Raw genomic sequence first — 457,071 nt, forward strand, 5'->3', positions numbered from 1 at the left:
GCCGTTATGGCTCAGGCAATGAGAGTCGGAGGCTGACGGCTTCGTCCCCTCTCCCCCCGGGAGAGGGCAGCCGCGCAGCGGCGGGTGAGGGTCGTGGGATTTCGGAGGGCGTGACGGTTGTGCAAGTCGTTGAGCCAGGCTGTGCCTACAGGTCCGACGACCCTCACCCGGCCCTTCGGGCCACCCTCTCCCGGCGGGAGAGGGGACGAGACAAATCTGCGTCGCAAAACGCGACGAACGAAGCCAATGTCACATCGATCGAAACGGTGATTGAACAGGCAGTTACGCCAATCACCATCGTTCCGTCGCCGCGTAAACGAACCCGCCCCAGGGCGGCTGTGTGAGGCGACGGGGTTGGCTCTTTGACAATTCGGACGAGGGCTTCAGGAGCCGTATTCCTTGAGCTTCCGGTAGAGGGTGCGCTCGCCGATGCCGAGGAGTTTGGCGGCTTCTTCGCGGTTGCCGCCGGTCAGCTTGAGCGTCTCCATGATGTAGTGCTTCTCGATGAGGTCGAGCGACTTGCCGACGAAGGAGTCGACGCCGTCGTGGGCCTCGGCGATCGCGCCGGCGGCTCCGGATTGGAGGTCTTCGGTCAGGTCGTCGAGGTCGAGGACGCCGTCGAAGTCGATCACGACCATGCTCTCGATCACGTTCTTCAACTCGCGGACGTTCCCCGGCCACGAGTACTGGCGGAGCACCTTGCGGGCGGCCGGGGTGATCGACGTGATCTTCTTGCCGTGGGACGCCGTGAACTCCTTGAGGAAGTGGTCGATCAGCAGGTCGATGTCCTCGCGGCGCTCGCGCAGCGGCGGCAGCTTGATGGGGACGACGCGGAGGCGGTGGTAGAGGTCCTGGCGGAAGGCGCCCGAGGCGATGGCCTCGGCCAGGTCGCGGTTCGTGGCCGAGATCAGGCGGACGTTCACCTTGATCGGCTCGTTGGTGCCGACCCGGACGATCTCGCCGTTCTCCAGGGTGCGGAGGAGCTTGACCTGGGTGCCGATGGGGATGTCGCCGACCTCGTCGAGGAAGAGCGTGCCGCCGTTGGCGTGCTCGAACCACCCCTTGCGTTCGCGGTCGGCCCCTGTGAAGGCGCCTTTGACGTGGCCGAAGAGTTCGCTCTCCAGGATGTTGTCGCTGAGCGCCGCACAGTTGAGGACCACGAACGGCTTGTATCGGCGCGGGCTGTTATTGTGCAGGGCCTTGGCCACGAGCTCCTTGCCGGTGCCGCTCTCTCCGGTGATGAGGACCGAGGCCGACGTGGGGGCGATCTGCCGGAGCCGGGCGACGACCGTGTGCATCGCCGGCGAGTTGCCGACGACCCCCTCGAAGCCGAACTTCTCGTTGAGCTGGCGCTGAAGTTCGATGTTGGACCGGGCGAGCCGCTGCGACTGCGAGGCCTTGTCGACGACCGTGCGAAGCTCGCCGATGTCGAGCGGCTTGGTCAGGTAGGTCGTGGCTCCGGCCTGCATGGCGGTGACGGCCGTCTTGATCGTGCCGTGGCCGGTGAGGATGACCACCTCGGCGTCGGGGAGTTCGCGCTTGGCCTTGGCGAGGATCTCCAGGCCGCCGACGCCGTCCATGATGAGGTCGGTGATGATGATGTCGAAGGTCTGCTCTTCGATCAGCCGGAGCCCTTCGCGGCCGCTCGTGGCGACGACGCACTCGTAGCCGACGCGCGAGAGGCTCTCGGCCACGGCCTCGGCGTGGGGTTCGTCGTCGTCGACCACCAGGACGCGGATCTGCTGGTCCATCAGTCCTTCTCGGTTCTGCGGGGAGCGGCTGACGGGCTAGGAGGCCGTCGGCCGGGCGGCCGGCAGCCGGACGGAGAATCGCGAGCCCCGGCCGGGGACGCTCTGGACCTCGATCGACCCGCCGTGGGCCTCCACGATGTTCCGCGTGGTGGGAAGGCCCAGGCCGGTCCCCCCCTTGCGGGTGGAGTAGAAGGGGTCGAAGATCCGCGAGCAGACGTCCTCGGGGATGCCGCAGCCGGTGTCGACCACGTCGAGGACCACCGTGGGGCCGTCGCAGCGGGTGGTGAGGATCAACTCCCCCCCCTCGGGCATGGCGTGCTCGGCGTTGAGCATCAGGTTGAGCACGGCCTGTTTGAACGCGTCGGCGTCGAGCGGAACTCTTGGGAGGTCGTCGGCGAAGTGGGTGCGGACGACCACGCCGCGGAGCGAGGCCTGGGGCTCATAGAAGTCGCACAGATCCTCGACGACCGAGTTCAGATCGGTCTCGACGGGCCTGACGTCCTGGAGGCGGGCGAACCGGAGGAAGTTCTCCAGGATGTCCTGGAGCCGCCGGGCCTCATGTTTGAGCCGTTCGATCCGAGCCCCGGCGCGGCGTTCACGGGGGGTCTCGGCGTCCTGAAAGTCCTCGGCGAGGAGGTCCAGGTTGAGCGAGAGAGTGGAGAGGGGGTTGCGGATCTCGTGGGCCAGCCCGCCGGCGATCTGGGCAATGTGCGCGTTCTGCTCGCGGAGACGACGGGCCACGTCGGGCTCGGCCGTCGTCGGGGCGGGCTCGGGGGCGGTGGCGACGAGTGGTTGGGCCATGGTTCCGATGCGCCGACTCCGGGGCGAAGAGACGATCAGGGGCCGCGGGGCGGTGTTACGCCGGGGGCTCGGTCCTTGCGGTCCCGAGCCCCCAGTAGTCTTTATCGGTTCGCCCGAGGGGCGGACGTCAGCGAGGACCGCGAGGACCGCGATCACCGCCGCGGTCGCGGTCGCCGCCGTAACCGCGTCCACCGCCGCCGCCACCGCCTTCAGGACGACGCGGGGGGCCGCCGGAGGAACGGTCGGGAGCGCCGGCCGGCCGGGGACGGTCAGCGAACTCGTCGGGGATCTCACGCTCGGCGAGGGCCGCCTTGCGGGAGAGCTTGACGCGGTCCTGATCGTCGACAGAGATCACCTTGACGAGCATCGTATCGCCGACGCGGCAGACGTCGGAGACGTTGGCGATGTACCCGCTGGAGAGCTCGGTGACGTGGACGAGGCCGTCCTTGCCGGGGAGGATCTCAACGAAGGCGCCGAAGTCCTTGATGGACGAGACGCGGCCTTCGTAGATGCGGCCGACCTGGACGCCCTCGGTCATGGCGAGGATCTTGTCGCGGGCGGCCTCGGCGCCGGCGGCCTCGGTGCTGGCCAGGGTGACCACGCCGCTGTCGTCGATGTCGATCTTGGCGCCGGTCTCGTCCTGGAGGCGGCGGATCGTCTTGCCGCCGGGGCCGATCAGCAGGCCGATCTTGTCCGGGTTGATCTGGATCTGGATCAACCGGGGGGCGTTGGTGGAGATCTCTTCACGCGGCCGCTTGATCGAGCGGAGCATGGCCCGGAGGATCTCAAGACGGGCCTCGTGGGCCTGTTCGAGGGTCTCGCGGACGATCTCCTCGCTGATGCCCAGATTCTTGAGGTCGAGCTGGATGCCGGTCACGCCGCGCTGGGTTCCGGCGACCTTGAAGTCCATGTCGCCGTAGTGGTCTTCCTCGCCGATGATGTCGGTGAGGAGGACGTGACGGCCGGTGGCGTCGTCCTGGACGAGGCCGATGGAGATGCCGCCGACGGGGTCGCTGATCGGCACGCCGGCGTCCATCAGGCTGAGCGTGGCGCCGCAGACCGAGGCCATCGAGCTGGAGCCGTTCGACTCGAGGATGTCGGAGACGACCCGGATGGTGTAGGGGAAGCGGGCCGGAGGCGGCAGGATCGAGGCGACCGATCGCTCGGCCAGGGCGCCGTGGCCGATCTCGCGACGGCCGGGGCCGCGGATGGGGCGGACCTCGCCCACGGCGAACGGCGGCATGTTGTAGTCCAGCATGAATTTCTTGCTGTACTCGTCCATGATGCCGTCGATCCGCTGCTCGTCGGCGCCGGTTCCGAGAACCGTGGTGACGAGGGCCTGGGTCTCGCCGCGCTGGAAGATGGCCGAGCCGTGGGCCCGGGGCAGCACGCCGACCTCGCACTTGATCGAGCGGAGGTCGCGGGGGCCGCGGCCGTCCGGCCGGTTGCCGCTGAGGATCAGGTCGCGGACGACGACTTCCTCAACCGCGTGGAAGACGTTCTTGATCCGGTCCTTGGTGACCGGCACGGGAACGCTCGCGGCCTCGCCGGGGCCGCCGGGGGCCAGACTGGCGGCCTCGCCGTCGGCCGGGATCAGCTCGGCGATCGCAGACTCGAGGATCTGCTTGGTGGCGGCGTTCCGCTCCTGCTTCATGACGATCTGCTTGGCCTCGCGGAGCCGGTGGCCGAAGCGCTCCAGCAGCAGGCCCTTGAGGGCGTCGGGCGGGGTCGGGGTGTGGACGGGGCGCTCCTGGCCGACGGCGTCCAGCAGCTCATACTGAAGGGCGATCAGATCCTGGTTGATGCGGTGGGCGTGGATGATCGCGTCGGCCATTTCCGGCTCGGGGAGTTCCTCGCCGAAGCCTTCGATCATGACGATCGCCTTGGCCGTGCTGGCGACGACCAGGTCGAGGTCGCTGGCGGCGATCTCCTCGGCGGTCGGGAAGGCGATGAGCTTGCCTTCGACGCGTGCCAGCCGGACGGCGCCGATCGGGCCCAGGAAGGGAGCCTTGGCGAGCAACAGCGAGGCCGAAGCCCCGACGATCGACGGGACGTCCGGATCGTTCACGCGGTCGGCGGAGATCGGGCCGGCCTGGATCTGGACTTCCTCGCGATACCATTCGGGGAAGAGCGGCCGGATCGGACGGTCGATCAGACGGGCGGTGAGGATTTCCTTGGTGCTCGGCCGGCCTTCACGCTTGATGAAGCCGCCGGGGAACTTGCCCGCCGCGTAGGTCTTCTCGCGGTAGTCGACGGTCAGGGGGAAGAAGTCGATCCCCTCGCGGCCGGGGCCGGTCATGGCCGTCACAAGGCTCATGGTGTCGCCGATTCGGACGACCACCGCGCCGCTCGCCTGCTTGGCGAACCGGCCGGTCTCAAGGCTGATGGTGCGATCGCCGATGGTGCGCTCGACGACCTTGCGGGCGAAAGGCGAAATAGACATGCTGTTACCTGGATGATTCACGGAGTCGTGGGGCGATGGCGGGGACCGCGAGGCGCTTTTCGCTGCGCCGCAGAGACGATCGGCCCGAGGAAGGGCGATGCCCGTGATCGGGGACCTATAGCGAAGATGGCCGCGCCCGGAAGGGGCCGGCCGATCTTGCAGGCGGGTCGTCGGCCGATCGCGACGGATCGACGCGGTCTCGCATCCGCGGACGATCGTCGCGTGCCGCCCGGTACGGTCGATCCGGCGGGCGGCGCGGCGATTCCCTCCGCTTTACTTACGGATGCCCAGGCGGCTGATCACCTCGAGGTACTTCTTCCGGTCGTGCAGCCGCAGGTACTTCAGCAGGCTCGAACGCTTGGAAACCATCATCAGCAGCCCGCGGCGGCTGGCGTGGTCCTTGCTGTGGGTCTTGAAGTGGTCGGTGAGGTCATTGATCCGAGCGGTCAGGAGGGCGATTTGCACCTCCGGAGAGCCCGTATCGTGCTCCGCACGGCTGAAAGACCCGATGAGTTCCTGCTTCTTCTCCTTCGTGATCGCCATCGCTCGCCCCAAAACTCCGGCCTTCGCGTTGGAAGCCGTTCTTGTGGTACCCTCTACACTTCAAGTCAACCACCATAGGCGAACGGGCGTCGGATTACAACCCCTCCCAGGACGTTTCTCGCCGTCGTTGGAACGCCGCGGGCCTCCAAACCGGAACGATCATCGCCGGTTCTCGCGCATGGCCTCAATTCCCGCTCCCCAGGTGAACGTATGCCACGCTCGACCCCAGCGCGACTGGACGGTCAGGCCCTCCGGCCCCCATTTGGGGATTGAGGCCAGGACGATCACGACGGCCGCTGCCAGCCAGAGCGTCTTCAACCATCCCGCCCGAGGGAGGACCGCATGGTCCGCGGAGTCGACGACGCGACCCGGTCGGATCGAGCCGATCAACCCCAGCAGCAGCCCCAGGCCGGTGACCGCCATCCCCGCCGGCAACCCCGCAGGCCTGTATCGAAAGACGACTCGATGCGTACCCGGTTTGACGAAGACCGCCCGGAACGCGACGTACGCCGGACGAACGGGAGTGGGCTCACCGTCGACGGTCGCCGTCCAGCCGGGGTCGAAGGTGTCGGCCAGCACGAGATAGCCGGGCGTCTCGGCCTCGACCCGAACGACCACCTCGTCGGGAACTTCGCTCTCGATCTCGGCCTTGCCGACGACCGGGGCATCCCCCAGCGGCCGGTCGGGGTCTTCGACCACCAGCCGGCGCTGGATCTCCGGGCCGAGGGTTCGCAGGGCGGCGATTGCTTCTTCTCGATTTCCGGCGTAAGCGGGATTCCCCGCCATCCGCGCTCGAGGCAGGGCGTTTGGGTTGACGTGCAGGAAGACTTCGCCGAGCGGCTCGTTGGGGACGAACGTCGATCGCAGGCTCCGGCCGACGACGACGTGGCTGACGCTGTCGAGGTCGAACCGGCCGCCGCCGTACTGGGTGTTGTCGAAGAAGTCGATGATCCGCCGGGGGATCATGGGCGTCTCGCCCTTGGACGAGGCCAGGCCCCAGGCGGCGGGCAGGCTCCAGTCCAGGGCGTCGCGAGCCTTCATGAAGTCGATCGGCTCCGAAGCGTATCCGGGTTCCCCGGCGCTCCGGTCCCCCTTGCCGAAGAGCCGGATGAAAGTCGGGTCGGCCTTGAGTCTCGCGACCGCCTCCGGGGGCCTCGTCCAGTATTCCGGCGTGACCGTCACCGGGTCGACGGCGTGCGCTCCCAGCAAGTCCAGCAGGACCAGCACCGGCAGGATCCAGGCCAGCCGGGCGCGGCGGCCGGCGGCCGTCGTCGAGGCGGCGATCCGGGCCAGCACCAGTCCCGAGGCCAACAACACGCCCGTCCGGACCGCCGAGACGGTCATCTCGCGGCCGAGCCAGCGGTAACGGTCCAGGTGGTAGGGGGTCGTCCAACGCCTCGCGTCGCTCCAGACGGGCCAGTAGACGTAGGCCAGGATTGGCAGCGAGGCGAGCACGACCACGACCACGAAGATCGTCGCCGCTTTCAGTCGGACGACGCCGGGTCTTCCCAGCCGTTCCACGCCGACCGCCGCCAGACCCGCGACGGCCAGCGAGACCCACAGGTGCAGCCGCACGGGCTCGCGCGAGCTGCCGGCGACTGGGATCTTGTTGGCGTAGTCGAACAGGAACGTGAACCGGCCGAGCATCAGCAGGGCCCCGGTGATCGCCAGCAGGGCGAGCCCCGTCGTCCATCGGTCGCGGCCCCCCGTCCCCGACGCGCCGACGATCGCGAGAGCCAGGGCCAGCAGGCCGAGGTAGGCGTTCATCTCATGGTAAGGATAGAAGCCGTCCATCCAGTCGGTGTCGCGGGCGCGGGTGCCGTAGGCTTCGCGGAGGACGAGTGTTGGCAGCAGTTCAGGGCTCCACGAACCGTAGGTCAATTCTTGGTAGGACAACCCGCCGGCGCGGGGGGATCGATCAAGCAGTTCCTTGGACGGAATCCACTGGACGGCCGAAATCAGCACCCCCAGCGCCACCAGTCCGATCGTCCGGGACAGGACGCTGCGGGCCTCGTCGCGGGTCGCCGATGTGCAGGCTCGATAGAGCCCCAGGAATCCGACGATCCCCGAGCAGAGGATGACGTCCTGCAAGTGCCCGGCGAAGACCTGGCAGGCCAGAGCGAAACCCCCGAGCGCAGCGCCTCGCCAGCGACCGGTCAACCACGACCATTCGAGCGCCCAGATCACGAAGGGGACGCTCGCCAGGGCGTTGATCATGCTGGTGTGAACCAGGTGCGCCCAGGTGAACCCCCCTGCCCCGAAGATCGCCGCGCCGGTCAGGGCGCCGGCCGGGCCGACGTGCCGTCGGAGCCAGCCGTAGGTTCCCGCGCCGGCGAGCCAGATCGAGAACACGGTGTCGAAGTTGAATGCCTTCCACGTCTCCATCCAGGGGTAGAAGACGTATTTCAGCGGATGGAAGTAGCCCGCCTGGCTCTCGCTGAAGAGCGGCATCCCGCAGTAGAGCCACGGGCACCAGAACGAGAACCGACCGGCCCAAAGTTCCTGGGCGAAAAACCGGCGGTAGGGGTAGTTGATCTCGGTGACGTCAAAGTAGAAGAACGCGCCCCGAAGGAAGACGGCCTCGCGAAAGATCCAGCAGAGCCCGGCGGTCCAGATCGCCAGAGCGATCGCGTCGCGGACGCCCCATCGCGGGGGCTGGAACCAGAACGACTCGGCCTCGGGGGCCTTCTCTGCCACTTGCGACACGAAAGAGCACTCGCTGCCGGCCCGGCCGGCGGTCATCGGGGACGTAAAGGCCACGTCGCGATCGTCGTCCCGCGCTCGTTGAGAAGCACCTCGCCCCCTTCCGCGAGCGCCTGCTGCAAGAATCGCTGGTCCTCCGGAGAGGGCCGGGCGATCAAGAGCGTCGGCCGGCCGCCCGGGAGGTCGTGCGACCACTCGGGGAAGCGGTTGGGAAAGATCGGGTTCGGGACGCCAAGCAGGGGACGATCGCTCAGGAACGCCAGGCGGTACGCGTCCCAGTATCCAGCCTGGAAGGCGGCGACCTCGGGATGCTCGCCCAACCAACGGAGCGCAGGATCGTCGACCGCCCGACGGACGACCGCCCCCCTCTCGTCGATCCAACCTAGTCGACGATACCACGCCGAGGCGTCCAGGGCGAACGCCCCGCCATACGTCGCCGCGATCACAAGCGCCGCAGCCAGTCCGACGGTCGACCGCTTCGACAACCCATCGAAGACCAGCCCGAAGCCCAGAGCCCCCGGAATCAGCAGCAGCACGAGGTATCGGTAGTTGTCCGCGTTGAAGATGTTCCGGTTCACCACGAAGGCCGCCAGGATCGCCGCCGACGAGACCAACGTACCGACCGCAATCGCCCGGCCCTCAGCCGAGTTCGCTTTCCAGACCCGCAGCTTAAGCAAGGTGATTGATGCAACGAAGGCACCCAGTCCCAGGGCCGTCGCGACGACCGCCGTCAGCGCGATCTCGGGTCGACGGATTCCGGCTCGTTGCACTGGTGCGCCGGTTCCCAGCAAGGCCGGGTCGGGGTCGGCCTCGAAGCCTGGGAGGCGATGGCCGGCGACCAGCCGGGGCAGACAGTCCAGGAAGAGGATACGCGTGTGTTCCTTCAGAAGGGCCGGGTCGAGACTCCAGGCGAACTGCTCGTTGTAGGCGTCGTAGGGTTCGAGCGCCCGGCCGATCGGCCGGGGGGCCACACCGACCGCGAAGCCCGCGAGCATTGCCAGCGAGCAGAGCCCCGCCGATCGCCAGGTCCAGCCGCTCCGCGTCTCGATGAGCGCTGTCAATCCGCCCGCGAGCAGGCCGACGAGCGTCATGAGGAACATCGAGTCATGCCAGAGCCCCAACCCGCACCAGAGGCCCAGCAGCGCGGCCCTCCCCTTCCCTCCCTTAATGATGAGCCAGGCCAGCAACGCCCAGGCCCCCGCGCTCCAGGCTGCGGCCAGCATGTGCCCGCCCGTGATTCGGCCGGTCAGCCAGATCGTCCCCGTCGACGCGAACGCGAGCGGTACGAGCGACCAGGTCGCGACTCTCGGTCCGAAGCCCGCCCAGACCGCCGCGAAGACGCCCGCGACGAACAACCCGTACGCGATCGTCCCCCCGGCCACGAGCGTCGAGGGCGACGTTCCCCAGATCCGCGCCGGCAGATAACTCAGCAGAACCGCCCCGGTCCCCATGTAGGGCGTGCCCGGATAGTGCCATCGCCAGCGGCCTTCCACAGCCTGCTGAAGCGTCAGCCCGTCAACGGCCAGGTCGCTGTCCAGGTGCGCCGGTGCGTTCACAACCAGGGGCACGCGAACCAGGACGCACCAACTCAGGGCGACGATCAATCCGGCGAGGGCGAGGCGTTTCAAGGGAAGAGTTCCGCAACGGTGCAGCGGAACCCAGGAAGCTCCGGCTGGTCCTCGATAACGTCACCCTCGGTGAGAACGACGGGAGGCGTCTGCGAGTCCCGGAAGATGGCGACCGACCGCTTCTTCGGGTAGACGAGCCAGACGGCGAGTCTGCCGGCGGCGAGGTATTCCGAGGCCTTCTTCAACAAGTCGCCGCGTCGGTTGCTGGGCGAGGCTACCTCGATCGCCACGTCGGGCGCGAGGGGGGGAAGCTTTGCCGTCTCGCTGGGCTTCGGCCAGCGGGCGTTGCTGAAGAACATGAAATCCACGCCGCGGACCGTGTCCGGGTTCTTCTCGGTCTGGACAAGGGTGTTGTTCGATGCTCCGTGGCCGTAGCTGGTTCGCCGCTGGTATTCCCAGAAAAGCCCCGCAACGCGACCGCAAACGACCCCATGTTCGAAGTGCGACGGCGGCGATTCGACCACCTTTCCGCGGACCAGTTCGTGGATGCCTTCGCCGTGGTCGGCGTCCATGAACTCCTCGGCGGTCATGAGGCGAGGGTGCGAAGCGGTCGACATCGCGCGGGCCTCCTCGGGGGTCAGACGGCCCCGGCCATGGCTTCGAGCTGCACGACGGAGCGGTTCTGTTCCTTGGCCAGGTAGTCGCGGCCGTACTTGATGTGGATGTGGTCCCACGCCAGGACTTCCTGGACGGGGCGTTCGCGCTGGCTGTAGAAGGGGACGTCGACGCCCAGATCCTCGAAGGTCTGCCACCAGAGCTTGGGGTCGAAATACTCGGTCCAGGCGTCGAGTCGAGCCCCGCGCCGCCAGGCTTCCTCCATCACGGCGGCGACGCGGCGGTCGCCCCGGGTGAGGATGCCCTCGAGCATGCTGCGCTCGATGTCGTGGCACTTGACGGTGACGGACCGCATCCGGACCCGCGACTTGAGGTACTTGTGCGCCCAGTGGAAGTATTCGCGCGGCTTCATGCCGTTCCACTGGTAGGGCGTGTGGGGCTTGGGGACGAAGTTGGAGACGCTGGCGGTGACGTCGGCGTAACGGCCGGTAACGTCCTTGCCGATCCGGGCGATCGTCTCGGCCATCTCGATGATCCCGTCGAGGTCCGCCGGCCGCTCGCCGGGAAGGCCGCACATGAAGTAGAGCTTGACCTTCCGCCATCCACGACGGAACGCCTCGGCCGCCCCTTCGTAGAGGTCCTTGTTGTCGATCGGTTTGCGGATCTGGGTCCGCATGTCGTCGCGGGCGACCTCGGGGGCAAGGGTCAGACCGCTGCGACGGCCCTCCTGCAGGAGGGCGGGGATCTTCTTGAGGGTCTCGGTGATCCGCAGGCTGGGGAGCGAGATTTTCACACCCAGCGGCGTGAAGACCTCCGACATCCTCGTAACCAGCCGCTCGAAGTCGGGGTAGTCGCTGGTGGAGAGCGAGAGCAGGCTGATCTCGTCGTAGCCGGTGTTGCGGTAGGATTCGAGCGCAGCCTCGACGATCGTCTCGACCGTGCGATATCGGAGCGGTCGCTTGATGACGGTGCTCTGGCAGAACCGGCACTGCCACGGGCAGCCGCGCATGATCTCGATGGCGATGCGGTCGTGGGCCGTCTCGACGAACGGGACGACGGGCTTCGTCGGCAGCGGCGAGCCCTCCAGATCCTGGATCACGCAGGGGCGGATGCCGGCCGGGAGGTCGTCGCGAGTCGGCCGGATCTCCAGGATCGTGCCGTCTTCGTTGTAGATCGGCGTGTAGAATCGGGGGACGTAGGCCCAGGGCTGGGCCGCGGCGATCTTCGCCAGCTTCTCCTCACGCGAAAGGCCGGAGCCCTTCATCTCGCGCCACATGTCGCAGACGATCGGGAGGCTGGGCTCGCCGTCGCCCATGACGAAGAGGTCGATGTAGGGGGCGAGCAGTTCCGGGTTCTGACCTCCCGGCCCGCCGGCGACGATCAGCGGGTCGTCGGCCGTCCGGTCCTCGGCATGGAGCGGGATTCGGCCCAGGTCGAGCATCGTCAGGACGTTGGTGTACGAGATCTCGTACTGGAGCGAGAAGCCGATTACGTCGAACTGGCTCAGCGGCGTGAAGGTCTCCAGCGAGTAGAGGGGCAAGCCCTCGGCGCGCATGGCGGTCTCGAAGTCCGGCAGCGGCGTGAAGACGCGCTCGCAGGCCCAGCCGCGGTCGTTCATCAGGCTGTAGAGCACCTGGAGGCCGTGGTGGCTCATCCCCAGGGCGTAAGTGTCCGGGAAGGCCATGCAGACCGTCCCAAGCACCTCGGCGTGGTTCTTGACGACGCTGTTCAACTCGCCGCCGACGTACTGGCCGGGCGTGCGGACCTTCGAGAGGACCCGCGCGACGACGGCATCCTTCAATTCCTGATTGAGCATCGGCTCCCCCGAGAGATTCGTCGATTGGCCGGAACCGTTTGGTCGCGCGACAAGGGCGTGAGGTTCGAATCGTTCGCGAGCCAGGTCGAAGGCCGGCGTCCCGTGGTCTTCGCGCCCGGGACGGGTCATGTCCTGAATCTTAACGGATCGAATGGCCGGATGACCAGCCGACGCGCGCTTTGCCGTCCGTCTATAATTCATGTGAGCGTCACGGCCTTGTGGAAGTCCGCCCGAAGGGCCGGATGAGGGGGGATCGGCGTTGGACCGAGTGCGAGCCGCCGGATGGGCATCCGACGGCGGTCGTCCCCCTCATCTAACCGCTTCGCGGTCTGTCTTCCCCCACGAGGGGGGAAGACCGTTTTCGTCCGTGACGGTCAGTGACAACAAGCCTGCCCGAGCACCGAGAAACGCCGTCATGGACCGTCCGAAAGTCGCACTCACCATGGGAGACGTCGCTGGCGTCGGTCCCGAGTTGATCGCCCGGGCCTGGAGTCGGCCCGAACTGCACGCACTCTGCTCCCCACTCGTCGTCGGCGACGTGGCCGTCCTCCGTCGGGCCATCGAGGAGACCGTCGGCGACGGCGAACGCCCTCGCGTCCAGCCGATCACGACCCCCGAGGAGGCCGATCCCTCCCCCTCGCTCATCCCCTGCTTGCAGCCCCCGGGGGCCGAGGACGTGGTCGAGGTGAAACCCTGCTCGGTTGACGCCCGCGCCGGTCGGGGGTCGTATGTCTACCTCGTCCACGCCATCGACCTCGCCCTGGAGGGTCGGGTCGACGCGATCACGACGCTGCCTCTGAACAAGGAATCGCTGAGCCTGGCGGGCGTCCCCCATCCGGGGCATACGGAGATCCTCGCCGAGCGTTGCGGTACGCCCGATCACGCGATGATGCTGTATCTTCCGTCGCACGAGGGGCATGGCGTGGGCGTGGTTCACGTCACGCTCCACATGGCCCTGCGCGACGTCTTCGACGCGATCACCATCGAGTCGGTCGCGGCCAAGATCCGGCTGGCCGACCGCTCGATGCGGCCTCTGACGGACGACGGCTCTCGACCGCGGATCGCCGTGGCCTCGCTCAACCCCCACGCCGGCGAGCACGGCCTCTTCGGCGACGAGGAGATCACCACGATCGGGCCTGCTGTCGAAATCACGAGGTCGGAGGGACTGGCTGTCTCCGGCCCCTTCCCCAACGACACGCTCTTCCGGGACGCCCTTAGCGGGAAATTCGACGCCGTCGTCGCCATGTATCACGACCAGGGGCACATCGCCCTGAAGACGGTTGGCTTCTGGAACGGCGTGAACGTGACGCTCGGCCTGCCGATCGTCCGCACGAGCGTCGCGCACGGGACAGCCTTCGATATCGCCTGGAAAGGGACGGCCGATCCCTCAAGCCTGTTCGAGGCCCTGCGCGTGGCGGCGAGGATGGTCGCCTGGAACCGTCGACATCCTCAGGGGTGATCAGAGCCGGGTGCGGGGTCGCTTGGGAGCGTCCGCGGGAGGCTCGGCCGGAGCGGGATCCGTGCCGGGGGCTGTGGGATCTCCGCCCGGTGCACCGGGCATCTCTTCGATGATGGTCGGCTGCCGAAGGTGGACGTCGTCGCGGGCTTCAGACAGGTCCAGCAACTCGTCGAGAGCGTCCTGGATGTCGTGAATCTCTCGATGCATCCCGCTGATCTCGTTCCAGATGCGATCGAGCGGATCCTCGGACCCTTCCTTGTCGGTGAAGATGAGGAGGTTGTCCTCGGGGATCAGCCTGTACGTCATGCCGACCTGATCCAGCAGCAGCTTCAGGCCCGTCTTGAGGCGTCCGTTCTTCAACGCCAACTCGACGGGCTCGTCCTTGTCGAGATCCAGCCTCTGCATCGCGGAGATGTCCAGGACGACTTCGCCGCCGAGATCCATCGACAACTTGCGGACGACCTGATCGAGGGGCGTCGGCCGGGGGAAGTCGAACGCGTAAGGCCGGAGCAAAGCCTCTTGAAGCGAAACCTTCCCCTCGGTCTGCGGCGGAGCCGCCGTGCCGACCGGCGCGGGTTCCTGAGGGGGCTTCTGCGCGTGCAGCGGGATTTGCGAAGCGGCCAGCAGGCCGACCACCAGCCCCGCGAGGCCGAACAGCGTGTTACGGAACGTCATCGGCCGCCCTTTCCGATCCTGCAGCAGGGACTTCCGCCCGGATCGACCCAGGCGGCAACCTCGCCATTGTAACCCCGCCGCCGTTAGTCGACGACCCTTCCTCGCGTGACGGTCGCGTCGACTTCCACCGTCGAAGGAAACCCGAATCCGGTCCGATCCAACACCAGCGCTGAGGCCGCCGACGCTCGGATCGCCGCCTCGCGGACTAACTCGACCTCCGCTACGCCCGACTCCGGCTGCCAGCCTCGCTCCATCAAGGTCGCGATGAAACAAGCCGCGAACGCTTCCCCGGCGTGGTTCGTGTCGCGAGGGGGCCGATCGCGGGGAAACGCCGGCAGGGTCAGCGACTTCGCCGACCCCTGGGGATCGGTGAACCGAACCAGCACCCCCGCCGGCCCCCGCGTGACGACCAGGATCGAGAGTCGCGCCGCGATTTCCTGGGAATCCTCCAGGGCGTCCCATTCCGCCTGGTTGCAGCAGAGGACGTCGACCGGCGCGATCAGCTTCCTCGGCGGATAGGTTCGGTCGAGTACGTTCCGTATCGCGGGAGCCAGAACGCGAAGCCGGGGCCCGGGCGCCTTGAGCACGTCGGCGGCAAGCCGGTTCGCCAGCCCGCAGACGACGAGGACCTCGCTGGGGATCGCGGTGAGCGGGGCTAGATCTTCGGGCTGGAGGGCGTCGTGGCAGCCTCGGAAGCCGACAGCCAGCTTGTCGCCGTGCGGCCCGCTGGAGACCAGCAGCGTCCAGTCGGCCGGGACGTTTGTGCGGATGGCCGTGCTCGAAATGCCGTGACGATCCAGCAATTCGGCGACCGCTCGGCTCGTCGGGTCGTCTTCCGGTCCCAGGGCCGAGACCAACTCTCCCCCCAGAGCGGCTGCAAAACCAGCGCCCATGCCGCCCAGATCGTCCTCCCAGACGACGCCGCGAACCCTGCTCCGGCTTTCGGCCGACGGGCCGACGGGCCGGTCAAGTTCGACGGCCCCCCACGGTCCGGGCCAGTCGGGCGGCGGCGCGATTGTGATCGTGCTCCTGTCTGGGCCTATCAAGACAAGCTCGTCGCCGTCGCCGAACCCCTGCCGGCCTTCAACGCTCTGATCCAGCGGTGAATCGCATTCGGAGCCGAGTAAAGGGCGGTCCACTCGCAATACGCGGTCAAGATAAGCAGGGCCGAAGACCCGGACGCGGCCGAGCATGGGGCGTTCCCCTGGGAAGAGAAGTCGACCCGCGGGGTGAACCCGACGTGTTCAGGCCGATCTTCATCGGTCTATAATACTAGATCGCCTTTCGAAGGTTCCCGCGTCGTGCCGAAGGAGAGTAGGGTGTCGGTTGACATTGAATCGGATGTGGAGTCGCTCGATCATCCCGTGGACAACGCGCCTGTACGCTCCACGTCCCATCGGGGGCTGACGATTGAGGGCTATTCCCGGGCCGCCGTCCAGACGTACTGGCGGGTGCCGGAGCTGAAGCTCGGCTTCGACCTGGGGCTGCAGCCGTGGTCGTTCATGACCACGCCCAACTGGTTCGTCTCCCACGCCCACCTCGACCACATCGCCGCCCTCCCCGTCCTCGTCGCCCGCCGCCGGATGATGAAGATGGAGCCGCCGACGATCTATCTGCCCACCGAGGCCGTCGAAGGGGTCAACCTGATCCTTCGCGGGTTCCAGCGACTGGATCGCGGGCGGCTGCCGGTCAAGCTGGTGGGCGTCGAGCCGGGGGAAGAGATCCAGCTCTCGCGCGAACTGGTTGTGCAGGTCTTTCCGACTCGGCACACGATCCCCTCGCTGGGATTCCTCGTCTGGGAGCGTCGGAAGAAGCTCAAGCCCGAGTATCACGACCTGACCGGCGAGCAGATCCGCGACCTGCGGCTCTCCGGCGTCGAGGTCTCGTCCGAGATCCGGATTCCGAAGGTCGCCTACATGGGCGACACCGCGCCGGCCGGCCTCGACGCCAATCCGGAGGTGTATCGCGCCCAGATCCTGATCCTGGAGATGACCTTCGTCGCCCCCAACGAGCGGCCTTCGGTGATCCACAAGTACGGGCACACCCACCTCGACGACCTGATCGCGCGGGCCGACCGGTTCGAGAACGAGATGATCGTGGCCTCGCACTTCAGCACCCGCCTGCACCCGGACCACATCCAGCGGATCGTGGACCGGCGTCTGCCGGATTCGCTCCGGTCGCGGATGAAGATCTGGCTGTGAGCCTTCGCCGCTGGAGTCGTCAAGGCCCCGGCGGGTGCGGAACGCTCTCCAGAAGTCTCTTTAACTGAACGTCGTCCGGAAACGACTCGACGAGTCCCCGGGCGACGGCTTCGACCTTGCGGTAACATTCGGCGGCCCGGTCCCTGCTTCCGGCCTTGGTCCAGACGTCCCCCAGCGCCCACCAGGCCGTGAGCGTCCGGCGGCGGTCGCCGGGGCCGGCCGGGAAGTCGACGGCCAGGGCTTCGTAGGCTGCAATCGCGCGCCGATAGGCGGCGTCTGCCTTTTCCGGCCTTCCCTGGGCCGCTTGTAACGCGGCCTCAACCTCGTCCCTTGCGGCGCGGACTCTCCGGAGGGGGGGCGATGGTTCGTTCGGCGCGTCGGGGAGTCGGACGGCGTCGAGAATCGACCGGGCCTCCTTCAACTCGTTCCGGGAGATGAGTTGGTTGGCGCGGTGGAGTTCCCACTCCGCGGCGGCGATCGCATGACCGGACTCTGAGGGTTCGCGTTCCGCCAGCCGACGATAGAGGTCCGCCATCTTCTCCATGGCTGCGACCAGGGCCCTGTCGTCACCGGATTCAGCGGCGTCGGGCAGTTTTCGGGCCGTCGCCAGCACGTTGAGTTTGAGAACGGCCGGATGATCCGGGGCCGTCGCCAGCATCTGATCGGCGGTCGAGGCCGACTCGCTCCTCAGGGCGTCCGCCTCGTCCCCGCGCCCCAACCGATCGAGGATCGAGGCCAGTTCGAAGCCCAGGATGCCGCGATTCGCCTGGAGCGTCCGATCCGTGGTCGAGCTTTCGGCGAGTCTGCCCATGGTCTCGCGCGCCCGTTTGTAGGACCGGGCGGAGTTGTTCAGGTCGCCCGCCGAGGCCTGCGCAGCGGCCAGGCGAGAGTAGGCGTCGGCCAGGTAGTAGGTGACCTGGGGTCGGTGGGGGGCCAGAGCGTCCAGGTCGTCGAGCGTCTGGCGGGCCTGGTCGAGAGCCTCGATCCGGAGAGCCTCGCCTCCCGGCAGCGATTTCAATTGGTCGGAGAGCCCGAACTGGTGGCGATCGAGCGACTTGAGCGTGGAATCGAGGATCTTCTCGGTTTCGGCCCGAGCCTGGTCGAGGCGGGCGTTGGCGGCGATGAGTTCGGCGTTGCTCTGGGACAGGTCCGTATTGGCCTTGTTGACCTGCCGGTTCTTCTCGGCGACCCAGGCGAAGCCCACCGCCAGGCCGACGACGCCCGCGGCGGCCAGGCCGGACGCCGCGGCCTGCCAGGGCCGACGACGAGCCCACCGCCAGGCCCGCTCCACGAGTCCCACGGGGCGTGCGGCGATGGCTTCCCCGTTTCGGAACCGGTTCAGGTCGTCGGCCAGTTCAAGGGCCGTGGCGTATCGTCGTTTGGGCGACTTCTCCAGGCACTTCAGGCAGATCGTCTCCAGGTCGCGGGGGACCTTCGGCTGCAAGTTTCGGGGCGGGACGGGGTCCATCCAGATGACCATCATCAGCGTCTGAACGACGTCCGGGCTCTGAAATGGAGGACGCCCCGTCAGCATTTCGTAGAGCAAGGCCCCAGTCGCATAGACGTCGACGGCTACGCCCGACGCGCCGGGCTCCCCCTTCGCCTGCTCGGGAGGCATGTAGGCGGGGGTGCCGACGATCTCGCCCGTTCGGGTCAGATGCTCCGCCGGAGAACCGCCTGAATCGCCGCCCCTGTCGAGAAGCTTGGCGACGCCGAAGTCGGTCACCTTGGGCGTACCGTCCTCGGTGAGCAGGATGTTCCCTGGTTTCAGGTCGCGGTGGACGACGCCCTGCTCGTGCGAGGCCGCGATCGCTCGGGAGACGGCCTCGACGATCTCAGCCGCGTGGCGAGGATCTTGAGGAGTCGCGGCCAGCTTCTGCGAGAGCGAGCCGCCCGCCACGAATTCCTGGATCAGGAACGGGACGCCGTCGGCGTCGCCGGCCTCGTAAAGCGAGGCGATGTTCGGATGCTGGAGCCGGGCGACGGCCCTCGCCTCGTCGCGAAATCGTGCCAAAGAACGCTCGTCCGGGTCGCGCACCAGAACCTTGAGCGCGACGATGCGTTCCAGGTCGACGTGGCGAGCCCGATAGACCTTCCCCATGCCTCCCCGGCCGACCAACTCGAGGACGACGTATCCCGGGATGTTCGGCGCGTCTGGCGGGGGGGATGGGGTGTCTGTGGATGTCGCATCAATCGTCGGGTCCAGCATGGGGCGCACCTGTCTGGAGTGGCTCGGGGGCCCGACGGAGACCTGCAAACGACGTCCCGGCGCGCGTCGAATCCCCGGCAGGAGTCGATCCGCCGGGGACTCGGTCGTCGAGAGTCGGTCGTCGTTCGATCAGGCCGAACGCCGGCGCGCCGCCAGTCCGATGGAGGCCAGCGCCCCGATTCCGAGAAGTACCAGACCGGCGGGTTCGGGAACAGCCTGGATGCCCGTGCCGGAAACCTGGGTGATGCGGAGAGAGACCCCGCCGGTGTTGTCGCCCACCGCGTTGTCGCGAACCATGAAGTTCAGCACGGCGTTCGTCGACAGCGTGAAATAGGCGGTGAAATTCTGCACCGCAGCCTGCGAGGCCACCTCGGCGGCGCTCGACCCGAGCGCGGAGCCCATGCCGAAGAGGACCGTCTTGTTGGCGTCGGACTCGTTGGAGATCAGGAAGCTCCAGGCCCAGTTCTGGCCGCTGCTCGACTCGTTGAAGCGGAAGGCGTTGTAGAGCGCGCCGACCTCGCCGTAGGCGTTCGTCACCATGTAGGTGCCGGCCGTCAGGATGAGTTGATTGAGGCCGCCGCCGGGGGCCTCGGAGATCGGGGTGACGACCTGGCCAACCGTGGGCGCGAGGCCGCTCTCCGCGTACCCATAGTAGCTGGAGTTGATGTTCACGATCACATCGGCCGAGGCGAATCCCGGGATCGCGAGAATGAGCGCGAACAGACCGGCGAATCGGAAGGACCCGAGTCGAATCGTCATTGCTGCCTCCTTGGTGTTGCGCCGAGGTGTCGGCGTCGAGACCGGGCCCGCTTTCCATCGCGGGCTCGCCGGGCGAAGTCTGTCGACTTCCCGGCGGGTCGTCCGGCGGCCTTTCTTCGCGTGGACGAAGAAGGTCGGTGAGTCAAGATAAGCGAAACGCCGGATCTGTCAAGGCTCACCTTCAACGCAAGCGGCATGACGCGAAGTTGCCGGCGATCCCGTCGCGACCCCGTTGCGTTCGGCTCCGGCGCTGGTCACGATGGGACGTATTCGCGAGGCCGAACGCGTTTTCACGCGAGGCCGACGCGCTCTGCACTGGACCGATCCTAGGTCGTGGTCTCCCCTTGGGGGATGTCGAGGTTCCGCTATGAACGCGTTCGCAACTGGCGTGGGACGCGCCCACGCCGCGCTCTTCGGGTGGCTGGCATTAATGGCGATCGTCGCCCCGGCTTCGGCGCTCGGCGACGTCTCGGGGCTGAGCAAGATGGACTTCGGCAAGACGAAGGACGGCCAGGCGGTCGAACTTTACACGCTCAAGAACGGCAAGATCACCGTCAAGATCGCGACCTACGGCGCGACGGTCGTCTCGATCGAGGCCCCTGACAAGAACGGGCATGTCGACGACGTCACCCTCGGCTTCGACTCGCTCGAAGGCTACCTGGGCGAGCACCCCTACTTCGGCGCAACCGTGGGCCGCGTCGCCAACCGGATCGCCAAGGGGAAGTTCACGCTCGACGGCAAGGACTACTCGCTCGCCATCAACAACCCCCCCAACACGCTTCACGGCGGGGTGAAGGGCTTCAACCGGGTCGTCTGGAAGGCCGAGCCGGTGCAGTCGCCCGCCGGTCCGTCGGTCCGCATGACCTATGTCAGCCCCGACGGCCAGGAGGGCTACCCGGGCAAGATGACGACGAGCGTCACGTTCACCGTCACCGCGAACGACGAGCTGCGGATCGAGTACAAGGCGACGACCGACAAGGCGACGCCCATCAACCTCTCGAACCACACCTACTTCAATCTGGGCGGCGGGTCGTCGGATTCCTCGATCCTCGACCATGAACTGACCCTGGCTGCGTCGCACTACACGCCGGTCGACGACACGCTGATCCCGACCGGTGCGATCGCCCCGGTCGTTGGGACGCCCGTCGACTTCACCAAGGCGACAAGCATCGGCGCCCGGATCGCCGCGATGACGGGCGACCCCGGCGGCTACGACCACAACTTCGCGCTCGACTCCAAGACCGGCGCCCTGGCCTTCGGAGCGCGAGTCTATGACCCCAAGACGGGCCGCGTGCTGGAGATGACCACGACCGAGCCGGGCGTGCAGTTCTACAGCGGCAACTTCCTGGACGGCACGAACGTCGGCAAGAAGGGGCGAGTCTACAAGAAGCACCACGGCCTCTGCCTGGAGGCCCAGCACTTCCCCGACTCGATCCACCACGCCAACTTCCCCAACGCCGTCCTTAAGCCCGGCGAGACCTACACCCAGACGACCGTCTATAAGTTCTCGACCCGCTGAGCCTGACCGACGTCTTCCCCCCTGGAGGGGGAAGACAGACCGCAAAGCGGTCAGATGAGGGGGGCGACCGGCGGCGGTTTTTAACAAGCTTCGGAGCCGCGGCCTTCCGGATCTCCGCCCCTCATCCGGCCCTTCGGGCCACCTTCCCCCTCAAGGGGGGAAGGCCGTCGTCGACGCCGTTACGACGGTTCAGCGACACCTCCGAATCCCCTTCTTCCAACTCCTTCGACCCAAGCCGAGCTGGAATCACGGCCTGATCGAGACGATTGGCCCGCCCCGCTCGCCGTCCGTGCCACAGGAAAGACGCATGCATACCACATTGGCGTGGATCGATTACCTGATCATGGTGATCTATTTCGCCTTCGTCCTGGGGATCGGCTTCGCCCTGAAGCGGTTCATGAAGACCAGCACCGACTTCTTTCTGTCCGGGCGGTCCATCCCCGCCTGGGTCGCGGGGCTGGCCTTCATCTCGGCGAACCTCGGCGCTCAGGAGGTCATCGGCATGGCCGCCTCCGGCGCCAAGTACGGGATCTCCACGGCCCACTTCTACTGGCTGGGCGCCATTCCGGCGATGGTCTTCGTCGGCCTGTTCATGATGCCGTTCTACTACGGCTCGCGGGCGCGGTCGGTTCCCGAGTACCTGCGGTTGCGGTTCGACGAGAAAACGCGCGGGCTCAATGCGATCAGCTTCGCCGTGATGACGGTGATGTCGTCGGGCATCTCAATGTACGCGATGGCCAAGCTAATTGAGACGCTGCACATCTTCGACCCGCTGATGCAGGCGCTCGGCCTGCCGATGAGCTATGTCTTCCACCTCAGCATCATCGTCTCGGCCCTGATCACATTGGGCTACGTTTACCTCGGCGGCCTGACGAGCGCGATCTACAACGAGGTGCTCCAGTTCTTCCTAATCGTCGCCGGATTCTTTCCGCTCGTGGCGCTGGGGTTGTGGAACGTCGGCGGTTGGGAAGGCCTGGTGGCGAAGTGCCCGCCGGGCTTCGGCCATGCCTGGAAGGGGATGACAAACCCCGACAACAACCCGCTGGGCGTCGAGTGGTTCGCGCTGGCGATGGGTCTGGGCTTCGTCCTCTCGTTCGGCTACTGGTGCACGGACTTCCTCGTCGTCCAGCGGGCGATGGCGGCCGACTCGATGAGTTCGGCGCGTCGGACGCCGTTGATCGCGGCGGTCCCCAAGATGATCTTCCCGTTCCTGGTCATCCTCCCCGGCCTGATCGCCGTCGCCCTGCCGACCCCGACCGCCGCCGACCTTCCCGCCGGCGCTCCGGAGTCGGTCGTGAAGGCCGAGTCGATGGGTAAGGGGATCATCCCGGCCAAGGTGGACTCCGCTGGAGTCGTCCAGGTCGACACCAACGGCAAGCCGGTGCTCGACTACGACCTTGCGATCCCCAACATGCTCCTCCACTACTTCCCGACCGGCATGCTTGGCCTCGGCTTGACGGCCCTGCTCGCGAGCTTCATGTCGGGCATGGCGGGCAACATCACGGCCTTCAACACGGTCTGGACGTTCGACATCTACCAGGCCTACATCAAGCCCCAGGCCAGCGATAAGCATTACCTCTGGATGGGCCACTTCGCGACCCTTTTCGGCACGGTGATCTCGATCGCCGCCGCGTACGTTGCGACCAAGTTCAACAATATCATGGAGCTGCTCCAGCTCGTCTTCGCCTTTGTCAACGCCCCGTTGTTCGCCACCTTCGCACTCGGCATGTTCTGGAAGCGGGCCACGGCCGACGGCGCGTTCTACGGGCTGGTCTCGGGCATCGGCGCTGCGGCTCTCCACCACGGCCTGACGCTCCCCGGCGGGTCCGAACCGGGGATCAAGGGGGGCTGGATCCACGTCCTTCACCCCTACCGAAATGAGATGGCCCAGAACTTCTGGACGGCCATCTGGGCCTTCTCGGTCTGCCTCGTCGTGACCATTGCCGTGAGCCTTGTCACGAAGCCCCGGCCCGACAAGGAGCTGCAGGGCCTCGTTTACTCGCTCACGAAGCACGACGTCGATGAACACCTGCCCTGGTACAAGTCTCCCGGGTTCTTTGGGATCGTCGTGGTCCTGTTGAGCATTAGCCTGAACCTGATCTTCCGATGAGGATGCGACGATATGTCCCTTGATATTCGGGTCCCGATCGGACTTCTCTTCCTCTGCCTGGGGGGCTTGCTCACGGGCTTTGGAATCGTGACGCACTTCACGAATCCGGGCATCTACACGATGTCTCTGAACGTGAACATCAACCTCTGGTGGGGCCTCGTCATGATCGCCTTCGGCGCGGCCATGTTCTACTACGGTCGCCGAGGCGTCGCCCTCGCAGGCACGAAACCCGAGGCGAAGGACGCCCTCGCTGCGGGGGACCTTGATTGAGCCGCCTCGTCCGGCTGATGGTCGTCGGTTGCTTCGCCATCACGGCGACCTCCGAGGCTCAATCCGTCGACCGCGTCGGCCCGCCTTCCTGGTGGGCCGACGCCTCGACTCAGAGGATAACGCTCCTCGTCGAGGGCTCCGGCCTGCTCGACGCGACCGTTCGGGTCTCGGAAGGCCCGCTCCGCATCCAGCGGGTCGAGGCGATCGCCGGCGGCCGGGCGCTCTTCGTTGACGTCGAGATTCCCGCCGGCGCCACTCCCGGTCGGTGCGTCCTGGAGGTTGGGCCGTCGCGGATCCCCTGGGAGATCGTCCCCCGGCCTGCTCGAAAGCCCCAGCCTTTCGGGTCTGACGACGTCCTCTACCTCGTCATGCCCGACCGTTTCGCCGACGGCGATCCTGCCAACAACGACCCTCCCGGCGGCGATCGGATGTATGACCGGAAGGACTCCCACGCCTACCACGGGGGCGATTTCGCCGGTATCCGCAAACGCCTTCCCTACCTCGCCGACCTCGGCGTGACGGCCCTCTGGCTCACGCCGATCTACCGGACGGCCGACACCTGGACCGAATCGAACGTCGACGGCCGACCCCGGAAGATGGCCGACTTCCACGGCTATGCCCCGGTGGACTTCTATGGGATCAACCCGCGATTCGGGACCTTCTATGAGTACAGGTCGCTCGTCGACGAGGCCCACGCCCTGGGGATTAAGGTGATCCAGGACCAACTCCTGGGCTTCACCGGCCCGAAGCACCCCTGGCGGAACCGCCCTCCGACCGACGCCTGGCTGCACGGCCCGATCGACCACCCGCCGCAGTGCACGTTCAAGACCGAGACCCTGGCCGATCCGCATTCCCGGGAAGTCGACCGCCGAGGCGTGACCGACGGCTGGTACTATGGCGTCCTGCCCGACCTCGACATGCGCGACGAGCGGGTGATCCGCTACGCCGTCCAGCAATCGCTCTGGTGGACGACCCTGTTCGAGGCCGATGGCGTCCGGTTGGACACCTTCCCCATGGTCGACCGCACCTTCTGGCGGACCTGGCACGGTCGGCTTCAGGAGGTCCATCCGGGGATGCTCGTGGTGGGCGAGGCCATGTGCTGGGACGCCCCCCTGCTGAGCTTCTTCCAGGGAGGACGGGTCGGCTGGGACAGCGTAGATCCGGGGGTTCAGTCTGTCTTCGACTTCCCGATGTGGGGGTCTTCGCAGGGCGTGTTCAAGGGGAAAGACCCCGTGTCGGCCCTCGCGAAAGGGCTGGCGAACGACCATCTGTATCCCCGGTCCGACCTGCTGGTCACGATGCTCGACAACCACGACCTGCCTCGCCTGGCGAGCGTCCCCGGCGTCTCCCCCGCGCGGCTCCGGCTGGCGGCGGCCTTCCTGCTGACCTCGCGAGGCATTCCCCAGTTGACCTGGGGCGACGAGATCGGCCTCCCCGGCGGTCTCGACGACCGCCGCGACTTTCCGGGGGGCTTCCCCAGCGACCCCCGCGACGCCTTCACTCAGGCCGGTCGAACGCCCGATGAGGACCGCCTGTTCCAGACCTTCCGGGCCCTCCTCCACCTTCGTAAGACCGAGCCCGCCCTGCGCCGGGGGCGGCAGACGACGCTGGTCGCATCGGACGACGCTTACGTCTACAGCCGCGAATGCGAAGGCTCGACGGTCGTCGTCGCCATCAACCGGGGCGAGAAGCCCGCCGTCCTCAAACTGCCGGACTCGTTCAAGGGCTCGGGTGCTGTGCTGTACGGCGAAGCTCGTTGGACGCCCCAGCCTGACGGGGCCGAGTTGGAAGTCCCCGCCGAGACGGCGGCCATTCTTGGCTACGCCCGCTGATCAGTCGTAGAGGATCTCGGCGAGTTCGAGAGTGAAGTCGGGGAGGACGTCCTCGCCGGAGAGAGCCTTGGGCTTCTCCAGCCGCTCGGGGGGGCGGCCGGGGCGGTGGATCTCGACCGTCTGGGTGGTCGGGTCGATCAGCCAGCCGAGTCGGACGCCCTGGTCGATGTACTCGGCCATCTTGGCCTGGAGATCGGGGAGGCCGTCGCTGGGGGAGCGGATCTCGGCGACGAAGTCGGGGGCGATGTGCGAGAACCGCTTCCGCTCGCGCGGATCGAGGGCCTCCCATCGTTCGCGACGGATCCACGAGGCGTCCGGCGAGCGGACGGCGGCGTTTGGGAAGGTGAATCCCGACGAAGGGCTGAAGACCTTGCCCAGCCCTTTCCCCTTGTTCCAGGCCGTCAACGGGAAGCTGAGTTCGTTCTCTCGCCCGCCGCTGTCGGGAGAAGCCGGCGCCATCACGATCAGACCTCCATCGGCCGCCTGTTCCAGTCGCAAGTCTCGGTTCGAAGCGCAGAGGCCGGCGAAGTCGTTGGAGTCGACGATGAGGCGGACCCCCCTTGGGATCGTCAGGCTCACCGCGGTGCTCCCATCGTTAGTCCTTGCCTTCGCGATCGTCGGTCGATCGAGCGTGGACGTGTTCATGGTGCGTCCCCAGTCAGTCGTAGAGGATCTCGGCGAGTTCGAGAGTGAAGTCGGGGAGGACGTCCTCGCCGGAGAGAGCGTTGGGCTTCTCGAGCCGCTCGGGCGGGCGGCCGGGGCGGTGGATCTCGACGGTCTGGGTGGTCGGGTCGATCAGCCAGCCGAGGCGCACGCCCTGGTCGATGTACTCGGCCATCTTGGCCTGGAGATCGGGGAGGCCGTCGCTGGGGGAGCGGATCTCGGCGACGAAGTCGGGGGCGATGTGCGAGAACCGCTTCCGCTCGCGCGGATCGAGGGCCTCCCATCGTTCGCGACGGATCCACGAGGCGTCCGGGGCGCGGATCGCACCGTTCGGGAAGGTGAACCCTGATGACGGACTGAAGACCTTGCCGAGTTGCTTGGCCCTATTCCAGATTCCGAGCTGGATGAGGAGTTCTGCTTCCTGCCCTCCGCTGTCTGAAGAAACGGGAGCCATCACGGTCAGTCCTCCGTCGGCCGCCAGTTCCAATCGCAGGCCTCGATTCAATGCGCAGAGCCCGGCGAAGTCCTCGGCGTCGATCCTGAGGCGAACATCGGGCGGCACAATGAGCGACCAGTGCTGCGTGCCGGGAGGCGTCGCGACGTCGGGCTGAGGGGCTTCGAGGGTCGTAGGCTGCATGGCGGGCCTCTTCGGAGTGGCCGGGTCGTGCGGTCGTCTGGATTCAGGGGGCGTCTTTCCAGGAGAGGGTTTGTTTGACCCCCTCTTCAAGTGTCGTCGCGGGCTTGGCGTATCCAGCGCCTCGGAGTTTGCTCATGTCGGCCTGGGTGTAGTTCTGATACTGGCGGCCGAGCTCTGGCGGCATGTCGATGAATTGTATCCGAGGCTCCCGTCCCAGAGCTGTGAAAACGGCCGTGGCGAGGTCCTGGAACGTCCGCGACGTCCCCGTCCCGCTGTTGAAGATCCCGGAGACGCGAGGATTGGCCCAGAGCCAGAGCATGTGGTCGATGCAATCCTCGACGAACACGAAATCCCTGCGCTGGCCGCCGTCGGGGAAGGCCGGGTCGTTCGATCGGAAGAGGCGGACCTCGCCCGTCTCCAGGATCTGTCTGCGAGCGTGCCAGACGACGCTCGCCATCTTCCCCTTGTGGATCTCCCTCGGCCCGTACACGTTGAAGAACTTGAGCCCGGCCCAGGCCGGCGGCTGGGGGCGGCCCTCGGCGATCTCATTCAGGGCCCAGACGTCGAAGTCGTTCTTGCTCTTGCCGTAGAGGTTGAGCGGTTCGAGGTCCGTCGGCGGGGTGCGGTCGCTGAAGCCCTTCGATCCGTCGCCGTAAGTCGCGGCGCTGGAGGCGTAGTAGAACGGTTTCTCCTCCGACGCGCACCAGTTCCAGAGGGCCTGCGTGTAACCGATGTTGTTTTCCAGGAGGAACGACCAGTCGGTCTCCGTCGTCGAGCTGCAGGCGCCCAGGTGGAAGACGGCCTCGATCCCGACGCCGGCCCCCTTCTCCAGGTCGTGGCGGAACTGCTCCATCGGGACGAAGCGGAACCTCCCCAGCCCCGTCCAGTTGACGGCGGTCGCGGCCGTCAGCGGGTGGTCGACGAGCAGCACCTCTCGGCCGGCCGCCGAGAGTCGATGGGCCAGGTTCGAGCCGATGAATCCAGCGGCCCCTGTGATCGCGATCATCCGTGCCTCTCCCCCATGCGGTCCAGCCTGCGCAACCTGAACTCAAAACGGTCGCCCACCTTACTCGCCCCAGCCCATCCTCACCAGCCGACTCCCTCGCGGGCCCCGTCGACCATCAATCCGCCTCGTCGGCGGGGCCGATGCGAGATGGGTTCGTTCGCGCTGAGGAGAATCGGTTTTCATGAATGTAAAGCTTGTTGTCAAAGGGTGTTATGCGAAGATTTCTGCGTCGAAAATTGGCTTCGGTCGACCATTTTTGCGATTCATTACTCGCAGACCCCCGCCGGGGCGTGCGGCATTTCCCCAAGGGCTTCGACGCCTGATCGCCGTTGCCGGAAGCCGCCGACTCCCAGGTAGTATCGTACGACCAAATCGTCGAATTGATGCGTCATCGCAAGGCCTTCGTTGACGGATCGGGGTCGCTCTGTTAGCTTGGATCTCCGCACCGACTTCCCCATCGACCGGGAGGTTGAGATCGTTGAGGAGAGGTGGCTGAGTGGTCGATAGCGACGGTTTGCTAAACCGTTAGACGGAGAAATCCGTCTCGGGGGTTCGAATCCCCCCCTCTCCGCTCCTACCGTTCCCGTAAGGACTTGCGGCGATTCCCGCCGAGGGCAAGGACGCCCAGTGCATGAATGCACTTTGCCGGTTTCAGGCCGGTTGTCGGATTCAATCCGGTAAAGATCGCCGTCGATGCGTCCTGAGATTCTCTCGCGTCGCATCGGCCCGAGTGCGTCCAGTGCCGGCCCACACGCCTCTGTGGTCGAGCCAAGAATTCTCTCGACGACTCACCTTGGATTGTACCCGGGTGAAATGTCGGATTGCCGAGGTCGCTGAATCCGACGGGAGTAGGGAGGGGGCTCCATAGCAACCCGCCCATTCCCGTTCTGCGTCCTCGTACTCGTACTCCTATTATTGATCTCATTGGTTGGATGGATTGGCTTCGGCTCCGACCATCCACCTTGGTCATCGTCTTGCCCTTCCACCCCCCTGCTCCCATCTCCCTCGTCGGCGAGCCGGCTCGACCATCCTCGAATATTAATCAACGCATGATCATTCCTATCATGCGAATTGCTCGACGTGGTCTGACCGTACGTCCTCCTGTTGTCTTCCGTCATGGTCGTTCCCTCCCCCAACGCCTGGCTCCGCCTTGGTGGTCAAAAGACGGGAGCAGGGGGGGGATCTTTGTGGGGGGCGGGCATGCCGAGTTCGTGGCCTGCTCTTCCTGGGCGTTCTATGTGTGCTCACTCTGAGTGGGGGGTGGCTGCCAATGAGGGCACGCATTGAGCTATGGGGGGACGGCCTTCGATCATCGTCGTCGACGTACATCGTCCAGGACTCCCACCCCCCTGCTCCCTCTTCCCTCCCCGCACGCCAGCTGGATGACGACCAGTCGGATCTTCCACCAACGAGCAAACCCCTCCCCCTACGCCCGGATCCGCCAAGGGAGTCCGAATGCAGGAGCAGGGGGGGGATTCCCTCGGGGGTGGTCGCCGAGGGTTTGTGGTCTTCATCTGGGCGGCCGGGTGGTCAGGCCAAGATGATGGCGGCGTAGGGGTCGGTCTTGATTACTCGACCTGAGGGGGCGGCCGCGGTCGTCAGGGCGGTCGAGGTCGTGGTCGTCGCCGGGGTGGGGGTCGCCGAATCCGCCACCGTGCAGGTCACCTCGTACTCGGTCGAGGGAGTGAGGGCCGGCAAGTGTAGGACGGCCGCGGTCTCTCCCGAGAGGGGTTCATCGTCGAGGGTCCACGAGTACGTCTTTGCCCCCGTGCCTCCAGTCGAGGTGGCCGTGATGGTCGCCGAGGTCGACGTGATCGCCGAACTGGCCAGGGACAGGGTGAGGGCGGCGGCCAGTGTGGTCAGGCCGATGGAGTCGGCCGCGGTCGCCGGCGGGCTGTCCGAGTCGGTCACCGTCACGGCGATCGTATAACCACTCAGGGGGGCCAACCCAGTCAGGTCCAGGACAGCCCCGGTCTCCCCTTCAACAGTGTCTCCGTCGAGGGTCCAAGCGTAGGTCAGCGTCCCGACTCCGCCGGTCGGGGTGGCCGTCACCGTGGCCGTCGACGACGTGATTGAGGACGACGCCAGCGAGACCGACAGCGGGTCCGCCCCCAAGCCGAGAATGGACTCGATCTCGGGTTGAGCGAGTTCGGCGATCGCCGTCCACCCCGCGTCGTTGGGATGGATCCCGTCCACGAAAAGCCCAGAGTCGGCCGCAAGCTCCGAGATGTCCAGGAGGTGGACGCCGGCCTCCTCCCCACCGGCGTCGGCAATGGCACCGGCCAGGGCCGTGTTGTAGTCGCCCACGACGTCGGACCCCACGCGGGCGATGTTCAGGAGCAGGATGGGGACGCCCGGGAAGGTCGCCTGGCTCTGCTCGATGATGTCGGCGATGTAGTCGGCGTAAGCGGAAGGGGTGACCGTCGACCCACCCGGGTAGTTCGACTCGCCGTCCTGGGAGACGTCGTTCATGCCCACGTAGGCCGCGATCAGGTCGGGCTTGCCCATCGTGGCGGAGCCGTAGGCCGTGCAGTAGCCGTTGAACACGGTCAGGATCTGGTCCGAGCGATAGCCGGGGACAGCGATGTTGGCGGCGTTCGCCGGAAGGGCGTTTTCAACCTTGTAGGCCCAGCCCTTCGTGGAGTCGGGATAGGTCGAGCCCGCGAAGATCGCCTGGGTGATGCTGTCGCCGACGAACAGGATCTTCGACCTGAACGTCGATGGGGCCGTAGCCTGACCCGCTTCGGCCGTGCGGAACGCGTAGACCTTGGGGGGCGAGGCTACCGGCGTTCGGAATTCGAGCGTGTGCGTTCCCGTCAACCCGCTTGCGAGGGTCACCCAGCCCACGGTCCCTCCGGTCGGGAGGGTCTGAACGGAGCCGTCCGTCGAGCCGTCTCGCACCAGGTACTGGGCCCCGTTCTTCAGTACCAGGGCTTGCCAGGTCGGAGACGTCAGCACGGATCGACACGCCAGCTCACGGACGGATTCGCCGTTGATCGCACCAACGAAGTCACCTAGGGGTGGCTCGCACTTGCTGGCGTCCCTCGGCGAGTAGCGGCCCCCGACCTCAGCGGCCAGCGTGGGGGTGGTCGCACCGGGGGCACTTCGAACACGAAGGAAGGCACTCGATGAGTCGCCGTTGAACCCCCAGGCGGCCCCGGTGGTCTCATTCCTGATCGTGAGGGGGTGAGTCCCGGCGACCAGGTTGGAGGCGATCGGCAGGAACGTGTAGCCGGTGGGTGTCAGGGCGGACTCGGAACCGTCGATGGAGACGTAGAGAGGGTTCGTCGGACTGCTGAAGTTCTGGACCCACAGCCAGACGTCTCCCGACCCGACCAGGGCCCCGCAGATCTCACCGCTCAGGGCGTTCCAACTGCCCGTCGACTGCCAGTCCCAGACGCCGAACGTGGTCAGGGGTGAGGAGACGCCTCCGGCGGGGAGGTAGGTCAACGACCAGAAACCCGGAGCGGATCCACTGACGGTGATACACGGCTCGTCCAGGGCTCCTGACCAGTCGTAGGAGATCACGGCGACGTGGGGGCCGTCCGTCAGGCCCGAGGCGAGAGTTACGGTCGTGTACTCGCCCAGCATCTCAATCGGGATGTCGACGGGCTCGCCTCCGTCGATGGCCACCGTGATGATGGGGTCGGTGTTCGCCGGGTTGCCGCTCGGCGAGAACACGTAGGGTCGGATCGCCAGGTCGGTCCCGTTGAACTTGATCTCTCCGCCGCCCCCGCTGTTGAAGTCGGAGCCGCTGCGGAAGATGAACTTGGAGGCGTCGCTGGGGCTGGTGATCGTTGCGGTGGGCACGGTCTATGTCCTCGGGGGATGACTCTGGAGTTCAGCCTGAAATACCCCCTCGGCGGGGGGGACGGGAGCAGGGGGGGAATTCAATCCTTCCTCCACGCAGGCCGTGCAGATCTTCGGCGTGACCGACTGCCCGAGCCTCGAACATCGGCCATAGCGGCAAGAACAGGAATCCGGCCCGAAGTATCGGCACTGGCGGGCTTGGTCGAGTAACTCAGCTTCACGGGCGAGTTCTTCGGGAACCTCCTGCGTCGCCTCTTCTCCCGGAGTCGGGATGGTCGTGTCGAAGGGCAGGTCGGCGAGTTCGCGATATTGGGCCCTGGTGACCGGGTCGGGGTTGTCCTCGGACGCCAGCCAGGCCACGCGGGGGATGTCGCCGTAAGTCTTCATACGGTGATCGCCCCCCGGTAGCCGAGCACATAAAACGCCCCGAACTGATAGTTGAAATTCAGGGTGATCGACAGGGGGGAGCAACTCGTGTCGTTAAAGTTGGGCCCGGTGCTTGCGGTCTGCGTGTACTGGTATCGGCTCGCCGAGCAGCCCGTGGAGGACCAGTCGTATTGAGGGACGAGTTGAGGGGCCCCGACCGAAGGCAAGTAGAGTTGCCCTGGTTCGAGGAGGACTTGCGTGCCGGTTCCCGAGAATTGAAGCCAGTAGGCGTTGCCCCTGAGAGAGCCGAACCCGTCGCAATAAACCAAGATCAAGAAGTTCGCGGCCGTCCCGCCCCCAACCCCTACGCAGCCCGATGGAGATCCGACCCCCGTAAGGATCCCGGGCCTGGAGGCACCGTTGACGGTCGCCGGGAAGGGGACGCTGTAGAAGCCGTACCAGCCGTTGTAGCCGCTGTTGTAGTGCCTATGGAGGGTGGTGGAGCCTGCCGTCACCGCACCGAAGGAGGCCCAAGAGTACGTCAGGTCCGAGTCGGGCGGGGTGCAGGCGTGGGTAACGGTCGAGCAAGTTGCGTGGCCGCAGCAACACCGCTTGTAGGAGAGGATCGACATCACGGGCACTCCAGGGGGCTGGCCACGTCGACGCCGTTGACGTTCACGACCGCCAGCAAGATCCCGGCCGAGATGGCTTCGTCGCAGAGGCTGTAGACGGCCGACGTGACGCCCGTCGAGACCAGGCCTCCGCCGTCCACGGCGACGAAATCGGCGTTACCCACCCCCAGCGTCGAACCCGAGCGGGCCGTGAGACCCCCGGTGGACGCGTAGGCCAGTCGGGTGCCGCCGGATCCCCCAGCAGCCCCCAGCCCGGTCGCCATGGCCATCGGTAGTTGCTGCGACAGCCGGACGACCAGGTTCTTGAGGTCGGCCACTTCCCGGCGAAGCAGATCGAGTTGGCGTTCCTTCTGTCGTTCGATGTTCATGACTTCGCCCCCTCGGTGGATCCAACCCCGAAGGCCTTATTCAGGACGTCGGCCCCCTGTTGATTGAAAGCTCCCCAACCGCTCGACGCGGGAGGTCGTTCAGGTCTCATGAACTGGGCCTGGCCGAGCGGGGCGAACCGGTTGCCGACCTGGAGGTTGGTCGTCCAGTGCGATGCCGACTGATTATTCCAGGTCACGTTCACGCCCGTGACCGGAAGGTTGAGATCCTCCCACCCGGTCGTGTAGCCGTCGCCCGTCAGGGAGACCCCGACGCCGAACGAGAGGGCGTCCAGCCAGAGGTCGTTGAGGACGACGGTCCCTTCGACCATGCTGTCCTTGACCGAGTCGAGCAACTCCTGGGCGTAGGCCTCCATGTTCGATTGGTTTCCCGGATCCTTCCAGTCAGGCAGAGTAACGAGCCAGGTCTCCTCCAAGCCCTCGACGTCGTGGGAAGTTCCCTCATAGCCGGAGGCGGGTGCAACGGCTTCCAGGGTGCCCGTGTTGACCGCCAGGAGGGCCCGGACGTCGGCCGGGGGTCCACCGGCGATGTTGTAAGTGGGAGCGACGAAGATGATTTCGCCGGTGTCGTTGTCGATCGAGTGGATGAACAGGGGGAACTCGTTGTACGGCGGGCTTCCACTGGCCGACCAGCAGACCGAGCCGATCGGGTAAGAGGTCGTGGAGACGCTGTCCCCGTTCGACCCGATGAAGTGCTGGGGCGTGCTGAACTGCCGCTGGAGGGCCGCCCAGACCGAGGAGTCCGCGACCTGGTACTTCCGCCAGACGTAGGACGCCCCCGACGATACTCCGTAGAGCGTGAAGTGGTCGTAGCTGAGGTCGGGGAGGGGCTGGTCCAGGGTGAAGGTCGACGTGCCGCCGGACGACTTGCTCGTGTTGGATGTGACGAGCCGGGTGACCGACTGCGAGTAGCCCGTCAGGGTGGTCGACCAGAGGCGGATGTAGCCCTGGCCGTGCGACTGGTTCCAGGCGTTGGCGGCCCAGGTCTGCGTGGTCGGGTTGCTGGTCAGGACGACCGTCAGGGTGTCGGTGCAGGTGCAGGTCCCCTCGGACCGGGCGAGCTGGTCCTGGGCGTAGTCGGTGGTCCGCCATGCGGCCTTGGCGGCGGCGTTCGTCGTATAGGACCCCCAGGCGAACTTCTCCAGGAGGCCGCCGAGGGCCGTCGAGTACATCTTGCCCTCGTTGATCGGCGTGCCGCGGATGAGCACCCGCTGGTAGCAGTCGGCGACCGAACGACGTAGCGAGGGGGGATTCACCTTGTCGAAGTCGAGCGTGAAGGTGTGCTCGGACACCGATCGGAGGTTGAACACCCGGATCGTCCCGTCCCCCATGACGTGCAGCCGGTGGTTGGGCTGGACGCTCTCCAACCAGGTCGCCAGGGCCGAGAGGAGTTTCCCCCCGGAGACCCGAATCTCCTGGACCGGGATCAGGGTGAGGGCCGCGAGATCCGCCAGGGTCGACGAGGGCAGCGTGTAGGTCGTCGGGGGGCCGGCCGTCACCGTGTAGCCGCCGATCCCCTTGGAATGCAAGAACGAGGCGTTGACCTCCATCGTGAGGACGTCAGCCAAGATCTCGCCCACGGACTTCCCGCTACGCGAGGTGCTGTAGAACGGGCTGTCGCTCTTGAAGTTGTAGGCGGCCGAATCCGTCAACGAATAGTCGTCGGTCAGGGCGGTGCGGTCGGCCTCGGCCCGGAGGTCCCGGCAGAGGTAGGTCGTCGTGAGCCCGCCGACCGGGAAGCTGACCTCGTTGTCGACGATCCGGCCCGCGAAGTAGGTCGTGCCGTCGATGGCCAGGGAAACGGTCTTCCCCATCCAAGGGTCGACCAGGCCGGGGAGAGTCCCGCCCCGACGAGCGAGGGTCAAGCTGGAATAGCCGCCCAGGTTCAAGGACATCGCAGCCGGCCAAGGGGAGTCGGACCCGAGTTCGATCGGGGAGCCGTCGACGGTCAGCGTGGTCGTGTGGTCGCTCATGTCAGTAGCCGAACTCGCAGATGGAGGGGACGGTGCCGGCCTGTTGGAGCAGGGTGGTCAGTCGGGCGTCCGCTCGGCCGAAGCGGTCGGCCATGCCCTGCTGGTTCTTCACGATCTGCTCCTGGATGGCGTACTGGGCGGCCGTCCGGTCGTCGAAGCCCATGGTCTGCTGGAACTCCCGGGAGGCGTCCGCGGCGGCCCTGACCTGGTCGCGTGAAAGCCCTAGCCCGGCGACCGTCTTCTCGCGTCCGTACTTGTCCACGGAGGTCCGCTGGAAGTCCTGGACCTCGACGTCCCGGATGATGTCCTGGCCGGGGTGGTCGCGGGCGTCCTTCTCGGCGGCGAGCTGGTCGTCCTCGATCTGCTTTCGGACCGACTCGGATATGGCGTGGTAGCCCTCCGCGAGTGTCTTGGCCATGCCGTCGACTTCCTTGTCGAAGGCCTCCTTGACGCCCTTCATGTACTCCTGGAGGCGGGCCTCGTTGGCGTTGGCCTGCCGCTTCATGAACTCCTCGGCCTCGCGGTCCAGATCCTCCTCGATCTGATCGAAGGCCTTCTTGAAGATCGGGGAGTCCCGCCGCAGGTTCTCGACGTCGAGATTGGTCGCCCCACGCAGCACGTCGGCCAGCTTCGCGACGCCTTCCTTGTAGGGGGCCCCGATGGTGGTCGCGATGTCCCCCGCCACGGCCTCACCGCCGCCGGCCGCCGCGACGGCCTTCTTGACCTGGTCGGTCAGGGCCTTGTACTTGTCGCCGGTGCTTGACTTGATGCCCTCGACCAGCCCGTTGTCCGCCGCCGCTTCGGCCGCCTGGGACTGGGTGGACTTCAGGGCTTCCAGCCTCTTCAGTTCGGGATGGCTGAGGGCGTCCGTCAGCGACTTCTCTTCCAACCCCGCGATCTCGTCGGAAACGCTCTTCAGCACCTTCTGAAGGTTGCCGAGATCCGCCGCGATTTCCGGGACCTTGGGCAGGCCTTCCCCGAGCTTGCCCGTCAACTTGTCCCAGTTGTCGTACAGGAGGCCGGCCCCGATGCTGACGATCGAGATGGCACCGGCCAGCCCGGCGGCCCCTCCCAACTGGGTGATCAGCGAGGGGATGTTGTTCTGCACGGAGCCGATCGCCCGGCCCAACCCCTGGGTGCCGAGGACGCTCGTGAAGTCCTGGACTGCGAATGCGGTCGTCTGGATCGCGTTGCCGTATCCCTTGGTCTTCTTCCCCGCGTCCTCGGCCGCCTCGGCGGCCTTGGTCGCCTCCGAGCGATAGCGGACCAGCGGAGGGGCGGAATCGGCGACCTCCTGGGCGAGGACCCGCTGGGCCCTGGCCTGCTCGATGAGCTTGGCGACGTAGGCGTCGGACGACTTCTGTGCTTGCTGGAGCTGGGCGAAGTTCGAGCCTGAGCCGGCCAACACCTCGTAGGCGTCTTCGATCGCGTCCTTGGAGTGGGTCGCACTCTGGCCGACGCCGTCCAGGGCCTTGTCGACCTTCTTGGCTTCGTCGACGACCTTGGAGAAGTCCGCACCCAGCTTGATTTCATCGGCCATCGGTTCGCCCCTTAGTCGACGCTTCGAATGAGATCCCGCACGAAGGCGACGGCCGCACGTTGGGCCTTCGCACGACCTTCGGGACGCACTCCCCGCAGGTCTCGCCGCGGAAGACGTCCTGCCCCGGTGAAGTGAAAATTGAGGAAACTTCGCCCATGGACGTCCACCACGTTGGCCCAGCCGGCCACGGCCGTCCAGGCACGGCGGGAAGGGTCGACGATGAACGAGGTGACCAGGTTGGTGATCACACGCGAGAAAACGCCCCGTGGTGCGAGAGGCGGCCCCGAAAGCTTTCTGTACTCGCTCGACGTGAGGTTGTTGTGCAGGCCGGCGGCCAGGGGTCCGAAACCGGCGAAGCGACCTTGCTTGGCGTTGGCCTTGGCCCCGTTCCGCTGGCGTCGGGCTTCATCCGACCGCCCCTTGATGTTCGTCGGCGTCCCCTTCGGCCGGTACGTGACCGCCAGCATGATGTTTCCCCAACGGTCTTCACCGTTCAGGATCCCCCGGCGGTTGTCGTCGGAGATGATCTTCTGGAATGAGACCATCAGGGGCGTGGCGTCGATGTTCTCGATCTTGTCCAACTTGCGTTGGAGGTTCTTGATCCCGGTCAGGTCGACGTAGGCCATCCCCTGCTCCTCTCCTCTTAGATGCCGAACTGGGCGAACACCCAGTTGACTGCACGACGCAGGCGTCCTTGAGCTGGCGGAGTCGTCGTGGCCTTCCACGTGTGCTCCAAGGCTCGACTTGAAATACCCTGCCGGACAACGGGGGCCGTGCGGGCGGCATTGCGAAGCACGGCGTCCGGGGAGGATCTCCCCTCTCGCCACCAGGCCTTCAACTCGTCGGCCGTTCTCCACCCGCTGAATCGACCTTCGGCACTCGCACGGGCGATCTCCTCCATCGACCCCGAGTGGAGATCCAGGGTCGTCGGGCGGCGGCCTCCGCGGTCGAGCGGCAGTGGGTAGTTGGCCGGGGTGGTCGGGGGGACGGGAGCAGGGGGTGGGGAGGTCTTGCCCATGCCCCACCGGCGGTCGGTCTCACGCTTCGCGGCCTTGATCGACTTGGCGGGCATACCCAGGACGTCCCAGCGAGGGCCCTTCTTCTGTGCCCAATGGGCGAGGACGACACCGAATTCGTCGTGGATGTTGGCGTCATACCGCCAATAGACCTGGACCCCATTCTTGAGACCCCTGGCGGTCAGCAGGCTTCGCACGCGAGAGATGTCGTTGCCGGGCTGGAAGAGGGGGGCGGACGGATCGCCGGGAACCCCCACGGGCAACATCTTCGACCGACGACGACGAAGCCAACGGGCGGAGGGGCGACCGAGCGGACGGCCGTCACTGGCTAGGCCCGCAGCCAGGTCGGCGTCTTTCACTTTCAAGACGACCTCACTGGCCAGGGCCCAATACCGCCGACGATCCTCGGGAGATTTCACGTCGGGCGGTGCAGGCCATCGAACGATGAAGTAGGGCTTCTTCTTCGCCATCGACCCCCCTGCTCCGATCTCAGGCGACCGTCAGGACGAGGTCGGAGCCGGCCGTCTTGTCCCAGGCGTTCTTGACGACGATGTTCTGCATGAACGGGCCGCCGTAGTCGAAGTTCCGGGTGCGGCCGGAGATCACGTTGTTGGTGTTCAAGTCCACCTTGACGCTGTGGCCAGACGTCGAGAGGGTGAACTCCGTATCCTGAGCCGTCAGGGCCTGGTACGCGGCCTCGTCGTCGGGCGTGGTTTTGTAGGCAAGGTCCACCGTGAGGGTGGTCGAGTTGCCCCGCCCCTTATATCTGAGCGACTTGACGTATTTCGACTCGAAGAACTGGGGGTTGATCGTCGAGGTCCAGGCGAAGGCGACGTTGCCGTAGTCAGCCCGGGTGGTGCCGATCTTCAAGCCGCCGACCACGAGATCCGGCCACAGGTAGGGGCCGCACGGGTAGTCGGTATCGGCCGGGAATGGGAACTCGGTCGCGTCGGGGTCGGCCACGCTGCCGGCGGCGTTGACGTCCTTGCGGATGCCCTGGAGCGAGAAGTTGTACTTCCAGATGGGGTCGCTGGACGAAGCCGCAAGGCTGCCGCTCAAGACCTTCACGCCGCTGTACCGCTTCCGGCGATAGACGCCGGCGTAGTCGTCCCACCAGCCGTGGTACAGGCTGACGCTGGCGAGGTCGCCGATCGGGAGCGAGCCAGCTCCGGCCGTGGTCGCCCAGGGGGCCGTACGTCCGCCGTTGATCGGGGTCAGGGCCCAGTTCAGCAGGACGCCAGCGAGCGTAGGGTACAGCTCGCCTTGGAGGGTGCCACTGCACGTGTACTGGGCCGTGTAAAAGCAGGAGATGCCGCTGTCGCCGTTGCCGCGGCCGATCTCGCCGATCGTCGGGTTGACGTCCATGCTGAAGGCGTTCGACTCCGACAGCTTGATCGCGAACGCGTCGGTGCCCAGCACGGGGTCTTCGACGGGGACGCCGAAGTGGTCTTCCTTGACGAGGAGCAGGTATTCAGTAGCCATATCGATTCCTTGTGTCAGGGTGAGATTCGTCGGGTGACGTCAATCTGGAGGGCGCCGTAGCTGACCAGGCCCTGCTCGGCGGTCTGCTGCTGGGTGGCGGGCTGGGAGAACGTGACGAGGCCGGTCTTGGCCCCTGCTTCCTGCAAGGACTTCCTGATCGCCTGCTGCTTCTCGATGGCATTCAAGGGGTAGAAGACCTGCTCGATCACCTCGAAGCAGTCGAGGGCGTCCAGGGCGTTGTACTGGCCGAGCGAATTGCCAGGCATCCAGAAATAAACGTCCACTTGAAGGATGCCGGACTGACTGTCGGACCCGTACCAGCTCGCGGCAGACGGGCGAGGAACCAGGTAAATGTGCGGGTTTGTGCCGGCCTGGGCGGGGTTGAACGACTGGCCGTCGGAGACGGACCACGCAGACGGCGCCGGGAAGTACGCCGACAGGTAGGGATCCGTCTGGAGCAGCTCGACGATCTTCTGATAGACCCGACTGCGGTTGCCCCTCGGGAGGGCCGGCTTCATCATGGTGGCCATCAACGACTCCTGGTGACCGTGGTGCGAAAGCTGACCGTGAGGGAGACGCGTCCGTCGCCGACGAGGTCGATCTCGGCGATGCTCGTAATGAGGGTGTCGTTCGCCTTCCGCTCGTAGTAGTCGCTGAGGTCAAGCAGCGTAGCGGCCTGTGCGGACATGTTGGCGGCCCGTCGAAAGATCTTGGCGAGGACCCAGCAGACCTGGGCCTTTCGGAGACGTCGGCCGTTCGGCGTCCACTGAAGGAGGCCGTCGTCAGCCAAGGTATCTGCAAGGAACTCGTTGGTCTCGGGCTGGGGCGAAGCCCAGGGGATCGTGAACTGGTAGGGGGAGGAGGAGCAGGGCCGGTAGTGCGAGAGGATGACGAGGTCGAGCCATTCGCGGGCGTCCGCTCGGTAGTTCGTCCAGCCGGCCAGGTCGATGTTCCCCTTCCCGAGCATGGACTCCAGGCCCGGGTACTCTTCGTCGATCTCCTGGGCGGTGATGTACGTGGGGCGGGCGACTCCCCCGGCGGGACCGGCTTCAAGCTGGACTTCGAAGTAGGCCAGATCCACGGGCGGGGTCGTGGCCAATCGGACGGCGGCCTGGTAGATTCCGGGGGCGAGTCCGTTCCAGGCGTTCGCCGGGAAATCGACCTGAACATTCCCCTCGTCGGGGTCTACCCAGGAAGTGGGCAACGTGGCCGCCACCGGGAGGTCTCCCCCCGGCCACAGCACGCAGGTCAACGGATCGTCAGACGTGTAGGTGTCGGCGTCGGATTCGTATCCACCGTAAGCGGATCTCCGCCGCAGGCCGATCGTAATCGACGAGCCGTCAACGCCCTTGTGCCGGATGACCCTGTTCAAGCCAACGCCCCTCGGTGGTGGTTATGAGATCGCCCCCCCTGCTCCTCCTTGGTTGAGAAGACGGGAGCAGGAGGGGGAGACCGTGGATCAAGAATTGACCGCGTAGATCAGCCCCAGCTTGGCCGAATTCGGGCCGAGAACATCCGCCCCGAAGGTGACAAGCTGCTTGGCCACGGTGGAAAACTGCATGGACGGCCGAACGAATTCGACGTCGCCGAGCTGGGAGGCGAAATGGAACGGAGTACCCTGACCGCCGACGAGGTAGACGTTGGCGTTCGACGACGCCTTGGTCAGGTGATTCGAGCAGTACACGGAGAACCCCGCGATAGACCCGACCAGGCCGGGCCTGGAGGCGACCTCGCCGAACTGGGCGGCGGTCACGACCGTGTTGCCGAGGTTGGAGACGTTGATGAAGTGGTCCTTGTCCTTGAGCAGGATCCCGTAGATTTCCGGGCTGACCACTAGCCAACGATTCGTAAGCGGGGCGTTCGACTTCGTCAGGGCGGTGGCGAGATCGACGATGGTTTCGTAGGGGTCCTTGGCCGACCCGCCCGTGAATGGGATGGCGGCGTTGCTGGCCCCGGTGATCTTGTTCGCAGTGGCGGCCTTGGCGTACAGGCCGAAGATGTACGTGTCGATCGCATCCGAGATGGCGACGGCACCATCGCGGGTGATCTGGGACAGGGCTTCCGGATTCGTCTGGACACGCTCGACGTCGTCGACGTTGATCGCCCAGTAGGGCTTCTGGTCCAGCGTCAGCGTGTTCGCGGTCGCGGTGGCGTCCATCAGGGTGAAGTCGCTGCCGGGGGTGTAGTTGCCGGCGGTGATCAGACCCGTCGAAAGGATCTTCGCGGTGCCCGCGTTGACGACGACAGGCGTGGTGTCGCAGAACGACAAGGCGATGTTGGTGGCATGGACGTTGGCGATGATGGCGTTCTGCCAAGCGTCCTGCTTAACGATGCTGTTGGCCATTGTTCAATCCTTGGGCGATACGCCCTTAGAGACGGTAAACCGTCTTGCTGTGCTTGGGAGTCGATTCCGGAGCAGGTCCACGGCCGGCGCCGGACACGGGCTTGGGCTTGTGACCTGTCAGGCTGAATGACCGCTCAACCGGGGCGGGCGTGGTGGACTCCTCCACCGGGGACTGGGCTTCCGCCCTGAGGTACTCGCGTGAGGCGAGCAGTGTATCGATGGTCTCGGTGAGCTTGGCCTCGTCGATCTCGTCGGCGTCGGCCTGCCAACCGGAGAGGTTGTAGGCGTCTTCAAGTGCGGTGGGCTTGATCTTCCCTTCGGCGGCCTTCGCCCAGGCGTCCTTGTGCGTCCGCGTGCGGATCTGGCCTTCCAGCTCGGCGATTCGAGCGGCGGCCTCGCCCGGGGCGGTCTTCAGCTTGTTCAGGGCGTCGTCGCGTTCGACCTCGACGTCTGCCAGGCGGGCTTCCAGTTCGGCGACCTTCGCCTTGGATTCGGCGAAACGCTTGCGATACCTCGCGGCCTCGGCGTTCGTGTTCTTGTCGGTGGGTTCCACGCTGGTCTCGGCCTTGGTTTCGTCGCTCAAGATAGGGCTCCGGACGGTGCGATTTCTGTACTGGTAAATACACCTTCCCCGGGGTCAACCACGGGGGAGGGAGCAGGGTGGTGAGGACCGGCCAGGAGGGCGTCGATCTCGGCGATCTTCCGCTGGTCCTGGCGGACCTTGATGTACCTTTGGACGGCCTCTTCGTCGGAGGAGAGGCGATACCGACGGCGGATGACGTCGATCGTCGACTGGTAGCCGGCCGCGATGGCGTTGGCGTCCTGCGTGTCCTGGTCGACGCCCGGGATCTGGACGATGTCCTCAGGCCAACTCACAGTCAGGTTTGCCCCGCCCTGCCCGGCCTTGCTCAACTCGGGACGCTTGAGCCAGGCACCACCCACGGCCAGGACGGCTTCGGCCACATCGTTCTCGCAGACCTTCAGGGTCTCTTGCCGGGCCCGCGTGTAGTCCACCAGGGGCTTCTGTTCGGCCTCGATGGCGTCCCCCGAGATGGTCGAGGTCTGGTCCATTCGATAGATGCTGAGCGGGACGCCGATGGCGGTCAGGGTGCGGTCGACGGACGAGTCGATGTGGGCCTCGGCCTGGTCGACCGACAGCTGGGCCTGGAGGTATCCGATGTTCGGCTGGCTCGACCCCTCCACGAGGAGTTCCGCCGGCATCCGCATGAACTCGCCGACCACGTCCGTGGGCTGCCACTGGGCCGTGACGCCCCCGACCCAGGCCTTGGGCAGGAGGTACTTCTTCATCCCCAGCGAGAGCTGATATCGCTTCTCATCGATCGCGGCCTCCTGGTCGGCCAGCCATTCGCCGACGCCGGGCGTGGTCAGTTCCGAGACGGGGAGCTGGTGGTGGATGAAGCCGAAGGGGAGACGGCCGTAGGGGTTGATCGTCCTGGCCACCTCCTGCGTCGATCGCCCCCCCGAGGTGACGAAACCGCCGGAGTTACGGCCGACGAACACGATGCGGAAGTCCCGCGACCACCAGGTCAGGCGGATCTTGCCGTCGGGGGTCGTGTCCCGCGTGATGACGTGGCCGATGGCCGTGCAGTCGTCCTCGTCGCCCCTGACGATCAGCTCGGAGGCGTTCCAGAGGTAGAGCCGGACGGGCTTCAAGCTGACCGCCGGAACGGCCTCGACGGCCGCGAAGCCCAAGAGGTGGGCGTAGACGTCGGCCCGGTGGAGCAGCGAGTTGATCTTGTTGTCCTGGTAGACCTCGTTCAGGAACTTGTCCGAGGCCTCATCGTCCAGGATCTGCCGCGATGGGGGCGGGCTGTAGGACAGGCTGGTCAGGATGTCCACGCACCGCTTCGTGAGGCCGGTGGACTCGATCGAGATGTGGTCGTCGTCCCCGGCGTTCCGGCTCACGAACTGGCCGCCGTCGAGGGCGTAGTAGGCCAGGGTGCGGACGTCCTCGGAGATCCTCTCCTGCTCCATCGGAAATCCGGCGAGGCACTCGCGGTAGATTGAGGATTCGTAGTCCGTCAGGGGTCGGTCGGGGGGCGACAGTTGGTCGTACATGATCGTCCTCGCATTCGGGAGCAGGGGGGGGGCGTCCTGGCGGGGTTATTTCCGGCGGGCTTCGCGGACGAATGACTGGGATAGAGCGTCGAAGGTGTCGGGCGATCGCTTCAGGATCCGCTGGAGTTCTTCTTTTTCGATGAGAGCCGAGCGGCCGTCCCCCCTGGCGACGCCCCGCAACGCCTTGAGTTCCTCGACGAGTTCCTTGTCGGGCGGGATGTAGAATGGGGCACCGTGCTCGACGCCGATGAAATACCCGCGGGCGAGGCGGCGGGCCAACGTGAAGGCACAGGCACTGCGGGCGTTCGCGAAGTGCTTGGAAAACTCCACCGCGAGGTCCCCCCCAAAGTAGGGCCACGGGTTGTGCACCCCCTCGCGTTTCAGTGCGGCGGCCATCTGAGAGCCGATGTCCCCGCCGCCGTCGTAGCTGATATGGCTGTCGGGAACGTTGTAGGTGTGCTTGAGGCGGGCGACTTCGGAGGCGGCCCCCTCGACGCCCAGCATGTCGTCGGCCTTCAGGGAGATCACGCCATACGAGTCCCTGACTACCAGGACTGAGGCTGACTTACCGACCCCTCCGCCTACGTCGCACGAGATGTAGACCTTGTTCTCGCCGGGCTTCGCACGATCGCGGTAGGCCTGGGCGGCGACCCGGCACTCCTCGCTGATCGCGTAGTCGAGATCCTCGATCGGTATCAGGATTTCCGAGGACGTTGTGGGCCATTCACTTAAAACGTGAGTCCTGAACCAGAAGCTGTTCTCACCCTCTTCGTTCCTCTTGCGGTCCAGGAACGTCTTGTCGGCGATGCCCCAGGGGCTGTGATCGAGGTGGCTGTGGGGGCTGGCCGTGGACGGGACGCGGATCGCCCGCGAGGAGGACGCAGGGGGGATGCCCTTCTTCTCTGACTCCAGGGCCGTCAGATACCGCTGGTAGTAGCCCGTGTTGATGGAGAGGGGGTTGCCGACGATCAGCGTCCTGCGAGGTCCCAATCCCCCCAAGGCGTCGAAAACAAACTGGGGGATGCCCGACCCTTCCTCCACGACCACAAAGAGGTCCGACGAGTGGAACCCCGAGCAGTTTTCCTCCTTGTTCGCGGCGATCCCAATAATGCGTGAGCCGTTGGGAAAGACGATGTTCGGCCGAGCGGAACCGCCCCTGGAGATCTTGGCCCCGAGGTTGATGCGGGGCTTGTATTCCTTGCCCTGGTACGTGTAGCCGCCCAGGATCTTGCCGATGCCGGACCAGGTATTTTCCAGGATGGTGGCCAAGGATGGGGCGAAGACCAGGACGGTGGAATGCGGACGAGTGCAAGCCCACCAACAGATCAGAGAATGAGCTAGCGTTGATTTTCCCAGATTGTTGCCCGTCACCAGCACGGTCTCGGCGTTCTCGCAGACGGCCTCCGCCCACTCCTTCTGACCTTGGACGCCGGTGGCCTTGCCGGACCAGTAGGGCATCCCGCCCAGGATGACCTCGTTGAAAAGCGAGGGGTCCCACAAGCACTCGTTCCGGATGAAGCTGGCCACTCGTTCTTCAGGCGTCATTCCTGCTCGATCCCTCGGGCCTCGATCAGACTGACCAACGCCAGGATGTTGTCCCCTGCTCCGCCTTCCGACAGCCTCTCCTTCATCGAGACCTCGCGTTCCGTGAGGGCCAACCGCTCCGCGGCCAAGAGGGCCTTGAGAGCGGACGTCTTCTCGCGGGGGCTCACCTTGGGATCCAGGGCGATCTTCTCCAGCTGCTGACGTAGCGAGATCCGCGTGTCGTTGTCGGTGATCCACCCCCCGGCGAAGGCCTGGCGGGCGAGTGCGACGTCGGACCGTGATTCGAGTTCCACGCTCACTCCCCTTTGCTTTGCAGGATCGTCCACACGATGAGTTCGTCGATCGACTTAGCCGCCACGGGGTCCGTCACAAAGGGGCCGAAGCGGTGTGGATGAAACCCGTCGAACTCGCACCGCAAGTCGGCAAGCTTCCGCAAGATTTCCAGGGTCTTCTTGTTCTTGTCGTTCATTGCCTTGCCTCGGCGGTTGGTGTACGGTCGGATCTCAGAGGGGAGCAGGGTGGGCGACCTGGGTGGAAAGGCTCTCAACTTGGGTGGTGAGTTCCTCGACCCGACGCGAGAGGAGTTCGACCTTGGCCAGGAGTTCCGCGTTGTTGCGGACCAGGACGGCGTTCTCGTCGCGGACGGCCTGGAGGTCGGAGAGCAAGATCTGCTTGTACGATTGGAAATCGGCGGCCTCCTGCTCCCGCTCGGTCGCCCGATAGTCGGTCCAAATGCTCTTGACCTTGGGCCACGCGACGACCGCGGCCGTGACGGCGGCCCCGCCCCAGGTAAGGGCGACCGTGGCGGCGTCGGGAGCCTCGAACATGGCGAAGATCACACCGCCGCCCGCCATGCCGGGCCCGCAATACTTCAAAAAGTCAAACATCCTTCGGATCCTCATGCGTGCGGCGCCGCCGCGGCTGGAACTCGGCCCGGACGTACAGCGTCGGGAAGCCGTCGATCGTGCGGATCTCGGACGTGTGGTCGCCGAGCAAGTAGTGGGAGGGGGGGTAGGCGTCCAAAAAGCCCAGGGCCGCGGATTTGCCCAGCAGTTGGGCCTCCGTAGGGGTGAGATCCTGTACGTCGAGGTCGAATCGATGGGCAAAATAGTGGGATTCGAAGGGCCCCAACGTGGGATCCGTGAGGACGTACTTCTCTCGCAGGGACTTCAGGGCACTCTCGGCGATCATCTCTTCTTCTTCCCCTTGTGGACGTCGTACAGGACGCAGATGAAATACCCCACGTCTGGACGGGGACGGGAGCAGGAGGGGGTCAGTCGTCCTCGTCCCCCTCGCACGCAAACCAGACCTCGGCGGCCTCGGCGAGGAGTTCGGCCAGCCGGGCGTCGGACAACCTGAGGAGGATGGCGGCCTGGCGATATGAGTGGCCCCCCATGACCAGCTCTATAAGCCGTCGGGCGTCGGGCGAGAGCTTGCCCAGGACGGCCCCGATAAAGTCCTCGCCCTCCAACTCCGCCCCGGGGTCGTGCTGTAGGCGGTCCTGGGTGGTCAGGGGGACGCGAGCCACGGCCTCCCACTTCTCGACCGCCTCCCGCGTCTTCGCCGACGTCGAGGCGTCCACCCGAGGGAGCCGGACGACCCGGTCCCTGGTCGCCCAATGTTCGGTGAGTTCGCGGACCGTGTTGGAGATCAACATAGTGATAAGGCGAGGGTCGGCGAGATCGACGTAGGGGTACTTCGCCCACCGGGCGAGGAGGAGGATCGCCATGTGGTCGATGTCGCCGTGGTCCGCGGTCGGCAGCCGACGGCGTACCGCCCGCCTGACCGTCGGCAGTCGATGGACCCAATGTTTTTCGAGAAGATCCCGCTCATCGTCCGTCAGGCGTTGCTCCGCCGGGGTCCGACCACGCCTGGGCCGGTCGATGACGCCGACCACTTACCGCCCCCTCCGGTGCCGCACGACTTCGTCGTCGTCGTCGTCGACGTCGTCACCCTCGTCGTCCCGGGGCTTGCCGGCCCACCGGACCCACCCGCCGTGCTCCAGCCACTTCCCGTCCTTGTCCTTCCGCTTCGGGTAGAGGGCCCCCGAGGGCTTCTTCTTCTGCCCGAACGCGATGACGCGGCCGCACTCGGGGTTCGAGCAGAACATCTCGCTGTAGGAGTGGTCCCCAACGACCCGCACTCGCGGGAAGGCGTCGGCCCCGCATCCCCGGCAGGTCCCGTGCTGGCCGAAGATCTCGTGGGCGGCGGCGTACTGCTTGAACGCGTCGGCCTGGTTGTCGGCCTCGACTTGGATCGTGACGTCCGGACTGAGCTTGAAGTTGTACTTGCTGGTCGGCATGAGCCACCCCCCTGCTCCGATATCCTCGCCGCGGCGGACCATCCGCTTTGGCCCTCGCTGGAAAGTACGCCAGCCGAGGGGGAAGACCCGGGAGGGGGACGACCAAGTCGGACACGGTCGCCGGGCGATGGGGAACGAATGCGGGAGCAGGAGATGAGGGGCACCGGGCGGGCCTCACTCTATCGAGGGGCGCCGCGATGAAATCTCTTCAGTCCCTTGACTTCCGCTCGGGGCGTCTCTATTATCTCCCTCCCTTGACAATTCGGCTGGTTTGTTCAGAAACGCTCGGGGCGTTCCCCGGGCGGAGCTACCACCGGTTGTCATCTAGGAGTACGCACTTGGTTCTCAACCCCGAAGCGTTGAAGTCGTACGAAGCGAAGGTGTTTGGTATCCGCGGAAGCATCGAGTTGGTGCTCGATCGAAGGATCGCCGGGCTCTACATCTGGGGAGACGGCGGAGTCGGCAAAAGCCACGTCGTAACGACGACGCTCCAATCGATGGGCGTTAAGTATCTACTTCACAATTCCCGTATGTCCGCTCCCGCCCTGTTCGATCATCTCGCCAACTCCCCGCACGACGTTCACGTCTTCGAGGATCTTGAAACCATGACAGAAGACAAATCCGCTTGGGATGTACTGAGATCCGCCCTCTGGAGTCAAGACGATCAGACCAGGCGTATCACCTGGAACGTCAAGGGTCGCACCGAACAAGCAGCGTTCGATGGCTCGCTCATCTTCACCGCTAATGTCCCGCTGCAAGAGAACAACAGGGTGAACGCACTGGCTTCGCGACTGATCAACTATCCGTTCCATCCGACAGAGGCAGAGATATTGGCACTAGCGGCGAATCTTGCACTCCAAGGACATGAGCATCAAGGCTCACGACTTCCTCCGGAAGCCTGCCTCGAAGTCGTCGAGTACGTTGAGAAGCGAAGCCGCGAAACCCAACGAAAATGCTCTATCCGTGCCATCGTCAACGCATGGCGGGCACGCATCTCGTACGAGAACCATAAAACCCGACTGTCATGGCAGGAATCAGCAGACCTTCTAGTGCGACAGAGCTTCACCGCGATGCCGCAAACCCGCGAGGCTCGGAAGATCGTCGAACAGAAGATCGCCGAAGACATCTATAAGAAGGGTCTTCGGGGAGCCGCAGCACACGACGAATTCGCGAAGGCGACGGGCAAGGCGAAGTCAGCTTGGTACGACCGTCTGAAGGAACTGGGCATCCGGAATCCCGGAAAACCGGAAAACAACTGACGATTCCTTCCGACTTTCCGACTTTCCGAGTTTTCAATCGGGGCCGGAATCCCATCACGGGGTTTCGGCCTCTTTTCGTTTTCGAAGACCGCCGACCGTGGACGCCACGGCCGACGGGCGGTGGTTAACTGGCGGCGATGGCCCTCAGCTTGGGCGGTTCGGCTCGATCGACGAATTCGTCCCGCAGTCCTTCAAGGATCTCCAGGGGGTAGACGCCGACGATCCCCCAGGCTTCGCTGTGGATCTTGACGGGCTCGATGCCCAACTTGCGGCATCGGTTGGCGGCGATCTGACCGAGCCCCTGATCGGCCCGCGGCTTGAGCTTGATCTTGAGCTTGTTCGCATACCCGAGGATCGAGCATCGCCCGGTCGCGTTTTCGGCGTGGTCGAGTGCCCTCTGTGCCGTGTCGCGTACTTCGTCGACTGCGTCGGCCAGGGCGTTCAGCTTGGCCCGGTCCTCGGCTTGCTGCCGGGCCAGGGCGAGGGTCTTCATCCGGGCGTCGAGCATGCCGGCGAGGAGGACGGACATCTCGTCGCCCTTATCGTACTGGGGCCCGAATCGTTCGCCCTGACGGAAGTACCGATCGAGCACCTTGACCACCTCCCGGCGGTACTTGGTGAGCTTCGGCCTGACGACCTCGGCGACCTTCATCGGCCGGATCGTGGCCAACCACATGGGGACCTCGTCGAGCGGGATCATGGCCTGCTCTCGAAAGGACCCGCGGGCGTCATCCGTAACGATCATCGTTACGGTAGCCCACTCCTCCTTCTTCAGCTTCGTCAACTGACCCTGCAAGGTCAGTCCAAGTGCGTCGCACACCGACCGCACGCCCACGTGTACCACGCCGTCCTTGTCCACCGCCGCCAGGTCGTCCCCGTGAAAGTTGACCGTCTGGAGTTCGCCAACCATCTTCCCCTCCCCCTCCTGTAGTGCCTGTTGGGGGCCCACGTCCTCGCCCCCCCTGTCCTCCTCTTTATAGGACGGAGGCGGGCGAAGACGGCCCGCGTTTTCGTCGGGCGATGGGGCCTCAAAGACGGGAGCAGGAGGGGGAGGTCCGCCGGGCGGGCATCGTGTCCGCTCGCCATGCCCCCCACCCTGCTCCAGGCTCCCCGGCGGTCGGATTGGACAGGACGTGGGCCCCCCTAATCCCCCCCAAGCCCCCTCTGATAATTAATACAAGTAGAGTTACATTCGGGGGGCGGACCGCCGAACCGGCGTCTCGACGGCCTTCTCGACCGTCCAGCCGGCCCAAAGTCGATCCTGGAGCAACTTGGGCGTGAGGCCGTAAGCACGAGCAAGGGCGGCCTGCGAGGGGTAGGTGACGCCCCCGTAGTCGGTCTCCTGGCTGTGGTGATGCCGCGGAGGATCTGACAGGGCACCCTGGAGGTCTTGCCCCCGGCCCAAGCGAGAGCGGAGCGTCTCGTACGCCACCGTGTTCCCCTCCGCCAACGCGACCAAAGGCTGCTGGCTGCCATCCCCGACGTCGATCCATCTGGTCGTCGGACGCAACCGGGCCCGCTCGGACCGCGTCATCCACTGGCACTGTCCGGGCCCGTAGTGGTCGCCGAGCAACGCAAAGATGTGATCGTCGGATGGGGCGTCTCCGATGTCGCCGAGGAAGACCGAAAGCGTCCGCCATCGCTCGCAGACGACGACGCCCCGCCCCCCGTAGTACAGGTAATCGGCGTTGGATCGCCGGTGGCACTGGTTGAGGATCCTCAGCCAGGTCACTCGCCCACGCCCCCCCAGCTGCGAGGGAGTTGCGTCGTCGACGATCTCCACGTCCAGATCCGCCCGACGTCGTCGACATGGGCACTTCGCTCGACCAGCATTAAGGTGTTGCCCGATAACATCTTGCAGCACATCACAGGCGAGACATCTGCACGTCCACGCCACCTTCGTGCCGCGATTGGCCGCACGCTCGATCACCTCAAACCCGCACAGCTGCCGCCCGGCCAAGTTCCTGAGCACGTCCCGCCTCCCCCGTCGTCCGTGTTGCGTCCCGGGGGGAAATACACCGCCCCGTCGCGGGGTATTCCTGGGATGGCGGGGCCAAGGACGTTCGCGGAATCGACGAGCGGTCTTCGAGGGCCGTGGCCTACAAGGATCTGGAGCAGGGTGGGCGATCGTCGGCGTGGGCCGGCGTAGCTTCCCAGGACGACACCCAGAGGGAGGCATCGACGTGCTGAAAGTGCTGCGGAAAGAGGGGCAGTTGGTCGCCCTGACCATGCCTGATGGTCGACGGATTCTGATTGAACTAGGCGAGATGCGGGGCAATCGGACCGCCGAGCTGCTTATTTATGCCGATCGCGAAGTTGGTATAGACAAACTGGAGAACTTGCGGAGCTAGGGTAAGCACCATAGGGAGTTAGTGATCGTGACCACCTACGAATCAGCACTCGAATACTCTCAGGCGGGGCTCCGAGTCGTGCCCTGCAAGCCGCAAAGCAAAGAGCCTCTCATCAACGACTGGCCGAAGCGGGCCACCACGTCGCCCTCGCAGCTTCGCGATTGGTTCGAGGGACACCCCGAGCGAAACATCGGCCTCCTGACCGGTGGCGGCGTCTTCGCCGTCGACGTCGACGAGGAGCAGGGTGTGAAGTCGTTGAATGGGTTCGTCCGCGGTCGTTCGTGGCCCCACACGGCCATGGCCGAGACCGGGAACGATGGCTTCCACTTCCTTTTCCGCACCAACGTCCAGGTCCCCACCCAGACGGGCTTCCGTCCCGGTCTCGACCTCCGCGGGGAGTCCGCGAAGATCGTCGTCGCCCCCAGCGTCCACCCCGACACGGGGACGGTCTACCGCTGGATCTCCCATCCCCTGGACGGGATCGCGATCGCCCCCCGATGGCTCCAGTCCTGGATCGTGAGCGAGTCGACGGCGACGTCAAACACTCCGGCTTCGGGGGGATCGCCCCTCGTGCTCAATCATAGCGGCGACGTGGAGGCGTTGGCCGCGGACGTGATCGAGCGTTTCCCGGTCGCCCAGAAGGGCACTCGGAACGCGATCATGGTCAAGGTGCTCTGTTCGCTTCTCGGTCGTGGCCAGGAAGCCGAAGTTGCAGCTGAGGTCGCCATCCGTTGGTGGCAGCACTTCTACGACAGGGGGACGATCGGAACGACCCCCAAGGAGGCCGCCCGAACGATCGAGAAGTCCATCAAGTCCATCATCAAGAGCGGTTCCCTCCAACGAGCCGTCAGCCGGGATCACTCCGCTAAGGTCGCCGAGCAATCTCTCTCTCCCCAACAATCCGCGGCACTTGGACTCTCCGACCAAGAGGCCAATACCCATTCTTTACATACAGGACTAACAACCTCCCTTCGGTCGGATCTCGATCGCTGGTTCGCCGAGGCCCTCCTGCTCCACTCCCAGTACGAGATCTCCAAGGAACCCACCCGCGAGGCCATCCCCTTCACCTCCAACCAACTCCGCGACCTCGTGGAGACACGCCATGGCCGGAAGTTGAAGGATCCCGAGATCGAACGTCTGAAGGTGAAGTTCGTCAGCCGGCCCGACAAACCCGCCAATCGATACGAACTAGCCGAGCAGACCTACACGGGGTCGTCGTACTTGCGGAAGCCCTCCGAACTCCGACTGACCGGTCTACAGGGGTTGCTCCCTCCCTGAGACCACCGACAGGAACCAGAGGAAGGATTCCTTACATACAGGACTAACAACCCAGACTCAGTGATTCCCCGAACGTCCTCGCGAGGTCACGACCTATCATCTTCCGTCGAGTGAGGATCCCGCTGGAGCAGGAGGTAATTCTTGGACGACATCATCGTACACATGGGCGACCTGCGATCGACCCGACGGCTGGGGGCCGCCTACCTGCGGACGTGCAAGGTGGCCCGTTGGAGGTCTCGGCCGTTCGGGCGATGGGAAGCGGAGGCATGGTACGTACCGGCGTCTGTGATCGCCGAGCACGGCCTACAGCCACTCGCCGAGGTCGACGCCTACCTCGCCCGCCACAAGGCCTCCCAGGGCCGCCGGAAGCCCCCCAAGGCCTGCCAGGTTGGCCATGCGGTGGACGCGAGGGCACGGCGACACCTGGCAGAGATGGCGAGATGATCCCCAGGGCAGCCCCCCCCTGCTCCCGTTCGTCGGCGTCGACCGATCGGGACCGCGGAGTGAAATCGCCGGTGCCGTCCTATAACCCCTCCAGGAACGCCCAGGAGGCCCACGGCGGCGGCGACGGCCACTCGGACGTCCGATCCTACCTGGACGCACGAGCAGGCCCAGGGAGGACGAGGGAGCAGGGTGGTGGAGGCGTCATGAAGGCCTCTTGTGATCGCCTTCGTAGGCTCATCGAACTCGCAATCCAGTCGAACGGATCTTACTCGGGCGGCGAGGATCTTAAATCGAGTCTTTTGTTGTTGACTTCGTCGGCCTAATCTTGTTACCATCTAGATCGAGTGGATGGACGGTCATCGACGACAAACAGGAGGCCCAACCGTGATCCGCCGACTCCCCTACTGGTGCCAATGGCTGTACTTCCACAGCCGGGCTTACCTCATCTACGAAGTCCTCGTCCTGCGGCCGCGGTGGCAGAAGGACCGGATCGAAGACCTGGAGCAGGAGATCCAGAACCTCATCGACGACCCCGAGTACGCGGCTGAACGTCACCAAGAACAGGAGGCCATCGAGGAGGCCTACCAGCGGACGGATCCGTCGCTGCCCTGGACGTATCGTTGTTGCCTCGCGGTGGATCAAGTCCGCAGGGCGGCGGGAGGACGGGCATGACCGGCTGGTACAGGGACTATCTGGCGGTGACCAAGCTGCTCGTCGAAGAGTACGGGATCGGCGATCGATTCGCCCAACGGATCGCGATGACCGCTTCCACTCTTCGAGGGTATGAACCCGACCTCTCCCTGAATAAGGCCGTCGGGATGGCCCTCCAATCGGCAGCCGAGCAACCCCCTGGGTTTACCGAAGAACGAAGGGGCGCCCGGATCCCTGCCCGGATCCCGACAGTGCCCCACCGGTCGCTCTTCCCGGCGGACATGGCTGCGAGGCTCCGCGGAGAGGTTCGCGACCAACCCGCCAAGCGGCCGCCGACGATGGCTGAGATCGGAATGGAGTTCCGCCGCAACCCTCGACCGACCTACCCCGACTACTACCCTCCCCATTGTCGGGATCCCGAGTGAGGAGGCCTCCGTGGACTACCGCTGCCCGACCTGCGAACGATCGTCGAGAAGTGACCGGCCGGTCCCTCGGGGGGCGACCCTTCGGTGTCCCCACTGCCGATGTCGTTTCCAGGTGGGCTTCGATCCCGTGGAGGCGGCCCTGAGCGAGGCGAGCGAGTCACGGAGGACTCCCCGCCCGACCCCCAGGCCTCCCCGGCGCCAGCGTTGGAGCCCGGGGGTGGCGGCCGCGATGAGCTTCATCCTGCCAGGCCTCGGCCAGGTCTACCGCGGGAAGATCTTCCAGGGCTTCGCCTGGGGGCCGGCCGTCCTATTGGGCTACCTCGCCTACGTCCTCCCCGGCCTCCTGCTCCATCTCCTTTGCGTCATCAACGCGAGATCGGGAGATGCCACGAGCTGACCCGAGTCGGCATCGAGTCGGCCCGGGTCCTTTGGCTTCGATGGCCGACGTCTACCCCACCCCTGCTCCGAATCCTTAGACAGCGGCTGTCATTCGATGGCCGACGCCATTCTCAACCTCTTTGAGCGGGAATAAGCCTCTTTGTTCCGATCGCCTGCATGGTGTCTTAGGGTGTGAGATGCCGAGCAACCTCGCTCGGTTACCTCAAGGAAAGGGAGGTTTCAGGATGGCCGAATTCAACCCAGACGAACTCAGCAGTGACGAGCGAGATGTACTGAGCTTGATCTGCTACTTTACCCAGGTCCTGAGTTCCAGGACCGTCGAGGGCGTCATCGATAAGGTCGTTGCGGCGGCCAAGGTGCGATACGGGCTTTCTCAGGATCGAGTTCAAGACGCAATCAATACGTTGTTCATGTTCAGGGTGATTGAGTCCAATGGGCAGAACCCGGTCTATGAGTCGATTCCCCACTCAGCCCTTCCCAAGTCCACACCTTCCGGCATCGAGGTGGCGATTCTGAAGATGTTGCACCCCTTGGGGAGGGGGCCGTTCGACTGGAAACAGATCATGTCAGCGATCAAGACGCGGCACGGCCTCTTCGTCGATGGACTTGAAGCCGACATTCTCGAAACGATGAGAGCATTCGATCTGATCGCCTTGAACGCATACGGCCAGCCGCTGCTCCAAGCGGCAGGCAAGCACATCGCTGAGGAAGCACTCGCGGCAGGCCAGATCGAATGAACGTCCCCTCCAGACTCGCCCCCCCGATTTAAATCCAAGAAACGAGACTAGCCCGGCGGCCCCACCCTCGAAGAGGCGGAGTCGTCGGGCCCTCCACATTCAACAACTCGATCGCCTCATCCTGACTTTCGCTTCGGCAACATCATCGAGAGACGTCGAGTGAGTTCGGCCGCCGTCTGTCTGACGATTTTCTGATAGCTTTCCCCGTCGGCATACAAGTAGACGGCCCTATTGAAATCTTCAACTCTTACTAGTGGGAAAAACATGTTGGCTGGGACGGTTTTGGTAGCAAGGCTGTTCATAGGATGAGGGCGGTTTGCGTCGGCCTCAATCCCGAGGATCGGCCCACGCATAGTCAAGCTGACTCTCTTGAAGCGATTTGGATCGGCCGCCATGTATTGAAGTGCTCGCCCCACATCACCCTGCCATCTCAGATCGGCGAGGTTGAGCATCTCAAACGTCGCATAGAATGGCACCGTTCGATGTCGGCACGCTGCGGTGGGATTCCATCCGTTGATCTCATTGGTGCAGAACGCGGCCAAGTCCTTGCCTTTTTCCCCTGCCTTATGGGCCAACTTGAGCCCCGAAGCCACGCAAGTTGAAATCGATTCACCAGACTGAAGCCGTTCGATAAGGCTGAACACGTCTCGCTCGAACTCGACCCGTGTTGGACCAAGGACAGCGATTGCTTGTTTTGCGAGTTCGTTAATTCCCAGGGTAGAGGAACGACCTAACTTCCCAGCCAACATCGGAGAATACCGATACACATCCGCTTTGGTAACTTTGTGCCAAACCGTAAGTATGCGTTTCCCACCTGCAACCAGCCCATCGAGTTCGTCGCGTGGCCAGTCTTTACGGAAGAAGTCGGGAGACAGCACTACGATCCCGATTCGAGAGTCCCGCAATCCCCGGTCGATGCTGGCTCGAAGGCTATCCCCCCAGCCCAATGTGAATTCATCGTACCAAACCTTAACTCTGCTTCGCCTAAGTCGTTTGACGAATGGCCGGACGAACTCCTCCTTGTCTTCACTCGCATGTGAGATGAAGAAATCCCATTCATAGTCGATTGACATGGCCGCCCCCGTGTCCAGCCTTTGTTCAGCACCTTCTCAAGCATAATCAAACGGGGGGCGTGGGGCAAGTTTTTCTGAACGGGTGTCCAAGTGCAGCCGTCGCCTTGATCCTTGTCGAAACCCATGTATACTGTGGCCAAAACCTCACTTATAGTGGGAGACACGGCCATGCTCTGGCGTCTGGAAGTCGTGCGAGAGGGGCAACACGAAACGCTGACGGCGGATCTCCCTGCCTCGTACTTCGTCGAGAACTGGGAGGTCGTCGCCCAGACAGTAGGGCCGTACGCGAGCGTCCGCCTCGTTACTGCCGACGGGATCAGTCTGGTGCCGGTCGGAGGACTCGGTCGCGACCTGGTGACGTGGTGGAAGGTCGAGCCCAGCCAAGCTGGCGAGCCCTCCCGGCCGGGACTTCGGGCGGCCTTCGTTCAGGCGGAGAACCTGGCGAGGGGCAACGCGTCGAAGTCCTCGTAGGAGATCAGGAACGTCGGGAGATCCTTCCCCCGGCGGGTGACGAAGCAGGTGTGGGGCTCGGGTTCTTCGATGAACACCTGGAGCAGGAAGGGGGTCGAGGGGTCGAAGTCATGGGTCGTCAGGGCGTCCAGCCGCCACAGGTCGACGGCCGTCGCGACCCGGAAGGAGTCGTCCAGGTTCTCCTGGCACTCGGGGCAGAACATCCCCGTCGAGGTCTCGCCGCAGGACAGGCAACGCTCGCTCATCGGAATCCCTCCCCGGGACGGTCGAAGTCGACGCAAGGGAGTCTATCACACGGGGGGACGGGGACATTTCCTCTCGACGATCTCCATGGTCACGTCCTCATCCGATCGTGAGAAGGTCTGAGAGCTTGAACGAGCCATAGGGTAGGTCGCCGACCACGATCGGGACCTCCTGCTCCGCGTCCCGCCGATAGTAGACGTCCACGCCGGGCATGGCGATCTCGCTGAAGCCCCCGCGGAGGTTGACCAACCAGTGCTGACGAAGACCCGCCTTGAGATACTTCCGGCGCCCCCAGAAGACCCTATCCTCGTTCACGCCCGTGACGAAGTCGACGACCAGGGCCACGTCCTTGGGGGTGAGCATCCCTCCGACCCCCGGCGGGTGGACGACGACCCGGGGGCCGAACACGTTGAACTCATCGAGGTGAAGGTGTAGCGGAGCCGCGGTCACGCTCCAGGCCGTCCCCAGACGGGCCCCGAGCAACTCCGCAAACGCCCCCGTCACGGCCTCGACGAACCGGTCGTGCTTGAACGCCATCACACGGCCGTTCACCAGCTCCAACCAACGGAGCCCCCTCTGCTCGTGCCACCCCTGGGCCATGATCCACGCGAGGTTCTCGGCGGTCATCCGATAGGGTGCATGCAGCCCCCGCAATCGTATGGCATTCGGGTTTCCTCGGACCGGCTCCATCTCATCTCCCCCAGGTTACGCGGACTCCCCACGACAACCTTAGCGGATGATCGGCAGTGTGCCATTGGGATCTTGTAAGATCCCCTTGGGGTTGATCGGTTCCCTCAAGATCCGGTATGAGGTGGCGTCTCGACAACCCTGGACATGGAGGTTCAGCATGATCGCGGAGAGAGCTTTGTCCATTCTGGACGCCTCTGACAAAAGTAACAGTCCACAACTCAAGCGGGTGTTGAACGCCTGGAGTGAGACCAAGACGGTTGTTCACTTCGACCCAGAAGTCGCCGAGGCCCTATGGCGATCCGTGGTCGACTTCAGGCTGCCCCCCGGCTATCCCAGCGGCATCGGGGGATGCGTGTACATTCCCACGCCTGGCAGGCAACTCTACGACGAGCCTCTCCACGGGTTCTTCGTTTCCGGCCGGGGCGACCTGTTCGACTTCGTGCTGGACGGGCAAAGGGAGTTGTGGGCGACCTCGATGGAGCCGACTTCGATCATTCAACTCCACGACGTCGCCAGGCTCCTCATTCCCTACATGTCCTTCGGTTGCTTCATGCGAACCTCGAACATCGTGCCTATGGCAGGGCAGAGAGATCGTCCCATAGAACTGCGAGCGAGGTACGAGGGCGACCTACCCGAGCGGGGCCTATGGGAACCCACGGAGGACGGTAGGCACATGAGATGGGTCAACCGACCGGCCTGAAATACATACGGGAGCAGGAGGGCGACCATCTCCCACCCCCTGCTCCATCCCCTCTCCGCGGTGGCACGTCGTGACCGCGGATGAACACACCGCCCCCCAAGCCCCCCCAGGGAATACCCCCCCAGCTAGACTGGCAACACGCGATGCACGGCGAACGATTGGGACTCCCAGGTCGTCGTCCCGGTCGTCAGGATGAACCGCCAGGTGCCCACCTGGTCGAGATCTCCGTCGCCGAACACGCGGACGACCAATCCATCCCGCCCGTCGGTGTGGAACATGGCCACCTTGTCCGTGCAGGTGCCGTCGGGGCGTCGGAAGGTGATGATCGGAACGTCGTCGCCTCCCGAGAGGTCGACCGGCATGCCGTCCACGTCGAGGACGAGGATCTCCAGGCGGACGCCGACGTCCCCGAGGCAGAGGGTTAAGGTGGGGCGAAAGTCGTCTCCGCCCTTGTGGTTCACCTGATATCGCATTGAGTAGAGCACGGAGTCCTTGGGAAGCGAGCAGGGCGGCGTTCGACTGATGGGATATACCCCCCCTGCTCCTGCATTCCGAGTGAGCGTCGAGCGGCCCGTCGCGTCATCGGCGCCCTGCCTCACCCCGCCGCGGCCTCCGGCTTGGCCGTCCTGAGAGCTTCCAGCCGAGCATGTGCGTCCTGGAAGGTCGACGTTCGGAAGCGGCCGTAGACCTGCTCGATCATCTTGACCGAGGTGCCGGCCATCCGGGCGATCAGCAAGACGTCCAGGCCCGCCATGAGGCACTCGGAGATCCAGAGGTGGCGGAAGCTGTACACGGTGATCGAGGATCGAACTCCGGCCCTCCCTCGCACGCTCTGGAAGCGTTCGGCGAGGTTGACCGACGTGTAGGCCCCGCCCGAGGGCCGCTGGAAGATCGGTTCGGCGGTCGTCTTGCCGTCGAGGTGCTTCTCCAGGATCTCCACGGCCTCGCCCGACAGATGGATGGTCCGGACCTTCCCCGTCTTCCGGGCGGTCTTGTGCTCGCGTAGCACGATCGCCGACGCCCGTCGGTCGTAATCGCCCACCCTCGCCCGGATCAACTCGTAGGAGCGGGCCCCTGTCGCGTGGTAGAGCCTCAGCAGGTCGCCCATGTGGTCGAAGGAGTCGCCGGCGTTGAAGAGCTTCGCCACCTCCTCGGCGGTCGGCAGGTCCCCCTCGGAGAGTGACTTGGGGGGGAGATGGATGGGCTCGACTCGGGCGAAGGGGTCGCACGGTCGGATCCAGCCCTGGCGGACGGCCCGCCTGAACATCGCCTTGATCGAGGTCAGGTGTTTGCCCTGGTAGTCGAGGGAGTAGCTCTGCGAGGCCATCCACGACGTGAAGGCGTCGATCGCCTTGGAGTCGATGGAGTCCGCCGGCTTCGCTTCCCCAACGAACTCCACGAACCGGTTGATGTGGCGGGTCCGCTCAAGGTGGTTCTTGGCGGCCCGGTGCCGTCCGACCCATTCGAGGAACTTCGTCCGCAGGGTGGCCAGACTCATCCGTAGGTGCCGCTGGCGACCAACCGGCCGGGACTCTTCCTTGCCCGCGAGGAAGGCCCACAGGGCCGCCCTGGCCACCTCCTGTGGGGTCTCCTCGACCTTGCCGTAGTACCTGGGCGAGCCCCCAGCCTCGCTATACCAGTAGCCGTTTTTCGCCCTCACCTCGGGTCGTCTCGCCATCGGATTTGCCCCTCTGTCGGATTCAATCCGGTATAACTGAGGGAATCATAAGCCGAATCGAGTGGATCGACAAGAGGCAAGTAGTGGCCCTAGTGGCACTTGCGACACACGCGAAGCGTGGTGAGGCGTCAGCCGAACCGTTTGCTAAACCGTTAGACGGAGAAATCCGTCTCGGGGGTTCGAATCCCCCCCCTCTCCGCTCCGCTAGAAGCTGCAAAGTCTTACGGCAGATTCTTCCCCTTCCTGGGGGTGCCGAGTGCTTGGTTGCACCTTGCCGGTTCCATGCCGGCTGTCTGATTCAAACAGCTCAATGATCCGGGTGGATGCGTCCTATGATCCTCCGGCGTCGCATCGGTAATCCTTCGCTCCAGATCCTTCCACGGATGCTACTGTCTCCTTCGGCGGCCGTGCGTGGCAGGATTCGGCCCTACGAATGGAGGGGAGAGGCTGTATGCCGCCGAGGCGAAGTCACACTCTGGCCGACCTGATGGGTTTCGTCGTCGCCGTCGGCGTGTCGCTGGGATGTCTGACTCTCTACTCGCGTATCGACCCGATCGACTTCTCGGCCCGCAACATCACCCTCATGCCGGACTTGATGACGGCGGCGACGAGTTTCCTCGTCCCCATTTCGTTGTCGCTCGGCGCGATCGCCATGCTGAAAACTCCACGTCGCCGATGGCCATACCATCCGGCCGTCATGGTTGGCGTCTCGATCGTAGCGGCGGCGTTCGAGTCGTCATTCGGCTTTGCCAAGCTGCTCTACCATGCTTCCGTGATAACCGCCGACAATCTCTCGCTGGCCTTCACGTACTGGGTAGACCATCTGCGGGGGATCGTCGTGATCCCGCTAATCGCCTTCGTACTCGTAGCCGCACTCGGGGGCCGACTCAGTTTGCCCAGGGATCTGATCGAGTGGGCGGCCGTATGCTCGGGAATTTCCTGGATCGTCCTCTGGTCTTCGCGGTATTGGCCACCGTTCTTCTGATCGGAGGCGACGCCGTGGACCGAGACAACCGATGGAACATCAGCCTCGCCGACCTCGCGGTCCTGATGGTCGGCTTTGCCCTCTCGATCGCTGTGTTGCGGTCGGCCTCGGACGTCACGCCGACACAGGGGGTCCTCTACTACCACTATTCGAACTACACGGCGATCACCGCCCTGTCCTCGATCCCGCTGACCTTGACTCTGGCGGCGATCGCCATCGCCAGGACCGGACTACGCGAGTGGCCCTTCCACCCCGCCATCGTGCTGGGTCTGGTCACGTTCGCCCTGGCGGCCGTCCTGATCGTCCCGGTGTCGAGGTCGAACATGTACCTCTTCAACGTCGGGGGCTTCGATGGTGATACCCGGTACGTCATGTATGGGGCGTCCCTGGTGAAGTACGTCCCGAAGTTTCTCGCCGCGACGTGCCTCGTCCTTCTGGCATGCGGCGGGCTGAGAAGGAGGACCGATTGGCTCAGGGCGGCGGGTTGGTTCTTGTCACTATGGTGGGTCGGCCTGGGGAGCGCAGCCTACGTACTGAGTTACTTCTGACGGGGGCGAGGCGTTGGACCGTAAGCTCTCGATCGCCGAGTTGGTCGTCCTGGTCGGGGCGTTCGCCCTGGCCCTGGGTTCGCTGCGTCTGTTCCTCTATATGATCCCCCTGCCGACTGACGCGAAGACCCAGGCGGCCTACCGGACGCGGTACGTCGTCGACGCCGCTTCGGCCTTCATCGCCCCGCTCTATCTTGTGGTCGTCGTCCTGTCGACACGCCGAACTCCGCCCTCGGAGCGGCAAGGCCATGCGGTCTTCGTGGCAGGGCCCACGATCCTTGGGTTGATGGCGTCTATCCTGTCCGGAGTCGCCTACCATGCCTTCCGTCGAACAGGGGGGGGGGCCGCCGTCGAACGGATCTACGGAATTTGCCAGAACTCAGGAGTAATCCTTTTCGTGTGTTTCGTCATGCTCGCGGTGGGAAGACGACTCCGTTGGCCCCAGGACCGCCTGGAATGGTCCGCCTGGGCGCTGATCGCGTGCTGGATGTTCCTGATCTTCCTGCCGGTGCTGGTCTGACCTCCGGAGACGACGTCGTGGCCCGAGCCAAGCACTGGAATCCCAGCCTCGCCGACCTCGCCGTGCTCATCGTGGGTTTCGCCGTCTCGGCCGCTGTGCTGCGGTTCACCATGGCCAGCAGCCTCTCCTCGACGGGGATTCGACTCACGAAGAGCCTGCAAAACGCGGCGACGGCGTCGTTGTCCCTGTGCCCCTTGAGTTGGACGGTCGCCGTGCTCGCGATGCGGAGGACCAGCCGTCGTTGCTGGCCTTTGCATCCCGCCGTCGTTGTGGGCCTGACCTCATTCGCCATAGCCGTCTACGAATTCGTCCCCAGGGTCATGCCGGCCCTCCTGCGCCTCACGCGAAGTTGGTCGCTCGACTCCGCGACGCTCTTCTTCGGGGCGATGCTCCTGGGACACGTCGGGAAAGCCCTCTTCGCCTGGGCCTTCATCATCCTGGTCGCGAAGCGGATTCGACGGCCCGACAGTTGGCTGGCGGTCGCCGGTTGGCTGCTCTGGCTCTGCTGGGTCGGCGGCGACTTCTCACGCTACGTGGTGGGTTGGCTCGCTTAGCAGGGCGATGCGGGCGATCACGTGCACGGACATTTCGCGGTTCTCATCGACCACCGTCGCCGCCTTCATTCGGAACGACCATACGCCATCCCGTTGAGTTGATTTCTCTCGAACATCACGGCCGCAGCGAGTTCGACGGCCGGGTGCACGATCACCAAGACCAACGTGGAGAGCTTCACGATCATTCCGCGATGATGACGGCCGCGTTGGGGGCTACTCCGCAGGACGAGATTCCAGGAGATCGCCGAGGTCGGCCGGCCGATGGTGTCGTTCAGAGCGTGACGGCCCGGCTCAGCGCGAGGTAATCCTCGTAACTGAGGTCGAGGTCTCCGCACCCGGTCGGCCCCTGGAAGAGCCGGATCTGGAGGGGGCCGAAGGGATCGTCGAAGCTGGCGTGCAGCAGGAAACGATCGGACTGGGGCCTGTCCGCGAAGAACTCGGCCGGGAGGACGTGCCGGTAGCCGCGTGCGACGGCGGTCCGGTTGAGGCCTCGTAGCTGGTCGAGGGTGGCCGCCCGCTCGTAGTCGGCGATGAGCAGTTTGCACGAGTCGCAGAGGATCGCGGCGGATTGGGCGCCGCAGGACAGGCAGTGCATGGTTGGATCCTCCCGGGGGCCGATCGAAGACCGAAGAGAATCTATCACACTTTGAGAATGATTGACCCAATGGCCTCGATTGAGGCCATCCATGATGTGAACCGGTCGACATCGTTGGACGTGATTGCGTCTGCATTTTTTTCTTGGCGACATGATCGACGGACCTGGTAAGGTGGCGGCGTCGACCCGTCGTCGATACCTCCTCTCCCCGAGGACGATATCCCTCGTCCTCCCGTCGACGGATTCGGTCCATTCGATTCGACCCGTCTTGTAGCATGGCTCGCGCACGGACACTTCACGGGAGGTCGCCATGATGCGGAACCGCAGGGAGTTCCTCGGACTCGTCGGTGCAGCGACGACGATCGGCATGACCGGCGTCGGCAATGCCCAGGATCAACCCTCGCCAGGGACGCCGACGCCCGCAGCGAAGCGACGGCGTCCGATCGGCGTTTCGACCTACTCGTTCTGGCAGTTCCGCGGCAACCGGCTGGGGATCGAGGACTGCATCGAGAAGGCCGCCGCGATGGGGTTCGACGGCGTGGAGGTCCTCCACGTCCAGATGAAGGACGACTCCAACCCTGCGCTCCAGAGCATCAAGCGGAAGGCCCATTCGGTCGGACTGCCGTTGATGGGCTTCTCGACTCACCAGGGGTTCGTCTTCCCCGACGAGGCCGAGCGTAAGGCGAACATCGAAAAGACGCTCCGTCAGATCGACCTGGCCTACCGCATGGGCATCCCGACCATGCGGATCAACACCGGACGCTGGAACACCATCAAATCGTTCGACGAGTTCATGGCCCACAAGGGAATCGAGCCCACGCCGGCCGGCCACACGGATGACGAGGCCTTCGGATGGGTCATCGGCGCGCTGGAGAAACTCCTCCCCCGCGCCGAGGAGTGCGGGGTCGTCCTCGGGCTGGAGAACCACTGGGGGCTCGGTCGTACGGCCGGCGGCGTGCTCCGGATCGTCGAGGCGATCAAGTCCCCGTGGCTCAAGATGACGCTCGACACGGGCAACTTCCTGGAGAACTCGTACGAGCAGATGGAGCAGATGGCGGCCAGCCCGATCGGCGTCGAACTGGTGCAGGCCAAGACGTATTTCGGCGGCGGCCGCTGGTATTCGCTGGACCTCGACTACGCGCGGATCGCCAAGATCCTGAACGACCACGACTATCGCGGCTGGATCTCGCTGGAATTCGAGGGGAACGACGACGCCGAGACCGGCGTGCCGAAGAGCCTGGAGATGCTTCGCAAGCACCTCGGTTGAGACAGGCGTCGACTCCTCAATCGATGAATCGATTGCGGCGCAGGTCGCCGTGCGGGTTGAAATCCCGGTAGTGGGGGGGGATGGCCTCGTAGAGCGTCGAGACCGTCGGATAGAGCATCAAGAACGCCAGCGCAGCGCGGTACCAGGCCTTCCCCCGTCGATAGCGGATCTCCTGAACGCCCTCGGCGATCAGGGCGAAGAATAGCGGGACCGTCCACAGGATCAAACGCCCGTGGAACGGATATCGCCGCACGATGGAGGCCCCGATCGCCAGCATCACCGGAAGCGCCAGCATCCAGAACGCCGCCGCATCGCGCGCAGCCAGCCTTCTCATTCCCCAGCCGGCGAACACCAACGCCATGAGAGCGAACGCATAGGGGAGGAAGCGGGGGACAAGATTCAAGGGTGTGACGAACGTCTCCAACAGGATATTCGCGGTCGTCGCTAGATCGGCGAGGCTTCGCGGCGGCATCGGCGGGAAGGCGAAGTTCCAGAACACGTACATCGAGGTCGCCGCTCCCAGCAGGCCGCTCGCCAGGCGATGCGCTGCGAAGGCGCTCACCGCCCAGGCTGCCGCCATGGCCGCGAGGGCTCGGGCCTCATCCCTCCGGCCGGATCGTAACCGAGTCGCCAGCAGAACGATCCCGCAGCCGGCCGTCACGAAGACCGAAGGGAACGAGAACCAGGGCGAGACGATCACAAGGATCGCCAGCGCGAGGCGGCGGCGGGGGGTTGATGGTTCGTTCACCTCCCGCAGGCTGAGAATGGTGATGAGGAGCCCGATCGCCAGGTCCGAGGCGTAAGGCTTCAACTCGTTCGAGTAGTAGACGAGATCGTCGCCGAACGCGAAGAGGAACATGGCCACAAGCGCGGCGGGCGGCGTGAGGAGCCTCTCGACGAGCCTGCGGAAGAGGAAGAGGGCGCCGATTCCGCACGCCAACGGAATGAGGCGAGTCACGTAAGGGGAACCGCCCAGGAGCATGACGAGGATCCGCTCGACCGCCAGGAAGCCGGGCGGGGCGAGCTGGTCGGAGGTCAGCGGGCCGGAGAAGTCGAAAGGCGCCTTGCCTCGGATGTTCCCGAGCAGCGAGCCCTCGTCCATCCAGTACGAGCGCCCCTGCGAAAAGACCCAGACCCGAAGCGCCGCACCGAGCCAGACGCAGACGTCGAGCGGCCGATGGGTGATCAGGTCGTGAAGCCAGTTCAGCAGCGGTGTCGTATCGATCTGGCGGGAAAAGGCGTCGCGGATGGGCACGAGTCGTCGTCGCTCCTGGTAGGCCGTCGATGGGGCCCTGCGGCCCGCTCGAACACTCCCAGCCTATCCTGACCAAGAGGCTAGCGGTATCTTCGACTGGCGGCGCGTGCTGGAACCGCCGCGAATCGACGGTCGTTGCGAGGGTCGAGTCTGCGATGCGCATCAAGTGGTACGGGCACGCCGCGTTCCTCATCGAAACGCAGGGCGTGCGGATCATCCTGGACCCTTATCGTTCGCCCGATTCCGGCGGCTACGAGCCGGTCGCCGAACCGGCCGACGTCGTCGTGGTGAGCCACGAGAACGACCGCTACCACAGCCACCTCGGTCAGATCGTCCCGCCGTTCCACGTCATCCGGGCGCTCGAACTCCCTCCGGAAGGCGAGGCGTTCGGCGGGATCACGTTCCAGGCCGTCCCGGTTTTCGAGAGCCCCGAGCGACTCCCCGGCGACGAGGTGACGATCATCCTCTTCCGGGCGGAGGGACTGCACGTCGCCTTCCTCGGCGACCTGGGACATCTGCTGACCGACGCGGAGCTGGAGCCCATCCGTGGGGCCGACGTCGTCCTGATCCCGGCGGGGGGCAAGCCGACCCTGGACCTCGACGACGTCCCCGCTCTGCTGGACGCCATCGGCCCGAAGGTCGTCGTGCCGATGCACTACAAGACGCCGAAGATCAACCTGAACATCCGGCCGATCGAGGAGTTCCTGGAGCGGCTCCCCGACGATCCCGTGGTTCGAGTCGACGGTTCGGAGTTCTCGATCGACCGGGATACATTGCCAGATCGAAGGACGGTTTATCGGCTTGAGCACGCGCGTTGAGGCCCGTCGGTCAAAGCTCGCGAAGGGCGGAGATGACCTCCAGTTTGACTGCCCGGAGCGCGGGGAGCATGCCGCCGAAGAGGCCCATCACCAGCGTCATGATCAGGGCGACGGCCATGACCCAGGGGCCGAATCGGAAGTTGATCGTCACCGAGGCGAAGGTGGCGAAGTTCGAGGTCTCGATGGAGATCAGGCTCATCGGGATCGTGGCCAGCAGGCCGAGAAGGCCGCCGAGCAGGCTGAGAAGGATCGATTCGCCCAGGAAGGAGAAGAGGACGTCGCCCCGCGAGAAGCCCAGGGCGCGCATCGTGCCGATCTCTCGGGTCCGCGACTTCACGGCCGAGAACATCGTGTTCGCCGCGGCGAACATCGCGCCGAAGGTCAGCAGCACGGCGATCAACGTGCCGGCCCCCTTGAGGAACAGACTCGACTCCGACTGCTTGCGGAAGTATTCGGCCTCGGGGATCGCAGCAAGGCGGAACTGGGCGCCCTCGTCGATCTCCTTCCTCAGTGCGTCGAACTCCGCCGGGCCGGCTGCGCGGATCTGGACGCACGAGACGGACGCCTCGCGGCCGGTGTTGCGCTCCACGTCCTTGAGGTCAGCCCAGACTTCGCTTTCGGCCGCGCTGCCGCCCGCGGTGAAGACGCCGACGACCCGGTACTTCTCCTTCTCGCCGAAGACGAGCTGTCCGCCGACCTGACCTCCCTTGTAGAGACGGGCGATCCCCGGACTGACGATGCACTCCCCTTTGCCGGCCTCGATGTCGCGACCGGCGATGATCTTGAAGTTCGGCCGGAGCTTCCGCGAGGCCGGCTGGACGCCACGGATGATCAGGTTGTTGAAGCTCGGGCGCTGATCGTCGCTCCGATTGCGCTCGGCGATCGCGATGTTGAGCAACTCCTTGGCGGCGATGGGGCCTTCGGCGTCGTGAAGGATGCCGCCCAGCGTCAGCAGCTCGTCGGCCTTCTTGGACTCAAAGCCCCCCGTCGTTTCGGCCGTCGCCCCCTTGCGGAGGACGATCAGGTCGAGCGGGTCGCCCGAGATCTTCAGGCTGTGCTCCAGCCCTTCCACCAGGCCGAACAGGATGCAGGACGACGCCACCAGCAGCGCGGTGCCGAGGACCGTCATCAGGGTCGTCTTCCAGCGGACGCGGAGGTTGCGGACGTTGTACTTGAACGGAATCATGTCGTCCTCACACCACCTTGCGGAGACCGTCGACCACCGACGTATTCGAAGCGATCACCGCCGGCGCGAGACCGCTGACCAGCCCCACGAACAGCGACACCCCCAGCCCGATCAGGGCCGTATTCCAGGGGACGTAATAGAACGGCAGGAAGCCCCCCATGAAGCGCGAGACGTCCACGGCGTCGCAGAGCCCCTTGCAGCCGAGCGTGCCGATCGCGCCGCCGAGTCCGGCGACCAGAACGGCCTCGGCGAGGACGAGGAACAGGACCTTCGACTTGCTGAAGCCGATCGCTTTGAGGACGGCCACCTCGGTCGTCCGCTCGCGCATCGACATGGCCATCGCGTTGCCGGCGACGAACAGGAGAGAGATGACGACCGCCCCGCCGATCCAGTAGATCGTGTCCTTGAGGTCGCCCATCATCTCCGAGAACATCTGGCCGAAGGCTTCTTCGGTCTGGGTCCGGGTCGGAAATTCGGTGCTCTTGTATTCCTCGTCGACCCGCTTGCAGACGGCCGTAGTGGCGTCGGCGCTCTTGCACTTCACGAAGACCATGCCGGCGTTCCCGGAGCCGGCCGTCGTGCCGTTGGGGTTCGAGAGGCCGCCGGCGGTCCCGGACGTCTTGAGGAGGTCGTCCAGATACTCGTAGTGGAAGAGGCACATCCGCTGGTCGGTGTTCGACGGCGAGTCGTAGATCCCCTTGATGACGAGCTTCAGGTCGACCGGGTAAATGTCGCCCTGAAGGGGGAGGGAGTCGCCGACCTTCAGATTGTAATCCCGCGCCAGCTTGGGGCCGATGACCGCCCCATCCTTGCTGGCGACGAACGCGGCCAGTTGATCGGGGGCCAGCTTGAACTCGTCGAGGACGTTGAAGATCGAATCCGCGTTGCAGGCGAACTGGGCGAAGAGGGCTCGCTCGTTCTGGTACTTGCCGCCGTACCAGGAGAACGGCGAGGCCGCCGCGACGCCTTCCATTCCGGCGATCTGCCGGACTCTGGCGATCGGGATCATGCCCGCGAAGCCGTTGGCGTTCATGACGATGACGCGGTTGTAGACCTTGCTGTTCTGCGAGGCCTCCTCGTTCATGCTGAAGAACGACAGGAGGATCATCATCAGGAACAGGCAGATGGCCGTGGACGCAACGGTCAGCCCCGTTCGGACCGGGTTCCGCCGCGCGTTGCGGAAGATGTAGGTCAGGTATTTCATGTTAGGAGAGCAAGGAGACCGAGGGCTTTTTTGGGATCACGTCGTCCACGAGTCGGCCCTTGTCGAGGTGCAGGATCCGCGAGGCGCGGTTGGCCGCCAGCGGGTCGTGGGTCACCATGACGATGGTCTTCTGGAACTCGCGGTTGAGCTGTTCCAGGAGCGTCAGGATCTCGTCGGCCGTGTTGCGGTCGAGGTCGCCGGTCGGTTCGTCGGCGACGAGCAGGAAGGGATCGGTGACGATCGCTCGCGCGATGGCCACGCGCTGTTCTTGACCACCGGAAAGCTGTCTCGGATAGTGGTGCTCACGCCCTTCCAGGCCCACGACGCGGAGCGCCGTGGCGACGTTCTCCTTCCTTCGCTTGCGCGAGAGGCTCGTCAGCAGCAGGGGCAGCTCCACGTTCTCGGCGGCGGTGAGGACGGGGATGAGGTTGTACGTCTGAAAGATGAAGCCGACGTTGTCGGCCCGCCATCGGGTGATTTCGGCCTCGGAGAGGAGGCCGAGATTCTGGCCGTGGACGATCACCTCGCCGCGAGTGGCGACGTCCAGGCCGGCGACCAGATTCAGCAGGGTCGTCTTGCCAGAGCCGGACGGCCCCATCAGGGCCAGGTAGTCTCCCTCGGCGACGGTCAGGTCGAGCCCCGAGAGGACGGGGACGACGAACTCGTCGCGGCGGTACTCCTTCTCGACTCCGCGCAGCTCGATTGAAGGGGACGCTTCCATGTCGACGAAAACCTCTCGGGGAATGGGTCGATGCCCACAGCCGCGGCCTCTTGGGCGTCAACGGCTGGCTTCGCGGACCTGCTCGCCATCGCGGAGTCCGCGAGGCGGATTCAGGACGACCTTGTCGTCGGCCTCCAGGCCGGATTCGACGCGGGTGGAGCCCCGGTTCGAGTTGGCGACCTCGATCTTGCGCTTCGAGGCGCGCGAATCGCGGTCCAGAATCCAGACCCAGTCGTGGCCGTTCTCCTGGAAGACGGCCTCGCTGGGGACGTAGAGGAAAGGGTGGCTGGCGTCGGACTGGGCGAACTTCTCGTCGGGGAGGAAGTGGACCGTCGCCGCCAACTCGGGGAACAGTTTGTCGTCGGGGTCGAGGATCTCGACTTTCACCTTGACCGTCGCCCGGGTGCGGTCGCCCATCGGGGTGATCTGCCGCAACCGGCCGCGATAACGTTTCGTGGGGACGGCCGTCACCGAGACCTCGGCCGGCTGGCCCTCCCTCACGCGGTACATCTGCTCTTCGGGGATGTCCGCCTCGACGTCCATGTTCGTCAGATCGGCGATCGTCACCACGGCCGACCGACCCAGAGCCGAACTCATCGCCATCGGGCTGATGATTTCGCCGACCTCCCCCTGCTTCTCGACGACCGTGCCGTCGAAGGGGGCGTAAAGGTACATCTGGTGGTGGATCGTCGCCTCGATCTCCTCGATGTTCGACTTCATCATCTGGATCGACGCTTCCGTCGCGGTGATCCGGGCTTCGGCCCCTTTGCGGGCGGCGACGGCCTTATCGTAGTCTTCAGGCGGGGTCATGTTCTTCTCGTGGAGTCGGGCCAGCCGCTTCTCCTGACGGTCCTTGTCCCAGAGGTCCACCTTCGCTTCCTCCAACTCCGCCTCGGCGCGGGCGAGCGACGCCTTGCACTGGGCAAGCTTCGCGTCCATGTCGTGGTGCTCGATGACCGCGAGGACCTCTCCCTTCTTGACCTGCACCCGCTCGCGGACCCGCATCTCCTCAACGCGGCCGGCGATCTTGGTGCCGATCATGGCCTGGTAGCGTGACTTCAGATAGCCCTTGGAGGTCAGCAGCTTCTCGGCCTCGCCCAGCGTCATTTTCTGGACCAGTCCGATGGAGACCTCGGGCTTGGACCGCATCCGGTCGTACTGGTTGTAGGCGACCACGCCCGCCCCGCCGACCACGCCGAGGGGGATCATCCAGAGGAGCATCGAGAGCAGGCGAAGGCCGATCCCCTTGCGCCGCCGGTAGACCGTGCCGGGCGTCCCCGGTGCCGGAGCGGGCGAGGGCGTCGAACGCGTCGGCGGGGCTGTGGGGCGTCCCGATCGTGGTCTCTCGATCCGGAGCGACTCCAACTCCTCACGTAGATTGCTCGCCATCGCGGGCCTCGCGAGTGTTTTCTGAAAAGCGTTGCATGAAGAGACGCGTCCTTAAGGTCGACGCGACAGGTATGGATGCGATGCGCCGGACTATAACCGGGGAGCCGATTCGCCGCGAGGGCGAGTGGCGCTAGTGATCGCTCGTACCCGAGTGTACCGTCGTAATTCGACGAAGACGTCGTCGTATTTTAACAGAATCGGGTTTTCCGCACGCGAGCGTGCAGGCGCGACGGGGTCTCGATCAGGGTCGTTCGGGGGGAAGGACGGGGGGGTCGTCCATATCCTTTGGAATCTCGGCCCTGGGGCCGACGGTCAGCGTAAAGACCTTGCTCTTCTCGTCGAAGCTCCGCAGCTTGCCGCGCTGGATGGCGACGTGGCCGGCGTGCTTGATCCGGACCTGCCATTGAGTTGGTTTGGGGATTCCGCCGAAGCCGCCGTAATACGAGACGAACCAGCGATAAACGCCCGGCGGGCCGTCGCCCTTGATCTGCGAGCCGTCGTCCTTGCCGGTTTCGACGAGCCAGTAGATGTTCTCTGGGCCGAAGCCGCGTGTGTTGTCGACGTCGAGTTCGCCCCCCTGATCGCCCCTGCGCTCCTCCCAGTAGATTTCCTTGCCGCCGGGTTCGATGACGTGGAGGTCGAGGTCGGCCTGGGTGTCCCAGATCAAGGTGAACTGGGGGTCGCCGACCTTGACCTGGATTCCCCGGATCGTCTCCGAACCGTCGCCGAAGCGGGCCAGGCCGAAGCCGGTTCCGTCCCCTGCTCCTGGGTTGTCGTTGGGGGCTCCGCCGCCGACGCTCGATTTCCCTCGGGACTTCAGGGCGACGGAGCCGAGATCGAGTTTGCTCATCTCAATCAGCGGCTCGGGGGTCGGTGCGGAGGTCGCCTCGGTCACGCCCGGCTCGTCCTCGGGCGTGTTCAGTCCTCCCAGCAGGGTCGTCCCGCCGATGACGCCCTCGGGCGAGCCGCCCAGCCGGGAGTCGAACTCAATCGGTCTTCGAATCGGCGGTGTGAAGTACCAGAACGCCAGGACGAGCAGAAACGCCGTGTGCAGGCCGACGGAACCTCCCCAGCTTTTGAGCGTGTCGACCGTCCAGAAGTTCGCGCCCATCGAACTTGGTTCGCCGGCCAACCCCGCTTCGGCCGTGACGACGGCGGCCCTGGCTCGGCGCGGAGGGGCCGGCGGGTAGGCGATCGGGACGCCGCTGATGGGTTCGCGACGCTCTTGGGGAGGGGTGGACATAAAGACTGAGCCCCGGGGCGTCGACGTGGATCGAGCCTCTCGCATCAGAATTCCAGGCTAGCACGCAACCGGGAGGCGACGGTAGCTCAATCCGGTTGCGGAACCTTGACCTCGCCGTTACGGTTGATCGGAATCGACGCGCTCCGAAGCGCGCCCCGAATCCGCTTCTCCATCGGGAAACCGGCCCCCCATGATTCCACGGCATCTCGCGCAGTTGTTCCAGGCCGTCGCGTCGGGCGAGATGACTCCCGAAAAGGCGGCGCAGGCCATTGAGGCCCAGCAGCAGGGGTTCGCCGAGACCGGCGGGTTCGCGCACGTCGATCTCCATCGCCGCAATCGTTGCGGTTTTCCCGAGGTGGTCTTCGGCCTCGGCAAGACGGCCGACCAGATCGAGGCGATCCTCCACACTCAGATTCAGCACGGCCAGGGCTGCCTGGTCACGCGGGTCGAGCCGACGGTCGCGGAGCGCTTGCGCAGTGTTTTCCCCGAGGGCGTCCACAGCGCGATGGCCCGGACGTTCCGCAAGGCCGGCCCGGAGGCCGAGGGACCAAAAGTCGGTCGAGTGGTCGTCGTCACCGCCGGCACCAGCGACCTGCCCGTGGCCGAGGAGGCGCGCGTCACCGCCGAGGCCTGGAATTGCGAGGTGACTCTGCTGGCCGACGTCGGGGTCGCCGGTCTGCACCGGCTTCTCAGCCGGCTCGACCGTCTCAGCGACGCCGATGCATTGGTCGTCGTCGCCGGTATGGAAGGTGCACTGCCGAGCGTGGTCGGCGGGCTGTCGTCGTGCCCGGTCATCGCCGTGCCGACCAGCATCGGCTATGGGGCCAACTTCCAGGGGCTCGCCGCGCTCCTGGGGATGCTCAACAGCTGTTCGTCGAACGTGGTCGTCGTGAACATCGACGCTGGCTTCAACGGCGGCTACGTCGCCGGCCTCATCGCCCGGCGGGCGGGACAGGCCCGAGCGGGCGTCGACGGAAAATCGGACTGAGGTCTCCGCGCCATGGCTTTGAAACGGGTCGAATCCATTCCCTCGCTGCCGGTTCGGTCTCCCAAGGGACACAAGGGGGATTACGGCTCCATCCTGATCGTCGCCGGCGGACGGGGCATGGCAGGAGCGGCGGGGCTTTGCGGGGCGTCGGCCCTTCGTTCCGGCGCGGGGCTCGTTCGGGTCGCCTGCCCAGCCGAGGTCCAGCCTACCGTCGCCTCGTTTGAGCCCTCGTACATGACCTACCCCCTGCCCTGCGACGTCGAGGGGTTCCTCGACTTCGCCGCGGCGCGAGGGGCGCTTGAACGGCTCGCCGAGAAAGCCGACGTCCTGGCGATCGGTCCCGGCCTCGGCCAGACCGACTCGATCCTGGAACTCGTCCGTTGGGCCGTCGAGTCCTCGGGAAAGAAGCTCGTTCTGGACGCCGATGCCCTCAACGCGCTGGCGAAGGACGTCCGCATTCTGGAACGGCTCTCGCAGCCCGCCGTGTTGACGCCTCATCCTGGCGAGTTCGCCCGTCTCACCGGTAAGACGATCAAGGAGGTGCAGGCCGATCGCGAGTCGCTGGCTTCCGGCCTCGCCTCCCGCAGCAAGCATCTCGTCGTGGCCGTGAAGGGCCAGGGAACGCTCGTGACGGACGGCGATCGAGTTTACGTGAACACGACCGGGAACCCCGGCATGGCGACGGGGGGGACCGGAGACGTTCTCACCGGCGTCGTCGCGGCGCTTCTGGGACAAGGACTTGCGGCCTTCGAGGCGGCTCAACTGGCGGTCTTCACCCATGGGACCGCGGGGGACATCGCCCGGGATCATTCGGGAGAGATTGGGCTGATCGCGGGCGATCTCGTCGACGCCCTCCCCGACGCCTTTCAGCACGGGGTCGACGGGCACGACCCGAACGACGAAGACGACGACGACGACGTCGACCTGACGCTCTGAGCGTCGAACTTGATGGATTTTCGGGATTCGCTGACGATGCGGTCGTCACCTGTTCGATGGGTATCGTGTAGGATATACTAAGGTATCTCTCCGCGGCCCCGGATCGGCCGAGCGCATGTACCTCCTGGACCGCCTCCCCCGCCAATCGCCCTTCAGGCGACCACGGACTTGTTCGGGAGCTGATCGGAATCAACGTCGTGAAGGAGGTCGCAGTGTCAGCCCCCGACAATCCGTCCTCGGCGTCATGGACGTATCGCATGGAAGTCTCGCCGACCGGCCAGGGTCCTTCGGGCTCGGTCCAGGGACAGAACGACCCGATCGTCCTGCTGCATCATCTGGTCAACCTGCAAAACCAGACTCTCGACGTCCTCCGGCAAAACCTGGAGATGAACCGTCAGGAACTGGAGCTGACCCGCGAGATCGTTCAGGTCAACCGTGAGCAGCGCGCCCGCCAGTCCGCTGAGCTGGAACGCTGGCAGAACGGCCATCAACGGGTGCTCGACGCCAGCCGAGAAGCGCTCGGGCGGCTCGAACAGGTTCACGCCGCGCTGATCGCCGAGATGGCCGACTACGTCGAGGAAAACCACGAGAACCTGGTCGACGGTGATTTCGCCCTCAGCGATTTCGTCGATCGGTTCGGTCCTCGCCTGGCTCACCTCAACACGATGCTGGCTGTTCTCCGTCCCCTGGCCGTGGCCCGGCCGAAGCCCGACGCCTGATCGATCCCGCGAGCGATCGGCGAGCCGCTCTTCGAAACGCAAAACGCCCCGGCGGATTCCTGAATCCGCCGGGGCGTTGGTGTATCACTCGCTCAAGGGAAGCGAGAGCCGAGGTCGATCAATAACGACCGCCGCGGTCGTAGCCACCGCCGCCGCCGCGACGATCTCCGCCGCGACCGCCGCCGCCGTAACCACCGCCGCCGCCGCCGTATCCGCCGCCGCCGCCGTAGCCGCCGCCGCCGGAGCGACCACCGCCACCATAGCCGCCGCCGCCCGAACGGGGCTCACGCGGGCGGGCTTCGTTGACCGTCAGGCGACGGCCTTCGGATTCATGATCGTGCAGGCCGTCAATGGCGGCCTGGGCCTCGGCGTCCGTGCTCATCTCGACGAAACCGAAACCCTTGCTGCGGCCGGTCTCGCGATCGGAGATGACCTCAGCGCTCTCGACGGTGCCGAACTGCGAGAACAGCTGCTCCAGGTCCGAGCTGTTCACGCGGTACGAGAGATTCCCGACATACAGTTTCTTGCCCACCTGCTAACTCCTAGCGTGGCGACTCGACTCCGACCCACTACTCACTTTCCGGGTCCTGAAAGGGGCCGTGAACCGGCCCTGGTGGTGGAAAGGCGGAAGAGGCAGACGAGAAGCTCTATTGGGATCTACGGCACGCGCTCGTTCGGTTTCCAGCCAATCCAGAGTATAGAAACATCGCGGTCGCTTTGGTAGATCGAATCCGGCACTTCGGCCGGAATCTCGAAATCCTACGATTTTACCCGCCGCGGACGCCCTGTCGCTATACCGTCGATTCCGCGGGATCAGGAAAATCTAGGAAGTCGACGGATTCGTTACACTGCCGGCCTGAGTTTTGTATGGGGGTCTCAACCGGTTCTCGTCGCATCAACGTCTCAAGGCTTGCGAGCGACTTCACCTAACAAGGAACCGGAGAACGAACCATGCCGCGGGGAGATAAATCGAAGTACACGGACAAGCAGAAACGTCAGGCCGATCACATCGCCGAGAGTTATGAGGACCGCGGCGTGCCTGAGAAGGAAGCTGAGCGCCGGGCCTGGGCCACGGTGAACAAGGAGACCGGCGGCGGCAAGAAGTCGGGGAGCGGCCGGGGCAAGGCCGAGAACCACGAGCCAAGCAAGAAGGGCGGCAAGCTCAGTGGGGCCGCTTCGGCAGCCCGCCCGGCTTCGGCGCGGTCCGAAGCCGCCAAGAAGGCCGCAGCCACTCGAAAACGCAACAAGGAGGAGAGCGCCTCCTGAGGCTCAGGATCGAAGCGCCGGCGTGCCGGCGATCGTCGCTCCGGCTCGCCGGATTCCGTACACCTCGACGGGGATGTCGAAGATCTCCGTGCGTCCTTCCAGCCGCATCCCCAGCCGACGCGCCACGCGTTTCGACGCCAGGTTGTCGCCGTGGATCATGCTGATGACGTGGCGTTCCTGAAGCGTCGCAAAGGCGAACTCCAACGAGGCGCTGGCCGCTTCAGTCGCATAACCTTTGCCCCAGTAGACGCGTCGAAGGGCCCAGCCGACCTCCAGGCCCGGCCAACCTTCCGGCCGCCAGCAGCCTACGCGTCCCAGCATCTCTCCAGTCTGCTTTTCTTCAACGGCCCAGAAGCCGAAGCCGCGCAGTCGCCAATGTCCCAGGATCATGGCCATGTTCCGCCAGGCCTCGGACCGGTTCATCGGCCCGGAGCCCAGATACCTCATGACGTCGGGATCTCCCGTCATTGCGACGTAGGCGTCGAGGTCGCTTTCGCGGAACTGGCGGAGGACGAGTCGCTCGGTCTCCAGGGTTTCCATGAGCCAACGGATTCCACGAGAAGGCAGGTGCGCGGTTTGGGTCTCCCAGTCTAGTGCCGACGAGGGGCCTGTGGCGAGGCCGCATTCGGATGAGCCGGCGGCCCCGGCCGGTTGTCGTCGCCGAGGGCGTCCCTCACTTGAGCTTGAGGGCGTCCCGTCATTCTCCGATAGTGAAGCAGAGGGATTCCGCGCGCCGGGCGCGTCCAAGTGTGGATGCCGCTGCTCGTCCAGGGAAAGGTCTGGGTCGTCATGAACCGAATTCGACTTCGCCGCTCGAGCCTCCTCCTGATGATCCTGACGACCGCCCTCGCCGTCCCGGCCGCCCACGCCGAGGACGCCTGGGACGCCGTCTTCCTGGCGGGCAACAAGATCGGATACATCCACACCTTCATCGAAAAGGTGACGGAGAAGAACCGCCCGCTGAACCGCGTGCGGGTCGACACCGTGCTGAGCTTCCGCCGCGGCGACGACGTCGTCACCCAGAAGATGATGTACGGCACGATCGAGACCCCCGAGGGGGAAGTTCTCCGCCTGGACACCCGAACTCTGACCAGCGACAACGAGATCCGCGTTTACGGCGATGTGATCAAGGGGCAGATGCGGTTGATCCTGGAAGGGACCAAGCAGCGTCAGGAGCAGATCGTCCCCTGGGGGCCCGAGGTTCGCGGCCCTTATGCGGCCGAGCAAAGCATGGCCAAGACGCCGATGACCGAAGGGGAGAGCCGCACGCTCAAGATGTACATCCCCGACCTCAACAGGGTGGTCGACATCGAGCTCAAAGGCGGGCCGACCTCGGACATCGAACTCGGCGACGGCATGAAGCGGCCGCTTCGGAAGGTGGAGCAGATCGCGACGCTGGACGGTAAGGTCCGCCCCGAACTGGGCGCGACGCTCTGGGTCGACACCGCCGGACAGATCCTCAAGCAAGACGTCGATCTTCTGGGCGGGATGACCACCTATCGCACCACCGAGGAAGGGGCCAAGGCCCCTGGCGGTCGGATCAAGTACGACCAGATCCGGGGGACGATCGTCAAAACGTCTCGCGAGATCCCCAACCCCTATCAGACGACGTACATCAAGTATCAGGTCACCCTCAAGGACGAGGACCCGACCAAGATCATCCCCAACGATCGCCGCCAGACGTTGACGCCTTCCGGGGACGGCAAGTCGGCCGTCATGATCATCAACACGATGGGGCCCAACGACGGCGAGGCCGGGTCTGAACCCGGGCCCGAATTCCTCCGTCCCAACGGCGTGGTGACCAGTGCGGACGCCCGGGTGAAGCGGTTGGCCGATCGCGCCGTCGGAAACGCCGCAGATCCCTGGGAGCAGGCCGTCCGGATCAACAAGTGGGTCTTCCAGAACATGCGGAGCAACTTCGCGACGACGTTCGCACCCGCCAGCGAGGCGGCCGTGAACCTCACCGGCGACTGCACCGAACACTCAGTCCTCGCGGCGGCCATGTCGCGAGCGAAGGGGATCCCGTCGCGGGTCGCCGTGGGGCTGATCTTCGTCGACAGCAAGGAACTGAAAGCCAAGGGCTTCGGCTTCCACATGTGGCACGAGGTCTTCGTGAACAATCGCTGGGTCGCCCTCGACTCCTCGTTCGACCAATCGCAGGTCGACGCGACGCACATCAAGCTTTCGGACTCCAGCCTGGAAGGGGTCTCGCCGTTCGAGTCGTTCCTGCCGATTCTCCGCGTCCAGGGGAAGGTGACGATCGAGCCTCTGGAACTCCGCTGAGCCGGTCGCCACAATGGGGCCGCGTGCGAGGCGGCCCCACTCCCTCGGCTCCCGGGAGTCCGAAGCGATGTCGACCCTGAAACTGCTGGCTGCGCCGGCCCTGCTGGCCCTGTTCCTCTCGGGATGCGGAGTGGAAGTCGCGACCGACTCAGGCCCCTCGAAGCCGGCTGGGAAGGGCTCCGGGAAGATCGGCGCGGTTCTCCCGATGTTCAGCCATCCTTTCTTCACGGCGATGAGAGAAGGGATGGAGGCCAAGGCCAAGGAACTCGGCCTGGAGATCGACGTTCGCGACGGCCAGGACGACGACGCGAAGCAGATCGGCCAGGTTGAGACGCTCCTGAACCTGGGCTGCAAGGCGATCATCCTCTGCCCTCGCGACGAGGACGCGCTCATCCCCGCCGTCGAAGCCGCCAACCGCGCAGGGACGCCGATCCTGGCCGTCAACCGTCGGATCAACGGCGGCGAGGTCGTCAGCTACGTCGGGGCCGACGACGCCGAGGGGGGCGTTCTCCAGGGGGAGGAACTCGTCCGACTCCTCGGCCCCAAGGGGGGCAAGATCATCTACCTGGAAGGGACCGAGGGCTCCAGCCCCCAGCGCAATCGGAGCGAGGGGCTGACCGCCGTGCTCCAGAAGCATCCTGAGATCGAGGTCGCCGACCGTCGTTTCGCCGGCTTCCAGGAAGACAAGGCGAAAGGGGTCATGACCGACCTCGTCCGCCGCTTCAAGCCCGGCGAGATCCGCGCCGTGGTCGCCCAGTCCGACGAGATGGCGCTCCCCGCCGCCGAGGTCTCCCAGGCCGAAGGGTGGAAGGACGTCGCCGTTCTCGGCTTCGACGGCGCGAAGACGGCCTTCGACGCCGTCCGCGACGGCCGTCTGGCCTGCACGATCCTTCAGGACCCTCGTGAACAGGGGGCGAAGGCCGTCGAGGTCATGGCGGCGAAGCTGAAGGGGGAGTCCGTCGACCGCGAGGTCGTCACCCCCCTCCGCCTCATCAACAAGGCGAACATCGACCAGCACAAGCCGGCTTACTGACCGGTTTCACGCCATTCGCCGCTGAAGACCTCGGTGGCGGGCCCGGTCATGAGGACCGAGGCGTCGCGCGAGGCCCATTCCAGTTCCAGGTCCCCTCCCGGCAGGTGCGCGAGGACCTTCGGGCCGGTACGCCCCGTCAGCACGCCGGCCACGCAGACGGAGCACGCCCCTGTCCCGCAGGCCATCGTGATCCCGGAACCCCGTTCCCAGGTCCGCATCTTCACCTCGCTGGGCGAGACGACCTGCGCGACGTGGAAGTTCACCCGCTTGGGGAAGACCGGGTGACGCTCGATCAGCGGCCCCAGCGTCTCCAGGGGGAAAGCGTCAACGTCGTCCACGAACAGGACGGCGTGAGGGTTGCCCATCGAGACGGCCGTGAGCTTCAGCTCCTTGCCGCCGATCTCCACCGGCGCTTCGACGACTGGATCGCCTGGAAGGGTCGTCGGAACGGCGTCGGCGTTGAGGATCGGCGTCCCCATGTCGACGCGGACGAGCTTCGCCTCGCCCCCTTCGACGGTCAGGTCGAGCGTCAGGACGCCTCGGCCGGTCTCAACGGTCACGCGCGGTTTTTTGGCGATCCCGTGGTCGTGGATGTACTTGGCGACGCAGCGGACGCCGTTGCCGCACATCTCGCCTTCGGAGCCGTCGACGTTGAACATCCGCATGCGGGCGTCGGCGCGGTCGCTGGGGAGGATCGCAATCAGGCCGTCGGACCCGATGCCGAAGTGGCGATCGCTGACCGCGCGGGCGATCGCGCCGAAGTCGGCTGGCTCGGGCTGGGTGAAGGTCTCGACGTAGACGTAGTCGTTGCCGAGGCCGTGCATCTTCGTGAATTTCATGGGCGGAGTGGATCGCTCGGGCGGGTTTTGGGTCGCCCCGAGGCTCTCGGGTTGGCCCTCATGGCGGGGGCGACGGTAACATTGTAGGCTCGATCACGACGCCGCTTCCAGCGCCCCGCCTCTTTCGCGGGAAACAGCGAGGACCCGATGAGCTCCGTTGCACCTCCCTCGAATTACGACCTGCGATTTGAAGTCCTGGGGATCCCCGTTCGCGTCCATCCTTTTTTCTGGATGTTCAGCGCTCTGCTGGGGATGACCGGCGCCCGGAACGACCTGAGGTTGGTGGCTCTGTGGGTCGCCTGCGTCTTCGTCTCGATCCTCGTCCACGAGTTCGGACACGCTCTCATGGGGAAGTGGTTCGGCGGATCGCCTTCGATCCTCCTCTACAGCCTGGGAGGTCTTTGCTACTCCGGCACGGAACGCACCCCCGGCCAGAGGTTGGCGGTGGTCCTGGCCGGTCCTGCCGCGGGTTTCCTGCTCTTCCTGGCGACGTTGCTCGTCTACAGCCTGCTTTACCACATCACCCCGGCGGAGCACCTGGCGCTCGTCAGACCCTTCGTCGGTCTCACCCCGAACGCGCAAGCCTTCCTCGGCGGACTAAGCAAGCTTCCGAGCGGACTGGGTCGAGACGTGAGCCTGATCAGAGAGACGTACGTTCAGATGGTGCAGATCAACCTCTACTGGACGTTGATCAATCTGTTGCCGATCTGGCCGCTCGACGGTGGGCAGGCGGCTCAGGTGGTGATGACTCAGGCCAATCCCCGCAACGGCCTGCGATGGAGCCACGGCGTTTCCTTCGTCACGGCTGGCTTGATCGCGATTTTCCTTGGCGTGCAGTCCCAGGATCTGTTCATCACCTTGTTCATGGGATACTTCGCCTATATCAACTACGAACAACTCCAGCGGCTGCATGAAGCCAGCCGGTTCAGCAAGGATGACGACGACTGGTGGCGGCGTTGAACGCGTGTGCCGAAAAGCAACATGGCGGAAAGCCGCCCGGGACCGCGTAGTTCGTTGTCTCAGCACGATTTGCGTTGCATTGGGGGAGCTTGTAGGGTCCCCCTCTTTCTTTTCCAGGCAGGATGGACCACAATTCACGAGTCCGCCCGCGAAGAGTCCGCATCGGGGCTCGTCCGCCTCGGCGTCCTTTTGAACAGCGCGAGCAGAACGGGGTTTCATGCACTCACGCAGTAAGCAGGTCCGGTCAGGAAAGCGGACCGGGACGCGGCGGATAGAGGGAGAAGGCGAGCCAGCTCGCGTGGGCGCGGATTCAGCGGTTCGGACCAACCGATTGCCGTTGTTGCCGTTGCGGTCGGACGTCGTGTTTCCGCAGACGGTCGTCCCGCTGGTGATCAATCGCCCCAGTGGGATCCGGCTCATCGACGAAGTCATGGTCGGCGAGCGTTTGGTGGGGCTCGTCAGCCAGCTCCACCCAGAGATCGATGAGCCGACGATGGGTGACCTGTTCCCGACCATCTGTGTCGGGACCGTTCTTAAGATGCTTAAGTTCCCGGACGGCTCGACGCGGATCGTCTGCCAGGGGCAGACACGCGCGCGCTTGCTGCGGGTCGTTCAGACCGAGCCCTATCTGGTCGGCGAAGTCGAGCCGCTGGAAGAGGTTGAGGAAGAAGGGGTCCAGATCGACGCCCTGGTCCACCACATCACTCGCCTGTTTCAGCGAATGGTGGATCAGTCGCAGCAGATCCCCGAGGAGCTTCAGGTCGCCGCGATGAACACCCGTGAGCCCGGCCGGCTTGCGGATCTCCTCGCCTCCAGTCTGCCTTTCTCCATCGAAGAGCGGCAGGTGATGCTCGGCGAGATCAACGTCCGGCTTCGGCTGGAGCGGCTCTCGCAGTTCCTCTCGCGGCAACTGGCCGTGCTGGAACTCTCCACCAAGATCCAGGAGCAGGTCGGCTCGGAGCTTTCGAAGGCTCAACGCGACCACTTCCTCCGCCAGCAGATCAAGGCCATCCAGGAAGAGCTTGGCGAAGGCGAGGCGGAGAATCCTGAGGTCGCCGAGCTTTGGGATCGAATCAAGGCCGCCAATCCGCCCGAGGACGTTCAGCGCGAGGCTGAGCGCGAGCTGGAACGCTTGGTGGCGATGCACCCCAGTTCGGCCGAGTATTCGATCGTCCGCACCTACCTGGACTGGCTGGCTCTGCTCCCCTGGGACAAGGCGAGCAAGGACCGCCTGGACCTTCGCCGCGCCCGGAGGATTCTGGACACGGACCATTACGACCTGGAGAAGATCAAGGAGCGGATCCTCGAATACCTCGCCGTGCGCAAGCTGAAGCAGGACATGAAGGGGCCGATCCTCTGCTTTGCCGGGCCGCCGGGGACGGGCAAGACGTCTCTGGGCAAGAGCATCGCGAAGGCGCTGGGGCGAGAGTTCGTCCGCGTCAGTTTGGGCGGCGTCCACGACGAGGCCGAGATCCGGGGCCACCGTCGGACTTACGTCGCCGCGATGCCCGGGCGGATTATCCAGGGGATCCGCAAGGCCGCGACCAACAATCCGGTCTTCATGCTCGACGAGGTCGACAAGCTCGGCAACGACTTCCGAGGCGACCCGTCCGCGGCGCTCCTGGAAGTCCTCGACCCCGAGCAGAACGCGACCTTCCGCGACCACTACCTGGACGTCGACTTCGATCTCTCGAAGGTCATGTTCATCGCCACGGCGAACGTGCTGGAGACGATTCCCACCCCGCTGCTGGACCGGATGGAGGTGCTTCACCTTCCCGGCTACAGCGAGGAGGAGAAAACGCTCATCGCGCAGAAGTACATCATTCCCAAGCAGCTTGACGCCCACGGACTGGTCGCCGCCGACCTCGACATCACCGATCAGGCCGTGCGCAAGGTCATCGCCGACTACACCCGCGAAGCCGGCCTGCGAAACCTGGAACGCGAAATCGCGGCCGTCTGCCGCAAGATCGCCCGGCGCCGGGCTGAGGGGAAGAAGAAGGCGGTCACGGTCGGTCCGACCCAGGTCGCCGAACTGCTGGGGCCGTCGCGCTACTATCGCGAGTTGGCCGACCGCACCGGACTGCCTGGCGTCGCGACGGGCCTGGCCTGGACCCCCACCGGCGGCGAGATCCTGTTCATCGAGGCCACCGGCATGCCCGGCAAGGGAGCCTTGACGCTGACCGGTCTGCTAGGCGACTCGATGCGCGAGAGCGCGCAGGCGGCGATGAGCTACCTCCGCAGCCACGCCAAGTTGCTCGCGCTGGACCTGAGCAAGCTCGCGAAGACCGACGTCCACATCCACGTCCCGGCTGGGGCCGTGCCGAAGGATGGACCGTCGGCGGGGGTGGCGATCGCCTCGGCCCTCATCAGCCTCTTCCGCGATAAGGCGATCAAGTCCGAGCTGGCGATGACCGGCGAGGTCACGTTGACCGGCCGTGTGCTCCCCGTCGGCGGAGTGCGGGATAAGATCCTGGCCGCTCGTCGCGCTGGAATTCGCTCGGTCTTGCTTCCCCGGCATAACGAGAAGGACCTCGTCGAACTGCCGGCCGACGTGAAGGCCGACCTGACCTTCAGGTTTGTTGACACGCTCGACGACGTGATTCCCAAGCTGTTTGACGAGGAGCCGGCGAAAGCTCGCAAGCCCGCGCCGGTCAAGCCGTCCGGCCGGGTGGGCGCGGTGAAGCCGCAGAAGCCGACGACCTCCGACGAGGCCGCCGCCAAGTTCCCCGGGCAGCATCACCACCGGCGACGCCCATGAGTCAGACGTCTTCCCCCCTGGACGGGGAAGGCAGACCGCGCAGCGATCAGATGAGGGGGACGACTGCCGAGAAGTTCTCGGCTGCCAGTTCTCAATTTTCAGCCGAGGGAACGTAATCGCAGTTCTCTGACAACTGAAAACCGAGAACCATTCGTCCTCTACGGACCACCTTCCCCTCCAGGGGGGAAGTTGGCTTGATTCCGACGACTTCCCCCGCCCGCTCGCTCATGCCTGACCAATCTCCGGATCCCGGCCGCGTTTCGCTGGTCGGACTGACCCGCTCGTTCTCGGGCGTTCGAGCGTTGAAGGGCGTGGACCTGGACCTCGTCGGCGGCGAGATCCACGCCCTCTGCGGCGAGAACGGCGCAGGGAAGAGTACGCTCATCCAGATCCTCGGCGGCGTGGTTCGGCCGGATTCGGGGACGATCACGATCGACGGCGTACCAGCCCGGTTCGCGAACCCCGCCGCGGCCCTCGCGCGGGGCGTCGCGATCATCTATCAGGAGCTGAGCCTCGTCGACGAGTTCACCGTGGCCGAGAACCTGGCGCTCGGCAACGAGCCTCGTCTGGGCCCCTGGATCGACCGCCGGGCCATCCTCCGCGATGCTCGACGAGTGCTCGAAGAACTCGGCTTCGCGATCGACCCGGCGGCTCGCGTCGGTTCGTTTACGATCGGCGAACGCCAGCAGGTCGAGATCGCTCGCGCGCTCGGCCGACGGCTTCGCGTGCTGGTCCTCGATGAGCCGACCGCCGCCCTCTCGCGCGCTGAGACGGGGCGGTTGTTCGACGTCCTTCGCAACATCCGCGATCGAGGCGTGCCGATCCTCTTCGTCTCCCACCACCTGGACGAGGTCTTCGAACTGGCCGACCGGATCACCGTGCTGCGAGACGGCTCCAAGATCGGCTCTTGGAAGACCTCGGAAATCTCGCTTCCGGAAGTCGTCGCGCACATGGTCGGCGAGGCTGTCGACGTTCGTGAACGACCGCCTCGGAAGGCCGCCGCCGAGCCCCGCCTGCGAGTGTCTGGTCTCGTCGGCCGAACGCTCCGGGGGTTGGATCTGGATGTCGCCCCCGGCGAAGTCGTCGGTTTGACGGGGCTCGCCGGCGCAGGGCATGAGGAACTGGCGTCGATCTTGTTCGGAGCCTCGCGAGCGGAGGCCGGAGAGGTCTCTTGGGAAGGACGTCCCTTTCGACCCAGACATCCGGCCGAGGCTGCTCGACTGGGGGTCGCCATGATTCCCGCTGACCGTCGCGGCCGGGGTCTGATTCCCTCTCAGGGGATCCTGGAAAACCTGACGCTCGCCAGCTACCGCGAGTTGTCGGTCGGCGGCTGGCTTCGTCCGTCTCGTCGCTGGGCGCTGGCCCGCGAGTGGTGCGAGAAGTTCGAGGTCGCCTCGTCGGGGCTCTCCCAGAGCGTGTTGACGCTTTCGGGGGGGAACCAGCAGAAGGTTCTCCTGGCGCGCTGGGCGGCCCGCGATCCAGAATTGTTCATCCTCAACGAGCCGACCCGCGGAATCGACGTGAAGACCCGCGAGGCGATCCACCGCTGGATCGATGGTCTCGCGGACGCGGGCCGCTGCGTGTTGCTCATCACGTCCGACGTTCAGGAGATGGCACGGCTCGCCGACCGCTGCGTGATCGTTCGCCAGGGGCGCGTCGCCCGCGAACTGCGTCCGCCCGACCTCACCGAACACGCCGTCTCCGCAGCCGTGGTTGAGGGCTGAGCCCCCGAGATTATCGAGAGACCGTCATGCCCGCAGCACTCCGACCCATCGTCGCCCGACTCCCCCAGATCCTCCTGATCGTCGGGGCTCTCGCGCTGATGCTTCGGACCGAACGTTTCTTCACGCCGGGGACGCTCGCCAGCATCCTGGCCCAGGCCAGCATCATAGGAGTGCTGGCGGTCGGCCAGGCGTTCGTGCTGATCGGCGGCGGCTTCGACCTGTCTCAGGGGGCTCTGCTGGCGCTGATCGCGGCGATCGTCGGTCGGCTTTCGCAGGACGCCTGGGGATGGCCTGTCTGCCTGACGGCGGCCTTGCTGGGGGGCCTGCTGCTCGGTTCGCTCAACGGGTTTTTCGTTTCCGTGGTGAGGACGAACCCGTTCGTCACCACGATGAGCACGCTGCTGATCTTTCGAGGAGCGGCGTTCATCACTCTGAGCGGCGGCCAGATCAAGACGCCCGTCTTTCAAGGGCTGGATTCGGGATTCAAGTACGGCGAGACGTTCGTCTCCTTCCGTGGCCTGATCTTTCTGGCGGCTGCGTTGATCTCGTGGATCGTCCTGCGATGGTCAGTCTTCGGGCAGCACGTCTATGCGCTGGGAGGCAACGCTGAAGCTGCGCGGCTGGCCGGCGTTCGGACGATTCGGCTGCGGATCTGGACCTTCGCCCTCAGCGGTCTAGCGGCGGGAGCGGCGGCCGTGCTCTTTCTAGCCTGGGTGCGGATGGCGAAGGCCGATACGGCCGTCGGCTATGAGTTCGACTCGATCGCCGCCTGCGTGGTCGGCGGCGTGTCGCTTCAAGGAGGACGGGGAAGCGTTCTGGGGGCGGCAGCCGGCGCCCTGCTCCTTCAGGCGCTCCGGACTCAGATTACGATGAGCGGATTCCCGGACGAATACCGGACGTTCATCACCGGCGTGGTCATCCTGACCTTCGCCGCCGCCGACGCCCTAGCCCGACGCAACGAGCGAGCCTGAGCCAGCGGCTGGTCTGGCGTTTTTCAGGCGATTCGCGTAGGCTCCCCCGCGCGCTCGGGGGCCTCCACTTCCAGGGAAGGAAGTTCCATGAAGATCCAGCATCCGCTGCTGATCCAGACGATCGGCCATGTCGGTTCGCACCTGATTCGCGGGCTGGGGAAGACGTGGGACTTCCACTTCCGCTACGAGGATCCGGCCGTCGACCCTGAGGTCGCCCGCCGCGAGGGGAAGCGCTACATCTACGCGTTTTTCCACGAGGTGATGCTCTTCCCGGCCTATTACTGGAACTGGCCGTCGATGAACATCCTCATCAGCGACCACCGCGACGGTGAGATGATCACCCAGGTTGTGAAGCGGCTGGGATTCGGCGTCGTCCGGGGCTCGACGACCCGCGGCGGCGCCCGCGCACTCCGCGAGATGACCGAGACCATCACCGAGGGGAACCTCTGCGTGACGCCCGACGGTCCCCGAGGCCCCCGTCGGCACGTCCATCAGGGGATCGCGTATCTCGCCAGCCGGACGGGTCTGCCGGTCGTCGGCGCGGGAATGGCGTTCAAGGACTCGTGGCGGGCCAAGAGCTGGGACCGTTTCTGCGTCCCCAAGCCATGGAGCAAGGCGGCGGCCGTCACCCCCGCGCCGGTCTTCATCCCCCCCGACGCCGACCGCGAGGCGCTCGAAGCCGGCCGGGCCGAGATCGAACGTCGCATGAACGCGGCCATGGACGAGGCCGAGGCGTGGGTCGAGAAACTCTGATCCGGGGTTGCCGTAAATCGCCCAAGCGAGTAGGTTGCCGAGGCATTTCCGGACGATTCAAGTCCGACGGTCGGCGTCTCGATGAGCGCCCCGGTCTCCTGCGATGAATCAACACCCGCCGAGTCGACCCCTTTCGCAGCCGGTCCGGTGGTCCTTCGCGGCCCTGGCGGTCGGACTGATGGTCATGCTGGCGATCGGCCGAAGCCTGAAGCCCGACCCTCGCGGTTACGGCTCGCACGAGCGGCTTGGGCTGGCTCCGTGTTCGTATCTGGCCTCGACGGGACGGTTCTGCCCCTTCTGCGGGGCGACGACCGCCGTGGCCGAGACGACGCGGGGGCGACTGGTTCGAGCCTGGCGGGCCAACCCCGCGGGGGCTCTGCTGGGCGTGCTGGCCGGGCCTTTGGTCGTCTGGTTGATGCTGGGCGTCTGGACGCGACTGCCGATCGGCTTTCGCTCGCCGGGGACGCCGCTGGTGGGCCTGCTGTTCCTGCTGGTCCTGGTGGGTTCCGCATTCTGGTTGATGCGATTTCTTGACGGCCCGGCCGACATGGCCCCCGCCGGCGCGGCGCCGGTTTCAGGCCCGACCCGGCCCACGCCCGAACCAAGGAAGGAGGGGGCGGCCAATGACCCCCCGTACGATGACGAGGATGCGACGTCTCTCCGCCCACGCGGTGGCCTTCGCCCTGCTGCTGACCCTCGCGGGCTGCGACCCGCGGACCCTGATGTACTTCCTCCAGCCCTATGAGCCGACGATCCCCGCGCCCGGGCCTTCGCTGAAGGGGAAGAAGGTCGTCGTCCTGACCGCCGCGGATGCGGGGACGTTGAGCCGATTCCCGGGCCTCGAACGCGACCTCTCCCGGCAGTTCATCAGTGATCTGAAGAAGAACAAGAAGATCACGATGGTCGAAAGCGAGAAGGCCGGCGACTGGATCGAAGCCCATCCCAAGTGGTCCGACCCAGTCCAGGCCGCCCGCGACTTCGAGGCGGACGTGGTGGTCGTTCTGGAAGTGGAGAACTTCGAGACCCGGCACCCGGGCGACCTCAACGTCCTCCAGGGGAAGGCCAAGGTCCATATCCAGGCGTTCGAGCTGAAGTACCCCACCAACAGCAAGGGGAAGCCGCTGACCGACCAGGAGAAGGAGTCGGAGTCGATCTACGACGACTACCAGGAGTCCGAGTTCCCCAAGCGCGGGCCGATCCCGATGGATTCCGGCGTGGGCGAGCCGACCTTCAAGAGCAAGTTCCTCAAGGTCGTTGCCGACGAATGCTCCTGGCACTTCATCGAGCACGCTCAGGAGGACATGATCGAGGACGTCCGCTTCAACGGCCGTTGACCTCGATCGCCGAAACCTGAGATGAGAACCACCACGGCCGGGCTCCGCCGCGAATCGCAGGCGAGCCCGGCCGTTCGTGCGTTCTTGCACGAATCCCGTTGGAATTCGGTTGAATGCACGTCTCTCGACGTTTATCATCGGACGTGTGAAAGCGGCGATCCCGGTGCGGACGCGCTCTCATCCCACCTAGGTTTGATTTCCCGCCATCGCCCCCGCCCGAAACCTGGACCCCCTCCAGGAGGATCTCGGTGATTCTTGCCCGCCGATTGTTCGTGCGTGATTTCGCGTCGGCCTTTTGTCTGATCGCCTGCGTATCCGCGTCGGCTTCTGTTTACGCTCAGACGTCCAAGCCTGTCCGCGTGCGGATCTGGTGCGAGGGCGAGTCGTCGGCGTCCGTCTATCCCAAGGGGGTCGACGCGGCTCTGGCGGAGGGACTGGCTCGTCATTCCGATTTTCGAATCACCCGGGCGCGGCTCGACGAGCCTCAAGCGGGGCTCGCCGATCAGGCCCTCGACGACACCGACGTCCTCCTCTGGTGGGGTCGGGCCCGTCACGACGAACTTCCCGACGATCGCGCCGAGGCGGTCGCCGCCCGCGTCCGCGACGGTCGGCTCGGCCTTGTGGCGCTCTACGCCTCTTGCGGCAGCAAGCCGTTCCGACTTTTGATGTCGGGGACCCCCTGCGAGCCTGCCAGCTGGCGCGAGGACGGCCGGCCGGAGTTCGTCGCGGTGAGGGCTCCCGACCATCCCATCGCCGCGGGAATCGTTCCCTTCACCATTCCCAAGACTGACATGTTCTCTGAGCCGTTCGCAGTTCCCGAGCCTGAAACCGTCGTCTTCGTGTCGACCTGGGAGCGCGGGGAGACCGTCCGCAGCGGCCTGACCTGGACCGTCGGCAAGGGGAGGGTCGTCTATCTCCGGACCGGCTCCGAATCGTATCCCGTCCTGTTCCACCCCGCAGTCCGGCACTCGATCGCGAACTCCCTCTCCTGGAGCGCCCGGCGCCACTGAGAGCGGCCTCGGTGAAGCGAATGATGCGAGGCGGCAGGCTTGGGTCGACCCTGCGCCGGTGCGGCTGAGTTGTTGACTGGCCCTATCACGGTCTTATAATCGGTCGATCGAAGCATCCCGAGGGCGTCCGGACATCCGCAGAGGGTCGAAGCGGACGGAGCTCTCGAAAACGGCAAGCCGTGTAGACCAGCTATAACGCTTTCTTCAGAAAGCTGAGCGTTCCGAGGGTTCGTCGTCGTCCGGCGGCTCTCGCCTCGACCGATCGGTGGTTCGTCATGTGGGCGGGAGTCGCGCGGAGGACGCCCGGCCCAGACCTCACACCCCAGACGGAGTCAGCCTCGATGCGGAAAGTTCTTCTCGGCTTGGTCGTCGCAGCCCTGGCGACCCCGGCGTTCGCCAACGACAAGGTGAAGATCGGCGACAAGGCTCCGGTCTTCTCGGGCATCCCGGCCGTTTCGGCGACCGGCGAGCAGGCCAGCCTGACCCTTTCGGACCTGAAGGACGACGTCGTCGTCCTCGTCTTCCTCGCCAACCACTGCCCGGCCGTTCTGGGCGTTGAGGACCGCCTCAACGAGTTCACCACCGCCTACAAGGACAAGGGCGTCACCGTCGTCGGCGTTTGCGTCGCCGACCAGGAAGGCGACAAGCTCCCGGCCGTCGCCAAGCGGATCGCCGACAAGAACGACGCCAAGATCAACTACCTGTACGGCCACGACGAGACCCAGGCCATCGGCAAGGCCTACGGCGCCAAGACCACCCCGACCTTCTTCGTCCTGGACAAGAATCGCAACGTCCAGTACATCGGCGCCTTCGATGACAACCCGAAGGAAGAGAAGGTCAGCAAGCACTACGTGAAGGACGCCGTTGACGCCCTTCTCGCCGGCAAGACCCCGGAAGTCACCGAGACCAAGGCCCCGGGGTGCGGCATCGGCTACAAGAAGTGAGTCGGGACGCCTTCAAGGCGACCAACTGAAACTCTCGGGCCGTCGGACCTTTTGGTCCGACGGCTCGCTTCGCTTCACCCGATCGAGGAACCTGTGGCCATGATCCGCAAATCCGCCCTGCTCTCGGTCTGCCTGGTCGCCTCGCTCGCGTGCTTCGGTCGCGCCGGCGATACGAAGACCGACGCGGTGACGCTCCGTCAACTCACGTGGGCCGATTTCCAGAAGCACCTCGCCTCCACCAAGGACGCGAAGTTTACGATCGTCGACGCCTGGGCCACCACTTGCGGCCCTTGCAAGCAGAACTTCCCCCACCTCGTCGAGATGTACCACAAGTACGGCGACAAGGGGCTGGCCGTCGTCTCGCTGTCGCTCGACGACTACGAAGATTCCAAGGCGGTCGCCGACGCTGAGAAGTTTCTCCGCGAAAAGAAGGCGACTTTCACCAACGTCCTCCTGAAGGAGGAGTTCGGCGTCGGCTTCGACAAGTTGAACATCAGCGCCATCCCCGCCGTATTCCTCTATGGACCCGACGGTAAAGAGATCGCCAGGTTCACCATGGAAGACGTGGACAACCAGTTCACCTATGAGCAGGTGGAAAAGGACGTCCGCCAGCGACTCGGCGTCTCCAACTGACCTTGGGGCCGGCCGATCGTTTGTGTTACAGTGTCTGCTTCGGTCCGGACTCCTTCCTTGGGGCCGGCCGCCACTCAGAGTCGGTTCACAAGAGGCAAGGAAGGGGATAGTCCCCGGCCCTTTTGGAACAAACTCTCATACGAGAAAAGACGAACGGCGATGAAAGACGGCATCCACCCCAAGTACGTCGATTCCACGGTCAGCTGCGGCTGCGGCAACACCTTCCAGACCCGCAGCACCAAGCCCAAGATCGTCGTGGAAGTCTGCTCGAAGTGCCACCCGTTCTTCACCGGCTCGGTGAAGTTCGTCGACGCGGCCGGTCGAGTCGACAAGTTCAACAAGAAGTTCCAGGGGACCTACGGCAAGGCCAAGAAGGCCGCCGAGCCCGCCAAGGCGTAGTTTCGACTCGCCTCGATTTTAGGCAACGGCCCGCGGGACGTTCTCGTCCCCGCCGGGCCGTTTCGCTTCCATAGCGCTGGCTTGCTGAACATAGGTCTTTCGAGAACCCCATCGGGTCGTCCCTCGCGTGTTTGAGAAGCTCCAGGCCGACTACCGTCGCTTCCAGGAGATCGAGCGGGAACTCGTCGACCCGGCCGTGGCCGTCGATCCCGTCCGCGTCACGGCGCTCTCGCGCGAGCGGGGGAAAATTGCCAAGGTGGCCACCCTTTACGGGCGCTACCTTGAACTCGGCCGCCTGATCGACGAGGCCGAGACACTCCTCGACGCCGAGCGCGACGCCGAGATGAAGGAGTACGCCGAGGGTGAACTCGCCGGCCTCCGCGAGCGCCGGGAGGTCGACGCGGAGGCCCTGCGCAACCTCCTCTACGACCGAGAATCGGGCGCGGATCATGCCGCGCTCATCATGGAAATCCGCGCCGGCACGGGCGGCGACGAGGCTGCGCTCTTCGCCCGCGACCTCTACGAGATGTATCGCCGGTTCGCTGAGACGATGGGCTGGAAGTTCGAGCTGATCGACATGGAGCCGACTGAGCTGGGCGGCTTCCGTGAGGTCTCCTTCAGCGTCGCCGGCGAGGGCGCCTTCCGGCTCCTCCAGTTCGAGAGCGGCGGCCATCGCGTCCAGCGCGTGCCGCAGACCGAGGCCCAGGGACGCATCCACACCTCGGCCGCGACCGTCGCCGTCCTCCCCGAGCCCGAGGACGTCGAGATCGACATCCGGCCCGAGGACGTCCGCATCGACCTGATGTGCTCTGGCGGTCCCGGCGGTCAGCACCAGAACAAGGTCGAGAGCGGCGTCCGGCTGACGCACCTCCCGACCGGGATCGTCGTCAACTGCCGCGATGAGCGCAGCCAGCACAAGAACAAGGCCAAGGCGTTCCGCGTCCTGCGCTCGCGGATCTACGAGCAGCTCCAGGAACGGACCCGGTCGGAACGCGACCAGGCGCGGCGGACGCTGATCGGTTCTGGGGATCGCTCGCAGCGGATCCGCACTTACAATTTCCCGCAGAACCGCGTGACCGACCACCGGATCGGCCTGACGCTCTACAATCTTGACCAGGTGATCCAGGGGGACATGCTCGACCTCCTGAAGGCGCTGGTTGAGCACGATCGCCGCGAGCAACTGGGCGACCTCTGATCGGAACGAACCCCACGGAGAGAGGGGCGGCATGCGGCCCGATTCCCAAGAACCCGCGACGGCCGGCGAGTCCCCTCGACGTTCCGACGACGATTGGACCATCGGCCGGCTCCTTGCCTGGACGGCCGAGTTCCTCAAGAAGCGCGGATCGGATAGCCCCCGCCTCGACGCCGAGGTGATGCTCGCCCACGTCCTCGACTACGAGCGCGTGCAGCTCTACACCCACTACGAGGAAATCGTCGGCGAGTCGGCCCGCGGCAAGTATCGCGATCTGGTGCGTCGTCGCGCCGAAGGGGCTCCCGTCGCCTATCTCGTGGGTCGCAAGGAATTCTACTCGCTTCGGTTCGACGTCTCGCCGGCCGTGCTCATCCCGAGGCCCGAGACCGAGTTCCTGGTGATGGAGTTCCTCGCGGCGGTGAAGGGGCTGGAATCGCCCTCGGCGGTCGATGTCGGGACCGGCTCGGGATGCGTCGCCGTAGCCTCCGCCAAGCACTGTGCGGGGGCTCGATTCGTGGCGATCGACGTCTCGCCCGATGCTCTCGCAGTGGCCCGTCGCAACGCCGAACGGCACGAGGTGGCCGATCGCATCGAATTCCTCCAGGGCGACCTGCTGGCCCCGGTCGCCGATCGCGGGCCGTTCGACGTGATCGTCTCCAACCCGCCGTATATTCCATCAGCCGTCGTTGATGAGCTGGACCCTGGCGTCCGCGACTTCGAGCCGAGGCTCGCCCTGGACGGCGGTGCCGACGGCCTGGACGTCATCGCCCGCCTCGTCGATCAGGCTGCCCCCCTCCTCAAGCCGGGCGGTCGCCTGATGATGGAAATCGGCTTCGATCAGGACGAGGCCGTCCGGCGGCTGATCGGGGAGCGATCGGATTACGAGGTGCTTCCGACGATCTGCGACCTGCAGAAGTATCCGCGGGTGATTCGAGCCGCGCGGAAGAGCTGAGGACCACCCCAGCAAGCCCCGCCAATCCTCCCTTCTCCCACCAGGGGAGAAGGGAGGATCTGGGTTCCCGTCAGGGCGGTGAAAGCAGCTCAAATCTCTGAAGGACGCAGGGGAAACACCGATGCCCCGCAGCCTCGACCGAAGTTGGGCGACGGGGCGTCGAGTGGTTTCAACTCGTCCTGAATGCGATCAGTTCGAGGCGGTCGCCGTCGGCTTGGCCGTGTCGATGTGGACGGCTTCGATGTTCGGCGTTTGAGCCTGGCCGCGAGCATTGCCGCCCACGGCGATGATCGTGTCGTTCAGGCCCGGCAGGAGCCGGTGCGTCAGCCGGGGGAGGCCCCAACCGCCGATGGCTTCCCAGGCGTCGCCGGCGTCGTTCAGGCGGAAGATCCGGCCCGAAGCGCCGCTGTAGTAGATCCGGCCGGCGACCTCGAAGGCCGAGGTCCCGAAGCCTTCGGTGCGGCCGCCGCCGCCGAGGGCGGGGCCCTGCGACCAGGCGCCGGTGGCCGGGTCGTAGATGTCGACGTTGCGATCGACGGTCATGCCGCCGCCGACCAGGCCGCCGAGGACGTAGAGCTTGCCGTTGTGTGAAGCCACTGAAAGCGCCCGGCGCTGGAAGGGCTGGGGGATCGACTTCCAGCCGTCTTCAGGCTTGTCGAGGTTGAACGCGAGGGCGTCCTTGAGGAACGTCGACTCCTCATCCCCCCCCTTCATGTGCCAGCCGCCGGCGACGTAGACCGTCCGGCCGATCACGACGGCGTCGTGCGTCGAACGGGCTTCGGGCATCGGGGTCAGGGCCGTCCAGGTCTTGCTCTCAGGATCGAATCGGGAGAAGTCGGCGACCGAGTGCAGGTCGTGCTCCTCCCCAGACTTGTTCGAGGCGACCATACCGCCGAGGCGGTAGAGGTACTTGCCGTCGCTGACCAGGCCGAGGCCCTGAAGGTCCTTCTCCATCGGCAGCTCTTCCCAGGTCTTGCCGTCTTCCAGGTTGAGGCGGCGGAAGTGCTTGGCCGTGGTGTTGACGTCGTACGAGTGGGTCTTGCCGATGTGGCCGCCGTAGATGTACAGCCACTTGCCCAGCACCGCGCCGCCGAAGCTGTTGACGGCCGGATCGGGGATGTTGGCGACCGTCGTCGCTTCCAGGGCGGTCTTGCCGCCGAGCAGCGTCGAGGCGGGGGTGAAGTTGAGCGTGGCGTAGTAACGAGTCTCGGCGAAGGGCTTCCCTTCCTTGTCGCCGGCGGTCGCATCGACGTGGTTCGCCCAGACGGCAGCCTTGCCGTCGGCGAGACCTTCGACGGCCACGCGGCCCTGCTCGTCGGTCGTCACCTCGGTCGACTCGCCCTTGGCCGGATAGACCTTCACGCGGGCCTTGGCGACGGGCTTGCCGTTGAAGAGGACCTCAAGGACGGGCGCGGTGCTCGTGGTCACGACGCGGACGCGAAGCTTGTCGCCGTTCTCCTTGACGCTGTCGGCGACGGCATCCGTCTGGGCGCGAGCGGTGTAGAAGAGGCGGTAGGACTTGTCGTTCTTGGTCATGACGCCCAGGTCGCGCTCGGCGTCGACGAACGTGGCCGGCTTGCCGACCCAAAGGCCGTTGCGCGAGTCCGCGGCCACTTCCGACGGGATGGTTTGGCCGTCGGCCGTGATCCGCAGATCCTTGACGTATTTCAGGAACGACGAGTCGGGCTCGGGGTCCTCATTGAAGAACGCGCGGAAGACCGTTTCGCCGGGCTTGGCGCCGGCCTCGGCCTTGAGCCAGATGAAGTGGGCCCAGGCCGTTTGCGGCAGCAGGGCCGCGACGATCGCCAGGGCCAGGAGCTTGCTGGAACGGAAGAGTTTCATATTCAGATGCTTCTTTTGGTTTCGAGTGGGATCGGGCGATGAATCGTTCGTGGTCGCTCACCCCTCGTCGGGGAGCTGAATCTTCTTGTGACGAGAAGAAGCCTTCGCTTCCTTCTGCTTGCGGAGCTGCCGCTCCGCCTCGTCCTGAGCCAGGGCTTTCTTGCCCTCTTCCGAGTCGGCCGAGACGATTGGGCTGGTCGTCTCGGGGGTGCCCTCGCCGCAGCCGGTGACGCTCGCCGCCGAACCCAGGATAAGAAGGCAGAGGGCCGTCGGGGTCATCATTTTGATGGACTTCAACGTCCGGCTCCTGGTCTCTCGTGGGAGGTCGTCGATCACATCGCGTCGGACGAGACGATCTCGCCGCCTCCGATGGTCGAGAGCGCCTGGTAGGTCGGGAACGAGATCGAGTCCTTGACGGTCCGCACGGTGCCGTCGCCGAAGAGGAAATTCGTCGTGCCGGGGTGGGCCGACCGGAAGTTGGGGAGCACCTGGGCGGAAGCCGGAGCCGCCAGGCCGGGCGCCGCGTCGAAGACGTCGGTTGCCGATTCAGCGCCGCAGTCGTTGACGCGATAGGCGTTGCCGACCGAATCGACCGTCCTGGCCGCCAGGCCGCCGATGATCCGGGCCGTCGAGGTTCCCGTGGTCCAGGTTCGCGACCGGCCGTAGGCCATGAACATCAGATTGTCGTAGTAGACCGGCCCAGCCGTGTTGTAGCTTGCGAGCGGGAGGCAGACGCGAGTCGTGGTGCCGGCGGCGTAGAGCTTGTTCCGCTGGTTGCCGCCGGCGGCTTCCCCCATCAGGAACGTGTTGCTGGTGCCGTCGGTCACCTCGGCCAGCCGCGTCGCGGTGTCGAAGCCGAAGGGGCCCATCCGGCCCGTCTCGCCGAAGCCCTTGATCGCGTAGCGGCCAGCCCCGGCGTTGAAGAGATAGTCGGTCACGGCCGCCTTGGACACCGTCCATCCGCTGCTCGACGTCGATCCCACCTCGCCCGTGGCCCGGTTCGAGGGGCAGAGAAAGGTCGAGAACTGCATCGAGAACGCAGTGCTGTTGGACCACTGCGACCAGCCGAAGTACGCCAGCGACCCCGAATACGACGCCGTGCCGAAGTTGAACGCGTTGAAGGCGTTGGTCTGCTCGACATAGGGGAGCAGGAAGCTGTAGCCGGTGAAATTCAGGTAGGTGTAGTACATCCCTCCCTGAGCGGCCGGCGGCATCGCGTTGTTCGAGTCCAGGTAGTTGTGGATCGCCAGCCCGAGCTGCTTCATGTTGTTCGTGCACTGGATGCGCCGTGCCGCCTCGCGCGCCGCCTGCACCGCAGGCAGGAGCAACGCGATCAATACGGCGATGATCGCGATGACCACCAGGAGTTCAATCAGCGTGAAACCCCGACGTCGTCCGACCCGGGTACCCTGCGACATGTGAGAAAGCTCCGATGCCTTGCGTTTCGATGTTTCAGGGAATGAGAAAGCCGCTTCGCTTCCATGTCGGTGAGGCGACTCGTCCTAGCGGTGGCGCGTTCCCTGGGCTCTCCAGAGAACGCCCTCGCAGACCGCTCGCCCAACGATGAGAGCGTGCCATCGCTCCCAGTTCAGCTATCGCATGTCAGCCGCTGAACGGCCTATTGTGCGATTGAGATTCAATCTCAGCGCCAAACTCTAGCGTGGACCGTGTAGGTTGTCAACAAGCTGGAAGATGAACCGATTAGAAGTGCCGTGAATTTCGAAATCGACGAACGCCCCGGAAGGATCGTGATCCCTCGGGGGCGAGCAAGGAAGGTCGATGTCAGCCTAAAGCGTTAGGCCAGAACGCGTTTCGGCGGTATGGAGCGGAGGTGTTCGGCGAGAGTCGCCAATGAGGGCCAGCGGTCGCGACGGTCCACGGCGACGAGTTTGAGGAGCGTGTCCCTGAGTTCGTCGGACAGTTTCGGCTGCACGACCTGGGGATCGGACGGCGGGGTCCGGAAACGCTGGAGGAGAGCGTTGGGGGAAGCGGGGGCGTCGTAGGGGAGCTTGCCGGTCAGGAACTGGAAGGCGACGACGCCGAAGCTAAAGACGTCGATCTGCTCGTCGATCGATTCCCGACGGATCAACTCGGGGGCCATGTACTGAAGGCAGCCGGTGCGGTTTCCTGGCTTTCGAAACGCGGGCGTATTGGGGACGGTCAGTCCGAAGTCGATGACTCGCGCCCGATGGTCGTGCGAGCGATCGACGAGGAAGTTTCGAGGATTGACGTCGTGATGAATGAACCCGGCCTGGTGGACGGCGGCGAGCCCCTCCGCCGCTTGAGCCAGCCATTCGAGCCGATGCGCCGTGCGGCCGAGCCGGTCTTCCTGCATTTTCTCGAAGGAGATCCCGTTGATGTATTCCATCACCAGGAATTCTTCACCCTTCGAGGTGATCCCGCTTTCCAGAGTCCGGACGACGTTCGGGTGGCGGATCTGGATCGCGATCGCCCCTTCGGCGGGGCGCTCCTCATGACGAGACGCACGCGCCTGGGCCGCTTCATTCCGCTCGCGATCCTGGACCTTGAGGCACACGAGCTTGCCAGACTGGGTGTCGAGCGCCTTATAGACCTTCGACATGCTCCCCTGGGAGGAGACGTCGGATTCGATCAGGAACCGTTTCTGAATATCGACGACAGGGCGACGGCCGCCGCTTTCCGGCGGTGCTGCGACGAATATCCCTTTGAGTTTGCCGATCATGTCGCCACGCCCTCCAACGGTCGAGGCTCGGGCAAGCAGCCCGGGTGGTTTTCTGTCGCGGGGGTCGCAGTCGCGGGGCTGTCAGGCTTCATTCACCGACCGGAAGGGAGGGGCGCAACCGGTCAGCGAGCAAGTCAGGTCGAGACTACCCCCGAAAGCTCATACGCGTGGCCCGAACGACTGTGACGAGACCTTGATCATACGTCCGAAAGGCCGCCTTCGTTCACGCCATCTGATTCTATCTTTCCAAGCGGTTTCCTAGTTTATTCGTGGCTGAGATTTCACGTAAATGCTTACGGGAAATGACATCGGCGCGAGGACGTCTCCGTCTCGCGCCGATTCGTTGGATCGGATCTTCGACTCCCGAACCATCTCTTATTGTGGCGCCGGAACGCGGGAGACCAGTTTGCCCGAGGGTGTGAGCAAGACGCCCTCCGTGCGAGCCAGGATGCGACGGCTGCCCATCAAGCTGGGGGGCTCGAACGTGGCGACCTTGACAAGCTTGGGAGCGCTCGGGGGCCAGTTCTCGTACTCGGATTCCAGCAAGAGGACGTGCTTGCTCTCCGACGTCTGGGGAAAAGCCAGATGCTGCGGGCTGTGCAGCATCCGGATCGGCCGACCGATGGCGAAAGCGAGATCCTCCGGCCATTCATGCAACGTGTAGATCGGCCAGTGCGGCAGGAGCCACTGACCGATCGCCCGACCCCACGGCCCCTGGCCATACCGATAGGTCCATTCCGGAATGTAGTAACCCGCGTGAACCCACTTGAGGCAGGCAGTGAGCAGGAGCAGAGCCAGCACCCCGCGCTTCGAGCAGCCGAGTTCGAAGGCCCGCCAGGCGAATGCCGCGACGACCACGCCTCCGATCGCGAAGACCACGCCGATCGGCCGGTAGTAGGTGAAGACGATGGTCAGGACGTATGTGCCGTAGAGGGTCACGAAAACCCAACCGCCGACCAAGGCTGCGACGATCGCGAAGAAGGCTCGACGCGTCGGCGACGACAACTCGCCCGACCAGGCCGCGCTCAGTCCGGCCGAGGCGACCACCAGGAGCGCAGCCAGCGCCGGCAGCGCTGACGCCGAGGCCAGCCCGGGGACGATCATGCCGCCGACCATCGCCGCGATTCCCACGCGCAGCCAGTCCAGCACCAGGCCGTCGGTCTCGGCCTTGAAACGCTCCCGCAGCGAGCCGCTCGCGGCCAGAAAGGCGAACGGCGAGAGCGGCATTCCCATCAACAGGCAGCCGATCGGCAGAGCCCATGCGGGTCGCTGGTTCATCGGCGTCGCCAGCGCGCCGAGGAACGAGCCCAACGAAGTCGGCAGCGTCCAACTGAGACGCTGGGTCAACGGCCACATCAGAGCCGCCGCCGCAGCCTGTGCGGAGGCGACCTGAACGGTCCAGACCAGCCAGGCGACCGCCGTCAGCACCGGAGGGACGATCATTCCGACCGAGAAATCCGCGTCGCGACGGCCGAGCACGATGACGGCTAGGCCGAGGATCACCAGCGGAGGCCAGCCTCCGGCCAGGAAAGCCAGCGAGGCCCAGACGCCGGTGATCCAGTCGGTCCGGCGGCTCAACATCCGGTCGAGGGCGGCGACCGTGGCCATTCCGGACAGGAAATCGATCCCCGAGCTTCCCGCGTGGCTCATGATCGCGAGCGACCCGAACCAGGCGAAACCGAACAGCAAGGCCGTGGTCGTCCTGCCATGGGCGACGAACCGACGGGCCAGGATCCAGCCGGCGGCGAGGCCGGCGACCGCCGAGGGCCAGAGAACGACGCCTGGGTCGGGACGTCCCGGCTCGCCGAGGAGATGGATCACTCGGGCGATGGCCGCGGGGAGCGGCCAGAGATCGGGCCGCCACTGGCTGTACAACTGGCCGACTGGTCCGAATCCCTCGCCTGCCGCCACGCCCAGCCGGGCGTCAGAGCCTGTCAGATCGGCGTCGCCGCCGCCGACGAGCACGAAGATCAGGCCGACGGCGATCAGCGTCGGCACGCACCAGGCTCGAGCCTCGGGGAGCTTGACGACGACCTTCCCCTCGTCCGCCCGAAAGCGCCGGCCGAGACTCGTCCGCCCGGCCTGAATCTGCTCAGTGGTCATGGGCGGCCTCCTCGGGCAGGGCTTCCTCGGCGACGGGCGGCAGGGCGACCTCGGCCGCCGCGGTTTCGGGGGTGTTCCGCTCGTCGATGGTGATCGGGTGGTGGAGGTCGGAGTCCGGTTTGTTGCGGGCCATGGCGTAGATGTAGCCGGGGATCCAGCCCTCGCGATAGGTCTGGCGGCGAGCCTCGGCGGCGACGTCATCGATCGTCCAGCCGTCGCGTTCGTAGCGATACATGGCCACCGACGATCCCGTTCGACACGTCCCCCGGGCGCAGTGGACCAGGACAGGCCGGCGCTCGGGGGAGTCGACGACTTCGAGCACCTTGCGGAACTGCTCCTCGCGGCCGAAGCCGTCCCCCGGCATCGGGAGATTGACGAAGCCGACGTTCATGGATTTCGCCAGGCTTCGTTCGACCTCCATCTCCTTGCCGGGGAGCTGGAGGTTGACGACCGTCCGGATTCCGTACCGACGCACGGCTTCCACGAGTTGATCGCTCGTAAGCTGGCCGCTGCGATAGAGGACGCCCGGTTTGACGACGTCCCAGTGATCCCATCGCAGCCTGTTCTGGCTGTCGAGTACGGCCATCCAGACGGCGGCGACGACGCCTGCCGCGAAGATCGCGCCGAGGAGGATTCTGCGCATTCGGCCCCGTCCTGTCCTGAGGAATCCGAACCGTTCCTGGTTCCGGCCGCTCGGAGCCGCAATAGGGGCGTGTGGTTGCTGCGCAGGGTGCAAGCCGGTCCGAGGCGGTCGGGCATGTTAGGCCAGTCTGTCGGATCGGTCAATGCGAACCACCGCCCGGGGCCGGACGCGCTTCTCACCGCCTTGCCGCTAAGCCTATCAGAGCTATAGGATGAAGAGGCTCGAAGCCTCTGGAAGCGATCCTCCCACCCCGGCACGGGATGGATGACGTGAAGGTGCCGTGTACTCCTCCACAGGGTTCCCCGATGATGCAACCTCACCTCGCCGGTCGCGCCGTTTCGGCGTTCGCCGTGGCGTTCGTCATGATGGCCGTCCCGGCCTTCGGCGACGGGCTCCAGCCCGCTCAGAAGGACAGCAATCCCCGGGGAAAGCCCAAGGATGCGGAGCTGACCGCGACCATCGAACCGGCCGAGGCCAAACCGGGAGACGTCGTTCAGCTCACCGTGCATGCCAAGCTCAAGCGGGGCTGGCACATCTACACCTTCGCTGAAAAGCAGCGCGACGACGGCCCGCGCCACACCCTGTTTGACACGTTCGACCTGGCGGGGTTGGAGGCGGACGGCGCCTGGACGGCCTCGAAGCCGGCCGAGTCCAAGGCCGAGCCCGCCTTCGAGAACAAGGTCTTCGAGTTCTTCGAGGACGAGGTCTCCTGGAGCCTCCCCCTCAAGGTTCCGGCCGACGCCACGTCGGGCAAGAAGACAATCCGCGTTCAGGCGAGCTACCAGATCTGCAACGCCTCCAGTTGCAGCTTCCCGGGTCGATGGACGCTCCCCGATGCGGTCCTGACGGTCGTCGGCGGCAAGGCCGCCGCGCCGGAGGCCTCGCCCAAGGCTGCCCCGAAGAAGAAGGACACGCCCGAGAAGCTCCGGCCTCGGGGCGTGTCGCTGGCTCCTTCGATCTCGCCGGCCGAGGCGAAGCCGGGTGACACGGTGACCTACAAGGTGGCCGTCAAGCTGGAGCCGGGTCTTCATATTTACGACCTCGAGAAGCCCGGAGCGAATGGGAACGGCCCGGTGCCGACCGCGTTCGACCTTTTCGACACCGGCGGACTTCAAGCGTCCGGAGCCTGGAAGCCCTCGCACGAACCGACGGTCAAACCTGAGCCTGCCTTTGGCGACAATGTGCTCGTCGAGTTCTTCGAGGACGAGGTCGCCTGGTCCACAGAGCTGAAGATTCCCGCCGGCGCCGCGCCCGGCGAGCATACGATCCAGAGCCAGATCAACTACCAGATCTGCAATGAGAACTCCTGCTTCCCGCCGACCTATCAGTCGCTCCCCGAGGTCGTCGTGAAGGTGGTCGATGGGAACTCCACGGTCACCCCGGCATCGGCCGCCGTGGCCGCGACGCCGGCCCCGCCCGCCGAGATTCCCGCTGCCGCCGCCGTGGCTGCGACGCCGGCCTCGCCCACTGAGACTCCTGCCGTGGCCGCCGTGGCTGCGACGCCGGCCCTACCTGCCGAGGCTCCGACCGCGTCCGTTGCGGCCTCCCCCGCTCCGGCCGCTGCGGCCGTCCCCGCGAAGCCGAGCGAAGAGCCGAAGCCCGCCTCCGCCGCTGCGACGGTTATCGGCAAGGCGCCGGCCGAGGAGGCTCCGGTCAGCGAGATCGCCCGGACGGCCCAGCAAGGTTTGATCCCCTTCCTGATCGCCTCCGCGCTGGGAGGGCTGTTTGCGCTGGTGATGCCCTGCGTTTGGCCGATGATCCCGATCACGGTCAACTTCTTCGTCAAGCAGGGGGCTCAGAAGGGCAAGGGCGGGACGACGGGCCTGGCCGTGGTTTACTGCCTGGCGATCATCGGGATTTTCACGATGGTCGGCGTGGTCTTCTCGTTCCTGTTCTCTCCGTCCTTCCTCCAGAACCTGGCCAACAACCCCTGGCTCAACCTGGTGGTCGCCGGCCTGTTCCTGGCCTTCGGTCTGAGCCTGCTGGGGATGTTCGAGATCAGCCTGCCGAGCTTCCTGCTGAACGCCTCGTCCCGCGGCGAAAGCCGAGGCGGGCTGGTGGGCATCATCTTCATGGCGCTCACGCTGACGATCACCTCGTTCACCTGCACGTTCCCCGTCGTCGGCGGCCTGCTCGTCATGGCCTCCCAGGGGAACTTCCTCTACCCGATCATCGGCCTCGCCACCTTTGCATCGGTCCTGGCGTTCCCGTTCTTCGTGCTGGCCCTCGCCCCCGGCCTGATCTCGAAGATGCCCCGCAGCGGCGACTGGATGAACTCGGTCAAGGTCGTCGGCGGCCTGGTGGAAATCGGTGCGGCGCTCAAGTTCCTGAACACCGCCGAACTCGGCTGGGTCACTCCTGAGAACGCCTGGTTCGACGCCCAGGTCGTGCTGACGGCCTGGATCGTGCTCTCCGCGGTTTGCGGCGTCTATCTGCTGGGCCTCTTCCGTACGGACCACGACTACGACGAGGTGAAGGTCGGCTCCGGCCGGATCCTTTTCGGCTGCATGTTCCTGGGCCTGGCCCTCTACATGGCCCCCGCTCTCTTCGGCCGACCGCCGCAGAGCCTCGTCTGGGACCGGATGATCGTGGGGATCCTGCCCCCCGACTCCAACGAACTCGTGGCCGAGACGCGGATCGCCAGCGCGACGGGTGCCGGCGAATCCGGCGAGGTCAAAGCGACCTCCACCGACCCGGCCCAGGCCGAACGCGAGCAGAAGAGCCTGCACGGCGTTCTCTGGGGGATGAGCCTAGACCAGGCCAAGGAGGAGGCCGCAGCCCAGAACCGGCCGATCCTCATCGACTTCACCGGCGTCAACTGCGCCAACTGCCGCCTGATGGAGCGGAACGTCCTGCCGAGGCCGGACGTGGTGAAGCTGCTCAAGGAGTTCGTGACGATCCAGCTCTACACCGACCGGGTCCCGATCGGCTCGCTCACGGCCGACCAGCGCGAGGAACTGGCCCAGGCCAACCAACTTCGCCAACTCGACCTGGCCGCCGAGCAAACCAACCCGTTCTACGTGATCCTTACGCCCGAGGGGAAAGTCGTCTCCTCGATGGGCGGCTACAACGAACCGCCCGTTTTCCAGGACTTCCTGACCAAGGCCCTCGATAAGGCCCGCGGCGCTTCCCGGGTCGCCCGGGCGGGCTTCTGAACTGGAGCGAGTCGTTCAAGCTGGCCAATCGCATCCAATCGACCCTCCCGGTGATTGGGTCCGATTGGCTTCTTTCGTGCGAGTGGACGACTGAAGCCAATGGGCGCAACTTTCTTGTAGGCATCGGGTTGGGGCGCGATTTTCACTCTCGGCAGTGGGTTCGTTCGATCGCTCTGGATGAAGCGTTGCCGCATACCCTCACGAGTTCGCAGACACTGACAGCCGCATTTTCAAAAGCCCTCCTATCTCTAGAGTGGCTCTCGGCGGCGATTCATATCTCTGAAATCTCGGACGGATGGGAGGGTGGAATCGATTGGTGGGTCACCAGCCCATGGCCAGCGTTAAGGTGACCTTCGCGTTCATGCTGAGGATGCGATGCACGCCGGAGAGGCGCGGTTTGTACAATCCTCGACGAGCAATGACGATCAGGAAGTCGCCTGCTCGGGTGCCGGATTGCTTCGTCGCCGGTCTGATGTACGTCCAGCAGCTCGTTTGACGAGCCGATGCGAAGCGGTCGTAGAGTGCCCCCTCATTGCCGTGGCCTGGCCCACAGCCCGGAGCTGATGGTGTTTCTCATGGGAGCCGAATCAGATGGGGACTGACTGGGAATACTATAGTCCACGGCCTGATGACGCTCGCATGGCCGCTGAACGCGAGCGAATCGATTTTTTCCGAGAGCAGCCGCTTGAGGCGGAGTCGAACTGGCGACTGATCCTCGTCCAGTTGGATGACTTCGGTGGCCCGCCGCCCCCAGAGTTCTACTTCGACCGATGCAGGGAAACGCTTCGAAGTCGTGGGTTCTCAAATGCGGTCGTCGACGAGATGGAGAGAATCGTCCACGAGATCGTCCTGCCCTACAACGAACAGTTGCCGTACCCCGATCTCTGGCCACGCGACGAGATCTTGGAACCTGCCATCGATTGGCATTTCAGGAATGGAGCGATCGACGAGGTCCGCAGAAACAAGTTGCTTGAATTCGCTGGTCACCTCCGACCTCAGTCCAGCACGTGAAGGTCGACCAAGAGGAAATATTGGATAATGTTTATATTAGAGGTTCAGATTTTAACGGTTGCAGCAGACTGGTACGAGTTCGATGTGCAGGTTACTGCTGTTATAGCCTCTCTTCGACGGCCCGAAGCAATACGACGCTCCGGTCGAGGCCTACCTTCTCAAGAGTGGCAAGGTGCTCGGAGATCGACTTCGGCGGGTTTTTGAGTAGTCCTCGCTGATTCTGGACCGCCTGATAGACCTCCTCCTCAAACTCTTCCAGCAATTGGACGAGGAAGGCGTCCGGATGAATGGCGGCGACACCGTGCGGTCGCGTCAGTTCTCCGGGAAAGTCCTTCAGATTGAAGGTGACGATGCTCTCCGCCCCAGCGTGGATCGCCGCTGCCAGCACATGACGGTCGTCCGCGTCCGGCAGGTTCAGTGTGGGGATCAGCGGCTCGTATCCAATCACGAGACAGTCTGGGATGGCCGCGTCCATAAGTCGACAACAGCGGGCCAGGCTCGCGGCGGCGACTTCGGGCCGGACGTTTAGGACGCTACGAGTCCACTCCTCGTGGATGGCGACGGTCCATCTTGGGCGACATGCCCCGGTGATACCCAGCCAGACGAAGAGGTCCCTCAGGGATGGCGGGAAGAGGATGCAGGAATCGTAAAGGACGGTCGGGGGGCGGCTCATTTCGGATCAGCGTCGTACAACCCCAGTTCACCGGTCAAAGCCGCCAACTCTTCCATCGACTTCAACTGTCCCGCGAACATCGTCTTCTTATAGGTCAGCACGTCGCCTAACAGAAGCCGGCGATGGAGACCAACCTTGCGGGCCGGTAGCGCCCCTTCATCGACCAGTTTGGCGACGTACGGGCGTGAGACGTTGAGGATGTCCGCTGCCTGTTGGGTGGACAACTCGGATTCGACCGGCGTGACGGCGATCGCTCGACCTCGCCCTAACTCCTCCAAGACTTGAAGGAGGGCCCTTTCTGCAGACGGAGGGAGCGTCATCGTCTCTCCGGTATCCACGTCGCGGAACTCGAGCGAGGACTTGCTCCTTTGAAGATGCGATGACAGCGCCACGCACGTCTTCTGCGCCATCAGCACTTCCGACTCTGCCGGTTCGATGATCTCATGCTTGTTGTTCGCCATGGCGCACCTTCCTCGCAAAGGTTTGAGGATAGTGTATCATGCGTCTCGAAGCCAACGCAACAGGCGAAATAAACGAAACAGGCTCGGCTGTTGTACAAATGACCCGGCTTGAACCGCGAAAACACATCGTCGTATTTTGATGTGTTCGCCGAATCCGGTTAACGAGCCGGCCGGTACAAGGGCGGCAATCCCAACCCCGAACGCACTTTCTCAACCTCGACGGGGTCGTTGACGGGGTGTTCGGGGACGCGGCCGGCGAGGACGTCGAGGACGCCTTCGGCGACCATGGTGGCCATGTTGCGGAGGCCTTCCTCGGTCTGGGCGGCGCTGTGGGGGGTGAGCATGACGTCGGGGCGGCCGATCAGGGGGTGGTTGGGGGGCGGGGGTTCGACGTCGAAGACGTCGGCGCCGTATCCCCAGAGGAGGCGGGCGTCGAGGGCGTCGGCCACGGCTTCCTCGTCGACGACGGGGCCGCGACTGGTGTTGATGAGGATGCAGCCTTCCTTGACGTTTGCCAGCGCCGCGCGATTCATCAGGCGGCGTGTGCTTCCGTCGAGCGGGACGTGGATGCTGATATAGTCCGACTGGCGGAGCAATTCATCGAAGCTCACGCGAGTCGCGCCAGCCCGCAGTTCGGCGTCTTCGGGGGGGCCGATGATGTCGTGGTAGAGGACTTGCATCCCGAATCCATGTTTTGCGGTTTCACCCAGTCGCTTGCCGATTCGGCCGAATCCGACGATGCCCAGCGTCCGCCCCAGGATTTCGCGGCCTCGCATGCTGGTGCGGGCGGCGTAGTTGCCGGCCTCCAGCTCCTTCATCATGATCGGGAAGTGCTTGGACAGGCCGATCATCATGGCGATGACGTGTTCGACCACGTCCTGCGTGTTCGCCCCCGGCGTGTAGACGACCTGAATTCCTCGGGCGGTGGCGGCGGGGACGTCGATGTGATCGAAGCCGACGCCGTGGCGGGCGACGACCTTGAGCTTGGGCGCCCAGCTCAGGACCTCAGCGTCGATCTTGCCGGCGGTCCGCGTGATGATCGCGTCGGCGTCTCGCGCCGCGGCCTCGATGGCGGCGCGGTCCTTGGGATCGGCCACGACGATTTCGGCGGCCTCGCGGACGAGCCGCATGCCGGCCTCGTCCATACCCGTCAACATGAGAACGATCGGCCGATCCGGCATTTCGTGTCACCAGGGGGAGAGAAAGCGTCTGCGTCGATGACGTCCGGGAGGATGGGTTACTATCATGAGAAGATCCCGGGCGACGGTCCCGGGTTCGGGACGACGTCCTAGATTAAGTGCCTTCATGACCCGTGACAATCCATGGACGTCGGCCGTCGTCCCCTTCGTCGTCGCCGTGGCGATCCTCGCTCGCCTCGCCGCGATGTTCCCAGCGTCGGGCCGATTCGACGATCCCGACAACTATCTCCCCCTGGCCGCTTCACTGGCGGCCGGAGAAGGGTTGTCGCACAAGGGACGTCCAACGGCCTATCGACCGCCGCTCTACCCCCTCCTGCTGGCCCCCCTGCTCCGCGTTTCGCCCTCGGGTGAGACTCCGACGACCGGGATCGCCCTGCTCCACCTGGGACTCGGGGCCGGGACGGCCTGGTGCGTGGTCCTCGCGGCCCGGCGGTTGGGGGCCTCGGAGTTTCGGGGGCTCGCGGCGGGCCTGATCGTCGCCCTCGATCCCGTGCTGGTGTGGCAGTCGCGCTACGTGATGACGGAGACGCCCGCCGCCTTCCTGACGGCCGCGGCGCTGGCGACGGCGGCGGCCGGCGGCTTCCGATCCGCCGGGGGGGCGGGTCTCCTGCTGGGGCTGGCGGGGCTCTGTCGGCCGAGCGCACTCCCCGGCGCAGGGCTGGTTGCGCTCGCCGCCGCGATCGTCCCGCCCGGCGATCGAAACGAACGTGTGAAGCGGGCTGCGGTACTGGGCTTCGCCGTCGTGATCGTCCTGTCGCCCTGGGCGGTCAGGAACCGCATCGCGCTCGGCGAGTTCGTCTGGACGACGACCCACGGCGGTTACACGCTGGCCCTGGCGAACAACGAGGTCTACTACCGCGACGTCCTCGACGGCCCACCGGGGCGCGTGTGGACGGGCCGCGACCAGTGGGCGTGGTGGGACTCAGTGAACCGTCGCACGGCCGGGATGCCGGAGCCGGTCGCCGACCGGTTCATGCGTGACGAGGCCATCGACCTGGCCCGACGTCAGCCAGTTGCGTTCGCGAGGGCCTGCCTTTCCCGTCTGGAGACCTTCTGGAGTCCGACCCCGGCCGCTGGCGTGTATTCAACCCGCGTGCGCGCGGTGACTCTGGCCTGGACGCTCCCCTTGTTCACGGCGTTCGCCATCGGCCTGGCATCGCCGACGTTCCGTCGCTGGCCGGGAATCGTGGCGCCTTGCCTGATTTTGGGCCTGACGATCGTTCACGCGTTCTACTGGACCGACCTGCGGATGCGTGCGCCGATCGTCCCGGCGATCGCGCTGGTCGCCGCTTTCGCCTCGTTCCCGTGGCGAAGGGGAAGTTAGGCGACGGCGGCCGGCTCGTCGGCGGCCTCGGAGGGGGACGTTGGAGGCTTCGCCGTGGGCTTGCGTCGGAAGACGATCCAGCGTGACATCGAGAAGCTGATGCCCGTCGCGACGACGATCCCGACCACGGCCGCAGCCAGCCGGTGACGGGCGAAGACCCCGAACCGACTCGGGAGATAGAGCCGCAACGTCAGGCTCACCACGATCCCGAGGGCGTTCCCCAGCGCGTAGATGAAGTACTGGCGGATGATCGATCCGCCCCGGGTGTCGTTGAACGTCAACCGGCGGTTGAGCAGGAAGTTCCACGTCAGGGCCGCCCCGATCGACAGGCAGCCCGCGAAGAACATCGAGCGGTTGAAACTCGTCGCAGGCTCCGGCGTTCCGCCGAGCCCGACCGAAGCGAGAAACCAGAGCAGGACGGCGTAGAGCGTGAGGTCGACGACCATCCCGGACGCGCCGACGATGCAGAACTGGACCAGTCGCGAGAGGGTGCCGAAGCGATGGTCCAACACGCGCTTGAGCTGTCGCAGGTCGTCGAGGCCGATGGGGTCGAGCCGCCGTCTGTCGTTCAATCCGGTGGGCACGGGGACGTCCAGGAACCGGCCGGAGCACCAGGTGAGGACGTCCAGCAGGATGCGCGATCCCGGTATGCGGGGATTCTCCAGCACCAGGGAGCCGACGGCCGAACGGCGGAGGGCGACGAGGCCGGAGAGACCGTCGGAAGTCCCCAGCGCGAGCCGACCGAGGATCGACAGGGTTCGTCCCTGGACGCCTCGAAGGCTGAACAGCCCGCGAGAGCTGTGGGGGACGCCGACGACGACGTCGGCCTGGCCGGCGTCGAGGGCGTCGAGAACCTGCGTCAGGGCGTCCGGGCCGTATTCGCGGGCGGGGTCGAGGATGATGAGGGTCTCCCCCTTCGCTGCCGTGAGGCCCTGGCGGAGGAGGCTGACGTGGTCGGCGCCCTCGTCGATGACCTGGATCATCGGGTAAAGGCCGATGGTCGACCGCTCCACGGGAGCAGAGCCGGCCCAGATCACCTCGACCGCGTTGACGCCCGGCCGTTCCAGCAGCAGACGCTGGTATTCCGCCAACTCGTCGTGGCGGAAGGCCTCCTCGCGGGTCTCCGGGACGATGAGGCTGATGAGGCTCATGGGCGGGGCCGTCCTTCCGTGGGAACCGTCGTCATTCGGCGAGCGCACGGTCGATCCAGCCGCCGCCGAGCACCATGTCGTCCTGATAGAGCGTGACGACCTGTCCCGGCGCGACCGCAGCCTGCGGCGTCTCGAATCGGACCCGAACGCGCCCCTCTTCCAGCGGCTCGGCGACCGCCGGGACGGCTCGATGTCGGGCTCGGATCTGGGCGTGGCAAGAGATCGGACCCTCGGGAGCCGGGGACTGCCAGTTGAACCGCTCCGCCTCCAGGGCGGGCCTCGTCAGCGACTCCCGCCGGCCGACGGTCACCGTCTTCGAGGCCGGCTCGATCTGCACGACGTATCGCGGTTCCCCTACGGCGAAGCCTAGTCCACGGCGCTGGCCGATGGTGAATTTTTCGATGCCGGGATGCTCGCCCAGAACGGTCCCGGTCTCGTCGACGATACTCCCGGCGGTTTCCTGATCGGGGCGGCGACGGTGAATGAAGCCCAGGTAGTCGTCGTCGGGGACGAAGCAGATCTCCTGACTCTCCGCCTTGTCGTGGACCGGGAGGTTGCACTCCAGGGCCAGGGCGCGGACCTCGGCCTTGGCGAGCCCGCCGATCGGGAAGAGGATCCGCGGGAGCATCTCTTTTGAGAGACCGGAGAGGACGTACGACTGATCCTTGTCGCGGTCGAGTCCGCGGCCGATTCGGGGCTCGCCGCCAGGGCCCTGGGCGATCCGGGCGTAGTGGCCGGTGGCGACGAAGTCGGCCCCGACGCTCTCCCCGTACTCCCAGAGTCGGCCGAACTTGAGCCAGATGTTGCACATCACGCAGGGGTTGGGAGTCCTGCCTGCGTAGTATTCGTCGGCGAAGTAGTCCTGGATGCGTCCGAACTCGCGTTCGAAGTCGAGGACGAAGAAGGGGATTTCCAGGCGGTCGGCGACGCGGCGGGCGTCGAGGGCGTCGGCGATGGAGCAACAGGTTTTGGCCCGGCGCTCCTCGGACTCGCCGTGGGAGCCGGTGCGCATGAAGAGGCCGACGACGTCGTAGCCCTCCGCCTTCAAGAGGTGGGCGGCCACGGAACTGTCGACACCGCCGCTCATCGCCAGAACGACGCGCTGAGGCATGACCGCGAGAGGCTCCAGAACGGGAGACGAGTCGCGGCGGCCCGTTGCCAGGCGGCCGCGACTCGGGATCGATCGATTACTTGGCGTTGGCGGCAGCCGCGGCGGCCTTGGCCTCGGCCTTGGCCTTCTTGCTGGCGGCCTTGGCGGCCTTGCGCTCGGCCTTGGCGGCCTGCGTCTCGGCGGCGGCGGCGGCGGTGAACCGCTCCTTGAGGCGGACGGCCTTGCCCGAACGCTCGCGGAGGTAGTACAGCTTGGCGCGACGGACCTTGCCCGAGCGCTTCACGACGATGTCGGCGATCCGGGGCGAGTGGATCGGGAACTTACGCTCGACGCCTTCGCCCTGGACGATGCGCCGGACGACGAACATCTCGCGGGTGCCGACGCCGGAGCGGGCGATCACCACGCCGTTGAAGACCTGGATGCGCTCCTTGTCGCCTTCCAGGATACGGACGTGGACGTCGACGGTGTCGCCGATCTCGAACTTCGGCAGCTTCTCTTTCATGCTGCTCTGCTCGACGGCGGCCATAAATCGGTTTTGCATGACTGTGACCTTTCGAGCGGCCCCTACGACGGGCCGGCGTGCAACGTGCGTTCTTCTTTTGAGGGTGGTTCGGGGTCAGCCCGGCGGCGGGCGGCGGTTCTCTCGGCGCCATCGGGCGATGGCCGCGTGGTCGCCGCTCAGCAGGACGTCCGGGACGGCCATCCCGCGGAACTCGCGGGGCCGGGTGTAGTGCGGGTATTCCAGGCCGCCGTCGGGACCGAAGGACTCGTCGACGGCGCTTTCGGCGTCGCCGAGGACTCCAGGAACCAGGCGGGCGACGGCGTCGATCACGACCATCGCGGCCGGCTCGCCCCCCGAGAGGACGAAATCGCCGACGGAGAGCAGCTCAGGCCGGAGGATCTCGATGATGCGTTCGTCGAAGCCCTCGTAGCGGCCGCAGACCAGGGTGAATCGTCCGCGTCCGGCGAGCTCGGCGGCCTTCGACTGGTCGAACCTCTTCCCCTGGGGGGAAAGGACGATCAGGTCTCCGGGCGGCTCGGCGGCGTTGCGGACGGCCTCGGCGGCGGCGACCACGGGGGGGGCCATCAGGACCATCCCCGGACCTCCGCCGAACGGTCGGTCGTCCACCTGCTTGTGCCGGCCCTCGGCCCAGTCGCGGATGTCCCACAGGTGGACTTCGACGAGGCTCTTGGCGATGGCCCGGCCGACGATGCTCTCACTCAGGAACCCGGCGAAGAGGTCGGGGAAGAGGGTGAGGACGTCAATCCGGAGCGGCGACTCAGCGGGTGTCATGGCCGACCGATCCCGAGGTTCACTCGGCCTTCGGGGCTTCGGCGGCCGGGGCCGGCTTCGGCAGCTCCCAGGACTCGCCCGGGGCCGGCTTGGTCACCTTGTGCTTGCGGAGCAGAGCCGCGACCTTGTCCGACGGCTGCGCGCCAACGCTCAGCCAGTAGCGGATGCGGTCGGTCTTGAGGACCGTCTGGGTCTCGGGGTTCCGCGACATCGGGTCGTAGTGGCCGAGTTCCTCGATGGCGCGGCCGTCGCGCGGGGTGCGGGTGTCCATGGCGCAGATTCTGAAGAAAGGCCTGTGCCGGCGACCCATCGACTTCATACGGAGACGAACCACTCGCGTGCTCCTTCCGAGCTTCCAGGCTCCCGATCGGGCCCCGCCGGAACTACCGGCGACGTGCGCGTCAGGGCGATTCAAGGTCCTGCAGTTAGGGTCCGGGGGCCGCCGTGCTCGAAAACGGCAAGGGCGGGCCGGAGCCTTCAGTGCTTCGTGGGGTTGTTCGGTACTGCGCCGCCCTCGTTAGGCCGAGGGCTGGTCGCGGTTGTCGCGCTCCTCGCGGCGCTTCTTACGTTCTTCCTTCTCGCGTTGTTTCTTCTGCTTCTCGCGCTCCTTGGGGGAGAGCCGCTTGCCGGTTCCGACCTTGGGGGCGAGGAGTTTGGCGGTGGGGTTGAGCGCCGCGGCGCGGCCCAGGCCGGTCATGGCCTTGAGCTTGTCGAGCATGCTCATCTGCGACATCTGCTTGACGAACGCGGCCATGGCGTCGAACTGCTTCACCAGGCCGGAGACGTCCGAGGGGTCCACCCCCGCGCCGGCGGCGATCCGGCGGCGTCGCGAGATGTCGATCAGGTCGGGGCGGCTGCGCTCGCGGGGCGTCATGCTGTCGATGATGCCCTGGATGCGCTTGACCTCGCCGTCGGCGTCGATCCCGCCGAGGCTCTCGGTCATCTGGCCCATGCCCGGGAACATGCTCATCACGTCCTGGACCGAGCCCATCTTCTTGATCTGGACGATCTGCTTGCGGAAGTCCTCGAGGTCGAATTTCCCCTTGGCCATCCGCTCTTGCTGGAGGCGGGCTTCCTCGGCGTCGACGGTCGCCTGAGCGGCGTTGACGAGGCCGACGATGTCGCCCATGCCCAGCATCTGGCCGACGAGCCGCTCGGGGTCGAACGGTTCGAGCCGGTCGAGCTTCTCCCCCTTGCCGACGAACTTGACGGGGACGCCGGTCACCTTCCGCACGGAGAGCGCCGCACCGCCGCGAGCGTCGCCGTCCAGCTTGGTGAGGATGACGCCGTCCAGCTCCAGGGCCTTGTTGAAGGCTTCCGCGGAAGCGACGGCGTCCTGCCCCGTCATGGCGTCGCAGACGAAGAAGACGTGGTGGGGGCGGACCTTCTTCTCGATCTGCACCAGCTCGGCCATCAACTCGTCGTCGACGTGGAGTCGGCCGGCAGTGTCGAGGATCAGCGTGTCGCAGCCCTTGCGGTTGGCCTCGACGAGGGCGTCCTGGCAGAGCTTGACGGGATTCACCCCCGTCTCGGAGAAGACCGGCACGCCGATCTGCTCGCCGACGACCTTGAGCTGCTCGACGGCGGCAGGCCGCTGGAGGTCGGCCGCGACGAGCAAGGGCTTGCGCTGCTGGGACGTCAGCAGCTTCGCCAGCTTGCCGGAGGTCGTCGTCTTGCCTGAGCCCTGGAGGCCGCAGAGCATGATGATCGTCGGGCCGGACTTCTCAAACCGGATCGCCGGATCGGACGGACCCATCGTCTCGACGAGTTCGTCGTGGACGATTTTGACCAACTGCTGCTCTGGCCGAACGCTCTTGATGACCTGCGCGCCGGTGGCCTTTTCCTGCACGCGCGACATGAAGTCCTGGACGACGTTGTAGTTGACGTCGGCTTCCAGCAGGGCCGTGCGCACTTCGCGCAGGCCCTCTTTCATGTTGGCCTCGGTCAAGACGCCGCTGACGCGGAACCGCTTGAAGGCGGAGGACAGGCGCTTTTGCAGGTCGTCGAACATGACTCGTCGGGTCGTCCACGGGCGGAAAAGATCGCGAACCGACCATCATATCGCCGGTTGCGATCGGTGGCAACGCGTTTTCAGGCCAGCATGTCGTCGCGAAGGGAACGGAGGCGGGCGACGGCCGCCTTGGGGGCCCCGTCAGGGCGGTGGAGGCCGCCGTTGGGGTAAAGGTGAGGAACTCCATCGCTCGGCTGGAGCCAGTTCACAGCCCGGACGAACGGCTTGGCGATCGCCAGGGCGGTCCAACGAGCGGCCCAATCGGCCTGAGAGGCCTCGGTCGGCGGGGCCGGCCACTGCCATTCCTCAACCTTGACGTTGGCGTCTGCGTTCGGGTCGTCCGCGGCGGAGGAAGGGGCGACGAGCGTGATGTTCAGCGGCACGTTCAGGAGCGAATAAAGATCCAGCAGCCGAGAGAACTCGAACAGATCCCGGGCGTCGCTGCCGGGATTGGAATAGCCCGGTGCGATCTCCAGCGCGATGCATGAGATGCCGACGTCCGATCGGATCAGGTAGTCGCTGAGGTGGAGCGGGCCGAGCTGGAAGCGGCTGTTGCTCATCCACTCCATCCAGGGGCGGTCGACCCCCAGGCAAAGCTGGGCGGCGGGGTCCGCCTGGCGGGCGACCTGGAGGGCCCGAGCGGTGATCCGGATCTGGTCTTCCTCACCCAGCCCCAGAACCTCATGTCCGGCTGGCCGGTTGGCGATGTGCCAGACCGGGACCTTGCCCCGGTAGCGGCCGACCACCTGGCGGACGTAATCGGCCACGAAACCGCCGATCGTGTCGACGTCGCCGTCCCAGAGCCAGATCCAGTCCGGAAAAGCTCCGGCGCGGAACTCGATCAGCGGCCCGATCTCGACGTTCAGCCGGTTCTTCTTGCCCCAGGCGAGCTGGGCGTCGATCAGCTCCCAGCGGTGCTTTCCTTCGGTTGGTGCAACGTCTCGCCACGGCACCGCGGCCTGGATCGAATTGAACGTGCTCGACCAGGAAGCCGAACCGGCGATCTTGGCGGGATCGCCCGTGAGGACGCATCCCAGGTTCGTCGAGAGACGGCCGGCGACGGCCAGACGGTTCTGAAGGACCTGCGACGTGTAGGCTTCCGTCAGAAGAGCCCCCGCGCGGGAGGACGCCTCCAGGCTCTCCTGGGCGGCCTGGAACGAAGCGACGGGGTCGTCGGACGCGAGTGCGGCCTGCACGAAGGCGCGGCGGGCTTTGCGCAGGAGGTCGTCGAGCGTCGAGTCGGTTCGGAGGCCCATCTGCGTCCAGTCGGCCGCCTGGTTGCGGACGTCGTTCAGCTTGCCGCGGGCCAGTTCCAGGGCCAGAACGTAGGGCGTGGAGCGTTCGCCGAGGGTCGCGGTGCCGACGACCGGCGAGCCGAAACCGGGGATCGGCCAGGACGCGAAAAGACGGCCGCTCTCGCTGGAGTCGCTCGAACACGTCATCAGGCCGTTGCGGAAGTCGAGGCCCAGCCGCCCGGGCGTCCGATCCAGGCCGGTCGTATAAACGCGGCGCTGAGCCGCCAGACGACCGGCGAGCTCGTTCGAGGGCAGCCTGAACTTGAGAACCCCCATGCCTTACTTCCACCCGAGAGCTTGGGCCTGCTGCGTTCCAGAACGGGCTGCGGGAACGGTCGGTCTCCGCGGCGGATGTGAGCCGTGCGCAACCGCCCACACCAAAACAAAGATATCGGCCCGTCCAGGGCTTGAACAGACAACCAAGCGCAAGTGTTGGTCCGAGTTCCCTCGGAGAACGCACGACGATACTCTAGATACGGTCGTCGACGATCACGGGACGCCGACTTGAGCCCGTCCCGAGACCGACGTCCTCCTCTTCTCCGCCTGAACGTCGGTTCGCAGCACCGGGGACGCTCCCGGACGAGCCGATCGATCGGGCCCGCCCTCCTGGCTCGTCCGAGTCCGCCATGCCTTCCGTTTTGATCTGTCAGGCCATGCTTCGCCGCCGTCCCGGTCGCTTCCGCGACGTGCTCGTCGAGGCTGGCTTCGAGTGCATCGACCCCGCCCCGGGCCTCGCCCTGACCCACGAGCAACTCCGCGAACTCATCCCCGGAGCCGACGCCCTGGTCCTCGGCCTGGAGCGACTCACTCCCGATTTGTTCGCGATCGCTCCTCGTCTCCGCGTCGCCGCGCGGACAGGCGTCGGTTACGACGGGGTCGACCTGGAGGCCGCACGCACTCACGGCGTCGTCGTCACGACGACCCCGGGTGCAAACCATGACAGCGTCGCCGAGCACGTCTTCGCTCTGCTGCTGGCCCTGACCCGCGAGGTGATTCCCAACAACGCCGCCATCCACGCCGGCGGCTGGGTCCGACGCCCCGGCGTCCCGATTCGCGGCAAGACCCTGGGACTCTACGGCCTGGGTCGGATCGCCCGCGCCGTGGCCGTCCGGGCGAAGGCCTTCGGCATGCGGATCCTCGCTCACGACCTTTTGCCGCCGGCCGCCGGCGACAGCCAACTGGAAATCGAGCGCGTTTCCCCCGACGAGTTGCTCGCCGCCTCCGACGTCGTCAGCCTCCACGTCCCGCTGACCGAAGCGACCCAGGACCTGGTCGACGTTGGTTTTCTCGCGAGGATGAAGCCCGGCGCGTTCCTCATCAACACCGCCCGGGGCGGCATGGTCGTCGACGCCGATCTCCGAGCCGCCCTGGAATCGGGCCGTCTCGCCGGCGCGGGGATCGACGTCTTCCACCAGGAGCCGCCTCCCCTGGATTGCCCCCTGAGAGGAGCCCCCAATCTGATCCTCAGCCCCCACGTCGGCGGCACCGATTCGGGAGCCGTCCAGGACATGGCGGAAGCGGCGGCGCAATGTATCGTCGACCTGTACCGAGGACGATGGCCGTCGGCATGTGTGGTCGACGAGTCGTTACGCGAAGGGTGGGCTTGGTGAAGGGGAACGAGATGGACATCGACCCGAGCGATTCGGCGAAGCGGCAGCTTCAGTTTCGAAGCTGTTACGTCTACTTCGATGACAAGGGGGTCGTATTGACGCCGGTCGGCCCTTTAGACCCTAAAAAGCCGAACTGGAGTTGGCGACGACCGATTTTGCCCTACCTTCGACTCTCGGGTGACCCCTCCGCCCAGGAGCTTGGCCTCGCCGTACAACGTGCCCTGACGTGCGAGCCCGTTGCACCGAGCACGACAACTGGTCCGGGCTCGGTCGAGGCGGCCTTGAAGGCCGTCGGATATCACGGCTTGACCCTATTGGAGCGTTCCTCAAGATCCTTGACCGTTGAAGATCACGTCGATCGAGTCGAAGTTCGGGGATTTTCCAACGAGCCCGATGCGTCTACGAAAATGGAGACTTGCTCCTTCGACCCTGAAAAAATCGGTCAGACGCTCCTCTCGCTCCTCCCATCCTGTCCGAAGCCTGACCCGCTCGTCCCTCCCAGGCCGGGAAAGTCATACTCCCTGCCCCGACCAAGCCCACGGATGGATGGCGGCGTTCCTCAAACCTTCGGCTACAAGCGCTCGTGGATCGTGGTCGACTCGACCGACGCCGAGGCCGTCGCGTTGGCGCTCGGCCTGAAAGAATTACGCGAGCAGACCTGGGACCTCGATCCCTATGATCTGGATGGGGTGTTCGTATCCCCCTCAGTCCTGGGTTGGACGTTCATCCTGGGTCATGACGCCGGATGGAGTGGGAACCCTGGACCCGACACGGAGATCTCGCAACTTCTGTGCGATCTGAGCCGACGTTTCGGCGAGGCCCAGTTCTTCACGAACCATCGTGTCGTATCACTGGCAGGTTGGGCCCGGGCCGTCGAAGGACAGATCGTTCGGGCCTACGTCAACGCTGACGACGTCAGGTGGGATGAGGGGGGCCTCACGGACGAAGAGCGAGAGTTGGGGTTCGAGAATTTCGTCCGTCTCGATACGAAGGTCGAGGAGCTGGGAGAGCTCGATATCCCTGACGAAAGCGATGTCATGACCCTCGCGGGCCGCTGGAGCATCAATCCTGAGGAGCTTGACGCGTACGAATCCGAAGGGCCGGGATTTCTCGGGGACCTTAACTGAACTTGTCGTGCGTTCGAAACGCGAGCGGCCGCGAGGATCGCGGCCGCTCGAGGACCATCGAGGTCGGAATTCGCTCAGACCTGGAACGACGAGCCGCAGCCGCAGCTCTTGACGACGTTCGGGTTGTTGAAGACGAACCCGCGCTTCTCCAGGCCGTCGTAGAAGTCGAGGACGGTTCCGTCGAGGTAGGGGTCGTACTTCTTCTCGACGGCCAGCTTGACGCCGTGGAACTCGGCGACGCGGTCGCGGTCGCTGGTGTCGGTGTCGAAGTTCAGGCTGTAAGAGAACCCGCTGCAGCCGCCGCCCTGGACGCCCACGCGGAGGACCGTGCCCTCGGGCAGGTTCTGGTCGGTGATGATCTTCTTGACCTCGTCGGCCGCCTTCTCGGTCAGGGTCACGCCCATCGTCGCTCTCCTTCGTTCGCCGGTTCGTCTCGCCCGGTGGTTCGTACTGGGACGCCGCTCCGTTGCGACGGCGTCTCGCTCAACAGAATCATACCACGACGTCAACTTGAACGTTGTTCGTCTTTTTCCGAAACGCTTCCCGCCGCCCACGCCGCGCTGTGCACGCGGAGCCTGGCGACGGCCTCTTCCACGACCTCGATCGCGAAATCGATCTCCTCGACCGTGTTGAACCGGCCGACGCCGAACCGCAGGCTCGCCCGCGCCGTGTCGTCGTCCAATCCCATCGCCCGGAGGACGTGGCTGGGCTCCGGCTCGGCCGAAGTGCAGGCCGCCCCCGAACTCACGGCGATGTCCCTCATGGCCATCATGAGCGCCTCGCCGTCGACGTAGGAGAAGCTCAGGTTGAGGTTTCCGTCGAGCCGGTCGGTCGGGTGGCCGTTGAGCCGGATGTCCCGCACGCGTTCGCGGATCCCCGCTTCCAGGCGATCGCGGAGGCCTCGGATCCGCGGCAGATCCTCGCCGCGATCTTTCATCGCCAACTCGATCGCCTCGCCCAGCCCCACGATCAGCGGGACGGCCGGCGTTCCGCTCCGCAGACCGCGCTCATGGCCGCCGCCGTCGAACATGGGTTTGAGCCGAACCTGAGGATCGCGCCGCCGGACGTAAAGCGCGCCGATTCCCTTGGGACCATAGAGCTTATGGCCTGAGAGGCTGAGCAGGTCGATGTGGTCGGCCTGGACGTTCAGGTCGACCTTGCCGACGGCCTGGGTGACGTCGGTGTGGAAGATGACTCCCCGCTCGTGACAGAGGCTGCCGATCGCTCTGATCGGGTTCAGGGTGCCGACCTCGTTGTTGGCCGCAATGACCGAGACAAGGACCGTTTCCGGTCGAAGAGCCTGGGCGATCGCGTCGGCGGCCACCTGGCCGGTTTCGTCGCAGGGGACGATCGTAACGTTCCAGTCGGTCTCGCGTCCGATCCGTTCGACCACGTCCAGCACCGACTTGTGTTCGACGGCCGTCGTGACGATGTGGTCGCCCTTGCGCCGGAGATACGGCAAAGCCCCCTTGATGGCCAGGTTGTTCGCCTCGGTCGCCCCCGAGGTGAAGATGACTTCCTTCGGATCCGCCCCAAGTCCGGCCGCGACCTGCGCCCGCGCCTTGTCGACCGCCTCGGCCGCCTCCCAGCCGAAGCGATGGGAGACGCTCGCCGCGTTGCCGTAAATCTCTGTGAAATAAGGCATCATCGCCGCCACCACGCGCGGGTCGGGTTTGGTCGTCGCGTGATTGTCGAGATAGACGGCCTGACTGGGCACGGGCCTGAACCTCTTGGCGGGAATTTTCACACCTTATGCAGCACAATTGATCTTAGGGTTGGAGCGTCGAACCTTTCAAGGAAGAGATTCAAGATCCGGGTTGTGTGGATCTCAACGACGGAGTACAAGGCCGATTGCCGCGATGCGCGAGGCCCTTCCGACGTGGAGGCGACGGGGGGCAGGGCCATCGAACCAGGGATGTTGAACCACTCGCAATGAGCCGGGCACGGCAGGAGGCCGCAGTGGCGTACGACAAGAAGCAGGCGACGGAGGAATTCGGCCGCTGGAGCGAGAGCTACGATCGCTGTGTGCTTCAATGGCTGCTCTTCGGCCCATCCCATCGCGCCCTGATTCGTCGAATCGACGCCGTGGCCGGTGATCGGCCGATCTCGATCCTGGACGTCGGGTGTGGGACCGGCGTGTTCGCCGGGCGTATTCGTGAGGCCATTCCGCAGGCCCGAGTCTTCGGAGTCGACCTGGTCTCCGAGATGCTCACGCAGGGGGCTCACCGCTGGCGGGCGCTCGCCGAGAACGTCCACCCGGTCCAGGGGGACAGCGAGCATCTGCCGTTCGCGGCTGGCTCCTTCGACTTCGTCACCTGCGCCAACAGCTTCCACCACTATCCCGACCAGGAGCGGGCCGTCGCCGAGATGCACCGCGTCCTCAAGCCTGGCGGCCGTCTGCTGCTGATCGACGGATATCGGGACGCCCCCTGGGGTTGGTTCATCTACGACGTTTGCGTCACCTACCGCGAAGGGAACGTCCACCACGCCTCGGCCCGGCGGTTCCGCGAGATCCTCGACCGCGCGGGGTTTCAGGCGGTCGCCCAGAAGGTTCACCGGGGAGCCGCTCCCTTCATCCTCAACGAGGCGATCGCCGCTGAGCCCGCCCCTCTCTACCCGGCGCCCCACTTCAATCTCCGCACGCCGGCGAATGCTGAGAAACACGCCGAAGTCTGAGTCGCGCTTTGCGTTCCAGATCGGTTTGTCCGGCCATGCGAGCCCGTCGAGGCGAGAATCGACGGGCTCGTCGTCGTTTTGAGAGGTGGCTGTGACCGGATGTTCTCTGTCGGTTCGGCCCGCGCGCTGGTATACCTGCTCGTTTCCCTGGATGACGAAAACGCCCTGCGACGGCCCCCGGTGACGGCCTCGCGCTGGTTGCGCGACGCCGGATGTTCCGGTGCGCCTCGTCTTGGTTGGATGACGCAGGGCGGAAGGTGGAGCCGATCGTGGACCGCGTCGAGACCGTACGTGCAGAGTGGGAAGAGGCTCTGGGCCGCGTCGGTCGGGGAGTCTTCGCGGCGAACATCGACGGTCAGCCTCGCATCCTGAGCGGCTCGCCTGACGGGCGGACTCCCGACGCCGTATTCATCCCCCCCTGCCCGCTCGACCGGCTGGGCGACGAGTCGTTCCGCCGGCTCCACGGCGTCCGCTACGCCTGTTACGCCGGGGCGATGGCCAACGGGATCGCCTCCGTCGAGCTTGTCGAGGCCATGGCTCGAGGCGGGATGCTCGGTTTTTTTGGGGCGGCCGGCCTCGGCCTCGACGCCGTCGAAAAAGCCATCGACCGGGTTCAGGCGAGTTTGGGAGACAAAGCCCCCTACGGCTTCAACCTGATCCACAGCCCGAGCGAGCCAGCCATTGAGTCGGGCGTCGTCGATTTGTACCTCCGTCGCGGCGTGAGGCTGGTCGAGGCTTCCGCCTTCCTGAGGCTGACCCTGCCGGTCGTCCGCTATCGGGTCTCGGGCATCCGACGCGATGAGCACGGGCGGGTCGTCGCGCCGAACCGAATCGTGGCCAAGGCGTCGCGCGTCGAGGTCGCCCAGCGCTTCCTGGCGCCGCCGCCCGAAGAGATGTTGCGGGAGTTGGTCGGTCAGGGGGCGATCACGGCCGATCAAGCGGCGATGGCCGCCACCATCCCCATGGCCGAGGATCTGACCGCCGAGGCCGACTCGGGCGGCCACACCGACAACCAGCCGCTCGTCGTACTCTTGCCCACGTTTCTCGCCCTTCGCGATCGGCTTGCCGCTCAATATGGATACGACCGCCCGTTGCGAGTGGGGGCTGCGGGAGGGATTTCGACCCCCTGGGCCGCCGCCGGGGCGCTCGCGATGGGGGCCGGCTATCTGGTGACAGGCTCGGTGAATCAGGCCTGCGTCGAGTCCGGGTCTTCGGACGCGGTCCGGAAAATGCTCGCCCAGGCCCAGCAGGCGGACATCGCCATGGCCCCCGCGGCCGACATGTTTGAGATGGGGGTGAAGGTGCAGGTCCTCAAGCGTGGGACCATGTTCGCGATGCGAGCCGCCAAGCTGTACGAGTATTACCGAGCCTACGACCGACTGGAATCTATCCCGGCCGCCGACCGCGCGAACCTCGAGAAGACGATCCTTCGGCTTCCCTTCGAAGAGGTCTGGAAGCAGACACGGGAGTTCTTCGCCCGCCGCGACCCGAGCCAGATCACTCGCGCTGAGGCCGATCCGAAGTTCAAGATGGCCCTGGTCTTCCGTTGGTACCTCGGGCAGTCGTCGCGGTGGGCGAACATCGGCGAGCCGTCGCGGACCGTCGACTACCAGATCTGGTGCGGCCCCGCGATGGCCGCGTTCAACGACTGGACTCGCGGCACCTTCCTGGAGAAGCCCGAGAACCGCCGAGCGGCCGACGCCGCGCTCAACATTCTCTACGGTGCGGCGGTGCTGACGCGCTCGCGAATCGCGGCCATGCAAGGGGTGGCTCCTCCGGAAGGAACCCCCGCGCTGACCCCCCGGTTCCGTGAAGAGATTGAGAACGCGGGGGCGATTTCTTAACATGGTTGGCCGAACTCGCCCAGACGCCATCGCCCAGTCCACCAAGATTTCCCACCCGGCCAGCATCGACGCTCGAAAGGGAAGTGACTTGAATCAGGCTGATTCTCCGCCTCCCGTCCCGGTGGCCATCGTTGGAATGGGCTGCCTGTTCCCGAAGGCTGAAGACCTCCAGCGTTTCTGGTCCAACATCCACGACCGCGTCGACGCCATCACTGAGGTCCCCGAGACCCACTGGCGACCCGACGACTACTACGACGCCGACCCCAAGGCCCCCGACCGGACGTACGCCCGTCGCGGCGGGTTCCTCACGCCCGTCGACTTCCCCCTGCTCGACTTCGGCATCTCCCCCAATACGGTCGAGGCGACCGACACGACGCAGCTCCTCGGGCTTCTCGTCGCTCGGAGGGCTCTTGAGGACGCCGGTTACGGGAAGGGCGGGCGCGACTTCGCCCGCGACCGGACGAGCGTGATTCTGGGCGTGACCGGGACCCTCGAACTCGTCGTCCCGCTGGCGACTCGTTTGGGCCATCCGGCCTGGCGGCGGGCCCTGGCCGAGGCGGGCGTCGATCGTGAGACGGCCGACGACGTCGTCCGGCGGATCGCGGACTCCTACGTCGGCTGGCAGGAGGCGTCGTTCCCGGGTCTGCTGGGGAACGTGGCGGCGGGACGGATCGCCAACAAGCTGGATCTCGGCGGAGCCAACTGCGTCGTCGACGCCGCCTGCGCCAGTTCGCTGGGCGCGGTCAACGTCGCGTTGCACGAGTTGGCCTCCGGTCGTTGCGACGTCGCCCTTTCGGGCGGGCTCGATACGTTCAACGACATCTTCATGTACATGTGCTTCAGCAAGACTCCGGCACTGTCGCCCAGCGGCGACGCCCGGCCCTTCGCTGCCGCGGGCGACGGCACGATCCTGGGCGAAGGCCTCGGGATCCTGGTGCTGAAGCGTCTCGCGGACGCCGAGCGCGACGGCGACCGCATCTATGCGGTGATCCGCTCGATGGGTTCCTCGAGCGACGGCGGCGGCCAGGCCATCTACGCCCCCAAGGCTGAAGGCCAGGTCAAGGCCCTCCGCCGGGCCTACGAGCAGGCCGGCGTCGACCCGACGAGCATCGAGTTGATCGAGGCTCACGGGACCGGGACGAAGGTGGGCGACGGCATCGAGGTCGAGGCCCTGGAAGAGGTCTTCCGGGCCGCGGGGGCCTCGCCTCGCTCCTGTGCGCTGGGCTCGGTCAAGTCGCAGATCGGTCACACCAAGGCGGCCGCCGGCGCTGCGGGTCTGGTCAAGGCGGCCCTGGCCCTGCATCACAAGGTCCTGCCGCCGACCATCAAGGTCGATCGGCCGCTGGATCGATTGGCGGCCGCCGACTCTCCGTTCTACGTCAACGCCGAGAGCCGCCCCTGGGTGGGTGGTTCGGTTCCCCGCCGAGCGGCGGTGAGCGCCTTCGGATTCGGCGGCAGCAACTTCCACTGCCTGCTCGAAGAGGCCCGGCCCGATCGTCCGAGCATCGACTGGGGCGGCGACGTCCAGATCCTGGCCTACTCGGCCGACGACGAGCAGGCTCTGGCCCAAACGCTCCCTTCCTGGTCGTCCGAGACGCCCTGGGCCGAGGTGCGAGCCGAGGGCCTTCGCAGCCGCGCCGCGTTCCGGTTCGATCACGCGGTTAGGCTCGCAGTCGTCGCCCGTCGCGGCGACGATCCGGCCGTCGTCATGAGCGAGGCCCGCGCGAAGCTCTCAGGCAAGGCGGTCAAGCCGTCGAGCCGCGTCTTCGTCGGTCGAGGAGCCGTCGAAGGCAAGCTCGCCTTCGTCTTCCCGGGGCAGGGTTCGCAGTACATCGGCATGGGCCGCGAGCTGGCCTGCCGCTTTCCGAGGATGCTCGCCGCGCTGGAACTCGTCGACCGGGAGACCTCGGAGACGCTGGGGGGCGAACGACTCAGCGATCGGATTTTCCCGCCGACGACCTTCGACGCCGACCAGCGGCGTCGCGATGACGAGACTCTGCGAGACACCCGTCGCGCCCAGCCGGCCATCGGCGCGGTCTCGTTGGGAATGCTGGGGATTCTCGAAGACTTCGGCGTCCGCCCCGAGATGGTCGGCGGCCACAGTTTCGGCGAGCTTTCCGCACTCCACGCCGCCGGCCGGTTCGAGGCAAGGACGCTCGCGAGGCTCGCCGCCGTTCGCGGTGACCTGATGGGAAGGCAAGGCGACGGCCCCGACGCCGGCTCGATGCTCGCGGTGTTCGCCACCGAGGAGACGCTCGCCCGGTCGATCCGCGAGCATTCTCTGGACGTCGTCATCGCCAACAAGAACGCACCGACGCAGTGCGTGCTCAGCGGGCCCGCGGCCGAGATCGATCGGGCCGAGGAAGTCCTCCGAGCGGCCGGCGTTCGGGCGAAGCGGCTTCCCGTGTCGGCCGCCTTCCACAGCAGGTTCGTCGCCGACGCCCGCCGACCGTTCCGCGAGGCGCTTGGCCTGGGCGCCATCGCTCAGGGAGCCGTCCGGACCTACGCCAACGCGACCGGAGAGGCGTACCCGGACGCTCCCGAAGCGGCCGGCGACCTGCTGGCCGACCAGCTTGCCAGCCCCGTCGAGTTCGCCCCGATGATCGCCGCGATGCATCGCGACGGGGCAAGGCTGTTCGTCGAGATCGGTCCTGACGCACGGCTCACCGGCCTCGTCGGTTCGATCCTGGAAGGCCGCGACCACGCCGCCCTCGCAATCGATTCCTCCCGAGAGCCGAACGGCCTTGTCGGCCTGGCGAGCGTCCTGGCCGCGGTCGCCGTCTCCGGACGCAGCGTCGATCTGTCGCGATGGGACGAGGATTTCACGCCCGTTCAACCGCATGGCAAGAAGCTCACCGTCCCCGTCTGCGGCGCTCATCCAACCCCCAAGCGCTCGATCGATCCCCCGCCGATTCGAAAGGCATCGGCTCCTGTCCCCGCCGCCGTTCCTGCGCCCGCTCGAAACGGGCACGCGCCGAAGCCGACCCCGCCGTCACCGCCCCGACCTTCCTTCGAGCGGACCATGAACTCCCCCGATCGCCACCCTCGCCCCTCGACGAACGGCAACGGCCACGCCCACGCCGCCGACCTTGCTCCGCCGGCCGTCACGCAACCGCGGCCGACGCCCACGCCGGCTTCGGCCCCCAGCGCGTCGTTGCTCCCCACGCCAGCGGTCCAGCAGGTGCACGATCATCTCCTGGCGCTTCAGCAACTCGCCGGGCAGACGGCGCGGCTCCATCAGCAGTTCCTCGAAGGCCAGGAAGTCGCGCAGCGGACGTTCCAGACGCTCCTGGAACAGCACCTTCGACCTGGCGTTGGCCCCGTCTCCGCGGCCGCTCCCGCCCCGGTCGTCTCCCCCGCCCTTCCTCCTGCTCCCGCTCCCGCTCCCATCCGAGCGGTCGAGCCTGTTCGCCCGGCGGCTCCGCCGGCTCCCTCGCCCGCCCGCGTCGAGGTTCCGGCTCCGATCGTCCCATCGGTTCCGACTCCTGCGCCTGTTGCCGTGATCCCCACTCCCACGCCCGAGGCCTCTCCGGTCGGGGATGCGTTGCTGGCGGTGGTGTCGGAGAAGACGGGTTATCCGGCGGACATGCTGGACCTGGGGATGGCGTTGGACGCGGACCTCGGAATTGACTCGATCAAGCGGGTGGAGATCCTGTCGGCGTTGCAGGAGCGGCTGCCGGGCTCGCCGACGGTGGGCCCCGACCAGCTGGGCTCGATCCACACCCTCGGCGACATCGCCAAGCTGCTCGGCGCCGGCCAGCCGGCGGCCGCCGCCGTTACCACCAGCATCGCCGCGGCCCCGCAGAGTTCGGCGGTCGGGGATGCGTTGCTGGCGGTGGTGTCGGAGAAGACGGGTTATCCGGCGGACATGCTGGACCTGGGGATGGCGTTGGACGCGGACCTCGGAATTGACTCGATCAAGCGGGTGGAGATCCTGTCGGCGTTGCAGGAGCGGCTGCCGGGCTCGCCGACGGTGGGCCCCGACCAGTTGGGCTCGATCCACACCCTCGGCGACATCGCGACATTCCTTGGAGCCGGCCAACCCGCGTCCCGGCCCGAGCCGGTCGCGCCGCCTTCGATCCCCGTACAGCCCGCACCCGCACCGATCGAGATCGCTCCCGTCCGACTGGAGCGGCTGACGCCCCGCCCCCGCCCGATCAATCGCGCTGAGCGTCGTGAACGTGTCCCGTTCGCGGCGGACGCCGAGATCTGGATCGTCGACGATCAGACGCCGTTGACGCGAGCCGTCCAGACGGCCCTGGAGTCGAAGGGGCTCAGGGGGAGGATCGTCGGACTGGACGAACAGCCGACGGGAGAGCCCGGCGGTCTGATCGTCGTCGCGCCGGCCTTGCCCGCGGCCGACCTTCCCAAGCGGGCGTTCCGGCTCATTCGCGCCCTTGCCCCGGGCCTGCGCAAGCGGGGCGGTGCGGCCTTGATGACGGTCTCGCGGCTCGATGGGGCTTTCGGCCTGGTCGGCCTCGATCCGGCGGCCGACCCCGTCTCCGGGGCCCTGGCCGGGCTCTCCAAGACGGCGGGCCACGAATGGCCCGAGGTCAGTTGCAAGGCCGTCGACGTCGACCGAGGAATCGCCGATCTCGACGCCTCCGCGCAGAGGATCGTCGAGGAGCTGATGCACAAAGGCCCCTCCGAGGTCGGCATCTCCGACCGGGGCGTGATCGAGATCGCCCTGGAGCGGGCCGAGTGGACGACGGGGAACCATCGCCGGCAGCCTGTGCTTGATCCAGGCGACCTCGTGGTTGTCACCGGAGGGGCTCGCGGGATCGCCGCGGAGGCCGCCGTCGCTTTGGCGAGGGCCTATCGTCCCAGGTTGCTCCTGCTCGGGCGGACGTCGCTCGCCTCTGAGGCGGAGCCTGCCTGGCTAGCCTCGGCGCTCGACGAAGCCGCCGTCCGGGGGGCGATCGTCAAGAACACGCCAGGCGTGACCCCTGCGAAGGCGAACGATCAGGCCAAGCTCGTCCTCGCCCGCCGCGAGATCGCCGCGGCGCTCCATCGCATCCGTGAGGCTGGGGGCGAAGCCGTTTATGAGGCCGTCGACGTTCGCGACCGTGAGGTGGTTCGCGCCGCGGTCGGCCGCGCCCGCACTCGCTTCGGACCCGTCCGCGGCCTGATCCACGCCGCCGGCGTTTTGGCCGACCGTCGCATTGAGGATCAAACGGACGACCAGTTCGCTCAGGTCTACGACACCAAGGTCGACGGCCTGCTCGCCGTGTTTGAGTCGCTCGATCCCGCCGAGCTTCGTGCGATCGCGGCTTTCTCATCGTCCACGGCCCGATTCGGCCGGACCGGCCAGGTCGCCTATGCGGCGGCCAACGAGACGCTCAACAAGTGGTGTCAGCTTCAGGCTCGCCGGCTTCCCGACTGCCGCGTCGTCTCGTTCAACTGGGGCCCGTGGGAAGGGGGCATGGTCACGCCCTCGCTCCGCACGGTCTTCGAACGCGAAGGGCTGGGCCTGATCCCAATGGCCGAGGGCTCGACCCTGGTGGCCCGGGAGCTTCAGGAGTCTCGCGAGAATCCGGTCGAGATCGTCGTCCTCGCCGATCCGCCGCAGACCGTTTCCGGGTCCCGAGCGGAGACGATCGAGGAAGAGTCCTTTGACGCCGACCTCCGCCCGGCCTTCGAGCGGGTCGTCGACGTCGACGCCTTCCCCGTGCTCCTCTCGCACGTCATCGACGGTCACGCCGTCCTGCCGATGGCCCTGATCATGGAATGGCTGGGCGAGGCCGCCTTGCATCGGCACCCGGGAATGGTGGTCGCCGGCGTCGACGACTTGAAGCTGTTCAAGGGGGTCGTGCTTCGCGACCACAAGGCCGTCCCGGTCAGCCTGCGGGCCGGCAAGGGGGAACGGCGCGACGCTTCCTGGGTGGTCCCCGTCGAGATGCGCGGCACGCTCGGCGGCGGCAAGGAGATCGTCCACGCCCGGGCCCTGGTGACGCTGGCCGACCGCCACGCCGAGGGATCGCGGACGCTCTCCGAGAGCAAGCTGTTCCCGCTTCACGCCGACCAGGAAGCGATCTATGAGAGCATCCTGTTCCACGGCCCGGCGATGCAGGCCATCGAGCGGGTTGAAGGGTGCGACGATCGGATGATCGCCGCCCGGGTCTCGACGTCCCCCGCGCCCTCGGAGTGGGCCGTCCGGCCGCTCCGCCGCGAGTGGCTGACCGACCCGCTGGCGATCGACGCGGCCTTCCAGATGATGGTTCTCTGGTGTCGCCAGCGGTCGAGCTCCAACTCGCTGCCGACGGCGGTTGGGTCGTACCGCCAGTTCCGTCGTCGGTTCCCGTCTGAAGGCGTCCGGGTCGTGCTGGTCGTCCGCCATTCGGGCGACCATCGGGCCGTCGCCGACATCGAGTTCCTCGACGACGACAACGTCCCGGTCGCGCGGATCGACGGCTATGAATGCGTCGTCGACGCCTCGCTCAACCAGGCCTTTCGCCGCAACCGGCTGGCTCACTCCAAGGCGGCCGCGAAACCCCGATGACCACGCGACGAAGAGGCGGCGTGGCGATCGTCGGCCTCGGCGCGGCCTTTCCCGGGGCTTTGGATGCGGACGCCTTCTGGCGGCTCGTCTCCGAGGGCCGGGACGCCACGACCGAGGTCCCGCCGGGCCGTTGGCTGCTCGACCCCGATCAGGCGTTCGCTCCAGGCATCGCCCAGGCCGACCGTGTCTACACCACCCGCGGCGGCTTCCTCGCCGATGAGGCGCTGGAGGTCGACTGCACCGGCCTGGACGTGGACCTGGCGCATGTGGTGCGGCTCGACCCCTGCTTCCGCCTGGCTCTACGCGCCGCGGTCCAGGCGTGGCGGTCGGCGAGGACCGAAGGGGTGGACCGTTCCCGCGTCGGCGTCGTCTTCGGCCACATCGTCCTGCCGACCGAGACGACCTCGGCCCTGACCCGCGCGACGATCGGCCGACAGGTCGAAGAGGCTCTTGGAGTCGCTCCGGGCGAGCCCAGCGGCTTCGAGCCGCAGAACGCCTTCCCGGCCGGAGCGCCGGCGCGGCTGATCTCGAAGGCTCTCGGGCTGGACGGCTCGTTCTACACGATCGACGCCGCCTGCGCCTCGTCGCTGTACGCCCTCAAACTGGCCTGCGATGAGCTGCTTACCGGCCGCGCCGATGCGATGATCGCCGGCGGGGTCTCGCGGCCGGATGCTCTCTACACCCAGATGGGCTTCTCGCAGCTCCGAGCGCTCTCGCCACGCGGACGCGCCGCGCCGTTCGACGCCGAGGGCGACGGCCTGATCGTCGGCGAGGGCGCCGGCTTGTTCGTGCTCAAGCGGCTTGAAGACGCGATCGAACAGGGCGACACGATCCTGGGCGTGATCCGGGGCGTTGGCGTCTCCAACGACGTCCGCGGCGACCTGCTCGCCCCCAGCAGCGAGGGACAGTTGCGGGCCATGCGATCCGCCTACGACCAGGCCGGCTGGTCGCCGGCCGACGTCGATCTGATCGAGTGCCACGCGACGGGGACGCCCGTCGGAGACGCGGTCGAGTTCGAGAGCCTGCGAACCCTTTGGGCCGACCTGCCGGGGGCCGTCGAGCCCGGCCGCTGCACGCTGGGCTCGGTGAAGTCGAACGTCGGCCACGCACTGACGGCCGCCGGAGCGGCGGGCGTGCTCAAGGTGCTGCTTTCGTTCCAACACAAGACGCTGCCGCCGATCGCCAACCACCGTTCGCCGTCGGCGAAGGTCGCATTAGAGGGCTCGCCCTTTCGGATCCTTCAGACGTCCGAACCCTGGCCGGCGACCCACGGCCGCCCCCGCCGCGCGGCGATCAGCGGCTTCGGCTTCGGCGGGATCAACGCCCACCTGTTGCTTGAGGAATGGACCGGCGGCGAAGCGAGCGCGGAGCCGGCGTCGGAGCCGTCCGGTGAGCGGATCGCGATCGTCGGGCTGGCGGCCCGCTGGGGAGGCGAGTCGGCGCGCGACGCATTCGCGCATCGGGTCTTAGGCGGCAGGCCCGGCATCGATCACGATGAGACGCTCTCCCGCCTTGAAGAGCTGCGGATCCGCCTGGGCCGATTCCGGATCCCCCCGTTTGAGTTGGAGGAGATGCTCCTCCAGCAGTCACTGACCCTCCAGGTCGCGGCCGACGCGATCGACGACGCGAAGTGGTCGCCCGACGTCGCTCTGCGTTCGAGCGTCCTCGTCGGCCTGAACCTCGACCTGAACACGACGAACTACCACCTACGCTGGTGGCTGGCGGAGCGTGCCCTGACGTGGAACGTCGAGCAGGGCTGGGGGCTTTCCGAGGAAGAGTTGCAAGCCTGGATTGCTGAGGCGTGCGACGCGATCCAGCCGGCCCTGACCGCGAACCGGACGATGGGCTCCCTCGGCGGCTTGGTCGCCAGCCGGATCGCCCGCGAGTTCGGCATGGGCGGACCGAGCTTCAGCGTGTCGAGCGACGATGCGTCGGGCCTGGATGCGCTCAGCATCGCCGCCGACTGGCTGGAGCGCGACGAGATCGACTCCGCCGTCGTCGCGGCCGTCGACCTGACGAGCGACCCGCGGCTACGGCTTGCCGCCGAACGATTCGTGAAGTACTGGGACAACGACGTCGATGAAGCCGCCGATTGCGCCGTGGCCGTTGTCCTGAAACGCCACGCCGACGCCGTCCGCGACGGCGACCACGTTTACGCGATCATCGGCGCCGAAGCCAGGCCGGTGATCCAGGTCAACGAGCCGCGACGGCAGTTGGGCTGGACCGGCGCGGCCGAGGGGCTCGCCACGGCGGTCACGGCGGCCCTTGCGATCAATCGCCGCATCGTCCCGCCGGGATCGACCTGGAAGCCGCGAATGAGCCGAGGGGCCGTTTTGCCGAGCTACTGGCCTCGCGATCGAGGCTGCGGTCCCAGGTCGGCTCGGGTCGCCTGGAGTCGGGGGATCGAGCTGGAAGACGTCGAGATCGATCAGGGGGATGAAGAGCAATTGAGGCCTCTCGGACCCGCCGCGATCGCCGTTTTCCCCGTTTACGGCGGCCTGGTGGGATTGGATCGATTGGCCGCGCTGATCGCCGAGTCGCCGGGCCGATCCATCGAACAGCTCGCCGCGATCTGGTGGGCCTCGATCCGAGGCGATGATCGCGGAGGCCCCTCCCTGACGTTCGTCGCCGAGGCTAAGCAAGCGCTGGCGGCGGCGGTCGCCGAGGTCCGCTCCAACCTCGCAGCCGGCGGCGCGGCGAGGCCCCGCGAGCGAGACGGCGTCGAGGTTTTCGAGCCGTTCGCACTGGCGGGAGACGAACCGCCGAAGGTGGCGTTCACATATCCCGGCCTCGGCGCGGCGCGTCACGAGATGGGCGCCGAGTTGTCGGCGCGGTTCCCGGAGTTGATGCGCGAGTTCGAGGCTCGCTATCAGACCATCGCCAGTCAGTTCGCGTTTGACTATTGGATGGACGCCGACAACAGCCCGTCCGCGCCGGATCATCGGCCGGCGATCCTGGGGCAGATCTCGGTCGGCTCGCTGATGACGGCGCTCTTCCTGAAGCTGGGCGTCCAGCCCTCGGCGGCCCTGGGGTATAGCCTCGGCGAATCGGCCGCATTGGTGTCGCTGGGGGCCTGGGACGATCGGGATGAGATGACCCGGCGACTGGTCGAGTCTCCCCTCTTCTACGAAGAACTCGCCGGACCTTGCCTGGCCGCTCGCCGCGTCTGGGGGCTGGCCGACGATGAGTCCGTCGACTGGGTCGCGGCGCTCGTGCCGAGGTCGAAGGAGCAGGTCGAGGCCGCGATCGGCGACGAGGCTCGCGTTTACGTCCTCATTCGCAATGCGGCCGACGAGGTCGTGATCGGCGGTCGTCGCGACGCGGTCCATCGGGTGTTGGAGCGGCTGCAGTCCCCCTCGCTGCCGCTGCCCGCCGTTAGCACGGTCCACTGCCCGATCGGCAAGGACGTCGAGGACGCCTATCGGACGCTCCACGAACTGAAGACGAACCACCTCACGGGCGTCACGTTCTACAGCGGCGCCTGGGGGACGGGCTACCTCCCCGACCACGGCACCGCCACGGCGGCGATCACCGCGCAGGCGTCGCGGATGATCGACTACCCGGCCGTCGTTGAGCGCGCTTACGCCGACGGCGTCCGCGTCTTCGTCGAGATGGGACCCGGCTCCGATTGCACGCGACTCGTGCAGAAGATCCTTGGCGATCGCCCCCACGTCGCCGTCACGGCCGACGAGCCGGCCCTCGACACGATGCACGCCCTATTCCGGGCGATCGGCTCACTGTTCGCGGCGGGCGTGCCTGTCGACCTGGACTTCCTGTATCCGGCCGAGTTGGCGACGGAACCGACACCGGAGGCCAACCTCCGCGAGATCGTCATCGAACGCCGCGATGCGCCGTTGCGGCTTCCGGTCGCCCCTCCCCGCCGCCTGTCTCCAGCCGTCGTACCCGAGCCCGCATTCCCCGCGCCCCTTCCGGACCCCTCGCCGATCATGACCCCGACGACTCCCGACGGCCTCCCCAACCTGACGCGCGGATTCCTCGAATCGCAGCAGGCCGCGGCCTCGGCCCACGAGGTTTTCCTGAGGCTGGCGCGGTCGTATTCCGAGACGATGGGCGGCGGAATCGCCGCGCTCCTTGCTGAGCCGTCCCACGTCTTCCCCCCTGGAGGGGGAAGACAGACCGCGGAGCGGTCAGTTGAGGGGGACGACCGGCGCGGGGTTGATGGTCAGTCGTCGGACGCACGTCCGGAGCCGGTCGTCCCCCTCATCCGGCCCTTCGGGCCACCTTCCCCCACAAGGGGGGAAGGCCGTCAATTCGAGGTCGCTGCCGCGCTTGATCGCGACCAGTGCCTGGAATACGCGATTGGTTCGATCGGCTCGGTTCTCGGGTCGCGATACGCCGAGATCGATTCTTATCCCACCCGCGTTCGGCTGCCCGACGAGCCGTTGATGCTCGTCGATCGGATCATGAGCGTAGAGGGGACGCAATTTGAGCTGGGGCACGGCCGGGTCGTGACCGAGCACGACGTTCTTCACGACGGCTGGTATCTCGACGGCGGCCGGATCGCGGCCTGTGTGGCGATTGAGGCGGGGCAGGCGGACCTGTTCCTCTCGGGATGGCTGGGGATCGACTTCATTACGAAGGGGTTGGCCGTCTATCGGCTGCTCGACGCCACCGTGACTTTCCACCGGCCGCTGCCCGAGCCGGGTGCGGTAATCAACTACGACATCAAGATCAGCGGCTTCTTCCGGCAAGGGGAGACTCACCTCTTCCGCTTCGAGTTCGTCGGGACGGTCGACGGCGAGCCGTTGTTGACGATGAAGGACGGCTGCGCGGGGTTCTTCTCGGCCGGGGAACTGGCCGCAGGCAAGGGCGTCGTCCCGAGGCCCCTCGACGCCGCCCCTCGACCCGGGAAGCGACCCGACGACTGGCGCGAACTGGCCCCTCCCACGCCCTGCAGGCTCGACCGGAACCAGGTCGACGCGCTCCGCGCCGGGGACCTCGCCGCTGCGTTCGGCTCGCCGTTCGATCGGCTTGACCTGCCCCGTCCCTTCCCACTGCCGGGCGGGTTGATGACGCTCGTCCATCGCGTGGAGACGCTCGACCCGAAGGGAGGTCGGTTCGGCCTGGGCCAGATCCGCGCCGAGGCCGACGTCCAGCCCGACGACTGGTTCATGGTCTGTCATTTCGTCGACGACCGGGTCATGCCGGGCACGCTCATGTACGAGTGCTGCCTGCACACCTTCCGCATCTTCCTGACGCGGCTCGGGTGGGTGGGCGCGGCGGATCGCGTCCGGTTCGAGCCCCTGCCGGGCGTCGCCAATCGCCTGCGATGTCGGGGGCAGGTGACCGAGTCGACCCGAGTCGTCACCTACGAGGTGACCGTCAAGGAACTCGGCTACGGCCCTGAGCCCTTCGCGATCGCCGACGCCCTGATGTACGCCGACGGCAAGCCGATCGTCGAGATCAGCGACATGGCGATCCGGCTGGCCGGGACCAGCCGCGAGGAGATCGAGGCCCTGTGGGATAAGGCACGGCCGGCGTCTTCCTCGTCCTCCTCGGCCCTCGTCTACGGCAAGGAACAGATCCTCGCGTTCGCCGAAGGGAAGCCGTCGGCCTGCTTCGGCGAACGCTACCGACCATTCGACGAAGGTCGGTTCATCGCCCGGCTTCCTCGGCCGCCGTATCAGTTCATGGATCGCGCGACGATCCTCGAAGGGCGTCCCTGGGAGCAGGCGGTTGGGACGACGGCCGAGGTCGTCTACGACGCTCCGCCGGTCGCCTGGTACTTCGAGGCCGACCGCCAGCCGAGGATGCCGTACGCGGTTCTCGTGGAAGCCGCGCTCCAGCCGTGCGGGTTCGTTTCGGCCTTCATGGGCTCGGCCCTCCTGAGCGACGAGCCGCTCAAGTTCCGGAACCTGGGTGGCCGGGCCGTCCAGCACCGAGTCATCGGCCCGGATTCCGGCCCGCTCACGACGACGGCCCGGGTGACGAAGATCAACCGCTCGGCCGGCATGATCATCCAGAACTATGAGATGACGGTCCGCGACCGCGAGGGGATTGTCCTGGAAGGCGACACCTACTTCGGATTCTTCCACCCCCAGGCGCTGGCGAATCAGGTCGGGATCCCGGACGTCTCCCCCTACGTTCTGACGGATGAGGAACGCGCGGCCTCTCGATCGTTCCCCATTCCCGATCGAGCCCCCCTGCCCGACCGCCGCTGGCGGATGGTGGACCGAATTACGGCGCTGATCTCTCAAGGCGGCCCTGGCGGTTTGGGCTTCGTCGCGGGAGAGACCGACGTCGACCCCTCGGCCTGGTTCTTCCAGGCGCACTTTCTGGGCGACCCGGTGTGGCCGGGGTCATTGGGCTTGGAATCGCTGCTGCAACTCCTTAAAGTCTTTGCTGAAGCGAGATGGGGCCTCGACGAGCGCGCCGTGTTCGATTCGCCCGGAATCGGCGCGGAGCACGAATGGATTTATCGCGGCCAGATCGCCCCCGGCTCGCGCCTTGTCGCGACGCAGGCCTGGATCACCGGCGTGGACGACGCCCGACGGCGAGTCACGGCCGACGGCGTCCTGTCGGTCGACGGCAGGGTCATTTACCGGATGTCGGGTTATACGCTCGACGTCCGACCCGACTGATCGCGGTCCTTCCCCCCAGGCGGTGACCTCCCGATGGCATCGATGAAATACCAGAACGTCTACGTGGAGGCGTTCGGCTACGAAGTCGCCCCCGTGGTCGTCTCGTCGGCCGAGCTGGAGGAACGGCTCGCACCCGTTTACGAGAAGCTCTATCTGAACGTCGGTCAGCTTGAGGCCCTCACGGGGATCGTCGAGCGGCGGTGGTGGGAGGAAGGCCATCGCGTCTCCGACGGCGCGATCGTCGCGGCCTCGCGGGCGCTCGAGGCCGCGGACATGCCGGCCGACCGGATCGAGGCGGTCGTCTACGGCGGCGTCTGCCGCGAGAACTACGAGCCGGCCACCGCCTGCCGGGTCGCCGCCGAGCTTTCGGTGAGCCCGGGCGCGATCGTCCACGACGTTGGCAACGCCTGCCTCGGCGTGATCGACGGCATGATCGACGTCGCCAACAGGATCGAGCTGGGCCAGATCCGCGCGGGGCTCGTCGTGGCCTGCGAGACGGCCCGCGAGATCAACGAGGTCATGATCGCCCGGATGCTCCAGAATCCGACGATGGACTTCTTCAAGCAGGCTCTGGCCACACTGACCGGCGGCTCCGGGGCGGTGGCCGTGCTCCTGACGGACGCCTCGCTCTCGCGTTCCAAGCGCAGGCGGTTGCTGGGAGGCGCGATGAAGTCGGCGCCCCAGCATCACGAGCTTTGCCGATGGGGCGTCGAGGCGGCTGGGTCGGAGTTCCCGGGCCTGCTCCGCGCGTTCACCGCGACCGACTCGGCGGCCGTCCTGAGTCATGGCGTCGAGCTGGGGGTGAAGACCTGGCAGGCGTTCCTCGGCAGCCTGGGCTGGATCAAGGACCGGGTCGACCGGGTGATCTGCCACCAGGTGGGCGGCTCACATCGCGACGCCATCCTGCAGTCGATCGGCGTCCCCGTGGAGAAGGACTTCTCGACGTTCGCCTACCTGGGGAACATGGGGACCGTGGCCCTGCCGCTGACCGCCGCCATCGCCGAGGACCGCGGCGTCATCAAGCCTGGCGACCGGACGGCGTTCCTGGGGATCGGCAGCGGCCTGAACTGCCTGATGCTGGGGCTGGAGTGGTAATGGCGACGATGACGACCGCGACGGCCCCTTCCCTTCGCTCCAACAGCCCCGAACTCGCCGAGTTCCTCGCCGCCCATCCCGGCCGAGATTTCGTCCGCGATGGCCTGCGGCAGCACTATCTCGACGAGGGCGACGGCGCTCCCGTCGTCATGCTCCACGGTAATCCGACGTGGTCGTTCTTCTATCGCCGGCTTGTCGAGGTTGTCTCGCCGACGCGCCGGGCGATCGTCCCCGACCACATCGGCTGCGGCCTCTCCGACAAGCCCGACGACTCCCGATACGCCTACACGTTGGAGAGCCGCGTCGACGACCTCGAACGCCTGCTCGACCACCTGGGCGTTGTGGAGGACATCTCGCTCGTCCTGCACGACTGGGGCGGGATGATCGGCTCGGCGTTCGCGGCGCGACACCCGGAGCGGATCGCGAAGATCGTCGTGATGAACACGGCCGGCTTCCACATGCCGAGCGACAAGACGTTTCCCTGGGCGCTCCACCTCTGCCGAGACACCCCGTTGGGGGCCCTCGCGGTGCGCGGACTCAACGCCTTCGCCCGAGGAACGGCCTGGATCGGCTGCAAGAACGAACGCATGCCGCGCTCGCTGCGAGACGCCTACGCCGCCCCTTACGACGACTGGGCCAACCGCATCGCCACTCTGCGGTTCGTCCAGGACATTCCGCTCAAGCCGGGAGATCGCGCCTACGACCTGGTCACCCAGACCCAGGACCGGCTGCCGCTGTTGGCGAACGTCCCCATGTTGATCGCCTGGGGGATGAAGGACTTCGTCTTCGACGAGCCTTTCCTCAAGGAGTGGGAGCGACGGTTCCCGGCTGCCGCCGTCCGACGGTATCCGAATGCCGGCCATTACGTCCTGGAGGACGAGGCCGTGACGCTGGTCCCGATGATCCGCGACTTCCTCGACGGAGCGACGGAGGGCCGGACCGATGGCCGCTCGGGCTGAGGCGGCCTCGGCCAACATCGCCGGGCGTCTGAGCGAGGTCGCCGAGCTTCGGCCCCATCAGGCCGCGGTGGTCGTCCCGCAGGGGCGTGGGGCGGGCGGGAAGATGCGATACGCGCACTTCACCTTCCGCCAACTCGATCGCGACAGCGACGCCGTCGCCGCCGGCCTGATCGCTGATCGCGTTGCGGTCGGCACTCGCGCCGCGGTGATGATCCCTCCCGGCCTCGATTTCTTCTCGCTGGTGTTCGGCCTGTTCAAAGCCGGAGTCGTTCCCGTTCTCATCGACCCAGGGATGGGCGTGAAGAGCCTGGGCAAATGCCTGGACGAGGCCGAGCCCGAGCTGTTCATCGGGATCCTGAAGGCCGTCGTCGCCCGTCGCGTGCTGGGCTGGGGGAAGCGCTCGGTGCGCCGGGTCGTCCTGGCCGGCCGAGCTGGTCGATTGCCGACCCACCGGGGACGTTCTGTCGACGCTCTTCGTGCGAAGGGACGCCGCGCGATCGCCGAGGGGAAGATTCCGAGCCCCGTGATGCGGGGCGTCGGCGAGGGCGAACCGGCGGCGATTCTCTTCACCAGCGGCAGCACGGGGATCCCCAAGGGGGCCGTCTACACGCACTCGATCTTCGAGGCCCAGATCGCCGCATTCCGCGAGCTGTACGACATCCAGCCCGGCGAGGTGGACCTCTGCACGTTCCCCCTCTTCGCGCTCTTCGCCCCCGCGCTCGCGATGACCTCCGTGGTCCCGAACATGGACCCGACGCGACCGGGCTCGGTCAATCCCGAAAGCCTCTTCGAGGCGATCGAGGACTTCGGGCCGACGAACCTGTTCGGCTCCCCCGCTCTGTTGAAGCGGGTCGGCCCGGCAGCGGCCGCGAAGGGGATGAAGCTGCCGACGCTGCGCAGAGTGGTCACGGCTGGAGCGCCGGCCAATCCGAAGGTGCTGGAGGTCTTCGCGGGCCTGCTCGAATCGCCGGCTCAGGTCTTTACGCCTTACGGCGCTACCGAGTCGCTCCCGGTCGCCTCGCTCGGCACCGACGAGATTCTCGGCGAGACGCGGGCCGAGACCGATCGCGGCCGCGGCGTCTGCGTCGGCCGGCCCTGCGCGGGGCTCGACGCCCGCGTCATCCGGATCAGCGACGACCCGATCCCAGCCTGGTCAGACGACCTGGAAGTTCCCCAGGGCGAAGTCGGGGAGATCGTCGTCTCCGGCCCGGTGGTCACTCGCGAGTATTTCGGGAGACCTGAGGCCACGGCGCTCGCCAAGATCGTCGATCACGCGCGGGGCGTCTTCTACCACCGCATGGGCGACCTGGGTTATCTCGACGATCGCGGACGGCTCTGGTTCTGCGGGCGGAAGTCGCACCGCGTCGTCCTGGCCGACGAGACGCTTTACACGATCTGTGTAGAGCGGGTCTTCGACGTGCATCCCGACGTCGCCCGCACGGCCTTAGTTGGAGTGAAACGGCCGTCAGGCAAGGAAGCCGTCCTCTGCGTCGAGCTGGCTCGACCGCTGGGCCGCCGCGACCAGGCCCGCGTTCGTGAGGAACTCGCGGCCATCGGCGCGAAGTACGATCACACGCGGAAGGTCCGCACGATTCTGTTCCACCCGGCCTTCCCGGTGGACATCCGCCACAACTCCAAGATCTTCCGCGAGAAGCTGGCCGAGTGGGCCGCTGGGAAAACACCATGACGCTCGACCCTTCCCGACCTGTCCTGGTGACCGGCGGCGGCGGTTTCCTCGGCTCGGCGATCGTCGCCATGCTCCGCGAACGCGGGCTTCCCGTTCGCAGTCTCTCCCGCAATCGCTACGACCGGCTCGACGAACTTGGAGCTGAGCAGGTCCAGGGGGACGTCGCCGAGGCGGCCACGGTCGACCGCGCCGTCGAGGGCTGCCAGGCCGTCTTCCACGTCGCCGCCAAGGCGGGGCTCTGGGGCCCTCGCGAGGAATACTACCGGGCCAACGTCGTGGGCACGGAGAACGTCCTGGCGGCCTGCCGAAAGTCGGGCGTCCGGAAGCTGATCCACACCAGCTCTCCGAGCGTCGTCTTTCATGGGACCGACCTCGAAGGGGTCGACGAATCGGCTCCGTACGCCGATCATTACGAGGCGGCTTACCCGGAGACGAAGGCGATCTCGGAGCGGTCCGTCCTGAAGGCGAACGACGCGACGCTGGCGACGGTCGTCCTGCGTCCGCACCTGATCTGGGGGCCGGGCGACAACAACATTCTGCCGCGGATTTACGCTCGCGCCCGGGCCAATCGACTCTTCCGGATCGGTCGTCGCAATCCACTGATCGACCTGACCTACATCGACAACGCCGCCGCCGCGCACCTGATGGCGGCGGACCGGCTCGACGTCGGAGCGACGGTCGCGGGCAAGGTTTATTTCATCGCTCAGGGCGAGCCCGTTCCGGTCTGGGACATGGTCGACCGGTTCCTGGCGATCGCCCATTTGCCGCCTGTGAAGCGGACCGTCCCCAAGGCCGCGGCGGTTGCGATCGGTCGCGCCCTTGAGGCCGTCTATCGAACGTTCCGCCTTCCGGGCGAGCCGAGGATGACCCGGTTCCTGGCCCATGAGCTTTCCACCGCCCACTGGTACAACCTCGACGCCGCCCGCCGCGACCTGGGATATACGCCGCACGTCGGCATCGAGGAAGGCCTGCGGCGGCTGGCCGCATCGCTAGACGCCCCATCGCCGGCGTCTTGACGCCGACGTCGTCGCGGGCGATCGTTGGAGGCCGCTGAACTGAGCCGCCTCTCGACGAACGGAGCCCGCGATGGAGCCCGCCGTCTACGCGATCGCTACGATGGACACCAAGGGTCGCGAGCTTCTGTTTCTCGCCGATCGCCTGCGGGAGGCCGGCGCGACCGTTCGAACGGTTGACGTCGGTACGACGGGAGAGCCGCTGGCCCCAGCCGACGTTTCGCTCCGCGCATTCGCGGACGGGTCGCCCGTAGCCACCGAGCGCGGCGAAGCGATCTCGGCCGCCTCGAAGGCCCTCACTCGCTTCCTGCTCGCCGAACAGGCCGCCGGGGGCGTGGCCGGGGTGATCGGCATCGGCGGCAGCGGCGGCACGGCGCTGATCACGCCGGCCATGCGGGCGCTGCCGATCGGCCTGCCGAAACTCATGGTGTCGACCGTCGCCAGCGGCGACGTCTCGGCCTACGTCGGCTGTTCGGACGTCTGCATGATGCATTCGGTCGTGGACGTCGCCGGCCTGAACGTGGTCTCGCGGACGATCCTCGCCAACGCGGCCCGCGCGATGGCCGGCATGGCGAGCGGCGGTCGGGCCGTCGAACCGGCGCGACCGGCTCTCGGCCTGACGATGTTCGGCCTGACCACGCCGTGTGTCGACGCGGCACGCCGAGCGTTGGAGGATCTCGGATACGATCCCCTCGCCTTCCATGCAACGGGGGTCGGCGGCCGGGCGATGGAGAATCTCGTCCGCTCCGGGATGATCATCGGCGTCCTCGACGTGACCACAACGGAGGTCGCTGACTTTTTCATGGGCGGGATCTTCCCGTGCTCCGAGGATCGATTCGAGGCTCAGATCGCCGCAGGCGTCCCCTGCGTCCTGAGCCTCGGCGCGCTTGACATGGTCAACTTCGGAGCGATCGACACGGTCCCGACGAAGTACAGGGACCGCAAGCTCCATCGCCACAACGACCAGATCACCCTGATGCGGACGACTCCCGAAGAGAACCGCCGCATGGGACGGTGGATCGGCGGGAAGCTGAATCGATGGCGGACGCCCGTCTCGCTGTTGATCCCCGAGGGGGGAGTCTCGGGCCTGGACTCACCCGGCGGAGCGTTCTTCGATCCCGAGGCCGACGCCGCCCTGTTCGACGCGATCGAGGAAACCGTCGAACGCACAACCGAGCGAACGGTGCGGCGCTTCCCGTTGCACATCAACGACCCCGCTTTCGCGAAGGCGCTCGTCGACGAATTCCGGCGACTGGCGGGGCCGATCCCTGTTTGAACGAACGAGAGATGGAGCATCGATGATGGCCGAGTCCCGCGCGACGATCCTGGAACGGTTCCGTAAGAAGGTCGCCGCCGGCCTCCCGATCGTGGGGGGCGGCGCGGGGACAGGCCTCAGCGCCAAGTGCGAGGAAGCGGGTGGGATCGACCTGATCGTCATCTACAACTCGGGCCGGTTCCGCATGGCGGGACGAGGCTCGCTGGCGGGGCTCATGCCCTACGGCAACGCCAACGCCATCGTCAAGGAGATGGCCCACGAGGTTCTAACCGCCGTCAGCCGCACGCCGGTCATCGCCGGGGTCTGCGCCAGCGACCCATTTCTGCTGATGGATCACTTCCTGGGCGAGTTGAAGGCCCTGGGCTTCGCCGGCGTGCAGAACTTCCCGACCGTCGGCCTGATCGATGGAACGTTCCGTGCGAATCTGGAGGAGACCGGCATGGGCTTCGGCCTCGAGGTCGAGTGCATCCGTCGCGCCAACGCTCTCGACTTGCTCACGACCCCCTACGCCTTCGATCCCGACCAGGCGCGGGACCTGACCGAAGCCGGCGCCGACGTGATCGTCGCCCACATGGGCCTGACGACCAAGGGAGCCATCGGCGCGAAGACCGCCAGGACCCTGGATGACTGCGTCGTGGAGGTCGCGGCGATCGTCGAGGCTGCCCGGGCGGTCCGCCCTGACGTCTTCGTCCTCTGCCACGGCGGGCCCATTGCCATGCCCGAGGACGCCCGCTATATCCTGGACCGGGTCGAGGGGCTCGACGGCTTCTACGGCGCCAGTTCGATGGAACGGCTGCCGACTGAAGAGGCCATTGCCCGCCAAACGCGAGACTTCATGAATCTCCGGCTGCGGCGGGAGCAGGCGCTCGAAAACTGAGCCTTGGGGTGTGGCTCAGGCCTCGTCGACGGCGATCGTCGAGCGTGCGTTATCCAACCTTGGGAGCAGAACGGAGAAGCACGCGCCGCCCCCCTCGTTGTTGCACGCCTCCAGGCGGCCGCCGAGGTCTCGAACGATCTCGGACGCGAGGTAGAGGCCGTATCCAGTGCCCCCGTGGCGTGTGGTAAAGAATGGCTCGAAGATGCGCTGGAGGTAGAGGTCCGGAATGCCCGGGCCGTCGTCGATGACGTCGATCTTCACCCAGCCGCCGTCGTCGCTGAACACCTCCTCGGTTCGGACCACGACGCCTCCGGACTTGCCGGACGCGACGATGGCCTGGTGGGCGTTGGTAAGGAGGTCGAAGAGGACCTGCATGAGCCGGCCGGCGTCGGCCTGGACCTGCGCCGAGCCGCCGCAGTGGGCTTTCACCGCGATCTGTCGCTGGTTTGGGGGGAGTCCGTGGACGAAGAGATCGACCGTCTCGGTCAGCAGCGAGCCGACGTCGACGGGCTGCAACTGCACCGGCCCGGATCGGACGGCTCCCATGAGGTGTTCGAGCCTGAGTTGCAGAAGGCTCGACCCGCGCAGAATCGAATCGACCCACTGCAGATCGTCGGGTCGATTCTGAACGTTCAGGCGAAGCAATTCCGCGCTCCCGCGGATGACCGAGAGCGGCCCACGGATCTCGTGAACGATCCCGGCGAGCAGTCGTCCGATCTGGACGAGTTGGCGGTCGAGCATCGCCAACCCCGCCATCTTGCGGTAGTGGATCAGGCGTCGAACGCGAGCGAGGATCAACTCAGGCGCCGAGTCGTAGAGCACGTAATCGTCGGCGCCGGCGTCGAGACCGGCCAGCACCGCGCCGTCGGAGTGCTCGGCGCTCATGATCAGCACCGGCGTTTCCGACACAGACGCCTCAGCGCGGATCGCCCGGCAGAGGGCCGTCTCGGCGTCCTGAGAGAGGCTCCGTCCCAGGATGACGAGGTGGGGGCGGACTCGGCCGGCCTCGGCGACCGCATCGTCGAGTTTCGCCGTCTCGTGTACCGTGTAGCCTGCCCCCGCGAGGATCGCGCGCAGGGTCGCCCTCTCGAAGTCGACGGGGTCGACGACCAGGATGGCGGCCTCAGGCTCCACGGAGGATTTCCTCGCCTCGAATCGGAGGGTGGGCGGGTGGCCTGTCGAGTCGGCCCGGAATGGGGGAGGCCATCCACGCCCACTCGACGTCGCGCGGGGGAGGCGGGCGACGCTTCCTTCTCTCGATACTCGGATATAATACCTAAGGCGGTCAATGCCGACGGTCGATTTCGCGAGAGAGTCGCGCGACGACCCAACTTCGGCGCAGGATTTTCAACCGCTCTGGACGCTCCGTCCTCTCATTCTTCAGGATTCGTGCAGTTATGAGCCCCACACCCACCACGGTCGACACCGAGCCCCTCCCCTTCGAGGAGTTCCGAAACGCCTCCGATGCCGAGCTGAACGCCCGGATCGAGGCCGTCCGCCGCGAACTGGGCTCGTCGCTGCTGATCCTCGGCCACCATTATCAACAGGACGAGGTTATTCGGTTCGCCGACCTTCGCGGCGACAGCCTGAAGCTCAGCCAGCTCGCCGCCGAGAGCCGCGACTGCCGCTCGATCGTCTTCTGCGGCGTCCACTTCATGGCGGAGACCGCCGACGTCCTCTCGCGCGACGACGTCTCGGTTTACCTCCCCGACATGTCGGCCGGGTGCAGCATGGCGGATATGGCTGACCTCGACGCCGTCGAGGCCGCCTGGTCCGACCTCTCCGAACTGATCGACGTGGAGGACGTGACGCCGGTCACCTACATCAACTCGACGGCCGACCTCAAGGCGTTCTGCGGCCGCCACGGCGGCATCGTATGCACCAGCTCCAACGCTCGAAAGGTGTTGGAGTGGGCCTTCGCACGTCGCAAGCGCGCCCTGTTCTTCCCCGACCAGCATCTCGGTCGCAACACGGCCCGGACGATGGGAGTCCCCCTCGATCAGATGCCCGTCTGGGACCCTCGTCGCGAACTCGGCGGCAACAGCCCGCATCAGATTGAGAACAGCCGCGTGATCCTCTGGCGGGGGCATTGCTCGGTCCACCAGATGTTCAAGCCGGCTCACGTGGCTCAGTTCCGCGAGCGCGATCCCAACGTCAAGATTCTGGTTCACCCCGAGTGCTCGATGGAGGTGGTCGAGGCCGCCGACCTCGTCGGCTCGACGGAATACATCCTGAAGACGATCGAACAGGCCCCGGCCGGTTCGTCCTGGGCGGTTGGCACGGAACTTCACCTGGTCAATCGGTTGGCCAAGGAGCACCCCGACAAGACCATCCAGTTCCTGTCGCCGATGGTCTGCATGTGCGCGACGATGTACCGGATTGACCTCCCCCACCTGGCCTGGTGTCTGGAGAATCTGGCGCGCGGGACCCCGGTTAATCGCGTCCAGGTTCCCGACGAAACGAAGCGCTGGGCCCGTGAATCGCTTCGGCGCATGCTCGAATTGAAATGAGCCGGCCGTAAAGTCTTGCCGTTGCACGACGTCGGAGTGCCGGCTATATGAGCTAGCAGCGAGGGCGTCGCGCCGTCGAGTCTGGCACGAATCCTGGTTTAGAGAGCGAGTCCCCAAACATGGCCCTGATGACACGACAGTACTCCACGGTCACACAGGCGGATCTCGACCTCGTCATCCAGGCGAACCATTGGAATCCTTTCACGGTCCTGGGCCCGCATTCGGTCGTCACCGCTGACGGGGCCAAGGCTCTGGCGATCCGTGCGTTCCTCCCTGAGGCCAGAAAGGCCGGTGTCGTCGATCTCTCGAAGGGAGAGCCGGGCAAGCTCATCCCGATGGAGAAGACCCACGCCGACGGCTTCTTCGAGGTCGTTTTCACCGACCGTACAGCCCCGTTTCCCTACCGACTGCGCGTCGAGAACCATGAGGGCCATTCGTGGGAGTCGGTGGATCCCTACGCTTTCGAGCCGATCCTGACCGACTTCGACCTACACCTGCTCGGCGAAGGAACCCATCTCCGGAATTATGAGAAGCTCGGGGCTCACCTGGTCACGCATCAGGGCTATCGCGGCGTCCTCTTCGCCGTGTGGGCTCCGAACGCCCAGCGTGTGAGCGTGGTCGGCAACTTCAATCACTGGGACGGCCGCCGCCACCTGATGCGCAGTCGAGGCGCCACCGGCATCTGGGAGATCTTCATCCCCGACCTCTGCGAAGGCGAGGTCTACAAGTTCGAGATCAAGAGTCGACACCACGGCTACACCGTTCTGAAGTCAGACCCCTACGGCCTGGCTTCCGAGATGCGTCCCAAGACCGCCTCCGTCGTCTGGGACATCGAGCGTTTCTCCTGGGGCGATAAGGATTGGATGGCCACCCGGGCTTCCCGGCAGGCTCTCGACAAGCCGATGGCCTTCTACGAGGTCCATCTCGGCTCCTGGAAGCGGAAGGTCGAAAAGGAGAACGGCTTTCTCAGCTATCGAGATCTGGCCGAGCAACTCGTCGAATATCTCGACAAGACCCACTTCACGCACGTCGAGCTGCTGCCGATTACCGAGCACCCGTTCGACGGCAGCTGGGGCTACCAGCCCGTCGGCTACTTCGCCCCGACGGCTCGGCACGGCAATCCGGACGATTTCGCCGGCTTCGTCGACTATCTGCACCAGCACGGGTACGGCGTCATCCTCGACTGGGTCCCGGCCCACTTCCCGTCCGACCTCCACGGCCTGGGCTATTTCGACGGCACCCACCTGTACGAGCACGCCGATCCCCGCCTTGGCGAGCATCGGGATTGGGGCACCAAGATCTTCAACTACGGCCGCCCCGAGGTCCGCAACTTCCTTCTGGGGAACGCCCTGTTCTGGCTCGATCGTTACCACATCGACGGCCTCCGCGTGGACGCCGTCGCCTCGATGCTTTACCTCGACTACTCCCGCAACCCGGGCGAGTGGGTCCCCAACATCTTCGGCGGCAACGAGAACCTTGAGGCGATCGACTTTCTCAAGACGCTCAACGAGATCTGCCACCGCGAGCACCCTGGCATCCTGACGATCGCCGAGGAGTCCACGAGCTGGTCCGGCGTGTCTCGGCCGACCTATCTGGGAGGTCTCGGGTTCAGCCTCAAGTGGAACATGGGCTGGATGAACGACACCCTGCGCTACATGGCGAAGGACCCGGTCCACCGCAAGTACGAGCACGGCGCGCTGACGTTCAGCATGATCTACGCCTTCACTGAGAACTTCATCCTGCCGCTCTCCCACGACGAGGTCGTGCACGGCAAGAAGTCGTTGCTCGACAAGATGCCCGGCGACCTCTGGCAGAAGTTCGCCAACCTCCGGCTCCTCTACGGCTACATGTACGGTCACCCGGGCAAGAAGCTTCTGTTCATGGGGGACGAGATCGCCCAGTGGCGCGAGTGGAGCCACGACGAGAGCGTCGACTGGCACCTCATGCAGTGGAAGGACCACCAGGGGGTCTTCCAACTGGTCTCGGATCTCAACAGCCTCTATCGTCGTGAACCGGCGCTGCACCAGGTCGACTTCGACTGGCAGGGCTACGAGTGGCTCGAACTCCACGACTGGGAGAACAGCGTCATCGCCTTCCTCCGCCGCGGCAAGGAGACGGAGGAAGGGGTCGTCGTCGTCTGCAACTTCACGCCCGTCGTCCGGTACGACTATCGCGTCGGCGTTCCCACAGGGGGCTTCTATCGCGAGATCTTGAACACGGACGCAGACGTGTACGGCGGATCGAACGTCGGCAACCAGGGAGGGGCCTGGGCCGTTCGCGAGCCGCATGCAGGCCGGCCGTTCCAGATTTCTCTCAAGATTCCGCCGTTGGGCGTCCTCTTCCTGAAGGTCCCCAAGTCGGGCGAGGCAGCGGACGGCAAGTGAGCCCTCCTCAGCCCTCGAAATCCTCCAGCTTCGGCCCGCGGGCCCGCGACCCCTTGCCGGCGGTCGCGGGCGCGGCCGAGTCCTGGGGGAGCAAGTCGTCGATAGCGACGTTCCAGGTCATGTGGCCGATGGCGACGGTGGCCGTCTTCTTTCGCTGGTCGATCTTCACAATGCGGCCGGGACGATCGTAGCCCATCTTCGGAACGACGACCTTGTCGCCCGGCTGGAGCCGGGCTCGGGCTTCGGCGAGCGTCTCCTCACGTTGAGCCTCCATGTGGAGCGACTGGAGCCTCTCGTGGAGCACGTCTCGGGTCCGCTCGGCGTCGGCCTGAGCCGCGATGGCTTCCTGGCGGGCTTCCTCGGCGTCGCGTCGCATCCGGGCGATGAGATCCCATTCCGGGACCGTCGAGCCCTGGGTTTGATCCAGATAGCGCTGGGCGCGGGCGACAAGATGCTCCGCCAGATTGAGGCGGCGGGCGATCTTCAGGGCGTTCGACTGGCCGACGTCGCCGATGTGCAGATGGTAGCGAGGCCGGAGGGTTTCCACGTCGAACTCGACGGCCGCGTTCTCAGCCCGAGGGTTGCTGAGGGCGTAGGTCTTGAGATCTCCGATGTGGGTCGTGACCATCGCCAGGCAGCCGATCGAATCGAGTTCGTCGAGCATCGCCCGGCCGAGAGCGGCGCCCTCAGCGGGATCGGTTCCGGCCCCGAGTTCGTCGAGGATCACCAGCGACTTCTCGGTCGCCCTGCCGAAGATCTCGGAAATGCGTCGGACGTGAGATGAGAACGTCGAGAGCGATTGCTCCAGGCTCTGCTCGTCGCCGATATCCGCCAGGACCTGGTCGAAGACCGGGATCTGTGAGCCCTCGGCCGCGGGGATGTGCAGACCCATCTGGGCCATCAGGGCGAGCAGCCCCACCGTCTTGAGGGCCACGGTCTTGCCGCCGGTGTTCGGCCCCGTGATGATCAGGACCTGGAACCGAAGGCCGAGATGGACGTCGATCGGAACGACCTCGCGCTCGCGGGGCGGCGGTTCGACGACCTGCGGCGGTTCGCTCCCCTCCGTCGTCGCGGGCTGGGCTTCGACGCTCAACGCGGGGTCATTGCGGAGGATCGCCTCAAGGACCGGATGGCGGGCCTGCCTCAGCACGAGCTTCCGCTCCTCATTGAGGTCGGGCGCTCTCATCTGGTAGTCGACGGAGTATCGAGCCTTGGCATAGATCAAGTCGAGTTCCGCCATGGTCTCCAGCGTGCCGAGTAACGAGTCGGCGACGAGCCCAACCTGCGCGGTAAGCCAGCGAAGAATGCGGCGGATCTCCTTCTGTTCACGAGCGCGAAGGTAGGAGAGCTGCGCCGATTTCTCCGCGATCGCGAGAGGCTCGATGTAGACCGTTTCGTTGCTCGCGCTGGTCCTTTGGACGGAGCCGGCGATCTCGCCGCGATGGTCCTTGGAGACTGGCAGGACGTAGTGGTGGCCGACCATCGTAAAGTTCGAATACCGAAGCGCCCGCTTCACCTCGGGCGATCGAAGCATCGATCGGAGCTTCTCCTGGATCCTGGCTTCGACTTCTTCCATCTCGCGACGGATTGTCGAGAGTCGTCGACTGGCCGTGTCGATCACGTTGGCCCGGCTGTCGAGGCAACCCTCGATGGCCGTCGTCACGCCGCCGAACTCGCCGACGTCGGCCCGCATGCCGCCGAGGCGAGGGAAGTTGTCTCCCATTCGTTCGAGCCAGGCGGCCAGCCCGGCGATCGAACGAAGGGTTTCCGAGACCTGGGCGAGTTCCTCGGCTTCGAGGACGGCGCCGATCTGGGCGCGGCGGACGAGCGGCCGGATGTCGTGAAGACCTCCGAGCGGGGGACGGAGGCCGGAGCGGATCGCCTCGACCATCTCCGTCGTCGCGGCCAGCTTTGAAACGATCCCGGCCAGGTCGCGCGAGGGCTCGAGCGCCGTCGCCGCTTCTTTACCTAACGAGCAAGCCGCGCGGGCTGCAACCAGCGCGCGGACCTTGGAAACACCCAGCAGATCGAGCGTGTGACTGTCCATCTCGCCTCTCGGAAGCCGACGCGACGACCACAGGGAATGATCCCCCATCGGTCAGGGGGATGGGATCTCCTCGGACGCACAGGACCAAGGCGCGGTTCGCGTCATCACTCGATTATGGCGGATGCGTGTTCGGCGGGGCCATCCCAAGAGGCGCGTGAATCGACGGAGCGGCCGGGGTCAGTGAGGAGCGACGTCCGGCCGAAACTCCGCAGCGGCGCTCTGGGAGGCTGCTTCGTCGGCGGGCGAGGCCGGCGTCGCCGGCGCCCGCATGTCGGCCGGTGTGGCGGCGAGGATCGGTTCGAGGTCCTTGCGCCATGGGGTGGGTTCGGTCCCCAGGTCCTTGCCGGTGATCTTGCGGAGCGCGTTGAGCGAGGCCAACCGGATGGCTGGGTCTTCGTTCTCCATCGCGTCGAGCAGCACCTTGTAGATCCTCGGGTCGTTGCTCTTCAATTCGGCGAGCCCGTCGATCGCGGCGATCCGCACGTCCTCGACGTTGTCGACGGCCATCGACTGGGCCAGGCTTGTGGCGTCCTCGCTCCGGCCGATCTTGCCGAGCGCCCGACAGGCCTCGACGCGAACGACGGCTTCGTGGTGGCGGACGGCCTTCAGCAGGACCTCGCGAGCGGAGTCGTCGCCGATCTCGCCGAGCGTCCGGCAGATGATGGCGCGGCTGGCGATCGGCTCGTTCCCCTTCTGGTAGCGGTCGATCAGGACGGCGACGGCCTCATGGCGTTGCTCGTCCGATTCGAAGACGTCCTTCGAGGCCAGCTTGGTATAGGCGATGTACCGGATGTTGGGGTCGGGATTGTTGCGGACGTGGCCGAGGAAGCTCCGCGCTGTGGTTCCGACGTACGTGCTGCAACCGGTCGCGCACGCAGCCAGGGCGAGGACCCAACGGGCCGCCGCGCGTCGCGTCGCGCTGTTCCTGAAAGCTCGGTCGTCCATGACGAGGGACCATCCTTCGGCGAGGGGCGGGCGTCGCGAGCGCGAAGGGCGAGGCCCGTCGCCGACGCCGAGGCGACGAGGCGCGGGGATCATAGCGAGGATCGTTCAACACGCCAAGAGCGGCTTCGGCTTCCTCGGCGATGCGCATGAAAAAGGGCCGAAGCCCGGCGTGGTCGCGGACTCGGCCCGTGGGTCCAACCAGCCCCGAGATCGGCTTCAGGCCGACGGGGTGGAGGTGGGTTCGGCCTTCGAGGCGTGGTGCTTCTCGCCGAGCTTGGTCACGTGGTACTTGAAGAACTCCCCCTCCTTCTTGCCCTTCTTGATCAGCTTCTTCGTCTGCAGCGAATCGAGCTGCTTCTGGATCTTCTTGGACGCCACCAGTCCGATCTCGCCAGCGCCGACGATCTCCTTGAGGAGGTTCGTCTGAGCGTCGCTCAGCTTGATCGCGGGGGCGGCCTTCTTGGGGGCGGCCTTCTTCACCGGAGCGGCGGCCTTGGGAGCGGCGGCCTTCTTCGGAGGGGCGACCTTCTTCACGGCGGCGGCCTTGGGGGCGGCGGCCTTCTTGGGGGCGGCCTTCTTCACAGCGGCCTTAGGGGTGCTGCTCTTCGGTGCTGCTTTCTTCGTGGCCATCGGGCACCTCGTCTCGGTCGTGTTCTCGAATCGGACCCTCTCATTGAGCGGTCCCTGCGCCAATTCATACCAAATCTTTGACCTAGTGGAAGGGGAAGATGAACGGAAATCGCGGTTTTTCTCGGATTTTTTCGGGTTTTTCAGCCTCGCGCGCCCCTCGCATCAGAGTAGTCAGGTTCACTTTTCTAGCATGACGTGAAATTACATTGAAGCGTTACTAGGTTCATGTAATGCAGTTTCACCCCGTAATTTACAGGGTTTGCTCGATCGACTCTCGACGACGACGCGCCGACCGCGCGCCGATTCCGAGCTTCGACGAGCGCTGCGAGGTCCACTTCGCGCGATCACGCGCCGAACGTGACTTCGGAACGCGCGAAGGCCGCGCAGAGGGAGGCGCGCGACCTCGAATCGATGATGGACAGGGGCGGCCATGTGACGACCCCACCGGCGCGATCGACGCGCGTTCGAGGAGCGCTCGGCGCTGAACGAGACCCTGCGCGTCTCCGCGCTTTCGAGGAGTCGAAGGCTCGACTCATCCGGGGCTCGCGCGTCGCTGATGAGGTCTGCGCGGCGACCTCACTCCGACGGGCCTGACTGAGTCCTCTCCCGCGCCGCGAGTCGTCGATCCTGAGAGTCGACGTCATCGTGAGAGTCCTCTGACCGTCGCGCGCTCCGCTCATCGATCGGCCTCCGCAAGACGCGCCGAAGTTCAACCGGCTGGGACCACCGCGACCCATGCGCGAGGAGCTGTTCGGAGATCGCGACGACGACCTCGCTCGCCCCAAGGCCTCGTGACGAATCGATGGATCTGAGAGGCGCTTCACTCCCAGCGTCGCGATCAGTCAAAGACCCACCCAGGGCGCATGCTCGACTCGGTCGGGGCGTCTCACGAGAACCTCGGTCTGAGCCGATCGCGTCGAACCTCTCTCGACCTGACGGCGTGGCTCGCTCCGTGGAGAGCGAGTGGTCCCGACGCCGTCGTTTCCTCGCTTGCTTCGCTCCACATCGTGGTCTACAATGACTGAACAAAAACACACAGGCGTTCGAGGGGCTGAGGGCTTCCGGTGATTACTCAGATTCGAGGCGTGCTCCGCGCAGTGGGAGAAGAGAGCCTGACGCTTGGGGTCGACCCGTTCGAACTCGAGGTGTTGATCCCCGAGCACACGCGGAGGCAGGTGCAGGGGAAGCTCGGCGAGTCGGTCACGCTCCACACCACCTTCTATATAGAGGGACAGGCGATGGGGGGGCGTATGAACCCCCGCTTGATCGGATTCCTGTCGACGGTGGACCGCGAGTTCTTCGATACCTTCTGCTCGGTCGACGGCGTCGGAATGCGGAAAGCGCTGCGGGCGATGGTTCGGCCGGTTCGGGAGATCGCGCGGATCATTCAGGAGCAGGACGTGAAGATGCTCTCCACGTTCCCGGGCATCGGCGAGGCGATGGCCGAGCGGATCGTGGCGAAGCTCCGCCGCAAGGTCGGCATATTCGCTCTGATCGTTAACCCCGACGGGACGACGTCGACCCCAGCGGCTACGAATGGTGAGGCGGCGCATGCCGAGCCCGACGTGGTCAGCGACGCCTACGCAGCGCTGCTCGCGGTCGGCCACAGTGAGATGCAGGCTCGGGCGATGCTGGATCGCGCGCTCTCGGGCCGGAAGAAGTTCAAGTCGCTGTCCGATCTGATCGAAGCGATCTACCAGCAGGAGAAGTCGTAATCCGTCGCCCGGTCGAGACGACGTGTGGGAGAACCACGCCATGGCCCGAGAAGTGAAGATCAAAGGGAAGCCGAACGACGATCGGGACCGCGAGCCGTCGCCTGCGGCTCGCGACGAGGCGCAGTCTCCCCCCGACCCCATCGAGGAGAAGCTCCGTCCCCAGCGCCTTTCCGAGATCATCGGTCAGCGCGCGGTGGCTGAGCGGCTCTCGATCGCACTCGCCGCCGCCAAGAAGCGTGGGGAGCCACTGCCGCACATCCTCTTCGATGGTCCGCCCGGTCTGGGCAAGACGACCTTCGCGGGCGTGCTCCACAACGAACTCGGGGTCGAGTTGAACCTGACCAGCGGCGCGTCGCTCGACAAGAAGATGGACGTCATGCCCTACCTGACCAACGCGTCAGAGGGGTCCATCCTCTTTATTGATGAAATCCATCGCCTCCCTCGCGCCGTCGAAGAGTTCATCTACCCGGTGATGGAGGACTTCCGCGTCGACGTGGTCCTGGGCGAGGGGATGTCGGCCCGGACGATCAACCTGCCGCTGAAGAAGTTCACCATCATCGGGGCCACGACTCGGAGCGGCATGCTCTCCTCGCCGCTCCGTGAGCGATTCCACATGCACGAGCATCTGGAGTTCTATGACCCCGAGGATCTGGCGCGGATCATCACGATCAACGCCGGCAAGCTCCGCGCGCCGATCACCCCGGAAGCAGCCTGGGAATTGGCGGAACGCAGTCGGGGGACGCCTCGAATCGCCAACGCCCGCCTACGGTGGGTTCGCGACTACGCCCTCGCCCGGGCTGACGGCGGCATCGACGTCCCAATCGCCCGCGATGCGCTGGCCATGCAGGAGATCGACTCCGAAGGCATGGACAAGCAAGACCGGCGATACCTGGATACGCTGATCCGCGTCTTCAAGGGAGGGCCGACGGGCGCCGAGGCGCTCGCCGCGACGATGACCCTTTCCGTCGACACGATCCGCGATGAGGTCGAGCCCTATCTCCTGCGTCGCGAATTCGTCGTGAGGACCCCGCGCGGTCGCGTGGCCACGTCGGCCGCCTACCGCCACCTGGGTCTCGCCGAGCCCGAACGCGAGCCCGTGGAAGACATCCTCGACCCTCAGCGCCGCTTGTTCCTCTGATAGGGGATCGTCGCTCGGCGGAGTCGGTCGCGAATCGCGTCCCACTCCGCTCCGGCGGGGGGCTCGACCGCGACGATGAGGTCGAGTCGTCGGGCGTCAAGGTTGTGGAGCGTCTCGTAGAACTCCCTGGCCGCGACGTCGGAAGTCGGCTGGATGAACCGGACCACCTGAGCGGGGATGTGATTGAGGTCGATCGGCTCGAAGGCGACGAGGGCGGCTCGTTCCGGCCAGTCGACATCGGTCAATCGCGCCGACGATTCAACCCTGACGGCCGGGGTTCGCGGCGCGTAGTGCACGGAGAGCATGCCGGGGCTCGCATGCGGGCCGGCTTGCCTCGTTTCGGTCTCTCCGTGGCTTCTCGGTGCGACGGTGGTCGTCGAAAGCGCTTCGGCTAGCTCGGCGGGGCCGATTGGTCCCGGTCGAAGGACGGCCGGCGGATCGGCAGTGAGGTCCACGACGGTTGATTCGAGGCCGACCGTGGTGGGGCCGCTGTCGAGGATGAGATGGACGCGTCCGTCCAGGTCGGCGAGGACGTGCTCCGCGCGTGTCGGCGAGATTCGGTTCGATCGATTAGCGCTCGGGGCCGCCAGAGGGAGTCCGACGCATTCGACGAGCCGCCGGGCCACGGTCGGGGCCGGGACGCGTAGGCCAACAGTGGGACCGCCGCCGGTCACCACCTCGGGAACGTCCACGGTTCGGGGCAGGACGAGGGTCAGCGGGCCCGGCCAGAAGCGGCGAGCGAGAACATCCGCTCGGGCCGACCAGTCGGTGGTGTATCGTTTCGCCTGGTCGATTCCGGCGACGTGCACGATGAGAGGATTGAAAGAAGGACGGCCCTTGGCCTCGAAGATTCGTCGAACAGCCTCGGCGTCGGTGGCTACCGCGCCGAGGCCGTAAACGGTCTCCGTGGCAAACGCTACGAGGCCGCCTCCGAGCAACACGGCGGCGGCCTCGTTCAGTATGTCGACCTCAGGCTCGTCGCGAGCCACGGCGATGACCCGCGTATGGATCACAGCGAGAGACTCAACGTTCGGGAAGCAGCACGGCGGCGGCGATCACGGTCGTCCACAGGCCGTCCTTGTGGCCGACTGCCGTCTGGGTCACTTCCTTCGTCTTGTAAATGACGTCGGCGATCTTCCACTGCTCGCGCTTTTCGTCCCACGAGCTGTTGGGGTTGAACTCCACACCCAGAATCGTCGCCAGCATTTCAGCGGCAAGATCCTCGGCGTAGTCGGCCGCTGCCTTGGCGGTCTGACCGTAGGCGTGGTGCTCGGAAAGATAGCCGAACTGGTCGCGGTCCTTGGGGATGGCGACGCCAACACTGGAGGCGACCAGGCGGTTGGGCTCGGCCGTGGCGCACTCGCTGATAACGACGTGGACGATCTGACCGGGCATCAGTTCCTTGAGCCCCTGGTCGATCGAGACCTCCTTGCAGCGCGGCGGGAAGATGCTGGAGACCCGCACCAGGTTGTAGCAGGCGATCCGAGCGTCCCGGAGGGCCAGCTCGAAGCTGGTCAACTTTTCGCGGTGGGTACCGACTCCCTTGGTGAAGAACAACTTCGCTGGTACGTACATCTCTGGCTTGAGTCCTCCCGCATCGGCCGGTCCGGAATGGACGTCGGCCGACCGACTGTCCGCGGCTGTCCCCCGGCGATTCCGCTCGACGCGATAATTCCGACGGGGGCCTGAATTATCGTGCCGGATGCGGTTCGCATCAAGGTCAGCCCAGGCGACTGTTCGCGATATCCACCGAGCCGACGGCGAAATTCGACCGCAGGTCCCTGATGGCGTGCCGTCGATGCACCTGCCGGCGTGGCGAGGTTTCGGCGTTCGGTTGATCGAGGATCGACGAGCGGAACCGGTCGAGAACCTTCAACGCGCAGTATACCGATCTGCAGTCGGCTCGCGCCTGGCCAGCGACCGGATCGATCAAAGGATCAATCGAATCAGCCCACCTGAAGGATGGGTTCAGGCATTGGAGGATCGCTCATCTCGCGTTGAACCTGTACGAACGCGAGGTGAGAATCAAAATAACCTGGACGACGAGACGTCGTATCCAGGAATCGACACAAGAGTGTGTCGAGCGGGTGGGAAGCGAGGATGACGGGGCTCGAACCCGCAACCTCCGGCGTGACAGGCCGGTGCTCTAACCAATTGAGCTACATCCCCAAGGACGGCGGGTTTTTTTGCGGCCCGACTCGTCGCGGTTGGTAAGAACAAGATTAATCTCAGCCCCGGGGGAAGTCAAGAGTCTCGGCTGGCTGATTTCATAAGACGAGACTTCAGAGAAGCTTAGGGAGTACCAGCCCTCGCAGACCGCCTCCCGGTTTGAGCGGGAGGCGGCCTGGGTGAGCGAGTCGTGAGTTCGATGACTCACTTCAACTCAGTAGGCGTCCGAGCTAATGACTTCACCACCGCCTCGCGTGCCGAGCGCCCAGTAGGTCGGCATCGAGATCGAGCCCTTGACGAACTTCACACTGCCGTCGCCCATCATCATGTTGGCGCCGCCCGAGTGATAGCTCTGGGCGTTCGAGTAATCCATGCTGGCCCCGTCGCAGCCGCCGCCGCAGTCGGTCCGGCAGGCTGCCCATTTGTACTGGGTGCTGTTGGGCGGGACGATTGTGTTGAAGAGCGTGGCGCCCATCCCTCCGATGCCCCAGTCATGACCATGGCCGACGGACAGGTTGCCGGAATTGGACGCGACGAACTTGTTGGAACATGTCTGCAAGTCGGTCAGAACGAGCGCCTGGTTTTGATTGGCGTTCAGGAACCAGGCGTTGCCGGAGAGGCCGGCCCCCATGACCATCGCGCCTGGGACCGGTGATTGGATCATGGGCCCTGCCTGCCCTTCCGAGAAGGCGATGGTGTTCGACGTCCCGTCGGTGATGTCGCGGATGCCGTAGGAGAGACGGAAGCCGAACACGCCCGATGTGGGGGAGGTTCGGTTGGCCGCGATGGGACCGCCTCGGGGCGGGGTGTCGTCGCCGGCGTTCGTCGTGGGACCGACGCTGCCGTAGTAGCAGTTGTCGTTCACCCGACCGCCGTTCGAGTCGGAGGGACAGAGGAACGCTGCGATCTTGGCGTTGTAGCCGGTGGCGTTGGCCGAGCTGGCGTAGTCGCTCCCCCGCCCTTCCATCATGAAGTTGATCGAGTTGTAGAGAGCGGACTGCTCCATGTAGTTAAGGAGCGCGGCGTGGGCCGACCAGTTGTTCCAGGTCGTGTACGTGATGGATCCGCCGTAGTTGTAATTGCACAACGACGCCCCCATCGGGAAGACGTCGTTGGCTGAGTGGTAATTGTGCATCGCCAACCCGATCTGCTTCAGGTTGTTGACGCACTGGGCGCGCCGGGCGGCTTCGCGAGCTGCCTGCACGGCCGGCAGCAGCAGCGCGATGAGAACGGCGATGATCGCGATCACCACCAACAATTCGATCAGCGTGAAGCCGCTACGGGACGAAAGCCCCGCGGAGCGGGAATTCGCCATGGGATGGCACTCCTTCAGCAGATAAGACCGAGGCGAGGCTTGCACGACTAACCCTCGCCGAACCGCGACAAGGCAACGATGCTTCGAATCAGTCCCAAAGCGACGTTCCACCCCTGGACGCCGTGACGCGAATTGATCCGGGTCGGGGCGGAATCAAAGAGAGTCCAGACGGGGATGGCCGCATGAAGGCCGGCGTGCTGTGGCGTCGGCCCAGAAGAGGGCCAAGCAACTGACGCAGAAACGCCCGCCACGCAGCGGCGCCGACGTGAGGCGTCTCAAGAAGTCTCTTTGGCTTCCTTCATGAATGAAGAATACGACTCTCTCCCCGATGCGTCTAGTCGCCGGAGTCGCATGGGAAGGATTTCCACATGCCGAATTCGTTAAGAGATTGGATCGCAGCCACACTTCGAGCGTTGTCCCGACTCATGGACTCGACGATCCGTGAGGGTGGCTTCCTTGTGGATGTGAACGTGTTGGGTTCGTCACTCGCGGGCCATGCGACGCGGACGCTGGAGGCGAAGCCCGTTCAGGTCGAGTATCATACAGGTCCGCTTCCCGAATCGTCGCGATCTCTCAAACGTTCCCGCGATCGACCTGGACCCCGGAGACGTGTCTGGGATTGTCTCGCCGTCCGCTTCGGGGTCTTTGGCGGGGACGATTTCGAGACCGTATACACGGGTGCCGGTGAGGTCTGGTCCTCCGGTGGGCGCGCCATTCAGTTCGCTCCGATGGTCTCGTAGGCTAGGGCTATACGGTCGACGTGGAGTGTGCGAACCGATCGCGGGGGGAAGGCCGATCGGCTGCCTCAGGCGCATACGGGGTCAGCAGGCCGCGATCAATCGCCGCGGCAAGAAGTTCTGTAGTGTGGACCTGGATTCGACGGGCGGGTCTTTCGGCGGAAGGGATAGCGAAGTGATTATCACGAAGGCGGTCATCACCGCGGCCGGCCGAGGCGCACGGCAGTACCCGGCGTCGGACACGGTTCAGAAGGCCATGTTGCCCGTCGTCGACCGCGACGGCCTCACGAAGCCGGTCCTTCAGATCATCGCCGAGGAGGCGCTGGAGAGCGGCGTCGAACAGGTCTGCGTCGTCGCCGCACCGGGCGACGAGGCGGTTTACCGGGGCCACTTCCGCAATTACGCCAATACGCTGCGGACGGGTTTCCCCAACGCGGAATGGGCCGATGAGCAGGCCAAGCGACTCTTGCAGTTGGAAGAACGCCTGACGTTCGCCGTCCAGGACGAGCCCAGGGGCTACGGCCACGCCGTCTGGTGCGCCCGTGAGTTCGTCGGCGGCGAGTCTTTCTTGCTCCTGCTGGGGGACCACCTCTATCTCTCCAGCGAGCCCCGCCGCTGCGCCCGGCAGCTCATCGACCTGGCGACGGCCGAGGAGTGTGCGGTCTCGGCCGTGCAGGCGACGCGCGAGCACTTGATTCACCAGTACGGTACGCTCGCCGGCCGGCGGTTGGCCGACCGTCACGACGTCTACGCCATCGATGAGATCATCGAGAAGCCGAATCCGACGCTCGCCGAACTCAGGCTGCACGTGCCGGGCCTACGCGCCGGCCACTACCTTTGCTTCTTCGGGATGCACGTCCTGACCCCGTTGGTCTTCGACCTGCTCGACGAGGCGGTCCGCACGGACGCTCGCGAGCACGGCGCGATTCAGCTCACCTCGGCGCTCAACGCGCTCGCTCGTCGTGAGAAGTACCTGGCGTTGGAGACTCGCGGCCAGCGATTCAACCTGGGCGTGAAGTTCGGCGTGATCGAGGCTCAGGTCGCTCTGGCGATGGCCGGCGTCGACCGGGATCGGATCCTGGCCGTCCTCCTCGACGCCGCGGCGAGGATCGAGCAGGCCTCCCCGCACTGATTCGAGTCGATCCGGCCCCCCGCGTCGCCACCCCGAACCGAACTTCGAGCCCGCGAACGACCATGGCTTCACTCGGCTCCGTCCTCATCGAGACCATCACCTCCGCGGACCCCTCGCTACGCGACCGCTCGGTTCGGGCGCTTGTCGCCGAGACGAGCCTGGCGGAAAAGCTCCAGGCCTGCGAGGAGCTGGAACGGTTCCGTCGCCGGTCCGACAACCTTTATGAACGCGTCCGCGCGTCGCTCTTCCTGCACGCGATCTATCGCTACGACGTCCAGGAAGACGCATCCGTACGCCGCACCGGGCTGATCCCGTTCGACGGCTACATGGACCTGATGGAGCGGCGCTACGAGCAGGCGATCACCGCCTTTCGCGCCTCGCTCAAGCAGGACCGGCCCAACGGCGCCATCTGCTCGGCGCTGGCGCAGGCCTACGATCAGATCGCCTTCCAGACGCTGGCCGATCAGGTGCGGCGGTCGGTCCGCAGTTGCCCCGGCAACCGCTGGATGTTCCGAGTCGGCGGCGTCGACGAGCACCCTTTGCGGATCGACCCTCGGCTGCTGGAGCGGCCCTCGACCGACGCCCTCTTCCCGATCCTGGCCGAGTTCACCCCCGTCCGATTGGACCTCTCGCACAGCGGTTGGTCGGACATCTTCTTCCTCGGGATGGACTTTCCCGAGGGCGCGCGGGTGATGAACATTTCGGTCGACCTGGGCGTTCACGGCCGCGACGACGCGCCGACGCCGCCGATCGAATGCCGCCTCCGCGTGATCGCCGAGCCGATCCTCCGGCTGACCAGCATCGACCTCGACGCCACCAAGGACGTCGACTCTCTGGAGGAGTTGTTCAACTTCGGCAACGACTACCTCGGGCTGGTGAAGGCGGGCGTAATCGCCTCTGGATTGGTTCCGCCTTCGCTCGAAGGGACCCCGGCGTCGCTGGCCGATTTGTTGGGGAGGCTCGTCCGCCCAGGGTACGGCTTGGAGATCGTCAGCAAGGTCAACGACATCCCCAAGGGATCGCGGCTGGCCGTCTCCACGAACCTGCTCGCTTCGCTGATCTCCGTGATGATGCGGGCCACGGGTCAGACCAAGAACCTGACCGGCCCGCTGGAGTTGGAGGAGGCCCGCGTGGTGGTCGCCCGCGCGATTCTCGGCGAGTGGTTGGGGGGCTCGGGAGGGGGGTGGCAGGATTCGGGCGGGGTGTTCCCCGGCGTGAAGCTGATCATGGGAGTGATGGCCGGCGAGAACGACCCGGAATGGGGAGTCAGTCGCGGCCGGCTCCTTCCCGAACACCGCCTGGTCGACGTCTCTCCCCAGTCCGACGCCCCGGGGGCGTCGTTCTCCGAGGCCCTGGCCAGGAGTATGGTCCTCATTCACGGCGGGATGGCTCAGAACACCGGGCCGATCCTCAACATGGTGACGGTCAAATATCTGCTCCGCGACGCGGCCGAGTGGAAGGCACGCCGCGAGGCCCTGCGGATCTTCGAGGGGGTGACGGAAGCCGTCGATCAGGCCGACATCAAGGCGCTGGGAGGCTGGACCACGGCCAACTGGGACGGACCTCTCAAGGGGATCATCCCCTGGATCACGAGCGCCTTCACCGAGGGGATCATCCGCGAGGCTCGCGCTGCGATGGGCGAGGACTTCTGGGGTTTCCTGATGCTCGGCGGGCTGGCGGGCGGCGGCATGGCCTTCATGGTCGACCCGAAGCGTCATGAGGAGTTCCAGTCGCGCATCGGCGAGATCATGGGCCGGGTCAAGCGGTCGCTCGACGACGCCCTGCCCTTCGCCATGGAGCCCGTCGTCTACGACTTCCAGATCAATCCGCGCGGCACCTGGTCGATCCTCGAGGACGATCGTCCGCTGATGCCGGCTCGCTACTACCGGCTCCAGATCCCCCGGATGATCGCCGAGGGGGAGGGCGGCCTCTCCCCCGGCCGCATGGCGGACGTCGACGCCTTCGCCAACAGCGCCGAGGAAGGCCCCGAGCAGCTCCGCGTCTTCCGCACGATGATCAACAAGCTGTTCCCCGTCTCCCGGGGAGCTGCTGACGCTTCATCAACGAAGTGGGACGGGGAGGCCGAGACGATCCGTCGCGAGAACGGCTTCGACCCCGTGCAGCATGAGGCCCTCCGGGACGACCTGATTCGCGGGCGGATCGGTCTGGCCCGCAATCGATTGCCGGTCGACATGCAGATCAACGACGTCGACGACACCGACCTGATCGCCGCCCACGAGGAAGTCTCGGCATCTGCCGTCGCGCTCGGCGAGCGGCTCATCCGCAAGGGGGAGGTCGCCGTCGTCTCACTGGCGGCGGGCGTCGGCAGCCGATGGACCAGCGGCGCTGGCGTGGTGAAGGCGGTCAATCCGTTCGCCGTCTTCGAGGGTCGCCACCGTTCGTTCCTGGAACTCCACCTGGCCAAGACGGGAGCCGTTCAGGAGGCACTGGGAGCGACGATCCCTCACGTCGTCACGACGAGCTATCTGACCCACGACGCCATCGAACGGCACCTCGCGACGACGTCCAATTACGGTCATCGCGGGCCGGTGTACTTGTCTCGCGGCCAGTCGATCGGCCAGCGCCTCATCCCGATGGCCCGCGACCTGACGTTCCTGTGGGAGGAATCCACCCACGAGACGCTCGACGAGAACAAGCAGAAGGTCCGCGAGGCCGGTCGGCGCGCGATCCTCGAATGGGCGAAGGCCCAGGGCGAGGGGAGCGACTACACCGACAACGTCCCGCTCCAGCGGTTCAATCCCCCCGGCCACTTCTACGAGGTCCCCAACCTCCTGCGCAACGGGTTGCTGGCCAAGCTTCTCACCGCCCATCCCGACCTGAAGTGGCTGATGGTCCATAACATCGACACCCTGGGAGCGACCGTCGATCCGGGCGTCCTCGGCCTGGTCGCCGAGGCGGGATCGACGCACAGCTTCGAGGTCATCCCACGCCGGATCGACGACCGCGGCGGCGGCCTCGCTCGCGTCGGCGGCCGGCTTCGGCTGCTGGAAGGGTTGGCCCAGCCGCGAGAGGATTCCGAGTTCGCCCTGCGGTATTACAACTCGATGACGACGTGGGTCCGGATCGACGGCCTGCTGCAGGCGCTCCACCTCACGCGCGACGACCTGGGCCGGTCTCCGGAGAAGGTCGCCGCGGCGGTTCGCGGGCTGGCGGCTCGGGTACCGACGTATGTCACGATCAAGGACGTCAAGCGGCGCTGGGGGCACGGCCAGGAGGACGTCCTACCCGTCGTCCAGTTCGAGAAGCTCTGGAGCGACCTGACCTCGCTGCCGGACCTCCCCTGCTCTTACCTATCCGTCGACCGCCGCCGCGGTCAGCAGCTCAAGGACGCGGCGCAGCTCGACGGCTGGGTGACGGACGGCGGCCGGGATTACATCGCTTCGCTCTGCAAGTTCCCGAGTTAGCGATCCATTTCACGGAGGAAGGCGACCGTGTCAGCGCGATGGAAGGACGAGTTTGATGCGGAGCACATCCTGCGCATCTTCGACGAGTGCGCTGAGAACTACACGTTCACCATGCTCGACAACGGGTACAAGTACCCGGCGGCGTGCAGGCTGTCGCTGCATCGCTCCGAGTCAGATTGGGCTCTCGTGCTCGAGGATTTCGGCTTCTCGCCTCGGGTCGGTGATCCTGACCTCACGATCAAGACATTCGCGAGCCGGCTTCATGCGCGAAATCGACCGGTGGATTACGTCAGCGAGAAGGCCTATCAGAACTACTTAGCCACCAACCCTCACAACGAGTATAGATCCGTTTACCCCGTCGATAAGCGGGTCTGGGCCGAAGACGATTCTCCGATCGTTGACGACGATGCGTCCGAGGTAGACCTCTGGACTATCAGAGACGATGTGGCTGAGGTGTCGGTTCGAGGGAGGCTCCTCCGCTTGCCGCCGGCGTCTGAGTATTTGAAACACGGGATCGAACTGGAAGATCCGCCCCACATCAAGGTTTTCGAGCTCTGCCGTTATATGGCGGCGGTTGGGAGAGACTTGGTCCTGGCCACGCCTCAGGAACGTCGCGTTTCCTTGCTCCCCGAGATGAAACAAATCCTTCTACTTGAGGAATGGCGTCATCCGGATCTCGCTGCGGGCGAACGGCCGAGCGAGGTCGATGCATTTCGACAGTTGGCTCAGGTTCTCGCGACGGGCGATCCTGAACAATACCAGCCGACGGAATCGGCCAACACGCATTGGAGCTTCTGGCCTGTAGGCGGGACTCTCTGAGGTCCTTTTCAGGCCGGGCAGATGCCCGCCAGTTCGCGGATGGCGGCCTGGGCGACCGGCGAGGGGCACGACCAGACCAGGAAGAACAGGGCCTGGCGAGCCCAGCGCTGGGCCGGGTCGGTGCGGAGGAAGCCGCTGCCTCGGCGGGCGGTCAGGAAGGCCTGCGTCGTTTTCAAGGCCAGGCCGTTGGCCTGCGCTCGAAGTTCAGCGGAGGCGGCGGCGTCGCGGTCGCCTCGGGCGCAGGCCATCAGGGTCTCCCAGGCCTGGGACCAGTTCTCGTCGAGCAACTCGACGGGCTCGACCAGGTCGGCGCGTTCGGCCTTGAGCTTGCCCAATGCGTCGAGCGCCGCGGCGGCCTGACCGAGCGCCAGGGCCGACGTCTCCAGCCCCGCAGTGCCCACGGCACCGGGCTGGGTGGCGATCTCGTTCGTCGGGCCCATCAGCACGTCGTCGGCGTCGATCTCGACGCCCTCGACGAGGACCTCTGCCGTTCGAGAGGCCTGGAGCGCGGCGAGGTCGAAGGCCGGCTTGACGGTCAGGCCCGGACGATCGCCGGCCAGGGCGATCAGCATTTGTCGGTCGTCTTCGAGGAGGGCCCCGGTGATGAAGACGTCGGCTCGCTCGGCGCCTGTGACCCAGGGCATCGCGCCGTCGAGCCGGTAGCGGCCGTCGCCGAGGGCCGTCGCCGTCATCGGACGGGCACCCAGCCGTCGCGAGGTGGTCAACTGGGAGATCCCCACCGTGGCCATCGTGAGGCCTTCGGCGATCGAACGCAGCCAATCCGCCGCGCGGGGTCGGTCGGCGACGGTCAGCAGTCGGCGGACGGCGGCGTCGTGCTGGGAGAGGATGAATACGGCCGTGAGACTGGCCTCGGCCAATCGGGCGTAACGCTGGACCAGCAGCGGACGCGGACACTCGTCGCCGCCGAACTCGGCGGGGACCGACCAACGCATCACGCCGGCGTCGCGGAGCAGGTTCCAGAGCGTCTCGGGCCAGTCGCCGGCGAGGTCCGCCGGGCCATCGGCCGCGCGGAGTGCGTTGGTCAGGGCGACGATCTGGGCTTCTTCGGGGTCGTGTTCGGTCCAGCGGCCGTCGTGCATCGCGTCCTCTTGCATGCTAACCTCGACCTTCCCGGTCCGGGCGCGTCTCCCTCGTCATCGTCGCACAAGGCCGAGAAGCATGTCATCCCCGTATTGCTACAAGTACCCCCGGCCGGCCGTCACCACCGACCTGGTCGTCTTCGCCTGGATCGATCACACGCTCCAGACGCTTCTGATCCGCCGCAAGCACGACCCGTTCGCCGACCATTGGGCGATCCCCGGCGGATTTCTCGACATGGAGGAAACCGCCGAGGCCGGCGCGCGGCGGGAACTCCTCGAAGAGACCGGGCTGACGATCCCCGGCGTGGTCGAGCCCCTGGGCTTCTTCGCCGCTCCTGATCGCGATCCCCGGGGACGGACGATCACCCTCGCCCACGTCGCGACCTTGCCTGGGGGCGATCACCCGATCGAGGGAGGCGACGACGCCGCCGAGGCCGCCTGGCGTCCCGTCGTCGAGGCTCGCGACCTCGCCTTCGACCACGACGAGGTCTTGGCTGCGGCCGTCGACTGGCTGCGTCGAAAGGTCGTCGCGAAATCGCCCGAGGCGTTGGCATTGCTGCCGCGTCCGGTCGAGCTTTCGGAGGTCCGCTCGCTCTTCAAGTCACTCGGCGCGCCGGCCCGAAACCTCGCCGCCTGGGTCGCGGCGGCCGGCGGCTGATTCGGTTCGCCTTGCCGGGAAGGCGCTTAACCGCTACATTCCCCGCGCCCGCCGGGCTGCGCGCGGATCGTGCGCCTGTTGGGATGTCCAAGGAAGGACCGACCGATGACCGGCCTCGGATGGAAGACGAAGCCTCGCCGGGCCGCATCCGGCGCACAGGGACTTGGCATCGACCACCACGCCGAGGCCGAGCTGATCCGCCGCCTCTGGGCCGAGCAGCGCGCGCACGTCCCCCTGGAGACGCTCGACAGCGAGGAACAGGGCTATCTCGACGCCCACCTCGCCATGCCGCTCACCATGAGACGGCGGCTGGCCATGATCGACTGGCTGGCGCAGGGGATTCGCCCCGGCGACCGCGTCCTGGAATGGGGATGCCGCCACGGCGTCGATTCCTGCGTCTACCGCCGCCGCTTCGGGCCCTCGCTGGAACTCTACGGCTGCGACTACATCGAAGGCGACACCTACCGTCCCTTCCACGATTACAGCCGACTTCAATACGTGAAGGTGACGCACTCGTCCCGGCTGGAATATCCTGACGGCTTCTTCGACGTCGTCACCGGCAACGGCGTCTGGGAGCACGTACTGGACGAGACGAACTCGCTCCTGGAGTTGCACCGCGTGCTTCGCCCGGGCGGGCTCTTCATGATCGCCTGCCTCCCGAACCGGTACAGCTACACCGAGGCCCTCCAGCGCAGGCTTGGCCACGAGGCTCACGACCGCCTCTACACAATCCATTCGGCGACGGAGATGCTCCGCACCGCCGGCTTCGAGGTCCTGGCCACCGACCGCCGCCTCTTAGTCCCGACCATGCTCAACGGCTTCGGGCCCGGCCTGCGCGACCTTTACAGTCGGCTACACGGAGTCGTCTGGACTCTCAACAGCGTGCTGGAACGCATCTGGCCCATCAACCTGATCGCCAGCAACCTCATGTTCGTGGCGCGGCGTCCGCTCGAGGCCTGAGGGTTCTCCACGAGCGCTCGACCTTGATGGGCGTTGCGGTCCGAAGACGCCGAAGCAACTTTTCCCTCGCCGTATGCGGCTGTCGGGGACGATGACTCTTCGCTCCAGCAGCCGCATGACAATCCCCAACGTCGCCATCATTATGACCACGCCAGGGATTCCGATCGCCAGCATCTGCGAAAGCCCCCATGGCTTCACCCTGGGGGACATGAACCACATGATCACCGAGATCGCAACCTGCAACCTAGCGAAGACTTCGCCGAAGGTTAGACGGGACGATCCCCGCAGGAGAGGATAGACCAGCCAGCCGAGGGTCCCGGTAAGCATGGTCGCCGTCGCGGGCACCACGGCCTCGCTCTCGCTGTAACCACTGATAACGCTTGCGACGAAGCCCAAGCACCATAGAACGGGAACGAGACAGGCGGTGAATTTCCACGTCGAGACCCACGGAGACACCGTAGGCGTTGAGTCTTCTCCGCCGAGCATCGCGTGGGCCTCCCTGGACTCAGCGACAAGGTGAGGTGGACGGAATCCGTCCACCTGAGCGGCACCTCTGCATCCTTACATCCGTCGTGCCTCGACAGGTCGGTCGTGAGGGCCTTCCACGGGCACGACCTGTTCGATCCGATCACTCTCGTTCTCGCATCGAGCATCCCATCGGGCGAAAGCTCGGACCACAAGTCCGATCACGATCCCCACGACGAGCGAGATAGGGATTCCAACGGTCAGCATTGCTGACAATTCCCAGGGCTCGACTCGCCTCGGCATCATGAAGAGCGAGGACGACATGAAGGCGGGGTATAGCCCGCGGAGCCGATAGGTGAGGTCGCGACGAAATGGCCCCAGGACCAGGAGATAGGCCAGCCAGACGGTAATTCCGCACAACATGGTGGCTGTGGCTGGAGCAAAGCACTGGCTAGCCACATGCCTAACAGCAAACCTCGAGATGAAGCCACAACACCAGAGGGCGGGTATCAGACCGGCGGTGAACTTCCAGATCGAACTTGAGGAGGATGAAAGCACCCGAGAAGGTGGCAGTTCGCCCGTCATTGTGACAGCCCCCCGCAACTGAACGATCCGCCAGGTGGCCGGAATCCGACCACCCGGGCGCGCCGTCTGCATCCTCGGCCGTCAGTTGGACAGGTCGGCCTCGCAGAGGATCTCGAAACCCATCTCGTGCAGCGAGCGGCTGGCCTGCTCGTTGTTGTCGACGTGCATGGCGACCGCTGGGCGGCCGTGGGGCTGGACGATCAGCGGATAGGCGTAGTGGATGTTGATCTCAGCGCGAAGCAGGGCCAGGCACATGTCCGCCAGCGAGGAAGCGGCCGGGGGCAACTCGGCCGCCAGCAGTTCGTTCTCGGCGAAGGCGTGCTTGTTCAGCGAGAGGATCTCGCGGCCTTGCTCCGGATGGCTGAGAATCAGCCTCAGGATGGAGCAGTCGGCCGAGTCGGAGATCGTCAGGCCGACGATCCGCACCTTACTCCCCTGGAAGGCGCGAACGACTTCCAGCAACTGGCCGACTCGATTCTCTAGGAAGACCGAGAACTGGGTGACGCTCGGCCAGTTGCGGCCGTGCATGGTCTCGACGTCGATTTCGGAGCCGCCGTCCTCTCCCAAGCTCATATGAGTCCCTCGCGTGCTTGCCAGGACTGTCCCGTCGGTTGAATGGCGACTCTCACAAGGTAATAGGGTTCATCCACTCAGGTCAATGTAAACCCCCCGCCGAAAGGACGGCACCATGAAGTCCTCCGCTTCTCCTGGCCTGATTGGAATAATCCTCATGCTCGCGACAATCGCTGCCCGAGCCGAGGAACCTGCCATCGGTCCGCTCGCGCGCGACCTCCTGGCCGCACACAACAAGGAACGCGAGGTCGAGAAGCTCGAACCGCTCAAGCTCGACGAGGCGCTCACAAAGGCGGCCCTGGAACACGCCCGCGACATGGCCGAGCATCGCAACCTGTCGCACGAGGGGTCCGACGGGTCCACGCCCTTCGATCGAATCAAGCGGTTCGACTACCACTACGCCAAGGCAGGCGAAAACGTCGCCGAGGGACAGCGCGACGTCGCCGGGGTGATGCGCACCTGGATGAACAGCGAGGGGCACCGCGCCAACATCCTTGGCGCGTTCACTCAGATGGGAGCCGCTCGCGCGAAGGACGGCGACGGTCGGCCCTACTGGTGCGTCGTCTTCGGCAAGCCGTTCCCGAAGGTCGATCCCAAGCAGGCGGCCGGCGAAGCCCTGGAGAAGATCAACGCCGCCCGCAAGGAAGCCGGTAAAGAACCGCCCTTGAAGCCGAGTTCCAAACTGGACGAGGTCGCCCGATCGTTCGCCCTGGCGATGGCCGCGTCCGCTGGAGACAAGACGGGTGAGAAGAAGCAACCGGACCTCGTCGCCCTGCTGAAGGACGCCGGCGTTTCGTTCCGGAGCGTCGGGATGTGCGTGGGAGTGGGGAATCCCACCGTCGACGACGCCATGAAGTCGATCTTGAAGGACGAGCGTCAGAAGGAAGCCGTCCTCGGGACGTTCCGGTCCGTGGGAATCGGTTACGCCAAAGGTGCGGACGGACTGCCGTACTGGTGCGTCCTGCTGGTGGAGGAATGACGGCCGGCGCGACGGAAAGACGTCTCGGAAGGGGGTTTTCCTCCAAAGCCGGCGGACCGCTCTGCCGAAGAATCTGAGGTGACGAGTTCGAATAACCGCGCGCCGAGGGGCGTCTTTCCAAAGGACGGCTTCGACGGTGCGGATGCGCGAAACTCGGTCGACGGAAACCGGTCTTACGACGATGCATGAAGGGCCGGGAGCGGGGACGCCCCCCCTCGTCCACGGCCTCGTCCAGAAAGGGTGAACCCCCATGCCGTGGCGACGCCTTCACCTGGCTCGGGCCCTCTCGGCCGCGGGCCTGGCCAGCAGCTTGATGTTCCTCGGGAGCGCGATCGCGACCGCCGCGCCCGGAGACGACCTGGAGCCCTCGACGGCTCCCTCCGCCGCATCGACGACCGAAACGGTCGATCTCCTCAAGGCCGCCCGCGCCGGCGATCTGAAGGTCTCCGCCCGCGGCCAGGGCCAGGACAAGGTTCGGCTCAGCCTGCAGAACACCTCGGAGAAGCGGCTGAACGTGATCGTGCCTCCGGGCCTGGTCGCCTCCAGCGGCGTGGCTCAGCGAGGCGGCGGCGGCGGCTTCCAGAGCATGGGCCTGGGCATGATCAACAATCGGCCGGGCAGCTTCGGCCGATTCCAGGGCTCGTCCGTGACGGGCCTTCGCTCGATGCCCATCAACGGTTCCGACTCCCCGTCGGTCGCCGTGCCGGTCGGTGAGACGGTCGACGTCTCGGTTCCCGCCGTCTGCCTGAACTACGGCGTGAACACCCCCACCCCGCGCGACAGCTTCACCTTGATGGACGTCGACGACTACACCCAGGACGTCCGGATCCGCAAGGGTCTGCGGAGCCTGGCGCTGCTGGGCACGAGCCACGGCGTCGCCCAGGCCTCGATGTGGCGAATCTGCAACGGCATCCCCTTCGAGGAGATGGCCGCTCGCGACGCCAAGTTCCTTAATGACTCCGAAATCGCCCTCGCCGCCCGATTCGTCGAGGCCGTCGACGCCGCTGGGACTGAGGACCTGGTCAATCCGGCCCTCCTGACCGAAGGCCGCGTCTTCGTGAAGCTCACCGCCGAGACCACCTCTGTCGAGGGCGAGGTTTCGCGGCTTACCGAGAAGCTCGACGGGCTTCGCCTTTTCGGCCTCCCCATCGAGGTCGTGAAGAACGACGACATGCCGATCGCCAAGGCTCCCGCCATCTTCGTGAAGGTCGCCCTGAGCGAGAACCAGGTCGGCGACGCCGTCGGGCGGCTCCAGGTCGGCAGCTCGCTCCGGGACGACCAATGGCGTCCGATCGGGAAGGCCGCCTTCCGCGACCACGCCTCGATCGCCGTCCTCGATTCCCAGAGCCTCGTCCAGCTGGTCGAGCAGCAGCTTGCGGCGACCTTCGTGTCCGTCAAGCCCGCCCGCAAGTCGGTCGGCGCGACGACGCTCAAGATTGAGAACCACCTGCCGTTCACGGTCGCCGGCCTGAACGTCCGGGCGGGGAACTCTCCCGGCTCGCCGGTCGTTCCCTTCGAAGCCGTCGGCCTGGGCCCCAACCGCGCCGCCATGGTGCCGATCCAGGCCGCCCAGGGCGAAATCGTCTCCCTCGAGCTGAACGGGCTCTGATCGACGCCTCTCGTCCGAACAAGTGCGAACCGGCGGACCTTCCCTGGAGGGTCCGCCGTGTTCGTTTCGAAGGCGAGGTTAAGTCGAGTGAACCTTCGACGGCCCGGCGTCGTAGCATTCGGAACGACGCGACCCTGCGTCCTCTCATCGGCCCTTCGAGCCCTTGCCGGGGTTGGGGCGGACCGGCTACGATGAAAGGGATTGCAGGTCGAGGGCGGGCGCGAAGCCGGCCTCTGAAGTCGCCGGGGGGCTGCACGTCCGAAATGGCGCTCGAACGACGGCGGATTCTATACTCGGGCCACGTTCAGGGCGTGGGGTTCCGGGCGACGACTTCCTGGCTCGCCCGGGGGTTTGAGGTCGCCGGCCACGTTCGAAACCTGCCCGACGGCCGCGTCGAGGTGATCGCCGAGGGGGACGTCGCCGAACTCGATCGCTTCACGGCCGCGATCCAGGACTCGCTGGGGAACTTCGTCCGAGACGTCGACGCCTCTCCGCTGCCGACCCACGAGCCCCCGCTGGAGGGATTCGGCATCCGCCATTGATTCCGATCTCCGAAAGGCTTCCAGATGGAAGCACGGAGATAATCCATCGCTTCTTTCCTCCGAATCAGAGCATCATGAAATCCCTCACGATCGCCCTCGCGACGGCCAAGGAAACCATCCGCCAGCCGTCCTTCTTCGTGATCGCCTTCTTCGCCGCCTCGCTGCTCGTGGGCACGATCTTCGTGCCTTACTTCACGTTCGGCGAAGACATCAAGATGTACAAGGACACGGGCCTCACCACGATCTCCTTCTTCTGCATGCTGCTGGCGCTTTTGACCTCCAGCTCGACCGTGGCGGAAGAGATCGAAGGTAAAACGGCGATCACCCTGCTCTCCAAGCCGATCAACCGCCGGCAGTTCATCGTTGGCAAGCTGATGGGCATCCTGATGGGGGTGTTGGTCCTCTACCTCTTCCTGGGAATCCTGTTCGCCGCCGGCGTCTGGTACAAGATTCCGTACGACCTTCGTGAGTCGGCGGGGACCCTTGAGCCGGGCAAGCAGCTCGGCCAGGTGATGCAGGTGGTTCCCGGCCTCGTGCTGGGCTTCCTGGAGGTCACGATCCTGACGTCGGTGAGCGTGGCGCTTTCCACGCGGCTGCCGATGCTGGTCAACCTGATCGTCTGCATCATGATCTTCTTCCTGGGCCACCTCAGCCCGGTCTTGATCCAGGCGACGGCCGAGCGACAGCAGCTCATCCATTTCATGGCGCAGCTTTTCGGTTGGGTCCTTCCCCCGCTGGAGTTGTTCAACGCCGGCCCCTCGATCGCGACCGGCGCTGTGATTCCCTGGGTGGGCTATGTTCTGCCGGCGCTGGGCTGCTGCGTGTTGTACAGTGGAGCAGCGCTTTTCTTCGCGTTCCTCCTGTTCGAGGATCGCGACCTGGCCTGATCCGCTCGTTCCCTCCGTCACGGGCCGCGCGACCCTTCAGGTCCGCCGGCTCGGCCGACGGACGGGGACGCGTCCCGCAAGGAGGATCGCCGGCGGCCTGACGGAGCGCAGACCCGATTCCCGGCCCTGGACCCTGGCGGGGAGCCTCCCGTATGCAAGCGGAAGCCTACCTTCGTGTTAAGAAACTCCTGGGAGCCGGCCGGTCGCCGATGACCGCCCGGCTCCTCGGCGCCTGCGAGGCTTTGCTGGTCCTCGCATTATTGATCGTGGCCGGCCTGTTCGCCGCCTTGATGGCGTCGCGGGGCGAGATCAGCATCGCCAAACCAGTCACCGAGTCGCTCCCCTCGTGGACGCTCAGCCGACAGGTCGGCGACTATGACGATTACATCGTCTACGGCGATTCCGGCCTGTTCCCGCTCATCGGAGCCAACCTGAACAGCAGCAACCCCATCCATCGGCTTGGGGCGCGGCTCCTCGAAGGCTTCACAAGAGTACTCCCGCCTCTGCGGAACAACCTCGGCGCACTGACGACGCTGCTGGCCGTCGGCCTGATCCTGATTCTCCTGCTGGCGCTGGTGGCGAAGGCCCGACGAGCCGTCGTCGCCACGACCGTGGCCGATCTGGCTGCGAACCTGAGGAACCAGATCCATCGCCAGATGTATCGACTCGGCCAGTCCTCTCTGCCCACCGAGGGCGTCGGCCCGGTCGTCAACATCTGGACTCGCGAGGTCAACGACGTCCGCGATGCGCTCGTCGCCGATTTCGACGTCGTCCCCGGGATGATCGTTCTGGGTGTAGGTCTGGCTCTGCTGGCGCTCTCGACCTCACCGACGCTCACGCTCTTCCTGGCGTCGCTCGCGCTGCTCGTCTATCTGATCTCTCGCGTCATGAACCGCGACGCCCGGACGAATTACGACGCGGCCCTGCGAGACTCCTCGGTGCAGCTCTGTTTGCTGCATGAGGATCTCGGGCTGCTGCGGACCGTCCGGACCTACGGCGTCGAGGATTACGACCGCAAGCGGTTCGACGAGCACCTGGAACGGTATCGAGACGCGGACGTGCGACGGATGCTCGCCCAGGGGAAGGTCTCCACGGGGGCCGCCCTGCTCTACGGAGCGGCGATCGCCACGGGGTTGGGACTGCTGGGTTACAACATCCTGGTGAAGGACCGGATCTCGATCGCCACCATGATCATCCTGGTTGCGACGCTCGCCGGCCTGGCCGTCCCGATCCTGCAATGGATTCGGATGCGGCAGACGATCCGCCACGCCAATCGTTCGGCCGGCGAGATCTTCGAGTTTCTGGCCCGCTCCCCGGAACTCCACCAGAACGTGGGCGCCGAGTTTTTGCCGCCGCTGCGACGCTCGATCGTCCTCGACGACGTCACCCTGGAGAGTCGTTCGGGACGGCTCTTGCTGGACAAGGTCTCGCTGGAGATCCCCGCCGTCGGTCGGACGGCGATCGTGGGCGTGGACGAGGACTCGAAGCTCGCCCTGGCCTGCTTGATCCCGCGTCTGATCGACCCTCAGGGGGGCAAGGTTCTGATCGACGGCCGCGACCTCCGCGACATGACGTTGGAATCGGTCCGCGCCCAGTCGGCGACCGTCCTGCAGGCCGATCTGGTCTTCACCGACACGATCATGGCGAACATCGGTCTGGGAGACTCGAGGAACACGCTTCAGCGCGTGATCGAGGCCGCCAAGACTGCCCACGCCCACTTCTTCATCCAGGAGCTGCCGCACGGTTACGATACCGTCGTCGGTCCGCTGGGCCATTACCTCCGGCCCGACGAGCAGCTCCGGATCGCTCTGGCCCGCGCGTACCTCCACGATCCGTCGATCCTGATCGTGGAGGAACTTCCCTCGCAGATCGACGACGAGGTGAAGCTGCTGCTCGACGACACGCTGGCTCGGCTCTCGGTCAACCGGACGGTCATCACGATCCCGCACCGGCTGTCGACCATTCGCTCCGCGGACAACATCATCCTGCTGCACAACGGTCGGGTGGAGGCGTTCGGTACTCCGTCGAAGCTGCAGGCCGAGAGCAAGCTCTTCCGCCACATCCTCTACACCGAGTTCAACGAGTACGCCACCGGCGAGATCGAAGCGGGTCGGGTCTCTGCCTGACCCGCCTCGACCGAGCGGGCATGCTCAGAAAAAGTCGTCGACCGTCGGCGTGATGACCAGCTCGGGGACGCGGGCGCGGGGGTGAAGCTCCACCAGGAACTTCACCGCCGCCGCGACGTCCTCGGGCTGGAGGATCGCCGCCTTGCGCTCATCCGAAACCTTCACGGGACGAGCGTCGAGGATGGGCGTATTGACCTCGCCCGGATAGATCACCGTCGATCGAATCCCTTCCTCGCGCACCTCGCGGCCCAGGGTGATCCCTAATGCCGCCTGGCCGAACTTCGACGCCGAATACCCCGCTCCCCCCAGGGTGCTCGCCCGCACGCCGGAGATCGAGCAGATCTGGACGACGAGCCCGTCCTTCCGCTCCCGCATGCCGGGGAGAATCGCGCGCAAGAGGTTGAACGGACCGGTCAGATTGGTCCGGATCATCAGGTCCCAGTCTTCGGGCGTCAGGACGTTCAACGCGCGGTTGCGAACGTTCGTCCCTGCGTTGCAGACGAGGACGTCGATCGTCCCGAACGTCGACTCGACCTCCTTCGCCATCGCCATGACGGCCTCGGCGTCGGTCACGTCGCAAGGGGCGACCATGACCCGATCGTCGGCGACGCCGAGCAACCCCTTCGTCGTCTCCAGCTTGCCCGGGTCCCGCCCCACCAACGCCACCCGCAAACCCATCTTCGCCAACGTCTGGGCGACGCCCCGACCGATCCCGCTCCCCGCGCCCGTGACGAGCGCGGTCTCCGGCTTCCGACTCATGGCTGATCCTTGGTGAAAAGACGAAGGCCCCGCGCTCGGATGCCGGCGCGGGGCCTCGAGTTCGTCTCGGATTGTAACCCGACCGTGAAGCCGACGCGAAGGCCGGCCCCGGTTCAGCTCGACGAGGCCGCGTTCCAGGCCCGGACCGACTTCGAGCCGCTCGAAGAGTTGGCCCACTTGCTCATGGCCTGAAGGAGTTGGCTGACGTCGGCCCGAGCCAGCTTCGTCGTCGAGGCCGCCTTGTCCAGTGAGCCCGCGTCGACCGCCGTGCCGTTGAGGAAGACCGGGACCGACAGCGTGGTCGGCGTCGGCTCGGTCTGGCTGTCCGTGTTGGAGGTCGTGGAGTCCGTCGAAGTCGTCGAGGGCGTGCTGGGCGTGGTCGTTGTGGTCGTCGGGGGAGTGGAGGTGGAATCGGTCGGCGTCGGGGTCGACGGGGTCGTCGTCGTCGAGGTGACCGGCGTGTAGTCCACGGTGGTCGTCGGTGGGACGAGCACCTGCTGGGCCGGTGGTGTCACCGTGACGTTCGTGCTCCCCGTGGAGGTGCTCGGCGGCGTGGTGACGACGGGCGTCGAGGGCGAGGAGCCTGGGATGAGCGAGGCCGAATTCAGAACGTTGAGACGGCCGAGATCGATTCCCGTGACGCTGTCGTGGATCGACTTGGCGCCCTGTTCGAGCCAGCCCTTGATCTGGTCGACCGTCGGCAGCGTGCCGAATCGGGACTTGTAGATCGACTGGAGGAGGACGATCGAGCCGGAGACCAGCGGAGCGGCGAAGCTCGTCCCCTCGACGGTCGAGTAGTTCGACCCGTCGATCAGAGCCTGGAGACCCGACCCGGGGGCGGCGATGTTCGTCGCCGTGGAGCCGCCGAGCGCGGAGCCCAGTCGCTGGGCGTCGGAGAGGAGGTTGTCGGAGGAGTCCGTCGCCGTGACGCTGATGACGTTGTCCAGCACCGCGGTGAACCCTTCGCCCTGCTGGCCGTTGAAGCTGTTGCCCGTCGCGGCGACGACCGGGATGTTCAACGACTTGAGCTGGGCGATGAGCTGAGTCATCCGCTGGCCGACGCCGCCGTCCTGGGCGAACCAGTTGCGGGCGTAGTTCGCACCATTGGAGAGGGAGATGTTCACCACGCTGATGTTGTACTGGCTGTGGTGGTCGATCACCCACTGCAGGGCGTTGGCGATGTTGTTGGTGTCGGCCGTGTTCGTGCTGTTGGTCACCTTCAGGGCGACGATGTCCGCCCCCGGGGCGACGCCCAGGTGGTTCGCATCGCTCCCCGCGATCAGGCCGGCGACGGCCGTGCCGTGCTGCGAGGTCGTCGCGATCGGGTCGGCGTCGCCGTCGCCGAAGTCATAGCCGGCGACTACCTTGTTGCTGGACCCGAAGCCGCCGCCGAGGTCGGCGTCGTTGTAGTTGACGCCGGTGTCGATCACGGCCACCGTCAGTCCCGTGCCGTCGACGCCGTAGGTCGACCGCGTCTGGGCCGAGCCGATGATCGGGTCGAAGGCCGTGGCGGCGCCGGTCGCGACAGTCCCTGTCGGGGCCTGGGTCGCATCGGCGACCGCAGCCCGCCGCGCCGCCGCTCGGGCGAATGCGGCGCCCCTCGCGGCCGTGAACTGGTGGACGCCGTTCTGCGGCGTCGACGAGCCCGCGGCTTTCAGCCGCTCAACGATCGCGGCTCGCCTGACGGCGGCCTGTTCGGAGAGGGCTCCTCCGAGCCCCGTCGAGAGCAGGCGTCGGACGTCGAGTTGCTCGACCGCGGGCCGGTGCTTGAGTCGAGCGTCTCGGCTGTTCTTGCCAGTCAGGTTCCAGACCATGGAACGGATCTCCCCAGACGGCCGCCATGCCTTTGGCTCAGGCCGCCCCGCGATTCGGATGTGAACGCCCCCCGTCCTTGGCGGGTTCCGATCGTCGGGTCGGACGCATCCGACTCGACCCTCGGCCCGGAGGGCCCCGCTCGGGACGGATCCCGAACGCGACCCCGCAGAGCGCGTGATCAGGTTGTGCGGCACGAGACGAGGCACGACGGAAGGACAGGTGGACGGCGATGACGCGAGGTCCGGGGACTTCACGACGGCGATCACCCCTCCTTCACGCCGGGCCCTTCAGCCCGAGCGCGGAGAATCAACGGGAGCCCGAGCGGGCGACCGGGAGTCTGGGGACACCCTCGGCCATCACCCGGGACCATCGATTCGGCTTCATCCTCCTGAGCGGCGACCGGACGAATCCGCTACGTCCGGCCATTCCGGAAGACCTCGAAAGGCCCCCCGCCGACGCCCCTCCTTGACGGCGCCGGTGCGACGCGACGGCTCGGCGGGCTTCGACGTCCGCCCCCCGCCTCGCGTCTCCTCCCCGAGGTGGGCCTCCATCCTCCTTGCGTCCCCTCTTGGAACGCACTAGATTGAGGTCGCCTTGGGAAGGTCCCGGCCGAGCTTGGTTCTCCGCCGGTATGCCTTGTATCGGAATCGAGTCGAAGCGAGGTCCGCAGGAAAAATGGAAAATGTCGCGGTGATTCCGGCGCGGTTCGCTTCCACCCGACTGCCCGGCAAACCCCTTCTATCCGACACCGGGAAGCCCCTCATCCAGCACGTGGTGGAAGCCGCGAAACGCGCGCGATCGCTGCAACGCGTCATCGTCGCCACCGACGACGATCGCATCGCCGACGCGGTACGCAGCTTCGGCGGCGAAGTCGTCATGACCCGCGCCGACCACCCGACGGGCACCGACCGCGTGGCCGAAGTCGCCGCGACGATCCCCACCGCCGGGATCATCGTCAACGTCCAGGGGGACGAGCCCGAAATCGACGGAGCTTCAATCGATCGTTTGATCACCCTCTTGAACGAAGACCTCGATGCGCCGATGGCCACGCTCGCGACGCCGATCCGCGATGAGGCCGTCTACCGCGATCCTTCGTGCGTGAAGGTCGTGGCCTCCTCTCGCGGCCGCGCTCTGTATTTCTCGCGCAGTCCCATCCCCTGCCACCGCGACGGCTCGCCTGACTTCTCCGACCCCCAAACCCCCGCCGCTCTCCTGCATCTGGGAATCTACGCCTACCGCCGCGACTTCCTGCTGTCGGTCGGCACCCTCCCCCGCTCGCCTTTGGAGTCTGCTGAGAAGCTCGAACAACTCCGAGTCCTGGAAGCCGGGCTCCCCATCGCTCTGGGAGTCGTCGACGAGCCGTCCATCGGCATCGACACCCCGGAAGACTACCGGCGGTTCGTCGACCGCTGGCGAGCAGCACACTCGGCCTGAGGCGACTAACCCCGTCGCCGCAACGCCTGGAAACGAGCCCATCCGCTCGACGCAATCGCGAGCGGACGGGTTCTCGTTGCGCTGAGGAAGCCGATCCGAGGGCTCGCCTCTCGCCGTCGGCCCTCTCCCTTCCATTCATAGGGAGTCGTCGACGCTGCCCAGGCCGACGGCGGGCTGTTGCCCGCTCGTTCCTTCGATGCGATGCGGCATCATCGCGATCCGACGTCCTCTTGAGGATCCACAAGCCGGATCGGTTTGTTTAACAGAGGCAACTTGCCTGGTGTGGCGGGCACAAACGGCGGATGGCTTCATTCTTAAGACAAAGCCCGCCTGGAATGACCTAGAGTTCTAACAATTCCCAAATCAGATCAAGGAAGAACAGCCTATGGAGCAGTAATCGATGAAGACGCTGTTCACGCGCGTTCTGATCGCTTCCTCGCTGATTGCGGGCGGTTCGATTTTCTCGGCGCCGTCGCAGGCAGCCCTGGTCACCGTCGACCCAGACTCCTATTCCAATCACACCAACATCAGCAGTTCGTTTTCCGGACTGACGCTGTCGACCGTCGGCGGTTCCAACACCAACGTCTACGCGGTGGCCAGCGGTCTGTCCACGACCGGCTCAAATGTGTTCGGCACGTACAGCACGTCGGCCGGCTACGGAGTTAATTGGGGCGGCAGCTCGAACGACGGGCTGAAGGCGGTCTTCGCTGTCGCGACCGACTACGTCCAGATCGACATCATTGGCAACAGCAGCGGCAACAGCGACCGCGGCCAGTTGACGGCCTACGACTCCTCGAACAACGTGATCGCCACCGTGACCACCAACAACCTCGGGAGCGGCGATTATCAGACGTTGTCGATAACCCAGGGGACCGCAAGCATCGCCTACATCATCGCAACCGGAACGAACAACCGGGCGATCTCCCTGGACAACCTCAAGTACACCGTTGGCTCGGTCCCCGAACCGAGCGCCATCGTGATGTTGGGCTGCGGAGCCGTGGCGATCTTCGGCGTATCCCGTCGCCGGAGGCCGCGAGGCTGATTCGAGAGGTTGATGCAGACTTCGGAGAGCCGGCGGAAATCCGCCGGCTCCTTTTTTTGGTAAATCGACCGTTCGCCAATCCCGCCCCTTCTCGACCGACGCCTCAACCGGCGACGGGAGGGGCCTCCAGCGTTCAGCGGGTCTGGTCGAGCGCGGCGAGGATCGCTTCGGCGATCGCCTTCATGCCTCGGTCGCCGGGATGGGAGGCGACTCCCTCGTGTTTGAAGGAGCGTTCCGAACGGGCGGCGTTTGAGGGGTCGCGTCCCAGGGAGGAGATCTCTATGAACCGGGCGCCGGCCGCTTCGCTCGCCTTGCGGAGTCGGGCGTCCCGGGCCTCGCTGGGCCAGAAGCAGCCGCGAACGAGGATGATCGGCTGACGTCTGGCCCGCACGCCGGCCAGGATTTTCGCAACGCTCGCCTCGAAGCGGTCTGCGTCTGCGTCGGTTTTGAACTCAGGGACGTTCTCGCCGATCGCTAGCACAAAGAGGTCGGCATCGAACGCGAAGGCGTCCTTCAGTTTCGCGTCCACATCATAATCGGAATATCCCCGCTCGAAGTCGGCGATGTTCTTGACGAGGATCTCGGGCGGCTTTCCCGTCCGTCGGCCGACCTCCGCCGCGACGAGATGAACGTAGTCCTTGTCCGCCGAGGTCGCCGCCATCCCCCAATCGTCGTGCCAGTCGATCTCCGGCCTGGGCGGGTGCCTGGTGATGCTGTTGCCGAGGAAGAGGATCTTGCGGATCTCCGCCGGCCGCACCGTCGCCCGATCGTCCTGTCCCGAGCCTTCAAGGGAAGGCGCCGTTGCCAGGGTTGTCGCAACGATTCCGATGATGCCGAGAATGCGGCGTCTCACGTCGGTCGCCCTCCAAATCACGACATCTCCCGCGTCGGGTGCGATCACATTTGCCGATCAGGCGACACTTTATCTCTAGGAGGACCCCACGGCCCGCCGTGCGGCGTCGACGAGGCAGGAGAAACGGAGCCCGCGAGAACGGCCGAAAATGCGCGAACGAACCCACCTAGATACGGTGCATCTTGTTGTTGCAAGACACGTTATGTCGATGCAACTGGGTTCGTTTTCGCGCGATCGAAGCCAATCCGCCGCGGCGCTGATCGACTCAATAGTTGAACAGCCGGCTCACGCTCTCGCGGCGGTGGATCGACATGATGGCGTCTGCGAAGAGGCCGGCGACGCTGACGACCTTGCAGCAGGAGGCGAGCGGCTCGAAGCGGTAGCCGATCGTGTCGGTCATCACCAGTTCCTTGATCGGCGACTTCTCCAGCTTGGCCGCCGAGCCCTTCGAGAAGACCCCGTGCGAGACGCAGGCGTAGATGTCCTTGGCCCCCCGCTCCTTGCAGGCGACGGCCATCTCGATCAGGGTGCCGCCGGAGATGGTGAAGTCGTCTACGATCAGGACGTTGCGGTCCTTGACCTCACCGACGATGTCCAGCATCTCCGCCTTCTCGTCGTGCCCGCGACGGACCTTGTTGCCGAAGACCACCGGCGCGTGGATCATCTCGGCGAACTTGTACGCCTGCTTGCCGAAACCGACGTCCGGCGAGGCGACCACCAGATCGGGGATCTCCTTGCGGCGGAAGTAGTCCACCAGGACGGGCATGGCGTAGAGGTGGTCGACGGGGATGCGGAAGAAGCCCTGGATCTGCGGGCTGTGCAGGTCCATCGTCAGGACGCGGTCGGCCCCGGCGGCCTCGATGCAGTCTGCGCAAACACGGGCGCGGATGGAGACGCGGGGCTCGTCCTTCTTGTCCCCCTTGGCGTACGAGAAGAACGGGATGACGGCCGTCACCTGGGTCGCACTCGCCCGCTTGAAGGCGTCGATCCAGAAGAGCAACTCCATGAAGTTGTCGTTGACCGGGTATTCCGACCCCTGAATGATGTACACGTCGCGTCCGCGGACGTTTTCCAGAACGCGGACGAAGACGCAACCCTCGCTGAACGTGTGGGTTTCGGCTTCCGCCAACCCGGAGCCGAGACGCTCGGCGATGGCCTTCGCCAGCGATCCGCTGGCGCTGCCGGCGAAGACTTTCAATTCGCCGTAAGGGTCGACCCGCTCTTCCGACGTGCAGATCAGCGACATGTCCTTGCTCACGGCGTACACCCTGTCGTCGGGAGTGGAGAAGGTCCATGTCCATGCGAGACCGCCGCATCGACCTCGCCCGCCGGCCCCGCCCCCCGCAGCGGTCCGACTTCATACGATCTTAGCACTCGCCGCCGCCCCCGGCCACCCTGGGGCCGGCGACGAATCGGCGAACGCTTGTGGGTCGACCGCCAGCCAAGTCGGGAGGATCGACCGAAGCCGACCTTTCAGATACTCTCGGTTCCAGGTCGAGTCGTGCTGAATTCCTGGATCGCCGCGATCATGAGACCGAGCGATGAACGAGTCGCCGGGGATATCCCCATCTTCGACATCCCCGACGGGTCGGCCGTTCTTCCTCTCGGACGCCGTAATCCTTGTCGTGGCCCTGGCGGTCGGGACGGCGTTCGCACGTGTGCCGTTCGATCTCGCATACACGAGCCTGCTTCAGAACAGGGGGACCGACAGACCGGTCGAGATCGATCGATTATTAGGCGTGATGCTGACAGTCGTCTATCCGATCGTCGCCGCGATGATGGCTGCCACGATCGTTCTTCGAATGAAGCCGACCAGGTGCGGCTTGCGCGAACGACTCGGCGAGCCAGGATCGGCGGTCTGTATTACGGCACTCGTCGCCCTGACGATTGGGTTCCTCACAAGTCTTCCGTTGCAACTTGGATTCACTGGTTTCTTAACCATGGACGGCGCGGTGGCCGGCGCCTGGGAGTCAAGTGGCGAATCGGCCGGGTTCGCTGCGCTGGGAGCCTGGTTGGCACTGAAGATCTGTGGGCGTTGGGCTCCGGCCACGGATTGGGTCGATGTCATGGCGCGCGCCCTAGGTATGTTCTGGGTTCTGACGATTGTTCTAAACCTTATCACGATGTGGCGCTTATATAGGTCGGGCCCATGACGACCGCCAACTCGCCGCCGCGTTCTTTCACCATGCCACGAGGAAGCCAGACAATGCGGAACCGTCGAAGATTCCAGCGAATGGCGATCTTGAGTCAACTCACCCTGGCGACGGCCCTGCTCGCCTCCCCGGCCGCGGCCCAGGAGGCGGCGAAGCCCAGCCTCGACGGCGCGATCGGTTGGATCAACTCCGGGCCTATCGACCTGGCCTCGCTCAAGGGGAAGGTGGTCCTGCTCGACTTCTGGACCTACTGCTGCATCAACTGCCACCACATCCTCCCCGATCTTGAAAAGCTGGAGAAGAAGTACAAGAACGAGCTGGTCGTCATCGGCGTCCACTCGGGCAAGTTCGACGCCGAGCGGAACACCGAGAACATCCGTCGGAAGGTGGCTGAGTACCGGATCAAGCACCCCGTCGCCAACGACGCTGAGATGGTGATCTGGGAACGGTTCAACATCCGCAGTTGGCCCAGCCGAGTCCTGATCGCCCCCGACGGCAACGTCGTGGTCGTCCGGAACGAGCTCGGGGAGCCGACGATCGCGATCGGCGGCGAGGGGAACTATGAGTTCTTCGACCACGCCATCGGCGAACTGGCCGACAAGGCCCGCAAGGCTGGGACGCTGAACGAGAAGCCGATCACCTTCGCCACCGAGGAGAGCCAGTACTCCGACAAGGCCCTGCTCTTCCCCGGCAAAATCCTGGCGGATGCGAAGTCCAGCCGCCTGTTCATCTCGGACACTGGCCACAACCGGATCGTCGTCGCCGACCTGGACGGCAAGAACCCCGTCGTGATCGGCGACGGCGGCGCGGGGCTCGTGGACGGCGACTTCACGAAGGCTCGGTTCAATCGTCAGCAGGGGATGTGCCTGGAGGGGGACGTTCTCTATGTGGCCGACACCGAGAACCACGCCATCCGCGCCGTGGACCTGAAGGCGAAGACCGTCTCCACCGTCGTCGGCGACGGCAAGCAGGCCGATCGCGATCCCCGAGAGACTTTCGTGGGGCCTGGCAAGAAGTCTCGGATCTCCAGCCCGTGGGATGTGATCCAGCTTCCCGGCTCGCGTCGGATCTACATCGCGATGGCTGGCACCCACCAGATCTATGCCTACGACCCGGATTCGGGCGACGTCCGGACGTTTGCCGGTTCGGGGTACGAGAACATCCAGGACGGCCTCCCCGCAGCGGCCCGATTCGCCCAGCCCAGCGGTCTAGCCACCGACGGCGAAAACCTCTACGTGGCCGACTCCGAGGTCTCCGGCGTCCGTGTGATCTCCGGCATCCCCGAAGGAAAGGCGAAGGTCGGCCGGGTCGTCGGCGAGGGCCTGTTCAAGTTCGGCGACCGCGACGGCAAGGGGCCGGCTGAGGTCCGACTCCAGCACTGCCTGGGTCTCGCCTATAGCGACGGCGTCCTCTACATCGCCGACACCTACAACAACAAGATCAAGGCCTGCGACCCGAAGACCGCAACCGTCACGACGTTCCTCGGCGACGTGAAGTCCGGCGACTCCGACGATCCGCCTCGCTTCCATGAGCTGGGCGGGCTGAGCGCCGCCGGCGGCAAGCTGTACGTCGCCGACACCAACAACCACAAGATCAAGGTCGTCGACCTCGCCTCCCGCAAGGTTCACTCGCTGGAGATCTCCGGCCTCAAACCGCCGACTCCGTGAGTTTCCGCTCGTCATCGCGTCTGCCGACCGAATATTGTAGGTATTTAGACGAATGTCGAAATGCCGGCTCGATCGACCGGTGCTCTGAACCGACAGACGACGGAGGCGCGAAGATGATTCGGGTGTTGCCGATCCTGCTGCTGACGACGACGACGGCCTGGGCGGCCGATCTAAAAGACGACGCCCGCAAGTTCCTGGAGCTCTGCCAGACCGCGAAGTACGACGAAGCGTATGCGAGGTTCGGCCCGAAGATGGCCGCCGCCCTACCCAAGGAGAAGCTTGCTGAGGTCTGGACGAACATCGGTGGGCAGCTTGGGCCGATCGAGTCCATGGCCGAACCGCAGGAGGACCGCATCGGAGCCTCGCGACGTGTGAAGATCCTCTGCCGGTTCAAGCCCATGACCCTTGAAGCCCTCATCAGCTATGACCCCGACGGAAAGATCGAGGGCTTCTTTCTCAACACCCCCACTCCGCCGGCCGCGCCGAAGGCTGAGCCCCCTTACGTCGATCGGGCGAAGTACACCGAGGAGGACGTCGTCGTCGGGGCTGACGGTTGGCCCTTGCCGGGGACGCTCGCGCGGCCGAAGGGGTTGGAGCTTCCGGCGCTGGTCGTTCTGGTACAGGGGTCGGGGCCGCACGACCGCGACGAGACCATCGGCCCCAACGCCCCGTTCCGCGATCTCGCCCACGGCCTGGCCAGCCGGGGCGTCGCCGTTCTCCGTTACGACAAGCGGACGCGGACTCACAAGAGCCGCTACGCCGACCCCAAGGCCGGGGCCGCGGTCGTCGTGCAGGACGAGGTCGTCGACGACGCCCTCGCCTCAGTCGCCAAGGCTCGGACCTGGAAAGGGATCGCCCCGAACAGGATCTTCGTCCTGGGCCACAGCCTGGGCGCAACCACCGCGCCGATGATCGCCGAACAGGACGGTCGCCTTGCCGGCGTGATCCTCCTCGCCGCCTCGACCCGCCCTTCGGCCGACGTCGTCCGCGAACAGTCCGACTACGTACGGAAGGTCGACCCTGTCCGCGCGAAGGGGCTCGACGCGCTCGACGCCAAGCTCGACGAGCACCTGACCGCTCTCAAGGCTGGCACGCTGGGCGATGACGACAAGGTCCTGGGCGGTGCGGTCCGCTACTGGAAGTCGATGGACGCGACCCGCCCCGCCCAGAGGCTCGCCGAGCAACCGAACTTGCCGGCGCTGATTCTCCAGGGAGGCCGCGACTATCAGGTCACCGAGGCGGATCTCGAAGCCTTCCGTCGCGTCCTTCCCAATCGGCCCAACGTCACGATCAAGCTTTACCCGGACCTCAACCACACCTTCATGAAGGGCGAAGGAAAGGCGACGCCCTCCGAGTACGACAAGCCGGGGTTCGTGGACGTCCGGGTCGTTGAGGACATCGCGGCGTGGGTCGGGTCGGTCCCCTCCCATTGAGGATCAGGTCGTTTCCGACCCCGACCGCAAGCGAAGGCCGATGGGAAGCGAGTCGCCCAGGGCTTCACCCTCCTGGGCGGCCTCCAACTCGCGATAGTGCCGGACCGGGGCGATGGTCGACTCGTCGGCCCCGAGCTTGGTCAGCGCCTCGATGGCCGCGTCACGGGCCGCGTCGGAGAAGTCCCGGACGCGGTCGCCGGAGCATCGGGCGAGTTGGCTCAGGGCGAAGATCGCATCAGCGGTTTCACGGCCCGAGGAGAACGAGCGGCCGGCGATCGCCGAAGCCCAGCGCTCGGCGGTCTCGCGACCGACGGCCGTGTTCGCCGGGCCGTACAGCGGCACTCGGGCCCCCAAACGCCCGAGGCACCAGAGGACGTAGTTGGGGATCGTCGGCCGGGCGACCTCACGGGCGAGGACGTCCCCCAGCGATTCCTTGACCTCGGCGGAGAACCGTTCGAGGCTGGCGACGCACCGCCACATCTCAGCCAACTCATGCGGCTCGGGCTTGGGGCGACCGGCCTTTTTGGCTGGGGTCGAGCCCTTCGGCGGGTTGAGGAATGGGGAGAGGCGGCGGTGGATCTCCTCATGGTGGGCGCGCGTCAGCCCTGCGGCCACACGACGCCAGAGGATCCACCATTCGGCCCAGCACTGGACGTCCTTGATGTGCTTCACCCCCTGGTGGAACGCCGGCCAGAGGGCCTTGATCCGGACCTCGTCGAGCGGGAAGCCGCGGCCGGGCCTCAGCGCGTAGCCGGCCAGGTTGAACCATCGCGACTCATGACGGGGGCTCTTGAGCCGCTGGTCGGCCAGGTCGCGGAGTGGTTCCCAGAGGGCTCGCAGCGCGGAGGGCGGCCAGCCCTCGCGGGGGACGTCGAGCACCTCTTCCAGCCGCTTCACCAGCCGCGCAGGGCCGTCGTCGGCGTTGGCCGCCGAGGCCGGAGCCTGGAACGCGGTCTGCACGGCGGCGACCGCAGCGTCGAGTTCGCCCTGTTCGACGACGATCCGGTCGGTCTCGACGTCGGCGACGGTCTCACGCTTCTGGCCCCCTTCGGCGGCTCCGCGAAGCTGGATCTGGAGCCGCCAGCGTCGGTCGTCCGTTCGAGACTGGCACCAAAGCTCGATGGTCCCGACCTCGGTCACCCGAGCGGCGAGGTTGACGGCTGCGCGCTCGGCCTTAGCTTTCCGGCCGACGCGCATCAGGCTCTGGAGCGGGGGAAGCTCACGGATCGAGTCCGGGTCGGCCGCCACCAGATCGCCGGGGCGGTCGTCCGGGCGGACCGAGCTGCTGGCGAGCGGGAAGACGACGGGTTGTCCCATGAGCAGGTCGAAGTCGCGATCCTTGATCTCGATCTCGTCCCCTTCCTCGGCGTCGCGAGGGACGACGCAGAGCCAGGGCTTGCCGGGCGTGTCGCTCTCGAGCCCGACGTAGAACGACCGCGCGGTGCCGCCGCCGATGCGGATGCCGCCGCCTCGGCGGACGACCCCGTAGTAGGCCGCCCCATGGGCCACGGCCAGGTCGAGCGAGACGTTCGTGAGCACTCGGGGCTCGTAAGGCGGCCCTGGGTCGTCGGTGAACCACGAGGCGACGACCTGGACCACACGGTCGCGGATCACGGCCGGCGTCAGGGCGCCGCCGTTGAAGAGGATCGCATCTGGACGTGCGGGGCGATCGTCGGCGGCGTGGCCATCGGGACCGGCGGCGTGCGTTGGATGCCTGCGAAGAAAGGCCGAGAGATGCTTTGGGACGGCGGGATCGGCGACGAACGGCAGGCCGAATTCCTGAAGCCCCGACTTGGCCCCTCGCGTCGGCTCCTCGCCCCGGCCGACCGAGGGGAAGAAGCCGTCGAGTGCGATCCGACGCACCTCGTCGCGGGAAAGCTCCGACTGGATGCTGCCGCCGATGATCCGCGAGCCTCGGCCGGCGATCGTGACCGGCCAGCGCTCCGGAGCGGTCTGCCCCGGCGCGGCGGGGGCCAGCAGCTTCTCCTTGGCCGTCCGGCAGGCGAACCGCAGGGCGCTCCATTGCTCGCCGTCAAGCTTAAGGCCTCCGAGCTTCCGCTCCACGTGATGGGCCAGCGCGAGGTCGATATTGTCGCCGCCCAGCATGAGGTGGTCGCCCACTGCGACGCGGCGGAAGCCCGGCCCGGTGGGGGTCTCGGCGACGGTGATCAGGCTGAAGTCCGTCGTGCCGCCGCCGATGTCGCAGACCAGAATCAACTCACCGGCTCGGACCTCCTTCTGCCAGCGGTCCTGGTGCGTCACGATCCAGCAGTAGAACGCGGCTTGCGGCTCTTCCAGGAGCGTCACCGACTCCAGCCCGGCTTTCTTCGCCGCCGCCAGCGTCAACTCGCGGGCGGCCTCGTCGAAGGAAGCGGGGACCGTCAGGACGATCTCCTGCTTCTCCAGTCGGTGCGCTTCATCCCCCTTCGAAACGGCGTGGTTCCAGGCGTCGCGGATGTGGATGAGGTAGTCGGCCGAGGCCTCCACAGGCGAGATCTTCCGGACCTCCGGAGGCGCTCCCCAGGGGAGGATGGCCGCCTCGCGGTCGACGCCCGGGTGGCAGAGCCAGCTCTTGGCGCTGGAGACCAGCCGGCTCGGAACCTTCGCTCCCTGCCCTCGCGCGAACTCGCCGACGATCCGGCCTGAGCCGTCGCTCCAGGGGAGAGTCGCCGCGCCCGGCGGCAGTTCGGGCCCGCCGGCCAGGTAGACGAACGACGGCAGCATCGCCCGAGGAGCGGTTTCAGCAGGCGCCACCAACTGCGGGACCTCGAACGCCCGGATGTCGGCTGCGGGCCGCTCCCTCCCCTTGGTGTCGACGTACGACACCGCGCAGTTGGTGGTCCCCAGGTCGATCCCGACAATGTAACGTGATCGCGACATCCGCAGCCCTTCTCAACACCTACCAGGCGACGCTGTTACATGCAGCGCATGAACGATCGGGTCCATCATAGTCGCCCGCCTGCCCTGCTCCAACCGGACGGGCCGACGGGGTTCGCTCGCTCAGGCTGCTGAGCCGATCGCTCGAATCAACCGAGGCCGGACGACCGCCCAGACGCGATCCGGGCTGACCTCGTCGTGGCATTCGAGGCGGTCGCACGTTTTGAGGAAGCTCGGGGCGCACCAGACACAGCTTTTAACGACGGCGGCGCGAGGGCCGTACGGGCCCGTCAACCTCGGCTCGGTGCAGGTGTAGATCCCGACCACCGACGCCCCCGCCGCGGCCGCCAGGTGGAGCGGTCCCGTGTCGTTGGAGAGGTAGACGTCGGCCCGTCGCGATAGCGCGCCCAACTGCAGGAGCGTGGTCGAGCCGCAGAGATCCAGCACGGGCGTTCGACCAAGGCTCGCGCGCAGGCTGTCGACCAGTTCGCGATCCTCGGGCGCCCCTACAGCCACGATCCCCGCGCCGAATTCGGCGACCGCTCGCCGAGCGACCTCGGCAAAGTGTTCTACCGGCCAGCGCTTGGTCGCCCAACGCGACCCGGCGTTCAGCACGAGCGTCGGGCGGGGCGTTCCTGCGAGCGTTTCGTCGGCCCAGCTCTCGTCTTCTGCGCTAATCGGTAGGGTGAACTCAGGTTCGGAAGGATGACCGCCCAGGGCCTCGGCCACGATCATCACCCGGTCGACGGCGTGGACCTCCGTCCGAGCCGCGTCGACGCAGTGGGTGTAAAACCATCGTGCCCCCTCGCGTGCGTCCTGAAGGCCGACGCGAACCGGGGCCCGCGTTGCGGCCGTCATGAGGCCGGAGCGTAGCAGACCCTGCAGGTCGATCGTCAGATCGAACCGTTCCTGCGCAAGAGTCCGACAGAGGCGCGATAGCCCTCGCACCCCCTTCACCGAGATCCCCGAAGGCCCCTTGTCGTAGGGAATCACCCGGTCCAGATCAGCCCGGTTCTCCAGCAGGCTTCGGAACGACCCGGCGACCACCCAGCTCAGGTGGGCGTCTGGCCATAGTCTGCGAAGCTCCGGGAGGATAGGTAAAGAATGGACGACGTCGCCGAGTGAGCTGGGTTTGATGATGCAGATCCGCCTCGGCGGCCTTCGCGCGAGGATTTCCGACAACGATCCCATGGCCGGGAGACTCCGTTTCCCGTAACTTCCGAAAGGGGGCCGCAGCCTATCTCGGACCCCGATTCCCGACAACCCGGCTTTCGCACGGAGGCCCCGCCGATGTTCGTCGCCTCGTTGCTCTTAGGAACGATCCTCGGGCTCGCCCCTCCCGAGCGCGGCGAGGTCGAGTTCCGGCCTGGTCCTCGCGAAGTCGAGGTCCCGGAGCGCTTCCGGTTGGAGCCGGCGACGTTCGCGTTCGAACGGACGCTGGTCTACGACGCCGGCCGGTACACGGTGTCAAAGCTGACGTTCCCTTCGCCGATCACGTCCCCCGACGAGGCCAACAACACAGTCCACGCCGAGTTCTTCGATCCCGTCGGCTTTCCCGGCAAGCGGCCGGCGGTGGTCGTGCTGCACATCCTGGGCTCGGACTTTCCGCTGTCTCGCTACCTGGCCGCGCGGCTGGCCGACCGGGGCGTCGCGGCCCTCTTCGTGAAGCTGCCGTACTACGGCGAGCGTCGTCCGTTGAACGGGCCGGGGCCAGTCCCCCGCAAGTTCCTTTCGGAGGACATCGAGCGGACGATGAACTCGATGCGACAGGGCGTCTGCGATGTCCGTCGCGCCCTGCGTTGGCTGGCTTCGCGCCCCAATATCGACCCGGAACGACTGGGGATGACCGGAATCAGCCTGGGCGGAATCGTCTCCTCAATCGTGACCTCCGTGGATCCCGACGTGCAGACTGCCGCGCTGCTGCTGGCGGGGGGGGATCTGGCGAAAGTCCTCTGGGAAATGCCCGAGACGGCTCCCTTCCGCGAGTCGTGGACGGCGTCTGGCAAAACCATGGCTGACCTGAAGGCTCTCACCGACCCCTACGATCCACTGACCTACGCGCGGGGGATGGCCGGAAAGAAGGTGCTCATGATCGCCGGCTCGGTCGATGAAGTGATCCCGCCAGCGTCAGCCCAGGCGCTTTGGGAAACCGCGGGAAAGCCGGAGATTCTCTGGTACGAGTGCGGCCATTACTCCGCCGCGGGCTATTTGCTGCCGGGGATCCGAAGGGCCGTGGAGTTCCTGGGAGGCGAGCCTCCGCCGCCGTCGCCCTGACGCGGGCGGTCGCGATTGTCAGATCAGGCGCGCGGGGTTATCCTGCGCCGCGATCGAGTCATTTAGCTGAGCGTTCGTAACATGGTGCGGAAAGGGTCATAACATGGCGGCCTCCGTCACGAGCGTCTTTCTCTACGTGAAGGACGTTCGCCGTTCACTGGAATTCTATAACGAGGTCGTCGGCGCTGAGGTCGTGCAGGTCCACGCCGAGCAGGAGAACGGCCCCTTCGCGCTGGCTATCCTGCGGATCGACGCGTTTACGATCATGCTGCACGCCCAGGACGCACACACCGAGGAGTTCGCCGACACCCGTCTGGGCGTCGGCATTCATCTCCAACTTCAGGTCGACGACGTCGACGCCTTCTATCAGAAGTGCATCGACGAGGGAGCAATGCTCAGCGTCTCCGGCGAGCCGGCCGACCAGGAATGGGGCTGGCGCGAGTTCGCGCTTCGCGATCCCGACGGCTTCGTCTGGTCGGTCTATCAAGACAAGTCCGAAGGTCAGTGGACCGGCTGAACCCGGGCCAGAACCGCCGCCGCGCCGGCGACCGCCGCGGTTTCGACTCGAAGGATCGGCGCGGCGAGTCGAACGGCCGTCCAGCCTCGCTTGATCGCCGTCGCCACCTCGTCCTCGGTCAGACCTCCTTCCGGCCCGATGACGAGCCGGACCGAATCGCCCGATCGGATCGCCGGCCAGGCGGAAGGTTCCGCTCCCGAAGGATCGGCGAGCAAGCGGACGCCCCCGTCTCGGCCGAGGAAGTCCAGGAGCCCTTCCGGAGCGCCCAGTTCCATGAGCCGGTTCCGCCCCGACTGCTTGGACGCCTCGATGATCGCCCGGCGTAGGCGATCCAGTTTCGATCCGCGTGGATCGACGACCGATCGGGCCGTGGCAAGCGGGACGACGCGCGCCACCCCCAACTCGACGGCTTTCTCGACCAACCAATCGAATCGGTCCCCCTTGGGAACGGCCGCACCGATCTCGATGGCGACTGCCGCCGGCCGGTCGGGGAGCGGGGAGCCTTCGGCCTCCAGTGCGGCCGTTTTGCCGGTCTCGACAACCCTTGCGGCTGTGGCGGCCCCCCGACCGTCGAAAACCTCCACGAGATCCCCCACGCCGTGCCGGCAGACTCGGACGAGATGCTTGGATTCGTCGGCGTCGAGACGATAGCGACCATCGATCGGAGGCTCGGGGCAGTAAAAGCGCTGGGACACGATCGGACCTCGGCCAGTGGAAGGAATCCGGTATCGTGATTTTAGAGAGCGGGAGCATGTGGCGACACTGGGGGCTGGACCGAGACCCCTTCCTCGGCCCGTCGCGATTCGTTCCCCTGGCGGAGCATCGCGAGGCCGTCGAACGTCTGCGGTACACGGTCGAGGCCGGCCAGCCTCTCGCCTGGCTGACGGGCGGCGAGGGGCTCGGGAAATCGATCGTGCTGCGACAGGCTCTCGCGGAAATCCGTCGTGCGGACCGTCGGATCGTGCTCGTCGAGAATCCAGTCGACGCCCCCTCGCTCTGGAGGATGTTGGCCGATCAGATCGAGGGGAAGATCGGTCCCGCGACGGAACGAGCCGAGACCTGGATACGCCTGGAACGTGCGGCCAAGGTCTGTACGATCCAGGGCAGGCGACTCGTGCTTGCAATCGACGGCGGAGAAGGGCTCGATCGTGGCGACCTCCAACGGCTGGCCCGGCTCGAGGGGGCGACGATTCTGCTGGCCCAGCGCGATCCTGACGTGAGCGCGGCGCCGTGGACGCTCGCGATCCGACTACGGCCTCTTACCCGTTCCGATGCAGAGAACTACCTGACTGCTCGCTTGGCGGCCGTGGGCTGTCGTGAGCCCATCTTCACCCCGAGGGCCGTCGTCCGTCTCCACGCCGCGGCGCGGGGCGTACCCCGAGGCATGAACCAGTTAGCCTCAATGGCCTTGATCGCGGCGGCGATGAGGGGGATGGAAGCCGTTTCGTCGGAGGTCGTCGACGGTGTCGCCCTCGAATGCCGGGCGGCCGGCGATTGATTTGGACCGCGCCGGTCGGGGTGGATGGAGGACGACTTTCGGTGCTACAATGACCTTGGCCAGAAATCTCCGCCCGAACGTCGTATCCCCTGCCAGGATCCCCCCCCAGATGAATGAAACGCCGATCCCGCTCCGCGACCCGGCGAAGGCCGCTTTCCTCGCCTGGCTCGTCCCCGGCCTGGGGCACTACTACCAGGGCCGCACGGGGAAGGCGTGGCTGTACGCAATTTGCATCCTGGGGCTGTACGCCGTCGGCTTCTATCTGGGCGAAGGCAAGAACGTCTACTGGCGCTGGGTCAGCCCGTTCAACACCGACAAATTCATGCTCCACTATGTGGGCCAGTTCTTCGTCGGCCTCCCCGCCCTGCCGGCTCTGATTCAGGCGACGATTCACCACTTCAGCCCGGATTCGAACTTCCTCGGGGGCTTCATGGCCGAGCCCTCGACCAACGTGTTGAACGCACTCCTCGACAAGGGGAAGCCCTACGAGATCGGCCTGATCTACACGACGGTCGCCGGTCTGCTCAACGTCCTCGCGATCTACGACGCCTACGAAGGGCCCGCCTACGGAACCGGCGAGGAGCCCGAGGAAGCCCCGGCCGACCCTGCCCAGGCCGGCGCCGTCCAGGCGGGAGGTACGGCCTGATGAACGCTCCCTCGAACGTCTACTGGCTGATCCTGCCGTTGGTCGTCGCGATCAGCCTGGTCTACACGGCCTCGCGCTACGAGTCCTGGCCTGTGATCTGGTTCCGATCGCTGCGTCTCTGCCTCTGGATTCTCGCGGCCCTCATCGGAACCACGGCCGTTCTGCTGCTGGTCAACACTCAGAGCTGACCGATTCCGACGCGGCTTTCGCCCGCATTGGCCAGAGCAGCCAGGCCGCGCTCACCATCTGGAACAGGATCAGCGGCGCGAACTGGAGCCACTGCCAGCTGGGCGATAGCCTCGCCACGCTCCTGCCACCGATCAGCCCGCCAAGATTCCTGGTGAACCGCTCGCCGATCCACCATGTCGGCCTGGGATCGCCCTTCCAGAGCGGCCAAACGGCCTCCATCAGCGGGTCGAGCACGTCCTGAGGCAGCCGTGCGCCCACCCCCTGGAAGAGGAGCATCAGGACAGCGCCAGCCAGCGTCAGTAAGACGGCCAGCGACCACGCGGCCTGTTTCCAACGTCCGGCCTCCGCGAGGACCGCAGCCACCGGAATCATCGCGAACGGCAGCAGGGGGACCAGCAGTCGAGGCCCCGTCGACCATCCACCAGACCACTCGGGATAGCTGAGGTTGACCAGAAAGACCGCCGCCGACGCCGCCAGCGAGACGATCGCCGTCCCCCGGCGACGACCGGCAAGCAGTAAAACCCAACCCGGCGCCGCCAGCGCCAGGATCGGCGCGTAGAAGAGCAGGCCGCGATGTCGCCCCCAGATCAGGGCCAGCGCTCGACTCCAGTCTGGCTTTCCCAGTCCCAGTGGATTCGCCCGGCTATGCACCTTGGCGAACTGGTCGGTGGCGTGATGGAAATACCCCATGTCGAGCGGGCCGCCGAACGCCAGCATGTTGTACACGACGAGCAGCAAGGCCGGCAGGAAGGCCCCGAGGCCGAAGTAGACCAACGCTTCCCACTTTCGAAATCGCGCGATGCACTGGCCCAACAGGTAGAACCCCAGAATCGCGGAGACCGGGCCGACTTGAAGCTCGATGACTGCTGCGTAGGAGGCCAGCAGGCCGGCGAGGAAGACCCAGAGGCCGTCACGGCGGGGCGACTTGCGAGATAGTAGCGCGAACGAGGCGATCAGGGCGAAGGCTGACGCCTGATGCCCGTAGGCCAGGGTCGCGTAGACGTACGCGGGCGTCGCCAACCCATACGCCAGGGCGACCAGGACGGCGGCCCGTCGTGAGCAGCCCAGGTCGCGAGCGATCCCCATCAGCACGACGGCCGCGGCCGCCGTCAACGCGCCGGAAGTCGCGAGCGTCACCCCATAGTCGGCCGGCCAGTAGGCCAGCGCGCGACCTCCCAAAGGGTGTGGCGGTACGCCGCGCGCGTAACGCTCGAGCACATAGGGAGCCGTGGCGAGGAACGGGTAGCCCGGAAGCTTGTCGCTGTAGAAATGTCCCCGAAAGTAGGCCTTGTCGCCGGTCTGGCCATCCAGTCCGTCGATTGAGAGCGTGCCTCGGTCGACCAGTGAGTAAGCCAGCATCAACCGGCTGGCGGTGTTCCAGTCGCGCGAGTGCCAGAAATAGGCGTAGCTCGTCAGCAGGACGAGAAAGACGCCGACCCTCGCCCGGGTCCAGGCTCGATCCATCAACTCGGCTCCACCCTCGGTTTGAGGCCCACCAACCAGCCCAGGGCGTCCCAGGCGGCCACGATCACAGTTGCTCCCAGCAGGGCGAAGGGCGCCTGGATGGGTAACAGGTAACGATCCCAGGCCATCGGCAGGTAAAGCGTGACGACCGTCAAGGCGATCAACGCCCAGAGGCCGACCGCCCAGGCTGCTGGGGCCTCGCGACGCCGGAACTGCACCCGGCCCATCGCCGCGGAGTACCCAAGCCCTATCAGGGCTATCGGCAGCCAGACGAAGGCTCCCCAGTCCTGGACTCTGTCATACCGAATGGTCGAATCCGACTTCGTCGGTCCGAAGGGCCCGAACCGGCCAAAGCCCTGTACCGCAGCCACCTTCACGCGCTCACGGATCGACCTGAGTGCGTTGTGTGGAAAGTTCTGCTGCTGTCCGGCCGACATTGCCCGCCGGTGCTGGATCAGGAAGCGGAACCTGCCCCCAACGCTCATCTCGGCGAGACGTTGGGCCTCCGCGTTGTTCGGGGCCGGGTTGCGGGCCGTCATGAACGGGTTCAGCGCCAGGAAGACGAACCAGGCGACGACGACCGCGACGAGGCTCCCCACCGCGAAGCGGAGCCAGCCGTAACGATCGCCGCGAGGGATCATCCAGGCCATCCCAGCCCACGCGGCGATCGTCATGATTGCCAAGAGACCGTTGAACTTCGACAGGATCGACAGGGCCGTCGCGACGCCCGCCGCAGGGAGCCCCCACATCGCCCATCGGCCGGGATTCATGATGAGAGCGCGGTTCCATGCGGCCAGGGCCAGCGCAAGAGCCGTCAGAAGGAACGCCTCGCACGGGGCCTCGGTCATCGCTCGGTGTGCGTGCAGCGCGTAGAGGGGGTTCAGCATCAGAATGAACCCGGCCAGAACTCCCGCTCGAAAGTCGAATGCCAGCCACCCGATCACTGCGAGCGCCACGCAGCCCACCGCGCCCAGCAACACGAAAGGGATGCGAGAGATCGTCAGCACCCGAGGCGGTCCGTACGTGTTATAGCCGGCGTACCAGGCCCGGGCGGCTTCGGGGCCCGGCAGACGCTCTCGCGCGACGTGGAGCGTCACGCCGATGAGGTACTTCGGCAGCGGAACGAGGTCGTAGGCGGGGAACTCCAGCCAGGCGGGGTCGTTCCACCGGCCGGAGAAATAGAGGTCGGTGTAATAGCTCTGGCTGATGTAGGCGTACTCGTCGACGAACGGGGCGTCTCCGAGTTTCGCGGCGAAGACGGCCGTTGCGACGATTCCAAGCACTGCCAAAGCCCAGAGGCGAGACCTTGCCGAGGGCGTAGAGTCTGCCGGATTCGCGGGTCGTGGAGGGGTCATCGAGGCGACTTCCCGCGTGAAGCCTGGGAAACTTTACCGACTTAACGAAATGGACTTACGCGCCCATTGTAGAACCCCTTCGGAATTTTTGGCAACGCCCCGCTCGTCGGCTAAGTTTCGGTGACGGCCCAGATTCACGGGGTCGTTGAGACGGTCGCGAACCCTGGGAAACCAGGATTCGGGAGCGGGACTGAGGTCCAGTCGGTCGGCGTGACGTCCTCGGGGACGTTTGCCGACGGCGAGAACTCTGGGCTGCTGCCGATCGCGGCCACCGCCAGCGTGCGGGAACCTTCGACCTCCTTGATACGGCACCCCGAGAACTCCCGATGCGCGCTCCATCCTCCAGTCCGTGGGCGGATCCCGATCGGTCCTCCGGCGACGGTTCATCTCGTCCCGAGACGCTGATGAAGTCTTCCCGTCGCGCGACGGCCCGTTCGCGATCTGAGGCGGCTGGAACTCCCGGAGGAACCCCTCCGGCCGCGCTTCCACGATCGAGGGGCGGCCTGCGAGGGGCCTTTGTGCATCGGGCTTCTATCACACGGGAGAAACATGCGATGTTCAGCTTGAGCTGGTTGCGTGAACGCGGCCAGACGCGCGCCCGGCCGTCGCCTCGGCGGCGGACTGCGAAGGCAGTCGCGCTCGGGTTTCTGGTCGCGACCACGATGTTGCAGACGGGCTGCCGCTCAGGCGGCTTCGGCAACGGCTGCAGTCTCTTCAGCCCCTGCGGCTTCCCCGCACGGGCCACCAGCCGCATCATGCAGCCTTTCCGTCGCATCGGCGGGGGCGGGGCCTGCGGCGACGGCTGCGGCCAGCCTGGTTGCGATTCCCCGGTCGTCTACGACTCGCCGGGTATGGTCGTGTCGCCGGCGGTGCCGCTCGGCGCTCCGACCACCATCGTCCCTGGGGGGGCCGCGGTTCCTTCCACGGTCGCTCCAACCGACTCGCCCACGAGTCTGGAGGCGCTCCCCTCCGCGGCGCCAGACGCAGCTCCTTCGCGAAGCTCGGGAGTTCGTCGGCCGTCGTCGACCTCAAGCTATGACACTCGACGTCCGGTGCAGAACCCGGGCGTCGACCTGACCTCCGCTCCGGCCACTCGGACGACGCGGACGCCCGCCTCCGATCCCGGAAGCGTCCTCGACAATCTGCCGCCCCTCGACGTTCCCCCTGAAGTCGCCGGGCGCAACGACAACACCCAGGCGGCTCCCGCCGCCGTGAAGACCGGGGCGAGCGGGGCGGCCCCCGCCGCCTCGTCGGCTCCCTCCCCGACGCCGACCACGACCTCGGCCTCGCCGCACGACCCCATCGGTGGTCGTGCGGAGGGGGCCGGGAGCCTCCGTGATACAGCTTTGGCCGCCGCCCCCGCCCCGGACGTCGATAATGCGGCGAACGGGGCGGTCGGCGTCGCGCGGTTCGTTCCCGTCGACCTCAAGCTGGCCGGCGGCAGCGCCCCGACGACCGTCGGTCTCGGTTGGCTCGCGGAGAAGGGGTACAAGACGGTTCTCGACCTTCGCGATCCCTCCAAAATCGACCCGACCTTCATGGGCGAGGCCGCCCGTCGCGGTCTGCGCTACGTGTCGTTTCCGACCGATCTCGCCAGGCTCGACCGCAACCACGTCGAGCGGTTCTCCGCCGAGTTGGCGCTCGACGCCGCCCGGCCCCTCTATTTCTTCGACGAGGACGGCCGGACCGCCGGAGCCCTCTGGTACGTCCGCTCCGCACTCAACGACAAGGTCGGCTGGGACGTCGCCCGTCGCGATGCGGAAAGCATGGGCCTGATCGACGCCGCATCGTGGAAGGTCGTCCGCGATTTCGTCGACGCCAGCCTGGGGACGAAGACTGCTGCGCCGGTCGAAACCCCCAAGCCCTCCCCCGCTCCGACGGCTCCCGTGCCCAAGCAGGCGCACGCGCCCGCCGAGCATCACCTTGCGGACGCCTCGACGCCCGTCGCCGTTCCCGAACCTCCGAAGCCTGTCCGCGGCTCGGACGATTACTCTGACGCCTGGAAGTCGGTCGCCGCGCTGTTTCTCACCGGCCTGACATTCCGCGCGGCGTTCATCGGCCGAGCGTCGATCGCCACCATCCGGGCGCGGACTCGGGCCAGTCTTCCTGCACCCTCGCCTCGATCCTGACCGGCTCCCCTTTTGTGGGGTGAGTGAAAATCAACTCTCGCGCATGCAGCGCGATCCTCGGCTCGCCGTCCAGCGCCCGCACCAATCGCTTGGAGCCGTACTTCCGATCGCCGACGATCGGCATTCCCCTGCCTGCCAACTGCACCCGCAGTTGATGGCTTCTCCCGGTCTTCGGCCGGAGCGCCAGCTTGGTGAGCCCTCCCTCCGAGTGCAGCACCTCGAAGGCCACCCGCGCGATCTTGCCCTCGCCCTCGGCAGTCGCCCGCACGACGTTCGTTCGCCGATCCTTCTCCAGATGATCGACCCATTCGCCGGAGTCGGTTTCGGGACGCCCCTCGACGATCGCCCAGTAGAGTTTGGAGATCTCGCCAAGGCGGAACTGATCGGCGAGTCTCCCTGCGGCCTTGCTCGTCCGGGCAATCAACACCACCCCCGACGTCGGCCGGTCGAGCCTGTGGACCAGGCCGACGTAGACGTTGCCGGGCTTGTCGTACTTCTCCCGCCAGTAGTCGGCGGTCCAGGAGACGAGGCTGGGCTCCCCGGTCTCGTCCCCCTGAGAGAGCATTCCCGCCGGCTTGTTCACGACCAGGCAATGGTTGTCTTCGAAGAGGATCTCAGGCGTCATGAGCCGGTCCCCGCGGCCTCCGTGAGTCGCTTGACCAGCATCGTCGCGTAGGCCCCCTTCGGCAGCGAGAACTCCAGCCGAACCGCCTTTTTGTTTCGGTGCAACTCGTCGTTCATCACTTCGGAGGCCACGTTGCCCAGCGGGATCAAAGGCTTTCGCGTCCCCTTCGAGAAGAAGACGTCCTTGAGCTTCTTCACCCGGACGTCGGCCCAGGCCAGGCCGAACGCGGCCATGACCTCAACGGCGATCTCGCCGAGGGGCCCCTCCGGGACGGGTGTGCGCGACGAAGGGAGTGGGATGGCTGTTCGATCGATGAGTTCCCGCTGATCCTGGTCGAGTCCGACGGGGAACGTCAGCGCGCCGACCTTCAGACCGACCTCGACCCGCTGCTCAGGCCGCGTGTTCCGCTGGATCCAGCCGTCGAGGATCAGGTTCCAGAGCCAGCTCTGGAAGGCTGCAAAGTACAGGCTGCGGAGGTCGCGCTTGATCCGGGCGAACGCACCGGCGAAGTCGGTCGGGTGATCGACCAGATAGGTGACGATGCTCCGCTCCGACGAGCGGTCGAGCGCCGCCTTGGCCGCAGGCCAATCTCCCCAGTGCTCGCGGAGGGCGGCCTTGCGAGCCTTCGTGTCGGAGCGGTCGAACGGGTTCGGATCGGCGAGCGCCAGCCGTAGGGCCTTCTCGTAGTCTTCTTTGAGCCAGGCGTGGGCGATGAACTCACCAGAGTAGCCGACCGAGCCGAATCGCTGGTCGTCGAAGTAGTTCGGCACCCCGTCGTTCCCCGCCGCGGCGAGTTGCCGGCCGGCTTCGGCGGCGGCGCCCTCGGTCATGTCGCGCATCACGACGGCGAAGCGGTTGCCGGAGAAGTCCTGCGGGCCGAACGCTCGCTCAAGCTTGCCGAGCGGTTCCAGCGTGAGATTCGGCTGCTGGATCGGGTGGGCGGGGCCTTCGAAGATGGTCAGATACTGCACGGTGACGGCGTGCCGGTCTTTGAGCCCGCCGTAGGCGACTCGTCCGCGAGGGATGTTCCATCGGCGGCAGATCGCGTCGACAGCCTCGATGGTGCCGATCCCGGTCTTGGTGAGGCGGTAGTAGGTGTATCGGCCGCGGTCGGAGGGGACGGCGGTCGGCAGTTCCTCGACGCGGAAATCCTCGGGCTGTCGCTTGAGCTTCATCGTGATTCGGGCTTGTCCGGCCAGGTCTTCAGGGTGGTTCGGACCCAGTTGAGGGCCTGCTTCGTCGACCGACTCTGGACGACGTCGCGGGGCTGCTCGGGGCCGATTTCAAGGCGGCGGGTCTCAACGCCGTCGTGGGTCGCCAGGCCGAGATAGACCAGACCGACCGGTTTTTCGGGCGTGCCGCCATCGGGGCCGGCGATGCCCGTCGTGCTGACGGCGACGTCCACGCCGAATCGTCTGCGCGCCCCTTCGGCCATCGCCGCGGCGACCTCCGGGCTGACCGCGCCGTGGGCTGCGATGAGATCGGCGGGGACGTCAAGGAGGGCCGTCTTGGCCGAGTTCGCGTAGCTGACGACGCCGCCGTTATAGTACGCGCTGACGCCGGGGATCGCGGTGATTTTGTGGGCGATCAGGCCGCCGGTGCAGGATTCGGCCGTGGCAAGCGTCGCTCCGGTGCGTTTCAGCTCCCCGATGAGGGATTCGGCGACGTCCGTCGAGCCTTCACCGAGAACGAGCGGCCCGAAGCGCTTGCGGATCTCCTCGGCGGTCTCCTGAGTCTGGGCCCAGGCGGCTTCGGGCGTCAGCCCTTCGCCGCGAATCCGAAAACTGATGGTGGCGTCGCTGGCCGTGATTCCGACTTCTGGAATGTGGCCTCGGGCGGTCAGGTCGAGCGCTTCGGCCTCGATGTCGGACTCGCCCTTGCCGAACAGGGCGATCTTGCGGTGAACGATCACCCGTTCGATCCAGTGCCTCAGGCGCAGGCGGGGAACCACCTGCTCCTCGAACATCCGGTGCATCTCGTAAGGGACGCCGGGCATTGCGGCGAAGACGGCCGAGCCGATCGTCATCCAGACGCCGGGGGCGGTGCCGATTGGGTTCGGCAGGGCTTCGGCGCCATCGGGCAACTGGGCCTGGACGCGGTTCCGTTCGGACATCGGCCGATTGCGACGGGCGAATAGCGCGGCGATGGCAGCCAACGACTCTGCGTCCTCGCGCAGGCCGACGCCGACGCAGCGGGCCAATGCCTCGCGAGTGAGGTCGTCCTGGGTCGGGCCGAGGCCGCCGGTGGTCAGGACCAGGTCAGCACGTCCGGCTGCCAGCTTGAACGCGGCGACGTGGTCGTCCATGTCGTCGCCGATGGTCGTATGGAACCGGGTCTCAATTCCCAGGCCGCCGAGCGCCAGACTGAGCCATCGGCTGTTGGTGTCGAGGTTCTGGCCGCTGACCAGCTCGCTGCCGATTGAGATGATCTCCGCCTTCAGAGGCATCGCCGGGCTCCGGGCCGGGGCCGCCGTCAAGGTCGGCGTCGGCCGACGAATGGGCCCCTGGCACCAATCTATACGCCGCCACGAACTTGCGATACCCCGGCGGCGTCTGGAAGGCGTCGCGAATGGGTGGGCGATGGTTGCGAAGCCCCCCGTCTGGTGGGGTATGATTAAGGCGGCCAGTGCTCCGCCTAGCAGAACGACGCGGCATCCGTGCTCCTCGCAACCATCGCGTGAGTGGAGAGCCTCGATCATGGGGGTGAGCGTACTTCAACGGCCCACACTCGTCCTGAACCGCCACTGGCAGCCGGTCCACGTCGCCCCGGTGGCGAGGGCCCTAGTGCTGCTCTGGAACGAGGCGGCCCACGTCGTCGATCCCGACGACTTTCAGCTGTACACCTGGAGCGATTGGGCCACGATGGCTCCTCGCGCCGGCGAACCGTTCATTCGAACGGTCCGCTTCAACCTCCGGGTTCCGGAGGTGCTGACGCTCACGCGCCACGACCGACCCCGGTACAACACGGTGACGTTCAGCCGCCGCAACCTGTTCAAACGCGACCACGCCACCTGCCAGTACTGCGGCGGGCGGCCGGGGACTGAGGAATTGACGATCGACCACGTCGTCCCGCGAGCCCAGGGGGGCCAGACGACCTGGGAAAACTGCGTCCTCGCCTGCGTGGCCTGCAACTCGAGAAAAGCCAATCGGACGCCCGACCAGGCGGCCATGAAGCTCAAGCGGCCTCCGTTCCGACCGGCGTGGAAGCCGCTGTACGACGCCTCGACGGTGCGAATCGCCAGTTGGTCTCGCTTCCTGAGCGACGCCTACTGGAACGTCCCTCTGCTCGACTCCGACTGACCCGCCGAAATCCAAAGGGCGCGGGGAACCATCCCCGCGCCCTTTCTCGCCTTGACCGCGCAGGGGAGTCTGGATACCGTCCCCGGCGAACATCCTTTCGCGCTCACGTCTTGACCCGGTTCCCCGTTCCCATCTGGCGCCCAATTCGGGCGCGGCCGCGGGGAAGAACGACGACCGATCGACTGCGACGGCCTTCGGGCCGGAGCGCTCTTCGACCGTCGAACGACCGGGACGGACGGGACGCCGTCAGCCGCGGAACGGCCAGGGAAGGTCGCCCGCAGTTCTGTCACGTCGGTCGTATCCGGGAGGCAACGTGCGCGAGCACGACCAACCCAGACGTCGCATGCTGTTCCGCGTGCGCTTGGGGTTCATCCTAGCGGCCTCGCTCTGCGGCCTTGTCGCCGCGGCCGAGGATCCGCGCGCAGCCCTCGCCGGTCTCGTCGAGCCGATCGAACTGGTGGCCGCCCGCGCCGTCGTCTGGGACGACCCTGACGGCCGTTGGGTCGTGCTGACCGGCAAGGCTTCCGCCGTTCAGGCGGGTCGCGGCGCCGCGGCGGAGAACCTGGTGGTTCGGATCACCACTCACAAGGCCGACGGCGGCACGATCTTCCAGACGGAACTCTACCCTGAGGGCGAGGTGCGCGCTCCGAAGTCCGGCGAGGAGCCGCGCGCCATCCTTCGTACGACCACGGACGTCAAAGTGAAGTCCATGGTCGATCGAGTCAAGTCGCCCCCGCGCGAGCTGGCTGCGCTGCTGGAACGCGCTGGCTTTCCGGCTGCGGTCCCGGCGGTGAACGATCCTCCCGGCCCCTTGCCGCGCGAGGTGATCGAGGCCCAGGCGGTCGTCCCAGCGCCTGCTCGTCACGATCCCGAGGTCAAGCCTGCGCAAGGCTTTGATCCGCAGGAACCCCCGTCGATCGAGCTGCCCCCGATCGACGCAACACCTGAGGTTCAGGTCCCCAATCTGGATCGAGATTTCGACCCCGCTCCGGAGCCGGAAATGCTCCCGGCTCCCCTGCCTGGCGACGTCGACGATCCGTTGGAGACTCCCGGGCTCGCCCCCCTGCCCGGCTTCAACGACAACGAGCCCGCGCCCCCGCTTCGGCCCGATCAACCTCGAGTCGCACCCGGCGCGGCCACGCCTGGGTTCCGCGGCCCGGTGCTGCCCGGTTCGGAAAAGCGCAGCACCCTGATCTCCCCGCGCAGTGCTCGACCGTTGGATGTGAAGGAGTTCCGCAACGAAGGGACGCACACGATCATCGTCCGCGGCGGCGTGCAGGTGGTCTCCGAGATCCCCGGCCAGGGCACGGTCGACATATCCGCTGAGAGCGCCGTCATCTGGCGGCATCCCGACCCGAAGAAGGACGACGTCGTCGGTCCCCAGGGCGAGCGGATCGAGGACCCGGCTCAGCCGATGGAGATCTACCTGGAGGGGAACGTTATTCTCCGACAGGATGAGAACCAATGGGCCGGCCGAGCCGATCAGAGGACCTTCCGCGCCGACAAGCTCTACTACGATTTCGTGACCGAGCGGATCATGGCCGTGCAGGGCCAGGTGGACGTCTTCGCCCCCAATCTCATCTCGCCGATGAAGTTGAAGGCGCCGCGACTGGAGCAGTTCCGACCGGTCGTCGTCGGCCCCGACGGTCAGTATGTGCTGGGCAAGGATCCGGAGATCCGCGCCGACCGGACGGTGTCGACCGGCAGCCGGTTTCCCAACCCTGCCTACAAGATCTATAACCGGTCGATCACGCTGACCCGACAGGCGACCAGGGCCACCGACCCGAACAGCGGCAAGCCGATGGCCGGGGACCCTCAAGAGCAGGTCTGGCGTTATGACGCTCGGACCAACCTCTTCTTCATGGGCCCCATCCCCATCTTCTACTGGCCGCGGTTCGTCGGTGAGACAGACGACCTTGACCCGCCGCTTCGAATGATCGGCTTCCGGACCAACAACTACTTCGGCCAGCAGCTTCTCACCGACTGGAACGGCTTCAAGCTGTTCGGTATCAAACGGCCCAGCCAGATCGACAACTGGAACGTCGACATCGACTACCTCAGCGCCCGGACCAAGACCTTCCCGGCGCTGGGCAGCGAACTCGGCTGGTACGGGGCCGACCTGATCAGCGACCTCCGCGACCCCTATCGTCGCGACCGCTTTACCAGCAACACCTTCACGAAGGACTACTTCGGCTACTTCGACATCTGGGGTCTTCAGGACAAGGGGATCGACGTCCTGGGCTCCGGGCCGGCGATCGTCACCAACGGCCCCCCGGGCGCAGGGAGCGTCGGCTACCAGCGGTCGGGCGTGCCCGCGTTCCAGGACATCCGCGGCCGGTTCAACATCCGCCACATGCAGCGGTTCATCCCCGACGACGAGGATCACCCGTTCGAGGATCTCCGGCTCCAGACCGAAGTCGCCTACACCTCCGACCGCCACTTCCTCGAAGAGTATTACAAACGGCTCTTCGACGCCGGTATGGATCAGGAGACGCTGGTTTTCGGCCAGTGGCAGCGGAACAACTGGGCGATGAGCCTCCAGACCGAGGCCAACCTTCAGGACTTCCTCACCGACACCCAGTGGCTTCCCAAGTTCGACTACTACCGCCTTGGCGACACGTTCCTCGGCGACCGGCTGGTCTACTTCAATCACACGGGGGTCGACTACGCCAACACGCACACCGACATCATGGTGAACAACCATAACTTGTTCCCCTTGAAGGTCGGCAGCTCTGACCTGGCGTTCATCCCGTTCGACCCGATCTCGAACACCAGCGGCGTATTTTCGGCCGGCCGCGGCTACACGAACCACGAGGTGGATCTGCCGCTGAACTTCGGCGACGTCCTCCGGGTCGTCCCCTATCTCCAGGGGCAGGCCACGGGCTGGACCGACCAGATCGGCGGCGGCTACTTCAACCAGTTGAGCACCGGGGCCCAGGGAAGACTCTGGGGGGCGGCCGGCGTCCACGCCGAGACGACCATGTGGAAGGTCTACTCGGGCGTCGACAGCGAGCTGTTCAACATCCACGGCCTGAACAACAAGGTCAGCTTCTTCGGCGACTATCGGACGGCCTATTCGACGGTCCAGTTGAACAACCTGGCGATCCAGGACGACCTCGACGACAACACGTACGAGTACGTCAGGCGCTATTTCGCGATCACCCTCTGGAACAACGGCCTGCTGCCGTACAACTACGACCCCCGGCACCTGATCCTGCGCCGAACGCTCTCGCCGATCTCAGGGCCGAACGACGTCCAGGCGTCGATCGAAACCCTCAATTTCGGCGTTCACCAGCGGCTCCAGACCAAGCGAGGGCCCGAAGGAAAGCGGCGGATCGTCGACTGGATGACGCTCGACGCCTCGACGACCTACTTCCCCAACGCCCAGCGCGACAACATGGGCAAGCCCTGGGGACAGACGATGTACAACTACCAGTGGTTCCTGGGAGACCGAACCAGTATCATCTCGACCGGGTGGTTCGAGTACTGGAACCTCATCGGCAGCACGCCCCAGGACAACTACCTGGTCAACACGTTTAACCCGAAGGGGCTGAACTTCATTACCACGGGCGTCATGCTGTCACGCCCCCCTCGCGGAAGCGTTTACATCGGCTACAGCGTCATCAACTCGGGGATGATCGAGACCTCGGCCCTGAACGTATCGATGAGCTACTGGCTGAGCCCCAAGTGGTATGGGACCTTCTCGAACTCCTACGACTTCGGCAACAAGGTGCCTCTGGGCTCGATGTTCTCGTTCACCCGAATCGGCGCCGACTACCTGACGTCGATCGGCCTGTCGGTGGACCCGCAGCGGCAAAGCTATATGTTCGCGTTCCAGATCTCGCCGCGGCTCGCGCCGACGCTCCGGCTCGGGTCGGGGACGGGTTTGAACCAGTTCGACTCGCGGCTGGCGCCGGTCCAGTAAGGTCCGACGCCCTTCCGCCGGCCAGCCGAGGATGAGGCGAGCAGCCGTCAAAGCCATGCCCGAACCGATCTCGAAGGACCGAACCACCCTCGCGGAGGGCTCCGAGTCGCAGACTTCGGAGACTCGCGGCCTGTTGCCCGTGCCCGAGTTCGACGAGAAGCGACTGCAGCTCCAGCTTGAGGACGCCCCAGGAGTCTCCTCGCAGGCCGACCGCCGCGGCACCAAGGGCAAGCTCACCGCGGGCTTCCGCGGCCTCAAGGAGGCGATCCGCGGCGACTCCAGCTTCTACGCTCACGCCTATCGAGGCGTGATGATCGTCATCATCGCCGCCGTTCTTCAGGTGAACGTCTGGAGCTGGTGCCTGTTGATCCTCGGCGGCGCCATGGTCTTGCTCGCCGAACTTTGCCACAGCGCGGTCGACACCCTCGCCCGTGCGATCGGCGATCCCGATGAGCCCCGCCTCACCATCGCCCGAGAGATCGCCGCCGCCGGAGTCCTCGTCGTGGCCTTCACTTCAGGGGCCGTGACGACGCTTGTGCTGACGACCCAACTCATCCAACTCTTCGGATGGCGTTGATGAAAAATTGCTTGCACTGTTGAATCGACGCTGGGACGGATGCAGGATGGGGGCTGCACTCTTGCTCCCGCCTGTCTCTCCCCAGGGTTGAGTCCATGCGTAGGTTCAGCTTCGGCGACGCCGTTGATCGCAAGGTCGTTGTGATCGATGTGCAGGGTAAGACGTTGACCGTCGTCCGCATGAATCCCGACGGCTCCAGCAATCGTCAGGAGAAGTCTCTTCCCACGGACGCCGCTGCTGAGGCCGCTTCGGACAAACTCGCCCAGGAACTGACGTCACGGGGTTACGTCGAGCACGGCGCGAAGGCCGCCCCCTCCCGAGTCGCGGCCGCACCGGCGGTCTCGAAGGCTCAGGCCGCCTCGCCCAAAAAGCCGAAGCCACCAGTCGAGGAGCCTCCTCCGCCCAGCCTCTTCGATGACCTGGAGGCGGAGGACGTCGAGTCATCGTCGCCGCCCATGGCTCGACTGGCTCCCATGCCCAGCCCTGAGGCTTCCGTCTCGCCGCCGAAGAAGAAAAAGAAGAAGTCGGGGAAGAAACGGGGAGCGACCACGGGCAACCCGGATGCGCTGGATAAACGAGTGATCGCAGCCGTCGCGGCGGTCGGTCTTCTACTCGTCGGCGGCGCGGGGTACATGCTCTACGACGTCTTTCTGAAGCCTCCCTCGATCGTCGGCATCTGGAAGGGGTCGATGGTTGAGCACGAAATCAGCCGGTCGATGAGCTATACGGCCTACGCACTGACGCTCGACGCAGCCAAGAACGCCACGTTCTCGATCGGCGACGGCATGTCCGCGTCCGGCACCTATTCCGTTAAGGGGAACCGCCTGTTCCTGAAACTCAAGGACGAGGACGGCGAGGAGATCGATCAGGAATTCAAAATCAACCTCGGACGATCCTCGCTTGCTCTGATCGAGCCGGCGTCCAACAAGCTACTGGTCGATCTCGTTCGTCAGTTCGAACAGCCTGCCTCGCCCGTCGCCGCGGCGAAATCGAAAGCGGCTGCAGCGAAAGCGCTCGTCGACGATGGGGATCGGACCGTCAACCCCGAGGCCGACAAGGCCCTGGCCTCTGTGGAGTTGGGTGCGAAAGACGGCGCGTTCCGGCTTCGCCACCCGCCCGGTTGGACCGTGCAGACCGGGGGCAAGGCCGACAACACGTATTCGTACATCCTGCTAGATAAGGGGGCGGCGAAGATCACCGTCTATGCCGACATCACGGGCGCTCTTGTCTCAGGCGCCGATTCCGCAAATCCCGGCGACTTCCCCGAGGGGAGCGAGTTCGCCCCCATCCAGAAGGCCCACGAGCACTACGCCAAGTCGGCCGGCGACGACTTGAGCGGCTACCAGGAGAGCAAGCCCGAGGTCTTCAAGGACTTCGGTTTCGGCGAGGGCCGGTTGTCCGTCTTCACGGCTTCCGCCGGGATGTTCAGCGGCAAGCTGAAGGGCTACCACGTCACGGGACTTACGCGCGATCGGCGGATCTCGTTGCTCGCCTACGGCCCCGAGGCGGATTTCGCCAAGCTCCGGCCGACGTTTCTCGCCGTGGCTCGCAGTCTGGCGAGATGAGGAGCACGAGCGTCGCGATCAATCCTCGCCCGGCTCGCGGACGTTGAACTCCAGCTTCCAGCGGCGGTCGTCGCGGGTGCTGAGGCACGAAAGCTGGAGCGTCCCGACCTCGTCGACGTGCGAATGAAGCCGGACGGGGACTGTGGCTCCTTCGGAATCGCCCTCGACAGGGAGAGCGGTTTCCAGCGGGGCGAGTTCCTGGATCTCCTCCGGATTCCAGCGTTCGACGACCGCGCCGATGGGATCGTCGCGGCGGGTTGTGGAGCTGAGGAACCGGAAGACGGCCGGCTCGCCGACGACCAGGCCCAAATCGGCGGCGGGGACGTCGGCCTGGGTCCCCTCCTCCATCCCCATCGGGACGATGCAAAGGGCCTTCACGGCCGGGGCCACGCCCGGCACCGCCGGCGCGGAGGTCTCCAGACCGACGTAGTACGAACGCGCCACGCCGCCCCGGATCCTCACACCTCGTCCCCGGCGGACCTGTCCGTAGTAGGCGGCCCCGCGCGCCACGGCCAGATCGAGGTCGTTGGAATGCAGTTCGGGAACCGTGCGGCCGGCCCAGCTGGACAGGACGTCCAGGACACGCTGACGAAGGACGTCGGCCTTGAATACGCCGCCGTTGAAGAGGACGGCCGAGGGATGGATCATCGTCCCTTCAGCGTGCAGCGAGCCCGCCTGGCGGTTGAGGAAACGGGCGAGGTGCCGGGTGATGGCGGGATCGGCCGCGTAGGGGAGGCCAATCTCCGTCAGGCCCACGCGACGCCCCTTCGCCGGCTGGTCAGTCGGTTCGCAGATCGGCAGGAAGCCGTCGACGAGGACGTTCGTCAGGGTGTCACGGTCAAGCTCGGCCTTGATCGAGCCGCCGATGACCTTCGACCCACGGCCGAGGATCGAAACTGGGGCCGACTTCTTCTTGGGGTCGGCGAAGAGGGCTTCCTTGGCGGCCCGGCAGGCGTGATTCAGCGCCACGCGTTGGGCGGAGTCGAGCCCGTCCATTCCCTGGGGGAGAGTGCCGGCGACTGCATACGCCAGCGCGAGGTCCATGTTGTCGCCGCCGAGCAGGATGTGCTCGCCGACGGCGAGCCGCGAGAGCGCCAGGTCGCCGCCCTCCTCGGTGACGGCGATCAGGGTGAAGTCGGTGGTGCCGCCGCCGACGTCGCAGACCAGGACCACGTCGCCGACCTTCACCTGCTTCCGCCAGCGGTCGCCCGCCTCGGCGAGCCAGGCGTAGAAGGCGGCCTGGGGCTCTTCGAGGAGCGTGACCCCCGTCAGCCCGGCCTTGGCGGCAGCCTCGACGGTCAACTCGCGGGCGACGGCGTCGAAGGAGGCGGGGACCGTTAACAGGATCTCCTGAGACTCCAGGCGGTCGCCGGCGGCCTGGCCGAGACTGGCGTTCCAGGCATCCCGGAGATGTTCCAAATAGGCGGCCGACGCCTCCACGGGGGAGACCTTCGCGACCTCTGGGGGAGCCGTCCAGGGAAGTATGCCGGCGCGGCGGTCGACGCCCGCGTGCGAGAGCCAGCTCTTGGCCGAGCTGACGAGCCGACCGGGCGACTTGGCCCCGTGGTCCCGAGCGAAGACGCCGACGGCCCGGTCGGCGTCCTTCTTCCAGGGGAGATCGAGCGCGCCGGCGGGAAACTCCTTCGGCGCAGCGAGGTAAAGGAACGAGGGGAGCAGCGGCCGGGGAGAGACGTCGTTGAGGCCGACGACCTGGGGGAGGGCGAGCTGTTCAATCGGCGCGGTCGCCTTGGGGTCGTCGCCGGCGGCGGCCTCGGCGTAGGCCAGGGAGCTGTTGGTGGTCCCCAGGTCCACGCCCACGACGTATCGCGACATGCTTCAGGCTCTCCTCGAAGGGCCGTCGCCGGCCGATTGGCTCAGGGGATCTCGACCTCGGCCGGGGAGAGGACGGAGGAATCGTCGCGGGCGACCGGAAGGGCCGGCAGGTGGACCGACCGAACCCGCCAGCCGTGATGCTTCAGGACTCCGAGGAACGGCGGCCGGCCGTCGATGTTGCCGATCAGCCGAACGGCGGCTGGATCGAAATCGGCCGGAACGCGGACCTGGGACTCCTCGGGGCCTTCGAGGATCGGCTCGATAGTCAGGTAGTCGTGGAGGGTTTTACGGCATCCGCGATGGATGTCGCGAACGGCGGCGCCGATCTGGGAGTCGGAATAGGCGTCGATGTCCTCCTCCAGGAAGTCCACCAGCCGGCCGTCGCGCTGAAGGACCGCTAGAATCCGGAGATCCGGGCCGGTGGGCTTGTCCGAGTAGAGGGGTTTAACCCGGGCCGCGAAGTCGGGGTCCGTCAGGATCCGCCAGAAGGTCCGGAGCGACAGCCAGAAGCGGTTCAAGCGTATTCCCTCGCGATCACGTGAGGTCGGCGTCGGACGACGACCGACGGAGTCGATCGATCTTAACATCCAGCCGGCCATGAGAAAACGTTCCGTCAGGGGACTCCTCGAATATCATGGGCACCACGAATTGCAGCCTGGGAAAAACGTGCGGTAAGATGGAGTGCACCTCCGGCGCATCATTTCGGATGAACCCCGGACCGGCTGAAGGCGGCCCGGTCGTCGTCGGGTGATTCGAGACGGGAGCAGAGTGGGGTCGTGTCGCCCAGGGAGTCGTCGTTGTTATGAGCACTTTCAGCACGCGTGACGAATCCGGAGTCTTGATCGTCACCTTCAACGATCCCTCCGGGCTCAACGACTTCCGAAACACCCCCCTGCGCGACGCCCTTTTCGAACTGGTTCAGGATCGTGAAGAGCCCCGCGCGGCTCTCAACATGGCGAACGTGGACTACCTTTCCAGCTCAGGCGTGGCGATCCTCGTCGGCCTCAAGCGCCGGGTGGAGACCCGAGGCGGGAAGGTGGCGCTCTACAAACTGCAGCCCGCCGTACGCGATTTGCTGCATGTGATGAAGCTCGATCGGTATTTCGCCATCCTCGACGATGAGGACGCCGCCCTCTCCGAGCTTCGCCCCGCTCCTTCGGTCTAATCGTCTTCTCCGTTCTCCTCGATTCCCTCGTCCCCCAAGACTCCCCATAGTGCCGCGTCGCATGAAGTCGACATGCGGCGGTCGCCGAACAAGAGAGGCGTAAGCGATTCGCGCTGGAGCGACCGGAGCCCGCGCCTGGGGCCATGTCAAGGCGAGGGAGTCCGCAGTTCGGGGCGGCTCGTGCATCTGTCCGACTTGGCCGGATGACCAACCGATTCACGGAGGGTGGCCCGCCGAACTGGTCCTTGGTCTTGCACCGAGGTCCGCTGGCGACCGGGCTGCTGGGGAAGGGAGTCTTCCATGGGAAGCATGCGGAGTGGGTCCAGGAGGTCCGCCACGGCCCGGCGCAGTCGGTTCCGGGCGATCGAGACGCTGGAAACCCGGCAGCTGATGGCGTCAAACATCGCGAGCTACCTCTCGCCGTACATCCCGACGGACCTTTACGTCCGCAACCCGGAGACGGGCCAGAAGGAGTCCGTGTCCGCGGCCTCGCTCTACACTCACCACAACGTCAACGGCGCTCTGGTGAGCAACGAGGGGAAGATCGTCACCGGTAAGGACCGCGCCGGCGATGAGTGGACGATCACCGTCCACGGCCCCGGCAAGGTCATCGTCACTGACACCACCCCGAACGACGGGGCCCTCGACGACGACATCGACACGATCCAGATCGTCGGCTCGAATATCAATTCGACCTATGTCACCGGCTCCACGTCCGCCTCGGTCCGCACGTTGACCGACGGGCTCGTCAACTTCAACCGGCTGATCGCGACCTCGGGGGTCAAGTCGGTCCAGCTCAACGGCTTCGATCTGACGAACCAAGTCTCGCCCGCGGTCTCCTCGACGACGGGGATCTACCTACTGGGCGGCGCTCGCTCGCTTGAGTTCCACGACATCGTGGGCCTGTTTGACACCGCCAATGGCGCGACGCCGATTCAGATTCAGATCGGCCAGGCCAACTACCCGTCGAACGTCAAGACGTCGATCTATCTTGACTCGATCTACAACTCCGTCTTCGACTCGAACTCGACGACGATCCCGACCGACCCGATCACGTCCCCCTGGGTCCAGTTCACGGTCAACGGCGTTCTCCAGAACTTCAGCATTGTCTCGACGACCCAGTCTGCGGTCTCTCCGAACTACGTGGAGGCCTCGCAGCAAGGGACCGTCGACGTCTGGACGGGCGTGCCGGTGTCGGGCCCGGCTCCAGCCGCCTACCAGTTCTTTTACAACGTCGTGGGGACAACCGGTCGGACGTCGGTCCAGACCGTCTCCGTCGGCAACCTCAAGGTCCGCGGCTCGGCTAAGAACTTCACCGTCCAACGCGACACCACGCCGTTCACGTCGTCGACGAGCGGCGTGAAGTCGATCCGCAACGCGGATTTCGGCGGCACGGCCGACGGCGTGGCCCTGGACGTTCAGGGAACGATCGGCCGACTACGGTTCCGTCGCGGCCTGGGCGATTCGAAGGGCGTCTTCACCTCCTCGACCCAGACGCCGTCGACCGACCAGAACTCCGAAACTCAGACCGTCTTGCTGCCCGCCACCAAGTACGGTTATCCACTCGGGTCGACGGGATACGCAGCCGACGGGCTGGTTTCTGGCGCCATCCGGGCTCGCCGGATCGGGTCGCTGAAAGCCACGGCCGCCAACGTCTCGTACGTCACGGCTCAGAATCCGGACTACGTGTCGCTCCGTGGCGGCGGAACGCCGACCGTGACCTCCACCTTCGGCGACGCCATCACCAACTCGTCGATCACCACCACGGGTTCGATCGGCAGTGTTTCGGTCGATGGCAACCTGATCAACAGCAACGTGGCCTCGGGTTACGACTACCAGGCCCATCTCCAGGGCCTTTCAACCCTCCGTCAGCCCAGCCGGATCCGGTCGTACCGCCAGCGCGGCTCCCTGATCAACAGCCAGGTGACGGCCTCGACGACGCTGAACACGAACGGCTCCGTGACGTCGGCCGACATCGGCAACGGGTCGATCACCGGCCACGTTGACGGCAACGCCTACTCGACGGGCGGCCGCTCGGCGCTCGGGACCTACGGCGCGGGCGTGATCGCTCGGCGCAAGGTCGGCCGTCTGCCGGTCGGCTGATCAGGTCAGCAACCTGTAAACGCACGCGAGGCGTCCCCGCCACCATTGGCCGGGACGCCTCGCTCGTTTCGAAGTCGTCGAGGTTTCTTCACCAGCGGAAGAGAACCGTGCCCCAGTTCAGGCCCGAGCCGAAGCCCGAGGTGAGCATCAGGTCGCCCTTCTCCAGCTTGCCCGCGCGGTTGATCTCGTCGAGGGCGATCGGCACGGAGCCGGCGGACGTGTTGCCGTAGCGTTCCAGGTTCTTGAAGACGGTGTCGCGATGGAAACCCAGCACGTCGCTGGCGGCGTGGATGATCCGCACGTTCGCCTGGTGCGGGACGAACCAGCGGACGTCGCCCACCGTCTGCCCGGCGTGGCCGAGGACGGACAGCGAGGAATCAGCCAGGATCCGGACGGCCCACTTGAAGATGGCTCGGCCGTCCATCGTCAGGTAGTGGAGCCCCTGCTCCACCGTCTCCGCCGTGGGAGGCATTCGGCTGCCGCCCGCGGGACGGGTCAGGAGGTCGGCCCCCGAGCCGTCGGAGCCGATCTGATAGGCCAGCAGGCCCTGATCCTTGGTGCCAGGTCCGAGCAGCACCGCTCCGGCGCCATCGCCGAACAGAGGGTAGCTCTTCTGATCGCCCGGATTGATGACCCGGCTGTTGCAGTCTCCACCAACGACCAGACAGCGGCGGCTGTTGCCCGTGCCGACGAACTGCGAGCCGATCACCAGGGCGAAGACGAACCCGGCGCAGGCGGCCTGGATGTCAAAACCTGCGCAGTTCAGCTTGAGGCGGTCCTGAACCAGGTTGGCCGTCGAGGGAAAGGCCATGTCCGGCGTGAACGTGGCCAGCACGAGCATGTCGACGTCGGCCGGGTCGCAGTCGGCGTCGTCCAAACAGCGGCGGACGGCCTCGACGCAGAGATCGCTGGTGGCCTCGTGAGGCAGGGCGAACCGGCGTTCGTGGATGCCCGTCCGGTTGACGATCCATTCCGGGTCGAAGCCCAGCGTGTCCTGGAGGTCCAGGTTGCTCACCACCTGTTCCGGCACATAGCTGCCGGTTCCCAGGATCTGGACGCCGGTCAGCGAGCGCGTCCGGGGGGCGATGTGGGGCTGCCCGTTGCTGGACGTCGCATGGCGGGGCTCGGGAACCGCCAATCGGACGCCGCCGATCTCACCATTGGTACCGGCCATTCTGCTTTTTTTCTCACAAGGATCGGGGCGACGGAGCGTGTCGAGCCCGCTCCGACCTAATCGGGTGAGTCGGCAGGAAGGGCGCACGAGCTCGGGTGCGCCAACGTCCCCCGGCTCAACGCACGGCGCCGAATGTGACGAGGGTGATTCAGGGAAGGACCTGAATATACTGGTTATCGGCTGAAGCAACCATACCAATGCGGAATTTGCGGGTTCTTCCCAGAACAACGCCGCGTCTGACCCGGAGCCTTGATTGCACGTCCCCGAGCACGTCGTTCGTCTCAACGCCGCCTGGGAGGCACTGGACCCGGACGATCCGTCGTCGCGGCGATTCCGGGTGAGTCTCCCCGTCGACTGGCGGAGCTTATCCTGGCCGGGCGGAAACCTGCCTCGGCGACTTCGCCTTTCGCGTCGATTCGGCCGACCGGCCGGCCTGGAACCGAATTCGCCGGCGGCTCGCGCCCGACTTTTGATCGACGGAGCCGCCGCCGTGGTCGCCGTCGAATTCAACGATCGGCCGGTGCCGTGGGACTCGGCCGCGCCGGGCCGGCTGGTCGTCGAACTCCCCGTGCTGGAGGGGCGTAATCTGGCGACCATCGAGATTGCAGTCGCGGAGGCCCCGGGAGCCTGGGGAGGAGTCACGCTCGTCTTCGGCGGCGAGGTGGGCTCTGGTTAACTACCTTGGCGGGCCGAGACGTGGCCGGGTACGATCAGCGAGTCGCGCTCTCGACCTCACTCGGCTCCCGCTAGGTCCAGACGTCTCATGCAAGAAGAAGCCGTCGACTTTCCCAAAGCCTATCGATGGTCCCGGCTCGGCTTCTTCCTTATGGCCCTGGGGCTGGTCCCAACCTGCATTCTGGAGGTCGCCGTCCTGGTCGGCCGATTCTCCGAGCCCCGTCTCCTGCGGTGGATCGCCAGGTCCGGCCTGCTTGAAATCACCGATACGCTGGTTCCGTGGGCGACCCTCGCCGGGGCGACGCTCCTCTGGACCGCCTGGGAACTTCCCAGCTGGAGGAGGCGGGCCGGCCTCCTGATGACGATGTGCCTCGTCGACGTCGCCTGCTGGTTCGTCGCTCTGGGCGACCCGAACGGAATGGGAGAACATGCGTTCTTCCGCAACCAGTTGGGAGCCGCCCTGGGGTGGGCTCAGTTCGCCCTGATCGCCTCTCTCTCGGGGGACGTTTTGGTCCACCTGGGTGTGGAGCAGGCCGAGGAATCCTCAAAGTCCACGCGGTCGTTGGCAGCCACCGGCGCCGTTGTCTGGATGCTTCTGTTCGTGGAAACGACGGACCTGCAGGCCGGCTGGCCCTTGCAGCGAGCGCCGGCGATCACCCTTCATGCAAGGCTGTTGTGGCTCGCCAATACCGTGATCCACACGATCTGCCTGATCCAGGTCTCCGCGCTGGTCGTCGCGGCCTTCCGCCGCCTCAACGACGTCGGCCGCTTGGAGGACGAGGATCCCAAGGCCCTTCGAGAGATGGACGACTTCGATGATTACGTCGGCGCCGCCCTGAAGGACGATCGCCGGTCGGAGTCGTGATCTGACGGATTCAGGAATGCGCGACGGCCGCGGGAGGTTCGCCGCCGGCGATCAGCTCGCGGAGCGACTTCGGCAGAGGGAAGTGGACGGCTTCCTCGCGGATGACGGCCTCCTCGATCGTCGCGCCGTGCTGCGTCTGGAGGTACTCCACGCACTCCTGAACGACGTTCTCCGGAGCGCTCGCTCCGGCCGTGATCAGGACGGTTTCTACCCCCTGAAACCAGGACGGCTGGATCTCGGAAACGCCGTCGATCAGGTGCGACGGGATGCCCATCCCGGCGGCGATTTCGGCCAGGCGTCGGCTGTTCGAGCTGTTCTGGCTCCCCAGGACGAGAACCACGTCAGCCCGCGCGGCCAACTCGCGGACGGCCTCCTGGCGGTTCTGAGTCGCGTAGCAGATGTCGTCCTTGGGCGGGTTGGCGATTTTCGGGAACCGCTTCCGAAGCGCCGCGATGACGATATTGGCGTCGTCGACGCTCAATGTCGTCTGGGTCAAATAGGCGACCTTCTCCGGATCGGCGATCTGAAGCTTGTCGACGTCCTCGGCCGTCTCCACGAGGACCATCTGGTCCGGGGCTTCGCCCATGGTGCCGATAACCTCGTCGTGCCCCTCATGGCCGATGAGGACGATCGTGTAGCCCGACTTGGCGTAGCGGATCGCCTCAAGATGGACCTTGGTGACGAGCGGGCAGGTGGCGTCGATGGCCAGGAGTTTTCGCGCTCTGGCCTGGGCGCGGATCTCGGGCGAGACGCCGTGGGCGCTATAAAGCAGCGGCGAGCCTTCCGGAACCTCTTCGAGAGACTCGACGAACACGACCCCTTCCCGCGTGAATCGGTCGACCACGTACTTGTTGTGGACGATCTCGTGGTACACGTAGACCGGGGGCCCGAAGAAAGCGACCGCGCGTTCGAGGCATTCGATCGCCATGTTGACCCCGGCGCAGAAGCCTCGGGGGTTGGCCAGGAGGATTTTCATCGGGCGGTGGCTCCTCGTCGCGGTCGTAAGGGGTCGGCCGTCATCCTACCGGACGGCCGTGCGTCTCGTGAAGACGGATCGCGACGGTCAGCGGCTGGCCGAGACTTCCTTGAAGAACTCCACGAGCATCTCGGGCGTCTTCGGCGGGATCTCGTGGCCGCCCTTGTGGATGTACTCCACGAGCGGAGCGTTCGCCCGCGATGGGAAATACACTCCCAACCCGCCTAGACTCCAGGGACGGCCGACGGCCTCGCAGGCGTTGTCCTTCCGGATGCGGTCCAATCCGGCGCGCTGACCGTCGAACTTCGCCACGGCGTCGTTCCGGCCGGCGACGTGAAGGCAGGGCTTGGGTGGGAGGTGCTCAAATCGCTCCACGGGTTGGGTTCCAATCGCCGCGATTGCGGCGACCTTCTCCGGCCTTAACGCCCACAGCAAGTACGAAAACCTTGCCCCGTTGGAGTGCCCCGCGGAGAAGATCCGGTGGGCGTCGACATGTTGGTCGGTCGTCAGGGTGGCGAGAATGGCGTCGAAGAACTTCAGATCGCGGTCGCCGTACTGGCCGAGGTCGAATTGCCAGCCGGCCTGCTTCCCCTCAGGATCGGAAACGCGGCCGGTGGTCGGCAGACCCTGGGGATACACGACGACCGCCTCGGGCCAGAGCTTCTCGACGTGCAGCGCCGCGGCGATGTACTCCATCCGCCCGCCGTGTCCGTGCCAGACGAGGACGACGGGGGCACCCTCGGGCTTCGCCGGCAGGTGGACGAGCGCCTTCCGCGTTGCGTCGTCCACCTTCCATTCCCAGGTCGCGAGCCTCGTCGCGACTGGCGTCTGCGCCAGGACTTGCCCCGAGACCGCGATCGCCGCCGCAACGACGCAGACGAAGTACCTGAACATCCCCAAACTCCATTTCCGCTGACCGGAAGTTCCGCGCCGGATAAAATAACCCACAGGAGCGACTCCCCCGTCAAAACTGAGGAGGCCGAGTCCATGTCGGTCGCGCCGCCGGTCATTCAACAACACATCGTCGCAACGCCCGAGACTTGCGGCGGCCAGCCGCGGATGGCGGGAAGTCGAATCAAGGTCAAGGAGGTCGCCGTCTGCCGAGTCCATCTGGGAATGACCCCGGAGGAGATGGCGGCTGAGTGGCCGCACGTCGGCCTGGCCGCGATCCACGCTGCTCTGTCGTATTACTATGACAACCGTGAGGCGATCGACGCAGAGATTCTCGCTGATGAGAAGTGGGTGGAAAAGCAGCGCGAAAGGTCGCCGCGACTCCTGAAAAACGAGCAGCCTCCGGAAGAGGAGGAAGACACGGCTCAGTAAAGGCCCCCACCCGAACGGTTCAGCCAGTCACATCTGCCCCTAAAGTCTCGCTTCCACCCACTGGACCAGCGCTAGATAAGGTTCGAGATGCCGAGGACGATTCGCTTTCACCTCGACGAAGACGTGAATCCCGTCATCGCTCGTGAACTTCGGAAGCGTGACATCGATGTCACCACGTCTCAAGAGGCCGGCCTGCTCGGAACTGTGGATGGGGAGCAAATTGCATCCGCACTCGTGGATGGTCGGGTACTCGTGACCCAAGACAACGACCACTTGAGGCTTCACGCTCAAGGCGTCGCCCATTCGGGGATCGCGAACTGCCATCGCCAAAATATCGCCTGGGGAATCTGCTTGGTTGTCTGGAGTTACTCTGGGAGACGAGTGAGCCCGATGATCTAGCCGGCCATGTCGAATTCCTCTGAGGCGATCTCTCACAGTCGGTCGTTCGCTTGTCCCCCCTCGCATTCGTCTGATAGACTTCCGACAGACGGAAACGCCCCAGGGAAGAGACCGAGGTGGCCTGGATGGGACGGGAAGACGAGGTGCGGACCTGTGACGCCGGCGAGACCGGCGAACTGATCCGGGGAATGGCCGGGCGGATCTGGGACGGCTCAGCGCCCGGGACTTCGCCCCGATTGATCGGCGTTCGTTCCCGAGGCGTGACGCTGGCCGAACGGCTGGCGGCCGAGGGGATCGAGCAGGGACTCGGCGAGGCCGTCGTCGGGGCCGTCGACATCACGCTTTATCGCGACGACCTTGACAAGGCCCGACGCTGGCCCGTTCTTCGCGGGACCGACATCCCCTTCGACGTGGACGGCGCCGACGTCGTCCTAGTCGACGACGTGCTGTTCACCGGGCGGACCATCCGGGCCGCCATCAACGCGATCTGCGATCTCGGCCGGCCGGCGCGAATCCGTCTCGCCGTCCTGGTTGATCGGGGATGGCGTGAGCTGCCGATCCAGCCCGACGTCGTCGGGCTGACTCTCGACACCCATCGTCGCGACCGCGTCCAGGTCCGGCTCCGGCCGTTCGACGCGACCGACGAGATCGTCACGATCCCGGCGGCCCCCCGCCTCTCCCCTTCCTGAGAGGAGCCCTCGCGTGTCGACCGCATCCGCCGCTGCCTCCGCGTCGCGAAGACCGTCCGACGACGAACCGGACGATGCGCCGTTCGTCTGGACCCGAAAGCACCTGCTGGGCCTGGAAGACCTCTCGCGCGAGGAAATCCTCGCGGTCCTCGACACCGCCGAGTCCTTCGCCGAGGTCTCCAGACGGGATCGCAAGAAGGTGCCCGCTCTCCTGGGCCGCATCGTTTTCAACCTCTTTTTCGAGAACTCCACCCGCACTCGAACGAGCTTCAGCCTGGCCGCCAAGCGGCTCTCGGCCGACGTTCAGGACTTCTCCGCGAGCGTCTCCAGCATCTCCAAGGGCGAGACGTTCATCGACACCGCCAAGAACATCGAGGCGATGGGCTGCGACGTGATGGTCGTCCGGCACCCGACGCCGGGCGCTCCCCACCTGCTCTCCCAGCATGTTTCTTCGTCGATCATCAACGCAGGCGACGGCGCGCACGAGCACCCCACGCAAGGGCTGCTCGACCTGATGACCATCCGCCAGGCCAAGGGGAAGATCGAGGGCCTGACCGTCGCGCTCCTCGGCGACATCTCCCACTCGCGCGTCGCCCGCTCCAACATCTGGGGTCTGCTCAAGCTGGGCGCGAAGGTCATCCTCTGCGGCCCGCCGACCCTCGTTCCCAGGTCGATGGAACGCCTCGGCTGCGAGGTCGCCTATCGCCTGGAAGACGTCCTGCCCCGCTGCGACGTCATCAACGTTCTGCGAATCCAGTTCGAGCGCCAGCAAGGGGGGCTGTTCCCCTCGGTCGGCGAATATTCGCAGTTTTACATGATGACCCAGGATCGCGTGCGACTCGCCAAGCCGGACCTGCTGATCCTCGCTCCCGGCCCGATCAACCGGGGCGTCGAGTTGACCCCCGAGGTCGCCGACGGCAAGCACTCGGCCATCCTCGACCAGGTGACCAACGGCTTGGCCGTCCGCATGGCCGTCCTTTACCTCCTCAGCGGCAAGATGGACGCCCGTCCCGCCGGTGAGTGATCCTCTCCCGACCCCTCTCGTATCGAGCGCATCAAGGACCCTCGCCTTGCCCACCATCCAGATCACCGGCGGCCGGATCATCGACCCCTCGCAGGACATCGACCAGATCGGCGACGTCTGGATCAGCGGCGGCCGGATCGTCCCCAGCGACGGCGGCCACGACCACGCCGACGTCGTCGTTGACGCCAGAGGCAAGATCGTCTGCCCGGGGCTGATCGACGTCCACGTCCATCTTCGTGAGCCCGGCCAGGAAGAAGACGAGACGATCGCAACCGGGGCCGCCGCGGCGCTGGCGGGGGGCGTGACGTCCGTCGCCTGCATGCCCAACACCCTGCCGCCGATCGACACCCAGGCCGCCGCCGAGTTCGTCGTCCTCCAGGGTCGGCGAGCCAAGCAGGCCAACGTCTTCCCCGTCGGCTGCGTGAGCAAGGGCCGCAAGGGCGAAGAGTTGGCGGGACTCGGCCAGTTGGTGGCCGGCGGAGCCGTCGCCTTCACTGACGACGGCGCCCCGGTCTCGAACGCCGGCCTCATGCGGCGGGCGCTTGAATACTCGAAGATGTTCGACCTGGTCATCATGCAGCACTGCCAGGTCATGGAGTTGACCGTCGGCGGCGTGATGAACGAGGGGTTCGAATCGATGCGGCTCGGCCTGGGCGGGATGCCCGCGGCGGCCGAGGACATTATGGTCGCCCGCGACATCCGCCTCGCCGAGATCACCGGCGGCCGGCTGCACATCCAGCACATCTCCACTGCGAGGGCCGTCGAGCTGGTCCGCGAAGGCAAGCGCCGGGGGATCCGCGTCACAGCCGAGGCCTGCCCACACCACTTCACCCTGACCGATGAAAAGCTGCGGAGCTTCGACTCCAACTTCAAGATGAACCCCCCGCTCCGCACGGCCGACGACGTCGCCGCGGTGATCGAGGGCCTCAAGGACGGCACCATCGAGATCCTCTGCACCGACCACGCCCCCCATGCTCGCGAGAAGAAGATGCGCGAGCTGGACCAGGCCCCGTTCGGAATCGTCGGCCTGGAAACTCTGCTGCCGATGACCGTCACCTACCTGATCGAGCCTGGCCATCTGACCTGGTCCGAGGCGATCCGCAAGCTCACCATCAACGCGGCGAATCTCATCAACCTGAAGAACAAGGGCTCTCTCCGCCCCGGCGCGGACGCCGACGTCACGGTCATCGACCCCTCGACGACCTGGACCATTCAGGCCAACCAGTTCCGCAGCAAGAGTTGGAACACCCCCTACGACGGCTGGGAGGTCCGCGGCCGGGCCCACACCGTCATCGTCCACGGCGAGGTCCGCCATACGCTGGGCGGGATCGTGCAAGAGTCCGCCGCGTCGGCTTGAAAGGCCTGCGTCCTCCCCTAAACTTGTTTGGCGGTTTGATTTTGGGGGGGACGTTACCACGCGGCGGGACGCATGCGCTGGCTCATCGACGGCTACAATGTGATGCACGTCGCGGGGATCGCCGAGAGCGGCATGGGGCGCGAGCGCTTCCGCAAGGCTCGGCGACGGTTCCTCGACCAGATCGCCCAGGCGATGGGGGATATGACAGGTGAGACCACCGTCGTCTTCGACGCCAACAAGCCACCGGCCGACTTCCCGATCGAGTCGAACTATCGAGGGATGACGATCGTCTTCGCCCTCGCCGACGCCAGCGCGGACGCCCGGATCGAACGGATTCTCGCCAAACACTCGACTCCCAAGGCCCTCACGGTCGTCTCCAGCGACCGTGAGGTTCGGCAGTCCGCCACCCGCCGTAAGGCCCGAGCGATGAAGGCGGACGAGTTCCTGGATCGCCTGCCGACCCTCGCCTACGAACGTCGCCTCCCTCTGAATTCCGGCCCCGACCCGGAGGCCGCGCGTCACGCACCGGCCCTCGACGACGCCGAGCGGGCCTACTGGCAGCAGGTTTTCGGGGCCGTCGACGCCCCCGAGCCCAATCCGACGGGCTCGTCGAAGAAGTCTTCCACGTCGAACGGGGCTCCCCCCGCGCCGGACCGTCGACGGGTTGAACGCCCGCGCGACCTGGACGTGCGCGACGTACCGGACCTCCGATCCGCGATGCTTACCGACGCCGATATCGCAGCCATCCGCCGTGAAGTCGACATGGAAGGATGATTGGTCCAAGGTTCGGCTGCCAGGTGCTCTTATGGCGTCCGGAGCCGTCTTGCGGTAAAAATGAACGAATCATCGTCCGCCGGTGCGAACCCGACGGTCGACTCTCGGCGGAGTCCGCCGTTCCCGATCCTTCTCCCCGAATTCAGGGCCGCTTTGAATGAAGGTTCACGAGTATCAGGCCAAGGAGCTTCTCGCCAAGGCCGGTGTCGCCGTGCCGGCGGGCATCGTGGTTTCGACGCCCGCGGAGGCCGCCAAGGCCTATGAGGAGCTAGGCGGCGGGCTGGTCGTGGTGAAGGCCCAGGTTCACGCCGGCGGCCGAGGCAAGGGCGTCGCCATCGGCCCCGAGGTCGACCGCGCCGAGGCCCTGGCGATCGCCAGCGGCCAGAAGCCTCGTCCCGATGGGATGGCCAAGGGCGTCCAACTCGTCAAGTCGGCCGCCGACGCCGAGAAGGCCGCCGCGAGCCTGCTGGGCAAGACACTGGTGACCTACCAGACCGGCGCCGAGGGCCAGAAGATCAAGAAGGTCCTCGTCACGGTCGGCCACGACATCGCCCGTGAGCTTTATCTCGGCCTGGCGATCGACCGCAACCACAAGCGGCCCGTCGTCATGGCGTCCACCGAGGGCGGCGTCGAGATCGAGAAGGTCGCCGAGGAGACCCCGGAGAAGATCGTCCGCGAGCCCGTCGACGTCGGCCTCGGCCTGCTCGACTTCCAGGCCCGCAAGATCTGCAAGGCCCTCGGGCTGACCGGGGCGACGGCCAAGAACGGGGCCGTCTTCCTCAAGAACTTCGTCAAGTTCTTCATCGACTCCGACGCCTCGCTGGCCGAGATCAACCCCCTGATCGTCACCGATAAGGGTGAGGTCCTGGCGCTCGACTGCAAGCTGAACTTCGACGACAACGCCTCGTTCCGCCACAAGGATTACGCGGCCCTGATCGACGAGGACGAGGAAGATCCCGCCGAGCTTCGCGCCGGTCGTTCGGGCCTCTCGTACGTGAGCCTCGACGGCGACATCGCCTGCCTGGTCAACGGCGCCGGCCTGGCCATGAGCACGATGGACCTGATCAAGTACCACGGCGGCGAGCCGGCCAACTTCCTGGACGTCGGCGGCGGCGCCGCGAAGGACCAGGTGCTGGAGGCCTTCCGCATCCTGCTCTCGTCCGACAAGGTCAACGCGGTCCTGGTCAACATCTTCGGCGGCATCATGCAGTGCGACATCATCGCCGCCGCCCTCCTGGCCGCCTACGACGAGATCGACTTCCGCGTGCCGCTGGTCGTCCGCCTCGAAGGGACGAATTCCGACCTCGGCAAGGAGATGCTGGAGAAGTCCGGCCGCAAGATCATCACCGCTGACGGGCTCACCGACGCCGCCCAGAAGGTCGTCGCTGCGGCGAAGAAGCAGGCTGGCTGATCGCCCCTGCTCCGCCGTTCATACGCGACGATCGCTCCACCCATACGCATCCCACGGAATCGAAATCCCATGAGCATTCTGGTCGGCAAGAACACTCGCCTCATCTGCCAGGGAATCACCGGCAAATCGGGCGCGTTCCACTCGGAGAAGTGCAAGGAGTACGGCACGAACCTCGTCGGCGGCGTCACCCCCGGCCGCGGCGGCGAGACCGCCCTCGGCGTGCCCGTTTTTGACACGTGCAAGGAGGCCGTCGCGGCCACCGGCGCGAACGCCACGATGATCTTCGTCCCGCCCCCGGGCGCGGCCGACGCCATCGTGGAAGCCGCCGACGCCGGCATCCCCGTGATCATCGCCATCACCGAGGGCATCCCCGTCCTCGACATGGCCAAGGCCGTCGAGTACCTCAAGCTCTACCACCCCGAGGCTCGGCTGATCGGCCCGAATTGCCCGGGGGTCATTACTCCGGGCGAGTGCAAGATCGGCATCATGCCCGGCTATATCCACAAGCCGGGTCGAATCGGCGTCGTCAGCCGCTCGGGCACCTTGACCTATGAGGCCGTCTGGCAGCTCACGCAGCTCGGCATCGGCCAGAGCACCTGCGTCGGCATCGGCGGCGACCCGGTCAACGGCACGAGCTTCGTCGACGTTCTCAAAATGTTCGAGGCCGACCCGGACACCGACGCCGTCCTGATGATGGGCGAGATCGGCGGCAACGCCGAGGAAGAGGCGGCCGCGTACAAGGCCTCCGGCAAGTTCACCAAGCCGCTGGCCGCGTTCATCGCCGGCCAGACCGCTCCTCCGGGCAAGCGCATGGGCCACGCCGGCGCAATCATCTCCGGCGGATCGGGCAAGGCGTCCGACAAGATCGCCGCCCTGGAAGGGGCGGGGATCCGCGTGGCCAAGAGCCCGGCCGACATGGGCCTGGTCCTCAAGCAGACCATCGGCGCTTGAGCGGCCACGAGAATCCCTGGAGAACCGTCTCCAGCCGTCGGGTCTACGAGAACCCCTGGATCAAGGTCCGCGAGGATCAGGTGATCCGGCCCGACGGTCAGCCAGGGATTTACGGCGTCGTCGAGTTCCAGAACCGCGCCGTGGGCGTTCTCCCCGTTGAGGACGACGGTTCGGTCTGGCTCGTCGGCCAGCATCGCTATCCACTCAACGTTTACTCGTGGGAGATGCCTGAAGGGGGCTGCCCCGCTGGCGAATCCCCCGAGGAGGCGGTCCTGCGCGAGTTGAAGGAAGAGACCGGGATCACCTGCAACCGGCTGGAACTGGTCTCAACCTGTCATCTCTCCAACTCCGTCAGCGACGAGGTCGCCTACATCTACCGGGCGACCGGTCTGACCCACGGTGAGAGCCAGCCCGAAGGCAGCGAGCGGCTGGACGTGCGCCGGGTCTCCTGGGAAGAGGCCTGGCGAAGATACCGGGAAGGCGAGATCACGGACTCGATGACCGTCGTCGCCATCCTGGAAGAGGCGGTCAGACGCCTCGAAGGGGAGAGATAAACCCGCGTCCCTGCGGGTTGGAGATGGAGCTTCAGAGTTTCTCGACGTGAGGATCGGCCCGGCTCAGCGGGCAGGCGGGACCAGGCGGGGAACTTCAACCTCGCTGTCCTGCAAACGCCAGGCGGTCGGCACGGCTCGGCGCGTGGCGGCGGTCGGGGTCGGACGGGCGTCGGCCTGGGCGGCGGCCGGCCGAGGGGCGACGACCAGCGCGTCGGTCGGGAAGTGCTTGCCCGGGCAAACGGTCGGCGTGGCGGCCATGTGCGAGTGCGTCTCCAGCCGATCCTGGTCGATCTTGTAGCGTTCGCTCAGGTAGGCCACGAGCGACTTGAGGGCGGCCGTCTGACGGGGCGTCGGCGGGGCCTTCTCGAAGTCGCCGATCAGGCAGATGCCGATGCCGTATTCGTCCATGTCGGCCCGCTTCGCGTTGCGGCAGTGGACCCCGTGCTTCTGGTTGATCCAGCGCTGGGAGACTTCGATCTGACCATCGCCGCTGCCGGTGCCGTTTCCGATCACGAAGTGGTAGCCGCAGCCGTCCAGCCCCAGCAGCTTGCGGTGCTCGGCGTCGATGTCGGAGTACGACCCCGTTTCCGTCGCGCTGTGGTGGACGACGACGTACTTCCAGGGGCGGTCGACCTTGTTGGGGAAGTAAAGGTCGTTGACCTCGTCGTTGACGAAGTAACCCGCCAGGGCGTCGGACGTGCTGGTGCGACGGACCACGCCGGCCGTGGAGGTCGTCCGCAGGCTGTTGCCGCCGCTCCCCATGCTCGTCGGGCTGGAGGCCGGGGCGGCGAGATCGGGGACGGACGACTTGGCCTTGGAATCGATCGGCGGCCGGAGGCTGCGCGAGCGGCTGCTGCTCGTGGCGGCCGGGATGTCGTCGAGCAAGGGCTCAGGGGCCGCTGTCGGCTGCCGCTCGCTGCTCGTGCTCGGCGTACGGCGGGACGTCGACGCCGGGGACGGGGGTGAGGGGTCTACGGACGAGTCGAGAGCCCCGCTGGGGGTGCTGATGACCGGTTCGCCGCTTCGGGTCGAACTTCCCTGAATCACGGTCGAGCCCGGTTCAACGACGGTCGATCCCGTGCCGCCGCAGCTTGAGCAACCGCCGCCGGCGCCGTTGCAACTCGTGCAAGGGCTGGGGGCCACGACCGCGCGGGGGGCGGCCATGACGGGTCGCAGAACGGAACGCCTGTGATTGCAGCCCGCCGTCAGCAGCATGCCGACGGCCGCGGCCGCGAGGCACGCCCGCTGGGCGCGCAGAACGATCGGGGCCTGTCTACTGGTGGCCATCATCCCATCTCCTGGTCGGGCGGATCATTCGCTCGACATCCCGGGTCGAGCCTCGACACCCATGAATCGCAAGAGCGATGCCGAACCACCGGCCGCACGATCATGGCGAGGGACCAAGAATCCCGACTTCGACTGAAGTCTACACGCCGATCGGCCGAAGGGCGGGTTTCCCAGAGAATTTTGCAAGAAATCCTCAAGTCCGGGGCGAGCGCCGCCGCTTCCCGGCTTGTAAAAACGACAATCGATTGCAAGATTCAGCATTCGTCGACGTGTCGAGGCGACGGTCGCGAGGACTGCGAGGATCTGGATGATGGGGAGGTTTTCGCGGCCCTCGCGGACGAAGTCGATCCTGAGGGTCGCTCGCCCGCACGCAGGCGCGACGCTGGCGACGTTGGACAGGAATCGGTATGCTCGAAACTCTGATCGGCTGAAGGCCCCCGACATCGCGGAGGGCCTTTTTTGCTGATCGTCGCGGATTCTGGGCAGGCTCGGCGAAGATGGTCTTCCCCCCTCGCGGGGGAAGACAGACCCCAAGGGGGTCAGATGAGGGGGACGACCGCCGTCGAACGCGCATTCAATGCAGCGACCTCGAAGCGACGCCGATCCCCCCTCATCCGGCCCTTCGGGCCACCTTCCCCCGCGAGGGGGGAAGGCCGTTAACGATCGCACCCACCCACATCCAACACGGTCGACATTGCTGACGGTCGTGACGATTCGATAAAGAGAGGTCGAGACGCGCCGGGGGCCACAAAGCCCACCGCCGCGTCGGAGAGTCCAACGCCATGCCCGCGTACCACCCGCAGCGGATCGAGCCCAAGTGGCAGGCTTACTGGGAGAGTCGCAACACCTTCGCGACTCCCGACCTCGATCGGTCGCGGCCGAAGCTATACATCCTCGATATGTTCCCCTACCCCAGTGGCGCGGGGCTGCACGTCGGCCACCCCGAAGGGTACACGGCCACCGACATCGTCTGCCGCTTCAAGCGGATGAAGGGGTTCAACGTCCTGCACCCGATGGGCTGGGACGCCTTTGGCCTCCCCGCCGAGCAGTACGCGGTCCAGACCAACACCCACCCGCGGATCACGACCCAGGCGAACATCGACAACTTCCGCCGCCAGATCAAGTCGCTGGGCTTCTCCTACGACTGGTCGCGCGAGATCGACACGACCGACCCCTCGTACTACAAGTGGACCCAATGGATCTTCCTGAAGATCCACGACACCTGGTACGACGCCGACTTCGAGTGGACCGACCCCCAGGGCCGCGCCCGCAAGGGCAAGGGCCGCCCGATCGCCGAACTGCCGATCCCCACCGGAGTCGATCCCGACGCCTATCGCGACTCGAAGCGCCTCGCCTATCGCGCCGAGGTCCCCGTCAACTGGTGCCCGGCCCTCGGCACGGTCCTCGCCAACGAGGAAGTCATCGACGGCAAATCCGAGCGCGGGGGGCATCCCGTCGTCCGGATGCCACTGACCCAGTGGATGCTCCGGATCACGGCCTACGGCGACCGCCTCATCGAGGACCTCGACGTCGTCGACTGGCCCAAGCCGATCAAGGACATGCAGCGCAACTGGGTCGGCCGCAGCGAGGGGGCCGAGGTCGACTTCCCCATCGTGCTGGGCGGCCAGGCCCCTGCCCGTCCCGTCGGCCTCTTCCCCGAGGTTCCCGCCGAGGGCGTCATCCGGGTCTACACGACCCGTCCCGACACCCTCTTCGGCGCGACCTACATGGTGCTAGCCCCCGAGCACTCGCTCGTCGACCGGATTACCACGCCCGAGCAGAAAGCGGCCGTGGCCGCCTACCGCGAGCAGGCCGCGCGAAAGAGCGACCTCGACCGCACGGACCTCGCCAAGACCAAGACGGGCGTTTTCACCGGCGGCCATGCCGTGAACCCCGCCACCGGCGAGCCGATTCCCGTCTGGATCGCCGACTACGTCCTGATGGGCTACGGCACCGGTGCGATCATGGCCGTCCCCGCGCACGACGAGCGCGACTTCGAGTTCGCCAAGACCTTCGACCTGCCGATCCGGGCCGTCGTCGAGCCCCCCGCCGCCTGGCTCCTGGCGAATGCCTCCCCCAGCCGCGAGGACGCCCCGGCCGATCCCGCCAAGCTCCTGCAAGCTTACAAGGCCGACCCCGGCGCGTTCATCGGCGTCTTCCACGACGAGGGTGTCTCGATTCAGTCGCGCAACGCCGAGTTCGTCCTCGAAGGCAAGCCCACCTCTGAGGCCAAGCCGGCGATCACCGCCTGGCTGTCGGGGAGGGGCGTGGGGCGCAAGGCGGTCAATTACAAGCTCCGCGACTGGCTATTCTCCCGCCAGCGATACTGGGGCGAGCCCTTCCCCGTCGTCCTCGACGAGAACGACCGCGTCACGGCGCTCGGAGAGGACGAACTTCCGGTTCTGCTCCCCGACCTTGACGACTTCAAGCCGACCGGAAGCCCCGAGCCGCCGCTGAGCAAGGCGAAGACGTGGGTGACCTACTCGGAGAAGCTCCGGCGCGAGATCAACACGATGCCCCAGTGGGCCGGCTCGTGCTGGTACTACCTCCGCTATATCGACCCCACGAACCCCGACCGCGGCTGGGATCCCGAGAAGGAGAAGTACTGGCTCCCCGTCGACCTCTACGTCGGCGGCGCGGAGCACGCCGTGCTCCACCTGCTCTACAGCCGGTTCTGGCACAAGCTGCTCTTTGACCGCGGCCTTGTCAGCACGCCGGAGCCGTTCCAGCGCCTCGTCAATCAGGGGATGATCCTGGGCGAGACCGAGTACACCGGCTATCGCGAGCCTTCCGGCGCGTGGGTGCCGGTCGGGCAGGTCGCGTTCAACGAGCACGGCACGCCCGCCCGCAAGGGGGACGCTTCGAACGTGCTGGAGACCGTGAAGCTCGACGAGGAGACTGTCGTCAAGAAGGGTGAAGGGTTCGTCCTCAAGGATTCGCCCGACGTCCGGATCGACGCCCGCGCTCACAAGATGTCCAAGAGCCGGGGGAACGTCATCAACCCCGACGTGGTCGTCTCGGAATACGGCGCCGACAGCCTGCGTCTCTACGAGATGTTCATGGGCCCGCTTGAGGCGGTGAAGCCCTGGAGCATGAAGGGCGTCGAGGGCGTCTATCGCTTCCTGGGCCGGGCCTGGCGGATGATCGTGGACTCCGAGGCCGAGGAGGTGAAGGCCGACCCCCACGTCGTCGACGTGGAGCCGACTCCCGAGCAGGCCAAGCTGATCGCCCGGACGATCGCCGCGGTGGGCGACGACTACGAGGCTCTCCGGTTCAACACGGCCGTCAGCCGGCTGATGGAGTTCGTCAACGCCTTCACCGGGGCCGAGGTCCGGCCCAAGCAGGCAATGGAGACGTTCACGCTCCTGCTCGCCCCGATGGCTCCGCACGTCGCCGAGGAACTGTGGGAGATCCTTGGCCATCGCGAGACGCTCGCCTACGAGCCCTGGCCGGCTTTCGACCCGGCCCTGCTCAAGGACGACGAGGTCGAGATCCCCGTCCAGATCCTGGGCAAGCTCCGCGGCAAGATCGTCGTCCCGGCCGACTCCGACGCTCAGGCGATCGAGGCCATCGCCAGGGCCGACGAACGCATCGCGGCTCTGCTGGAAGGGAAAACCGTCCGCAAGGTGATCGTCGTCCCCGGCAAGCTGATCAACTTCGTGGCGAACTGACGGGGACGGCCGGGAATCGTCCACCTCGATCTGGAGGAAGGGACGCATGAAGGTCGCCATCAACGGGGCGGGCGTCGCGGGGCCCGCCCTGGCCTACTGGCTTCATCGGGGCGGTCACGAGGTCGTCCTGATCGAGAAGGCCCCCGAGTTTCGCACCGGCGGCTACATCATCGATTTTTGGGGCGTGGGGTACACGGTCGCGGAACGGATGGGGATCTTGCCGGCCGTGAAGCAGGCCGGCTATCTGGTCCGAGAGCTTCGGATCGTCGACGAGCACGGAAACAGAGTCGGCGGCTTCGACGCCTCTATCTTTCACCGCCTGGCCGACGGCCGCTTCACCAGCGTCGCCCGCGGCGATCTCGCGAAGGCGATTTACAGCACTATCGAGGGTCGTGTGGAGACCATGTTCTCCAACAGCATCGCGGCCCTGGAAGAGAGCGATGATTACATCCGAGTTTCCTTCGAACGCGGCTCGCCGCGCGACTTCGACCTGGTGGTCGGCGCGGATGGGCTGCATTCGACTGTAAGGGAGTTGGCCTTCGGACCCGAAAGCCGATTCGAGCGGCGGCTTGGCTACGGCGTGGCGGCCGTGGAGGTCGAGGGATATCAGCCTCGCGACGAACTCGTGTATGTCGCGTATGCCATGCCGGGCCGGCAGGTCGCTCGGTTCGCTCTTCGCGACGATCGGACGTTGTTTCTCTTCATCTTCGTCGACGAGGAGGTTGAGGGGGCCAAGCCTCACGATGTTGCGGGGCGGAAGAGGCTCCTGCATCGGGTTTTCGGCGACGGCGGTTGGGAATGTTCCCGGATCCTGGAGGCCGTCGATCAGGTCCACGACGTGTACTTTGACAACGTCAGCCAGATCCGGATGGACGCCTGGTCGAAAGGACGGGTCGTCCTGGTCGGAGACGCCGCCGCGTGCGCATCGCTCCTCGCCGGCGAAGGGGCCGGGCTGGGTTTGACCGAGGCCTATGTCCTGGCCGGCGAACTGTTCCGGGCGCCCGGCGACCACCCGGAGGCCTTCCGACGCTACGAGGAGCGGTTGCGAGGGTTTGTGGAAGGGAAGCAGAAATCGGCGAAGGGATTCGCCTCGACGTTCGCCCCCAAAACGCGGTTCGGAATCTGGTTCCGCAACCTGGCCACACGCTTGATGGCGGCGGATCCGGTAGCTCGCGTTCTATCCGGCGGCATGGTTCGGGACGATTTCGAGCTTCCGGACTATGGGATGTAGGCGGGGCTGCGTCCTCTCATGAGCCGCCCCAGGAGATGAAAAAACGGCTCGTATGGCCTATGTTGCGCTGGGGAAGCCCGAATAATTCGTGAGAAGGGCTCCGTCGTTACTCGGTGGTTTGCTTCGGCGGCCGCCAGATCGACGGCGGGACGCGACCTCTACCGAACATGGTCGAGTCGCCTCTGACAGGGCGAACGTCGGCCTGGGAGAAGGCACATGAACCGGCGATTGGTTTTCGCGATCGGACTGGGACTGACGGCGGCGATGACGGCGGCTTCGCCGGCTCGGGCGCAATGGGGATATCCGCGGGGTTACGGCGGCTATGGGATGAGCAAGTGGGGGGCCGACCCGGGCGCCGGCTACATGGCCGGCCTGGGGGCGTTCGCTCGCGGGCAAGGCGTCTACCAGTTGGAGAAGGCCAAGGCCGACGCCATCAACGTGGTGACGATGGAGAAATGGAACAAGGCCCTTCGCGCCCGCCAGATCCAGCTCGCGAAGGACGACGAGTTCCGATTCGCCAAGCGCGAGGCCGAGCGACAGGATCGAGTCGCCCGGATGGACGTCCAGGACGGAACGTCGCTGAACGCTCTCCTCCTGGACATCCTCGATTCGGACCCCACGGTCGCTCGCACAGGCAAGACGGCGACGCCTCTGAGCGCGGCGGCGATCCGCGAGATCCCCTTCGAGTGGAACAGCGAGGCGATCACCCTCTGCCTCGACCAGATGACCGGCGACGGAGCGATGCCGTCGCTGCTGGCGACGCCTCGCTACGAGGCCGAACGCGCCGCCCTCCGCGCGGCGGTCGTCCCCGCGCTGGAAGAGGATCGAAAGGGCTCCGTGAAGCCGGCGACCCTGGACAGCGTCCGCAGCGCCGTGGCGAGGTTCCGCGCGGCCTTCCTGAAGCAGTCCAGCGAGCTTGAATCGGGCTACAGCGACGCCAAGGACTACCTGACGACCCTCGACAGCCTGACCCGGCTCCTGAACGACCCAAGCATGAAGGCCTTCCTGAGCCAGCTCGACGACAAGCAGGAGCGGACCGTCGGCGACCTGATCGCTTTCATGAACTCCTTCAACCTCCGGTTCGGCCCGGCCGCCACGGAGCGGCAGATCCAGATCTACGAGCGCCTGGTCCCTGCCCTGGCCGCCGTGCGCGAATCCGCCGTCGCCACCCGAGCCGCCACAACCACCCCCGACGCCGACGGCTCCGGCCTCCGTTCCGCCGCCAGAAACGCCTTCCGAGGCATGAACTGGAGCGAACTCGACGCCCACGGCCGCGCTCGCTGAGCGTCGACGTCCTCTCCGATCCCACGAGCGCCGCGAGGCTCTCGTAGGATCGGGGTTCATGGCGATATCGGTGGCGCCGCCTCCTCGGCGACCATTGATTGAGTTGGCAGAGACGCATCGAAGAGGATACGGGGCGTCGATTCCGGGCCGCGCTTCAGGACGTCGAGAAACTCGTCCGTGTTGGCCACGCTCAGGTCCTCATAAGGCCTTCGGTGATAGGTCATAACGCTCACCCGACCCCCACTCAGATAACAGGAGACTCGCAGGCCGTAATGCAGGTCGGTGCAACCCTGCTCTTCCATCATCCGGCGGAGGGCGTCCTGGGTTGGAGGGTCGGTGAGCAAGGAAACGGCGGCGGCGAGGCCGGCGAACCCAGCCCCGACCCAGCTTTCCTCCAACACCATACGGACGACTTCGAACTCTTCACCCGATATGGGGTCGTCCATCGCCGCCTGGTCCAGCGAATGGAGATGCCAGGGGATAACGACGATCAGAGCCGAGAGGACGACGTAAACGAGCGACCCTGATCGATGGGCGACGCCCCTCCTCATACCGAAGCTCGAATTATGAAAGCGCATGGGGACCCCTCCTGACGCAGCGTTGCGTCGGCGTCTTTCCACCCGAACTCGGTTCGGATCAACACCTCACGAAGAGGGCTCTGAAGCCTCTATTGGGCGTTCAGAGCGGTCGTTCTCACGCGGAGGCTTAGTGCTAAGCAGATCAACCGCCTCATCACGGAAACGTCTTTGTTCGTCGTCGTCCAAGTTGATCCCGGCGAGCGCCATGTCGAAACAGCTTCGGGCTCTTGCCTCGTCGCCGCTCGGTTTCGTCTCAAAGGACAATGCGAAATCCGAGGCCAGCCAGCTTCAGTGGATCTTCCGGAATTCCGAATTTACGGCCATGCCCAGGCTGCTGGGGAGCCAGGCCTTGGTGTCGCGCCTATGTCGTTGAGCCATGGTAGGGACAAGGGAGTCGGTGACCCCAGCGCTATATCATTTCGAATCGCGCTGGCGTTCGCCCTTTCTGGCTTCGGCCCCTACTGAAGCTGCAAGACAGAAAGTCGGCAGGTCCCGGGTTGGTCGCCGCCTCGATCATGCGAGCTTGGGATTTCTCTCGAGGGGAGCGATCACAATTGTCGGTCGTGCACCACATTTCTAGATGAAGCCGCCTTTTGCGAGCAGCGTCGACGCGTCGCCGGAGATCGGGAGAGACGCGAGAAGATCGATGGAAAATCGACCAAACGAACCCAACGCGCGGGGACCGTGGCTAACTCTAATAGCCTTTCCAGCAAGCGACTTATGGAGTTCGCTCTCGCATCAGGAGCGCGCGGGCGAACCCAATCGAACCCGCCTTCAGGTCACTTGTCGTACAGGTCGTCGATGTTGAAGCCGGGGGGGATCTGGTTGACCTGAATCGAGTGGGAGTCGCCCGGGACGTAGCCGCGATCTTCGTTGACGATGGTGCTCTGAACATCCTCCGGGTCGTCGGGCTCGACGAGGCGGGTCGGGAGCGGAGGTGCGGTGGTCGGCTTGGGTGTGGTGGGCCGAGGTCCGGAGACGCTCGGGATTCTCACCGTCGGCGGGCCGGGCGGTTTGGGGGGAGCCGTTGAGGCGGGAGCGGACAACGGGGCCGGCGGCGAGGCGGCCTCGGGTGTGGAGGTGGGAGCAGGAGTGGGATGAGCGTCCTTGGACGATTCCGAGGGCGGCAGCGAGGGCTGGGTGCGGGCGATTGAGGACATCGGCTTGTGAGAGTCCGACAGCAGGTGGCCGCCGTCGAAGCGCTCGCCGATGTAGTGGCGACGGACCTCGGCATTGTTGAGGATCTGCTCGCGGTCGCCGTAAGCAAAGACGCGGCCTTCACGGATGACGTAGCAGCGGTCGGTGACTTCCAGGGTCTCGCGGAACTGGTGGTCGGTGAGGAGGATCCCGATGTGGAACGTGTCGACGAGGTCGCGGATCTGCTCCTGGATCTCGCCGACCGTCTTGGGGTCAATGCCCGCGAACGGCTCGTCGAGCATGATCAGCTTGGGGTCGGTGATCAGAGCGCGAGCGATCTCGGTACGACGACGCTCGCCGCCGGAGACCATGTGGGCCTTCGTGTGGCGGATCTTGTTCAGGCCGAACCGATCCATCAGGTCGTTCAGGCGGTCCTTCTTCTGCTTGCGGGACATGTCCCGCCGCGTCTCCAGGATCGCCATCAGGTTCTGCTCGACGGTCAACTGGCGGAAGACGCTGGAGTCCTGGGCCAGATATCCCATCCCCGCGCGGGCGCGGAGGTACATCGGCAGCCGGGTGACGTCGCGGCCGTCGAAGACGACGGAGCCCCCGTCGGCGTCGATCAGGCCGATCGTCATGCGGAAGCTCGTCGTCTTGCCCGCTCCGTTGGGGCCGAGAAGGCCGACGACCTCGCCCTGGTCGACGTCGAACTCGACGCCGTTGACCACCTGGCGACGGCCGTACCACTTCTCCAGGCCACGGACTTCCAGCAGGGCCATCGCTCGATCCTCCGTGATCGCGAGGGGTTGCGCTCGGGCTTTTCGCTTCGGCGGCCAATCCGCCCCGGGTCACCGAATCCAGCGCATCCGCTCGAAGTACGGGCGGAAGGGGATCCGGAAGTCGCGGTTGCTGGTCAGGTTGGGACCGAACGGAACGCCGTGGGGCCAGTAGACGTAGAACGCCTTGCCGGTGACCAGGCTGCGAGGAACCTCCCAGGACTTGCGATCGAAGACGTCCCAGGCCCGGTCGCTCGAATCCCAGCCGCGGCTGTCCTTGCTCCGAGGGCTGTTGTCCCCCATCATCATGAACCGATCCGAGCCCAGCTCGTACTCCTCCTTGCCCACCTTCGCCAGGTTCGGGAACCGGGCAGGGTCGGAGAGGAAATCGAACAGCTCGGAAGGTCGCCGGGGCTCCCGATCATCCCAGACCGAGGCGTAATCGGTATAACCCGGCGTCTGGGTATAGTAGATATCGCGTTTCAGGACAAGGTCGCTCGCCGTGACGATTGCGCCTCGGGCGGAGATAGCCGCCGGCGAGAGATCGGCCGAGGTGGGGACCGGGACCTCGTCCCCACGGTCGAACTCGGCACCCTGACCCCCGACGGCGCGACCGTCGATCAGCAGGGTCAGGCGGTCGTCGACGTTCCCGAACTCCAGCCGACGCTTCCCAGCCCCGATCATGGGCGTGTCGAACTCAGCCAAGGTCTCCTCGCCCCGGACGAAGCGGCCCTTCCCGGTGCCGACGTCGATTGCGGCGAAGTGTCGGACGCCCCCCTTGACCAGTTCCAGACGCACCTCTCCCTTCTCGGAGTGGACTTCCAGATCGGCCGCGAGGGTCAGGTCGCCGACCCAGTGCGGCTGAAGCCAGGCGTTTCGGGTGTCGCCCCGGGTCTGGGTCAGGTCGGAGTTCTCGGCGGGCAGGTTGGTGTTGTACGAGTAAAAGTCGGTAATCAGGGTCGCCCGGGGAGGATGGGTCGGAGTCCGATCGTTGAGGAGCGCCTCCCATTGTTCGGGCTCGGCGACCAGGTGGCGATATCGGAGGTCCGACCAGTCCTCCGTCGGCTTTTCGATCCTGTAGATACTCTTGCCCGGCTCGACAACCGCCCAGCCCTGTTCGGCCGGGCTCCAGCGTCGCCATTCGGCGCGGTCGCGCAGGGAACGGGCCTGATGGGCGTCTTCGTAGACGGCGATCTGCATGCTCCGGAGGTGGTCCATCGGCTTGCGCTGGAGCTTGAATTCGGAGCCGTCCGGGGGCTTGATGTAGATGTCGCCGTGATGGACGCGAATGGTCTCGCCGGGGAGGCCGATGAGCCGCTTGATGTAGCTGACCTCGGGCTCTTCGGGGTATCGGAAGACGACGACGTCGAACCGTTCCGGCGGCGAGGCCCCGGGAAGGAACGGCAGGTCGTAGGGGAACATCGAGACCAGGATCCGGTCCCCCTTGTAGCTGGGTTCGGCGTCGAGTCGGGTCGTCTGGTTGCGGCAGTTGACGCAAACCCCGGAGTAGACGGAGCGCAGCGGTCCGAAGCCCTCGATCTCCTCCGAAGCGTTCACGGCGAAGGTGAAGCCGCACTGGGGGCAAGTCACCTCCTTGTGCCGGCCCATGAGCGTGGGGGCCATCGAACCCGTTGGGATGACGAAAGCCTGGGCCTCGAAGCCCCGGACGAGGAGGGCGGCCACCGCGGCGACGACGAGGGCCTCAACGGTCTCCCGGAGGCTGTCGCTGGAGCGTTTGGCCGGCTGGGAGTCGAGGGTTCCCGGAGCCGGGCGAGCGGCGGTGGGGGCAGGGTTCGAGGCGGCGGTCCGTCCCATGTGATTCGGGTCTCGTGGGCGGTGGGTGGTGGGCTGTCCCAGCCGGCATTGGGTGCGGGAGGGGCCGTTAGTGAATGTAACGAATTCGCCGAGGATCCGGAATCCAATACAACGATCGGCCGAAGACCTCAAGCGAGACGACCCGGCCGGGAAGATGCACGAGAAACGGCTTTCCCAGGAACAACTCGCGCCGGACGACCGGGCCCTGCGGCCAGAACCGCGAGTCGTTCGAGACCGGGCTGTTGTCGCCGAGGACGAAGTATTCCCCGTCCTTCAAAGGGTACGCCTCCAGGACGCCGTTCGGCCGCCGATTCGCGAGGTTCTGGGCGTTCGTGTAGTAGACGTCGCGATAGACCTTCAACTCCGGGACCAGCAGCGAGCCTCCCCGAACGCCCAGGGCGATCGGCGATTCGTCGTTCCAGGGGGAGTCGGTCGGGTCGTCGTAGTCGAGCGGCTCGAACAGGAGCGAGCCGTCGACGCTCGCCAGCAGACGGCCGTCAAAGATCGAGGCTTCCACGGTATGCGGGGCCTCGGAATGGGCCATCGGGTTGGACCTCACGAAGACCTTCTGCAAGGATCCATTGCGGGTCACCTCGACTGGTCCGTCGACCCCGACCGGAATCCGGACGACGAAGCGATCGCCCGCCGACCGAAGGCTCAGCGCGATCGATTGGACGCCCGGGCCAGGCTGCACGCGGGCTTCCAGGCCGACGTCATGAACGGGGTTGTCGGAGCGGCCGTCGGCTCCGTTGTAGCCGTAGTAGTCACGAATCGGGGCGTAACGCTCGAGCGAAGGGTCCCAGTTTCGATAGACGACCCAGTCGTCGGCGTCGGAGGTTCCACTCGCCGGGTCGTGACGGAAGCCCTCGGGCGTCCGGCTCCAGCCGGTGGCCTCGGGGCGGAGCGAGGCCCCTCTGCGATACGACCAGCGCGGGTAACGGTCGGAGTCGGCTGGGGAGTACCGGCTGTCGTGGACCAGGATCCGCATGGCGCGGACGTCTTCCAACCGCTTCTTCGCCGGCTCGCCGTCGATCCAGACGTCGCCGCGGACGATCCGAACCGACTCGCCCGGGAGGCCCACCACGCGTTTGACGTAAGCCTGCGAGGGGTCGCCGGGATAGTGGAAGACGGCGACCTCCCAGCGCTCCGGAGCGCGGAAGTCGTAGAGGAACTTCTGAACCAGCACCCGGTCGCCGTTGCAGGCCACGACGGGGAGATCGTCGAAGCCGGCGCGGCCGCAGTTGGGGCAGGCCGGCCGCGGCAGCGGCGACTCGTCGTCCAGCCCGACGTCGAAGACGAACTTGCAGTTAGGGCAAGTCAACTCGCGGTGGTGGCCCAGCAGCGTCGGGGCCATCGAGCCCGTGGGGACCACGTAGGCCTCGGCCGAGAAGGTTCGGAACAGCAGGACGCCGACGCAAAGCGCCACCAGCAGCTCCACCGTCTGGCGCAGAACGCCCGGAGCCGACGCGTCGTCGACTTCGGGCGAGACTGGGCTGATGGTGGGCGTGTCGTCCATGCAGGCTCGTCCGCTTCGGAAAGGGGGGACCGACTCGGCGGCGACGCCGGAGGGGGGTCAATCCTCGCTGTCGTCGAGGACCGAGAGGAAGGCCTCCTGGGAGATCTCCACGTTCCCCACCTGCTTCATACGCTTCTTGCCTTCTTTTTGCTTTTCGAGGAGCTTCCGTTTCCGCGAAATGTCGCCGCCGTAGCACTTGGCGGTGACGTTCTTCCGCAGAGCGGAGATCGTCTCGCGGGCGACCACCCGACTTCCGATGGCGGCCTGGATGGCGACCTCGAACTGGTGCCGGTCGATCTCACCCCGGAGCTTCTTGACCAGCTTGCGGCCGCGGCGGTCGGCGTGGGCGCGGTGGACGACGATCGAGAGTGCGTCGACCTTCTGGCCGGCCACCAGGATGTCGAGCCGACAGAGGTCGTCGGCCCGGAATCCCATCAGCTCGTAGTCCATCGTGCCGTAGCCGCGAGTGGCGCTTTTGAGCTTGTCGTAGAGGTCGTAGATCATCTCGGCCATCGGCAGTTCGTACGTCAAGATGGCGCGGGAGGACGAGAGGTACTCGGTCTTGATGTAGGTCCCGCGGCGATCCTCGCAGAGCTGCATGATCGCGCCGATGTTTTCGGTCGGCAGGATGAAATTGATCTTGGCGATGGGCTCGCGGAACTCCTCGATGTCGCCCGGATCGGGAATGCGGGTCGGGTTCGAGATGTGGAGCGTCACGCCCTTCTTGGTCAGGATCTCATAGGTGACGTTCGGGGCCGTTTGGACGAGGGCGAGGTTGCTCTCTCGTTCGAGCCGCTGCTGGACGATCTCCATGTGGAGCATGCCCAGGAAGCCGCAGCGGAAGCCGAACCCCAGCGCGTCGGAAGTCTCCGGCTCGAAGGTGAAACTGCAATCGTTGAGCGCGAGCTTCTGGAGGGCCGTGCGCAGGTCGTCGAACTGATTGTGCGAGGCCGGGAAAAGGCCGCAGAAGACGACCTGGACGGGCTCTTCATAGCCCGGGAGGGCCTCGGCCGCCGGGTGGGGGACCTGGGTGATTGTGTCGCCGATGCGGACGTCCGAGAGCTGCTTGATGTTGGCGACGACGTAGCCGACCTGGCCGACGCCCAAATCCTGACAGGCGACCTCGCGAGGTCGGAACCGGCCCAGACCGATGACGTCGTGATCGGTTCCGCCAGCCATAAGCCGGATCTTCTGGCCGACCTTCAAAACGCCGTCGACGACGCGGACGTAGACGACGACGCCCTGATAGTCGTCGAACTTCGAGTCGAAGATGAGGGCTCGCAGGGGCTTGGTTGGATCGCCGGAAGGGGGCGGGACGCGTTCGATGATCGCCTTGAAGAGATCGGTGACGCCCACGCCGGTCTTGCCGCTGACGGCGAGAACCTCGCTCGGATCGATTCCGAGCGTGGTCATGATCTCTTCCTTGATCTCATCGGGCCGAGCCGCCTGCATGTCGATCTTGTTGAGCGCCGGAACGATGGCGAGGTCGCTGGCGACTGCAAGGTAGGCGTTGGCGACGGTCTGCGCCTGGACGCCCTGGGTGGAGTCGACGAGGAGGATGGCGCCCTCGCAGGCGGCGAGCGAGCGGGAGACCTCGTAGTGGAAGTCGACGTGACCCGGGGTGTCGATCAGGTTCAGCTCGTACGTCTGCCCTTCAAGGACGTAGTTGATCGCGACCGCGCGGGCCTTGATGGTGATGCCCCGTTCGCGCTCCAGGTCCATGTCGTCCAGGAGCTGCTCGCGGAATTCGCGCTGGCTGATCGCCCCGGACTGGAGCAGGATCTGGTCGGCCAGAGTGCTCTTGCCGTGGTCGATGTGGGCGACGATGGAGAAATTACGGATGTACTTGGGGTCGAAGGCCATAAATCAGGTCCGATGACATGGATCGGTCGTCCCGAACGCGATGTGCGTCGGTCCTCGACGTCCAGGCGGCGCGGTCGTGGGAGGGCGTTGGAAGCTCCGCGCCGCGGTGCGCGGGGGGCTGGGCCGGGCCCGTCCACGGCGGCGGCGATTGTTCCGGTAGTGGGCCCACCCGTTAAAGATTATATTGGATGGAAGTCGTCACGAGAAGCCGGCTTGTCCCGGGCTCGGCGGCGTCGCTCAGTTCCGCCCCCGCCGCGCCCGACTGCTTCTCGTCAAGGGCCCGGCGCCTGGGGCCTCGTTTCAGCAGGTGCGGTCATGAAATGCGTCTCGGCCCTGTCCACGGCTCGAAGCGCCAGCACGGCGTTTCACCAGATCCTTGAGCGTCTGGCCGCCGAGCCGGGAGCCGACGACGAGCCGGCCGACTTCACCCTCATCTTCAGCTCACGACATCATGCACCCGTTCTGGGAAAGCTGTCGCAGGCGTTTCTGGAGCAGGATCGGACCAAGCACGTCCTCGGTTGCACGGGTGAGGCGATCGTTGGGGACGACCTAGAAGTCGAGAACAAGCCTGCCCTGGCGATCTGGTCGCTCTGGCACCCATCCATCGAGATTCAGCCCGTTCGCTTCGATCCCGGCGGGGGGCCGTTGCGGCAGGCGATGGGGGCCCTCGAAAAACCGGCCGAGTCGACGTTGATCCTGCTGGCCGACCCCTTCTCGTTCGGCATCGGCGACTGCCTCAAGGTGGCGAACGACGGCTTTCCCGGACTTCGGATCATCGGCGGAATGGCCTCCGGAGCCGCCGAGCCGGGAGGAAACCGCCTCCTCCTCGACGGCGAGGCTTTCACCGACGGCGCGGTGGCGCTCCGGCTCTCAGGGCCTGTCGGCGTTCGGACCGTCGTCAGCCAGGGGTGTCGGCCGATCGGTCGCACGATGCTTGTCACCAAGGCCGAGCAGAACATCATCCGCGAACTGGGCCGTCGACCAGCCTTGGAGGCCCTTCGCGAGGTCTTTACCGACCTTCCCGAGGAGGACGTGGAGAAGGTTCAGGAGGGGCTCCACATCGGCCGGGTCATCAACGAATACCAGGAGTCGTTTCACCGGGGGGACTTCCTGGTCCGCAACGTCGTCGGGGCCGACGAATCCGGGTCGATCCAGATCAGCGACCTGATCCGCGTCGGCCAGACGATCCAGTTCCACGTCCGCGACGCCGAGACGGCCGACGAGGACCTGCGCGAAAGCCTCCTCATGCGCCCCAAACGCGATCCAGGGGGGATGGAACCCGTCGGCGCCCTGCTCTTCTCGTGCAACGGCCGTGGCACGCGATTCTTCAAGACGCCCAACCACGACGTCTCGACCATCCATGAGGTCCTCGGTCCGATCCCAGTCGCCGGCTTCTTCGCGATGGGAGAGTTCGGCCCGATCGGCGGTCAGAACTTCGTCCACGGCTTCACGGCGAGCGTTGCGGTCTTCGAGCGGCCTTCGATCTGAGGTCCGCCGCGGCACTTGCCCCCCCAGGCTGATTTTGACATGATCGACCGGCCGTAACGGGAGCGGCAGCTCCGTCACCGGCGCGGAATTTCGGAAGCAATGGTCCCACGAGCTGGCAAGAGTCAGGAGAGCGTTTCATGGCGAGCCCGAAAGTCGAGGCTCCGGCGGGCGGCGAGAAGATCACCATCAAGGACGGCAGGCTGACCGTCCCCGACCGACCGATCATCCCGTTCATCGAGGGCGACGGCACTGGCCCCGACATCTGGCGAGCCAGCGTCCGCGTTCTGGACGCGGCCGTTGAGAAGGCGTACGGCGGCAAGAAGAAGATCGCCTGGGCCGAGGTCTACGCCGGCGGCAAGTCGCACTCGCTGTTCAACACCTGGCTCCCGGACGAGACGGTCGACGCCTTCCGCGAGTACCTCGTCGGCATCAAGGGCCCGCTCACGACGCCCGTCGGCGGCGGTATCCGCTCGCTAAACGTGGCGCTCCGGCAGTTACTGGACCTCTACGTCTGCCTCCGCCCGGTGCGGTGGTTCAAGGGCGTCCCTTCGCCCGTGAAGCACCCCGAGAAGGTGGACATGGTCATCTTCCGGGAGAACACCGAGGACGTCTACTCGGGCGTTGAGTTCGAGGCCGGCACCCCTGAGGTCAAGAAACTCCTCGAGTTCATCAAGACCGAGTTCCCCGCCTCCTACAAGAAGATCCGCTTCCCCGAAACCTCGGGCGTCGGCATCAAGCCGGTCTCCCTTGAGGGGAGCGAGCGGCTCATCCGGTCGGCCATCGAATACGCGATCGCCACCGGCCGGAAGAGCGTGACGCTCGTCCACAAGGGGAACATCATGAAGTTCACCGAGGGCGCGTTCCGCAACTACGGCTACGCCCTTGCCGAGCGTGAGTTCGCCGACAAGACGTACACCTGGGATCAGTGGGAGAAGACCAAGGCCGACAAGGGCGAGGAAGCCGCCAACGCGGAGCAGAAGGCCGCTCTGGCCGCCGGCAAGGTCCTCATCAAGGACGCCATCGCGGACATCGTCCTCCAGCAGGTCCTCACCCGGCCGACCGACTTCGACGTCATCGCCACGATGAACCTCAACGGCGATTACCTGTCGGACGCCCTGGCCGCGCAGGTCGGCGGCATCGGCATCGCGCCGGGCGGCAACATCAACTACGCCACCGGCCACGCCGTCTTCGAGGCCACCCACGGCACCGCTCCCAAGTACGCCGACCTCGACCAGGTGAACCCTGGCTCGGTCGTCCTTTCGGGCGAGATGATGCTCCGCTACATGGGCTGGACCGAGGCCGCCGACCTCATCATCAAGGGGATGGACGGCGCGATCGACCAGAAGACCGTCACCTACGACTTCGCCCGCCTCATGGAAGGTGCGAAGCAGGTCAAGTGCAGCGAGTTCGCCACGGCGGTCATCTCCAAGATGTGAGCCGACGGGCTTCGGCCGAGGACGTCGTCGTCGACGTCCTCGGCAATCCCCGACCCCGAGGGCGTCTATGCGCGTGACCCTGGTCACGGAAACCTTCCCTCCCCAGGTCAACGGCGTTTCACGCACCCTGGGAGAGTTGGCGCGCAGGCTCGGCGAGGGCGGCGACGCCGTGCAGGTCGTCTACCCCGATTACGGCGACCGTCCCAATCGACCCGACGCCTATCGCGTGGGTTCCTTCCAACTCCCGTTCTACCGGGAGATCCACGTCCCCCTGCCCCCCTTCAGTCGAGTCCATAAGGCGATCGACGCCTTCCGCCCCGACGTGATCCATGTCGCCACCGAGGCCTTCCTCGGCTTCAGCGCGCTGCGCCACGCCTCCCGGCGATCGATCCCCATCGTCTCCAGCTTCCATACCAACTTCGATCAATACAGCAGCCACTACGGCGTCGGCTGGGCGCGTTCGACGATCTGGCGCTACCTCCGGTGGTTCCACAACCGGACGAAGCAGACGTACGTCCCGTCGCGGACGACGATCGACCTCCTTGAAGGCCGGGGCTTCGAGCGACTCGTCCTCTGGCCTCGGGGCGTTCACTCCTCGTTCTTCCGGCCCGACCGACCGGGCCGCGATCGAATCCGGGCCGAGTTCGGCTGGGCGCCGGAGGACGTTGTGGTGAGCTACGTGAGCCGGATCGCCCCCGAGAAGAACGTCGACTTCCTGGCCGACGCTCTGGCGATCGTCGCCGAGCGCCGGCCGCAGGTACGCATCCTGTTCGTGGGCGATGGCCCGTCTCGCGAGGCGCTGGAGACTCGGATGGGGGGCGCGGTGAAATTCGCCGGCTACCGGACCGGGGACGACCTGGCCGACCACTACGCGGCGGGCGACGTCTTCGCCTTCACTAGCACCACGGAGACTTTCGGCAACGTCGTCCTGGAAGCGATGGCTTCGGGCATGCCGGTCGTCGCCCTTCGAGCCGGGGGCGTCGGCGAGATCGTCCGCGATGAGGAGACGGGGATCTTGCTCGACCCCGACGCCCCGCCGGACGCCTTCGCCCGTGCCTTGATTCGCCTGGCCGATCGCAACGAGGTGCGTCGCCGCATGGCCGAGGCCGCCCGCGCTTACGCTGAATCGCAGAGCTGGGACGCCATTATGGACGGCCTTCGCGACCATTACGCCCAGGTCATCGCGGAGGCCCGCTCGACCCGCGAGACCTCGGCTACGGCGTCCTGAGCGGGCCGGCGGTTCTGGAGCCGTCGAAGTTCTCGAAGGCCGCATAGCGATCTTTTGCGACCCACAAGCCCAGGTAACCGCCATCCGGGGGTGTCGGGATGAGCCGCGAGGGGAGGTAATCCTCGTTCAGCAAGGCCTTCAGCGCCGGGAACGGGGGATAACCAACGAAGATCAACGGCGGACGTTTCGCGCGCAGGTCGTCCATGATCTCGGCGATCCTCGGCGTGATGATGGGGTGGGGCTTGTCGGCGAAGTCGCGCAGCAGGTTGTCCGTGAACAGGTGCCGGCTCGCACCGTCGAGATTGCCGTAGAAGAAGAGCGGGCTTTGCCAACCCCAGACGAACAGTTGCGGATTCTCGAAGACCTCCTTGCGCCGGCCGAGCTCCTTCCCCAACGTCCGGAGCGCGACCCACTGGCCGCCCCCCTTGTAGCGGACCGTGAGGTCCTGCGGAGGACACATCAGGTAGTCCCGGACCTGGAGGAAGGTCGTTCCCAGAGTTGCGGCGACGACCAACAGCAGGCCGGCGAGGTCGATCGGCCTGAACTTCGTCCGCAAGGCCGCCAGGCAGTCAGCCGCCGTGACGGCCGCGGCAAGGGCAACGCCCGCGATGGGGAGGAGATAATAATGGGCCCAGTACATCCCGGGTAGCACCACCTCCGCCAGCGTCGCAGCCGTCCAACCGGCGGCGATCCGACGCGTCGGCGTGGTCGTCGGCGCGAAGGCGATGTGCATGAGGCACGCCGGTAGAATCGCCCACAACGGCCAGCTTCCCCGAGCCCACCAGACCAGATAGTTGGTCGTTCCGAAAGGCCAGGGAAGTCGGCCCTCCGGATCAGCATTGCCGGTGAACCAGCGAATCCATCCCGACGGAGCACCCTTCTCCGGAGCAAGGTCGGTCGCCATCGCCCGGCCGAATCGGAAGATGTCGTCGTAGGCGGAGACGCCTGCTCCCTGCACGACCAGGATCAACGCTGCGACCCCGAGCGTCAGCGCCAGCCCGAGGCTCAGACCACCGATAGCCTTCAGGCCCTCCTTCGATCGCCGCAGCGCCAGGGCGACGACGTAAACGCCGAGCGGCAGGATCGCGATCTGCTTCACCAGCGTTGCCGCTCCGAGCGCCGCGCCCGCGAGGACGAAGATCCAGACCTTCCCCCGGTCCCAGCCCGCGACCATCAGCGCGAGCGAAGCGACCGAGAAGAAGTTCATGAAGTGCTCCATGTTCGACCCGTTGCCGTACAGGTATGGATCCGCGCTCAGGATCGCGAACAGGAACGCCGCCAGCGTCGCTGCGAACGCCCCCGACAGCCGCAACCCGAGCCACCAGACGAGGGCGATCGTCCCCAGGACGTAGGGGATCGGCAGCAGGCGGATGGCCGTCTCGGTGTAACCGAAAACCGCGATCGCCGCGGCGTAGAGCCAGTATCCCAGCGGCGGCTTGTTCTCGGTCAGGTCGCGATAGAGAACATCCCCGGCGAGGATCCGCCGCCCCATGTGGGCGTAGATCGCCTCGTCGCAGTCGAGCGGCTCCGACGGCCCCGTCGCCGCCGGCCAGAGGCGCAGGCCGGTGGCCTCGGCGATCGTCGGCGCGAAGGTGTGGGCGCGCCACCAGACGTCAAAGGCCAGCACGACCAGCAGAATGAGGAGCGACTTACGCATCGTGCGACGTCCCTTAGCGGAGCCGGTAGAGGCGGACGGGGTAGAGCTGCCGGGGAGACGACCGGAACAACTCCTTGTTCTGCGTCAGCCCCACCGACGTTCGCACGCCTTCCAGATACGGTCCCCAGGATTCCGGGTCGACATGTTCGGGAGGCTCGAACGAGCCCCACAGGATGTGGGTCACGCCATACTGGCGGGCGACTTCCTCGATCCGCGCCGCACTGTAGTTCCGGGGCATGAGGACCGTAGGACGGTCCGCGGCCACGCGCATTTCCCAGGGGAACCACGTCATGATCCGAGCGTCGGGCGGGACGGCGTCGGGGTGCTCCTTGATCCAGTCGGCCGTTTCGCGGAGGGCCGTCCAGTGGAGTTGGAAGGGCTTCTGGAACCACGAGGCATCGTAGGCCCAGGTCGGGTCCGCCCAGAGGAGCGCGACGTATGTCGCCGCCAGCCAGCCGAAGGCGCGGCGGTCGACGTTCAGCCGATCGAGCCACGCGAGCACTCCGGCCGCGGCCGTGGGGATCATGACCAGGTAGACCGGCAGATAGTATCGGCCAAGCTGCGCCACCTGGGTCACGTCGGCGATGCTCTTCACGGTCGCCGCGACGAACACGAGGAAGATCGTCGCCGAGAGCCAGTCCACGTCGCGTCCCGGTTCGTTCCGCCCGTTCCGCAACCGTGACAAGTAGCCCGCGGCGAGCGGCAGGCCGACGATCATCGTCGAGTAGACGGCGATGATGATCAGCGACTTGATCTTCACGCGGACGATCTCGGGAGCGTTCGCCGCTGTGTAGAACTGCTCGGGCCGGGTATTCCCCTGCTCGTAGTGGTGGACGGTCCACGAGAAGTTGTATTCAAACAGGTTCGTGTACGAGTAGAACGGCCGGCCGTACTCCTTGTACGTCGCCCATCCCCAGGGGGCGATCACCAGCAGGGTGATCCCGACCCAGAGTGCGATCAGCAGCGGCCGCCGCCTCAGATTCACGAGCGCATTCAATCCCGAGGCCGCCGCCAACGCCAAACCGGTATTCCGCGCCAGGATCGCCAGCCCGCCGCAAAGCCCCGCGACGAGGGTCCACCCTAACGCCGATTTTGCCCGGGCGCTGTTCCAGACCTCGGTGATCGTCCAGACGGCCAGGATCGCCGTGAGGGCGACGAGGCTCTCGCGCAGGACGAACCCGGCGTAGATCGCATGAACCGGCAAAATCGCCAGCACGCCGATCGACGCCAGCGCGATCCTTGGCCCGAACCGCCGCCGCGCCAGGCCGTAAAGGGCCGGGAAGGCGAGCAGGTTGATGACGAAGCTCGTGGCTTTGCCCACCGCCACGGTCGCGTCGAACGACTCGCCGGGGACGACGCCGACCAGCCGGTAAACGGCCGCCCGAACGTAGGCGTCGAGCGGCGTGGCCCAGTCGTCGAGGACCCCCTCGTTCGAGCGGATGCGGGGATAATCGTTGAAGAAGCTTTCGACGTAATGCTTGACCGGCCCCTCGCCCCGATAGACCGACCGGGCGACCTCCAGGTAGTGGCTGCTGTCGCCGGGAACCAACGGCACGTTGCCGCCGCAGATCCAGGCCGCGGCGCGGATCGCGTAGCCTAGCCAGAAGATCGCCAGCGCCAGCCTGGCCTCGCGGCCGAGCCTCGGCGAGACGATCAAGCCGACCGCCCCCGTCAGCAGCCCGATCGTCAGGTGCCAGCGGAGCAGGACAAGCTGCGACGGCCTCCGGATCCGGGCGAGCATCGGGACTTCGTAAAACTGGTGGGCGATGAAGTCGAAGGCGTAATCGAGCCAGCCGAACGACCAGTCCGCCCAGCCAGCGACGACAACCAGGGCGATCAGGCCGACGCCCGCCGCGACCCTTCGCGAGGATGAACCGTCCATCAGGGCCGGGCCGCCTTCAACATGGCCTCGCGACGGGCGCGGAACTCGCTGTCGGCCTTCCACTCAGGCCAACGATCGCCGTCGGCCACCCGCACTCCGACCTCCAGGATGAGCCTCGCATCCTCGACCGCGCCGGATAGATCCCAATCGGGTTTCACCTGGTCGCTGGGCTTGTGGTAGTCGTTCTTGGTGTACTCGTCCTGCTTGCGCTGGCCGTAGTCAGCGTCCTTGCCGATGTAGTCGCGCCCGCCCTCGGGGTCGAGCGCCGGCACGCCCTTCTTGGCGAACTCGAAGTGGTCGGAGCGGTAGTAGGCCCCCTTCTCCGGCTCGGCGTCGGGCTTGATCACCCGTCCGTACTGGCCGGCCACCTCCACGAGCAGGTCGTCCAGGTTCGACTGCCCCATGCCGATGCTGATGAAATCGCGGGTGCGGCCCCAGGCGTTGATGCCGTCGATGTTGATGTTGGCCAGCGTCTTCTCCAGCGGATAGAGCGGGTGGCTGGCGTAGTACTTCGAACCCAGCAAACCCTTCTCCTCGGCTGTGACGAACAGGAAGAGGCTGGATCGCTTCGGAGGGGGCGAGAGCTTCGTCAGGCCTTCGGCGATCACCAGCACGGTCGCCGTGCCGGATGCGTTGTCGATCGCCCCGTTGTAGATGCCGTCCCCCTCGGCCTTGGCGTCGCGGCCGAGGTGGTCCCAGTGGGCGGTGTAGACGACGTACTCGTCCTTCTGCGTTGGGTCGGAGCCTTCGAGCTTGGCGATAAGATTCCGCGATTGGACCTTCCGCAGGGTTGTCTTGATCGAGAACTCGGACTTGGCGTGGAGCGGAACCGGTTGGAACGATCGATCAAGGGCGGCCTTCTTGAGCGTCGCGAGATCCTGGCCGCAGGCCTTCATGAGCTTCTCGGCGGTGGAAAGATCGATCCAGCCCTCGACGGCCGGTCGCACGGGCGTCCCCTCCTGGGGCGGCTCGTCGATGCCGAAGTTCTCGCGGCTCCAACTTCCCTGGACGACGGCGAACGGATAGCCGGCGGGGCCTTCTTCGTGGATCAGGATGGCGGCGGCGGCGCCTTTTTCGGCGGCGATCTCGTACTTGTAGGTCCAGCGGCCGTAATAGGTCATGGCCCTCCCCTTGAACATCGAGGGGTCGAGGACCTTGGGGTCGGCCGGATCGGGGATCGCCGGATCGTTCACCAGCATGATGAGCGTTTTGCCGCGGACGTCCACTCCCTTGAAGTCGTCCCAGCCGTACTCAGGGGCGACGACTCCGTAGCCGACGAAAACGGCCTCCGAGTTCTTCACCGAGACCTCGGGAGCGAGCCGCCGCGAGACGGCGACGAGGTTCTTGGGGAATTCCAGGGCGATCTCGCCGTCGGGCGCGTCGACGTGAAAAGCCCCGCGAACCTCGGTCGCCTGAAAGCCGACGAGCGGCACGGGTTGCTCGTAGCTCCCGTTCGGGTTGCCGGGCTTCAGCCCCATCGCCTTGAACCGATCGACGAGATACGCGGCGGTCTTCTCCTCGCCTGGCGTCCCCGGCCCGCGGCCCTCGAATTCGTCGGAGGAGAGCGTCCGGATGTGCCCCAGGATGCCGTCCGCGTCGATCGCCTCCAACGCCGGTTTCAGTCGATCGTCGGCCGGAGCCCCGACCCCGATCAGGCACCCCAGCGCGACCGCCCCCGCGAGGGCTCCTCCGACGTGGAATCTCATCGCCATCGCTCCTCGCCCGACCATCGTCCACTCGCAGGCGCCGTCGTCGCCGCGTTGAAAAGGACCATGATACGAAGCGAACGGCCGGGAGGCGAGGAGCCGCCCGTCAGGTGAACAGCGTTTCGAGAGCACGCGCTAGCACCCGAGGATCGAGCCAGCCGTGGTAGAGCGCAGGGGGCTCCTTCTCCAGGCCGAGGAGGCCGTACACGGCCGTCATCGCCGCTCGAACGGAGTATTCGACCGTGAACACCGTATCCTCGGGCAACTCGCAGAACTGTCCGATGAACGCCAGGTTGACCGAACCCTCGGGAACGACCCGGGGACGGTCGCCCGCCTCGCGCACGAGGAACTGGCTGGTGATGTACGGCATCTTGCAGGGAATGCAGGTGCAGGTCTCCAGGATCCTCGGCAGATGGTCGGCGATGCCCAGATGGGTGCAAAGTTCGGTCAAGATGTCGGCCCCCGTGGAGTCGGACATCGTCCTGGAGACGTGATCGCCCGGTTTGTCCGTGAAGAGGCCGTATCCCCAGAAGACCTGGACGTCCTCCGGCTGGTTGCGGAAATGCGGTTGATAGGCCACGACGATCGACATCAGCCAGGACGAATCCTTGATCGTCACGAGCGCACCGGTCCCCGGCGCGTTGCCGGTGAAGTCCTCCAGCAGGCGGAACATCAGCGGGTCGCGGCAAGTGACGGTGAACGACTCCCAGAACGATTCATCGACGTGGTCGTCGAACACGGAAGGATTGCCGAAGTCGTCTCGACCGCGGGCGAGATTCTCCCACAAGGTCCAGTCGACGGGCTTGCGACGGTCAAGTTCGGGAACGGCGTGCTGCGAGCCCAGGGTGGACGCCGCGGTCATCGAACCGTTCGTCACGATGACGAGGTCGTGCTCGGAAACCGGGATCTCGCGAGTCGCTCCGGACTCGACGAGGTGGATCCGCTCGACGATCGTCCCGCCCTCCGCTTCGCGGAACCCGAGATTCGTGACCTGGGTCTGGGGGTGGAACTGAACGCCCTGCGACTTTAACCAGGCCGCGATCGGCAAGACGACGGAGTCGTACTGGTTGTAAGGCGAGCGGTCAACGCCTGCCAGGGTGTTGATCCTCGGGAATTCGTGGACGAACCGGTAGAGGTAACGGCGGAATTCGACGGCCGAATGCCACGGCTGGAAGCCGAACATCGTCGCCCACATCAACCAGAACTCCTCCTGGAAGAACTCCGGCTCAAAGCAGTCGCTGATCCGTTGTCTCCCAAGGTCGGCCTCGCTGGCGAGAACGACCTTGATCAGGTCGAGCCGATCCTTCATGCGGAAGCCCATCGACGACACGTCGAGCACCTTGCCGCCAGCGACCAACCGAGCGTTGGCGTGAGTCTTCACACGCTCGTTGAACTCGATGAAGTCGTCCCGGACGGTCTTCGATGGGTCGTCGATCGAGGGGATGTGAGACAGCAGGTCGTAGGTGCAGACGTACGAGAAGTTGAACATCCGCCCGCCGCGAAGGACGTAACCTCGATCTCGATCGCCGCCGCCGTCGAGACTGCCGCCAAGGACGTCAAGCTCCTCGTAGACGTGAACGTCCCGGCCGGCGAAGCCCTCGCGGATCAGATAGACCGCAGCCGAGAGCGATGCGATTCCGCCGCCGACCAGGTGAGCCGTGGAGCTCTCACGCATCATGGCAATTCCTCGCTCAATTCTGAATAAGCAGAATTTCTAAGCGGTTTGGACGAGCCGGCGGAGTCGGTCGCTTCATCTGGCAATCCGTGGTGTGTTGTTTTGAATCAACACGTGAAGAAACTGGCGACAACAGCCGCTTTCTCGTCGTGGTTTGATGATTATAGTGACGGTGCCAGTGGACGTTTTCGCGGCCCGCCATTGGGGCTAGGCCGCGGCCGTTGACGCTCGCCCATCGAGAATCAAGTTGTGAACACTATTTACGCTCCGATCGCACGCGTCGCGGGGGGAGGGAATGTGAACCACCGGATCAAAGAGCTGATGCATCGCATGGGGCTCTATCCGGTCGCTCGAGGGATCTATCGAGCGATTTCATCCGATCATCGACGGGATCGGAAGCTTCGAAGACTTTTCTTCGCTCAATTCTTGAAGCCCGGCGACCTGTGCTTCGACATTGGAGCGAATCTTGGCCAGTCGATTGAAGCCTTCCGGGCGTCCGGGGCGCGAGTCGTGGCGCTGGAAGCCAATGCACTCTGCCTCCCCACGCTCGCCTATTCGTTCGGTCGCGACCCGGAGGTCCTGGTCGTGAACAAGGCGGTCGGATCGACGTCGGGGACGGCGCGACTGCATTTCCATCAGACCGCATCCACGGCCTCGATCCGCGACGATTGGAACGACACGGACGACAACGTCGTCGAGGTGGAGATGATCACGCTCGAGCAGCTGTTCGCCCAGCACGGCGTCCCCCGGCTGCTGAAGGTGGATGTGGAGGGCTTTGAGGAGCAAGTCTTCGCCGGCCTCGCTCGACCCGTTCCGATCATCTATTTCGAGATGCACGGCCGAGAGTTCGATGCCGTGATCCGCATCCTGGCTCGACTCGAATCCGTGGGGAAAATCGAGAGCGTCAACGCGGTGAGTGAGGACCACGGCCAATGGCTCCTCGACCGTTGGGTCTCGCCGGCTGAATTCGCGACCGCTTTGAATCCCCTCCCGAAGCTGGCCAACGTCGTGGTCCGGATGGACGGATCGGCTTCCTGCCACGTTTGAACCGTCGATCGCTACGCGTTGGACTGCTCGAGGAACGTCAACAGATTTGCGACGACGGCCGTCGCCAGGCAGAGCGAGCCGTAGAAAATGCGGAAGGCCCATGCGCCGGGGGCGTCGACGGGGTGAACCGATCCCAGGGCGAAGAAGAGCACGCCGAGGGCCAGGACCACCACCGCCCCGGCTCGGTAGGTCCGATACTCGTCATTTTCTGGCGGCGCCAGCAGGGCGCTGAGGGGGAGGATGGCGGCGATCAGCAGGACGTAGGCGAGCATCGTTCCCATCGTCGGACTCCTGTTCGCTTCTGATTGGAGGCTCTGTCTGCCCAGTTATGGACGTCTGAGCCTGTCGCGTGCCACGAATTCTGAGTGAAGGGCCCGGGGCGGCCGGACTCGGACTGGCGTTGACCGTCCGCGACCTGGGATTACACTCGCGGACGACCGCGCAAACCGACTGTTTGGGTCATCACAGGGAGAGGGCGGGACTCATGGAAGAGGGACCCGAGGCCGGCGACGGCCGTCCACGATGGGCGTCCTGGCGATACGTTCTCCTCATCCTGGGCTTCTACCTGACCTTCAAGGGCTACCATAGCCTCGACGGCGACCAGGCTCATCGTTTGCCCTTGCTGCTGAACAGTTTAGATCCGCGAGTCTTCGCCGACGACCCGTTCGTCAGAGCCTTCGACGAGTTCAACCCGCATCGAGGTTCGATCCAACTTCTGGGGGCGTTCGCTCGGATCGTCGGCCTGCCGACGACCCTGGCCGTCTTCTTCGCCCTGACGTTCGCGCTGACGGTTCGCGGAGTCCACCGGCTGGCCGAGGTCTTCTGGCCGGGGCGGAACGCAGGCTGGGTCGCCGTTTTCTTCTTCCTGGCGGCCAAGGCGGGCAATATCGGGACGAACCACCTGTTCGAGGCGATGCTGCTGGATCGCCTGATGGCCCTGGCTCTGGGTTGGATCGCGACGGCGGCGATCATTGAGGACCCTCGGCGGGGGTGGTGGGTTTCGGCCCTGGCGCTGAGCGGTGCGGCATGGGTCCATCCATCGCTTGGGTTGCAGCTTGCACTCGTGTTCTCGGGGGCCTGGTTCGCCTGGGCCTTGTTGCCCCAGGAAACGGGCGTGCGATGGCCCCTGACGATCCGTGCAATTGCGACGATGGCTCTGGCCATAGCGCCGGGGTTGGTCGACAACCTCGCCCCTTTCGGCGACCTGAGCGAGGGGCTTGCGCCCGAGACTTACCGACTTCTGACGGCCGAGTTGCAGAGCCCTCAGCACATGCTGCCTCACCTCTGGCGAGAGCCGCAGTGGTTGGCGGCGGGGGCGTACCTGGTCCTGGCTTCTCTGGCGCTGGCCGGTAGCAGGCGAGAGGCGAAAGAACCGCCGGCCGCTTGCCAGGCCCCGCGGTGGCGACTGTCGTTGCTGCTGCTGGCGGTTCTCGTCTGGCTTGGCGCTTCATGGTTCCTGGTCGAGGTGGTTGAACACCTTGGAGCAACGGTCTTCCAGCCGTTTCGGATCGCCACTTTGGGTCGCGGCGTCTGTCTCGTCCTGGCCAGCGGTCACGTCGTCGCGCTTTGGGGTCGCGGCGGATTGATCGACCGCATGCGGGCTGCGAGCATTCTGGCCGGCTGCATGAGCGACTGGCTCTTCGCTGTGACCGCCGCGATCGAGGTTGTCATGACCCTGGCCGATCATGCGGGCGAGCGGATTCGCACGACGGCGTTCGTCGGCCTGCTGCTCTGGGCGGGGCTTTTCCTCGCCCGACACGATACCGAGGGGGGGCATCGCACTCTGGCGGCGGCCGTCGGCGTCGGACTCGTCGCCAGCCTGACGTCCCGCGTTCCGATCGCCTGGACGTCTCGCCGCCTCCGTCTAGCGTACGCAGCCGCCTGGACTCTGCCTCTTGCGGCGATCGCTGTAGGGACGCTTCCCGAGGGGTCTTCGCTCGCGGAGTCGAAGGCGGTTCGCGAGCTGCTGGCGCGGTGTCGGTTCGCTCCGCGGCCCATCAACGACGTCGAGCGGCTGGCGGTATGGTGCCGTGAGCACACTCCGGAGTCGGGGCGCTTCGTTGGGCCGCCAGGACCGAAGGGGTTCCGCCTCTGGTCCCACCGTTCCTGGGCCTTCAGCCGCGCAGGGAGCCCCTACCACGCCAGAGGCTTACGCGACTGGTATGAACGGTTTCGGCAGCACGTTGATTTCGACGGACCGCCCGAGGCGCTCGTGCAGGCCTATCTCGACGGTCGCCACCGCCTGGAGTCGCGATACGATGCGATGACCGACGACCAGCTTGCGTCCCTGGCCGCCCGTCAAGGGGCGGAGTTCGTCGTCGCCCGCGCGGATCGGCCCGATCAGGGGACGGGGAGCACTCTGGAACGACTCCATGAGCAGGGTGAGTACGCCGTCTACCGCGTTCGGCCCGAAGCGCTGGCCCACGTCCAGCCATAACGCAGACGATGCGTAAAGCCTTCCGCGCTCAGAGCCGCGAGAACCTGCGCCTGGGTGGCGCGCGGCCCCTTGTCGGCCAGGAGCAGACGCGAGCCATCGAGCACCGACAGGGCCAATTCACCAGAGGGAGACGTCCAGCGGGCCTGTTGATCCGAGGCTCCGTCGAGATCCCCGACTCCCAGGCTGACCTCATAGGTCGCCGCGAGGCTGGAGACCGTATCGCGGCAGCGATCGGCGACGTCGAACTCGATGGTCGTCGCGCCCTGGGCTTCGACCGAGACGGTCACGACGGCCGAAAAGTGGTGGCGATGGTGAAGGCCGGTCAGTAGAAGGCGGACCCGGCTCTCGTCGTCGTCGAAGTCGTGATGGTGGATTTCCTGGTAGACCGGGCTGACGACCCGCTCGGGGTCGTCTTCGGTTCCTGACTCGATCGAGGCGAGCCAGGCGGTACCGTCGGTCGGGGCGATTTCATGGACCCAACGGTCGCCGACGAGCCTGAGGACGAACCGGACGGCAAGCGTCCGGATCGTCACCAGGTCGTCGGATTGTTGCAGGTCCCAGGCGGGACTGGACATGGCCGAGAGCGTCCTGACTACTTGGCCGAATCGGCGCCCTTGGCAAGCTTCATGCGAAGGTACGACTCGATGAAGCCGTCGAGCCCGCCGTCGAGGACGGCTCGCGGATTGCCGACTTCGTAGCTGGTCCTGGCATCTTTGACCAGCTGGTAGGGCTGGAGGACGTAGGACCGAATCTGGTTGCCGAAGCTGACGTCGCCCTTCTCGTCGTACTTCTTGGCGTACTCGGCCTCGCGCTTCTCTTCTTCCATGCGGATGAGCTTGGCTTTCAGAGAAGCCAGGGCGAGGGCGTCGTTCTTGTGCTGCGAGCGTTCGCTGCGGGACTCGGCGGCGACGCCCGTCGGGAGGTGCGTGTAGCGCACGGCCGACTCGGTCTTGTTCTGGTGCTGGCCGCCAGGCCCGCCGGCGCGGAACACGTCACGCTTCAGCTCGTCGTCCTTGAGGACGATGTCAATCGTCTCGTCGACCTCGGGGATCACGTCGACGGAGGCGAACGAGGTCTGACGCCGGGCCGCGGCGTCGTACGGGCTGATGCGCACGAGCCGATGCACGCCGGTCTCGCCGCGCAGGTTTCCGTAGGCGTACGGCCCCGTGATATGCAGGGTGGCCTCGGCGATGCCCGCCGCGCCGCCTTCTTCGCGAGCGGTGACGGCGGCCTTGAAACCGCGGCCTTCGGCCCACATCAGGTACATGCGCATGAGCATCTCAGCCCAGTCGCAGGCCTCGGTGCCGCCGGCTCCGGCGTGGATCGTGACGAAGGCGTTGCAATGGTCGTTGGGACCGCTCAGCATCGACTGCAGCTCGAACGCCGCGAAGTCCTTGTCGGCCTTCTCGGCGGCGGCCTGGACGTCGACGTCGAACTCGTCCGTCTCCAGTTCGTCGGCCAGTTCAAGCGAGGCCGTCAGGTCGTCGGCCTGCTTGATGAGTTCCTCGAACGGCTTGAGAACGCCGTTGAGCGTCTTCAACTCGGCGATGGTCGCCTTGGCCTTGTCCTGGTCGTTCCAGAAGGACGCCCCTTCCATCTCATTCTGGAGGGCGTCGCGGCGGGATTGCTTTTCGCCCAAGTCAAAGAGAGTCTCGGAGATGGAGGATGCGGTCGATCACATTCTTGGCCGATCGCTTCAACTCGGCGTCCACGGCGAAACTCTCCTTGGCGAAAGAGCGGGCGACCGCCTGGCCGACCCGCGTTACGACCCGCTAAACTCGGCTCCATTAGAACCGAACGCCCTCGACGCAACCAGACCAGTCGACGCCGACGCCGGTTCGTCCGAGGGAGGGAACGGAGAAGCCCGATCATGACGCTGCGACAAGAGCGACGCCCCGGAGCGGGCCGGCTGGCGCCGTCGCCGACCGGAGGGTTGCACGTCGGCCACGCCCGGTCGTTCCTCATCGCCTGGCTGGCTTCCCGCCAGGCCGGCGGTCCGGTCGTCCTGCGAATCGAGGACCTCGACGCCTCCCGCGCCCGCCCCGAGGCCGCCGATTCGGTCCTCGTCGATCTCCGCTGGCTGGGGCTCGACTGGGACGAAGGCCCGGACGTCGACGGCCCTTTCGGACCGTACATCCAGTCCCAGCGTCGTACGATTTACGAAGAGAGCCTGAACCAACTCAAGGCGGCGGAGTTGGTCTATCCCTGCACCTGCACTCGGGCCGATATCGAACGCGCGGCGTCCGCTCCCCACGCCGAGGACGAGGGCCCGACCTATCCGGGCACCTGCGCGAACCGTTCCGCGGCCGACGCGGCTGGACTCGGCGATCGCCCCTTCGCCTGGCGGTTCCGCGTCCCCGCCGGGCCGGTAGCCTGGGACGACCTCTTTCTGGGGACACGCGAAATCGACCCGGCGCGCATCGGCGGCGACTTCATCGTGGGCCGCAACGGACAGGGCCCCGCCTATCAGTTAGCGGTCGTGGTCGACGACGCCTTCATGGGGATCGACCAGGTGATCCGCGGCGACGATCTCGTGCCAAGCACCCCTCGGCAACTTCTCCTGTATCGAGCGTTTGGCTGGACGCCTCCGAGATTCGGGCATGTTCCGCTGGTTGTCGGCCCCGACGGCCGTCGGCTGGCCAAGCGCGACGGCTCGATCAAGCTTTCCGCACTTCGCGATGCCGGCGTCGACCCTCGCCGGCTCGTCGGTTCCCTGGCAGCCTCGCTGGGAGCGCCCTCATCGACCCGCTCCTCCCCTGGTGATCTCATCTCCGAGTTCGACCTGGCCGAGATCCCGACGTCCGCGTGGGTCGCCTCACCTGCCGCGTGGAGCGATGGGTTGTAGCATCGTCGTTCGGGACGGGGTATCACACAGGATAAATCCCCCCGCGATCGGGTCGAGCCAGGAGAGGACGGCGCCATGAGAATGCTTCAACCGTCGATGGAGTTCTTGACGCGACTGAGCCGGCGTTGGGTTCCAGCCTGCCTCGTCGCGGTCGCCTTCGTCGGAACATCGCATGCGGAAGATGTTCTGAAGACTCTTCGCCCGGGACACCCCCGATTGATCTTGCTCGACGCCGACGTCGCCAAGCTCCGCGAGTCCGTCGAAAAGGAGCCTGTCACGCGCGAGCTGCACAAGGAGCTCAAGAAACAGGCCGACAAGATGCTGGGTGAGCCTCCGGCGGTCCACCGACTGATCGGTCCTCGACTGCTGGACCAGAGTCGGCTGGTGCTGCGTCGGGTGACGGTGCTCGCGGCTCTTCACCGGATCGACGGCGATCGCAAGTACGCCGATCGGGCGATCCTGGAGATGAAAACGGCGGCTGGATTCCCCGACTGGAATCCCTCGCACTTCCTCGATACGGCCGAGATGAGCAACGCCCTCGGCCTGGGCTACGACTGGCTCTACTCGGTGATGACGCCCGACGATCGCCGAGTGGTGCGCGAGGCGATCGTCGAGAAGGGGCTGAAGCCCGGGCTCAAGATCTACGAATCGAAGGGTTGGTGGTCCAAGTCGCCGAACAACTGGAACCAGGTCTGCAACGGCGGGCTGACCGTTGGGGCGCTCGCGATCGCCGACGAAGTCCCGGAAGCGGCCCGCCAGGTGGTGGACGCCGCCCGCAAGTCGATCCCGATCGCGATGAAGTCTTACGCCCCTGACGGCGGCTGGGAGGAAGGGCCGGGATACTGGAGCTACGCGACGGCTTACAACACCTACTACCTCGACGCGCTCCAGACGGCGCTCGGGACGGACTTCGGCCTGGGAGATTCGCCGGGGTTCGCGGAAGCGGGTGAGTTTCGGATGCACACGATTGGACCGATCGGCCGGACGTTCAACTTCGCCGACGCCGGGGATCGATCAGGGCCGGCCGCCGAGATGCTGTGGCTCTCGGGCCGATTCAACCGCCCGTCCTACGCCGCCCACGAACTCGCGCTGACGGCTCCCGCTCGACGCGGCGTCTTCCACCTGATCTGGGGTTTGAGAGCGTCCCCCGGTTCGACCTTCAGCGGAGAGGCGCTGGACGCCGCCTTCCGACGGATCAACGTCGCCTGTTTCCGAAGCGCCTGGGGAGATCCGAACGCTCTCTACGTGGGGTTCAAAGGAGGCGACAACAAGGCGGGCCACAGCCATCTGGACCTGGGGAGCTTCGTCCTCGACGCTCAGGGCGAGCGCTGGGCCGTCGACCTTGGCTCGGACGATTACAACCTTCCGGGCTACTTCGGCAAAAACCGCTGGGACTACTACCGGCTGCGCACTGAGTCGCACAACACGTTGTTGATCGACGACGCGAACCAGGACCCCAAAGCGGAGGCGCCTCTGGTTAGGTTCCTCTCCACGCCTGAACGTGGCCACGCCGTGGCCGATCTCACAGCCGCATACGCGCCGACCGTATCGAAAGCCTGGCGCGGCGTTGCAAGGCTGGGGTCGGAAGGCGTGCTGATCCAGGACGAGATCGAGGCCGCCCGCCCCGTCAAACTCAAGTGGAACTTCCACACGGACGCGTCGAAGATCCAGACCGAGGGGGGCCAGGCAACCCTCTCGAAGGGGGATCGCAAACTGACTCTTCGGGTCGTCGAACCCGCCGGCGCGACGTTCGCCGTCGAGCCCTGCGATCCGCCGAAGCCTCAGAAACAACAGCCCAACGTCCATAACGTCTGCCTCACGTTCAAGGACGTGACGAAGACGCGGATCGTCGTCGTCGCTGAACTCCCCCACAACGGCGTGGGCCAGCCTAGCGTGGAGCCGTTGAAGTCGTGGGCGGATGCGTCCCGCAAGTAATGGACGGACCCGAGATTCGTGTCGAGGAGACGGCCCTGCGGCCGAACGTTGACCCCGCCGGTCTCTCGCTGGCGGGTCAACTCCCCAACGCGATTTCGTTCTGCACCGGGCTTTCCTTCACGCCCGCGATCCTGGGGGGAGTCGGCCCGGAACGCCCCGCATCCCCTCGACTGTCGACCAACCTCGGCGAAACGGAGGTGGTCCGTGCGCTCCACAGATCGAGGAGCTTCGTCCCCGCACGCAGGGTTCTCGCCCGAAGCGCGCAAACCACGAGGTAGCTCGCGAATCGGATGTCCACGGGGATGCGCCAGGCCACCTTTCCCACCAGCGCCATCAGCGGATGCTGCTTCCATTGCGGGTGCGAGACGACGGAGAACGGCATCCAACCGAGTTGCCGCACCTTCCATCCCGCCGTCTCGACGGCCTTGGAGATCATGACCTCCGCACACACGGCGTCGAAATACTCGACCGGCCAGTCCAGGAAGCCATCGATTTTCGTCAGCACCTCGCGCCTCGTTCCGAGGATCAGCGACTGCAGGTGCGCGCCATCCTCCCCTGGGTCGACGCCAAGGCTCTGCGCCAGTTGGAAGAAGCGCGTTTTTCGCGTGGCTCCGCTGTCGACGGGGCGTCCAAGCAGAAATCGACAGATCGGCATGGTCTCCAATCGTCCTGCCTTCCAGCTGATCGGAGGGGTCATCGATTCCCCGACAAGGCCCACGCCCGTCTCGGACGCCGCGTCGAGGTAAGCCTTCATCCAGTCGTCCTTCAGGATGATGCACTCCTCCTGAAGGAAGAGGTAGAACGAGAACGGCTCTCCCTGGCGCCAGCCGTATTCCCAGGCGCCGATGTTGTAGCCGGTGTTGGGACGATGGAAGACCTCGACGTCGCTGTGCCGAGGCGGCAACTCCAACCGTTTATCGACCGCTTGATTTACAACGACGCGCGTCCGAAACGGAACGCCGGCGGGTATCTCTTTGGTCTGGTCCAGCAGCGCCAGGAGCTGGTCAGTGGGCCAGGCGTTGTAGTGAGAGACCACCAGGCAGGTTTCGAGGCCCCCCGACATGTCAGTCTTCGACATCCCATTCCTCCCCTCACAATTCGCGTTGCGATGAACGAGAGGTTCCCGGCTCGACGGCAGAGGCATGCCCGAGGTCGAGTCTCACGAGGACGAAATCTAGCCGGGAACGGTTGGCGAGGGACTGATGTCGAAAAGATGCTTCTTTGGAGCGTTGATATGGCCCGACGTCGATGCGGCCGACTCCTAAAGCGCTGCGAAAAGTATACTGGGGCGCGCTTGTCGACGATTTAACGCAACGTCCCGTTATTTGGTCGCGCAGGATGTCACGAGGGCGGTCCGGCCGTCGGGCGGGCGTTCGGATTCAGTCACTTCTGCTTTGGGGAGGACGCCTCGACAGGAACGAAGCTGATGAGGGCCGGCTCGACGCCGGGGAATTTCAGACGAAAGCTGGAGACGTCTCCGAGACGAGCCCCGGATCGTTCGTCGATCACGTCGCGCGCGGGAGCGCGGAGGTCGACCTGCACGTCGATTGGCTCAAGCCGCAGACCGTCGACTCCTCCACCTCCCTGGGAAGTCGATGTGACGGGGGCGTTTTGCAGAATGAAGACGAAAGTGCGGCCCTCCTTCGACCAGACCACGGTCTCGCAGTCCCGGGGGCGTTTGCCCTGAGAGGTGACCACCACGCGCGGCGGTCCGCCTTCGGGGAGAATCTCCGAGACGAACTTCCGCCGGTGGGCGTCGGTCGCGGTCCCCTCCTGGCGATACTGGAGGTATCGCTGCGGGGACAGATTCAGATACACCGCTGCGCCGCGGCCGACCTTGCGAACGTGGTGCGTTTCACCGAGTCGCGTCTCCGCCACGGCGAATCCGTCTTCGAGCCGGCAGGAGTTCGTGGCGAAGAGCTTGCTGTAGCGGTCGTAGCTGAAGCCGGCGTCCTGGTCGGTCTCAACCCAGAGCTTGCCGCTGAAGAAATCGGCCTTCGACAAATCGCCGTCATGTCGAACGCCGAAGAGGTCGTCAAGCGCTCCCCGAGTTCTCCCCTTGCCGTGCTGGTCGAAGAGCCCGCAGGCGAAATCGGCCACGACGAGGCCGCCGCGTTCGCAGAATTCGGCGATCCGACGCGCCTCGGCGTCGGAGAGGGCGTAGCAGGCCGGCAGGATCAACGTCCGATACTCGTCGGGAACGCCTTCGCGGATGACGCGGTCGTAGGCCAGGAAGTCGTACTGCAGGCCGGAGTCGGCCAGCAGATACTCCCACGCCTTGCGGACGTTGTGGGAGGTTCCCAGCCGGTGATCGTTGTTGCGGTTCACCCAGGTGGCGCCGTGAGGTTCGGCGTCGAGGCACCAGGAGACCTGGATCGAGGGATGCGAGTAGTAGATCGCGACCCCGTCGTGCAAGCGTTTCGCGCCAGCGAGCTTCGGCCCCTGGACGTCGGAGATCTCCTTCAAGGTCGCGCGGAAGCCGTCGAGCCAGGGGCGAGGCGTGACGCCGTCGAACCAGCCGTCTACCCAGCCGATCATCCCCCGGGACCCGTGCGCGAAGTAGTACCAGGCCTGCCAGACGTCGTTGGCGACGCCTCGTTTGTCGTCGTGGAAGTGCGTCGTCACCATCGGCAGCGACTTCGACGGGCTTAGTGAGCGAACGACCTCGAAGGCCGAGCCGATGTCGTAGGCCTCGATGAACTGCACCTTTCTGGCTAACTTCGCATAGTCGTACCCGCCCCAGGCGTTCGGGGCCTGGCCGCCGACGAAGCCGCAGGGGGTCGTCGGGTCGAGACTGTTCGAAAACTCCACCATTTCGCCGATCAGATTCGCCCAGACCGAGTCGTTGTACGAAAGGCGGTCCAGCAAGGGGGAAAAGTCCATCCGGCCAAGGGGACGGTCGAGCTGCTTGCGAGTGTCGTCGGGCGTCACGAAGGCGGCTCGCGGTGCCTCAACCTCGTAATAGGCGTCCAACCATTGCTGGTAATCGGCGTCGTCCTCGTTCAATCGCCATGGGAGTGGGACGATGAACGTCCCCCAGGAGATCTCGTCGTCGAGAGCGTAAGCAAGCCGCATCGGGCTCTTGCCGACCCGGGCGACGCTCTCGCGGATGCGTTCGCGGAGCCTGGCTCGGAGAGCGTCGTCGATCGGGCGGGGACCGTCCGCGCCTTGACGCACGGCGCGGCCGTCGCGCTGGATCGATTGGAGTACGTTCCGAGAGGGCGGGTTGAGGTAGAGATCCCCCTTCCCCGCAGTGTGGTCGTTGTAGAACCGAAGCCCCCAACGCTCCAGCCAGTCGAGGGGGCCGTCGCCGTGATCGGTGAACCCGCCGCGAATGCCGAAGTCGCGGCAGAAGCGTCCTCCCTCGTCACCCGTCCCGATGCTCCAGCGATACCTCCAGGGCATGTAGACCCAACTGTTCCAACGTCCGAGGGAGAGTTCCTGGTCCTGCCGCACAGGGCGGAATTCGGGAGCCGACCGGATGTAGCTCTCGTACGAGTCTCGGGCCTCCGGCGGGGGCTGGAGCGCCAAGGTCACGAGAAGGGCGACCGCGGGAAGCAAGCTCGTCATGGCGAGGACTCGGGGAGAGGATGAGTCGAACGGCTTCGACGCCGGCCCGGATTCTCTCCCCGCCTTGGGTCGCATTCAAGGAGCATCTCGCCGGCCCCGCAATCCTGGCGGGTTATGCGGAAGGCGTTCCGGGGAGGGGTCGAAGGAATCTCCAGGCCCACAGCGCTCGTGAGGTCCACGATCCGGAGGCCGAGCAGCTTCCGGGATCGATGGGGCGGGCCGTCGCGGCGGCGTCCTCGGCGGTTTATGATCCCGAAGAGGAATCCGTCGATCTCCGAAAGCCCGCGACATTCAGGAGCCTTGAAATGGCCGTATGGTCGTGCCGCGTCGTTCTGTTCACCGTGCTGGCAGCCCTTGCCGCACCCGCCTCCGCCTGGCAGGCCGCCAAGAAGGAACAGCAGCCTTACCGCCCCACCCAGGCCGAACGCGCGGAGATCGAGGCGAAGATCGGCGACCTGACCCGCGCGATCGAGGCGGCTGCAGTCGCGAAGGATGAGGACGCGCTCGCGGACGTCGAGATCGCCCGCAAGGCCGCTGTCTGGACGCTCAAGTTCAACGAGTTCTTCGAGGCTCGCGACGTCGCGCGCACGTTGAAGGTGCTCGACAAGGGGTTGGCCCGGGCGAAGGATCTGGCCGAGGGCCGCAAGCCCTGGACCCAGGCGTCGGGCACGACCGTCCGAGGCTACCGCTCGAAGGTGGACGGGTCGATTCAGCCCTACGCGGTCGTCGTGCCGGCGAAGAGGCCGACCGGAAAGTCACGGCTTGACGTCGTGCTCCACGGCCGCAACGCGACGATCAGCGAGGTCCGCTTCTTCGACTCCCAGGACGGCAAAGCCGCCCCGAACGATCAGGAAGGGATCATTCTGCACGTCTACGGTCGAGGCAACAACGCCTACCGCTGGGCCGGCGAATCGGACGTCTTTGAAGCCATGGACGCCGTCCGCCGCAATTACTCGATCGACGAGGACAAGATCGTGCTGAGGGGCTTCTCGATGGGAGGGGCCGGGGCCTGGCACCTGGCGCTCCACCACCCCAGCCGTTGGTCGTCGGCCGAGGCTGGCGCCGGATTCACGGAGACGATCCGTTACGCCAAGCTCGTCGATCCCTCGGAGACGACTCGCAAGCTGTTGCGGATCTATGACCCCGTCGACTACGCCCGGAACGCCTTCGACGTTCCAATCGCCGGCTACGGCGGTGAGAACGACCCCCAGGCGCAGGGGTCGCTGAACATCCTGGAAGCCCTGCAGAGCCAGGGCGTGCCAATGAAGACCGAGGGCCTGGTCACCGTCGCGGAAGGGCCCGATTTTCGCCGGATCGTCGGCAAGGGGATGGGCCACGCCGTCGACAAGGAGAGCGCCCGGCTCCTGAAGGCGTTCCACGACGACCGCATCCCGCGCGGGGCTGTCAAACCGGCGAATCGAATCCGGTTCATCACCTACACACTGAAATTCCCCCGCGTCGACTGGCTGACGATCCACCGCCTCGGCGAGCACTACGCCCCCGCCACCCTCGACGCCGATCTGAAGGACGGCGTCGCGACCGTCCGGACCGCGAACGTCGCCGCGCTGGCCGTGGATCGTAAGGTCGCCGATCGGCTCAGCCTCGACGGCCGCGATTTCTCGTTGGCGGGAGTCTCGGACCAGGCTCTGTTCCGCAAAGCGCCAGGAGGCTGGAAAGCGCTCGACCAGGCCGAGGCGAAGGTGGTTCTTGCGAACTCGGCCCGCGAAAAAGCGCCCGGCGTTCAGGGGCCGATCGACGACGCCTTCACGACGTCCTTCCTGTGCGTCCGAGGAACCGGCAAGCCCGCCGATCCCCGCGTCCAGACCTGGGCCGACGCCCGCTTGAAGACCTTCGCCGATGAGTGGGAACGCTGGATGCGCGGGACTCTCACGATCAAGGACGACGTCGCCCTGACCGAGGAAGACGTCAAGAACAACAACCTCATTCTGTTCGGAGACCCAGGCTCGAACTCCTGGATCAAGAAACTGGCGCCCGACCTTGGCCTGTCCTGGACGCCGACAGAGTTGAAGCTCCGAGGCAAGACGTATCCCGCCGCCGGCCACGCCCCAGCCCTGATCCAGGTCAACCCGAGGAACCCGCTTCGCTACGTGGTGGTCAACTCCGGGACGAGCTTCGGCGAGAAGGAGTACAAGGGAACGAACGCCCTGCTCTACCCGCACGCAGCGGACTACAGCGTCTATCGCGTCGGCTCTGGCGAGGAGCGCATCGTTGAAGGATTCTTCGATGAGTCCTGGAAGTGAGCCGATCGTTGGTCCAGGCGCGGATCAGGGAGCCGGCAGGACGCGGCGTGCGTTGTCCTGCCGGATCGACCTGGCGTGCTCAGGCGGCAACGCGGACTCCCTGAACTTTAGCTCGGACGCCTCGGGGTAGAAAAACGGGGCGTGCGAGCCGTACAGGAGCCGGTCGGGCCCGATCTGGGCGACGAGGCGCTTGAGGCCTTCCATGCCTTCGAGCATCGCGATGTCGACCCAGACGTCCCCTGCCTCCAGCAGTTTGCGAAGCGGTTGACCGGTCAGGTTCTTGAGGCCGTTCAGCAGGACGATCCTGGGTCGGCTGGGACGAGCCAGCAGCGGGATCAGGGGGGCGGCGTCGGTCGTCGGGAGGTTCTTGAGCAACGGGTGCAAGTGCCGATCGTCGTCCATTTTCATGGCAATCTGGACGATCAGGCCCCGATGGCCGGCCTCGTCGAGCAATTCGGCGAAGGCCGGGTTATCAAGCCCATAGCCGTGGTAGTTGGGATGCAGCCGGACGCCGGGCATCCTGTGGACTTCCTGGCAGCGCCGAAGATCCTCACGCCAATCGGGGAGCGTCGGGTCGATCGCGCCGATCGGACGGAGGAGCCCGTCGCCGTGAGCCCGGCAAATCTCGGCCGTGCGTGCGTTGACGGCGGCGAAGTCGCGATGGAGCATCGCGTCGAAATTGCCGGCCCAGGCCTCGGTCACTCTGAGGCTCCGCAGCCGGGCGACGAGGGCCTCAGGCTGATCGCAGGGGAGGCGTCGAAAAGGCCACTGGGAGAGCGAGACGTTGACGTCGATCATTTCTCGATGCCCTTGGCCCGGAGGATCGGCAGCAGCAGCCGGCGCAGGTTCTCGCCGAGGATGAGCTTGCGGTCGGCCTCGGTCACGTCGGCGCCCATGACCTTACCAAGCTGAGACGCGAAGCTCCTCCCGGGGGCGTCGCTGCCGTAGAGAACCCGCTCAGCGCCCAGTTCGCGGACGGCCGTCTCGACCATCCCGGCCGTCGGGTCGCCGCCGCCGAGGTCGACGGCCACGTTCGGGTAGGGACGAACGGCGCGGACGCCGATCTCCCATTGGCCCCCGGTGTGGCCGCAGATGATGGTCGCGTCGGGGTGCCTCGCCGCCAGGGCGGCCAGGTCCATCGGCGTCGACTCGCCGGGAAGGTTTCCCTGAGCCTTGACCCAGGTGTGCTGGAAGATCACCGCCTTGAGCGCCTGAGCGCGACGGACCAACTCGTCGGCCGCCGCAGAATCGCAGCGCTCGGCGACCCACAATTTCAGGCCGACCATCGGCCCGTCGCGGACGCAACGGTCGATCTCGCGGAGGCTGGCCTCCACGTGCTTCGGGCTCACGTAGACGAATCCGAAAGCGCGGTGATGCCAGTGGTCGAGGGCCCGGAGCACCTGGTCGTTCTGTCGCGTCAGGTCGGCCGGCGAGGGGTCGTACGACCAGGGATCGCCCATGAAGACGACCAGGCGGTCGATCCCCATCCGATCGGCGGCCACGATCAGCCGGGCCATCGACTCCTCGGGCGTCTTCTCGCCCGTGCCGGCGAGGTGCGTGTGAAGGTCCCAGATCAAGGCGACGCCCCCTATTCAATCCTGGATCCGCAGCAGGAAGGCGATCAGATCGGCCATCTCCGCCGGTGCGACGGTCTTCTCCAGCCCTTCCGGCATCAGGGATTTCCCCGTGCTGGAGAGCTCGGCCACGTTGCGCCGGAGGATGGTCTGCTCGGCGGCTTCACGACCGCGGAGCGTGACGCCTGTCGGCGACTCCGATGCCACCAGCCCCGTCGCGACGCGGCCGTCGTCGATCGCCACGACGTACTCGAGGAACTCCGGCGAGACTTCGCGGTTGGGGTCCAGGATGTTCACCAGGATCTCCTCGGCCGTCCGGCGGCGGACACCGGCGAGGTTCGGCCCAACCGCATAGCCGCGCGTTCCCAGCTTGTGGCAGGCCAGGCACTCGCGTTCGAAGACGACCCGGCCGCGATCGGCATTCCCGGGCGTCGCCAGGGCCGGCTTGTAAGCGGCGATCGCCGTCGCGCGAGGGCCGACCGTCTCGCCGGCGAACAGCGTCGCGGCTCGTGAGCGGATCGTCGACTCGCGGTCGTTGACCAATGCGGTTCGACGCGTCGGCGGGATCTGACCCGGGGCGACGGTCCCCGCCTGGACGGCATCGAGCAGCGGCCCGATCCAGGACCGGCGACCGAGCAGCAACCCCACGACGTCGTTCCGCAGCCCCGGCGTGTAGCCCTTCCACGGACCCAGCAACAACCCGGCGACTTCGGGTCGATCAAATCCACCCAGGGCCTTCGCCGCGGCCGATTGCAGCGCCGAAGGCTGATTCGGGCCCAGCAGGGGTGCCAGAGCCCGGGAAGCTCGGTCATAGTCCGCCTGGCCCAGCACGGCCGCGGCCTGCGTTCGCCGAACCGCCTCGGACGAGTCGTCCGGCGCGATGGTCGCCGCCGAGTTGAACAGGCCTGAGAGCCACTCGGCTGAAGCCGGGGGCAGGCCCTTGAGGTCGGAGAGCTTCCGACGATTGCGCGACAGCCCGTCGCCCAGCCCTAGCGCGACATCAACCGCTGCGTCGTTTCGCTCTCTCCTGGAGAGCGCCGCGAGGACTCGGCCGATCTCGTCCTCATGTCCCCTCGCACCGACCACCAGGGCGAGCGAGCGGAGCAACGAGGCCCCTTCGACGCTCGCTGAGAAGGCTTGCTCGTCATGCAGCCGATCGAACAAACCGGCCGGATCAGCCGTCGCCGAGCTGAGGACGGCCGTTCGGATCCAGACGTCGCCCGCATCCCTCCGAGCGATTGTCGCCAGGGCCTGCGCGACGCCGTCGCCCTGAATCTCCCCTAGCGTAAAGGCGACCTGGAACCGAACGCGCGGCGCTGGATCGTCGGCCAGGCGCAGGACCGCATCGCGAAGACTCTTTGATCCGGCGAGCCGGGGTTCAGCCAGCAGAACGGCGTGCTCCCGGACGTGCGGCGACTCGTCGCCGAGCGCCGTTTGGAGGTCTCCGTTTTCCAACTCCGTCAGGCCGTCGAGCGAGTAGAGGGCGTGCAGCCGGCCGCGAGCGTCTTTCGATTCCCGCAGGAGTCGTTTCAAGGGGGCGACGGCGACGTGGTCCTGGCGTTCGTAGATCAGCCGGTGGGCCGTCTCACGATGCCAGCCGTTGGGATGCTCAAGCAGGCGGACCAACTCGTCGATGGACGCACCGCTCAGCCGAGGCGTTTCGCGGCGCTGGAAGCTGGGAGGAGTCAGGCGGTAGATCCGGCCCCGATCCTCGCCGCTGCGAAGGTCGAGCCTCGACAGAATGTCCTCGGGGATCGACCAGGGATGTTCGATCGTCTCGCGGTACATGTCGAGGACGTGGAGCGTACCGTCGGGGGCGTTGACGAAGTTGACGGGGCGGAACCAGGTGTCGGTCGAGGCGATGAACTCGGCCTTTTCGTCGGCGCGACGTGCGCGGAATGTCACGCCGTCCGGTTCGACCGCCATCCGGTGCACGAGATTGTTGGCGACCTCGCCCAGGAAGAGGTTCCCGCGATAGGCGTCCGGATAGGCGTCGCCCCGGTAGAAGGTCAGACCGCTCGACGACGTCAGGCTGCCGCCGGCGACGAGCTCGCTGCGAGGCATGGCCTTGCCGACCTCCGTCCAGCGCCGGGCGCGCAGCTCGCGCCAGGGTTCGGGCGGGCTGACTCGGAACAGCGAGATTGCGTCGCCGGCCTCGGCCGCATCGTTCAGGACCTTCGGCGTCGGCAGGAATGGGTTGCGGGCGAGATAGCGAGCCGGCAGGACCACGTGTTCGGCCGGGTTGCGAATGTCGCAGAGGAAGCGGTCGCCCCAGTCGTCGAAGGTGTTGCCGAACCGCGCCCCGCCGGAGACGACCTCGAACTGCTTGGACGCGGGATCATATCGGAAGTCGTGGCGGCCGAGCGTGACGCCGGCCTCCTTGGGGGATTCCGGGATGCGAATATCCCCCCCGTTGCTCGACCCCGCCCCGTAGATCCGATGATCGAGGCCCCACTGGAGGTTGTTCATCACGGCCTGGACGTTGAACTTCCGGAAGCCCGTCAGAACCTTGCGACGCTCCTCGGCCTTCAGGTCGCCGTCGTGGTCCTTGAGATACCAGACGTCGGGCGTCGCGGCGACGAACACGCCCCCCTTCCAGACGGCGAGGCCCGTCGGCCAGGAGAGCTTGTCGGCGAAGATCTCGCTGCGGTCGAAATCGCCGTCGCCGTCGTCGTCGATGAGGATGCGCACGCGGCCGATCGGCGGGTCCTGGTTATCGGCGAACGGCTTGTCCTTGGCGGCGTCGACGTGGGGGTAGTCGGTCATCTCCACGACGTAGAGCCGTCCGTCCTCGTCGTAGGCCGCGGCGACGGGATCCATCACCAGCGGCTCGGCGGCCAGCAAGTCGAGCCGAAAGCCGCCGAGCGCCTGGAACGATTTCAGCGCCTCGGCGGGAGGCTTCGCTTCGAAACGCGGCAGCGGGTCGTCGGCTCCGAGCGTCAAGAGCGCCAGCAGCGCGAGGCCCACGGGGAGCGTTCGGTTCATCTCGTAGGTTTTCCTGGATGGAATTCGGGGGGCGTCGACTCTCGAAGGTAGCCCGGTCCGGCGGGACAATCCAGTAGGCTTTATCCCAGGATCGGCCGCCCCTGTACTTGACCCGAACCCGCCGCTATCGTGAGGCGACCGACCCGAGGTCCCACCACGTCGGCCGATCACATGCGCCAGGCGAGCAGCGCAACGGCCGCGTCACGACGATTCGGAGCCTCTCCCGATGTCGCATCCCCAATCGCGTCGAGCGTTCGGTTTTCGTCTGGCGGGGCTCGGCCTGGCCGGCTCGGCCCTCTCCTCGCGAGCCTTCGCCGAAGCCGCGCAGACGCCTCCTCCCGATCCGGTCGTCGCCGTCACTTCCGAAATGCGACCGAAGCCGGGGCTGATCCTCGTCTCCGACCAGCAGCTTCTGGACCTTCGCGATCCCGACAAGCCCGTCGACATCAGCCTGGGTTCCCAGCCTCACGTCGTCACGTTGCGGCAGCTCTGCGAGCAGGCGAAGGCCGGCCGGGGCGAGAAGGTCACGCTGGCTTTCGACGAGTTCTTCTCGCAGTACCGCCCTGGCCAGCAAGGGAAGCCGCGCACGCTCACGCCCGATTCCGACGGCTACCTCGAATGCCTCTCCAAGATCGGCGAGACGCTCCGATCCTACGGCCTCGGTCTGGAGTTGAGCCTACTGACACCCCTGGAAATCGGCGCGGCCTACGCGAAGACGACCGGCGAGTCGGGAGAGTGGGTCCAGTATCGCGAGGGATGGCGGGATCCCCGTACCGGCCGGTTCAGCGTCTCGCTCTGGCAGCAACTCCGGTGGACGAACAACAAGGGGACGATCGAGCTGAACCGGATCGACGTGAAGGCCTACGCCTTCCGTGAGCGTCGCCTGGGCCAGAGCCGCTTCTTCCACGTCGATCCGTCGCGGATCGTCCGACTGGAGCATTCGCTCGTCATCGAGGAGGACGAGTCCGCCCCAGACGCGCGCCGTCGGCGAATCACGGTGAGCGGCCGGGGGGATGCGCCGGGGAGGGATCTCGATCGCGTGCTCGTCGTCGTCCGGTACAGGACGCCGGAGATGGATTACTTCAGCGATCGCGCACTCCCCTTCCTTCGGGAGCTGATCGACAGGTATCACGCCGCCGGGATTCCGCTCGCGGGCCTCTACTCGGACGAGGTCCACATCCAGCAGGACTGGGGATACGACTCCCATCACGACGAGGGCCAGTTCAACCTGCGCTACCTCACGCCGAACCTCGCGCGCCGATTCGCTGAGAAGTACGGCCAGGAGTTCGCCGATTTCGAGAAGTTCCTCGTCTACTTCGCCTACTCCCAGCACGCCTTCGATCCGACTCTCGCCGCCAGGCTGCCGGCCCTGCACACGCTTGGTCCAGACGCCGAGGGGGTGGCTCGCACCGCCCTGCTCCGTCGCCGCTACTTCGACCTTCTGGACCGTACGGTCGTCGACCTGTTCGTCGCCGCCAAGCGGCACGCGGAGAAGTCCTTTGGGCGCGAGCTGGAGGCCACGGCCCACGCGACCTGGGCCCAGAGCCCGACGATCGACTACTGGAGCCCCGGCGACTCCCGGCCGATGAACCCGATGAAGTACGAGTACACGCCGAACTTCGTCTGGTCGAACACGGTCCACCAGGCGTCGGCCGCCTGCGACGACTACTTCCGCTGGGGGGAATTCCTCACTGGCGGCGGCACCGACCATGCCGAGGGAGGATGGTCCGACCGCGACTATTACGGCCTGGCGCTGGGGTCTTCGTTGGGTGCGGTGAACCCGAATCGTCCCTACGCCTACGCGGCCGGCTGGGGATGGCCCGCCGAGGTCGGTGAACGCTACTCGGCGCTTCAGGCTGCCTACGGCGTGGGAGGACGGCCAGCCTTCCAGGCGATCACGGAGCGTCGCGGTCGTGAAGTGCCGGTCCTGATGCTCTACCCGCTCTCACTCGTCGCCTGGGAGGAGCGGTTCGGTTCCTGGATGATCCAGTACGGCTACGCGAACTACGCGACGCCCGAGGTCCTCCTGAAGCAGGGTGAAATCGCCGACGGTGCTCTCGTTTTGGCCGGGCGACGCTACACCACGATCGCCGTCCTCTTCGAACCCTCGCCGCCGCCCGGCTTGCTGCCGATGCTGGAGAAGTTCGTGGCGGCCGGCGGTCGACTCGTCTGGGCTGGCCCTCCACCGCGGCTCGACATGGACGGGTCGCACGTGCTGGAACGCTGGCGGCAGTTGGTCGGCGTGAAGTCGCTCCAATTCGACCGCGAGGGGCATCCCGCGGCGGGGGGCGTGGTCGAATTCGCCGAGATCCTGAAGCCAGCCCCCTCGCAGACGATCCTGACCGATTTCCTCGTCGATCTCGTCTACCCCGTGGAGGCCGCCGATGGCGCTGAGACGACCGTCGTCGCGCGAGTTGCCGGCCAGGCGATCGGCCTGCACCGGCGAGCCGGCCGTGGGAGCGTGACGTTCCTGGGATTCCGTCCCCGCGACGACCAGGCGGCCTCGCTGGGCGTCGAGGCCCGCACCTGGTTCGAGATCCTCAAAGCGCTCGGGGCTTACCCGAAAAGTCGTTCCGACGTCCCCGTCGAGGATGATCCCTCGATCGTCTCGCGGACGTCTCCGTACCTGGCGACGCGCTTCCCCAACGGCACGATCATGCTGGCCGCCCACTATCGGTCGCACGTGGAAAGCTGGCCCGGAGGCTTTCAACGCGACGCGGCGCAGGATCGCTCCATCCTGGAACGAAACCCATTGCCGTCGGATGCGATCGAGGTCGACGAACTGTGGGTCTCGGGCCATCGTGTGACCTACCGGGGCCGCCTGGCCGTCGCCCTCCGGCTCGACGACGCGGGGAATCTGATCGCCTTTGGCGGGCATGGGACCTCCGGCATCCGGATCGACGGCCGCGAGCATCGATTCGCCGACGCTCCCCTCGACTTCATCGCCTTCTCGCCGGTCCCCGAGGACCGCCGCGTGTCAGGAGGGGCCGTGATGATGGTCTGGCTTCAGGGCCATGGGAACGCCGAGGTCCGCATCCCGTGTCCCGTCGGGCTGAAATCCCCAAGAGTCTTCGTGCAGGGACCCCACCACGGGTCGCCGGGAGCGCAAGTCCCCGCGACGATCCTCGACGGCCTGCTCGTGATCCCCGGCCTTCCCGGAGGCGGCGGCGAACAGTTGCTCTACGTACTGCCCGGATGAGAATGACTTCGCCGGATCGAGAAGTCGATTCCGTCACCACTCGAAGGACCTCGTAGCGTGCAATTCCCTGGGACGGGCGGAATCCTGTTTCTGGCGTTCCTGCTCCTTCTTCTGCCCCTGGCGGCCTGGCGGACCAGCCGCAGGCTGCGCGGTGGGAGTGCAGGCTCAGGGCCGCCGGTCAGCCGCGTGCTCTACTGGCGAAGCGCCGTTGTCACGCAGCTCTTCCTGTTCGTCCTGGCTTTCATGGTTGGGTCGACGTTCCACTTCTCCATTTTCAAGGCGCCCCCGTCCGGCCCTACCCCCTGGCTTTGGGGGATTGTTGCGCTGGCCGTTTGCCTGGGCATTCGACAGGTCGGACGGTGGTCCCGGACGGAGGAAGAGCGGAAAAAGCTGGCCGTCTACCAACGAAGCCCGCGGACGAGGGTGGAAGCGGCCTGGTTCATCGCCGCGGTCGTTTGCGCGAGCGTCGCGGAAGAGGCGGCCTATCGAGGCGTCGGCTGGCAGTTGCTCTCCTATTCGACCGGCAGCGTCTGGGCTTCGGCGGGCATCCTCTCCGCGGCGTTCGCACTCGCTCACTGGAATCAGGGCTGGAAGAGCGGGGTTACCATCGCGGCGCTGGCGGCGACCTTCCACGGTCTCGTCGCCCTGACCGGCACGCTCGTCATCGCCATGATCGCCCACGCGGCCTATGACTTCGTGGCAGGCTACCTGATCAATCGACAGGCGAGAGCCTACGACCGAGAGGCTGAGACCGAACCTCAACAGGGCGAGGAGCGCGGGGACGAACGATAAGCCGTCGGCCCTCGATCATCGGAAGGCCGCGGAGATCGTGGAGGCCTGTGTCAGCAATCGGTTTTTGGTCGTAAGGTATTACTCGGAAGGGCACCCTGAAATCGCGGCCTCTGCATTCGGATGATGCGACGCGATCGGCCTTGAGAATTGTCCGAACCAAGCCAATTGATGAAGCCCACAGAGTTTTATTAAGTCGTTGACGATGAATAGGTTGCGAAGCACTGGCTGGGCCTGCTGATCCAATAATCGAACCCGATCGAAGCCACGGGAGGATGCCAATGACGACTTCGATGCGCGACGGCGCGAGGGCAGCCATGGTCACCGGGGGGAAGCTGATCGTCGGCCTGATGACGCTCCTGGCGTTCACGCCCCACGCCAAGGCTCAGGTGGGGGCCGAGGCGGCTGAACTCCGCTTCCAGTCGAAGTCGCCCGAAGAGATTCGGAGCTATGAACGAGAGGTGGCCCGGTCGGTCGCCGACCTGGCGCTGGTGCCCCCGGTCCTGAACGTCTCACCGCTGCCGAAGTACGACTACGACAAGCTCGACTATGGCATGACGATCGGGATCACCCGGACGCCGAAGGGTCGGTTGTGGGCCTGCTGGGTGGCGGGGGGCGACAGCCCCAAGGCCTTCTTCGTGCTGGCAACGAGCGACGACGACGGCTCGACCTGGTCGAAGCCGCGCCTCGTGGTGGACGCCCATTCGCCCGAAGTGCCGACGGATCGGAGCGTGCTGGTTGGAAACGTCTGGACCGACCCGTCGGGGAAGCTCTGGCTCTTCTTCGACCAGGCGATGGGGATGTTCGACGGTCGCGCGGGCGTCTGGGCGACGACCTGCGCCAATCCGGACGCCGAGTCGCCCGAGTGGTCGAAACCCCGGCGCATCTGGCACGGGGTCATGCTCAACAAGCCGACCGTTCTGAAGTCGGGCGAGTGGCTGCTGCCGATCTCGCTGGACCAGCGCGACGGCTTCAAGCCGTTCCACGGGCTCTTCCATGAGCTGGACCCGCTGCGAGGCGTGAACGTCTTCGCGACCTCGGACGGCGGCCAGACCTTTGATCGCCGGGGAGCCGTCCGATTTCCCAACCCGGACTGGCACGAGGCGATGATCGTCGAACGCAAGGACGGGTCGCTCTGGATGCTCGCCCGGACGGCGAAGGGGATCATGCAGACGACCTCGACCGACGGCGGCCGATCCTGGGCCGAGCCGACCGAGCCCCCGGGGATCCGCCAGCCCAACGCACGGTTCCACATTCGCCGATTGGCCTCGGGGCGGCTTCTCCTGGTCAAGCACGGCGATCGGGCCGACGCCCACGAAGGCCGCGTGAAGCTGAGCGCCTGGCTCTCCGAAGACGACGGCGCGACCTGGAAGGGAGGCCTGATCCTCGACGACCGCAAGGGGGTCTCCTACCCCGACGGCTTCCAGGCCCCGGACGGGACGATCTACATCTCGTACGACCGCAACCGATCCACCGACGGCGAGGTGCTCCTCGCCCGCTTCACCGAGGAGGACGTGCTGGCGAACCGACTCGTCGGCCCCACGTCCGCGCTCAAGCTGCTGATCAGCCGACCGCAGGCGCCGAAGAAGAAGTGATCGAGAGGAAACGGCTCGTCGATTCGATGGTCGGCGGTTAGAACTCCGGCGGGCCGTTCAGCTTCTCGCACTTCTCCGGACGTCCCGGGATGAAGTCGAGGACTTGCCCCTGAGAGCGCAGGCGGGCCTGAAACCGCTCGACGTCGAGCTTCTGGGTTGGAGTTGCGTTCCTGGCCGCGATCGCCGCCGCGACGCCTGCGGCGTGGCCGACGATCATCCAGACGCTCTCCAGCCGGAGCGTGCAGAAGGCGACGTGCGAGTAGCTCGCCGCGCAGGGGACCAGCAGATTCGTACACTCTTCGGGCTTCGGGGTGATCGCGCGATAGGGGATCTGATAGGCGTAGCCCATCCGCCAAATGCGGCCCTCGTTGACGAACTCGGCCGGGGAGAGCGCCAGACGCTGGACGTGATGGGAGTCGATGAAGTGGCTGCTCATGCCGATGGCGTCTGCTTTTCGACGGTCCTCCTGGACGTCCCGCTGGGTGACGACGTGGCTCCCTCTGATGCGTCGGGCCTCGCGAACGTAGAGCTGGTAGGGGAGATTCCCGTTATCGACGAACTCATCTTTGTGGAGGCCGATCGACTGCATCTCAGCGCGCATCGCGGCCGGTACAGCCTCGTCGTCCGCGAGGAACTGGAGGAGGCCGAGGGTGTAGTCGAGATGGTCCTGATAGATCTCCGCCCGACGTTTGGCACCGGCCTCGGCCCAGTCGATCTGCCCGCCGAGGTGAGACAGCGAGATGATCGCCGCTTGCTTGTTGTTCAGCTCGATCTTGCCGTTGCGTCGGGGGTAGAGGTCGAGCACCTGCGACAGTTCGGCAGGCTTGCCGATGCGGGATTGCTCGCGAAGCCAGTCGGCCAGAAGCGCGTATCGGGCGGGATCGTATCGCGGCGATCGAGGGATCGGGACCCGGTACCTGGGGTCGCGAGCGACGGTGAGCCGGAAGTTGTAGCTCATCGGAGCGCGGTGGGCGTCGCCTTCCTTCAGATCCTTCGCCCAGCCCGAGATTCCGGGGCGCAGCCGCCCGTCGTCGTCGACGGTCCGGGCGCGTCTGGGGGCCTGGTCGAAGCGGATTCCGGCTGCTTCCTCGTCGTACTGCGATCGGGATTCACGACCGACGGTGTACGAGACCCCCGCGTCGGCCGCGAGATCGCCCTCGTAGGAGGCGTCGATAAAGCTTCCGGCGTTGACCTGCGAGCCGTCGCTCAGCCTCGCGGCGGCGAGGACTGTCCCGTCTCGCTTCAACGAGTCGAGCGAGACGCCGGTCCGAAGGAGGACGCCCGCTTCGCGGAGCATTTCGAGGTAAGTCGATTCGGCGACGCTCGACTCGAAGTAGTACTCCGGCTTGCCCGTACCGTAGCGGGCCCCGAGCCGTCGATAAAACTCATCGGCGATGCCGCCGATGGTCCAGGGGAGCATGTGCTCGGTCTCGGCCGTGTTGATCCCGCTCGTGCTGAGCCCGCCGACGTGCCCAGTGGGCTCGACCAGGATCGTCCGGGCTCCCTCGCGCGCGGCCGCGATCGCCGCGGCGATGCCGCACGGAGTACCGCCGTAGACGAGGACGTCGCAATCAGCGTCGCGATAGGTCGACGCCCGCGCCGAACTCGACGCGGCGAGCGCTCCCAGCGACCCGTGCAGGAATGCTCGACGGTTCATGGTCGAGGCTCCGGAACCGGACCGTCGATGAGGGGTCGAGGCGGTCCGGCGAGGGTGTCCGGAAATCGATCGCCGCAGCCGTCAGCCCCGGAACTTGGTCTTGGGGGCGGCTTCGAGGATGCCGTGAATGGTGTGCATGATGTTGTAGGCGGTCAACTCGCAGAGGAGCTTGGTGACTTCCTCGTGCAGGTCCGGGTCGAGTTGAGGCTCGATCTTCTTCATCAGCTCGACGACGCGATCTTCCTGTTCGGACAGCTCATGCTTCTCGATCTTGCCATCGGCCATCGCGGCGATGAAGCCGGTGAGCTTCTGGGCGTACTCGTGGACCAGCGGCTCGTCGCCCTTGTCGTCGAGCCAGGGGGTCCGGTGCTTCTTCGCGTGCGACATCAGGGGTCTCCCGTCGATCGTTGCGGTTCGGATCACTCTTCGATGACGCGCTTGATCGCCGCCATCCGTTCCTGCAGTTTGGCGCGGGCGTCGGGGTGCTCGAGCCGCTCCTTCCAGTCGTTGGGAAGGAACGACTTCGACGTGCACTCCAAGACCGCGGCCAGCTCTTGCTTTTCCTTCTCCAGCCCCTGGGCCGAGGGGACGAAGTCTTCCAGGGCGCTCTTCACGTCCTCGGCGGTCGCCTGCTCGCGGTTCTGGGTGAGCGCCAGCCGCTTCGCCGAAAGGACGATGCTCTCGATGTCGGCGCCGCTGAACCCGCGATCCGCGAGTCCGTCGGGAAGCAGCGAGGGGTCGAGGCGGAACTTGTTCTTCCGCGCCATGGCCAGGAACATCTCCCTGACCTCGGCGTCGTTCGGAGGGTTGAACAGCGGGAGGTGGACCTCTGCACGCCCCTGGCGTTTCAGGTCGATGGGGAGAAGGTCGGGGCGGCTCGTCAGCAGCATCCAGATCAGCTTGCCGCGATACCGAGTGTCCCCCATCTGGCTGGCGATCATCGAGAAGACCCGGCTCGACGTGCCCGAATCCCCGGAGCCTTCCCGAGTCCCCAGCGCCGCGTCGGCCTCATCGATGACGACCACGACCGGGCCCATCGCTCGGAGCACGTTCAGAAGCTGTTCCAGGTTCCCCTCGGTCTCGCCGACGTACTTCGACCGGAAGTTGCGGAGCTTCACGCAGGGGACGCCCACCGAGCCGGCGAAGCACTCGGCCAGATACGTCTTGCCGGTGCCGACGGGGCCGCAGATCAGATACCCCATCGGCGCGGCGTCGAGCCGCCCCTTGGCCAGAAGCTTGGCGTCCTCGATGAGACGCTTCTTGACCCCTTCGTTGCCGACGAAGTCGTCCATTGTGGTCGGCGGCTCGACGAACTCCACAAGTCCGCGGGCCTGGCGTTCAATGAGGCCCTTCTTCAGCTTCTTCAGGCTGTTCGCCTCGAGCTTGACCTGCGTCTGCTGGGCGATGTCGAGCAGGCGGCCCAGGCTCACGAGGTTCAGCCCGCTGGTCAGGTCGGCGAGCTGCTTCGAGCTGAAATCGGTCAGGTTGCCGACCACGGAATCGCGGTCGTCAATCCATTCGATGTACTTCCGCCGCTGCTCGGAATCGGGCATCGGGACGGCGACGGCGGTCACGTGGGCGTTGCCGACGAGCCGCTCGTTGACCTCGCTGAGCTGGTCCGAGAAGAGGCAGAACACCGTGCTGCTCTGCTTGATGAGCGGGTCCTGGGCCCATGCGAGAAAGCGTACCAACCGAGAACCGATGGGCCCCGAGAGTTGGGACAGATCGCTGGATGGGACCAGGAACTGGGCGAAGTCGAAGAAGACGGCGATGCTCAGCCGCTTGGGCGATCGCGCGTCCTCCATCAGGTTGAACTGGATCAGGCGATCGAGCGTGGCCAGAACCGCGTCCGCGTCACGCGGCCAGGCCTTGAACTCGCCGATCCGCCCGGAGAGGGTCGTCAACATCTTGAGTCGACGCGCGCCGTCGCTGCCGGTGAACACGTCGAGGCCCCGGCTAACGTCGTAGGTCAGCACGACGTCCCAGCGGCCGAAAAGCTGGTCGGCCAGCAACTCCGGGACGCTGCCGTATCGGGTCGGCTCGTCGTTCTGGCGGACGATGTCGTGGACGTTGCCGTGGAGGACGAAGAGGCAGCTGGCGCGGGCCGAGAACAGCTCGGCGATCTCCGCGGCCCACGCGGGGAGACCGTCGGAGGCGGCGGCGTCGCCCCCGACAGTCGGCACCGCCGGCGGCGCGGCCGGCTCAGCCTTGGGATCGATGCTCACGGGATCAAACCCCGATGGAAGATGAGGTGGCTCGCCAGGTCCCGGCCGCCCAGATCAGGGGAGTTCGGGAAGGGGTTCGAGCTGCTTGGTCTTCGCGGGGCCGAGCTGCTTCTCAGCCGGCGCGGAGCCCACGGTGGCGGGAGTCGCCAGGCCGTTCTCCTTCTCGAATTCCTTGAGCGCGTCCTCGGCCAGGTTCTTCTCGATGGCCATCTCGCGCTTGATGTCCTCGACGCCTTCGCCCGAGAGGTCGGCCGCCACGCGGACGCGGCCTCGGTTGCGGTCGATCTGGTCCTGGATGACCTGCTCAGCCTGGCCGAAATCGGTCGTCACGTTGAAATTGAACTGGGTGGCGATCTGCGACAGCTCAGCCTCAGCGCGGCTCATCTTGAGGTCGGCGTCGTACTTGGTGATCTTGTGCTTGACCGCCTCAAGCTTCTCGACGGCGTGCTTGATCTTCAGCAAGTTGTTCTGATACGCCTGCTCGTGGATGGCAAGCTGCTTCTGGTTCTCGGCCAGATCCTCCTTGGCGCGGCGGAGGTCGAGCGCGAACTTGGCGGCGCCCTCACGGTCGCCCGCGTTAAGGAACGCCTTGACCTTGGCTTCCAGCGTGGCCACGACCTTCGCCTGGTTGTCGACCTGACGCTGCACGCGTTCCACCAGCGCCCGATACTGGGCCAGGCCTTCGCGACCTTCCTTGAGCTGCTCGACCGATCGGTCGTATTCAAGCTGCATCTCGGCGATCGGGTCGTAGCCTCGGATCGCGTTGGCGAGCTTGTTGAACTGCGCGGCGATGGCGTTCCAGAGTTTGCCGAGGATCATGGCGTCACCCGTGCTGAGACAGAAAGCTGGATCATTTCGCGACGTAACATCATCTTAGACCGGCCGACTCGCATTATCTACGAGCCGGGAGAGGCGCCGGGCTTACCACGACGATTCACTGGCCTCGCTCGACCACGAGCTGGACGAAGCGTTCGCTGCCGGCCCCGCCGACTGAGGCGGAGGCGGAGCCGAGCGCTCGGTCCTTGGCGTCAAACCGCCGATCATCGCACCACCGGCAGTTCCCATGCCGAAGTTATGAAGCACGACCGCGCCCCGACGCTGCTGGGCCAGCACCTGCATCTGCCGGAGGTAGGCCTGCTGGACGGCCGCGTTGTGGGCCCGTCGGAGTTGCTGGATCGCCGACCCCGCCGTGCGGATCGATTGCTCGTATTCCTGGGACCGGTAGAGCGACTCGGCCTGGTTCAACTGCGACTCCGCGGGGCGAGTGTCCAGGCCGATTCCCATGGAGATGAACGTGCGGCCTTCGCGGATGACGCGGGCGGCCTCGGACATCTCAGCCTCAGCCTGCCGGGCCAGGCGTATGTCCTCGCGAGCGAGCTTCTCCGAGTAGGCGAGATCCTGTCGAGCGCCGCGGACCTGATCGAGAAGCCGAGGCCATTCGTTGCCGACCCGAGTGCTGTCGTCGCCGACGAGGTTGAGAACCTCGGCCGCGTGCCGGTAATGCTGGTTCGCGGCGACACGGTCCTCGCTGTGGCCGGCTAAAAACGCCTCGACCCGCTGCGCCTGGCTGCGGGCCTGGTCGTATTCCTTGGTCAGAAGCTGGTAGATGTCGTAGTCGGATTGAGCCTGGGATTGAGCGATGCCGAACTCCTCGCGGGCCTGGATCAGGGCTCGGCGGGCCGAAGGCCAGTCTGGGGGATTGGCCGAGGCCAGGCGGCGGGCGTCCTCGCGGGCGGCGGCCGCCGATTCGAGGCTCTTGCGAGCCTGGGCCCCAACGACGTGGTCGTACTGGGAGAAGAATCGACGGACCTCGCGATCGCGGGCCGTCAGTTCCTCGGCGATCCGATCGGCCTCTTCACGAACCGCCTTGAGCCCCGCAAGCTGATCGCCCACGGCGTTCATGAGTTGAAAGACGGCCTGCTGCTCCAGATTCAGCCGACCGAGAAGCCGCGCGGCCAGAAGGTACTTCTGCTCCTTCGGGTCCGCGTCCTTCTCGACCTCGTCGGCCTTGCGATCGAAGGTCTCCAGCAGAGCGCGGGCCTGGCCCAGGTTGCCGGCGACGTTTCGCCATGACGAGGGAGCAAAGTCCCGCTTCAACTCTTGCTCGAACATCTGATACTGGCTCATCGCCTCGCTGAGCCGGCGGGTTTCGCGGCGGGTTTCGGGCAGCCCCTTTTCGATTCCCGCCCGAGCCTTCAGGACGGAGTCGAGGACCCCCTTCCCCTGGTCGAGCCAGGTCTGGGCCGCGGCGAGTTGTTCGGCGGCCTTGACCGGATCGCCGAGCTCGAGGGCCGTCTGAAGTGCGGCCAGCGCTTCGTCGCCGCGGGCGGCCGATCCGTCGGGGTTGCCGCCGTCCTCGACAAGCTCCAGACCCTTGCGGCGATGTTCGGCGACTTCCTCTCGAAGCTTCTGAAGTCCCTCTTGCACCTTCTTGCCGTCGCCGAGCCGGGCGACGACATCCGACGCGCGACGGACCAACGCGTCGGCGTCGGTCTTGGTCTTGTCGATGATCGTCTTGGCGCCGAGAGGATCGGGGGGGAGGATCTCATCGGCGCGGGCGGCCTCGGCGGCGATCCGGTCCACCTCGGGCTGGTAGGGGATCACGGGGAGACCGGCGGTATTCACGGACTCGACCTTGCCGTCGGCCTCTTTACGGGTTTCCGCAAGCACCTTCGCGGCCTCGCGGGCTTCCTCGTGCGCCGCGTTGAGTCGGTCCATCGTCCGGGAGCATTCCTGAGCCCCCTTCTCGACCTCGTCGAACACCTTGGAATTGGAGAGCAGCGCGTCGGCCTCGGCCATCGCTTTCGCCCCCTGCGCGCCCCCCTTCTCCGCCTTGTCGACGACGTCCATCACCTCCAGCCAGCGATCCCAGAGCTTGCGAAGGTCGTCTTGCCCCTTCTCATAAAGAGAAAGGGTCTCGCCGGTGATGGGGACGGTGAAGTCGGGATCCTCGACCGTGAGCGACTTGAGCCGGGACTTCAGCGCGTCGAGCCGGTCCATCATGGCGACGGCCTTGCCCTTGTAATCCTTGAGCTTGGCGTTGAACTCGCCTCGCGCCCGCCGACGGCCGAGCCAAATCAGAGCGCCGATCATCAGCGCGATCGCGGCCAACGAGCCGCCGATCGACCACGCCAGCTCGGTCGAGGAAGGGCCGTGGAATCGGACAGGAGCGGCCGACGGAGGCGTCGACGTGGTCGCGACGGTGTTCGCAGAAGCCGTCGAGGCCTTCTCCCTGGCCGCGATGAAGCCATCGACCCCATTGAGGAGGGCGATGAGGGCCTGGGGATACTCGTGCTCCTTGGCCAGCGGGATGAATTGGGGGGCGACGATCTCGCGATCGATCGTCTCTCCTCTGAGGCCGAGCTTCGTCGCCAGGGCGTCGCCGGGCATCACGACGACCTGGTGGTTGTCGATGGCCGCCACGACGATCACCGAGCGATCCGGGTCGAGTCTGAGTTTGCGGGCCTTCGCCTGGTCGCGCCAGGCGTCCAGAAGCCCCTGGGCGTAGGTTCGAGTCGCGGCGTCCGCCGCCGGGCCCGATGACTTGACCACCACGACGTAGTAGGTCTGGGGCGATTTCGCCTCTAAGTCGCGGATCGTCCTGGCCACCGACTCGTACACACTCGGCACTCCGGCGACGTAGAGCCGCTCGCCGGTGAACTCCGGGATCGGCGTGGCGTCTTCGGCGACGGCGTAACAGGCCGAGAGCGAGATCAAGGCCGAAGCGAGAACGATCAGGTTGATCTGTTGAGCGGCGGACGTCGAGCGCATGGTCTCGGCCTACCCGTGATGGCGAGACGACGCGCGGCCGAACGGCCGAAAGGCGTCGCCCAGAGTTGAAAGCCTACACCTCGCAAGAGTATCCCCATTGCGAGCGAGGTTCAACATCCTGGGACGACGCCTCAGGGAATCGTCGGGGGACGATCAGACCCGACTACGGACCCGTCGGCGAGCGAAACCAAGCGCGGCCGCCAGAGCCGTCGCGGACATCACCATCGACGACGGCTCGGGGACCGCACCGCTGGTTGGGACGAATCCCGTATAGAGCGGCCCGTGGATCTCGCCGTTGAAATTCAGCGACTTGGCGAAGACGTTCGAGTCGATCGAGACGCTCCCCTGGGTCACGTCCGCCTTCATGGCGAGGATCGTCCCGTAGAAGTTGTTGTTAAGCGTCAGTGAGGTCGCGTTCTCGAAGTTCCAGAGGACCTTCGAGCGATCGACGTTCGACCAGGCGCCGATGAAGTTGTAATTGCTCGAAACCGACGTGCCGCCCGTGACGTTGATGATGATACTGCCGACGCTCGCGTAGTCACCGGCGATCTGGAAGCCGTTCTGATACTGCGAGTTGCTCAGGACCGAGCCGTCGATCGAGAAAACCGCGACGCCGTTCACGGCCGTCGCCGCGTTGACGGTGAAAACCCCACCCGCCGAGAGCGCGGCCTGGTTCGTGGCGAGGGCGGCAAAGGCGGCCGAATTATTGACCAGCTCCGTGGTCATGGCGGTCGTCTGAGCAGCGAGGCCGGCCGTAGGCACAACCTGACCGCCGCCGCCGTTCAGGAGGAAAGTCCCAGCAGGAGGAGCGCTCGTGATGGCGACGCTCTTCCCGTTGTTCACCTGGATGTTGGTCCCTGACACTGTGCCCGCAACGGTCAGGCCGTAAGTTCCCGTGAACGCGTTCATCGCGAACACCGAGTTGGCGCTTCCTGTGAGATTGCCGCCCACCCAGGTGTTGTAGTTGACGTGCGAATTCGCCGTCAGGTCGCCAGAGGTGAACACACTGTACTGTTGCAAGACCGAGTCGGCCGAGGCCAGAGCCGGGGAAAACATCACAGCCATCACGCCGGCGGCTCGTCCGAGGATACCGAAAGCCGATTTCATTTTAGCCCTTGGGTTCAACATCGAGACCGTGGTCGAGCGCGTACAGTCTCCCTCGATCCGAAACAGGCCTCTGGGCCGATTTCGGACGTCTTCGGTCGACCGATCTCAAAAGGCGGCTGTCGCCCTAGAGCACGTGACGACTACGAGTCGTCGTGCACGTCGCTGCAATGTAGTTACGCCGAAAGAACTCGGTCGGCCTTCTCGTTGCCGAGAATCATCATGCCGTTGCCTCGCCTCACCTCCGCTTCTTGTCGAAATCAGGCGACGAATGCGACCGGCGTCGCGGCGAGGCGGGCCCGTTCTCGCCGACCGGATAAGCCGTCGGATGGAGAGAATCACTTCGGCGGTTGGCGAAACCTGCGACGGCGAGCGGGATCGGGCCTATGTGTTTATTAAGGATGCGAGGCGAGAGGGACGGCGTTGGTCCCACCTGAGTTACGAGGCAGTCGCGCCGCGCACGATCGTCGACGAATGATCGAGAGACATCATGATGAAATCCGCGATGCGTGCGTTGGGATTGTGCGCCCTCGGTCTTGCCGTCCCGCAATCGGCGCAGGCCGATCTGCTGACGAACTGGAACGTGGTGACGACGGGCGACCTCTACGCCGGCAACGGCGTTCAGGGGGCCGTCCGCGTTGGCGGGAGCTTATATGTCCAGAACAACTTCACAGCCGCCTCGTCCAAGGGATCGCCGACTTCGGCTTACTCGTCGCTGATCGTGGGAAAGAACGTCAGCACGAGTTACAACAATCGCGAGACAGTCAAGGTCGCGCAGGGGAACGCCACCATCGGAGGTACGATCAACGGGGCGTCGAACAACAACGCCGGAATCGTCTCGGCCAACAATGGGACGGTCAAGATGGACTCGTCCATCTCCGGCATCGGTGCGACCGACCTGGATGAACTGAAGTCCGATTCGGCGGCGTTTTCGGCGATGACCGGCTCAGAGTCGGTGTACCTTCCGACGAAACAGGTCGACACGGCGAAGCTGACCGTCACCTCGGTCGACTCGTTGGGCAACGCCGTCTTCAACATCGACGGCGCGACTCTCTTCCAGAATTCGCTGGTTCGCGGCGTCTCGCTGGATCTCAATGGTTTCAAGTTCGGGACCGGGCAGTCGGTCGTTATCAACGTGACGGGCGACGCCCTGAAGTTCCAGAGCGGGTACAACTTCAGCGGCGACTTTCAAAGTGCGGCCTCGAACATCATCTGGAATTTCAGTACCGCGACTTCGATCAACCTCAACAGCAACAACCTTTACGGCGCCCTGCTCGCGCCGCTCGCCCTGCTCCAGAACTCGAACGGCGTCACCGGCTCAATCTTCGTCTCCAGCTTGAGCAGCGTGAGCAACGTCAGCCTGCCGTACTATCAGGGATACGACCCTTCCGCGATCCGTCCCGGAGCCACCCCTGAGCCTTCAAGCATCGTGTTGGCTGGAATTGCGCTGGCCTCGACCCTGATCGTTCACGCGAGGCGACGGCGCAACGATTGAGCCATAGCGGTCACGAGAGACGCACGCCGTCAGGCCGTCGAGGATGGATCACCAATCTCGACGGCCGTTTCGTCGTTTCCCGCTTCCGTCGACCGGGAGGACGGCTCGATGTGCTTGGGGCCGCGGACGGCCGTCGGCGGAGGCCCCTCGAAGGGATAGAAGAACTGCCCCATCAGGTCGTCGGGTATCCGCGACCTCACGCCGTAGTCGGACGGCCACTCTCCTCGCGGAAGGTGGAAGGAGCCGAAAAGCCAGTCGAGCCAGGGGAGCGTCGAGGCGTAGTTGCGATTGAGGGGGCCGGTCTTCGTATGGTGCCAATGATGGAACCCAGGCGTCGCGATCAGCCATTCGAGCGGACCAAAGCGCCATCGGACGTTGGCGTGGACGAAAAAGCCCCACATCGTCGTGATCAGAGTGACGGCGACCGGTACGGCGCTGCCCGCCGCCCCGGTTGGGCTTCCGAGGCCGAGGATGTACAACGGCGTCATCGCGCAGAGTCGTCCCCAGACCATATCCAGGGGGTGAGCTCGCGTGTTGACGAGAAAGTCGAGTTCCTCCGCGCTGTGGTGGATTGCGTGGAACCGCCACAGGAAGGGGATCTGATGGCTCAGGCGATGAGCCCAGTAATACCCGATCTCCGAGGCCACGAGACCCAGGAGCGAACGCCCCCAGAAGGGTAGGGACGCGGTCGTGTTCAGGACCACGGCGGGCACATATTGTCGCGCGATCCAGGCGAGCAGCGCCAGAGGAGCGCCCAGCAACAGGGCGGGCAGCAGGCTGCTGATGAAGTAGTACGCCAGGTCGACGGCGATCCCCTTCCGAAACACCTTGCGGGGATGAACCGCGAAAATGCGCTCCAGCGGGACGAAGACCGCCGCCAGCAACGCCAGCCAGACCGTGAGTCGAATAATCGGTTCAAGGAACGCCAGGGAGTCGACGCCGTTGGCCTGCATCGTGGAGCTCGTTCGTTCCGGTGGGTGGACGCCAACGTCTGCAGCCAGTAAGGCCCAGACGACGAGTTGAATCTAAAACGCGGTGGGTCTGCTCGGAACTCGCCGAAGCTCGGACCTGATCGGACGAACCGGCCGCAGTCGTTCGACAGACGAAACCAGCCTTCGAGACAGGTCCAGAAAACAGGACCCGTCCGAAGGCGGCGGTCGGCGGACGGAAGACAGTGGTGGACCATCAAGGTCACTCGGAGCGACGGGAGCGGCGGAGACGGGCGCCGACGACGCCCACCAGACCGAGGCCCATCAGAGCGAAGGTGGACGGCTCGGGGACCGCCTGCATCGACACCCCGTCCAGGAGCAGGAACGGCGGGAGGCTGCCGGGTCCGCCGCTCACCGCGGAACCATGCGCCAGGAAGGACAGCGTCTGTGTCGCGGAGGTCGCCACGAAGGTGTAGTGCTCAAGCATCCAGCCGGAGAACCCATGGCTGGGGAGCGTCACGGTGCTCGTATCGTAAGATTGCGAGCCGAACGACACGGTCAAGGACTGATATGTCGCGCCGTCTCGGTTGGATTGCTGGGACGCCGCCCAGTAGAAGCTGAGTTGATAGGCCTGCCCGATCTGGAGGCCGGAGAGCGTCTGTGAAAGCGCACCCACGTGATAGTCGCCGTCCAGGGCGACGAAGGCGCCGCCGTTCGGGCTCACGGTCAGGTTGTTGTTGTTGCCAGTCCCCGGTCCCCAAAGCTTGATGGCGGAGCTGTCCGAATCGCCAAACGATCCGCTGTTGTCGGCGCTCGTTCCGCTGGTCGTGGGGGACTGGGCGTTGAAAACGAAGTTGTACCCGAGAGTCCCCGGCGAAGCGTTCGCGCTGGTCCAGCCCGAAAGGAAGTGGCCGGTGTAGCCGATCTGATAGTTTCCGCTGTTGGTTTCGAACCCGCCGTTCGTGATCAATTCCGCGGCATTCGCCTGGGCGCCGCCCAGGGCCAGGGCAATCACGGGCGCAATGACATGAGACGCTCGCTTGATCCCGATCATCGAAGCCTCCTCGATCCGCTGGCGGGGGGCGACGATCCCAATCGAACGTCGATTGGAGTCGCCTGCTGTAAACACTCGCTCGTCCATTCGTCGGACGCTTTTCAGAACCATGCGAGTCGGAGTTCTCAGGAGGCTTCCGTCAGCCCCTCGCCACCGATCAATAGGTGTCGCATCGACGTGGGGGACATGCGTCCTGCGTTTGCAACGCCTGGCGTTCCTCAATCCCACCACCGTGTTTCGCGGACTCCCCGCCGTAGGCTTGCTCGGCCCTGTCGTCGATGTAGACTGGAAGGACTGAAATCAGAGGCTTCCGCCCTCAGAGGGGGCGACGGCGAACCGAGAGCGATGCGATCACCGCTGGCCGACGTTTCGGACAGCTGGAAGCTCGCCACGGAGGCGGCAGACCGCCTCACATTCGCGGATATCATTGACGGGGAGGCGATCATGTCGTTCCGCGGCCTTTTCATCGCGGTCATGCTCAGCACGGCCATGATCGTCTCGGCCTTCGTCCTGCAGTCGAAACGGCCCCGAATCGAGACGGATCGGCCCTCGGCGGATCTGGTGAAGGCCACGGGAAAGTGCGCGGATTGCCACCGGCACGAGACGTCGGCCGTGGTTCATGAGTTCGAGATGAGCCTGCACAGCCGGAAAGGCGTCACCTGCCTGGACTGCCATCAGCCGACGAAGGGGCAAGAACCCTACGACCACAAGGGCTTCACGATCACTCGCAAACTGACGTCCTCCAACTGCCGATCCTGTCACGAGAAGCAGGTCGACGAATACATGCGCAGTCGACACGCCGCACCGGCCTGGGCGGCGGTCACCGGCAAGGCGGACTTCACCCCCGAGCAGATCGCCTTCAGCGAAGCCATCCACAAGGGGGCCGTCGACCGTCCGCCCCACCCGTTGACGGCCGTTGAGGGGCTGGCGGCCGTCAACAAGGGGTGCCGCCAGTGCCACGACGTCGGCAAACCCAACCCGGACGGCTCGATTGGTTCATGCACCGCATGTCACGCCCGTCACGTGGCGTCGGTAGAGCTGGCGCGTCTCCCGGAAACCTGCGGTCAGTGCCACATGGGGCCGGACCACTCGCAACTGGAGATCTACCACGAGTCGAAGCACGGCGTGCTGTTCAACGCTCAACGGTCGGGGATGAACCTCTCGGCCCGGCCCGAAAAGCTGAGCACCGAGGACATGCCCGTTCCCACGTGCGCCACCTGCCACATGAGCGGCCTTGAGGGGGAGAAGTTCACTCACGACGTGACGGAGCGACTGTCGTACTTCCTCTTCGCCAGCGTCTCGGACCGTCGTCCCACCTATGAGGCCGGGCGGCGGAACATGAAGGCGATCTGCCTGAAGTGCCACACGAATCCGAAGATCCAGGAGTTCTACGGCTCGGCCGAGGGAGTCGTTCGCTCGACCAACAAGCTCGTCAAGGAGGCCGACGAGATCATCGCCGGGCTGCGCAAGGACAACCTGCTGACCCCCGAGCCGTTCGACGAGCCGATCGAGTATATCCACTTCGACCTCTGGCACTACGGGGGCCGAACCGCCAAGCACGGCGCCTACATGGGAGGGGCCGACTTCGTCCAGTGGCACGGTTACTATGAGATCGTCAACAAGATGGCCGAGTTGAAGAAGTCGGCCGAGGAGATCCGGGCTCGCGCCTCGAAGGGTGAAGCCGCCCCGAAGGCGGCTGCGTCTTCGGACCCCTCAGCCCGGCCGGGAGGCGCTGCCGATGCATCCGGCGCTTCCAAGTAAGGGCTGGCTCGGCCGCCCGCAATTCTGGGTCGAGCTGTTCGCGATCGGCAACATCGGCTTTCTGGCCGTCGACGTCGGCGTCGCTCATGCCATCAACGATTTCGAGGACCCGGCGGAATACATTCCCGTCGTGTTCTCTCTGGCCTGCGCCCCGGCGCTCGTTCTGGCGATGCTGCTCGGCGGTCTCGAGCCCGCCCCTCGCGGACGGTTCCCATTCGACCGTCCCCGATGGCGGTCGGGCGTGGCCTGGGCGGTCGGCATGCTCGTCGGTTGGGGCTCGCTGTCGGTGGGAGTAGCCGGGCTCGTCTTTCATCTTAAGGGCGACTTCTTCGAACAGATGACGCTCAAGAACCTCGTCTACACGGCTCCATTCGCGGCTCCACTCGCCTACGCCGGTCTGGGCCTTCTGGTGATCCTCAATCGGATGGTGAACGCCCGCTCGCGCGAGTGGGCCCTGTGGATTGTCGTGTTGGCGGCGGGAGGCTGGGCGGGGAACTTCGTCCTGAGCACGGCCGACCACGCGCAGAATGGCTTCTATTACTCCAGCGAGTGGGCCAGCGTCGTCGCCTCGGCGATCGGTTTCGGCTTTCTCTGCGGAGTGCTGGTCGCTCCCGACGACCGCCGCTTGCGGACGCTCGTTGTCGCGATCATGCTGACGGAGATTCTGGTGGGCGTCCTCGGTTTCGGCCTGCACGTCTACGCGAACATTGTCAGGCCGACCTCGACCCTCTGGAGCTCGTTCCTTTACGGGGCCCCGGCGTTCGCCCCCCTGCTCTTCGCCGACCTTGGGATTCTGGGGCTGCTGGGGCTGTGGGCTCTGACGGTGAACCGGCCGGAATCGCCGACCGCCATTCCTCGATCGGGAGAATAAGATGGACCTAGCCGACTACCTGAAGGAACCGGTCTCGACCGATCGCCCCCGTTCGAGCGGCTGGCTGGTCTTTGGTCGGCTGGAGGTGCCAAGCGGCGCGGTGCTGGTCGCCGATCCCGTCTTCATGCTCCAGTCCGCCCCCATCGAGGTCGGCGCTGGTTCCTTCCTGGTCGAGATCGCTCTGTCCGACTTCGGCGGCCGCCGCCTGGTCTCTCGGTTGCGAGCCAGCCGGGAGCCGGGAGGGTTGCTTGGGGACAACGTTCAGCGATTCATCGTCGACTCTCAGCGCGTCGGCCTGGCGGACGTCGACCTCTTCGTAGCGGAGACGGAACCTCTCGACGACGCTGGTTACGATGCGTTTCTGGCGACGCCGCCGGCCGAAGACGTCTTGGCAGGGCAGCTTCACGCCGAGGGGCCGGCGCCCGTCGTCTTCGCCGCGACCGGGTTCGGCTCCGGCGCTTACCTGATCCGGGAGCTGGTCCTCAACGGCGAGCGCGTGGGAATTCAGGTCGACTTCGCGAACCTCGACCTGGACGACCCATCCGAAGGGTGACGCCCCGGTCTCCCTTTCGCCCCGCTCCGGTTGCAGGATCGCGGCGATGCGCGATAATGGAGGTCGCGAGAGCCTCCGCCTGTATCGAGATCGTGAGCGAGCACCTTGAGCCTGAAAATCCGTCGGATCGACTGCGCACGTGACGACGCCCGTGAGGCGATCGCCTCTCTCCGGCGCGAGCTGAGCCCCAAGGGGAACGTGGTCAGCCCGGAGGGCCGCGCCCGGACCGTCGCCGTCTTCGGCGAGCCGCTGACGCCGCCCCAGGTCGTCGAGCGGATCTGCGAACACGTCGCCGATCGCGGCCTGGACGCCGTGCTCGACTACACCCGGAAGCTCGACAAGGTCGACCTCAAACCGGCCGAGGTCCGCGTTTCGGCCGAGGAACTCGACGAGGCCCACCGCAAGGCCGATCCCGAATATCTGGCGACGATCGCCCGGATTCGCGAGAACGTCCTGACCTACCAGCGGGCGATCCTCAACCGGGACGTCCACGTCGAACCGAAGCCCGGCATTCGATTGGGTTTGCGTTACACGCCCTTGCGTCGAGTGGGCGTCTGCATCCCCGGCGGCGCTGCGGCCTATCCCTCGACGCTCCTGATGACCGTCGTCCCCGCGCAGGCCGCCGGCGTGCAGGAGATCGCGGTCGTCGTCCCCCCCACGAAGTTTGGCGGCTACAACCCCGAGCTACTCGCCGCCTGCCGCGAGCTGGGCGTCGACGAGGTCTACCGCGTCGGAGGCGCCCAGGCCGTCGCCGCCCTGGCCTATGGGGTGGATGGGATTCCGCCCGTCGACAAGATCGTCGGCCCCGGGAACCTGTTCGTCGCCCTGGCCAAGAAGCACGTTTACGGCGAGGTCGACATCGACAGCATCGCCGGCCCCAGCGAGGTCGTCCTCATCGCTGACGCTTCCGCCGACCCCCGCTACATCGCCGCCGACCTCATCAGCCAGGCGGAACACTCGCCCGGTGCGAGCATCATGCTGACCTGGACGCCCGGCCTGATCGACAAGGTCCAGGCGGCGCTGGAGGAGGCGCTCGCCACCCTGGATCGAGGCGACCTGGCTCGCGACAGCCTGGAGCGGTTCGGCGCTCTGATCGAGTGCGTCGATGAGCACCAGGCCGTGGCTCTCTCGAACATGTTCGCCCCCGAACACCTGCACGTTTCGACGGCCGATCCCGAGCGGCTGCTGCCGGGGCTGACGATCGCCGGGGCGATCTTTCTGGGGCATCTGACGCCGGTGGCGCTCGGCGATTACGCGGCGGGGCCGTCGCACGTCCTCCCGACCAGCGGCACGGCGCGTTGGGCTTCGGGCCTCTCGGCCAACGACTTCCTCAGGCGGTCGAGCCTGATCGGCGTCGATGCGCACGGGCTGGCGGCCCTGGCTCCCGACGTCCAAAGATTGGCCGACGTCGAGGGGCTCACCGCCCATCGCTGGAGCGTCGACGTCCGTTTGAACCGAGCCGACCGTTCCTGAACCCCGGCCCCCTCTCCGCTGGAGTTGAACATCATGAGCGATTCGACGCATTCCGGCGAATCCAAGGCCGACTTCAAGATCCGTCAGGCCGTTCCCGAGGACTGTCAGGCGATCGCGAACCTGATCCGCGAGCTGGCGATCTACGAGAAGCTCGACCAGTTCGCCAAGGCGACCGCCGAGGACTTCCGCCAGCACCTGTTCGGCTCCCGGCCCTACGCCGAGGTCCTTCTCGCGGAGATCGCCGGCGAGCCGGTCGGGCTCGCCCTCTTCTTCCACACCTTTTCCACGTTCCGCGGCCAGCCCGGTATCTACCTGGAAGACCTGTTCGTCCAGCCGGAGCACCGAGGCCGGGGAATCGGCAAGGCGCTGCTCGGGACGTTGGCGAAGCTCACGCTGGAGCGCAAATGCGGCCGGTTGGAGTGGGCGGTCCTCGACTGGAACGAGCCGGCGATCGGCTTTTACAAGTCCCTCGGCGCTGGGCCGTTGGACGAGTGGATCACCTACCGGATCGCCGACGAACCGCTCGCCGAACTGGCGAGGGAAGCCCCCAAATCCTGATTGCGACGAGACAAGCCAAGGAGTTCTGGAAGGTGGCAAGCACCGCCGACACGCGCCGATTCGTCCTCCCCTACATCGCCGCGATGGAGGGCTACGTCCCCGGGGAACAGCCTCAGGGGGGCTCGTTCATCAAGCTGAACACGAACGAGAACCCCTATCCTCCTTCGCCTCGAGTGAAAGAGGCCCTGGTCGGGGCCGTCTCCGACCGGCTACGCCTTTACCCCGACCCGACCGGCCTGGCCTTTCGCCAGACGGCCGCGGCGCTTCACGGGGTCGAGCCCGACATGATCCTGGCCGGCAACGGCTCGGACGACGTGCTGACGATCCTCACCCGCACGTTCGTCGGCAAGGGGGATCTCGCCGCCTACCCCACGCCCAGCTATCTGCTCTACTCGACGCTCATCAGCCTGCAGGATGGCCGCGCCCATATCGTCCCGTTCACCGACGACTGGCGGCTCGACTTCGACGCCCTCGCCGCGCCGGGCGTGAAGCTCGTCTACCTGGCGAACCCCAACAGCCCCTCCGGGACGGCCCTTCCCGCCGCCGAGGTCGCAAAGTTGGCTGCGCGGCTCGACTGCCCGCTGGTCGTCGACGAGGCCTACGGAGACTTCGCTCGCGAGAACTGCATCAAGCTGGTGAAGGATCACCCCAACGTCATCGTCACGCGCTCGTTCAGCAAGGGCTACAGCCTCGCCGGCCTCCGGCTGGGCTACCTGATCGCCGACGCCTCGATCGTCGCCGAGTTGAACAAGGTGAAGGACTCGTACAACTGCGATGCGATCAGCCTGGCCGGCGGAAAGGCCGCGCTCGAGGATCAAGGGTATTTGAACGAGACCCGATCGAAGATCATCGCCACCCGCGACCGCCTGGCCGCCGGCCTCTGCAAGCTGGGATGGGATGTGACCGACAGTCAGGCGAACTTCGTCTGGGCGACCGGCGGCCCTCCGGCCGAGCCGACGTTCCAGGAGCTGAAGCGGCGCTCCATCTTCGTCCGCCTCATGCGGTATCCTGGTTATGAGCCGGGTCTTCGGGTCAGCGTCGGCACCGACGCCGAGATCGACCGGCTGCTGGAAGTCCTCCGCGAAATCGTCTGAACAAGCGTCGGAGGATCGGATACAATCGCCCGCGATCGCCCCTGAACCGTCACCCCCGTCTGGGAACAGCGCCTTGAACGAGCCCCCGCGCGTCGCTGAGATCGTCCGCAAGACCCGCGAGACCGACATCCGCCTCTCCCTGGCGCTCGACGGACAGGGCCGCGCCGACCTGGCGACGGGGATCGGGTTCCTCGATCACATGCTGGAGTTGTTCGCTCGGCATTCGCTGATCGACCTTGCCGTGACCTGCCAGGGCGACCTCCACGTCGACGACCACCACTCGACCGAGGACATCGGAATCTGCCTGGGTATGGCGATCGACCAGGCTCTCGGCAAGAAGGCCGGGATCCGCCGCTACGGCCATTGCATCCTGCCGATGGACGAGACCCTCGTCACCTGCGCCGTGGACCTCGGCGGCCGGTCTTACTGGGTCTGGAACGCGCCGATGCCTGCCCCCAAGATCGGCGGGTTCGACAGCGAGTTGATCGCCGATTTCTGGCACGCCGTGTCCACTCACGGCCGGATGAACCTGCACGTCCTGCTGCATTACGGCCGCAACACGCACCACGTCTCCGAGGCGATCTTCAAGGGGCTCGCCCGCGCCATCCGCGACGCCGCCGAGCGCGACCCCCGAAGCAACGAGGTGCCCTCCACCAAGGGCACGATCTGACCGCAACGCAATGACGCGAAACGGAGGGAGCCGTGAGCACGAGCGACGCGACGACCGCGCCCGAGAAGCCCAGGAAGTCCCTCGTCGGGACGCTCGTGAATCTGGGGCTGATCGCCCTGGCCTTCGCCCTGCTTGCGGTCGTGATCTACCAGAACCGCGAGAAGCTCCGCGACGTCTTCTCGCGCAAGCTGGACCTCCGGCTGCTGGTCGCTGGGATCGCGATCTTCCATTGCAGCGTGATGCTGACCTTCGTCCGATGGTATGCCCTGGTTCGGGTCATCGAGCCTCGGTTCACGCTTCGGTCCACGTTCCTCCTCGGCTTCATCGGCTACGTCTTCAACCTGGTGATCCCCGGCGCGGTCGGCGGCGACCTGATCAAGGCGGCGTACCTGGTTCGGATGCACATCCGGAAGACCCAGGCCGTGGCCTCGATGGTCATCGACCGGATCCTCGGCCTGATGGGGCTGTTCCTGCTGGCCTCCATCGCCGGCGTCTTCGCCTGGAGCATGACGACGCCCGCCGTTCAGCGGTTGATCCTCGCGGCCTGGATCGCCACCGGAGCCGGGTTTGCGCTGCTGGCGGCCGTTTTCGGCCAGGTGTTCTCACGCTTCATGCCGGCCTCGATGAAGTCGGAGCATTCCAAGCTGGGGACGATCACGACCGAGTTGAACACGATGTCGTCGACGTATCGCTCGCGGCTCGACGTGGTTTTGCTGGCGCTGGGGCTCTCGGTCGTCGGCCATACGCTGAACGTCTTTGCGCTCTACCTGATGGGTCGGATGCTCTTTCCGGACATGTCGACGACGCTTGGCCAGCACTACTTGATGGGCCCGCTGACGCTCTTCACGATGGCCGTGCCGCTGCCGTTCGGGGCGCTCGGATTCACCGAGGGGGCTGCGGACCAACTCTTCAATCTCGTCGGCCACCCGAGCGGGGCGCTCGCGATGATGGGTTTCCGGATCCTGATGTATTCCCTGGGCCTGACAGGCGCTGTCGTCTACCTGCTCAATCTCAAGGAAGTCCGAGGCCTCACCACCGCCGCCCACGAGATCGAACACGAGTTGATCGACGGCGATCTCGTCGACGAGGAACCGGCGGGCGCAAGCCCTCTGGTCTGATTCCGCGCCCGTCTCCGAAACCCAGGCCGAGTTGTGGGTATAGTCCCAGTAGAGGCAGCGTGAAGGCGCGCGCTCTTTGACAACTCGGCAGGATCGAGAGGACGGCTGCGCGCGTCTTCAATTTCGTCCGCAAGGGATATCGGAGTCGCTCTGGAGGATCCGGAGGTGGTTCACAGCCCCCGACTCCAGCCGGGAATCGGCCACTGATGGACACGGATGAACGCAGATAAAGAAATCGAGGCGATCGTCGTGGATGCTCGCCCTCGCTCCGTATTTCTCATCTGCGTTCATCCGTGTCTATCAGTGGCCTGTCTCTGCCATTCCACTCACGCATCGAGTCCAAGGAACGGACCTGATGCCGCGTGAGACGAGCGTGGCCCTGGCGGGAGAATTCAAGCCTCGATTCGGAATCAGCCTGCGGCGGCTTGGTCGTGTCGAGCGAGGAGAGTCTGAAATCCCGTCAATCGAAGCCGCTGAGATTGTCGGACGCAACCAATGTTATTCCAATTGGTTACGCCCGAAATTCGCGGATGTTGGGGGCGCGATCGAACCCAAAATCAAAGCCGTCGACGGTCGATGGAGCAGCCCGGTTCGACTGGGCCTGGTTCGTCGACGTGCGGGAGACGTCGCCCGGATTCGTGATCCGATTCGACGCCCCAGGTCTCAGCGATGCAAACGAAGCCGTGTTGGCCTCGCTCCGGCGGGCTTTACCCACGACCGGCTGATCCCTTACCCTGGTCACCATTCGATAGACCCGCCCGCTGGCCAGGGGGGCGGCGACGCGAGTTGGAAGGCAGGCCCGACGCATGCGACTGTTCTCAAGCCCCCTGTTTCGCCGCAAGTCCGCCTCCCTCATGCTGGGTGAGATGGAAGCCGACGGCGACCGCCTCCATCGCCGCCTGGGGCCGTTGGCTCTTGTGGCGCTGGGGGTCGGCGCGACGATTGGATCGGGGCTCTACGTTTCGACTGGAATCGTCGCCCGCAACATCGCCGGGCCGTCGCTCATGCTCTCCTTCGTGATCGCGGCGATCGGCTGCGGCTTCGCGGCGCTCTGCTACGCGGAGATGGCCAGCATGGTCCCCGTCGCGGGCAGCGCGTACACGTACGCGTACGCCACCATGGGAGAGCTGCTCGCCTGGATCATCGGCTGGGACCTGATCCTGGAATACGCCGTCGGGTCGTGCTTCGTCGCCAACGGCTGGTCGGGTTACTTCGATTCCATGCTGCGTAATCTGATGGGGATCCACATGGACCCGCGATTGCTCAGTCCGCCCTGGGATTTCGGCGAGAATGGGTTCTTCCTGAACCGGGTCAAGCTCCTCGACGGCTCCGAAGCCTTGGCCTGGTTCAACCTGCCGGCCGTGCTGGTCACGCTGGCGGTGACGGTCGTTCTGGTCGTCGGCATCCGGGAAAGCGCGGGGTTCAACGCCGCGATGGTCCTGATGAACATTGCCGTCATCCTGACGCTCATCGGCGCGGGGGCGGCGTACATCGACCCCAAGAACTGGACGCCGTTCCTCCACGAGAAGCACGGCTGGCGCGGCGTGGCCGAGGGAGCGGCCAAGATCTTCATCGCCTACATCGGGTTCGACTCGATCTCGACCCACGCGGAGGAAGCCCGTGACCCGAAGAAGGACATGCCCATCGGCATCCTCGGGGCTCTCGTCGTCGTCACCGTGCTCTACGTTTCGACGGCCGCCGTCCTGACCGGAATGATCCCCTACGCCCAACTCGACGTCACCGCCCCGCTCGCCGCCGCGATGCAGGCGAAGGGGCTCACCTTCGCCGGCACGCTCATCACCCTGGGCATCCTGGCGGGAATGACCAGCTCGCTGCTGGTCGGCAACCTCAGCCAACCCCGCGTTTTGCTCGCGATGGCTCGCGACGGCCTGTTGCCGATCAAGTTCTTCGGGGCGGTTCATCCCCGGTTCAAGACACCCTGGAAGTCGACGATCCTCGTCGGCCTGGTCGTCGCGCTGGGCGGGGCGCTCGCTCCGCTGGGGTTCCTGGCGGACCTCGTGAGCATTGGCACGCTCTTCGCGTTCGTCGTGGTCTCGGCCGCGGTATGGATTCTGCGGATCACCGATCCGGACCTGCCGCGTTCGTTTCGGACGCCGTTCGTCCCCTTCGTCTCGACGATGGGGGTCCTCGTCAACGGCGGCCTGATGTTCTGGCTGGGGACCGACAACTGGATCCGGCTGCTCGCGTGGCTGATCGTCGGACTCTTCGTCTACTTCGGATACAGCCGCCGGCACTCGCTGCTGAATAGGACCCCAGAGGCCGTCGGGGCGGTTTCGGCTGACCTCGACGTCTGACGTCTGTACAATGGACGGGAGAGTCCCCGTCCATCAGGACGCGTCGAGGGCGACCATCCATGTTTCGCCGCCACGTCCTCAGTGCCATCCAGATCGCCGTGACACTCGCGCTTGGGCCGATCGTCGTTCGAGGCGAGACGCCCATACGCGAAGCCCCGGCCATCGCCGTGGGCGAGTCGTGGACGCGGTCGCTCGGCGACGTTCAGGCGGGCCGGCGTTACGAGATGACCGTCTCGATCGCAGCGCCGGCCGACGGTGATCGGCTCCGCGTTGAACTGATCGGACCAGCCGGTGTGACCTTTCGCAAGGACCTTCACGCCGGCGATCCCGACGTCTATCTCCCCTTCCGCCCCACGAGGGATGGTTCGGCAAGTCTCCGCCTGACGCGTGCGGACGGCCCGTCGAAGACTCCCCTGCCTGTCGAAGTCTCCTGGCGATCGGACGAGGTCGACGACGCAGCCTTCGAGGCCGAGCCGAACGACGATTGGCGGTCGGCGAATCCCCTCGTCCTCGGCCGGTCGGTGTATGGCTCGGCCGACGACGTCGACTTCCTGGAGAACTCCCAGGAAGGGAAGGCCGGGCTCGACTGGTTCCGGTTCGAAGTCTCGACAGAGAAGCCGATTCTGACCACGTTCACGCTCGACCTCGTCGATCGCGACGTCTCCGCCGACCTGGCCGTCTTCACTTTGGAGGACAGTCGGCTGACGCCCTACACGTCGGGCAAGGACCCGATGGAGATCATCCACGACCGGGAGCGGGTGCGGTACTCGAAGAACCTCGTCCGGAGGTTCACGAAGGGGGTTTATTACCTTCGCGTGAACGCCAACCATCCGGCCTACGTGCTGCGGTCGAAGACCTCGGACCTCCCACCGTTCGACGACCCCGGAAAGGCCGTGGAAGCCGGGCTGCGTTACATCCTGAACGCTGGCGACGCATGGCTTTCCCAGGTGCCGCGCGAGGGGAATCGCTTCGTCCGATCGGCCAACCTGCACGAGACGAGCCTGCGTTGCACCGGCTGCCACGCCACCAGCTTTCCCGCCGAGGCGGCGCTGGCGGCTCTCCGATCGGGCTATGAGATCGAGGATCGCGCCGCCCTTCAGGCCATGATCGATCGAATCGCCGACGGTCCCGCTCCGCTCTACGGCGATGCCGAGCTCTGCTGGCAGCGGTACATCGCGACTCCGCTGGAAGCCCAGGGGGCGCAGGGGACCGTCCTGCTCGACTTTGATCGAGAGGTCGCCGGAACGGAAACCAGGGCCCTGGAACGCTTCGGTCCGTTCCTTCGCGAAGCCTGGGGCTCGCGGACGGCGCTTCCCGAGGACGAGCACAACGTGGTGCCGACCGAGAGCAAGTTCGGCCTGGCGTGGAAGGGCTGGTGGGTTCTCTCGGAACTCGCCCGAAGGACGGGACGAGACGAGTATGCGAAAGCCGCTCAGAACATCGCAGCCGTTCTGAATTCTCGCGCGGCCGACCGAAAGGTCGAATCGCTCCAGGATCGCATCCACCGCCTCGTCGCCTGGAGCCTGATCGACGGCGCGGCGAACGCCAACAAGATCCGCCGAGAGACCGGTGCCCTCCTGGCCCTGCAAAACGCCGACGGCGGCTGGCATGAGTCCGACGCACGCCCCGGCCCGAGCGCCGTCTACATCACAGGCCAGATGGTCGACGCCCTCCTGGAAGCCGGCCTCAGACCCGATCATCCGAGCGTCGCTCGCGCCTTGAAGTATCTCCTAGCAGAGCAGAAGGACTTCGGCGGATGGTTCCAGGACGGCACGAACGAGAACTTCCGCACGCCCATGCGCGAGACCCGTTACGCCGTCATGGCCCTCGCCCGGGCCTTTCCCAGAGCCCGAGAGGCGAGGCCGTCGATCCGGCTGCGAACGGATTCCCGCTCTCACACCCTCGACGATCTGGAGTCGACCTGGGACACGCCCGCCGACGAGCGAAAGGGATTGGCTGACGCGGTCATTCCCCTGCTCCGACACGATTCCCCTCTCGTCCGCGCCTCGGCGGCCTCGTGCCTCGGTCGGCTGGAGCCGAAGGAGGCCGTCGAACCGCTGGCGGCAGCTCTCGGCGACCCCTCGAAGGTCGTCCGCCGCGCGGCCGGAAGCGCACTGCGGAGGCTCGGGAACCGTGGCATCGGCGTCGCAGCGATCGGCGCGGCTCTCGACGACTCAGACCCGCGTGTGAGGAGGTCGGCGACGAGTCTGCTCACCTTTCAGACCTACGGCGTCGACGAAGCGCGGGAGCTTGCCGAGCACCTCATCCGACGCATGAGCGATTCCGATTATCTCACTCGTTTCGACGCCGCGCGAGCGCTCCGCCGCTGGTTCTACAGGACGCCGGAGACCGCCCTTCGGAAGCAGATCGTTCAGGCGTTTCTGGCACGGATGGGGGCGGAAACCGATCCGCTGCAGCGCCGCAACCTGAGCGAAAACCTCTATATCATCCTCGATGAGAACCTGGGCGGAGGCGTGAGCCTCCAGCGGAATCTTGAGGCTCTCCCCGAGTCGCTCCGCGCGACGGCTCTCGAAGCTCGCAAGCTCGTTGAACGCGACGCCCTCCTCGGCCCGATCCTGGCGGTTCTTCGCGACGGCGACGCCCTTCAACGCGACGGAGTCTTGCAGGCATTCGACGGGTCGTTCTTCCAGGGGCGAACCTACGCTCGCCAACCGGAGAACGCCGTCGATGTGGGGAACGACCGCGAGTTCGGTTTCCTCTATCAGGTTCCAGCCAGTGACATTGAAACCGCCTTCGACCCCCTCCTAACCTCGCCGCTCACCCCGCCGAATCGCCTTCGGGCTCTGCAACTCGCCAGCTTCTTCAAGCTTCCAGCGATGACCCGAGTCCCCACAATCCAGGCGACCTTCCTGCGTGCCCTCGACGACGCCGATTCCGACGTACGTGCCATCGCCCGGAGGATCGTTCGCGAGGAGCTGAGTCTCGACGGCGTCGAACTCGACGCCGAGCGCGTGAGGGAGATCGCCGATCTGGTCGATCGATCGACCCACGCTCGTTCTCCGCTCATCGCCGCGATCGGCCGCAACCCAGGGCTCGCGGGACGTCCCGAGATCACCTCGGCCCTCGCTCAGGTCGTGAAGAACGCCGAGGGATCGCCCGACCTGCTTCCAGTCCTTGACCACCTTGGACTCACCCCTCCGGAGATCTTCACCGCGATCGAGCGCGGCTGGCCGCGCTTCTCGCCGACGAACAAGTCTGACGCCCTCCGAACGGCTCTGCGCGTCAGCACATCTCCAACTGGGGATGCCACGAAGGCCCTGCTCGCTTTGCTTCGCAAGGCGTCCGCCGATCCATCGGAGGCCGTCCGCGAACTCGCCTACGACGCCCTCATCGACGAGGTCTCTCGAACCACGTCCGAAGCGGCTCCGGCCATACTCACCGCGCTTGCGGACGAGTCCCCGAGACTTCGGCGGTTAGGGTTGGCGGCGACGGCGCGCCGGGCGTCATTCTGGGATCGAGCCGACGCAATGGAACGGCTGGCTCGGCTCCTCATGGACCCCGACTCGGCTGTCCGGTTGGACGCGCTTGACGTCGTCAAGCACAACCGATTGCTCGTCCGATTCCCGGTCCTCTCCCACCGCGTCAAGGCCCTGGCCGATGATCCCGCTCTGGCCGGGAGGGTCGACGCCATGCTCCGCGCTTCGGACTTCGACCCCGAGACAATCTCCGCCGACGCGCAGCTCGATCGACCGGTCTTTCTCGATCTCGACATCTTTCGAAAAAACATCAATCCCCTCTTCTCCAAGCCGGGGCCCGATGGCCACTCCTGCGTCGACTGCCACGTCAGCCACACGATCCTCCGACTCGCAGAGCCCCGCGATGGCGGCCCGAGCGACGCCGACGTCCTCCTCAACTTCACCTCCGCCTCGAAGGTCGTCGACCTCGTCCACCCCGAGTCGAGTCTCCTGCTTCGCAAGCCTCTGAGTCCCCACTCAAAAGACGAGACCGCCCGGCCCGACGCCAACCATGTCGGCGGTCGACGCTGGGAGGGCGTCGACGATCCTGCCTATCGCGCGGTGCTCTCCTGGATCCGACGGTCCGCCGCCAGCACCGTCCCCGCCCCCCGCCCCGAACCCGAGGAGGTCATCGATCTCGCTCCCATCGTCCCCTGATTCCTGACTATTGGATCCTAAGCTCAGAACAGGCGTGAATTCGTGAGATAGCTTGACGGCACAATCTTTGTCTGGCAAAGTGATGGCCGCTTTGCATAACAAAGACACCTTGCGAGTCGTGTTTCCAGGAGGAGACTTATGGCGACGGTCGACGCGGGGAGCGGCAAGAGCGAGAACTGGGGGCAGGGGTTCCGTGAACTCGACCGGATCCTGCGGGGCGAGTCGACGCGGCTCTCCGAGTTGCGCCGGGGTGAGGTTCCGGTCGACTCCTGGATGCTGACCCGGGTGATCGTCGTGCTGGCGATGCTGCACGGCGTCTGCATGGGGACGTTTGCGGTCCTGTCGAGCAAGGGGCCGGGATTGTCCCAGGTCGTCGCGTCAATGGTGAAGGTGCCGCTGCTCTTCTATCTGACGCTGCTTGTGACGTTGCCGTCGCTCTACGTCTTCAACGCGTTGGTGGGCTCGCGGCTCACGTTCGCATCGATGTTCCGATTGCTGTCGGCGACGCTCGGGGTGAACGTGGCGGTGCTGGCCTCGATGGGGCCGATCGTGGCGTTCTTCTCAGTCTGCACGACGAGTTACCCGTTCATGGTGCTGTTCAATGTCGCCGTGTTCGCGGCGTCCGGGTTTCTGGCGCTGGCGTTCTTGCTGCAGACGCTCCAGCGATTGAACCTCGCCCAGAGCCTTGAGCAGACGCCCGAGTTGGGCTCGCCCGAAGAGTCGGTCGGGGCGATCGAGGCGACCTCGGATCAGTTACTGGCGAAGCACGTGCGGACGATCTTTCGGCTCTGGGTGGTCCTCTTCGGCCTGGTCGGCGCTCAGATGGCCTGGGTGCTGCGGCCTTTCATCGGCAACCCGGACGTCCCATTCACCTGGTTCCGGGCCCGCCAGTCGAACTTCTTCGAGGCCGTGCTCCACGCCTTCCAGGCCCTCTTCTCGTGAAGCCGGAGGCCCGTCATGCCTTCCACGCTTCTTGTTGAGGCCGATTCTCTGCTCCGCGCCGGGCCTACGCGTGAGGCCCCATGGCGATGGCGGTTGGCTGTGCTGTTGGCCTTCGGGGCGTTCTACGGTGCGGTGATGGGGTCGTACAGCCAGAGCGGCGGCGTCCGGCCGCTCCAGATGGTCTACTCGGGGCTGAAGGTCCCGCTGATGCTGACAGCGTCGTTCGCCCTGAGCCTGCCGACTTTCTTCGTCGTGAACACCCTGCTTGGGCTTCGCGGAGACTTCCCCAAGGTCGTCGCCGCGTTGACGACGACCCAGGCCGGCTTGACCGTGATCCTGGCGTCGCTTGCGCCGATCACCGGATTCATCTATGTGTCGGGCGTCGACTATCGCAAGGCCGTCCTCCTGAACGGCCTGATGTTCGCCGCGGCGAGCTTCGGCGCGCAGGCAATCCTTCGACGCTCCTACCGCGACCTCATCGCCGCCCGACCGATCCACCGCCAGGCGCTTCGGGCCTGGCTGATCGTCTACGTCTTCGTCGGCGTCCAGATGGGCTGGATCCTCCGCCCGTTCATCGGCGACCCGTACCAACCCACGCAGTTTTTCCGACAGGAGGGCTTCAGCAACGCCTATGTCGCCGTCGCGCAGATGGTCTGGAGCGTGATCTCGCGGGGACGTTGAGGGCCGATCTCGATGTCAACAGGGCTGCGTAAAGGCGGTTTACACCCCGCGTTCGGTTGATTCAACGAGGTCGCGTCCCCTCAAAGAAGGACCGTGGTCCGAGAACCACGTTCTTTTGTTCAATCGAGGCGACCGTCCTTCGCCGTCGGCTTTCATCCAGCGAAGATGCGAGGGTGAGCGCCGTGCCGGGATCATCCCGAGCGATCACGAGCGCCGCCTCTTCGATCTGACGTTGACGTTTCCGGTTCGCCGGGTCGCGACATTCCTTCATGAGCAAGTCGATGATCCCTTTCCGAAGCTCCGGACAGGAAGGCGACAGTGCGTGAACATGGATGAGCAGAGCGTCGGCCCGGGAAATGGGGGAAAGGTCTTCGGCGACCACCTTCCTGACCTGGTCGAGAGCAGCACGAAACATGCTGCGGGTTCGCTCCCTCGCACCGGGGCCAGAGAGCGAGTGACCGGCAAGTGCGGCAACAGGCCACGCGACCACTGTAGCCGCTCGATTCGGAATCTTGATGGACCAGCCGCTTTCCAGCGACTCGTCAATAATCCCAAAGAACGGCTTCTCGGCATCCACTCGCCAGGCTACCGAGGCCAGGGCCTGGCAACGGAACCACGGGTCGCTGATGTTCCGGGCGATTCGTGATGCAGCCGCGACATCCGCAGTTGCGATCCGCGCCACCCGATCTCGATCCTGGGTCGCTGACATGGATACCAGCCCTCAGGATTCTCAAGCTTCGATGTTGCCGAGAGAGCCGCTTTTAGCGATTCGTTGATTGATTCGACCTTACCGTGAACGCGGCTCAACGCCCAGCAGGTGCCGGACGAAGAAATCGCGGCGGCGACGGTCGCCGTAGGGGCCGCCGCCGGCGCCGTGGTCGGCTCCGGGGAAGACGATGAGGTCGAAGTCCTTGTCGGCCTTGATGAGGGCGTTGACGACCTGCATGGTCGAGGCGGGGTCGACGTTGCGGTCGAGTTCACCGACGGTCAGCATCAGCTTGCCGGTCAGCTTGGGGGCGAGCGTGACGTTGGACTGCTCGGCGTAGTGGGGACCGACCGGCCATCCCATCCACTGCTCGTTCCACCAGATCTTGTCCATGCGATTGTCGTGGCAGCCGCAGTCGGCGACGCCCACCTTGTAGAAGTCGCCGTGCGTCAGCAGGCCCGCCAGGGCGCTTTGGCCGCCGGCCGACCCGCCGTAGACGCCCACGCGCGAGATGTCCATCGCCGGGTCCTTCTCGGCAGCGGCTTTCATCCAGAGGACGCGGTCGGGGAACCCGGAATCCAGCAGGTTCTTCCAGCAGACGTCGTGAAAGGCCTTCGACCGCTCGTTCGTCCCCATTCCGTCGATCTGGACGACGATGAAGCCCAACTCAGCCAGCCCTTGATGGGCGTGATAGGGGGCGAACCGCTTGGGCACGAACGACCCCTGCGGGCCGGCGTAGATCTGCTCGATCACCGGGTATTTCGCCGACGCGTCGAACTTCCGAGGGCGGCAGATGATCCCGTAGATGTCGGTCTTGCCGTCGCGCCCCTTGGCGACGAACCGCTGCGGAGGCTTCCACCCCGACGATTCCAGCCGCGAGACGTCGGCCTTTTCCAGTTCGCAGACGAGACCGCCGTCCTTCACCCGCCGGAGTTCGGTCACGGGCGGCAGGTCCACGCGGGAGTAGGTGTCGACGATGAACTCGCGGTCGGGCGAATAGTCGATCTCGTGGGTGCCGTCGCCCGCCGTGAGGACCACCAGATCCGAGCCGTCGAAGTTCACCCGGGCGAAATGGACGTGGTACGGGTCCTGATCCGCGTGGATCCCGCCCGCGCGGAACCAGATCTGCCGCTTCTCCTCGTCGACGCGATCCACCCCTCGGACCACCCACGGCCCGCGCGTGATCTGGTTCTTCACCTTCCCGTCATTCAGGTCGATCAGATAGAGGTGATTCCAGCCGTCGCGCTCGGACATCCAGATCAGCTCATGGGTGGCGTCCATCCGCCGCTCGAACAGCTTGGATGAGTAGCAGAAGAACGTCTCCGGCTGCTCGTCCACAGTCGCCGAGGCTTTCCCGGTCGCCGCGTCGACGGCGATCACCCGCATCACCTGGTGCCCGCGCTGGTTGTACAGAAAGGAGAACCGGCTGGAATCGGGCGACCAGTGGAAGTCGTCGATACTCCACGGGTTCGGAGCCAGCTCGGGAGTAATGGGGATTTCTTTGCGGGTTTCGACATCGAACAGATGCGGCCGGGAGACGGCGATCTGGTCGCCGGGCTTGAGGTAGTCGTGGGTGAAGACCTTCGGCTGAAGCTGGTCCTTCGGCGAAGAATCGATCATCGAGACCTTGTGTTCCGACCCCTTTCGAGTGCGGAGGGCGATGAACCGCTTCGAGTCGGGCGACCAGAAGACCCGCGGTTCGTAGGCGTCGACGTCGGCGCCGTCGAAGGTGAGGATGGTATCGTTCCCCGAGACCCGCTCGTGCAGGATCAGGTTGTGGTCGCGGAGTCGAATCGAGAGCTTGCCGTCCGGAGAGTCCTCGCCCCTGGGGGCTCGTCGCGTCCCTTCATTCGCGAACCGCCGCCGCTCGGGACCCCCGCGTTCGGGTTCGGCGGGCGGGGCTGGCGCCCCTTCGGGGATGGGCGCTTCCTTCAAGTCGCCGGCCGGGTCGAAGCGATAGGTCTTGCCGTCGAAGGCGAAGTGGACTGCGCCGTCCTCGGCGATCGTGAATCGGTCGAGGCTCAGGTGGTCGGCCTTCAGCGGCTTACCGGACGTCTTGCCGAGGGCTTCGGCCAGCTTCTCGTGGTCGAAGGCCGGTCGACGTTCGCTTTTCTCGGCGTCGACGTAGATGTACTCGCGCGCTCCCTCCGCAAGGCTGTTCGCGTACCAGAACCGATGCCCCTTCGGCAGCCACGCAGGCCGGACGCGGGCCTTGAAGACCTTGTCCCGCGTGGATTCGGCCAGGCCCTCGGCCCTTGCGTAGGCGGCTTTCGACCCCTCGTCTCCCGCCGCAGCGATCCCCGGAGTGACGGCTGAAATGAGAGTGAACGCGACGAGACGGCGGGCATCCGCAAGCTTCATGGTCAAGGCCGGGCTCCGGTGTCTGGGGCAGGCGACGGGAGGGGCGTCGAACAGAATTCGTAGATTGGTTAGTATGATAGAGCCAGGGTCATTAAGAAAGGCCCATCTGTGGGCCGGAATCCCCGAAGGAGAAGGCATGTCGAGCGCATGGCGCGGCGTTTTCGCGGCGGTGACGACTCAGTTCCACAGCGACCAGTCGCTGAACCTCAAGTCCACGTTGGCTCACATCGACGCCATGCTCGACGCCGGCCTCCACGGGCTGATCATGCTCGGGACCGTCGGTGAGAATTACTCGCTGGAGTATCCTGAAAAGCTGGAAGTCCTCCGCGCGACGGTCGACCACATCGGTGGTCGCGTCCCAGTTCTGACGGGCGTCGCTGAGTACACCACCAAGCTCGCCTCACGATATGCGGTCGACGCCAAGGAGATCGGCGTGGACGGGCTGATGGTCCTGCCGACCATGGTCTACAAGACCGCGCCCGAGGAGACGATGGTCCACTATCGGACGGTCGCCAGGGCCACCGACCTGCCGATCATGGTCTACAACAACCCGGTGTCCTACGGCGTGGACATCACCCCCGCGATGTTCCAGGAACTGGCCGACGAGCCGACGCTGGTCGCCATCAAGGAATCGTCCGAGAACGTGCGCCGGATCACCGACCTCAAGAACGCCTGCGGCGACCGCTACACGCTTCTCGCCGGCGTGGACGATCTGGTGCTGGAAAGCCTGATGCTCGGCGCGGAGGGCTGGGTCTCCGGCCTGGTGAACGCCTTCCCGGCCGAAAACCGGCTGCTCTGGGATCTGGCCGAGGCCGGCCGCTGGGAAGAGGCCCGCGAGGTCTACCGCTGGTACATGCCGCTGCTGCATCTGGACACGTATCCGAAGCTCGTCCAGTACATCAAGCTGGCCGTTCAGGAGTGCGGCTACGGGTCGGAGACGGTCCGCGCCCCCCGGCTGGCCATCGAGGGCGAGGAACGCGAGCGTATCCTGGCGATCATCCGGAAGGGGATCGCCGAACGTCCCCAAACGACCGCGTCGGCCTGACTGGATCGAGAGGAGCCGCCCTCGTGCCGAGTCCATCGCTCCGTCGGATCGAAGTCATCGATTCCCACACCGGCGGCGAGCCGACCCGCGTGGTCGTCGCCGGCGGTCCCGACCTGGGTCGGGGGACGATGGCCGAACGCCTCGACGTCTTCCGCGACCGCTTCGACGACTTCCGATCCTGCGTGACCAATGAGCCGCGCGGGTCGGACGTCCTCGTCGGCGCCCTGCTCTGCGAGCCGGTGAATTCCGACTCGGCGGCCGGGGTGATTTACTTCAACAACGTGGGCTACCTCGGCATGTGCGGCCACGGGACGATCGGCCTGGGGGCGACGCTCGCCCACATGGGCCGGATCGTCCCGGGAAGCCATCGCCTCGAGACGCCCGTCGGCGACGTGACGATGGAACTGGAAGCCGACGGCTCGGTCGTCGTCGAGAACGTCGTCAGCCGACGCGCGGCCAAGGACGTGGCGGTCGATGTCCCCGGTCTCGGCCGGTTCGTCGGCGACGTCGCCTGGGGAGGGAACTGGTTCTTCCTGGTCCATCACCATGACGAACGGATCGACGCGGCGAACGTCGAACGGCTGACGGACGTCGCCTGGCGGATCCGACAGGCTCTCACGGCCCAGGGGATCAAGGGCGACGACGGCCGTGAGATCGACCACGTCGAGCTGTTCGGCCCCCCCTCATCATCGGCCGCCGACGGCCGCAATTTCGTCCTCTGCCCTGGCAAGGCCTACGATCGTTCGCCGTGCGGGACCGGCACGAGCGCGAATCTGGCCTGTCTGGTGGCCGACGGCAAGCTCGCCGAGGGCCGCGTCTGGCGGCAGGAGAGCGTGGTGGGCAGCGTCTTCGAGGGCGTCGCGAAGATCGTCGACGGGGGCGTCCGCCCCCGGATCCGCGGCAGGGCCTTCATCACAGCCGAGGCGACGCTCCTCGTCGACCCCGGCGACCCCTTCGGTGCGGGCATCCGGATATGAGCCAGAGCGTAATCGTGATCGGCGGCGGGGTCGTGGGGACCTCGTGCGCGTACTACCTGACAAGGGCCGGCTGGAACGTCACGGTCATCGACCGAGGCGCGATCGGCGGCGGCAGTTCGGCGGGGAACTGCGGCTTCGTCTGCCCCAGCCACGTCCTGCCGCTCACCGAGCCCGGCATGGTGGGCAAAGGGCTGGCGTCGCTCTTCCAGAAAAACTCGGCCCTCAAGGTCAAGTTTCGCCTCGACCCAGCGCTCTGGTCGTGGATGTACCACTTCGCCCGCCGCTGCAACGAGCGTGACATGCTTGAAGCCGCGAGGGGAATCCAGCCCATCCTGGAGAGTTCACTCCACCTCTACCAGCAGCTCATGAAGGACGAGGCCCTCGACTGCGAGTGGCACGAGCGCGGGCTCTTCTTCGTCTACCGCGACCGCAAGGAGTTCGATGCCTACGCTCCGACTGACAGGCTGCTCGACGAGAAATTCCATTGCCCGGCCGAGCGCATCGAAGGCGACGCCGTCCTCGAACGCGAGCCCGCGCTGAAGCCGGGCCTCGCGGGCGGCTGGTACTACCACGAGGACGCTCACTTGCGGCCGGACCGGCTCATGAAGGCCTGGCGGGCGAACGTCGAGGCGTCCGGTGGGACCTTCCGCGAGAACTGCGGCTTCCAGGGCTTCATCCGCAAGAACGGCTCGGCCTCTGCCGTGAAGACGACCCAGGGCGAGCTGACGGCCGACGCCTTCGTCATGGCCGCCGGCGCGTGGACGCCGATGCTTGCGGAAGGCCTCGGCTGCAAGGTCCCCATCCAGCCCGGGAAGGGCTACAGCATCACGATGCCCCGGCCGAAGATCTGCCCGAACGTCCCGATGATCTTCCCCGAAACCCGCGTCGCGGTGACCCCGTTCGACTCAGGCTATCGCCTCGGCTCGACGATGGAGTTCGCCGGCTACGACGAAACGATCGACCCGTCGCGCCTCAAGATCCTCCGCGACGGGGCCGCCCCGTACCTCCAGGAACCCGAGGCCGAGCCCGTTCAGCAAACCTGGTTCGGCTGGCGACCGATGACCTACGACGGCCTGCCGATTATCGACCGCGCCCCGGCGATCAATAACGTCATGATCGCCGCCGGCCACAACATGCTGGGACTCTCGATGGCCACCGGCACCGGCAAGCTTGTCGCCGAGATGCTCAACGGCGACGAGCCTTTGATCGACCCGAAGCCCTATCGATCGACACGGTTCTAGCATCATCAGGTTGATCGCATTTCATCGGTCAGTTCGAGGTATTCCCGACATTCCGCCAGAATGTCGTCCGCATACTCCTTTTGATGTCTCCGATCGTCCTCGTATTCATAAGCCAGTCCGGCGAAGCCTCGGAGTTCGTCGAGGCTGAGAACCCACCAGTAGACATCGCGGGTGATCCGGCTTGCCCCTTCATACGGTTCGATCTCGCCGACCACGACGGCTCGAGCGATCCGACGGGCCGTTCGACGCCCGGCTTCCTCCGGCGTTGGAATGACGATCCCGAGCTCCTTCACGGCGGCAAGAAACAGCTTGCGTTGGGTCTCGGCCTCGCACCCGTCCGAACCGGCAAGCCGTCTCAGCATCGGCGAATCGAGGCCCTCCAGAAGGGCCTCGATTCCGATCTTCCATAGGTCGTTGTCATCCAGGAGGCAGAGTGCATGGGAGTCCAAATCCTGGTTCAAAGCCATCACCACCTCCAACTCACTCTCACGGCCTGCGCCCCACCATCACCACGATCGGGAACGTGAACCAGATCTCCCCATCGATTACACGGGCGTTCACGCCGAGGCGGTCGACGCCCAGGTCCGCGCGGAAGATGCGGCGGACCTCGTCGTCAGCGCCCGGCTCGGGGTCGGAGGCTTGCAGCAGGTCGTCGAGCTTGACGTCGAGGCCGTAGAACTTCGGGGCCTCCATCGCTAATCCAGCCGATTCGTAAAGGGCGGCGAAGTCGTCGAGGCTCAGCGCCTTCGTGTGCGAAGGGTCGCGCAGCTTCTCGACGGCGTCGTAGGCGGCCCCCTGCTTGGGGTCCTGCGAATAGACGTCGACGACGACGACTCGACCGCCAGGGCGACAGACCCGAGCCATCTCTCGCAGTACGTCCGAGGGCTCCAACAGGTGGTGGAAGGCGTATCGCGAGAAGACGACCGTGAACGCGGCGTCCTCGAAAGGGAGCCTGGAGACGTCCGAGACCCTCCAGTCGACGTTCGCCAGCCCCCTCGAAGCCTGGAGCTTGCGGGCCTGGTCGATCATGCCGGGGGTGATGTCGACGCCCGTGACGCGCTTCGCGTACCTGGCGAAATCGCAGGCGACGAGCCCGGGGCCGCAGGCGACATCGAGGACCACGTCCTCCGGGCCAATCCCGGCGGCCTCGCGGACGAGTCGCATGGCGTCCTCGTCGGAGTGGGGCGCGTAGGCCGCGAACGGCTCGGCCTGGGCGGTGAACTGCTCCACGATCAACTGATTCTGGCGGTCGTGATCCATCGTCGGTCCTTGGCGGTGGGAGAGTCCGGGGATTCAATTCCCCGGTGGAGGAACCAGGAAGACCGAAGCCGAGCACGTCAGGTTCGCCTCACTCCGACCGCGCCTTCGCGATCGACGCGACCCGAGCATCGACGGCCCGGATGTAGCCTGCCGGAGCGAGAAACACCTGAACGCCCCGAATGCCCGCCGAGACGGAGATCACATCGAACAACTCGGCCGTTTCCTCAAGGTAGACGGGATACGCCTTCTTGCAGGCCATCGCCGTGACGCCGCCCCGGATGTAGCCGGTGAGCGGCTCAACCTCCTTGAGCGGCACCGTATCGACCTTCTTGTCGCCTGTCGCCTTGGCGATCGCCTTCAGGTCCAACTCGCAGTCCGCCGGGACGACCGCCAGGCAGACGCCGTGCTTGTCGCCCCGGACGACCAGCGTCTTGAAGACCTGCTCCGGAGGCAGGCCGACCTTTCGGGCGACCGACTCAGCCACGAGATCGTCGGGGTCGACCTCGTAGTCCCGTAGCTCGTAGGGAATTCCCAGCCGGTCCAACAGGCGCACGGCGTTAGTCTTCGCGATCGCCACCCCGATCTCCTCCGCGTCCCAATACTCTCTGGAATCCAGTTCCGAGAGCTTAACGGAGGGGACGCTCGGCGACCACTCAAGGACCTCGGCGCGACCGCCGGGCTTCGCGTTCGGCCTTGAAGCGTTCCAGGTCGGCCAGAACTTCGGGGTCGAAATCGAGGGAAGTGAACGGCTTCACCTCGGCTGAATCGACCTCGGGGAGTTCGAGCCGAGGCGTCGGCCTGGGAAACTGCGCGGCGCGGGCCTCGGCGACCTCGCCGTCGTTGATCTCGGTGGGGGCGACCTCGGCGGGAGCCTCGCCAAGACCATTATGGCGGATGTGCTCGACAAACCGTCGAACGGCCGGCGACTCCCAGATCTTGGGCGCTGGTTCGTACTTGCGGTTCCACTCGAGCGCTTTTGAGTCGGTGGTCATCTTGCCGACCCACTCGAATCGCGTGTCAAGGTCCGCGGCGTACTTTTGAACCCCGGCCGCCAGGAAGGCCGCCGCCAGCACACCCTTGGCACTTCCCAGCAAGAAGCCGGCGAATTGGTTGTCGCGACGGGCCTCCGTCTTTCCCGAGGCGTCCGGACGTCGAGCCAGCTTGATGAGCAGGGTTGTTACGCCCACCAGCACGATGTACGACGCGGCTGCCGATCCCCACCAGAGGATTCTATCCATCAGGGCGGGATCGACCTTCGGCAGTCGAGACAGCACGTATGGGCGGGCCTGGTCGCGCACAGGGTCGGCCAGGTAGAAGCAGGCTATAAAACCCGCGATCCGAACGGCCTGGCTGACGAAACCACGCAGCCAACCGCGGATCGCGGCGATCAGGACCACCGCCCCCAAGGCCAGGTCCACCCCCATAACCACCTCCTGAACCAAGCGCGGCGAAAACCGTCCGAGAAGGTATTCGCCGGCGGCGGCCCAATCTTGCATCCCCGGTGAACATCGCGAGCCGTGTCGGCTCTCATCGGTCGGGGCGAGGCGGAACTTGAGGAAATCGGGAAAAGGGACGGCGGCTCTTCGACTCAGGCCATTGTTAGTAGCCGAGCCCCTTCAAGTAGGCGACGCTGCGGGAGATCCGACGCTGACGTTCCTCCAGGCCAGGCTCCGGCTCGCCGCCGATCCCCTCGATCTCGATCGTATAGGCGCCCTTGTAGCCGACGCCGTCCAGAATCGAGCCGACGCGCGAGAAATCGACCGCGCCGCCGTCGCCGACCGCCGGGAAGTACCAGTCTTCGAAACCGCCTCGGTTGTCCTTCACATGGACGTTCCGGACCAGTTCCTTGACCTTCTCCAGCTCATCGCAGGGGTCGACGCCCGCGTTATAGTAGGCGATGTTCCCGGTGTCGAAGTTGAGCAGGACATGGGGGTGCCGGACTTCCTCCATCAGCGCGAGCATCGCCGCGGCGTTCTCGGTCGGCCCCTTATGGGTTTCCAGGGCCAGGGTGATCCCGACCTCAGACGCGGCGTCCCCCAGGTGACGGAGGGCCTTCACGACGGTTTGCCGTTGCTCGGCGTCCGCGGGTTGGCCGGCGCCCGTGACGCAGATCGGGACGTTGAACCAGCGGGCGGCGAATCGGATCCGGCGTTCGGTGATCGCCACGCCTTCCTCGGTGCGGATGTCCGCCCCGCCGACGTTGCAGCCGCTGATCTTCACCTGATGCTCGGCCAGCAGGTCGACGAACGCCTGGGCGGTGGCGTCGTCGGCCTTCTCGGTAACCACGGCCGATTCGGGGATCACCAGCCCGCCGAGGTTGTGCCCGCGCAGGGCCAGTTCCAGGTGGTTGATCCCCGCCTCGCGAATCATTCGCGCCGCGGTGCGGACGCCGTCGGGGCCGTAGCAGTTGGTAAAGCAGCTCAGAATACGGGCCATCGTCAAGGCTTCTCCTCGGCCTGGATCGGTTCCAGGGCCACGGGGAACTCGCTTTCGGGATCGACGACCCGGAGGGCCGTTCGGCCGTCCAGGACGTCCAGCAACAGGCGGCCGCACAACTCCCCGCGCCAGCCGCGGGCCAGTTCAGGACGGCCCCCTTCCGGGCAGCCGTCGAGCCGCCAGCGGATGAGTCGTTTGAGGTCGGAGTTGGTGGCGACGAGCGATCCGGCTACCCGATTCTCCAGGCAGCATTGGGCCAGCGCCGCTGCCAATAGGTTGGCGACCGTCGAAGCCCCCGGCGCGTCGTCGTGGCGGGGAGCCGGCTCGGGCAGCTGTTCGTCCGGTACGGCGCGGGCGGCCGCGATGGCAGCCAGGATATCGTCGGCTCGATTGATGAGCCCAGGCCGGTTGAAATCGCGAAGGGCTTCAAGGTCGCGACGGTTCCCAGGCATCCGCTTGGCGATGGCCACGACAAGGTCGTCGCGCATCACCTGGCGCATCGGGCGATTTTGCCGTCGGGCTTCGTTCTCGCGCCAGTGCGAGAGCTGACGTGCGGCTTCGAGGGCTCGACGGTTGAGATGCTGCAGCCCGGGAAGTCGACGCCAACGGTCCTCATCCGCACGCTGCTCGATCGCGTCCAGATAGTCCTGGAACTCGTCCTCCGCCCACGAGGACCGGCCCAGTCGCTCAAGCTCGGCCCCTAAACGGTCTCGAAGCTCGAGCAGGTAACGGACGTCGTCCAGCGCGTATCGCACCTGGGCCTGGCTGAGAGGGCGGCGCCTCCAGTCGGTGCGGGTCTCGCTCCCGGAGATGGTTACGCGAAGCAACTGGCCGACCAGGTTCGTGTGTGAAAGAGGGTAGCTGTAGCCGACCAGGCCGGCGGCGAGCTGGACGTCGAAAACCCGCTCGGGGAGTTCGCCGGTCCGCATCAGGCAGATCCGCATGTCCTCGCCGGCGGCGTGCATCACGACCTCGATCGCCGGGTCGAGGACGACTTCCCAGAAGGGCGTAAGATCGCCCACGGCCAGGGGATCGACGACGGCGAGCCGCTGCGACGTCGCCACCTGGATCAGGCAGAGAACCGGCTCGAAGGTGTCTTCCGACACGAACTCGGTGTCGAAGCCGAATCGGCCTTCGCCACGGACGTGCTCAATCAGTTCGAGCAGCCCGGCCGCCGTCGCGACGAGGCTCTCTTGGCGGGGGTCAGGCATGGGGATGGACGTCTTTCAAGAAAGCGAGGACGACGGCGTTGAACGCTTCGGGATCCTCATAGGGGGCGAGGTGGCCGGCGTGGGGGATGATCGCCAGTTGGCTGTTCGGGAGGGCCTCCGCAATTGCGCGGGCTTCCTCGGGAGGCGAAACGACGTCCTCCTGGCCCACGACGACCAACGTCGGTGCGATAATCTCCCCCAGTCGGTCTCGACGGTCGGGACGGCGGGCCATGCCGAGCAATGCTCCGATGACTCCCGAGGCCGAGGTCCGTTCCATCACTTCTTGCATCGCCGAGACGAGCCCAGGCCGATTCTGCAAGGTTGTACGGGCGAAGAGGCGTGGGATCATCGTCTCGACGACCGTCGCCGTACGGCCTTCCCTGGAAACGCTCTGCGCCGTTTCCTCACGAAGACGAGCAGCCTCCGGCGCGTCGGCCGCGGCGCGGGTGTCAGCCAGAATCAGGCCGCGAAGCCGGTTGGGATGCTTGAGCGCGAAGGCCAGTGCCACATAACCACCCATCGAAAGCCCGCCGAGGACGACCGGTTCGACGATCCCCAGACCGTCGAGCAACTCGGCGACGTCGTCGGCCATCTGATCCATCGTGTAGGTCCCGTCCGGCGCTGGAGACTCGCCGTGGCCTCGAAGATCCGGCGCGACGACCCGATGACTCGCGGACAGCGCGTGCACCTGAGCGTCCCACATCGCCCTGCTGAGCGGGAAACCGTGCAGCAACACGACGACCGGACCGGTCCCCTGATCGGTGTAAGCCAGCAGCATGGCCGCCCCTTCGCGAAGGTCAGCGCGACGTCCCGAACCCCCAGCGTGCACGCCATTCTAATCGACCAGTCCGCGCAACGCGAGCGGCCTGCCGACGCCCTCCGTGACGCTGGCGACGGTCGACGGATCCGCTAGAATGAAACGCCGCGGCGGCCGAAGCTCGTTCTGGCCGCCGATCCCTCCACTGCAGGATCGTCCCATGCCGACCCCGAACGAACTCTACGACCAGGCCGCCGACCTTCGCGACGCCGGCGACAAGGTGGGCGCCGTAGCCAAGCTGGAAGAGGCCGTGGCGGCCGATCCGGCCTTCGCCATCGGCCACGGAATGCTCGCCAAGCTGTACGTCGACCTCGCCGAAGCCGACAAGGCCATCAGCCACGCCCAGAAGGTCGTCGAACTGGAACCCGACGACCCGTTCAGCTATACGGCGCTCTCAGTGATCTACGTTCGCTGCGGAAAGATCCCCGAGGCTGAACACGCCAAGGCGATGGCCTGGCAAAAGCAGCACGGGTTCGAGGACTGAAATCGCCCGCCCCGGAGACGCCCCATGCGCCGCGCCTTGCTCGCCGTTTTCCTGATCGCTCAGCCGCTCGCCGCCCGCTCAGCCGAGCCGCCACGGCTTGACGCCCACCGCGACGAATTGCTCGCGCTGTATACCGACCTGCATTTGCATCCAGAACTCTCCATGCAGGAGGCTCGGACCTCCGCCCGGATCGCCGAGGAGTTGCAGAAGCTCGGCGCGAAAGTGACGACGGGGGTCGGCAAGTTCGGAGTGGTGGGGGTTTTGGAGAACGGCTCCGGGCCGGTCGTCCTGATTCGGACCGATATGGACGCGCTGCCGGTCGTCGAGGAGACGGGCCTGCCGTACGCGAGCAAGGCGAAGGGGATCGATCCTTCCGGCCGCGAGGTGGGGGTGATGCACGCCTGCGGCCACGACGTTCACATGACCAGCTTCGTCGCCACGGCGACCTGGCTGGCCGAGCACAAAGATCGTTGGAAAGGGACCGTCGTCCTGGTCGCCCAACCGGCCGAGGAGCGAATCCAGGGGGCGAAAGCCATGTTCGCCGACGGTCTATACACTCGTTTTCCCAAACCCGACTTCGCCCTCGCCCTGCACTGCAAGGCGGACGGGGCGGTGGGCGACGTCTATTTCCGACCGGGCCCGATGCTGGCCAACTCGACGTCGCTCGACGTCGTCATCCGGGGCCGGGGAGGCCACGGCTCCGCGCCCGACAAGTCGATCGACCCCATCGCCCTGGCCGCGCTGGCTGTGATCGATTTCCAGACGATCGTCAGCCGCGAAGTCTCGCCCCTCGATCCAGCCGTCGTCACCGTGGGGTCGATCCACGGCGGGACGAAGCACAACATCATCCCGGACGAGGTCAAGCTGGAGTTGACGCTGCGAGCCTACAAGGAGCCGGTTCGGCTGCACCTCATCGAAGGCGTCGAACGACGCGCGAAGGCTCTGGCCGCGGCGCATCGAGCGCCTGAGCCGTCCGTATCGGTCATCGAATTCACTCCGGCGACCATGAACGACCCCGGACTGGTGGAACGGGTCTCTCCGCTCCTGAAAAACGCCCTCGGCGACGAGCACGTCATCGTCGCCGACCCTGTCATGGGCGCTGAGGACTTCGCCCTCTTCGCCCAGGACGGCGTGCCGATCATGATGTTCTGGATCGGCACGGTTCCGCGGGAGCGGATCGAAGCCGCGAGGGCTGGCGGCTCCCCCCTGCCCGGCCTGCACTCGAACCGATACTACCCCGAGGCCGAGTCCAGCGTCGCCGTGGGTGTTCGTGCCATGACGTCGGCCGTGGTCGGTCTGCTGCCGCCCGGGGGGAAGCCATGATCGACGCGCCTCCGTATCTCCTGAGAGATCCCGAGTCGATCCCCAGTCCCTCGTTCCTGGTCTTTCGCGACCTCGTCGCGGGCAACCTCGACGCCATGATCAGGATCGCCGGCGGCGTCGATCGGCTGCGACCGCACGCCAAGACCCACAAGTCGGCCCGTGTGATCCAGATGGCCCTTGAGCGCGGGATCACGAAACACAAGTGCGCGACGATCGCCGAGGCCGAGATGCTCGCCGAGGCCGGCGCTCCGGACGTTCTTCTCGCCTACCCGCTCGTCGGCCCGAACGTCGGTCGCTTCGTCCGTCTCGCAGCCGCATTTCCTACCACCACCTTCCGCGCGGTGGTCGATGCGCCCGAGCACGTGCGGGCGCTTTCCGACGCGGCGGCGACCCTCGATCGCCCGATCCCAACCCTGATCGACCTCGACGTAGGCATGGGGCGCACTGGGATCGAGTCCGGAATCGGCGCCGAGGCGGTCTATCAGGAGATCGAGCGTAAGCCACACCTGGCGGCTGACGGCATCCACGCCTATGACGGTCACGTCTCGGAGAGCGATCCGGCGGTGCGGGCGCGCCGAGCCGAGGAAGTGCACGAGATCGTCGCCCAGTTCCGTGACCGGCTGAGCAGCCGAGGACTTCCCGTCCCCCGACTCGTGATTGGCGGGACGCCGGCGTTCCCGATGCACGCCGGCTTTGAAGCGCCCGGAGTGGAGTGCTCGCCGGGGACTGTGGTCTACCACGACTACAACTACAAGTCGCGTTACCCGGACCTGCCGTTCACCCCGGCCGCCCTGCTGCTGACGCGCGTGGTCAGCAGCCCCCGCGCGGGGCGCCTCTGCCTGGACCTCGGCCACAAGGCGGTCGCCGCGGACCCTGCGGGCTTACGGGCCTTCTTCCCCGCCCTGCCCGACGCGCGGCCCGTCGGCCACAGCGAGGAGCATCTCGTTCTGGAGACCCCGAACGCCGATCGTTTTCCGATCGGAACGCCGCTGCTCGCGATCCCTGCGCACGTCTGCCCGACGTCGGCCCTACATCGCAGCGCCCACGTCGTGGTCGACGGTCGAGTCGTCGACGAATGGGAGACCACCGCGCGAGACCGTCGACTGCGATTCTGATTCGTCAATCCTCGACGCGAACGTGCCGCACGTGGTTGTTCGCGAGCCACGACAGCATAGCGTCTTGCTCGTCGGTCAGCTCGACCTCGGCGGCCTTCTCGGTGTCCAACGGAGAGATCAGATAGAAGACGCCGTCCATCAGCCAGCGCGTGACTTCCTTACGGTCGAACCAGAATTCCCCCTCGTTGAGCTCCGGCATTTCCGGCGCGTCGGGACCGGCCTGGAAGTAGACGAGCTGTGCGCGGAGCCGATCCGAGAGAGGATAGGGAGCCAGCGTGGGATGATCGAGGGCGACCAGTCGCGATTGAGCCATCGTCGCTACTTCCAATCGTACAATTCGTGAACATCGGGGGTGTTGGTCCGCCCTGGAATCGGATGGACCGACCTGGATTGTCCAACGCCCCTGAGGGGTCGTCAAGCGAGCAAGGCAGACACCCGATGCGGTTGCCGAAAGGCGACGTATTCGACTTCGGTGATCCTCCGGGCCGCATGAGGAAAGACCGAGTCGACCAAACCAAGCCGGGCGGCTTCGACTCGATCGCCTGCAACGACCGCCGAACTCTTGAGCAGGATGAGACGGCGGGCGCCAAGTCGTTCCGCGATCCGCGCGGCGATCGAATCAGACGTCGTCTGCCACGAGAGCGGCAATGGATCGTCGCCGCTCTCGTCGATCTCCTCCAGATAGCGTCTCGGTGCGAGGATCGGCTGTCGAGCGGTCCGCCAGGCGTCGGCGATCTGGGGGAGGTTGTCGACGACGACCGCGTCAGCGATCAGGTACGACAACGACGCAGCAGAGACGTCCATCGCCCGCAAGGCCAGGCGATGGCACGATCGCTCGCCCAGGCCGTGGACCACATCGAGCGCCCTCACCGCATCGGCGAACGGCCCCCCGCCAGCGATCAGAACGACTCGGTCCGGCCGGACGTCGTCGGACCTGAGAAACGCCTGCAGTCGCTCCGACAACGCCGGCCAGTCGAAGAGGCTGCCGCCGACCTTGACGACGGTGATCGGCCGATCTTCAGCGGGCGTTGCCATGACTGCGCCCCCCGTCCCGCGCCAGGTCGATGAGAGCCCGCGCGCATGCAGCGTCCGACCCGTCCCGCCCCCACAAGTCGCCGATACTTCGGATCGTCCCGTGCGGGCCGACCAACGCCTCGGCCACGCGTCGCGCCAGGAATTCTCCCGACCCGGAAATCACAGCGGTCCTGGGTTCTCCAATCGTCGACGCGCAGGCTCGTCTCGCGGCAGCCGCCAGTCGGTCTCGCAGCGCGTCGTCGGCCGCCTGCGCCAGGGCCTCCACGTCGTCCGTCGAGCAGGAATCGCGATCGGCGCAGACCATCCTAGCCAGTCGTTCCAGGGCACGCTCTCGGGTGGCTGGGCGACCGTCGGCCGTCGATGAGTCCGACGGATCTGATGGAAGGTCGCCGAGGACCGTGTACACGTCGCGCGTGGTCGCGAAGAATTCGGCCGCCAGCCCGGTCGTCACCCCCTGAAACGGCAGTTCGACGGCCAGGGCGCAGACAGGCGTGCGTCCGACTCCGGCGTAAACCAACTCGCCGTTCGCGAGACGCTGGGCGTCGGTCCTCCCCCGCGCGGCGACTCTCCCGGCCGCAAGCGGAATCAAGTCGGCGGTCGTCGAGCCGATATCGATCAAGATCGCGGGCTCTTCGCCGGCAACCTGAGCCGCGATGCTCGCCAGAGCCAGCCAGTTCGAGGCGGCGGCGACGAGCGGAGTCGAACGGATCGATGCTTCGTCATGGAGTCGACCGTCCGTCCCCCAGAACAGGACGGGATGACCCGGCAAGGCCTTGAGGAGAGCCTGGACGATGTGGAGAACGCCGTCGCGCTTGGTCTCGAAGCAATCGCAAAGCTCAGCGGTCATCGTTGCCGCCACACGATCAAACTCCGGAAGTTTCGAGATCAGAGCGGCGATCGCCGAGCTGAGATTCTCGGGCTCCTTCCAGACCGGAAACGGCGACGACCGCACCTCTCCTCCGGAATGCGCCGCCTTGAGATTCGCGCCGCCGATATCGATCGCCAACCAGGAACAGCCGATTCCATCAGACAACCTCCGGCCTCCTTACTTCCAGTCGTGATGTCGGGAGATTCGTCCGTCCGCGGAGAAATCGATGGGCCCAGTGGTCCGAAAGTCCGGACAGGCCTTCTCGATGCTCAGATGCCATTCGTAGTCGTCCTGGAAGCAAGGGAAGTCCCAGGCCTCGGCCAGCTTGCCAGGCGGAGCGGCGTGGAGGAACCCCACGATCGATGTGGTGGGTCGGGGATTGAGCTCGAGGAAAACCGTTCGGCGTCGCTCAAAGTCGAAGATGAAATCCACCCCCACAAGCCCGCTCAAATCACGGACCGCCTTCACGGCCCGCATGAGCAGGTCGGCATCGACGTATTCCTCGGCGGGGAGGCGACCGCCCAGGTAGTGGAACCGATTCTGAGTCTGCTCGATCCGCTGGTCGCCCACCGTGAGCAGGAAAGGCCCGGCGAGCGGATGAACCAGGAAAAGCGCGCTCATCGGCCGCCCGGGGATGTATTCCTGTATGAGGCGGCGTCCTTCCCGCCCCGGGAGTCGGTTGACCTCGTCTCTACTCTCGACGAGAAACGTGTCGATCGACCCAGCGCCGTCGATGGGCTTCACGACGGCAGGAAACGGCCACTCCTCTGGAGGGGCGGCCCCCGGTTCGAGGACCTTCGTCCTTGGCGTCTCCAGGCCCACCCTGCGGAACCTTCGGGTCATTGAGTCCTTGTCGGCAGCGAGCGCCACAGCGCCGGCGTCGGAGCCTAGATGCGAGCAGCCCGATTTCTCAAGCCGCCTCGTCAGCGCCTCCAGGACTCCGTCCGTTTCGGGTGCGATCGGGACTGTATAATCGGCCTGTCTGGCCAGTGGGAACAGGTCGTCGATTGACCCGATGGCTACGGAATCCCAGGGGCCGTCGTCGGCTGAAACACGTGGATCTCGGGTGACGATAACGCGATGTCCAGGGCTGGCGGCGGCGAACTCGGCCGCGAGCGCCCGACGCATCGCGGCTCCCTCAGCAGCCAACGACTCCGGCAATTCCTCGCCGATCATGCCGCCGCCCGTGATGTGCTCGTAGATCAGGATCGTGAGGGGGACGGGTTCCATCATGGCTTCGGATTTCCAACTCGTGCCCGTGCTCGACGTCTTGAACGGTCGTGCCGTTCTCGCCGTCGGCGGCGAACGCTCGCGCTATCGGCCTGTCCGCAGCATCTTACACGCCGGCTGTGATCCTCGGAATCTGGCCCAGGCGTTCCGCGACGAACTGAACGTCTCCACGGTCTATGTCGCCGATCTCGACTCGATCACACGTCGCGAACGCAACGGCTCGCTCTACGATGACCTTCTCAGCTTCGACCTGGATGTCTGGATTGACCCCGGACTTCGGGACGCGAACGACCTGCGAGGTCTCCCCACAAGCGAGCGACTCCACCTCATCGCCGGAATGGAATCACTGGCGTCTCCTCGTGCGCTCACTCAGATCCTCGATCAGACCGGACCCGATCGCCTGATCGTGAGCCTGGACCTGCGCCAGGGTCGGCCGATCCTGGCGAACCCGGAGGCGTGGGAGTGCGACGACGCCGCAGCGATTGCGTCCAGGATCATCGCGATCGGCGGCCGCCGTCTCATCCTGCTGGATCTCGCGCGAGTCGGACGAGGTTCGGGGACCGGGACGAACACCTTGTTCGCCGAGATCCACGCGGCCCATCCCGACATCGAGGTCGCCGTTGGAGGCGGCGTCGCGTCGATGGCGGATGTCCTGCAGTCCCGAGAAATCGGTGCGGCGGCGGTCCTGGTGGGCTCAGCCCTACACGACGGCCGGATCGGCCGCCAGGAGGTCCGGCTGCTCAGGGCCTGACTAGGGGACCAACTCAACCTCGGCCGACTGGCCGAAGCACTCTTCGACCTCGACCCGAACCGCCTCGGGGTCAGCCCATCCACGGGCCTTCATTTCCTTCAGAAGTCGCCTCGCTATGTAGTCCGCGAGCAGTTCGGAAGTGGTGTTGACGAGGGGAAGAACGACGCACTCCTCGGTTGGGAAGCTCCAGAAGCGGTCGCGGTAGCGAGCGACGGTATTGGAGCCCTCGACGGCGACTCGAATGAGGGGGCTGTCGGCGGGAAGGAGCATACGGTGGTCGAGTTCGTCGACGATCGCCCGGGTCATGTCTCGCAGGGCGATGAAGTCGACCACGTAGGCGTTGACGTCCAGAGGGCCGTCGACCTCGACGGCCACCCGATAGTTGTGGCCGTGGATCCGCTCGCACGTGTCGCCGTCGAAAGTGATGAAATGGCCCGACGAGAAGACGAGGTAATCCTTGGTGACCCGGACCTTGAAACGCGATGACGGCACGGCGGCTTCCTCGAACTCGATTATGAGGCGGCAGGCCCGACCGCCCAGAAGGACGAGCCGGCGGCACGCGGAAGCTTGATTGTCCCGTCGCGGAGGGCGGCGAACAAGACCGCCGCCGTCAGGTCGGCCGTTGCTCCCGGATTGCGACGGTGGCCGTCCGACCGCAACCAGTCATCGAGATCCTGCAAGGCGGCGAAGGATCGCTCTCCCTCCGGCCAGCCGGAGGCAAGGACGCTGCGCGCTCGCGCCGAAGCCTCGTCGGCCGCGACTCGGCCCAGCTTTCGAGCGATCAGAGTGTCGGGATAGGTTGAGAGCAATTCGAGGTACGCGCCGATGATCGCCGTTTCGAGTGGTCGCTCAGCCCCCAGATGGCGACGGAGGGTCGGCAAACCCTCTCCCAGGATTTCCTGATAGCCGTTCGAATACTGCCTGGCGATGGCGTCGCGGTCGGCTGCGATCCGCATCGCGTCGAGCAGCGTGACCGTTGGTTCATCGGCGACATCCTGGTCGTCCGACCGCCCGAGCCCCCCCGGGTTCGCCAGCCGAATCGCCTCGTAAACGAGGCGGGCGTCGTCGATCGTCGTCGCGGCGAGAACGCGTGGGAGTCCAGCGGCCAGCTCTTCCTCGGCGGGGACTGCGGCCATGGGGGCGAGAAGGAGAATCATCCCGAGGTTCGCGTTCGTGGCCACGAGGTGCCTCGTTGCCTTCACCGCACCGAGAACAGCCGCGCCTATCCCCTCCGATCGGGCGCGGTCGAGCGGGGCCGCGATCGCGGAGGCGGCGAGGAGAAAGTCGAGATGGTCGAGATCCCGGAAGTCGGCGTCGCGATGGACGTTCCCCGGCTTCCGGGCCGAGACCTCCAGGAGGCAGGCCGTCTGCGCCATCATGCCGGGCGACAGGTCGTTCATCGGGCGGCCTCGCGAAGTGCAGCCAGGATTTCGGCGGCCACGTCGATCCCCGTAGCCCCGGCCAGGGCGCGCCAGCCTGGAACGGCGTTGACCTCGATCAGAAGCCGCGTTCCCGCGTCCACGTCCTCAATCAGGTCCACGCCGGCGAAGACCGCTCCGACAGCCTCGGCGGCGACGACGGCCAACTGCGACGCCTCGGCGTCGGGCTCCCACGCTTCGGCTCGTCCGCCGATCGCGACGTTCGTGCGCCACTCGCCGTCGCAGGCGGTCCGCCGCATGGCGGCCAAAACTCGGCCCTTCAGCACGAATAAGCGAAGATCGTGGCCGGGGTGTCGGATCCAGCGCTGGAGGTAGATCGCCGCACCCATCCGTTCGATCGTATGGAAGCATCGCCAGGCCATTTCGCGATGCTCAACGCGCATCAGTCCCCGCCCTTCCGAGCCGAAGAGAGGCTTGACCACGACGTCGCCGCCGAGGGCCTCGAAGGCCGCGATCGCCTCCTCCGCCGTCTGGCCGACCCACGTTGCGGGGACCGGAAGCCCGCGCCTCTCCAGCAGGCTGAGAGTAAGGTACTTGTCGACGGCCGCCTCGACGGCTCGCGGAGGGTTCCAGACGGGTACGCCTGCCGCCGTCAATCGGTGAAGCGCGTCCATGCGAAAGACGACCTGCTCCAGCGTCCCCGGCGGCATCATTCGAACCAGCACGCCGTCCATGTCGTCGAGACAGATCCCTCCCGCCTTGACCGCAGACCCGGCGAAACCGATCGACGCATTGACGTCCGCGAACGGCAGCGCACGCAGTTGGACGCGCTGCGCATCCGCTGCCCGTAGCAGGTCCTCGACGTGCCAACCGTAACCGGAGACCAGGGCTGCAAAGGTAGGCATGGGGCGTCGATCAGCCCCAGAACGATTGCGCGACGATCTCGGGCTTCGGAGCCCCGAAGACCTGCGTGCGTCCCGTCTGAATGTTCTGGAAGACGACCTCGGCCGGACTGAAGAGGTGCGGATCCACGGCGTAGAAATCGTTGTTGTAGCGGGCGAAGATCGCGGCGAACGGTTCGCCGAAGTCCCGCGAGGCTGACGAGGGGACGCCAGGCCCAACGCTCTGGAGCGACTCGTCGTCGCCGGTGACGTGAAGGATGACGCGAGCCCCGTAAAGGATGGCGTCATTCGTCCGGCCGATGGCCGCCAGATCGTCGCGGGCGACGGGCGGCATGGGGGCCGACCCCTGGGCCGAGACGACCCGCGACAGGTCGAACCTCAACTCCGCCAGCTTGTGCAGAGCCGTCTCGATCGAGCGGGCGACGATCTGGAGTCCACCCGCGAGGCTCGCCGTTGGTGCGGCCAGGAGCGTCACGTTATAGGGTTCGACGCCGCACTCCTTGGCGATCTTCGCCACGATCTCGGGCGGCGGGGCCTTTCGCGTCTCCAGCACGCCCACGATCGTGTCGGAAAGCTCGCGGCAACCGATCGTCTCGAAGATCGGCTCGCCTGCGCGCACGGCTCGCATCGGGCCGGAGCCCATCGCGAAGAACTTCCCCTCTGACAGAGCCCAACCGGCGTACTGGCTCGCCAGGCAGGCGTGGACGGGGTGGTCGGTCCAAATCTGGACCACCGGCGTGGCGCGGCCGGCGGCCTCACCCATGACGATTGAGACGTCCGCCAGGCCGCCAAGGCAGACCCGCGCCAGGTCGAGTCCAGCCTGAAGTCCACCCTGGCTCTTGATCCCGCAATCGATGAAGAGACCGCCGCCGTCGATCTCGTGGGCGGCGATCCGGCGCTCGTCGGCGCCGGCCCTCATCGTCTCGACGATCTTCGCGGCGCGGGCGTTGAGGTTGAGGGGGAGCATCGGGAGGGTCTCACGCGGGCGGGACGACTTTCAGGACAGGCCGAGGCGTCGGCGTCAGGATCTCACCCTGGCCGCCGATCGCCAGGTCGCCATTGTAGCGATCGAACGACGCCGACGACATGGACGAGGGGAGATCGAAGCCGTGCTCCGCAAGGTAAGTCTGGTAGGCGACCAGATAGGGAAAGGCGAAGCCGCCCGCCGAGACGAACGTCGGCGGGACCAGCGACGCTGCACTGGTCTCGACCCCCAGAAGCACCAGCGTCCCCCGCTTCATGCCGAAGCCCGGCGATTCTCCGACCTGACCACAGGCGAAGATGGTTCCGGCGATCATGCTCCTCCCCAGGCCGCCGCCGACTCGACCGCGGACGGCGATCACCCCCCGCCGCATCATCAAGCCGACGTCGCGCCCCGCATCGCCTTCGACGAGGATCAACCCCTCCCGCATCCCCCTTCGGCTTCCGGGATAGGCCGCACCCAGACCGTCTCCGACACGACCCCGAATTCGGAGAACTCCGCCGCTCATCTCGGCCCCAGCCCAGTCGCGGCAGGCTCCATCAAGCTCGGCCAGACCGCCGGACATCTCGGCCGCGAATCGGTAGCCCACATCGCCCCGAACCGATAAGGTTCCGCCTGACATTCCTCGGCCGATCGCCGAGACGTTGCTCAGATCGCCTTCCACGACCAGCCGATCGTCGCCGGGGTCGCCCTCGAGTTCGAACAGGTCGCCCAGTTCGACCGTTGTATTGCCGACGCGCAAAGCGATGCGGGCGGCGTCGGTCGACGTCCGCCCGCGGAAGGTTTCGGGCTTGAGCGGCGAGCCGTCGACCGGGAGGCCGGTCGACGCCCGCCATCGCAACTTCAGCGGCATGATTCAAGACTCGTGGCCGTGGCGTTTCGCCGAGGGATGGACGACCTCGTCTCCGTTCACTTCCTGCATGGATCGCGATCGAGCCTCGTGGGTGACGAGATCGGCGCTGATCATCGCGTCACGCATCTGGGTAGAGAGCTCGTTCAGGTTTCCAGGAGTGTGAGGGATGAGGATCGTGTTGCTCCGCGAGGTCGCCCCGATCTCCTTGAGCGTGTCGAAGTACTGGGTCATGAGCACGAGGTTCATGACGTCCTGAGCGCTGGTGCCGGGGACGCTCTTCTGGAACTCGTCGACCGACTCCCGCAGGCCCTCGACGATCGCCCGACGCTGATCGGCGATGCCACGTCCCTGGAGGGCCTTGCTCTGGGCCTCGGCCTCGGCGGCCTTGACCTTGAGGATCCGGTCGGCTTCGCCTTTCTCGGTCGCGGCGATCCGCAGCCGCTGGGCCGCGTTGATCTCGTTCATCGCATCCTTGACCTTGCGGTCGGGCTCGATGTCGGTCACCAGGGCCTTCACGATCCCGTAGCCGAAGTCATACATGACGTGAGCCAGTTCGTTTTTCACGGCGTCGGCGATCTCGTCCTTCTTCTCGAACACGTCGTCGAGTTTGAGTCGCGGGACCCTGGCCCGGACGACGTCGAAGACGAACGCCGACATCTGGGTGTGCGGGTCCGACAGCTTGTAGTAAGCGTCGTAGACCTTGTCCGGCAGCACGGAATACTGGACCGAGACGACGACATGCACGAAGACGTTGTCCTCGGTCTTGGTTTCGACGCGGACGTCGAGCTGCTGCACTCGCAGGTTGATCCTTCCCGCGACCGTCTCGACGATCGGCAGCTTGAAGTTCAGCCCGGGCAGACCGACCCGCGTGAATCGGCCGAACCGTTGTACGATGGCGGCCGACTGTTGCTGGACGGTGAAGCACGGGCCGAAGATCAGGAACAGGATGAACCCGAAGAACAGCAGAATCGCAACGGCGAGTACGTACTCCATGGGACCACCCTTTCCCTCGATGCATTTCTTTGAGAAGCCTAAGGTTGCGACGCCTGTGCGGCGGTCGCCTCCTCTTCCCTTTCAGCCATGAACACCATAATCCATGGCACGCGTCTATTCGCCTGGTTCACTCCTTTCTTACCGGAAACCGACTCCCGATTCCGCCGATTTCGACCGGCTTCACGAGTTCAGGACGTCGTGCAGCCGAATGTGGAAGGGGCCGAGCTTGCCCCCGTAATTGCCCGAGGTGATCGCCACAAGTCCCCGATCGCCCCGGACGGCGGCCCGGACGCCCTCCGCCGTGGCCCGTTCGACGGCCTCCAGCGTGAGCCCGTCAATCACGATCTCGTAAGCGCAACGGACGTCCGCCGGCAATTCGGTCGGGACGAGGCCCCGGAGGCTTGGCGCGAAGGCCGTGTTGGTGCTCGCGCGGAGCGCCTTGTACTTGCTTCCCACCTTAGAGCCCGATCGAGCGATGCCCCCCGGAAAAGGAAGGATTACGCCTTCGATCGTCCGCATCACGGCGGCGGCCTCCTCGGCGGCGGCCAGCACGCCGGCTGGGTCCGTCCCCATCATGATGATGTTGCCGCCGGCCACGCCCTTGGTCGTGCCGAAGACCTCCTCGCAGACGAACTCGCCGTCCATCACGGGGATCCGCCAGTAGCGACGTCCCGCGAGACGTTTGGAGATCTGCCAGCCGTCGCCGAAGTATCGCAGCCGGCCGCCGACGATCACCGTCTTCTCACCCGCGGTCAGGCCGTTGTAGCAGGCGGTCGTTGGGCAGGTCATGACGCACTGACCGACCCGATTCACGAGCGCCTTCTCCAGAGCCTCGCGACTGAAAGCGAACGCCAGCAGCGAGACCCCCGGCCGGCCGTCGGGGGTCTCGCTGGTGGAAAGCCGGCGCTCGACGGCCACCTCGGCATCGCAGCCGATGACGCTCGTGGCATAGCCCGAGACCGTTCGGCCGGCGATCTCGGCCCATCGGGTCGAGTCGGCCGTCACGACGAGCCGCGCCGCGGTCATCGGAAAGGCCTCGGCGAAGGTATCCACGATCGTCACACCGTCAAGGATCATGGCCGAGCCCCCACCCGTGCGACGGGCGTCGGGCTTGCAAGATCGTCGAACCTCAGCCCAAAGTTCGCTGGATGGAACGACGCCCCTTCCGCGAGCCTCGCCGATAATTCACGCCGCGATTCAGGGGAGACATCCAACTCGGTGAACAGCGTGACGCCTCCCGGCGCCGACCGAAGCTCGCCGACCTCGACGATGATCTCTCCCCCCTTCACCACCCAGCGGGGGAAGGCGAACATCCGTCGCCGGTCGTCGTCGGGCATGTAGATCGTCACGTCTCCATCGGCCCCAGGACCGAGATGCCCCTTGCGGTCGAGCCCCAGGATCCGCGCCGGACCGGCGCGGGTGACGACGGCGATCTCTCGCAGCGTGTACTCGCGTGAAAGGTCGCCGAGCGAGGTCCGCGAGCGAACCTTCTCGGGAAGCCGGGCCATGACCTCATCGCGAAGATTCTTGCTCATCAGCAGGGCGACGACATCGGGGTAGGCGCGAAAGGAGGCGCCGTTGGGATGGTCGGTCGACATCGCGACCTTCCACGGGTCGTCGACGCGCAGGAACCACTCCAGTCCGATCGCCCACTGAAGGGCGTGGATGAAGTTGCGATCCTCGTAGACGATGGGCGAAACGCCGCAGCCGTCCTCCTGTTCGACGTCGTGGTTGTACCACTTGCGACCCAGGAGGTTCGCCAGATAGTGGCCGGTCGGGCCATCGGCCGTCATGCTGGTCGTCTCACCGAACATCACCTGGCCGACGTCCACGGTGATTCCCTCGTGAGCGTTGACGTACCCCGCCAGCGGCCCCACTTCCGAGCCGAAGTCCGCCGGCCTGTCCGGGGTTCCGCCGTAACTGTGGAACTGAATGTGGGCCATATGGACTCGTCGACCGTCGAGGGCCTGCATGCCCTCCAGGGTCTGTTCCCAGTTGCCGGGGAGACCCAGATTCAGGCCATGGAAATGGAGCGGATGCGGCAGCCCGAGCGTGTCGACGGCATCAGCGAGCGCGACGACGACGTCACGCGGAGTTACTTCGAAATGGTCGACGCAGTCGTCCCACTGGGCGATGCGCGAGCCTCCCAGCTTCCATTGCTCGACGCCGCCTGGATTCACGGCCTTCACACCGAACCCCTTGGCGGAGTCCAGCAGCCAGGCGACCGTTCGGCGAACGCGTTCGGGATCGCGTTCTCGGACGGCGTCGAGGATCAGGTGGTTGTTCCCCATCAGGACGAGCATCGCCTTGTCGATGAGCGGTACGTCGGCGAACTCGGCGTGGGCCTGCCGCGCTCCCAGGGGAGGGATCGCTGCGTCGACCGCCGTCGTGTATCCGAGCCCTGCGTAGAGGTAGCCGGTCGTGAACGAACTCGGGACGCTGCCGATCGTCCCGGAGCGGAAGTCCCGCCACCGTCGCATCACCCGATCCTCGCCTCGACGCTCCTCGGGCCGCATGATCCGCGCGGCGTTCACCTTCGAGCCAGCGACGTGCGAATGGACGTCCACGCCGCCCGGCATCACGATGCAGCCGCGGGCGTCGATCGTCCGGTCCGCCCTGGCGTCAGCATCGGTCGGCGGCGCTACGATCCGACCATCCTGGATCCAGACGTCGCCCACGACGTCGTCCGCCCTGTTCCTGGGGTCGATGATTCGACCTCCAGCGATCTTCAGAGTGCTCATTGGCTTGCCCCCGCCTTCGACGCGGCGACGGCCCGCTCGATTCGGTCAAGCCATTCCTGCGCGCCAGGCGAAGATCGCGGCCGGAACGCCCGGACGGGCAATACGACACCATCGACTCTGGTGAACGTCCCCGAGTCGTCGACGCCCGCGGTACCCGCCGGAAGGGCGACGTCGGCCCGGTCGAACGCCTGACTCCTGGGAGAGCCGATGAAGATCCAGGGGCGAGATTCAAGCGCGTCATGAGACGGCTCGGGCACTTCGCCGAGCACCAGAGCGGCGTCGAACTCCCCCGTGGCGAGCCGTCCCGCAGCCGAAGTCTCGCCTGGCAACGATTCAGGAAACCCTGCCGCGAAATCGACCCCCGGAGTGAATCCCGACTGCCAGCCCAGCACCCCTTCCGCCCCATGCGAATTGCCCGGTTCGCCGAGTCCAAGGGCGACGAACCTCGTTCCGCGGGCGAGTTCACGAACCAGGGCCGTCACCGCGTGATGCCGCCCCTCGGCTCCTTCCGCGCCCGCCCGCCCCGCGAACGCCCCGTAGAACCAGGCCCCGTAGCGAGCGCCCCGCAACACCTTCACGAGAGTCTGAAGGTCGTCGATGCGATGGCCGGTCGCCTCTTCAACACGATCCGGCTCCAGTTCACAACCTCGTACGAGGGCTCTCAGGACGTTCAGAAGGTTCAACTCCCGTCCTCGCTCGATCCTCACGAAGTGATCGGCGAGTCGCGCTGTCGGCGTCTCATCCACGTCGAATACGATGACGCGACGCGATTCTCGGCCTCCGGGGACGAAACGTCCCACGGCGTCGATCGAGTAACGCTCGAAATGACGCGGATGAGTGGTCGCCGGGTCACAAGCCCAAAAGACGATGACGTCCGCCCGCGCCTTCACTTCCCCGAGCGTCGCCCCGACCGCCCCCACGCGCTGCATTGCTGTGATTCGCGCCCAGGCTGCAGAGGCTTCACCGATCTCAAGCGTCGCGCCGAGCCGGTCCGCCAAGCCGACGACCTTCCGGACGGTCTCGTTCGTCGACCGCTCCAGACCCACAATCACTGGGGCTTGGGACTCCCCGAGGATTCGCGCGCACTCGCTGACAGCCTCCTCGATCGTGACGTCCCTTCCCTTCCTTCGGGGCGACGCTGAGTCCTCGGGAATCGTCGGCACGCCGATCAAGATTGGACGCGCCATGTCGCAGGCGTTACGAGCTTCGACGACGCGACCGGACTCCACCTCCAGCAAGATGTCGTCGCAAAGACATCCGCAGAGGGTGCAGGTGAAAGGCGCTTCGGCCGAAGCGAGATCAATCTCGTCCTTCAACGTCATGGGCGAATCGTCATCCGCGAGCAGGTTTTCCTCAATCGAAGCCCGACCGATCGGCTGTGCTGCCATACGCCCGAACATACCATGCCCTCGCGATCGTCTCCATCGCCTGAGGGCGTTGAAGGAGCCTCAAGGTTCGCATACACCGGCTTCGACCTCGACGAAGAGCGAGACGCAGGTCCAATCAGCAAACTCGGCGCATCTTGCTCAGTCTCGATGACCGCTGGAATCCCTACCTCGCTCTCGAAGTCCAGCCAAGTCTCAAAGAAGTCGGACGGCAGCTCATCCGAAATCAAGGCCATTGAAGACGCAGGATGCGTCGACTCGACCCGCCCAATTCCGCCCCGAAGGGCGCTCCGATCCCATCGACATAAGCTGTGCCGACAGGAAGGTGCACAATGAGCCGGAACGCATACACCAAGGTTCTCATCCTCTTAGGCACGCTATGGGGCGGCGCAGCCGGCTCGAATATGCACCAGGTGGCTGCCCAGGAAGCCGAAGTTGCTCCCGCCGTGGGAGATTTCTCAAGCCTGGCGGGGGACCTCTCGTCCACGCCTGCGTTTATCGATCCCAGGATGCAGCAACCTTCTAATAGCCCTGCAGGAACGACCGCCACTTACGGGCCTCGGGTCGAGATGGGTTTCTTCGACACGATCGCAGAGTCGCTCCTTGGCGACGCCTACGCTCAGGGGAGTTGGCACCCGCTCCGTCTTGGAACCTTCTTCAGCGAGGGCTGGCTCGAGCCCTAGGCCGGGGGCCCGGACGGACAGGACGGTCTCACACCTCGCCACGGGTGGTTAGGCTCCTTCGAAGGCGTGTTCTATCGACTCTGGCTCGTGAATTTCGGCTACTCGAATAGTCTCTCGAAGCCGTATGGGGGGAGTGCTTACACGGGTACGTACGTCGTCTTCCTCCCATTCAGCCGCCGGTTCGAGCTCTCCTTCAACGTGCCGTTCGTGGTCGCGAATGGGACCACGGACACAAAGCGCGGCTATCGGTTGGACTTCGGTGATCTCGCCGTGACCGCGAGGTTCCTCCTTAGAGAGTCCGAGGCTTTCACGGACACGTTCAATCTCGCGGTGGTGAATCCAACCGGCCATCCCGACACCGGCGGAAGACAGATGTCGATCTTCCCGAGGTACTCCTTCTGGTACAACCCTGGGGGTCCCTGGGTCGTCCGAGGTGGGACCGGCGTGAACATCCCGCTGAACAAGAACGACCAGCGGCCGGTCACCGGGATCACGCCCGGTGGAAATCCCCTCTTCGGCGAATCCCCCCTACAAACTGCGTACTTCGCAGACGTTGCGATCGGCCGCTATTTCCGACCTCACGACGTGCCGTTTGGCGATCTGGTGTTTTACGTGAACGCCAATATCGTCGTCCCGTTCGAGGACAGCCAGCAAGGGACCTACTTCGGGGTGGGCCCCGGAACTCGGTTCCAGATCGCGAAGGACTGGTACTTCCTGAATTACTGGGAGGTGCCTGTCGTCGGGCCCACCCCCTTCGTCTACCAGATGCAGACGGCGATTCTAAAAGTATTCTAATTCGGCGGGGCCTGCCGACGAGGGGGCATGAAACATCCCGCGACACAACCCTCAGAGCCCCCATTGATGATCAGACTCCGGAGGCGCAGCGCTTTTCCGAGTCGACTTCGACGTCTCTCCGGAAGAATCGGAACGATTCGGTAGATCCGATTTTATCCCGGCCGCCCCCATAACCGATACCTACGTCGTGCGGGGTCGGCCCGAAGGTTCGGTGTTGCCAGTCGTAAGCTTGGAGGGAGCATATGTCCAACCGGCGCAGGATCGCGGCGATCCTCCTTGCTCTCGCGAGCTGGATCGTCGAGAAGCAGACGGTCGCCCAGGAAGCGCCGGCGATGCTCTTCGAGGACCCCGCGACCGGCGCGGATGCTCCTGAAGCCGCCGCCGGGTCGACGGCCGGCTCGGTTCCGGCGGCTCCGGCCGCCCCAAATCCCTACGCGGGCGATCTGATGACCCGCTATCGGCTGACCGGCGATTGGTGGGGGGCCCGATCCGCCCTCGCCGAAAGCGGTCTGACTTTCGATCTGTTCGACACTCAGTTCTACCAGGGGGTGGCGAGCGGAGGTCAGACTCAGAAATTCCGGTATGGCGGAAAGATCGACTATCTCTTCAACCTTGACGCCGGCAAGCTCAACGTCTGGCCGGGGTTCTTCACGACTCTCCACGCCGAGACCCGGTACGGGAGCGACGTGAACAATATCGATGGGTTGCTCGCCCCATCGAACCTGCCGATGAACTTCCCGAAAGCGAACACGAATATCACGTCGATCACGGGTTTGAAGTTCACGCAGATGATCGGCCAGAACCTGGCCCTTTACTTCGGAAAGATCAACAGTCTGGATGAGTACGGGTTCCGATACTCGCCAGGGCTTGGGACCAACCGGCCTGGCCTGGAAGGATTCTTGAATACCTCGCTGGTATTCAATCCGATCGTCGCAAGAACCGTCCCCTATTCCACCATTGGAACCGGATTTGCTTTCCTCCGCGAGGGCCAGCCATGGCTCTCGCTTTCAGTCTTCGATCCTGAAGAGCGGGCGGCGACGTGGGGCGGAAACTTCTTCGCTCGCGGCGTGGTGTTGGTGCCAAATCTGATGCTCCAGGGCAAGCCCCTCGGCCGGCCAGGAAAGCTCAACTTCGGCGGAACCTGGAGCAGCGCCCAGTACAGGTCCTTCGATCCGGCTTCCTATTTAAGCCTTCCGCCGCAATTGATTTTCGACGAGCGCTTTTCACCGAAAGAAACGGGGTCCTGGTCGCTCTACACCAACTTCTACCAGGCCCTCTGGGTGGACGAGCAGGACGAGTCGCGAACCTGGGGCGTCTTCGGTCAGTTTGGGATCTCAGACGGAAACCCGAATCCGATCAAATTCGTGGCAAACGGCGGCATCGGCGGCAGAAGCATAATTCCCGGACGAACACTCGACACATTCGGAGTCGGATACTTCCATCTGGGATTGAGCAACAACTTCAAGACCCTGTCCCGACCGTTCCTGCCTCAGGGGGATGAGTACGGCGGCGAACTCTTCTACAACGCCGCTCTCACGCCGTGGGCTCGGTTCACTGTCGATCTCCAGATCGCACGTCCGAGCACTGTCCAGTATGACACCGTGATTATCCCGGGAATCCGTCTTCAGATTCTGTTCTGATGCGGCTTCGATAAGCTCTGCCTCGACCGTCCGTGCCGCAGGCCATCAATCCTCCTCCGCGGCGTGCGGTCCGCCTCCTCCTCCATTTGTTCTCGCCCCCCTGCCGGCGGGATGACCTTTGCCCTGCCAGACGTGAGACCCCCGGAGACCGGCCTGGCCCAGGGCCTAGCCATCATCCGGACGGAGAACGATGTCGCATCGACGTATCTCGTTTAGGTCAATGCTCTTGCGACCCTCGGCGACAGCGGGTTCTCCTGGTTCGCGTGGTTGATCGCCCAAACATCACGGCGAAAAGCCCGAAAATGTCCGCACGTGGTAGACTCGACTCAGACGGGTGAGGATTCATGAAAAGGTAATGGGGCCACCGTCCGACTGCTCGTCGCGTGTCCCGCCTTGACGTGACTCCCCTCTTGGATTTTGGCGCCGTCCCCTGCTCGCCATCCAGCTTTCGGCTTGAGCTGATGGGACTTGAATTGATCGACACCTGCGATTCAACGTTCCGACGTTCGAGAGGCTGCTTTGATGAGCCGCATTGGACTTGCGCTTTCAGGCGGGGGATTTCGAGCCACGCTGTTTCATCTTGGCATACTTCGATTCCTTCGCGACGCCGGGGTTCTCTCTCGGATCAGTGACATCACGTCGGTCTCTGGGGGGAGCGTCGGTGCCGCTCATCTGGTGCTGAACTGGCAGCGATACACCGGCTCAGCCGAGGAGTTCGACGAAGCCGCCGGCGAATTGATCCGCTTCATTCGACTCGACGTCCGTAACCGAATCGTCAGACGCTTCCCGGCGGCCGCGGCGGGGAACGCCTTTCGCTTGCTACTCGGTCTGGGCCGCAGTCGCCGCTGGACGAGACCTGGGTTGCTGGAGGCGCAATACGAACGCCATCTATATGGCGACAAGTGTCTCTACGAACTCCCCGCGATGCCGCAGCTTCAAATGCTGTCCACCAATCTGAACGAAGGCTGTCTCTGTTCATTCACGCGGTCAGGCCTTCTGGTCGAGCGGAGAAATGCGGGCGGCGGAACCAACTTTGAGCTGATGCCGACGACGCTGGCGACGATCCCCATGGCGGTGACGGCGTCTTCTGCATTTCCGGGGTTCTTTCCGCCGTTGCAACTAACTGCCCACGATGTAGGGCTTGAAGAGGGCGGGTTCCCTCCCCACCTGTTCACCGACGGAGGCGTTTACGACAACCTCGGCATCCGCATGTTCCGCCACATCCAGAACTCCTGGATCGGTCAGGATGCGCCATTACGGGCCGACGATTTCGTCGACCTGGAAGCCGCCAATACAGCCTTGACGGCTGCCGTGGACTCCGAGGCCGAGAGCCCCCTGGGGAGACTCGGGAGGCTGGCCAGGATTCGGTCTGAGGAGCAACGAGACCAGCACCGGACCTCGTCGGAAGATCTGCCGCAGAATCTCTGGAATGTTATCGTCCACAACAAGCTCTATTGTGAGAGAGCATTCCTTGACCTGCCGTTGGAAGATGAACAGGCGGCAGCCTTGCTCAATCTAACCAAGCGCGACCGTGTCCTTGAGATGGGAGACCATCTGAGGCTGAATCGCGCTCTGGTTCAAGCAGCCTTTCGCGCGGCTGGTGTGAAACGTCTCTTGAAGTCGACCAACATGAAATTTGATGCGGTCATTGTCAGCGATGCTGGCAAACCGTTCGCCGTGTCGCGCCGGACCAAGGCCGGTGGACTTCTCGGCGTCGCCCTTCGTTCGACCGACATCGTCATGGACCGTGTTTGGCAATTGGAGCTGGACCACTTCGGTTCTGAACCTGATTTCCTCTTCGCCCTCATGACCAAAACGGTTGAGTTGGCGGACGACCCGTGCGCGCTTCATCCTGAAATCCAACATCAGGTTTCTGGTGTACGAACCGACCTCGACCGATTCAGCGACCTCGAGATCAGCGCGCTGATTCGACACGGATACGGCGTCATGCGCAGTGTGTGCCGTACCCGACCGGATCTCTTCGGCGAACACCTTCCCAGCGGTCCTCCCTGGGACCCCATCCGTCAGACGCCTGAATCGTCGTCGACATTGTCGGCCAGCCTCGTCACTCGGCAGGCGCGGGCTCTCCAGGCTTCGTCGAATCGCAAGATATTCTCGCGGCTCTTCAGCATCCGAGATTGGCCCTCCTACCTCCACGTTCCGCTCTTGCTGGCAGCGACCGTCGGCTTGCCGTATTTCGGTTATCGCACCTACAAGAATGCAAGCCGATCCGAGATGATCGTGAACGCGATCACCTACAGCAATCCTGATTTTCAACTTGTATTACAACTCGCCCGCAACAATTCAATTCCAGGCGAATGGACGTCCCTCAAGGCCGAAGATGTCGCCGAGTTGACGCCGGTCGGTTTCAACGGGTTTCGGCTCGTCACCGACACTCGCATTTACGACTTACGCTCTTGGAACCCGGAAACGACGGCCGACGGTTCGAGTCGTGTGGTCTCCTATCGCCGACTTCAGGTACGTCGCCTCCCACCGAACCCAACTGCAGCCGGACCTGGATCAAATCAGCCCGCGAACAAGTTTCGTCTCCAACAGTTCGGCATTCACAACAATGTACTGGTCCGCTGCGATGCCAAGGCATTGCAGCCGATCCTCCGAATAGCGCCTCATGTCACGGCCGCCGGCCTGAGCGGCTTCCTCTATGAAATCGAGTTCGATCTCTCCTCGGTTCCTGAAGGCCAGGACTTCGCGATCGGCTTCGAGGTCACGGAGGGATCCGCAATCCTCGGTCCGATTGATCCCGAAATGAGGCTCGAGTTTCCCATTTTAGCCCCGACGGATGTTGCCACTATGTGGGTATTACTTCCGGAGACGCATCCTTCACGAAACTTTTCCGTCATCGGCTATGACCCGGCCAATCCCGTCAATGTCAAGTCGATTACACCGACCTATGACTTTCGAATGGCTGACGGCTCCCTGCTCGGCTGGATGCTGGTCGCCCCGCGAGACGGACACATGTACGAATGCCGATGGCCATGGAAGGTTGAATGAGGCCCCTCGGCCCGAGGCAGGGTAGTATACACACGCACCCGAGGGAACCGATTTCATCCGGCAACTCCCACGGGGCGAGTTCACGTGGGGAAGGCCACCCCGGACCGTTGGCCTTACTCGAACTCGAAGACGCTCTCGGCGGCTCCAACTCCTCCTGCTTCCGGTTGCAATGCCGCGCTTGGGGGCGACCCCTCTTGGGCTGCATGTCTGTCTTCCGCAACCGCTGGTCGCCGCCTGCGAGGGTCCAATGATACGACCGCGACTACCTGGCGATCGATGACAAGCGGCCTGACTGCGGCGCGTTCCGGTTCCCCCGCCGATGGCGAGAAGGCCGTGGTGGTCACCGGCTATCTCTCGGCCATGTGATCGTCACCGTAACGGTGCCGGCTCAATTTGGTCGATCAGCTCCCACGCCCCACCTAGTACAGTCGCATCACAGGACCGCTCAGGAAAGGAGGCGACTTTGGTCGAGACCCAAGCGTTTGCCCGCCACGCCGACGCGCGGATGACCATGAAGCACTCTCACATCGGCCTCAAGGACCACGCCAAAGGGACCACGCCAACGCCCAGGCGGGCTGCCCAACTCGACGCATGCTCAACCGTCGAGTGGCTGGGAGTCCAGCGGCGCTCAGGGGCTGCGGGTGGCTCCCCCGTCAGCGAGCCGGAGCCGCACCTGAAGTCCATAAACGAGCAAAGCCCTGCCGAGGCAGGGCTTGCGTCGTCTTCTGTCGTAAACTGTCACCAGAAGGCAGTTTACAGCGAAGTGGAGGCGGCGGGAATTGCACCCGCGCTGAATTCGACGCAAGTCTTTACACTATGTGTAATAGCGTAAATTCGGCCTGCCCTCTGTCGGAAATCTGTCGGAAAGACGCGGCGCTGTCGGAAGTCGCGGCCCGCTGGCACCTCCTGACGCCGGAAGTCAGGCTGTCGATCCTCGCCCTGGTACGGGCCGGGTGAGCCCCGCCAACCCTTCCTATCGTCCGCCCTCGCCCACGGCGGCGTAATGCTCTCCCTCGACCCCGACGAAGCGGAATTCTCGGGCCTTGCCGGTGTGATAGGACTTGTCCGCGTACTCCAGAAGGCCGGCCTCCGCCAGCCGCTGCACGGCCCCGGAGACGACGATCTTCCGCTGCTCCAGCATGCCCCGGAGCTGGTCGATGGGCAGCAGGATCGGCTCCGCCCCCTGCAGGATCTGGAGCTGCCGGGCGACGCCCGCGATCGCGGTCGGGACCCGCTTCCCCGCAAGCTGCGGGTCGAGCAGACGGATGGGCTCGTTCTGCGAGAGCCTCCAAGCCAGGTCCAGGGCCGACCAGCCGAAGGGCAGACGGGCGCGGCCTCGCGTCGCCTGGATCGCCGAGTCGAAGTCGTCTTCGTCGTAGCCCCGCGAGGCGCAGACCGCGGCCCTGATCTCCGCCGCCAGCGCCACGTCCAGCGCCTTCATGTCCCACTCCGCCGAGCAACGCCAGGCGACGCGCCAATAATTGAGCGCGTCGGTGCTGATCAGGAAGTCGGCGCGTCCTTCCGCGTCCTCGATCGACTTCTCCGCCGTCTGCTTGTCGCTCGCGGCCAGGATGACGGCCGCCAAGTCGTTGGGCGAAGAGGCGACCACGCCCGCACCCAGGTCGATCGTTTTCATCCGCGTTTCGGTGCTCACCAGGAAGTCGCCTTGTGGGCCAAATTTTTGCAAAAATTTTCGGGATCACGGGTTGCGTCACTGGACGACGAGCGGACTCCTAGATTATCCTGTAACAATCCTGATAACTCCAGGGGTATCTTGCAGGGTCGTGTGAAATCCTGTAGTTCCCAGAGCTGTAAGTGCTGGCCGGGCTGGACTTTGGCGACGTTGACTGACGGGCCCTTTGAGGTATCATTCCCTCCAGAGGGCCGAGCGGGCGGTTAAACCGCCGTCCGCAGCTCGGGTCAAACCGTGCGATCGGTCGCTCTCCTAAGGCCTGGGGGTGCTTCGGCACAATGGGGTAACACCCCTCCCGGGCCTCCATTTTTTTATCCATGTATCTACTATACCTGGATGCTTCGGGCACTCCCCTACCGCAGGACGTGTCCACCAAGCATTACGTGCTGGTCGGGCTGTGCATGCCGGAATCGGCGTGGTTCGGGCTCGACGAGCGGCTCCAAACGCTCAAACGGCGCTACTGCTTCCCCTCGGACGACCTAGATCGGTTCGAATTGCACGTCAAGCAATTCGCCGTCACGTACGAGGAACAGCGGCAGATCCCCGATTTCGATTCCCTCAGCCACGCCGAGCGGCGCTCCAGGACCCTGGACATCCGGAGGCAGAAGCTGGAGGCGGAGACCGACCGCGAGGCGCGGCGCGAGCGACGATTGCGCTACGCGGGGACGGAACCTTTCATCCACCTATCCCGGCGGGAACGCTCGCAGCTGCTGGAAGACGCCGTCGACCTGATCGCCGGTCATGAGAACATCCGCCTCTTCGGCGAGGGCGTGTGCAAGGCCCATCCGGCGGTCGTCGAAGGCCGGGCGGATGCGGTGAGGGAGTCCTTCACGCAGGTCGTGTCGCGCTTCGACACGTTCCTGCAGAAGAAGGACAACTGGAAGCTCCAGAGGAGCCCGCGTCGGTCGATCGACTACGGCCTCCTCATCCTCGACCAGGACGAGTCGACCGAGACGACGATCGAGCAGCTGTTCAAGAGATTCAGGACGGACGGCCACCCTTTCGGGAAGATGACCCACGTGATCGACGTCCCCTTCTTCGCCTCCAGCGCGAAGGTGGGCGGCCTGCAGATCGTGGACGTCGCCGCGTACGTCGTCAGGCGCTACTTCGACAAGGCCGTCCGGGAAGGGACCCACGAAGAGCGCCAGTTCCAGAAGATATTCCAGCGATTCGACCGGGACACCTACGGGCGGCTCCACGGCTTGAGGCATTACGTGCCCATGCGCACGTGCAACTGCCTCGTCTGCCAGGAACGCGGCCACTCCGCGCCGATTCCGCCGGCATGATGTTGCGCATAAAAAAGCCCCGGAGTGCCGGAGCCAAGGCTGGCTTCATGCGGCGCCGAACAGGCTGCCCTGCCTCCCCGCGTCTTCGATCCGGCGCGAGGCTTCGTCGAAAAATCCTCGATCGCGCTCCACGCCGATGAAGGCCCGGCCGGCGGCGGCGCAGGCCAACCCGGTCGCGCCGACGCCCATGAAAGGGTCGATCACCCGTTCCCCGGGGAAGGTGTAGAGCTTTACCAGCCGCTTCGGTATCTCCACCGGGAAGGTGGCCGGGTGGGACTTGTCGGCGGAGCCCCGGACGAACCAAGCGTCCATCGTCCAGGCGTGGAACTCCTCCTTCGTCATGTCGCCGCGGACGCAGGCGCCTCGGCCCTCCCCGCTCGTGATCTTCCGCCCGCGGCCGCCCTTGCTGAAGACCAGGATCGGCTCGCTGGCGCAGCGGATGACCGGGCCGCTGGGCGACATGTAGGTCCCCCATCCGCACCCGCCCCCGCCGAATCCGCCGGAGACGTGGAGGTTCTCCTCGCCCCCTTTGATCCAGATGATCTTGTCGAGGAAGAGGTATCCCGCTTCCAGGGCGGCGGCCTTGAAGGCGTAAGGGACGTCGCGGCGCGGTTTCTTGCCCATCCACCAGGGCAGGTTGACCGCCAGCCTGCCGCCGTCCACGAGGGCGGGGAGCAGGAGCGCGAGCCATTCGCGCGTGAAGGACCAGTAGTCGTCCCACGGCAGCGAGTCGCCGCCGTCGCCGTAGTCCTTCCCGCAGTTGTACGGCGGGCTCGTGACGGCCAGGGCGACGCTGCCGGCGTCGAGCGTCGGCAGCACCTCGCGGCAATCGCCATGACGGAGGAGGGCGCTATGCACACGCCCTCGCGAGCGCCTCGTCGGCCATCTGCAGGGCCTCGTCCACCTCGTCGTCGGTCGCTTCGTCGATGTGCCGCAGCTTGAGCGTCGCCCGGACGTGTTCGAGGGTGGATCGCGTCCGATCGGAATCGCCCGCGGGGTTCGCCAGGACTTTCCGGGCGGCGTCCGCCAGCGAATGAAGGCGACGGAGCGTCGTTCCGGGATCGACGTCTTCGGCGGCGGCCCCCGCGGATTCGATGATTGCGATGGCCAGGTCTTTGAGGTCGCGGATGTTCTGCATGATGGACGTCCTTTTACTGTTGCGGCCCGACCGCCGGGCCTTGCGGGGAGCGGCCGAGGCCGCCGGCGCCGCGACGGTCAAGCGAAAGACGGAGGGTCCGCGAAGCGGGAACCGTCTTGGCAGCTTGATCCGGCGTGGCTGCGGCCTCAACCTCCCCAGGCGAGGCATCGCGGCGGGCCGGGGAGAGGGCGAAGTCGGTCGCGAAGGTCATTCGGCGTCATACCGCGAACTCCAGCCGGCCAGCGCCCGGTGCCGCGCCGCGCATTCGTGGTAGTCGTCCACCAGGTCCGTCGCGAACCGCAGCAGGCCGCCCATGTCCGCCCCGTCGGCCAGCGGCTTCAGGGCCGGGCACGGCGCGGTCATGTTAGCGGGCGGGAGGCGCGGCGGCGACTCGATCGTTGAGGAGCCGCAGGCCGTCAGCAGGCACGGGGCAAGCAGAATAAACGGGCTTCGCAATTTCCTTCTCCCTCGCGACGACGGCGGCCCGGCGGGACTCCCGGAGGGCGGCGACGTCGAATTCCAGTTTCGTGGACCGCTCCAGGGCGGCCTGGTCGAGTTCGGCCGAATGGGCGATCCGGGCCCGGAGGGCTTTCGCCTGCGCAGCCTGGACGCTGACCCCCTTGGCGTGCCAGCCGAGCGCCAGCCCGGCGGCGAACAGCCCGGCCGCGGCGGCGGCCTTCCAGCTACCGGGCGTCGGCGTCATGGCCGTACTTCCCCGCGATCCACTTCACGCCGATGTTGTTGGCGCACACGATCGCCCCGTAGGCCATCACCAGGTCGAACGTGAGCGGGTGGAGCCAGGCGTGGCGCAGGAAGGCGACGCTGAGCACGGCGAACCCGATGTTGGTCCACAGCTTCGTCGACGAGGCCGTGCCGTCCTTCGGGTCGCGGATCAGGTCGCCCCACCGCATCACGCGTACACAACGTTCTCGAAGAGGTCCGCTTCGAGCGCCCGGCGGTGCTTCAGGCCGCGCAGCGGCACCTTGCGGCCGTCGGGCGTGGTGATGTTGCACCACTTCTCGAACTCGTCGGCGGCGGCCTCGAAATCGCCCTCGTTCAGCCGCTGCAGCAGGGTCGAGCCGCCCAGGTTCTTCAGGCCGAGGTTGTAGGCGAAGCTCACCAGCGCGTCGAACTGATGCTGCGCCAGCGGGACCTGGACCAGCTCGTCCACGCCCGCCTCGAATTCCTCCGCGTCGATGCGCAGCAGCTCGTCGGCCTCGTCCTAGGTGATCTCGGCGAAGGCCTCGCCGGCGCGGAGCTTGTGCCCGTAGCCGACCGTCTTGTGCCCGGCCGCGTCGCGGTAGACGTGCAGCTCCAGGCCCTCGCGGGCCTTGAGGAATTCCAGGCCCGCGGGGCTCAGCTTCATCTCGGCCTTCGCGTTCGTCTTCTCGGTCTTCTTAACCATGTCAGTGTCCTTTCTCGATGACTTTGTCCAGTTTCTGCAGGATGCGGTCCCCCTGTTTTTCGAGGCCCACGACCTTCTCGTCCAGCCGCACGACCTTCTCGATCAGCGGCTCGTTCTTCAGCGACTTCTCCTCCAGCGTGACCACCCGCCCCTCCAGCTTCGCCGCGTAGACGACGAAGCCGATCGCCTGGGCGATGAGCAGGACCGCGGGGATGATCGGTATCCGCTTGTCGAAGGTCCACTTGTCGCCCCGCCGCTCGTCCCCCGCCATGTCGTCGCTCCAATACATATGGATTCTTTACGCAACGCTATACCGCATCTCGTAAGGTTTCAATCAAAAGTTGCTCAGCCGAACAGCGCCGCGGCGTCGATCGCGGTCGCGGCCTGCCGGTGCAGGGCCGGCTGCGGGTGGAAGGCGTCGATCGTCGGGGCCCCCAGGTCGACGCGCCACTTGCGCTCGTCGGACGCGTCCTCCACCTGGATCGACCCGTCCACGTACCCGTCCTGGCCGACGAGGGCGACCGCGCGGATCAGGTCGTTGAGCCAGCTGCGGCCCGATGTCCCGGTGTCGTCGGTGTAGTTCGCCCAGTGCGGCGGCGTGCCGGCGCCCGGAGGCGTGCCGGTGAACGTCTGGTTGGCGGTGGTCGCCCAGGAGTCGGTGGAATTCGTCACCGGGAAGATCGTGGCGACGATGCAGACGGGGTCGTTCCATCGGGCCTTGGCCAGGGCGATGATGTTCTCGATGCGCGTCTTGACCGTGGCGGCCGAGGCGGCGGCGGCGAGGTCGTTGGTGCCGATGCAGATGAAGACGTGCGTCGGCGGGGCCTTGTCCACGATCGCGAACTGTTTGGGCGCGAGCGCCTCGGTGTAGGCGGCGGCGATCTTGGAGGGGACGGCCAGGCTGAGCAGCGCGTTGCGGCCGCCGATGCCGCTCTCGATCCAGCCGACGTTGCCGATGTTGATATACGGCGCGGTCGGGCTGGTGCCGTTCAGGTAGTCGCCCTGGCCGGTCGTGCCGGTCTTGTCGCCGGAGCCGCGGCCGATCGAGTCGGAGAGGATCAGCACGTTCGCCCCCGCCGCCGTCGCGGCCCCGCGCACGAGCATCGGCCCGTAGACCTGGTTCAGCGAGGCCACGGCGGTGATGGTGCCGCTCATGGTCCGGTCGTCGGCATTGTTGGTGCCGCTCATCGCCGCCTCGTTGTGGCCTGGCGTGACGATCTGGTTCACCAGCTCGTTGTAGGCGGCGGAGACCCCCAGGTGCTCGCGCCAGGTGCGGACGTAGAAGGTCTCCCCCGGCGTGATCGTCACCGGCACCGGGTCGGACTCCACCGTGTCGCCCAGGTCCATCAGCCGCGTGACCTGCCCGCCGAAGGTGACCTGGTGCATCGTCCCCAGCGGGTATTCCACCGCCGCGCGGAGGTTGAACTGGAGCAGGTTCGTGGTGCTCTCGCCGCCCAGCGGGTTGGCGTACCAGTTGACGTAGGTCAGCAGCAGGTCCTTCGCCGCGTAGAGAAGCGGCGCGCGGAACATGACGCGGTTGTTCTTGACGTTGTTCGTGTTGCCGGTGTTGGCGTAGCTGTACGGCACCATGTTGCGGTTGCCGGCGGCGATCATGGCGGCGGCCTGCGCCCCGGCGGTCCCGTTGAGCCGCACCAGGCCCGCGGCGCTGGGGTTGGCGGCGGCGGCGACCGCGACGCCGATCAGGGCGTTGCCGCTCGACGCGAGCGTGCATTTCTTGGCCCCGTCGGCCCAGTAGATCCGGTCGCCCGCGGCCCAGGCCTCCGACGCGACCTTGGGGAGGCCGTAGACGCCGACCATGCCCGCCTCCACCTCGGCCCCGCTTTGCGCCGCCCCCCTGGCGACGCCGAAGAGGGCCCCGACCTGCAGCCCGTCGCCGGCGGCGAGCGGGTAGGGCGCGGGGAGGGTGATCGTGTTCCCGTTCTGGATGGCGTTCTTCATGGCGTTTCTCCTTCTTGCGTGTGTGTGTTTGTTTCGTGTCCCGTCGGGTCGGGTCAGGTCAGCTCGGCGTCCGCCGCCCAGTGCACCGCCAGGGTCTGCCCGGCGGAGCTGCCCGCGGGCGTGACCAGGCCGACGTTGAACGAGCCCTCGCCGGCGATGTACGCGGCGGCGCTGCAGTCGAGCGTGGCGGTGAGGTTGCGGACCTGGGCGTTGGCGTTGATCGGGTTCATGAGCGCGACGGTCGGGGCCGCGCGCTTGGCGACCCGGAAATGCACCGTCCCCAGCTGCTGGTCGGCGGAGGCCCCGACGACCTGCGAGGCGATCATGCCGCCCGCGTGGGAGCCGCCGCCGCTCGCCGGCAGCACCTCCACCGGGAAGGACTTCTCGAAGTAGCGCTGGCAGAGCGCCAGCTCGGTCGCCGGGTGGCGGCGCTCGTAGGGGGTGGGGGCCGCGCCGATCTCCAGCTGGACGCCGGTCACGTCGCAGCAGTCGGCCGCGCCGGCCGTGCCCACGGGGGTCCAGTTGAACCGCACCGCCAGCTCCTGCGCCCCGGCCGGGATCGTCCCGGTGAAGCTGTAGCGGGTGCGCGTGCCCGTCAGGACGGCGGTCGCGTCGATCGCCGCCGTGCTGAACCCGGTCCACGAGCCCGAATTGAGCGAGGCGGCGCCCTGGTCGGCCCCGGTGCCCGACAGGAGCTGGACCGTCAGGGCCGAGCCGGCGGCGGAGAAGTCGGCGCCCTTGCTGGCGTGGAAGGAGAGCGTGACCTGCTGGCCCGCCATGTCCCGGCAGTTGGCGGACTCGACGACCTGGCCGAGATAGACGGTGGAGGCCGACAGCGAGGCGACGGTGCGCTGCAGCCGGGCCGCGTGCGGGAAGTCCAGGTCCCCGGTCGCCACGCGCCGCGAGGTCATGTCCGAGCCGGCCGTGATCGCGAACCAACGGTCGACGGCGAACTTGGTGGAGTTCGTCAGGGCCAGGCCGTTGCCGACGTTCCGCTGGTCGAACGCCATGGCGCCGTTGACCAGTCGGTTGCGGTTGCCCGCCGGGCCGATCGGCCCGATCGCGCCGGAGACGGAGACCGTCCAGTCGGTCACGCCGGTCGCCGACCCCGCCGCCGCCCTGACCAGCAAGGTCAGCGTCCGGGTGCCTTGGTCGTACGCGACGACCACGCCGTCGTAGTGGACGTTCGCCGGGTCGCTCGTCCGGGCCACGCGCACGCTCGAACCGACGGCGAAGGAGACGTCGGCGGCCAGCACCCAGGCCTGCGGGCCCGACAGGCCCGCGTCCTTCGACGTGGCGGAGGTGGTCGTGCGCAGCCGCGACGCGTCGGCGAGCAGGTCGACCATCATGGCGAAGAGGCGGGGGAGCTGCTCCCCCGTCCCGGCGGTCACGATCTCGTTGTAGCCGTAGCCGTTCAGCAAGTCGGTGTCGTACTGGATTCCGTTCAGGTACATGATGGGCATATCAGGCGATGACCTCTCTCAATTCGGCGGTGAAGCTGTGCAGGTTGTAGGCGGCGTGCTCGATCGGCTGCGGGCTCGTCATGGTGGCGAGGAACGAGCGCCGGGCCGCGTGCCGGTCGTCGCCGGGGTCGATCAGGACGAAGAGCTGGCCGGCCTTGCCGAGCTTGCGGAGCATCTCGAAGCCGCTCACCATCGCCTCGTCCAGCGGCAGGTACTCGACGCGGAAGGCGTAGGTCCGGCGGGTCGGCCGGGCCGCGTAGAATTCGGCCCCGCCGTCGCTCGCCAGCTCGGTCGAGTCGTCGCGCCAGCCGAGCTGCGCGCCGTAGGCGTAATTCCGCGAGGGCTGCCAGGCGCGGGCGATGAAGAGCCGCGCCAGGTCGATATGCCCGTCGGAATTGGCCTGGTCGTCGACCTCGATCAGCCAGTAGCGGGCGTTCACGGTCGTCGGGGCCAGGTGCAGGATCGGCTGGGGGTAGCCGCGCCGCTCCTCCTCCGCCAGGCGGCCGTCCCAGAACGAGGGATGCCCCCAGGGGAGCGACCCGAAGGGGTAGATGATCGGGAACGGCTCGACCCGGCCGGAGTCGTAGGCGGGGGCCGTGCTGACGTATTCGCCGCTCAGGCAGGCGAGCGCCGCGCCCGAGGATGCGTCCGCGGCCAGGGCCGGGCTGATCCCGACCGAGCCGGAGGCCGTCTCGGACGCGGACGCCGCCCCGGAGCGCTTGTAGACGGAGGCCGCGCCCGCCTCGACCTGCTTGCCCCAGAGGAGGAGGCCGCTCGCGCCGTCGCCCAGGTAGGTGACGCCCAGCGACGGCGAGAGGATCAGGTGGCGGAAGTCGGGCCCCAGGCCCGGCGAGGCGGGGATCTGCGCCGTGAGCCAGCAGCGGAACCAGCCGCCCGGCAGCGCCGCGACCCCGGCCGCGTGCAAGATCCCGCCGGCGGTGGCGAACGTCGAGGCCACGGCGCCGGCGGCCAGGTCGAAGTCGGCGCGCACCGAGTCGGCGCCGTCGTTGTGCTCCAGCCGCAGGTGGCGATTCCCGCGGGGCCGGACGAAGACGCTGCTCGTGGCCTTCGCGCCGGGCGCGATCAGCAGGTCGGCGGCGGGGTTCCACTGGTAGTGCGGCCCGCCGGCGGAATTCTCGCGCAGCAGGTCGGCGGTGTTCGTCCCGTCGGGGGCGACGGCCTGGTTCGCGACGACGGCCGCGCCGACGGGCGCGGACCACCAAGGGCCGGCGAGGTCCTCGCTGTCGCGCAGGCGGTTGCCGCCCAGGCCGATCGAGCCGGTGAACGCGTAGAGGGTCGGGTCGCCGGGCAGGCGGAACGCGTCCCCGGCGCGGATCATGGCCGAGCCGCCGGGGCGCTGGACGGTCAGGCTGGTCGCCCCCGCCGTCGCGGACGCGGCCAGGGTCGCGCCGCCCCAGGCCGGGCGGTCGCTCGCCCGGGTGCGGACGGCGGCGGCGCGGCTGAGGTTGTGCTTGGGGATCACGACGGCCCGCACGTCGCGCGAGACGATCAGGTCGGCGTGCAGCCGCGCGCTCGCCCTCGTCGCGTCGGCCGAGCGGGCCACGCGCGAGAGCAGCGGGTCCTGCAGGTTGGCCAACGGCAGGGCCGGCAGCCAGTTCCCGCCGGAGAGGACCGGGGCGAAATAGTCCGGGTCGGCGAAGTTCGGGAAGCACATCATGATGTTGGCCATTCTTTCACCCCCAGAGCTGCAGCGTGATCGCGCCGGCGGCCAGCTCGCCGCCGATCCCCACGACGCGGAACGATTTCCCGCCCGACCAGTCGAAGCGGTCGAGGTCGAGCGCGACGACGGAGCCGAGCGCCACGCCCGCGCCCTTCAGGAGCGAGGCGGGCAGGCGGACCTGCAGCAGGTCGCGGCGGACTTTGTACAGGTCGAGCAGCCGCGCCGCCTCGGCGGCGGCGGCGGCCTCGTCGTCCAGCAGCGTCGCCGCCTGCTTCTCGCCGGCCATCGGGTGCTTGGCCTGCACCGTCGCGTCGACGGCCGCGGTCGTGCGCAGCTCCTGCTTCAGGAAGTTGCGGCGGTCCTGGCCGACCGAGCCGACCACGTCGGAGTCCGCCATGACGGTCCAGTTCCGGCGGTAGCCGACCGTGACGCGGAACGCGGGCAGGCCCCGGCCCTCGCCCCGCGCCGACAGGCGCTCCACCGGCTCGCCGCCGGTCGCGACCAGCTCGTGGCGCTCGATCGTCAGGAGGGGCGAGCCCGAGGGGGCCTCCAGCCGGCCGAGCCGGAACCGGCCCAGCGGGTCGACGGCCCAGTAGCCGCCGACGCTGCGCAGGATCGCGTCGAGCACCGGCCCCGTCGTCAATTCGTCCTCGCCGCCCCAGAAGCCGACCGCGGCCGGGTTGGCGAGGTCGAGCGCGGCGACCGAGGCGGAATCCACGTCGCCGGAAGGGACCCCGGCGGCGACCAGCACGCGGCGGGCCAGCTGCGCGGCGGTGCGGTCGGCGGCCGTCGCCCCCTCGGTCGCGTCGCAGGTGACGACGGCGGAGGGGCTCGTCCCCAGCCGCAGGTAGGCCCCGTCGCCCGAGGCGCCGAGGTAGTAGTCGTATTGCCCACCCGCCGGGCTCGCGGCCTGCAGGGCGGCCAGCGAGGCGTGCGCCGTCCCGGCGGCGACGGCCGCGCCGCCGACATACACGCCGTCGATCGACCGGATCTCCGCCGAGCTGACCTGATAGGCGAGCTTGGTCGTGTTCACCAGCGGCGGGGGGAGGTTGCGGCACTTGCCCAGGAGCAGCGGCTTGGGCTTGTCCTTCAGGTCGTCGGCCACGCCTTCCACGCCGTTGGGCAGGACGTTGTCGCCCGCGAACTTGAGCGGCTGGAAGGGCTTGTCGGCGACCTCGGCCCGGCGGTCGCGCAGGACCACGGCGATCGTCGTCAGGGTCGGCTCGATCTGCTCCATCACGCCGGTGAGGATCGGCGGGAACCCGGACGGGTGGGGCGCGCCCGCCGTCCCCATGCGGACGACGATCGGCCGGCCGTCGAACCCGTATTCCAGCAGGCCGTCCAGCGCCCCGTCGGCGTTGTTGAGCACGACGGCCCCGCCGCCGGAGCCGCTCGCCCCCTCGGTCGCCAGCGCGTCGACCAGGTATTGCGCCCAGTTGCCCGGGTCGACCAGGCGGGGCTCGTAGACTTCGTTCGCCGGGGACTCGGACGGGCGGGTGACGTGGCCCGGCGCGGAGGCGAACCGCAGGACGCGCTCGCCCGCGATCGCGGGGTCGTAGGCGGTCATCTCGACCAGGTACAGGGTGCGCGCCGTCATGCGGAGGCCGCCCGGCGCAGCAGCGCGCCCATCGTGCGGAATTCGGCGGCGAGGGCGGCCAGCCCCTCGCGCAATTGCGTCGTCTCGGACGCGGACTGGCTCCGATACGCCCGGAACTCCCGCGCCAGCGAGTCGTCGCCCCCGGCGGCCCGGAGCATGCGCCGCGTCTCGTCGTTGCTGTAGACCCGCGAGGGGCGGCCCAGCGTGAGCAGCTCGGGCCCGCGCTCGCCCACGAGGACGGTGCCCGACGCCACGCCGCCGTCGGCGTAGCCCCGCGGCGCGAGGCCGATGAGCAGGTCGAGGTAGGCCTGGACCGTGCGGTTGGCCTCGTCGTAGCCGGGCGTGCCCCGGCCGTAATAGCCGATCGCGGCGTTCAAATAGTCGGTCGAGGCCTGCTGCACCTGCGCCCGCGCCGTCGCGTCCCCCTGGAAGGCCTTGTCGTAGGTCGACGCGGCCGCGTCGCGGACCGAGCGGAAGATCGCCTCGGGGTCGGCCGTGCTCAGGTTCGGGTCGAGGTTCAGCTGGTCCTTGAACGCCTGCAGGCCCGCCACGTATTCGAGCCGGTCGGCCACGGCCTGGATGACCTCGGCGGCGGTCCGGCCCTGGGTGCGGACGGCCTCCAGCGCGTCGACGAGCGGCCCGTCCAGGACGCCGGCCGACTTCGCCGCGTCGTAGGAGAGGCGGCGCAGCGCCTCGGCGTAGGAGCTTTCGTCGCCCCGGTCGAACGCGTAGTCCCGCCCGTCGAGGGAGAGGCGGCTGCCGCCGGACTGGGTGAGGACGCCGATGAGCTGGCGGCCCGCGAGCGACGCGCCCGAGAATGCGGAGACGAGTTGCAGCATCGCGCCGACCTGCTCCGCCATCGACTGGACCCCCTCCGTCCCCATGTGCTTGGAGAGGTAGGAGAGGCCGCCCAGCGCGCCGGAGGCGTCGGTGTAGCCCTCGAAGCTGGCCGCGGGGTGCTTCACGCCGCCGCCGCCGAACAGGCCGCCCACGGCGTTGCCCAGGAACGAGCCGGCCAGCGCCCCGACGGGGCCGCCCCAGGAGCCGAGCAGCGTCCCCAGCGTCGTCCCGAACGCGCCCGCGCCCGCCAGGCCGCCCAGGACCGTGCCGCCGATCCCGCCCAGCGTCCCGCCGACCGTCGCGCCGATCCCGCGCTGGCCGAACAGGGCGTTCGCCAGGTAGTTGCCGCCGAAGCCGGCGAGGCCGGCGGCGGGGGTGAAATACTGGCCGAGCAGCTGCGCCGTCGTCGGGCTGCCGATGCCGGAGGACATGGATGCCTTGGCGAACAGGCCGCCCAGGTTCGCGCCCGAGGCGCCGGTGAGGAAGTTGTAGGCCGAGGAGAGGCCGCCGAGGTTCGAGGCGATCGCGCCGACGCCGGAACTCGACGGGGCCTGGTAGCCGCCGCCCGCGCCCCCGCCGCCGCCCGCGACGGCGCCGAGGCCGGGGACGATCCCGCCCAGCACGCCGCCGATCACGGGGCGGAACACCATCGCCGCCGCGACCTCCGCGGCCGTGCGCAGCATGATCTTCCGGATCGCGTCGCCCAGGTCGGAGAACGAGTCGACGCCGCCGCTGAAGATGTTCTCGAACGCGTCGGCGAACGCGTCCTGGATGCGCTCGCCCGCCTGGATGAAGGGGCGCTCGGCGTCCTCGCGGGCCTTCTCGATCGCCCGCCGGCGCTCCTGCTCGGCCCTGCGCTGCGACTCCACGGCGGCGTCCAGCGCCCGCTGCTCGGCCGCCCGCGCCCGGGCCAGGTCCATCAGCCGGGCCTCCTGCTCCTCCGTCAGCCGGGTCTCGCCGCGGGCGAGGGCGTTCTTGACCTGCAGGACCTCGTTCTCGGCCTCGATCAGCCCCTTCACCCGCTCGTATTCCTGCGCCGAGCGGGACTGCGCGTCCGCCAGCCGGCGCACCTGGTCCAGCTCGCGCTGCTGCGCGTCCAGGTAGTCCTCGTAATCCCGCGTGCGCGCCTTGCCCGCGGCGGAGCCGCCCGCGCCGGAACCGTCCCCGCCCGCGCCCCCGCCGCCGGGGGGCTTGGGGGGAGTTTCCAGCGAATTGCGGAACGCGGCCGCCCTGCGGTCCAGCTCGGCCTGCGCCTTCGCGATCTCCGCCCGGACCTGATCGAGCTTCTCGCGCGCGGGGCCCGCGCCCGGACCGCCGTACGGGCCGGAGGCGGCCTGCGCCTCGGCCTGGGCGATGAAGCGTTCCAATTCCTTGCTCTCCAGCGTCTTCTCCCCCACCAGCGCCACGAGGTCGCGGTCGGAGAAGCCCTGCAGCAGCCCGAACAGCCGCTGATACGCCCCGGTGAGGTAGTCGACCTGCTCGGCCAGCGTGGTCAGGTAGACGCCCGCGCCCCGGATCAGGGCGTTCAGGGGGCCGAACTCCCCGCCGGCGCGCTGCAGCGAATTCGTCAGCTGCGTGAAGCTCTCGGCGACCGTCTTGGGCAGCGTGCCGAACTCGTTGCGGATCGCCTCGCCCTGCGACAGCAGCGCGTCCACGACCTGCTGCGACGTCAGCTTCCCTTGCTTGGACAGCTCGCGCAGCTGCTCCACGGTCACGCCCATCCCCTTGGCGATCGCCTGGGCGACGCGGGTCATGTTCTCCATCACGGAGCGGAACTCGTCCCCCTGCAGGCGGCCCGAGGCCAGGGCCTGCGACAGCTGGATCACGCCGGCCGCCGCCTCCACGCTGGTCGAGCCGCCGATGCGGATCGCCTTCTGGAGCGTGTCGACGACCTGCAGCATGTCGGACTGCGACCGGCCCAGCTCGCGCGAGGACGTCGCCAGGCGGGTGTAGAGGGTGACGGTGGCGTCCAGGCTGTTGCGGTTGCGCTGCGCCAGCTCGTAGAGGCGTTTCTGCGCGAACTCGTACTCGGCCGCGGTCTCGGTCGTCAGCTTGATCTTGGCCTGCAGCAGGCCGTAGCCGTCCACGGCGCGGACCACCTCGCGGACGGCGAACGCCCCGGCGGCCTGGCGGGCCATCTGCCGGAACTGGTCCTGCACCGCGCGGGAGGCGGCGTCGATCGCCTTCAGGCCCTTGCTCGGCCCGTTCGTCGCGTCCTCCAGCCGCTGGAGCGCCTTCTGCCCCTGCGCCCCCAGGTCGTTGAGGGCGCGCTTGACGACCTCGGAGTCCTTGGTGGTGAAGCGGACGCTGACGGTCTTCTGGGCCATGCGCTACTCCGTCGCCGCCGCGTTGCGGCGGTCGCGCTTGTCCCACTCGGAGACGATCAGTTCGGGCAGGCGGGCCTCCCAGTTCGCGGCCAGGCGGCCGAATTCGAGCCGCTTGCGGATATGCACCTGGCGATAGAGGAGGAACATCACCTGCGACTTGCCCCATTTCGAGTGCAGGACCAGCAGGGCCACTCCCGGCTTGCGCGTGGGGACGAAATCGAGCGCGCCGCGGAAGTCGCCGGGGCGGAGGCGGCGGTTCCCCTTGCGGCCCACGGCGGGGGTCGGGACGGCCAGCCAGCGGGCGCCGTTGCGGCCGGAGATGATCGCGCCGTCCTCGAAGGCGGCGATCGCCCTGGGCCACTTGCTGTAGACGGTGGAGGCGGCGCGGAAGCTGCCGACGCGGCGGGCCGGGTAGACCTGCGACTGCCAGGTCTTGGAGACGCTCTTGCCGGGCCTCGCGTCGCGGTCGAGCCCGGCCTTCACGGTCTGGGCGCGGATCTGGCGCTTCAGGCCGTTGGACGCGACGCGCACGGCGGACTTGGTCGCCCAGCCGCCGTCGTTCCGCTCGCGCTTCATGTGCTCCTCAAGGTTTCCTTCGATCGCCGCCCTGAACATGCCGCTCCGCCTCCCTCTTCTTCCGTTCCAATTCCGCCTCGGCGGCCGTCATGGCCGCGAAGGCGTCCATCATGATCGCCGCCTGGTCCATCGTCCCGCCCGCCTCGGGCAGGTGCCCGGCGCCCATCCCCGGCGCGGCGAGGCGCCACAGCCGGAGCGTCTCCCAGTCGCCGCCCGTCAGGCGGAGCCGGGGGTTTTCGTCGTACCAGTCGCCGAGGACGTCCCAGCCGTCGAGCCCGTCGGGGGGCCGTCCGCCGCCGCCGAATTCGCCGGGGTTCCGGGCGACGGCGACGGCGATTCGGAGTTTTTTTCCGCGTCCGCGGGCAGGTAGAGCAGGTCCATGATCCGCAGGCCCAGCGCGAACGCGTCCATCCAGCCGAGCCGCTCAAGCGCGGCCTCGGTCAGCGCGCCGTCGGGCCCGAATTGCAGCTCGACGCCTTCGAGCGACTTGAGGAACCGCCTGCAGGCCAGCGGCAGGCGCAATTCGGCGTACTCCGCCTGCATCGCCAGCAGGTCGCCCAGCGGCGGCCATTCGGGCGCGAGCTGGCGGACCAACGCGTCGTAGTCGCGCAGCAGCTGATCGGGCGCGCCGGACGCGATCGATTCCACCTGCTCGACGATTTCGAGCAGCTCGGCGCGCTGGGATTCCTCCACGATTCCCGCGATCCCCGCCCGGACGGCCTGGCGGACCTCCGCGGCCGAGGGGTTGCGCAGGCCGTGGCGGGCCAGGTCGGCGTGGTACTTCGCGCGGGTGCGGATCGTCGGCACCGCGAGCATGGCGGTGCGCCCGCCCCCGCCGGATACGGCGGGGAGGGCGTGGGGGACGAGTTCGTCGGTCGATATCGGCAACATGCTCACCCCCTACCAGAAGCAGACGAACGCGCCGGCGTCGGCGTCGGGGGCGACGAAGCCCAGCTCGACCACGTCCAGCCCGTCGCGGTCGCCCGGCGCGTAGCCGGAGAACTGCGCCGCCGGGACGGTCACGGCGATCCGGTTGCCGACCCCCGTGCCGACGCGGGCGTGGACCTGCCGGCGCACCCCGTCGCGGTAGTCGAGGAAGTAGTCGCGGTCGGCGATCAGCGTCTCCTGCGGGTTCAGCGAGCCGGCCGTCTGGCGGGCCGTGATGATCGCGTAGTCGAAGGCCTCCTTGGCGTTGGGGTTGTCGGGCATGACGATCTGGTTGCCCATGTCGAGCGTGAACTGCTGGATCGCCTCGGCGCGGCGGTCGACCTTGAACGCCGAGTTCTTGTAGACCGGCACGACGGTGTTGACGAACGCCGCCGCCGGCACCGCCGCGTCCTCCTTCGAGGCCAGCATGCCGGTGAACGTCCAGTCGACGTACGGGGCCTCGCCGGAGGGCATGGTGATCACGCCGGTGCCGCGGCAGCCGGTCATCTTGTAGAGCAGCCCGTCGCGGTAGGCGTACAGCGTCAGGCTGGGGATCGAGACCGACGCGGGCCTGTACAGCACGTTGGCCGGGATCTGGTAGCTCGTGGTGGTGGTCAGGTTGCCGCCGAGCGTGTCGGTCAGGCCCGCCAGTTTGGCGGCGGAATAGTCGGCGACGACGCTGTTCCCCTGGACCGCGCCGGTGAAGGCGACCGGCATGCCGCGATAGGCCTGCGCCGTGGAGGACGCGGACGCGCCGAGCGTCGCGGCGGACGGGCTCGCGCCGGAGGCCAGCGCCTCGGGGGCGACGGGGACGGCGGCGGCGGTGATCTGCTCGGCCCAGCCGGAGGCCTTGAACAGCTTGCCGATCTCCGGCGGGGTCGCGGCCGCGCCCGATCCCTTCAGGTAGGTGCGGAAGCTGACCTGCACGTTCGTGCCGCCGACCAGCGGGGCGCTGCCGTCGAGCGAGCCGGTGTGCTCGTTGGTGGTGACGAGGCGGGTGTTGGGGGCGAGCTGCAGGTTCTCGACCTTCACCGCGTCGGTGGAGCCGGCGGGGGCGGCGTCCACGCCCTCGGTGGACTCGATCTTCGCCAGCAGGACGGCGTTTCTGGTGCGTAATGCCATGGTCGACTACTCCTTCTGTTCGGTGGTTTTCTTGGGGCGGCCCAGCGGCGCGGCGGACGGGACGCGCCGGACCATCCGGTCCTGCAGGTGCGGGTCGTGCTCGGGGTGGATCGCCTCCGGGTCCTCGCCGGTGAAGGTCGTCTTGCACTCGGCCGGCGGGGCGGCGAGGGTCTTGTTGGGCGGGATCTGGTCGGTCATGGGCGTCTCCTTTGCCGGTTCCTGGGTTACGACGGGCCGACCGCGTACGGGTCGCCCTGCCTGGTGAAATAGCGGATCTCGAATTCGACGGCGAAGTAGGCCGTCGGCGTCTCCATGCCGTCGCGGTCCACGTCGAACGCCGCGGCCGTCTCGGTCACGTCCTGGGCGAATCCGCCCAGCGTGTAGTCGTCGTTCAGCGCCCGCACGACGCGGGCGTAGAGGTCGTTGTTCGCCGCGGCGAGCGTGTCGCGGCCGGGGGTCTGGACGTAGCCTTCGACCGTCACGGCCATGCGGTAGTCGGTCGCCCCGTGCGTGCCCGAGTCGGCGGACTGGTCCCCCTCGATCACGTTCAGCGTCGGATAGTCCTGGACTTCCGCCTCCAGGTCGCGCTCGACGCGCACGCCGGCCAGGCCGGCGAGCGTGGCGACGAGGTTCTGGAGGATCTGCTCGCGGACGGGGACGGGCATCGATCAGGCCCCCCGCTCAACGTAGAGCCGCCAGGCGAGGTTCTCCTCGTCCGGCTCGGCCTTGGTGACCTTGTAGCTCTCCAGGCCGACGTGCAGGACGTCGCCCCGCGTCGGCCGGGCGGGCAGGTCGGCGCGCGGCGCGTCGAACCGCAGGGCCGGGGCGCTCGCGCCGGTCTGGCCCAGGGCGAACCCCGCGTCCACGCGCTCCGCGACGCGGACCGCCCGCAGGGGGACGGACGGCCCGCCCGCGTGGGGCGTGAACGTCGCGTCCACGCCCAGGTTGGGGTCGGCGAAGAGCGCGGAGAGCGCGGCGGCGAACGCGGTCATGCGGCCCGGCCTACGACGTGAAGGAGCCGTTGAGGCGGACGCGGCCGATCGTCTCGCCCGCGCCGCTCCCCACGGCCAGCACGGCCGCGCCGATCAGCTTGTTGCCGCTCGACGTGGTGGTGCAGGCCTTGGCGGAGTTGTCCCAGTAGACCAGCGCGCCGACCGTCCAGGCCTGCGAGGCGGCCTTCTTCAGGTCCCAGACGCCGACCGTCGAGGCCTCGACCGCGGCGCCGTTGCCGGCCTTGCCCTGGGCGACGCCGAAGATCGAGCCGACCAGCAGGCCCTCGCCCGATTCGACCGCGTAGGGGGCGGCGAGGGTGATCGTCTCGCCGGGTTGGATGAAAGTGGATGCCATGTTCGGTGTCTCCTATCGATGTCGATGTTGCGTTGCGTCGTCGTCGGGGCTTACGCGCCGGCGTTGGTGAGCGCGCCCACCGTGTCGATCGCGCCGACGCCGTAGTCGAGGCGGATCTTCCACTCGGTGCCGTCGACCCGGAAGCCTTCCTTCGTCTCCAGGTACGGCTCCTGCTGGCCGTCCAGGAACGCCACCTCGATCACGGGCGCGACCGACGGGTCGGCGAACAGGTAGCGGCGGGTGCCGGTCAGGCGCGGCGTGTCGACCACGTCGTTGAACAGGCCGGCGACCTTGTTCGGCACCTGGAACTTGCTGGTGACGTCCGGGTCGTACTGCGCGCCGTTCAGGATCTTGGCCGCGCCGCCGAGGCCGATCGGCACCGCCAGCACGGACGGGCGGATGTCGAGGTAGTCGTTGCCCGACTGGTCCTTCTGCGACGCCATGAGCACGCGGTCGGCGTCGAGGCCGGCCACGCCGAGCGCCGAGCCCGTCCCGATGTTGCCGCGGCTGGCGTGGAACAGCGTGTTGCCGTCGGGCATGGTCGGCCCCAGGCCGGAGTTGAGCGCCAGCAGGGCGTAGACGTCGGCCTCGATGGACAGCTTCGCCGCGCGGCCGAGCTGGGACGCCAGCCGGTCGAACGCGCCCATGTCGTCGTTGATGATCGCCTGGCGGGTCAGGGCGATGATGTTGCCGAAGGTCTCCGCCTTGATGCCCTGCTTGGTCGCGTCGCCGATCGGCTTGTTCTTGAACTCGCCGTTCTCGTTCACCTTGTCGAGCTTGCCGAAGCTGCCCAGGCGGTAGCGGTTGTGGACGCGGAAGTCGGAGACGCTGCCGACGGCGCAGAAGCGGCGCCAGGTGTCGGGGGCGGTCGCGTACGCCGCGAGCAGGATTTTGTGCATCGCGGTCTCCAGGATGACGGGGAAGTCGCTGGTCCCCTGGTATCCCGCCGCGCGCAGGTTGAACGCGGCGCCGGCGACGTCCATCTTGTTCATGCCGCGGGTCTTGACCCCGGCCCGCTCCGCGCAGTCGCGGGCGAGGTCGAAGAGGGAGAGGCCGCGGCTCTCGCCCGGCTCGACCTTGGCCTTGGTGTGATCCTCGACCAGCTTCTGCTGGCCGGCCTTGGCGACGATCCAGTCGGTCGCGCCGCGCACGAATTTGTCGTGCTCCTGGTCGCCGAGCATGACGTGGGAGCGAATCTCGCCGGGCCGGTCGGACTTCTCGGCCAGCAGCGTCAGGGCGCGTTCGCGGGCCTTGTCGACGGTCGCGCCGTCGGCGATCAGCTTGTCCACGTCCGCCTGCGCCATGCCGGCGGCGCGGCCGATCTTGACGATCTCGGCGGCGCGGTGGCGCTCCGCCTTCACGGCGTCGGCGGGGTCGGCCGGGGCCGGGGACGAAACGGCGGCCGGCGGGGTCTCCGCCGGGGCGGCACGGGTCGGGGTCGGGGCGCCTTCGGCGGGCTGCGCTTCGGGCGTGTTGGCGGTCTCGGTGGCTTGGGGCATGGCTCTCTCTTTCGTGGAAGGAAGGTTGATGATTCGGCAGGGGTAGGCGCTCCGTTCGTCCGCGCGGCGGCCCGCGCCGGGGTCGGCGGGGATGGGGACGAAGGAGATTTCGTACGGCTCCCAGTCGGTCGCGCGCCACTGGTCGGGGCCGTCGTCGCGCACGGTCTTCTCGTACTCGTGGGGGATGTACCCCATCGAGACGTGGCGGATGATGCCGGCCTCGATCTTGCGCAGGATCGCGGCCGTCTCCGGGCCGTCGTCGATGATCACCTCGCACTCGCCCTCGCCGTTGCGCATCCGGGCCGTGCCCGGCACGACGGCCCCGATCACGTCGTCGAGGTCGTGGGAGCTGTGGGCGTTGAGCACGCTCGCGCCGGCGTTCAGGCGGGAGAGGCGCACGGCGTTCCCGCCGGTCTCCAGCTCCTCGTCGTAGGACTTGCCGCTGCGCCAGTCGTAGCGGCGGACCTTCGCGCCGGTGGTGAACACCACCTTGAAGCGGTTCCTCGGGGCCTCGGCCCCGTCCCGCGCCTCGGCGCGCAGGACGCGGGCCTCGATGTGCTGCATGGGCAGGTCAATCGTCTGATTCGGATTCGGCATCGGTGCGGCCCTCCTTGGCTGCGGCTGGTTTCTCGGTCTTGTCGGCCTGCATCGCGCCGCTGCGGGCGGTCTTGCGCGGGTCGGCGTCGGAGACGACGCCCCGGGCGTCCATCTTCTTGTTGTAGGCGGCGATCTCGTCCAGCTGATCGTCCGGGTCGTAGCCCCGCTCGGCGACCATCTGGGCCCAGGTCAGCGCGCCGGTGCGCACGGCCAATTCGGCGGCCATGCCGTCCTTGTACGGGTCCACCATCTGGAACGGCGGGCAGGACCATTCGACCGAGTAGTCGACGGCGGAGATCAGGCCGGCCAGGTAGGCGCGGTCGATGAAGCGTCGCCAGACGGGCCCGCAGAGCTGCGGGATCAGCACCTGCCAGCGGACGTATTCCACCCAGGCCCGAAACTCCAGCAGCCCGTGGCGCAGGGAGGAATAGTTGACCTGGCTGAGGTCGCCGGTGAGCTGCTCGTAGGTCACGCCCAGGCCGGCGGCGATCGAGCGCAGCCGCGCCGCCAGGTCGGCGGAAAAGTTGCCGCTGGCGGGCGGGTTGTTGAACTGGACCTGCTCGCCGGGGCGGAGATACGGCACCATCCCCGGCGACATCTCCTCGATCACGGCCCCGGTCTGCGGATTCCTCTTCACGTCGCCCATCGTCGGGCCTTCGACCCCCTCGGCCTGGGTCACGATCATGGCGATGCAGGCTTCCATCTGCTTGCGCACGAGGTCGGCCTCGTCGTAGTTGTCGAGGTCGTACATCTTCATCAATGTTGCGACGAACTCGGTCACGCCGCGCACCTGCCCGGGCCGGTCCACGTCGTAGACGTGCAGGACCTGCTCGGCGGGGACGCGCACGCTCGCCAGGGCGGCCGTCGAGAACATCCGCTCGCCGGGATGTCGGGTCCACATCCAGTAGGCGACGCGACGGCCGATCGCGTCGAACTCGACCCCCTGGACGATGCGGCGGCCGCCGGCCAGCTCCAGGTTCTTGGACGAATCGATGAAGTCCCCCTCCAGCACCTACAGCTGCATCGGCAGGGCCAGGCCGTCGCCGGGGCGGCGGTCGCGGAAACGCACGAGCGCCTCGCCGCGCTCGTACATCGTCTTGGCGACCAGGTTCTCGACGCCGTAGAAGTCGAAGCGGCCGTCCGCGTCGCACTGGAGCGACTCGAAGTGTTCCTTCCAGGCGGCCGTGATCTGCTTCTGCAGTCGCGGCGATTTCGCCTTCGATCGCGGGGTGATGCCGGCGCCGACGACGTTGACGTGGAACGTGCGCTTGGCCTTCTTGCCGTGGGGGTTGTTCCGCACCAGGTCGCTGGCGCGCTCGCGGAGCCTGCCGCCGGCGGAGGCGATCTCGGCGTTGGCGGAGCTGCCCGCCGCCCGCCAGTTCTCGGTGCGGCGGCCCGTCTTGGCCCCGTCGTAGGACCGGATCAGCTCCATCTTCATGCGGGCGGCATGGCGCTGCAGGCCGCGCTTGGGGTCGAAATAGGCGATCAGTTCGTCCAGCCACATGCGCCTAATCCTTGCTGAACGAGAGTTTGCGGGAGCGGCTCGGCGGGCCGCCGGGGACGGCGCCCGCCAGCCGGCCGGCGGCGAACGCGCGGGCCTTGATGAGTTCGTCGAGCGAGTGGTAAGTCACCTCGCGGCCGTCGGCGTAGCGCACCTTGAGCACGCCCGAGGCGATGGCGCGGTCCAGAACGTCGATGTCCCCGGTGTCGATCGCCATCAGCACCTCTTGCCCCAGCCCCGGTATTTCGGGACCCAGGGCCGCGACGGGGGGCGCGGCGTGGGCGTCGATTCGTCGACTTCGGGCTCGGCGCGGGCCGGCTCGGCCGCGGGCGGCGTCGCGCCCATCGGGGCGAACAGGTCCGCCTGGATCTTCTCCGGCGGGACGGAGCGGGCCTTCGCCAGCTCGACCCACTGGCCGTCGGTCATGCGCGAGAGGCCCAGGTGGTCGGCCATCGCCATGTTGTAGACCCGGCAGTCGTGGTAATGGTTGGGGCCGGTCGCGCGCCATTCCTTGACGATCCGGCCCTTGTGCTCGCGCTCGGCGACGTGCTCGGAGGTCAGCTGCTGGAAGAAGCGCTCGTCGTGGAATTCCGAGAAGTGGCAGTAGCCCGGCGGGTGGAAGTCGCCGGCCCCTTCCTCGCGGCCCGCCTTGCGCAGGTTGGCGTAGAGTTCGGACTTCAGGCCGTAGGTGCCGACGGGCCAGACGGCCAGGCCGCGGCGCTTCTTGTCGCCGCGATAGTTGATATCGATCTTGCCGGGGGTGCCGATCGGCGGGTGGAACCAGCCGTCCTGGCCCTTCACGGCGAACGTGTCGGGGCGGCCGCGAACCCAGGCGTAGACGGCGGCGGAGTTGTAGCCGCTGTCCACCGCGAAGGCGTCGATGCGGCGGGCGTTGCCGTAGGCGTCCGGGTAGGCCCGCTCGCGCAAGGCGGCGAGCGCCCGCCAGACGGCGGAATCCGGGTCGGCGGTGTCGCCGGGCAGGAAGCCCACGTCGATCGACCAGCTGACCCTGCCCGCGCCCCAGGCGACGACCTCGTAGAAGATCCCGTCCTTCTGCACGTCGGCGGCCCCGGTGAGGACCAGGCCGCCGTGCGGGACGGAGCCTTGCGCGTAGTCGCCGCGGCGGGCGTAGAGGCGCTGCCATTCGGGCGCGTCGCCGCGCTCCTCCCAGGCCTCGCCCAGCCAGAGGTTCACGAACGCCTTGTACTTGGTCGGGTCGTCCTTCGATTCCAGGAAGGCCTCGGCCATCTTGTCCCAGGTGGTGACCGGGCTGTAGAGGGCGCTGATGTGGAAGCTGGGCTGGCGCGCCGGGCCGGGGTTCTCGGCGACCCAGCGGCCGCCGGCCAGCATCTCGCGCTTGCGGTGGTGCTCGATCAGCACGCCGCAATGCGCGCAGGCGTAGCGGGCCTGGAACGGCGCCTGCCTCTCGAAGATCAGGCCGCCGCGGCCGTTCGCGTCGGGGAAGAAGTTCAGGACCTGCGCCTCGCCGCAGTCCGGGCAGGGCACGCGGTAGCGGCGGCGGTCGCCGGCCAGGTAGGCGGGCCAGATCCGGCTGACGCCGACGATCGTGGGGGTGCTGGCGCGGTAGCTCTTGGCCTTGCCGCTGGCGTGGTAGCTCGTCTGGCGGGCGTCGACCAGCTTGTCCGGGTCGCCCTGGCCGTCGACGTCGAGCGCCCAGCGGTCCCATTCCTCCTTGATCACGTTGCGGATCGACTTCGAGCTGATGTCGGCCGCGCTGTTCGAGCCGGTGATCACCCAGAAGCCGCCGGGGAAGCTCTTGAAGAGCGTCGTGCTCGCGCCGTCGCGGGACCGCTGCTCGACGACGCGCGTCCGCACGGCCGGGGTGGCGCGCAGGGACGGGGCCAGTTTCTCGCGCACCCAGGCCTGCGCGGCCTGGATCGTCGGGTGGACCATCAGCGTCGGGGCCGGCCACATGTCGGCGATCGCGAACATCCAGTTCAGGCCGCTCTCGGTGCCGGCGACCTGGGCGGACTTGCAGAAGGTCACGGTCTCGGCCGGGTGCCAGGGGCTCAGGCAGTCCATGATCTCCACGATGAATGGGAACAGGTCGTTGCTCCAGCGGCCGGCGTTGGCGGTGACCTCGGTCGGCAGGACGCGATGGCGAGCGGACCATTCACTGAGTTCGATGCGCGGCGGCGGCCGCAGGGCCGTGGCGGCGGCGAGGCGGACCGATTTCGCCGCGCTAGCCAGCATGCGACCCCGCTTCCGCCGCGAGCTTCTCCGCGAATTCGGCGAAGATGGCGTTCACGGCCTCCTCGATGCACGCCACCACCTCGCGTTCGGTCGCCAGCGTCACCAGGCGGCCGGCGAGGCGGTACGGCGCCGCGAGCACCTTGTCGCGCAGCTCGCGGAAGATCGTGGCGGTCTGGCGCTCGACCGCGGACCGCTCCAGCAGCTGGCCCATCCGCTCGCGGAGCTGCAGCTCGGCCAGCTGGGCGTTCGCCTTCTCGCGCTGGGTGCGGAACTCGGCGAAATTGTCGCGGTTGGAGGCCTCGGCCTCCTCCTCGTCGTCGGATTCGGCGGGGGATTCGTCGGCGAGGGGCTTCGCCGGGGCGGCGTAGGCGTAATTCCCGCCCAGCACGAAGCCGGCGATAGCGCTGCGGCGGGCCGGGTTGGACTGGTCGGCGATGATCCGCATCGCCTCCTGCGGGTCGATCTTGGTGCCCTGGTGCTTGGGGATGTTGTAGCGCTTGATCAGCTTGCCGACGGCCTGCTTGGTCACCGGCTCGCCGCGGGTGGCGTTGCCGTAGATCACCGCGAATTCGGTTTGAGTGACCAGCTGCTGCATAAAAATCCGATGTGGTTTCCTCGCAAAATGCACCAAATCGGCCGCGCCGTCAACCGAAAACATCAACCGAAGTTCATTCGTAAACCCATTTTCGCCGGCCGGACACTGGAAAACTCGCGCGCTCCCGCCACCCGCATACGCCGGGGGCCGGGAAGGACCCGGACCGTGACATTTTTATCACGGTTTCGGCGGCGTGGAGGGGCCGAACGGCGGCGATCGGCGCTCAGCCTCGATCTTGGAGGGTCCGGAGGGTTGGAAAGCGCCGATGCGCCCCCCCTCCGTCATGATTAATCGATTGAATACTATTTGATTTTTAAGAAAGTACGTAGACTTGGAGGGTTGTCACGCGTACGCGCGCGTGAAAAAACCACCGCCGGACGGCGGTGGCCTGGATTCGCGCGCCTCATGCACGCGCCGCAGCCCTCCGAACCCTCCAACCCTACGACATCGGCGGATTCCCTCGTTTTCTGGCCGTAGGGTTGCGGAGGGTTGGAGGGTTGAGGCTGGGGATGCATCTCACGGTCAGTCGTCCATGTCATTGTAATCGTTGACGATGGTCGCCGGGTCGGGCCTGATGCGCAGGTCGACGTACCTGACCGATCCGCTTGTGCGCTTGGCATACCCCCGCTGCGGCAGGACCGTGCCGAATTTGGTGTTGGTCATGGGCTTGGCTATGCCGTTGGAGTCGCACCACTTTTTGTAGGCGGCGTACAGCTCTGCGGCCGGCACGCTCTCCCCCTCGCACCGCTCCACCCGCTCGGCCAGGAACATGGCCAGGTTGTCGTTGGAGAGGCGGTAGTCCTGCGTGGCGCGGGTGACGCTCTCCGGCGGCGAAAGCCCGATCTCGTGCCATCGTCGGTAGCCGTCGAGCAGCCAGTTGAGGATTCCCGATGCCTCGGCCGCGAGCTTCTCCCCGAGCCGCGCGTCCCGCCGATCGGGGGGGATGCACGCGTCGAAGCCCAGCAGCATGGGCCTGCGCCAGGTGCCGTCGTCGTGGCCGGGTATGATCGGCAAGTCGTTGAATGCGATGGACAATTTCGCCTGAAGGCGGAATTCCATGAAGCCTTCGTTGAGGTTTCGGGCGCGGAGGGGCTCGTCGACCGTGTACCGCTTGATCATCGCCGGCGAGAGGCGGACGTTGTTCTCCGGTTCCATCAGGAAAATCAGCCGCTTGCCCGGTATCTCCGCCAGGTCGGGGGTCGCCTCGCCGCCGCGCTTGTGCTCGTTGACCGCGAAGCTCTCGAAAGGCAGCGTCACCGCGTAGTCGCCGTACACCGCGCGGAGCGCGTTGGCCAGCGTGCTCTTGCCGTTGGCGCCCGACCCGTGCGCCAGCAGCAGCTTCTGCTCGCGGATGTCGCCGGTCAGCGAGTAGCCGTAATACCGCTGCAAAAACGTCTGCTTGGCCGCCTCGGGCATGATCGCGTCCAAAAACGCGCCGAAAGTCCATGCCGAGGCGGCCGGGTCGTAGTCGACGTCGGCCAGGCGGGTGATCAGGTCCTCCCGCTTGTGCCGCCTCATCTTGACCTCGCCGCCGCCCAGTTCGAGCGTGCCGTTACGGACGTTGAGGAGGTAGGGATGGGCGTCGAGCTGGTCGACCGTCCGGTGCAGGTACGGCGCGGCCTCCGCCACCAGCGCCTTGATCTTGCCGCTGTTCTCGGAGGACTCGTTCCACGCCCGCAAGTCCTTGACGAGTCGCTTTTTTCCGGCCTCGCCGCCGAACTCATCCTCCGGCGTGCGCAGCACCGCCGCGACCTCCCTGGCGATCGCGCGGGCGGTCTCCTGCGCGTAGAGCTGCGCGTAAAATCCCTTTCGGTCGACGATCCAGCGTCGGCCGTCCCAGCGATACCAGCCGACGCCGTGGACGTACATCATGTCCCGGCCCCGCCGCGCGAGCAGCCGGCTCACGTTGCCCAGGTCCGTGCAGGGGTAGCGCGCCAGCCTCAATTCCAGCTCATCGTCGTCCGCCGGCGGCTCGGCCTTGGCAAGGACTTCGTTCATCAGTTCTTCAGACTTTTTCGCCATCCATCCCCGCAACCCGTTGATTTCGTTCGTCGGCGAGCATGCGCATCAGGTTCAGCACGCCGCGGTGGACCGGCGTGCGTCGTCCGTAATCCTGGATCGTCCGGCGAGGAATCTCCAGCTCGCGCTCCATCGCCGTCTTCCACCCGTAGCCGTCGGGCGGCCGACCGAATAGCCGCCGCCCTAGCATCTCCAGCTCTTCCAGCTCGGTCACGCAGCCGCCCGTTTCATGGCTTCGTATCGATCGATCTCGACCCACCCCGCGGCCGCCAACGCCGCCTGGCAGGCCGGGATGGCGAAGGTCGCGATCAGGCTGCCTTTGGGCGCTTCTTCGCAGAAGCAGCCGAGCGTATCGGCGCCCAAGGCCACTCCATCGACGATGCGGCGAAGCTCGCCCACCAGCGACTCATCCATAGACTTCACGGTATTGCATTTTTTGTTGAAGCGATCGGTGCCGATGTAGAATTCTTTAGTCATCGTTTTTACTCCTTTTTTCCGGCGGCATCATCGCCGCTCATGAGATGGACATTAGGCGATATTCACACATGCGTCAATATAAAAATGAGCGATAATCGCACTTTTCTTTCGCCTTCCCGACATGCGGCTGAATCACAAGAGTTTTCCTTGCGCCGCGGCTTGCGATCCTGCCCTGGACGGTGCAACCTCCCCCCTGGATGGCAGTAAGCCCACCGGGACGTGGACCGCGCAGAACCAGGTCCCGACCACGCCCTTGGCCAGGCTCACGCCCTTGCCGTAGCAGGCGGATTTCCCGCAAACGGCGCATCGGAAGTCATGCGGCATCGATCCTCGCCTCCGCGATCGGGCGGTGGACGCGCGATTTTTGGTTGTTGTAGACCAGCTCGTCCAGCACGACCGTCTGGCCGGTCGCCTCGTTGATGCACGCGAGCGGCACGACCGCCGCCCTGCCGACGAGCAGCTCTTCGACCGCCTCCCGCCCGACCTTGGCGAGCAGGCTGCGGATGAGCGAGCCGTCGCGGATCGCCTGATCGATCATTCGTAGTCCTCCATGATCAAGTCGTTGAAATCCATGCCCTTCGGCGCGCGCACGACGCTCGCCCCCAGCCCTTCGTCCCGATAGCCGCGCGCGGCGGCCTGAATGATCCTCTCCGCCTTGTCCGGCCCGCGCATGTCGTTGTCGGCGAACAGCCGCACCTCGCGCACCTCGTCGGGCACGGGCACGCCGCCTATGTTGCCGAGCGACAGCGCCGCCCAGCACGGCAGGCCCGTCGCCTGCTGGACCGAGAGCGCGGTCTCGATCCCCTCGGCGATCGCCAGCACCGGGCCCGGCCGGGCGAGGCAGACGCAGCCGCCCATCGCCCGGCCGAGCATGGTCTTCGCGCCGTCGACCGGGGCCTTGACCACCACCCGGTCCGGCTCGCGCCCCAGCCGGGCGGCGAGCGCCTTCGCGGCCCTGGGGTGGTTCGCCGGGGAGTCGAACGCCAGGAACGTGCGATGCACGCCCAGGAACTTGCCGCCCGCGCCGGTGATCAGGCCGACCATGGCGGGGAAGGACTTGCCGGATGGCGCGTGCTTGAGCAGGTGGGCGAATCCCAGCCGCGCGGGCATGCCGCCGCGGGCGGCGATATCGATCGCTCGGCCCATGAGGTAGAGCTGCGCCATCGTGTCGTCCGACGACGTGCAGCCGCGCCAGATGCCGAACGCCGTTTCGACGTTCTGCGCCTTGCGGCGATCGTCCGCCGCCGGGTCCTTCGGCGGGACTCGCCTCCTGAGCGGACGGACCGGGCCGGTCGCGGGCGTCAAACCCAGGCGGCCGGCCAGGTAGTCCATCGCCTCGCCGAAGGACTTGCCGTCCAGTTTCATCACGAAGTCGATGACCGTCCCGCCGGCGCCGCATCCGTGGCACTTGAAGACCCCCTTCCGCTCGTGGATTCGGAACGAGCCCGTCTTCTCGGAGTGGAAAGGGCAGAGCCCGCACCATTCCGCGCCCTCGCGCCGCATGTTCGGCACGGCCTCGCGGGCCAGCTCCAGCAGCGAGGCCTTCGCCCGGATCTCGGCCGGGTCGTGGCGGGGCCGCGGCGCATCAGGCCGCACGGCGGCCCCCCTCGCGCAGGCGCAGGTGCAGCTGCTCCAGGAAGACCTGATACTCGCGCTCGGTCAGCCCGTCGGCGCAGTACATGCGGTCCAGGCGTTCCATCGCCGCCGCCGGGTCGAAGTCGGCCAGGCGCAGGGCCAGCTCCAGCACCTCGTCCAGCCAGCCGTCCGGCCGCACATGGTTGCCGAACGCCGTCGGCAGCAGGTGCAGCTCCGCCTCGCGCCGGGTCACGCGGCGTCTCCCCGGTTCTTCCGCTCGATCAACCGCTCCAGGGCCGCCTCCAGCTTCTGGAGCGTGGCCACGAGCGGGCTGCTGCGCCTCTTGCGGATGCGCAGGATCGTCGATCGGGCCGAGCCCGCCTCCCGCAGCACCCTCTCCATCGTGATCTTCTCGCGCTTCGCCCGCGCCTGGATGTCGTCGAGTGTCTTTATGGGGTCCATCGTCGCCTCGTGGGTTGGTTGCCCGCGCAACGGTAGCGCAACACGCCGCCCGATGTCCAGAAAAATATGTTGCACGACCGCTCATATTTTTTATTGACATTGTTGCGACTTCGCCCATACTGCACCGGCAACCATCAGCAAGGAGGCTGTTTATGCAAGACGAGACGACCCTATCGCCGGAGGCGCTGAAGCGCGATTTGGAGGCGTTCAACGACCGGCATTTCCATCGCGGCGCGATCCGCCGGCTGGAGGGCGACGACCTGCCGGAGCTGAAGACCCAACCCCAGCCGCCGGCGGGCGAACCCTGCCACGCCTGCGGCGGCCCGGCCGAGAACGAGGCCGGGCGCGACGGCTACGGCGGGTTCCTGCTCGTGAGCTGCACCGACGCCGCCTGCGGCCGCCGCCACGTCTACCGCGATTCGGTCCTGGAGCGCCGCGAGCAGGAGTCGCTCCGCCGCCTCTACGCCGCGGAGAAGCGCAAGCACGACCGGGCCTTCCCGACCTTCGCCGAATGGACGGCGGGCCGGGTCGCGCGCGGCAACGGGGAGGGCCAGAACCATGACTAACCTGCTGGCCACCCTGTTCCTGATCGCCGCCTGCGCGGCGCTGCCGTTCGCGCTGCGGGACGGCCTGGACAAGCAGGCGGAGATCGACGCGGCGAAGACGTCGGACTATTGCCGCGCCCACCCCGCCGCCTGCGACATGGCAGGTCGCCATGACTAGCGGCGAGACCATCACCTGCCGCGCCTGTAGCGAGAAGGTGCCGGCGGCGGATTGGCCGATCGTGACGCGAGGGAAGGCCAAGGGCCGGCCGGCCGGGAGATGCCGAGGCTGCTTGGAGTATGCCCGCGAGCGCCACCGCCGCTGGCGCGAGGCCAACCCGGAGAAGAACCGCGAAAAAGCCCGCCGCTGGCGCGAGGCCAACCCGGAGAAGATCCGCGAGCACCGCCGCCGCTGGCGCGAGGCCAACCCGGAGAAAAACCGCGAAAAAGCCCGCCGCTGGCGCGAGGCCAATCCCGAAAAGGCCCGCGAGCGCCACCGCCGCTGGCGCGAGGCCAACCCGGAGAAGAACCGCGAGAAATCCCGCCGCTGGCAGGAGGCCAATCCCGAAAAGGCCCGCCTCGCCGACCGCCGCTGGCGCGAGGCCAATCCCGAAAAGGCCCGCGAGCGCCACCGCCGCTGGCGTGAGCGCAAAAAAGCCGCCCTCGCCAACCCCGAAACCCTCAAGTCAGGTGACTAACCATGAAGAAGAAATACGCACACATCTATCTCAGAGAACTGGCCGTCACCGCCGCGTCCTACGCCGCGCTCTTCGGCATGGCCTGGTCCGTCGTCGTCCTCATGCAGTGGATGGGCCGGGCCGGGTATCTGGCCTTCGCGTTGATCGGCTTCGTCGCGCTGGCGGCCTGGTCGGCACGCGAGAGCACGCGGTTGCGGCTGATGATGGAAGCCGACGACGAAAGCCCATCCACCGATCAATCCGAGGAGTAGCGTCATGCCCATCCAACTCACGCCCGGAAAACCTCAGCAACCGACCGAGAGTCCGCTGGCCGCCGACTTGATCGACCAACCGCCGCTCAAGCGTTGCAAGACCTGCGGCGAGCAGAAGCCTCTCCTCGATTTCGCGGGCTGCGGCGTCACCGCCGACAAACTCCAGCCGAACTGCAGGCCCTGTCACTCCGCGAAAATGACCGCCGGCCGGGCGAAGTCGACGCGCGTGACGGCGGTAGAGGCATCGGCGTCCGCGACGGAAGCTACGGAAGTTGGAGGGCAACCTCTCCCCGCCGTACCGCCGAGTTTCGTCGATGAGTCGCGACTGCACCTATGCTGTTGGTGCCGTCGTAAAAAACAATCCGAAGAATTCCAACCCTCGCCGGCATCGAAGGGTGGATTGCATTGTTATTGCAATCCCTGCAGAGAAGCCCTCGACGCCGCCGAGCAATCGGAGACGGCGACCTCCAAACTCACCCCGGAGACGCCCGGGCCCTACCACGTCCACATGGAGACCGAGCCCGGCCAGAGCGTGACGCTTACGGTGCGAGGGCGGATCGACGACTCGCTCATCGAATTTCTCGAAATTTGGATCGCAAGCCGACTGCGGCTCCTCAGCACGAAGCGTGAGGAATAGGCCGATGACCGCTAAACGACGACCCGCTCGGCGACACCGCCGCACGAACGAATCGCACTACGCGATGACGCGGCGGGAGGCCGAAGTGTCCCGCCTGTGGGACGAGGAGCACCTGTCCGCCGAGCGGATCGCGGAAGTTTTATCCCTTTCAACGTCCACCGTGAAGCGCCTGCTCAACCAACTCGTCGGCCCCGCCGACCAGCCCCTGCGCGAGCCCGCAGCTGCGCGAAACGCCAAGTGGGATTTCAGTTGCGACAACCTGCCCCTCAAGCCCTGACGCCGTGAAACGAGTTTCAACGTAAAACCCGCCGGCCAAAGAACCTAAGCCCCGCTTAGGGCCGACGTCTGCCGTCACTTGCTCCGATTTTGACCTGCCTGAAATCGGCCCTATGATGCCGCCATGATCAGGGCCACGCACAGCGCTTCATCCGCCGCCGCGAAGGGGTATTACTCCACCGCCGACTACCTGGCCGAGGGCCAGGAGCTGGCCGGGCGCGTGGGGGGATTGCTCGCCGAACGGATGGGGCTTTCCGGCCGCATCTCGAAGGAGCAGTTCGACCGCCTCTGCGACAACCTGCACCCCGTGTCAGGCGAGCGACTGACTCAGAGGACGAAGGACGACCACCAGCCGGGCACGGACCTGACGTTCACCCTCGGCAAGGGCGCGGACGCGATCCGCACGCTGCTGCGCCACGCCGGGATCGAGGCGGCGTTCTGCAGTTCGGTCGACGACACGATGCGGCTGGACGTCGAGCCGACGGCCCGCACCCGCGTGCGCACCGACGGGCGCGACGAGGAGCGGGTCACCGGCAACATGCTCTGGACCGGCTTCGACCACTTCACCGCCCGCCCGGTGGACGGAGTGCCCGACTTCAACCGCCACCGCCACGTCTTCGTCCACAACGTCACCTGGGACCAGGAGGAAGGCCGCCCCAAGGCCCTGCAGCGGCGGGATCTGAAGGCCGACGCGCCCTATTTCGAGGCGGCCTATCACGCCCGGCAGGCCGTTGCGTTCCGGTCGCTGGGCTTCGAGCTGGAGCGGGTCTGCGATCGATACTTCGACGTCGCGGGCGTGCCCCAGCCCCTGAAAAACCTCTTCAGCCGCCGCACCGACCTGATCGAGACGACCGCGACCGCCCGCGGCGTCACGGACCCGGACCGCAAGGCCGGGCTGGGCCGGAAGACGCGGGAGAAGAAGGCCAAGAACCTGACGATGGACCAGCTGCATGCCGTCTGGCTGGCCCGCCCGACGCCGAAGGACCTGGCGCAGCTGGAGGCGGTGGCCCGCGCGGCGGAGGTGCGGCGGCTGGAAGGGCCGGCGATCGAGCTGGACGGGCCGCACGCGGAGGAGTCCGTGGCGCACGCGCTCGATCACCTGCTGGAGCGTCGTTCCGTCGTCCGCGAGATCGACGTGCTGGCCGAGGCCCTGCGCCACGGGCTGGGGTATGTCACGCCCTCCGGCGTGCGCGACGCGTTCGAGGCCCGTCCCGACTTGCTGCGCAAGGAGATCGACGGCGAGGCGATGGTCACCACGCGGGCGGCGCTGGCGGAGGAACGCGCCGTGATCGCCTTCGCCCGCGACGGCCGGGCCACGCTCCGCCCCCTGGGCGACGGCGACCGGGAAACCCTCGATCGGGACCTGGACGACGGCCAACGCGCGGCGGTCCTGCACGTCCTGCGCTCGGCGGACCGGGCGACCGTGATCGCGGGCAAGGCCGGATCGGGCAAGACGCGCACGCTCAAGGAGATCGCCGCGGCGGTGGCGGAATCCGGCTCCGCCCTGGTCCCGCTCGCGCCCACCGGCGAATCGGCGCACGTCCTGGGCGAGGACTTCCCCGAGGCCCGGACGCTGCAGGGCTTCCTGCTCGACGAGCGGGCGCAGGCCGAGGCGGCGGGCAAGGTCTGGATGCTCGACGAGGCGGGCATGGTCGGCATGCCGCTGATGCGCAAATTCTTCGACGCGGCGGACCGGACCGGCTCGCGCGTCCTGCTGGTCGGGGACTCCGCGCAGCACGCGCCGGTGGAGCGCGGCTCGCCGCTCAAGGTGCTGGCGGATTACGCGGGCGTGAAGGCGGCCGAGATCAGGACCATCAAGCGGCAGCAGACGGCGGAGTATCGCGAGGCGGCCCAGATGCTGGCGGAGGGGAAGGTCGGCGCGGCGTTCGACGCGCTGGATTCTCTCGGCTGGGTCCACGAGCTGGACGCGAACTCCCGGCACGCGACGCTCGCGGCCGATTACGCCGACGCCACCGCGCCGGGCAAGCTCAAGTCCGCCGACGCCCTGGTGATCGCGCCGACGCACGCCGAGGGCGAGGCGCTGACGGAATCCATCCGCGCCGAGCTTCACGGGCGCGGGCGGCTGGGCGAGTCCCGCGAATTCGTCCGGCTCAAGCCCCTGCACATGACCGAGGCCCAGCGGCGGGACGCGCGCAATTACAAGCCCGGCCTGGTCGCGCAGTTCCACCAGCACGGCAAGGGCTTCAAGGCGGGCGAACGCGTTCACGTCCTGGACATGACGGACGGACGCGTCCAGATTTCGGGGAAATCTGAGCATGACCTGCTCGGCCAGGCCCCCCGATTCGCCGTCTATCGGGAGGAGCGGATACAGGTCGCGCCCGGCGACCTCATCCGCCTGACCGCCCGGGGCAAGACGGAGGACGGGAAGCAGCTGACCAACGGGTCGATGCACACGGTCGCGGGCTTCACCCCGTCCGGCGGCATCCGCCTGGCCGACGGCCGCAGCCTGGCGAAGGACTTCGGCCACTTCGCGCACGGCTACGTGCTCACCAGCCACGCCAGCCAGTCGAAGACGGTGCAGCGCGCCTTCGTCGCCATCGGTCCCGAGTCCTACGGCGCGGCCTCGAAGCGGGAATTCTACGTGGACGCGACCCGCGCCCGCCGGCGCGTGGACGTGTACGCGGAGGACAAGGAGGCGCTGCGCGGGCGGCTGGAGAAGGACGCGCCTCGGCCCGCCGCGTCGGAGATGGCCCCGACCGCGCGCGAGGCGAGGGCGAAGGAGCTGGCCGAACGCGCCCGGCGGCTCCGGCTGCGGGCGGTCCGGCGGCGGCGCGAATCGGAACGGCTTGACATTCGTCGCGTCCGGGAGGAAGAACGCCAGAGGGGGTATGCGCAATGAGCACCGAGGAACTGGAGCGGCGGAAGTCGCACATGCCGCGCGGGCGGGCGGAGCAGGACGACGGGCCGGAAATCGAACGACACCAGTCGCACGGCTTCGACCGTTCCGTGCGCCCGGCGATCGAAGACGTCGAGTATCGCCTGCTCTCCGGCGGCTGGCCGGCGGAGGAATACGGCTACATCCATTCGAAGGAATGGCACCCCGAGACCGGCTCGTTCGCGGTCAGGTACACCAGCGGCCGGACGATCCTCGTCACCGGCCGCAACCTCCGCCCCATCTATGAGCGACTCCGCCGCAAGCGTATCGATTTCCTGCAGGAACAGGGCGAAGGCTCCGCCGACGACCTGGCGGCGGCCGAGGGCGAGCCGGTCATCTATCGGATTCAGGTGATGGACCCGCAAGCCTAGCCGTCACATCGTCCAGCTGGCGCAGCAGGCTGAGCACGCCCCGGTTCATGGGCGCGCTCTTGCCCCAGGATTGGATAGTGCGGAGGGGGAAGCCGGTCCGCCGGGCCATTTCGCTCTCCCACCCCCAGCCGTCGGGCGACCTGCCGTACAGCCGCCGCCCGATGTCCTCGAATTCCTCGCGTTCAGAAGTCATGCGGCGCATTCGCCTTCGCTGAATGCGCGATCGCACATCGTGGTGAGCTTCATATTCAATTCGTAAGCGTAGTTGATGAAGCCCATCGGATGCGTGCGGTCGTTGCTCCAATCTTCGTTGGCATGGGCCAACAGGCGTTCCAGTTTGGTTTTGATTTCGGCGACATATGCGGCGTGGCGTTCGGCAGCTTTTTGGTCCTGGAGGGTGCTCATCATCTCTATCCTTTTCGCGGGGGCTTTATCGCCCCTCATGAAGACAACTTACGCAATCTTTGCGTAAGTGTCAACGAATAATTACGCATTGATTGCATAATTTTTCATCCGGCGATCGGCCTCCAGACCATCAACTCTTCCCCGCAGTCAGGGCAGGCGTAAGGGACCTGGCGATATTCCACGCCCTCCCGATGCACGACGGCCGCGCCGAAGTCGTGGCCGCGCACCCGGCATGGCGGCAGCGCTTGCAGTTCCTCGATCGCCTCCGCGACGCGGATCAGCAGCCGCGCGAGATCCTCGCGCGGCCCAGGCTCGTCGCGGCCCAGGAATCGGCCGATGCGGTTTTCCAAGGCTCGCCCCCCCCAAGATGGATACAAACTTGAAAGTTTGTATCCATTCGCCTCCCGGATGTATACAAACCGGCGGGCCCTCCGTGGCCCGGCGGATCGTCAGGCCAGCTTGGCCATTTCCTCGGTCAAGCGCCAGAGCGCCCGGTTGGTGCGGATATCCTCCGCCACGCCCTTGATCGGCCGGGTGGTCACGCGCCGCCCGGTGCTCGCCCGGCCCCGCAACCCGCCCTGCACGAGATTCTCCTGCAGGACGTTCGCCGTCGTCCAGAGGTCGCGGTTCCCCTCGGCGTCGGTGTAATCCTCGTTGCGGCGTGCGGTGAGCAGGAACGCGGGCTTGATCGCGTCGTTGGGGCGGATTTCGTGGGCGGCGGACGCCATCGCCAGCTGCTGCGGGCGGGTGAGGCTGATCCCCTTCCATCCCTCGATCGCGGCCATGCTCCGCGGGGCCTGGTCGATCACCTGATACGTCGCGTCGATCACGCGCTCGCGGAAGTCGGCCCCGCCCGAATGGCGGATGCTGATCGAGCCGAAGTCGGCGGACTGGACGGTGAGGCCGTTCGAGCACACCAGCCGGAAGACGCCCGCCATGAACTGATAGGCGGCGGTGCCGTCGTGGCTGTTGGTGAGCACAAGCTCGGGAAGTTCCTGCCCGACGGCCAGCGGGCCGATGTGGTCGTCGTGGCGGAAGCGGATGAGGTGGCGGGTGAAATCGCCCTTGCCGGGGATGCGAGTGCGGCCCTGCAGGGCCCGCACGGGGCGGAATCCCTGCTCGCCCAGCATGTCCACCACGTCGATGGTGGGGACCATGCGGTAGCGCCCGCTCATCCGCTCCCAGGGGGAGGCGGCGAAGACGGAGGGGGCGGAGGCCTGGAGCTGTTCGCGGCTGAGGATTGCGACCATCGGGAGCGTCTCCTGTCCTGAAGGAATAGGCCGGACTGCCGTGAATGCGGCGGGCATTCACCCGGCAGCCGGGGCGGAGGACGCCGGATCGTGTAGAATGGGCGGCGAAGTCAGGGGAGGAGCGGCGGCTGCACAAGCGCAGCGCGGAAGCTGGCGCGTCGCGACCTTGACGAGGCGGCGGCCCGGGGGCTCGACATGACGGCTCCAGTCATCGATGAGGCGGCTTGCGCCCTGCTCGCGGACGCGGGCCTGCTGCGGCCCGACGGGGAGGGCTGGCGGGCTGCCGACGCCTTGCTCGCGGCCTGCAACCGCTCGCCCGACATGGCCCGGCTGCTCCCCGCGCTGGAGGAGCTGGCCCTGGTCGTCGCGGGCGGGGAGATTCGAAGGCTGATCGAAGTCGCGACGCGGCTGCGCGCGAGCGGCGTCACGCTGGAGGGATTTCACCGCCTGGTGGAGCGGCTTGAGGAGGCGGCGGGGTCTCGGCTCCGGGCCTGATCCCCATCGCGGCCATGATCGCGCGGGCCTGGAACAGGACCTTGACCTTCGCCAGGTCGTCGAGCAATTTCTGCGAGCCGCGGCCGTTCGTCACCAGCCGCCCCGCGCCTTGCTATCACGGCGTTCGCCGGCGATCTCCCCCGCCAGCCGCTGCACGGCGGTGCGGCCCTCGGGCGTGCCCGGCGCGGTCCAGGCCTTGACTCGCTCGGCGTAGCGCACGCCCTCCGCCTGCATCGCGTCCTTCTCGTCGCGGCTGGGGGGCTGGTCGTCGGCGAAGGCGATGCCCGCGGCGGAGTGGTCCTTCGCCTCCAGCACGCGGACGCCTTCCTGCGGGTAGCTGGCGATCGGCTTGAAGCGGTCGGCCCATTTCGGCGAGGACGGCCCCGGCTCCTGCACGGTCGGCTCGGGCTGGGGCGCGGCGGCGTCCGCGCGGTGCTCGTCCAGCATGACGGCGGCCTGGGCGTCGCTCAGGCCTTCCATCGCGGTCGCGGCCGCGTCGCCCGCCGTCGTGACGGTCGCGGGGAAATCGGGGTGGTGTCTCTTCTTGCGCGGCATGTCGCCTCCTTGCGATGTTTGGAGCGAGAGGTCGGAGTCGAACCGCCCGTCTTCGGCTTATTGGGCCGCTGCTCTGCCTTTGAGCTACCTCGCGTTCGTTGGTGCGGCGGGCCGGACGCTACCCCGACTGTGGTCTTTCCCTAGTCAGCGGATCTGGTCCGCACCATCCAGAAATCGGTTTACATCTGGCTTACCGTGCCGGAACCCATCCTTACCCGCTGCATCGCCCGGCAATTGGGACCAGATTTCGCGAGTCGCCTGCAGCGTGTCTGCTTTCCACGCCTCCGCCGCAAGCCACCCATAGCGCAACCGCGCGGCGATGTCAAACCTCCGGTTCGAGGCCGCGCTTGTCCCGCTCGAAATAGCGGTAGGCCCGCTCGCGCGTGCCCTCGACGCTGGGCGCGACCCCGCCCTCCGCCGCCGATTGATGCGCGTAGGCCCAGAAGGCCAGGACGTGGAAACGGTCGGACCAGAAGTCTTCGTCGATCTCGTGATTCGGCATATCGATATCCCAAAAGTTGGGGCGGGCCGCAGCCCGCCCGAGTTGAATCATGCGGCCCTGGCCTTGGCGATGGCCGCGAGGGCCTTGGCCCGCGCCTCCGCTTCGCCTTCGGTCAGGGTGATGCCGTGCTTCAGGTCCTGATCGACCGTCTGTTCCAGCAGGTAATCCAGGGCTTCGAGCAGGCTGGCGGCGGCATCGAGCATCCGGCCGGGCTCGAAGTCGATCGCCCTGGTGTAGATGAACAGGTCGTCGCCGGGGACGTCGACGAGCGCGCCGAAGTCCGAACCGTCGCATTCGTGGATGTCTTGCGCCTCGTCGAGGGTCAGCTTGGACGCCGCTTCGGCGGCGGCCTCGTGGCTCTCCGCCTCGATTCCGGGATAGTACAGACGCAGTTCGCGGAAGATGTGGACGTTGTATTTGGTCATGGTCATTCCCCTTTCAATCGTTCAATCAATGGCATGGCTATGATGTTCCACCAATCGGCATGCTCCAGCGCGATGCGCCGCAGCGCCTCGATATCCTGGGTGATCGCCGCGTTGTGGACCCATTTGCGAGAGCGTCCGGCTTCAAGGGCATTGAGAAGATCGGGAGCCGCCGCGAACAGTCGGGCGTTCGCCTCCGCCTCAAGCTCGGCTTCCACGCCGGATTCGTTCCAGCGTTCCACCTCCGCGATCTGATCGCCGCTGGCGTTCGTCACCGAGAACACGCTGTCGCAGTTGCCGGAAATCTCGTACGCCCAGGGGCTTTTCGAATGGTTGAGGTTGTATTTGCGCATGGTCATTCTCCTTTCAGCGTGATGCGTTCTTCGATGCCGTTCGGCAGGACTTCTTCGATCCAGCCGGGGCGACAGAGCCAGATGTCTTCGTAGAGCAGATTCGCGCGGCTTTCGGCGTGTTCGCGGTCCGTCGCCTTGATGTCGACGTCGATGGATATGCGGTAGTGCTTCATGGTTTTCTCCATAGGTTGATTGATTCGGTCAGTCGGCTTTCTCGAAGATCATGCAGACGTCGTGCAGGCCCGGGATGAAGCTCGATCGGTACACCTTCTTCGAGCTGCTGTTGCCGTGGCTGAAGCGGATGACGTCGGTGCAATGCTGCTTCAGGCCCAGCGAGAAGGCCAGCTCTTTCGTGTGATACACCAGCGGGACGTACCCGGCCTCGCGGTCGCTGTAGTCGCCCATGAGGACGATCACCTTCCCGCCGGGGTGGATCGCCCCGGCGCAGTTGGCGATCAGCAGCCGATATCGTTGGAGGAAGGCTTCCATCGTCGGCGTGCGGGAGAGGTCCCTCGGGTCGCTGGTGTAGAGCTTCATCCGCCAGTACGGCGGGTGGATCCAGGCGACGTCGAACGCGCCCGCGGGCCGGTCGCACGGCTCGCAGGCGTCGACGCCCTGGTGCAGGTCGCTCGACCAGCAGTAGACGTCCAGCTCGCGGCAGACGTCGCGGCAGGTGCCGCTGCCGGTCATCGGGTCGAAGACCGACTTCGCCCGGAAATACCGGATCAGGTCGCGGATCAGGTTGCCGCCGCAGTTGCCCGGGTATCCCCGGTCGCCGTAGTCCCCGGCCTCGGCCGAGTGGTACAGGCTCGTCAGGCCCGGGACCGGGCTGCCGTTGATCGGCGCCGCCGGGAGCCTCGCCCAGCGGGTCGGGTCGCGGTCGGCCGGTCGGGGCATCCTGGCGGGCTCACCGACATGATCGACGTGCGAACGCTTCAGCCTTGGTTGCAGCCGGGCGGCGTAGAAGGGATTGATCGATGCGATGCCGGTCATTGTGCGACTCCTTCCGCGCGGGCTTTCTCGAACTTCGCGGCGGCCTTGCGCAGATGCGGCTCGTAGACGTCGCCCCGCCAGGAGTTGGAGCCGAATTCCACGTCGCAGTCGGCCAGCTTGGCGATGTCCAGGACGGCGCAGTGATGCGAATGCTCGAAGAGGACGCCGATCTTCACGCTGGCCTCCTCCCCGGCGTCCCGGAAGACGACGGCGTGGAAGGGCATGCCGGCGATGCCGTTGCGGTGGTAGGCAATGTTGAGGACGGTGATCTTCATGGTGCGATTCCTTTCGCATGCGTTGATTAAGTCGATGATCTTCATCTTGCGATTCCTTTCGCTGTGAGGATGGAGGGCGGGCGCTCCGGCCCGCCCGATGGTGGTCAGGCCTCGTCGCGGGCCTTGGGTCGGCTGAGGACGATCCGGCCCGAGAGCGGGATGCTGTGCAGCTGCACGGTGTAGCCGCCGTCCCGGTTGCTCCAGGCCACGCCCACGCGGTCCCAGTAGCTGGCCTGGTCGTTGCCGTCCCGGACCTGGTAGGCGATGAAGGTCGGCCTGCGGTTCTTGACCCCCACGTCGGCGGCGTCCGCGTTGCGTTGTTCCATGTGACTTCTCCTATCTGTATGAGGCCCCGCCAATCGGGGCCTGATGGGAAAAGCGCCCGAATCCGTCCAGCCTCGGCGCAGCGCACCGGGCAACCGAAAGCCGGAGGGTCCGCGCGGCGGAAGCCGGCTTGGCAGGTTGCGGGGCGAGGCGACGGATTCAGCGTCCCCGTTCAGGCCCGATGGCGGGTTCATGAAGACGGGGGAGAAGACGTGGAACTCGACCGGAATCCGCGACCGGAGGGCAGGCCCGGCGGCCCGATCGTCGCAGACGAGGAGAAGGTGGTTCGCAACAGCGCTTCTGGAGCACCGCCGTTAACCGGCTTGAGGTCATGGGATTGCGGCCGATTCAGTGCGCGACGTCGGGCAAAACGCCATCTCCGGCGCGACTTTTCGAATATTAGCCTTCGCGCGGCACATGCGGAGAGCAAGGAAGGTCGCGGAGGAGAGGCGATCGCGGCGCATTTGCCATCTCCGCGCAATAGATGGCGCGCCAAAAAAATCTCACCTGCCCCGGAACATACCTGAGCGCTAAGCTGACCCGACCCGCGACCCCCGATGAATCCCCGGAAGGAGGAGCCGATGACGGTGCGCAACGAGACGAGCCCGGCGATGGAGCCCGAGGAGGACCGCGCCCGACCCGGCCCCTCGGCCGATTCCGCGTCCCCGTCGAAGTCATGGGCGGAGCTGATCCCGACGCGGGAGATCATCTACGACCCCGCCCAGCCCAGGCTGTCCATCGGCCCGGAGCCGCTGGCCGCGCTGGTCGAGAGCATCCGCCGCCATTCCATCCTCCAGCCGCTCCTGGTCCGCTGGGACCCCGCGCTCAAGAAATACGTCGTGATCGAGGGGCATCGCCGGCTCATGGCCGCGAACGAGCTGGCGCTGGAAGCCGTCCCCGCGATGATCATCGACGCGACCGAACCCGCGGACATCCACGCCAAGCAGGTCTCGGCGAACGAGACGAAGGAGGGGCTCACGCTCTCCGAGCTGGCGAAGGCGTTCCAGCATCAGGCGGAGCTGAGGCCGGACGCGACCCAGGCGGAAATCGGGGCCAGCCTGTCGCTGAATCGCTCGAAGACGAGCTTCATCCAGGCCTATTTCGTGGTCGAGCCGCCCGTGAGGGAGCTGGTCGACCAGGGGCTCATCCCGCAGATGGGCCTCTATTACCTGGCCCGCACCAACGGCGAGATGCAGATCGAACTGGCCCGCGCCATCGCCGAGGGGCGGATGACGGTCGACGCCTGCAAGGCCCACGTCCACGCCGTCGTCGGCAAGCAGGCCCGCAGGCCGAAGGGCGGACGGGTCACCCTGAAGCTGGCGGGCGCCACCTTCACCGCCGAGTCGCTGGAGGGCCTGCAGCAGGCCCTGGACTCGCTGCGGCGCAAGCTCAAGAACGCCGGCTCGCTCGAAGAGCTGGCCGCCCTCCTGAAGGGGGCGTGACCCGTGCGGGCGCCCGATCCGAATCAAGGCCGCCGCGCGTCTCGCGGCGGTCGCCGAAGCACGCGGGCCCTCGCCGAGGGCCGGCCGTCCTGGAGAAGGGAGCGAGGTCGTGAAAGTCCTCTGCCGCGTCATGCGGCTGCTCTTCCTGACGTGGCTCTTCCGCCGGGGAAGGCCCCCCGACCGGTGGGCCCAGGACCATCCCCTGTTCCGGGTCTCCAGATGGGACGCGCTCACCCAGCGCGAGCTGCTGGAGAACACGCTCGCCTTCGGGCGGACCGGGGCGGGCAAGACGTCGTGCATGGCCGGCCTGATCGACGCGTCGATCCAGGACGGCTGGGGGGGCGTCTTCTTCACCGTGAAGGTGGACGACCCCGACTACTACCGCAGGCTTTACCGGGGGGCGAAAGAGAAATGAGACGTGGACCAGGAGCCGGAAGGCTTGCGCGTGCTCGGGCCCGGCCGCCCGGAGCGGTTCAACTTCGTCGAATACCTCCACGCCTCGGGCGGCGGCGACTCGTCGTCGGTGACCGACGCGATCATGGAGATCGTCGACCTGGCGGACAAGCGGGGGGGAAAGGGCGACAAGGGGAACCAATTCTTCAACCGCTATTCCCGCCGGACGGTCGCCTCGGCGGTGGACGTGGTGTCCGCGAGCGGCGAGCGCATGTCGCTCTCCGCGATCCTCGACGTGATCACCGGCGCCCCCCAGACGCCGGACCAGGCCGACGACCGGAAGTGGCGCGACGAGTCCCGCAGCGCCTACTACTTCCAGGCGGCCGACGACCGGGCGCGGGGCCTGCCCGAGGAGAAGCGCAAGGACTACGAGCAGGCGCGGGGCTTCTTCTTCGGGGAGTACGCGTCGCTGGCCGGCGAGACCGGCTCCAGCGTCCGCGCCACGATCACCAGCGTGCTCGACCCGTTCAGCCGCAGCCCGCTCCGCGAGCTGTTCTGCACGACGACGACCTGGAGGCCCGAGGACGCGTTCGAGAAGGGCGACTGGCTGCTGATCGACATGCCGACCCACAAGTACGGGTTCGCGTCGTCGATGGCCCAGGTGCTGATCAAGTACGCGATCCAGAAGGCGGCCCAGCGCCGCGTCCGGCCCGATCGCCCCTGCCTACTCGTCATGGACGAGTGCCAGGAGCTGATGAGCGGCAACGACCAGCAGTTCGCCTGCGTCGCCCGGTCCAGCCGGGTCGCCATGCTGGCGATGACCCAGAACGTGTCGAACCTCCTGCGGACGTTCGGCGACCCGGACGAGGTGAACTCTCTGGTCGGCAACTTCCGCAACAAGTGGTTCTTCTCCGTCGACGACAAGCCCACCGCGGAGCTGGCCAGCTTCATGGCCGGGGAGGCGTACGACGTGGCGACCGGCGGCGGGCAGGACTGGGACTACGACCCCTTCGCCCTGTTCGGCAGGGAGAAGGACCAGCGACAGAACCTGAACTGGCGCGAGGAGCGGCGGGCCGCCGTCGAGCCCGCCGAGTTCGCCCGGCTCCGCACCGGCGGCGCCCACGGCTACGCCGAGGCCGTCCTGTTCTCGGGCGGCCGCACCTTCAGCAACGGCCTGCATTACCTGCTGGTCAAGATGCCCCAGTGGGACGTCTGACCGCCGCCTGACCCCGCCCCTCGACCCCGTTCCATCCAGACGACGCCGAGCGCGCCGGGCGCCCCCCGTGCGCGCCGGCCCCGGAGGAATCCATGCAAGACCAAGGTTACAAGGAGCACGAGGGCTTCGGCCTCGCCGAGAGCTTTCGGTTCTCGGCCGGCCTGTTCCTGCTGGCCGTCTTCGCGATGACCACGCCGTTCCAGGTGATCCTCCACCACTCGCACGGCTCGCGCTATTTCAAGGGCGGCCCGGTGCTGATCTCGCTGATCGCGACCGTGCTCTGGACGGGCATGTGGCCGGACGCCGATCCCCGCCCGATGTTCGCGATTTATTACCTGTTCCTGGGCATGACGGCCGTGCGCGGCCTGCAGTGCCTGCGGCGGCGGTCCCGGCCGCTGCCCGGCGTGCATTCGAGCTACAACGGCACGCCCTATCTCCTCACACGCTGGTTCGACGAGCGGACCGCCAAGCACAAGGTGGAGCCCATCCTCCTGCTGCTCGCGGGCGGCGCCGTCCTGCAGCTCACGGAACCGCTCGGCTGCTTCCTGATGGCGGGCGGGGCCTGCCTGACGGCCGAGACGGCGATGGCGATCGACGCGCAGCGCGCCCGCGACGAGGCGGTCGCCGACGCGCGGATCGAGGCGGGGATGGCCCGCGATCGGAGGTGGGGGTGAAAAAAGAGCCCCGCCGTCTCCGGCGGGGCGAGCTGTCCAATGCATTCGTCCTCTGCGATCCACACATTACCACTTGAGAGAGGGTCGCGCAATGGTGAAACCGCGGGCCGCCGACGGCGGCGAGAGGAAGCGGGCCTCCGCGATCGTGCGCGGGGTCTACGACACGCTCGGCGAACTCTACGTTCGCGCGGGCCACGGCGCGGCGGAACTGGCCGCCGCGCTCTACACCGGGAACGCCTACGTGGCCTACGGGCACGTCAGGCCGAATCCGGAGATGGAACCGATGCAGACGCAGAATCAGGCGCAGGAACAGGAGGCGCAGGCCCAGCAGCAGGCGGCGCCCCAGCAGGCCGAGGCCGGGATCCAGGCCCAGGAGACCGAGGCCCAGGCGCAGTCGACCAAGGGGCTGGAGCAGCGGCAGGCCTACGTGAAGCCGCCCCAGCAGGACCAGGCCCAGCGGCAGCGGCAGGGCCTCCGGCAGTAACCAAAAAACCGCGCGGGCGGCGCGTCGCCGCCCGCGCCCTTCCAAATGGAGCGACCCATGATCCAGCTGCTCTACCAGGTCGACGCGTGGATCGCGGAGGGGTTCGGCTATCGGACGCTCGCCCTCCTGCTCCTCTTCCTCCAGCTCGATCAATTGTTCGACCGCCACGCGGCCCCCTGGCTGAAGCGACACGTCGAGCCGCGCGTGGAGCGGGCCTGCGTCGGGCTCGGCGTCCGGCTCGGCCTGAGGGGGCGAGGGGCCCAGGCTCCGGGAGAGTCGACATGCAAGCGTTCGGCCAGCTGATCCTCTTCCTGATCGTAGCGACCGCCGTCGCGATCTCGATCTTCGCCGCCAAGTGCGGGGAGAAGGTCGAGGCGCATTTCTCCGACCCCGAAAACGCCGCCAAGGCGGCCGAGGCCCTCAAGCGCCTCGCCAAGAAAGGGAAGTGAACCATGGAACTCCTGGGAGCGATCGGCCTGCTGCTTTTGACGTCCACGGTCCTCTGGGCCTGGCTCGGTACGCTTCGCGACAAGCACCCCGTGCTCGACAAATTGATGGACTTGGAGGAGCGTCGCTGCGCCGCCACCCGCAAGGGGCTGGGGGCGCTCGGCAAGGCCGCCTTCTTCGTCGGCAAGGCGGCGATCAAGAAGTGACCGAGGCCCGCGCCGGGCGGCGACTCCCCGCCGCCCGGCAACCCTCCAAGGAGGCCGAACATGACCGAGAAACACCTCGCCAAGACGCTGCAGGGCCACAGCGAATGGCTGCGGAACCCGTCGACGCGGGAGGGGGCGAAGGCCGACCTCCGGGCGGCGGACCTGCGCTACGCCAACCTCGCCGGCGCGGACCTGCAGTTCGCCGACATGCGGGCGGCCGACCTCCGCCACGCGGACCTGAGCGGGGCCAAGCTCCGCAACGCCGACCTCCGGGGCGCGGACCTGAGCCGGGCCAACTGCGAGCTGGCGGACTTCACCAACGCGCAGATGCACGGCGCCCTCGTGGAGGGGACCAACCTCCGGGGCGCCAACCTGCAGTACACGAACCTGACCGCCGCGTCCGCCGCGCAGAAGCCCGACGAGGGCGCGCCGGCGCAGGCGGCCGGACGCGAGGGCAACCCGGAGCTGGACCGCCGCCGGGCGCACGTCCCGCCGCCGGCGCGCCAGGACGGCCGCCGCCAGAAGGGCCCGACCCAGGGGTGAACCATGACCGAGTCCGAATCGCCGCAGTACGACGCCGCGCTCAGGCTCGCGATCGAGCTGGTGAACCGCCTGCAGGGCGGCGAGCCCAAGGCGCTGCTCGTGGGCTTCGCCACCTTCAAGATTTTGGAGCTGATCCGCGATGCACCCGCTTCACAACCGGCCGGCCGACCCGGCCGTCCATGAGGCGTCGATCCGGATGGCCCGCCGCTGCCGCCGAGTCGTGCAGGCCTGCCTGCGCGAGGAGGAGTGGGGCGACGCCGACCGGGAGTTCTATTCCATCATCCGCGAGGGCCTTGAGGCGCTCGCGTCCCGAAAGAAGGAGGATCGAACGTGCTGAGAGACTTCTTGCTGGAGATCGGGTCGAGGGGCTGGCCGATCGGCCTGGCCTTCACGGCGGCCGCCGTCGGCGCGGTCTTCGCCGCGTCCGCCGCCCTGGCGTGGGCCTGGAACCGCCTGTCCGGCCGCCGCGCCCGGCGCCTGCTGGCGCGGGCGATGCTGGCCCTGCACTCCGACGCGGAGCTGACGCGGATCGCGGCCGGGCGGGGCTGGATCTCGTCGTCCGACCTCGGCCCGCGGCCGGTCGGCGAGCTGGAGCACCGCGTCGACCTGGAGCGCCTCGCCGGGCTGCGCGAGGCGGCGGAGGCCGCCGGCTACGAATACCGCGCCGCGCGGTCCGAGGAAGGCTATTACACCGTCGCCCTGGTCCGCCGGGACGACATCTGCCACTGCTCGTCGCGCAGCCAGTTCCGCGCGAGCCTGACGGCGGCCGCGCTGGCGATGGGGGGAGGGCCGTGGAAGCTGCTGAACGAAGACTTCTGATCGACGCCGAGGAGTTCGCCCGCTGGCTGGACGTCTCCGAGCGCACGCTCTGGCGGCTGCTCTCGGCCGGCAAGGTGCCGAAGCCGATGCGCGTCGGCCGGTCGACCCGCTGGCGGGCCGAGGAAATCCGGGGCTGGATCGACCGGGGATGCCCGGCGGAAAAATGACTTGCGCGAACGATCGATCCGTGCCAGCCTCGGCGAATGCTGACGTCGTATCCAATCTCACAAGCCATCCCTTCCGTGCTGCGGGCGCCTCGGCGTCAGCAAACCCCCGGCGTCCGCAGCACCGAACGGATGGACCGAGGTTGATCATGAAATCAAACAACAATATCGGAGACGACGCATTCGAGGACGAGGCGCCGGAACGCCGCGGGGCGTTAACCCTCTCCCACGAACTATCGAAGGAAATCGATCGCTGTCAGGCGATCCTGAAAGACCACCGCGGCTTCGCCTTATTCAAGCTCCGCGGGGCCATCGAGTGGGCGGAGACGACGATCCGCTCGGGGAATGCGATCGACATGAGGCCGGCGCTCGAAAACATCAGGGCGGTCCACTCAGAGCTGGCCGGGGGTGCCCAATGAAGGCCCTCCCGATCCCGTTCACCGCGCCCATGGTCCGCGCCCTGCTCGAAGGCCGCAAGACGCAAACGCGGCGGATCATCGAGCCGCAGCCCGTTCTTCTTCCCGACAAGTTCTGGAGGCTGCACGGGGCCGCCTGGAGTGAGGGAATAAGCCGCGTCCCAGTGATGCCGGGCCATTCGCTAGCGAAGAGGGCCCCCTACGGCCAGGACGGCGACCTGCTCTGGGTTCGCGAAGCTTGGGTGCCGCAGCCCAATCGCGAAGGCCCGGGCTATCTATCCGACGCTACCTGGTTCCCGCCGGAGTGGGCGGGCCGGTGGGAGTCCGCGATCGACATGCCCCGCGAGTACAGCCGACTGACGCTGGAAATCACCGGCGTCCGCGTCGAGCGGCTGCAGGAGATCAGCGAGGCGGATGCGATCGCCGAAGGAGCTTGGTCCGGACTTTACGACACGCCGCTCGCTCCCGACGAAATCCGGCCCGCCTTCACGATGCTCTGGGATTTCCTCTACGGCGAGGGTTCGTGGGACGCGAACCCCTGGGTGTGGGTGCTGGAATTCAACGTCCACCGCATGAACGTCGACGCCTTCCTGGCCGGGAGGGCGGCATGAGCGAGAAGCGCCATTTCTACCGAATGTGGTATCACGCCTACACGATGCAGGCCGGTTTCGAGATGCGGTTCCAGCTGCAGTTTCCCGGCTGCCGGGAGTTGGAAACTGTGGTGGCGATGGACTGGGATCGGATCATGAAGGGCGAGGTCAAGTTGACGCCGACCAGCCGCTTCTTCGTCCACTCAGCAAGCCTGCACCTGCTGGAGCCTCGCGTGGGCGACCACGTCCTCGCCGGCGGCGTGATCTTCCAGGTCATCCCGGACGGCGAACTCATGCGGCACGTCTGCGCCGTCTGCATCTCCGACCTCCGGCATTACGACGGGGTGGAGATCGTCCGCCGCGACGGCAGGCCGTTCCACTGGCCGGAAAGCGAGGCGGCATGAGCATCGAAAAGATCAGCGAGATCGCAGCTAAGACGGCGGTGGAGATCACCGTTCCGATAGCGATGGACGCCGGCGCGACGGCCTTCTGTGAAGCGATCCCGCTGGACTGGCTGGAGAAGCTTCTTATGGGCCATCACGACGATCACGGAGAGTTCGCTTATTCCGCGTGCGCTAAGGACATAAAGGCTCGGCTCATCAAGCAAGCCGGCAAGAATCTGTTCTCGAAGCAGGGCAAGAAAGTGCTGCCCGTGTAGAAGACGCCATCTGGCGCGCTTTGCCTACCGCCGGTACACTGAACCGATCGCCACCATCCCATTGGAGCCGCCGAAATGGCCTCGATCTACAAGCGGTCGTCGGACAAGGGGAAGAAGAACCGGCCCTGGATGATCGAGTACCTCGACCACGAGGGGAGGCGGGCCTACGCCAAGGGCTTCACCGACAAGGGCCTGACCGAGCAGCTGGCGGCCAAGCTGGAGAACGAGGTCATGCTCCGCAAGCGGGGGATGATCGACCCGGCGCAGGAGCGGCTGCTGGCGGTCAAGCAGTCGCCGATCGCCGACCATCTGGCGGCCTTCGAGCGCTCGCTCGACGACACCACCCCCAAGCACCGGCGGCTGACGATGACGCGGGTGCGCCGCCTGGTCGAGGCCTCCGGCGCGGCGACGATCGGCGAGCTGGAGGCGGAGGAGGTCGAGGAGGCGCTCAAGGAAATCCGCCGTGCCGAAGACCTGGGGGCCCGGACGTACAACCACTACCTACAGGCGGTCGACGAATTCGGCAAGTGGCTGGTCGCCTCCAAGCGGCTGTCGTCGAACCCGGTCGCCGGGATCGACCGGCTCAACGCCGAGACCGACGTGCGCCACAAGCGGCGGGCGCTCACGCGCGACGAGGTGTCGCGCCTGGTCCGGGCGGCACGGGAATCCGGCAAGGAGGTGCAGGGCTACCCCGGCGAGCTGCGGGCCCGCGTCTACCTGACCAGCTTCCTGACCGGCCTGCGGCGGCTGGAGCTGGCCAGCCTCACCCCCCGCTCGTTCAAGCTCGACGACGCCCAGCCCACCCTGACGGTCGAGGCCGCCTGCTCCAAGCACCGGCGCAAGGACGTGCTGCCGATGCACCCGGATCTGGTCGCATGGGTGAGGGAGTGGACGGCCGGCATGGACCCGGACGCGCCGCTGTTCCCCGGCCTGGCCCGCAAGAAGACCTACACGATGGTCCAGAAGGACCTGGAGCGGGCGGGCATCCCCTACGAGACGCACGAGGGCCTGGCCGACTTCCACGCCGCCGGGCGGCACTCGCACATCACGGGGCTGGTCCGGTCGGGCGCGTCGATCATGGAGGCGAAGGAGCTGGCCCGCCACGCCGACATCCGCCAGACGGCGAAGTACACCCACATCGGCCTGGAGGACCGGGCGGCGGCGCTGGGCAACCTGGCCGCCCCGGACGCATACGCATCCGTTGAACTGTCGGAAATGCGTCGGGTTTCGGGCGGCGTCTCCCGTCGCGAGGCGTCGCCGGGTGGCACCGACCCGTCGGAGGGCGACAAGCCGGGAAACGAAAAAACCCCTGATTTCTCAGGGGTTTCGTCGTCTGCTGTCGTCGGTTGTCGCCAGGAGGCAATCGACGTAAGTAGTGGAGGCGGCGGGAATTGCACCCGCGTCCCGAGAAGCTTCGGCGAGGGCCTCTACGTGCGTAGCCGATCAATTGGTTGTCGGCGTCGGGGCTCTGATCGGCAAGATCCCCTTCGGCTTAGCTCGTCATGAGTCTAGCCCGGGCCTCAACAAGCGGTTTGGCTCAGGCGATCCCGAATTGGCGTCCCTGGCCGGATCTCTCGGGAGAAGACCCGTCGCAGGGCCGGTCGCTGTTTTCAGGCAGCGAGACGGAGACCAACAGTGTTGTTGGCAGTTAAGTTTTAGTCGGCTTTTTACGAGGCCTGCTGACCAACCTCGGCACGCCACCGTTCACGTCGGACATCCGGTCGATCCTGGTTCGCCCCCTTGGGAATCGTGGTTCAGGCGGTCGATCGACCGATCCAACCGCCTGGTCACCACAATTATGGGTTCTACGTCGCCCAGGTCAATAAGGATCGCTCTTTCTCTGAGCGACTCCCAGGTTTATGATGCGGCTCCGGTCGGTGTCGCCGCCTGGCTGGGGCCATCGAGAACGTACGGATACGCGTCGACTGTCGAGGGATCGCGCGATGCTGCCTACCTGGGATCAGATCCAGCGCGCCGCTTACGAGCGCTGGGAACGTCGGGGATGGGCCCACGGGAGCGACCAGGACGACTGGGTCGCCGCCGAAATGGACCTGACCTTTCAACTCAACTATCGGCCGGCCGCGGAGTATCCGCTGGCCTCGTATGAGCCGATCATCGTCGGGTCGCGGACCCGGCCGAGCTGTCGATTCTGCGAACGGGCCGAGCCCCGTACGAAGTTCTCCGCCGCCCGCCCGATCACCCCGGCGACGCTCGGCGAGACATCGCTCCGCTGCGCGGAAATCTGCGACGAGTGCCACGCCCAGTTCGTCGACTCGATCGATCGCGACTTCGCCGGCTTCTGGCGATCGGTCCATCAGGCTCGAGACCTCTGGGAAGGGCCCTCGTCGATTCCCGTCGGTGCGTTCAAGGCGTTGGCCCGAACGGCTCTGGCGATCATGCCGGCCCGAGAGCTTCAGCACTTCGAGGACACCGTCGAATGGGTCGGCAACCCCGACCATGATTTCGACGGCGCGCTCTTCGCCGGGACGGGGTGTCTCGTCTATCGGACGCGCTTCGCACACGCGACGCCCTGGGTGTCGCTCTCAAGGCGAACGGATCCCGACGTTCCCCTGCCCTACTCCGTTTTCGCTCTGATCTGGGGGCGAGACGTCGTCGAGATCGCCCTGCCGCTTTGCGCGCGGGATCAGGATCACGAAGGATCGGCCCACCAGCTCCCCCCCCGCTCATTTACAACGGGTTTCGGAGGTGAGGCGCTGTCCGCGAGATCGCGACGAATTCCGCTGGAGATGAGCGAGCGGCCCCGCCGTCGCGGAATGCGGCTCTTCGCCTGAAGCCCTGCGGCTTGACGTCAAACTCGACCGAAGGCGACAAGGGTGACGTCGTCGAACGGGGCGCATCCCGCGGCGTGGCCTCGGACGTCGTGGGCGACGGCCTCTCCCGCCTCCCGAGGCGAGGCGTGAGGTTGCGAGAGCAACTCGCGGAACCTCGCATCGCTGTAGCGAGTGTTCGCTCCGTTCATTGCGTCGGGGACGCCGTCCGTGTAGAGGATGACGAACTCCCCGGGCTCCAGGTGACTCTGGCAGGCCTCGTAAACCGAATCGCCGGCGATCGCCAGGGGGAGCCCCGACGTATCTCGGCCGACTTCCTCCACGGTCCCGTCGCGACGGCGGATCAACGGCGCGGGGTGGCCGGCGTTGACGACGTGGAGAGTGTGGGCCTCGACGTCCAGCATCACCAGCAAGAAGGTGATGAACATGTCGAGCACGCCGTTCTCGGTCAGCCGGCGGTTCAGCTTCGTGACGACCTCGGCCGGGTCCCTCGCATCCTGAAGGAAGAGGCTGATCTCGGCCGAGAGCCGGGCGGTCAGCAGCGCGGCGGGGAGGCCCTTGCCCACAACGTCGCCCACGGCGATCGCCCATCGCCGGGGCGGCTCCTTGCGCGCCGCTTCCGAGCTGAACATGGGAATGAAGCCGTAGTAGTCGCCGCCGACGTGGCGCGCAGGCTCGTAGCAGTCCCAAAACTCATAGCCCGGGACCGATCGCGGCCGCTCGGGCAAGAGAGCCTGCATGACCTGCCGGGCGAACTGGAGCTCACGCTCGAACTCACGCTGCTGCAGCAGGTCGCGGTGCATCCGAGCGTTCTGAACGGCCACGCTGATCTGGCTGGCCACGGAGGCGAGAAGGTCGAGGTCGTCCTCGCTGAATCGGCCTCGGCCCTCGTCGGCGTGGATCTGGACGACCCCCACCGGCCGTCGCTGAGAGTCGAGGATCGGCACGCACATCAGCGAGCGGACGCGTCCCTCGGCGAGGCTGCGGACCTCGCCCATCTCCTCGCGCGTATCCTTGCTCAGGATGGCCTGAGAGCCTTTCATGACACGGTCGAGGATCGTCTTGCTGACGACCACGCTCTCCCCCTTGCCGGTGCGGGACTTCACCGCCTCCGGGAGCAACTCGCGGGCTGCGTTTTCGAGCAGGACGAAACCGCCGGACGCCTGGGGGAAGATGTCGAAGAGCGAATCGAGCACCCGCCCGAGGAGGGCGTCGAGGACCAATTCGCCGCCGAACTCACGGCTGATCTTTTGAAGGGCTCGCAACTTCTCTTCGGGGCGGGCGATCGGAGCTTCCTGATCGTCGTGCGCCGGCAGATCGACGGCCTTGAAAACCGTCGACTGGTCCTCGTCGCCGTCCTGAACGAGCACGGCCCGACTGAGGAACTTGAGGGAGACCTCGCCCAGTTGGATCCGGGCCTCGTTCCAGAGCGAGGTGGGACGGGTGACGCGCTGGCCGTCGAGGAAGGTCCCGCGGGTGCTCTCCAGGTCGCGAATCCAGTACTCGTCGCGACGGCGGGCGATCTCGGCGTGGCGGCGTGAGACGGTCTTGGGGTCGAGAACCAGGTCGCAATCCAGACTGCGCCCGATCACCGTCAGGTCGGCGGTCACCTTGAAGAGTCGGCCGGCGGTCGCGCCGTTGAGTACCTGAAGCACCGGAGTCGAGATCGGGTCCTGGGGCATGGGCTGCCGGCTCCGAGGGGAAGCGTCCGGCCGGCCCCGCCTTGGACAGGGCCGCCCGCTAGGAGAAGGGAACGCAACTGGACCCGAATCTTACGTTCCACCGAGGCCGATCGACGCCTGCGTTCGGGGCGGCGGTTCGGCTCGACTCGCGAAACGATAGATCAGAATCGCCGCGGCGGTCGATACGTTCAGCGAACTCGCTCGTCCCGGCATCGGGATGGTGATCGATCGTCTGCATCGTGCGACCCAGGCGGGATCAACGCCCCGGTCCTCGTCGCCCAGGACCAGACCCAGCCGTGGAGGGAGCGAGACCTCTTCAAAAGGCGTCGCTTCTCCGGCGACGGCCGCGAAAAACTCGACGCCAAGAGTGTTTTCCATGTCCGCGGCCATGCTGAGTAGATCATCGGCGACCACGACTGGCAAACGCAAGGCCGAGCCCATCGAAACCCTTAATACCCGCCGCGAAAGCGGATCCGGACAGGAGGGCCCCGCCAGGATCCCGTCCACGTCGAAGGCGTCGCACAGGCGGGCGATCGAGCCCAGGTTTTCGGGGTTGCTGATCTGGGGGCAGACCACGAATCGGAGCGTCCCGGAAGCGGTCCCCCACAATTCCCGCCAACTTGGCGCAGGGAGTCGCCGACCGCAGGCCAGCGCTCCGCGATGAAACGGGAAGCCGACGAGATCGTGGACCTTCTCGAAAGGCACGACGTAAAGGGGGACGTCCTCGGGAACGGTCGTCTGAAGACGGTCGAGATGCCGGTCGGTGAGCAGGACAGAGTCCGTCGGATACCGACTGGCGATCAACCGATCGACGAGGCGCTCGCCCTCGACGATGAAATGGTTCAGGTCGCGGGTCGTGTTCGTCGCCTTCAGCGAGCGGTAGACCGCCAGCCGGGGGTCGTTCAGGTCGTCGATCGGGATGGTCGTCATGGCCCGTCGATTGTATCGCGGAGAATTCGGGAAGGGAGGTTCGCTCCAGGTCGGCTTGTTCGGATCTTGCTTCGGGAGTCGGCTGGGAAGGATTCTCTCCCAGGATCCCCGCTTTCAGGGGCCGGCGGTCGGTTGTGTCGAACAGGGGGCGGGGATTATCGTGGATGCCCTGGCGTGCCCACGTTTCTCGACGCGTTCCATGGACGGAACCCCTACCGCCGAAGCAGGATCGGCGACCGCCCGGAGAGCCTCTCGCATGGTCGGCTTGGCAGCTCGCTGGTCCCCTTACGCTCTGGCGTTCTTCAGCAGCCTCTGCATCATGGTCCTGGAACTCGTGTCGAGCCGATTGGTGGCTCGCCACGTCGGCTCCTCCTTGACCGTCTGGAACAGCGTCATCGGGATCATCCTGGCGGGGATCTGCCTGGGGAACGTGCTCGGCGGCCGGCTGGCCGACCGCGTCGAACCTCGGCGGGCGCTCGGCCCCATCTTCGCTCTCGGCTCGTTCCTGACTTTCGGCTGCCTGCTCGTCAACGCCGCCATCCCCATGCTTCTCCCCTCGCCGCAGGCGATGAACTGGGAACTGAGGACGATCCTGGTCGTCACTCTCGACTTCCTCCTACCGGCGACCGTGCTGGGCATGGTCGGCCCGGTGGTCGCCAAGATGGCCGTCGACCTGTCGGCGAAGGCCGGAAGCGCCATCGGCGACGTCTACTTCTTCGGGGCGGTCGGCTCGATCGTGGGGACGTTCCTGGCCGGCTTCGTGCTGATCTACCTGGCGCCGACCTCGGTGATCGTTCTGGTCGTCGCCGCCGCTCTGGCTCTGCTGGCCGCCGCGCTTGATGAGAATCCCCTGACGCGCGGGGCGGCGGTCGCCACGGCCGTCCTTCTGGGGCTCGCCTCGGTCGCTCCGATGATCCGGTCGCTGGGGATCGGCGGTATCGATCTGGGTGGCTACCAGATCAACCATGTGGCGCTGGCGGGTGGGGCCGCGTCGCTCCTGCTGGCCTTCACCGCGGCCGCGTCGCTCAAGACGAGGGCGGCGATCACCGACGCTGAAGCGGAGGTGGCCCTTGAAGCGACGGCCGATCACCAGGCCTCGCGGACGAGCCTCCGCGACCTGGCGGCCCTGGCCTTCCTGGCCAGCCTGGCGTTCATGGCGATGGAGATGGTCGCCGGCCGAATGGTGACCCGCAACCTGGGGTCGAGCGTCTACGGCTGGACGAGCGTCATCGGCGTCTTGCTGGCGGGGTTGAGCCTGGGGAACTGGCTGGGAGGCCGCGTCGCAAACATCATCCGAAGCGAGAAGCAGGCGAGCTGGCTGTTCATGGTCGCCTCGGCCGCCCTGCTCTGGATCCTCTTTCTGGACGGTCAACCGGAGTGGTTCCGCGACGCGACCGGCCAGGGGTATAACCCGAGCCTCCTCAGTCGGGCCATCGTGCTGAACGAGGTCACTCTCTTCGGCAGCACCTGGCCGCTGAGCTGGCCGTATCGCGTGCTGCTGGTCGTGACGCTCGTCTTCTTCCTGCCGGCCGTCACCATGGGGACGGTCAGCCCCGTCGTGGCGAAGCTGGCCGTGGAACGGCTGCGGAAGAGCAAGCGGACGGGGACGGCCATCGGAGCGGTCTACGCCTGGGGGATGGTCGGCAGCATCATCGGAACCTTCCTGACGGGCTTCGTCCTGATCGACCATCTGGGGACGAAGGGTGTTCTGCTGGTCCTGGCCGCGGTGCTCGCCCTGGCGGCGACCATTCTGGGCTCGGTTTTCCACGCCGTCTGGGCGGGGATCCCGCTGGGGCTGTGCGTGATCGGGCTCCTTCCGATGAAGTGGACCGAGAAGATCGGCCACCAGTGGAACATCCGCGAGGATCGGGGAGACGTGACCACGACCCAGGACGCCCTCGCTTACGCGGACGAGAGCAACTACTACTACATCAAGGTCAACAACGAGCCCGAGGGGGACCTCCAGCTCCGGACGCTCGTGCTGGACAACCTGATCCACGGCTACTTCATCCTCGGCCACCCCGAGCGGCTCGACTACGACTATGAGCACATCTACGCGATGATCGGCTACCGGGCCGCCAAGGCGGCCGGCAAGATCACCCTCGCCGGAGCCGCCCCCGCGCCGACGCCTGCGGCAGAGACCGGGAAGCTCCCCGATCAGGTCATCGCCGACGGCCAGCCAACTCCTGCCAAGACCGAGACGAAGCCCGCCGCGCCGACGGCCGACATGCCGCCGGACGATGAGGAGATCCTGGAATCCCCCTCGCGGTCGTGGATGCCCAAGGTCGCGAGCTCGACGCTGAAGACCCTGTTTCTGGGGGGCGGCGCCTACACGTTCCAGCGCCACATGCAGCACGTCTACCCGGGGACTGAGGTCGACGTCGCCGAGATCGATCCGGCCGTCACGCGGGCCAACCAGGCGGCGACCGGCCTGCCCCTCGACACGCCCATCAAAACCACCTGGGGCGACGCCCGCCAGTTCGTGGAGCGGAACCAGGACTCCAAGCAGTACGACCTGATCTACGGCGACGCCTTCAACGACTTCTCAGTCCCCTGGCACCTGACGACCCGGGAGTTCAACGAGAAGATCTCCAAGATGATGGCCCCGACGGGCGTCTACATGATCAACATCATCGACGCCTATGAGTCCGACGCCGAGGCCCTCTCCAAGGCCAAGAAGGAGATCGACGCGCTCCAGATCAAGGATCCCGCAGCCGAGGAGCGAGTCCGTCAGCGATATCTCACGGCCGCCCACCGCTACGGCGGATTCCTGGGTGCCTGGACGGCCACCGCCAAACTGACGTTCCCCCACGTCTACATCTTCGGCACCAGCGAGTCGACCGGCGAGGGCCAGCGCGAAACCTTCGTCGTCGTGGCCGCGAAACAGCCGATCGACCTCACCGACCTCGGCAAGCGCGACGACGACCCCCGCTTCTTCCAGAATCACAAGCGGACCGTCGCCGCCTTCTACGGGCCCGAGGACGAAAAGGCCGTGCTGGAAAGCCGATCGCGAGGGATCATCCTGACGGACGACTACGCCCCGGTCGAAAACCTGCTGGCCCCCGTGGCCGAAACTCGCGGCAAGGATTGAGTGAAACAGCTTATTGAAGAAATGCGGTTCGATGGTCTTCCCCCCTCGCGGGGGAAGACAGACCGCGAGGAACACCGACGAAATAACCTCCCCGAGTCAAGGACCGAGAGGGTGGTCCAGGCGGCCCGCCTGGACGTCTTCGACCCCAAGCCCTGGGACGTCCGGGCGGGCCGCCCGGACCACCCGATCAGTGAGCCTTGACCTGTCCAAAATCGGGAAGTTGTTTCGTCAGCTGGCAACTGAAAACTGAAAACTCCCGAGCGGCCACCTTCCCCCGCAAGGGTGGAAAGACGTTATGGATCAAGTCGGGCTCCTTCCGGGATACGATCCGAGCGAGACTCATCCAATGAACTCTGGCGCCCCGTCGACTCCCAAAGCCCCCCGCGACTGGACCTGGCCGATGGTCTTCGGCGTCTTCGCGGCCTTCTGGGTCGTCTATCTCCTCGTCGGCCGGCTGGATCAGTTCAGCGACCTGGACGCCGGCGGGCCCAATACACCCGTGGACTACGAGTGGAGCTTGCGCGACCTCGACAACAACTCGGTCAAGTTCTCCAACTTCCAGGGGAAGCCTCTGTTCGTCAACGTCTGGGCGACGTGGTGCCCCCCTTGCGTCGGTGAGTTGCCTTCGATCGCTCGACTCGCGGCGACGCCGGAATTGAAGGACAAGGTCGCCTTCGTCTGCATCTCCACCGACGAAGGGATCAACCCCGTCCGCTCCTTCATGCGAGGGAAAGACTGGCCCATGACCATCCTTCAGGCCGACCGCCTCCCCCCCGTCTTCATGAGCGACGCCATCCCAGCGACCTATCTGGTCTCGGCCGAAGGCCGCGTCGTCTACGAGTACGTTGGAGGCACGGATTGGGATACCCCCAAGGTCGTCGCGAAGCTCCGAAAGCTCGTCGCCGACTCGCCCCAGGGCTGATCGACGGCCGGCCCAAGGACCGTTTGCGCCGGTTATCCGGACCTCGCGTCTGACGAGGCCTTTCGTGAGTAAGTTGACCTTAGGAGATTAGCGCAGTCCAGACCGCCGAAGGTCGCGAATCGGTCGCTTCCTCGGTCGAAACGGGCTCGCGTTTGGCTCCTGAGGAACGAGGGTCCCCTCCCATCTCGCCGCTCCTCAATAATGGGCGGTGCGGCGGAGTCAGGGACCTCGCGAAAATGGCCGAGCGAACCCAATTCCAGCGGTGGCGAAATGAACCCAAACGGTCTTCTGGCAAAGACTTGGGGTCACGCCGCTGTTCCGCATCTCTCGGCGATCAAAGCCAATTGAACCCAATCGCCGCAGCCGGGAGAGATCCTGGCTGCGTCCATCGAGGACCCACGCCCCAGCGCAGAACGCCGGCGCGAATCTGGCTTATCGCCGGTCGGGCCGAGTTGTTGGAATTGGTCAAACGAAGCCAAACGCGGGCCTGCGTTTTGTACGCTCAAGACTCGACGGATCAAGACCTTGCGTCGCCCCAGGCCGTGCCGCGACGGCCGCAAACGAAGCCGCCCTCGACGCGGTCATTCGGTTCGCAGAGGTGGAGGCTCGGTCACGAAGAGCCCGTATTCCTCATTCCGGCGTTCGACCGACCCGCTCCCCTCGGCGAAACGAACTTCACGGAGGCGGCCGCGCAGAACGACCCCCTTCTCCAGGTCGAACCCGAACAGAGCGTAGCGGATGGCGATGCCGCCAGCCCCCTCAACGTGCCCCCAGCGCGCAACGTCCTGGGGATGCCCCATCGTGACGAACGGCCCCCGATCCGAGCGGACGAGACGGCCGGGGCGGAATCGCTGCGAATCCAGCGGATGCACCGCGCTGGTGAAGAGACGTGCAAGCATCGCGGCGGGTTCGCGTCCGTCATAGGTCGAACCGGCCGCCAGGCGGTCGCGCGGTTCGACGATCAGAGGCTGATCGCCCGACCAACCACCTTCCGGGGCCGTCTCCACCAGGATCTCGAGCCGGCGGAGTTCGCCGACCGAGGAGGCCGACGCCTGGACCTCCAGATCGATCCCGGCCCCTTCGCGACTCCGGCTCCACGCGGCCCGGACGGTCAGGCCGTGCCAGCCGGCGGGCTCGAAGGTCGCCACCAGTCGGGAATGAACGACCTCAAGACCGACCAGCGCGGAGCGGTGAAAGGCGGAGTCGTCCCGGCGGCCGGTCGCCGCGAGGCCCGCCATGGCCAGGTGCAGCCAGGTCGAGTCGGCCGATTTCAGCCCCATCCGGCCGTCGGCGTGCTCGAGCGTCCACGTATCGCCGGCCCAATCGATGACGAAGCGGTCGGTCTCGCTTCGTACGGCCGCCCCTTTCGGGTCTTCCACGGCGTCGTTCCCGATGCAAACGATAAAACCCCGCCGACCCGGGTTTTCGTCGGGTCGGCGGGGCCGGAACAGAGAAGAGGCCGGATAATCGAGGCAGACGCCCCGGTCGATCGATGCAGCGCCTATTCGGCGGCAAGGCAATCAACGAATTTGAAGATACTCCTCGTCCGACCGATGTCAAGAGTCGAGGCACGAATTCAGCGCTCGTTCGATCGAAGGTCCTCACGCTCGCCGGACGCAAATCGGCTTTCTATTGCCTCATCGAAGGCCCGCCCCTGCATCGGTCGCGGCTTACACGGCCGTTTTCTCATGGGCGGCAGCCGGGCTGGGAGCCCGGCGACGGGTGGTGTGGAAGGTCCGCCCGGACGTCTTCGACCCCAGGCATGCGACGTTCGGGCAGGCCGACCAGCCCGCCCGCGCGGCCGCCGCTTGAGCGTATGCCAGAGCCGTCTCACCCCCCTTACGCCGCTCCTCTCCCAAAAAACTAAAAGTACGTTGATACGAACATCTACGCGATCGTCTTGCCGCTACGCACGCGAAGCTGCGACGGAGGTCTCGCCGATGCAAGCATTAACATTTATTCGACAGTGGCTGCTTGACGAGCACGGGCGCGTTACATTAAATATCGAGACATGCCAGGCGGTTGAAGTTCGGCGAAGGCCGAGCGATCCAATCCACCCGGCATCATCGACGGTCATTTCCAACGGCCCGTTTCTACGGCCTTCGGCAGTCCTCAGTCTATCACTGTCAGATCGACGAACTGGACGATCGACCGTAGGTCTCGGTCCTCGGCAGAGCTTCTCGCAGTCGCACCTGTGCCTGAATGGTCCGATGAATATCGGACCGAGTCCTATCGCCTCGCCGCAGACTCTCTTTTCTTCATTCAAGCATGATTTGATCAACGAGCCGCGCCGCGGCCTCGTCGGTCGTCGCACGCGCTGCGACTTCCGCCGCGTCGCCGGGGCGTTCGCTTACGGGCTTTCGCGCCTGGGAAGCCCTCGTTCGTCGCCCTGCGCACTTCTGGTTCAAAGTCGGCCGCGGGTCGATTCGAGGCCCGTCGACCGGTGTTGTTTTCCGTCGTCACCCCGTTTGCGGAGTCAACGCCATGAAGCATCGCGGATTCACGCTGATCGAGTTGCTGGTGGTGATTGCGATCATCGCCGTCCTGATCGCCCTGCTGTTGCCCGCCGTCCAGTCGGCTCGCGAAGCTGCGAGACGAGCTCAATGCACGAACAACCTGAAACAGGTCGGTCTGGCGCTTCACAACTACGAAAGCTCCAACGGCGCCTTCCCGCCCGGCGGGGTTTCCGACGAGTCCAAGGGGACGAACTGGGGTGGATCGGTCGGCGGCAACAACCTGGCCTCATGGCGCGCTCTCGTCATCCCGCAGATGGAAGGCGGCAACGTTTACAACGCCATTAATTTCAATCTCCCGCTGAACGCCACGGTCTCCGCCGGGGGACAATGGACGGCCTTGATGACGGTGAACGCCACCTGGGTCTGCCCCTCGGACGACAACTTCCAGGGACAGGGGCCGGGCATCCGGTCCTCGAGCGGCGCCTGGGGCAACTATCCGAACGGGACGAGCCCCATCAATCCGTTCACAGGCGCGGCCGAGACCCGCGTCATGGTGAGCAACTACTCGGGAAGCTTCGGCGACAACTACGCCATCGGCGCTCTGTCCTCGGGCCAGAATCCCTGGGAGACCTATCCCTACCCGCCGACGCTCGGCGCCGGCCAGGCTCGTATCGGCTTTCCCGGCTTCTGGGGGACCGCCTGGAACGACGCCGTGTCGACGCAGTCGGGCGGGCAGCTCCGCGGGATGTTCTCGTACCGGATCATGGGAGTCGGCGCCGTGACGATCGCCTCGATCATCGACGGCACCTCGAACACGATCATGGTGGGGGAGGTCCTGCCGGCTCAGGCGGCTGACAGCAACTTCTGGAACAACAACGGCGCGACCTTCGGCACCACCATCCCGATCAACTGGCAGACCTTGCGGGCGCCCCTGGACGGCACGACCCCCTTCGGCACCACCGACTGGCAGAACCGCTTCAGCTACGCCAGCAAGGGAGCCAAGAGCAGGCACCCCGGCGGAGCCAACTTCACCTTCGGGGACGGCTCGGTCCGCTTCCTGAAGAGCTCCATCGCGCTGCCGGTCTACTGCGCCCTGGGGAGCCGAGCCGGCGGCGAAGTCATCAGCTCCGACTCGTACTGATCCCCTTCCGGACTCCCCCGCCGACTCCTCCATTGAGGCGAGTCGGCGGAGTCCACGGTTCTCCTCGTGAACGAAGGGACCACTCGATTCATGATCCATCGCTCGGCTCAACTTCCGCGAAATCGATCGACCTGCAGCCGATTCGGCCTCTTACTCCTCGTCCCCGCCCTGCTCACGGCGGGCTGCGGGGACGACGGCCTCGGCGAACGTTACAAGGTGACGGGAACGGTGACCTACCAGGGGAAGCCGGTTTCCAACGGCTCGATCCAGTTCTATCCGAACGGCGGAGGCCCTGAACAACGGGGGGCCACCGGCGTCATCAAGGACGGCGTCTACTGGCTCTCCACCCAGGGGGACGACGACGGCGCCTTCCCCGGGAGCTACGTGGTCGCGATCACCGCCCGCAAGCCCGACATGAGCAAAGCCCAGGAAAACGCCGACAAGATCGGCGGCCTGTACCGACAGGAAGACGTCGCGAAAGCCTACAAAAAGGCTCCCAGCGAGATTCCTGTGAAGTACGAGTCGCCAGAATCCGGCGGCCTCAGCGCCAAGGTGGAAGCCAAGAGCAACACGATCGACTTCAACCTCACCGATTGACGTCTCACTCCCGCCCGTCGCAGCGCGTCGGCGGGCGGGCCTTTCCGAGTGAGCGTTTCCTCACATCACCGACTGGCGGTCTTCCGTTCGTACGGGTTACAATCATTTCAACGCCCTTCTCGATTCTCTCAGGGCGGTTCGCGACCTGTCCCATCGGGGCCCGTCCGTGACCAGACAATCCGTCCACTGCTCGTTCCCCGGTTGCTCCGACCCGGCGTCGTACAAGATCGCCGCACGATGGAGCGACGGCAGCTTTGCGGAGCTGAAGACGTACGGCTTCGCCTGCTCGGAGCATCTCGGTCGGGTCTTCCAGGAGGCGGAACAGCGGCAGGCGAGTTACAAGACGGCTCCGAACGAGAGCCTGGAGGAGTTGGCGATCTATCGCTACGAGGCTGGTAAACGCGACCGCCAACTCCAACGTCTCTGGGGACTTGAAGACAACTACCGGACGTAAGTTCACCGGCCTGTTCGTCAGGTCCCCGTCCCATGTCGCGGCCGTCACGAGCGGAGCGATCGGCGCAGGCATTTCGCGGTGCGCGCGGCTCGCGATTTCGGGCGACGATCCGTAAGCCGAAGCCTCAAGGCGGGTCGATACTACGGTCGGCCAAGCCCGCCTCCCCCCTCGCATCGACGCTGGGGAGTGGGCGGGCCGAGTGTGCGGGATGCGTCGTGGCCGCGTGGGGCGGGACGGGCGGATCGCCGGAAGAGGGTCGAAGCGGATCGAGGGCCGCCCCATGGGGGGCCTACCGACGCCGAAACCTTCCCGAGCGCTCCCGCACGGCTCGCCGCCTCGGAGCGAGGAAGCCCGGTCATGCCGAATGACGCTCGAAGGATCGATCAGGCATGCGCCCCGCTCGGCGTTCAAGGAGGTAACCAGGAAGTGAACATCATCACGACCCGTTTCGGTCTGATCCAGGCCCAGGAATCGGAGCTGTACCGAATTCCTGAAGGCCTACTGGGGTTCCGCTCTTATACGCAGTTCCTTCACCTCCCCGATCCCGTCGTCTCGGGCCTTTCGTGGCTGCAAAGCGCCACGGCGCCCGACCTGGCCTTCGGCCTGGTCGCGCCCCCGTTGGCGGTGGGAGACTATCGGATCGAGATCCGCCCCGGCGACCGGGCGGCGTTGGAACTGACCGACGAGCGATCGGCCCTGGTCTACGTCGTCCTGAACCGCAGCGCCGCGGGGGGGTTGACTGTCAACCTCCAGGGGCCGCTCGTGTTCAACCCCGTGCGTCGCCTGGGAAGGCAGCTCGTCCTCACCTCCAGTCGGTATCCTGTGCGGTATCCTCTGGAGGCGGCGGCCCAGCCCGCGACCCCGACCCTGCTGCCCGGCCTGACACCGTTGCGAGCGACGGCGTGAGGACGGCGGCCTGTCCCTCGGATATTCAAGGGCTTCTCACCATTCCCGTCTCCGTCGCGGGCGCCGAGAGCCCGGGCCGCGTGATCGGGGATGGTCACGGGCCTCGTTGGCAGGAGGAAGGAGCCGAGAACGATGCTGGTCCTGTCCCGACACCGCGACGAGAGTATCATCATCGGTGACGACATCGTCATCACCGTGGTCGATATTCGGGGCGATAAGGTCCGCTTGGGGATCGCGGCCCCCATCGAGATCTCCGTGCACCGTCAGGAGGTCTACGAGGCGATTCAACGCGAGAATCGTCAGGCGAGCCGCCTGGAACCCCAGGAAGCCCGCCAGATCGAACGCCTTAACCCGCCCGTCCGCCGCGATCTCCGCCGATCGCGGTCCGACGAGATCTAAGCGGACGCGCGAATTCAGGTTTCGATCGCTCGCGAGCGTCTCTCCACCTGGGTTCGACGGCCCCTTTCACGGGTCGTCGGCCCACCTGACAAATCCCCACATCCGCCGGACGGCGACGCCCCTTCCCTGGGGCGTCGCACGTCCGGTTTATCATTTTCCGAGACCGTAAAGCCGGCCGATCGGGATCGAACGAAACCGCGAGTTCAGCCGATTCCAGGAAGCCGGGCCTCGATAGTAGGTCAGCAGCGCCCGGCCTCGGTGAAACGTGAGGCTCGTGTAGGCGTACGTGTTCTGCGGATCGCCCTCGATGGTGATGGGAGGCGACCACGTCCGCCCCTCGTCCGTCGACACGGCCGCTGAGAGCGGGGTTCGCGGCCCGCCGTGGCTCTCGCCAGACTTCACTGAGTCGTTCCAGATCAGCAGCCAGTCCCCCGTCGACGGGATCCGGCGCAGCGTGGAAGGGGCCTCGGGCGCGGTCACGCCCCACGACTTCGCCTCGCTCCAGGTCTCGCCGCCGTCGGTCGACTCGCTCACGGCGATATGGCCGACCTGCGTTCGGATGTGCATCAGAAGCGAGTCGTCCTCGCGTTCGATCACTTCCGGCTCCATCGACCCGCGCTTCGCGTAATCCACCGTCGTCCGGCTTCGCCGCCACGTGGCCCCGCGATCATCCGAGAGGAAACACGACGCGAGGAAGTGCGAACCCTTCTGATGAACGTCCGGCGTCGAAGACGTCGGCACCACCAGGCGGCCCGTCGAGAGAACCGTCACCCGGTCGTTGTTGACGACGTGGTACCCCGGCGTCGGAGTCGCCTCGATCGACGGACCGAAATCCGCTCCCTCGTCATTCGACACGCGAAGGAACGCGTGCAGATCCGTATACGAGTTCTTCTTCAGATAGAGAAATCCGATTGGTCCGTCGTAGATCGCATTCGGAAGGAGGCGGAAGACGCTCGCCGACATGGCGTTCATTCCGTCCGAGTTCTCCTGCAACACCCGCCTCGGCCCCCAGGTCCGGCCCTCGTCGGCGGATTCCACGGCAACGATCCGCGCCTTGGCGAAATCCGAGGAGGTGGCGTCGAACTCGGTCGTCGTGTAGAGCAGCCGCCCGTCGCGAAGGGCGATGATCGAGCCCTCGCTGTAACGCGGGTGCGCCTGGTCCGCCGGGAAGACGTCCACCGCGAATTCCTCCCGATCGCTCGCCGGAGCCGGCCTCGCGAGCGCCAGCAGAGCCTGCGCCGAGCGCAGGCGAACATCGAGCGTCGGATCGTCGAGGAGCCCGACGAGCGCCGATTTCGCCTCGACGGCCCGGGCTTCAGCAGCGAACTCGGCTGCGTAAACTCGCACCTTGGGATCTTCGTGCGACAGGTTGCGGACCAGCGCCGCCTTTCCTTCCGAGTCGCCCAGCGCGGCGAGTGCGTGCTCGAAGTAGGCCCGTGTAAGTGGCGTCTGGAAGCGTCCGACGCCCGCGCGGAGCGCGGGCAGGTCGCTCGAATCACCGACGCGAGCCAGGATCCAGGCGGCGGTCCGAGCGAAAGTCTCGTCGGAATGGCCCACAAGCGACCGCACATAGGCCAGGGCCTTCGGGTTGCCCCATCTCGTGAGAGCCGCCGCGGCCATGATCGAGCTGAGCGAAGGCTCTGGGCTCGTCATCGCCTTTCGCAACAGCTTGCCGTCGCCGATCTCGCGGACCTTGTAAAGGCTCTCGCAGGCGTGGCCGTGGCCGTACGGGTCAGGGCTCGCCAGCACCTCGAGCAACGTGCGAACGGACGAGAGCTCGCCGCTGCGGACGAGTTCCCGGGCGAGTCCGCACCGGCGCTGCGCGTCAGTCTCTGCGGACAGCTTCGAACCGATCGCCGCCCGCACCTCGCGGCCGAGCCCTTCGTTCGAAAGGGCTTCCGCCGCATGCATCGCCGGCCAGAACTCAGTCGAGCCCAGTCCTTCACGGAGGACTCGCAGACAACGCTCGCGGAGCGCTGGATCGAGGTCGAGGCCCCCATTCGGTTCAGAGCCTCGGGCAGGCCCAAGGTTGGCGAGAAGAATCAGGGCGCCGATCCAGTAGCGAAGGCGGATCATGCTGCACGGGCCTCAGGTGCAAATCGTCGGAACCAGCATCGGTCCGCGATGATAGCACGAGCGGCGCTTCAATTCGCCAACCGGGTCGGTTAGTCGAGGTCGATGATCGAATCGTCGTCGTCGACGAGATCGCGGGCTTTGGGCTCGATGGCCAGCTCGTCGCAGGATGCGCTGCTGGGGAGTTCCTCGAGGGACGGCGCCGCAAAGGCTCCGAAGCGGGTCGCCGGTTTGGGATCGATCTTTCGGAGGGTTTCCTCGGCTCGCCGCAGGTCCGCGATCTTGCCGGCTCGCTTCTGATGAAGCTCGGAAGGAGCCATGGCCTCATCTGGCCCAAGGTAGACTCGCATCTTGTACGCGCCCAGCGCGATTTTGTCGCCGGGGAGCAAGGCGGCCCAACGGATTCGCTGCCCCTTCACCTTGGTGCCGTTGGTGGTGAGGAGGTCGCGGATCACAAGCAGCCCGTCGGTCTTGACCAGAACGCAATGGCGCTTGGACAGACTGGGATGGTCTATCACGACATCCGCAACGTCGCGACGACCCACGATGGTCACGTCACGACTGATCGGGATCGGCGGATCACCGTTGTCGGGAATGAGTTCAGCTTTCATGCACCCATAGACCCGAGACAGCGTCCGAGATCCTGTATCAATTTGGGCACGACGGAGGAATGTTAGGACGAATTGCGTGGGGCAACAAGAGAAAAAGGGACGTCGCTCCCCCGTATCCCCACGAGACCCTCGACGCCGCCGAGCGTATAATGCGGAAAGAAGAGTCGATTTTCATCATGCTTGCGACGCGCTCCGAGCACGGGGGCCTCGACATGAACGGCATCCAGCCTCTCCTGCGGCGTTCCGCGATCCTCCTGCTGACGCCGATTCTCATCGGCCTGGCGGCGCGACCCACGGCCGGCCAGACCGAGACGACGACCCCCGCCCCGAGGCCGCCCGATCTCAAACCGATGGCGGACGGCCCTCTGCACGAGGCGTTCCTGTCCGTTCGGCGGGATCTGGAACCGGCGGTGCTGGCCCAGTCCCCTCCTCCCCCAATCGTTGAGCGTCCCGGTCCGGAGCCTCCTCGCAGCGATGCCAGGTGGATCGAGGGGTACTGGGAATGGTCCCCCGATCGCAGCAAGTTCGTCTGGGTGACGGGGACCTGGCGCGTGCCTCCGCCGGGACGATTCTGGGTCAACACGCTCTGGAAGCGAAACGAGAACGGCTGGCGGCGGTTTCCAGGCTTCTGGAGCGATCGAGCCACCGACAAGCTCGCATACGGGGCAGATGGGCCGCCGAAGGATCGCCCGATCGACGACTCCGGAGCCCCGCCCAAGTCCAATTGCTTCTACATTCCCGGACAGTTCGTCGTGGACGGCGACCGCATCGCCTGGCGGAAGGGCTTCTGGGCCGACGCGAAGCCGGGATGGGCCTGGACCCCGGCAACCTGGACGCGACAGCCGGAAGGCTGGATCTTCCAGGAAGGCTACTGGGACTATCCGCTGGAAGAACGGGGAATCCTGTTCGCTCCCGCTGAGATCGCCCGTGAGGTCCGGCCCGGCGAGGTGTTGACCTATCACCCCTACACGATGGTCTCGCCCGAACTCTACGGCCAGCTCTACGGGGCGTTCGGCCGATCCACGCCTTACTACGACGGTTACCCCGGCGTCGCTTACGACGAGGGAGGCCGATACTACGCCTTCGCCGACTACGGCAACCTCTCGCCGTATTACGGCTACCTCGATTACCCCGCGGTCGGCGGGTTCGGCTACCCGTATTACGTCGCCCCGATCGACTATACCTACCGACAGCTTCTCCCGGCTTATGGAGGCGCCCCGTCGCCGCTCGTCTACGGGTTTGGGCTCCCCTACTACGGCTTCGGAAACTCGATCCTGCCGCTGATGGCAGGTTATCCGTTGTTTGGAAACCCGGGACTCTCCAACATCGCCTGGGGATGGGGTTATCCCGGCTGGGGGGCGGGTGGTCTAGGTTGGGGGAACATCGGCTGGAGCGGCGTCGCTCTGGGGACCTGGCCCGGCTTTAACTGGGGCGTGCCCGGCTGGAGCGGCCCCGCCATCGGAGCCTTCCCGGCGTTCGGCTTGAACATCGGCTTCCCGAACTGGTGGTCCGGCTGGGGCGGTTGGGGTCTGGGCGGGCCAGGCTTCGGATGGGGATGGAACGGGCTGGGACTGGGCGGTCTCGGCCTCGGCTTCGGATTCGGCTTCCCAGGATTGGTCTGGGGGGGTAACAGCTCCGTCTGGTCGAACAACTACCCCTTCCCGAACAGCGGACGGCATCAGGGGCAAGGCCCCAACATGAACTCGCCGACGACCGGCGCCGCGTCGGGCAACCTCGTCAATAACGGATCCATGCGACAGGGGGCGGCCTCGCTGGTCGCCCACCATCTGGGAGGGGCGCAGATCGGCGTTCAGCCGCCCCCGGCGAGCCGCCCCTTCGCTGCGCTGGTTGATCGCGGGGCTTCCTCTGGCGGTTTGACGCAGCATAACCCCGGATTTCATGGGTCGATGAGGACGGCCTCCGCCGCCGGCGTTGATCCATCTCCGACCTGGAGCCACTCGTTCAACGGCGTTTCGCCCACCAGCAACCTACGACATGAGGTCGCGCGACCGACGTTCACGAATAACGCCGCCAATCCGGGCGCCGCGGGCTTCAACCCTCAGATGCGAGGGCCGGGAAACGCCGTGGTTCATCCGGGCGCAATCGCCAATACGATCCCGGGCGTGGGCGATCAGCCGGCCTGGAACTCGGGGATGAGGGCCGGCGGACTCACGGGTATCGGAGGAACACCGGCGTTCGCTCCTCAGCTTCACAGCGCCCCCGCCGCCGTCAACGGCGGAAACCTGACAGGATTCACCCCGCCCAACCATACCGGCAACGCTGTGGGGAATGTGGGGGGCATGCGCGGCAGCGACTTCGCGGGAGGCGGCGCGATCGGCTCGGGCTTCACCGGCGGCGTGCGACAGCCGGGAGGCTTCACGAACATGCCGAGCTTCGGCGCAGGAGTCTACAACAACGGCGGCATGGGCTCCGCCTTTAGCGGAGGGATGAGAACGGCCGACGGCGTCGGCGCCATGCACAGCGGAGCAAGTCTCGGTCCCAACCTGGGGGGATCGGGCTTCAGCGGCTTCGGCGGTGCGAGAGCCGGCTCGCTGGGGACGGGGTTCGGCGCCGGCGGGGCTGTCGGAGGCTTCAACGGAGGAGGCGTCGGCGGCCATGTCGGGGGCGGAGGCATGGGGATCGGGGCGGGAAGCGGTCACATGAGATGACCCCCTCCCGATTCCCGGGCCGGACTTACCACACCGGTTGACCGGTGGCTCGCATCACGGCCGTCCAGAGGTCGCTCGCGGTATCGAGTTGCTTCTTCTGGGCGACCGCCGTGGCGATCGGCACGTGAACCAGTTCGTTGTGAATCGATCCGATCAGAAGGTCCGTCTTGCCGGCCATCCCGGCGTGGACGGCCATGCGCGCCATCTGATCGCTGAGAATCCGGTCCGAAGGGTTGGCTGGCACCGATCGGATGAAGTAGCTGGGGTCCATGTACTTCAGGTTGACCTCAATGTTCCGAGAGCGGAAGTGCGCCAGGATCTTCTCGCGCAGGTAGAGGCCGATATCCTGAAGCCGGACGTTCCCCGAGGCGTCCCGATCCGCCGACTCCGCGGCGAACAACTCCTGACCGGCCCCCTCCGCGACGACGACGAGAGCGTGGTTCTTGTGCAGAATACGTCGTTCAAGGGCTCGTAGGAATCCGCTCTCGCCCTCAAGCTTCAGGGGAACCTCGGGGATGAGGACGAAGTTCGCATCCTGGCTGGCGAGAGCCGCCCCCGCGGCGATGTATCCCGAATGCCGGCCCATAAGTTTGACCAGGCCGATCCCGTTCGGGGCGCATCGAGCCTCGACGTGGGCGCCGCGGAGAACCTCCTGCGCCTTTTCCAGAGCCGTGAAGTAGCCGAACGAGGTGTGGACGAACTCGATGTCGTTGTCGATCGTCTTGGGAATTCCCACGACGGCCTTCCTGAGCCCTCGGCGTCGGGCTTCCTGCGCGATGCCCAGAGCCCCGCGTTGGGTGCCGTCGCCGCCGACGCAGAAGAGCAGGTCGATGCCTTCGTGCTCCATCGTATCGACGATGACGGAAGGCTCCTGCGGTCCCCGTGAAGATCCGAGCACGGTCCCGCCCAGGTCGTGAATATGATCCACGTAGCCCGGCGTCATCTCGACCATCGGCAGGCCGACGTCGGGGTTGAGCCCCATGTAGCCGTCGCGCACGCCCAGCACGCGCGGGATTTCGTAGTTGTAGGACAACTCCGAGTAGACCGAGCGGATGACGTTGTTAAGTCCCGGCGAGAGGCCGCCGCAAGTGACCACCGCTGCGCAGGTGTTCGCCGGATCGAAGAAGATATCGCGACGGGGCCCAGCTTCCTCGACCGAGAACGGGGGGAGCCTATCGAACCGCGGCCCGACACGGTGCTCCAGACGAATCCGACTGTCATCGTCGACGAACCCGACGTCGCGAAGCCGGATCAAGGGGGACGGGATCGTGCAGGGGCCGAGCGACGCGATGTCCAGGTCCTGCGGGCGCAGCGTCAGCATAATGCTCCTCGGGGCGGATCCGAAAAGGCGGCGGCGAGTCGAACATCGGCCGCCGCCACCTAGGTTTTAAGGAAACCGCCCGCGGGAGGGCAAGTCCCGGTCGATCAATGTCGGAAGTGACGACGGCCGGTGAAGATCATCGCCATTCCGTGCTCGTCGCACGCCTCGATCGTCTCGGCGTCGCGTTTCGAGCCTCCCGGCTGGATCACCGCCGTGATCCCGGCCGCCGCGGCGGCGTCCGGTCCATCGCGGAATGGGAAGAAGGCGTCGGAGGCCAGCACGCCTCCGCGAACGCTCTCTCCCCCCTTCTCCACAGCGATCCTGACCGAATCCAGCCGACTCATCTGCCCCGCGCCGACGCCCAGGAGACGGCCCCCCTTGGCGACGACGATCGCGTTCGACTTCACCATCGCACAGATCTTCCAGGCGAAGTCGAGGTCGCGCAGCTCCTCGGCGGTCGGGGTCCGCTTCGTCTTGACTTCCCCAGCCGTCGGGTCGGTCTGCTGCTCGTCCCAACCCTGGGCGAGCATCCCCCCCTCGATCCGGCGGAGGTCCCAGCCGGAAGGGGCCGGAGTCGTCGGACCGATCGGAGCGCCGAGGTCGACGAGTCGGACGCTGTTCTTCCAGGTCGGCTTCGTGGTCAGCCATTCCAGGGCTTCCGGCTCGAAGCCAGGGGCGAGGATCGCTTCCAGGAAGCGGCCGGGTTTGCACATCAATTCAGCGGTCGCGCGATCGACCGGACGATTGACGCCGACGATCCCGCCGAACGCGCTGACGGGGTCGCCCTCATAGGCCCCTTCGAAGGCCGTCGCCAGATCGTCGGCGATCGCCGCGCCGCAGGGGTTGTTGTGTTTGAGGATGCAGGCCGCCGGTCCATCGAACAGCTTGACGAGCCGCAGCGCGCTGTCGAGGTCGAGCAGGTTGTTATACGACAGTTCCTTGCCGTGAAGGATCTTGGCCGTCGCCAGGTTGGGACCGACGGCCTGGGGGTCGACGTAAAGCCCCGCCTTCTGGTGGGGGTTCTCGCCGTATCGGAGCGTCTGCTTCAGGGGGAAGTGGAGGTCGAGCGACGTCGGCAGATCGCCTGCCAGAGTTTCCTCGGCCTTCTCCTGCTTCTCCAGGTAGGCGGCGATGGCGCGGTCGTAGGCGCCGGTCTGGGCGAACGCTTCGCGCGCCAGCCGCTTGCGGGTGGCCAGGGTCGTGCCGCCCGACTCGCGGAACTCGGCGAGAAACGCCTCGTATTGATCCGGGTCGGTGAGAACGGCGACGGCGTCGTGATTCTTGGACGCGCCGCGGATCAGGGACGGGCCGCCGATGTCAATGTTCTCGACAGCCGCCTCAAAGGTGCAGTCGGGGCGGGCGATCGTCTGCTCGAACGGGTAGAGGTTGACGACGACGAGGTCGATCGGCTCCATGCCGGCCTCCTGGAGAGCCTCCAGGTGCTCGGGGAGGTCGCGACGAGCCAGGATCCCGCCGTGGATCCGAGGGTGCAGCGTCTTGACTCGGCCGTCGAGCATCTCGGGCTGGCCGGTGTAATCCGCCACCTCGACGACCGGCAGGCCCGCCTGCGCGATGGCGAAGCGGGTCCCTCCGCTTGCAATCAGTTCTACTCCCGCTTCGGCCAGCGTACGAGCCAGCTCGATCAGGCCGCGTTTGTCGGATACGCTCAGGACGGCGCGACGGATCGTCGTCCATCCCGCCTTCGACTCAAGATTCGCCATCGTGCTCTCGGCGCCGGATCCTAGGTGAGAGGGAATCGAGACGACGACGATGGGACGTCCGGCGGGCGTCCCATCGTCGTCGAAGGTGTCGATCAATCGTTGCGGTGATCAGGACTTCGGCTCAGACTCGACCGGATTGCCTTCGGCCGGAGCAGGAGCATTTGGATCGGCCGGAGTCGCGGGAGCCTCTTCAAAGGGGTTCGGCAACGCCTTGATTCCCTCCGGAGGGACGTAACCGAAGGGCTTGGACTCCGGATGGCGGAGAAGATGCGGGGTCGTCGCGCCGATCTCGCGGAGGCAAATCAGCACCCCCGAGGGCGTGGCGAGGAAAAGTCGATCGTCGAGTTTCGCGGGGAAGTTCAACGTGAATTCGCGAAGGTTCAGCCCAGCGCGCTGATAGGTCGCCGCGGGATCGAGGAGCGTCTTGCCGGAGTCGCGGGCCACGACGATGAGGTCGTTGTCCTGCGACAGCAGATAGACCTTGGTGGGGCTCACACCCAGCAGGCTCCCCTCGTCCGTGGAGGTCGTCCAGCGGGCGGAACCCGTCTTGTTTTCAACCAAACTCAGCGCCCCCCCGTCGTTGATCACGAAGATCTCGTCCTGGGCGACGATCGGCCCTTGTGAGATCGGCGCTCCCGTGGGGAACGTCCAGAGGACCTTGGCCGTGAGGACGTCGACCGCGTAGAGGTCGTGGTCGGCCGAGGGGATCAGCAGCACTCGCGTGTCATGCGAAGCCAACTCCTTGCCGATGGGGCCCCCCGTGGGGATCCGGAAGAGGGGTGTCGCCGCGTGGGTGAGGTTGACGTAAGTCTTTCCATCGCTGCTGCCGAAGCAGGCGAGTTGGTCCGAGATCAGCGGGCGCGTGTGGATGGGGCCGCCCGTAGCGACGTCCCAGGCGATCACCGGCTTCGCCCGAATCCTGTCGGGCCCTTTCGGCTGGGCTTCCTTCAGGTCATAGCAACGAACCATGCCGCTCTCAAGGCCGACGAGCAGGTGTTCGTCGTTCGCCGCGGTGCCGCTCGTGGGGAGCACCGAGAGGTTCTCACGCCAGATCACCCGGCCAGTGGCCTTATCCATCGCGGACAGAACGTTCGCGCTAGAGGCGAAAACCGCGTACGAGTTCTGGGAAATCGACAGCGCCCTCGTCGACCGTTCTCCGATCTGGACGGACCAGCGCGGCTTACCGGTCTCCGCCTCATAGACGTGGAGAATCCCTTCGCTCGTCTGGACGAACAAGAGGTCCTGGCCCCGGCTGATCCGCAGCACCCGCTCGGTGCCGGCCACGGGCGCCATGGTGATCCACTGGCGTTCCAGCCCCAGCCGGGAGAGCGCCGTGCGCGAGGGCAAGGGCGTCCCCGCAACGGTGGATTGAGCCTGGGTGCTCGTTCCCGCCCAGCACGAGAGCGAGATCGCCCAGACTAGAGCGAGTCGGCGGGTCATGGTCGGTTCCTTTCGGGGCCCGGTTCAGTGCGCGCGTTCGAAGTCGATACAGATGCCTAGCCGACGATCTTCACCTCGTCAACCGGCGCGGCGTCGTGTTCCTGGCGGCTCAATGGGAATACTCGGTTGATTCTATCTTTTCCGCCGCGCGGCGGTCCAATCCGACTGACCGCGGCCCCATGTTTTTGTGAGGCCGACCGTCAGCTCGAAAGGCGTCCGTTCGTTCCGGGCTCCTCGTCCGGGTCGACGAACCACCTCCCCTCGGGGCTCTCAACCCCCGACGATTGGATGTCGAGATCTTCGGTTGCAGTCAGTCCGGGGATGACCGGGGGCGCTGGTTCGGGACGACCCAGACACTCGGGACAGGCCTCTGAGAAGCCCGTGTACGGCTTGGCGCAGCGAGCGCACAGCCCGGCCCCTCGGCGGAGAGTCGGCAGCGCGGCGCGGAGACTTGCGCCGTCCTTGGTGTGTCCCAACGCATCCGAGGCCCGGTCGACCAGCCCGACCAGGTCGATTTGCAGGCCGCCCGAACGAAGTCGATGATGCACGTAGGTCAGGAACCACTTCGCCAGATCCAGATCAAGCTCGCGCCGGGTCTGTTCGTCGAAGATCGTCGGCCGCGTTTCGTAGAGTTCCAGCACCCGAGCGGGATCGTTGACCTCGCGAGCGGCCTGAAGCAGCCCTCGCCAGCGTTCGGCGGCCTTGTTCCGGGCCGTGGTGGTCTCATCAACCATCCTGGCGAGTTGGGGACTGTCGCCGTCCTCAGCCTGGAGTTCGAGAACCAGTTGGTCGGCCGCCTCCCAGTCCTCGGCCGCCAGCAGGCGACGAACCTCGGCGAAACGATCGGTCGGCGGCCCCGGCGAACTCGGCGGATTCGAGGCGAGCATCGGGGCCGCAGTCATCGCCACGTGGCGGCCGGCCCCCCCCAACCACGCCTCCAGGAACCTCAACGGCGCGGCCAGCAGCAGCCCAGCGATGCCATGCGCGAGGGCGAGATACGCGGCGTCAAGAATGGTCGTCCAGCCGTCGCCCCAGCCGACGAGATGTTTGGCCGCCGCCAGCAGTCCGAGCACCCAGGAACCGTGGAAAATCGCGGCTGCGGCCCATTCGAACCATTCCGCAGCAGGAAGACGGCGCGAGAAGGAGGCGAAAAAGGGAAGTTCCGTGGGCATCGACGTCGGTTCCGGCTGAGTTCCTGAAGGGGGGCGGATCGGAGCCTCGCAGTCATTATCACGAACGGACATCCCCCGGACCAGTCGCCCAACGACGAATCGCTCAGCAGCGCGCGAAGCCGGCCGCGGCGATCATGGCGGATCGCCGCGGCCGGCTTCGCGGGGGAGGTCTTTCGTTCGTCGATCAGCCGCCGAACTGGCGAGCGATCCGGTTGACCACGGCCGGGGGCTGCAGGATCGACTCGTCCAGGTGGTAGAGCATCCCGTAAGCGTCCTCGCCGGTATCCGCAAAGTGCTCGCGGATGACCTCGACGGCGCGGAAGCCCATCATCTTATAGAAGAACTGGGCGGCGACGTTCGTCTCGCGGAGAAGCAGGGCGATCCGATTGCGCCGCTGGCTGGAGAGCTTGCCGACCAGCTTGGCGATCATCTGGCGTCCCACCCCCTGCCGACGGAAGTCCGGATGGGTAGCGAAATCCAGAACGTGAATGCGGTTTCGATGCAGTTCATAGATCATGAACCCGACGATCCGCTCCCCCTGCTCGGCCACCATGCCGATGCAGTTCCGCTGTCGGAGCACCCGAAGGAACTCCTCCTCGCACCAGGGGTACTCGAAGCTCGCGTGCTCGATCCCCAGGACTTCAGGCATGTCGCGGCGAATCATCCACCGGACATGGACCCGCGTCTGCGTCGGGGAGGTTGGTATCGTGCTCATCGAGCCTCCTTCCATGGATCGGATCGATCGAAGACTTGGAGCCGTCCCGGCCCTGGAACAGCCGCGATTTACGCAACAATAGACCAATGAGGACGATTCAAAGAAGTGCAAGTAGGCGGACGCCTGGACGACGTCGAGAAGACATGATTCCCCGCGATCGACCCGCTCGCCATCCTTGAGGCGGGCGGATTCTAGCGAACCCCCACCTACCTGCCAAGGTCGCTTAAGCCCCTGCCAAACCCCGGCCATATGGCCCGAAGAACGACGTGAAACCAGGGCGAGAAGCCGAAGCGAGACCGAATCGCATTCTTGACTATCGGCGCCTCAGACCCCGCTCATGAGGATTCCGCCGACGAACCTCACAGGAATCCATTCCCTCAAGCCTTTAGGCTAATTAGGCGGGCGGGCGAGACTGCCCTTCGGACGCTTCCGGCTTAAAAACGCCCAAAGGAGTAGAGCTTGTTCGCGGCGTCGAAGTCCGCTTCGCCGAGCCCCACGTTGAGCTTGACCCCCTCATAGGCGTACTCTTCGAGCAGCTCAGGGGTTTCGCCGGTTTTGTTGGGCCAGTCATAGGCTTCGTAGCGGATCGGCAGGCCGAGCGCTTCATCGATGAAGAGCCGAACCTTGTGAAACATGAACTGCGGCTTCTTTTCGGGGTGAATCGCCTCGATGAGCAGGCAGGGTGAGGAGCCGAGCCGCATCTTGGGATCGAAGAGGACGACGGATTCCAGCTCGCTCAGCTCGGAGCCCCAGCGGTCGACGACGGTCTGGATCAGGTTGCCGATCCCGGCCTTGGTGACGGGGTGGCGGCAGTTCTCCATCGCGCGGGCGCCGTTCGGGTCCAGCCGCATCGTGCCGGCGAGGAACTTGGTGAATCCGACGTCGTGCGCCAGGACGTATCCATCGTTCTTGCCTTCGACGTAGATCGCCTCGCGTCCCTTGTTCGGCTGGTGGAACTTGAAGTAGACGCTCTGAGGCTGGTTCCGCATCTTCATCGACATGACGTTCATGTCCGTCAGCTTGTCGCCGATGCGTTCCCGCTTGTAGAACGTGCAGGTGTAATCCTTGACCTCGGCGAACCGGGTCTGGCACTCGCGGATGATCCGGACGGCCCGGGCGCAAGGGCTCTCCGGCGCGATGGAGGCGGCTGCGTCTCCTCTTGGGGCGCTCCGAGAGGCGACGTCGGTGAGCGCGATCTTCGGATCGCCGTCGGACTTCGCCTTGGGGTCATCGCCCATGGGGCAGGCGGCGGCGAGAGCCACCGAAAGCGCCAGGAAGGCGGCGGTCCTGCGTTTACCGAGCGACCCGACGAGGATGCGTCGCGATCCCGCTACTGCCGCTCCTCCGGATCGATCTCGATTCATCGTCCCGCACCCCTCTGCTCGACGACCTCGATCAGTCCTGCCTCTCAAACCAGCAGTGGACCGCGCAAACAATGAGCGGCGGCCTTGCAACCGGAGCGCACGCGCTCACGATCAAGCAATACCGCCCTCCGTGCTTCCAGCCCCCCCGACTCTGAATCGGAGTATATCACGCAATTCGCGGGCCGATCCGCTGACTCGCGTTTTTCTCGAGATTTCGATAGGATCGCCGGAAATGCAGCCCCGCCTTCGCAGTTATTTTCGGCGGACTTCGGGGTCGGCATCAAGTGCAACACGCGAACAACGTTGGAAATGATGGTTTGATCGACGGAGGAGCGCGGTGGCGATGGAGGATTTCAACATCGACGTGGTCGAATCGGCGCCGTACGCCCAGATGAGCTATGTCCTCTGGCGGCCCGATCGCGACGACGCGATCGTCGTGGATCCAGGGTTCGACTCGCGTACGATCCTTGATCTGCTCGAACACGAACGGCGGACGCCGGCGGCCATCCTCAACACGCACGGCCACGTCGATCACATCGCGGGCAACGCCGCGCTCAAAGCGGCCTACCCCGAGGCGCCGCTCATCATTGGGCGAGGCGACGCCTCCATGCTGGCCGATCCCCGCCGCAATCTCAGCCTCCCGTTCGGGCATCCCATCGTGAGCCCCGAGGCCGATCGACTCGTCGACGAGGGGGATCGTCTGGAACTGGCTGGCTTCTCCCTGCTCGTCCGCGACGTGCCCGGCCACAGCCCCGGCTCGGTGGTTTTCATCCTCGACGCCGAGGACCCGATCGTGATCCTGGGAGGCGACGTCCTCTTCGCCGGCTCGGTCGGCCGCACCGACTTCGGCGGCGACGCGGCTCGGGACTTCGAGGTCCTGCTCTCAGGCATCGTCGCCAAGCTTCTCCCACTGGGAGACGAGGCCCGCGTCTACCCCGGCCACGGCGGAGTAACCACCCTCGGCTCCGAACGTCGGACGAACCCGTTCCTTCGCGATTACCTCGCGCGGACCAAGCCTCAACCCTCGGAATCATGAAGGTCTGGGCCGTTTCGGACCTCCACCTTTCGTTCGGCCGTCCCGATCGCCGCGAGCGTTTCGCGGACCGATGGCGGAATCACGCCGCGAAGATCGAGGCCGCCTGGCGCGAGTCCATCAGTCGAACCGACGTCGTCCTGATCCCAGGCGACGTCTCGTCGGCGCGCAATCACAGGGACCTCCAACCCGACCTCAACTGGCTCGAATCGCTCCCGGGTCTCAAAATCCTCTCGCCGGGCAACCACGACGGCTGGTGGAACAACCTGGCCAAGATTCGCGCCATGCTTCGCCCCTCGTTGCGAGCCCTCGAAGGCGACGCCTTGAAGGTCGACGACGTCGTCGTCGCTGGAGCCCGATCGGCCCCCGTCCCCCACCGCGATGACGCGGACGCCCCCGCGACTCGCGCGGCCGTCGACAGGGCCGTCGCCGGACTCGACGCCGCTCTCAACGACGCGGCGAAGCTTCGCGAAAGCCCGGAACAGCCTTTGATCATGCTTTGGCATTTCCCTCCGTTCGACGCTTACGGTCGGGCCGGGCCGTGGGTCGAACGGTTGGAGGCGGCCGGCGTCACCCACTGCGTCTACGGGCACCTCCATACTCAGACCCAATGGGCCACTGCCGTTCAGGGAACGCGCCAGGGCGTTCGCTATCAGTGCGCGGCCGCGGATGCGATCGGCTTTCGGCCAATCCGCGTGCTCGAGATCTGAGTGACTACCTGGCTTCCCGTTTTTACAGGACTGCTCAGGAAGGAGCGCCAACGATCACACTCTTACATCACTCGTCACGGCTCGAGGATCAGACTTGATTTTTTTCGCAAGTGCCGATCCGCAAACCCATAAGGCGCTACTCGAAGGGCTCGTCTCGAACTTGTGGCGCGCAAGATGCAATAGAGGGAGAGCGAAGTGCGGCCCAACGGGGTCGTCCGACCTTATCAGATGCTCAAGATGACATCCGGGAGAGTACCATGCTGGTTCTGAGCAGGAAGCTGGGTGAAAAAATCGTCATCGGCGACAACATCGTGGTGACGGTGGTCAAGATCGACCGCAACCAGATCCGGATCGGGATTGAAGCTCCTCACGATGTTCCTGTCTACCGTGAGGAAATCGCCCCCGCCCGCCCGGCGCGCCCGATGGAAGAAATCACCGTCTGAGAGCGCCCGACGATCACGATTCTCCCCTCCCCTCGATTTGACGGGCTCCCCACGGACCGGGACTGACGCCCTTTCCGTGATCCATCTCCGATGGAATCGAGCCGCTTCGAGGATGCTGCTGTCGGTTAAGGCCACACCCGCCGTAGGGACTCGCGCGTCGCCTGGGCTCGCGCCAGGGGCTCGGACGAGTTGAATGAACGGGATTGCATCAGCGGTTCCGCCGTGACTGGACCGTCGTAGCCGCATTCGGCCATCAGCGTGAGAAGCTGTCGGCTGAGGCCCTCGACCGATTCGCCCGGCAGCCGACGTTCGACGTCGCGCATCGTCGACCGATCCGGGTTGGCGGGATCCGCCAGATGAACCCAGACCAAGGAATCGCAGCCCCACCCAAGGGCCGCCGTCGCTGGCTCGCCGGACGCATACAGGTGGTACGCGTCGGCAAGTACGCCCACGTTCGGCAGCGCCTGACGCAGGGCATTGAAGGTTCGCAACAACTCCTCGTACGAGGAAGTCAACACAACGCCCTTCCCCGTGCGCTCGGAGCGTGAGCCCAGGATCTCCAGACCGAGCCGGCTCCCCTCCCTGTTCAGCACTTCGGCGATCCGGGCCAAACGCTCGGTCTGCCAGGCCAGAGATCGTGTGACTTCCGCACGGCAACGGTCGGGATCCGCGAGCGCATCATCGCCGATCGGGTCCGACTCATAGCGAACCCAGGTTCCCGTTCGGAGCAGGCCGAGTTCCGCCGCGGCCGCAGCATATCGGGGGAGCTTGGCCAGGTCGACCTCGAAGGCCTCCGCTTCGTTCTTCCAGTTCATGGGGAGCGTCCATCCGCCCCCGCGCAAACCCAGGGCGTCCATCCTTCGCCGGAGCGAGGGCACGTTCGCGCCTGAGTCGACGATATCGCGGACGAGCAGGTCGATCCCCTCGAAGTCCGCCCTGGCGGCGGTCTCGATGGCATCCGCGGCGGTCATGGTCAGTCCGACGGCCCGAGCGTTCCAGCAAGCGTACACGTCTTCTCCGTCCTTCCCAGTCGACGGCTATTCCTCGGACGTCGGTTCGATCCGTCATAACCATTCGATTCGATCAACGTCGTTCCGGCAGTCTCTTGGCGCGAAGCGAGAGAGTCCGGAGAATTTCGAATCGGGCCCGTGCAACGCCGCGCGCACAGGTCGAGGGCGGGGATTGTCGCATCCCCCACTCATCCGATCCTATCGCCCTCGCGACGGGCTGAGAACGACGAAGTGAGGCGACCTCGGCATGGTGGCGACGTGGATCGAGTCGGCGGCGAAAGGGCGCAACGCGGGTCCAATCCGAGCGGGCATGTGGTCCGCGGCGGTCGTCGGCACCCACCCCGTCGAGGCTGACCAACGCGTCTGGCTCGAACTTTTCGCCGACGATATGTCGCTCGGCCGGATCCCCACGTTCTGGATCGAGAACAAGGGGGAGAACAGCTACTGGCACGCCCCCATTCCTCCCCAGGCCGTCGGCGTTCGTCTCCACTATCGGTCGGTCGCCGAACGCGAAGGGGCGGAGACCGCCTACAGCGCCTACCAGGATTCGATCGTCCGTCCCAACCTCCCCGACCGCACCGAGGCCCCGGACCTGCTTTCGCCGGCGCCCGAGGGGCTCGTCGGCAACCGCCACATGACGGTGCGGGTCGACGGTCGCGGCTCGACTTACGACGTCTATTTCCCAACGGTCGGGCTGCACTCAAACGTCCGTCCCAAGGAGGGGGACCTTCCCCAGAGCCGTTCCCACTTCCGGGCGATCGTCGGCGGTCTGGCGGTGGGACGAAGGCTCGACTGGTTCACCGAGCGTTCCGCCTGGGACGCCCTGCAGACCTACCCAGGCACGACGAACCTCCTAACGACCGATCTCGCCTGGCGCAATGGGCCGATCCGCGTCCTCATCACCGATTTCGTCGCGATGGGGGACGTCCTTCCCACCAACGCCGGGATGGCGAGGTCCTCGGGCCAGTACATCAAGCGGTTCCGGCTCAGGAATGAGGGGACCGAAACCCGTCAGGCGATCTTCGGCGTCTACGTCCAGGCCGAGGTCAACGGCGGCGTGGGGGACACCGGCCTGAGCTGGCACGACCAGGATCGAGCCCTCCTGGCGATCAACCGCGGACACGGTCATTCCAACCGCAAGCTGGCTCGCGACTCGACGATCGAGTTCGCCCTGGCTCTCGACCCCCGCGGCGAGGTCGACTGCGAGCCCACAGGCCCCAACGAGGCGATTCTTTACCGCTGGATCGAATTGCCGCCGGGCGAAGCGGTGACCGTCGATCTGCTGGTCAGCGGCGCCTTCACCGGTTGGCGAGGCGATCAGGGAACCTTCACCCACTGGCTCCGCCCTGCGCTGAACTGGTTCCGTTCGACCGACCTGGACGCTGTTGAGCAAAACACGGCGCGCGAATGGGACAAGTTCGCGGAGCCATTCCCGACGCTTCATCTCCCCCGCGCCTCCTACACGGTGAGCCTGCGACGCTCGGCCCTGGCGGCGGCTCTCCACGCCGACGTCGACCATGGATCCGTCGCCGCCGGCCTGGAACGGGGGCTCTCAGCCTACTGCTGGCCGCGCGACGCCATCTGGGTCGGCGGAGCAATGGCCCGAATCGGCCATCCAGAGATCCTCCGGGGCGTCCTGGAATGGCTCAACCGGGTGCGGGCGAAGAACAAGCCGTTCCTCTACTGGTTCCAGAAGTATTCGATCGACGGCGTCCCCGAGTGGGAGACGCCGGCCGTCGATCAATCAGCGCTGATCCTTTGGGGCCTGAAACGCTATTACCGGGCGACCGGCGACCTGGACTTCGTCGCGGAGGTCTGGCCGCTCGTCGAACAGGCCGCGCGCGTCTGCGGCGGCGACTCCGGCGGTCATCCCGGCCTCTTCTTCGACGAACAGCTCAATCTGGTCAGCTCGGCCGGGATGGGCGACCAGCTCTACGGCAGTTTTCTGTATTCCAACGGCGCCGTCGTCGCCGGCCTCCGCGCAGCGTCGCAGCTCGCCTTGCGGCTTAACCATGAGGACAAGGCCGCTCAGTGGACGTCTCTCGCCGATCGAATCTGGCACGAAGGGATTCTTCCGGAGGTCGCGACCGAGCGTGAGGGGCTCCCTGGCCTCGTCGACCCCGAAACGGGCCGCTTTCTGAGCGGACGGCGGATCTCCATGCTCCGCGGTCTGTGGACCCAGGATCCCCTGTTCCTCATCGATCGATCGGTGACTCTGGAGGTGAACGCTCTCGCTCTCGCGACACCGTTCAACCTGCTGCCAGCGACCGACCCTCGACTTCAGAAGACGGCGGAGACGATCCTCCGAATCAACACGCCTCTGAGCGGCGACCCCAACATCCTGGCGCGAACGTCCTATCCACCCACTCCCCGGCGGCGGACCGGCCACGTCGGCGAACATCCCGAGATCTCCAGCCTGGCGACCTTCTGGATGATCCGCTACCTCGTAGAGTTGGGACGGGCCTCGGCCCAGGGCCGCCACTGGTCGCGCGCGCTCACCATGATTGACGCCCTCCTCGGCCGCCTGGGACCGCTCGGCCTCCTGCTGCGGACCGGCGGTCGCACCCAGGACTCGGTGAGAATCGCGCCGAGTCCGGGGGGCATCGCCTGGAGCCTTCACGCCATGATGATTGAGACGATGCTCGATCTGGCGGGGATGGAGTACGACGCCGTCGAACGTCGGCTGCAGATCCAACCGATCCTCGCCGGTTCCTGGCCTCAGACGGGAGCCTCGCGGCGGTTCCCTTGCGGCGAGGCGACCTACCGTCTGGATCGGATGGTCGGGAGCACGGTCCATCGACTCACCTTCGAGGCCTCGCTCGACCAGGCGATCGTTCTCCAGATCGCCGTCACCTGCCCCGGCTTGACCGAACTCGGTCCCTGGCAATCCTCTCCGGAGTGTCCGCCGCCGGACTTCGATCCCAAGACCTGCCGCCTCCAGTGGATGCTCGAACTCGAAGCGGGCGAGCATCGGTGCTCGTGGACCTGGGGTTGAACGGAGGTCGACCAATCTCCCCCTCGTCCCGGCGAATACCTCCCAGGGCTGTTCGCTTGCCGCCGTTCCCCCCCCTCGTAGAAGCGGCTCTCCCCGAGGATCCGTTGGAATGACAGGCCGAGACCTTTTCCTCCTCTGGCTCGGCTTTATGTTCGGCGTCGCGTGCGGTCGAATCCGAACCAGCTCTCAAGGCATGATCGGCGCCGCCGAGCGACGACCAACGACAGACGCCGCCGAGCGAGAATATCTGTTGGCGTTCGTCTCAAACGCCAATCGGTTCATACTTTACTGCCTTGGAACGTCCGTGGCTGCCCTTCTCGTATCCGCAACGACCGGCGCCATGATCTTCGGGAAGCGGCAAGGCCCGTCGCAAGGCGAAGCCGTATCCTTCGTCATCGTCCTGGTCGCCGTTTCCGTTTTTCTCACCTGGCTCGGTCTCCGGCTTTGGTATGGAAAAGACTGGTGGGTGAAAATGGCCGTCGACGAACACGGCTTGCCCAAGGCGACGCCCCGCGACCTGGATTGATCGCTGCTTTGAACGGAATGCGTCCGGAACGGAGTAGGGTCGAGAGGACGAGCCCGTCAATCGAACGAACCAAGTTCGCAGGGCGAACGTCTAATCAGTAGTTCACCTGTTTTCCCTGCGCCTCGACGATGAGGCGGGCCTTTCGCGAGCCTCTGCTTGATCTCCCGAAGCTCGATCAACCGTCCGCTGCTGGTCATCCTGGCCACCGCAACGCTCGACGCGGTAGGGATGGGCCTGGTGCTGCCCATCCTGCCCAGTCTGCTGCGCGAGGTTTCCCACGAGACCGAGGTCGCGGAACACTTCGGCTATTTCCTGGCCGTCTACGCTCTGATGCAGTTCGTCTTCTCGCCGATCCTGGGCGCGCTCAGCGACCGCTTCGGCCGAAGGCCGATCCTGCTGGCGTCGCTCGCCGGCGCGACGGTCGATTACCTCTTGATGACGTTCGCGCCGACGCTCGGCTGGCTGTACGCCGGTCGGGTCGTCGCCGGGATCACAGGCGCGAACATGGCCGTCGCCACTGCTTACCTGGCGGATATCTCGGCCGAGGACGAACGAGCCGACCGCTATGGCGCCTTGAACGCGTGTTTTGGCCTGGGCTTCGTGATCGGGCCGTTGCTCGGCGGCGTGATCGGGGCGGGATCGCCAAGACTCCCCTTTGCGGCAGCTGCGTTATTCAACGGCCTGAACTTCCTGCTGGCGTTGGTGGCTCTGCCCGAATCGCATGAGGCCGAACGCAAGGCGTTCACGCTCCCCCACCTCAACCCATTCCGGTCGCTGCGATGGGTCTTCGGCGTCCAGGGACTGTTCTCGTTCGTGCTCGTCTACTGGATCCTCTGCTGCGCCGACCAGGTGCCGGCCACGATCTGGGTGATCTACGGTGAAGATCGCTACCACTGGGACACGCGGACGGTCGGTCTCTCGTTCGCGTTCTATGGGCTGCTCCACTCCGGGGCTCAGGCCTTCCTGACCGGCCGGCTGACCCAGCGATGGGGGAACCGAGGGACGCTGGTGATCGCCCTGCTCATCGAGAATTTCGGCTATCTTCTCATGGCGGTCGCCACCCAAAGCTGGATGCCGTTCGCCATCTGCGTGCCGTTGGCGATCGGCGGAATCGCCACCCCCGCGCTTCAGGCGATCATGTCCAACCGAGTCGGCGAGGACCAGCAGGGCGAGCTTCAAGGCACCCTGGTCAGCCTCCTGAGCCTGGCGTCCATCGCCGGGCCCGTGCTCGTCACGAACTTCTACGAGCACACCAAGCCGACGCTCCCCGGGGCCGTCTGGATCGTCGGCGCGTTCATCTACCTGCTTTGCTTCCCGATCCTCTGGCATGGCAGGCGGCGGACGAAGCAGGACGACGGCGTTCTCAACGAAGCCCTTCAAGATCCGGCCAGTATCGGCGAACATCCCTGATCGAACCCGCCACTGCTGCCGAGGACTGGTCCCGATGACGTCTCGCGAGTTGATGTTCTTGTTTATTGGGATTGGAATCGGTAGCGTCCTCTTTCGAGCACGAAGTACCCACGAAGCCGGGACAGAGCGCCGGAAGGGGATGCCCAGAGAAGTCGCCGACGCATTCGGCGACGCCCTCGCGGCGTCCGTCTTTGCGACGCTTGCCGCGGCTTTCGACCTGATCCTCATCAAACTCGCTTATCAAATGATGCTGGGGATCCAGCCATGGAATCTCGGGGTCGTCCTCGCGATCCCAATCCTCAGCGTCATATTCGGCCTATTCGCCTGGGCAAGCGTCAGATTGGTAAGACGGTTGAGACTGTTAAATCGTCGACACTTCGGCGTCGATGCGTTTCTTCCGCCGACCCTGACAATCGACGAACTCGCTTCGTCCAAGTCGGCGCCTCACGACCTGGATTGATCGCGGATTTGATCCACCGTCGAAGATTCGGCTTCCTGGACCGAATACCCTACAGTCCTCGCAACGGCCGAGGGCTCGTCGACACTTCCAGGAGATCGTCCATGAGCACGTCCTCGGCGCGAGTGTTCACGCTCGCCAACGCCGCCCCTTCCGCCCTCGCCGTCGCTTCGGGGGCGCTCGTCTCGTTCGGGCTCGCCGGCCTGGCCTTTGGGTCACACGCGGCGGCGCCGTTGCTGACCGCCGCAGCCGGTTCAGCCGCGCTGGCCTGGTATCTGTCAGGAGCCGAGCGACCGCAGGAGGTCGACCAGTTCGCCACCCGCGTGGCCCGAGCCTCTGCCGCGGCCGTCGACGCCTTCCGATCTCCATCCGCCGTCGTCTCACCTAAGCCCGTTCAGCCCAGGCCGGTGAATCGGCTCAAGGGCCATCTGGCGGCCGTGCCCGCGCGACTCAAGGCGAAAACCCGCGCCGGTCGGGTTCGGCTCTCGCGAGGCATCTATCGCCTGGCCATGGCTGTCGCCCCCAAGTAAGGGCGTCTGCAACCGGAGCTGTCGACGACCTCCCTTCTCCACAATGGCAACCTGAGGAGGGAGATCGATCGACGACGCACTTCGCCCGCCCATCAGCCCACCCACCAAACCGCCGCCCATTCGACGACGGCTCGCCCGCCCATCCCTCCTCACCGCTCCGACCAGCAGGATCGTTCGATCCCTGCCCATCGACCGGCCCCCGGTCGAATTTCCGCAATCGTCATTGCGGTTTGTGAGACCTGATGAAGATGGATCCCCTGCTCTGGCGTCGTCCGTGGCGACGTTGTGGCGTCGCCGTCGATCATGGACTCATGAGTCGCAGGACTGGCCATTGCGGCGGAGCGCCACGAGAGATCAAGCTAAAACTCGACAATCGAAGCCATCGCAGGCGTTCAACACAAAGACCATAGAGATAATCACTTGCATCACGTCGCGAGCACCAATCGCTGACGCAAACGAACCCACCGCGAACCCAATTGCATGGAGCGGCGGCGACTGGGCGAGAAGACGCGTCGGGAAGTACTTTGACAATTCGGCTGGATCAGGGAAGCCGCCGGGAGGCTCGCCCCAGCATGGACTCTCGCTCATCTGGCGGAGTCGTTCTCCGGTTGTGAGCCGACGGTTTGCGTCGCCACGCAAGCCTGGCCATGGACCCGGGGCCCGACGACCTCCGGGTGATGTGGATCAGGAGTGAGTTAAGCGCGCGACCGAACCCAATGCACGAACGAACTCGAACATTTGACACGCAAAAGACTTACGGCGTTCTTCGGGTGTGCGGACGAAGCCAAATCGAAGCCGGCTCGACGGGGGGAAGTCGGGCGAAGGGTCTTACAACTGCGTCTGGGCGATCTCGATGGCCTTCAGGAGACCTCGGGCCTTGTTGACGGTCTCTTCGTACTCGTCGGCGGGGACGCTGTCGTAGACGACGCCGCCGCCGGCCTGGACGTAGGCCGTGTCGCCGTGGAGGACGAGGGTGCGGAGCGCGATGCAGGTATCCATGTTGCCGGTGAAGTCGATGTAGCCGACGGCACCCGCGTAAGGACCGCGTTTGGTCGGCTCCATCTCGTCGATGATCTCCATCGCCCGGACCTTGGGGGCGCCGGAGACCGTGCCGGCCGGCAGACCGGCGCGGAGGGCGTCGAACGCCGACTTGTCGGCCTTAAGCTTTCCGGTCACATTCGACGTGATGTGCATGACGTGGGAGTAACGCTCAACCTTCATCACGTCCGAAAGCACGACCGAGTCGTATTCGGCGACGCGGCCGACGTCGTTGCGGCCGAGGTCGACGAGCATGATGTGCTCGGCCCGTTCCTTCGGGTCGGCCACCAACTCCTCGGCGAGGGCCTTGTCCTCGGCCTCGTCCTTGCCCCGACGGCGAGTGCCCGCCAGGGGGCGGATCGTCACGAGCCCGTCCTCGACGCGGACCAGGATCTCGGGCGAGCTGCCGATGAGCTGGAAGTCGTCGAACGTCAGGTAGAAGAGGAACGGGCTGGGGTTCACCACCCGAAGCACGCGGTAGATGTTGAACGGCTTGGCCGTCGTCTTCAGCTCGAACCGCTGCGAGGGGACGACCTGGAAGATGTCGCCCGCCTTGATGTACTCCTGGCAGCGCCGGACGACGTCCTCGTACTGTTCGCGGGTGAAGTTCGATCTGGGCTGGATCGTGACCGGGCCTTCGGTGTTGATGTCGCGGAGGGGGAGGACCTCGGCCGGGGTGGAGAGCCGTTCGACAAGCTCGTCGACCCGCTCGCAGGCCTTGTCGTAGGCCGCCCTCAGATCGCCCCCCGGCTCCAGGTGGGCCTGAGCGACGACCAGCACCGTCTTCCGAATGTGGTCGAACAGGACCATCCGATCGAAGAAGGCGAACGAGAGGTCGGGCAGGCCCCGGTCGTCGGCCGGGACGTTGGGGAGGCGTTCGGTATACCGGACAGCGTCGTATGCGGCGTAGCCGACGGCCCCGCCTGTGAAGCGGGGGAGCCCCGGAACGTGCGCTGCGCGGTGGGACTCGACGAGGTGCTGAAGCTCCGCGAAGGGGTCGTCGGTCTCGTAGCGGCACTCGACGCCCGGCTGACGCGAGTCGGTGACGAGGATCTGCCGCCCCCGTGCCTCGAACCGCATGAACGGCTCGGTCCCCAGGAAGCTGTAGCGGCCGACCTTCTCACCGCCGACGACGCTCTCGAACAGGAACGAGGGGGCGGACCGCTCGATCCGGCTGAAGGCGGAGACGGGCGTCAGGTCGTCGGCGACGAGTTGACGATAGACGGGGACGCAGGCGGACGAGCCGGCGCGGGCGGCGAAGTCCTCGAAGGAAGGGCGGTGCGTGCTCATGTCGGTCGTCGCGGATCTCAAGTGAGGAGGGTGCTCGCGGCTCGGCCGTGAGTACGTTAGCAGCGCGGGAAGGTGCGCGGCAAGTCGGGCCGGACGCGAACCGGCGGGGCGGCCATCGACTCGCCCGATCTGGAGGGTTGCGACGAAGAAAGGTTCAGCGCCGTCGCCGACGCCAGCCCGGCTTCCCGGTTTCTTGACACCCCACCGGGGTCAATTAGAATGAAATTCTAGGGCGGGACGGCGAACGATGCCGCGAAGCCGCATGCGCGGATCGGGGCGGAAACCCCGGAAAGCGGTTCGTCGCAAGTCTCGCTGGAGCCGGCCGAGGAACGACCCATGAAATGCCAGAAATGCGCAAAGCCGGCGACGTTCCACATCACCGACATCATCGAGAAGGGCAAGCACCAGGAGTTCCACTTCTGCGACGAGCACGCGCGGCAGCACCTCGCTCCGCCGGAAGACGCTCCCGAGTCGCCCCCGATCGGCGAGTTCGCCAAGGGGTTGATCGGAGCCCCGGGAACGGGATCGACGGCGTCGCTGCGGGAACCCTCGGCCGCGGACAAGCAGGCCTGCCCCGTCTGTCAGATCACGTTCCTGGAGTTCCGCAATACGGGGCGTCTGGGTTGTCCGTATGATTACGAGGTCTTCCGCGACGAGTTGATGCCGCTGCTGGAGAGCATCCACGGCGAGACCCGGCATTCCGGCAAGGTCCCCAAGCGAGCCCCGCGCAACACGCAGCAGCAGACGACGCTGATCCAGCTTCGGAACGAGCTGAAGCGGGCCGTCGCCGCAGAGGACTACGAGGCCGCCGCCCGGCTCCGCGACAAGATCAAGGGGATCGAGCAGGAGCAGGCGTGAGCGGCCGACAGCTTCCCGCGGGACGGGCTCATGCGGTGGGACGATCGGAAGGGCGGTCGCGGTCATGATGTGCGAACGATGCCAGGAGGAGGCCGTCGTCCACCTCGCCGAACTGGTGGACGGCCGGCGGCGAGAACGGCACCTCTGCGCCGCCTGCGCCCGCGACGCCGGATTGATCCTTCCCGACACGCCTCTGGATCTGGGGATTGACGAGGCGCTTCAGGATCTCATCAAGAAACACGTCGGCGAACTCGTCGGCGAACTCGCCGAGTCGTTCTGCCCCGACTGCCGCCTTCGCTACATGGATTTCCGGACCGGCGGCCGTCTCGGCTGCCCTCACGACTATCAGGTCTTCGGAGCCGGTCTGACGCCGATGCTCCAACGCTTCCACGGGGCCACGAGGCACGTCGGCAAGCGGGCTCGATCCCGCCCCGGGGCCTCGCTGCGGCTCCGCCTCCGCTCCCAGCTCCGCCAGGCCGTGGCCCGCGAGGACTACGAAGAAGCGGCCCGGCTGCGCGACCAGATTCGCCTGAAGGATCAACACGCATGACACTGGACGACCTGACCAGGACCTCGGGCGAATGGCTCCGCGGCACCGGCCCCGAGAGCGATATCGTGATGTGCTCGCGGATCCGGCTGGCCCGCAACCTGGCCGACTTCCCCTTCACCAACCGCGCCAGCCGCAGCGAGAAGGCGGGGATCGAGTCGCAGGTCAAGTCGGCCATCGACTCCGCGGGACTGGAGGTCTCGTACTTCGACGTGAACTCCATGTCGAACCTCGACCGCCAGTTCCTTGTCGAGCGCCAGATCATCTCCCGCGAACTCGCCGGCGGCGAGGGACCGCGGGGCGTCGCCGTGACGCCCAAGGAGAACATCTCGATCATGGTCAATGAGGAGGACCACCTCCGCATCCAGTACATGCTCTCGGGCTTCCGCCTCCATGAGGTCTGGGACGAGATCAACGCACTGGACGACCAGCTCGAGGACGACATCGCCTACGCCTACAGCTCCTCGCTCGGCTATCTGACCGCTTGCCCGACCAACGTCGGCACCGGGATCCGCGTCGGCGTCATGCTCCACCTGCCGGGGATCGTCGCCAACAAGCAGATCGACAAGGTCTTCCGCGCCCTCCAGAAGATCAACCTGGCCGTCCGCGGGCTGTACGGCGAAGGCTCGCAGGCGTTCGGCGATTTCTATCAGATCTCCAACCAGCAGACCCTCGGCAAGAGCGAGGAGGAGATCATCAAGATGCTCACCGACGTCGTGCCGCAGGTCCTTCAGTTCGAGCGGTCGGCCCGTCAGGACCTCATCACCGGCCGGCGCCAGCATCTTCACGACCAGGTCAGCCGGGCCTACGGCATCCTCAAAACGGCCCAGACGATCTCCAGCGAAGAAACCATGCTGCTGCTCTCGAGCGTTCGCATGGGAATTAACCTAGGATTGATTGACGACCTCGCCATCTCGACGGTCAACGAGCTGTTCATCCAAACCCAGCCGGCCTTCCTTCAGAAGCTCCGGGGAAGCGAGTTGGGCGTCGAGGAGCGGAACGTCGCCCGGGCCTCCTACCTCCGGAGCCGTCTCTCGAACGGCCGGCCGGTCGAGGACGATTGACCCCCCAGCGCCAAGGACCGCCGTCTTGCCATCCTTCAGTTTCGACATCGATCCCTACGCGGTCCTCGGAGTCACGGCCGACGCCTCGCTGCAGGAGATCCGCGACGCCTACCGGTCGAAGACCAAGAAATTCCACCCCGACGTCGGCGGCGAAGACTGGGCCTTCCGCATCCTCGTCCAGTCGTATGAGCTGTTGAGCACCAACCGCGTCGTGCGAGCCACCCGAGGCGACGAGGCCGCGGCCCCTCGTCCGACCACCGGTTCGCAGCACGCTCACGGAGCGGCCCGACCCCACCGCGAGTCGACGCACAAGGCAGAACCGAAGTCCGAGTCGGTCTATCTCGGGATCGTCGATTCGGACATTCCCGCACAGCGGCGGGCTGCCGTTGAGCTGCTCTCCGTCCGGTATCTCTGGGAACAGGCGTCCTACCTCTGGCTCGGCCAGAAGTCGTCGGACGACGACCGGTTCCTGAGCTGCTCGCTCAACGTCTCCTGGCCCGACAGGGCCCAGGGCGTGACCCACCTGGCGTCGTCGGCCGAAGAGTCCGAGATCATCGCCTCGCTGGGCGAGGTCTTCGACCACCTCGTGCTGTCGACGCGGGCCGTTAGCTCCCGCAGCATCGTGCATGAGGACGGCTTCGAGGGCTGGCTCACCTACTCGAACTTCGACCGGACCTGGAAGGCCGTCCGGACCCTGCAGGAGTCGCTGCACTCCCGCAGGCTGGGCATCCGACAGTGGTCGCGCGACCTGTTCATCCCCCGCAACTGGAGTTGAACCCCGCTGATCAGGGCGGGCTCGTCGGGGGGGCGGCGCCGCGCTTGTCATAGTCGACGTAGGGGTCGTTGGCCTGGACCCCTTTCACCTTGGCCAGAATCGGCTCGATGACGACCTCCGGCACGAACTGCTGGAGCGCATCGGCGCCGCCGAACATCGCGACCTGGCGCACGAGCGAGCTGGAGACGTGTGAGAACTGGCCGTCGGCCATCAGAAAGACGGTCTCGATCTCAGGGTCGAGCCGCTGGTTGGTCAGCGTCATCCCGAACTCGTATTCCATGTCGGTGAGCGTGCGCAAACCCCGCAGGATCACCCGCGCCCCGATTCGTCGGACGTACTGGACCGTCAACTCCTCGAACGACTCGACGGACACGTTGTCGAAGGGCTCGACGACCTTCTCCGCCAGCGCGATCCGCTCATCGACGCTGAACAGCGACGTCTTGCTCGGGTGAACGCCGATCCCGACGACCAGGTGCTCGAAGAGCTGTCGGCCGCGCCGGATCACGTCGAGGTGCCCGAGCGAGATCGGGTCGAAGGTGCCGGTGAAGACGGCCGTTCGGAACGGATCGCAGACGTGTTCGCTGGGACGCATCAGGCCCTCCTCCCGATCCGAGCGTCGGCCAGAGCGTCGCGGAGCCGCCCCAGGTCGTCGCCGTCGGTGTAAATGTGCGGGCTCAGCCGCATCCGCCCCCGTCGGCAGGATGCGACGACCTTGCGTTCCCTGAGGAGAGATACGGCCGAATTGGGGTCGACCCCATCGCACTCCGCGACGACGATCGCCGAGCGCTCCTCGGTCCGAGGAGATCCCGCGACTCGCCAGCCGGCCTCAACCACGGCTCGACGAACGGCCTCGGCCCGGTCGAGCAGACGTTCCGACACCTCGGATCGTCCGATCTCCGAGAGCAGCCGCATGCTGGCCGCAAAGCCCTGAAGGCCAGGCATGTTGCAAGAGCCCCCCTCCCAGCGCTGGGCGTTGGGCTTGAGGGTGAAATCAAGGCCTGGCGCGCTGAAGGAGCCAGTCACACTGTGCCAACCGACTCCGAGAGGCCGAAGCCGGTCGATCCACTCGCGGCGGACGTAGAGGAAGCCGGCCCCTTCGGGCCCGAGCAGCCACTTGTGGGAGTCCGCCGCCGCGAAGTCGACGGGCGTCCGCCGCACGTCCAGTTCCAGAGGGCCTAGCCCTTGAATGGCGTCCACGAAGAAGGCCACGCCCCGAGACCGGCAGAGCTCGCCGATAGCGTCCAGGTCGTTGCGAAACCCCGAGGCGAACTCGACGTGGCTGATCGCCAGGATTCGAGTCCGGTCGTCGATGGCGTCGCGGAGGTCGTCCAGGAGGATTCGGTCGCCCTTTGAAGGAACGAGCCGAGTCTCCACGCCCCTGTCGGCCAGGTTCATCCAGGGATAGACGTTGGACGGGTACTCCTCGGCGGGGAGCACCACGTTGTCGCCGGACTGCCAGGGAAACCCTTCCGCAACCAGGCCGATGCCGTGCGTCGTGTTGGCCGCGAAGGCGATCTCGTCAACGTCGGCCTCGATCCAGGCGGCCAGATCTCGGCGGAGTCGTTCGATCCGATCGCCCCACTCGCCCCAGTGGACGGCTCCGTTCGCCGCCTGGTTCTCGGCCCAGCGCCGGACGGCCTCCGCGGCGCTCCGGGGGATGGGAGCGACCGCCGCGTGGTCGAAGTATGCCCATTCGCGGGCGATCGGGAACTCGGCCTCCCGAATCGCCCCCCAGTCCGTCGCCATGCCGCCCCCTCCGCCGTACTGGGCTCGTCTCAGCGGCGGGCGCTCTTGCCGATGATGAAGACCGCCAGGGCAGCCAGGATGAACGTGCCGGCGTAGCCGTCGAGCGGGCGGCCTTCGGAAGCGCCTTCCTCGCCGGCTTCCTGCGCCCGAACCACGCCGGCCCCCGAGGAGAGACCCAGGCCGAGAGCAAGCAGTCCAGCGGCGATCGCGCGGGTCCATCGACGTCTCATCGCATTCATCGTTCGCGTTCCTTGACGGGTTTGGGGCGTCGGGGGGACTCGGCGTACATGGGGAGCCATTCGGAGAGCGGACGGACGCGGCGGCGAAACTCTCGGCGAGCCATCGCGACGGCCTTCCAGGCGGGTCCTCGCGACCGCAGATGAGCCAGATAGTCGTCCAGGCCGACCGCCCAGAACCGATAGTCCAGCCCTCGGAACGCGAAGGCTCCGGCGTGGGACTCGAGACCGAACTCGAAGGGGACCTCGGCGTAGGCGAAAGCCAGGATCGGACGGAAACCGGGGCCGAACAGGTCGCCCCAGCGAACCAGCCCGTCGAGGTCGTCGGTCGTCACCCAGTTTTCCCAGTTGCGTCGGCCTCGCCGGTTCTTGGCGCGCTTCCCCTTCACCTCGACCACAAGATTCTCCGCGAACCGAGGATACAGCAGGAAGTCAGGGTTTTTCACCCCCTCGTTCCCGAAAATCGCCCGCTTCGCCTCGTCGACCGCGACGCAAGGCACGCGCAGCGATCGGATGTAGGCCTCGAACGCCGCCTCGTAGTGGTTGGACCGGATCGCCATGACGCGTCCTCGCGGCGGCGGGAGTGAGAGTTACGGCTGAAATCCCAGGGGCGGGGTGACGATCGGCAGCAGCGTCGAGGTCGGTTTGGACTTTTCCTTGGCTTGCCGTCTCGGGGGGAGCAGGGCGTCGGCGTACTCCCAGATTTGCTCCGGAGTCTCGAACGCCTTCTCGAAGGACCACTCGTCGTCGTACTCGCAGTCCTTGGTGGTGTATTCGCGGCAGATCTTGGGGCGATCCTCGTAGATCGCACATCGGTGGTCGGGGAGCAGATACTGGCAGTCCGACGAGACCAGCAGATACCAGGTCTCGTCATGAACGTAGATCATCGTCTGGCCGTGGGCGAGATACCATCGAATCGCGTCGAAGTCGTCCCAGGTCGTCGGCTCGTCGATCGGAGTCGAGAAATAACGGCAGCATTTGCCGGTGCAGTAGTCGCAGAGCGATTCCCCGGGCTTCAATTCGTCGCGCCGGGGTTTACGAGGGAGCGGGAGAAGAGGCGGTTTCGACTTCGTCTTGGGCTTCGTCTTCAACGGCGGCTCTCCCGGTTCAATCCCGGCTGTTCTGGCGGTTGCGGAAGCGGGCGCTGACGCGGACAAGGAAGCGGTTCTCCTCTTCGGTCAGAGCGGCGCGGCCCTCGCGGTAGAGCTTGTCGAGGATTTCATCCATTCGACGCTCCTCGGCGATCTCCTGCATGATTCGGCGCTGGCGACGCTGGTCCGACCGCCGCCGCCGCCACCGCTTCAGGGCGCTCTCGCGGTACGGGCGGACCTTGGCGGCGCTGCTCTCCAGGCTGGTGTAGCCTTCGGAGAAATCATAGCCGAAGACGCCGTCGTCGAAGTACCCGCCGTCCTCCAGAACGCGCGACTCCGACCGCACCACCAGTTCGATCAGCACGGCCAGCAGGATGATCGTCAGGCCGTCGAGCCGCTGATAGAGCAGCAGCCGGGCTGCACCAATCACGAACAGGACCGCCGCCGTGGAGCGGGCCGTCCAGGGCGCGACCATGCTGTCCCGCGAAACGCCGACGGAGGTGTTGGCCAGGAACCAGCGGAAGAGCCGACCGGCGTCGAACGGAAGGGCGGGGAGCAGGTTCGCCAGGAAGATCAGGTAGTTGACGTAACCGAACCAGCCGACCAGCCAGGGGGCGGTCATCGCCTCGGCCTTGGTCGTCCCGTTGATCCAGGGAGCGCCGATGTCGGCCTCGCGACTGAACGGATTCCAGGCGAACTGGGCGTCCCAGCCGAATCCCAGCACGGCGGCGGCGAAGAGGGCCGTGGTTCCGCTGGCGAACGGCCCAGCGAGGACCGCCAGCATGTAGTTCGTGCCCCTTGGCGGATTGGTCGGACCCGCAAGGCTCCCCAGGGGCCAAAGGTGGACCTCCTCCAGATCGACGTCGGTCAACCAGGCGGTCAGGAGGTGGGCGGCCTCATGAATCGCCAGAGCCAGCAGGAAGAGGGCGATCCAGGCGAGGGCCTGGCCCATGCGGAAGCCGAACGACGTCGTCGAATGCTGGAACGCTGCCCCGAGGAGCAGGGAACCGATGAAGAGGATCAGTGTGATGTGGACCTTGATCGTGGTCCCAAACCACCGCCCTAGACGAATTGGCGACCATGTCAGCAGATCGCTCATGTGCGGGGTGCTCGAAAGGTAATTCCGTCCTGCGGGTTGCGTGCCGTCGAGCTAACTCAACTTTAACAGTCCCGTCAAGCAGCGTCGAGGCCGCGCCTTTCAAGGTGATTGACGTAAACAGTCGACGCCAGCCCCCTTCGATTGAATCTGCATCCGCCATGCCGAGCGAGCTGGTCTTCCTCCTCAACGAGACGATCCGGTTGCAGGACCGGGAAAGCCGGCCGGCGCCTGTGATACACTGAGGGAGGCCGGACTCGCCGGCCGTTCATCCAACGTCCGAAGACCAGGCCCAGACCCCATGTCACGCAGCGACGAGGCGGCATCCACGACCGTGCCGGTGAGGCTCGGCGAACGCTCCTATGAGATCACCGTCTCCGAAGGAGGATGGGAAGCTCTCCCCGCCCGACTGAAAGCGGCGATGGAGCGGACCTGGGCCGGCCGCGGCTGCCGCAAGGCCCTGATCCTGACCGACGACAACGTCGCCGGCCTCCCCTTTCCCGACCGCGTCCGCTCGGCGCTTGAATCGTTGGGAATCGAGGCGACGACCGCAGTCGTCCCCCACGGCGAGGCCAGCAAGGGGCTGACGACGGCCGCAACGCTCTACGAAAAGCTCGTCGCCATGGCTGCCGACCGCCACACGCTGGTCGTCGCCGTCGGCGGCGGGGTGATCGGCGACCTCGGCGGATTCGTCGCATCGACCTTCGCCCGCGGCCTCCCCTTGTTGATGGTCCCCACGACGCTCCTCGCCCAGGTGGACAGCTCGGTCGGGGGCAAGGTCGGGGTCAACCTGCCGAAGGTCAAGAACATCGTCGGCGCGTTCCATCAGCCGGTCGCCGTCTGGATCGACGTGGAGACTCTCAACGACCTCCCCGAGCGTGAGCTGCGCTGCGGGCTGGCGGAGGTGGTGAAGCACGGCGTCATCCTGGACGCCCCGTTCTTCGCCGAGTTGGAAGCCGACGTCGACGACATCCTCGCCCGGCGGCCCGCCAGTCTTCGCCGGATCGTCGCCCGGAGTTGCGAGATCAAGGCGGACGTCGTGTCGAAGGACGAGCGGGAGGAGACGGGGCTGCGAGCCGTCCTCAACTTCGGCCACACGATCGGCCACGCCGTCGAGGCGACGGCCGGCTACGGGGGAGCCTTCCAGCACGGCGAGGCGGTGGCCGTGGGGATGGTCGCCGAGTCCCGCCTGGCCGAGCGCCTGGGATGGGTCGATGCGGAATTTACGGCTCGGCTCGTTCGACTGCTGGAGCGGTTCGGCCTGCCGACTTCGATTGTCGGCCTCGATCCTGACGCCCTGCTGGAATCCATGGCCCGGGACAAGAAGAACAAGGGGGGACGCATCCGCCTGGTGCTCCCACGGCGGATGGGCGAAGTGGAACTTACCGACGCCGCGAGCGTCGACGATCTCCGTTCCCTGCTCGTCGACCTCTGCCGTTCCGACGCCTGACCTGACCGAGGACCCTCCGTGGATCCCAGCCCGGCCGACCAATCGATTCGCGACCTCATCGCCCTGATGCTCACGCCGGGCGTCGGGCCGCTCACCAGCCGGGCGCTGCTGGAGCATTTCGGCACGGCCGGTCGCGTCCTCGACGCGTCGCTCGCCCACTTGAAGGAGGTCCCCGGAGTCGGCCCCAAGCTGGCCGACCGGATCCAGCACGCCCGGACGGACAACGACCCCGACCGCGAGTTGGACGAGTGCCGCCGCCACAACGTCGCGATCCTCCCCCGCGGCGACGACCGCTACCCCCCTCCACTGGAAGACATCCCCGATCCGCCGGCCCTGCTTTACGTCAGAGGGGCGTTCGAGCCCCGCGACCAACTGGCCATAGCGATCGTCGGCTCACGGAAGTGTACGCCTTACGGCATCCGCACCGCCGAGCGACTGGCGTCCTCGCTGGCCCGTACGGGTTTCACCGTGGTCTCCGGCCTGGCCCGGGGCATCGACGCCGCGGCGCATCGCGGGGCGATGAAGTCGGGGGGACGCACGATCGCCGTGCTGGGCAACGGCCTCTCCGCCATCTACCCGCCCGAGCACGAGGAGATGGCCGCCGAGATCGTCGCCGGGCGCGGGGCGATCGTCAGCGAACTGCCGATGACCCAGGGGCCGCTCGCGGGATTGTTCCCACAGCGAAACCGGATCATCTCGGGTCTGTGTCTTGGCGTCATCGTCGTCGAGGCCGCGCCTCGGAGCGGCTCGCTGTCGACGGCCCATCACGCGATGGAGCAGAACCGCGAGGTCTTCGCCGTGCCGGGGCCGGTGGACAGCCTCGCGAGCCGGGGCTGTCATCGCCTGATCCGCGACGGAGCGCGGTTGGTGGAGACGGTCGACGACGTGCTTGAGGAACTCGGCCCGCTCGTCCGCGAAGTGAAACCCGCGGCCGACGAGCCGGCCGTGCGCCACCCAGCGGAACTGGCTCTGACCGACCAGGAACGGTCGCTGCTGGGCTGTCTCGACGACGCACCCAGCGGCGTCGACGTCCTCATCACGCGGACGGGCCTCACGGCCTCGCAGGTCATGGCCACGCTCAGCGTGCTGGAGTTGAAACGAATGGTCAAGCGGCTTCCCGGCCACCAGTTCGTCCGAGCCTGACGCTGGATTTCAGCCGTAACCGCCCCCGACGGGCAGGCGAGACGCCAGCCAGCGGACGAGGTCATCCAGAACCCGCTCACGACCCAACTCGTTGAGGGGCTCGTGGTACATGCTCGGGTAGAGCATCAGAGTCTTGTCCTCGACGCCGACCTTGTCGAAGAACTCGCGAACCGACGTTGGATCGACAATCGGGTCGTCGCCACCGACGATCATGAGCAACGGAACGTGGAAGTCGCGGGCTCGCTTGAGGAGAAGCTCCCCCCCCTCGATCATGCCAAAGAAGAAGGCCGGATTGATCCGGTTGTGGCGAAGCTCGTCCCTCTTCATGGACTCGAATAGAACCGGGTCGCGGTTCCGAGCCGGTGACTCGTCGAAAGCGCGAAGGGTCGCCCAGGGAGCGAGCTTCTGCAGCAGCCGGCCCAGCTTCAGCTTCAAGGGCGCGACGCGCAGCGCCAGCCGGATGGACGGGTTGGAAACAACCACTCCGGCGAGCCCCTGGCCGTTCTCTAGGGCGTATCGGAGCGCCACCTGACCGCCGTTCGAATGGCCGAGCAGGAAGACGGGGTGGTCCGCATAGTGAAGCCTCGCCCAAGAGGCGACGGCGTGCAGGTCGTCGATCAGATCCTCGTAACGCCGCACAACCCCGCGCCGGCCTGGGCTGCGACCGTGACCGTGGAAATCGTGCGCGACGACGTCCACGTTCAACTCGGCGCCCAGGTGCTCGGCGACGTGACCGTAGAGTCCGCCGTGTTCGCCGAATCCGTGCGAGACCACGATCACACCGTCGGGATGGGAACGACGCCACCACCATCCCCGAAGTCGCCTGCCTCCCGGCGTGGTCACGGTCAACTCGGACAAACGATGGTCGACCATGCTCATCCTTAACGACCCCGGCGTCCCTGAGAATCGACGACCGACATGCGCGTGGAGTCTAGCAGAGCCGGCCGGATCGGATCGAGGTCAATTCAAGCCCGTCACCCGACTACGCGACCTCGCGTTCCAGGACGAGGAGAGTGACGTCGTCCTCGTGAGCCGTCCCCCCTGTGAACGCATGCAGGGCGTCGAGCACGGCATCGAGCCGGCCTCCCCCGGTGGGGTCGGATCGGAGAAACGCCTCCAGCATCCGCTCGGTTCCGAACATCCCCTCTGGCGCGCGCGCCTCCGTCACTCCGTCGGTGTAGAGCAGGAGCGATTCGCCGGACGCCAGATTCGCCGTCCGCTGGACGCAGGGGACGTCCGGCAGGGCCGAAGTCAGGATCGGCCCTGTCGATTCGAGCGGCCGTAATTCGCCGCCGACGCCTCGGATGTAAGCTTCGGGATGGCCCGCGTTGACGTATTCCAACTCGTCGCAATCCGGATGGAGTCGCGCCGAGAAGAGCGTGACGAACCGGCCCGGGTCGAAGTCGCGGATTCCTTCGCGAATCCGGTCGACCACCTTGCAGGGCTCGAAGTCGTCGACGTGGGAGGCCCGAAACGCGGCCTTGACGACGCCGGTGACCATCGCCGCCGAGGTCCCGTGCCCCGCGACGTCGGCGACGAGGATCGAGACGCCTCCGTCCTCCGTCTCAGCGTAATCGTAGATGTCGCCGGCCAACTCGTTGGAGGCCTGATACCGCGCCGCGATCGCCAGACCGCGGGCCTGATATTCCTGGGGCGGCAGGAGGCTGAGCTGAAACTGCCGGGCCTCCTCCAACTCGCGTTCGACCCGCTGCAAGAACATCTCACGCTCTTCCCGAAGCCGCCGCAGGTCCAGACAGCGCTGAACGAGAGCCAGGAGAACCCGCCGATCGAACGGTTTGTGGATGAAGTAATAGGCGCCCTCGTCGATGGCGCGAAGGAGGTTCTCGTCCGGATCTTCGACGTTCCCCGTCATGATGATGACGTCGAGATCGGAGCTTTCCTTCTTCAGGGCCCTCATGACGTCGAACCCGTTCATCTCGGGCATTCGGACGTCGACGATCGCGAGATCGAAAGCCTCCCGCCGCGCGGCTGCGATCGCCCCTTCGCCGCTCTTGGCCTCGACGACGCGGCCGTGCTTCTTGGACAGGATCCGCGACACCGCACGCAGCACTCCCTCGTCGTCGTCGACGACGAGGATCGCGGGCTCTTTCAGATCGATCACGGCCCTTCCCCCCTTGCCCCGACGGGGAAACTCACCTTCACGGTGGTCCCCTCGCCGAGCACGCTGCGTATGTCGAAACGCCCCCGAAGCTGCGCCGCGATCGAGCGACAGATGGCGACGCCCAACCCGTGGCCGTTGGCCTTGGTGGTGAAGAACGGCTCCTGGAGCTTGGCCAGGTGCTCGTGCGCGATCCCGGTCCCGGTGTCCTCAACCTCCAACTTCAGCCAGCCGTCCTCATCATACGCTCGGATCGTCAGGGAATCCCCTGGGCCGGTGGCGTCCCGAGCATTGCTGATGAGGTTCAGGAGAAGCTGCTCGACGTCGGCCTGCACGGCGAACAGCCGAGGGAGATCGGCGGAGACGTCCACGGTCAGGGTGACTCCCCGCCGCTCCAGTCCCTCGCGGAAGATGACCAGGGCCGAATCAACCGCCTGACGCAAAGCGACGTCGCTCGGATTCCGCGCGGAACCCCTGGCGAAATTGAGCATGCCGCCGAAGATGCGCCGGCAGATCCGGATCGAACGCTCGACCTGGCGGAGATCGGCGAGCGCCGTCTCGGGGTCGAAGGCGTCCGTCTCCAGATCGTCGACGACCTGCTGCACCAGCGGCAGAACCGATCCCATCGCGTTGTTCACGTCGTGCGCCACGCCGCGCGCCAGATCGGCCATCGCGTGTTTGCGCTCGGCGTCGATCATCCGGCGTTCCAGGGATTCGGTCCGTCGGGCGTTCTGGAGGGCCACCGCCGCCTGGGGGAGGAACTGCGAGATCAGCTCGACCTCATAGGCGCAGAAAGAGCCCGGGTTGATCGAGGCGACTTTCAGAACTCCCAGCAGGCCTTCCCTCGTGATCAGGGAGGCGCAGAGCACGGCTCCTTCCGAAGGAACGAACGTGCCGCGGCGGGGGAGCCGCTCGTAGTCGAGCAACTCGGCGAGCGTCGTCGAGGCGTGGTCCGTCCAACCACTCCACCCTTTCACGTCGCGGTCGAAACCCAGGACGACCGGTTGGGCGAGCACCTCTTGAAGCGACGACTTGAGGGGGAACTTGCGACCGACGTTTTCTCCCTTCGCCTTCCGCCAGGCGATCTGCTCGGCCACCACCTCCAGCACGCCGAGTTCAGCATCGTGGATCAAAAGCGAGGCCGAATGGTCGTAGGCGATCAAGGAGCGGATGCCGTGCAGCACCTCGTAGGAGAGGTGCTTGGGATGGCTCTGCTCCATAACCTTGCGGTCGACGCGGGCGCGGACTTCGCGAATCCGGTGCAGGTCGGCCTGTTCAATCAACTCGTTAGCCAGTCCGCCGATCGTCGAGAACGCCTGGCGGGCGTCCCAGCGATACTCGCGATCTGGGCAGTGGACAGCCAAAACGCCCCACATGCGACCGTGGCGCCGGATCCGCGCGAGCATCAGATCGTGCGGCACGGCGACCTTCTCGCCCCGGAGGAAACCCGCCAGCAGACGACGGTCCCAGAACGAATCGTCGGGTGTTTGATGCTGGATGCGGGCCTCAAACGAGCCGGGATGAAAGGCGGCGACGCATCCTTCGCTCGCGCCGAACAGATCCATCCCCAGCCGCAGGGCCCCTCGCAGGATCTTCTCCGGGTCTTTGCCGTCGCGATACTGGATGCGGAAGCGCCAAAGGTGGTCGGTCAGTTCGGCCCAATCCTCGATAGGCTCAGGCGTGTTCTCGCCATCGTGCTTCAACGCTCCTCCGTTTCGCCGGCGGCCCCGGCGTAGACGCCCCTCGGAAGAACGTGGATGAGCCCCAGGCTCATGCTCCCTGATTCAATCATGTCTTATAAGACTCGGGTTGTCCACGCGCCGATCTGGAAAGAAGTTGCGACGAGAATGGGGCGAAGTTATCCTCACCGCGCGTCGACCAGCCGAACGGGGTGAGATCATGCTGCACGGCCTGTGGGCCCGCGCGAGGCGGTTCCGGATGAAGACCCTCAAACCCTTCGGCCGATCGCGCGAGGAATTCCCGTTCCGCCTCCATCTCTGCGACTCCAACACAGACGTCTCGGCCTCGCTCGCCGCCTGGTTCCATGATGTGGACGAGGTGGAGGTGCTCGTCGGCGACCTCCTGGATCTCGAATGCGACGCCCTCGTCGCTCCAGCGAACAGCTTCGGCGACATGAGCGGCGGACTCGACAAGAGCATCGACGACTTCCACGGCGGGGAGGCCCAACGTCGCTTGATGGAACGAATCGCCGAGCGCTGGCACGGCGAGCTGCCCGTCGGCTCCGCCGATATTCTGCACCTCGCAGCGCGACGATTCCCATTCCTGGTCGTCGCGCCGACAATGCGCGTCCCGGGCCGAGTTTCCGGGACTCTCAACGCCTATCTGGCCTTCCGAGCGGCGCTCGCCGCCGTGGTGGACCACAATCAGGGCGACGGTCGGCGGATCGCCGGGCTGGCCGCATCGGGCCTGGGGACGGGCGTGGGGGCGATGTCGGCCGAGGAGTCCGCAGGTCAGATGCGCGCCGCCTACGACATGATCGTCGGCAAGGGCTGGAAACGAATGGCCCACCCATTCCAGGCCCCCTTCGCGCTCGGGGCGGAATATCGCGGCCGACGCGGCGAAATCCGTTAGGTCACGCTCATTTTCCTTGTAGGATGCGTGCAAGCCCCCCAAAATCGAGGGCTCTCGGACGAACGTCGTTGCCGCGAGGACGAAGAATGCTCTCGATCCACGACCTGCGGGTCGACTACGACGACTTCTGCGCCGTGCACGACCTGTCCCTGGAGGTCGGGCCTGGGGAGGTCTGCGGCTTGATCGGCCCGAACGGGGCAGGCAAGACCTCGACGATGCGGACGATCCTCGGCCTGATCGAGCCGACCTACGGCGAGATCAGGATCCTGGGAGCAAGCCTCCAGGAAGATCATGAGCTGGTCGGCCGCGCCGTGGGGTTCATGCCGGACTTCCCGCCGGTGTATGAAGACCTGAAGGTCTGGGAGTTCCTCGACCTGTTCGCGTCGAGCTACCGCATCCCCAGACCGTTGCGGAAGGACGTCGTCGAGCGGCACCTGGATCTGGTGGGCTTGACGGAGAAGCGCGACGCGGCCGTCACGGGGCTCTCGCGGGGGATGCGCCAGCGGATGATGCTCGCCAAGACGCTCATCCCCGATCCGGCGGTCCTGCTGCTGGACGAGCCGGCCAGCGGCGTCGACCCACAGGGGCGGATCGACCTCAAGAACATTCTCAAGAAGGTTTCGGCCGAGGGGAAAGCCGTGCTGATCTCGTCGCACATCCTCGCCGAGATGAACGAATTCTGCACGTCCGTCGCGATCATGGAGCGCGGGAGGCTGGTCGTCGGCGGCCGGATCGAGGAGGTCAACCGCCGGATCATGGGCGACGCGGTGATCTCCGTCGAGGTCCTCTCGGGTGCCGACGCCTTCCGTCGGGTCATCGCCGAGGACGGCCACGCCGCCGAACTCCACGCGAAGGAGGGAGGCGTTTTCGAGTTCCGTTACCGAGGCGACGCCGAGGCGGCCGGCGAGTTGCTGGCCAGGCTGATTGGCGCCGGCGTGCGGATCTCGTCGTTCTCTCGCCGCAAGGACAACCTGGAAGAACTGTTCCTCAAGGTCGGCGCCAAGGAGTTGTCTTGATGTTGCGCGACTGGCTGGACAACCCGATCTTCATCAAGCACGTCCGCTCGCGGCTTCGGCCCCAGGCGTTGGCGACCTCGGCCGCGGTCACGATCCTCATCTGCCTTTGCATCGTCGTCGGCGCCTACCAGTCGCGTTCGATCGGCGGTCCCGAGGGGTTCTCGGCGCTCATGGTCCTGCAGTTCATTCTGCTGGCGATCATGGGGTCGACGCAGGTAGGAGCTTCCATCGGCTCCGCGCGAGCGTCGGGCATCCTGGACTTCCACCGGGTCTCGCCGCAAAGCCCCTGGGAGTTGGCGCTCGGGTTCCTGTTGGGGGCCCCCGTCCGCGAGTATCTCCTGACCGCCCTGACCATTCCCTTCGCCCTCTTCTTCGTGATGATGGGCGATCCCGACTTCCGCGGGCTCGTTCAGGCGGAGGTTCTCCTGGTGGCCGTGGCATTGTCGTTGCACGCCATGTCGCTGCTGGGCGGGCTGACGTTGAAGGGGGCGATGTCCGGCCAGAACGCGCTGGGGTTCACCGTGGTGATCGGCATCTTCGTCGTCGGCCCCCTCTTCGGCGCCTTCCGGCTGCTCTCCGGGCTTTTGATCGCGGACGAACACCTGGAGTTGTTTTGGGTTCCGCTCCCCTGGCTGGCCTTCGTCCTGCTGCACCTCGCGGCCGTGTTTTACTTCTTCATGCTGGCGTCCACGCGGAAGATGGAGTCGGAGCGGAAGCATAGCCTGACCAAGCCCCAGGCGGTTGCGGCGATGGCCACGCTCTCTCTGCTCGCGATCGGCGGCATGTCGAACTGGAACATCGAGGGAGGCGTGCAGTTGGCCGCCCTTTACGTGTTGATGGTTGTCGGAATGGTCCTCGTCGGCCTGGCGACTCCGAGCCTGTCGGAATATGACAAGTGCCTGCGACGTGCGCGGAAGCAGGGTATCGCCCGGCTCCCGCTCTGGGACGACTTCGCGCCAAACCGCCCGACGGTCGCCGTGATCTGCGCGGTCTTGCTGGCCACGGCTTCGATCTTCGGCACAACGATCGAAAGCGTCCCTGGCCAGGGCAACGTCACGCGGGCCGGCTTTCCGCTCTCGGTGGCGGTGGCCGTGATGGTCGTGGCCTATTTCGGGCTGAGCTTTCAGTATTTCCTGCTGCGTTTCGGGAGAAGGGCGTCGAACTTCTTCGGCCTCTTCCTGTTCATCGCGTGGGCGTTGCCGCTGGTGCTGGGGATCATCACGTTTGCATCAGTCGGCCCCATGGGTCGGGACGCGCGGCCCGCGATGATCTTTTCGGCGACCCCGATCGTCGGCGTGGCCGCGGCTTCTGGCATATTCGAGTCCGAAGCCGGCTCAGGCCCGGCGATGGTCGCGCTGACCCTGGCCCTGCTCTTCGCCTTCGTCTTCAACATGCTCTACACGAAGGCGATCCGCCGGGTCCGCATGGCCGTCGAGGAAAGCGATCCGCTCAAGCCCGAACCCGATCCCCTCGGCCTCGCCCCCGAGCCGGCTCCGGCGACGGGGTGAAGCGAGTTGATGATCCTGGCCGATCAGCCGGCCGGCCGGAGCGTCCTGGAGAGGGCCTCGTCGAGCGCCCCGCCGCGAAGGTCCAGTCGAATGATCGTCCCCTGCGGATCGATCAGATAGGTGGCCGGGATCGAGCTGACGCCGAAGGCCTCCACCAGATCCGCGCCCGCCGTCGCGTTGTGGAGCTGGATCCAGGGCAACTTGCGGGTTTTCACGAAGTCGGCCACGGCCGTTCGCGTATCGTCCAGGCTGACGCTGACGATCTCGAAGCCGGAGCCGTGATACTTCTTGTAAGCCTCTTGAAGGCGGGGAAGTTCTGCGAGGTTGGGCATGCACCAGGTCGCCCAGAAGTCGACCAGAACGTACTTGCCGCGAAGGTCCGCCAGCCGAACGGTCTTCCCCTCGACGTCCTGAGCTTCCACCGCGGGCGCAGGCTTGCCGACGCGAGCCAGGCGGCCTAGCTCGGTCTCAACCTTCAGCTTGAGCGCCGCGCTATCGGGGAACTTGGCCGCGAGCGTCTGGTACACCTGGGCGGCGGTCTCGATCTCGCCGGCGGCGACGGCCGATGCGGCGAAGGTCTCGGAGAAGCTCGCGGCGAACTCCTCCTGCTCGGCCATCGTCAGGCCTTGCATCAGTTCCTTGTAACGCGACAGAGCCTCGGGAAACTGCTTGGCCTTTGCCTTCGCCATCACGGCGATGACCTGCGCCAGCGAGCGGACGGGCCCTTCAGGCTGTTCCTTGAGATAGCGCTCGGCGGATTCCTGATTCTCAACGAACCAGTCGTGTTCGATCGCCTTGTTGAAGAGTGCGGCGTAGGCCTGATCGCGGTCCTCCGCTTTCGGACTGCGGATCAGGTACTCGCTCAACTCGCGAACGAGGGTCCGGTCGTTGCGGTTGAGGATTTCGGCGACGCTCTCCGTCGCCGGAGCCTGGGCCCGCGACGTGGACGCCGACGCCAGAACCAACGACACGGCAATCAATCCCATTCCGCGACGGCGAAAGTCCACGGCGCATTCCTCCTGGAGTGCCTGCTCCCTCTTCCCTGCCGGACACGCTTCAGCCGACTTCCGCCGGCTCCATCATCACGGTCACCGGCTGCCGGACCGCCGGACGAGCCGGGGCGGTCAGGCTGTGAAGCAGTTCATACCATTGGTAGCAGCAAGGCCCCATCTCGTGCGAGGCCAGAAACGCCTCTCGGCCGTTCTCGCCCATCCGCCGGGCCAGGTCGCGATCGTCGCGAAGTCGTTGGATCGCATCGACGACCCCCTCGGAGTCGCCGTACTCGACGGTGAAGCCCCCCTCCGAGCGTCGGATCAGGTCCGCTGACTCGCAATGCGCGGGGCCGACGAACAGGGCCGGCCGCGAGGCCGACATGATGCCGTAGAGCTTCCCCGGCACCACGATCCCGGTCATCTCGGGTCGCATGGAGATCAGGTGGACGTCGGCCGTCGAGAGCGACAGATGAAGCTGTTCGCGAGGGACGTAGTCGAGGATCCGGACGTTGTCGAGGCCGTCCTGCTCCTTGGCCGCCTTCACCTCAGCGAGCCTCGGCCCGCCGCCGACGAACAAGAAGACCACGTCCTTCTGGTCGCGGAGAGTCTTCGCCGCCGCCATGAACTCGTCAAAGGTGTGGGCCAGGCCCATGTTTCCGGAGTACATGCAGACGAGTTCGTCGCCGAAGCCCAGCGACTTCCTCAGCGAGTTCTCCGAGTGCGGAACGGGCCGAACCTCGTCCTCGCGGCTCCAGACGGGGATCGTGGCGATGCGATCGGGGCGGACCTTCTTCATCAAGATCCGGTCGGCCATGTACGGGCCCAGAACGACCACGCGGTCCGCCTGACGGAGAACGGCGTCGCTGAGCCAGGCGAGCGAACGGACGATCGGGTTCTTCGGCGACATTCGCTTGAGTGCGAGGCTGGCGTCGGGGTGGAGGTCCATGCTCCAGCAGACGTGGGTCGAGCCCTTCATCTTCCGGAGGATCGTCCCGACGAGGCCGATGATCGGCGGCGTCGTCAGGGTTACCACCAGATCGAACCGAGGGAGCCGAACCGCTCGGATGGCGGCTCGCGCGTAGAAACTCAAGTAGTCGGTCATCCGGCTCAGCGTGCTCTTGCGCCCCTTCGAGGTCGCGGGCACGCGATGGATGTGGACGCCGTTGTGAATTTCTTCCGCCGGAGGCGTGGGAGCGCCCGGCTTGTATCGCCCCTGCGAGCAGAGGACGTGGCACTCGAACCCGCGCGCAGCCAGCGACTCTGCAAGGTCGGTCAAATGCTGTGCGGTGGAGGCGTGGTCGGGCCAATAATACTGGTTGATGAAGAGGACCCGCCGGCCGGCCGCAGTCTCGGAGGAGGCGTCGTCGCCCTCGTCGTCGGGCTCAAGACCGAAGGTGTGAGGGGGCTTTCCCAGCCCCGCCGCCCGCGCCGGTTCGGAGCGGCTGCGAAACCAGAGCTTCCGGTTCACCATGTCGTCGTCCACCTGGACCGTCGCGGCCCGCCAGAAGGTGTGTCGCAAGTCGATGAGCGACGTAAGGACCGCCGCGCGGGGGAAGGGGAGTTTCCACCCGCGCGGCGAGAAGCTTCGGGGGAGCCGTGATGCGGCGGCCCCCCCGCCGGATCGAGACTCAGACGTTCGCGAACGGGTTCTGGAACGAGATGAGCTTGGCCGCGCGGACCAGCTCGGCGATGCCGCGGTCGAGGTCGATGGTGGTCTCGAACCCCTTGGCGCGGATCTTCTCGTAGGAGACCTCGTAGTTGCGCTGGTCGGCGTCGCTGCCGACTTCGGCGAAGTGGAGGTAGAAGTCCGTGTGCTCCAGGATCTTCCTGGCCACGTCTTCCTTGGTGAAGTTCATGCTCTCGTGGCCGACGTTGTAGACGTCGTCCTTCACGTCGTCCCAGCGCTCCAGGGCGAACATGAACGAGCGGCCCATGTCGCGAACGTGGACGAAGGTCCGCTTGAAGCCGCCCTCATAGACGATGAGGTTGCGGTTCTTCACGGCCTGGTAGGTGAAGTCGTTCGGCATCAGGTCGAGTCGCATCCGGTTGCTGACGCCGAAGGCGGTGGCGAACCGATAAGCGATGCCGTTGCCGGAATCCAGGACCATCTGCTCGGCCTCGGCCTTGGTCTCGCCGTAGAGCGTGATCGGGGCGCGGGGGGTGTCTTCGTTGCAGATGTAATCGGGGATCGAGCCGTAGATCGAGCCCGTCGACGCGAACAGGAAGCGGGTGTCCTTGGACCGGGCGGCCAGCAGGTTGCGCGTCCCCTCGACGTTGATCTCGCGGGCGAGCTGCGGCTCCTTCTTGCACGCCGGGTAGCCGACGATCGCCGCCAGGTGGATGATCGCGTCGACGTCTTCAACGGCCTTCTTGACCGCGTTGGGGTCGCAGACGTCGCCCTGCTGAAGCTCGAAGTAGCGATGCTGGCAGCAAGGGAGCAGGCCCTGGCCGGAGAACTTGAGGTTGTCGAGGACTCGGACGCGGTGGCCCTGCTCGAGCAGCATCGGGACCAACGTGGAGCCGACGTAGCCGGCTCCGCCGGTGACGAGGATACGCATGGCGGGTTCCATCCTTGGTGAGGTTGCGACGCGCCTGGGGCGTCGTCTTGTCGTCGGTGACGGATAGCAGGGCCGACAAGTAACGGGCTAACGATGCGTCGGCGTCGCGCGCCAGGCCCCCGTCCTTGTGGGCTTGTCCATGGGTTGCGAAACAGCGTCCTGGTACGGACTGGGCGATCGTGAAATCAATGAAGTCGAATCTTCCTGGGTCGGCCCCGAGTAACCTTAGAACCTGCGGTTCGTTGGTCGGGGAGCCGGCTCGCCGGTCCGTGGGCGAGAGTATCGGCGGACTTGACGCTGGTGTCAATCGCACTTCCGCCAGGTTTTTCGCGTCGGCCCATCGGGGCCTGCTCGGGGCAGAGCGCGACGTCCCGGCGCCGCGGCTGGACGACCGACCGCTCCCCATTGCGTTGACGGATCGAGGTCGGGATCGGTATAGGGTCAGGAGAGGGCCGGCCGTCGACGGCCGCCGAGACGCCAGGCGGAGGTGTCGCCCATGTGCGGAATCGTCGGCTACACGGGTTCCAAGGATGCCGATTCGATCCTCGTCGCGGGACTGCGACGTCTGGAGTACCGGGGATACGACAGCGCCGGGCTGGCTGCGGTCCAGGACGGCGTGATCGAGGTCCGAAAGCAGGCTGGACGAGTGCAGGTGCTGGAAGACCTGCTCCGCCAGCAGCCGATTCGGGCTGCCAACGGCGTCAGCCACACGCGATGGGCGACCCACGGCCCGGCGAACGACGTGAACGCCCACCCTCACGTCGGTGGACGCGCCGGGAAGCGATCGGTGGCCGTCGTCCATAACGGAGTCGTCGAAAACCACGCGGCGCTCCGGCGAGAGTTGGAGGCTGAGGGCTTCGTCTTCCGCAGTCAGACCGATACCGAGGTCGTCGCCCACCTGATGGCCCGCGAACTCGAACGCGGCGACGCCCCCATGGACGCCCTGCTCCGCGTCCTGCCGCGACTCGAAGGAACCTACGGCCTGGCGATGGTCATGGCCGACCGCCCCGGCGAGTTGCTCGGCGCGCGGCTGGGGAGCCCGCTCGTGGTCGGCGTCGGCGAGGGAGAACACTTCCTGGCGAGCGACCCCGTCGCCATCGCCCAGCACACGGCGAACGTGGCGTTCCTCCAGGACGGCGAGGTGGTCCGGCTCACGCCGCGCGATTTCGAGATCCACCACCGCGAGCGCGGGCTGATCACCCCTCGGATCGACCGGATCGACTGGAAGCCGGACGCCGTTGAGCTGGGAGGCCACGCCCACTACATGCTCAAGGAGATCCGCGAGCAGCCCGACACCGTTCTCAACGCCTGCCGCGGCCGACTCGTCCGCGCCGAGGGCTCGTCGCGGCTCGGCGGCCTGAACATGACGGCTCAGCAGCTTCGACGGGTGCGCCGGGTCGTGTTCGCGGCCTGCGGCACGAGCTGGCACGCGGCGCTCGTGGGCGAGTACCTGATCGAACGCCTGGCCCATCTCCCCGTCGAGGTCGAATACGCCAGCGAGTTCCGCTACCGCAATGCTCCGCTGGATGATCGCACCCTGGTCTTCGTCCTCAGCCAGTCCGGCGAGACGGCCGACACGCTGGGAGCCCTCCGCGAAGCCCGACGACTGGGGCATCGAACGCTCGGAATCGTCAACACGGTCAGCAGCACGATCGCCCGAGAGTCCGACGGCGGCGTCTATCTGCACGCGGGGCCCGAGGTGGGCGTCGCCAGCACCAAGGCGTTCTCAGCGCAGGTCGCCGTCCTCACGCTGCTGGCGCTGCACCTGGGCCGGCTGCGGGGACTTTCGTTCGCCGGGGGAACGGCAATCCTGGAGGCCCTTGAGGCCGTGCCGTCCTTGATCGGCGAGGCCCTCAAATCCGAGCCCGAAATCGAACGCGCCGCCGAGCGGATCGCCCAGGCGCAGAGCGTCCTCTACCTGGGCCGAGACATCCACTATCCCGTGGCGTTGGAAGGCGCGCTCAAGCTCAAGGAGATCAGCTACATCCACGCCGAGGGTTATCCCACAGCCGAGATGAAACACGGCCCGATCGCGCTGATCGACCCTCAGACGCCCTCGGTGTTCGTCGCCCCGCGAGGTCCGCTGCACGCCAAGACGCTCAGCAACATTGAGGAAGTCCGCGCTCGTCGGGGACCCGTCGTGAGCGTCGGCGTGGCGGGCGACGAGGAGCTGGCTCGCCTCTCAGACGCTGTGCTGACGATCCCCGACGCCCCCGAGGTCGTCCAACCCCTTTTGACCGTCGTGCCGCTGCAACTCCTGGCCTATCATGTCGCCCGGATCAAGGGCTGTGACATCGACAAGCCGAGGAACCTGGCCAAGAGCGTGACGGTGGAATGACGGGCTTCGAAACAAGGCGGGCGTCGCCCGGCCGGATTCGGCCGTCGACGCCCGTCCGATGACTCAACGAGTCGCAGTCGGCTCAGTTATTGGGGCGACGGCCGCCGCCGGGGCCGCCAGGACCGCCCATGCGGACCTCGAAGGGAGCGCCAAGGATCTTGGCGAATTCGGCCTTCTGCTCGGAGGTCAGCTTGGTTTCAGCCTTGGCGATGCCGTCCTTGCGGATGTCGCGCATCTTGGCCATGGCGCCTTCACGGTCGTCCTGGAAGCCCTGCATGGCCTCGCGGTTCTTCTCCATGGTGTCGCGGGCGATCGAGGCGAGCTCGGACTTCTGAGCGTCGGTCAGCTTCAGGGCCTTCTGAAGTTCTTCGTTCTCGAAGGCGGCCACGCCCATGGCCTGATACTGGATGCCCTTGAGGCGAGCGACCTGCTCCGGCTTGAGGATGTCGGCGAGGGCCTTCTGGGCGTCGGCGTTGGCTTCGCGGTTGAGCTCGCGCATCTTGGTCATGCGCTCTTCGCCTTCGAGGTTCTGGAGCGACTCGCGGGCCGACGCCATCTTCTCGCGGGCCTTCTCGGCGAGGTCGCCGACCTTGGACTTCTGGTCCTCGGTCAGCTTCAACTCGTCCTGAACGCCGGGGGCCGCCAGCAGCATGGCGACGTTGCCGCCGCCGCCCATCATCCCGCCGCCGAAGCCGCGGCCGCCGCCGCCGCGCTGCTGAGCCAGGGCCGGAGAGGCCGTCACGGCCACCAGGGCCAGGGCCAGAAGAGACTTGCTCAGAGTGTTCATCGCGTTCGTCTCCGAATTCTGTTTCGATGCGTGTGAAGGCGCCGCCCGTCTGGAACTCGGGGCTGCGTCGCCCTCCTAAAGGAGATAAGGCGACGTCCCCAATCGGTCCGACCGTCCTTTTCTCGGTCTGCCGTTCGGATTCCGGATCATTCCGGCTTCTTCACGACTTCGTCCTCAATCAGCTTGAGGAAGTCGTCCTCTTCCGCCTTCTTGTTCGGCTTTTGCGCGGGTTTGGGCTTGAAGTGCTTGGGGACCGCGTCTTCGAACTCGGCCTCGTCGGCGGAGAGGCGTTCGATGACCTTGGGCGCCGAGTGCGGCCTGGGCTCTGAGATTGCCTTGCCGTCGGTGTCGAGCCCCGCCAGCTCCATCAGCGAGTGGTGCCGCCTGCGTTCGTCGTGCACCTCCTCTTCCAGCGTTTGATGGCCGCTGACAAGCGACTCTGGGCCGCTGGGCGTGTAATCAATCGTGTACAGGTGATCGGCGAACCCGAGTTCGTCTTCGGGAAGGACCGTATGCGGGCTGCTCAATCGGGCTCCGTTGACATGGGTGCCGTTGGTGCTCCCCATGTCCTTGACGTGCCAGAGCCCGTTCATGAGGGTCAAGGTCGCATGCTTGCCCGAGACGTTCTCGAACTCCAGGCGGATGTCGCACGAAGGCCTCCGGCCGACGAGCAACTGGGTCTTGATCAGCGGGATCGGGTCACCACCGCCGACGGGGACCAAGGTCCCATAGATCTCGCGAGAGGGTCCCATGTGGTTCCTCCACACTCGAAAGCCGGCGCAGACGAAGAAGTGTACCGGCGCAAAACGGGATCCTACCCGAGCCCCACGATACACCACAAGCGAGCGCGGTCTAAAATCGTCAGACGACCTCGCCCGGCCGACTAGCCCCTGGCGGGTCGGTCGGGCCTGGGTTAGCCTCGCAAACGAGCGGCAAGGCGACGGCGATCACCGTCCCAACCGTCCGACGGACGGCTCGGCCGTTCCAGGGACCACCACTCATCCGACGAGACACGATGATGACGACGCGATCCGACGCGATCCTCTCCCGACGCACGCTGCTGGGCGGCGGCCTGGCGGCCCTGGGCGTGCTGGCCGTCGGCCGCCCCTCCTTCGCGGCCGCCCTCGCCAAGGCTCCGTTCCGCCTCGGCCTGCAAAGCTACTCGCTGCGGGGCTACAAGGAAGGGGGCAAGTCCAGTTTCGAGAAGGCGCTGGGCGTCGCCAACGGGCTGGGGGTCCATTATCTGGAAGCCTATCCCGGCCACATCCCCACGACCGAAGACGCCGGCGCGATCGCGCACGCCAAGGACATGCTCAAGAAAGCGGACGCCGAGGTGGTCGGCTATGGCGTCGTCCACTTCAAGAAGGGCGACCCGGCCAACCGCAAGACGTTCGAGTTCGCCAAGGCGATGGGGATCGAGTACATCTCGGCCGACCCCGATCCGGACAGCTTTGACGAGCTGGACAGGCTGACCGAAGAGTTCAAGATCGGCGTGGGCATCCACAACCACGGCCCCGGCCACCGCTACGACCTGATCGACGTCGTCGCCAAGGCGATCAAGGGACACAGCGAGTTGATCGGCTGCTGCATCGACTGCGGCCACTTCCTCCGATCCAAGGAAGATCCCGTCCGCGCCGCCGAGGTTTTCGGCAAGCGCGTCTTCGGCGTCCATCTGAAGGACGTGAAGGACGCCAAGACCTTCACCGTCCTGGGCAAGGGAGACCTCAACTACCCTGGCCTGTTCAAGGTCCTGAAGGCCGACGACTACCGGGGCCTCGTCGCCCTCGAATACGAAGAGAATGAGAGCAACCCGGCCGACGACATCCGCGTCTGCCTGGAAGAAGCCTACAAGGCCCTTGAAGCTCTCTAATCCTCAGGAGTCCGCCCGATGATCCCGCGCATCCTCGAACCCGAGTCGATGGACGGCCCCGAGGAAGTCGCCCAGTACGATGCGATGGACCATCGGGCGGTCAACGACGTCTTCGTCAAGGATTTCCTCGCCGCGCACGGCCCATGCCGAGGAGGGGAAATCCTCGACATCGGCACCGGCACCGCCCGGATCCCGATCGCCCTGGCCCTCGCGGACCCCAAGGCCCGCATCGTGGGCTTCGACCTCGCCCCTGCCATGATCGAGCGGGCAAGGCAGAACGTCGACGAGGCCGACCTTTCCAACCGCATCGGCTTCATCCTGGGCGACGCCAAATCCCCTTCGGCGCTCGGCGACGTCCGCTACGAGGCCGTTATCTCGAACACGATCATCCACCACATCCCCGAGCCGCTGGCGGCCCTCCGCGCGATCGTCGAACGACTCGCCCCCGGCGGGACGCTCTTCGTCCGCGACCTCTACCGCCCCAACGACCAGCCGACCCTGGCCGCCCTCGTCCAGCAATACGCCGGCGAGGAATCCCCCGAAGCCCGCGAGCTGTTCCGCGCCTCGCTCCACGCCGCACTCACCGTCCCCGAAGCGTCCAGACTCTGCGCGGAGATCGGCCTCCCCGCCGACAGCGTTAAGATGACGTCCGACCGTCACTGGACGATCGTCTGGAAGAAGCCGGCCTGAGTTTGAAGTAACAGCGGGACTACCGCCAATTCTCCGGCAGTCGGCTGAGAAACCGGCACATGCAGCTTCGCGCGGAGGAGATGGAGACCTTCGTCGTTTCGATCTCTCGCTCGTGCATCAGGGAGTTGCGGAACTCCCTCGCAACGTGAACCTCCGTAGTCAGGTCGACGGGAATCCGCCGCATCGCAGCCACGCCGTCGACCAAATCGCGCATCGGTGGATGGGTCGTTCGCACCTTACTCCAGAACAACCGAAGTGCCGTTTCGAACTCGGCGAAGAGACGAGTGACATACGTCCCTTCCAGGTGCTCGACCGCGACGCCAATGTCTCGATGTCGAACATCGTCGCGTACCAGTATCGTCGCATCGAGGCTGACCTGAGTCCTCAACCGAGTGACGGCCAGCCTCAAGACCGTGTATTCTCGTTCAACCGCCTTCAGTCTCGACGGCCATACATCGAGATCACGCGGCATTCTCGACCATCGCTCTCAGGACGCCGTCAAACCTCTCGCGGGTGAACGGCTCAGGATCCGCCTCATCCTCGACGGCCTCAGTAAATGGATACTGAATCATCCACTTACCCGAGTGGCCGTAAACGGTCGCAATGTCGTCGTAGGCGGGTAGGAGATAGAGGTCGACCACACCTTCCGCCCCCGGAGCTGAACGCGCGATCGGCTCCAGGATGATTCGCGTGGTGGCCTCTTGCATCAGGAGCGCCGGTGCCTGATAGGAGCCGACCTCAGAGTCGCTCATCTTCTTCTCGACGCGCTTTGTCGACCAGCCAAGCTGTTTCGCCCATCCCTCGACTTCATCAATGAGTCGGGACAATCGTGCTAGCCAATCCGATCGCACTTCATCGATGTCTTTCGACTTCGCGTCGGTTTTGCCGAGTGAGTCTGCCACGAATGTTTCTCCCTCGGGAAGCTCGTAAGGCGTGTCCTGACCTAACCTCCTCATTCTACGCCGACGCCTATCTCTTCGCGCTGAGCAGTTCCTTGACGACCGCCACGATCTCGGGGACCGTAACGGGGTCATCGCCCAGCGGGACATACGCTTTCTTGGCGTCGACGACGCGGACGCGGCCCTTGTTGCGCCGGGCCAGGGTCTCGATCTTGCGGGCGTCGCGGTAGGTGAAGACGACGTACTCGGCCTCGACGTGGATGCGGTCGATCTTCCAGCCTCCGGCGAGGACTCGCAGTTCGGCCTCGGCCAGCAGGTTCTCGGTCGGCTTCGGAGGGACGCCGAAGCGGTCGTTCAACTCCTGGCGGAAGTCGGCCAGATGGTCGAGGCTCCTCGACCGCGCCAGGCGGCGATAAAGCTCCAGCTTGAGCCGCGGGGCGGGCACGTAATCGCGCGGGAGATAGGCCCGCCACTTCAGTTCGACGGAGCAGTCGAACAACGGCTTGTCGGGCTGCTTCGTCGCCTTGCGGACGGCCGATTCGAGGAGCGAGCAATAGAGTTCGTAGCCGACGCTCTCGATATGGCCGGACTGCTCGGCACCCAGGATATTCCCGGCACCTCGGATCTCCAAATCGCGGAGCGCGATCTTGAAGCCGGCGCCGAGCGACGTAAACTCCTCGATCGCCTTCAACCGCTTGACCGCGTTGGGCGTCACCGGTCGGTCGGATTCCAGCAGCAGGTAAGCATAAGCTCGGTGCTTGAAGCGTCCCACGCGGCCGCGGAGCTGGTGCAGGTCGGCCAGGCCGTATTTGTCGGCCTCGTTGATGAAGATGGTGTTGGCGTTGGGGATGTCCAGGCCGCTCTCGATGATCGTGGTGGCGACCAGGACGTCGAAATCGCGGCGGATGAACCGGAGCATCGTCTTCTCGAGCGCCTCCCCGGTCATCTGGCCGTGCGCGAACTCGATCCGAGCGTCGGGGACGATCGACTTCAGCTTGTCGACGATCGTCTGGATGTCATAGATCCGGTTGTGGACGAAGTAGACCTGGCCGTTGCGGTTCAGCTCGCGATTGATCCCGCGCCGGATGGTCTCGGCGTCGAACCGGAGGATGCGGGTCTCGATCGCCTTTCGGTCCGAGGGGGGCGTCTCCAGGTTCGAGATGTCCCGGATGCCCAGCAGACTCATGTGCAGCGTGCGCGGGATTGGAGTGGCGGAGAGCGTCAGGACGTCGACCGTGGATCGGAGGGTCTTCAGCCACTCCTTGTCCTCGACGCCGAACCGCTGCTCCTCGTCGACCACGATCAGCCCCAGGTCCTTGAAGCCGACGTCCTTCTGCAAGATCCGGTGTGTGCCGATGAGGACGTCCACCTTCCCCTCGGCCGCCCCCTTGAGCACCTCGCGAATCTCGGACTTGGGGCGGAAGCGGTTGACGACCTCGATGACGAACGGGAACTCTCCCATCCGGGCGCTGAAGCTCCGGTGGTGCTGCTCCGACAGGATCGTCGTCGGCACCAGCACGCCGACCTGCTTGCCCGCGTCGACCGCCTTGAACGCCGCGCGGATGGCCACCTCGGTCTTGCCGTAGCCGACGTCGCCGCAGATCAGGCGGTCCATCG

General features: G+C 66.1%; 412 protein-coding genes, 3 tRNA genes, 1 other RNA gene and 2 pseudogenes (1 of these 418 only partly in view). 194 read left to right on the top strand and 224 right to left on the bottom strand.

All coding sequences use genetic code 11. The annotated features are described in order from the left end of the window. Nucleotides 1-383: 383 nt before the first annotated feature. The 8 genes from G5C50_RS00005 to G5C50_RS00040 all read right to left on the bottom strand — a co-directional run bounded on the left by G5C50_RS00005 (nt 384) and on the right by G5C50_RS00040 (nt 12,240). Nucleotides 384-1,751, bottom strand: coding sequence for a sigma-54-dependent transcriptional regulator (locus tag G5C50_RS00005; protein WP_165063397.1), 1,368 nt, complete (start codon nt 1,749-1,751; stop codon nt 384-386). A 36-nt stretch (nt 1,752-1,787) separates the two neighbouring features. Further along, nucleotides 1,788-2,552 carry a two-component system sensor histidine kinase NtrB gene (locus G5C50_RS00010; protein ID WP_165063398.1) on the bottom strand — a complete coding sequence of 255 codons (765 nt, stop codon included), beginning with the start codon at nt 2,550-2,552 and terminating at the stop codon, nt 1,788-1,790. Between the two features lie 127 nt (nt 2,553-2,679). Then, entirely contained in the window at nt 2,680-4,995 is a 2,316-nt protein-coding gene (locus tag G5C50_RS00015) for a polyribonucleotide nucleotidyltransferase (RefSeq protein ID WP_165063399.1), read from the bottom strand. 273 nt (nt 4,996-5,268) lie between these two features. Next, entirely contained in the window at nt 5,269-5,538 is a 270-nt protein-coding gene (rpsO, locus tag G5C50_RS00020) for a 30S ribosomal protein S15 (protein WP_165063400.1), read from the bottom strand. Between the two features lie 159 nt (nt 5,539-5,697). Further along, nucleotides 5,698-8,244, bottom strand: a complete 2,547-nt coding sequence (locus G5C50_RS00025) for a YfhO family protein (RefSeq protein ID WP_240906886.1) — start codon at nt 8,242-8,244, stop codon at nt 5,698-5,700. A 32-nt stretch (nt 8,245-8,276) separates the two neighbouring features. Next, nucleotides 8,277-9,869 carry a hypothetical protein gene (locus G5C50_RS00030; protein ID WP_165063401.1) on the bottom strand — a complete coding sequence of 531 codons (1,593 nt, stop codon included), beginning with the start codon at nt 9,867-9,869 and terminating at the stop codon, nt 8,277-8,279. Continuing rightward, nucleotides 9,866-10,426: a Uma2 family endonuclease gene (locus G5C50_RS00035; protein ID WP_165063402.1), complete on the bottom strand. Its 561-nt coding sequence runs from the start codon at nt 10,424-10,426 to the stop codon at nt 9,866-9,868. Before G5C50_RS00035 ends, G5C50_RS00030 begins: the two co-directional genes overlap by 4 nt. Before the next feature lie 20 nt (nt 10,427-10,446). After that, nucleotides 10,447-12,240, bottom strand: a complete 1,794-nt coding sequence (locus G5C50_RS00040; protein WP_165064379.1) for a TIGR03960 family B12-binding radical SAM protein — start codon at nt 12,238-12,240, stop codon at nt 10,447-10,449. A gap of 415 nt (nt 12,241-12,655) precedes the next feature. On the opposite strand from G5C50_RS00040, the gene pdxA reads away from it, so the two are divergent. Then, nucleotides 12,656-13,699 carry a 4-hydroxythreonine-4-phosphate dehydrogenase PdxA gene (gene pdxA, locus G5C50_RS00045; RefSeq protein WP_165063403.1) on the top strand — a complete coding sequence of 348 codons (1,044 nt, stop codon included), beginning with the start codon at nt 12,656-12,658 and terminating at the stop codon, nt 13,697-13,699. Here the strand turns inward: pdxA and G5C50_RS00050 are convergent, their stop codons facing one another. Then, nucleotides 13,700-14,374 carry a hypothetical protein gene (locus G5C50_RS00050; protein ID WP_165063404.1) on the bottom strand — a complete coding sequence of 225 codons (675 nt, stop codon included), beginning with the start codon at nt 14,372-14,374 and terminating at the stop codon, nt 13,700-13,702. It lies immediately after the preceding gene. Between the two features lie 83 nt (nt 14,375-14,457). After that, the gene (locus G5C50_RS00055; RefSeq protein ID WP_165063406.1) at nt 14,458-15,567 is read right to left on the bottom strand and encodes a carbohydrate kinase family protein; all 1,110 of its coding nucleotides are present in this window, start codon (nt 15,565-15,567) and stop codon (nt 14,458-14,460) included. A gap of 126 nt (nt 15,568-15,693) precedes the next feature. Here G5C50_RS00055 and G5C50_RS00060 point away from each other — a divergent pair, with 126 nt between their 5' ends. After that, nucleotides 15,694-16,575 carry an MBL fold metallo-hydrolase gene (locus G5C50_RS00060; RefSeq protein WP_165063408.1) on the top strand — a complete coding sequence of 294 codons (882 nt, stop codon included), beginning with the start codon at nt 15,694-15,696 and terminating at the stop codon, nt 16,573-16,575. Between the two features lie 19 nt (nt 16,576-16,594). On the opposite strand, the gene G5C50_RS00065 is transcribed toward G5C50_RS00060, so the two are convergent. Next, complete coding sequence (locus tag G5C50_RS00065) at nt 16,595-18,784, bottom strand: serine/threonine-protein kinase (protein WP_165063410.1); 2,190 nt, start codon at nt 18,782-18,784, stop codon at nt 16,595-16,597. A gap of 129 nt (nt 18,785-18,913) precedes the next feature. Further along, nucleotides 18,914-19,543, bottom strand: coding sequence for a PEP-CTERM sorting domain-containing protein (locus G5C50_RS00070; RefSeq protein ID WP_165063412.1), 630 nt, complete (start codon nt 19,541-19,543; stop codon nt 18,914-18,916). Nucleotides 19,544-19,910: 367 nt separating this feature from the next. Here G5C50_RS00070 and G5C50_RS00075 point away from each other — a divergent pair, with 367 nt between their 5' ends. The 4 genes from G5C50_RS00075 to G5C50_RS00090 all read left to right on the top strand — a co-directional run bounded on the left by G5C50_RS00075 (nt 19,911) and on the right by G5C50_RS00090 (nt 25,274). Then, entirely contained in the window at nt 19,911-21,062 is a 1,152-nt protein-coding gene (locus G5C50_RS00075; RefSeq protein WP_165063414.1) for an aldose epimerase family protein, read from the top strand. A gap of 307 nt (nt 21,063-21,369) precedes the next feature. Then, nucleotides 21,370-23,172, top strand: a complete 1,803-nt coding sequence (locus G5C50_RS00080) for a sodium:solute symporter family protein (RefSeq protein ID WP_165063416.1) — start codon at nt 21,370-21,372, stop codon at nt 23,170-23,172. A gap of 12 nt (nt 23,173-23,184) precedes the next feature. Then, complete coding sequence (locus G5C50_RS00085) at nt 23,185-23,442, top strand: hypothetical protein (protein ID WP_165063395.1); 258 nt, start codon at nt 23,185-23,187, stop codon at nt 23,440-23,442. Then, the gene (locus G5C50_RS00090) at nt 23,439-25,274 is read left to right on the top strand and encodes an alpha-amylase family glycosyl hydrolase (RefSeq protein ID WP_165063418.1); all 1,836 of its coding nucleotides are present in this window, start codon (nt 23,439-23,441) and stop codon (nt 25,272-25,274) included. The genes G5C50_RS00085 and G5C50_RS00090 overlap by 4 nt, the downstream gene beginning before the upstream one ends. On the opposite strand, the gene G5C50_RS00095 is transcribed toward G5C50_RS00090, so the two are convergent. From G5C50_RS00095 to rfaD, 3 genes are all read right to left on the bottom strand, one after another. Further along, nucleotides 25,275-25,853: a Uma2 family endonuclease gene (locus G5C50_RS00095; protein WP_206107544.1), complete on the bottom strand. Its 579-nt coding sequence runs from the start codon at nt 25,851-25,853 to the stop codon at nt 25,275-25,277. It lies immediately after the preceding gene. 79 nt (nt 25,854-25,932) lie between these two features. Continuing rightward, nucleotides 25,933-26,574 carry a Uma2 family endonuclease gene (locus G5C50_RS00100; protein ID WP_165063422.1) on the bottom strand — a complete coding sequence of 214 codons (642 nt, stop codon included), beginning with the start codon at nt 26,572-26,574 and terminating at the stop codon, nt 25,933-25,935. 43 nt (nt 26,575-26,617) lie between these two features. After that, nucleotides 26,618-27,580: an ADP-glyceromanno-heptose 6-epimerase gene (gene rfaD, locus G5C50_RS00105; RefSeq protein WP_165063424.1), complete on the bottom strand. Its 963-nt coding sequence runs from the start codon at nt 27,578-27,580 to the stop codon at nt 26,618-26,620. Nucleotides 27,581-28,062: 482 nt separating this feature from the next. Here rfaD and G5C50_RS00110 point away from each other — a divergent pair. Beyond that, nucleotides 28,063-28,151 (top strand) — tRNA-Ser (locus G5C50_RS00110). 959 nt (nt 28,152-29,110) lie between these two features. Here the strand turns inward: G5C50_RS00110 and G5C50_RS00115 are convergent. The 21 genes from G5C50_RS00115 to G5C50_RS00215 form a co-directional block, all read right to left on the bottom strand. Beyond that, nucleotides 29,111-31,390 (bottom strand): GDSL-type esterase/lipase family protein, encoded by a 2,280-nt coding sequence (locus G5C50_RS00115; protein WP_165063426.1) that lies wholly within the window; start codon nt 31,388-31,390, stop codon nt 29,111-29,113. 3 nt (nt 31,391-31,393) lie between these two features. Further along, nucleotides 31,394-31,777, bottom strand: a complete 384-nt coding sequence (locus G5C50_RS00120) for a hypothetical protein (RefSeq protein WP_165063428.1) — start codon at nt 31,775-31,777, stop codon at nt 31,394-31,396. Beyond that, nucleotides 31,774-32,388 carry a hypothetical protein gene (locus G5C50_RS00125; protein WP_165063430.1) on the bottom strand — a complete coding sequence of 205 codons (615 nt, stop codon included), beginning with the start codon at nt 32,386-32,388 and terminating at the stop codon, nt 31,774-31,776. Before G5C50_RS00125 ends, G5C50_RS00120 begins: the two co-directional genes overlap by 4 nt. Continuing rightward, nucleotides 32,388-32,756: a hypothetical protein gene (locus G5C50_RS00130; RefSeq protein WP_165063431.1), complete on the bottom strand. Its 369-nt coding sequence runs from the start codon at nt 32,754-32,756 to the stop codon at nt 32,388-32,390. Before G5C50_RS00130 ends, G5C50_RS00125 begins: the two co-directional genes overlap by 1 nt. Beyond that, on the bottom strand, nt 32,753-34,747 hold the full coding sequence (locus tag G5C50_RS00135; protein WP_165063433.1) for a hypothetical protein: 1,995 nt from the start codon (nt 34,745-34,747) through the stop codon (nt 32,753-32,755). Before G5C50_RS00135 ends, G5C50_RS00130 begins: the two co-directional genes overlap by 4 nt. Nucleotide 34,748: 1 nt before the next feature. Then, nucleotides 34,749-36,287, bottom strand: a complete 1,539-nt coding sequence (locus tag G5C50_RS00140) for a hypothetical protein (protein ID WP_165063435.1) — start codon at nt 36,285-36,287, stop codon at nt 34,749-34,751. Nucleotides 36,288-36,298: 11 nt separating this feature from the next. Continuing rightward, nucleotides 36,299-36,913 carry a hypothetical protein gene (locus G5C50_RS00145; protein WP_165063436.1) on the bottom strand — a complete coding sequence of 205 codons (615 nt, stop codon included), beginning with the start codon at nt 36,911-36,913 and terminating at the stop codon, nt 36,299-36,301. A 17-nt stretch (nt 36,914-36,930) separates the two neighbouring features. After that, complete coding sequence (locus G5C50_RS00150; RefSeq protein WP_165063438.1) at nt 36,931-37,773, bottom strand: hypothetical protein; 843 nt, start codon at nt 37,771-37,773, stop codon at nt 36,931-36,933. A gap of 19 nt (nt 37,774-37,792) precedes the next feature. Further along, nucleotides 37,793-38,785 carry a hypothetical protein gene (locus G5C50_RS00155; RefSeq protein ID WP_165063440.1) on the bottom strand — a complete coding sequence of 331 codons (993 nt, stop codon included), beginning with the start codon at nt 38,783-38,785 and terminating at the stop codon, nt 37,793-37,795. Between the two features lie 14 nt (nt 38,786-38,799). Further along, nucleotides 38,800-39,315: a hypothetical protein gene (locus tag G5C50_RS00160; protein ID WP_165063442.1), complete on the bottom strand. Its 516-nt coding sequence runs from the start codon at nt 39,313-39,315 to the stop codon at nt 38,800-38,802. Beyond that, entirely contained in the window at nt 39,315-40,157 is an 843-nt protein-coding gene (locus G5C50_RS00165; RefSeq protein WP_165063444.1) for a hypothetical protein, read from the bottom strand. The genes G5C50_RS00160 and G5C50_RS00165 overlap by 1 nt, the downstream gene beginning before the upstream one ends. 87 nt (nt 40,158-40,244) lie before the next feature. Next, the gene (locus G5C50_RS00170) at nt 40,245-41,129 is read right to left on the bottom strand and encodes a phage major capsid protein (RefSeq protein ID WP_165063446.1); all 885 of its coding nucleotides are present in this window, start codon (nt 41,127-41,129) and stop codon (nt 40,245-40,247) included. Between the two features lie 25 nt (nt 41,130-41,154). After that, nucleotides 41,155-41,712, bottom strand: coding sequence for a hypothetical protein (locus G5C50_RS00175; RefSeq protein ID WP_165063447.1), 558 nt, complete (start codon nt 41,710-41,712; stop codon nt 41,155-41,157). Beyond that, entirely contained in the window at nt 41,709-43,208 is a 1,500-nt protein-coding gene (locus G5C50_RS00180; RefSeq protein WP_165063449.1) for a hypothetical protein, read from the bottom strand. The genes G5C50_RS00175 and G5C50_RS00180 overlap by 4 nt, the downstream gene beginning before the upstream one ends. A gap of 45 nt (nt 43,209-43,253) precedes the next feature. Beyond that, nucleotides 43,254-44,753: a hypothetical protein gene (locus G5C50_RS00185; protein ID WP_165063451.1), complete on the bottom strand. Its 1,500-nt coding sequence runs from the start codon at nt 44,751-44,753 to the stop codon at nt 43,254-43,256. Then, nucleotides 44,750-45,046, bottom strand: coding sequence for a hypothetical protein (locus tag G5C50_RS00190; RefSeq protein WP_165063453.1), 297 nt, complete (start codon nt 45,044-45,046; stop codon nt 44,750-44,752). The genes G5C50_RS00185 and G5C50_RS00190 overlap by 4 nt, the downstream gene beginning before the upstream one ends. Before the next feature lie 2 nt (nt 45,047-45,048). Beyond that, nucleotides 45,049-45,222: a hypothetical protein gene (locus G5C50_RS00195; RefSeq protein ID WP_165063455.1), complete on the bottom strand. Its 174-nt coding sequence runs from the start codon at nt 45,220-45,222 to the stop codon at nt 45,049-45,051. 34 nt (nt 45,223-45,256) lie between these two features. After that, a complete protein-coding gene (locus G5C50_RS00200; RefSeq protein ID WP_165063457.1) occupies nt 45,257-45,640 on the bottom strand; it encodes a hypothetical protein in 384 nt (127 codons plus the stop codon). Beyond that, nucleotides 45,633-45,944, bottom strand: coding sequence for a hypothetical protein (locus tag G5C50_RS00205; protein ID WP_165063459.1), 312 nt, complete (start codon nt 45,942-45,944; stop codon nt 45,633-45,635). The genes G5C50_RS00200 and G5C50_RS00205 overlap by 8 nt, the downstream gene beginning before the upstream one ends. A gap of 82 nt (nt 45,945-46,026) precedes the next feature. After that, entirely contained in the window at nt 46,027-46,482 is a 456-nt protein-coding gene (locus G5C50_RS00210) for a hypothetical protein (RefSeq protein ID WP_165063461.1), read from the bottom strand. Nucleotides 46,483-46,650: 168 nt separating this feature from the next. After that, on the bottom strand, nt 46,651-47,055 hold the full coding sequence (locus tag G5C50_RS00215; RefSeq protein ID WP_165063463.1) for a hypothetical protein: 405 nt from the start codon (nt 47,053-47,055) through the stop codon (nt 46,651-46,653). A 338-nt stretch (nt 47,056-47,393) separates the two neighbouring features. Here G5C50_RS00215 and G5C50_RS00220 point away from each other — a divergent pair, with 338 nt between their 5' ends. Beyond that, a complete protein-coding gene (locus tag G5C50_RS00220; protein ID WP_165063465.1) occupies nt 47,394-48,314 on the top strand; it encodes a hypothetical protein in 921 nt (306 codons plus the stop codon). A gap of 124 nt (nt 48,315-48,438) precedes the next feature. Here G5C50_RS00220 and G5C50_RS00225 read toward each other — a convergent pair whose 3' ends face one another. Beyond that, nucleotides 48,439-49,224 carry a phage antirepressor N-terminal domain-containing protein gene (locus G5C50_RS00225; protein WP_165063466.1) on the bottom strand — a complete coding sequence of 262 codons (786 nt, stop codon included), beginning with the start codon at nt 49,222-49,224 and terminating at the stop codon, nt 48,439-48,441. A gap of 276 nt (nt 49,225-49,500) precedes the next feature. Then, entirely contained in the window at nt 49,501-50,097 is a 597-nt protein-coding gene (locus G5C50_RS00230) for a hypothetical protein (protein ID WP_165063468.1), read from the bottom strand. 400 nt (nt 50,098-50,497) lie between these two features. Here G5C50_RS00230 and G5C50_RS00235 point away from each other — a divergent pair, with 400 nt between their 5' ends. The 7 genes from G5C50_RS00235 to G5C50_RS00265 all read left to right on the top strand — a co-directional run bounded on the left by G5C50_RS00235 (nt 50,498) and on the right by G5C50_RS00265 (nt 54,599). Then, the gene (locus tag G5C50_RS00235) at nt 50,498-50,665 is read left to right on the top strand and encodes a hypothetical protein (RefSeq protein WP_165063470.1); all 168 of its coding nucleotides are present in this window, start codon (nt 50,498-50,500) and stop codon (nt 50,663-50,665) included. 27 nt (nt 50,666-50,692) lie between these two features. Further along, entirely contained in the window at nt 50,693-51,943 is a 1,251-nt protein-coding gene (locus G5C50_RS00240; protein ID WP_165063472.1) for a bifunctional DNA primase/polymerase, read from the top strand. Nucleotides 51,944-52,084: 141 nt separating this feature from the next. Next, nucleotides 52,085-52,387 carry a hypothetical protein gene (locus tag G5C50_RS00245; protein ID WP_165063474.1) on the top strand — a complete coding sequence of 101 codons (303 nt, stop codon included), beginning with the start codon at nt 52,085-52,087 and terminating at the stop codon, nt 52,385-52,387. A 384-nt stretch (nt 52,388-52,771) separates the two neighbouring features. Further along, entirely contained in the window at nt 52,772-53,059 is a 288-nt protein-coding gene (locus G5C50_RS00250) for an FtsB/FtsL family cell division protein (RefSeq protein WP_165063476.1), read from the top strand. Continuing rightward, on the top strand, nt 53,056-53,463 hold the full coding sequence (locus tag G5C50_RS00255) for a hypothetical protein (RefSeq protein ID WP_165063478.1): 408 nt from the start codon (nt 53,056-53,058) through the stop codon (nt 53,461-53,463). Before G5C50_RS00250 ends, G5C50_RS00255 begins: the two co-directional genes overlap by 4 nt. 217 nt (nt 53,464-53,680) lie before the next feature. Then, complete coding sequence (locus G5C50_RS00260; RefSeq protein ID WP_165063480.1) at nt 53,681-53,860, top strand: hypothetical protein; 180 nt, start codon at nt 53,681-53,683, stop codon at nt 53,858-53,860. A gap of 226 nt (nt 53,861-54,086) precedes the next feature. Beyond that, nucleotides 54,087-54,599, top strand: a complete 513-nt coding sequence (locus G5C50_RS00265) for a hypothetical protein (protein ID WP_165063481.1) — start codon at nt 54,087-54,089, stop codon at nt 54,597-54,599. A 116-nt stretch (nt 54,600-54,715) separates the two neighbouring features. On the opposite strand, the gene G5C50_RS00270 is transcribed toward G5C50_RS00265, so the two are convergent. After that, a complete protein-coding gene (locus tag G5C50_RS00270) occupies nt 54,716-55,672 on the bottom strand; it encodes a toll/interleukin-1 receptor domain-containing protein (protein ID WP_165063483.1) in 957 nt (318 codons plus the stop codon). A gap of 168 nt (nt 55,673-55,840) precedes the next feature. Between G5C50_RS00270 and G5C50_RS00275 the strand changes: the two genes are divergently transcribed. Next, the gene (locus G5C50_RS00275) at nt 55,841-56,143 is read left to right on the top strand and encodes a hypothetical protein (RefSeq protein ID WP_165063485.1); all 303 of its coding nucleotides are present in this window, start codon (nt 55,841-55,843) and stop codon (nt 56,141-56,143) included. Here the strand turns inward: G5C50_RS00275 and G5C50_RS00280 are convergent. Further along, entirely contained in the window at nt 56,098-56,388 is a 291-nt protein-coding gene (locus G5C50_RS00280) for a hypothetical protein (RefSeq protein ID WP_165063487.1), read from the bottom strand. The genes G5C50_RS00275 and G5C50_RS00280 overlap by 46 nt on opposite strands. Nucleotides 56,389-56,485: 97 nt before the next feature. Continuing rightward, nucleotides 56,486-57,076 (bottom strand): hypothetical protein, encoded by a 591-nt coding sequence (locus G5C50_RS00285; protein WP_165063489.1) that lies wholly within the window; start codon nt 57,074-57,076, stop codon nt 56,486-56,488. Nucleotides 57,077-57,233: 157 nt separating this feature from the next. On the opposite strand from G5C50_RS00285, the gene G5C50_RS00290 reads away from it, so the two are divergent. After that, nucleotides 57,234-57,776 carry a hypothetical protein gene (locus G5C50_RS00290; protein ID WP_165063491.1) on the top strand — a complete coding sequence of 181 codons (543 nt, stop codon included), beginning with the start codon at nt 57,234-57,236 and terminating at the stop codon, nt 57,774-57,776. 125 nt (nt 57,777-57,901) lie between these two features. Here the strand turns inward: G5C50_RS00290 and G5C50_RS00295 are convergent, their stop codons facing one another. Further along, the gene (locus G5C50_RS00295) at nt 57,902-58,261 is read right to left on the bottom strand and encodes a hypothetical protein (protein ID WP_165063493.1); all 360 of its coding nucleotides are present in this window, start codon (nt 58,259-58,261) and stop codon (nt 57,902-57,904) included. A 110-nt stretch (nt 58,262-58,371) separates the two neighbouring features. After that, nucleotides 58,372-59,454, bottom strand: a complete 1,083-nt coding sequence (locus G5C50_RS00300) for a tyrosine-type recombinase/integrase (RefSeq protein WP_165063495.1) — start codon at nt 59,452-59,454, stop codon at nt 58,372-58,374. A gap of 451 nt (nt 59,455-59,905) precedes the next feature. Between G5C50_RS00300 and G5C50_RS00305 the strand changes: the two genes are divergently transcribed. Genes G5C50_RS00305 through G5C50_RS00320 form a run of 4 tightly spaced genes read left to right on the top strand, consistent with a single transcriptional unit; the run spans nt 59,906 to nt 62,061 of the window. After that, entirely contained in the window at nt 59,906-60,439 is a 534-nt protein-coding gene (locus G5C50_RS00305) for a hypothetical protein (RefSeq protein ID WP_165063497.1), read from the top strand. Nucleotides 60,440-60,453: 14 nt separating this feature from the next. Next, nucleotides 60,454-60,987, top strand: a complete 534-nt coding sequence (locus tag G5C50_RS00310) for a hypothetical protein (protein ID WP_165063499.1) — start codon at nt 60,454-60,456, stop codon at nt 60,985-60,987. A gap of 13 nt (nt 60,988-61,000) precedes the next feature. Then, a complete protein-coding gene (locus G5C50_RS00315; protein WP_165063501.1) occupies nt 61,001-61,507 on the top strand; it encodes a hypothetical protein in 507 nt (168 codons plus the stop codon). A gap of 17 nt (nt 61,508-61,524) precedes the next feature. After that, nucleotides 61,525-62,061: a hypothetical protein gene (locus tag G5C50_RS00320; protein ID WP_165063503.1), complete on the top strand. Its 537-nt coding sequence runs from the start codon at nt 61,525-61,527 to the stop codon at nt 62,059-62,061. 271 nt (nt 62,062-62,332) lie between these two features. Here G5C50_RS00320 and G5C50_RS00325 read toward each other — a convergent pair whose 3' ends face one another. After that, the gene (locus G5C50_RS00325; RefSeq protein WP_165063505.1) at nt 62,333-62,656 is read right to left on the bottom strand and encodes a hypothetical protein; all 324 of its coding nucleotides are present in this window, start codon (nt 62,654-62,656) and stop codon (nt 62,333-62,335) included. 310 nt (nt 62,657-62,966) lie between these two features. Between G5C50_RS00325 and G5C50_RS00330 the strand changes: the two genes are divergently transcribed. Next, entirely contained in the window at nt 62,967-63,923 is a 957-nt protein-coding gene (locus G5C50_RS00330) for a sugar phosphate isomerase/epimerase family protein (protein ID WP_165063507.1), read from the top strand. A gap of 16 nt (nt 63,924-63,939) precedes the next feature. Here the strand turns inward: G5C50_RS00330 and G5C50_RS00335 are convergent, their stop codons facing one another. Continuing rightward, nucleotides 63,940-65,178, bottom strand: coding sequence for a glycosyltransferase family 39 protein (locus G5C50_RS00335; RefSeq protein ID WP_165063509.1), 1,239 nt, complete (start codon nt 65,176-65,178; stop codon nt 63,940-63,942). Nucleotides 65,179-65,333: 155 nt separating this feature from the next. Between G5C50_RS00335 and G5C50_RS00340 the strand changes: the two genes are divergently transcribed. After that, the gene (locus tag G5C50_RS00340) at nt 65,334-65,996 is read left to right on the top strand and encodes an MBL fold metallo-hydrolase (RefSeq protein ID WP_165063511.1); all 663 of its coding nucleotides are present in this window, start codon (nt 65,334-65,336) and stop codon (nt 65,994-65,996) included. 10 nt (nt 65,997-66,006) lie between these two features. Here G5C50_RS00340 and G5C50_RS00345 read toward each other — a convergent pair whose 3' ends face one another. The 5 genes from G5C50_RS00345 to G5C50_RS00365 all read right to left on the bottom strand — a co-directional run bounded on the left by G5C50_RS00345 (nt 66,007) and on the right by G5C50_RS00365 (nt 71,739). Continuing rightward, nucleotides 66,007-67,182, bottom strand: coding sequence for an ABC transporter permease (locus tag G5C50_RS00345; RefSeq protein ID WP_165063513.1), 1,176 nt, complete (start codon nt 67,180-67,182; stop codon nt 66,007-66,009). A gap of 7 nt (nt 67,183-67,189) precedes the next feature. Then, nucleotides 67,190-68,386, bottom strand: coding sequence for an ABC transporter permease (locus tag G5C50_RS00350; RefSeq protein ID WP_165063515.1), 1,197 nt, complete (start codon nt 68,384-68,386; stop codon nt 67,190-67,192). A 1-nt stretch (nt 68,387) separates the two neighbouring features. After that, on the bottom strand, nt 68,388-69,107 hold the full coding sequence (locus tag G5C50_RS00355; RefSeq protein ID WP_165063516.1) for an ABC transporter ATP-binding protein: 720 nt from the start codon (nt 69,105-69,107) through the stop codon (nt 68,388-68,390). A gap of 57 nt (nt 69,108-69,164) precedes the next feature. After that, nucleotides 69,165-70,496, bottom strand: coding sequence for an efflux RND transporter periplasmic adaptor subunit (locus tag G5C50_RS00360; RefSeq protein WP_165063518.1), 1,332 nt, complete (start codon nt 70,494-70,496; stop codon nt 69,165-69,167). Nucleotides 70,497-70,737: 241 nt separating this feature from the next. After that, the gene (locus G5C50_RS00365; protein ID WP_165063520.1) at nt 70,738-71,739 is read right to left on the bottom strand and encodes a YfaP family protein; all 1,002 of its coding nucleotides are present in this window, start codon (nt 71,737-71,739) and stop codon (nt 70,738-70,740) included. 190 nt (nt 71,740-71,929) lie between these two features. Here G5C50_RS00365 and larB point away from each other — a divergent pair, with 190 nt between their 5' ends. From larB to G5C50_RS00380, 3 genes are all read left to right on the top strand, one after another. Then, nucleotides 71,930-72,727 (top strand): nickel pincer cofactor biosynthesis protein LarB, encoded by a 798-nt coding sequence (gene larB / locus G5C50_RS00370; RefSeq protein ID WP_165063528.1) that lies wholly within the window; start codon nt 71,930-71,932, stop codon nt 72,725-72,727. Between the two features lie 12 nt (nt 72,728-72,739). Beyond that, nucleotides 72,740-73,663, top strand: coding sequence for an NAD(P)H-hydrate dehydratase (locus G5C50_RS00375; RefSeq protein ID WP_165063530.1), 924 nt, complete (start codon nt 72,740-72,742; stop codon nt 73,661-73,663). A gap of 212 nt (nt 73,664-73,875) precedes the next feature. Further along, on the top strand, nt 73,876-74,382 hold the full coding sequence (locus G5C50_RS00380; RefSeq protein ID WP_240906889.1) for a hypothetical protein: 507 nt from the start codon (nt 73,876-73,878) through the stop codon (nt 74,380-74,382). A gap of 118 nt (nt 74,383-74,500) precedes the next feature. Here the strand turns inward: G5C50_RS00380 and G5C50_RS00385 are convergent, their stop codons facing one another. Beyond that, nucleotides 74,501-74,914, bottom strand: a complete 414-nt coding sequence (locus G5C50_RS00385; RefSeq protein ID WP_165063532.1) for an RNA recognition motif domain-containing protein — start codon at nt 74,912-74,914, stop codon at nt 74,501-74,503. 419 nt (nt 74,915-75,333) lie between these two features. Here G5C50_RS00385 and G5C50_RS00390 point away from each other — a divergent pair, with 419 nt between their 5' ends. Then, nucleotides 75,334-75,648, top strand: a complete 315-nt coding sequence (locus G5C50_RS00390) for a plasmid stabilization protein (protein WP_165063534.1) — start codon at nt 75,334-75,336, stop codon at nt 75,646-75,648. A gap of 3 nt (nt 75,649-75,651) precedes the next feature. Here G5C50_RS00390 and G5C50_RS00395 read toward each other — a convergent pair whose 3' ends face one another. After that, entirely contained in the window at nt 75,652-76,188 is a 537-nt protein-coding gene (locus G5C50_RS00395) for a GNAT family N-acetyltransferase (RefSeq protein ID WP_165063536.1), read from the bottom strand. Between the two features lie 288 nt (nt 76,189-76,476). Here G5C50_RS00395 and G5C50_RS00400 point away from each other — a divergent pair, with 288 nt between their 5' ends. Together G5C50_RS00400 and G5C50_RS00405 are read left to right on the top strand one after the other, a co-directional pair. Continuing rightward, nucleotides 76,477-77,931: a transglutaminase-like domain-containing protein gene (locus G5C50_RS00400; RefSeq protein WP_240906890.1), complete on the top strand. Its 1,455-nt coding sequence runs from the start codon at nt 76,477-76,479 to the stop codon at nt 77,929-77,931. Between the two features lie 67 nt (nt 77,932-77,998). Beyond that, complete coding sequence (locus tag G5C50_RS00405; RefSeq protein WP_165063540.1) at nt 77,999-78,964, top strand: sugar ABC transporter substrate-binding protein; 966 nt, start codon at nt 77,999-78,001, stop codon at nt 78,962-78,964. On the opposite strand, the gene dapF is transcribed toward G5C50_RS00405, so the two are convergent. After that, the gene (dapF, locus tag G5C50_RS00410) at nt 78,958-79,803 is read right to left on the bottom strand and encodes a diaminopimelate epimerase (RefSeq protein ID WP_165063542.1); all 846 of its coding nucleotides are present in this window, start codon (nt 79,801-79,803) and stop codon (nt 78,958-78,960) included. The two genes, G5C50_RS00405 and dapF, sit on opposite strands and share 7 nt — an antisense overlap. A 147-nt stretch (nt 79,804-79,950) precedes the next feature. Between dapF and G5C50_RS00415 the strand changes: the two genes are divergently transcribed. From G5C50_RS00415 to prmC, 13 genes are all read left to right on the top strand, one after another. Continuing rightward, complete coding sequence (locus tag G5C50_RS00415) at nt 79,951-80,763, top strand: metalloprotease (protein WP_165063544.1); 813 nt, start codon at nt 79,951-79,953, stop codon at nt 80,761-80,763. 298 nt (nt 80,764-81,061) lie between these two features. After that, nucleotides 81,062-83,521: an endopeptidase La gene (lon, locus tag G5C50_RS00420; protein ID WP_240906891.1), complete on the top strand. Its 2,460-nt coding sequence runs from the start codon at nt 81,062-81,064 to the stop codon at nt 83,519-83,521. Between the two features lie 194 nt (nt 83,522-83,715). Continuing rightward, nucleotides 83,716-85,245, top strand: coding sequence for a sugar ABC transporter ATP-binding protein (locus G5C50_RS00425; RefSeq protein WP_165063547.1), 1,530 nt, complete (start codon nt 83,716-83,718; stop codon nt 85,243-85,245). A gap of 26 nt (nt 85,246-85,271) precedes the next feature. Then, the gene (locus G5C50_RS00430) at nt 85,272-86,216 is read left to right on the top strand and encodes an ABC transporter permease (RefSeq protein WP_165063549.1); all 945 of its coding nucleotides are present in this window, start codon (nt 85,272-85,274) and stop codon (nt 86,214-86,216) included. Nucleotides 86,217-86,303: 87 nt separating this feature from the next. Continuing rightward, entirely contained in the window at nt 86,304-86,969 is a 666-nt protein-coding gene (locus G5C50_RS00435; RefSeq protein ID WP_165063551.1) for a lysophospholipid acyltransferase family protein, read from the top strand. 103 nt (nt 86,970-87,072) lie between these two features. Beyond that, nucleotides 87,073-87,714: a DUF2752 domain-containing protein gene (locus tag G5C50_RS32480; RefSeq protein WP_165063553.1), complete on the top strand. Its 642-nt coding sequence runs from the start codon at nt 87,073-87,075 to the stop codon at nt 87,712-87,714. Further along, entirely contained in the window at nt 87,617-88,303 is a 687-nt protein-coding gene (locus tag G5C50_RS00445) for a hypothetical protein (RefSeq protein ID WP_240906892.1), read from the top strand. Before G5C50_RS32480 ends, G5C50_RS00445 begins: the two co-directional genes overlap by 98 nt. A gap of 248 nt (nt 88,304-88,551) precedes the next feature. After that, a complete protein-coding gene (locus G5C50_RS00450; protein ID WP_240906893.1) occupies nt 88,552-89,313 on the top strand; it encodes a ThuA domain-containing protein in 762 nt (253 codons plus the stop codon). 341 nt (nt 89,314-89,654) lie between these two features. Then, nucleotides 89,655-90,257: a redoxin family protein gene (locus G5C50_RS00455; protein WP_165063555.1), complete on the top strand. Its 603-nt coding sequence runs from the start codon at nt 89,655-89,657 to the stop codon at nt 90,255-90,257. Between the two features lie 99 nt (nt 90,258-90,356). Beyond that, entirely contained in the window at nt 90,357-90,890 is a 534-nt protein-coding gene (locus G5C50_RS00460) for a TlpA family protein disulfide reductase (RefSeq protein ID WP_165063556.1), read from the top strand. Between the two features lie 159 nt (nt 90,891-91,049). Beyond that, nucleotides 91,050-91,289 (top strand): 50S ribosomal protein L31, encoded by a 240-nt coding sequence (gene rpmE, locus G5C50_RS00465; protein WP_165063557.1) that lies wholly within the window; start codon nt 91,050-91,052, stop codon nt 91,287-91,289. 127 nt (nt 91,290-91,416) lie between these two features. Further along, nucleotides 91,417-92,484 (top strand): peptide chain release factor 1, encoded by a 1,068-nt coding sequence (gene prfA / locus G5C50_RS00470; RefSeq protein ID WP_165063558.1) that lies wholly within the window; start codon nt 91,417-91,419, stop codon nt 92,482-92,484. A 31-nt stretch (nt 92,485-92,515) separates the two neighbouring features. Continuing rightward, nucleotides 92,516-93,433: a peptide chain release factor N(5)-glutamine methyltransferase gene (prmC, locus tag G5C50_RS00475; RefSeq protein ID WP_165063559.1), complete on the top strand. Its 918-nt coding sequence runs from the start codon at nt 92,516-92,518 to the stop codon at nt 93,431-93,433. Nucleotides 93,434-93,622: 189 nt separating this feature from the next. Here the strand turns inward: prmC and G5C50_RS00480 are convergent, their stop codons facing one another. The 6 genes from G5C50_RS00480 to G5C50_RS00505 all read right to left on the bottom strand — a co-directional run bounded on the left by G5C50_RS00480 (nt 93,623) and on the right by G5C50_RS00505 (nt 100,722). Further along, nucleotides 93,623-95,275, bottom strand: coding sequence for a galactose oxidase (locus tag G5C50_RS00480; RefSeq protein ID WP_165063560.1), 1,653 nt, complete (start codon nt 95,273-95,275; stop codon nt 93,623-93,625). Between the two features lie 57 nt (nt 95,276-95,332). Beyond that, nucleotides 95,333-95,572: a hypothetical protein gene (locus G5C50_RS00485; RefSeq protein ID WP_240906894.1), complete on the bottom strand. Its 240-nt coding sequence runs from the start codon at nt 95,570-95,572 to the stop codon at nt 95,333-95,335. Between the two features lie 35 nt (nt 95,573-95,607). Beyond that, nucleotides 95,608-96,693 carry a DUF1559 family PulG-like putative transporter gene (locus tag G5C50_RS00490; protein ID WP_165063561.1) on the bottom strand — a complete coding sequence of 362 codons (1,086 nt, stop codon included), beginning with the start codon at nt 96,691-96,693 and terminating at the stop codon, nt 95,608-95,610. Nucleotides 96,694-97,070: 377 nt separating this feature from the next. After that, nucleotides 97,071-97,976 carry a serine/threonine protein kinase gene (locus G5C50_RS00495; RefSeq protein ID WP_165063563.1) on the bottom strand — a complete coding sequence of 302 codons (906 nt, stop codon included), beginning with the start codon at nt 97,974-97,976 and terminating at the stop codon, nt 97,071-97,073. Nucleotides 97,977-98,351: 375 nt separating this feature from the next. Further along, nucleotides 98,352-100,079, bottom strand: coding sequence for a hypothetical protein (locus G5C50_RS00500; protein ID WP_165063565.1), 1,728 nt, complete (start codon nt 100,077-100,079; stop codon nt 98,352-98,354). Continuing rightward, nucleotides 100,069-100,722: a fused DSP-PTPase phosphatase/NAD kinase-like protein gene (locus G5C50_RS00505; protein ID WP_165063566.1), complete on the bottom strand. Its 654-nt coding sequence runs from the start codon at nt 100,720-100,722 to the stop codon at nt 100,069-100,071. Before G5C50_RS00505 ends, G5C50_RS00500 begins: the two co-directional genes overlap by 11 nt. 305 nt (nt 100,723-101,027) lie before the next feature. On the opposite strand from G5C50_RS00505, the gene G5C50_RS00510 reads away from it, so the two are divergent. Together G5C50_RS00510 and G5C50_RS00515 are read left to right on the top strand one after the other, a co-directional pair. Next, nucleotides 101,028-103,877: a protein-disulfide reductase DsbD family protein gene (locus G5C50_RS00510; protein WP_165063568.1), complete on the top strand. Its 2,850-nt coding sequence runs from the start codon at nt 101,028-101,030 to the stop codon at nt 103,875-103,877. Nucleotides 103,878-104,516: 639 nt separating this feature from the next. Then, nucleotides 104,517-104,888 (top strand): hypothetical protein, encoded by a 372-nt coding sequence (locus G5C50_RS00515; protein ID WP_165063570.1) that lies wholly within the window; start codon nt 104,517-104,519, stop codon nt 104,886-104,888. Between the two features lie 100 nt (nt 104,889-104,988). Here the strand turns inward: G5C50_RS00515 and G5C50_RS00520 are convergent, their stop codons facing one another. The 3 genes from G5C50_RS00520 to G5C50_RS00530 all read right to left on the bottom strand — a co-directional run bounded on the left by G5C50_RS00520 (nt 104,989) and on the right by G5C50_RS00530 (nt 107,179). Continuing rightward, a complete protein-coding gene (locus tag G5C50_RS00520; RefSeq protein ID WP_407673458.1) occupies nt 104,989-105,363 on the bottom strand; it encodes a hypothetical protein in 375 nt (124 codons plus the stop codon). A 194-nt stretch (nt 105,364-105,557) separates the two neighbouring features. Further along, on the bottom strand, nt 105,558-106,022 hold the full coding sequence (locus tag G5C50_RS00525) for a helix-turn-helix domain-containing protein (RefSeq protein ID WP_165063574.1): 465 nt from the start codon (nt 106,020-106,022) through the stop codon (nt 105,558-105,560). 158 nt (nt 106,023-106,180) lie between these two features. Next, nucleotides 106,181-107,179, bottom strand: coding sequence for a hydroxyacid dehydrogenase (locus G5C50_RS00530; RefSeq protein WP_240906895.1), 999 nt, complete (start codon nt 107,177-107,179; stop codon nt 106,181-106,183). A 148-nt stretch (nt 107,180-107,327) separates the two neighbouring features. Between G5C50_RS00530 and G5C50_RS00535 the strand changes: the two genes are divergently transcribed. After that, nucleotides 107,328-108,545 (top strand): phospholipid carrier-dependent glycosyltransferase, encoded by a 1,218-nt coding sequence (locus G5C50_RS00535; protein ID WP_165063578.1) that lies wholly within the window; start codon nt 107,328-107,330, stop codon nt 108,543-108,545. Here the strand turns inward: G5C50_RS00535 and G5C50_RS00540 are convergent. The 7 genes from G5C50_RS00540 to G5C50_RS00570 form a co-directional block, all read right to left on the bottom strand. Continuing rightward, entirely contained in the window at nt 108,542-109,696 is a 1,155-nt protein-coding gene (locus G5C50_RS00540) for a GtrA family protein (protein ID WP_165063580.1), read from the bottom strand. The genes G5C50_RS00535 and G5C50_RS00540 overlap by 4 nt on opposite strands. 31 nt (nt 109,697-109,727) lie before the next feature. Further along, complete coding sequence (mnmA, locus tag G5C50_RS00545; RefSeq protein ID WP_165063582.1) at nt 109,728-110,807, bottom strand: tRNA 2-thiouridine(34) synthase MnmA; 1,080 nt, start codon at nt 110,805-110,807, stop codon at nt 109,728-109,730. A gap of 76 nt (nt 110,808-110,883) precedes the next feature. Continuing rightward, nucleotides 110,884-111,348, bottom strand: a complete 465-nt coding sequence (gene rplS / locus G5C50_RS00550) for a 50S ribosomal protein L19 (RefSeq protein ID WP_165063584.1) — start codon at nt 111,346-111,348, stop codon at nt 110,884-110,886. A gap of 75 nt (nt 111,349-111,423) precedes the next feature. Continuing rightward, nucleotides 111,424-112,101, bottom strand: coding sequence for a tRNA (guanosine(37)-N1)-methyltransferase TrmD (gene trmD, locus G5C50_RS00555; protein WP_165063586.1), 678 nt, complete (start codon nt 112,099-112,101; stop codon nt 111,424-111,426). Nucleotides 112,102-112,120: 19 nt separating this feature from the next. Beyond that, nucleotides 112,121-112,372, bottom strand: coding sequence for a 30S ribosomal protein S16 (rpsP, locus tag G5C50_RS00560; protein ID WP_240906896.1), 252 nt, complete (start codon nt 112,370-112,372; stop codon nt 112,121-112,123). Between the two features lie 246 nt (nt 112,373-112,618). Then, nucleotides 112,619-114,112, bottom strand: coding sequence for a signal recognition particle protein (gene ffh / locus G5C50_RS00565; protein WP_165063588.1), 1,494 nt, complete (start codon nt 114,110-114,112; stop codon nt 112,619-112,621). A gap of 80 nt (nt 114,113-114,192) precedes the next feature. Further along, nucleotides 114,193-115,683: an endo-1,4-beta-xylanase gene (locus G5C50_RS00570; RefSeq protein WP_165063590.1), complete on the bottom strand. Its 1,491-nt coding sequence runs from the start codon at nt 115,681-115,683 to the stop codon at nt 114,193-114,195. 350 nt (nt 115,684-116,033) lie between these two features. On the opposite strand from G5C50_RS00570, the gene G5C50_RS00575 reads away from it, so the two are divergent. Next, nucleotides 116,034-117,017 (top strand): phosphoglycerate dehydrogenase, encoded by a 984-nt coding sequence (locus G5C50_RS00575; protein WP_165063592.1) that lies wholly within the window; start codon nt 116,034-116,036, stop codon nt 117,015-117,017. A gap of 623 nt (nt 117,018-117,640) precedes the next feature. Then, complete coding sequence (locus tag G5C50_RS00580) at nt 117,641-118,144, top strand: hypothetical protein (RefSeq protein WP_206107545.1); 504 nt, start codon at nt 117,641-117,643, stop codon at nt 118,142-118,144. A gap of 74 nt (nt 118,145-118,218) precedes the next feature. Here the strand turns inward: G5C50_RS00580 and G5C50_RS00585 are convergent, their stop codons facing one another. Together G5C50_RS00585 and G5C50_RS00590 are read right to left on the bottom strand one after the other, a co-directional pair. Then, the gene (locus G5C50_RS00585) at nt 118,219-118,548 is read right to left on the bottom strand and encodes a HesB/IscA family protein (protein ID WP_165063596.1); all 330 of its coding nucleotides are present in this window, start codon (nt 118,546-118,548) and stop codon (nt 118,219-118,221) included. Nucleotides 118,549-118,649: 101 nt separating this feature from the next. Beyond that, nucleotides 118,650-119,861: a cysteine desulfurase family protein gene (locus G5C50_RS00590; RefSeq protein WP_165063598.1), complete on the bottom strand. Its 1,212-nt coding sequence runs from the start codon at nt 119,859-119,861 to the stop codon at nt 118,650-118,652. Between the two features lie 242 nt (nt 119,862-120,103). Here G5C50_RS00590 and G5C50_RS00595 point away from each other — a divergent pair, with 242 nt between their 5' ends. From G5C50_RS00595 to G5C50_RS00640, 10 genes are all read left to right on the top strand, one after another. Beyond that, on the top strand, nt 120,104-120,820 hold the full coding sequence (locus G5C50_RS00595) for a class I SAM-dependent methyltransferase (RefSeq protein WP_206107546.1): 717 nt from the start codon (nt 120,104-120,106) through the stop codon (nt 120,818-120,820). A gap of 212 nt (nt 120,821-121,032) precedes the next feature. Continuing rightward, nucleotides 121,033-122,664 carry a PfaD family polyunsaturated fatty acid/polyketide biosynthesis protein gene (locus G5C50_RS00600; protein ID WP_165063601.1) on the top strand — a complete coding sequence of 544 codons (1,632 nt, stop codon included), beginning with the start codon at nt 121,033-121,035 and terminating at the stop codon, nt 122,662-122,664. A gap of 88 nt (nt 122,665-122,752) precedes the next feature. Then, entirely contained in the window at nt 122,753-129,163 is a 6,411-nt protein-coding gene (locus tag G5C50_RS00605; RefSeq protein ID WP_206107547.1) for a type I polyketide synthase, read from the top strand. After that, the gene (locus tag G5C50_RS00610) at nt 129,160-135,765 is read left to right on the top strand and encodes a beta-ketoacyl synthase N-terminal-like domain-containing protein (protein ID WP_165063605.1); all 6,606 of its coding nucleotides are present in this window, start codon (nt 129,160-129,162) and stop codon (nt 135,763-135,765) included. The genes G5C50_RS00605 and G5C50_RS00610 overlap by 4 nt, the downstream gene beginning before the upstream one ends. 42 nt (nt 135,766-135,807) lie before the next feature. Further along, nucleotides 135,808-136,860 carry a 3-oxoacyl-ACP synthase III gene (locus G5C50_RS00615; protein ID WP_165064433.1) on the top strand — a complete coding sequence of 351 codons (1,053 nt, stop codon included), beginning with the start codon at nt 135,808-135,810 and terminating at the stop codon, nt 136,858-136,860. 8 nt (nt 136,861-136,868) lie between these two features. After that, a complete protein-coding gene (locus G5C50_RS00620; RefSeq protein ID WP_165064436.1) occupies nt 136,869-137,819 on the top strand; it encodes an alpha/beta fold hydrolase in 951 nt (316 codons plus the stop codon). Next, the gene (locus G5C50_RS00625; protein ID WP_165063607.1) at nt 137,803-139,506 is read left to right on the top strand and encodes a fatty acid CoA ligase family protein; all 1,704 of its coding nucleotides are present in this window, start codon (nt 137,803-137,805) and stop codon (nt 139,504-139,506) included. The genes G5C50_RS00620 and G5C50_RS00625 overlap by 17 nt, the downstream gene beginning before the upstream one ends. Further along, a complete protein-coding gene (locus G5C50_RS00630; RefSeq protein WP_165063609.1) occupies nt 139,503-140,522 on the top strand; it encodes an NAD-dependent epimerase/dehydratase family protein in 1,020 nt (339 codons plus the stop codon). The genes G5C50_RS00625 and G5C50_RS00630 overlap by 4 nt, the downstream gene beginning before the upstream one ends. Before the next feature lie 70 nt (nt 140,523-140,592). Then, nucleotides 140,593-141,795 (top strand): Tm-1-like ATP-binding domain-containing protein, encoded by a 1,203-nt coding sequence (locus tag G5C50_RS00635; RefSeq protein ID WP_165063611.1) that lies wholly within the window; start codon nt 140,593-140,595, stop codon nt 141,793-141,795. Nucleotides 141,796-141,817: 22 nt separating this feature from the next. Beyond that, nucleotides 141,818-142,672: a phosphoenolpyruvate hydrolase family protein gene (locus G5C50_RS00640; protein WP_206107548.1), complete on the top strand. Its 855-nt coding sequence runs from the start codon at nt 141,818-141,820 to the stop codon at nt 142,670-142,672. Nucleotides 142,673-142,687: 15 nt separating this feature from the next. Here G5C50_RS00640 and G5C50_RS00645 read toward each other — a convergent pair whose 3' ends face one another. Beyond that, nucleotides 142,688-143,806, bottom strand: coding sequence for a sensor histidine kinase (locus G5C50_RS00645; RefSeq protein WP_165063615.1), 1,119 nt, complete (start codon nt 143,804-143,806; stop codon nt 142,688-142,690). Nucleotides 143,807-144,069: 263 nt separating this feature from the next. On the opposite strand from G5C50_RS00645, the gene nadA reads away from it, so the two are divergent. Further along, nucleotides 144,070-145,182 carry a quinolinate synthase NadA gene (gene nadA / locus G5C50_RS00650; protein ID WP_165063617.1) on the top strand — a complete coding sequence of 371 codons (1,113 nt, stop codon included), beginning with the start codon at nt 144,070-144,072 and terminating at the stop codon, nt 145,180-145,182. 119 nt (nt 145,183-145,301) lie between these two features. Beyond that, the gene (glgB, locus tag G5C50_RS00655; protein WP_165063619.1) at nt 145,302-147,566 is read left to right on the top strand and encodes a 1,4-alpha-glucan branching protein GlgB; all 2,265 of its coding nucleotides are present in this window, start codon (nt 145,302-145,304) and stop codon (nt 147,564-147,566) included. 7 nt (nt 147,567-147,573) lie between these two features. Here the strand turns inward: glgB and G5C50_RS00660 are convergent, their stop codons facing one another. From G5C50_RS00660 to G5C50_RS00670, 3 genes are all read right to left on the bottom strand, one after another. Further along, entirely contained in the window at nt 147,574-149,613 is a 2,040-nt protein-coding gene (locus tag G5C50_RS00660; RefSeq protein ID WP_165063621.1) for an endonuclease MutS2, read from the bottom strand. A gap of 177 nt (nt 149,614-149,790) precedes the next feature. After that, entirely contained in the window at nt 149,791-150,558 is a 768-nt protein-coding gene (locus tag G5C50_RS00665) for a HEAT repeat domain-containing protein (protein ID WP_165063623.1), read from the bottom strand. 216 nt (nt 150,559-150,774) lie between these two features. Beyond that, on the bottom strand, nt 150,775-151,188 hold the full coding sequence (locus G5C50_RS00670) for a hypothetical protein (RefSeq protein ID WP_165063625.1): 414 nt from the start codon (nt 151,186-151,188) through the stop codon (nt 150,775-150,777). Between the two features lie 1,064 nt (nt 151,189-152,252). Between G5C50_RS00670 and ruvA the strand changes: the two genes are divergently transcribed. Next, nucleotides 152,253-152,903, top strand: a complete 651-nt coding sequence (gene ruvA, locus G5C50_RS00675; RefSeq protein WP_165063626.1) for a Holliday junction branch migration protein RuvA — start codon at nt 152,253-152,255, stop codon at nt 152,901-152,903. Nucleotides 152,904-152,943: 40 nt separating this feature from the next. Next, nucleotides 152,944-154,041 carry a Holliday junction branch migration DNA helicase RuvB gene (ruvB, locus tag G5C50_RS00680; RefSeq protein ID WP_165063628.1) on the top strand — a complete coding sequence of 366 codons (1,098 nt, stop codon included), beginning with the start codon at nt 152,944-152,946 and terminating at the stop codon, nt 154,039-154,041. Here ruvB and G5C50_RS00685 read toward each other — a convergent pair. The 4 genes from G5C50_RS00685 to G5C50_RS00700 form a co-directional block, all read right to left on the bottom strand. Beyond that, the gene (locus tag G5C50_RS00685; RefSeq protein WP_165063630.1) at nt 154,020-155,054 is read right to left on the bottom strand and encodes an L-threonylcarbamoyladenylate synthase; all 1,035 of its coding nucleotides are present in this window, start codon (nt 155,052-155,054) and stop codon (nt 154,020-154,022) included. The genes ruvB and G5C50_RS00685 overlap by 22 nt on opposite strands. Nucleotides 155,055-155,064: 10 nt before the next feature. Continuing rightward, nucleotides 155,065-155,616 (bottom strand): pyruvoyl-dependent arginine decarboxylase, encoded by a 552-nt coding sequence (locus G5C50_RS00690; protein ID WP_165063632.1) that lies wholly within the window; start codon nt 155,614-155,616, stop codon nt 155,065-155,067. Nucleotides 155,617-156,136: 520 nt separating this feature from the next. Next, nucleotides 156,137-156,210 (bottom strand) — tRNA-Asp (locus G5C50_RS00695). A 214-nt stretch (nt 156,211-156,424) separates the two neighbouring features. Then, complete coding sequence (locus tag G5C50_RS00700) at nt 156,425-157,525, bottom strand: DUF1559 domain-containing protein (RefSeq protein WP_165063634.1); 1,101 nt, start codon at nt 157,523-157,525, stop codon at nt 156,425-156,427. A gap of 912 nt (nt 157,526-158,437) precedes the next feature. Between G5C50_RS00700 and G5C50_RS00705 the strand changes: the two genes are divergently transcribed. The 3 genes from G5C50_RS00705 to G5C50_RS00715 all read left to right on the top strand — a co-directional run bounded on the left by G5C50_RS00705 (nt 158,438) and on the right by G5C50_RS00715 (nt 163,638). Continuing rightward, nucleotides 158,438-159,394 carry a sugar phosphate nucleotidyltransferase gene (locus G5C50_RS00705; protein WP_165063636.1) on the top strand — a complete coding sequence of 319 codons (957 nt, stop codon included), beginning with the start codon at nt 158,438-158,440 and terminating at the stop codon, nt 159,392-159,394. A 62-nt stretch (nt 159,395-159,456) separates the two neighbouring features. Beyond that, nucleotides 159,457-162,819 carry a UTP--glucose-1-phosphate uridylyltransferase gene (locus tag G5C50_RS00710; protein ID WP_165063638.1) on the top strand — a complete coding sequence of 1,121 codons (3,363 nt, stop codon included), beginning with the start codon at nt 159,457-159,459 and terminating at the stop codon, nt 162,817-162,819. A 27-nt stretch (nt 162,820-162,846) separates the two neighbouring features. Next, on the top strand, nt 162,847-163,638 hold the full coding sequence (locus G5C50_RS00715) for a DUF7003 family protein (RefSeq protein ID WP_165063640.1): 792 nt from the start codon (nt 162,847-162,849) through the stop codon (nt 163,636-163,638). Nucleotides 163,639-163,646: 8 nt separating this feature from the next. On the opposite strand, the gene G5C50_RS00720 is transcribed toward G5C50_RS00715, so the two are convergent. Beyond that, nucleotides 163,647-164,753: an acyl-CoA dehydrogenase family protein gene (locus G5C50_RS00720; RefSeq protein ID WP_165063642.1), complete on the bottom strand. Its 1,107-nt coding sequence runs from the start codon at nt 164,751-164,753 to the stop codon at nt 163,647-163,649. Nucleotides 164,754-164,817: 64 nt separating this feature from the next. On the opposite strand from G5C50_RS00720, the gene G5C50_RS00725 reads away from it, so the two are divergent. Both G5C50_RS00725 and G5C50_RS00730 read left to right on the top strand, forming a co-directional pair. After that, nucleotides 164,818-165,396: an NUDIX domain-containing protein gene (locus tag G5C50_RS00725; protein ID WP_165063644.1), complete on the top strand. Its 579-nt coding sequence runs from the start codon at nt 164,818-164,820 to the stop codon at nt 165,394-165,396. 105 nt (nt 165,397-165,501) lie between these two features. Continuing rightward, nucleotides 165,502-166,356, top strand: a complete 855-nt coding sequence (locus tag G5C50_RS00730; RefSeq protein ID WP_165063646.1) for a class I SAM-dependent methyltransferase — start codon at nt 165,502-165,504, stop codon at nt 166,354-166,356. Between the two features lie 1,131 nt (nt 166,357-167,487). Here the strand turns inward: G5C50_RS00730 and G5C50_RS00735 are convergent. Next, complete coding sequence (locus G5C50_RS00735) at nt 167,488-167,979, bottom strand: acetolactate synthase (protein WP_165063648.1); 492 nt, start codon at nt 167,977-167,979, stop codon at nt 167,488-167,490. Nucleotides 167,980-168,136: 157 nt separating this feature from the next. On the opposite strand from G5C50_RS00735, the gene G5C50_RS00740 reads away from it, so the two are divergent. The 5 genes from G5C50_RS00740 to G5C50_RS00760 all read left to right on the top strand — a co-directional run bounded on the left by G5C50_RS00740 (nt 168,137) and on the right by G5C50_RS00760 (nt 174,122). Beyond that, nucleotides 168,137-168,958, top strand: a complete 822-nt coding sequence (locus G5C50_RS00740) for a CAP domain-containing protein (protein WP_165063650.1) — start codon at nt 168,137-168,139, stop codon at nt 168,956-168,958. Between the two features lie 250 nt (nt 168,959-169,208). Next, nucleotides 169,209-170,567 carry a hypothetical protein gene (locus G5C50_RS00745; protein WP_165063651.1) on the top strand — a complete coding sequence of 453 codons (1,359 nt, stop codon included), beginning with the start codon at nt 169,209-169,211 and terminating at the stop codon, nt 170,565-170,567. A 191-nt stretch (nt 170,568-170,758) separates the two neighbouring features. Beyond that, the gene (locus tag G5C50_RS00750) at nt 170,759-171,109 is read left to right on the top strand and encodes an acylphosphatase (protein ID WP_240906899.1); all 351 of its coding nucleotides are present in this window, start codon (nt 170,759-170,761) and stop codon (nt 171,107-171,109) included. A 74-nt stretch (nt 171,110-171,183) separates the two neighbouring features. After that, nucleotides 171,184-171,996: an ABC transporter permease gene (locus G5C50_RS00755; protein ID WP_165063653.1), complete on the top strand. Its 813-nt coding sequence runs from the start codon at nt 171,184-171,186 to the stop codon at nt 171,994-171,996. A gap of 152 nt (nt 171,997-172,148) precedes the next feature. Further along, nucleotides 172,149-174,122, top strand: coding sequence for an ABC transporter ATP-binding protein (locus tag G5C50_RS00760; RefSeq protein ID WP_165063655.1), 1,974 nt, complete (start codon nt 172,149-172,151; stop codon nt 174,120-174,122). Nucleotides 174,123-174,146: 24 nt separating this feature from the next. Here G5C50_RS00760 and G5C50_RS00765 read toward each other — a convergent pair whose 3' ends face one another. Both G5C50_RS00765 and G5C50_RS00770 read right to left on the bottom strand, forming a co-directional pair. Continuing rightward, nucleotides 174,147-174,881 (bottom strand): SDR family oxidoreductase, encoded by a 735-nt coding sequence (locus tag G5C50_RS00765; RefSeq protein ID WP_165063657.1) that lies wholly within the window; start codon nt 174,879-174,881, stop codon nt 174,147-174,149. Nucleotides 174,882-174,994: 113 nt separating this feature from the next. Then, on the bottom strand, nt 174,995-176,695 hold the full coding sequence (locus G5C50_RS00770) for a S8 family peptidase (protein WP_165063659.1): 1,701 nt from the start codon (nt 176,693-176,695) through the stop codon (nt 174,995-174,997). Nucleotides 176,696-177,371: 676 nt separating this feature from the next. Between G5C50_RS00770 and kdsB the strand changes: the two genes are divergently transcribed. Continuing rightward, a complete protein-coding gene (gene kdsB, locus G5C50_RS00775; protein ID WP_165063661.1) occupies nt 177,372-178,130 on the top strand; it encodes a 3-deoxy-manno-octulosonate cytidylyltransferase in 759 nt (252 codons plus the stop codon). A gap of 400 nt (nt 178,131-178,530) precedes the next feature. Continuing rightward, on the top strand, nt 178,531-179,172 hold the full coding sequence (locus G5C50_RS00780; protein WP_165063663.1) for a PEP-CTERM sorting domain-containing protein: 642 nt from the start codon (nt 178,531-178,533) through the stop codon (nt 179,170-179,172). Between the two features lie 133 nt (nt 179,173-179,305). Here G5C50_RS00780 and G5C50_RS00785 read toward each other — a convergent pair whose 3' ends face one another. Then, the gene (locus G5C50_RS00785) at nt 179,306-180,025 is read right to left on the bottom strand and encodes an SGNH/GDSL hydrolase family protein (RefSeq protein WP_165063665.1); all 720 of its coding nucleotides are present in this window, start codon (nt 180,023-180,025) and stop codon (nt 179,306-179,308) included. A 265-nt stretch (nt 180,026-180,290) separates the two neighbouring features. Beyond that, nucleotides 180,291-181,271: a ribose-phosphate diphosphokinase gene (locus G5C50_RS00790; protein WP_165064441.1), complete on the bottom strand. Its 981-nt coding sequence runs from the start codon at nt 181,269-181,271 to the stop codon at nt 180,291-180,293. A gap of 295 nt (nt 181,272-181,566) precedes the next feature. Between G5C50_RS00790 and G5C50_RS00795 the strand changes: the two genes are divergently transcribed. The 3 genes from G5C50_RS00795 (at nt 181,567) to G5C50_RS00805 (ending at nt 185,278) form a co-directional block, all read left to right on the top strand. Next, nucleotides 181,567-182,178 (top strand): hypothetical protein, encoded by a 612-nt coding sequence (locus G5C50_RS00795; RefSeq protein ID WP_165063667.1) that lies wholly within the window; start codon nt 181,567-181,569, stop codon nt 182,176-182,178. A gap of 80 nt (nt 182,179-182,258) precedes the next feature. Further along, nucleotides 182,259-183,845, top strand: coding sequence for a thioredoxin-like domain-containing protein (locus G5C50_RS00800; RefSeq protein WP_240906901.1), 1,587 nt, complete (start codon nt 182,259-182,261; stop codon nt 183,843-183,845). A 113-nt stretch (nt 183,846-183,958) separates the two neighbouring features. Then, nucleotides 183,959-185,278, top strand: a complete 1,320-nt coding sequence (locus G5C50_RS00805) for an alpha/beta hydrolase (protein ID WP_165063671.1) — start codon at nt 183,959-183,961, stop codon at nt 185,276-185,278. A gap of 3 nt (nt 185,279-185,281) precedes the next feature. On the opposite strand, the gene G5C50_RS00810 is transcribed toward G5C50_RS00805, so the two are convergent. Beyond that, nucleotides 185,282-188,158: an Hsp70 family protein gene (locus G5C50_RS00810; RefSeq protein ID WP_165063673.1), complete on the bottom strand. Its 2,877-nt coding sequence runs from the start codon at nt 188,156-188,158 to the stop codon at nt 185,282-185,284. Between the two features lie 120 nt (nt 188,159-188,278). After that, entirely contained in the window at nt 188,279-189,346 is a 1,068-nt protein-coding gene (locus G5C50_RS00815; protein ID WP_165063675.1) for a glycosyltransferase family 9 protein, read from the bottom strand. A 99-nt stretch (nt 189,347-189,445) separates the two neighbouring features. Here G5C50_RS00815 and G5C50_RS00820 point away from each other — a divergent pair, with 99 nt between their 5' ends. Both G5C50_RS00820 and G5C50_RS00825 read left to right on the top strand, forming a co-directional pair. Further along, on the top strand, nt 189,446-190,429 hold the full coding sequence (locus G5C50_RS00820) for an alpha/beta hydrolase (RefSeq protein WP_165063677.1): 984 nt from the start codon (nt 189,446-189,448) through the stop codon (nt 190,427-190,429). Nucleotides 190,430-190,532: 103 nt separating this feature from the next. Then, a complete protein-coding gene (locus G5C50_RS00825) occupies nt 190,533-190,946 on the top strand; it encodes a VOC family protein (protein WP_165063679.1) in 414 nt (137 codons plus the stop codon). On the opposite strand, the gene G5C50_RS00830 is transcribed toward G5C50_RS00825, so the two are convergent. Further along, nucleotides 190,931-191,641, bottom strand: a complete 711-nt coding sequence (locus G5C50_RS00830; RefSeq protein ID WP_165063681.1) for an RsmE family RNA methyltransferase — start codon at nt 191,639-191,641, stop codon at nt 190,931-190,933. The genes G5C50_RS00825 and G5C50_RS00830 overlap by 16 nt on opposite strands. A 56-nt stretch (nt 191,642-191,697) precedes the next feature. Between G5C50_RS00830 and G5C50_RS00835 the strand changes: the two genes are divergently transcribed. The 3 genes from G5C50_RS00835 to G5C50_RS00845 all read left to right on the top strand — a co-directional run bounded on the left by G5C50_RS00835 (nt 191,698) and on the right by G5C50_RS00845 (nt 193,278). Beyond that, nucleotides 191,698-192,444: an ExeA family protein gene (locus G5C50_RS00835; protein ID WP_165063683.1), complete on the top strand. Its 747-nt coding sequence runs from the start codon at nt 191,698-191,700 to the stop codon at nt 192,442-192,444. A 109-nt stretch (nt 192,445-192,553) separates the two neighbouring features. Beyond that, nucleotides 192,554-193,090, top strand: a complete 537-nt coding sequence (locus G5C50_RS00840; RefSeq protein WP_165063685.1) for a DUF6677 family protein — start codon at nt 192,554-192,556, stop codon at nt 193,088-193,090. Next, a complete protein-coding gene (locus G5C50_RS00845; RefSeq protein WP_165063687.1) occupies nt 193,090-193,278 on the top strand; it encodes a hypothetical protein in 189 nt (62 codons plus the stop codon). Before G5C50_RS00840 ends, G5C50_RS00845 begins: the two co-directional genes overlap by 1 nt. Here the strand turns inward: G5C50_RS00845 and G5C50_RS00850 are convergent. Both G5C50_RS00850 and G5C50_RS00855 read right to left on the bottom strand, forming a co-directional pair. Beyond that, nucleotides 193,262-194,743 carry a hypothetical protein gene (locus G5C50_RS00850; RefSeq protein ID WP_165063689.1) on the bottom strand — a complete coding sequence of 494 codons (1,482 nt, stop codon included), beginning with the start codon at nt 194,741-194,743 and terminating at the stop codon, nt 193,262-193,264. The genes G5C50_RS00845 and G5C50_RS00850 overlap by 17 nt on opposite strands. Beyond that, nucleotides 194,743-196,026 (bottom strand): 4-amino-4-deoxy-L-arabinose transferase, encoded by a 1,284-nt coding sequence (locus G5C50_RS00855; protein WP_165063691.1) that lies wholly within the window; start codon nt 196,024-196,026, stop codon nt 194,743-194,745. Before G5C50_RS00855 ends, G5C50_RS00850 begins: the two co-directional genes overlap by 1 nt. 626 nt (nt 196,027-196,652) lie before the next feature. Between G5C50_RS00855 and G5C50_RS00860 the strand changes: the two genes are divergently transcribed. Continuing rightward, entirely contained in the window at nt 196,653-198,227 is a 1,575-nt protein-coding gene (locus G5C50_RS00860; protein WP_165063693.1) for a fused DSP-PTPase phosphatase/NAD kinase-like protein, read from the top strand. On the opposite strand, the gene G5C50_RS00865 is transcribed toward G5C50_RS00860, so the two are convergent. Genes G5C50_RS00865 through G5C50_RS00875 form a run of 3 tightly spaced genes read right to left on the bottom strand, consistent with a single transcriptional unit; the run spans nt 198,151 to nt 201,298 of the window. Beyond that, the gene (locus tag G5C50_RS00865; protein WP_165063695.1) at nt 198,151-198,852 is read right to left on the bottom strand and encodes an RluA family pseudouridine synthase; all 702 of its coding nucleotides are present in this window, start codon (nt 198,850-198,852) and stop codon (nt 198,151-198,153) included. The two genes, G5C50_RS00860 and G5C50_RS00865, sit on opposite strands and share 77 nt — an antisense overlap. After that, the gene (truD, locus tag G5C50_RS00870) at nt 198,849-200,027 is read right to left on the bottom strand and encodes a tRNA pseudouridine(13) synthase TruD (RefSeq protein WP_165063697.1); all 1,179 of its coding nucleotides are present in this window, start codon (nt 200,025-200,027) and stop codon (nt 198,849-198,851) included. The genes G5C50_RS00865 and truD overlap by 4 nt, the downstream gene beginning before the upstream one ends. Then, the gene (locus G5C50_RS00875; protein ID WP_240906902.1) at nt 200,024-201,298 is read right to left on the bottom strand and encodes a competence/damage-inducible protein A; all 1,275 of its coding nucleotides are present in this window, start codon (nt 201,296-201,298) and stop codon (nt 200,024-200,026) included. Before G5C50_RS00875 ends, truD begins: the two co-directional genes overlap by 4 nt. A 250-nt stretch (nt 201,299-201,548) precedes the next feature. On the opposite strand from G5C50_RS00875, the gene G5C50_RS00880 reads away from it, so the two are divergent. From G5C50_RS00880 to G5C50_RS00895, 4 genes are all read left to right on the top strand, one after another. Beyond that, nucleotides 201,549-202,151, top strand: coding sequence for an HNH endonuclease (locus tag G5C50_RS00880; protein ID WP_165063699.1), 603 nt, complete (start codon nt 201,549-201,551; stop codon nt 202,149-202,151). Between the two features lie 313 nt (nt 202,152-202,464). Beyond that, a complete protein-coding gene (locus tag G5C50_RS00885; RefSeq protein ID WP_165063701.1) occupies nt 202,465-206,076 on the top strand; it encodes a hypothetical protein in 3,612 nt (1,203 codons plus the stop codon). 55 nt (nt 206,077-206,131) lie between these two features. Next, on the top strand, nt 206,132-206,653 hold the full coding sequence (locus tag G5C50_RS00890; protein WP_165063702.1) for a diacylglycerol kinase: 522 nt from the start codon (nt 206,132-206,134) through the stop codon (nt 206,651-206,653). Between the two features lie 95 nt (nt 206,654-206,748). Further along, nucleotides 206,749-208,218, top strand: a complete 1,470-nt coding sequence (locus G5C50_RS00895) for a hypothetical protein (protein ID WP_165063704.1) — start codon at nt 206,749-206,751, stop codon at nt 208,216-208,218. A gap of 18 nt (nt 208,219-208,236) precedes the next feature. On the opposite strand, the gene G5C50_RS00900 is transcribed toward G5C50_RS00895, so the two are convergent. Continuing rightward, nucleotides 208,237-210,051 carry an Hsp70 family protein gene (locus G5C50_RS00900; protein WP_165063706.1) on the bottom strand — a complete coding sequence of 605 codons (1,815 nt, stop codon included), beginning with the start codon at nt 210,049-210,051 and terminating at the stop codon, nt 208,237-208,239. Between the two features lie 41 nt (nt 210,052-210,092). Further along, nucleotides 210,093-210,569 (bottom strand): DUF2760 domain-containing protein, encoded by a 477-nt coding sequence (locus G5C50_RS00905; RefSeq protein WP_165063708.1) that lies wholly within the window; start codon nt 210,567-210,569, stop codon nt 210,093-210,095. Between the two features lie 284 nt (nt 210,570-210,853). Here G5C50_RS00905 and G5C50_RS00910 point away from each other — a divergent pair, with 284 nt between their 5' ends. Both G5C50_RS00910 and G5C50_RS00915 read left to right on the top strand, forming a co-directional pair. Further along, nucleotides 210,854-211,216, top strand: coding sequence for an STAS domain-containing protein (locus G5C50_RS00910; RefSeq protein WP_165063710.1), 363 nt, complete (start codon nt 210,854-210,856; stop codon nt 211,214-211,216). Between the two features lie 390 nt (nt 211,217-211,606). After that, a complete protein-coding gene (locus tag G5C50_RS00915) occupies nt 211,607-213,319 on the top strand; it encodes a hypothetical protein (RefSeq protein WP_206107549.1) in 1,713 nt (570 codons plus the stop codon). Nucleotides 213,320-213,407: 88 nt separating this feature from the next. On the opposite strand, the gene G5C50_RS00920 is transcribed toward G5C50_RS00915, so the two are convergent. Further along, a complete protein-coding gene (locus G5C50_RS00920) occupies nt 213,408-214,493 on the bottom strand; it encodes a 3-oxoacyl-ACP synthase III family protein (protein WP_165063713.1) in 1,086 nt (361 codons plus the stop codon). A 253-nt stretch (nt 214,494-214,746) separates the two neighbouring features. On the opposite strand from G5C50_RS00920, the gene G5C50_RS00925 reads away from it, so the two are divergent. Next, a complete protein-coding gene (locus tag G5C50_RS00925; protein ID WP_165063715.1) occupies nt 214,747-215,169 on the top strand; it encodes a hypothetical protein in 423 nt (140 codons plus the stop codon). Between the two features lie 87 nt (nt 215,170-215,256). Then, a complete protein-coding gene (locus tag G5C50_RS00930; RefSeq protein ID WP_165063717.1) occupies nt 215,257-216,033 on the top strand; it encodes a hypothetical protein in 777 nt (258 codons plus the stop codon). Nucleotides 216,034-216,043: 10 nt separating this feature from the next. Here G5C50_RS00930 and ispH read toward each other — a convergent pair whose 3' ends face one another. Together ispH and G5C50_RS00940 are read right to left on the bottom strand one after the other, a co-directional pair. Continuing rightward, nucleotides 216,044-217,009, bottom strand: a complete 966-nt coding sequence (gene ispH / locus G5C50_RS00935) for a 4-hydroxy-3-methylbut-2-enyl diphosphate reductase (protein WP_165063719.1) — start codon at nt 217,007-217,009, stop codon at nt 216,044-216,046. A gap of 87 nt (nt 217,010-217,096) precedes the next feature. Further along, a complete protein-coding gene (locus G5C50_RS00940) occupies nt 217,097-217,903 on the bottom strand; it encodes an alpha/beta hydrolase family esterase (RefSeq protein ID WP_165063721.1) in 807 nt (268 codons plus the stop codon). 93 nt (nt 217,904-217,996) lie between these two features. On the opposite strand from G5C50_RS00940, the gene G5C50_RS00945 reads away from it, so the two are divergent. The 9 genes from G5C50_RS00945 to G5C50_RS00985 all read left to right on the top strand — a co-directional run bounded on the left by G5C50_RS00945 (nt 217,997) and on the right by G5C50_RS00985 (nt 225,491). Beyond that, on the top strand, nt 217,997-218,332 hold the full coding sequence (locus G5C50_RS00945) for a DUF433 domain-containing protein (RefSeq protein ID WP_165063723.1): 336 nt from the start codon (nt 217,997-217,999) through the stop codon (nt 218,330-218,332). 87 nt (nt 218,333-218,419) lie between these two features. Continuing rightward, nucleotides 218,420-218,731 carry a DUF5615 family PIN-like protein gene (locus G5C50_RS33120; protein WP_165063725.1) on the top strand — a complete coding sequence of 104 codons (312 nt, stop codon included), beginning with the start codon at nt 218,420-218,422 and terminating at the stop codon, nt 218,729-218,731. A gap of 125 nt (nt 218,732-218,856) precedes the next feature. After that, entirely contained in the window at nt 218,857-219,420 is a 564-nt protein-coding gene (pyrR, locus tag G5C50_RS00955) for a bifunctional pyr operon transcriptional regulator/uracil phosphoribosyltransferase PyrR (RefSeq protein WP_165063727.1), read from the top strand. A 103-nt stretch (nt 219,421-219,523) separates the two neighbouring features. Then, nucleotides 219,524-220,444: an aspartate carbamoyltransferase catalytic subunit gene (locus G5C50_RS00960; protein WP_255596916.1), complete on the top strand. Its 921-nt coding sequence runs from the start codon at nt 219,524-219,526 to the stop codon at nt 220,442-220,444. A 46-nt stretch (nt 220,445-220,490) separates the two neighbouring features. Further along, nucleotides 220,491-221,801 (top strand): dihydroorotase, encoded by a 1,311-nt coding sequence (locus G5C50_RS00965; protein ID WP_165063731.1) that lies wholly within the window; start codon nt 220,491-220,493, stop codon nt 221,799-221,801. A 72-nt stretch (nt 221,802-221,873) separates the two neighbouring features. Next, nucleotides 221,874-222,575, top strand: a complete 702-nt coding sequence (locus G5C50_RS00970; RefSeq protein WP_165063733.1) for an NYN domain-containing protein — start codon at nt 221,874-221,876, stop codon at nt 222,573-222,575. A 157-nt stretch (nt 222,576-222,732) separates the two neighbouring features. Further along, nucleotides 222,733-223,986 (top strand): ADP-forming succinate--CoA ligase subunit beta, encoded by a 1,254-nt coding sequence (sucC, locus tag G5C50_RS00975; protein WP_165063735.1) that lies wholly within the window; start codon nt 222,733-222,735, stop codon nt 223,984-223,986. A gap of 69 nt (nt 223,987-224,055) precedes the next feature. Then, nucleotides 224,056-224,937 carry a succinate--CoA ligase subunit alpha gene (gene sucD, locus G5C50_RS00980; protein ID WP_165063737.1) on the top strand — a complete coding sequence of 294 codons (882 nt, stop codon included), beginning with the start codon at nt 224,056-224,058 and terminating at the stop codon, nt 224,935-224,937. Beyond that, on the top strand, nt 224,934-225,491 hold the full coding sequence (locus G5C50_RS00985) for an NUDIX domain-containing protein (protein WP_165063739.1): 558 nt from the start codon (nt 224,934-224,936) through the stop codon (nt 225,489-225,491). The genes sucD and G5C50_RS00985 overlap by 4 nt, the downstream gene beginning before the upstream one ends. 63 nt (nt 225,492-225,554) lie before the next feature. Here G5C50_RS00985 and G5C50_RS00990 read toward each other — a convergent pair whose 3' ends face one another. Next, nucleotides 225,555-226,778, bottom strand: coding sequence for a peptidoglycan recognition protein family protein (locus G5C50_RS00990; protein ID WP_165063741.1), 1,224 nt, complete (start codon nt 226,776-226,778; stop codon nt 225,555-225,557). Between the two features lie 782 nt (nt 226,779-227,560). On the opposite strand from G5C50_RS00990, the gene leuS reads away from it, so the two are divergent. The 3 genes from leuS (at nt 227,561) to G5C50_RS01005 (ending at nt 232,964) form a co-directional block, all read left to right on the top strand. Further along, nucleotides 227,561-230,449 carry a leucine--tRNA ligase gene (gene leuS / locus G5C50_RS00995; protein WP_165063743.1) on the top strand — a complete coding sequence of 963 codons (2,889 nt, stop codon included), beginning with the start codon at nt 227,561-227,563 and terminating at the stop codon, nt 230,447-230,449. 46 nt (nt 230,450-230,495) lie between these two features. Beyond that, complete coding sequence (locus G5C50_RS01000; protein ID WP_165063745.1) at nt 230,496-231,680, top strand: FAD-binding domain; 1,185 nt, start codon at nt 230,496-230,498, stop codon at nt 231,678-231,680. A 216-nt stretch (nt 231,681-231,896) separates the two neighbouring features. Next, on the top strand, nt 231,897-232,964 hold the full coding sequence (locus tag G5C50_RS01005) for a hypothetical protein (RefSeq protein WP_165063747.1): 1,068 nt from the start codon (nt 231,897-231,899) through the stop codon (nt 232,962-232,964). A 56-nt stretch (nt 232,965-233,020) separates the two neighbouring features. Here the strand turns inward: G5C50_RS01005 and G5C50_RS01010 are convergent, their stop codons facing one another. From G5C50_RS01010 to lepA, 5 genes are all read right to left on the bottom strand, one after another. Further along, nucleotides 233,021-233,542, bottom strand: a complete 522-nt coding sequence (locus G5C50_RS01010; protein WP_165063749.1) for a hypothetical protein — start codon at nt 233,540-233,542, stop codon at nt 233,021-233,023. A 779-nt stretch (nt 233,543-234,321) separates the two neighbouring features. Then, a complete protein-coding gene (gene lptB / locus G5C50_RS01015; RefSeq protein WP_165063751.1) occupies nt 234,322-235,458 on the bottom strand; it encodes an LPS export ABC transporter ATP-binding protein in 1,137 nt (378 codons plus the stop codon). 69 nt (nt 235,459-235,527) lie between these two features. Continuing rightward, on the bottom strand, nt 235,528-237,270 hold the full coding sequence (gene lepB, locus G5C50_RS01020; protein ID WP_165063753.1) for a signal peptidase I: 1,743 nt from the start codon (nt 237,268-237,270) through the stop codon (nt 235,528-235,530). Nucleotides 237,271-237,337: 67 nt separating this feature from the next. Further along, on the bottom strand, nt 237,338-238,786 hold the full coding sequence (gene lepB, locus G5C50_RS01025; protein WP_165063755.1) for a signal peptidase I: 1,449 nt from the start codon (nt 238,784-238,786) through the stop codon (nt 237,338-237,340). Between the two features lie 57 nt (nt 238,787-238,843). Next, nucleotides 238,844-240,649 carry a translation elongation factor 4 gene (gene lepA / locus G5C50_RS01030; RefSeq protein ID WP_165063757.1) on the bottom strand — a complete coding sequence of 602 codons (1,806 nt, stop codon included), beginning with the start codon at nt 240,647-240,649 and terminating at the stop codon, nt 238,844-238,846. A gap of 315 nt (nt 240,650-240,964) precedes the next feature. Between lepA and G5C50_RS01035 the strand changes: the two genes are divergently transcribed. The 3 genes from G5C50_RS01035 (at nt 240,965) to G5C50_RS01045 (ending at nt 244,801) form a co-directional block, all read left to right on the top strand. Continuing rightward, complete coding sequence (locus tag G5C50_RS01035; RefSeq protein ID WP_165063759.1) at nt 240,965-242,137, top strand: FIST signal transduction protein; 1,173 nt, start codon at nt 240,965-240,967, stop codon at nt 242,135-242,137. 137 nt (nt 242,138-242,274) lie between these two features. Continuing rightward, a complete protein-coding gene (gene icd, locus G5C50_RS01040) occupies nt 242,275-243,573 on the top strand; it encodes an NADP-dependent isocitrate dehydrogenase (RefSeq protein ID WP_165063761.1) in 1,299 nt (432 codons plus the stop codon). Between the two features lie 67 nt (nt 243,574-243,640). Further along, nucleotides 243,641-244,801 (top strand): glycosyltransferase family 4 protein, encoded by a 1,161-nt coding sequence (locus G5C50_RS01045; protein ID WP_165063762.1) that lies wholly within the window; start codon nt 243,641-243,643, stop codon nt 244,799-244,801. On the opposite strand, the gene G5C50_RS01050 is transcribed toward G5C50_RS01045, so the two are convergent. From G5C50_RS01050 to G5C50_RS01065, 4 genes are all read right to left on the bottom strand, one after another. Further along, the gene (locus G5C50_RS01050; RefSeq protein WP_165063764.1) at nt 244,788-246,458 is read right to left on the bottom strand and encodes an ArnT family glycosyltransferase; all 1,671 of its coding nucleotides are present in this window, start codon (nt 246,456-246,458) and stop codon (nt 244,788-244,790) included. The two genes, G5C50_RS01045 and G5C50_RS01050, sit on opposite strands and share 14 nt — an antisense overlap. Before the next feature lie 13 nt (nt 246,459-246,471). Beyond that, on the bottom strand, nt 246,472-248,340 hold the full coding sequence (locus G5C50_RS01055; RefSeq protein WP_165063766.1) for an ArnT family glycosyltransferase: 1,869 nt from the start codon (nt 248,338-248,340) through the stop codon (nt 246,472-246,474). After that, complete coding sequence (locus tag G5C50_RS01060; protein WP_165063768.1) at nt 248,340-250,046, bottom strand: M28 family metallopeptidase; 1,707 nt, start codon at nt 250,044-250,046, stop codon at nt 248,340-248,342. Before G5C50_RS01060 ends, G5C50_RS01055 begins: the two co-directional genes overlap by 1 nt. A gap of 106 nt (nt 250,047-250,152) precedes the next feature. Next, nucleotides 250,153-251,724, bottom strand: a complete 1,572-nt coding sequence (locus G5C50_RS01065) for an oleate hydratase (RefSeq protein ID WP_165063770.1) — start codon at nt 251,722-251,724, stop codon at nt 250,153-250,155. Nucleotides 251,725-252,051: 327 nt separating this feature from the next. On the opposite strand from G5C50_RS01065, the gene G5C50_RS01070 reads away from it, so the two are divergent. Continuing rightward, complete coding sequence (locus G5C50_RS01070; protein ID WP_240906924.1) at nt 252,052-252,768, top strand: FkbM family methyltransferase; 717 nt, start codon at nt 252,052-252,054, stop codon at nt 252,766-252,768. A gap of 11 nt (nt 252,769-252,779) precedes the next feature. Here the strand turns inward: G5C50_RS01070 and G5C50_RS01075 are convergent, their stop codons facing one another. Then, nucleotides 252,780-253,049, bottom strand: a complete 270-nt coding sequence (locus G5C50_RS01075) for a hypothetical protein (RefSeq protein WP_165063774.1) — start codon at nt 253,047-253,049, stop codon at nt 252,780-252,782. Between the two features lie 203 nt (nt 253,050-253,252). Between G5C50_RS01075 and G5C50_RS01080 the strand changes: the two genes are divergently transcribed. Then, nucleotides 253,253-255,205: a DUF6798 domain-containing protein gene (locus G5C50_RS01080; RefSeq protein WP_165063776.1), complete on the top strand. Its 1,953-nt coding sequence runs from the start codon at nt 253,253-253,255 to the stop codon at nt 255,203-255,205. Here G5C50_RS01080 and G5C50_RS01085 read toward each other — a convergent pair. Then, entirely contained in the window at nt 255,163-255,780 is a 618-nt protein-coding gene (locus G5C50_RS01085) for a hypothetical protein (protein WP_165063778.1), read from the bottom strand. The two genes, G5C50_RS01080 and G5C50_RS01085, sit on opposite strands and share 43 nt — an antisense overlap. Before the next feature lie 17 nt (nt 255,781-255,797). Continuing rightward, nucleotides 255,798-256,917, bottom strand: a protein-coding gene (gene prfB, locus G5C50_RS01090) for a peptide chain release factor 2 (RefSeq protein ID WP_165063780.1) whose coding sequence is annotated in 2 segments (ribosomal slippage) — nt 255,798-256,847 and nt 256,849-256,917 — 1,119 coding nt in all. Because the reading frame shifts where the segments join, the coding sequence is not laid out codon by codon here. Nucleotides 256,918-257,075: 158 nt separating this feature from the next. On the opposite strand from prfB, the gene gluQRS reads away from it, so the two are divergent. Both gluQRS and G5C50_RS01100 read left to right on the top strand, forming a co-directional pair. Then, nucleotides 257,076-258,050, top strand: a complete 975-nt coding sequence (gene gluQRS, locus G5C50_RS01095; protein ID WP_165063782.1) for a tRNA glutamyl-Q(34) synthetase GluQRS — start codon at nt 257,076-257,078, stop codon at nt 258,048-258,050. 75 nt (nt 258,051-258,125) lie between these two features. Further along, entirely contained in the window at nt 258,126-259,985 is a 1,860-nt protein-coding gene (locus tag G5C50_RS01100; protein WP_165063784.1) for a heparinase II/III domain-containing protein, read from the top strand. A 76-nt stretch (nt 259,986-260,061) separates the two neighbouring features. On the opposite strand, the gene G5C50_RS01105 is transcribed toward G5C50_RS01100, so the two are convergent. Together G5C50_RS01105 and G5C50_RS01110 are read right to left on the bottom strand one after the other, a co-directional pair. Further along, the gene (locus G5C50_RS01105) at nt 260,062-261,063 is read right to left on the bottom strand and encodes a hypothetical protein (protein WP_165063786.1); all 1,002 of its coding nucleotides are present in this window, start codon (nt 261,061-261,063) and stop codon (nt 260,062-260,064) included. Between the two features lie 305 nt (nt 261,064-261,368). After that, nucleotides 261,369-263,555 carry a beta-galactosidase trimerization domain-containing protein gene (locus G5C50_RS01110; RefSeq protein ID WP_165063788.1) on the bottom strand — a complete coding sequence of 729 codons (2,187 nt, stop codon included), beginning with the start codon at nt 263,553-263,555 and terminating at the stop codon, nt 261,369-261,371. Between the two features lie 20 nt (nt 263,556-263,575). On the opposite strand from G5C50_RS01110, the gene G5C50_RS01115 reads away from it, so the two are divergent. Then, a complete protein-coding gene (locus tag G5C50_RS01115; protein ID WP_165063790.1) occupies nt 263,576-265,816 on the top strand; it encodes a prolyl oligopeptidase family serine peptidase in 2,241 nt (746 codons plus the stop codon). Nucleotides 265,817-265,840: 24 nt separating this feature from the next. Here the strand turns inward: G5C50_RS01115 and G5C50_RS01120 are convergent, their stop codons facing one another. Genes G5C50_RS01120 through G5C50_RS01130 form a run of 3 tightly spaced genes read right to left on the bottom strand, consistent with a single transcriptional unit; the run spans nt 265,841 to nt 270,375 of the window. Continuing rightward, complete coding sequence (locus G5C50_RS01120; protein WP_165063792.1) at nt 265,841-266,614, bottom strand: amidohydrolase family protein; 774 nt, start codon at nt 266,612-266,614, stop codon at nt 265,841-265,843. Further along, nucleotides 266,611-267,393, bottom strand: a complete 783-nt coding sequence (locus G5C50_RS01125; protein WP_240906903.1) for an amidohydrolase family protein — start codon at nt 267,391-267,393, stop codon at nt 266,611-266,613. The genes G5C50_RS01120 and G5C50_RS01125 overlap by 4 nt, the downstream gene beginning before the upstream one ends. A gap of 15 nt (nt 267,394-267,408) precedes the next feature. Continuing rightward, a complete protein-coding gene (locus G5C50_RS01130; RefSeq protein ID WP_165063794.1) occupies nt 267,409-270,375 on the bottom strand; it encodes a PVC-type heme-binding CxxCH protein in 2,967 nt (988 codons plus the stop codon). Between the two features lie 226 nt (nt 270,376-270,601). Between G5C50_RS01130 and G5C50_RS01135 the strand changes: the two genes are divergently transcribed. The 3 genes from G5C50_RS01135 (at nt 270,602) to G5C50_RS01145 (ending at nt 275,958) form a co-directional block, all read left to right on the top strand. After that, the gene (locus tag G5C50_RS01135; protein WP_165063796.1) at nt 270,602-273,574 is read left to right on the top strand and encodes a hypothetical protein; all 2,973 of its coding nucleotides are present in this window, start codon (nt 270,602-270,604) and stop codon (nt 273,572-273,574) included. 57 nt (nt 273,575-273,631) lie between these two features. Continuing rightward, entirely contained in the window at nt 273,632-274,366 is a 735-nt protein-coding gene (locus G5C50_RS01140) for a CPBP family intramembrane glutamic endopeptidase (RefSeq protein ID WP_165063798.1), read from the top strand. A 278-nt stretch (nt 274,367-274,644) separates the two neighbouring features. After that, entirely contained in the window at nt 274,645-275,958 is a 1,314-nt protein-coding gene (locus G5C50_RS01145; RefSeq protein WP_206107551.1) for a sialidase family protein, read from the top strand. A gap of 37 nt (nt 275,959-275,995) precedes the next feature. On the opposite strand, the gene G5C50_RS01150 is transcribed toward G5C50_RS01145, so the two are convergent. From G5C50_RS01150 to G5C50_RS01175, 6 genes are all read right to left on the bottom strand, one after another. Further along, on the bottom strand, nt 275,996-277,615 hold the full coding sequence (locus tag G5C50_RS01150) for an FAD-dependent oxidoreductase (RefSeq protein ID WP_165063802.1): 1,620 nt from the start codon (nt 277,613-277,615) through the stop codon (nt 275,996-275,998). A gap of 81 nt (nt 277,616-277,696) precedes the next feature. Beyond that, nucleotides 277,697-278,002 (bottom strand): hypothetical protein, encoded by a 306-nt coding sequence (locus G5C50_RS01155; protein WP_165063804.1) that lies wholly within the window; start codon nt 278,000-278,002, stop codon nt 277,697-277,699. A 32-nt stretch (nt 278,003-278,034) separates the two neighbouring features. Next, the gene (locus tag G5C50_RS01160; RefSeq protein WP_165063806.1) at nt 278,035-279,840 is read right to left on the bottom strand and encodes an ATP-binding protein; all 1,806 of its coding nucleotides are present in this window, start codon (nt 279,838-279,840) and stop codon (nt 278,035-278,037) included. 54 nt (nt 279,841-279,894) lie between these two features. After that, a complete protein-coding gene (locus G5C50_RS01165) occupies nt 279,895-280,659 on the bottom strand; it encodes a PspA/IM30 family protein (protein WP_165063808.1) in 765 nt (254 codons plus the stop codon). Nucleotides 280,660-280,761: 102 nt separating this feature from the next. Further along, nucleotides 280,762-283,611 carry a hypothetical protein gene (locus G5C50_RS01170; protein WP_165063810.1) on the bottom strand — a complete coding sequence of 950 codons (2,850 nt, stop codon included), beginning with the start codon at nt 283,609-283,611 and terminating at the stop codon, nt 280,762-280,764. 153 nt (nt 283,612-283,764) lie between these two features. After that, nucleotides 283,765-284,676: a choice-of-anchor A family protein gene (locus G5C50_RS01175; RefSeq protein WP_165063812.1), complete on the bottom strand. Its 912-nt coding sequence runs from the start codon at nt 284,674-284,676 to the stop codon at nt 283,765-283,767. 529 nt (nt 284,677-285,205) lie between these two features. Between G5C50_RS01175 and G5C50_RS01180 the strand changes: the two genes are divergently transcribed. Then, nucleotides 285,206-286,210, top strand: a complete 1,005-nt coding sequence (locus tag G5C50_RS01180; RefSeq protein WP_165063814.1) for a collagen-binding domain-containing protein — start codon at nt 285,206-285,208, stop codon at nt 286,208-286,210. A 29-nt stretch (nt 286,211-286,239) separates the two neighbouring features. On the opposite strand, the gene G5C50_RS01185 is transcribed toward G5C50_RS01180, so the two are convergent. Together G5C50_RS01185 and G5C50_RS01190 are read right to left on the bottom strand one after the other, a co-directional pair. Next, the gene (locus G5C50_RS01185; RefSeq protein WP_165063816.1) at nt 286,240-287,163 is read right to left on the bottom strand and encodes a sterol desaturase family protein; all 924 of its coding nucleotides are present in this window, start codon (nt 287,161-287,163) and stop codon (nt 286,240-286,242) included. A 238-nt stretch (nt 287,164-287,401) separates the two neighbouring features. After that, a complete protein-coding gene (locus tag G5C50_RS01190; RefSeq protein ID WP_165063818.1) occupies nt 287,402-288,193 on the bottom strand; it encodes a PEP-CTERM sorting domain-containing protein in 792 nt (263 codons plus the stop codon). A gap of 444 nt (nt 288,194-288,637) precedes the next feature. Here G5C50_RS01190 and G5C50_RS01195 point away from each other — a divergent pair, with 444 nt between their 5' ends. From G5C50_RS01195 to hisB, 7 genes are all read left to right on the top strand, one after another. Then, a complete protein-coding gene (locus G5C50_RS01195) occupies nt 288,638-289,954 on the top strand; it encodes an ammonia-forming cytochrome c nitrite reductase subunit c552 (RefSeq protein ID WP_165063820.1) in 1,317 nt (438 codons plus the stop codon). Further along, the gene (locus G5C50_RS01200; RefSeq protein WP_165063822.1) at nt 289,932-290,825 is read left to right on the top strand and encodes a hypothetical protein; all 894 of its coding nucleotides are present in this window, start codon (nt 289,932-289,934) and stop codon (nt 290,823-290,825) included. Before G5C50_RS01195 ends, G5C50_RS01200 begins: the two co-directional genes overlap by 23 nt. Before the next feature lies 1 nt (nt 290,826). Further along, on the top strand, nt 290,827-291,378 hold the full coding sequence (locus tag G5C50_RS01205; RefSeq protein ID WP_165063824.1) for a hypothetical protein: 552 nt from the start codon (nt 290,827-290,829) through the stop codon (nt 291,376-291,378). A gap of 105 nt (nt 291,379-291,483) precedes the next feature. Continuing rightward, nucleotides 291,484-292,851: a histidinol dehydrogenase gene (gene hisD, locus G5C50_RS01210; protein ID WP_165063826.1), complete on the top strand. Its 1,368-nt coding sequence runs from the start codon at nt 291,484-291,486 to the stop codon at nt 292,849-292,851. Between the two features lie 33 nt (nt 292,852-292,884). Further along, nucleotides 292,885-293,409 (top strand): GNAT family N-acetyltransferase, encoded by a 525-nt coding sequence (locus tag G5C50_RS01215; protein WP_165063828.1) that lies wholly within the window; start codon nt 292,885-292,887, stop codon nt 293,407-293,409. A gap of 32 nt (nt 293,410-293,441) precedes the next feature. Continuing rightward, entirely contained in the window at nt 293,442-294,503 is a 1,062-nt protein-coding gene (gene hisC / locus G5C50_RS01220; protein WP_240906904.1) for a histidinol-phosphate transaminase, read from the top strand. A 73-nt stretch (nt 294,504-294,576) separates the two neighbouring features. Next, a complete protein-coding gene (gene hisB / locus G5C50_RS01225; RefSeq protein WP_240906905.1) occupies nt 294,577-295,173 on the top strand; it encodes an imidazoleglycerol-phosphate dehydratase HisB in 597 nt (198 codons plus the stop codon). On the opposite strand, the gene G5C50_RS33125 is transcribed toward hisB, so the two are convergent. After that, nucleotides 295,088-295,318, bottom strand: a complete 231-nt coding sequence (locus G5C50_RS33125) for a twin-arginine translocation signal domain-containing protein (protein WP_165064453.1) — start codon at nt 295,316-295,318, stop codon at nt 295,088-295,090. The two genes, hisB and G5C50_RS33125, sit on opposite strands and share 86 nt — an antisense overlap. Here G5C50_RS33125 and G5C50_RS01235 point away from each other — a divergent pair. From G5C50_RS01235 to G5C50_RS01260, 5 genes are all read left to right on the top strand, one after another. Further along, entirely contained in the window at nt 295,206-296,291 is a 1,086-nt protein-coding gene (locus G5C50_RS01235) for a lysylphosphatidylglycerol synthase transmembrane domain-containing protein (RefSeq protein WP_165063832.1), read from the top strand. The genes G5C50_RS33125 and G5C50_RS01235 overlap by 113 nt on opposite strands. Nucleotides 296,292-297,097: 806 nt before the next feature. Then, nucleotides 297,098-298,606 carry an amino acid permease gene (locus tag G5C50_RS01245; protein WP_165063836.1) on the top strand — a complete coding sequence of 503 codons (1,509 nt, stop codon included), beginning with the start codon at nt 297,098-297,100 and terminating at the stop codon, nt 298,604-298,606. A gap of 59 nt (nt 298,607-298,665) precedes the next feature. After that, complete coding sequence (locus G5C50_RS01250) at nt 298,666-302,739, top strand: HEAT repeat domain-containing protein (protein WP_165063838.1); 4,074 nt, start codon at nt 298,666-298,668, stop codon at nt 302,737-302,739. A 138-nt stretch (nt 302,740-302,877) separates the two neighbouring features. Further along, nucleotides 302,878-303,681 (top strand): hypothetical protein, encoded by an 804-nt coding sequence (locus G5C50_RS01255; RefSeq protein WP_165063840.1) that lies wholly within the window; start codon nt 302,878-302,880, stop codon nt 303,679-303,681. Between the two features lie 15 nt (nt 303,682-303,696). Continuing rightward, the gene (locus G5C50_RS01260; protein WP_165063842.1) at nt 303,697-304,362 is read left to right on the top strand and encodes a hypothetical protein; all 666 of its coding nucleotides are present in this window, start codon (nt 303,697-303,699) and stop codon (nt 304,360-304,362) included. Between the two features lie 61 nt (nt 304,363-304,423). On the opposite strand, the gene G5C50_RS01265 is transcribed toward G5C50_RS01260, so the two are convergent. After that, entirely contained in the window at nt 304,424-305,071 is a 648-nt protein-coding gene (locus tag G5C50_RS01265; protein ID WP_206107552.1) for a hypothetical protein, read from the bottom strand. A gap of 78 nt (nt 305,072-305,149) precedes the next feature. After that, a complete protein-coding gene (locus tag G5C50_RS01270; protein ID WP_165063846.1) occupies nt 305,150-307,429 on the bottom strand; it encodes a S9 family peptidase in 2,280 nt (759 codons plus the stop codon). 136 nt (nt 307,430-307,565) lie between these two features. Here G5C50_RS01270 and G5C50_RS01275 point away from each other — a divergent pair, with 136 nt between their 5' ends. Genes G5C50_RS01275 through G5C50_RS01285 form a run of 3 tightly spaced genes read left to right on the top strand, consistent with a single transcriptional unit; the run spans nt 307,566 to nt 310,692 of the window. Further along, the gene (locus G5C50_RS01275; RefSeq protein ID WP_165063848.1) at nt 307,566-308,474 is read left to right on the top strand and encodes a dihydrodipicolinate synthase family protein; all 909 of its coding nucleotides are present in this window, start codon (nt 307,566-307,568) and stop codon (nt 308,472-308,474) included. Nucleotides 308,475-308,497: 23 nt separating this feature from the next. Then, nucleotides 308,498-309,451 carry a 4-hydroxyproline epimerase gene (locus G5C50_RS01280; RefSeq protein ID WP_240906906.1) on the top strand — a complete coding sequence of 318 codons (954 nt, stop codon included), beginning with the start codon at nt 308,498-308,500 and terminating at the stop codon, nt 309,449-309,451. Continuing rightward, complete coding sequence (locus tag G5C50_RS01285; protein WP_165063850.1) at nt 309,448-310,692, top strand: NAD(P)/FAD-dependent oxidoreductase; 1,245 nt, start codon at nt 309,448-309,450, stop codon at nt 310,690-310,692. The genes G5C50_RS01280 and G5C50_RS01285 overlap by 4 nt, the downstream gene beginning before the upstream one ends. Before the next feature lie 5 nt (nt 310,693-310,697). Here the strand turns inward: G5C50_RS01285 and G5C50_RS01290 are convergent, their stop codons facing one another. The 7 genes from G5C50_RS01290 to G5C50_RS01320 form a co-directional block, all read right to left on the bottom strand. Next, nucleotides 310,698-311,159 (bottom strand): hypothetical protein, encoded by a 462-nt coding sequence (locus G5C50_RS01290; RefSeq protein ID WP_165063852.1) that lies wholly within the window; start codon nt 311,157-311,159, stop codon nt 310,698-310,700. A 19-nt stretch (nt 311,160-311,178) separates the two neighbouring features. Continuing rightward, nucleotides 311,179-311,952 (bottom strand): class I SAM-dependent methyltransferase, encoded by a 774-nt coding sequence (locus G5C50_RS01295; protein WP_165063854.1) that lies wholly within the window; start codon nt 311,950-311,952, stop codon nt 311,179-311,181. Nucleotides 311,953-312,040: 88 nt separating this feature from the next. Then, a complete protein-coding gene (gene ybaK / locus G5C50_RS01300; protein WP_165063856.1) occupies nt 312,041-312,529 on the bottom strand; it encodes a Cys-tRNA(Pro) deacylase in 489 nt (162 codons plus the stop codon). Nucleotides 312,530-312,605: 76 nt separating this feature from the next. Beyond that, nucleotides 312,606-313,376 (bottom strand): CvpA family protein, encoded by a 771-nt coding sequence (locus G5C50_RS01305; RefSeq protein ID WP_165063858.1) that lies wholly within the window; start codon nt 313,374-313,376, stop codon nt 312,606-312,608. A 175-nt stretch (nt 313,377-313,551) separates the two neighbouring features. Further along, complete coding sequence (locus G5C50_RS01310; RefSeq protein ID WP_165063860.1) at nt 313,552-314,388, bottom strand: sugar phosphate isomerase/epimerase family protein; 837 nt, start codon at nt 314,386-314,388, stop codon at nt 313,552-313,554. Between the two features lie 2 nt (nt 314,389-314,390). Next, the gene (locus G5C50_RS01315; RefSeq protein WP_165063862.1) at nt 314,391-315,599 is read right to left on the bottom strand and encodes a ribonuclease D; all 1,209 of its coding nucleotides are present in this window, start codon (nt 315,597-315,599) and stop codon (nt 314,391-314,393) included. Next, complete coding sequence (locus G5C50_RS01320; protein WP_165063864.1) at nt 315,592-316,377, bottom strand: alpha/beta fold hydrolase; 786 nt, start codon at nt 316,375-316,377, stop codon at nt 315,592-315,594. The genes G5C50_RS01315 and G5C50_RS01320 overlap by 8 nt, the downstream gene beginning before the upstream one ends. Before the next feature lie 199 nt (nt 316,378-316,576). On the opposite strand from G5C50_RS01320, the gene G5C50_RS01325 reads away from it, so the two are divergent. From G5C50_RS01325 to G5C50_RS01335, 3 genes are read left to right on the top strand one after another with little or no spacing between them, the layout of a single operon-like run. After that, nucleotides 316,577-316,900: a tetratricopeptide repeat protein gene (locus G5C50_RS01325; protein ID WP_165063866.1), complete on the top strand. Its 324-nt coding sequence runs from the start codon at nt 316,577-316,579 to the stop codon at nt 316,898-316,900. Nucleotides 316,901-316,924: 24 nt separating this feature from the next. Then, entirely contained in the window at nt 316,925-318,223 is a 1,299-nt protein-coding gene (locus G5C50_RS01330; RefSeq protein ID WP_165063868.1) for an amidohydrolase, read from the top strand. Next, complete coding sequence (locus G5C50_RS01335) at nt 318,220-319,338, top strand: D-TA family PLP-dependent enzyme (RefSeq protein WP_165063869.1); 1,119 nt, start codon at nt 318,220-318,222, stop codon at nt 319,336-319,338. Before G5C50_RS01330 ends, G5C50_RS01335 begins: the two co-directional genes overlap by 4 nt. A 4-nt stretch (nt 319,339-319,342) precedes the next feature. On the opposite strand, the gene G5C50_RS01340 is transcribed toward G5C50_RS01335, so the two are convergent. The 4 genes from G5C50_RS01340 to G5C50_RS01355 form a co-directional block, all read right to left on the bottom strand. Further along, nucleotides 319,343-319,651 (bottom strand): hypothetical protein, encoded by a 309-nt coding sequence (locus tag G5C50_RS01340; RefSeq protein ID WP_165063871.1) that lies wholly within the window; start codon nt 319,649-319,651, stop codon nt 319,343-319,345. A 101-nt stretch (nt 319,652-319,752) separates the two neighbouring features. Beyond that, entirely contained in the window at nt 319,753-320,373 is a 621-nt protein-coding gene (locus G5C50_RS01345; RefSeq protein ID WP_165063873.1) for an amino acid kinase family protein, read from the bottom strand. After that, the gene (locus G5C50_RS01350) at nt 320,357-321,406 is read right to left on the bottom strand and encodes a hydantoinase/oxoprolinase family protein (RefSeq protein ID WP_165063875.1); all 1,050 of its coding nucleotides are present in this window, start codon (nt 321,404-321,406) and stop codon (nt 320,357-320,359) included. The genes G5C50_RS01345 and G5C50_RS01350 overlap by 17 nt, the downstream gene beginning before the upstream one ends. Before the next feature lie 12 nt (nt 321,407-321,418). Continuing rightward, the gene (locus G5C50_RS01355) at nt 321,419-322,474 is read right to left on the bottom strand and encodes an ATP-grasp domain-containing protein (RefSeq protein ID WP_165063877.1); all 1,056 of its coding nucleotides are present in this window, start codon (nt 322,472-322,474) and stop codon (nt 321,419-321,421) included. Between G5C50_RS01355 and G5C50_RS01360 the strand changes: the two genes are divergently transcribed. Next, nucleotides 322,473-323,222 (top strand): HisA/HisF-related TIM barrel protein, encoded by a 750-nt coding sequence (locus G5C50_RS01360; RefSeq protein WP_165063878.1) that lies wholly within the window; start codon nt 322,473-322,475, stop codon nt 323,220-323,222. The genes G5C50_RS01355 and G5C50_RS01360 overlap by 2 nt on opposite strands. Here the strand turns inward: G5C50_RS01360 and G5C50_RS01365 are convergent, their stop codons facing one another. The 9 genes from G5C50_RS01365 to G5C50_RS01405 all read right to left on the bottom strand — a co-directional run bounded on the left by G5C50_RS01365 (nt 323,223) and on the right by G5C50_RS01405 (nt 332,394). Continuing rightward, on the bottom strand, nt 323,223-323,714 hold the full coding sequence (locus tag G5C50_RS01365; protein WP_165063880.1) for a 6-pyruvoyl trahydropterin synthase family protein: 492 nt from the start codon (nt 323,712-323,714) through the stop codon (nt 323,223-323,225). A gap of 20 nt (nt 323,715-323,734) precedes the next feature. Further along, the gene (locus tag G5C50_RS01370) at nt 323,735-324,622 is read right to left on the bottom strand and encodes a triphosphoribosyl-dephospho-CoA synthase (protein WP_165063882.1); all 888 of its coding nucleotides are present in this window, start codon (nt 324,620-324,622) and stop codon (nt 323,735-323,737) included. Further along, nucleotides 324,619-325,506: an ATP-grasp domain-containing protein gene (locus G5C50_RS01375; protein ID WP_165063884.1), complete on the bottom strand. Its 888-nt coding sequence runs from the start codon at nt 325,504-325,506 to the stop codon at nt 324,619-324,621. The genes G5C50_RS01370 and G5C50_RS01375 overlap by 4 nt, the downstream gene beginning before the upstream one ends. Before the next feature lie 10 nt (nt 325,507-325,516). Then, on the bottom strand, nt 325,517-326,470 hold the full coding sequence (gene mch, locus G5C50_RS01380) for a methenyltetrahydromethanopterin cyclohydrolase (RefSeq protein ID WP_165063886.1): 954 nt from the start codon (nt 326,468-326,470) through the stop codon (nt 325,517-325,519). 10 nt (nt 326,471-326,480) lie between these two features. Then, on the bottom strand, nt 326,481-327,338 hold the full coding sequence (locus tag G5C50_RS01385; protein WP_165063888.1) for a formylmethanofuran dehydrogenase subunit C: 858 nt from the start codon (nt 327,336-327,338) through the stop codon (nt 326,481-326,483). Between the two features lie 3 nt (nt 327,339-327,341). Continuing rightward, a complete protein-coding gene (locus tag G5C50_RS01390) occupies nt 327,342-328,331 on the bottom strand; it encodes an SPFH domain-containing protein (protein ID WP_165063890.1) in 990 nt (329 codons plus the stop codon). 180 nt (nt 328,332-328,511) lie between these two features. Continuing rightward, nucleotides 328,512-329,408: a formylmethanofuran--tetrahydromethanopterin N-formyltransferase gene (fhcD, locus tag G5C50_RS01395; protein ID WP_165063892.1), complete on the bottom strand. Its 897-nt coding sequence runs from the start codon at nt 329,406-329,408 to the stop codon at nt 328,512-328,514. Further along, a complete protein-coding gene (locus G5C50_RS01400; protein ID WP_165063893.1) occupies nt 329,405-331,072 on the bottom strand; it encodes a formylmethanofuran dehydrogenase subunit A in 1,668 nt (555 codons plus the stop codon). The genes fhcD and G5C50_RS01400 overlap by 4 nt, the downstream gene beginning before the upstream one ends. Then, complete coding sequence (locus G5C50_RS01405; RefSeq protein WP_165063895.1) at nt 331,069-332,394, bottom strand: formylmethanofuran dehydrogenase subunit B; 1,326 nt, start codon at nt 332,392-332,394, stop codon at nt 331,069-331,071. Before G5C50_RS01405 ends, G5C50_RS01400 begins: the two co-directional genes overlap by 4 nt. A 395-nt stretch (nt 332,395-332,789) precedes the next feature. Here G5C50_RS01405 and G5C50_RS01410 point away from each other — a divergent pair, with 395 nt between their 5' ends. The 4 genes from G5C50_RS01410 to G5C50_RS01425 all read left to right on the top strand — a co-directional run bounded on the left by G5C50_RS01410 (nt 332,790) and on the right by G5C50_RS01425 (nt 338,587). Beyond that, a complete protein-coding gene (locus G5C50_RS01410) occupies nt 332,790-333,140 on the top strand; it encodes a hypothetical protein (protein WP_165063897.1) in 351 nt (116 codons plus the stop codon). 87 nt (nt 333,141-333,227) lie between these two features. After that, entirely contained in the window at nt 333,228-333,935 is a 708-nt protein-coding gene (locus tag G5C50_RS01415; RefSeq protein ID WP_165063899.1) for a transporter, read from the top strand. A gap of 242 nt (nt 333,936-334,177) precedes the next feature. Beyond that, a complete protein-coding gene (locus G5C50_RS01420; protein WP_165063901.1) occupies nt 334,178-335,575 on the top strand; it encodes a carbohydrate porin in 1,398 nt (465 codons plus the stop codon). 522 nt (nt 335,576-336,097) lie between these two features. Continuing rightward, nucleotides 336,098-338,587 (top strand): patatin-like phospholipase family protein, encoded by a 2,490-nt coding sequence (locus tag G5C50_RS01425; protein ID WP_165063903.1) that lies wholly within the window; start codon nt 336,098-336,100, stop codon nt 338,585-338,587. Nucleotides 338,588-339,560: 973 nt separating this feature from the next. Here G5C50_RS01425 and G5C50_RS01430 read toward each other — a convergent pair. Continuing rightward, entirely contained in the window at nt 339,561-340,241 is a 681-nt protein-coding gene (locus tag G5C50_RS01430) for a hypothetical protein (RefSeq protein ID WP_165063905.1), read from the bottom strand. Between the two features lie 356 nt (nt 340,242-340,597). Here G5C50_RS01430 and G5C50_RS01435 point away from each other — a divergent pair, with 356 nt between their 5' ends. Further along, nucleotides 340,598-341,566: a DUF3800 domain-containing protein gene (locus G5C50_RS01435; protein ID WP_255487475.1), complete on the top strand. Its 969-nt coding sequence runs from the start codon at nt 340,598-340,600 to the stop codon at nt 341,564-341,566. A 45-nt stretch (nt 341,567-341,611) separates the two neighbouring features. Here the strand turns inward: G5C50_RS01435 and G5C50_RS01440 are convergent, their stop codons facing one another. From G5C50_RS01440 to G5C50_RS01600, 32 genes and pseudogenes are all read right to left on the bottom strand, one after another. Continuing rightward, on the bottom strand, nt 341,612-342,424 hold the full coding sequence (locus G5C50_RS01440) for a DNA-methyltransferase (protein WP_165063910.1): 813 nt from the start codon (nt 342,422-342,424) through the stop codon (nt 341,612-341,614). Then, on the bottom strand, nt 342,417-342,704 hold the full coding sequence (locus G5C50_RS01445; protein ID WP_165063911.1) for a hypothetical protein: 288 nt from the start codon (nt 342,702-342,704) through the stop codon (nt 342,417-342,419). The genes G5C50_RS01440 and G5C50_RS01445 overlap by 8 nt, the downstream gene beginning before the upstream one ends. Before the next feature lie 207 nt (nt 342,705-342,911). Next, entirely contained in the window at nt 342,912-343,067 is a 156-nt protein-coding gene (locus tag G5C50_RS01450) for a hypothetical protein (protein ID WP_165063913.1), read from the bottom strand. A 1-nt stretch (nt 343,068) separates the two neighbouring features. Next, nucleotides 343,069-343,407, bottom strand: a complete 339-nt coding sequence (locus G5C50_RS01455) for a hypothetical protein (protein WP_165063915.1) — start codon at nt 343,405-343,407, stop codon at nt 343,069-343,071. Beyond that, the gene (locus tag G5C50_RS01460) at nt 343,388-343,618 is read right to left on the bottom strand and encodes a hypothetical protein (RefSeq protein WP_165063917.1); all 231 of its coding nucleotides are present in this window, start codon (nt 343,616-343,618) and stop codon (nt 343,388-343,390) included. The genes G5C50_RS01455 and G5C50_RS01460 overlap by 20 nt, the downstream gene beginning before the upstream one ends. Continuing rightward, on the bottom strand, nt 343,615-343,911 hold the full coding sequence (locus tag G5C50_RS01465) for a lysozyme (protein WP_165064459.1): 297 nt from the start codon (nt 343,909-343,911) through the stop codon (nt 343,615-343,617). Before G5C50_RS01465 ends, G5C50_RS01460 begins: the two co-directional genes overlap by 4 nt. Nucleotides 343,912-343,926: 15 nt before the next feature. Then, nucleotides 343,927-344,109: a lysozyme gene (locus G5C50_RS01470; RefSeq protein ID WP_165063919.1), complete on the bottom strand. Its 183-nt coding sequence runs from the start codon at nt 344,107-344,109 to the stop codon at nt 343,927-343,929. A gap of 1 nt (nt 344,110) precedes the next feature. Beyond that, a complete protein-coding gene (locus G5C50_RS01475) occupies nt 344,111-344,380 on the bottom strand; it encodes a hypothetical protein (RefSeq protein WP_165063921.1) in 270 nt (89 codons plus the stop codon). A 74-nt stretch (nt 344,381-344,454) separates the two neighbouring features. Then, nucleotides 344,455-346,068 (bottom strand): capsid cement protein, encoded by a 1,614-nt coding sequence (locus G5C50_RS01480; RefSeq protein WP_165063923.1) that lies wholly within the window; start codon nt 346,066-346,068, stop codon nt 344,455-344,457. A gap of 53 nt (nt 346,069-346,121) precedes the next feature. Next, a complete protein-coding gene (locus tag G5C50_RS01485; protein WP_165063925.1) occupies nt 346,122-347,531 on the bottom strand; it encodes a hypothetical protein in 1,410 nt (469 codons plus the stop codon). A 1-nt stretch (nt 347,532) separates the two neighbouring features. Continuing rightward, on the bottom strand, nt 347,533-349,221 hold the full coding sequence (locus G5C50_RS01490; protein ID WP_165063927.1) for a phage head spike fiber domain-containing protein: 1,689 nt from the start codon (nt 349,219-349,221) through the stop codon (nt 347,533-347,535). Between the two features lie 4 nt (nt 349,222-349,225). Next, on the bottom strand, nt 349,226-350,809 hold the full coding sequence (locus G5C50_RS01495) for a hypothetical protein (RefSeq protein ID WP_165063929.1): 1,584 nt from the start codon (nt 350,807-350,809) through the stop codon (nt 349,226-349,228). Continuing rightward, nucleotides 350,806-353,976: a tape measure protein gene (locus G5C50_RS01500; protein ID WP_165063931.1), complete on the bottom strand. Its 3,171-nt coding sequence runs from the start codon at nt 353,974-353,976 to the stop codon at nt 350,806-350,808. The genes G5C50_RS01495 and G5C50_RS01500 overlap by 4 nt, the downstream gene beginning before the upstream one ends. A gap of 3 nt (nt 353,977-353,979) precedes the next feature. After that, on the bottom strand, nt 353,980-354,591 hold the full coding sequence (locus G5C50_RS01505) for a DUF6441 family protein (RefSeq protein ID WP_165063933.1): 612 nt from the start codon (nt 354,589-354,591) through the stop codon (nt 353,980-353,982). Between the two features lie 177 nt (nt 354,592-354,768). Then, nucleotides 354,769-355,443 (bottom strand): hypothetical protein, encoded by a 675-nt coding sequence (locus G5C50_RS01510; protein WP_165063935.1) that lies wholly within the window; start codon nt 355,441-355,443, stop codon nt 354,769-354,771. Nucleotides 355,444-355,452: 9 nt separating this feature from the next. Beyond that, entirely contained in the window at nt 355,453-356,601 is a 1,149-nt protein-coding gene (locus tag G5C50_RS01515) for a hypothetical protein (RefSeq protein WP_165063937.1), read from the bottom strand. Nucleotides 356,602-356,607: 6 nt separating this feature from the next. Further along, complete coding sequence (locus tag G5C50_RS01520; RefSeq protein WP_165063939.1) at nt 356,608-356,799, bottom strand: hypothetical protein; 192 nt, start codon at nt 356,797-356,799, stop codon at nt 356,608-356,610. A gap of 26 nt (nt 356,800-356,825) precedes the next feature. Beyond that, nucleotides 356,826-357,266 carry a hypothetical protein gene (locus tag G5C50_RS01525; RefSeq protein ID WP_165063941.1) on the bottom strand — a complete coding sequence of 147 codons (441 nt, stop codon included), beginning with the start codon at nt 357,264-357,266 and terminating at the stop codon, nt 356,826-356,828. Between the two features lie 3 nt (nt 357,267-357,269). Then, nucleotides 357,270-357,593: a head-tail joining protein gene (locus G5C50_RS01530; protein ID WP_165063943.1), complete on the bottom strand. Its 324-nt coding sequence runs from the start codon at nt 357,591-357,593 to the stop codon at nt 357,270-357,272. A 10-nt stretch (nt 357,594-357,603) separates the two neighbouring features. After that, nucleotides 357,604-357,948 carry a DUF2190 family protein gene (locus tag G5C50_RS01535; RefSeq protein WP_165063945.1) on the bottom strand — a complete coding sequence of 115 codons (345 nt, stop codon included), beginning with the start codon at nt 357,946-357,948 and terminating at the stop codon, nt 357,604-357,606. Nucleotides 357,949-357,998: 50 nt separating this feature from the next. After that, on the bottom strand, nt 357,999-360,044 hold the full coding sequence (locus G5C50_RS01540; RefSeq protein ID WP_165063946.1) for a prohead protease/major capsid protein fusion protein: 2,046 nt from the start codon (nt 360,042-360,044) through the stop codon (nt 357,999-358,001). After that, nucleotides 360,019-361,548, bottom strand: a pseudogene (locus G5C50_RS01545) (phage portal protein). Before G5C50_RS01545 ends, G5C50_RS01540 begins: the two are co-directional and overlap by 26 nt. A gap of 4 nt (nt 361,549-361,552) precedes the next feature. Next, nucleotides 361,553-361,762, bottom strand: a complete 210-nt coding sequence (locus G5C50_RS01555; protein ID WP_165063950.1) for a phage head-tail joining protein — start codon at nt 361,760-361,762, stop codon at nt 361,553-361,555. After that, nucleotides 361,762-363,759, bottom strand: a complete 1,998-nt coding sequence (locus G5C50_RS01560) for a phage terminase large subunit family protein (RefSeq protein ID WP_165063952.1) — start codon at nt 363,757-363,759, stop codon at nt 361,762-361,764. The genes G5C50_RS01555 and G5C50_RS01560 overlap by 1 nt, the downstream gene beginning before the upstream one ends. Next, nucleotides 363,749-364,417, bottom strand: a complete 669-nt coding sequence (locus G5C50_RS01565; protein WP_165063954.1) for a hypothetical protein — start codon at nt 364,415-364,417, stop codon at nt 363,749-363,751. Before G5C50_RS01565 ends, G5C50_RS01560 begins: the two co-directional genes overlap by 11 nt. 459 nt (nt 364,418-364,876) lie before the next feature. Next, the gene (locus G5C50_RS01570; RefSeq protein WP_165063956.1) at nt 364,877-366,352 is read right to left on the bottom strand and encodes a DNA primase family protein; all 1,476 of its coding nucleotides are present in this window, start codon (nt 366,350-366,352) and stop codon (nt 364,877-364,879) included. A 7-nt stretch (nt 366,353-366,359) separates the two neighbouring features. Next, a complete protein-coding gene (locus G5C50_RS01575) occupies nt 366,360-366,587 on the bottom strand; it encodes a hypothetical protein (protein ID WP_165063958.1) in 228 nt (75 codons plus the stop codon). Next, nucleotides 366,584-366,850, bottom strand: coding sequence for a hypothetical protein (locus G5C50_RS01580; protein WP_165063960.1), 267 nt, complete (start codon nt 366,848-366,850; stop codon nt 366,584-366,586). The genes G5C50_RS01575 and G5C50_RS01580 overlap by 4 nt, the downstream gene beginning before the upstream one ends. Before the next feature lie 313 nt (nt 366,851-367,163). Next, nucleotides 367,164-367,388, bottom strand: coding sequence for a hypothetical protein (locus G5C50_RS01585; RefSeq protein WP_165063962.1), 225 nt, complete (start codon nt 367,386-367,388; stop codon nt 367,164-367,166). After that, a complete protein-coding gene (locus G5C50_RS01590) occupies nt 367,385-368,446 on the bottom strand; it encodes a CHC2 zinc finger domain-containing protein (RefSeq protein ID WP_165063964.1) in 1,062 nt (353 codons plus the stop codon). Before G5C50_RS01590 ends, G5C50_RS01585 begins: the two co-directional genes overlap by 4 nt. Next, on the bottom strand, nt 368,436-368,678 hold the full coding sequence (locus G5C50_RS01595) for a hypothetical protein (protein WP_165063966.1): 243 nt from the start codon (nt 368,676-368,678) through the stop codon (nt 368,436-368,438). The genes G5C50_RS01590 and G5C50_RS01595 overlap by 11 nt, the downstream gene beginning before the upstream one ends. After that, nucleotides 368,675-368,887, bottom strand: coding sequence for a helix-turn-helix domain-containing protein (locus tag G5C50_RS01600; protein WP_165063968.1), 213 nt, complete (start codon nt 368,885-368,887; stop codon nt 368,675-368,677). The genes G5C50_RS01595 and G5C50_RS01600 overlap by 4 nt, the downstream gene beginning before the upstream one ends. A gap of 152 nt (nt 368,888-369,039) precedes the next feature. Between G5C50_RS01600 and G5C50_RS01605 the strand changes: the two genes are divergently transcribed. The 8 genes from G5C50_RS01605 (at nt 369,040) to G5C50_RS01640 (ending at nt 374,558) form a co-directional block, all read left to right on the top strand. Further along, nucleotides 369,040-369,453 carry a hypothetical protein gene (locus G5C50_RS01605; RefSeq protein ID WP_165063970.1) on the top strand — a complete coding sequence of 138 codons (414 nt, stop codon included), beginning with the start codon at nt 369,040-369,042 and terminating at the stop codon, nt 369,451-369,453. Next, on the top strand, nt 369,446-369,610 hold the full coding sequence (locus G5C50_RS01610; protein WP_165063972.1) for a hypothetical protein: 165 nt from the start codon (nt 369,446-369,448) through the stop codon (nt 369,608-369,610). The genes G5C50_RS01605 and G5C50_RS01610 overlap by 8 nt, the downstream gene beginning before the upstream one ends. A gap of 112 nt (nt 369,611-369,722) precedes the next feature. Then, on the top strand, nt 369,723-370,127 hold the full coding sequence (locus G5C50_RS01615) for a hypothetical protein (protein WP_165063973.1): 405 nt from the start codon (nt 369,723-369,725) through the stop codon (nt 370,125-370,127). A gap of 2 nt (nt 370,128-370,129) precedes the next feature. Further along, nucleotides 370,130-370,378, top strand: a complete 249-nt coding sequence (locus G5C50_RS01620) for a hypothetical protein (protein ID WP_165063975.1) — start codon at nt 370,130-370,132, stop codon at nt 370,376-370,378. A gap of 4 nt (nt 370,379-370,382) precedes the next feature. After that, nucleotides 370,383-371,015, top strand: coding sequence for a hypothetical protein (locus G5C50_RS01625; RefSeq protein ID WP_165063977.1), 633 nt, complete (start codon nt 370,383-370,385; stop codon nt 371,013-371,015). 85 nt (nt 371,016-371,100) lie between these two features. Beyond that, nucleotides 371,101-371,292 (top strand): hypothetical protein, encoded by a 192-nt coding sequence (locus G5C50_RS01630; RefSeq protein WP_206107553.1) that lies wholly within the window; start codon nt 371,101-371,103, stop codon nt 371,290-371,292. A gap of 123 nt (nt 371,293-371,415) precedes the next feature. Beyond that, a complete protein-coding gene (mobF, locus tag G5C50_RS01635; protein ID WP_165063980.1) occupies nt 371,416-374,151 on the top strand; it encodes a MobF family relaxase in 2,736 nt (911 codons plus the stop codon). Further along, the gene (locus G5C50_RS01640) at nt 374,148-374,558 is read left to right on the top strand and encodes a hypothetical protein (protein ID WP_165063982.1); all 411 of its coding nucleotides are present in this window, start codon (nt 374,148-374,150) and stop codon (nt 374,556-374,558) included. The genes mobF and G5C50_RS01640 overlap by 4 nt, the downstream gene beginning before the upstream one ends. Nucleotides 374,559-374,747: 189 nt before the next feature. Here the strand turns inward: G5C50_RS01640 and G5C50_RS01645 are convergent, their stop codons facing one another. The 3 genes from G5C50_RS01645 to G5C50_RS01655 form a co-directional block, all read right to left on the bottom strand. Next, the gene (locus tag G5C50_RS01645; protein ID WP_165063984.1) at nt 374,748-374,963 is read right to left on the bottom strand and encodes a hypothetical protein; all 216 of its coding nucleotides are present in this window, start codon (nt 374,961-374,963) and stop codon (nt 374,748-374,750) included. Nucleotides 374,964-375,067: 104 nt separating this feature from the next. After that, nucleotides 375,068-375,313 (bottom strand): hypothetical protein, encoded by a 246-nt coding sequence (locus G5C50_RS01650; protein ID WP_165063986.1) that lies wholly within the window; start codon nt 375,311-375,313, stop codon nt 375,068-375,070. 99 nt (nt 375,314-375,412) lie between these two features. After that, nucleotides 375,413-376,213 carry a DUF932 domain-containing protein gene (locus G5C50_RS01655; RefSeq protein WP_165063988.1) on the bottom strand — a complete coding sequence of 267 codons (801 nt, stop codon included), beginning with the start codon at nt 376,211-376,213 and terminating at the stop codon, nt 375,413-375,415. A gap of 195 nt (nt 376,214-376,408) precedes the next feature. Between G5C50_RS01655 and G5C50_RS01660 the strand changes: the two genes are divergently transcribed. Next, nucleotides 376,409-376,708: a hypothetical protein gene (locus tag G5C50_RS01660; protein WP_165063990.1), complete on the top strand. Its 300-nt coding sequence runs from the start codon at nt 376,409-376,411 to the stop codon at nt 376,706-376,708. Between the two features lie 90 nt (nt 376,709-376,798). On the opposite strand, the gene G5C50_RS01665 is transcribed toward G5C50_RS01660, so the two are convergent. From G5C50_RS01665 to G5C50_RS01705, 9 genes are all read right to left on the bottom strand, one after another. Further along, nucleotides 376,799-377,263 (bottom strand): hypothetical protein, encoded by a 465-nt coding sequence (locus G5C50_RS01665; protein ID WP_165063991.1) that lies wholly within the window; start codon nt 377,261-377,263, stop codon nt 376,799-376,801. Nucleotides 377,264-377,284: 21 nt separating this feature from the next. Then, a tRNA-Ile gene (locus tag G5C50_RS01670) sits at nt 377,285-377,357 on the bottom strand. A gap of 228 nt (nt 377,358-377,585) precedes the next feature. Further along, nucleotides 377,586-377,765, bottom strand: a complete 180-nt coding sequence (locus tag G5C50_RS01675) for a hypothetical protein (protein ID WP_165063993.1) — start codon at nt 377,763-377,765, stop codon at nt 377,586-377,588. A gap of 47 nt (nt 377,766-377,812) precedes the next feature. After that, the gene (locus G5C50_RS01680; protein WP_165063995.1) at nt 377,813-378,196 is read right to left on the bottom strand and encodes a hypothetical protein; all 384 of its coding nucleotides are present in this window, start codon (nt 378,194-378,196) and stop codon (nt 377,813-377,815) included. After that, on the bottom strand, nt 378,193-378,540 hold the full coding sequence (locus G5C50_RS01685) for a hypothetical protein (protein WP_165063997.1): 348 nt from the start codon (nt 378,538-378,540) through the stop codon (nt 378,193-378,195). Before G5C50_RS01685 ends, G5C50_RS01680 begins: the two co-directional genes overlap by 4 nt. Nucleotides 378,541-378,542: 2 nt before the next feature. Beyond that, the gene (locus G5C50_RS01690; protein WP_165063999.1) at nt 378,543-378,713 is read right to left on the bottom strand and encodes a hypothetical protein; all 171 of its coding nucleotides are present in this window, start codon (nt 378,711-378,713) and stop codon (nt 378,543-378,545) included. Between the two features lie 28 nt (nt 378,714-378,741). Further along, nucleotides 378,742-379,533: a TRM11 family methyltransferase gene (locus G5C50_RS01695; RefSeq protein WP_165064000.1), complete on the bottom strand. Its 792-nt coding sequence runs from the start codon at nt 379,531-379,533 to the stop codon at nt 378,742-378,744. Next, the gene (locus G5C50_RS01700) at nt 379,530-379,808 is read right to left on the bottom strand and encodes a hypothetical protein (protein ID WP_165064002.1); all 279 of its coding nucleotides are present in this window, start codon (nt 379,806-379,808) and stop codon (nt 379,530-379,532) included. The genes G5C50_RS01695 and G5C50_RS01700 overlap by 4 nt, the downstream gene beginning before the upstream one ends. A gap of 104 nt (nt 379,809-379,912) precedes the next feature. Next, complete coding sequence (locus G5C50_RS01705) at nt 379,913-380,134, bottom strand: hypothetical protein (protein ID WP_165064004.1); 222 nt, start codon at nt 380,132-380,134, stop codon at nt 379,913-379,915. Nucleotides 380,135-380,713: 579 nt separating this feature from the next. Between G5C50_RS01705 and G5C50_RS01710 the strand changes: the two genes are divergently transcribed. The 18 genes and pseudogenes from G5C50_RS01710 to G5C50_RS33130 form a co-directional block, all read left to right on the top strand. Next, nucleotides 380,714-381,574 (top strand): ParB/RepB/Spo0J family partition protein, encoded by an 861-nt coding sequence (locus G5C50_RS01710; protein ID WP_165064005.1) that lies wholly within the window; start codon nt 380,714-380,716, stop codon nt 381,572-381,574. Between the two features lie 109 nt (nt 381,575-381,683). Further along, nucleotides 381,684-381,989: a hypothetical protein gene (locus G5C50_RS01715; protein WP_165064007.1), complete on the top strand. Its 306-nt coding sequence runs from the start codon at nt 381,684-381,686 to the stop codon at nt 381,987-381,989. A gap of 30 nt (nt 381,990-382,019) precedes the next feature. After that, on the top strand, nt 382,020-383,183 hold the full coding sequence (locus G5C50_RS01720; protein WP_240906925.1) for a type IV secretory system conjugative DNA transfer family protein: 1,164 nt from the start codon (nt 382,020-382,022) through the stop codon (nt 383,181-383,183). 92 nt (nt 383,184-383,275) lie between these two features. After that, nucleotides 383,276-383,857 carry a hypothetical protein gene (locus G5C50_RS01725; protein ID WP_165064011.1) on the top strand — a complete coding sequence of 194 codons (582 nt, stop codon included), beginning with the start codon at nt 383,276-383,278 and terminating at the stop codon, nt 383,855-383,857. 91 nt (nt 383,858-383,948) lie between these two features. Further along, nucleotides 383,949-384,341, top strand: a complete 393-nt coding sequence (locus G5C50_RS01730; protein WP_165064013.1) for a hypothetical protein — start codon at nt 383,949-383,951, stop codon at nt 384,339-384,341. Nucleotides 384,342-384,398: 57 nt separating this feature from the next. Continuing rightward, the gene (locus G5C50_RS01735; protein WP_165064015.1) at nt 384,399-384,644 is read left to right on the top strand and encodes a hypothetical protein; all 246 of its coding nucleotides are present in this window, start codon (nt 384,399-384,401) and stop codon (nt 384,642-384,644) included. After that, nucleotides 384,623-384,790: a hypothetical protein gene (locus G5C50_RS01740; protein ID WP_165064017.1), complete on the top strand. Its 168-nt coding sequence runs from the start codon at nt 384,623-384,625 to the stop codon at nt 384,788-384,790. Before G5C50_RS01735 ends, G5C50_RS01740 begins: the two co-directional genes overlap by 22 nt. 3 nt (nt 384,791-384,793) lie before the next feature. After that, nucleotides 384,794-384,994: a hypothetical protein gene (locus G5C50_RS01745; RefSeq protein ID WP_165064018.1), complete on the top strand. Its 201-nt coding sequence runs from the start codon at nt 384,794-384,796 to the stop codon at nt 384,992-384,994. A gap of 60 nt (nt 384,995-385,054) precedes the next feature. After that, nucleotides 385,055-385,537 (top strand): pentapeptide repeat-containing protein, encoded by a 483-nt coding sequence (locus tag G5C50_RS01750; RefSeq protein WP_165064020.1) that lies wholly within the window; start codon nt 385,055-385,057, stop codon nt 385,535-385,537. 3 nt (nt 385,538-385,540) lie between these two features. Continuing rightward, nucleotides 385,541-385,720, top strand: a complete 180-nt coding sequence (locus tag G5C50_RS01755) for a hypothetical protein (protein ID WP_165064022.1) — start codon at nt 385,541-385,543, stop codon at nt 385,718-385,720. After that, the gene (locus tag G5C50_RS01760; RefSeq protein ID WP_165064024.1) at nt 385,677-385,874 is read left to right on the top strand and encodes a hypothetical protein; all 198 of its coding nucleotides are present in this window, start codon (nt 385,677-385,679) and stop codon (nt 385,872-385,874) included. The genes G5C50_RS01755 and G5C50_RS01760 overlap by 44 nt, the downstream gene beginning before the upstream one ends. Further along, nucleotides 385,868-386,356, top strand: a complete 489-nt coding sequence (locus G5C50_RS01765) for a hypothetical protein (RefSeq protein WP_165064026.1) — start codon at nt 385,868-385,870, stop codon at nt 386,354-386,356. Before G5C50_RS01760 ends, G5C50_RS01765 begins: the two co-directional genes overlap by 7 nt. Beyond that, nucleotides 386,329-386,523, top strand: a complete 195-nt coding sequence (locus G5C50_RS01770) for a helix-turn-helix transcriptional regulator (protein WP_165064028.1) — start codon at nt 386,329-386,331, stop codon at nt 386,521-386,523. Before G5C50_RS01765 ends, G5C50_RS01770 begins: the two co-directional genes overlap by 28 nt. 146 nt (nt 386,524-386,669) lie before the next feature. Continuing rightward, the gene (locus G5C50_RS01775) at nt 386,670-386,939 is read left to right on the top strand and encodes a hypothetical protein (RefSeq protein WP_165064030.1); all 270 of its coding nucleotides are present in this window, start codon (nt 386,670-386,672) and stop codon (nt 386,937-386,939) included. Continuing rightward, nucleotides 386,936-387,547, top strand: coding sequence for an ASCH domain-containing protein (locus tag G5C50_RS01780; RefSeq protein WP_165064032.1), 612 nt, complete (start codon nt 386,936-386,938; stop codon nt 387,545-387,547). Before G5C50_RS01775 ends, G5C50_RS01780 begins: the two co-directional genes overlap by 4 nt. After that, complete coding sequence (locus G5C50_RS01785; RefSeq protein ID WP_165064034.1) at nt 387,544-387,930, top strand: hypothetical protein; 387 nt, start codon at nt 387,544-387,546, stop codon at nt 387,928-387,930. The genes G5C50_RS01780 and G5C50_RS01785 overlap by 4 nt, the downstream gene beginning before the upstream one ends. After that, nucleotides 387,927-388,184 (top strand): hypothetical protein, encoded by a 258-nt coding sequence (locus tag G5C50_RS01790; RefSeq protein ID WP_165064036.1) that lies wholly within the window; start codon nt 387,927-387,929, stop codon nt 388,182-388,184. The genes G5C50_RS01785 and G5C50_RS01790 overlap by 4 nt, the downstream gene beginning before the upstream one ends. Nucleotides 388,185-388,550: 366 nt before the next feature. Beyond that, a pseudogene (locus G5C50_RS33130) lies at nt 388,551-389,264 on the top strand (tyrosine-type recombinase/integrase); the annotation flags it as partial. Here the strand turns inward: G5C50_RS33130 and G5C50_RS32485 are convergent. Both G5C50_RS32485 and ssrA read right to left on the bottom strand, forming a co-directional pair. After that, the gene (locus G5C50_RS32485; RefSeq protein WP_240906908.1) at nt 389,174-389,356 is read right to left on the bottom strand and encodes a hypothetical protein; all 183 of its coding nucleotides are present in this window, start codon (nt 389,354-389,356) and stop codon (nt 389,174-389,176) included. The pseudogene G5C50_RS33130 and the gene G5C50_RS32485 sit on opposite strands and share 91 nt — an antisense overlap. A 201-nt stretch (nt 389,357-389,557) precedes the next feature. Continuing rightward, nucleotides 389,558-389,924: a transfer-messenger RNA gene (gene ssrA / locus G5C50_RS01800) on the bottom strand. A gap of 203 nt (nt 389,925-390,127) precedes the next feature. Here ssrA and G5C50_RS01805 point away from each other — a divergent pair. Beyond that, nucleotides 390,128-390,976, top strand: a complete 849-nt coding sequence (locus G5C50_RS01805) for a DUF2934 domain-containing protein (protein WP_165064038.1) — start codon at nt 390,128-390,130, stop codon at nt 390,974-390,976. Between the two features lie 17 nt (nt 390,977-390,993). On the opposite strand, the gene G5C50_RS01810 is transcribed toward G5C50_RS01805, so the two are convergent. Both G5C50_RS01810 and G5C50_RS01815 read right to left on the bottom strand, forming a co-directional pair. After that, nucleotides 390,994-392,655, bottom strand: a complete 1,662-nt coding sequence (locus G5C50_RS01810; protein ID WP_165064040.1) for a SpoIIE family protein phosphatase — start codon at nt 392,653-392,655, stop codon at nt 390,994-390,996. 90 nt (nt 392,656-392,745) lie between these two features. Continuing rightward, nucleotides 392,746-393,585, bottom strand: coding sequence for a TrmH family RNA methyltransferase (locus G5C50_RS01815; protein ID WP_165064042.1), 840 nt, complete (start codon nt 393,583-393,585; stop codon nt 392,746-392,748). Nucleotides 393,586-393,841: 256 nt separating this feature from the next. Between G5C50_RS01815 and G5C50_RS32490 the strand changes: the two genes are divergently transcribed. After that, nucleotides 393,842-396,676, top strand: a complete 2,835-nt coding sequence (locus G5C50_RS32490) for a fused MFS/spermidine synthase (protein ID WP_165064044.1) — start codon at nt 393,842-393,844, stop codon at nt 396,674-396,676. 346 nt (nt 396,677-397,022) lie between these two features. Further along, the gene (locus G5C50_RS01825) at nt 397,023-397,598 is read left to right on the top strand and encodes a TlpA family protein disulfide reductase (RefSeq protein WP_240906909.1); all 576 of its coding nucleotides are present in this window, start codon (nt 397,023-397,025) and stop codon (nt 397,596-397,598) included. A 581-nt stretch (nt 397,599-398,179) separates the two neighbouring features. Here the strand turns inward: G5C50_RS01825 and G5C50_RS01830 are convergent. Continuing rightward, nucleotides 398,180-398,977, bottom strand: a complete 798-nt coding sequence (locus tag G5C50_RS01830) for a hypothetical protein (protein WP_165064048.1) — start codon at nt 398,975-398,977, stop codon at nt 398,180-398,182. Nucleotides 398,978-400,082: 1,105 nt separating this feature from the next. Here G5C50_RS01830 and G5C50_RS01835 point away from each other — a divergent pair. The 5 genes from G5C50_RS01835 to csrA (G5C50_RS01855) all read left to right on the top strand — a co-directional run bounded on the left by G5C50_RS01835 (nt 400,083) and on the right by csrA (G5C50_RS01855) (nt 403,551). Then, nucleotides 400,083-401,195: a DUF1559 family PulG-like putative transporter gene (locus G5C50_RS01835; RefSeq protein ID WP_165064050.1), complete on the top strand. Its 1,113-nt coding sequence runs from the start codon at nt 400,083-400,085 to the stop codon at nt 401,193-401,195. 90 nt (nt 401,196-401,285) lie between these two features. Then, a complete protein-coding gene (locus G5C50_RS01840; protein ID WP_165064051.1) occupies nt 401,286-401,792 on the top strand; it encodes a hypothetical protein in 507 nt (168 codons plus the stop codon). A gap of 166 nt (nt 401,793-401,958) precedes the next feature. Then, entirely contained in the window at nt 401,959-402,246 is a 288-nt protein-coding gene (locus G5C50_RS01845; protein WP_165064053.1) for a hypothetical protein, read from the top strand. 426 nt (nt 402,247-402,672) lie between these two features. Next, the gene (fliW, locus tag G5C50_RS01850; protein ID WP_165064055.1) at nt 402,673-403,152 is read left to right on the top strand and encodes a flagellar assembly protein FliW; all 480 of its coding nucleotides are present in this window, start codon (nt 402,673-402,675) and stop codon (nt 403,150-403,152) included. Nucleotides 403,153-403,284: 132 nt separating this feature from the next. After that, complete coding sequence (csrA, locus tag G5C50_RS01855) at nt 403,285-403,551, top strand: carbon storage regulator CsrA (RefSeq protein WP_165064057.1); 267 nt, start codon at nt 403,285-403,287, stop codon at nt 403,549-403,551. Nucleotides 403,552-403,701: 150 nt separating this feature from the next. Here csrA (G5C50_RS01855) and G5C50_RS01860 read toward each other — a convergent pair whose 3' ends face one another. Further along, nucleotides 403,702-405,627 (bottom strand): exo-alpha-sialidase, encoded by a 1,926-nt coding sequence (locus G5C50_RS01860; RefSeq protein WP_165064059.1) that lies wholly within the window; start codon nt 405,625-405,627, stop codon nt 403,702-403,704. 89 nt (nt 405,628-405,716) lie between these two features. After that, complete coding sequence (locus G5C50_RS01865) at nt 405,717-406,235, bottom strand: FHA domain-containing protein (RefSeq protein ID WP_165064061.1); 519 nt, start codon at nt 406,233-406,235, stop codon at nt 405,717-405,719. 176 nt (nt 406,236-406,411) lie between these two features. Between G5C50_RS01865 and G5C50_RS01870 the strand changes: the two genes are divergently transcribed. Next, nucleotides 406,412-408,904, top strand: coding sequence for a hypothetical protein (locus G5C50_RS01870; RefSeq protein WP_165064063.1), 2,493 nt, complete (start codon nt 406,412-406,414; stop codon nt 408,902-408,904). A 25-nt stretch (nt 408,905-408,929) separates the two neighbouring features. Here the strand turns inward: G5C50_RS01870 and G5C50_RS01875 are convergent, their stop codons facing one another. The 6 genes from G5C50_RS01875 to G5C50_RS01900 all read right to left on the bottom strand — a co-directional run bounded on the left by G5C50_RS01875 (nt 408,930) and on the right by G5C50_RS01900 (nt 416,637). Further along, nucleotides 408,930-410,225 carry an ATP-dependent 6-phosphofructokinase gene (locus G5C50_RS01875; protein ID WP_165064065.1) on the bottom strand — a complete coding sequence of 432 codons (1,296 nt, stop codon included), beginning with the start codon at nt 410,223-410,225 and terminating at the stop codon, nt 408,930-408,932. 104 nt (nt 410,226-410,329) lie between these two features. Continuing rightward, nucleotides 410,330-411,946, bottom strand: a complete 1,617-nt coding sequence (gene purH, locus G5C50_RS01880) for a bifunctional phosphoribosylaminoimidazolecarboxamide formyltransferase/IMP cyclohydrolase (protein WP_165064067.1) — start codon at nt 411,944-411,946, stop codon at nt 410,330-410,332. Nucleotides 411,947-412,054: 108 nt separating this feature from the next. After that, complete coding sequence (locus tag G5C50_RS01885) at nt 412,055-413,386, bottom strand: PQQ-like beta-propeller repeat protein (RefSeq protein WP_165064069.1); 1,332 nt, start codon at nt 413,384-413,386, stop codon at nt 412,055-412,057. A 200-nt stretch (nt 413,387-413,586) separates the two neighbouring features. After that, a complete protein-coding gene (locus tag G5C50_RS01890) occupies nt 413,587-414,558 on the bottom strand; it encodes a hypothetical protein (RefSeq protein WP_165064071.1) in 972 nt (323 codons plus the stop codon). A 184-nt stretch (nt 414,559-414,742) separates the two neighbouring features. After that, a complete protein-coding gene (gene rimI / locus G5C50_RS01895; protein WP_165064073.1) occupies nt 414,743-415,273 on the bottom strand; it encodes a ribosomal protein S18-alanine N-acetyltransferase in 531 nt (176 codons plus the stop codon). 434 nt (nt 415,274-415,707) lie between these two features. After that, the gene (locus tag G5C50_RS01900; RefSeq protein WP_165064074.1) at nt 415,708-416,637 is read right to left on the bottom strand and encodes a DUF1571 domain-containing protein; all 930 of its coding nucleotides are present in this window, start codon (nt 416,635-416,637) and stop codon (nt 415,708-415,710) included. Between the two features lie 343 nt (nt 416,638-416,980). Here G5C50_RS01900 and G5C50_RS01905 point away from each other — a divergent pair, with 343 nt between their 5' ends. The 3 genes from G5C50_RS01905 (at nt 416,981) to csrA (G5C50_RS01915) (ending at nt 418,823) form a co-directional block, all read left to right on the top strand. Next, entirely contained in the window at nt 416,981-417,673 is a 693-nt protein-coding gene (locus G5C50_RS01905; protein ID WP_240906926.1) for an MBL fold metallo-hydrolase, read from the top strand. Further along, the gene (locus tag G5C50_RS01910) at nt 417,670-418,380 is read left to right on the top strand and encodes a metallophosphoesterase (RefSeq protein WP_165064078.1); all 711 of its coding nucleotides are present in this window, start codon (nt 417,670-417,672) and stop codon (nt 418,378-418,380) included. Before G5C50_RS01905 ends, G5C50_RS01910 begins: the two co-directional genes overlap by 4 nt. Before the next feature lie 257 nt (nt 418,381-418,637). Further along, nucleotides 418,638-418,823: a carbon storage regulator CsrA gene (csrA, locus tag G5C50_RS01915; RefSeq protein ID WP_165064080.1), complete on the top strand. Its 186-nt coding sequence runs from the start codon at nt 418,638-418,640 to the stop codon at nt 418,821-418,823. 125 nt (nt 418,824-418,948) lie between these two features. On the opposite strand, the gene G5C50_RS01920 is transcribed toward csrA (G5C50_RS01915), so the two are convergent. Further along, nucleotides 418,949-419,833, bottom strand: coding sequence for a sugar phosphate isomerase/epimerase family protein (locus G5C50_RS01920; protein WP_165064082.1), 885 nt, complete (start codon nt 419,831-419,833; stop codon nt 418,949-418,951). Between the two features lie 310 nt (nt 419,834-420,143). On the opposite strand from G5C50_RS01920, the gene G5C50_RS01925 reads away from it, so the two are divergent. The 5 genes from G5C50_RS01925 (at nt 420,144) to G5C50_RS01945 (ending at nt 425,751) form a co-directional block, all read left to right on the top strand. Further along, the gene (locus G5C50_RS01925; RefSeq protein ID WP_240906910.1) at nt 420,144-422,828 is read left to right on the top strand and encodes a glycoside hydrolase family 15 protein; all 2,685 of its coding nucleotides are present in this window, start codon (nt 420,144-420,146) and stop codon (nt 422,826-422,828) included. 304 nt (nt 422,829-423,132) lie between these two features. Continuing rightward, a complete protein-coding gene (locus G5C50_RS01930; RefSeq protein WP_206107554.1) occupies nt 423,133-423,354 on the top strand; it encodes a hypothetical protein in 222 nt (73 codons plus the stop codon). Between the two features lie 174 nt (nt 423,355-423,528). Continuing rightward, entirely contained in the window at nt 423,529-424,764 is a 1,236-nt protein-coding gene (gene tet, locus G5C50_RS01935; protein WP_165064462.1) for a Tet(A)/Tet(B)/Tet(C) family tetracycline efflux MFS transporter, read from the top strand. 34 nt (nt 424,765-424,798) lie between these two features. Continuing rightward, entirely contained in the window at nt 424,799-425,224 is a 426-nt protein-coding gene (locus G5C50_RS01940; protein WP_165064087.1) for a hypothetical protein, read from the top strand. Between the two features lie 101 nt (nt 425,225-425,325). Next, nucleotides 425,326-425,751: a hypothetical protein gene (locus G5C50_RS01945; RefSeq protein ID WP_165064089.1), complete on the top strand. Its 426-nt coding sequence runs from the start codon at nt 425,326-425,328 to the stop codon at nt 425,749-425,751. 828 nt (nt 425,752-426,579) lie between these two features. Here G5C50_RS01945 and trpE read toward each other — a convergent pair. Continuing rightward, entirely contained in the window at nt 426,580-428,079 is a 1,500-nt protein-coding gene (gene trpE, locus G5C50_RS01950) for an anthranilate synthase component I (RefSeq protein ID WP_165064091.1), read from the bottom strand. 336 nt (nt 428,080-428,415) lie between these two features. On the opposite strand from trpE, the gene G5C50_RS01955 reads away from it, so the two are divergent. The 4 genes from G5C50_RS01955 (at nt 428,416) to G5C50_RS01970 (ending at nt 431,323) form a co-directional block, all read left to right on the top strand. Then, complete coding sequence (locus G5C50_RS01955; protein ID WP_165064093.1) at nt 428,416-428,937, top strand: UvrB/UvrC motif-containing protein; 522 nt, start codon at nt 428,416-428,418, stop codon at nt 428,935-428,937. Between the two features lie 64 nt (nt 428,938-429,001). After that, complete coding sequence (locus G5C50_RS01960; protein WP_165064095.1) at nt 429,002-429,487, top strand: UvrB/UvrC motif-containing protein; 486 nt, start codon at nt 429,002-429,004, stop codon at nt 429,485-429,487. Next, nucleotides 429,484-430,548 carry a protein arginine kinase gene (locus G5C50_RS01965; protein WP_165064097.1) on the top strand — a complete coding sequence of 355 codons (1,065 nt, stop codon included), beginning with the start codon at nt 429,484-429,486 and terminating at the stop codon, nt 430,546-430,548. Before G5C50_RS01960 ends, G5C50_RS01965 begins: the two co-directional genes overlap by 4 nt. A gap of 25 nt (nt 430,549-430,573) precedes the next feature. Further along, a complete protein-coding gene (locus G5C50_RS01970; RefSeq protein WP_165064099.1) occupies nt 430,574-431,323 on the top strand; it encodes a J domain-containing protein in 750 nt (249 codons plus the stop codon). A 10-nt stretch (nt 431,324-431,333) separates the two neighbouring features. Here the strand turns inward: G5C50_RS01970 and coaD are convergent, their stop codons facing one another. From coaD to G5C50_RS02000, 6 genes are read right to left on the bottom strand one after another with little or no spacing between them, the layout of a single operon-like run. Further along, a complete protein-coding gene (coaD, locus tag G5C50_RS01975) occupies nt 431,334-431,915 on the bottom strand; it encodes a pantetheine-phosphate adenylyltransferase (RefSeq protein ID WP_165064101.1) in 582 nt (193 codons plus the stop codon). Further along, nucleotides 431,915-433,069 (bottom strand): aminotransferase class V-fold PLP-dependent enzyme, encoded by a 1,155-nt coding sequence (locus G5C50_RS01980; protein ID WP_165064103.1) that lies wholly within the window; start codon nt 433,067-433,069, stop codon nt 431,915-431,917. The genes coaD and G5C50_RS01980 overlap by 1 nt, the downstream gene beginning before the upstream one ends. 29 nt (nt 433,070-433,098) lie before the next feature. Then, on the bottom strand, nt 433,099-433,299 hold the full coding sequence (locus G5C50_RS01985) for a hypothetical protein (protein WP_165064105.1): 201 nt from the start codon (nt 433,297-433,299) through the stop codon (nt 433,099-433,101). 5 nt (nt 433,300-433,304) lie between these two features. Further along, nucleotides 433,305-433,865, bottom strand: coding sequence for an HYExAFE family protein (locus tag G5C50_RS01990; protein WP_165064107.1), 561 nt, complete (start codon nt 433,863-433,865; stop codon nt 433,305-433,307). 30 nt (nt 433,866-433,895) lie between these two features. Beyond that, nucleotides 433,896-434,396 (bottom strand): YkgJ family cysteine cluster protein, encoded by a 501-nt coding sequence (locus G5C50_RS01995; protein WP_165064109.1) that lies wholly within the window; start codon nt 434,394-434,396, stop codon nt 433,896-433,898. A 16-nt stretch (nt 434,397-434,412) separates the two neighbouring features. Then, nucleotides 434,413-435,495: a site-2 protease family protein gene (locus tag G5C50_RS02000; RefSeq protein ID WP_165064111.1), complete on the bottom strand. Its 1,083-nt coding sequence runs from the start codon at nt 435,493-435,495 to the stop codon at nt 434,413-434,415. Between the two features lie 298 nt (nt 435,496-435,793). On the opposite strand from G5C50_RS02000, the gene aroB reads away from it, so the two are divergent. Beyond that, the gene (aroB, locus tag G5C50_RS02005) at nt 435,794-436,942 is read left to right on the top strand and encodes a 3-dehydroquinate synthase (protein WP_240906911.1); all 1,149 of its coding nucleotides are present in this window, start codon (nt 435,794-435,796) and stop codon (nt 436,940-436,942) included. Nucleotides 436,943-436,960: 18 nt separating this feature from the next. After that, nucleotides 436,961-438,085, top strand: coding sequence for a DNA-processing protein DprA (gene dprA / locus G5C50_RS02010; protein ID WP_240906912.1), 1,125 nt, complete (start codon nt 436,961-436,963; stop codon nt 438,083-438,085). 9 nt (nt 438,086-438,094) lie between these two features. Here the strand turns inward: dprA and G5C50_RS02015 are convergent, their stop codons facing one another. The 3 genes from G5C50_RS02015 to G5C50_RS02025 form a co-directional block, all read right to left on the bottom strand. Next, nucleotides 438,095-438,964, bottom strand: a complete 870-nt coding sequence (locus tag G5C50_RS02015) for an alpha/beta hydrolase (protein WP_165064113.1) — start codon at nt 438,962-438,964, stop codon at nt 438,095-438,097. Between the two features lie 103 nt (nt 438,965-439,067). Continuing rightward, nucleotides 439,068-440,207, bottom strand: coding sequence for a PP2C family protein-serine/threonine phosphatase (locus G5C50_RS02020; protein ID WP_165064115.1), 1,140 nt, complete (start codon nt 440,205-440,207; stop codon nt 439,068-439,070). Then, nucleotides 440,204-441,907, bottom strand: coding sequence for a sensor histidine kinase (locus tag G5C50_RS02025; RefSeq protein ID WP_165064117.1), 1,704 nt, complete (start codon nt 441,905-441,907; stop codon nt 440,204-440,206). Before G5C50_RS02025 ends, G5C50_RS02020 begins: the two co-directional genes overlap by 4 nt. Before the next feature lie 196 nt (nt 441,908-442,103). Here G5C50_RS02025 and G5C50_RS02030 point away from each other — a divergent pair, with 196 nt between their 5' ends. The 3 genes from G5C50_RS02030 (at nt 442,104) to G5C50_RS02040 (ending at nt 445,320) form a co-directional block, all read left to right on the top strand. Then, nucleotides 442,104-442,796, top strand: coding sequence for a macro domain-containing protein (locus G5C50_RS02030; RefSeq protein WP_206107555.1), 693 nt, complete (start codon nt 442,104-442,106; stop codon nt 442,794-442,796). A gap of 86 nt (nt 442,797-442,882) precedes the next feature. After that, entirely contained in the window at nt 442,883-443,812 is a 930-nt protein-coding gene (locus tag G5C50_RS02035; protein ID WP_165064119.1) for an ABC transporter ATP-binding protein, read from the top strand. After that, entirely contained in the window at nt 443,812-445,320 is a 1,509-nt protein-coding gene (locus G5C50_RS02040) for an ABC transporter permease (RefSeq protein ID WP_165064121.1), read from the top strand. The genes G5C50_RS02035 and G5C50_RS02040 overlap by 1 nt, the downstream gene beginning before the upstream one ends. Nucleotides 445,321-445,343: 23 nt before the next feature. Here the strand turns inward: G5C50_RS02040 and G5C50_RS02045 are convergent, their stop codons facing one another. From G5C50_RS02045 to G5C50_RS02055, 3 genes are all read right to left on the bottom strand, one after another. Then, nucleotides 445,344-446,327: a TlpA family protein disulfide reductase gene (locus G5C50_RS02045; protein ID WP_240906913.1), complete on the bottom strand. Its 984-nt coding sequence runs from the start codon at nt 446,325-446,327 to the stop codon at nt 445,344-445,346. 49 nt (nt 446,328-446,376) lie between these two features. Beyond that, the gene (locus G5C50_RS02050; RefSeq protein WP_165064123.1) at nt 446,377-447,783 is read right to left on the bottom strand and encodes a glycosyltransferase family 4 protein; all 1,407 of its coding nucleotides are present in this window, start codon (nt 447,781-447,783) and stop codon (nt 446,377-446,379) included. 157 nt (nt 447,784-447,940) lie between these two features. Continuing rightward, on the bottom strand, nt 447,941-448,870 hold the full coding sequence (locus tag G5C50_RS02055; RefSeq protein ID WP_165064125.1) for an NAD-dependent epimerase/dehydratase family protein: 930 nt from the start codon (nt 448,868-448,870) through the stop codon (nt 447,941-447,943). Nucleotides 448,871-449,366: 496 nt separating this feature from the next. Here G5C50_RS02055 and glmS point away from each other — a divergent pair, with 496 nt between their 5' ends. After that, nucleotides 449,367-451,208 (top strand): glutamine--fructose-6-phosphate transaminase (isomerizing), encoded by a 1,842-nt coding sequence (gene glmS, locus G5C50_RS02060; protein WP_165064127.1) that lies wholly within the window; start codon nt 449,367-449,369, stop codon nt 451,206-451,208. An 82-nt stretch (nt 451,209-451,290) separates the two neighbouring features. Here the strand turns inward: glmS and G5C50_RS02065 are convergent, their stop codons facing one another. Both G5C50_RS02065 and G5C50_RS02070 read right to left on the bottom strand, forming a co-directional pair. Further along, complete coding sequence (locus G5C50_RS02065) at nt 451,291-451,995, bottom strand: hypothetical protein (RefSeq protein ID WP_165064129.1); 705 nt, start codon at nt 451,993-451,995, stop codon at nt 451,291-451,293. A gap of 146 nt (nt 451,996-452,141) precedes the next feature. Beyond that, nucleotides 452,142-452,747 (bottom strand): FHA domain-containing protein, encoded by a 606-nt coding sequence (locus G5C50_RS02070; RefSeq protein ID WP_165064131.1) that lies wholly within the window; start codon nt 452,745-452,747, stop codon nt 452,142-452,144. Nucleotides 452,748-453,013: 266 nt separating this feature from the next. Here G5C50_RS02070 and G5C50_RS02075 point away from each other — a divergent pair, with 266 nt between their 5' ends. After that, nucleotides 453,014-453,865, top strand: coding sequence for a sugar phosphate isomerase/epimerase family protein (locus tag G5C50_RS02075; protein WP_165064133.1), 852 nt, complete (start codon nt 453,014-453,016; stop codon nt 453,863-453,865). A gap of 18 nt (nt 453,866-453,883) precedes the next feature. Further along, a complete protein-coding gene (locus G5C50_RS02080; RefSeq protein ID WP_165064134.1) occupies nt 453,884-454,555 on the top strand; it encodes a class I SAM-dependent methyltransferase in 672 nt (223 codons plus the stop codon). A 19-nt stretch (nt 454,556-454,574) separates the two neighbouring features. Here the strand turns inward: G5C50_RS02080 and G5C50_RS02085 are convergent, their stop codons facing one another. From G5C50_RS02085 to mfd, 3 genes are all read right to left on the bottom strand, one after another. Beyond that, nucleotides 454,575-454,769, bottom strand: a complete 195-nt coding sequence (locus G5C50_RS02085) for a hypothetical protein (RefSeq protein ID WP_165064136.1) — start codon at nt 454,767-454,769, stop codon at nt 454,575-454,577. A gap of 247 nt (nt 454,770-455,016) precedes the next feature. Next, on the bottom strand, nt 455,017-455,307 hold the full coding sequence (locus tag G5C50_RS02090; RefSeq protein WP_165064138.1) for a hypothetical protein: 291 nt from the start codon (nt 455,305-455,307) through the stop codon (nt 455,017-455,019). Nucleotides 455,308-455,524: 217 nt separating this feature from the next. Then, nucleotides 455,525-457,071, bottom strand: the 3' portion of a protein-coding gene (gene mfd, locus G5C50_RS02095; RefSeq protein WP_165064140.1) for a transcription-repair coupling factor. Its footprint extends 1,726 nt past the window's final position; 1,547 of the gene's 3,273 nt are visible here — the last part of the coding sequence; the start codon falls outside the window, past its right edge; it ends in the stop codon at nt 455,525-455,527.

Source organism: Paludisphaera rhizosphaerae, assembly GCF_011065895.1.
GTDB lineage: Bacteria > Planctomycetota > Planctomycetia > Isosphaerales > Isosphaeraceae > Paludisphaera > Paludisphaera rhizosphaerae.

What these genes read in the sequence shown, in the direction of transcription:
- G5C50_RS01790 (WP_165064036.1), top strand. Translation starts at nt 387,927, where the DNA reads ATGAGCATCGAAAAGATCAGCGAGATCGCAGCTAAGACGGCGGTGGAG.
- G5C50_RS00915 (WP_206107549.1), top strand. Translation starts at nt 211,607, where the DNA reads ATGGCGTCAAACATCGCGAGCTACCTCTCGCCGTACATCCCGACGGAC.
- kdsB (WP_165063661.1), top strand. Translation starts at nt 177,372, where the DNA reads ATGGAAAATGTCGCGGTGATTCCGGCGCGGTTCGCTTCCACCCGACTG.
- G5C50_RS00170 (WP_165063446.1), bottom strand. Translation starts at nt 41,129, where the DNA reads ATGGCCAACAGCATCGTTAAGCAGGACGCTTGGCAGAACGCCATCATC.
- G5C50_RS00430 (WP_165063549.1), top strand. Translation starts at nt 85,272, where the DNA reads ATGCCCGCAGCACTCCGACCCATCGTCGCCCGACTCCCCCAGATCCTC.
- G5C50_RS01010 (WP_165063749.1), bottom strand. Translation starts at nt 233,542, where the DNA reads ATGCGCTTTCATAATTCGAGCTTCGGTATGAGGAGGGGCGTCGCCCAT.
- G5C50_RS00355 (WP_165063516.1), bottom strand. Translation starts at nt 69,107, where the DNA reads ATGGAAGCGTCCCCTTCAATCGAGCTGCGCGGAGTCGAGAAGGAGTAC.
- aroB (WP_240906911.1), top strand. Translation starts at nt 435,794, where the DNA reads ATGTCACGCAGCGACGAGGCGGCATCCACGACCGTGCCGGTGAGGCTC.
- G5C50_RS00910 (WP_165063710.1), top strand. Translation starts at nt 210,854, where the DNA reads ATGAGCACTTTCAGCACGCGTGACGAATCCGGAGTCTTGATCGTCACC.
- G5C50_RS00140 (WP_165063435.1), bottom strand. Translation starts at nt 36,287, where the DNA reads ATGGCCGATGAAATCAAGCTGGGTGCGGACTTCTCCAAGGTCGTCGAC.
- G5C50_RS00010 (WP_165063398.1), bottom strand. Translation starts at nt 2,552, where the DNA reads ATGGCCCAACCACTCGTCGCCACCGCCCCCGAGCCCGCCCCGACGACG.
- G5C50_RS00940 (WP_165063721.1), bottom strand. Translation starts at nt 217,903, where the DNA reads ATGTTCAGGTACTTCGTCTGCGTCGTTGCGGCGGCGATCGCGGTCTCG.
- G5C50_RS01130 (WP_165063794.1), bottom strand. Translation starts at nt 270,375, where the DNA reads ATGAACCGAACGCTCCCCGTGGGCCTCGCGCTGCTGGCGCTCTTGACG.
- G5C50_RS00620 (WP_165064436.1), top strand. Translation starts at nt 136,869, where the DNA reads ATGACGACCGCGACGGCCCCTTCCCTTCGCTCCAACAGCCCCGAACTC.
- G5C50_RS01105 (WP_165063786.1), bottom strand. Translation starts at nt 261,063, where the DNA reads ATGTCGAAGACTGACATGTCGGGGGGCCTCGAAACCTGCCTGGTGGTC.
- G5C50_RS33120 (WP_165063725.1), top strand. Translation starts at nt 218,420, where the DNA reads ATGCCGAGGACGATTCGCTTTCACCTCGACGAAGACGTGAATCCCGTC.
- G5C50_RS01860 (WP_165064059.1), bottom strand. Translation starts at nt 405,627, where the DNA reads ATGATCCGCCTTCGCTACTGGATCGGCGCCCTGATTCTTCTCGCCAAC.
- G5C50_RS00630 (WP_165063609.1), top strand. Translation starts at nt 139,503, where the DNA reads ATGACGCTCGACCCTTCCCGACCTGTCCTGGTGACCGGCGGCGGCGGT.
- G5C50_RS00455 (WP_165063555.1), top strand. Translation starts at nt 89,655, where the DNA reads ATGCGGAAAGTTCTTCTCGGCTTGGTCGTCGCAGCCCTGGCGACCCCG.
- G5C50_RS00765 (WP_165063657.1), bottom strand. Translation starts at nt 174,881, where the DNA reads ATGAGTCGGAAGCCGGAGACCGCGCTCGTCACGGGCGCGGGGAGCGGG.
- G5C50_RS01060 (WP_165063768.1), bottom strand. Translation starts at nt 250,046, where the DNA reads ATGAGATTCCACGTCGGAGGAGCCCTCGCGGGGGCGGTCGCGCTGGGG.
- G5C50_RS00515 (WP_165063570.1), top strand. Translation starts at nt 104,517, where the DNA reads ATGGCCGCTGAACGCGAGCGAATCGATTTTTTCCGAGAGCAGCCGCTT.
- G5C50_RS01100 (WP_165063784.1), top strand. Translation starts at nt 258,126, where the DNA reads ATGAGAATGCTTCAACCGTCGATGGAGTTCTTGACGCGACTGAGCCGG.
- G5C50_RS00160 (WP_165063442.1), bottom strand. Translation starts at nt 39,315, where the DNA reads ATGGCCACCATGATGAAGCCGGCCCTCCCGAGGGGCAACCGCAGTCGG.
- G5C50_RS00340 (WP_165063511.1), top strand. Translation starts at nt 65,334, where the DNA reads ATGCGCATCAAGTGGTACGGGCACGCCGCGTTCCTCATCGAAACGCAG.
- G5C50_RS01890 (WP_165064071.1), bottom strand. Translation starts at nt 414,558, where the DNA reads ATGCCCACGGAACTTCCCTTTTTCGCCTCCTTCTCGCGCCGTCTTCCT.
- G5C50_RS01730 (WP_165064013.1), top strand. Translation starts at nt 383,949, where the DNA reads ATGGTGAAACCGCGGGCCGCCGACGGCGGCGAGAGGAAGCGGGCCTCC.
- G5C50_RS00750 (WP_240906899.1), top strand. Translation starts at nt 170,759, where the DNA reads ATGAAAGGGATTGCAGGTCGAGGGCGGGCGCGAAGCCGGCCTCTGAAG.
- G5C50_RS01705 (WP_165064004.1), bottom strand. Translation starts at nt 380,134, where the DNA reads ATGGAACAACGCAACGCGGACGCCGCCGACGTGGGGGTCAAGAACCGC.
- G5C50_RS01530 (WP_165063943.1), bottom strand. Translation starts at nt 357,593, where the DNA reads ATGACCGCGTTCGCCGCCGCGCTCTCCGCGCTCTTCGCCGACCCCAAC.
- G5C50_RS01540 (WP_165063946.1), bottom strand. Translation starts at nt 360,044, where the DNA reads ATGCCGAATCCGAATCAGACGATTGACCTGCCCATGCAGCACATCGAG.
- G5C50_RS01275 (WP_165063848.1), top strand. Translation starts at nt 307,566, where the DNA reads ATGTCGAGCGCATGGCGCGGCGTTTTCGCGGCGGTGACGACTCAGTTC.
- G5C50_RS00570 (WP_165063590.1), bottom strand. Translation starts at nt 115,683, where the DNA reads ATGGGGGTTCTCAAGTTCAGGCTGCCCTCGAACGAGCTCGCCGGTCGT.
- purH (WP_165064067.1), bottom strand. Translation starts at nt 411,946, where the DNA reads ATGGCGAATCTTGAGTCGAAGGCGGGATGGACGACGATCCGTCGCGCC.
- G5C50_RS01780 (WP_165064032.1), top strand. Translation starts at nt 386,936, where the DNA reads ATGAAGGCCCTCCCGATCCCGTTCACCGCGCCCATGGTCCGCGCCCTG.
- G5C50_RS00290 (WP_165063491.1), top strand. Translation starts at nt 57,234, where the DNA reads ATGATCGCGGAGAGAGCTTTGTCCATTCTGGACGCCTCTGACAAAAGT.
- G5C50_RS01110 (WP_165063788.1), bottom strand. Translation starts at nt 263,555, where the DNA reads ATGACGAGCTTGCTTCCCGCGGTCGCCCTTCTCGTGACCTTGGCGCTC.
- G5C50_RS00970 (WP_165063733.1), top strand. Translation starts at nt 221,874, where the DNA reads ATGCGCTGGCTCATCGACGGCTACAATGTGATGCACGTCGCGGGGATC.
- G5C50_RS01570 (WP_165063956.1), bottom strand. Translation starts at nt 366,352, where the DNA reads ATGAACGAAGTCCTTGCCAAGGCCGAGCCGCCGGCGGACGACGATGAG.
- ffh (WP_165063588.1), bottom strand. Translation starts at nt 114,112, where the DNA reads ATGTTCGACGACCTGCAAAAGCGCCTGTCCTCCGCCTTCAAGCGGTTC.
- G5C50_RS00520 (WP_407673458.1), bottom strand. Translation starts at nt 105,363, where the DNA reads ATGGACGCGGCCATCCCAGACTGTCTCGTGATTGGATACGAGCCGCTG.
- G5C50_RS01445 (WP_165063911.1), bottom strand. Translation starts at nt 342,704, where the DNA reads ATGCAGAACATCCGCGACCTCAAAGACCTGGCCATCGCAATCATCGAA.
- G5C50_RS02090 (WP_165064138.1), bottom strand. Translation starts at nt 455,307, where the DNA reads ATGAGCGACTCTGAGGTCGGCTCCTATCAGGCACCGGCGCTCCTGATG.
- G5C50_RS02075 (WP_165064133.1), top strand. Translation starts at nt 453,014, where the DNA reads ATGACGACGCGATCCGACGCGATCCTCTCCCGACGCACGCTGCTGGGC.
- G5C50_RS00665 (WP_165063623.1), bottom strand. Translation starts at nt 150,558, where the DNA reads ATGGACGACCGAGCTTTCAGGAACAGCGCGACGCGACGCGCGGCGGCC.
- G5C50_RS01655 (WP_165063988.1), bottom strand. Translation starts at nt 376,213, where the DNA reads ATGGTCGCAATCCTCAGCCGCGAACAGCTCCAGGCCTCCGCCCCCTCC.
- mch (WP_165063886.1), bottom strand. Translation starts at nt 326,470, where the DNA reads ATGCTCCCCCTCAACCTCAACGCCCGCGCCGCGAAGATCGTCGAGACG.
- G5C50_RS01005 (WP_165063747.1), top strand. Translation starts at nt 231,897, where the DNA reads ATGAACCGGCGATTGGTTTTCGCGATCGGACTGGGACTGACGGCGGCG.
- G5C50_RS00725 (WP_165063644.1), top strand. Translation starts at nt 164,818, where the DNA reads ATGTCATCCCCGTATTGCTACAAGTACCCCCGGCCGGCCGTCACCACC.
- G5C50_RS01385 (WP_165063888.1), bottom strand. Translation starts at nt 327,338, where the DNA reads ATGCCGCTGAAGTTGCGATGGCGGGCGTCGACCGGCCTCCCGGTCGAC.
- G5C50_RS00535 (WP_165063578.1), top strand. Translation starts at nt 107,328, where the DNA reads ATGACCCGTGACAATCCATGGACGTCGGCCGTCGTCCCCTTCGTCGTC.
- G5C50_RS01965 (WP_165064097.1), top strand. Translation starts at nt 429,484, where the DNA reads ATGACACTGGACGACCTGACCAGGACCTCGGGCGAATGGCTCCGCGGC.
- G5C50_RS00460 (WP_165063556.1), top strand. Translation starts at nt 90,357, where the DNA reads ATGATCCGCAAATCCGCCCTGCTCTCGGTCTGCCTGGTCGCCTCGCTC.
- G5C50_RS00525 (WP_165063574.1), bottom strand. Translation starts at nt 106,022, where the DNA reads ATGGCGAACAACAAGCATGAGATCATCGAACCGGCAGAGTCGGAAGTG.
- G5C50_RS00890 (WP_165063702.1), top strand. Translation starts at nt 206,132, where the DNA reads ATGCCCGAACCGATCTCGAAGGACCGAACCACCCTCGCGGAGGGCTCC.
- G5C50_RS01940 (WP_165064087.1), top strand. Translation starts at nt 424,799, where the DNA reads ATGACGTCTCGCGAGTTGATGTTCTTGTTTATTGGGATTGGAATCGGT.
- G5C50_RS01685 (WP_165063997.1), bottom strand. Translation starts at nt 378,540, where the DNA reads ATGCGCAAATACAACCTCAACCATTCGAAAAGCCCCTGGGCGTACGAG.
- G5C50_RS00575 (WP_165063592.1), top strand. Translation starts at nt 116,034, where the DNA reads ATGCCTTCCGTTTTGATCTGTCAGGCCATGCTTCGCCGCCGTCCCGGT.
- G5C50_RS01690 (WP_165063999.1), bottom strand. Translation starts at nt 378,713, where the DNA reads ATGAAGCACTACCGCATATCCATCGACGTCGACATCAAGGCGACGGAC.
- G5C50_RS00280 (WP_165063487.1), bottom strand. Translation starts at nt 56,388, where the DNA reads ATGAGCGAGCGTTGCCTGTCCTGCGGCGAGACCTCGACGGGGATGTTC.
- leuS (WP_165063743.1), top strand. Translation starts at nt 227,561, where the DNA reads ATGCCCGCGTACCACCCGCAGCGGATCGAGCCCAAGTGGCAGGCTTAC.
- G5C50_RS00415 (WP_165063544.1), top strand. Translation starts at nt 79,951, where the DNA reads ATGAGCTCCGTTGCACCTCCCTCGAATTACGACCTGCGATTTGAAGTC.
- G5C50_RS01525 (WP_165063941.1), bottom strand. Translation starts at nt 357,266, where the DNA reads ATGCCCGTCCCCGTCCGCGAGCAGATCCTCCAGAACCTCGTCGCCACG.
- G5C50_RS00625 (WP_165063607.1), top strand. Translation starts at nt 137,803, where the DNA reads ATGGCCGCTCGGGCTGAGGCGGCCTCGGCCAACATCGCCGGGCGTCTG.
- G5C50_RS01035 (WP_165063759.1), top strand. Translation starts at nt 240,965, where the DNA reads ATGAAATGCGTCTCGGCCCTGTCCACGGCTCGAAGCGCCAGCACGGCG.
- G5C50_RS01500 (WP_165063931.1), bottom strand. Translation starts at nt 353,976, where the DNA reads ATGGCCCAGAAGACCGTCAGCGTCCGCTTCACCACCAAGGACTCCGAG.
- G5C50_RS01455 (WP_165063915.1), bottom strand. Translation starts at nt 343,407, where the DNA reads ATGACGCCGACGCCCGGTAGCTGGAAGGCCGCCGCCGCGGCCGGGCTG.
- G5C50_RS01485 (WP_165063925.1), bottom strand. Translation starts at nt 347,531, where the DNA reads ATGCCCATCATGTACCTGAACGGAATCCAGTACGACACCGACTTGCTG.
- G5C50_RS01605 (WP_165063970.1), top strand. Translation starts at nt 369,040, where the DNA reads ATGCAAGACGAGACGACCCTATCGCCGGAGGCGCTGAAGCGCGATTTG.
- G5C50_RS01925 (WP_240906910.1), top strand. Translation starts at nt 420,144, where the DNA reads ATGTGGTCCGCGGCGGTCGTCGGCACCCACCCCGTCGAGGCTGACCAA.
- G5C50_RS01980 (WP_165064103.1), bottom strand. Translation starts at nt 433,069, where the DNA reads ATGGCGACGGACTGGGGGGCGATTCGGGAGGCCGAGTTCCCGATCGCC.
- G5C50_RS01075 (WP_165063774.1), bottom strand. Translation starts at nt 253,049, where the DNA reads ATGGGAACGATGCTCGCCTACGTCCTGCTGATCGCCGCCATCCTCCCC.
- G5C50_RS01660 (WP_165063990.1), top strand. Translation starts at nt 376,409, where the DNA reads ATGACGGCTCCAGTCATCGATGAGGCGGCTTGCGCCCTGCTCGCGGAC.
- G5C50_RS01520 (WP_165063939.1), bottom strand. Translation starts at nt 356,799, where the DNA reads ATGACCGACCAGATCCCGCCCAACAAGACCCTCGCCGCCCCGCCGGCC.
- G5C50_RS01330 (WP_165063868.1), top strand. Translation starts at nt 316,925, where the DNA reads ATGCGCCGCGCCTTGCTCGCCGTTTTCCTGATCGCTCAGCCGCTCGCC.
- G5C50_RS01260 (WP_165063842.1), top strand. Translation starts at nt 303,697, where the DNA reads ATGCCTTCCACGCTTCTTGTTGAGGCCGATTCTCTGCTCCGCGCCGGG.
- G5C50_RS01815 (WP_165064042.1), bottom strand. Translation starts at nt 393,585, where the DNA reads ATGACGACCATCCCGATCGACGACCTGAACGACCCCCGGCTGGCGGTC.
- G5C50_RS01480 (WP_165063923.1), bottom strand. Translation starts at nt 346,068, where the DNA reads ATGAAGAACGCCATCCAGAACGGGAACACGATCACCCTCCCCGCGCCC.
- G5C50_RS01505 (WP_165063933.1), bottom strand. Translation starts at nt 354,591, where the DNA reads ATGTTCAGGGCGGCGATCGAAGGAAACCTTGAGGAGCACATGAAGCGC.
- G5C50_RS00505 (WP_165063566.1), bottom strand. Translation starts at nt 100,722, where the DNA reads ATGCGCAGAATCCTCCTCGGCGCGATCTTCGCGGCAGGCGTCGTCGCC.
- trmD (WP_165063586.1), bottom strand. Translation starts at nt 112,101, where the DNA reads ATGACACCCGCTGAGTCGCCGCTCCGGATTGACGTCCTCACCCTCTTC.
- G5C50_RS01340 (WP_165063871.1), bottom strand. Translation starts at nt 319,651, where the DNA reads ATGGCTCAATCGCGACTGGTCGCCCTCGATCATCCCACGCTGGCTCCC.
- G5C50_RS01325 (WP_165063866.1), top strand. Translation starts at nt 316,577, where the DNA reads ATGCCGACCCCGAACGAACTCTACGACCAGGCCGCCGACCTTCGCGAC.
- G5C50_RS32490 (WP_165064044.1), top strand. Translation starts at nt 393,842, where the DNA reads ATGGTCGGCTTGGCAGCTCGCTGGTCCCCTTACGCTCTGGCGTTCTTC.
- G5C50_RS00850 (WP_165063689.1), bottom strand. Translation starts at nt 194,743, where the DNA reads ATGGATCGAGCCTGGACCCGGGCGAGGGTCGGCGTCTTTCTCGTCCTG.
- G5C50_RS00360 (WP_165063518.1), bottom strand. Translation starts at nt 70,496, where the DNA reads ATGGCGAGCAATCTACGTGAGGAGTTGGAGTCGCTCCGGATCGAGAGA.
- pyrR (WP_165063727.1), top strand. Translation starts at nt 218,857, where the DNA reads ATGGGACGGGAAGACGAGGTGCGGACCTGTGACGCCGGCGAGACCGGC.
- mobF (WP_165063980.1), top strand. Translation starts at nt 371,416, where the DNA reads ATGATCAGGGCCACGCACAGCGCTTCATCCGCCGCCGCGAAGGGGTAT.
- G5C50_RS00330 (WP_165063507.1), top strand. Translation starts at nt 62,967, where the DNA reads ATGATGCGGAACCGCAGGGAGTTCCTCGGACTCGTCGGTGCAGCGACG.
- G5C50_RS00070 (WP_165063412.1), bottom strand. Translation starts at nt 19,543, where the DNA reads ATGACGATTCGACTCGGGTCCTTCCGATTCGCCGGTCTGTTCGCGCTC.
- G5C50_RS01175 (WP_165063812.1), bottom strand. Translation starts at nt 284,676, where the DNA reads ATGGCTGTGATGTTTTCCCCGGCTCTGGCCTCGGCCGACTCGGTCTTG.
- G5C50_RS00035 (WP_165063402.1), bottom strand. Translation starts at nt 10,426, where the DNA reads ATGTCGACCGCTTCGCACCCTCGCCTCATGACCGCCGAGGAGTTCATG.
- G5C50_RS01120 (WP_165063792.1), bottom strand. Translation starts at nt 266,614, where the DNA reads ATGATCGACGTCAACGTCTCGCTCTCCCAGTGGCCTTTTCGACGCCTC.
- G5C50_RS01000 (WP_165063745.1), top strand. Translation starts at nt 230,496, where the DNA reads ATGAAGGTCGCCATCAACGGGGCGGGCGTCGCGGGGCCCGCCCTGGCC.
- G5C50_RS00615 (WP_165064433.1), top strand. Translation starts at nt 135,808, where the DNA reads ATGAAATACCAGAACGTCTACGTGGAGGCGTTCGGCTACGAAGTCGCC.
- G5C50_RS01700 (WP_165064002.1), bottom strand. Translation starts at nt 379,808, where the DNA reads ATGAAGATCACCGTCCTCAACATTGCCTACCACCGCAACGGCATCGCC.
- lptB (WP_165063751.1), bottom strand. Translation starts at nt 235,458, where the DNA reads ATGGCCCTGCTGGAAGTCCGTGGCCTGGAGAAGTGGTACGGCCGTCGC.
- G5C50_RS00255 (WP_165063478.1), top strand. Translation starts at nt 53,056, where the DNA reads ATGACCGGCTGGTACAGGGACTATCTGGCGGTGACCAAGCTGCTCGTC.
- G5C50_RS01620 (WP_165063975.1), top strand. Translation starts at nt 370,130, where the DNA reads ATGAAGAAGAAATACGCACACATCTATCTCAGAGAACTGGCCGTCACC.
- G5C50_RS01495 (WP_165063929.1), bottom strand. Translation starts at nt 350,809, where the DNA reads ATGACGGCGCGCACCCTGTACCTGGTCGAGATGACCGCCTACGACCCC.
- G5C50_RS01250 (WP_165063838.1), top strand. Translation starts at nt 298,666, where the DNA reads ATGTTTCGCCGCCACGTCCTCAGTGCCATCCAGATCGCCGTGACACTC.
- nadA (WP_165063617.1), top strand. Translation starts at nt 144,070, where the DNA reads ATGAGCCCCACACCCACCACGGTCGACACCGAGCCCCTCCCCTTCGAG.
- G5C50_RS01885 (WP_165064069.1), bottom strand. Translation starts at nt 413,386, where the DNA reads ATGACCCGCCGACTCGCTCTAGTCTGGGCGATCTCGCTCTCGTGCTGG.
- G5C50_RS00660 (WP_165063621.1), bottom strand. Translation starts at nt 149,613, where the DNA reads ATGGACAGTCACACGCTCGATCTGCTGGGTGTTTCCAAGGTCCGCGCG.
- G5C50_RS00180 (WP_165063449.1), bottom strand. Translation starts at nt 43,208, where the DNA reads ATGTACGACCAACTGTCGCCCCCCGACCGACCCCTGACGGACTACGAA.
- G5C50_RS01910 (WP_165064078.1), top strand. Translation starts at nt 417,670, where the DNA reads ATGAAGGTCTGGGCCGTTTCGGACCTCCACCTTTCGTTCGGCCGTCCC.
- G5C50_RS00690 (WP_165063632.1), bottom strand. Translation starts at nt 155,616, where the DNA reads ATGTACGTACCAGCGAAGTTGTTCTTCACCAAGGGAGTCGGTACCCAC.
- G5C50_RS00375 (WP_165063530.1), top strand. Translation starts at nt 72,740, where the DNA reads ATGGCTTTGAAACGGGTCGAATCCATTCCCTCGCTGCCGGTTCGGTCT.
- G5C50_RS00720 (WP_165063642.1), bottom strand. Translation starts at nt 164,753, where the DNA reads ATGCAAGAGGACGCGATGCACGACGGCCGCTGGACCGAACACGACCCC.
- G5C50_RS00345 (WP_165063513.1), bottom strand. Translation starts at nt 67,182, where the DNA reads ATGATTCCGTTCAAGTACAACGTCCGCAACCTCCGCGTCCGCTGGAAG.
- G5C50_RS00155 (WP_165063440.1), bottom strand. Translation starts at nt 38,785, where the DNA reads ATGGCTACTGAATACCTGCTCCTCGTCAAGGAAGACCACTTCGGCGTC.
- sucD (WP_165063737.1), top strand. Translation starts at nt 224,056, where the DNA reads ATGAGCATTCTGGTCGGCAAGAACACTCGCCTCATCTGCCAGGGAATC.
- G5C50_RS00055 (WP_165063406.1), bottom strand. Translation starts at nt 15,567, where the DNA reads ATGCTCGGCCGCGTCCGGGTCTTCGGCCCTGCTTATCTTGACCGCGTA.
- G5C50_RS00065 (WP_165063410.1), bottom strand. Translation starts at nt 18,784, where the DNA reads ATGCTGGACCCGACGATTGATGCGACATCCACAGACACCCCATCCCCC.
- G5C50_RS00210 (WP_165063461.1), bottom strand. Translation starts at nt 46,482, where the DNA reads ATGGCGATCCTCCTCCTCGCCCGGTGGGCGAAGTACCCCTACGTCGAT.
- G5C50_RS00200 (WP_165063457.1), bottom strand. Translation starts at nt 45,640, where the DNA reads ATGTTTGACTTTTTGAAGTATTGCGGGCCCGGCATGGCGGGCGGCGGT.
- G5C50_RS01310 (WP_165063860.1), bottom strand. Translation starts at nt 314,388, where the DNA reads ATGGCCCGTATTCTGAGCTGCTTTACCAACTGCTACGGCCCCGACGGC.
- G5C50_RS01080 (WP_165063776.1), top strand. Translation starts at nt 253,253, where the DNA reads ATGGAAGAGGGACCCGAGGCCGGCGACGGCCGTCCACGATGGGCGTCC.
- G5C50_RS02085 (WP_165064136.1), bottom strand. Translation starts at nt 454,769, where the DNA reads ATGCGCGATTTGGTCGACGGCGTGGCTGCGATGCGGCGGATTCCCGTC.
- G5C50_RS01725 (WP_165064011.1), top strand. Translation starts at nt 383,276, where the DNA reads ATGCAAGACCAAGGTTACAAGGAGCACGAGGGCTTCGGCCTCGCCGAG.
- G5C50_RS01155 (WP_165063804.1), bottom strand. Translation starts at nt 278,002, where the DNA reads ATGTCGCACGCGAAGAAGCACCGGACCCCCTGGCTCGACGACAAGGGC.
- G5C50_RS00390 (WP_165063534.1), top strand. Translation starts at nt 75,334, where the DNA reads ATGCCGCGGGGAGATAAATCGAAGTACACGGACAAGCAGAAACGTCAG.
- G5C50_RS00040 (WP_165064379.1), bottom strand. Translation starts at nt 12,240, where the DNA reads ATGCTCAATCAGGAATTGAAGGATGCCGTCGTCGCGCGGGTCCTCTCG.
- G5C50_RS02065 (WP_165064129.1), bottom strand. Translation starts at nt 451,995, where the DNA reads ATGAACACTCTGAGCAAGTCTCTTCTGGCCCTGGCCCTGGTGGCCGTG.
- trpE (WP_165064091.1), bottom strand. Translation starts at nt 428,079, where the DNA reads ATGAGCACGCACCGCCCTTCCTTCGAGGACTTCGCCGCCCGCGCCGGC.
- G5C50_RS01150 (WP_165063802.1), bottom strand. Translation starts at nt 277,615, where the DNA reads ATGAACCGTCGAGCATTCCTGCACGGGTCGCTGGGAGCGCTCGCCGCG.
- G5C50_RS01420 (WP_165063901.1), top strand. Translation starts at nt 334,178, where the DNA reads ATGTCCAACCGGCGCAGGATCGCGGCGATCCTCCTTGCTCTCGCGAGC.
- G5C50_RS00860 (WP_165063693.1), top strand. Translation starts at nt 196,653, where the DNA reads ATGTTCAGCTTGAGCTGGTTGCGTGAACGCGGCCAGACGCGCGCCCGG.
- G5C50_RS01065 (WP_165063770.1), bottom strand. Translation starts at nt 251,724, where the DNA reads ATGATGCGTGAGAGCTCCACGGCTCACCTGGTCGGCGGCGGAATCGCA.
- G5C50_RS00490 (WP_165063561.1), bottom strand. Translation starts at nt 96,693, where the DNA reads ATGTCGCAGGGTACCCGGGTCGGACGACGTCGGGGTTTCACGCTGATT.
- mnmA (WP_165063582.1), bottom strand. Translation starts at nt 110,807, where the DNA reads ATGCCTCAGCGCGTCGTTCTGGCGATGAGCGGCGGTGTCGACAGTTCC.
- G5C50_RS01805 (WP_165064038.1), top strand. Translation starts at nt 390,128, where the DNA reads ATGCTGCCTACCTGGGATCAGATCCAGCGCGCCGCTTACGAGCGCTGG.
- G5C50_RS01905 (WP_240906926.1), top strand. Translation starts at nt 416,981, where the DNA reads ATGGAGGATTTCAACATCGACGTGGTCGAATCGGCGCCGTACGCCCAG.
- G5C50_RS00845 (WP_165063687.1), top strand. Translation starts at nt 193,090, where the DNA reads ATGAACGCTCCCTCGAACGTCTACTGGCTGATCCTGCCGTTGGTCGTC.
- G5C50_RS00445 (WP_240906892.1), top strand. Translation starts at nt 87,617, where the DNA reads ATGCGACGTCTCTCCGCCCACGCGGTGGCCTTCGCCCTGCTGCTGACC.
- G5C50_RS01710 (WP_165064005.1), top strand. Translation starts at nt 380,714, where the DNA reads ATGACGGTGCGCAACGAGACGAGCCCGGCGATGGAGCCCGAGGAGGAC.
- G5C50_RS01085 (WP_165063778.1), bottom strand. Translation starts at nt 255,780, where the DNA reads ATGTCCAGTCCCGCCTGGGACCTGCAACAATCCGACGACCTGGTGACG.
- larB (WP_165063528.1), top strand. Translation starts at nt 71,930, where the DNA reads ATGATTCCACGGCATCTCGCGCAGTTGTTCCAGGCCGTCGCGTCGGGC.
- G5C50_RS00610 (WP_165063605.1), top strand. Translation starts at nt 129,160, where the DNA reads ATGACCACGCGACGAAGAGGCGGCGTGGCGATCGTCGGCCTCGGCGCG.
- G5C50_RS01185 (WP_165063816.1), bottom strand. Translation starts at nt 287,163, where the DNA reads ATGCAGGCCAACGGCGTCGACTCCCTGGCGTTCCTTGAACCGATTATT.
- G5C50_RS01425 (WP_165063903.1), top strand. Translation starts at nt 336,098, where the DNA reads ATGAGCCGCATTGGACTTGCGCTTTCAGGCGGGGGATTTCGAGCCACG.
- csrA (WP_165064080.1), top strand. Translation starts at nt 418,638, where the DNA reads ATGCTGGTTCTGAGCAGGAAGCTGGGTGAAAAAATCGTCATCGGCGAC.
- G5C50_RS01470 (WP_165063919.1), bottom strand. Translation starts at nt 344,109, where the DNA reads ATGGTTAAGAAGACCGAGAAGACGAACGCGAAGGCCGAGATGAAGCTG.
- G5C50_RS00275 (WP_165063485.1), top strand. Translation starts at nt 55,841, where the DNA reads ATGCTCTGGCGTCTGGAAGTCGTGCGAGAGGGGCAACACGAAACGCTG.
- G5C50_RS01510 (WP_165063935.1), bottom strand. Translation starts at nt 355,443, where the DNA reads ATGTTGCCGATATCGACCGACGAACTCGTCCCCCACGCCCTCCCCGCC.
- G5C50_RS01410 (WP_165063897.1), top strand. Translation starts at nt 332,790, where the DNA reads ATGAGCCGGAACGCATACACCAAGGTTCTCATCCTCTTAGGCACGCTA.
- G5C50_RS00530 (WP_240906895.1), bottom strand. Translation starts at nt 107,179, where the DNA reads ATGTTGACGGGTATGGACGAGGCCGGCATGCGGCTCGTCCGCGAGGCC.
- G5C50_RS01405 (WP_165063895.1), bottom strand. Translation starts at nt 332,394, where the DNA reads ATGACGTTGAAGGACGAGATTGATCTCGCTTCGGCCGAAGCGCCTTTC.
- G5C50_RS01900 (WP_165064074.1), bottom strand. Translation starts at nt 416,637, where the DNA reads ATGAATCGAGATCGATCCGGAGGAGCGGCAGTAGCGGGATCGCGACGC.
- ruvB (WP_165063628.1), top strand. Translation starts at nt 152,944, where the DNA reads ATGGCCCGAGAAGTGAAGATCAAAGGGAAGCCGAACGACGATCGGGAC.
- G5C50_RS01345 (WP_165063873.1), bottom strand. Translation starts at nt 320,373, where the DNA reads ATGGCAACGCCCGCTGAAGATCGGCCGATCACCGTCGTCAAGGTCGGC.
- G5C50_RS00635 (WP_165063611.1), top strand. Translation starts at nt 140,593, where the DNA reads ATGGAGCCCGCCGTCTACGCGATCGCTACGATGGACACCAAGGGTCGC.
- G5C50_RS00865 (WP_165063695.1), bottom strand. Translation starts at nt 198,852, where the DNA reads ATGACGCCTGAGATCCTCTTCGAAGACAACCATTGCCTGGTCGTGAAC.
- G5C50_RS00120 (WP_165063428.1), bottom strand. Translation starts at nt 31,777, where the DNA reads ATGAAGACTTACGGCGACATCCCCCGCGTGGCCTGGCTGGCGTCCGAG.
- G5C50_RS01370 (WP_165063882.1), bottom strand. Translation starts at nt 324,622, where the DNA reads ATGAACGACCTGTCGCCCGGCATGATGGCGCAGACGGCCTGCCTCCTG.
- G5C50_RS00585 (WP_165063596.1), bottom strand. Translation starts at nt 118,548, where the DNA reads ATGGGCGTGACCCTGACCGAGAAGGCGGCCGACGAGGTCAAGAAGATC.
- G5C50_RS00900 (WP_165063706.1), bottom strand. Translation starts at nt 210,051, where the DNA reads ATGTCGCGATACGTCGTGGGCGTGGACCTGGGGACCACCAACAGCTCC.
- G5C50_RS00125 (WP_165063430.1), bottom strand. Translation starts at nt 32,388, where the DNA reads ATGTCGATCCTCTCCTACAAGCGGTGTTGCTGCGGCCACGCAACTTGC.
- G5C50_RS00075 (WP_165063414.1), top strand. Translation starts at nt 19,911, where the DNA reads ATGAACGCGTTCGCAACTGGCGTGGGACGCGCCCACGCCGCGCTCTTC.
- icd (WP_165063761.1), top strand. Translation starts at nt 242,275, where the DNA reads ATGGCGAGCCCGAAAGTCGAGGCTCCGGCGGGCGGCGAGAAGATCACC.
- G5C50_RS01215 (WP_165063828.1), top strand. Translation starts at nt 292,885, where the DNA reads ATGAGCGATTCGACGCATTCCGGCGAATCCAAGGCCGACTTCAAGATC.
- G5C50_RS01535 (WP_165063945.1), bottom strand. Translation starts at nt 357,948, where the DNA reads ATGGCATCCACTTTCATCCAACCCGGCGAGACGATCACCCTCGCCGCC.
- G5C50_RS01135 (WP_165063796.1), top strand. Translation starts at nt 270,602, where the DNA reads ATGTCGCATCCCCAATCGCGTCGAGCGTTCGGTTTTCGTCTGGCGGGG.
- G5C50_RS00815 (WP_165063675.1), bottom strand. Translation starts at nt 189,346, where the DNA reads ATGGGATCGTTGTCGGAAATCCTCGCGCGAAGGCCGCCGAGGCGGATC.
- G5C50_RS01285 (WP_165063850.1), top strand. Translation starts at nt 309,448, where the DNA reads ATGAGCCAGAGCGTAATCGTGATCGGCGGCGGGGTCGTGGGGACCTCG.
- G5C50_RS01740 (WP_165064017.1), top strand. Translation starts at nt 384,623, where the DNA reads ATGCAAGCGTTCGGCCAGCTGATCCTCTTCCTGATCGTAGCGACCGCC.
- rfaD (WP_165063424.1), bottom strand. Translation starts at nt 27,580, where the DNA reads ATGATCGCGATCACAGGGGCCGCTGGATTCATCGGCTCGAACCTGGCC.
- G5C50_RS00405 (WP_165063540.1), top strand. Translation starts at nt 77,999, where the DNA reads ATGTCGACCCTGAAACTGCTGGCTGCGCCGGCCCTGCTGGCCCTGTTC.
- G5C50_RS01645 (WP_165063984.1), bottom strand. Translation starts at nt 374,963, where the DNA reads ATGAGCACCCTCCAGGACCAAAAAGCTGCCGAACGCCACGCCGCATAT.
- G5C50_RS01180 (WP_165063814.1), top strand. Translation starts at nt 285,206, where the DNA reads ATGATGAAATCCGCGATGCGTGCGTTGGGATTGTGCGCCCTCGGTCTT.
- G5C50_RS00085 (WP_165063395.1), top strand. Translation starts at nt 23,185, where the DNA reads ATGTCCCTTGATATTCGGGTCCCGATCGGACTTCTCTTCCTCTGCCTG.
- G5C50_RS00195 (WP_165063455.1), bottom strand. Translation starts at nt 45,222, where the DNA reads ATGAACGACAAGAACAAGAAGACCCTGGAAATCTTGCGGAAGCTTGCC.
- lepB (WP_165063753.1), bottom strand. Translation starts at nt 237,270, where the DNA reads ATGGGACGGACCGCCGCCTCGAACCCTGCCCCCACCGCCGCTCGCCCG.
- G5C50_RS00920 (WP_165063713.1), bottom strand. Translation starts at nt 214,493, where the DNA reads ATGGCCGGTACCAATGGTGAGATCGGCGGCGTCCGATTGGCGGTTCCC.
- G5C50_RS00495 (WP_165063563.1), bottom strand. Translation starts at nt 97,976, where the DNA reads ATGATCGGCAAACTCAAAGGGATATTCGTCGCAGCACCGCCGGAAAGC.
- G5C50_RS01580 (WP_165063960.1), bottom strand. Translation starts at nt 366,850, where the DNA reads ATGACTAAAGAATTCTACATCGGCACCGATCGCTTCAACAAAAAATGC.
- G5C50_RS01745 (WP_165064018.1), top strand. Translation starts at nt 384,794, where the DNA reads ATGGAACTCCTGGGAGCGATCGGCCTGCTGCTTTTGACGTCCACGGTC.
- G5C50_RS01960 (WP_165064095.1), top strand. Translation starts at nt 429,002, where the DNA reads ATGATGTGCGAACGATGCCAGGAGGAGGCCGTCGTCCACCTCGCCGAA.
- G5C50_RS02080 (WP_165064134.1), top strand. Translation starts at nt 453,884, where the DNA reads ATGATCCCGCGCATCCTCGAACCCGAGTCGATGGACGGCCCCGAGGAA.
- G5C50_RS01245 (WP_165063836.1), top strand. Translation starts at nt 297,098, where the DNA reads ATGCGACTGTTCTCAAGCCCCCTGTTTCGCCGCAAGTCCGCCTCCCTC.
- G5C50_RS00480 (WP_165063560.1), bottom strand. Translation starts at nt 95,275, where the DNA reads ATGAAACTCTTCCGTTCCAGCAAGCTCCTGGCCCTGGCGATCGTCGCG.
- G5C50_RS00795 (WP_165063667.1), top strand. Translation starts at nt 181,567, where the DNA reads ATGAACGAGTCGCCGGGGATATCCCCATCTTCGACATCCCCGACGGGT.
- G5C50_RS00145 (WP_165063436.1), bottom strand. Translation starts at nt 36,913, where the DNA reads ATGGCCTACGTCGACCTGACCGGGATCAAGAACCTCCAACGCAAGTTG.
- G5C50_RS01560 (WP_165063952.1), bottom strand. Translation starts at nt 363,759, where the DNA reads ATGCTGGCTAGCGCGGCGAAATCGGTCCGCCTCGCCGCCGCCACGGCC.
- G5C50_RS00990 (WP_165063741.1), bottom strand. Translation starts at nt 226,778, where the DNA reads ATGGCCACCAGTAGACAGGCCCCGATCGTTCTGCGCGCCCAGCGGGCG.
- G5C50_RS01205 (WP_165063824.1), top strand. Translation starts at nt 290,827, where the DNA reads ATGGACCTAGCCGACTACCTGAAGGAACCGGTCTCGACCGATCGCCCC.
- G5C50_RS00005 (WP_165063397.1), bottom strand. Translation starts at nt 1,751, where the DNA reads ATGGACCAGCAGATCCGCGTCCTGGTGGTCGACGACGACGAACCCCAC.
- G5C50_RS00755 (WP_165063653.1), top strand. Translation starts at nt 171,184, where the DNA reads ATGAAATCCCTCACGATCGCCCTCGCGACGGCCAAGGAAACCATCCGC.
- G5C50_RS01810 (WP_165064040.1), bottom strand. Translation starts at nt 392,655, where the DNA reads ATGCCCCAGGACCCGATCTCGACTCCGGTGCTTCAGGTACTCAACGGC.
- G5C50_RS02000 (WP_165064111.1), bottom strand. Translation starts at nt 435,495, where the DNA reads ATGAGCGATCTGCTGACATGGTCGCCAATTCGTCTAGGGCGGTGGTTT.
- G5C50_RS01050 (WP_165063764.1), bottom strand. Translation starts at nt 246,458, where the DNA reads ATGCGTAAGTCGCTCCTCATTCTGCTGGTCGTGCTGGCCTTTGACGTC.
- gluQRS (WP_165063782.1), top strand. Translation starts at nt 257,076, where the DNA reads ATGACGCTGCGACAAGAGCGACGCCCCGGAGCGGGCCGGCTGGCGCCG.
- fhcD (WP_165063892.1), bottom strand. Translation starts at nt 329,408, where the DNA reads ATGATCCTTGACGGTGTGACGATCGTGGATACCTTCGCCGAGGCCTTT.
- glgB (WP_165063619.1), top strand. Translation starts at nt 145,302, where the DNA reads ATGGCCCTGATGACACGACAGTACTCCACGGTCACACAGGCGGATCTC.
- rpsO (WP_165063400.1), bottom strand. Translation starts at nt 5,538, where the DNA reads ATGGCGATCACGAAGGAGAAGAAGCAGGAACTCATCGGGTCTTTCAGC.
- pdxA (WP_165063403.1), top strand. Translation starts at nt 12,656, where the DNA reads ATGGACCGTCCGAAAGTCGCACTCACCATGGGAGACGTCGCTGGCGTC.
- G5C50_RS01955 (WP_165064093.1), top strand. Translation starts at nt 428,416, where the DNA reads ATGAAATGCCAGAAATGCGCAAAGCCGGCGACGTTCCACATCACCGAC.
- G5C50_RS00100 (WP_165063422.1), bottom strand. Translation starts at nt 26,574, where the DNA reads ATGCAGCCTACGACCCTCGAAGCCCCTCAGCCCGACGTCGCGACGCCT.
- G5C50_RS00840 (WP_165063685.1), top strand. Translation starts at nt 192,554, where the DNA reads ATGAATGAAACGCCGATCCCGCTCCGCGACCCGGCGAAGGCCGCTTTC.
- G5C50_RS01170 (WP_165063810.1), bottom strand. Translation starts at nt 283,611, where the DNA reads ATGCGCTCGACGTCCGCCGCTCAACAGATCAACCTGATCGTTCTCGCT.
- G5C50_RS02040 (WP_165064121.1), top strand. Translation starts at nt 443,812, where the DNA reads ATGTTGCGCGACTGGCTGGACAACCCGATCTTCATCAAGCACGTCCGC.
- G5C50_RS02055 (WP_165064125.1), bottom strand. Translation starts at nt 448,870, where the DNA reads ATGCGTATCCTCGTCACCGGCGGAGCCGGCTACGTCGGCTCCACGTTG.
- G5C50_RS01870 (WP_165064063.1), top strand. Translation starts at nt 406,412, where the DNA reads ATGCTTGCGACGCGCTCCGAGCACGGGGGCCTCGACATGAACGGCATC.
- G5C50_RS00735 (WP_165063648.1), bottom strand. Translation starts at nt 167,979, where the DNA reads ATGAGCTTGGGAGAGGACGGCGGCTCCGAAATCGACGTCGAGACCATG.
- ispH (WP_165063719.1), bottom strand. Translation starts at nt 217,009, where the DNA reads ATGAAAATCCTCCTGGCCAACCCCCGAGGCTTCTGCGCCGGGGTCAAC.
- G5C50_RS01610 (WP_165063972.1), top strand. Translation starts at nt 369,446, where the DNA reads ATGACTAACCTGCTGGCCACCCTGTTCCTGATCGCCGCCTGCGCGGCG.
- G5C50_RS01400 (WP_165063893.1), bottom strand. Translation starts at nt 331,072, where the DNA reads ATGAGCACTCTGAAGATCGCTGGAGGTCGAATCATCGACCCCAGGAAC.
- G5C50_RS01270 (WP_165063846.1), bottom strand. Translation starts at nt 307,429, where the DNA reads ATGAAGCTTGCGGATGCCCGCCGTCTCGTCGCGTTCACTCTCATTTCA.
- G5C50_RS00895 (WP_165063704.1), top strand. Translation starts at nt 206,749, where the DNA reads ATGCGTAGGTTCAGCTTCGGCGACGCCGTTGATCGCAAGGTCGTTGTG.
- G5C50_RS01190 (WP_165063818.1), bottom strand. Translation starts at nt 288,193, where the DNA reads ATGATCGGGATCAAGCGAGCGTCTCATGTCATTGCGCCCGTGATTGCC.
- prmC (WP_165063559.1), top strand. Translation starts at nt 92,516, where the DNA reads ATGCGGCCCGATTCCCAAGAACCCGCGACGGCCGGCGAGTCCCCTCGA.
- G5C50_RS02030 (WP_206107555.1), top strand. Translation starts at nt 442,104, where the DNA reads ATGCTGCACGGCCTGTGGGCCCGCGCGAGGCGGTTCCGGATGAAGACC.
- G5C50_RS01675 (WP_165063993.1), bottom strand. Translation starts at nt 377,765, where the DNA reads ATGCCGAATCACGAGATCGACGAAGACTTCTGGTCCGACCGTTTCCAC.
- G5C50_RS01945 (WP_165064089.1), top strand. Translation starts at nt 425,326, where the DNA reads ATGAGCACGTCCTCGGCGCGAGTGTTCACGCTCGCCAACGCCGCCCCT.
- G5C50_RS02070 (WP_165064131.1), bottom strand. Translation starts at nt 452,747, where the DNA reads ATGGGACCCTCTCGCGAGATCTATGGGACCTTGGTCCCCGTCGGCGGT.
- G5C50_RS01295 (WP_165063854.1), bottom strand. Translation starts at nt 311,952, where the DNA reads ATGGATCACGACCGCCAGAATCAGTTGATCGTGGAGCAGTTCACCGCC.
- lepA (WP_165063757.1), bottom strand. Translation starts at nt 240,649, where the DNA reads ATGGCCTTCGACCCCAAGTACATCCGTAATTTCTCCATCGTCGCCCAC.
- G5C50_RS00500 (WP_165063565.1), bottom strand. Translation starts at nt 100,079, where the DNA reads ATGACCACTGAGCAGATTCAGGCCGGGCGGACGAGTCTCGGCCGGCGC.
- G5C50_RS00800 (WP_240906901.1), top strand. Translation starts at nt 182,259, where the DNA reads ATGGCGATCTTGAGTCAACTCACCCTGGCGACGGCCCTGCTCGCCTCC.
- G5C50_RS01555 (WP_165063950.1), bottom strand. Translation starts at nt 361,762, where the DNA reads ATGGCGATCGACACCGGGGACATCGACGTTCTGGACCGCGCCATCGCC.
- G5C50_RS01775 (WP_165064030.1), top strand. Translation starts at nt 386,670, where the DNA reads ATGAAATCAAACAACAATATCGGAGACGACGCATTCGAGGACGAGGCG.
- G5C50_RS00130 (WP_165063431.1), bottom strand. Translation starts at nt 32,756, where the DNA reads ATGAACATCGAACGACAGAAGGAACGCCAACTCGATCTGCTTCGCCGG.
- G5C50_RS00135 (WP_165063433.1), bottom strand. Translation starts at nt 34,747, where the DNA reads ATGAGCGACCACACGACCACGCTGACCGTCGACGGCTCCCCGATCGAA.
- G5C50_RS01565 (WP_165063954.1), bottom strand. Translation starts at nt 364,417, where the DNA reads ATGTTTTCGGTTGACGGCGCGGCCGATTTGGTGCATTTTGCGAGGAAA.
- glmS (WP_165064127.1), top strand. Translation starts at nt 449,367, where the DNA reads ATGTGCGGAATCGTCGGCTACACGGGTTCCAAGGATGCCGATTCGATC.
- G5C50_RS00205 (WP_165063459.1), bottom strand. Translation starts at nt 45,944, where the DNA reads ATGATCGCCGAGAGTGCCCTGAAGTCCCTGCGAGAGAAGTACGTCCTC.
- G5C50_RS00435 (WP_165063551.1), top strand. Translation starts at nt 86,304, where the DNA reads ATGAAGATCCAGCATCCGCTGCTGATCCAGACGATCGGCCATGTCGGT.
- G5C50_RS00670 (WP_165063625.1), bottom strand. Translation starts at nt 151,188, where the DNA reads ATGGCCACGAAGAAAGCAGCACCGAAGAGCAGCACCCCTAAGGCCGCT.
- G5C50_RS01785 (WP_165064034.1), top strand. Translation starts at nt 387,544, where the DNA reads ATGAGCGAGAAGCGCCATTTCTACCGAATGTGGTATCACGCCTACACG.
- G5C50_RS01755 (WP_165064022.1), top strand. Translation starts at nt 385,541, where the DNA reads ATGACCGAGTCCGAATCGCCGCAGTACGACGCCGCGCTCAGGCTCGCG.
- G5C50_RS00395 (WP_165063536.1), bottom strand. Translation starts at nt 76,188, where the DNA reads ATGGAAACCCTGGAGACCGAGCGACTCGTCCTCCGCCAGTTCCGCGAA.
- G5C50_RS00400 (WP_240906890.1), top strand. Translation starts at nt 76,477, where the DNA reads ATGATCCTGACGACCGCCCTCGCCGTCCCGGCCGCCCACGCCGAGGAC.
- rimI (WP_165064073.1), bottom strand. Translation starts at nt 415,273, where the DNA reads ATGAGCACGATACCAACCTCCCCGACGCAGACGCGGGTCCATGTCCGG.
- G5C50_RS00350 (WP_165063515.1), bottom strand. Translation starts at nt 68,386, where the DNA reads ATGAAATACCTGACCTACATCTTCCGCAACGCGCGGCGGAACCCGGTC.
- G5C50_RS01450 (WP_165063913.1), bottom strand. Translation starts at nt 343,067, where the DNA reads ATGACCGCGCCGTGCCCGGCCCTGAAGCCGCTGGCCGACGGGGCGGAC.
- G5C50_RS00730 (WP_165063646.1), top strand. Translation starts at nt 165,502, where the DNA reads ATGACCGGCCTCGGATGGAAGACGAAGCCTCGCCGGGCCGCATCCGGC.
- G5C50_RS01625 (WP_165063977.1), top strand. Translation starts at nt 370,383, where the DNA reads ATGCCCATCCAACTCACGCCCGGAAAACCTCAGCAACCGACCGAGAGT.
- G5C50_RS00825 (WP_165063679.1), top strand. Translation starts at nt 190,533, where the DNA reads ATGGCGGCCTCCGTCACGAGCGTCTTTCTCTACGTGAAGGACGTTCGC.
- G5C50_RS01195 (WP_165063820.1), top strand. Translation starts at nt 288,638, where the DNA reads ATGTCGTTCCGCGGCCTTTTCATCGCGGTCATGCTCAGCACGGCCATG.
- truD (WP_165063697.1), bottom strand. Translation starts at nt 200,027, where the DNA reads ATGAAGCTCAAGCGACAGCCCGAGGATTTCCGCGTCGAGGAACTGCCG.
- G5C50_RS00080 (WP_165063416.1), top strand. Translation starts at nt 21,370, where the DNA reads ATGCATACCACATTGGCGTGGATCGATTACCTGATCATGGTGATCTAT.
- rpsP (WP_240906896.1), bottom strand. Translation starts at nt 112,372, where the DNA reads ATGGACACCCGCACCCCGCGCGACGGCCGCGCCATCGAGGAACTCGGC.
- G5C50_RS01070 (WP_240906924.1), top strand. Translation starts at nt 252,052, where the DNA reads ATGGGGCTCTATCCGGTCGCTCGAGGGATCTATCGAGCGATTTCATCC.
- G5C50_RS01585 (WP_165063962.1), bottom strand. Translation starts at nt 367,388, where the DNA reads ATGATCGATCAGGCGATCCGCGACGGCTCGCTCATCCGCAGCCTGCTC.
- G5C50_RS00945 (WP_165063723.1), top strand. Translation starts at nt 217,997, where the DNA reads ATGTCGGTCGCGCCGCCGGTCATTCAACAACACATCGTCGCAACGCCC.
- G5C50_RS01045 (WP_165063762.1), top strand. Translation starts at nt 243,641, where the DNA reads ATGCGCGTGACCCTGGTCACGGAAACCTTCCCTCCCCAGGTCAACGGC.
- G5C50_RS00305 (WP_165063497.1), top strand. Translation starts at nt 59,906, where the DNA reads ATGCCGCCGAGGCGAAGTCACACTCTGGCCGACCTGATGGGTTTCGTC.
- G5C50_RS01165 (WP_165063808.1), bottom strand. Translation starts at nt 280,659, where the DNA reads ATGATCCTCGGCAAACTCTGGAACGCCATCGCCGCGCAGTTCAACAAG.
- G5C50_RS01255 (WP_165063840.1), top strand. Translation starts at nt 302,878, where the DNA reads ATGGCGACGGTCGACGCGGGGAGCGGCAAGAGCGAGAACTGGGGGCAG.
- G5C50_RS00265 (WP_165063481.1), top strand. Translation starts at nt 54,087, where the DNA reads ATGGCCGAATTCAACCCAGACGAACTCAGCAGTGACGAGCGAGATGTA.
- G5C50_RS01315 (WP_165063862.1), bottom strand. Translation starts at nt 315,599, where the DNA reads ATGCCTGACCCCCGCCAAGAGAGCCTCGTCGCGACGGCGGCCGGGCTG.
- G5C50_RS01115 (WP_165063790.1), top strand. Translation starts at nt 263,576, where the DNA reads ATGAGTCGAACGGCTTCGACGCCGGCCCGGATTCTCTCCCCGCCTTGG.
- G5C50_RS00600 (WP_165063601.1), top strand. Translation starts at nt 121,033, where the DNA reads ATGTTCCGGTGCGCCTCGTCTTGGTTGGATGACGCAGGGCGGAAGGTG.
- G5C50_RS02035 (WP_165064119.1), top strand. Translation starts at nt 442,883, where the DNA reads ATGCTCTCGATCCACGACCTGCGGGTCGACTACGACGACTTCTGCGCC.
- G5C50_RS01305 (WP_165063858.1), bottom strand. Translation starts at nt 313,376, where the DNA reads ATGGGGGTGGACCTGGCCTTGGGGGCGGTGGTCCTGATCGCCGCGATC.
- G5C50_RS02050 (WP_165064123.1), bottom strand. Translation starts at nt 447,783, where the DNA reads ATGGTGAACCGGAAGCTCTGGTTTCGCAGCCGCTCCGAACCGGCGCGG.
- G5C50_RS01375 (WP_165063884.1), bottom strand. Translation starts at nt 325,506, where the DNA reads ATGCCTACCTTTGCAGCCCTGGTCTCCGGTTACGGTTGGCACGTCGAG.
- G5C50_RS00540 (WP_165063580.1), bottom strand. Translation starts at nt 109,696, where the DNA reads ATGAGCCTCATCAGCCTCATCGTCCCGGAGACCCGCGAGGAGGCCTTC.
- G5C50_RS01290 (WP_165063852.1), bottom strand. Translation starts at nt 311,159, where the DNA reads ATGGCTTTGAACCAGGATTTGGACTCCCATGCACTCTGCCTCCTGGAT.
- G5C50_RS01390 (WP_165063890.1), bottom strand. Translation starts at nt 328,331, where the DNA reads ATGGAGTACGTACTCGCCGTTGCGATTCTGCTGTTCTTCGGGTTCATC.
- G5C50_RS00285 (WP_165063489.1), bottom strand. Translation starts at nt 57,076, where the DNA reads ATGGAGCCGGTCCGAGGAAACCCGAATGCCATACGATTGCGGGGGCTG.
- G5C50_RS00050 (WP_165063404.1), bottom strand. Translation starts at nt 14,374, where the DNA reads ATGACGTTCCGTAACACGCTGTTCGGCCTCGCGGGGCTGGTGGTCGGC.
- G5C50_RS00820 (WP_165063677.1), top strand. Translation starts at nt 189,446, where the DNA reads ATGTTCGTCGCCTCGTTGCTCTTAGGAACGATCCTCGGGCTCGCCCCT.
- G5C50_RS01475 (WP_165063921.1), bottom strand. Translation starts at nt 344,380, where the DNA reads ATGGCGGGGGACGAGCGGCGGGGCGACAAGTGGACCTTCGACAAGCGG.
- G5C50_RS00770 (WP_165063659.1), bottom strand. Translation starts at nt 176,695, where the DNA reads ATGGTCTGGAACCTGACTGGCAAGAACAGCCGAGACGCTCGACTCAAG.
- G5C50_RS00880 (WP_165063699.1), top strand. Translation starts at nt 201,549, where the DNA reads ATGGGGGTGAGCGTACTTCAACGGCCCACACTCGTCCTGAACCGCCAC.
- sucC (WP_165063735.1), top strand. Translation starts at nt 222,733, where the DNA reads ATGAAGGTTCACGAGTATCAGGCCAAGGAGCTTCTCGCCAAGGCCGGT.
- G5C50_RS00700 (WP_165063634.1), bottom strand. Translation starts at nt 157,525, where the DNA reads ATGGCGAATTCCCGCTCCGCGGGGCTTTCGTCCCGTAGCGGCTTCACG.
- G5C50_RS00270 (WP_165063483.1), bottom strand. Translation starts at nt 55,672, where the DNA reads ATGTCAATCGACTATGAATGGGATTTCTTCATCTCACATGCGAGTGAA.
- G5C50_RS01355 (WP_165063877.1), bottom strand. Translation starts at nt 322,474, where the DNA reads ATGATGGAACCCGTCCCCCTCACGATCCTGATCTACGAGCACATCACG.
- G5C50_RS01825 (WP_240906909.1), top strand. Translation starts at nt 397,023, where the DNA reads ATGAACTCTGGCGCCCCGTCGACTCCCAAAGCCCCCCGCGACTGGACC.
- csrA (WP_165064057.1), top strand. Translation starts at nt 403,285, where the DNA reads ATGCTGGTCCTGTCCCGACACCGCGACGAGAGTATCATCATCGGTGAC.
- G5C50_RS00710 (WP_165063638.1), top strand. Translation starts at nt 159,457, where the DNA reads ATGGCTTCACTCGGCTCCGTCCTCATCGAGACCATCACCTCCGCGGAC.
- G5C50_RS01760 (WP_165064024.1), top strand. Translation starts at nt 385,677, where the DNA reads ATGCACCCGCTTCACAACCGGCCGGCCGACCCGGCCGTCCATGAGGCG.
- G5C50_RS00015 (WP_165063399.1), bottom strand. Translation starts at nt 4,995, where the DNA reads ATGTCTATTTCGCCTTTCGCCCGCAAGGTCGTCGAGCGCACCATCGGC.
- G5C50_RS00835 (WP_165063683.1), top strand. Translation starts at nt 191,698, where the DNA reads ATGTGGCGACACTGGGGGCTGGACCGAGACCCCTTCCTCGGCCCGTCG.
- G5C50_RS00300 (WP_165063495.1), bottom strand. Translation starts at nt 59,454, where the DNA reads ATGGCGAGACGACCCGAGGTGAGGGCGAAAAACGGCTACTGGTATAGC.
- G5C50_RS00790 (WP_165064441.1), bottom strand. Translation starts at nt 181,271, where the DNA reads ATGTCGCTGATCTGCACGTCGGAAGAGCGGGTCGACCCTTACGGCGAA.
- G5C50_RS01865 (WP_165064061.1), bottom strand. Translation starts at nt 406,235, where the DNA reads ATGAAAGCTGAACTCATTCCCGACAACGGTGATCCGCCGATCCCGATC.
- G5C50_RS01145 (WP_206107551.1), top strand. Translation starts at nt 274,645, where the DNA reads ATGACGACTTCGATGCGCGACGGCGCGAGGGCAGCCATGGTCACCGGG.
- G5C50_RS00930 (WP_165063717.1), top strand. Translation starts at nt 215,257, where the DNA reads ATGCAAGAAGAAGCCGTCGACTTTCCCAAAGCCTATCGATGGTCCCGG.
- G5C50_RS01600 (WP_165063968.1), bottom strand. Translation starts at nt 368,887, where the DNA reads ATGGACCCCATAAAGACACTCGACGACATCCAGGCGCGGGCGAAGCGC.
- G5C50_RS01515 (WP_165063937.1), bottom strand. Translation starts at nt 356,601, where the DNA reads ATGGCATTACGCACCAGAAACGCCGTCCTGCTGGCGAAGATCGAGTCC.
- dapF (WP_165063542.1), bottom strand. Translation starts at nt 79,803, where the DNA reads ATGAAATTCACGAAGATGCACGGCCTCGGCAACGACTACGTCTACGTC.
- G5C50_RS01360 (WP_165063878.1), top strand. Translation starts at nt 322,473, where the DNA reads ATGGCTTCGGATTTCCAACTCGTGCCCGTGCTCGACGTCTTGAACGGT.
- G5C50_RS00810 (WP_165063673.1), bottom strand. Translation starts at nt 188,158, where the DNA reads ATGTCGCGATCACGTTACATTGTCGGGATCGACCTGGGGACCACCAAC.
- G5C50_RS01055 (WP_165063766.1), bottom strand. Translation starts at nt 248,340, where the DNA reads ATGGACGGTTCATCCTCGCGAAGGGTCGCGGCGGGCGTCGGCCTGATC.
- G5C50_RS00740 (WP_165063650.1), top strand. Translation starts at nt 168,137, where the DNA reads ATGCTCGCGACAATCGCTGCCCGAGCCGAGGAACCTGCCATCGGTCCG.
- G5C50_RS01990 (WP_165064107.1), bottom strand. Translation starts at nt 433,865, where the DNA reads ATGGCGATCCGGTCCAACCACTACGAGGCGGCGTTCGAGGCCTACATC.
- G5C50_RS32480 (WP_165063553.1), top strand. Translation starts at nt 87,073, where the DNA reads ATGAATCAACACCCGCCGAGTCGACCCCTTTCGCAGCCGGTCCGGTGG.
- G5C50_RS00325 (WP_165063505.1), bottom strand. Translation starts at nt 62,656, where the DNA reads ATGCACTGCCTGTCCTGCGGCGCCCAATCCGCCGCGATCCTCTGCGAC.
- G5C50_RS01200 (WP_165063822.1), top strand. Translation starts at nt 289,932, where the DNA reads ATGCATCCGGCGCTTCCAAGTAAGGGCTGGCTCGGCCGCCCGCAATTC.
- G5C50_RS01665 (WP_165063991.1), bottom strand. Translation starts at nt 377,263, where the DNA reads ATGCCGCGCAAGAAGAGACACCACCCCGATTTCCCCGCGACCGTCACG.
- G5C50_RS00510 (WP_165063568.1), top strand. Translation starts at nt 101,028, where the DNA reads ATGATGCAACCTCACCTCGCCGGTCGCGCCGTTTCGGCGTTCGCCGTG.
- G5C50_RS00640 (WP_206107548.1), top strand. Translation starts at nt 141,818, where the DNA reads ATGATGGCCGAGTCCCGCGCGACGATCCTGGAACGGTTCCGTAAGAAG.
- G5C50_RS01695 (WP_165064000.1), bottom strand. Translation starts at nt 379,533, where the DNA reads ATGACCGGCATCGCATCGATCAATCCCTTCTACGCCGCCCGGCTGCAA.
- G5C50_RS01265 (WP_206107552.1), bottom strand. Translation starts at nt 305,071, where the DNA reads ATGTCAGCGACCCAGGATCGAGATCGGGTGGCGCGGATCGCAACTGCG.
- G5C50_RS01750 (WP_165064020.1), top strand. Translation starts at nt 385,055, where the DNA reads ATGACCGAGAAACACCTCGCCAAGACGCTGCAGGGCCACAGCGAATGG.
- G5C50_RS01680 (WP_165063995.1), bottom strand. Translation starts at nt 378,196, where the DNA reads ATGACCATGACCAAATACAACGTCCACATCTTCCGCGAACTGCGTCTG.
- G5C50_RS01875 (WP_165064065.1), bottom strand. Translation starts at nt 410,225, where the DNA reads ATGCTGACGCTGCGCCCGCAGGACCTGGACATCGCGTCGCTCGGCCCC.
- G5C50_RS01490 (WP_165063927.1), bottom strand. Translation starts at nt 349,221, where the DNA reads ATGGCCAACATCATGATGTGCTTCCCGAACTTCGCCGACCCGGACTAT.
- G5C50_RS00215 (WP_165063463.1), bottom strand. Translation starts at nt 47,055, where the DNA reads ATGCCGACCAGCAAGTACAACTTCAAGCTCAGTCCGGACGTCACGATC.
- G5C50_RS00780 (WP_165063663.1), top strand. Translation starts at nt 178,531, where the DNA reads ATGAAGACGCTGTTCACGCGCGTTCTGATCGCTTCCTCGCTGATTGCG.
- lepB (WP_165063755.1), bottom strand. Translation starts at nt 238,786, where the DNA reads ATGGACGACACGCCCACCATCAGCCCAGTCTCGCCCGAAGTCGACGAC.
- G5C50_RS01335 (WP_165063869.1), top strand. Translation starts at nt 318,220, where the DNA reads ATGATCGACGCGCCTCCGTATCTCCTGAGAGATCCCGAGTCGATCCCC.
- G5C50_RS00185 (WP_165063451.1), bottom strand. Translation starts at nt 44,753, where the DNA reads ATGACGCCTGAAGAACGAGTGGCCAGCTTCATCCGGAACGAGTGCTTG.
- rplS (WP_165063584.1), bottom strand. Translation starts at nt 111,348, where the DNA reads ATGCAAAACCGATTTATGGCCGCCGTCGAGCAGAGCAGCATGAAAGAG.
- G5C50_RS00150 (WP_165063438.1), bottom strand. Translation starts at nt 37,773, where the DNA reads ATGGCGAAGAAGAAGCCCTACTTCATCGTTCGATGGCCTGCACCGCCC.
- G5C50_RS00225 (WP_165063466.1), bottom strand. Translation starts at nt 49,224, where the DNA reads ATGGTTGGCGAACTCCAGACGGTCAACTTTCACGGGGACGACCTGGCG.
- G5C50_RS02015 (WP_165064113.1), bottom strand. Translation starts at nt 438,964, where the DNA reads ATGAGCATGGTCGACCATCGTTTGTCCGAGTTGACCGTGACCACGCCG.
- G5C50_RS01985 (WP_165064105.1), bottom strand. Translation starts at nt 433,299, where the DNA reads ATGAGACGTCGATGGACCCGCGCGATCGCCGCTGGACTGCTTGCTCTC.
- G5C50_RS01835 (WP_165064050.1), top strand. Translation starts at nt 400,083, where the DNA reads ATGAAGCATCGCGGATTCACGCTGATCGAGTTGCTGGTGGTGATTGCG.
- G5C50_RS01735 (WP_165064015.1), top strand. Translation starts at nt 384,399, where the DNA reads ATGATCCAGCTGCTCTACCAGGTCGACGCGTGGATCGCGGAGGGGTTC.
- G5C50_RS01840 (WP_165064051.1), top strand. Translation starts at nt 401,286, where the DNA reads ATGATCCATCGCTCGGCTCAACTTCCGCGAAATCGATCGACCTGCAGC.
- rpmE (WP_165063557.1), top strand. Translation starts at nt 91,050, where the DNA reads ATGAAAGACGGCATCCACCCCAAGTACGTCGATTCCACGGTCAGCTGC.
- G5C50_RS00875 (WP_240906902.1), bottom strand. Translation starts at nt 201,298, where the DNA reads ATGCCTCTGAAGGCGGAGATCATCTCAATCGGCAGCGAGCTGGTCAGC.
- G5C50_RS00745 (WP_165063651.1), top strand. Translation starts at nt 169,209, where the DNA reads ATGCCGTGGCGACGCCTTCACCTGGCTCGGGCCCTCTCGGCCGCGGGC.
- coaD (WP_165064101.1), bottom strand. Translation starts at nt 431,915, where the DNA reads ATGCGTCCCAGCGAACACGTCTGCGATCCGTTCCGAACGGCCGTCTTC.
- G5C50_RS01320 (WP_165063864.1), bottom strand. Translation starts at nt 316,377, where the DNA reads ATGCTGCTGGCTTACACCGATCAGGGGACCGGTCCGGTCGTCGTGTTG.
- G5C50_RS00760 (WP_165063655.1), top strand. Translation starts at nt 172,149, where the DNA reads ATGCAAGCGGAAGCCTACCTTCGTGTTAAGAAACTCCTGGGAGCCGGC.
- G5C50_RS00365 (WP_165063520.1), bottom strand. Translation starts at nt 71,739, where the DNA reads ATGTCCACCCCTCCCCAAGAGCGTCGCGAACCCATCAGCGGCGTCCCG.
- G5C50_RS01435 (WP_255487475.1), top strand. Translation starts at nt 340,598, where the DNA reads ATGTATCTACTATACCTGGATGCTTCGGGCACTCCCCTACCGCAGGAC.
- G5C50_RS00805 (WP_165063671.1), top strand. Translation starts at nt 183,959, where the DNA reads ATGATTCGGGTGTTGCCGATCCTGCTGCTGACGACGACGACGGCCTGG.
- G5C50_RS01640 (WP_165063982.1), top strand. Translation starts at nt 374,148, where the DNA reads ATGAGCACCGAGGAACTGGAGCGGCGGAAGTCGCACATGCCGCGCGGG.